394 protein-coding genes, 8 tRNA genes, 1 other RNA gene, 1 pseudogene and 2 riboswitches (1 of these 406 cut by a window edge) are annotated in these 400,660 nt (G+C 31.0%); of the genes and pseudogenes, 187 read left to right on the forward strand and 217 right to left on the reverse strand.

The features are described 5' to 3' along the window. The 5 genes from H3Z83_RS02955 to aroC form a co-directional block, all read right to left on the reverse strand. Positions 1–243 carry the beginning of a nuclear transport factor 2 family protein gene (locus tag H3Z83_RS02955; protein WP_182123982.1) on the reverse strand. The gene continues 1,002 nt to the left of window position 1, outside the view, so the window shows 243 of its 1,245 coding nt (coding positions 1–243); the start codon lies at positions 241–243; the stop codon falls past the left edge of the window. A 104-nt stretch (positions 244–347) separates the two neighbouring features. Beyond that, positions 348–1,394, reverse strand: coding sequence for a helix-turn-helix domain-containing protein (locus H3Z83_RS02960; protein ID WP_182123983.1), 1,047 nt, complete (start codon positions 1,392–1,394; stop codon positions 348–350). A 64-nt stretch (positions 1,395–1,458) separates the two neighbouring features. Further along, a complete protein-coding gene (locus H3Z83_RS02965; RefSeq protein WP_182123984.1) occupies positions 1,459–2,004 on the reverse strand; it encodes a DinB family protein in 546 nt (181 codons plus the stop codon). Between the two features lie 48 nt (positions 2,005–2,052). Next, positions 2,053–2,589: a Crp/Fnr family transcriptional regulator gene (locus H3Z83_RS02970; protein WP_182123985.1), complete on the reverse strand. Its 537-nt coding sequence runs from the start codon at positions 2,587–2,589 to the stop codon at positions 2,053–2,055. Positions 2,590–2,594: 5 nt separating this feature from the next. Further along, complete coding sequence (aroC, locus tag H3Z83_RS02975; protein WP_182123986.1) at positions 2,595–3,656, reverse strand: chorismate synthase; 1,062 nt, start codon at positions 3,654–3,656, stop codon at positions 2,595–2,597. A gap of 248 nt (positions 3,657–3,904) precedes the next feature. On the opposite strand from aroC, the gene H3Z83_RS02980 reads away from it, so the two are divergent. After that, positions 3,905–3,989, forward strand: a tRNA-Ser gene (locus H3Z83_RS02980). A 172-nt stretch (positions 3,990–4,161) separates the two neighbouring features. Here H3Z83_RS02980 and H3Z83_RS02985 read toward each other — a convergent pair. The 5 genes from H3Z83_RS02985 to H3Z83_RS03005 form a co-directional block, all read right to left on the reverse strand. After that, entirely contained in the window at positions 4,162–4,731 is a 570-nt protein-coding gene (locus H3Z83_RS02985; protein WP_182123987.1) for a phosphatase PAP2 family protein, read from the reverse strand. A gap of 2 nt (positions 4,732–4,733) precedes the next feature. Further along, positions 4,734–5,783: a peptidylprolyl isomerase gene (locus H3Z83_RS02990; protein ID WP_182123988.1), complete on the reverse strand. Its 1,050-nt coding sequence runs from the start codon at positions 5,781–5,783 to the stop codon at positions 4,734–4,736. Between the two features lie 66 nt (positions 5,784–5,849). After that, a complete protein-coding gene (locus tag H3Z83_RS02995) occupies positions 5,850–6,623 on the reverse strand; it encodes an FKBP-type peptidyl-prolyl cis-trans isomerase N-terminal domain-containing protein (RefSeq protein ID WP_182123989.1) in 774 nt (257 codons plus the stop codon). Positions 6,624–6,625: 2 nt separating this feature from the next. Further along, complete coding sequence (gldI, locus tag H3Z83_RS03000; protein ID WP_182123990.1) at positions 6,626–7,159, reverse strand: gliding motility-associated peptidyl-prolyl isomerase GldI; 534 nt, start codon at positions 7,157–7,159, stop codon at positions 6,626–6,628. Beyond that, positions 7,149–8,177 carry a DHH family phosphoesterase gene (locus H3Z83_RS03005; RefSeq protein ID WP_182123991.1) on the reverse strand — a complete coding sequence of 343 codons (1,029 nt, stop codon included), beginning with the start codon at positions 8,175–8,177 and terminating at the stop codon, positions 7,149–7,151. Before H3Z83_RS03005 ends, gldI begins: the two co-directional genes overlap by 11 nt. Positions 8,178–8,294: 117 nt before the next feature. Here H3Z83_RS03005 and H3Z83_RS03010 point away from each other — a divergent pair, with 117 nt between their 5' ends. Together H3Z83_RS03010 and H3Z83_RS03015 are read left to right on the forward strand one after the other, a co-directional pair. Then, positions 8,295–8,714: a nucleoside-diphosphate kinase gene (locus tag H3Z83_RS03010; RefSeq protein ID WP_182123992.1), complete on the forward strand. Its 420-nt coding sequence runs from the start codon at positions 8,295–8,297 to the stop codon at positions 8,712–8,714. 213 nt (positions 8,715–8,927) lie between these two features. Next, positions 8,928–9,473, forward strand: coding sequence for a hypothetical protein (locus tag H3Z83_RS03015; protein ID WP_182123993.1), 546 nt, complete (start codon positions 8,928–8,930; stop codon positions 9,471–9,473). Between the two features lie 187 nt (positions 9,474–9,660). Here H3Z83_RS03015 and H3Z83_RS03020 read toward each other — a convergent pair whose 3' ends face one another. Together H3Z83_RS03020 and recF are read right to left on the reverse strand one after the other, a co-directional pair. Further along, entirely contained in the window at positions 9,661–9,957 is a 297-nt protein-coding gene (locus tag H3Z83_RS03020; RefSeq protein WP_182123994.1) for a DUF721 domain-containing protein, read from the reverse strand. Between the two features lie 3 nt (positions 9,958–9,960). Beyond that, the gene (gene recF / locus H3Z83_RS03025; protein ID WP_182123995.1) at positions 9,961–11,043 is read right to left on the reverse strand and encodes a DNA replication/repair protein RecF; all 1,083 of its coding nucleotides are present in this window, start codon (positions 11,041–11,043) and stop codon (positions 9,961–9,963) included. Positions 11,044–11,157: 114 nt separating this feature from the next. On the opposite strand from recF, the gene H3Z83_RS03030 reads away from it, so the two are divergent. The 9 genes from H3Z83_RS03030 (at position 11,158) to H3Z83_RS03070 (ending at position 19,863) form a co-directional block, all read left to right on the forward strand. Next, positions 11,158–11,940, forward strand: coding sequence for a tetratricopeptide repeat protein (locus H3Z83_RS03030; RefSeq protein WP_182123996.1), 783 nt, complete (start codon positions 11,158–11,160; stop codon positions 11,938–11,940). Next, positions 11,940–12,446, forward strand: coding sequence for a 6,7-dimethyl-8-ribityllumazine synthase (gene ribH / locus H3Z83_RS03035; RefSeq protein WP_182123997.1), 507 nt, complete (start codon positions 11,940–11,942; stop codon positions 12,444–12,446). The genes H3Z83_RS03030 and ribH overlap by 1 nt, the downstream gene beginning before the upstream one ends. A 176-nt stretch (positions 12,447–12,622) precedes the next feature. Then, on the forward strand, positions 12,623–12,907 hold the full coding sequence (locus H3Z83_RS03040) for a riboflavin synthase subunit beta (protein WP_182123998.1): 285 nt from the start codon (positions 12,623–12,625) through the stop codon (positions 12,905–12,907). After that, on the forward strand, positions 12,907–14,754 hold the full coding sequence (gene mutL / locus H3Z83_RS03045; protein WP_182123999.1) for a DNA mismatch repair endonuclease MutL: 1,848 nt from the start codon (positions 12,907–12,909) through the stop codon (positions 14,752–14,754). Before H3Z83_RS03040 ends, mutL begins: the two co-directional genes overlap by 1 nt. Positions 14,755–14,763: 9 nt before the next feature. Beyond that, positions 14,764–15,489 (forward strand): rhomboid family intramembrane serine protease, encoded by a 726-nt coding sequence (locus H3Z83_RS03050; protein WP_182124000.1) that lies wholly within the window; start codon positions 14,764–14,766, stop codon positions 15,487–15,489. Between the two features lie 39 nt (positions 15,490–15,528). Further along, the gene (locus H3Z83_RS03055; protein WP_182124001.1) at positions 15,529–16,389 is read left to right on the forward strand and encodes a rhomboid family intramembrane serine protease; all 861 of its coding nucleotides are present in this window, start codon (positions 15,529–15,531) and stop codon (positions 16,387–16,389) included. Then, entirely contained in the window at positions 16,390–17,403 is a 1,014-nt protein-coding gene (locus tag H3Z83_RS03060) for an endonuclease/exonuclease/phosphatase family protein (protein WP_182124002.1), read from the forward strand. It abuts the gene before it with no gap. Positions 17,404–17,460: 57 nt separating this feature from the next. Beyond that, complete coding sequence (locus H3Z83_RS03065; RefSeq protein WP_182124003.1) at positions 17,461–18,600, forward strand: geranylgeranyl reductase family protein; 1,140 nt, start codon at positions 17,461–17,463, stop codon at positions 18,598–18,600. 51 nt (positions 18,601–18,651) lie between these two features. Next, positions 18,652–19,863: a hypothetical protein gene (locus H3Z83_RS03070; RefSeq protein WP_182124004.1), complete on the forward strand. Its 1,212-nt coding sequence runs from the start codon at positions 18,652–18,654 to the stop codon at positions 19,861–19,863. Positions 19,864–19,884: 21 nt separating this feature from the next. Here H3Z83_RS03070 and H3Z83_RS03075 read toward each other — a convergent pair whose 3' ends face one another. Genes H3Z83_RS03075 through H3Z83_RS03090 form a run of 4 tightly spaced genes read right to left on the reverse strand, consistent with a single transcriptional unit; the run spans position 19,885 to position 22,822 of the window. Beyond that, the gene (locus H3Z83_RS03075) at positions 19,885–21,528 is read right to left on the reverse strand and encodes an ABC transporter substrate-binding protein (protein WP_246337451.1); all 1,644 of its coding nucleotides are present in this window, start codon (positions 21,526–21,528) and stop codon (positions 19,885–19,887) included. Then, on the reverse strand, positions 21,485–21,997 hold the full coding sequence (locus H3Z83_RS03080) for a DUF4442 domain-containing protein (RefSeq protein WP_182124006.1): 513 nt from the start codon (positions 21,995–21,997) through the stop codon (positions 21,485–21,487). Before H3Z83_RS03080 ends, H3Z83_RS03075 begins: the two co-directional genes overlap by 44 nt. A 7-nt stretch (positions 21,998–22,004) precedes the next feature. Beyond that, positions 22,005–22,325: an antibiotic biosynthesis monooxygenase family protein gene (locus tag H3Z83_RS03085; RefSeq protein WP_182124007.1), complete on the reverse strand. Its 321-nt coding sequence runs from the start codon at positions 22,323–22,325 to the stop codon at positions 22,005–22,007. Further along, positions 22,322–22,822 carry a GNAT family N-acetyltransferase gene (locus H3Z83_RS03090; RefSeq protein ID WP_182124008.1) on the reverse strand — a complete coding sequence of 167 codons (501 nt, stop codon included), beginning with the start codon at positions 22,820–22,822 and terminating at the stop codon, positions 22,322–22,324. The genes H3Z83_RS03085 and H3Z83_RS03090 overlap by 4 nt, the downstream gene beginning before the upstream one ends. Before the next feature lie 39 nt (positions 22,823–22,861). Here H3Z83_RS03090 and mtaB point away from each other — a divergent pair, with 39 nt between their 5' ends. From mtaB to H3Z83_RS03115, 5 genes are read left to right on the forward strand one after another with little or no spacing between them, the layout of a single operon-like run. After that, positions 22,862–24,196: a tRNA (N(6)-L-threonylcarbamoyladenosine(37)-C(2))-methylthiotransferase MtaB gene (gene mtaB / locus H3Z83_RS03095; protein WP_182124009.1), complete on the forward strand. Its 1,335-nt coding sequence runs from the start codon at positions 22,862–22,864 to the stop codon at positions 24,194–24,196. Positions 24,197–24,231: 35 nt separating this feature from the next. Next, complete coding sequence (locus H3Z83_RS03100; RefSeq protein WP_182124010.1) at positions 24,232–24,972, forward strand: DUF6438 domain-containing protein; 741 nt, start codon at positions 24,232–24,234, stop codon at positions 24,970–24,972. Further along, entirely contained in the window at positions 24,972–25,643 is a 672-nt protein-coding gene (locus H3Z83_RS03105; protein ID WP_182124011.1) for a YqiA/YcfP family alpha/beta fold hydrolase, read from the forward strand. Before H3Z83_RS03100 ends, H3Z83_RS03105 begins: the two co-directional genes overlap by 1 nt. A 36-nt stretch (positions 25,644–25,679) precedes the next feature. Further along, entirely contained in the window at positions 25,680–26,582 is a 903-nt protein-coding gene (locus H3Z83_RS03110) for a lytic transglycosylase domain-containing protein (protein ID WP_182124012.1), read from the forward strand. Then, entirely contained in the window at positions 26,582–26,794 is a 213-nt protein-coding gene (locus H3Z83_RS03115; protein WP_182124013.1) for a hypothetical protein, read from the forward strand. Before H3Z83_RS03110 ends, H3Z83_RS03115 begins: the two co-directional genes overlap by 1 nt. A gap of 6 nt (positions 26,795–26,800) precedes the next feature. Here the strand turns inward: H3Z83_RS03115 and H3Z83_RS03120 are convergent, their stop codons facing one another. The 7 genes from H3Z83_RS03120 to nadC form a co-directional block, all read right to left on the reverse strand. After that, positions 26,801–27,001, reverse strand: coding sequence for a YwbE family protein (locus H3Z83_RS03120; RefSeq protein WP_182124014.1), 201 nt, complete (start codon positions 26,999–27,001; stop codon positions 26,801–26,803). A gap of 88 nt (positions 27,002–27,089) precedes the next feature. Then, positions 27,090–27,281, reverse strand: a complete 192-nt coding sequence (locus H3Z83_RS03125) for a cold-shock protein (protein WP_182124015.1) — start codon at positions 27,279–27,281, stop codon at positions 27,090–27,092. Positions 27,282–27,454: 173 nt separating this feature from the next. Beyond that, on the reverse strand, positions 27,455–28,147 hold the full coding sequence (gene folE / locus H3Z83_RS03130) for a GTP cyclohydrolase I FolE (RefSeq protein WP_182124016.1): 693 nt from the start codon (positions 28,145–28,147) through the stop codon (positions 27,455–27,457). Between the two features lie 44 nt (positions 28,148–28,191). Beyond that, positions 28,192–29,556 (reverse strand): histidine--tRNA ligase, encoded by a 1,365-nt coding sequence (hisS, locus tag H3Z83_RS03135; RefSeq protein ID WP_182124017.1) that lies wholly within the window; start codon positions 29,554–29,556, stop codon positions 28,192–28,194. Positions 29,557–29,644: 88 nt separating this feature from the next. Beyond that, the gene (locus H3Z83_RS03140; protein WP_182124018.1) at positions 29,645–30,574 is read right to left on the reverse strand and encodes a YihY/virulence factor BrkB family protein; all 930 of its coding nucleotides are present in this window, start codon (positions 30,572–30,574) and stop codon (positions 29,645–29,647) included. Positions 30,575–30,660: 86 nt separating this feature from the next. Further along, positions 30,661–32,763, reverse strand: a complete 2,103-nt coding sequence (locus tag H3Z83_RS03145; RefSeq protein WP_182124019.1) for a M3 family metallopeptidase — start codon at positions 32,761–32,763, stop codon at positions 30,661–30,663. A gap of 15 nt (positions 32,764–32,778) precedes the next feature. Then, positions 32,779–33,639, reverse strand: coding sequence for a carboxylating nicotinate-nucleotide diphosphorylase (gene nadC / locus H3Z83_RS03150; protein ID WP_182124020.1), 861 nt, complete (start codon positions 33,637–33,639; stop codon positions 32,779–32,781). Positions 33,640–33,707: 68 nt separating this feature from the next. Between nadC and rlmH the strand changes: the two genes are divergently transcribed. The 6 genes from rlmH (at position 33,708) to H3Z83_RS03180 (ending at position 38,745) form a co-directional block, all read left to right on the forward strand. Further along, complete coding sequence (gene rlmH, locus H3Z83_RS03155; RefSeq protein ID WP_182124021.1) at positions 33,708–34,181, forward strand: 23S rRNA (pseudouridine(1915)-N(3))-methyltransferase RlmH; 474 nt, start codon at positions 33,708–33,710, stop codon at positions 34,179–34,181. A 54-nt stretch (positions 34,182–34,235) separates the two neighbouring features. Then, entirely contained in the window at positions 34,236–34,814 is a 579-nt protein-coding gene (locus H3Z83_RS03160; protein WP_182124022.1) for a non-canonical purine NTP diphosphatase, read from the forward strand. Beyond that, positions 34,815–35,846 (forward strand): FecCD family ABC transporter permease, encoded by a 1,032-nt coding sequence (locus tag H3Z83_RS03165; protein WP_182124023.1) that lies wholly within the window; start codon positions 34,815–34,817, stop codon positions 35,844–35,846. A gap of 2 nt (positions 35,847–35,848) precedes the next feature. Next, on the forward strand, positions 35,849–36,646 hold the full coding sequence (locus tag H3Z83_RS03170) for an ABC transporter ATP-binding protein (protein ID WP_182124024.1): 798 nt from the start codon (positions 35,849–35,851) through the stop codon (positions 36,644–36,646). Between the two features lie 67 nt (positions 36,647–36,713). Further along, positions 36,714–37,757 carry a M28 family metallopeptidase gene (locus tag H3Z83_RS03175; protein ID WP_182124025.1) on the forward strand — a complete coding sequence of 348 codons (1,044 nt, stop codon included), beginning with the start codon at positions 36,714–36,716 and terminating at the stop codon, positions 37,755–37,757. A 103-nt stretch (positions 37,758–37,860) separates the two neighbouring features. Then, positions 37,861–38,745, forward strand: coding sequence for a zinc-dependent peptidase (locus tag H3Z83_RS03180; RefSeq protein WP_182124026.1), 885 nt, complete (start codon positions 37,861–37,863; stop codon positions 38,743–38,745). Between the two features lies 1 nt (position 38,746). Here the strand turns inward: H3Z83_RS03180 and H3Z83_RS03185 are convergent, their stop codons facing one another. Beyond that, positions 38,747–40,378, reverse strand: a complete 1,632-nt coding sequence (locus H3Z83_RS03185; protein WP_182124027.1) for an ABC-F family ATP-binding cassette domain-containing protein — start codon at positions 40,376–40,378, stop codon at positions 38,747–38,749. Between the two features lie 281 nt (positions 40,379–40,659). Between H3Z83_RS03185 and H3Z83_RS03190 the strand changes: the two genes are divergently transcribed. Both H3Z83_RS03190 and H3Z83_RS03195 read left to right on the forward strand, forming a co-directional pair. Beyond that, the gene (locus H3Z83_RS03190; RefSeq protein WP_182124028.1) at positions 40,660–41,526 is read left to right on the forward strand and encodes a DUF6624 domain-containing protein; all 867 of its coding nucleotides are present in this window, start codon (positions 40,660–40,662) and stop codon (positions 41,524–41,526) included. A 148-nt stretch (positions 41,527–41,674) separates the two neighbouring features. After that, entirely contained in the window at positions 41,675–42,352 is a 678-nt protein-coding gene (locus H3Z83_RS03195; protein ID WP_182124029.1) for an SGNH/GDSL hydrolase family protein, read from the forward strand. Here the strand turns inward: H3Z83_RS03195 and H3Z83_RS03200 are convergent. The 4 genes from H3Z83_RS03200 to H3Z83_RS03215 all read right to left on the reverse strand — a co-directional run bounded on the left by H3Z83_RS03200 (position 42,349) and on the right by H3Z83_RS03215 (position 46,542). After that, complete coding sequence (locus H3Z83_RS03200) at positions 42,349–42,975, reverse strand: hypothetical protein (protein ID WP_182124030.1); 627 nt, start codon at positions 42,973–42,975, stop codon at positions 42,349–42,351. The genes H3Z83_RS03195 and H3Z83_RS03200 overlap by 4 nt on opposite strands. A gap of 7 nt (positions 42,976–42,982) precedes the next feature. After that, the gene (locus tag H3Z83_RS03205; protein WP_246337452.1) at positions 42,983–43,402 is read right to left on the reverse strand and encodes a DUF2141 domain-containing protein; all 420 of its coding nucleotides are present in this window, start codon (positions 43,400–43,402) and stop codon (positions 42,983–42,985) included. Between the two features lie 77 nt (positions 43,403–43,479). After that, positions 43,480–44,289: an alpha/beta hydrolase gene (locus H3Z83_RS03210; protein WP_182124031.1), complete on the reverse strand. Its 810-nt coding sequence runs from the start codon at positions 44,287–44,289 to the stop codon at positions 43,480–43,482. A 96-nt stretch (positions 44,290–44,385) separates the two neighbouring features. After that, positions 44,386–46,542: a TonB-dependent receptor gene (locus H3Z83_RS03215; protein WP_182124032.1), complete on the reverse strand. Its 2,157-nt coding sequence runs from the start codon at positions 46,540–46,542 to the stop codon at positions 44,386–44,388. A gap of 218 nt (positions 46,543–46,760) precedes the next feature. Between H3Z83_RS03215 and pdxH the strand changes: the two genes are divergently transcribed. The 4 genes from pdxH (at position 46,761) to H3Z83_RS13000 (ending at position 51,038) form a co-directional block, all read left to right on the forward strand. After that, complete coding sequence (pdxH, locus tag H3Z83_RS03220; protein ID WP_182124033.1) at positions 46,761–47,408, forward strand: pyridoxamine 5'-phosphate oxidase; 648 nt, start codon at positions 46,761–46,763, stop codon at positions 47,406–47,408. Positions 47,409–47,438: 30 nt separating this feature from the next. Then, entirely contained in the window at positions 47,439–47,927 is a 489-nt protein-coding gene (locus tag H3Z83_RS03225; RefSeq protein ID WP_182124034.1) for a SixA phosphatase family protein, read from the forward strand. Positions 47,928–47,935: 8 nt separating this feature from the next. Next, the gene (locus H3Z83_RS03230; RefSeq protein ID WP_182124376.1) at positions 47,936–48,832 is read left to right on the forward strand and encodes a Ppx/GppA phosphatase family protein; all 897 of its coding nucleotides are present in this window, start codon (positions 47,936–47,938) and stop codon (positions 48,830–48,832) included. A gap of 121 nt (positions 48,833–48,953) precedes the next feature. After that, the gene (locus tag H3Z83_RS13000) at positions 48,954–51,038 is read left to right on the forward strand and encodes an OmpA family protein (protein ID WP_182124035.1); all 2,085 of its coding nucleotides are present in this window, start codon (positions 48,954–48,956) and stop codon (positions 51,036–51,038) included. Positions 51,039–51,324: 286 nt separating this feature from the next. Here H3Z83_RS13000 and H3Z83_RS03240 read toward each other — a convergent pair whose 3' ends face one another. From H3Z83_RS03240 to H3Z83_RS03270, 7 genes are all read right to left on the reverse strand, one after another. Then, positions 51,325–52,776, reverse strand: coding sequence for a DUF389 domain-containing protein (locus H3Z83_RS03240; RefSeq protein WP_182124036.1), 1,452 nt, complete (start codon positions 52,774–52,776; stop codon positions 51,325–51,327). A gap of 113 nt (positions 52,777–52,889) precedes the next feature. Then, positions 52,890–54,002: a C1 family peptidase gene (locus H3Z83_RS03245; protein ID WP_182124037.1), complete on the reverse strand. Its 1,113-nt coding sequence runs from the start codon at positions 54,000–54,002 to the stop codon at positions 52,890–52,892. Between the two features lie 46 nt (positions 54,003–54,048). After that, positions 54,049–56,448 (reverse strand): TonB-dependent receptor, encoded by a 2,400-nt coding sequence (locus H3Z83_RS03250; RefSeq protein ID WP_182124038.1) that lies wholly within the window; start codon positions 56,446–56,448, stop codon positions 54,049–54,051. 115 nt (positions 56,449–56,563) lie between these two features. Next, a tRNA-Tyr gene (locus H3Z83_RS03255) sits at positions 56,564–56,646 on the reverse strand. Between the two features lie 45 nt (positions 56,647–56,691). After that, a tRNA-Lys gene (locus tag H3Z83_RS03260) sits at positions 56,692–56,764 on the reverse strand. Between the two features lie 124 nt (positions 56,765–56,888). Further along, positions 56,889–57,653: an ABC transporter ATP-binding protein gene (locus H3Z83_RS03265; RefSeq protein WP_182124039.1), complete on the reverse strand. Its 765-nt coding sequence runs from the start codon at positions 57,651–57,653 to the stop codon at positions 56,889–56,891. After that, positions 57,653–58,393 (reverse strand): MlaE family ABC transporter permease, encoded by a 741-nt coding sequence (locus tag H3Z83_RS03270; RefSeq protein ID WP_182124040.1) that lies wholly within the window; start codon positions 58,391–58,393, stop codon positions 57,653–57,655. The genes H3Z83_RS03265 and H3Z83_RS03270 overlap by 1 nt, the downstream gene beginning before the upstream one ends. Before the next feature lie 119 nt (positions 58,394–58,512). On the opposite strand from H3Z83_RS03270, the gene pafA reads away from it, so the two are divergent. Further along, positions 58,513–60,153, forward strand: a complete 1,641-nt coding sequence (pafA, locus tag H3Z83_RS03275) for an alkaline phosphatase PafA (protein WP_182124041.1) — start codon at positions 58,513–58,515, stop codon at positions 60,151–60,153. Between the two features lie 225 nt (positions 60,154–60,378). On the opposite strand, the gene H3Z83_RS03280 is transcribed toward pafA, so the two are convergent. After that, positions 60,379–60,534, reverse strand: coding sequence for a YqaE/Pmp3 family membrane protein (locus H3Z83_RS03280; RefSeq protein ID WP_182124042.1), 156 nt, complete (start codon positions 60,532–60,534; stop codon positions 60,379–60,381). A gap of 111 nt (positions 60,535–60,645) precedes the next feature. Beyond that, positions 60,646–63,148: pseudogene (locus H3Z83_RS03285) on the reverse strand (M14 family metallopeptidase). 78 nt (positions 63,149–63,226) lie between these two features. On the opposite strand from H3Z83_RS03285, the gene H3Z83_RS03290 reads away from it, so the two are divergent. The 7 genes from H3Z83_RS03290 (at position 63,227) to H3Z83_RS03320 (ending at position 71,083) form a co-directional block, all read left to right on the forward strand. Further along, positions 63,227–64,327: a bestrophin family protein gene (locus H3Z83_RS03290; protein WP_182124043.1), complete on the forward strand. Its 1,101-nt coding sequence runs from the start codon at positions 63,227–63,229 to the stop codon at positions 64,325–64,327. Between the two features lie 69 nt (positions 64,328–64,396). Further along, positions 64,397–64,708 (forward strand): hypothetical protein, encoded by a 312-nt coding sequence (locus H3Z83_RS03295; protein WP_182124044.1) that lies wholly within the window; start codon positions 64,397–64,399, stop codon positions 64,706–64,708. Positions 64,709–64,973: 265 nt separating this feature from the next. Continuing rightward, the gene (gene hglS / locus H3Z83_RS03300) at positions 64,974–66,404 is read left to right on the forward strand and encodes a 2-oxoadipate dioxygenase/decarboxylase HglS (protein WP_182124045.1); all 1,431 of its coding nucleotides are present in this window, start codon (positions 64,974–64,976) and stop codon (positions 66,402–66,404) included. Between the two features lie 130 nt (positions 66,405–66,534). After that, entirely contained in the window at positions 66,535–66,993 is a 459-nt protein-coding gene (locus tag H3Z83_RS03305) for an Lrp/AsnC ligand binding domain-containing protein (RefSeq protein ID WP_220455438.1), read from the forward strand. Between the two features lie 5 nt (positions 66,994–66,998). Next, a complete protein-coding gene (locus H3Z83_RS03310; RefSeq protein ID WP_182124046.1) occupies positions 66,999–67,652 on the forward strand; it encodes a Dph6-related ATP pyrophosphatase in 654 nt (217 codons plus the stop codon). A 10-nt stretch (positions 67,653–67,662) separates the two neighbouring features. Next, positions 67,663–70,560, forward strand: a complete 2,898-nt coding sequence (locus H3Z83_RS03315) for an FAD-binding and (Fe-S)-binding domain-containing protein (protein ID WP_182124047.1) — start codon at positions 67,663–67,665, stop codon at positions 70,558–70,560. A gap of 73 nt (positions 70,561–70,633) precedes the next feature. Further along, entirely contained in the window at positions 70,634–71,083 is a 450-nt protein-coding gene (locus tag H3Z83_RS03320; protein WP_182124048.1) for a hypothetical protein, read from the forward strand. Here the strand turns inward: H3Z83_RS03320 and ctlX are convergent. Beyond that, positions 71,073–72,008, reverse strand: a complete 936-nt coding sequence (gene ctlX / locus H3Z83_RS03325; protein WP_182124049.1) for a citrulline utilization hydrolase CtlX — start codon at positions 72,006–72,008, stop codon at positions 71,073–71,075. The two genes, H3Z83_RS03320 and ctlX, sit on opposite strands and share 11 nt — an antisense overlap. A 140-nt stretch (positions 72,009–72,148) precedes the next feature. Here ctlX and H3Z83_RS03330 point away from each other — a divergent pair, with 140 nt between their 5' ends. Next, positions 72,149–72,907 (forward strand): hypothetical protein, encoded by a 759-nt coding sequence (locus tag H3Z83_RS03330; protein WP_182124050.1) that lies wholly within the window; start codon positions 72,149–72,151, stop codon positions 72,905–72,907. 24 nt (positions 72,908–72,931) lie between these two features. Here the strand turns inward: H3Z83_RS03330 and moeB are convergent, their stop codons facing one another. From moeB to rpsL, 38 genes are all read right to left on the reverse strand, one after another. Then, on the reverse strand, positions 72,932–73,984 hold the full coding sequence (gene moeB, locus H3Z83_RS03335; RefSeq protein ID WP_182124051.1) for a HesA/MoeB/ThiF family protein: 1,053 nt from the start codon (positions 73,982–73,984) through the stop codon (positions 72,932–72,934). A 32-nt stretch (positions 73,985–74,016) separates the two neighbouring features. Then, entirely contained in the window at positions 74,017–74,658 is a 642-nt protein-coding gene (locus H3Z83_RS03340) for a thiamine phosphate synthase (RefSeq protein ID WP_182124052.1), read from the reverse strand. A 99-nt stretch (positions 74,659–74,757) separates the two neighbouring features. After that, a complete protein-coding gene (locus H3Z83_RS03345) occupies positions 74,758–75,711 on the reverse strand; it encodes an arginase (protein ID WP_220455439.1) in 954 nt (317 codons plus the stop codon). 55 nt (positions 75,712–75,766) lie between these two features. Then, positions 75,767–77,053 carry a citrate synthase gene (locus H3Z83_RS03350; RefSeq protein WP_182124053.1) on the reverse strand — a complete coding sequence of 429 codons (1,287 nt, stop codon included), beginning with the start codon at positions 77,051–77,053 and terminating at the stop codon, positions 75,767–75,769. 185 nt (positions 77,054–77,238) lie between these two features. Then, positions 77,239–78,528, reverse strand: a complete 1,290-nt coding sequence (gene eno, locus H3Z83_RS03355; protein WP_182124054.1) for a phosphopyruvate hydratase — start codon at positions 78,526–78,528, stop codon at positions 77,239–77,241. A gap of 81 nt (positions 78,529–78,609) precedes the next feature. Then, positions 78,610–79,725, reverse strand: a complete 1,116-nt coding sequence (gene carA, locus H3Z83_RS03360) for a glutamine-hydrolyzing carbamoyl-phosphate synthase small subunit (protein ID WP_182124055.1) — start codon at positions 79,723–79,725, stop codon at positions 78,610–78,612. A 98-nt stretch (positions 79,726–79,823) separates the two neighbouring features. After that, positions 79,824–80,297: a 50S ribosomal protein L17 gene (rplQ, locus tag H3Z83_RS03365; RefSeq protein WP_182124056.1), complete on the reverse strand. Its 474-nt coding sequence runs from the start codon at positions 80,295–80,297 to the stop codon at positions 79,824–79,826. A 61-nt stretch (positions 80,298–80,358) separates the two neighbouring features. Continuing rightward, a complete protein-coding gene (locus tag H3Z83_RS03370) occupies positions 80,359–81,351 on the reverse strand; it encodes a DNA-directed RNA polymerase subunit alpha (RefSeq protein WP_182124057.1) in 993 nt (330 codons plus the stop codon). A gap of 97 nt (positions 81,352–81,448) precedes the next feature. Further along, positions 81,449–82,054 (reverse strand): 30S ribosomal protein S4, encoded by a 606-nt coding sequence (rpsD, locus tag H3Z83_RS03375; RefSeq protein WP_182124058.1) that lies wholly within the window; start codon positions 82,052–82,054, stop codon positions 81,449–81,451. Positions 82,055–82,189: 135 nt separating this feature from the next. Beyond that, complete coding sequence (rpsK, locus tag H3Z83_RS03380) at positions 82,190–82,576, reverse strand: 30S ribosomal protein S11 (RefSeq protein ID WP_068703467.1); 387 nt, start codon at positions 82,574–82,576, stop codon at positions 82,190–82,192. Positions 82,577–82,656: 80 nt separating this feature from the next. Next, on the reverse strand, positions 82,657–83,022 hold the full coding sequence (gene rpsM, locus H3Z83_RS03385) for a 30S ribosomal protein S13 (RefSeq protein WP_182124059.1): 366 nt from the start codon (positions 83,020–83,022) through the stop codon (positions 82,657–82,659). Beyond that, positions 83,022–83,138 (reverse strand): type B 50S ribosomal protein L36, encoded by a 117-nt coding sequence (gene ykgO / locus H3Z83_RS03390; RefSeq protein WP_010181906.1) that lies wholly within the window; start codon positions 83,136–83,138, stop codon positions 83,022–83,024. Before ykgO ends, rpsM begins: the two co-directional genes overlap by 1 nt. A 12-nt stretch (positions 83,139–83,150) precedes the next feature. Continuing rightward, the gene (infA, locus tag H3Z83_RS03395) at positions 83,151–83,366 is read right to left on the reverse strand and encodes a translation initiation factor IF-1 (RefSeq protein ID WP_068206835.1); all 216 of its coding nucleotides are present in this window, start codon (positions 83,364–83,366) and stop codon (positions 83,151–83,153) included. Between the two features lies 1 nt (position 83,367). Then, a complete protein-coding gene (secY, locus tag H3Z83_RS03400; RefSeq protein WP_182124379.1) occupies positions 83,368–84,687 on the reverse strand; it encodes a preprotein translocase subunit SecY in 1,320 nt (439 codons plus the stop codon). Between the two features lie 12 nt (positions 84,688–84,699). Next, the gene (gene rplO / locus H3Z83_RS03405; protein WP_182124060.1) at positions 84,700–85,149 is read right to left on the reverse strand and encodes a 50S ribosomal protein L15; all 450 of its coding nucleotides are present in this window, start codon (positions 85,147–85,149) and stop codon (positions 84,700–84,702) included. A gap of 14 nt (positions 85,150–85,163) precedes the next feature. Then, complete coding sequence (gene rpmD, locus H3Z83_RS03410) at positions 85,164–85,346, reverse strand: 50S ribosomal protein L30 (protein WP_182124061.1); 183 nt, start codon at positions 85,344–85,346, stop codon at positions 85,164–85,166. A gap of 11 nt (positions 85,347–85,357) precedes the next feature. Then, positions 85,358–85,882: a 30S ribosomal protein S5 gene (gene rpsE, locus H3Z83_RS03415; protein WP_317167210.1), complete on the reverse strand. Its 525-nt coding sequence runs from the start codon at positions 85,880–85,882 to the stop codon at positions 85,358–85,360. Between the two features lie 8 nt (positions 85,883–85,890). Then, positions 85,891–86,241 (reverse strand): 50S ribosomal protein L18, encoded by a 351-nt coding sequence (gene rplR / locus H3Z83_RS03420; RefSeq protein WP_182124063.1) that lies wholly within the window; start codon positions 86,239–86,241, stop codon positions 85,891–85,893. An 18-nt stretch (positions 86,242–86,259) separates the two neighbouring features. Beyond that, positions 86,260–86,805, reverse strand: coding sequence for a 50S ribosomal protein L6 (gene rplF / locus H3Z83_RS03425; RefSeq protein ID WP_182124064.1), 546 nt, complete (start codon positions 86,803–86,805; stop codon positions 86,260–86,262). Positions 86,806–86,817: 12 nt separating this feature from the next. After that, positions 86,818–87,216, reverse strand: a complete 399-nt coding sequence (gene rpsH, locus H3Z83_RS03430) for a 30S ribosomal protein S8 (RefSeq protein WP_182124065.1) — start codon at positions 87,214–87,216, stop codon at positions 86,818–86,820. A 391-nt stretch (positions 87,217–87,607) separates the two neighbouring features. Then, positions 87,608–87,877: a 30S ribosomal protein S14 gene (gene rpsN, locus H3Z83_RS03435; protein ID WP_182124066.1), complete on the reverse strand. Its 270-nt coding sequence runs from the start codon at positions 87,875–87,877 to the stop codon at positions 87,608–87,610. Positions 87,878–87,880: 3 nt separating this feature from the next. Then, positions 87,881–88,432: a 50S ribosomal protein L5 gene (gene rplE, locus H3Z83_RS03440; RefSeq protein ID WP_182124067.1), complete on the reverse strand. Its 552-nt coding sequence runs from the start codon at positions 88,430–88,432 to the stop codon at positions 87,881–87,883. A gap of 2 nt (positions 88,433–88,434) precedes the next feature. Beyond that, on the reverse strand, positions 88,435–88,743 hold the full coding sequence (gene rplX, locus H3Z83_RS03445) for a 50S ribosomal protein L24 (RefSeq protein ID WP_182124068.1): 309 nt from the start codon (positions 88,741–88,743) through the stop codon (positions 88,435–88,437). A gap of 12 nt (positions 88,744–88,755) precedes the next feature. Then, positions 88,756–89,124: a 50S ribosomal protein L14 gene (gene rplN / locus H3Z83_RS03450; protein ID WP_182124069.1), complete on the reverse strand. Its 369-nt coding sequence runs from the start codon at positions 89,122–89,124 to the stop codon at positions 88,756–88,758. Between the two features lies 1 nt (position 89,125). Further along, positions 89,126–89,383, reverse strand: a complete 258-nt coding sequence (rpsQ, locus tag H3Z83_RS03455) for a 30S ribosomal protein S17 (RefSeq protein ID WP_182124070.1) — start codon at positions 89,381–89,383, stop codon at positions 89,126–89,128. A gap of 18 nt (positions 89,384–89,401) precedes the next feature. Continuing rightward, a complete protein-coding gene (gene rpmC, locus H3Z83_RS03460) occupies positions 89,402–89,593 on the reverse strand; it encodes a 50S ribosomal protein L29 (protein WP_182124071.1) in 192 nt (63 codons plus the stop codon). An 11-nt stretch (positions 89,594–89,604) separates the two neighbouring features. Then, positions 89,605–90,036 carry a 50S ribosomal protein L16 gene (gene rplP / locus H3Z83_RS03465; protein WP_182124072.1) on the reverse strand — a complete coding sequence of 144 codons (432 nt, stop codon included), beginning with the start codon at positions 90,034–90,036 and terminating at the stop codon, positions 89,605–89,607. A 22-nt stretch (positions 90,037–90,058) separates the two neighbouring features. Further along, positions 90,059–90,778 (reverse strand): 30S ribosomal protein S3, encoded by a 720-nt coding sequence (gene rpsC, locus H3Z83_RS03470; RefSeq protein WP_182124073.1) that lies wholly within the window; start codon positions 90,776–90,778, stop codon positions 90,059–90,061. A gap of 11 nt (positions 90,779–90,789) precedes the next feature. After that, positions 90,790–91,194, reverse strand: coding sequence for a 50S ribosomal protein L22 (rplV, locus tag H3Z83_RS03475; RefSeq protein WP_182124074.1), 405 nt, complete (start codon positions 91,192–91,194; stop codon positions 90,790–90,792). A 9-nt stretch (positions 91,195–91,203) separates the two neighbouring features. Then, a complete protein-coding gene (gene rpsS, locus H3Z83_RS03480; protein ID WP_182124075.1) occupies positions 91,204–91,482 on the reverse strand; it encodes a 30S ribosomal protein S19 in 279 nt (92 codons plus the stop codon). Between the two features lie 3 nt (positions 91,483–91,485). Beyond that, on the reverse strand, positions 91,486–92,310 hold the full coding sequence (gene rplB / locus H3Z83_RS03485) for a 50S ribosomal protein L2 (protein WP_182124076.1): 825 nt from the start codon (positions 92,308–92,310) through the stop codon (positions 91,486–91,488). Between the two features lie 11 nt (positions 92,311–92,321). Continuing rightward, the gene (gene rplW / locus H3Z83_RS03490; protein ID WP_182124077.1) at positions 92,322–92,612 is read right to left on the reverse strand and encodes a 50S ribosomal protein L23; all 291 of its coding nucleotides are present in this window, start codon (positions 92,610–92,612) and stop codon (positions 92,322–92,324) included. Positions 92,613–92,620: 8 nt separating this feature from the next. Further along, a complete protein-coding gene (gene rplD, locus H3Z83_RS03495; RefSeq protein WP_182124078.1) occupies positions 92,621–93,250 on the reverse strand; it encodes a 50S ribosomal protein L4 in 630 nt (209 codons plus the stop codon). Next, positions 93,250–93,867: a 50S ribosomal protein L3 gene (gene rplC, locus H3Z83_RS03500; protein ID WP_182124079.1), complete on the reverse strand. Its 618-nt coding sequence runs from the start codon at positions 93,865–93,867 to the stop codon at positions 93,250–93,252. Before rplC ends, rplD begins: the two co-directional genes overlap by 1 nt. A gap of 291 nt (positions 93,868–94,158) precedes the next feature. After that, positions 94,159–94,464, reverse strand: a complete 306-nt coding sequence (gene rpsJ / locus H3Z83_RS03505; RefSeq protein WP_024740605.1) for a 30S ribosomal protein S10 — start codon at positions 94,462–94,464, stop codon at positions 94,159–94,161. A gap of 12 nt (positions 94,465–94,476) precedes the next feature. After that, positions 94,477–96,594, reverse strand: coding sequence for an elongation factor G (gene fusA, locus H3Z83_RS03510; RefSeq protein ID WP_182124080.1), 2,118 nt, complete (start codon positions 96,592–96,594; stop codon positions 94,477–94,479). A 3-nt stretch (positions 96,595–96,597) separates the two neighbouring features. Further along, a complete protein-coding gene (rpsG, locus tag H3Z83_RS03515; RefSeq protein WP_182124081.1) occupies positions 96,598–97,074 on the reverse strand; it encodes a 30S ribosomal protein S7 in 477 nt (158 codons plus the stop codon). Positions 97,075–97,103: 29 nt separating this feature from the next. After that, positions 97,104–97,478 carry a 30S ribosomal protein S12 gene (rpsL, locus tag H3Z83_RS03520; RefSeq protein ID WP_028887479.1) on the reverse strand — a complete coding sequence of 125 codons (375 nt, stop codon included), beginning with the start codon at positions 97,476–97,478 and terminating at the stop codon, positions 97,104–97,106. 368 nt (positions 97,479–97,846) lie between these two features. On the opposite strand from rpsL, the gene H3Z83_RS03525 reads away from it, so the two are divergent. From H3Z83_RS03525 to rlmB, 3 genes are all read left to right on the forward strand, one after another. Continuing rightward, a complete protein-coding gene (locus H3Z83_RS03525; protein WP_182124082.1) occupies positions 97,847–101,011 on the forward strand; it encodes a SusC/RagA family TonB-linked outer membrane protein in 3,165 nt (1,054 codons plus the stop codon). Between the two features lie 12 nt (positions 101,012–101,023). Beyond that, on the forward strand, positions 101,024–102,457 hold the full coding sequence (locus tag H3Z83_RS03530) for a SusD/RagB family nutrient-binding outer membrane lipoprotein (RefSeq protein WP_182124083.1): 1,434 nt from the start codon (positions 101,024–101,026) through the stop codon (positions 102,455–102,457). A gap of 75 nt (positions 102,458–102,532) precedes the next feature. Continuing rightward, complete coding sequence (gene rlmB, locus H3Z83_RS03535; RefSeq protein ID WP_182124084.1) at positions 102,533–103,270, forward strand: 23S rRNA (guanosine(2251)-2'-O)-methyltransferase RlmB; 738 nt, start codon at positions 102,533–102,535, stop codon at positions 103,268–103,270. A gap of 40 nt (positions 103,271–103,310) precedes the next feature. Here the strand turns inward: rlmB and H3Z83_RS03540 are convergent, their stop codons facing one another. Further along, a complete protein-coding gene (locus tag H3Z83_RS03540; protein ID WP_182124085.1) occupies positions 103,311–104,015 on the reverse strand; it encodes a rhomboid family intramembrane serine protease in 705 nt (234 codons plus the stop codon). A gap of 76 nt (positions 104,016–104,091) precedes the next feature. On the opposite strand from H3Z83_RS03540, the gene H3Z83_RS03545 reads away from it, so the two are divergent. Further along, complete coding sequence (locus H3Z83_RS03545) at positions 104,092–105,363, forward strand: replication-associated recombination protein A (protein WP_182124380.1); 1,272 nt, start codon at positions 104,092–104,094, stop codon at positions 105,361–105,363. Between the two features lie 35 nt (positions 105,364–105,398). Here the strand turns inward: H3Z83_RS03545 and H3Z83_RS03550 are convergent, their stop codons facing one another. From H3Z83_RS03550 to radC, 4 genes are read right to left on the reverse strand one after another with little or no spacing between them, the layout of a single operon-like run. Continuing rightward, complete coding sequence (locus H3Z83_RS03550) at positions 105,399–106,148, reverse strand: hypothetical protein (RefSeq protein ID WP_182124086.1); 750 nt, start codon at positions 106,146–106,148, stop codon at positions 105,399–105,401. 46 nt (positions 106,149–106,194) lie between these two features. Further along, positions 106,195–106,872 carry a YjjG family noncanonical pyrimidine nucleotidase gene (locus tag H3Z83_RS03555; protein WP_182124087.1) on the reverse strand — a complete coding sequence of 226 codons (678 nt, stop codon included), beginning with the start codon at positions 106,870–106,872 and terminating at the stop codon, positions 106,195–106,197. Positions 106,873–106,875: 3 nt separating this feature from the next. After that, a complete protein-coding gene (locus H3Z83_RS03560) occupies positions 106,876–108,177 on the reverse strand; it encodes a polysaccharide deacetylase family protein (RefSeq protein WP_182124088.1) in 1,302 nt (433 codons plus the stop codon). Positions 108,178–108,210: 33 nt separating this feature from the next. After that, a complete protein-coding gene (gene radC / locus H3Z83_RS03565) occupies positions 108,211–108,897 on the reverse strand; it encodes a RadC family protein (RefSeq protein ID WP_182124089.1) in 687 nt (228 codons plus the stop codon). Positions 108,898–108,992: 95 nt separating this feature from the next. Here radC and trkA point away from each other — a divergent pair, with 95 nt between their 5' ends. From trkA to H3Z83_RS03610, 9 genes are all read left to right on the forward strand, one after another. Beyond that, the gene (gene trkA, locus H3Z83_RS03570; protein ID WP_182124090.1) at positions 108,993–110,339 is read left to right on the forward strand and encodes a Trk system potassium transporter TrkA; all 1,347 of its coding nucleotides are present in this window, start codon (positions 108,993–108,995) and stop codon (positions 110,337–110,339) included. After that, positions 110,339–111,838 carry a TrkH family potassium uptake protein gene (locus H3Z83_RS03575; RefSeq protein WP_182124091.1) on the forward strand — a complete coding sequence of 500 codons (1,500 nt, stop codon included), beginning with the start codon at positions 110,339–110,341 and terminating at the stop codon, positions 111,836–111,838. The genes trkA and H3Z83_RS03575 overlap by 1 nt, the downstream gene beginning before the upstream one ends. Before the next feature lie 108 nt (positions 111,839–111,946). Beyond that, a complete protein-coding gene (locus H3Z83_RS03580; RefSeq protein ID WP_182124092.1) occupies positions 111,947–112,303 on the forward strand; it encodes a hypothetical protein in 357 nt (118 codons plus the stop codon). Between the two features lie 25 nt (positions 112,304–112,328). Continuing rightward, entirely contained in the window at positions 112,329–112,856 is a 528-nt protein-coding gene (locus H3Z83_RS03585; protein ID WP_182124093.1) for a phage tail protein, read from the forward strand. A gap of 162 nt (positions 112,857–113,018) precedes the next feature. Next, positions 113,019–113,615, forward strand: a complete 597-nt coding sequence (locus H3Z83_RS03590) for a phage tail protein (RefSeq protein WP_182124094.1) — start codon at positions 113,019–113,021, stop codon at positions 113,613–113,615. A gap of 29 nt (positions 113,616–113,644) precedes the next feature. Further along, positions 113,645–115,648 carry a T9SS type A sorting domain-containing protein gene (locus H3Z83_RS03595; protein ID WP_182124095.1) on the forward strand — a complete coding sequence of 668 codons (2,004 nt, stop codon included), beginning with the start codon at positions 113,645–113,647 and terminating at the stop codon, positions 115,646–115,648. 17 nt (positions 115,649–115,665) lie between these two features. Next, a complete protein-coding gene (locus H3Z83_RS03600; protein WP_182124096.1) occupies positions 115,666–115,833 on the forward strand; it encodes a hypothetical protein in 168 nt (55 codons plus the stop codon). 62 nt (positions 115,834–115,895) lie between these two features. Beyond that, positions 115,896–117,002 (forward strand): phosphoenolpyruvate carboxykinase (ATP), encoded by a 1,107-nt coding sequence (locus H3Z83_RS03605; protein ID WP_182124097.1) that lies wholly within the window; start codon positions 115,896–115,898, stop codon positions 117,000–117,002. After that, the gene (locus H3Z83_RS03610; protein ID WP_182124098.1) at positions 116,989–118,047 is read left to right on the forward strand and encodes a nucleotidyltransferase family protein; all 1,059 of its coding nucleotides are present in this window, start codon (positions 116,989–116,991) and stop codon (positions 118,045–118,047) included. Before H3Z83_RS03605 ends, H3Z83_RS03610 begins: the two co-directional genes overlap by 14 nt. On the opposite strand, the gene H3Z83_RS03615 is transcribed toward H3Z83_RS03610, so the two are convergent. Next, positions 118,031–119,383, reverse strand: coding sequence for a UDP-N-acetylmuramate--L-alanine ligase (locus H3Z83_RS03615; RefSeq protein WP_182124099.1), 1,353 nt, complete (start codon positions 119,381–119,383; stop codon positions 118,031–118,033). The genes H3Z83_RS03610 and H3Z83_RS03615 overlap by 17 nt on opposite strands. Before the next feature lie 178 nt (positions 119,384–119,561). On the opposite strand from H3Z83_RS03615, the gene H3Z83_RS03620 reads away from it, so the two are divergent. Both H3Z83_RS03620 and H3Z83_RS03625 read left to right on the forward strand, forming a co-directional pair. Next, complete coding sequence (locus H3Z83_RS03620; RefSeq protein WP_182124100.1) at positions 119,562–125,681, forward strand: alpha-2-macroglobulin family protein; 6,120 nt, start codon at positions 119,562–119,564, stop codon at positions 125,679–125,681. 43 nt (positions 125,682–125,724) lie between these two features. Continuing rightward, entirely contained in the window at positions 125,725–126,204 is a 480-nt protein-coding gene (locus H3Z83_RS03625; protein ID WP_182124101.1) for a porin family protein, read from the forward strand. Positions 126,205–126,237: 33 nt separating this feature from the next. On the opposite strand, the gene H3Z83_RS03630 is transcribed toward H3Z83_RS03625, so the two are convergent. From H3Z83_RS03630 to H3Z83_RS03645, 4 genes are all read right to left on the reverse strand, one after another. Continuing rightward, complete coding sequence (locus H3Z83_RS03630; RefSeq protein ID WP_182124102.1) at positions 126,238–126,588, reverse strand: TfoX/Sxy family protein; 351 nt, start codon at positions 126,586–126,588, stop codon at positions 126,238–126,240. Beyond that, positions 126,588–127,109, reverse strand: a complete 522-nt coding sequence (locus tag H3Z83_RS03635) for a DUF4136 domain-containing protein (protein WP_182124103.1) — start codon at positions 127,107–127,109, stop codon at positions 126,588–126,590. Before H3Z83_RS03635 ends, H3Z83_RS03630 begins: the two co-directional genes overlap by 1 nt. Positions 127,110–127,207: 98 nt before the next feature. Beyond that, entirely contained in the window at positions 127,208–128,692 is a 1,485-nt protein-coding gene (locus H3Z83_RS03640) for a S8 family peptidase (RefSeq protein ID WP_182124104.1), read from the reverse strand. A gap of 170 nt (positions 128,693–128,862) precedes the next feature. Next, positions 128,863–129,861: a M28 family peptidase gene (locus tag H3Z83_RS03645; protein WP_182124105.1), complete on the reverse strand. Its 999-nt coding sequence runs from the start codon at positions 129,859–129,861 to the stop codon at positions 128,863–128,865. Between the two features lie 136 nt (positions 129,862–129,997). On the opposite strand from H3Z83_RS03645, the gene H3Z83_RS03650 reads away from it, so the two are divergent. Beyond that, the gene (locus tag H3Z83_RS03650) at positions 129,998–130,948 is read left to right on the forward strand and encodes a transglutaminase domain-containing protein (protein ID WP_182124106.1); all 951 of its coding nucleotides are present in this window, start codon (positions 129,998–130,000) and stop codon (positions 130,946–130,948) included. Here H3Z83_RS03650 and H3Z83_RS03655 read toward each other — a convergent pair whose 3' ends face one another. Genes H3Z83_RS03655 through H3Z83_RS03665 form a run of 3 tightly spaced genes read right to left on the reverse strand, consistent with a single transcriptional unit; the run spans position 130,949 to position 132,769 of the window. Beyond that, positions 130,949–131,299, reverse strand: a complete 351-nt coding sequence (locus tag H3Z83_RS03655; RefSeq protein ID WP_182124107.1) for a DUF1801 domain-containing protein — start codon at positions 131,297–131,299, stop codon at positions 130,949–130,951. Positions 131,300–131,302: 3 nt separating this feature from the next. Then, a complete protein-coding gene (locus H3Z83_RS03660; protein ID WP_182124108.1) occupies positions 131,303–131,521 on the reverse strand; it encodes a DUF3820 family protein in 219 nt (72 codons plus the stop codon). 39 nt (positions 131,522–131,560) lie between these two features. Further along, positions 131,561–132,769: an NAD(P)-dependent oxidoreductase gene (locus H3Z83_RS03665; protein WP_182124109.1), complete on the reverse strand. Its 1,209-nt coding sequence runs from the start codon at positions 132,767–132,769 to the stop codon at positions 131,561–131,563. A gap of 193 nt (positions 132,770–132,962) precedes the next feature. Between H3Z83_RS03665 and ssrA the strand changes: the two genes are divergently transcribed. Then, positions 132,963–133,357: a transfer-messenger RNA gene (ssrA, locus tag H3Z83_RS03670) on the forward strand. A 37-nt stretch (positions 133,358–133,394) separates the two neighbouring features. Here ssrA and prfA read toward each other — a convergent pair. After that, entirely contained in the window at positions 133,395–134,471 is a 1,077-nt protein-coding gene (gene prfA, locus H3Z83_RS03675) for a peptide chain release factor 1 (RefSeq protein WP_182124110.1), read from the reverse strand. A gap of 77 nt (positions 134,472–134,548) precedes the next feature. On the opposite strand from prfA, the gene H3Z83_RS03680 reads away from it, so the two are divergent. Continuing rightward, positions 134,549–134,983, forward strand: a complete 435-nt coding sequence (locus H3Z83_RS03680; protein WP_182124111.1) for a hypothetical protein — start codon at positions 134,549–134,551, stop codon at positions 134,981–134,983. Here the strand turns inward: H3Z83_RS03680 and H3Z83_RS03685 are convergent. Beyond that, positions 134,980–135,846 carry a winged helix-turn-helix domain-containing protein gene (locus H3Z83_RS03685; RefSeq protein WP_182124112.1) on the reverse strand — a complete coding sequence of 289 codons (867 nt, stop codon included), beginning with the start codon at positions 135,844–135,846 and terminating at the stop codon, positions 134,980–134,982. The two genes, H3Z83_RS03680 and H3Z83_RS03685, sit on opposite strands and share 4 nt — an antisense overlap. A gap of 124 nt (positions 135,847–135,970) precedes the next feature. On the opposite strand from H3Z83_RS03685, the gene H3Z83_RS03690 reads away from it, so the two are divergent. The 4 genes from H3Z83_RS03690 (at position 135,971) to H3Z83_RS03705 (ending at position 138,339) form a co-directional block, all read left to right on the forward strand. Beyond that, the gene (locus tag H3Z83_RS03690) at positions 135,971–136,534 is read left to right on the forward strand and encodes a YceI family protein (protein ID WP_182124113.1); all 564 of its coding nucleotides are present in this window, start codon (positions 135,971–135,973) and stop codon (positions 136,532–136,534) included. Between the two features lie 2 nt (positions 136,535–136,536). Continuing rightward, complete coding sequence (locus H3Z83_RS03695; RefSeq protein WP_182124114.1) at positions 136,537–137,109, forward strand: hypothetical protein; 573 nt, start codon at positions 136,537–136,539, stop codon at positions 137,107–137,109. An 81-nt stretch (positions 137,110–137,190) separates the two neighbouring features. Continuing rightward, positions 137,191–137,868, forward strand: a complete 678-nt coding sequence (locus H3Z83_RS03700; protein ID WP_182124115.1) for a DUF4386 domain-containing protein — start codon at positions 137,191–137,193, stop codon at positions 137,866–137,868. Between the two features lie 99 nt (positions 137,869–137,967). After that, positions 137,968–138,339 (forward strand): hypothetical protein, encoded by a 372-nt coding sequence (locus tag H3Z83_RS03705; protein WP_182124116.1) that lies wholly within the window; start codon positions 137,968–137,970, stop codon positions 138,337–138,339. A gap of 11 nt (positions 138,340–138,350) precedes the next feature. Here the strand turns inward: H3Z83_RS03705 and H3Z83_RS03710 are convergent, their stop codons facing one another. From H3Z83_RS03710 to H3Z83_RS03745, 8 genes are all read right to left on the reverse strand, one after another. Further along, positions 138,351–139,529 (reverse strand): AIR synthase related protein, encoded by a 1,179-nt coding sequence (locus H3Z83_RS03710; RefSeq protein ID WP_182124117.1) that lies wholly within the window; start codon positions 139,527–139,529, stop codon positions 138,351–138,353. A 115-nt stretch (positions 139,530–139,644) separates the two neighbouring features. Next, on the reverse strand, positions 139,645–141,153 hold the full coding sequence (locus H3Z83_RS03715; protein WP_182124118.1) for a carboxypeptidase regulatory-like domain-containing protein: 1,509 nt from the start codon (positions 141,151–141,153) through the stop codon (positions 139,645–139,647). An 11-nt stretch (positions 141,154–141,164) separates the two neighbouring features. Next, entirely contained in the window at positions 141,165–142,511 is a 1,347-nt protein-coding gene (locus tag H3Z83_RS03720) for a CsgG/HfaB family protein (RefSeq protein ID WP_182124119.1), read from the reverse strand. A 19-nt stretch (positions 142,512–142,530) separates the two neighbouring features. After that, the gene (locus H3Z83_RS03725) at positions 142,531–142,944 is read right to left on the reverse strand and encodes a curli assembly protein CsgF (RefSeq protein ID WP_182124120.1); all 414 of its coding nucleotides are present in this window, start codon (positions 142,942–142,944) and stop codon (positions 142,531–142,533) included. A gap of 6 nt (positions 142,945–142,950) precedes the next feature. Then, positions 142,951–143,676 (reverse strand): CsgE family curli-type amyloid fiber assembly protein, encoded by a 726-nt coding sequence (locus H3Z83_RS03730; protein ID WP_182124121.1) that lies wholly within the window; start codon positions 143,674–143,676, stop codon positions 142,951–142,953. Positions 143,677–143,690: 14 nt separating this feature from the next. Next, positions 143,691–144,110 (reverse strand): hypothetical protein, encoded by a 420-nt coding sequence (locus H3Z83_RS03735; protein ID WP_182124122.1) that lies wholly within the window; start codon positions 144,108–144,110, stop codon positions 143,691–143,693. A gap of 63 nt (positions 144,111–144,173) precedes the next feature. Continuing rightward, the gene (locus H3Z83_RS03740; RefSeq protein WP_182124123.1) at positions 144,174–145,886 is read right to left on the reverse strand and encodes a hypothetical protein; all 1,713 of its coding nucleotides are present in this window, start codon (positions 145,884–145,886) and stop codon (positions 144,174–144,176) included. Between the two features lie 405 nt (positions 145,887–146,291). After that, entirely contained in the window at positions 146,292–148,475 is a 2,184-nt protein-coding gene (locus tag H3Z83_RS03745; protein WP_182124124.1) for a glutamine synthetase III family protein, read from the reverse strand. A 193-nt stretch (positions 148,476–148,668) separates the two neighbouring features. On the opposite strand from H3Z83_RS03745, the gene H3Z83_RS03750 reads away from it, so the two are divergent. Continuing rightward, complete coding sequence (locus tag H3Z83_RS03750; protein WP_182124125.1) at positions 148,669–149,685, forward strand: glutamine synthetase beta-grasp domain-containing protein; 1,017 nt, start codon at positions 148,669–148,671, stop codon at positions 149,683–149,685. Between the two features lie 72 nt (positions 149,686–149,757). Here H3Z83_RS03750 and H3Z83_RS03755 read toward each other — a convergent pair whose 3' ends face one another. Then, positions 149,758–150,699 carry a calcium/sodium antiporter gene (locus H3Z83_RS03755; protein ID WP_182124126.1) on the reverse strand — a complete coding sequence of 314 codons (942 nt, stop codon included), beginning with the start codon at positions 150,697–150,699 and terminating at the stop codon, positions 149,758–149,760. Positions 150,700–151,219: 520 nt separating this feature from the next. On the opposite strand from H3Z83_RS03755, the gene H3Z83_RS03760 reads away from it, so the two are divergent. The 6 genes from H3Z83_RS03760 to H3Z83_RS03785 all read left to right on the forward strand — a co-directional run bounded on the left by H3Z83_RS03760 (position 151,220) and on the right by H3Z83_RS03785 (position 154,600). Then, complete coding sequence (locus H3Z83_RS03760; RefSeq protein ID WP_182124127.1) at positions 151,220–152,557, forward strand: SPFH domain-containing protein; 1,338 nt, start codon at positions 151,220–151,222, stop codon at positions 152,555–152,557. A gap of 92 nt (positions 152,558–152,649) precedes the next feature. Next, entirely contained in the window at positions 152,650–152,802 is a 153-nt protein-coding gene (locus tag H3Z83_RS03765; RefSeq protein ID WP_182124128.1) for an SsrA-binding protein, read from the forward strand. A gap of 12 nt (positions 152,803–152,814) precedes the next feature. Then, positions 152,815–153,042: a putative signal transducing protein gene (locus tag H3Z83_RS03770; protein ID WP_220455440.1), complete on the forward strand. Its 228-nt coding sequence runs from the start codon at positions 152,815–152,817 to the stop codon at positions 153,040–153,042. Between the two features lie 44 nt (positions 153,043–153,086). Beyond that, positions 153,087–153,160, forward strand: a tRNA-Arg gene (locus H3Z83_RS03775). A 260-nt stretch (positions 153,161–153,420) separates the two neighbouring features. Further along, on the forward strand, positions 153,421–153,636 hold the full coding sequence (locus H3Z83_RS03780) for a PLDc N-terminal domain-containing protein (protein ID WP_182124129.1): 216 nt from the start codon (positions 153,421–153,423) through the stop codon (positions 153,634–153,636). Positions 153,637–154,387: 751 nt separating this feature from the next. Further along, positions 154,388–154,600: a hypothetical protein gene (locus H3Z83_RS03785; RefSeq protein ID WP_182124130.1), complete on the forward strand. Its 213-nt coding sequence runs from the start codon at positions 154,388–154,390 to the stop codon at positions 154,598–154,600. A 364-nt stretch (positions 154,601–154,964) separates the two neighbouring features. Here the strand turns inward: H3Z83_RS03785 and H3Z83_RS03790 are convergent, their stop codons facing one another. Genes H3Z83_RS03790 through H3Z83_RS03825 form a run of 8 tightly spaced genes read right to left on the reverse strand, consistent with a single transcriptional unit; the run spans position 154,965 to position 159,728 of the window. Beyond that, a complete protein-coding gene (locus tag H3Z83_RS03790) occupies positions 154,965–155,237 on the reverse strand; it encodes a hypothetical protein (protein WP_182124131.1) in 273 nt (90 codons plus the stop codon). 1 nt (position 155,238) lies between these two features. Continuing rightward, positions 155,239–155,514 carry an ATP-dependent Clp protease adaptor ClpS gene (locus H3Z83_RS03795; protein ID WP_182124132.1) on the reverse strand — a complete coding sequence of 92 codons (276 nt, stop codon included), beginning with the start codon at positions 155,512–155,514 and terminating at the stop codon, positions 155,239–155,241. Between the two features lie 5 nt (positions 155,515–155,519). Then, positions 155,520–156,353, reverse strand: a complete 834-nt coding sequence (prmA, locus tag H3Z83_RS03800; protein ID WP_182124133.1) for a 50S ribosomal protein L11 methyltransferase — start codon at positions 156,351–156,353, stop codon at positions 155,520–155,522. Beyond that, a complete protein-coding gene (gene tpiA / locus H3Z83_RS03805; protein WP_182124134.1) occupies positions 156,353–157,111 on the reverse strand; it encodes a triose-phosphate isomerase in 759 nt (252 codons plus the stop codon). The genes prmA and tpiA overlap by 1 nt, the downstream gene beginning before the upstream one ends. A 21-nt stretch (positions 157,112–157,132) precedes the next feature. After that, positions 157,133–157,624, reverse strand: a complete 492-nt coding sequence (locus tag H3Z83_RS03810; protein ID WP_182124135.1) for a TlpA family protein disulfide reductase — start codon at positions 157,622–157,624, stop codon at positions 157,133–157,135. A 45-nt stretch (positions 157,625–157,669) separates the two neighbouring features. Beyond that, a complete protein-coding gene (locus H3Z83_RS03815; RefSeq protein WP_182124136.1) occupies positions 157,670–158,164 on the reverse strand; it encodes a TlpA family protein disulfide reductase in 495 nt (164 codons plus the stop codon). A 3-nt stretch (positions 158,165–158,167) separates the two neighbouring features. Continuing rightward, positions 158,168–158,650, reverse strand: coding sequence for a TlpA family protein disulfide reductase (locus tag H3Z83_RS03820; RefSeq protein WP_182124137.1), 483 nt, complete (start codon positions 158,648–158,650; stop codon positions 158,168–158,170). A gap of 1 nt (position 158,651) precedes the next feature. Continuing rightward, positions 158,652–159,728: an ABC transporter permease gene (locus H3Z83_RS03825; RefSeq protein WP_182124138.1), complete on the reverse strand. Its 1,077-nt coding sequence runs from the start codon at positions 159,726–159,728 to the stop codon at positions 158,652–158,654. A 63-nt stretch (positions 159,729–159,791) separates the two neighbouring features. On the opposite strand from H3Z83_RS03825, the gene pyrF reads away from it, so the two are divergent. Both pyrF and H3Z83_RS03835 read left to right on the forward strand, forming a co-directional pair. Then, positions 159,792–160,604 carry an orotidine-5'-phosphate decarboxylase gene (pyrF, locus tag H3Z83_RS03830; RefSeq protein ID WP_182124139.1) on the forward strand — a complete coding sequence of 271 codons (813 nt, stop codon included), beginning with the start codon at positions 159,792–159,794 and terminating at the stop codon, positions 160,602–160,604. Between the two features lie 3 nt (positions 160,605–160,607). Further along, complete coding sequence (locus H3Z83_RS03835; protein WP_182124140.1) at positions 160,608–161,399, forward strand: ABC transporter substrate-binding protein; 792 nt, start codon at positions 160,608–160,610, stop codon at positions 161,397–161,399. On the opposite strand, the gene H3Z83_RS03840 is transcribed toward H3Z83_RS03835, so the two are convergent. From H3Z83_RS03840 to hutH, 6 genes are all read right to left on the reverse strand, one after another. Next, positions 161,382–161,579: a Lacal_2735 family protein gene (locus H3Z83_RS03840; protein WP_182124141.1), complete on the reverse strand. Its 198-nt coding sequence runs from the start codon at positions 161,577–161,579 to the stop codon at positions 161,382–161,384. The two genes, H3Z83_RS03835 and H3Z83_RS03840, sit on opposite strands and share 18 nt — an antisense overlap. A 151-nt stretch (positions 161,580–161,730) precedes the next feature. Then, complete coding sequence (locus tag H3Z83_RS03845) at positions 161,731–162,438, reverse strand: DUF4197 domain-containing protein (protein ID WP_182124142.1); 708 nt, start codon at positions 162,436–162,438, stop codon at positions 161,731–161,733. Between the two features lie 48 nt (positions 162,439–162,486). Further along, on the reverse strand, positions 162,487–162,651 hold the full coding sequence (locus H3Z83_RS03850; protein ID WP_182124143.1) for a DUF5522 domain-containing protein: 165 nt from the start codon (positions 162,649–162,651) through the stop codon (positions 162,487–162,489). 85 nt (positions 162,652–162,736) lie between these two features. Further along, positions 162,737–163,282 carry a DUF4136 domain-containing protein gene (locus H3Z83_RS03855; protein ID WP_182124144.1) on the reverse strand — a complete coding sequence of 182 codons (546 nt, stop codon included), beginning with the start codon at positions 163,280–163,282 and terminating at the stop codon, positions 162,737–162,739. Between the two features lie 11 nt (positions 163,283–163,293). Continuing rightward, positions 163,294–165,288 carry a urocanate hydratase gene (locus tag H3Z83_RS03860; protein ID WP_182124382.1) on the reverse strand — a complete coding sequence of 665 codons (1,995 nt, stop codon included), beginning with the start codon at positions 165,286–165,288 and terminating at the stop codon, positions 163,294–163,296. A gap of 13 nt (positions 165,289–165,301) precedes the next feature. Continuing rightward, positions 165,302–166,789 (reverse strand): histidine ammonia-lyase, encoded by a 1,488-nt coding sequence (gene hutH / locus H3Z83_RS03865; RefSeq protein ID WP_182124383.1) that lies wholly within the window; start codon positions 166,787–166,789, stop codon positions 165,302–165,304. Between the two features lie 78 nt (positions 166,790–166,867). Between hutH and H3Z83_RS03870 the strand changes: the two genes are divergently transcribed. The 3 genes from H3Z83_RS03870 to H3Z83_RS03880 all read left to right on the forward strand — a co-directional run bounded on the left by H3Z83_RS03870 (position 166,868) and on the right by H3Z83_RS03880 (position 171,627). Further along, positions 166,868–167,752: a LysR family transcriptional regulator gene (locus H3Z83_RS03870; RefSeq protein ID WP_182124145.1), complete on the forward strand. Its 885-nt coding sequence runs from the start codon at positions 166,868–166,870 to the stop codon at positions 167,750–167,752. A gap of 55 nt (positions 167,753–167,807) precedes the next feature. Then, the gene (locus H3Z83_RS03875; RefSeq protein ID WP_182124146.1) at positions 167,808–168,131 is read left to right on the forward strand and encodes a hypothetical protein; all 324 of its coding nucleotides are present in this window, start codon (positions 167,808–167,810) and stop codon (positions 168,129–168,131) included. Positions 168,132–168,201: 70 nt separating this feature from the next. Beyond that, positions 168,202–171,627 (forward strand): methylmalonyl-CoA mutase family protein, encoded by a 3,426-nt coding sequence (locus H3Z83_RS03880; protein ID WP_182124147.1) that lies wholly within the window; start codon positions 168,202–168,204, stop codon positions 171,625–171,627. A 79-nt stretch (positions 171,628–171,706) separates the two neighbouring features. On the opposite strand, the gene H3Z83_RS03885 is transcribed toward H3Z83_RS03880, so the two are convergent. The 6 genes from H3Z83_RS03885 to H3Z83_RS03910 are packed head-to-tail and all read right to left on the reverse strand — an operon-like array spanning position 171,707 to position 175,231. Beyond that, entirely contained in the window at positions 171,707–172,417 is a 711-nt protein-coding gene (locus H3Z83_RS03885; protein WP_182124148.1) for a YqjF family protein, read from the reverse strand. Between the two features lie 6 nt (positions 172,418–172,423). Then, positions 172,424–172,819, reverse strand: coding sequence for a hypothetical protein (locus H3Z83_RS03890; protein WP_182124149.1), 396 nt, complete (start codon positions 172,817–172,819; stop codon positions 172,424–172,426). 6 nt (positions 172,820–172,825) lie between these two features. After that, positions 172,826–173,581 (reverse strand): class I SAM-dependent methyltransferase, encoded by a 756-nt coding sequence (locus H3Z83_RS03895; RefSeq protein WP_182124150.1) that lies wholly within the window; start codon positions 173,579–173,581, stop codon positions 172,826–172,828. Beyond that, entirely contained in the window at positions 173,572–174,309 is a 738-nt protein-coding gene (locus tag H3Z83_RS03900; protein ID WP_182124151.1) for a DUF2071 domain-containing protein, read from the reverse strand. The genes H3Z83_RS03895 and H3Z83_RS03900 overlap by 10 nt, the downstream gene beginning before the upstream one ends. Further along, entirely contained in the window at positions 174,302–174,676 is a 375-nt protein-coding gene (locus H3Z83_RS03905) for a DoxX-like family protein (RefSeq protein WP_182124152.1), read from the reverse strand. Before H3Z83_RS03905 ends, H3Z83_RS03900 begins: the two co-directional genes overlap by 8 nt. Before the next feature lie 51 nt (positions 174,677–174,727). Next, positions 174,728–175,231 carry a GbsR/MarR family transcriptional regulator gene (locus H3Z83_RS03910; RefSeq protein ID WP_182124153.1) on the reverse strand — a complete coding sequence of 168 codons (504 nt, stop codon included), beginning with the start codon at positions 175,229–175,231 and terminating at the stop codon, positions 174,728–174,730. A 121-nt stretch (positions 175,232–175,352) separates the two neighbouring features. On the opposite strand from H3Z83_RS03910, the gene H3Z83_RS03915 reads away from it, so the two are divergent. Next, the gene (locus H3Z83_RS03915; RefSeq protein WP_182124154.1) at positions 175,353–175,835 is read left to right on the forward strand and encodes an RNA polymerase sigma factor; all 483 of its coding nucleotides are present in this window, start codon (positions 175,353–175,355) and stop codon (positions 175,833–175,835) included. Beyond that, the gene (locus tag H3Z83_RS03920) at positions 175,819–176,436 is read left to right on the forward strand and encodes a hypothetical protein (protein ID WP_182124155.1); all 618 of its coding nucleotides are present in this window, start codon (positions 175,819–175,821) and stop codon (positions 176,434–176,436) included. The genes H3Z83_RS03915 and H3Z83_RS03920 overlap by 17 nt, the downstream gene beginning before the upstream one ends. Before the next feature lie 35 nt (positions 176,437–176,471). On the opposite strand, the gene recQ is transcribed toward H3Z83_RS03920, so the two are convergent. From recQ to H3Z83_RS03970, 10 genes are all read right to left on the reverse strand, one after another. Continuing rightward, positions 176,472–178,580, reverse strand: coding sequence for a DNA helicase RecQ (gene recQ / locus H3Z83_RS03925; RefSeq protein ID WP_394366240.1), 2,109 nt, complete (start codon positions 178,578–178,580; stop codon positions 176,472–176,474). Positions 178,581–178,650: 70 nt separating this feature from the next. Beyond that, entirely contained in the window at positions 178,651–181,818 is a 3,168-nt protein-coding gene (locus H3Z83_RS03930) for a S41 family peptidase (RefSeq protein WP_182124156.1), read from the reverse strand. A gap of 67 nt (positions 181,819–181,885) precedes the next feature. Continuing rightward, positions 181,886–182,656 carry a tryptophan synthase subunit alpha gene (gene trpA, locus H3Z83_RS03935; protein ID WP_182124157.1) on the reverse strand — a complete coding sequence of 257 codons (771 nt, stop codon included), beginning with the start codon at positions 182,654–182,656 and terminating at the stop codon, positions 181,886–181,888. Positions 182,657–182,658: 2 nt separating this feature from the next. After that, positions 182,659–183,837, reverse strand: coding sequence for a tryptophan synthase subunit beta (trpB, locus tag H3Z83_RS03940; protein WP_182124158.1), 1,179 nt, complete (start codon positions 183,835–183,837; stop codon positions 182,659–182,661). An 8-nt stretch (positions 183,838–183,845) separates the two neighbouring features. Next, positions 183,846–184,058 (reverse strand): hypothetical protein, encoded by a 213-nt coding sequence (locus tag H3Z83_RS03945; RefSeq protein WP_182124159.1) that lies wholly within the window; start codon positions 184,056–184,058, stop codon positions 183,846–183,848. Continuing rightward, positions 184,055–184,711, reverse strand: a complete 657-nt coding sequence (locus tag H3Z83_RS03950) for a phosphoribosylanthranilate isomerase (RefSeq protein WP_182124160.1) — start codon at positions 184,709–184,711, stop codon at positions 184,055–184,057. The genes H3Z83_RS03945 and H3Z83_RS03950 overlap by 4 nt, the downstream gene beginning before the upstream one ends. 2 nt (positions 184,712–184,713) lie before the next feature. Further along, positions 184,714–185,502, reverse strand: coding sequence for an indole-3-glycerol phosphate synthase TrpC (trpC, locus tag H3Z83_RS03955; RefSeq protein WP_182124161.1), 789 nt, complete (start codon positions 185,500–185,502; stop codon positions 184,714–184,716). 1 nt (position 185,503) lies between these two features. Continuing rightward, the gene (trpD, locus tag H3Z83_RS03960; RefSeq protein WP_182124162.1) at positions 185,504–186,490 is read right to left on the reverse strand and encodes an anthranilate phosphoribosyltransferase; all 987 of its coding nucleotides are present in this window, start codon (positions 186,488–186,490) and stop codon (positions 185,504–185,506) included. Next, on the reverse strand, positions 186,490–187,062 hold the full coding sequence (locus H3Z83_RS03965) for an anthranilate synthase component II (RefSeq protein WP_182124163.1): 573 nt from the start codon (positions 187,060–187,062) through the stop codon (positions 186,490–186,492). Before H3Z83_RS03965 ends, trpD begins: the two co-directional genes overlap by 1 nt. A gap of 1 nt (position 187,063) precedes the next feature. After that, positions 187,064–188,455, reverse strand: a complete 1,392-nt coding sequence (locus H3Z83_RS03970) for an anthranilate synthase component I family protein (protein ID WP_182124164.1) — start codon at positions 188,453–188,455, stop codon at positions 187,064–187,066. Positions 188,456–188,838: 383 nt separating this feature from the next. Between H3Z83_RS03970 and asnB the strand changes: the two genes are divergently transcribed. The 7 genes from asnB to mdh all read left to right on the forward strand — a co-directional run bounded on the left by asnB (position 188,839) and on the right by mdh (position 198,869). Then, entirely contained in the window at positions 188,839–190,521 is a 1,683-nt protein-coding gene (asnB, locus tag H3Z83_RS03975) for an asparagine synthase B (protein ID WP_182124165.1), read from the forward strand. Positions 190,522–190,743: 222 nt separating this feature from the next. Next, positions 190,744–191,274, forward strand: a complete 531-nt coding sequence (locus H3Z83_RS03980) for a hypothetical protein (RefSeq protein ID WP_182124166.1) — start codon at positions 190,744–190,746, stop codon at positions 191,272–191,274. Between the two features lie 160 nt (positions 191,275–191,434). Further along, on the forward strand, positions 191,435–192,496 hold the full coding sequence (locus tag H3Z83_RS03985; RefSeq protein ID WP_182124167.1) for a helix-turn-helix domain-containing protein: 1,062 nt from the start codon (positions 191,435–191,437) through the stop codon (positions 192,494–192,496). Between the two features lie 290 nt (positions 192,497–192,786). Continuing rightward, positions 192,787–194,724, forward strand: coding sequence for a DNA topoisomerase (ATP-hydrolyzing) subunit B (gene gyrB, locus H3Z83_RS03990; protein WP_182124168.1), 1,938 nt, complete (start codon positions 192,787–192,789; stop codon positions 194,722–194,724). Between the two features lie 112 nt (positions 194,725–194,836). Further along, positions 194,837–195,841: a DUF6588 family protein gene (locus H3Z83_RS03995; protein ID WP_182124169.1), complete on the forward strand. Its 1,005-nt coding sequence runs from the start codon at positions 194,837–194,839 to the stop codon at positions 195,839–195,841. A gap of 113 nt (positions 195,842–195,954) precedes the next feature. Then, a complete protein-coding gene (locus tag H3Z83_RS04000) occupies positions 195,955–197,814 on the forward strand; it encodes a PQQ-binding-like beta-propeller repeat protein (protein ID WP_182124170.1) in 1,860 nt (619 codons plus the stop codon). Between the two features lie 128 nt (positions 197,815–197,942). Next, positions 197,943–198,869 (forward strand): malate dehydrogenase, encoded by a 927-nt coding sequence (gene mdh, locus H3Z83_RS04005; protein WP_182124171.1) that lies wholly within the window; start codon positions 197,943–197,945, stop codon positions 198,867–198,869. A gap of 66 nt (positions 198,870–198,935) precedes the next feature. Here the strand turns inward: mdh and H3Z83_RS04010 are convergent, their stop codons facing one another. The 3 genes from H3Z83_RS04010 to H3Z83_RS04020 all read right to left on the reverse strand — a co-directional run bounded on the left by H3Z83_RS04010 (position 198,936) and on the right by H3Z83_RS04020 (position 202,671). Then, complete coding sequence (locus tag H3Z83_RS04010) at positions 198,936–200,474, reverse strand: DUF6770 family protein (RefSeq protein ID WP_182124172.1); 1,539 nt, start codon at positions 200,472–200,474, stop codon at positions 198,936–198,938. A gap of 2 nt (positions 200,475–200,476) precedes the next feature. Then, positions 200,477–201,823 carry a M48 family metallopeptidase gene (locus H3Z83_RS04015; RefSeq protein WP_182124173.1) on the reverse strand — a complete coding sequence of 449 codons (1,347 nt, stop codon included), beginning with the start codon at positions 201,821–201,823 and terminating at the stop codon, positions 200,477–200,479. Between the two features lie 164 nt (positions 201,824–201,987). Then, entirely contained in the window at positions 201,988–202,671 is a 684-nt protein-coding gene (locus tag H3Z83_RS04020; RefSeq protein WP_182124174.1) for a cell division ATP-binding protein FtsE, read from the reverse strand. Between the two features lie 125 nt (positions 202,672–202,796). On the opposite strand from H3Z83_RS04020, the gene H3Z83_RS04025 reads away from it, so the two are divergent. The 7 genes from H3Z83_RS04025 (at position 202,797) to H3Z83_RS04055 (ending at position 212,434) form a co-directional block, all read left to right on the forward strand. Then, entirely contained in the window at positions 202,797–205,817 is a 3,021-nt protein-coding gene (locus H3Z83_RS04025) for a tetratricopeptide repeat protein (RefSeq protein WP_182124175.1), read from the forward strand. Positions 205,818–205,856: 39 nt separating this feature from the next. After that, positions 205,857–207,641, forward strand: coding sequence for a TonB-dependent receptor (locus tag H3Z83_RS04030; protein WP_182124176.1), 1,785 nt, complete (start codon positions 205,857–205,859; stop codon positions 207,639–207,641). A gap of 42 nt (positions 207,642–207,683) precedes the next feature. Continuing rightward, entirely contained in the window at positions 207,684–209,120 is a 1,437-nt protein-coding gene (locus H3Z83_RS04035) for a M20/M25/M40 family metallo-hydrolase (protein WP_182124177.1), read from the forward strand. A gap of 22 nt (positions 209,121–209,142) precedes the next feature. Continuing rightward, positions 209,143–210,756 (forward strand): amidohydrolase, encoded by a 1,614-nt coding sequence (locus H3Z83_RS04040; protein WP_182124178.1) that lies wholly within the window; start codon positions 209,143–209,145, stop codon positions 210,754–210,756. Positions 210,757–210,799: 43 nt separating this feature from the next. Beyond that, a complete protein-coding gene (locus tag H3Z83_RS04045; protein WP_182124179.1) occupies positions 210,800–211,141 on the forward strand; it encodes a DUF3703 domain-containing protein in 342 nt (113 codons plus the stop codon). A 235-nt stretch (positions 211,142–211,376) separates the two neighbouring features. Next, a complete protein-coding gene (locus tag H3Z83_RS04050) occupies positions 211,377–211,916 on the forward strand; it encodes a sigma-70 family RNA polymerase sigma factor (RefSeq protein ID WP_182124180.1) in 540 nt (179 codons plus the stop codon). Positions 211,917–211,981: 65 nt separating this feature from the next. Then, entirely contained in the window at positions 211,982–212,434 is a 453-nt protein-coding gene (locus H3Z83_RS04055) for a DUF4231 domain-containing protein (RefSeq protein WP_182124181.1), read from the forward strand. A gap of 1 nt (position 212,435) precedes the next feature. Here H3Z83_RS04055 and H3Z83_RS04060 read toward each other — a convergent pair whose 3' ends face one another. Further along, positions 212,436–213,194, reverse strand: coding sequence for a response regulator transcription factor (locus H3Z83_RS04060; protein ID WP_182124182.1), 759 nt, complete (start codon positions 213,192–213,194; stop codon positions 212,436–212,438). A gap of 286 nt (positions 213,195–213,480) precedes the next feature. Here H3Z83_RS04060 and H3Z83_RS04065 point away from each other — a divergent pair, with 286 nt between their 5' ends. The 5 genes from H3Z83_RS04065 (at position 213,481) to H3Z83_RS04085 (ending at position 218,114) form a co-directional block, all read left to right on the forward strand. Further along, complete coding sequence (locus H3Z83_RS04065; RefSeq protein WP_182124183.1) at positions 213,481–213,912, forward strand: ABA4-like family protein; 432 nt, start codon at positions 213,481–213,483, stop codon at positions 213,910–213,912. Then, positions 213,903–214,700, forward strand: a complete 798-nt coding sequence (locus H3Z83_RS04070) for a hypothetical protein (protein WP_182124184.1) — start codon at positions 213,903–213,905, stop codon at positions 214,698–214,700. The genes H3Z83_RS04065 and H3Z83_RS04070 overlap by 10 nt, the downstream gene beginning before the upstream one ends. A 56-nt stretch (positions 214,701–214,756) precedes the next feature. Beyond that, a complete protein-coding gene (locus H3Z83_RS04075; protein WP_182124185.1) occupies positions 214,757–216,397 on the forward strand; it encodes a tetratricopeptide repeat protein in 1,641 nt (546 codons plus the stop codon). 132 nt (positions 216,398–216,529) lie between these two features. Further along, positions 216,530–217,348: a LytR/AlgR family response regulator transcription factor gene (locus H3Z83_RS04080; protein ID WP_182124186.1), complete on the forward strand. Its 819-nt coding sequence runs from the start codon at positions 216,530–216,532 to the stop codon at positions 217,346–217,348. 115 nt (positions 217,349–217,463) lie between these two features. Then, positions 217,464–218,114 (forward strand): CPBP family intramembrane glutamic endopeptidase, encoded by a 651-nt coding sequence (locus H3Z83_RS04085; protein WP_182124187.1) that lies wholly within the window; start codon positions 217,464–217,466, stop codon positions 218,112–218,114. Between the two features lie 88 nt (positions 218,115–218,202). Here H3Z83_RS04085 and H3Z83_RS04090 read toward each other — a convergent pair whose 3' ends face one another. Together H3Z83_RS04090 and H3Z83_RS04095 are read right to left on the reverse strand one after the other, a co-directional pair. Next, positions 218,203–219,150 carry a hypothetical protein gene (locus H3Z83_RS04090; RefSeq protein WP_182124188.1) on the reverse strand — a complete coding sequence of 316 codons (948 nt, stop codon included), beginning with the start codon at positions 219,148–219,150 and terminating at the stop codon, positions 218,203–218,205. A gap of 68 nt (positions 219,151–219,218) precedes the next feature. After that, on the reverse strand, positions 219,219–221,183 hold the full coding sequence (locus H3Z83_RS04095; protein WP_182124189.1) for a YgiQ family radical SAM protein: 1,965 nt from the start codon (positions 221,181–221,183) through the stop codon (positions 219,219–219,221). Between the two features lie 124 nt (positions 221,184–221,307). Between H3Z83_RS04095 and H3Z83_RS04100 the strand changes: the two genes are divergently transcribed. Then, positions 221,308–223,167 carry a M61 family metallopeptidase gene (locus H3Z83_RS04100; RefSeq protein WP_182124190.1) on the forward strand — a complete coding sequence of 620 codons (1,860 nt, stop codon included), beginning with the start codon at positions 221,308–221,310 and terminating at the stop codon, positions 223,165–223,167. Positions 223,168–223,217: 50 nt separating this feature from the next. Here the strand turns inward: H3Z83_RS04100 and H3Z83_RS04105 are convergent, their stop codons facing one another. Then, on the reverse strand, positions 223,218–223,955 hold the full coding sequence (locus H3Z83_RS04105; RefSeq protein WP_182124191.1) for a DJ-1/PfpI family protein: 738 nt from the start codon (positions 223,953–223,955) through the stop codon (positions 223,218–223,220). Between the two features lie 90 nt (positions 223,956–224,045). Here H3Z83_RS04105 and H3Z83_RS04110 point away from each other — a divergent pair, with 90 nt between their 5' ends. Together H3Z83_RS04110 and H3Z83_RS04115 are read left to right on the forward strand one after the other, a co-directional pair. Then, positions 224,046–225,962, forward strand: coding sequence for a CocE/NonD family hydrolase (locus H3Z83_RS04110; protein WP_182124192.1), 1,917 nt, complete (start codon positions 224,046–224,048; stop codon positions 225,960–225,962). A gap of 34 nt (positions 225,963–225,996) precedes the next feature. Further along, positions 225,997–226,683, forward strand: coding sequence for a hypothetical protein (locus tag H3Z83_RS04115; protein WP_182124193.1), 687 nt, complete (start codon positions 225,997–225,999; stop codon positions 226,681–226,683). 7 nt (positions 226,684–226,690) lie between these two features. Here H3Z83_RS04115 and aat read toward each other — a convergent pair whose 3' ends face one another. Together aat and H3Z83_RS04125 are read right to left on the reverse strand one after the other, a co-directional pair. Beyond that, positions 226,691–227,314: a leucyl/phenylalanyl-tRNA--protein transferase gene (aat, locus tag H3Z83_RS04120; protein ID WP_182124194.1), complete on the reverse strand. Its 624-nt coding sequence runs from the start codon at positions 227,312–227,314 to the stop codon at positions 226,691–226,693. 1 nt (position 227,315) lies between these two features. Beyond that, positions 227,316–228,695, reverse strand: a complete 1,380-nt coding sequence (locus H3Z83_RS04125) for a short-chain fatty acid transporter (protein ID WP_182124195.1) — start codon at positions 228,693–228,695, stop codon at positions 227,316–227,318. Positions 228,696–228,794: 99 nt separating this feature from the next. Here H3Z83_RS04125 and H3Z83_RS04130 point away from each other — a divergent pair, with 99 nt between their 5' ends. The 3 genes from H3Z83_RS04130 (at position 228,795) to H3Z83_RS04140 (ending at position 231,318) form a co-directional block, all read left to right on the forward strand. Continuing rightward, on the forward strand, positions 228,795–230,351 hold the full coding sequence (locus tag H3Z83_RS04130; RefSeq protein WP_182124196.1) for an NAD(P)/FAD-dependent oxidoreductase: 1,557 nt from the start codon (positions 228,795–228,797) through the stop codon (positions 230,349–230,351). Between the two features lie 75 nt (positions 230,352–230,426). After that, positions 230,427–231,059 carry a YqaA family protein gene (locus tag H3Z83_RS04135; protein WP_182124197.1) on the forward strand — a complete coding sequence of 211 codons (633 nt, stop codon included), beginning with the start codon at positions 230,427–230,429 and terminating at the stop codon, positions 231,057–231,059. A 19-nt stretch (positions 231,060–231,078) separates the two neighbouring features. After that, positions 231,079–231,318: a DUF1456 family protein gene (locus H3Z83_RS04140; RefSeq protein WP_182124198.1), complete on the forward strand. Its 240-nt coding sequence runs from the start codon at positions 231,079–231,081 to the stop codon at positions 231,316–231,318. 228 nt (positions 231,319–231,546) lie between these two features. On the opposite strand, the gene H3Z83_RS04145 is transcribed toward H3Z83_RS04140, so the two are convergent. After that, the gene (locus H3Z83_RS04145) at positions 231,547–231,912 is read right to left on the reverse strand and encodes a DUF3127 domain-containing protein (protein WP_182124199.1); all 366 of its coding nucleotides are present in this window, start codon (positions 231,910–231,912) and stop codon (positions 231,547–231,549) included. Between the two features lie 8 nt (positions 231,913–231,920). Next, positions 231,921–232,781 carry a flavin reductase family protein gene (locus H3Z83_RS04150; protein ID WP_182124200.1) on the reverse strand — a complete coding sequence of 287 codons (861 nt, stop codon included), beginning with the start codon at positions 232,779–232,781 and terminating at the stop codon, positions 231,921–231,923. A 75-nt stretch (positions 232,782–232,856) separates the two neighbouring features. Here H3Z83_RS04150 and H3Z83_RS04155 point away from each other — a divergent pair, with 75 nt between their 5' ends. Continuing rightward, complete coding sequence (locus H3Z83_RS04155) at positions 232,857–234,005, forward strand: sensor histidine kinase (protein ID WP_182124201.1); 1,149 nt, start codon at positions 232,857–232,859, stop codon at positions 234,003–234,005. Here H3Z83_RS04155 and H3Z83_RS04160 read toward each other — a convergent pair. The 3 genes from H3Z83_RS04160 to greA form a co-directional block, all read right to left on the reverse strand. Further along, positions 234,002–234,436 carry a hypothetical protein gene (locus tag H3Z83_RS04160; protein WP_182124202.1) on the reverse strand — a complete coding sequence of 145 codons (435 nt, stop codon included), beginning with the start codon at positions 234,434–234,436 and terminating at the stop codon, positions 234,002–234,004. The two genes, H3Z83_RS04155 and H3Z83_RS04160, sit on opposite strands and share 4 nt — an antisense overlap. A gap of 12 nt (positions 234,437–234,448) precedes the next feature. Further along, complete coding sequence (locus tag H3Z83_RS04165; RefSeq protein WP_182124203.1) at positions 234,449–234,841, reverse strand: HIT family protein; 393 nt, start codon at positions 234,839–234,841, stop codon at positions 234,449–234,451. Positions 234,842–234,920: 79 nt separating this feature from the next. Continuing rightward, a complete protein-coding gene (gene greA / locus H3Z83_RS04170) occupies positions 234,921–235,394 on the reverse strand; it encodes a transcription elongation factor GreA (RefSeq protein WP_182124204.1) in 474 nt (157 codons plus the stop codon). Between the two features lie 111 nt (positions 235,395–235,505). On the opposite strand from greA, the gene H3Z83_RS04175 reads away from it, so the two are divergent. The 5 genes from H3Z83_RS04175 to H3Z83_RS04195 all read left to right on the forward strand — a co-directional run bounded on the left by H3Z83_RS04175 (position 235,506) and on the right by H3Z83_RS04195 (position 241,017). Further along, on the forward strand, positions 235,506–235,937 hold the full coding sequence (locus H3Z83_RS04175) for a phosphoribosylaminoimidazole carboxylase (RefSeq protein ID WP_182124205.1): 432 nt from the start codon (positions 235,506–235,508) through the stop codon (positions 235,935–235,937). A 68-nt stretch (positions 235,938–236,005) separates the two neighbouring features. Further along, a complete protein-coding gene (locus tag H3Z83_RS04180) occupies positions 236,006–237,163 on the forward strand; it encodes a 5-(carboxyamino)imidazole ribonucleotide synthase (protein WP_182124206.1) in 1,158 nt (385 codons plus the stop codon). A gap of 2 nt (positions 237,164–237,165) precedes the next feature. Next, positions 237,166–237,645: a 5-(carboxyamino)imidazole ribonucleotide mutase gene (gene purE / locus H3Z83_RS04185; RefSeq protein ID WP_182124207.1), complete on the forward strand. Its 480-nt coding sequence runs from the start codon at positions 237,166–237,168 to the stop codon at positions 237,643–237,645. Between the two features lie 71 nt (positions 237,646–237,716). Then, positions 237,717–239,750 carry a M3 family metallopeptidase gene (locus H3Z83_RS04190; protein ID WP_182124208.1) on the forward strand — a complete coding sequence of 678 codons (2,034 nt, stop codon included), beginning with the start codon at positions 237,717–237,719 and terminating at the stop codon, positions 239,748–239,750. Positions 239,751–239,805: 55 nt separating this feature from the next. After that, on the forward strand, positions 239,806–241,017 hold the full coding sequence (locus tag H3Z83_RS04195) for a carboxypeptidase-like regulatory domain-containing protein (protein WP_182124209.1): 1,212 nt from the start codon (positions 239,806–239,808) through the stop codon (positions 241,015–241,017). Here H3Z83_RS04195 and H3Z83_RS04200 read toward each other — a convergent pair. Further along, on the reverse strand, positions 241,014–242,243 hold the full coding sequence (locus H3Z83_RS04200; RefSeq protein WP_182124210.1) for a glycosyltransferase family 4 protein: 1,230 nt from the start codon (positions 242,241–242,243) through the stop codon (positions 241,014–241,016). The two genes, H3Z83_RS04195 and H3Z83_RS04200, sit on opposite strands and share 4 nt — an antisense overlap. 170 nt (positions 242,244–242,413) lie before the next feature. Here H3Z83_RS04200 and lpdA point away from each other — a divergent pair, with 170 nt between their 5' ends. Then, positions 242,414–243,814, forward strand: a complete 1,401-nt coding sequence (gene lpdA / locus H3Z83_RS04205) for a dihydrolipoyl dehydrogenase (RefSeq protein ID WP_182124211.1) — start codon at positions 242,414–242,416, stop codon at positions 243,812–243,814. A gap of 171 nt (positions 243,815–243,985) precedes the next feature. Further along, the gene (locus H3Z83_RS04210) at positions 243,986–244,627 is read left to right on the forward strand and encodes a hypothetical protein (protein WP_182124212.1); all 642 of its coding nucleotides are present in this window, start codon (positions 243,986–243,988) and stop codon (positions 244,625–244,627) included. Positions 244,628–244,676: 49 nt separating this feature from the next. Here H3Z83_RS04210 and H3Z83_RS04215 read toward each other — a convergent pair whose 3' ends face one another. The 7 genes from H3Z83_RS04215 to H3Z83_RS04245 form a co-directional block, all read right to left on the reverse strand. Beyond that, entirely contained in the window at positions 244,677–246,794 is a 2,118-nt protein-coding gene (locus H3Z83_RS04215; RefSeq protein ID WP_182124213.1) for a peptidylprolyl isomerase, read from the reverse strand. A 111-nt stretch (positions 246,795–246,905) separates the two neighbouring features. After that, the gene (locus H3Z83_RS04220; RefSeq protein ID WP_182124214.1) at positions 246,906–248,198 is read right to left on the reverse strand and encodes a hemolysin family protein; all 1,293 of its coding nucleotides are present in this window, start codon (positions 248,196–248,198) and stop codon (positions 246,906–246,908) included. After that, positions 248,198–248,395, reverse strand: coding sequence for a hypothetical protein (locus tag H3Z83_RS04225; protein ID WP_182124215.1), 198 nt, complete (start codon positions 248,393–248,395; stop codon positions 248,198–248,200). The genes H3Z83_RS04220 and H3Z83_RS04225 overlap by 1 nt, the downstream gene beginning before the upstream one ends. Further along, positions 248,395–248,967: an LPS export ABC transporter periplasmic protein LptC gene (gene lptC / locus H3Z83_RS04230; protein WP_182124216.1), complete on the reverse strand. Its 573-nt coding sequence runs from the start codon at positions 248,965–248,967 to the stop codon at positions 248,395–248,397. Before lptC ends, H3Z83_RS04225 begins: the two co-directional genes overlap by 1 nt. A gap of 9 nt (positions 248,968–248,976) precedes the next feature. Beyond that, a complete protein-coding gene (locus tag H3Z83_RS04235; protein WP_182124217.1) occupies positions 248,977–250,287 on the reverse strand; it encodes a tetratricopeptide repeat protein in 1,311 nt (436 codons plus the stop codon). Between the two features lie 16 nt (positions 250,288–250,303). Further along, positions 250,304–251,572, reverse strand: a complete 1,269-nt coding sequence (locus H3Z83_RS04240; RefSeq protein ID WP_182124218.1) for a hypothetical protein — start codon at positions 251,570–251,572, stop codon at positions 250,304–250,306. Beyond that, entirely contained in the window at positions 251,565–252,296 is a 732-nt protein-coding gene (locus H3Z83_RS04245) for a type III pantothenate kinase (RefSeq protein WP_182124219.1), read from the reverse strand. Before H3Z83_RS04245 ends, H3Z83_RS04240 begins: the two co-directional genes overlap by 8 nt. 108 nt (positions 252,297–252,404) lie before the next feature. Between H3Z83_RS04245 and H3Z83_RS04250 the strand changes: the two genes are divergently transcribed. Next, a tRNA-Phe gene (locus H3Z83_RS04250) sits at positions 252,405–252,477 on the forward strand. Positions 252,478–252,538: 61 nt separating this feature from the next. Continuing rightward, positions 252,539–252,611, forward strand: a tRNA-Phe gene (locus tag H3Z83_RS04255). Between the two features lie 72 nt (positions 252,612–252,683). Here the strand turns inward: H3Z83_RS04255 and H3Z83_RS04260 are convergent. Then, complete coding sequence (locus tag H3Z83_RS04260) at positions 252,684–253,661, reverse strand: endonuclease/exonuclease/phosphatase family protein (RefSeq protein ID WP_182124220.1); 978 nt, start codon at positions 253,659–253,661, stop codon at positions 252,684–252,686. A 100-nt stretch (positions 253,662–253,761) separates the two neighbouring features. Here H3Z83_RS04260 and H3Z83_RS04265 point away from each other — a divergent pair, with 100 nt between their 5' ends. After that, positions 253,762–254,238, forward strand: a complete 477-nt coding sequence (locus tag H3Z83_RS04265) for a hypothetical protein (RefSeq protein WP_182124221.1) — start codon at positions 253,762–253,764, stop codon at positions 254,236–254,238. 71 nt (positions 254,239–254,309) lie between these two features. On the opposite strand, the gene H3Z83_RS04270 is transcribed toward H3Z83_RS04265, so the two are convergent. From H3Z83_RS04270 to H3Z83_RS04280, 3 genes are read right to left on the reverse strand one after another with little or no spacing between them, the layout of a single operon-like run. Continuing rightward, entirely contained in the window at positions 254,310–254,831 is a 522-nt protein-coding gene (locus tag H3Z83_RS04270; RefSeq protein WP_182124222.1) for a gamma carbonic anhydrase family protein, read from the reverse strand. Positions 254,832–254,835: 4 nt separating this feature from the next. Next, on the reverse strand, positions 254,836–255,567 hold the full coding sequence (locus H3Z83_RS04275; RefSeq protein ID WP_182124223.1) for a LytR/AlgR family response regulator transcription factor: 732 nt from the start codon (positions 255,565–255,567) through the stop codon (positions 254,836–254,838). A 3-nt stretch (positions 255,568–255,570) separates the two neighbouring features. Then, positions 255,571–257,754, reverse strand: coding sequence for a tetratricopeptide repeat-containing sensor histidine kinase (locus H3Z83_RS04280; RefSeq protein ID WP_182124224.1), 2,184 nt, complete (start codon positions 257,752–257,754; stop codon positions 255,571–255,573). A 236-nt stretch (positions 257,755–257,990) separates the two neighbouring features. On the opposite strand from H3Z83_RS04280, the gene H3Z83_RS04285 reads away from it, so the two are divergent. Beyond that, a complete protein-coding gene (locus tag H3Z83_RS04285) occupies positions 257,991–259,115 on the forward strand; it encodes a vWA domain-containing protein (RefSeq protein ID WP_182124225.1) in 1,125 nt (374 codons plus the stop codon). A 45-nt stretch (positions 259,116–259,160) separates the two neighbouring features. Here H3Z83_RS04285 and H3Z83_RS04290 read toward each other — a convergent pair whose 3' ends face one another. Together H3Z83_RS04290 and H3Z83_RS04295 are read right to left on the reverse strand one after the other, a co-directional pair. After that, entirely contained in the window at positions 259,161–259,958 is a 798-nt protein-coding gene (locus H3Z83_RS04290) for a glucosaminidase domain-containing protein (RefSeq protein ID WP_182124226.1), read from the reverse strand. Then, positions 259,958–260,842: a 1-aminocyclopropane-1-carboxylate deaminase/D-cysteine desulfhydrase gene (locus H3Z83_RS04295; protein WP_246337466.1), complete on the reverse strand. Its 885-nt coding sequence runs from the start codon at positions 260,840–260,842 to the stop codon at positions 259,958–259,960. Before H3Z83_RS04295 ends, H3Z83_RS04290 begins: the two co-directional genes overlap by 1 nt. Positions 260,843–261,130: 288 nt before the next feature. Here H3Z83_RS04295 and H3Z83_RS04300 point away from each other — a divergent pair, with 288 nt between their 5' ends. Further along, positions 261,131–261,976 (forward strand): hypothetical protein, encoded by an 846-nt coding sequence (locus tag H3Z83_RS04300; protein WP_182124227.1) that lies wholly within the window; start codon positions 261,131–261,133, stop codon positions 261,974–261,976. Positions 261,977–262,144: 168 nt separating this feature from the next. Here H3Z83_RS04300 and H3Z83_RS04305 read toward each other — a convergent pair whose 3' ends face one another. After that, the gene (locus tag H3Z83_RS04305; protein WP_182124228.1) at positions 262,145–264,061 is read right to left on the reverse strand and encodes an ABC-F family ATP-binding cassette domain-containing protein; all 1,917 of its coding nucleotides are present in this window, start codon (positions 264,059–264,061) and stop codon (positions 262,145–262,147) included. A 120-nt stretch (positions 264,062–264,181) separates the two neighbouring features. On the opposite strand from H3Z83_RS04305, the gene H3Z83_RS04310 reads away from it, so the two are divergent. Further along, positions 264,182–264,577: a DUF983 domain-containing protein gene (locus H3Z83_RS04310; RefSeq protein WP_182124229.1), complete on the forward strand. Its 396-nt coding sequence runs from the start codon at positions 264,182–264,184 to the stop codon at positions 264,575–264,577. Here the strand turns inward: H3Z83_RS04310 and H3Z83_RS04315 are convergent, their stop codons facing one another. The 8 genes from H3Z83_RS04315 to H3Z83_RS04350 all read right to left on the reverse strand — a co-directional run bounded on the left by H3Z83_RS04315 (position 264,578) and on the right by H3Z83_RS04350 (position 275,043). Next, positions 264,578–265,627: an NAD(P)/FAD-dependent oxidoreductase gene (locus H3Z83_RS04315; protein ID WP_220455441.1), complete on the reverse strand. Its 1,050-nt coding sequence runs from the start codon at positions 265,625–265,627 to the stop codon at positions 264,578–264,580. A 77-nt stretch (positions 265,628–265,704) separates the two neighbouring features. Next, positions 265,705–266,565: a type IX secretion system ring subunit PorN/GldN gene (porN, locus tag H3Z83_RS04320; protein WP_182124230.1), complete on the reverse strand. Its 861-nt coding sequence runs from the start codon at positions 266,563–266,565 to the stop codon at positions 265,705–265,707. A gap of 18 nt (positions 266,566–266,583) precedes the next feature. Further along, positions 266,584–268,116, reverse strand: coding sequence for a type IX secretion system motor protein PorM/GldM (gene porM / locus H3Z83_RS04325; RefSeq protein WP_182124231.1), 1,533 nt, complete (start codon positions 268,114–268,116; stop codon positions 266,584–266,586). 46 nt (positions 268,117–268,162) lie between these two features. Further along, positions 268,163–268,798 carry a type IX secretion system motor protein PorL/GldL gene (gene porL, locus H3Z83_RS04330; protein WP_182124232.1) on the reverse strand — a complete coding sequence of 212 codons (636 nt, stop codon included), beginning with the start codon at positions 268,796–268,798 and terminating at the stop codon, positions 268,163–268,165. 54 nt (positions 268,799–268,852) lie between these two features. Continuing rightward, positions 268,853–270,235: a T9SS ring complex lipoprotein PorK/GldK gene (gene porK, locus H3Z83_RS04335; protein WP_182124233.1), complete on the reverse strand. Its 1,383-nt coding sequence runs from the start codon at positions 270,233–270,235 to the stop codon at positions 268,853–268,855. 101 nt (positions 270,236–270,336) lie between these two features. Next, complete coding sequence (locus H3Z83_RS04340; protein WP_182124234.1) at positions 270,337–271,497, reverse strand: formimidoylglutamase; 1,161 nt, start codon at positions 271,495–271,497, stop codon at positions 270,337–270,339. Positions 271,498–271,553: 56 nt separating this feature from the next. Beyond that, positions 271,554–274,055 carry a type I DNA topoisomerase gene (gene topA / locus H3Z83_RS04345; RefSeq protein WP_182124235.1) on the reverse strand — a complete coding sequence of 834 codons (2,502 nt, stop codon included), beginning with the start codon at positions 274,053–274,055 and terminating at the stop codon, positions 271,554–271,556. Between the two features lie 205 nt (positions 274,056–274,260). Further along, positions 274,261–275,043 carry a hypothetical protein gene (locus H3Z83_RS04350; protein ID WP_182124236.1) on the reverse strand — a complete coding sequence of 261 codons (783 nt, stop codon included), beginning with the start codon at positions 275,041–275,043 and terminating at the stop codon, positions 274,261–274,263. Between the two features lie 146 nt (positions 275,044–275,189). On the opposite strand from H3Z83_RS04350, the gene miaB reads away from it, so the two are divergent. The 8 genes from miaB to groL all read left to right on the forward strand — a co-directional run bounded on the left by miaB (position 275,190) and on the right by groL (position 282,509). Next, complete coding sequence (gene miaB, locus H3Z83_RS04355; RefSeq protein ID WP_182124237.1) at positions 275,190–276,644, forward strand: tRNA (N6-isopentenyl adenosine(37)-C2)-methylthiotransferase MiaB; 1,455 nt, start codon at positions 275,190–275,192, stop codon at positions 276,642–276,644. A gap of 19 nt (positions 276,645–276,663) precedes the next feature. After that, positions 276,664–277,533: a hypothetical protein gene (locus H3Z83_RS04360; protein WP_182124238.1), complete on the forward strand. Its 870-nt coding sequence runs from the start codon at positions 276,664–276,666 to the stop codon at positions 277,531–277,533. Further along, positions 277,534–278,763: a sigma 54-interacting transcriptional regulator gene (locus H3Z83_RS04365; protein ID WP_182124239.1), complete on the forward strand. Its 1,230-nt coding sequence runs from the start codon at positions 277,534–277,536 to the stop codon at positions 278,761–278,763. 45 nt (positions 278,764–278,808) lie between these two features. Further along, the gene (locus tag H3Z83_RS04370; protein ID WP_182124240.1) at positions 278,809–279,315 is read left to right on the forward strand and encodes an LptE family protein; all 507 of its coding nucleotides are present in this window, start codon (positions 278,809–278,811) and stop codon (positions 279,313–279,315) included. Positions 279,316–279,318: 3 nt separating this feature from the next. Next, on the forward strand, positions 279,319–280,056 hold the full coding sequence (locus H3Z83_RS04375) for a hypothetical protein (RefSeq protein ID WP_182124241.1): 738 nt from the start codon (positions 279,319–279,321) through the stop codon (positions 280,054–280,056). Then, positions 280,057–280,398, forward strand: coding sequence for a preprotein translocase subunit SecG (gene secG, locus H3Z83_RS04380; RefSeq protein WP_182124242.1), 342 nt, complete (start codon positions 280,057–280,059; stop codon positions 280,396–280,398). A gap of 168 nt (positions 280,399–280,566) precedes the next feature. Then, positions 280,567–280,842 carry a co-chaperone GroES gene (locus tag H3Z83_RS04385; RefSeq protein WP_182124243.1) on the forward strand — a complete coding sequence of 92 codons (276 nt, stop codon included), beginning with the start codon at positions 280,567–280,569 and terminating at the stop codon, positions 280,840–280,842. Positions 280,843–280,874: 32 nt separating this feature from the next. After that, a complete protein-coding gene (groL, locus tag H3Z83_RS04390; protein WP_182124244.1) occupies positions 280,875–282,509 on the forward strand; it encodes a chaperonin GroEL in 1,635 nt (544 codons plus the stop codon). A gap of 55 nt (positions 282,510–282,564) precedes the next feature. Here the strand turns inward: groL and H3Z83_RS04395 are convergent, their stop codons facing one another. From H3Z83_RS04395 to ruvC, 15 genes are all read right to left on the reverse strand, one after another. Then, entirely contained in the window at positions 282,565–282,921 is a 357-nt protein-coding gene (locus tag H3Z83_RS04395; protein ID WP_182124245.1) for a hypothetical protein, read from the reverse strand. Positions 282,922–282,931: 10 nt separating this feature from the next. Further along, positions 282,932–283,909, reverse strand: a complete 978-nt coding sequence (locus H3Z83_RS04400; protein WP_182124246.1) for a polyprenyl synthetase family protein — start codon at positions 283,907–283,909, stop codon at positions 282,932–282,934. Positions 283,910–283,934: 25 nt separating this feature from the next. Further along, positions 283,935–284,681 (reverse strand): hypothetical protein, encoded by a 747-nt coding sequence (locus H3Z83_RS04405; RefSeq protein WP_182124247.1) that lies wholly within the window; start codon positions 284,679–284,681, stop codon positions 283,935–283,937. Further along, positions 284,682–285,722: a 23S rRNA (adenine(2503)-C(2))-methyltransferase RlmN gene (gene rlmN / locus H3Z83_RS04410; protein ID WP_182124248.1), complete on the reverse strand. Its 1,041-nt coding sequence runs from the start codon at positions 285,720–285,722 to the stop codon at positions 284,682–284,684. A 69-nt stretch (positions 285,723–285,791) separates the two neighbouring features. Beyond that, complete coding sequence (queA, locus tag H3Z83_RS04415) at positions 285,792–286,841, reverse strand: tRNA preQ1(34) S-adenosylmethionine ribosyltransferase-isomerase QueA (protein WP_182124249.1); 1,050 nt, start codon at positions 286,839–286,841, stop codon at positions 285,792–285,794. Between the two features lie 67 nt (positions 286,842–286,908). Next, positions 286,909–288,141, reverse strand: coding sequence for a 3-phosphoshikimate 1-carboxyvinyltransferase (locus tag H3Z83_RS04420; RefSeq protein ID WP_182124250.1), 1,233 nt, complete (start codon positions 288,139–288,141; stop codon positions 286,909–286,911). 28 nt (positions 288,142–288,169) lie between these two features. Continuing rightward, positions 288,170–288,418 carry a hypothetical protein gene (locus tag H3Z83_RS04425; RefSeq protein WP_182124251.1) on the reverse strand — a complete coding sequence of 83 codons (249 nt, stop codon included), beginning with the start codon at positions 288,416–288,418 and terminating at the stop codon, positions 288,170–288,172. Next, positions 288,418–288,666: a hypothetical protein gene (locus H3Z83_RS04430; RefSeq protein ID WP_182124252.1), complete on the reverse strand. Its 249-nt coding sequence runs from the start codon at positions 288,664–288,666 to the stop codon at positions 288,418–288,420. Before H3Z83_RS04430 ends, H3Z83_RS04425 begins: the two co-directional genes overlap by 1 nt. Next, positions 288,667–288,993: a nucleotide pyrophosphohydrolase gene (locus H3Z83_RS04435; RefSeq protein WP_086031186.1), complete on the reverse strand. Its 327-nt coding sequence runs from the start codon at positions 288,991–288,993 to the stop codon at positions 288,667–288,669. It abuts the gene before it with no gap. A gap of 54 nt (positions 288,994–289,047) precedes the next feature. Next, the gene (locus H3Z83_RS04440; RefSeq protein ID WP_182124253.1) at positions 289,048–289,425 is read right to left on the reverse strand and encodes a VOC family protein; all 378 of its coding nucleotides are present in this window, start codon (positions 289,423–289,425) and stop codon (positions 289,048–289,050) included. Beyond that, positions 289,422–290,633: an MDR family MFS transporter gene (locus H3Z83_RS04445; RefSeq protein ID WP_182124254.1), complete on the reverse strand. Its 1,212-nt coding sequence runs from the start codon at positions 290,631–290,633 to the stop codon at positions 289,422–289,424. The genes H3Z83_RS04440 and H3Z83_RS04445 overlap by 4 nt, the downstream gene beginning before the upstream one ends. Positions 290,634–290,906: 273 nt before the next feature. After that, entirely contained in the window at positions 290,907–291,656 is a 750-nt protein-coding gene (locus H3Z83_RS04450) for a cyclase family protein (protein ID WP_182124255.1), read from the reverse strand. A gap of 12 nt (positions 291,657–291,668) precedes the next feature. Beyond that, positions 291,669–292,781 (reverse strand): radical SAM family heme chaperone HemW, encoded by a 1,113-nt coding sequence (gene hemW, locus H3Z83_RS04455; RefSeq protein WP_182124256.1) that lies wholly within the window; start codon positions 292,779–292,781, stop codon positions 291,669–291,671. A gap of 2 nt (positions 292,782–292,783) precedes the next feature. After that, entirely contained in the window at positions 292,784–293,515 is a 732-nt protein-coding gene (locus tag H3Z83_RS04460; RefSeq protein WP_182124257.1) for a DUF3667 domain-containing protein, read from the reverse strand. Further along, positions 293,515–294,069: a crossover junction endodeoxyribonuclease RuvC gene (gene ruvC, locus H3Z83_RS04465; RefSeq protein ID WP_182124258.1), complete on the reverse strand. Its 555-nt coding sequence runs from the start codon at positions 294,067–294,069 to the stop codon at positions 293,515–293,517. Before ruvC ends, H3Z83_RS04460 begins: the two co-directional genes overlap by 1 nt. 48 nt (positions 294,070–294,117) lie before the next feature. Between ruvC and H3Z83_RS04470 the strand changes: the two genes are divergently transcribed. After that, on the forward strand, positions 294,118–294,861 hold the full coding sequence (locus H3Z83_RS04470) for a Bax inhibitor-1/YccA family protein (protein WP_182124259.1): 744 nt from the start codon (positions 294,118–294,120) through the stop codon (positions 294,859–294,861). A 36-nt stretch (positions 294,862–294,897) separates the two neighbouring features. Here H3Z83_RS04470 and ade read toward each other — a convergent pair whose 3' ends face one another. The 3 genes from ade to H3Z83_RS04485 all read right to left on the reverse strand — a co-directional run bounded on the left by ade (position 294,898) and on the right by H3Z83_RS04485 (position 298,676). Beyond that, positions 294,898–296,520, reverse strand: a complete 1,623-nt coding sequence (ade, locus tag H3Z83_RS04475) for an adenine deaminase (protein ID WP_182124260.1) — start codon at positions 296,518–296,520, stop codon at positions 294,898–294,900. A gap of 79 nt (positions 296,521–296,599) precedes the next feature. After that, the gene (gene pckA / locus H3Z83_RS04480) at positions 296,600–298,210 is read right to left on the reverse strand and encodes a phosphoenolpyruvate carboxykinase (ATP) (RefSeq protein ID WP_182124261.1); all 1,611 of its coding nucleotides are present in this window, start codon (positions 298,208–298,210) and stop codon (positions 296,600–296,602) included. A 79-nt stretch (positions 298,211–298,289) separates the two neighbouring features. Beyond that, positions 298,290–298,676: a DUF423 domain-containing protein gene (locus H3Z83_RS04485; RefSeq protein ID WP_182124262.1), complete on the reverse strand. Its 387-nt coding sequence runs from the start codon at positions 298,674–298,676 to the stop codon at positions 298,290–298,292. Positions 298,677–298,756: 80 nt separating this feature from the next. Between H3Z83_RS04485 and H3Z83_RS04490 the strand changes: the two genes are divergently transcribed. Continuing rightward, a complete protein-coding gene (locus H3Z83_RS04490) occupies positions 298,757–300,127 on the forward strand; it encodes a saccharopine dehydrogenase family protein (RefSeq protein ID WP_182124263.1) in 1,371 nt (456 codons plus the stop codon). A 175-nt stretch (positions 300,128–300,302) separates the two neighbouring features. Beyond that, a complete protein-coding gene (locus H3Z83_RS04495; protein ID WP_182124264.1) occupies positions 300,303–301,148 on the forward strand; it encodes an alpha/beta fold hydrolase in 846 nt (281 codons plus the stop codon). A 13-nt stretch (positions 301,149–301,161) separates the two neighbouring features. On the opposite strand, the gene H3Z83_RS04500 is transcribed toward H3Z83_RS04495, so the two are convergent. The 5 genes from H3Z83_RS04500 to H3Z83_RS04515 are packed head-to-tail and all read right to left on the reverse strand — an operon-like array spanning position 301,162 to position 303,631. Further along, positions 301,162–301,881, reverse strand: coding sequence for a tRNA1(Val) (adenine(37)-N6)-methyltransferase (locus H3Z83_RS04500; RefSeq protein ID WP_182124265.1), 720 nt, complete (start codon positions 301,879–301,881; stop codon positions 301,162–301,164). Beyond that, positions 301,882–302,013, reverse strand: a complete 132-nt coding sequence (locus tag H3Z83_RS12965; protein ID WP_262889547.1) for a hypothetical protein — start codon at positions 302,011–302,013, stop codon at positions 301,882–301,884. 11 nt (positions 302,014–302,024) lie between these two features. Then, positions 302,025–302,678 (reverse strand): tRNA (5-methylaminomethyl-2-thiouridine)(34)-methyltransferase MnmD, encoded by a 654-nt coding sequence (gene mnmD / locus H3Z83_RS04505; protein ID WP_182124266.1) that lies wholly within the window; start codon positions 302,676–302,678, stop codon positions 302,025–302,027. A gap of 1 nt (position 302,679) precedes the next feature. After that, positions 302,680–303,123 (reverse strand): hypothetical protein, encoded by a 444-nt coding sequence (locus H3Z83_RS04510; RefSeq protein ID WP_182124267.1) that lies wholly within the window; start codon positions 303,121–303,123, stop codon positions 302,680–302,682. Continuing rightward, a complete protein-coding gene (locus H3Z83_RS04515) occupies positions 303,113–303,631 on the reverse strand; it encodes a DUF4920 domain-containing protein (RefSeq protein WP_182124268.1) in 519 nt (172 codons plus the stop codon). The genes H3Z83_RS04510 and H3Z83_RS04515 overlap by 11 nt, the downstream gene beginning before the upstream one ends. 120 nt (positions 303,632–303,751) lie before the next feature. Here H3Z83_RS04515 and H3Z83_RS04520 point away from each other — a divergent pair, with 120 nt between their 5' ends. Both H3Z83_RS04520 and H3Z83_RS04525 read left to right on the forward strand, forming a co-directional pair. After that, positions 303,752–304,801 carry a branched-chain amino acid aminotransferase gene (locus tag H3Z83_RS04520; protein WP_182124269.1) on the forward strand — a complete coding sequence of 350 codons (1,050 nt, stop codon included), beginning with the start codon at positions 303,752–303,754 and terminating at the stop codon, positions 304,799–304,801. A gap of 66 nt (positions 304,802–304,867) precedes the next feature. Then, positions 304,868–305,935: a TlpA family protein disulfide reductase gene (locus H3Z83_RS04525; RefSeq protein ID WP_182124270.1), complete on the forward strand. Its 1,068-nt coding sequence runs from the start codon at positions 304,868–304,870 to the stop codon at positions 305,933–305,935. Between the two features lie 39 nt (positions 305,936–305,974). Here H3Z83_RS04525 and H3Z83_RS04530 read toward each other — a convergent pair whose 3' ends face one another. Genes H3Z83_RS04530 through H3Z83_RS04540 form a run of 3 tightly spaced genes read right to left on the reverse strand, consistent with a single transcriptional unit; the run spans position 305,975 to position 307,775 of the window. Next, positions 305,975–306,361 carry a pyrophosphohydrolase domain-containing protein gene (locus H3Z83_RS04530; protein WP_182124271.1) on the reverse strand — a complete coding sequence of 129 codons (387 nt, stop codon included), beginning with the start codon at positions 306,359–306,361 and terminating at the stop codon, positions 305,975–305,977. A gap of 1 nt (position 306,362) precedes the next feature. Beyond that, positions 306,363–307,043: an HAD family hydrolase gene (locus H3Z83_RS04535; RefSeq protein ID WP_182124272.1), complete on the reverse strand. Its 681-nt coding sequence runs from the start codon at positions 307,041–307,043 to the stop codon at positions 306,363–306,365. After that, on the reverse strand, positions 307,044–307,775 hold the full coding sequence (locus H3Z83_RS04540) for an SDR family NAD(P)-dependent oxidoreductase (RefSeq protein WP_182124273.1): 732 nt from the start codon (positions 307,773–307,775) through the stop codon (positions 307,044–307,046). It abuts the gene before it with no gap. A 39-nt stretch (positions 307,776–307,814) separates the two neighbouring features. Here H3Z83_RS04540 and H3Z83_RS04545 point away from each other — a divergent pair, with 39 nt between their 5' ends. Next, the gene (locus H3Z83_RS04545; RefSeq protein WP_246337454.1) at positions 307,815–308,030 is read left to right on the forward strand and encodes a hypothetical protein; all 216 of its coding nucleotides are present in this window, start codon (positions 307,815–307,817) and stop codon (positions 308,028–308,030) included. Here the strand turns inward: H3Z83_RS04545 and H3Z83_RS04550 are convergent. From H3Z83_RS04550 to H3Z83_RS04560, 3 genes are all read right to left on the reverse strand, one after another. Beyond that, entirely contained in the window at positions 308,027–308,947 is a 921-nt protein-coding gene (locus H3Z83_RS04550; RefSeq protein WP_182124274.1) for an ion channel, read from the reverse strand. The genes H3Z83_RS04545 and H3Z83_RS04550 overlap by 4 nt on opposite strands. Positions 308,948–309,031: 84 nt before the next feature. Next, complete coding sequence (locus H3Z83_RS04555) at positions 309,032–311,065, reverse strand: dipeptidyl-peptidase 3 family protein (protein WP_182124275.1); 2,034 nt, start codon at positions 311,063–311,065, stop codon at positions 309,032–309,034. A gap of 35 nt (positions 311,066–311,100) precedes the next feature. Further along, positions 311,101–311,661: a DNA-3-methyladenine glycosylase I gene (locus H3Z83_RS04560; RefSeq protein ID WP_182124276.1), complete on the reverse strand. Its 561-nt coding sequence runs from the start codon at positions 311,659–311,661 to the stop codon at positions 311,101–311,103. A gap of 99 nt (positions 311,662–311,760) precedes the next feature. On the opposite strand from H3Z83_RS04560, the gene H3Z83_RS04565 reads away from it, so the two are divergent. Continuing rightward, positions 311,761–312,189 carry a DUF6146 family protein gene (locus H3Z83_RS04565; protein ID WP_182124277.1) on the forward strand — a complete coding sequence of 143 codons (429 nt, stop codon included), beginning with the start codon at positions 311,761–311,763 and terminating at the stop codon, positions 312,187–312,189. A 50-nt stretch (positions 312,190–312,239) separates the two neighbouring features. Beyond that, positions 312,240–313,985, forward strand: coding sequence for a signal peptide peptidase SppA (gene sppA, locus H3Z83_RS04570; protein WP_182124278.1), 1,746 nt, complete (start codon positions 312,240–312,242; stop codon positions 313,983–313,985). A gap of 66 nt (positions 313,986–314,051) precedes the next feature. On the opposite strand, the gene metK is transcribed toward sppA, so the two are convergent. Next, the gene (gene metK, locus H3Z83_RS04575; protein WP_182124279.1) at positions 314,052–315,305 is read right to left on the reverse strand and encodes a methionine adenosyltransferase; all 1,254 of its coding nucleotides are present in this window, start codon (positions 315,303–315,305) and stop codon (positions 314,052–314,054) included. 307 nt (positions 315,306–315,612) lie between these two features. Further along, positions 315,613–315,729, forward strand: a riboswitch (SAM riboswitch). A 132-nt stretch (positions 315,730–315,861) separates the two neighbouring features. On the opposite strand from metK, the gene H3Z83_RS04580 reads away from it, so the two are divergent. From H3Z83_RS04580 to H3Z83_RS04690, 23 genes are all read left to right on the forward strand, one after another. Beyond that, complete coding sequence (locus tag H3Z83_RS04580) at positions 315,862–317,154, forward strand: O-acetylhomoserine aminocarboxypropyltransferase/cysteine synthase family protein (protein WP_182124280.1); 1,293 nt, start codon at positions 315,862–315,864, stop codon at positions 317,152–317,154. Positions 317,155–317,175: 21 nt separating this feature from the next. Continuing rightward, complete coding sequence (gene thrA / locus H3Z83_RS04585; protein WP_182124281.1) at positions 317,176–320,580, forward strand: bifunctional aspartate kinase/homoserine dehydrogenase I; 3,405 nt, start codon at positions 317,176–317,178, stop codon at positions 320,578–320,580. Between the two features lie 37 nt (positions 320,581–320,617). Next, positions 320,618–321,784 carry a trans-sulfuration enzyme family protein gene (locus tag H3Z83_RS04590; RefSeq protein ID WP_182124282.1) on the forward strand — a complete coding sequence of 389 codons (1,167 nt, stop codon included), beginning with the start codon at positions 320,618–320,620 and terminating at the stop codon, positions 321,782–321,784. Positions 321,785–321,812: 28 nt separating this feature from the next. Then, positions 321,813–322,220 carry an RrF2 family transcriptional regulator gene (locus tag H3Z83_RS04595; RefSeq protein WP_182124283.1) on the forward strand — a complete coding sequence of 136 codons (408 nt, stop codon included), beginning with the start codon at positions 321,813–321,815 and terminating at the stop codon, positions 322,218–322,220. Between the two features lie 120 nt (positions 322,221–322,340). Then, the gene (locus H3Z83_RS04600; protein ID WP_182124284.1) at positions 322,341–322,601 is read left to right on the forward strand and encodes a DUF2061 domain-containing protein; all 261 of its coding nucleotides are present in this window, start codon (positions 322,341–322,343) and stop codon (positions 322,599–322,601) included. Next, entirely contained in the window at positions 322,592–323,218 is a 627-nt protein-coding gene (locus H3Z83_RS04605; RefSeq protein WP_182124285.1) for a phosphoadenosine phosphosulfate reductase domain-containing protein, read from the forward strand. Before H3Z83_RS04600 ends, H3Z83_RS04605 begins: the two co-directional genes overlap by 10 nt. A gap of 11 nt (positions 323,219–323,229) precedes the next feature. Beyond that, the gene (cysD, locus tag H3Z83_RS04610) at positions 323,230–324,135 is read left to right on the forward strand and encodes a sulfate adenylyltransferase subunit CysD (protein ID WP_182124286.1); all 906 of its coding nucleotides are present in this window, start codon (positions 323,230–323,232) and stop codon (positions 324,133–324,135) included. Between the two features lie 83 nt (positions 324,136–324,218). Then, entirely contained in the window at positions 324,219–325,466 is a 1,248-nt protein-coding gene (locus H3Z83_RS04615; RefSeq protein WP_182124287.1) for a sulfate adenylyltransferase subunit 1, read from the forward strand. 19 nt (positions 325,467–325,485) lie between these two features. After that, positions 325,486–325,836 (forward strand): 4Fe-4S dicluster domain-containing protein, encoded by a 351-nt coding sequence (locus H3Z83_RS04620; protein WP_182124288.1) that lies wholly within the window; start codon positions 325,486–325,488, stop codon positions 325,834–325,836. Positions 325,837–325,864: 28 nt separating this feature from the next. Beyond that, positions 325,865–327,967 (forward strand): nitrite/sulfite reductase, encoded by a 2,103-nt coding sequence (locus tag H3Z83_RS04625; protein ID WP_182124289.1) that lies wholly within the window; start codon positions 325,865–325,867, stop codon positions 327,965–327,967. 13 nt (positions 327,968–327,980) lie between these two features. Further along, complete coding sequence (gene cobA / locus H3Z83_RS04630; protein WP_182124290.1) at positions 327,981–328,748, forward strand: uroporphyrinogen-III C-methyltransferase; 768 nt, start codon at positions 327,981–327,983, stop codon at positions 328,746–328,748. A 4-nt stretch (positions 328,749–328,752) separates the two neighbouring features. Beyond that, entirely contained in the window at positions 328,753–329,328 is a 576-nt protein-coding gene (locus H3Z83_RS04635) for a precorrin-2 dehydrogenase/sirohydrochlorin ferrochelatase family protein (RefSeq protein ID WP_182124291.1), read from the forward strand. Positions 329,329–329,397: 69 nt separating this feature from the next. Beyond that, positions 329,398–330,453, forward strand: coding sequence for an NAD(P)/FAD-dependent oxidoreductase (locus H3Z83_RS04640; RefSeq protein ID WP_182124292.1), 1,056 nt, complete (start codon positions 329,398–329,400; stop codon positions 330,451–330,453). Next, positions 330,453–330,785 (forward strand): 2Fe-2S iron-sulfur cluster-binding protein, encoded by a 333-nt coding sequence (locus H3Z83_RS04645; protein ID WP_182124293.1) that lies wholly within the window; start codon positions 330,453–330,455, stop codon positions 330,783–330,785. Before H3Z83_RS04640 ends, H3Z83_RS04645 begins: the two co-directional genes overlap by 1 nt. A gap of 1 nt (position 330,786) precedes the next feature. Further along, a complete protein-coding gene (gene epsC / locus H3Z83_RS04650) occupies positions 330,787–331,548 on the forward strand; it encodes a serine O-acetyltransferase EpsC (protein WP_182124294.1) in 762 nt (253 codons plus the stop codon). Then, positions 331,545–332,459 carry a cysteine synthase CysM gene (gene cysM / locus H3Z83_RS04655; protein ID WP_246337456.1) on the forward strand — a complete coding sequence of 305 codons (915 nt, stop codon included), beginning with the start codon at positions 331,545–331,547 and terminating at the stop codon, positions 332,457–332,459. The genes epsC and cysM overlap by 4 nt, the downstream gene beginning before the upstream one ends. Before the next feature lie 66 nt (positions 332,460–332,525). Then, a riboswitch (SAM riboswitch) is annotated at positions 332,526–332,630 on the forward strand. 51 nt (positions 332,631–332,681) lie between these two features. After that, positions 332,682–333,677: a homocysteine S-methyltransferase family protein gene (locus tag H3Z83_RS04660; RefSeq protein ID WP_182124295.1), complete on the forward strand. Its 996-nt coding sequence runs from the start codon at positions 332,682–332,684 to the stop codon at positions 333,675–333,677. A gap of 1 nt (position 333,678) precedes the next feature. Next, positions 333,679–336,357, forward strand: a complete 2,679-nt coding sequence (gene metH, locus H3Z83_RS04665) for a methionine synthase (RefSeq protein WP_182124296.1) — start codon at positions 333,679–333,681, stop codon at positions 336,355–336,357. Between the two features lie 41 nt (positions 336,358–336,398). Next, positions 336,399–337,355 carry a methylenetetrahydrofolate reductase [NAD(P)H] gene (gene metF / locus H3Z83_RS04670; protein WP_182124297.1) on the forward strand — a complete coding sequence of 319 codons (957 nt, stop codon included), beginning with the start codon at positions 336,399–336,401 and terminating at the stop codon, positions 337,353–337,355. A gap of 128 nt (positions 337,356–337,483) precedes the next feature. Next, a complete protein-coding gene (gene trxA / locus H3Z83_RS04675) occupies positions 337,484–337,801 on the forward strand; it encodes a thioredoxin (protein WP_182124298.1) in 318 nt (105 codons plus the stop codon). A gap of 70 nt (positions 337,802–337,871) precedes the next feature. Beyond that, the gene (locus tag H3Z83_RS04680) at positions 337,872–338,792 is read left to right on the forward strand and encodes a DUF58 domain-containing protein (protein ID WP_182124389.1); all 921 of its coding nucleotides are present in this window, start codon (positions 337,872–337,874) and stop codon (positions 338,790–338,792) included. Between the two features lie 55 nt (positions 338,793–338,847). Then, positions 338,848–338,921, forward strand: a tRNA-Asp gene (locus tag H3Z83_RS04685). A 39-nt stretch (positions 338,922–338,960) separates the two neighbouring features. Next, positions 338,961–339,034 (forward strand) — tRNA-Asp (locus tag H3Z83_RS04690). Positions 339,035–339,070: 36 nt separating this feature from the next. Here the strand turns inward: H3Z83_RS04690 and H3Z83_RS04695 are convergent. Continuing rightward, positions 339,071–339,715, reverse strand: a complete 645-nt coding sequence (locus H3Z83_RS04695) for an MBL fold metallo-hydrolase (protein ID WP_182124299.1) — start codon at positions 339,713–339,715, stop codon at positions 339,071–339,073. Positions 339,716–339,942: 227 nt separating this feature from the next. Here H3Z83_RS04695 and H3Z83_RS04700 point away from each other — a divergent pair, with 227 nt between their 5' ends. The 9 genes from H3Z83_RS04700 (at position 339,943) to H3Z83_RS04740 (ending at position 347,399) form a co-directional block, all read left to right on the forward strand. After that, complete coding sequence (locus H3Z83_RS04700; RefSeq protein ID WP_182124300.1) at positions 339,943–340,767, forward strand: prephenate dehydratase; 825 nt, start codon at positions 339,943–339,945, stop codon at positions 340,765–340,767. Continuing rightward, entirely contained in the window at positions 340,764–341,906 is a 1,143-nt protein-coding gene (locus H3Z83_RS04705; RefSeq protein ID WP_182124301.1) for a pyridoxal phosphate-dependent aminotransferase, read from the forward strand. Before H3Z83_RS04700 ends, H3Z83_RS04705 begins: the two co-directional genes overlap by 4 nt. A 1-nt stretch (position 341,907) precedes the next feature. Further along, entirely contained in the window at positions 341,908–342,771 is an 864-nt protein-coding gene (locus H3Z83_RS04710) for a prephenate dehydrogenase (RefSeq protein WP_182124302.1), read from the forward strand. Between the two features lie 12 nt (positions 342,772–342,783). Further along, positions 342,784–343,866, forward strand: coding sequence for a bifunctional 3-deoxy-7-phosphoheptulonate synthase/chorismate mutase type II (locus H3Z83_RS04715; protein ID WP_182124303.1), 1,083 nt, complete (start codon positions 342,784–342,786; stop codon positions 343,864–343,866). A gap of 48 nt (positions 343,867–343,914) precedes the next feature. Continuing rightward, entirely contained in the window at positions 343,915–344,868 is a 954-nt protein-coding gene (rsgA, locus tag H3Z83_RS04720) for a ribosome small subunit-dependent GTPase A (RefSeq protein WP_182124304.1), read from the forward strand. After that, the gene (dtd, locus tag H3Z83_RS04725) at positions 344,869–345,321 is read left to right on the forward strand and encodes a D-aminoacyl-tRNA deacylase (RefSeq protein WP_182124305.1); all 453 of its coding nucleotides are present in this window, start codon (positions 344,869–344,871) and stop codon (positions 345,319–345,321) included. Positions 345,322–345,330: 9 nt separating this feature from the next. Then, on the forward strand, positions 345,331–345,975 hold the full coding sequence (locus tag H3Z83_RS04730; RefSeq protein WP_182124306.1) for a TatD family hydrolase: 645 nt from the start codon (positions 345,331–345,333) through the stop codon (positions 345,973–345,975). Then, positions 345,972–346,685, forward strand: a complete 714-nt coding sequence (locus tag H3Z83_RS04735; protein ID WP_182124307.1) for a tRNA threonylcarbamoyladenosine dehydratase — start codon at positions 345,972–345,974, stop codon at positions 346,683–346,685. Before H3Z83_RS04730 ends, H3Z83_RS04735 begins: the two co-directional genes overlap by 4 nt. Positions 346,686–346,754: 69 nt before the next feature. Then, complete coding sequence (locus H3Z83_RS04740; protein WP_182124308.1) at positions 346,755–347,399, forward strand: YceI family protein; 645 nt, start codon at positions 346,755–346,757, stop codon at positions 347,397–347,399. Positions 347,400–347,445: 46 nt separating this feature from the next. Here H3Z83_RS04740 and lipB read toward each other — a convergent pair whose 3' ends face one another. Further along, on the reverse strand, positions 347,446–348,150 hold the full coding sequence (gene lipB, locus H3Z83_RS04745; RefSeq protein ID WP_182124309.1) for a lipoyl(octanoyl) transferase LipB: 705 nt from the start codon (positions 348,148–348,150) through the stop codon (positions 347,446–347,448). A gap of 83 nt (positions 348,151–348,233) precedes the next feature. Between lipB and H3Z83_RS04750 the strand changes: the two genes are divergently transcribed. Beyond that, positions 348,234–351,908 carry a reprolysin-like metallopeptidase gene (locus H3Z83_RS04750; protein WP_182124310.1) on the forward strand — a complete coding sequence of 1,225 codons (3,675 nt, stop codon included), beginning with the start codon at positions 348,234–348,236 and terminating at the stop codon, positions 351,906–351,908. Between the two features lie 68 nt (positions 351,909–351,976). Here the strand turns inward: H3Z83_RS04750 and H3Z83_RS04755 are convergent, their stop codons facing one another. The 3 genes from H3Z83_RS04755 to H3Z83_RS04765 form a co-directional block, all read right to left on the reverse strand. After that, positions 351,977–354,745 (reverse strand): TonB-dependent receptor, encoded by a 2,769-nt coding sequence (locus H3Z83_RS04755; protein WP_182124311.1) that lies wholly within the window; start codon positions 354,743–354,745, stop codon positions 351,977–351,979. 36 nt (positions 354,746–354,781) lie between these two features. After that, a complete protein-coding gene (locus H3Z83_RS04760) occupies positions 354,782–355,636 on the reverse strand; it encodes a GLPGLI family protein (protein WP_182124312.1) in 855 nt (284 codons plus the stop codon). Between the two features lie 77 nt (positions 355,637–355,713). Further along, positions 355,714–356,544 (reverse strand): GLPGLI family protein, encoded by an 831-nt coding sequence (locus tag H3Z83_RS04765; protein ID WP_182124313.1) that lies wholly within the window; start codon positions 356,542–356,544, stop codon positions 355,714–355,716. A gap of 122 nt (positions 356,545–356,666) precedes the next feature. On the opposite strand from H3Z83_RS04765, the gene H3Z83_RS04770 reads away from it, so the two are divergent. From H3Z83_RS04770 to H3Z83_RS04780, 3 genes are all read left to right on the forward strand, one after another. Beyond that, positions 356,667–358,214: a sensor histidine kinase gene (locus H3Z83_RS04770; RefSeq protein WP_182124314.1), complete on the forward strand. Its 1,548-nt coding sequence runs from the start codon at positions 356,667–356,669 to the stop codon at positions 358,212–358,214. Continuing rightward, complete coding sequence (locus H3Z83_RS04775; RefSeq protein ID WP_182124315.1) at positions 358,207–358,887, forward strand: response regulator transcription factor; 681 nt, start codon at positions 358,207–358,209, stop codon at positions 358,885–358,887. Before H3Z83_RS04770 ends, H3Z83_RS04775 begins: the two co-directional genes overlap by 8 nt. Positions 358,888–358,967: 80 nt before the next feature. Further along, positions 358,968–359,582, forward strand: coding sequence for a deoxynucleoside kinase (locus H3Z83_RS04780; RefSeq protein WP_182124316.1), 615 nt, complete (start codon positions 358,968–358,970; stop codon positions 359,580–359,582). On the opposite strand, the gene H3Z83_RS04785 is transcribed toward H3Z83_RS04780, so the two are convergent. Continuing rightward, entirely contained in the window at positions 359,574–360,308 is a 735-nt protein-coding gene (locus H3Z83_RS04785; protein ID WP_182124317.1) for a TrmH family RNA methyltransferase, read from the reverse strand. The genes H3Z83_RS04780 and H3Z83_RS04785 overlap by 9 nt on opposite strands. 72 nt (positions 360,309–360,380) lie before the next feature. On the opposite strand from H3Z83_RS04785, the gene tamL reads away from it, so the two are divergent. The 6 genes from tamL to folK all read left to right on the forward strand — a co-directional run bounded on the left by tamL (position 360,381) and on the right by folK (position 369,356). Further along, complete coding sequence (gene tamL, locus H3Z83_RS04790; protein ID WP_182124318.1) at positions 360,381–362,834, forward strand: translocation and assembly module lipoprotein TamL; 2,454 nt, start codon at positions 360,381–360,383, stop codon at positions 362,832–362,834. A gap of 101 nt (positions 362,835–362,935) precedes the next feature. Further along, a complete protein-coding gene (fbaA, locus tag H3Z83_RS04795; RefSeq protein ID WP_182124319.1) occupies positions 362,936–364,003 on the forward strand; it encodes a class II fructose-bisphosphate aldolase in 1,068 nt (355 codons plus the stop codon). A gap of 160 nt (positions 364,004–364,163) precedes the next feature. Next, complete coding sequence (gene accD / locus H3Z83_RS04800) at positions 364,164–365,021, forward strand: acetyl-CoA carboxylase, carboxyltransferase subunit beta (RefSeq protein WP_182124320.1); 858 nt, start codon at positions 364,164–364,166, stop codon at positions 365,019–365,021. A gap of 128 nt (positions 365,022–365,149) precedes the next feature. Next, on the forward strand, positions 365,150–365,419 hold the full coding sequence (rpsO, locus tag H3Z83_RS04805) for a 30S ribosomal protein S15 (RefSeq protein ID WP_182124321.1): 270 nt from the start codon (positions 365,150–365,152) through the stop codon (positions 365,417–365,419). A 180-nt stretch (positions 365,420–365,599) separates the two neighbouring features. After that, positions 365,600–367,843, forward strand: coding sequence for a polyribonucleotide nucleotidyltransferase (locus tag H3Z83_RS04810; RefSeq protein ID WP_182124322.1), 2,244 nt, complete (start codon positions 365,600–365,602; stop codon positions 367,841–367,843). 382 nt (positions 367,844–368,225) lie between these two features. After that, positions 368,226–369,356 carry a 2-amino-4-hydroxy-6-hydroxymethyldihydropteridine diphosphokinase gene (gene folK, locus H3Z83_RS04815; protein ID WP_182124323.1) on the forward strand — a complete coding sequence of 377 codons (1,131 nt, stop codon included), beginning with the start codon at positions 368,226–368,228 and terminating at the stop codon, positions 369,354–369,356. A 28-nt stretch (positions 369,357–369,384) separates the two neighbouring features. Here the strand turns inward: folK and H3Z83_RS04820 are convergent, their stop codons facing one another. Genes H3Z83_RS04820 through gldB form a run of 3 tightly spaced genes read right to left on the reverse strand, consistent with a single transcriptional unit; the run spans position 369,385 to position 371,101 of the window. Further along, the gene (locus tag H3Z83_RS04820; protein ID WP_182124324.1) at positions 369,385–369,801 is read right to left on the reverse strand and encodes a hypothetical protein; all 417 of its coding nucleotides are present in this window, start codon (positions 369,799–369,801) and stop codon (positions 369,385–369,387) included. Beyond that, on the reverse strand, positions 369,801–370,139 hold the full coding sequence (gldC, locus tag H3Z83_RS04825; protein WP_182124325.1) for a gliding motility protein GldC: 339 nt from the start codon (positions 370,137–370,139) through the stop codon (positions 369,801–369,803). Before gldC ends, H3Z83_RS04820 begins: the two co-directional genes overlap by 1 nt. Further along, on the reverse strand, positions 370,139–371,101 hold the full coding sequence (gene gldB / locus H3Z83_RS04830) for a gliding motility lipoprotein GldB (RefSeq protein WP_182124326.1): 963 nt from the start codon (positions 371,099–371,101) through the stop codon (positions 370,139–370,141). Before gldB ends, gldC begins: the two co-directional genes overlap by 1 nt. A 94-nt stretch (positions 371,102–371,195) precedes the next feature. On the opposite strand from gldB, the gene nadE reads away from it, so the two are divergent. Further along, on the forward strand, positions 371,196–371,984 hold the full coding sequence (gene nadE, locus H3Z83_RS04835) for an NAD(+) synthase (RefSeq protein WP_182124327.1): 789 nt from the start codon (positions 371,196–371,198) through the stop codon (positions 371,982–371,984). A gap of 217 nt (positions 371,985–372,201) precedes the next feature. On the opposite strand, the gene dnaG is transcribed toward nadE, so the two are convergent. Continuing rightward, positions 372,202–374,208 carry a DNA primase gene (dnaG, locus tag H3Z83_RS04840; RefSeq protein ID WP_182124328.1) on the reverse strand — a complete coding sequence of 669 codons (2,007 nt, stop codon included), beginning with the start codon at positions 374,206–374,208 and terminating at the stop codon, positions 372,202–372,204. Between the two features lie 125 nt (positions 374,209–374,333). Between dnaG and H3Z83_RS04845 the strand changes: the two genes are divergently transcribed. After that, positions 374,334–375,677, forward strand: coding sequence for a leucine-rich repeat domain-containing protein (locus H3Z83_RS04845; protein WP_182124329.1), 1,344 nt, complete (start codon positions 374,334–374,336; stop codon positions 375,675–375,677). A gap of 77 nt (positions 375,678–375,754) precedes the next feature. Here the strand turns inward: H3Z83_RS04845 and clpX are convergent, their stop codons facing one another. The 4 genes from clpX to H3Z83_RS04865 form a co-directional block, all read right to left on the reverse strand. Further along, positions 375,755–376,993 carry an ATP-dependent Clp protease ATP-binding subunit ClpX gene (clpX, locus tag H3Z83_RS04850; protein ID WP_182124330.1) on the reverse strand — a complete coding sequence of 413 codons (1,239 nt, stop codon included), beginning with the start codon at positions 376,991–376,993 and terminating at the stop codon, positions 375,755–375,757. A gap of 43 nt (positions 376,994–377,036) precedes the next feature. Continuing rightward, the gene (clpP, locus tag H3Z83_RS04855; RefSeq protein WP_182124331.1) at positions 377,037–377,696 is read right to left on the reverse strand and encodes an ATP-dependent Clp endopeptidase proteolytic subunit ClpP; all 660 of its coding nucleotides are present in this window, start codon (positions 377,694–377,696) and stop codon (positions 377,037–377,039) included. 127 nt (positions 377,697–377,823) lie between these two features. Next, complete coding sequence (gene tig / locus H3Z83_RS04860; protein WP_182124332.1) at positions 377,824–379,146, reverse strand: trigger factor; 1,323 nt, start codon at positions 379,144–379,146, stop codon at positions 377,824–377,826. A gap of 83 nt (positions 379,147–379,229) precedes the next feature. Then, positions 379,230–379,577, reverse strand: coding sequence for a phage holin family protein (locus tag H3Z83_RS04865; protein WP_182124333.1), 348 nt, complete (start codon positions 379,575–379,577; stop codon positions 379,230–379,232). A 142-nt stretch (positions 379,578–379,719) separates the two neighbouring features. On the opposite strand from H3Z83_RS04865, the gene H3Z83_RS04870 reads away from it, so the two are divergent. Continuing rightward, positions 379,720–380,196, forward strand: coding sequence for a hypothetical protein (locus H3Z83_RS04870; RefSeq protein WP_182124334.1), 477 nt, complete (start codon positions 379,720–379,722; stop codon positions 380,194–380,196). A gap of 2 nt (positions 380,197–380,198) precedes the next feature. Here the strand turns inward: H3Z83_RS04870 and H3Z83_RS04875 are convergent, their stop codons facing one another. Together H3Z83_RS04875 and H3Z83_RS04880 are read right to left on the reverse strand one after the other, a co-directional pair. After that, positions 380,199–380,969: an alpha/beta fold hydrolase gene (locus tag H3Z83_RS04875; RefSeq protein ID WP_182124335.1), complete on the reverse strand. Its 771-nt coding sequence runs from the start codon at positions 380,967–380,969 to the stop codon at positions 380,199–380,201. Between the two features lies 1 nt (position 380,970). Further along, on the reverse strand, positions 380,971–381,684 hold the full coding sequence (locus H3Z83_RS04880; RefSeq protein WP_182124336.1) for a pyridoxine 5'-phosphate synthase: 714 nt from the start codon (positions 381,682–381,684) through the stop codon (positions 380,971–380,973). Positions 381,685–381,743: 59 nt separating this feature from the next. Here H3Z83_RS04880 and H3Z83_RS04885 point away from each other — a divergent pair, with 59 nt between their 5' ends. The 8 genes from H3Z83_RS04885 (at position 381,744) to murI (ending at position 389,700) form a co-directional block, all read left to right on the forward strand. Further along, entirely contained in the window at positions 381,744–382,403 is a 660-nt protein-coding gene (locus H3Z83_RS04885) for a CBS domain-containing protein (RefSeq protein ID WP_182124337.1), read from the forward strand. 32 nt (positions 382,404–382,435) lie between these two features. Beyond that, positions 382,436–383,332 carry an NAD kinase gene (locus tag H3Z83_RS04890; protein ID WP_182124338.1) on the forward strand — a complete coding sequence of 299 codons (897 nt, stop codon included), beginning with the start codon at positions 382,436–382,438 and terminating at the stop codon, positions 383,330–383,332. Between the two features lie 102 nt (positions 383,333–383,434). Next, positions 383,435–384,115: a type IX secretion system protein PorG gene (gene porG / locus H3Z83_RS04895; RefSeq protein ID WP_182124339.1), complete on the forward strand. Its 681-nt coding sequence runs from the start codon at positions 383,435–383,437 to the stop codon at positions 384,113–384,115. Between the two features lie 3 nt (positions 384,116–384,118). After that, on the forward strand, positions 384,119–384,871 hold the full coding sequence (locus tag H3Z83_RS04900; protein WP_182124340.1) for an isoprenyl transferase: 753 nt from the start codon (positions 384,119–384,121) through the stop codon (positions 384,869–384,871). Then, positions 384,864–387,437 carry an outer membrane protein assembly factor BamA gene (gene bamA, locus H3Z83_RS04905; protein ID WP_182124341.1) on the forward strand — a complete coding sequence of 858 codons (2,574 nt, stop codon included), beginning with the start codon at positions 384,864–384,866 and terminating at the stop codon, positions 387,435–387,437. Before H3Z83_RS04900 ends, bamA begins: the two co-directional genes overlap by 8 nt. A 62-nt stretch (positions 387,438–387,499) precedes the next feature. Beyond that, positions 387,500–388,294, forward strand: a complete 795-nt coding sequence (locus tag H3Z83_RS04910) for an OmpH family outer membrane protein (RefSeq protein ID WP_182124342.1) — start codon at positions 387,500–387,502, stop codon at positions 388,292–388,294. Positions 388,295–388,331: 37 nt separating this feature from the next. Further along, positions 388,332–388,841, forward strand: a complete 510-nt coding sequence (locus tag H3Z83_RS04915) for an OmpH family outer membrane protein (protein WP_182124343.1) — start codon at positions 388,332–388,334, stop codon at positions 388,839–388,841. 64 nt (positions 388,842–388,905) lie between these two features. Further along, positions 388,906–389,700, forward strand: coding sequence for a glutamate racemase (gene murI / locus H3Z83_RS04920; RefSeq protein ID WP_182124344.1), 795 nt, complete (start codon positions 388,906–388,908; stop codon positions 389,698–389,700). Here the strand turns inward: murI and H3Z83_RS04925 are convergent. Beyond that, a complete protein-coding gene (locus tag H3Z83_RS04925; protein ID WP_182124345.1) occupies positions 389,697–390,653 on the reverse strand; it encodes a PorP/SprF family type IX secretion system membrane protein in 957 nt (318 codons plus the stop codon). The genes murI and H3Z83_RS04925 overlap by 4 nt on opposite strands. Positions 390,654–390,752: 99 nt before the next feature. Then, positions 390,753–391,592 carry an AraC family transcriptional regulator gene (locus tag H3Z83_RS04930; protein ID WP_182124346.1) on the reverse strand — a complete coding sequence of 280 codons (840 nt, stop codon included), beginning with the start codon at positions 391,590–391,592 and terminating at the stop codon, positions 390,753–390,755. Positions 391,593–391,734: 142 nt separating this feature from the next. On the opposite strand from H3Z83_RS04930, the gene H3Z83_RS04935 reads away from it, so the two are divergent. The 4 genes from H3Z83_RS04935 (at position 391,735) to H3Z83_RS04950 (ending at position 396,654) form a co-directional block, all read left to right on the forward strand. After that, positions 391,735–392,649, forward strand: a complete 915-nt coding sequence (locus H3Z83_RS04935; protein WP_182124347.1) for a dihydrodipicolinate synthase family protein — start codon at positions 391,735–391,737, stop codon at positions 392,647–392,649. A gap of 5 nt (positions 392,650–392,654) precedes the next feature. After that, positions 392,655–394,244 carry an aldehyde dehydrogenase (NADP(+)) gene (locus H3Z83_RS04940; protein ID WP_182124348.1) on the forward strand — a complete coding sequence of 530 codons (1,590 nt, stop codon included), beginning with the start codon at positions 392,655–392,657 and terminating at the stop codon, positions 394,242–394,244. 153 nt (positions 394,245–394,397) lie between these two features. Then, a complete protein-coding gene (locus tag H3Z83_RS04945) occupies positions 394,398–395,405 on the forward strand; it encodes a 4-hydroxyproline epimerase (RefSeq protein ID WP_182124349.1) in 1,008 nt (335 codons plus the stop codon). A 1-nt stretch (position 395,406) separates the two neighbouring features. Further along, on the forward strand, positions 395,407–396,654 hold the full coding sequence (locus H3Z83_RS04950; RefSeq protein WP_182124350.1) for an NAD(P)/FAD-dependent oxidoreductase: 1,248 nt from the start codon (positions 395,407–395,409) through the stop codon (positions 396,652–396,654). A gap of 39 nt (positions 396,655–396,693) precedes the next feature. Here H3Z83_RS04950 and H3Z83_RS04955 read toward each other — a convergent pair whose 3' ends face one another. Together H3Z83_RS04955 and H3Z83_RS04960 are read right to left on the reverse strand one after the other, a co-directional pair. Then, the gene (locus H3Z83_RS04955) at positions 396,694–398,664 is read right to left on the reverse strand and encodes a protein-disulfide reductase DsbD family protein (RefSeq protein WP_182124351.1); all 1,971 of its coding nucleotides are present in this window, start codon (positions 398,662–398,664) and stop codon (positions 396,694–396,696) included. Between the two features lie 21 nt (positions 398,665–398,685). Continuing rightward, the gene (locus tag H3Z83_RS04960; RefSeq protein WP_182124352.1) at positions 398,686–399,132 is read right to left on the reverse strand and encodes a protein-disulfide reductase DsbD domain-containing protein; all 447 of its coding nucleotides are present in this window, start codon (positions 399,130–399,132) and stop codon (positions 398,686–398,688) included. A 473-nt stretch (positions 399,133–399,605) separates the two neighbouring features. Between H3Z83_RS04960 and H3Z83_RS04965 the strand changes: the two genes are divergently transcribed. Next, on the forward strand, positions 399,606–400,660 hold a 1,055-nt coding region (locus tag H3Z83_RS04965), incomplete at its 3' end, for a tyrosine-type recombinase/integrase (protein ID WP_182124353.1).

A 400,660-nucleotide genomic window follows, 5' to 3' on the forward strand; every position in this document is an offset into this window, starting at 1 on the left:
GTTCATATACTTCTGAAGTGTTTTTTTAATAATAAGCTCATTAGAAATATCTTCATTTAAAGCTTTATGTCCTCCTAAACTTTCGTAATATAATTTATCATCAGACACAAAACTTTTGTCATAATTAATAACTTTTTTATTTTTTCCATAAATACTTGCGAGTAATTCTTGCCTCTCTTTTTTATTTTGAGAAAAACCAGAAACAAAAATTAATGATGCTACAATTAGATATAAAGATTTCATTTTTAAATATTTTTTATTTAAAACAAACCTCTTAAAAAAGCATTCTAATTAAGTGAAAAGCTATAATTCAGGTGTCCAGAATTATAATATTGGATAAATATGGTTTACAATAAATCCTTTTGATATTGAGCTGGTGTTTTACCAACTACTTTTTTAAACGTAGCATAAAAACTTGATTTAGAAGAAAAACCTGCTTCAAATCCTATACTCTCTAATGTGAATTTACTCTTTTCTTTTAATAACCTTTTAGATTCTTCTACTCTGTAATCATTTAAAAAAGATGAAAAGCTTTTACCAATATTATCATTTAATAATTGTGATAATTTATGTTGTGTTATATTAAGTTCTTTTGCAACACTTAACAATTTTACATTAGTATTTTTATACAACTCTTTTTCCTTCATTAATATATCCAACTTTTCAACTAATAAATCTACCTCTGGTTTATCAATTTTTTTAGCATTGTATTTTTGAGGAACAGCTTGAAAAATAGAATCTCTATTCTTTTTTGAAACAAAGAAAATGAGTAACACATAAAATACTATAGAAAACGTAACCGTACCTATTAAATACAAATAATAATATCCTACTAAATAAGCTATATAAATTAAAACATTTCCTAGAGTAACGATTAGCAACCAGATTTCAGAAGTAGTACACTTTTTTGTCTTAGATAAGAATTTCGCTAAAATATCTTTTAAAAGATATATTGAAGCTAAAAGATATATAGCCCAAACCGAGTAAATTACCTTAAAAAAAACACCCCAAAATTCTAGATTAGTTTCATAAGGTTTTAATAAGCCTACAGATGAAATAATAAGAAACAGAGCTGTAAAATGAATTTTTGAAGATTTTGACACAGTCTGACTATCTTCAATAGAAGTTTTTATATAAAAAAACAATGAAACCCCAATTAAAAAACAAGCAGATAAACCTATCTGCATTACCAATAAGTTAAGTTCTTCTTTCGGAACAAAAATTCGGTAAACAGATTTACCAATTCTTAAACTTAAAAACAAGACTAACAAACCAAACCATAAGTTTTGTACTCTTTTCTGCTTACTAAAAAACAAAAAATAAGTACTTACTAAGAAACCATTAAAAACTCCTAAAGAGCAAATAAAAAATACTAATGGGTTATCTAGATTCATTATATCTAATCAAAAATTTTGACTAAAATATAAAATGATATAATTATAATAAGTTATAAATTCTTTAAATTTCTAAAACTCGTTTAGATTGTACTATGTGTCGCTCATTATGATGAATAACAAAACGAAAAGTGTCACCTAGCTTAAACTTTATAATAGGTAATGTTGTTTTCGTTTTTATCTTATCTAAATTCTTTGACTTAGCTATTTCTAAATGATTTAAAAGCTCTTCTTGCAACTGTATAAACGAAAGCAATACTGATTCTTTATTTAATTTACTTGCATTAGGATTTTTACTTTTAAATGTATTCATGGTTTTCATCCCCTCTTTTGGCAACATATCGTTTGCAAACTTATTACCTAAAAAAGTACTTTTAAAAGTTTCTGAGAATGGTAGTACCGAAGATATCATTCTTTTATGAATCTCTTTATTGTAAAACAATGCATACCTATTTAAATGCTCTAAACACTCTAAAACACTCCACGATTTTAGGGTTTCTTTATATTGTAGTTTATCTTCAGAAACTTTTAACAAGCTATTTGCGTAACTAATATGAGAACCAGTCATTTTAATTAAACTCTCTATTACTTCTTTACTATTGTAAACCATTTTGTTTTTTCACAAAGTTATCGAGTTCTTATTTTCTAAAAATTGATTCTAATCAAGAGTTTTCAATATTCTAGATAAAGTTTCTGGAGTCATTCGTAAATATGAAGCAATATATTTTTGAGGTATCTCTTGAAATACTTGCGGGCTTCTTTTAAAAACACGCTCAAATCTTTTTTGTGGAGAATAGGTAATTAAATCAACCTCTCGTTCTATTTGTTGACATACAAAACTTTGTAATAATTTATCCCAAACCTCTTTATACTCTAATTTAGAATTCATCAAACTAAAATACTTCTCCTTTGATATTACTTTAAGTTTACTCTTCTTTAGGGCTTGAATATAAAATGATGTTGGTTTATCTGTTAAAAAAGTATCTAAAGCAGTAATTAACGAATCTTTATAGCCAAAACGAATGGTGTGCTCTTCTATTTCATCTTCTATAAAAACCCGTAAACTCCCTTCTTTAACAAAGTATAAGTTAGTATTTGATTGTCCTGGAGAAACAAGAAAATCATTTCTCTTAATTTCAATTTCATCTTCCCAATGATCAGATAAAATTAAAAAAAGTTTCTCTAGAACATTCATCTACATTATATTTTTCTAGTTTTATTTAGCAACCAAAAATCAGCTAAAACCAAAGCTGTTAAAGCTTCAACAACAGGTACTGCTCTAGGAACAACACAAGGATCGTGACGACCTTTACCCATTATTTCAGTTAGATCTCCTTCAGAATTTATAGTTTGTTGATTTTGCATAATGGTAGCAACTGGTTTAAATGCTACTCTAAAATACACATCCATTCCATTTGAAATTCCTCCTTGAATTCCGCCAGATAAATTAGACTGCGTAGTTCCATCTTCATTAAAAATATCATTATGCTCAGAACCTTGCATTTTAGCGCCGCAAAATCCGCTACCAAATTCAAAACCTTTTACTGCATTAATTGAAAGCATTGCTTTACCCAACTCAGCATGTAATTTATTAAAAATAGGTTCACCTAAACCTATAGGCATATTTTGAGCAACACAAGTAATTGTACCACCAATAGTGTCTCCTGCTTTTCTAATCTGATTAATTTTCTCAATCATCTTACCAGCTGAAGCATTGTCAGGACAACGAACCATATTGCCTTCTGTTTTGGTAAAATCTAAATCTTGATATGGTTTATTAATAAATATATCGCCAACCGAAGAAGTAAATGCATTAATATTTATATGTTTTATTAATTGCTTAGCTAAAGCACCAGCTACCACCCAATTCGCTGTTTCACGAGCAGAAGTACGTCCTCCTCCTCTATGATCTCGAATACCATACTTTTTATCATAAGTATAATCGGCATGCGAAGGTCTGTATACATTTGTATTGTGGTTATAATCCTTACTTTTTTGATTCGTGTTTTTAATAACAAAACCTATAGAAGCGCCAGTAGTTTTCCCTTCAAATATTCCAGATAAAAACTCAACAGTATCTGGTTCTTTACGTTGTGTTACTATTTTAGACTGCCCAGGTTTACGTCTATCCAATTCATTTTGAATTGCCTTAAAATCCACTTGCATACCAGCTGGACAACCATCTATTACACCTCCAATTGCTACACCATGCGACTCACCATAAGTGGTTACTCTTAAAATATTTCCAAAAGAATTAAACATATCAATATAAATTATAAAACGAAGATATTATTTATTTGATTAAAACTGTTTAAAAGCATTGTTTTTACTCATAAAATAAAAGTTGCATAAATTTTAAACAAAAAAATATTTACACAAACTTACTGATAGTAAAATTGTTACAATTTGAAGACTAAATTTTATTAAAAAAGTGCAAAAAAAAATTTTGAGAACTAAAAAAAGGTCATATATTTGCACCCGCAATCAGGGAATACTTGATTAGCATGTCAGGAGAAATGGCAGAGTGGTCGAATGCGGCGGTCTTGAAAACCGTTGTCTGTAACAGGACCGGGGGTTCGAATCCCTCTTTCTCCGCAAAATCCGAAGTTCAGGCTTCGGATTTTTTTTAGGGGATTAAAGAAAAAGCTTACGTTGTAAGCTTTTTTCGATTTTATAAACCTCCTATAAAAAATCAAATCACTATTTAAAACAAAAAAAAGAGGAACTACTCAACGGTAGTCCCTCTTTTTTTGTTATCCATTTAATCTTAAAGCTTAGTAAATACCCTATACTCTAAAAGACGATACAATTTATAAAACAATAAACCAAACACTAGCCCTGATACATAGCCTGAAAATACATCAATAGGAAAGTGCACTCCTAAATACATACGACTATATCCAAAAAAAAGTGGAAATAATACCAAGAAAAATATCTTCTTATAACTGTTCTTTAAAATTAAAATTAAAAAAACAGTAACTGAAGTAGACAATGATGCATGACCAGACCAAAAACTATAGCCTCTTGCTCTGTAAGAAAAGGTTCTTAAATAACCTTTCAAATCTTCTGAATTACACGGCCTTATTCTTTCAGTTGCATTCTTAATAAAGTTTGTAAACTGATCGGAAAAAGCAATTAAAACCACTAAAAACAATACTGTGAAAATTCCTTTTTTCCAACCAAACTCTTTAAAAATTAAATAAAGAATAAAAACAAACAAAGGAGTCCATGAAAATTGATTTGTAATTGTTAACCAAAATCCATCCCATTGCTCACTTCCTAAATTATTTAAAAATATAAGAAGCTCTTGATCTTTATTTATAATAGTATCTATCAAAATTATTTACCTACTTTTAATACTTCAATTTCGAAAACAACATCAGATTTTGCTGGAAACGGGCCAACTGCTCTTTCACCATATGCTAAATAATAAGGAATAAATAACCTAGCACTTTCCCCTTCTCTTAATGCTAACGCCCCTTCTTTTACACCAGCAATCATTGGTTTTGATTCATCATCTAACTGAAAAGTAAACACCTCTCCTTTATCTTTCGAAGATTGTATTTCCTTACCATCACCTAAATAAATAGTATAGTGAATTGATGTTGGTTTGTGAGCAACTACTTTTTTACCAGAAGGGTTTTCTTTTAACTTAAAAATCCTTAATCCAGAATCTGTTGGAGTAGATTTATTAACCCCCATTTCCTCTTGGAATTTTCTCTTCTTATTCTCAAGCACCAATTTTCTTTCCTCTCTTTTCTTTTCTACATTAGCTAGTTCTTCTTCAAAAATAGCTGAAGCATTAAATTTCTTTGCATCCTCTCCTACTCTAATAATATCTACGTGTTTTATATAGTCATTTTGTTGAATTGTATCAACTACATTTTGACCTTTTAGTACACGTCCAAAAACCGAATGTTTCCCGTTTAACCAAGGAGTTTCTTTATGTGTAATAAAAAACTGACTAGAGTTAGTTTCAGGTCCTGAATTTGCCATTGAAAGCACTCCTGGTCCATCGTGAGGATAAATCAATTTACCTTCTTCATTTAACGGAAACTCATCTGCAAACCTATATCCTGCATTTCCACTTCCAGTTCCAGTTATATCACCTCCTTGAACCATAAAATCTTTAATAACTCTATGGAATTTTGTTTTATCATAATAAGGTTTCCCTTTTAAAGAGTCTGTCATCTTTGGATTATCACCTTCAGCTAACGAAACAAAATTTGCTACCGTCATTGGCATTTCTTGCTGATGTAATTTTATTAAAATATCTCCGCGATTCGTTTGAATATCTGCGTATAAGCCATTCTCTAAATCAGGATATTTTACAGATTTACATGATGCAGCAACAACTACTAAAACTATTAAATACTTAAAATACTTCATTCTTTTTTATTTTAAACAAAAAACACCAACTCTTAAAAGTTGATGTTTTTTTATATTAATTTTTAATTAATGCCCGTGTCCGTCTCCTTTCGAATGCCCTTGACCTAAAGGCTGAACTACCTCTAACAACTCAACTTCAAAAACTAAAGCTGAAAAAGGTTTGATGTCTTTACCTCTTTGCTGTGGACCATATGCTAATTCTTGAGGGATGAAAAATTGATACTTAGCTCCTGGCTTCATTAGCTTCAATCCTTCTGTCCACCCCTTAATAACTTGAGTTATTCCAAACTCTGATGGCTGCTCTCTATTTAAGTTCTTATCAAAAACTGTTTCTCCATCGATTAATTTTCCTTCGTATAAAACTTTAACTTTTTGACTTCCTGTTGGAGCTGTACCGTTACCTTCTTTTAAAACTTTGTACTGTAAACCACTATCAGTAGTTATTACACCATCTTTAGTTTTATTAGCAGCTAAAAAATCTTCTCCTGCTTTTTTATTATCTCCAAACTTAGCTTCAGCTTTTTTAGCTTGTTCAGCTTGCTGCTGCTTCATTTTTTCCTGTTGCTTCTTCTGAAAAAATGTTCTTAAAATATTATTGATGTCTTTTGATTCAACTAAAAGGTTTGTAGAATCCATTCCGTTTTTAAATCCTTGAACAAATAAATCCTCATCCATTTCATCAAAGTTCATTTTTATTTTATTAGCCATATCTAAACCAATAGCATAACTTACTGAATCCACTTCAGTAGCTAATGAACTTTTTGTTTTAAACTCGCCATTACCACACGCTACAATTGATAAACCTACAACTGCAATTGCTAAAATTTTAGTTAATTTCATTTTTAATTATTTGATTTTATATCGATTAATGTTACTGTACTTTTTATGGGCTGATTAACAGTTATCTTATTTCCATCACCTACAACTCCAAAAGCTCTGTATGATGGAATGACAAATGTAATCGTTTCTCCTTTTTTCATCAACTTTATTCCGTCTTGTAGTGCAGGAATAAAATCTTCTTTATCTACTTTATAAACTCTTTCTAGATTATCGTAAATAATGTTTCCATTAATATCCGAGATATTATATTCGATCTGAACTAGGTCTTCAAATTTAGGAAAGTTAGTATTTACTGTGTCTTTTTTAACATAAGTATACCAAAAGCCATTAGTTGAAGATTGATACTTCTGAATCGTATCTAACGATATTAATTTTTCTAAACTTTTTTTCTCTAAAGCATTTAACTTTTTATTCTTCTCTATAACTTCTTTATAAAAGTTAGTTATACCATGCTTCTTTGGTCTTCTTGCTTCTGGTTGTTTACATGAAACAACAATCGACATTAAAAAAATAGAAAGTAAAAATTTATGCTTCATAAGACACTTCTAATTCTTTTTGGTACTTAGGCAATAACGATTTAAATGTCGCAATCGTATCTTCCATAGATTCTAAACTTTTACCACCAGCGGCATTGTCATGTCCACCCCCATTAAAGTAATTTCTAGCAAACTGATTTACAGAAAACTTTCCTTTACTTCGTAATGACATTTTTATAATTCCTTGCTCTACATCTTCAATAAAAATAGCTGCAAATACAATTCCTTTTAAAGACAATGCATAATTTACAACACCTTCGGTATCTCCTTTTTCGAAATTAAACCGTTTCTTTTCTTCTTCTGTTAAAGTTATAAAAGCAGTTTTATATTCTGGCAAAACCTTCATATTACTTAAAGCTTGTCCTAACAATAATAATCTGCTATATGAATTCGCATCATGTACATTACTGTGAATTCTATCGTTTTCTGCACCTTTATCAATTAAGTCTGCAATTATACGGTGTGTAGTACTAGTTGTTGATCTGAAACGGAATGAACCTGTATCGGTCATAATTCCCGTATATAAACAAGTGGCAATATTTTTATCAATCAAATCATTATCTCCCATCATTACGATGAAATTATATACCATCTGGCAAGTTGATGACATAGTAGTATCTGAATACATGTACTTAAAATCATCTGGCTGCTGATGATGATCAATCAACGCAAAATCATTTTCATACTTTTCTAAAGTGTTCTGAACGTCAGTACCTACTCTATGTAAAGCATTAAAGTCTAATAAGAAAACAATATCTGATTTAGCTAAAGCCTTTATACTTTGTGTATTTTGACGATCGAAACGTTTTACAGTATCTGAACCAGGAATCCAATGTAAAAAATCTGGATATTCATTTGGCATTAACACTTGTGTTGTGTGTCCTTTTTTATCAAAATAATGTTTTAAACCTAAGGTTGAACCTACTGCATCTCCATCAGGATTTCTATGACCTATTATCACAATATTTTTAGGTTGCGATAAAAATTCTTGTAGTTCTTTAAAATGTTTCAAAATCATAAGTGGCGAAGATACAATTTAAATTAAAAATTTTATGTAATTTCGCGCCGATTTACACATAGTCTGTGTAGACAATAAAATTAAAATTATTTATTACAGATATTAATTACATTAATAATGGCAACAAATAGAACTTTTACAATGATTAAACCAGATGGTGTTGAAAACGGACACACTGGTGCTATTTTAGAAAAAATTAACGCTGCAGGTTTTAGAATCGTAGCAATGAAGAAAACTCAAATGACTAAGCGTGATGCTGAAGCTTTTTATGCTGTACACAGCGAGCGTCCTTTCTTTGGTGAATTAGTTGAGTTTATGACTCGCGGACCAATCATTTCTGCAATCTTAGAAAAAGACAATGCTGTTGAAGATTTTAGAACTTTAATTGGTGCTACGAACCCAGCTGAAGCTGCTGAAGGAACTATTCGTAAAATGTTTGCTACTTCAATCGGAGAAAATGCTGTTCACGGTTCTGATTCTGATGAAAATGCTGCTATCGAAGGTGCTTTCCATTTTTCTGGTAGAGAAATGTTTTAATTTTTAGACACTAGATACTAGACCGCTTCGCTTTAAGAAGTTAGACTATTATAAATATAAAACTCATTACGTAAACTGTAATGAGTTTTTTTTGTTTTTAAATTTAATTTGATACTTGAGCTTATTTCTAATAATTTCGCCAACGTTGAATATTAGTCATTAAAACGGATTCATATTCCTAAAATAAGTTACCTTTAAGCTTAAAGCTATTCCATGAAAAAAAAATCAAAAGCTAATAATATTTGGGGTACAATTCCTTTAATAATAATTTGTTTATTTTTAATAGATGTTTCAAAATTAAAGAACACACCCGATTTCATTTATTACTTCTCTGGTTCTATTATATTTATAATATCAAACTTTGCTTGGATTTATTATCTTAGAGGAACAAAATGGTTTTTAGAAATAAAATCAATTTTATTATATCTGCTCGCAATTATGATTTCTTCAATACCTCTATCCTTTGGCTTGATAATTTTATTCAATGCTTTTATTAAATATTATGATTTTGAAAACGAAATAATAATTAAAGAAAAATGTCTCGTAACACATGTATCATCTGGAAAAAACGCAAGTCTATCGTACAAATTCAGAGGGGAAATTTTTCAAACAAAAAATTACTATTATCAAGATTATAAAAATTGCGGCTATAATAAAAATGAATGTTATATCATATTAACCCTAAAAGAAAAACCATTTGGGATGTTTTATGAAATAAACATAGACAAATGGAATGATTTTGATTCTAATTTAAAATAGACCTAGATTAATAACTATAGAAACAAAAAGCCAACAGGCAACAATGTATAACCGCAATTACGGTGGATTCGACTACGTCCGAATTCACATGGAATTGCGAGCGTCAGTGCTTAATCAAAAAAACTTAAAACCTATAAATGAAGACTATACAAGACCTTCATTGAAATATTATTAACCACTTTTAAAACTACACCAACATCAGCTTCTTCACCAACTCCTCACCCATTTCTTCGTTAATCATTCGTATAATTTTTTCTTTACCATAACTTAACTGTTCTCTTAGGGCCGAAGAAGATAAACGAACAATTAGTGTTTTATTTTGTATTTCAACCTCTTGTGTGTAAGAAACGACTCCTGGACCCATCATTTTTTCCCAAGCCTCTTCTATATGAATTTTCTGAAACCCTTTATTTAAACCACCTTCTTTTATGTAGCTTCCTAATAAATCTTTAATTGAAAAACTGTCGTTTTCTCTTTTTGCCATTTTTTAATCTAACTTAAAAATTTGATATTCTTGGTTACTCTTTTTTATCACATTTTCTGTACGCTCAAAATGAGTATCAGTGATGAAGATTTGTCCAAACTCATCATTATTCACCAAATCTACAATTTGCGAAACACGATTCTCGTCTAGTTTATCAAAAATATCATCTAATAATAAAATCGGAGTTACATTCGATTGCTTTTTAATAAACTCAAACTGTGCCAACTTCAATGCAATTAAATATGATTTCTGCTGCCCTTGAGATCCAAACTTTTTAATAGGGTATTCTCCTATTTCAAAATTCAAATCATCTTTATGAACCCCAGACGATGTGTATTGCAACATTCTATCCTTCTCAATACTATTCGCCAATAGAGTTTCAAAAGAAACATCATGAAGTTGACTTTTATAACGTAGATTAACTTCTTCTTTAGCTCCAGAAATAATTTGATGCTTCTCATTAAAAATAGGCACAAACTCTTCTAAAAAAGCCTTACGCTTATTATAAATAACGCTACCATATTCTACTAATTGCTCGTCATACACTTTTAAATTTAATGCATCAAAAGTTCTATTCGCTGCAAAATATTTTAACAATGCATTTCGCTGACTTACAATCTTATTATACGAAATTAATCCTTGTAAATACTTTTTATCTTGTTGAGAAATTACTCCATCAATAAACTTTCGTCTTGTATCACTCCCTTCAACAATTAAATCTCTATCCGCTGGAGATATAATTACTAAAGGCAACTGACCTATATGTTCAGAAAATTTCTCATAAGCTTTTCCATTGCGCTTTAACACCTTTTTTTGCCCTCTTTTTAAAGAACAAACAATTTTCTCATTTCTATCATTTAAAAGGTAATCTCCTTCAATCATAAAAAACTCCTGACCATGACGAATATTCTGTCCAGCAATCGAATTAAAGTAACTTTTTGCAAACGACAAATAGTAAATTGCATCTAACACATTGGTTTTTCCAATTCCGTTATTACCTACGAAACAGTTAATTTTCTTTTGAAAATCAAAAGATTGTGTTTCGATATTCTTAAAATTTACCAGTGATATTTTTTGCAAATACATGAATGAAAATTATTTCGGAAAAGAAAGCGCAAAATATCGAAAATTTTACTAATAATCGGCTTTTAAAATCCAATTAAAAAAACTATTTTTGTCGCCACTAATTTTTAAGCAATTATGGCTACATACAAGAAAAGAGGTTACAAACCTAAGAAAGAAAAGGTTGCAAAAGAGGTAGAAGAAACTTTTGACGAAACTCAAAGTACTACCGCTGAAGTATTTAATACTTTAGACGACACTGCAAACAAATCTGAACAATGGATTGAGAAAAACAGCAAACCATTATTTTACGGATTGGTAACTATCGCTGCTTTAATTTTAGCGTACTTAGCTTACAACAAATTCGTTGCAGAGCCAACTCAAAGAGAAGCTTCTAACGAATTAGCATATCCAAGATCATTTTTCGATAAAGCTGCTACATCTGCAGGTGTTGCTGCTGATTCTTTATATACTTTAGGTTTAGAAGGTGGTGATGGAAAATACGGTTTTGTTGATATCGCTTCTCAATTTAGCGGTACTAAAGCAGGAAACTTAGCAAACTATTACGCTGGTATTTCTTATTTAAAAATGAAGAAGTACGAACAAGCTATCGAGCATTTAAGTGATTTTAATTCAGATGATGAATTATTAGGACCTACAGCTTTAGGTGCTATTGGTGATGCTTTCGCAGATATTAACCAACCAGAAGATGCTTTAGAGTACTACGAAAAAGCAGCTAACAAGAAAGATAACGACTTTACATCTCCTTTATTTTTATTCAAAGCAGCACAAACTGCAATGGAATTAAAGAAGTATAGTACTGCTGAAAAATTATACACTACCATTAAAGAAAAATACGCTAATACCGATCAAGGTAGAGATATTGAAAAATATATCAATAGCGCAAAATATGCTCAATAATGGCTACAACAAATTTATCTTACTACGATAAAGCTTCAATCCCAAATGCGAAACCTTTTCGATTTGGGATTGTTGTTTCAGAATGGAATCCTGATATTACAGGTAACATGCACAAAGGTGCTATTGAAACACTTTTAGATTGTGGAGCCGAAGAAAGTAATATTGTTTCTTGGGATGTTCCTGGTAGTTTCGAACTAGTATATGGTTGCAAAAAAATGGTTGAAACTCAAAAAGTAGATGCTGTTATTGCCATAGGAAATGTAATTCAAGGAGAAACCAAACATTTCGATTTTGTTTGTGATGGTGTTACGCAAGGTATTGTAGACTTAAACATTAAGTATGATGTTCCTGTAATTTTTTGTGTATTAACAGATAATATTAAACAACAATCGATAGATCGTTCTGGTGGAAAATTAGGAAATAAAGGTATTGAATGTGCAGTAGCGGCAATAAAAATGGCAGCTATTAAAAATTTAGACAAGCCTTCAAATACATTAGGGTTTTAAACTTTAATTATACAACTATTAAAAAAAGCGCCAAAACAATGACTGTTTTGGCGCTTTTTTTAACTTTAATTTAGCGATAATTTTTGACCGCCTCTTGATAATTCAGTAACTTTGAAATTCATCTTAATTTGGTGCGATTTTTGTTGCACTATAGCATTCAAAAGAAGCACTATTTTATGGGATTTTTCAAGAAAGAAGTAAAAAAGTTCGAGTACAAACCTCGCTATTATAAAGGCGAAGGAAACCCGTATGAAGTAAAACATAAATTCGATGAATATCGTACGACAGTAGGAAGAAACAAAGGCTTAAAAGGTAAATTTGTAGCTGCTATTGATGAATTTAAAAATTCTGAAAATGGAGGGGTTAATAAAACAATCCTTATTATAATTGCTGTTTTAGTATTATTATTTTTATTCATTATCGATTTCGACCTTTCAATCTTTTTATCAAAAAACAACTAATGTCAGATATTATACAGTTACTTCCTGATCATGTTGCGAATCAAATTGCTGCAGGAGAAGTTGTACAACGTCCTGCTTCAGTAGTTAAAGAATTAATTGAAAATTCGATTGACGCTGGCGCTACTTCTATCAAACTTTTATTAAAAGATGCTGGTAAAACTTTAATCCAGGTAATTGACGATGGTAAGGGAATGAGTGTAACTGATGCTCGTTTAAGTTTTGAACGTCATGCTACCTCTAAAATTAAAGATGCTCAAGATTTATTTAATTTAAACACCAAAGGTTTTCGTGGTGAAGCTTTAGCATCGATAGCAGCGATTGCCCATGTTGAATTAAAAACCAAACAAGAAAACGAAGAACTTGGTTCTCAAATAAAAATAGAAGGAAGTAAAGTAGTTTCTCAAGAAACTGTTTCGACAGCTAAAGGGACTAGTATTGCTGTTAAAAATTTATTTTACAACATTCCTGCGCGTCGTAATTTTTTAAAATCTGATACAATTGAAACACGTCATATCGTTGATGAATTTCAACGTGTGGCTTTAGCACATCCAGATATTTCATTTTTACTACATCATAACAACAATGAAGTTTATCATTTAAAAAAGAGCAATCTACGTAAAAGGATTGTAGCTGTTTTCGGAGCTAAAATGAACGAGAAATTAGTTCCTATTTCTGAACAAACTGATATTATTACTGTAAACGGATTTGTTGCTAAACCAGAATTTGCAAAAAAGAAACGTGGTGAACAATTCTTCTTTGTAAATAACCGCTTTATTAAAAGCTCTTATTTAAACCATGCTGTTGTAAATGCTTTTGAAGGTTTATTAGAACACGGATCACATCCTTCGTACTTTTTGTATTTAGAAGTGCCTCCGAATAGTATCGACATTAACATTCACCCTACAAAAACAGAAATAAAGTTTGATAACGAAAAAGCTTTATATGCCATTTTAAGAGCTACTGTTAAACATAGTTTAGGGCAATACAATGTCGCTCCTATTTTAGATTTTGATAGAGACGCAACGTTAGATACGCCATACAATTACAATAAAAAAAATGGTTCATCTTCTGTACCGCCGATTACTGTAGATCCTACATTTAATCCTTTTAAAACAGAAACAGACTATAAACCTGAAACGAGTTCAACACCAAAAAGCGGATCTAACACTTATCAATCTAACTTTAAGAAAGGCACTGGTAATTGGGAAGCTTTATATACAAATATAGAAACCACTCCTTCGATACAACAAGAGCAACTTTTTGAAACGCAACAAGAAACTGAAACGGGTAAAACGTTTCAAATTCAAAAAAAATACTTGTTAAGTTCTATAAAATCGGGTGTTGTTTTAATCAATCAATCATTAGCACATCAACGTGTTTTGTATGAAGAGTTTTTAGAGAACATTACAATAAAAGAAGCGAGTAGCCAGCAGTTACTATTCCCAGTAAGTATTTCTTTCTCTTCTGCTGATATTGAGATGATTTACACCATAAAATCAGATTTAGAAAGTGCTGGTTTTATGTTTGATCAGTTTACAAAAGAAAGTGTAATTATAGGCGGAATACCAACTTCTATAACCGAGAGTAAAATAACTTTGGTATTAGAGCAGTTATTAGATGATATTAAACTAGAGGTACCCGACGCTAGCTTTAGTCATTTTGATGTAATGGCGAAGTCTTTTGCTAAATCGTTAGCAATAAAAACCGGAACCGTACTATCAGTTAAAGAACAAGAAAATTTAGTAAATGATTTGTTTTCTTGTAAAGAACCTAACACATCACCATTTGGAAAAGCTACGTTTAAAACATTGACATTAAACGAAATTGATTCCATTTTTAACAAATAAAAGTAAATTATGCCAAAATTAACTGACGCTATAAAGCATTTAATAATCATTAACGTGATTATGTATTTTGCTCCTCAGTTGTTAAATTTAGATTTAACAAACATCTTTGCTTTACATTACCCTACAAACGAACATTTTGGTGTTTGGCAATATATTACGCATATGTTTATGCATGGCGGACCTGCACATTTACTTTTTAACATGTATGCTTTATGGGCTTTTGGTACACCTTTAGAACAAATGTGGGGTAGAAATAAATTCTTGTTTTTCTATTTTTCTGCTGGTATTGGCGCTGGGTTAATTTACACATTGGTAAACTATTACCAATTTAATGGGATTTACGAGCAATTAATCTCAATGGGAGTATCTTCTTCTGAAATACAAAACATTTTAAGTTCAGGGCAGTACAACGAAAGCTTAATTACTTTGTCTAACCAAACCATGAGTGAGTTTTACAGCTTATATCACACCCCTGCTGTAGGTGCTTCTGGTGCAATATATGGTGTTTTAGTTGCATTTGGATTAATGTTCCCGAATGCTAAATTAGCTTTAATCTTTTTCCCAGTTCCTATTGCTGCAAAATACTTTATTCCTTTAATGATTGCTGGAGATTTCTTCTTTGGAGTTACAAAATATTCAATCGGAAATATTGCACATTTTGCACATATCGGTGGAGCTATTATAGGTTTTATAATTGCATGGTATTGGAAAAAAAATCAATTTAAATTTCGTTAATTTAGTAAATAGTAATTCCTTTTTAGAAAAAGAAAAGTTATGGAAGTATTACAAAACTTAAAATATCGGTTCAAAAACGCTGGAATTGTAGAGCAACTTATCTACGCAAATTTAGCAGTGTTTTTATTGGTTTTTATTACGAATACTTTTGGTTTTTTATTTCAATCAAAAAGCAATTTATTAGTCGAATGGTTTGCCTTACCTGCGAATTTTAATGACTTTTTATCGAAACCTTGGACTATCATAACCTATGGTTTTTTACACACTAGTTTTTTACATATACTACTAAATTTAATAGCTTTATTTTATATAGGTCATTTATTTAAACAATATTTTACCTCAAAACAATTATTGAATTTTTATTTACTCGGAACTTTTTTTGGAGGAATTATTTTTATCGCTAGCTACAATTTTTTTCCTGCATTACAACGCGTTGCTGACAATAGTGTATTATTAGGAGCATCCGCAGGTATTTCTGCGATCTTTATTGGTATTGCAACTTATATTCCTAATTACGAATTAAAATTCCCCTTAGTAGGTTTTGTTAAACTCTGGGTATTAGCTTGCATTTGGATTGCAATTGATGTTATTCAAATTCCTGCTGGAAATGCTGGTGGACATTTAGCTCACATCGGTGGTGCAATATTTGGTTTTTTGTATGTGAGAAGTGCAATTAATAAAAAATTAGAAATTTTCGAACCTATTAAAGACTTGTTCAAGAGAAAAGAAAAGCCTTTAAAAACAGTTTATAAATCAGGTAACAAACCCTCAAAAAAAACAGTTAGTAAAAGTAAAACCCAACAAGAAATAGATCATATTTTAGACAAGATTGGAAAATCTGGTTACGACACACTAACTAAAGAAGAAAAAGAGTTTTTATTTAAACAGGGTAAAAAATAGATGAAGAAATATTCGATTGTACAAAAGCTTATATTTTTTATCAATTCAGTTTTCGCAACTGTTTTGTTATTGTCTTTTGTACTTCCGTATATATCACCCAAAATAATACCTGCCTTTGCTATTTTTAGTTTATTCGTTCCGCTATTAGTGTTAGTAAACATTGGCTTTTTTGTGTATTGGCTAATTAAACTTCATAAAAACGCCTTACTCTCTTTATTTATATTAGTCATCGGTTGGTTTGTTGCTCCACCTCTTATTAAATTCTCTAAAAAAGAAGTTATTTTAAATAATGATTTAAAAGTGATGAGTTACAATGTTCGTTTGTTTAATCATTATAAACATGAAGATGATATTACTACAGAACAAAAAATATATGAATTCATTAATAATGAAAATCCAGATATAATTGCCATGCAGGAATTTTATCAATCTGAATTACTAGACATAAAACTTCCGTATAAGTACATTAAAACAAAATCGAAAACCAATCAATTTGGATTGGCTATTTATTCGAAACACCCAATTATAAACTCAGGCTCTTTAAATTTTAAAAACAGTGCTAATAACACCATATTTGTTGATGTTCTTAAAGGTAATGACACCATTCGCGTTTATAATGTGCATTTGGAATCTTTGAAAATAAATCCTAAAAAAGAAAACTTTGGTGAAAAAGATTCTGAACGTTTGTTTAAGCGTTTAGCAAATGGCTTTGTTAAACAAGTAGACCAAACCGAATTGATATTACAACATCAATATTCTTGGAAAGGAAAAAAAATTATCTGTGGTGATTTTAACAACACTGCTTACTCTTGGGTATATAAAAAATTAGCAAACAACAATAAAGATACTTTTATTGAAAGTGGAATTGGCTTAGGAAAATCTTTTAGATATCCGTATCCGATGCGTATTGATTTTATTTTAACTGACCCTAACGCCATAGTTAATCAATATAAAACTTATAGTAATATTAAGTTATCTGATCACTACCCGATTATGACAAGATTAAATTGGTAGGTTTATTAATTAGTTTAATAAAAAATGTATTTTTATCAATAATCAAACTTATCATTTATGAAACATTATGATGTTGCGGTAATAGGTAGCGGTCCTTCAGGAGCTTCTACCGCATTTCATTTAGCTAAAAAAGGAATCTCAACAGTTATTATAGAAAAAGAAACTTTACCACGTTATAAAACTTGCGGTGGAGGCTTTGTGTATAGAGGACGAAAAGATTTGCCTTTTGATATTACTAATGTTGTAGAAAAAGAATTTCATACTGTAGATATTTATTTAGGAGATAAATTACATTTTAAAACTATTAGAGAAGAACCAACAATATCTATGATAATGCGTGATTCTTTTGATAATTTAATTACTGAAAAAGCTAAAGATTTTGGAGCTACTCTATTACAAAATCACAAATTAAAAAGTTTAGATTTTAATGATGACTTAATCATCTTAGAAACTTCTCAAGGAAGCCTTAGTGCTGATTTTGTAATTGCTGCAGATGGAGCTTTAAGCCCTACAGCAAAAATGGCTGGATGGAAAGAAGATACTCGAAAATTGATTCCTGCTTTAGAATATGAAGTAGAAGTGACAGAAGAAGATTTTGAACGCTTATCTAAAGAAGTTCGTTTTGATATTGATGCCATACCTTATGGTTATGCTTGGAGCTTTCCTAAGAAAAATCACTTATCTATTGGTGTTGCTTCCGCCAGAAGAACAAAAATTAATTTGAAAAAATTTTACAAAGAATACATGGAAACATTGGGTATTACCAATGTAGTTAATGAATCTCAACACGGATTTCAAATACCTGTTGCACCACGTACAGATGGCTTTGTAAAAAACAATGTGTTTTTAATTGGTGATGCTGCTGGTTTTGCTGACCCTATTACCGCAGAAGGTATTTCTAATGCAATTTATAGCGGTAAATTTGCTGCTGAATCCATTATTGAAAGTAATAAAAACTCTGAGTTAGCTAAAAAATTATATATTGAAAAACTAGAAGAAAACCTTATTCCTGAAATTACAACAGGTTTATGGCTATCTAAATGGTTTTATGAACAAAAAACAATACGAAATATTTTATTAAAAAAATACGGTCAACGTTTTAGCGAAGCCATGGCTGATGTTTTTCATGGTAAAAGAAGTTACCCAAAAGATATTAAAGCTGCTATTAAACAAAAAGTTAAAGAGTTAGTTTTTTAATTAAAACACACCTTTAAAATCATAATATTAAATTAATCTACAATAAAATTCATGAAAAAATCAAGCACTTTTGTATTACCTATATTATTAGTTTTTTCAATTCTTAATTCCTGTTCTAGTTCAGATAGTTCAGAAATTGTAGACAATGCTGTTGCAGTTGAATTCACTTCTTCTAACCCTACAACTCTTAATGAAGATAATCACATAGGTAAAGAAATAGAAATTAAAACAAATGCTAGGGTAAAAACATTAGGAAGTGTTAATATTAGTTTTAGTGGAGATGCAGAGTATGGAATTGATTATAAAACTAAGCCAGAAGCTGTAAACGGTACGATTAAAGTTGCTTTTCCAGAAGCTACAGAAAGATATAATTTTAAGATAATACCAATAGTAAACAACAATAAAAATCATGATGTAACACTTATTGCTACTTTAAATTCAGCTAAAGGAGGTATTAAACTAGGTAATAAAACCTCTCACAGTATAAAAGTGAACAATATAAATACAACTAGAAATGCTTTTTTTTTAGACTCAAATGCTATGGGCTATGAAAATTATAGGAACACTGGTATATCTCCTCCTGAGGTTATCATTAATTTCAATGAACAAACATTGATTGATTCTCAATTAGTTGTTAAAATTGAAACAAATGCTACAGAAGGTATTGATTATAAATTAAATGAGAATATAATTGATAATAAAATTACATTTAACATAGCTCCTGGACAACAAACTATTAAACTAGACTTTGAAATCCTAGATGATCAAGAAGTTGATGGACATAAAGAAATTAAATTCTCTTTAATTTCGGCTTCTGGTGGGCTAAAAATTGGACCACATCCAGATTTACACGGAACTTCATCCAATTTCACAATAGCACTAAGAGATAATGAAAGTCCTGTAGAAATGAATTTTCTAAATGAGGCCGAATCTTTAGAAGAACTACCACAAGAAAGGAATACCAGTGTTATCATTCGATCTGACCTTGGAGCACCAAATGCAGGAACAATAAAAGTAAAACTAACCACTGATGCTGTATACGAAACACATTACACTATGTACCCTAAACCTGATTCGAATAACATAATATCTTTAGATTTTCAAAAAGGTCAAAATGGTGGGGAAATTAGAGTAGATGCTCCAAATAATAATTCTAAGGATGGTAATAAAGCCTTAATATTTGAAATAATTGAAATAACTGGAGGTGGTATAATAGGTAGTGGGCATACTAAACATACACTAACTATAATTGATGACGATTAAAGTAAGAAAAGAAATAGCTTATTAATAAGCTGTTTCTTTTTTAACTCTTTTCAAATTCAATAAATCAATTGGGTTAATCCCCAAACCTTGAACGTTTTTTTGAGAAAAACGAATTACTTCGTCATAATACAAAGGAACAATAGGAGCTTCATTGATGATTATACTATCCATTTGTTGATATAGTTTTTGACGTTTCAATAGGTCTATTTCTTTAATAGATAATTCATACAATTCATCAAACTTATCATTCTTAAAATGAGTGTAGTTCGGTCCGTTAGGAGTAAAGTTTTTACTGTAAAAAAGTGACACATAATTTTCAGCATCTGGGTAATCGGCAATCCAGCTTGCTCTAAAAATTGGTAATTTTCCGCTTGCTTTTCCTTGACGTAATGTTGATGGCGGAATAACATCTACCTTCGTTTCTAAACCTATATTTTGCAATTCCCTTTGAATAAACTCGCATAAATCTAGATAATTACTATTGGTAGTAATCGTTATTTGTGGTGAAGTATCTCCTGTTTCTTTCTTATACTGATCTACAAGTTTTTTAGCCTTTTCTGGCTGGTAAGAATACCCTTTTTGATTATTAAACGATGGTAACCCTTTAGGTATAAATCCACTTGTTGCTGGTGTACCAATTCCGTTTCTAAGAAACTTAATCATCTTTTCACGATCAAACCCGTAATTAATTGCTTCTCGTATCAATTTAGATTTTGTTGATGTTTTCTCTTCTCCATCTAAATATATCCCTAAATATTCTGTATTTAAATAAGCTCCTGTTTGCATTGTAATCTTATCTACATACTTTTCTTTTAAGGTTCCATTGGTATTTAAAATATCATCTTTATAAGAAGCATCTAAACTTTTCATAAAATCAAGATTGCCTTGGATAAATTGCAAAAATTCACTTTGCTTATCTGGTAAAAAAGTAACTGCTACTGCTTCCAAGTAAGGCAATTGGTTTCCTTTAATATCTTTCTCATAAAAAAAAGGATTTTTACGCAATACCAGTTTCGTATTTTCTACCCATAACTTGAATTGAAAAGGTCCTGTACCAATTGGATTAGCTCTAAATGTATTTCCGAAATAATCAACTGCTTCTTTTGGAACTACTGAACAATACTTCATTGCAAGTAACCCTAAAAAAGGTGGAAACGGTTGTTTTAAATTAATTGTAAAAACTGAATCATTTTCTGCTTTAAAATCTTTTACATTTTGCAAAACCCAACCTCCAGGAGAAGCTACGTTTTTGTCTAATAATCTATTAAAAGAGTATTCAAAATCATTTGCACTTACTTTTCTTGTAGAATCCTTTCCAAATAAGCCATGCTTATGAAACTGCACATCATTTCTTAAAATAAACTGATACGTTTTTCCATCTTCCGAAATATCCCAACTTTTAGCAATATCAGGTTGTACATTCAAACTATCATCTAATTGAACCAAACCGTTATATAATTGGTTAACTACCCAAATATTACGTTGATCTTTAGCAAAAGCAGGATCTAATGATGTAATATTAGAGTGCTCATTATATCGAAAAACTTCAGTTTTAGAAAACCTACTTTCTTTTTTAGCACAAGAAAAAACACTTACTAAAAGTATTAATAGTATTAGAAACTTATTTCTTCTTTCTCTTATTTTTATAATAGCTTTTATCTGCAATGTATATGATTTTAGACACTTCTGCATATACCGTTGAAGCATCTTTATTGGTAATTTTAATTTCCTTTTGTAAATCGATTTCTTTTTCTTCTTCTACTCTTTCTTTAATTTGTTGAATCTCATTTTCAGAAAAAACAAAATCTACATAAGAGTTTTCTTTAGCAGGCCTTTTAAATTTAATTTCAGCACTTTTATCCCATACAACATAATCATTTCCTAAAATATTCATTAATTGAATCATAAAAACAGGATCGGTTGCTGAAAACAAGCTGCCTCCAAAAATAGAACCTACATAGTTCTTGTTTTTATAACTAATAGGAATCTTCACTCTAGCTTTTAACAAATCTTCTGACACTTCAACAATTCGTCCAGTAGACCTACGATACATCGGTGAAATATTAAATCCGTATTTAAAAATTGTGCTCTGTTTAAAAAACTTAGATAAGACTTTTGATATTGCTGCGTACATTTACCTATTACTTTTTCTCAAATCCATATTCACGTTCAACTTTACAGATTCTCACTTGGTATTTTTTATACCATGTAGCTCTCCCTTTTTCGCGAATCACCGTATGCTCTACATTATTCTTCCAATTTATTATAGCTTCTAAACTGTTCCAATAAGAAACAGTTATTCCTATTTCTTCTCTTACCGATTCTATTCCTAAAAACCCTTCTTCCTCTTTGGCTAAAGTAACCATTTGTTGTGCTGACTCATTATAGCCTTCAGTTTCATCTGTAAATAAAGATGTGAAAATTACAGCATAATAGGGCAGTTTAAATTTATCTGTTATCATAAAATTAATTCGTATTTTGTTTCTGGTAAACCAATGTCTTCGCTCACAAATTTTTCGATTTCTTCAAAATTAAAACGCTTTAATATTTTAGCAGATGCTACATTCACGTCTACAACACAACCTATAATTTTCTCCATTCCGATTGATTTACAATAATCAATCAACCCTTCACATATTTCAGTAGCGTATCCGTTTCCCCAAAATTGCTCTATAAAACGGTAACCGATTTCATCATTTCCTTCTTCATCTTTTATCAAAGCTACGGTCCCTACAAATACATTATCTTTCTTACGTTCAATGGTATAAATCCAAAAATCATTATCTGGATTATCATAACGTTTGATTAACTGCAATAAATCCTCTTCACTTTCTTTTAAGTTCTTTGGTTCGCCAGTAGCATATTTCAATACATTTGGGTTACTTTCTAATTCGTAAAAAGATTTTAAATCAGCTATTTGAAGCTTTCTAACTTGTAATCTTTTCGTTTCAAAAATCATTTTCAATATTGTATTTTTGCAAACTATAAATGTACAGGAATGAATGCAGATAAAAAAGTAGCTTTTTACACTTTAGGATGTAAATTAAATTTTTCTGAAACTTCTACCATTGCAAGGAATTTTGTGAATGAAGGTTTTGACCGTGTTGAGTTTGAAGAAAAAGCAGATGTATACGTAATCAATACATGTTCGGTGACCGATAATGCCGACAAGCGTTTTAAATCTATTGTAAAATCTGCTTTAAAGAAAAATGAAGAGGCTTTTGTTATTGGTGTTGGTTGTTATGCACAGTTGAAACCTGAAGAACTAGCTGCTGTTGATGGAGTGGATTTGGTATTAGGTGCTACCGAAAAATTTAATGTTACCAGTTATATAAACGACTTAACTAAAAATGAAGTTGGTGAAGTGCATTCATGTGAAATTGAAGAAGCAGATTCTTATGTTGGCGCTTATTCTATTGGCGATCGTACCCGTGCTTTCTTAAAAGTACAAGATGGTTGTGATTATAAATGTACCTATTGCACTATTCCTTTAGCTCGTGGAATTTCTCGTTCTGACACTTTAGAAAATGTATTAAAAAATGCTAAAGAAATTTCTGAAAAAGGAATTAAAGAAATTGTTTTAACCGGAGTTAATATTGGTGATTATGGTAAAGGAGAATTTGGCAATAAAAAACATGAACATACTTTTTTAGAGCTGGTAAAAGAGCTTGATAAAGTTGAAGGAATTCATCGTTTACGAATTTCGTCTATCGAGCCGAATTTATTAAAAGATGAAACTATAGATTTTGTTTCTAATTCTGAAACTTTTGTGCCTCATTTTCATATTCCACTGCAATCAGGTAGTGATGAATTACTAAAGAAAATGAAGCGTCGTTATTTAACAAAAACATATACTGATAGAGTTACAAAAATTAAAGAAGTAATGCCAAACGCTTGTATTGGTGTAGATGTTATTGTTGGTTTTCCAGGAGAAACGGATGAACTTTTCTTAGAAACCTACAACTACTTAAACGAAATGGACATTTCGTATTTACATGTTTTCACTTATTCTGAAAGACCAAACACCGAAGCTGTACATATGGATGGTGTGGTTCCTAAAAAAACACGTGCAAAACGTAGCAAAATGTTACGTGGATTATCAGTAAAAAAACGAAGAGCATTTTACGAAACTCAAATAGGAAATACTTTAATGGTGCTGTTTGAAAGTGAAAACAAAGAAGGATATATCCATGGATTTACTCAAAACTATGTAAAAGTAAAAGCTCCTTGGAATCCTGAATTAGTAAACACTTTACATACTGTTACTTTAACTGAAATTGATGAAGATGGATTAGTTCGTTTTGACTTTGTTAATACAGAAGTTATTGCTTAAATTGTCATAGCTATAAAACCCATCAAAAAAATACTATGAGATATTTACTATTATCTTTTTTTGCTTTAACACTAGCTTGCGCAGCTCCAAAAAAGGACAAAGAAAATACAACTACAGAAAAAGAGACTGTTATTGAAGTGGAAGAAAAAACTCCAGAAGTAGTTATCAATAATGAGTTAATTCTTGTTTTAAATAATCCAGAAAAAGTAGAAGATGTTAAAGCTTTAATTACAAATAGTGGTCTTGACTGGAACAAGTTAATTTTTGATCAAGATGATTTAAAAATTGCTTTAATCACAGTACCTAAAGAAAAAGTTGATTTTTGGGTTAAGCGTCTTGGAGAATCTGGCACTTTCAAATCAGTAGAGAAAAATCAGATACTTACAATTAACAACATAAAAAAAGACTACGAAAACAGGTTGATTTCTATTAAAAAAACACCTTGTTTTGGTGATTGTGATGTTTATGATGTTTCTATAGATAAAGAAGGTAATGTTATTTACAACGGAATACAATACGTTTTAAAAACAGGGAAGCACAAGTTTAAACTTACAGAAAAACAACTAAAAAAAATTAATGATATGCTATCTGAAAAAGATTTTTCAGAATTTAAAAAAGCATATGACGATCCTAGAATTACAGATTTACCAAGTACATTTATAACACATAACGGAAAACAAATTAAAATTCGTTTATGGAAAGACATTCCAGACGAGTTAATTAATGTACATGAATATATAGAGGGTATTTTATTAGATCAAAAATTCCTTGAGTAATGAAGAAAAAAACTACTCATGTGTATTTTGTTCCTGGTTTAGCCGCTAACACAAAAATATTTGAGTACATCTCTTTACCTGAAGAACATTTTGAACTTCATTTTTTAGATTGGTTATTACCAACATCTATAAATGAAAATATTCAAAAATATGCACAAAGAATGTGTGCTAATATTCAGCATAAAAACCCTATCTTAGTTGGTGTTTCTTTTGGTGGTGTTATGGCACAAGAAATGAGTAAACTTATTGATTGCAAAAAAGTAATTATCATTTCAAGTATAAAAACCAATAAAGAATTACCTAAACGCTTAAAAATAGCTCAATTAACTGGAGTTTATAAGCTTTTCCCCTCAAAAATAATAGCGAATATAGAAAGCTATGAACATTATTTCTTTAATGATTATTTAAAGAAAAGAGCTGAATTCTATAAACTGTACTTATCTATAAGAGATAAACAGTATTTACAATGGGCTATTTATAATGTATTGCATTGGCAACAAAAAGAACCGTTACCAAATGTAGTTCATATACATGGAAATAAAGATGAAGTTTTTCCTGTTAAACATATTAAAAAACATATTGAGGTAAAAAACGGAACGCATGTTATGATTTTAAATAAAGCAAAAACTATTTCTAAAATTTTAGAAAAGGAATGCTTTTTGAATGATTAACATTTTACGTAATCTCATCAAAAAAAATAAAAGAAAATGAATAAATCAATACGCTTCTTATCTTTAACAACAATTGTTTTTGTTGCTGTGTTATTTACCAATACTATTAGTCAATCTAACGAACCACAAATTAAAAACGTTGCCGAGAGCTACGAAATAAAAGCGGTTAAAATTCCTAGTTATATGGAATTAGCAGGAGAACGTGTTCCGCTAGAAAGAGCAGACATTAAAGAACGTATGGACCGCGAATTATTAGTAAACACCTATTGGCAATCAAATGGTTTACTATTAATAAAAAGAGCAAACAAATTTTTCCCTATTATCGAACCTCTTTTAGAAAAGTATGGTTTACCGGACGATTTTAAATATTTATGTGTTGCCGAAAGTGCACTAATAAATATACCGTCATCAAAAGGAGCGGCTGGTTATTGGCATTTTATGCCCGCTACTGGTCGTGAATACGGATTAGAAGTTAACAGAAATGTAGACGAACGTTATAATTTAGAAAAATCAACTAGAGTTGCTGCAGAATATTTAAAAAAAGCTAAAGAAAAATTAGGGTCTTGGACTCTGGCTGCTGCTGCTTATAATGCAGGTAATGGGAGAATATCTCAACGTATGAAACAACAACAAGTTGATGATTATTACGACTTACTTTTAAACACTGAAACCGGAAGGTATGTATTTAGAATTTTGGCTTTAAAAGAAGTTATGTCTAACCCAAAAAAATATGGTTTTGTATATGATCAAGATGATCTGTATACTCATCCAACAACTTACGATGTTAAGTTAGACACTGCAATTACTAACATAGCCAACTTTGCAAAACATTACGGAATAACTTATAAGGATTTAAAGTTGGTAAATCCATGGTTAAGAGAAACCAAATTAAATAATAAAAGTAGGAAAGAATATACTATTAAAATCCCTATTCATTAATGAAAAAAGCACTACCCTATATATACATAACTATTGGTACTTTAATTATCGTTGGTACTTTTTTACAGTTTTTTAAAGATCATGAAAGCTACCGAATACTTTTTAATTTTAATACTGAAAACAAGTACATCTTTTTAATAGTTCGTGGGTTATTTGCTGGATGGTTTTTAGCAGATGGAATAAACAAGCTAAAACAAAATAAAGAGAATTAATTTACTTTAATTCTCTTTTATCTTTTTAACCCTTCCTACAATTCCTGACTCTAATTGCACTTTAATTCCGTGGGGGTGGTTTGATGATTTTGTAAGCAACCTACTTACAACACCAGAAGTAAGCTCTCCTGTTCTTTGATGATTTTTCTGAACAACTTCTACCTCACTACCTATGGTAACATCTTTTCTATTTCTACCGTCTTTCATTCTAAAATATTTAATTCTTAAAAATAAGAAAGCCTATCAAAATTTGATAGGCTTCTCATTAAAAAGTTTACTCTGGTAATAATATATATTATAATACTCTTACGTTAACAGCGTTTAATCCTTTTCTTCCTTCTTGTAACTCGAATTCAACTTCGTCGTTCTCACGAACTTCGTCGATTAATCCTGAAACATGTACGAAATGTTCTTTGTTTGATCCTTCTTCTGTGATAAATCCAAATCCTTTTGATTCGTTGAAGAATTTTACAGTACCTTTATTCATTATAAAAAATTATATGTTGCTTGCTTAAGTGCCAACAACGTTTATTGAGTTGCAAATGTAATGCCAAATTTTTTAATAATCGTTAAAACATTCATTTTCTTTCAATTAATTTATAAAAAAAGTCGATTTACTGTAGTAAACCGACTTTTGATATTTTAAATGATTGACTATCATTAATCAAAATCCGTATCCATTTTTAGGTAATCTAAAAACTCACGCTTTGTTTCTTTGTTTTTAAATTTCCCACCAAACTCTGCTGTTACTGTAGAACTCTCAATATCTTTAATTCCACGAGAATTAACACATAAATGCTTTGCATCGATAACACACGCTACATCTTCAGTACCTAATGCTTCTTGCATTGCTTGTACAACTTGCATTGTTAAACGCTCTTGTACTTGTGGTCTTTTTGAAAAATACTCTACAATACGATTCATTTTAGATAAACCGATTACTTTTCCGTTAGAAATATACGCTACGTGTGCACGACCAATAATTGGCAATAAATGATGCTCGCAGGTAGAATACACTACAATATTCTTTTCAACCAACATTTCACCATAATTGTAATTATTATCGAATGTTGATGCCTTTGGCATATTTTTAGGATCTAACCCCATAAAAATTTCATTAACAAAAGCTTTTGCAACACGCTTTGGTGTCCCTTGCATACTATCGTCTGTTAAATCCATTCCTAAAGTTTCTAAGATATCTTTTACGCTATCTTGAATCCTTTCTATTTTTTCTTTGTCAGAAATATCGAACGCGTCAGCACGTAATGGCGTTTTAGCCGATGTACCGATGTGGTTCTCTCCTATTTCCTCAGTTCTCTCGTCATTCATTTTGTTGCTGTTCACTTCAAACATTTCTTTCTATTATTAGGGCGCAAATTTACAACATTGCTGTTAATTTACTGTACTTTATTTATCAATTCGTCTAAAGAACAAGTAGTTTGTTCTCCATTATTCATATTTTTTAAAACAAACGCACCATTATCAACATCAGTTACTACAAATTCTATTGCTCTGTTGGTAACGTATTTCCACTGCTTTTTTTGTTGTTTGTTACTTGCAGCGGTATCAGGATATAATTCTGATTTTATATTGTTTTCTCTTAAACTTTTAATTGCTTTTATCTTTAATATATTCTCTTCTTCATTAAAGTTTAAGAATAATACTTTTGGTTTTGGTAATTGAACAGTTTCAAATAAACCTAACTCTTCCATTACTAAATAAATACGATCTAAACCAAAAGAAATTCCAACTCCACTAACATCTTTCAATCCAAAAATCCCTGTTAAATCATCGTAACGACCTCCACCTCCGATAGAACCCATTTTTACACCTTCAGGTGCAGCTACTTCATAAATTGCACCTGTATAATAATTTAATCCACGAGCTAAGGTTACATCTAATTCTAATGAAGCAGACGACAATCCTACTTCTTCAATCATATTTACAACCGTGCGTAAATCTTCTACTCCTTGTAAACCTTCTTCAGAAGCGCTTAACATTTCTTTTAAAGAACTTAACTTATCTTGGTTAGATCCAGAAAAATTAAATAAAGGATCTACCTTTTTAATTGCTTCTTCAGAAATTCCTTTCTCAAGCATCTCTTTAACAACACCTTCTTTACTAATCTTATCTAACTTATCTAAGGCTACTGTAAAATCGATTAATTTATCTGACGCTCCGATTACCTCAGCAATACCAGATAATATTTTACGATTGTTGATTTTGATAGTCGTACCATTTAAACCTAACTTACTAAAAACAGTATCGTATAATTGTACAAATTCTACTTCTTGTAATAAGGATTTACTTCCTACAACATCAGCATCGCACTGGTAAAATTCTCTAAAACGACCTTTTTGCGGGCGATCTGCTCTCCAAACTGGTTGAATTTGGTAACGTTTAAATGGAAAAGTAATATCGTTTTGGTGTTGTACAACGTAACGTGCAAATGGCACTGTTAAATCGTAGCGCAATGCTTTTTCAGAGATTTTAGAAATTAATTTTTGACTGTTCTTTTCTGTCAATAAATTATCATCTACTTTCTTTAAATAATCTCCAGAATTTAAAATCTTAAAAATCAAACGATCCCCTTCTTCTCCATACTTTCCCATTAAAGTAGAAGAGTTTTCAAAACTTGGAGTTTCGATAGGTTGAAACCCGAAGTTTTCAAACGAATGTTTAATTATATTAAAAATATAGTTTCGTTTGGCTACTGTTTCTGACGAAAAATCTCTTGTTCCTTTTGGAATTCCTACTTTCATAGTTACTTATGAATTATAAAAATGATGTTTATTATTATACAAGCAAATAAATGCATTGAGAGCGCAAATATCTGAATTAAAAAATAGATTATGAAGTTTTATTTCTTCGTTTTAATCGATAAATAGATGCGTTTAATTCGAAGCCTAACAATAGTATAATTGCATTTAACCAAACAAATAGCATTAATATTAACAAAGTACCAATAGAACCGTATAACTGATTATATGTTGCAAATTTTTCTATATAAATACCAAAAAGATAAAAAGTAAATAAAGATGATATAGTGGTTAATATTGCTCCTGGTGAAAAGAATCGTACTTCCTTTCCTTGTTTTGTTCCGAAACGGAATAAAAGTGATACAATAGTAAAAATCATGAGTAAAAACAACAGTCCTCTACCCCAATAAAACAAGTCTAAATCAGCAGTATCTAGCCAACCTGCTTTGTCTATTCTTCCTAAGGCTACTTGATAAAAAATGATTAACACCACTGTTACTATCAAGAAAAAAGACATTAATAACGAAACCCCTAAAGAAACAATATAAGCTCTAAAAACATTTCTCATTTCTTTTACATGATACGAATATTCGAATCCACCGAAAATAGCATTCACACCATTTGTCATTAAAAAAATAGAGGCTAAAAAACCAAAAGACAGTAGGCCTCCATACTGATTGTTAATAATATCTTTTAAAACACCATCAACTGCATTAAAGGTTTTAGGAGGTAACATTTCTTGAATTAATCCAAACAAATTATCTTGAAATCCTTCAATAGGTATGTAAGGAATCAACGATAAAATAAACAGCATAAACGGAAAAATTGCCATGAAGAAACTGAATGCAATTCCACCAGCTCTTGTAGTTAAAGCGCCTTTTACAATACCAATTATGTACATTTCTAGCACATCGTATAAAGACATTCCTTCTAGCCCTGGAATCTTAATTTTCTTTCCGAAGGCTACCAATAAATTTAGTATTGGTATTTTATCTAGTTTGCTTTCTATTCGTTTGGTCATTTCTTTTTACATACAATGTTAAAAAACAAAGGTACAAAGTCCTAACTTTAAGAACTTTGTACCTCAGCTTTTTTTTACAACAAAAACTACTTTAATCCACGTGCTTTTAACATAGGAGCTGCTTTTGGATCTCTTCCTGCAAAGGTTTTATACATTTCTGCATAATCCATAGTATTTCCTTTTGATAAAACCTGTTCACGGAATTTTTGCCCGTTCTCACGTGTTAACAATCCATTATTTTTAAACCAATCGTATGCATCGTGACTTAACATTTCTGTCCATAAATACGAATAATATCCAGCTGCATAACCTCCACTAAAAATATGTGCAAAGTATGTAGAACGATATCTTGGTGGTACCTCATCAACATTCAATTTCATTTGCTTTAAAGCATCTTCTTCAAACTTAGCCACATCTTCAATTTTATCATCTGCAGAAATTGTGTGCCATATCATATCTAAACTAGATGAACACAAGTTTTCTATCATTGAATACCCTTGATTAAAAGTTCCTGCATCTTTAATTTTCTTCAACAAAGAATCTGGAATTACTTCTCCTGTTTTATAATGCAAAGCATAATTATTTAAAACCTCAGGATGCGTAGCCCAGTTTTCGTTAAACTGCGATGGAAACTCTACAAAATCTCTTGAAGTACTAGTACCTGAAATTGAAGCATATTTTTGATTTCCGAACAAACCGTGTAAAGCATGTCCAAACTCATGAAACATCGTTTCTACCTCATCAAAACTAATTAATGCAGGTTCTCCTTCGGCTGGTTTTGGCGAGTTACATACATTGTAAATAACTGGCTTTTGATTACGCAATTTCGATTGTTTTACAAAAGCACTCATCCATGCTCCTCCTCTTTTACTATCTCTAGCAAAAAAATCTCCGTAATATAATCCTAACGGACTTCCGTCTTCTTCAAAAACCTCATACACGACCACATCTGGATGGTATGTTGGAATATCTGTACGCTTTTTAAAAGTAATTCCATACAATTTCGTTGCTGCATAAAACACTCCTTTTTCTAATACATTGGTTACTTCAAAATACGGCTTTACCTCTTCTTCGTTTAAGTTATATTTAGACTTACGTACTTTTTCAGCATAATGATTCCAGTCATATGGAGCTAATTTAAAATCTCCTCCATTTTTGCCTATCTCTGCTTGAATTTCTTTTACTTCTGAAGCTGCTTTTTCTAATGAACCTGGAATTAATCCGTTAAACATTTCAAATACCTTATCTGGTGTATTTGCCATGGTTCCTTGTAAACTCCAACTAGCATAGTTATCAAACCCTAAAATTTGAGCTTTTTTAGCTCTTAAGGTTACCATTTTCTTAACCAGATCTGTTGTATCAAACTCACCTCCTTCTGTTCTACAAACAGATTTATTAAATAATTCTTTACGTAGCTCTCTATTTTCTAATGACTGTAATGATGGTTGTTGGGTTGTATTTATTAGTTGGATTTCATAAGAACCATCTTTCTCTATTGATTTAATCTTATCTTCTGAAAATCCCTTCAGTTTTTCTTTATCCAAAACCACAACTCCACCTTTTTTACTCGCGTCTAACAACTTTTTACCAAAATCGTTTGACAAACTCGCTATTTCAGAATTGATTTCTTTTAACTTTTCTTTTTTATCTTCTGATAAGTTAGCCCCAGCTTTTACAAAGTTTTTATAATACTCGTTAACTAAATGTTTTGATTCAGCATCTAAATTTAAACTCTCTAAATTATTATAAACCGTTTTTATTCTATTAAACAGCTCTGTATTTAACAAAATATCATCGCTATGCTTAGAAAATTTTGGCGCTAATTCTTTTTGAATTTCCTTGATAGTATCGTTTGTATGTGCTCCTGCTAATCCGTAAAAAACAGCCGTAACATTATCTAAAGTTTTACTACTTTCTTCTAAAGCAATAATGGTGTTTTCAAATGTTGGTGCTTCTGTATTATCAACTATTTTCTGAATGGCTTCATTTTGCACTTTCATTCCCTCTAAAATAGCTGGCATAAAGTGCTCATTCTTTATTTTAGTAAAATCTGGCGCTCCGTAATCTAATGTACTTTCAATTAATAAAGGATTATTTGCCATATCTGATGTACTCTCTTTTTTCACTTCTTTTGTTTTACATGACAAAGCCAATACTAAAGTAGCAACGATGATTATATGTTTTTTCATTTTACTAATATTAAATTAATCTACTGCTTTTAAACTTAAATCTAAATTATACACCGAATGTGTTAAGGCTCCTGATGAAATAAAATCTACACCACATTCAGCATACTCTCGAATTGTTTTTTCGTTAATTCCTCCCGAAGATTCTGTTAAACATTTATCTCCAATTAAAGCTACTGCTTTACGAGTATTTTCGTAATTAAAGTTGTCTATTAAAATTCTATACACGCCTTCGTTTTTCAAAATCTCTTCAATCTCTTCTAGGCTACGAGCTTCTACTATAATCTTAATATCTAACCCTTTTTCAGCTAAATAGTTTTTGGTTTTTGCTATTGCTGGAGTAATTCCTCCTGCAAAATCGATATGATTGTCTTTTATCATTACCATATCGTATAAAGCGAATCGGTGATTCTCACCTCCTCCAATTTTAACTGCCCATTTTTCTAAAGCTCTAATACCTGGAGTAGTTTTACGAGTATCTAATACTTTGGTTTTAGTTCCGTCTAATAAGTTGGCGAAAAACTTAGTTTTGGTAGCAATAGCACTCATACGTTGCATTGCATTTAACACCAAACGTTCAGCCATTAAAATAGATTGTGATTTACCAGAAACATAAAAAACGATATCTCCATACTTCACTTCATCTCCGTCGTTAATTAATGTTTCAACTTCTAAATCGGCGTCAACATAATTAAAAACCATTTTAGCAAATTCTACACCAGCAATAATTCCTTCATCCTTTACTAATAATTTTGCCTTTCCCGTAGCATCGTTAGGAATACATGATAATGATGTATGATCACCATCCCCTATATCTTCACGAATTGCATTTGTTATTATTAAATCTAACTCTTTATTAAATTGTTCTTTTGAAATCATTTGTTCACTAAAATTATATATGCTAAAATACTAATCAATTATGAATTATGAATTCTTAATTTTGCAATATGAAGATAAAACTACTTGCTATTGGTAAAACTGATGATAAAAATTTAATTCAGTTAATCGACAACTATCAAAAAAGGCTAAAACATTATATAAAATTTGAATTAGAAATAATTCCAGATATCAAGAATGTTAAAAATCTTAGCGAATCTCAGCAAAAAGAAAAAGAAGGTGAATTGATTTTAAGCAAACTTCAAAATACCGATCAATTAGTTTTGTTAGATGACAAAGGAAAGCATTTCACTTCTATTGAGTTTTCTCAATATCTTCAAAAGAAAATGAATTCTGGTTTAAAGCAATTAGTTTTAGTTATTGGTGGACCCTATGGTTTTTCTGATGCAGTGTATAAAAAATCGCAAGGAAAAATATCATTATCTAAAATGACATTTTCTCATCAAATGATTCGCTTATTTATTGTTGAGCAAATTTATAGAGGGTATACTATTTTACGTAATGAGCCTTACCATCATGAGTAGCGCAACTACTTTTAGTATTATATTTTCTCACTTTAAATTGATTAATTTAGCAACATGAAACTCGTTTTTGCAACTAACAACCTAAACAAACTTGCAGAAGTACAAAAAATGCTTCCCAATTCTATAGAATTACTTTCCTTAAAAGATATTAACTGTTTTGATGATATTGAAGAAACTGCCAGTACTTTAGAAGGAAATGCTAAAATTAAAGCAAATCATATTACCCAAAAATTCGGTTACAATTGTTTTGCTGATGATACTGGCTTGGAAGTTGAAAGTTTGCAAGGAGCTCCTGGTGTATATTCAGCTCGCTATGCAGGTGAACCTGCCAATGCAGAAAATAATATGCAAAAACTATTGACTGAATTACAAGATAAAGAAAATAGAAAAGCTCAATTTAGAACTTCGGTTTGCTTAAATTTAAATAGCAATCAGTTTTTATTTGATGGGATTTGTAAAGGTGAAATTCTAAACAAAAAACAAGGTGAAAAAGGTTTTGGATACGATCCTGTTTTTCAACCAGAAGGTTATACAAAGTCGTTTGCAGAAATGACATCAGAAGAAAAAAATGCAATTAGTCACCGAGGGTTAGCAATTCAACAATTAGTAGAATTTTTAAAATCTTTAAGCTAATTGAATTCTTCAAATAAATATACTAAACACTTTCTTATACTTTCAGTGCTACTGATTGTCTTTTTATTTTTAAATATTAGTTTAGGCTCTGTTTCTATTCCCTTTAAAGATATTTTTAAAAGCTTAACTGGAGGTATTGCTTCAAAAGATAGTTGGCAAACCATTATTGTAAATTTTCGTTTACCAAAAGCAATTACAGCAATTATGGTAGGTTCTGGCTTATCTATCTGCGGATTATTAATGCAAACTTTATTTCGCAATCCACTTGCTGGCCCTTTTGTACTTGGAATTTCTTCTGGTGCTAGTTTAGGTGTTGCTTTACTTATTCTTGGTTCTAGTGTTTTTGGCGGTGCTTTTCTATTGGCAGGATTTTCAAATTGGGCATTAGCAATTGCAGCCAGTATTGGCGCTTTTTTAGTTTTATCCGCTGTAATTATCGCAGCAAATAGAGTTAGAAACACCATGTCGATTTTAATTATAGGATTGATGTTTGGATCTTTAACATCTGCCGTAATATCTGTACTTGCTTATTTTAGTGAAGCTGAACAAATTCAACAGTATATGTTTTGGAGCTTTGGTAGTTTAGGTAACTTAACTTGGACTGAACTATCGGTATTTGCAATAATATATATCATAGGAATACTAAGTACTTTTGCAGTTATAAAACCTTTAAATAGTTTTTTACTAGGTGAAAACTATGCCAAAAGCCTTGGAATTAACATTAAAAAAAGTAGAAACATAATTCTCTTAATCACAAGTTTGCTAACTGGAGTTATTACAGCTTTTTCAGGTCCGATTGCTTTTGTTGGACTAGCAATACCACATATTGCTAAAATGTTGTTCTCAACATCAAATCATAAAATATTAATTCCTGCGACAGCATTAATTGGAGCTATCGTTTTATTAATCTGTGATAGTATCGCTCAATTACCAACGAGCGAATTTACTTTACCTATTAATGCGATAACTTCTTTATTTGGAGCTCCAGTAGTAATTTGGTTATTAATAAGAAAAAAGAAAATTTACGTTTAATTTTGAGCAAATCAGAAAAACATATCGTATTAAAAACTGAAAATCTATCCATAGGTTATCAAACAAAAAAGCAACAAACTATTATTGCTTCCAGCATCAACTTGTCTGTTGAAAAAGGAAAGTTTATTGCGCTGTTAGGTAAAAACGGAATTGGAAAATCTACTTTATTACGTACGCTTTCTAAAGTTCAAAAACCTTTAGAAGGAAGCATAAAAATTAATCAAAAAGAGCTTTCAACCTATACGAATCAAGAATTATCAACTTCTTTAAGCTTGGTACTTACCGAACGCCTACCATTAAGTCAATTAACCGTTTTCGAATTGATTGCTTTAGGGCGTCAACCGTACACTAATTGGATTGATAAATTATCGCCAAATGATTTAAAAAAAATACTTTGGGCAATTGAAGAAACCGAAATAACTCATTTAAAAGACAAACGTTTTTATGAATTAAGTGATGGGCAATTACAACGTGTTTTAATTGCCCGTGCTTTAGCTCAGGATACCGAAATTATAATTCTTGATGAACCTACTGCACATCTTGATATTCATCATACTTTTAAAGTATTTTCTCTGTTAAAAAAACTTGTAGAAAAAACAGGAAAAACAATTATTATTTCAACTCACGAAATTAACCTTGCTATTCAATTGGCAGATGAATTTATTTTACTAACTGAAAAAGAGATTCATAGCGGTACTTCTAAAGAGCTTATCAATCAAAATGCCTTTGAAAAATTGTTCCCAAAAGAGCTTATAAGTTTTAACAAAACATTAGAACAATTCATAATAAAGAAAAATTAAATTTGAGCCTCTGTAACAAATTGTTATTTTTGAGAATCAATCAAACCAAAACCTTAACTAAATATTGATGAAAAAATTATTATACATGGCAAGTGCTGCGGTACTTGTAGCTTGTGGATCGAGCAAAGAAACAACAAGCACCGATAATGATTCGAATGTAGATTATTCTGAAAAATTTGCGAAGACCATTACCGCTAAAGATTTAGGGAAGCACTTGTTTGTTTACGCCTCAGATGAGTTTGAAGGTCGTAACACTGGTGAACCTGGACAAAAGAAAGCTGTTAAATACTTAAAAAATTTTTATATCGATCAAGGAATAGCATCTCCTTTAGGTGGAGATGATTATTTTCAAGAAGTGCCATCTGCTTACCTAAGTAACAACCGTCGTGGAATGACTTTAAAAGATTCTGAAAACGTAGTTGCGTTTATTAAAGGATCAGAAAAACCAGATGAGATAATAGTAATTTCTGCTCACTTAGATCACGAAGGCGTTAAAAACGGAGAAATTTATAATGGAGCCGACGATGACGGTTCTGGTACTGTTGCGATATTAGAAATTGCTGAAGCATTTAAAAAAGCTGCCGATGCAGGTAAAGGACCTAAACGTTCCGTTTTATTTTTACACGTTACTGGTGAAGAAAAAGGTTTATTAGGATCTAAATACTACACCGAAAATCCTATTTTTCCATTAGCAAATACGGTTACAAACCTAAATATCGATATGGTAGGTCGAGTTGATGATCGCCATAAAGGAAACCCTAATTATGTATATTTAATTGGAGCTGATAAATTAAGTACTGAATTACATAATGTTTCAGAAGCGATGAATGAAAAATATACAAACATCGATTTAGATTATAAATACAACGACGAAAACGACCCAAATCGTTTTTACTATCGTTCTGACCACTATAATTTTGCAAAGCACAACATTCCTATTATCTTTTATTTTAATGGTACACATGCAGATTATCACCGACCAACCGATACACCTGATAAGATTAACTACGAAATGTTAGAAAACAGAGCGCGTTTAGTTTTTCATACTGCTTGGGAAATCGCAAATCGTGAAAACCGAATTGTTGTAGATAAAGCTGATACTAGCAAGTAATTAAAAATTACTATTTCGTTTATATAAAATAAAACTCGTCATTTGGCGAGTTTTTTTTTATGATTGCTTTTTTATATTCGTATTAAAATAAATTGCTAATTAAATGATATTCTCTTTTATACTTATTATAACTATTATTTCTCTTCTTTTTTTTCTAACTAATAGTTCTAAAACTAAATCATCTTCTTCATGGATCGTTCCTTCTATTGATTTTCCTAAAAAATGGAAAAACATTTTAATACAAAAAGTCGCTTTTTACAATGCCTTATCAAACAAAGAGAAAAACTTATTTGAATATAAAATTCAAGAGTTCTTATTAAACTGTGATATTGTTGGCGTTAAAACTTCAGTAGATATTACCGATAAACTTTTAATTGCTTCAAGTGCGGTTATCCCAATTTTTAATTTCCCTAATTGGAAATACCCAAATATTAAAGAGATTATTTTATATCCTGATATGTTTAATCAGCATTTTGAAACTGAGGGAGATAATCGTAGAATATTAGGAATGGTTGGCAATGGTTATCTAGATAATAAAATGGTGCTTTCTAAGCCTGCCTTACATCTTGGTTTTAGTAACGAGTCTGATAAAAAGAATACTGCCATACATGAATTTGTACATTTGATAGATAAGTTAGATGGTAATATTGATGGAATACCACACGTTTTATTAGAAAAACAATACACCATACCTTGGATAGATTTAATAAATCAAAAAATTGAAGACATCTACGATAAAACCTCAGATATTAACCCGTATGGTGGCACTAATAAAGCAGAATTCTTTTCGGTTGCAAGCGAGTACTTTTTTGAACGCCCAAAACTATTAGCTAGAAAGCATCCTGAATTATATGAATTACTAGAAAAAATATTTAAACAAGATATGGATGACATGAATCTACATCTTAAGAAAATAGATATTTCTAGAAACGATCCTTGCTTATGTAATAGTGGACTTAAATATAAAAAATGCTGTGGAGCTAGTTAAACTATAAATCGATCTCTTTTAAAGCATTGATATTATTACGCTCTAAAAATGCATCAATCGTCTCAAAATGTTCGATTACACGTTTGTCTTTAAACTCAAATACTTTTTGCGATAAACCTTGTAAGAAATCACGATCGTGAGACACCAAGATTAAGGTTCCATCAAAATGCATTAAGGCTTCTTTAATAACATCTTTCGATCGTAAATCTAAATGATTTGTAGGCTCATCTAAAATCAACACATTAACAGGTTCTAATAACAACTTAACCATCGCTAAACGTGTTCTTTCTCCACCTGAAAGTACTTTTACTTTTTTATCAATATCATCGCCAGCAAACATAAAACGACCTAAGATATTTTTTATCTGAGTACGAATATCTCCTTCTGCAACCTCATCTACTGTTTGAAACACTGTTAACTCAGGATCTAATAACGATGCTTGATTCTGTGCAAAATATCCCACTTTAGCATTGTGTCCTAATCCGCATTCGCCTTCAAAATTAATTTCTCCCATAATTGCTTTAATCATGGTTGATTTCCCTTCTCCGTTACGACCAACAAACGATACTTTTTCTCCACGAGCAATTGAAAAACTAGCATCTTTAAACACCGTTAAATCTCCATACTTTTTTGTTAACCCATCTACTTTTACAGGATAATCCCCAGATCTTGGCGATGGAGGAAAACGCAATTTTAATGAAGAAGTATCTACCTCATCAATTTCAATAGGAACAATCTTTTCTAACATTCGCTCACGCGATGCTACTTGATTTGTTTTTGAATACGTTCCTTTAAAACGTTCGATAAAACTCTTAATATCAGCAATAGTTTTTTGCTGCTCTTGATAGGCTTTTATTTGATGCGAACGACGCTCTTTACGCAATTCTAAATAATGAGAATAATTTGCTTTATAATCGTGAATCGTTCCCATAGTAACCTCAATAGTTCTATTGGTAATATTATCGATAAATGCTTTATCGTGCGAAATTACGACTACTGCCTTCGCTTTGTTTAACAAGAAATTTTCTAACCAAATAACCGACTCGATATCTACATGGTTGGTAGGCTCATCTAATAAAATTAAATCTGGTTTTTGTAATAAAATTTTAGCCAATTCTATACGCATACGCCACCCTCCACTAAACTCAGAAGTTAACCGATCGAAATCATCTTGTTTAAAACCTAAACCTTTTAATGCTTTTTCTACCTCAGCTTCATAATTTACTTCTTCTAAAGCGTAATAACTTTCTCCTAAATCAGAAACACGTTCGATAATTTTCATGTACTCATCCGATTCGTAATCGGTACGGGTTTCAAGCTGTTTGTTTAAAGCATCCATTTCTTCTTTCATAGAAAAAACAGCTTCAAAAGCCTTCGATGCTTCTTCTTTTACCGTGCAATTATCTTCCATTAATAAATGCTGTGGTAAATAGGCAATTACTGTATCTTTCGGACTTCGAACACCACCTTTAGTAGCCTTAGAAACGCCTGCTATAATTTTCATCATAGTAGATTTTCCTGCTCCATTCTTACCCATTAAAGCTATTTTATCATTTTCGTTTATTACAAACGAAACATCTTTAAATAAGGTTTTTCCACTAAACTCAACCGTTAATTGATCTACAGTAATCATACATGTTAATTTTGAATGGCGAAATTAGCAAAATCTGTGCATAACTTATTAAAAACTTTCTGTCTAATAATTTATTGATTTCACTATATTTGAGTGAGGAAAAAGATTGCTAAAACTCACAGTATTATATATTAATTTGAGCTCGTTAGATTAAATTCTGATTACACATTTCTTTTTCTAAAGGCAACATACATATACTATTATCCGCTTTTTTAAATCCGGATAACAGTATGTTTTATTTACATATAACCAGTTCTACGCAATTTGACAAAACCAACAAAATGAATTTTAAAAATTATACTTTTAGCTTACTTATCATATTTCTGATTTCTTGCAATAACGAAAAAAAATATGTTCCAAACGGATTAACAAAATTGACAGAAATTGAATTAATTGATAGAGCCAGGAATAAAGAAATTCTCGATTTTGAAAAAATTAATTATAAAAATGAAAATGGAGAAATATTAACTTTAGATTCTATTCAAAAAATTCCTAATCAAGAAAATTGGACATCTGATAGATATGTCGACAAAAATGGAATTGTTAAAGAAATGGTTTTGAGAAAAGCTACTAAAAAGGACAAAGAATTTTTAGTGAAATTACGACAAGCATATAATTATGAACCACCAATCGAAATAATTGATATTGATTGTAAAAAAATAGCTGAAATTTTAGAAGAAACTTATTCACTTGACCAAAATATGAGAACAAGTGGTAATCACACCGATATTGACCATAAAGTTGACAAACAAAATTTAGTTAAAGTTGTTAGCTTAATTGAAAAGTGTGGAATGCCAACACTAAAAGAAATTTCTAAAAAACAGATGAGTGCAATTTGGTTAGTTTTTCAACACGCTGACAATACAAATCGAAAAAAGTATTTTCCTTTACTAAAAAAATCAGCTGAAAACGGAGATTTAAATAAAAGCAACATTGCTTTAATGGAAGATAGAATTTTAATGATAGATGGAAAGCCTCAAATTTATGGCTCACAAATTTCTCAAAATAGTGAAACTAAAAAATGGGAATTGTATGAATTAGAAAAACCTGAAACAGTAGACAAAAGAAGAGCTGAAGTTGGATTAGGAAGTTTAAAAGAGTATGTAAAAAATTGGAATATTGAATTTAACGTTAAACAATCTGAATAAAAACTGCGTAGAACACCGTATATAATTTATTGCTAGTTCTAGTCTACTTACGAAAATCCTCGCGTATTTTCTATTCGGTTTGTATTTGCTAAATTAGGTGCTTGAAACACGCAACAAACCATATACAAAACCGTTAAAAAACTAAACCTTGAAAAAACTAGTTCTATTCTTTCTCTTTATTCAAGTTTCATTACAAGCCCAAGACATTCTTTTTGTAGGTAATAGTTTAACCTATACTAACAATATGCCTGAAATATTAGAATATATTGGTAAGAAAAATGGAGTTCGTATAAAAACTAAAAGTCTGTGTTTTCCTAATTATGCAATCATAGATCATTTAAATCAAGGGGTATTACAAAAACTATTAGAAAAACAATCGTTTGATTATATCATTATTCAACAAGGTCCTTCATCGCAAGAACAAGGAAAACAAATGTTGTTAGAAGATGGTGCAAAAATGAAAGCGCTTTGTAATAAATACAACATTAAATTGGGGTATTATATAGTTTGGCCATCTGTAAGATATTATCATACCTTTAATAAAGTTATAGAAAATCACACGCTGGCGGCTAAACAAAATAACGCTATATTATTCCCTGTTGGTACTGTATGGAAAGAGTATAACACTTATAAAGAAAAAGAAAACCTGTATAGCCTTGATAATTTTCATCCTTCTAAAACTGGTAGTTTTTTAGCAGCGATAACTATTTTTCATCAATTGTATCCAACAAAAAACCTTCAACAATTACCCTTTAAAAAATATCGTAAATGGGTAACCGATGAAGGTTCTTTTAATTTATTAATTCAGCTAGTAGAAAAGCTTTAAGATTTCTCACATTTTTGTAAGATTTGTTCTGCTCGCTTAAACATAAACTTAGGATAAAACTTTTCTGATATTTTTTCTTCTTTTGCGAATTCTACTGCTTTTTTTACATCTTTACAAAAAGGTGTAATTGGTTGTCCAAAAAAACGCGCAGCTCCCATATCTGCTTCCGCTTTACTCATAATAACTCTAGGGTTTTTAGGAGCTAACTTTAAAGCTTTAGCATATAGCGCACTATTTTTCATAGACATGGTCATTCCATATTTTTGACCATCAAAAACCATATAGGCTACATTTAAAAATGCTTGATTAGTTAAAATCTCTGGGTTGTCTGGAGATAATGTTTTAGCCGCATCTAAAAAACCTTGAGCCTTATTTAATTTAGCTTTTAATACTGCTTCATCTTTTAAACCAAAACTTCCTATAATTTCTATTGTTGCAGCATAATACGGTGGTAACCATTTATCTTTTTCTGCTTTAGAAATTCGCTCAAATAACTGACCTGCTTCTTTAGTTTTGTTTTGTTCCCATAAATCAAAAGCTTTATTCATTCCTTTTTCATACTGAGATTGTGCCGATACTGTTACAGCAATTACCAATGCTATTAATGTGATTATTTTTTTCATTTTGAGTTTATTTTATATTAATTGATATTGTTGTGTTTTTGTCTACTTTAAATTTTGCGTCTTCATATTTAGGCGGTCCCATAAAAGCTTTTGCTTCATTAGACATTCCTGTTGGCTCTTTAGGTATTCCAAAAAAGTTAGTATCCATTTTCTTATTATCATTTACATCATGAAATGCAGAAACTGCATAAATTCCTGTTAAAATATCTTTTAAAGTTACCGTAGCTTTTTTATTAACTACTTTCACGACAACTCCTTTTAATGGTTTCTTTAAAAAATCATCAGCTTTATTATAAAGAGCTACATATATGTCTCCTTTGTCTGATTTCATTCCTTTAAAATCTATCGTTATTGTGTGATTTTCTTGTGAAAAAGAAGTTAAAATTCCGCTTAAAAAAAGCATTCCGATTAAAATAATTCGTTGCATAGTTCTTGTTTTTTGATGGTACAAATATCTCGGTTCTATTGATTTATAAATAAAAAACAAAACCGAGTTGTTGTTTTTTATTGCTGAGTTGTTAATAATTTATCAATCTCTTTAAACACTTTTTCTGTTTCTAATTTTAATGCTTCTAAATGACCTTTTTCAGAAACAAAAAATGCTTTTGGTTCTTTTGCATTTTTAAACACAACCTCTGATTGACTCATTGGAATTGATTTATCTACTTTTCCATGGATAATCAATTTTGGCATATCCTCTATCCCTTTTATTTCATTTTTTGATGGGTACATTTTACCTAAAGCTCCCTCTATAAACATATGGGCTTCTTTAGGTGCGTATATCTTTGCTACATCGGCAAATGAAGCAAACCCACCATCTAAAATCAACGCACTAACTTCATCTTGATGGTTTTTAGTAAAATAAGTTGCAATCTGACAACCCAAAGAAGCTCCCATTACAATTAGCTTAGTATTTTTTATTACTTCATTCTTTTTCATTTTTGCATATATAACCTCTACATCACTCTTTATATTTATGTGAGTCGGGTTTCCTGTAGATTTACCATATCCTCTAAAATCTACCGCATACACTTGATAACCATTTTCTACTAAAGGTTCAATCATATACATATATGTTGAAATATTACCTCCAGCTCCATGAAAAAATAGAACGCTTGCTTTAGGAGTTACTTTTGGTTGAAAAAAAGCAGTATGAATGGTATCTTCTTCAACTGAAATAAAGTCTTCTGAATATGGTATTTTAACTTCTCTCCATTCTTTTTTTGGAAAGTAAAATTTCTCTTCAAATTGTGCATTTACAAATTGACAGGCAACTATAGTTATAAGTATAATTAAGGTTTTTATATTTTTCATAATGTTTTTGTTTTATACTTCAAATTTGCAAATTGAATAAGAAATTTAAAAAGTATTATCTCTGAGTTGTTGATTTTTATTACTGAATTGTATTTCTTATAAATTATCTAATTGATTATCTTTTTTGTTGTCGCTAATTGTCCAAAAAAATCCTACAAAAAAGAACCTATCTGCATTTGGTATTATCGCTTGTCTTTGAAAAGTTCCGTTAACATCTGGAGTGTTTTTATAATTGTATCCAAATACATTTTGAGTTCCCAACACGTTATTTACTGAGAAATACAAAATCTTTTGTTGGCTGACTAAATACGCCCAATTAAGACTTACCGAATTGTAATTTTTAGTTTTATTATTTAAAAACCCTACTTCGTTTGGATTGGTATAATTTCTACCTGAAGCAAAATTGTAACTAAACCCAACTTGACTTTTCCAATCTTTAATCCAACGTTTACCTACCACGGATAAATTATGCGTAGATGCAAAACCAGGAGTGGCTTTTGTTGGATAGTTTTTATAATCTCTTTCTGTATCTAAAAGTGAATATGAAATCCAATAATCTAAGTTCTTTATACTCTTGTTATCTCTCCAAAACACATCAATTCCTTTTGCATACCCTTCTCCTAAATTAGAATAGTTTGAAGTAGGCAAACTAAACTGCGTATCATACTTTACTAAATCTTGATATTTTTTATAATACCCTTCTACCCTAAGAATCTGTTTGTTTTTTACATATTGATAATTCGCAATAAAATGAGATGTATTTTCTGCTGAAAAATCTGTATTAAACTTTAAATATTCATTCTTCGGATTTTGATAAAAACGACCGTAAGCCAATGAAAACTGAGAATTATCTCCCGATTTATACGCAAGTGATGCTCTTGGGGAAACAGTAAATTCATTCAATAACTCTGAATACTCGCCTCGTATTCCAATTTTAGAGGCTAACTTTTTAGAAAAGAAAATATCTGCCTCTACATAACTTCCGAAAATGTTATTATCAAATCCGTAATTGAAATTACCGTTTATAGCTCCTTTATAATTTTCTTTAAAATCGGTAACAAAATACTCCGCTCCAAAGTTTAATTTAAATCGATTAGAAAAGCCTTTTTTTAGTGCTACTTTAAAATGAGCTGAATTTTCTTCATCAATAATTTTATCATCAAGAACATTCATATCAGAATAATCGTTTGTAAAACTTACCCCTGTTGCAATTTTCCATCCATCACCAAAACTATTTTTATATGATGTATTAAAATATAAGTTTCTATTTGTTAACCCAAAACGAAATCCTTCAGTATAATTTATATCTTCCTGAACCAAATCAAAATCAGTGTAACTAAATGCTCCGTACACTTTTAATAATGATTCATTTTTAAACTTAAATCTATATACCGCTTCTCCACTTAAAGCCTGCACAGGCTTGTTCCATTTATTTCTATCTGGAAATAATTCTTGATAAGGTTTCAAATTGATATACGAAGCATTTACACTTAATGAATTCTTTCCAAAAACCTGGGTATTACCAACACCCAAACCAACAGTCATAAAAGACAAATCTGTTTTTTCTTCTAAAGCTTCATCGGTAGTATTTAATAGTAAAACACTTGATAGTGCTTGCCCGTATTCTGCCGAATAACCTCCTGTTGAAAATGTAATTCCTTTAAACAAAAAAGGTGAAAAACGTCCACGAGTGGGAATATTTCTTGCAGATGGAGCATAAGGTGTAAACACACGAATTCCATCTACAAACATTTGTGTTTCTTCTGCCTCTCCTCCACGAACAAATAATCGTCCGTCTTCATCTACAGTTGATGTTCCTGGTAAAGTTTGTAATGCACCAACAAAATCACCCAAAGCACTAGCTGTTGTAACCACATCTAAAGGTTTTAAAGCAGTTACTTTCGCATTGTCTCCTGCCTCAAAAGTTCCTGCATTAATAGTTACAGCATCTAAGGTATTAACATCTTCACGCAATTTAACAGTCAGTTTTTCCATTTTTAAAACATCAGCAGTTAAAGAAAATGTTTCGAAAGAAATAAAAGAAACTATTAAAGTTTGGGCTCCTTTTTCAGAAGTTTTAAAAGTAAACTTTCCTTTTTCATTCGACGAACCTCCATCGTAAGTCCCATCTAAATATACATTTGCGCCTTCTATAGGTACTCCTTTTTTATCAGTTACAATTCCATGAATTATTGATTGCGAAAACCCTGACAATTGTAAAAACACAAATAGTAAAAATATCGTTGCTCTCATTATATAGTTGATTATATCGTTATTGTTTATTTACGATACAAAAGTGCAACTCGAACTCTTCTTTTTATAAAAAGAAATACCGAGTTGTAAAATTTAAGTGATGAACCGTAGCTTAGGTAAAACTAATTAACAATACACTTTTGCACTCTACAATTCTTGCTAAATTAGCAGCGTTAAATATTTAAAAATTGTATTTTTACATAGTATAAAAACGCACAATGGCACACGATTTAAGCGATTACAGAAAATCATACGAAAAACAAGAATTACTAAAAAGTAATTGCCCTGAAAATCCGATGGAACTTTTTAGAGATTGGTTTTTTGTTGCAGATGAATCTGAAATGGTAGATGAAGCAAATGCGATGACAATTGCTTCTATAGGTATTGATGGATTCCCAAAAAGTAGAGTGGTATTACTAAAAAAATATACTTGGGAAGGTTTTATTTTTTACACCAATTACAATTCTGAAAAAGGAAAAGCTATCCAAGCTAACAACCATGTTTGTTTGTCTTTTTTTTGGGCTGGTTTAGAACAACAAATAATCATAAAAGGTAAAGCTGAAAAACTCCCAGAAAACTTATCAGATGGTTATTTTGAATCTAGACCAAACGGTAGTAAATTAGGTGCTTGGGCTTCTAACCAAAGTGAGGTTGTTGCCTCTCGTGAAGAACTTGACAATCAGTTAAAAAACTTTGAAAACCAATTCAAAGGAAAAGAAATTACACGTCCACCACACTGGGGAGGTTTTATTGTAAAACCTGTATCTATTGAGTTTTGGCAAGGGCGCCCAAATAGAATGCACGATCGCATTAGATATACTTTACAAGAAGATTTTTCTTGGAAAATTAACCGATTAGCTCCTTAATTTTTATATTTACATAGCTATAAAATTAAAATGAAAACACTTTATATCGTTCGTCACGCAAAATCATCATGGAAATATGATAGCGTTGCAGATATTGACAGACCTTTAAAAGAGCGTGGTATTAATGATGCGCATTTATTATCTAAATATTTAGCTAAAGAAATAAAAAGACCAGATGTTTTTATTTCTAGTAGTGCAAATAGAGCCTTGCATACTGCCGTTATTTTTTGCGAAAACTTTAGCTATCCATTATCTAACTTGCAAATAAAGCGCCAACTATATAGCTTTAGCGATGGCTATTTAGTAAAAACAGTAAAAGCGCTAGACGATAGTTTTGACAGTGCCATTATTTTTAGTCACGATCATGGTATTAATAGCTTTGTAAATAAGTTTGGAAGTAAGCCAATAGCCCACGTAAGTACTTGTGGAGTTATTGGAATTCAGTTTAAAGACAAACATTGGAAAAACATTAAAAAAGGAATTACCACTTTAGTAGAATTCCCAAAAAATCATAGATAAATCTATATATTTTGAAAATTAAAAAATATGGCGCTATTGATATAGGATCTAATGCTGTACGATTATTAGTAGCCAACGTTATAGAAGAAAAAAACAAAGAACCACAGTTTAAAAAATCATCTTTGGTTCGTGTTCCTATCCGTTTAGGAGCCGATGCTTTTGTTAGTGGAACTATTTCTGAAGAAAATATTAACAGAATGATTGACGCCATGGAAGCTTTCAAATTAATAATGAAAGTTCATGGTGTAGAAAAATATAAAGCTTGTGCTACCTCAGCAATGAGAGAAGCAGAAAACGGAATTGACGTTGCTAATACTATTTTAAAAAAGACTCAAATAGAAATTGATATTATAGATGGTAAAAAAGAAGCCGCAATTATATCATCTACAGATTTAAATCAATTAATAGAATCTGACGCGACCTATTTATATGTTGATGTTGGTGGTGGCAGTACTGAATTTACCCTATTCTCTCAAGGAAGAATTATCAACTCAAAATCTTTTAAGATTGGTACTGTTCGTTTAATTAACAATAAGAAATCTGAAAACAAGGCTATCTTTAAAAAAGTACAAGAATGGATTCAAGAAAATACTAAAAACTACAAACGTATTTCTTTAATTGGTTCTGGTGGTAACATTAATAAACTTTTTAAAATGTCTGGTAGAGATGCTGGAAAACCAATATCATATATCTATTTAAATGCGCAGTATCAATTCTTGAAAAAGATGAGTTATAAAGAGCGAATTTCTGAATTAAGTTTAAACCCAGATAGAGCAGATGTTATTGTTCCTGCAACAAAAATCTATCTTTCGGCTATGAAATGGAGTGGTGCTAGAAAAATATTTGTCCCTAAAATTGGCTTGTCTGACGGGATAATTAAAAGCTTATATCTCAATAAATTATAACTCAATTTAACAACTCTTTAACATTCGTTTTTTTTTCATATATTTGTTTAGATGTGACTTTCACTCCCCCTTGTGTGTCATATTATAAAGCTAAATAATCACAAACAAATTATTATTTATTATGAAAAAATTACTATTAACGGGGGTACTTTTTGCTATTGGTTTTTCCGGATCTGCACAAGATTTACCTACCAATGCTGAACCAGGAAAATGTTATGTTCGTTGTAAAACTCCAGAAGTTTGGAAAAACGAAGATGTAACTATCGAGGTAGCTCCAGCATACAAAAGAATTGTAACACATCCTGCTGAATACAAAACCGTAACTGAACGTGTTTTAGTTGACGAAGGGAGTCAAAAATTAGTTATTGTACCTGCTAAGTACGGAAAAGAAACTTATTCTGTTGTTACGAAAGAAGCAGCACAACGTATCGAAAAAGCCTTAGGAAGACCTTCTTCTGCAAATGAAACTGTTGTAACTAAAGAAGCTGCACAAAAATTAGAGGTTATCCCTGCTAAATATGAAATGCGTGATGTTGTTGTAACTGTAAAAGAAGCAACTCAACGTTTAGAAATTGTTCCAGCAAAATACGAAACTAGAGATGTTGTTGTTGTAACAAGAGAAGCTTCGCAACGTTTAGTTAAAGTACCTGCTAAAACAAGTACTGTTGATGAAGTTGTGGTTACTAAAGAAGCATCTCAACGTTTAGAGGTTGTACCTGCTAAATACGAAATGAGAGATGTTGTTGTGACTGTTAAAGAAGCAGGACAACGTATCGAAGTAGTACCAGCAAAATACGAAATGCGTGATGTAACTGTTATGGTTAAAGAAGCATCTCAACGTTTAGAAGTTGTACCTGCAACATATGCTACAGAAACTATTTCTTACAAAAAGAGAGATTATGGTTCTAAACTAAGCATCATTCCTGCTGCATTTAGCAACGATAGTGAAACTATCGAGGTGAAAGCAAAATCTGCAAGATGGCAAATGAGCGAAAAAGCTCCTGATTGTGAGTCTTCTGATCCTAACGATTGTCGCTACTGGTGTTTTAAAGAAGTTCCAGCTCAGTTTCAAACTGTTAATAAAACAATTTTAGATAGAGATGCGAGTACAGTTTCTAATCCAACATGTAACGAAAGTACTTCGCCTACTAAATGTGGTATGGCTACGTATACTAAAAGAGTTTTAAAAACTCCTCCTACAACAAGAGTTATTGATATTCCAGAAGTAACTAAGGTTATTAAGAAAAGAGTTATGACAACTCCTCCTACTACAAGAACTATAGATATTCCAGCAATAACTAAAATTATTAAGAAGAGAGTTATGACAACTCCTCCCACAACTAGAACAATTGCAATACCAGAAGTTACAACTACTGTTAAAAGAACAGTTATCACTCCAGAAACGACAAGAGTTGTTGAAATTCCTGAAGTAACTAAAATTGTTAAAAAAACAGTAATGGTTACTCCACCTACAACTAGAGTAATTGATGTACCTGCAATAACTAAAGTTATTAAGAAGAGAGTTATGACAACTCCTCCAACAACCAGAACAATTGCAATACCAGAAGTTACAACTACTGTTAAAAGAGATATTCCTGCGGTTAACACTACTAAAGTTATTGCTATTCCAGAAGTAACTTCTACGATGACAAAAACTGTAATGACTGCACCTCCTACAACAAGAGAAATTAAAGGAGATCCTGTATATAAAACTTTAACGAAAACTGTTTTAGTGAAAGATGCTTGGAAAGAAGAAATTCCTGTGGCTGCTAAATACAAAACTATTACTAAAGAGGTATTAGTATCTAAAGGAGGTTTAACTTCATGGAAAGAAGTAGAATGTGAATTAGTTGTGAACACTCCATTACCAATTAACTGGAACTTAGGTAGTGCAACTTTAACATCTGGTGCTAAACGTTTAATTGATTCAAGATTATTACCAATCTTAAAAGATGGTGTTGCAGTAGCTATTGAATCTCATACAGATTCAAGAGGCTCTAAAGATAGTAACCAATCTTTATCTGAAAGGAGAGCACAATCAGTGGTAAACTACTTAATTTCTAAAGGAATTAATCCAAGTCAGTTAACTGCTAACGGTTTTGGTGAAAACAGATTAACTAACAGATGTGCTGACGGTGTTTCTTGTACAGAGCGTGAGCATGCTGCAAACCGTAGAACTACATTTAGAGTTATTAACCAAAAGTAATTCTAACACTACTATATTACTTCTAACAAAGTAAATCAAAACGAAAACCGAGCTAATTAGCTCGGTTTTTTTTATATCATTATACTTACTTAACGAAATCCCCAACACACAATGCTCTTATTAAATTATAACAGTTAATGTTGATCAATAATTGATTGAAATGGGTATTTAAAAAACACGTCTTTACCATAAGTAAATACTCTTTAAATTTAACTTCATATATAAAAATAAAACCTCGATAGTAAGTTCTATCGAGGTTTTAATAAAGTATATTTCTTTAATACAATTACTTAATACGCTGAACAAATAAAGTATCTAAGCCTAATTCTTTTTGAGCCCAAACTCTTAATTCTTTTTCATTTTTTATAATAATTGAATCTTTAATTTTATCATTCCATTTTACTGATAATTCTGGAATGGTATCAATTTTAATAAAATCTTTTGAAGTTAAAATGTTTGAAAAACTAATCGATTTAATATCATTAAATCTAATTTTAGCATCTTTAGCAATAGAGCTAAAAGGTATGGCGTTTTTATCTCTATTTAAAGCCTCTTGCTCCACTCGTTTATTCAAAGATGTTATTGTACTTCTTAAATCTTCTATTTCTTTATGAAGTCCTTTAATGATATTATCTTTTTGATCTAAATCAGCAATAGCTCTATCGTAAGCATCAACTACCCTATCAACACTTCGTGCTTTATTTTCATTAATTACTAATTGATATGAATCTATTCGTGGATAGGATTTTAATTCATTTCTTAAAAAAGTTTCAGTAGCATCAGAAACATCACCATTGAAAAATAAGTTGATTTTTTTGGTGTCTGTGTGAATTTTTTGTCGTTGTAACCATAAATCTTTATTAGACTCTATTTCATCCTTCAAAAACTTAGCATAACTCGCTTTAACCACACTTTCTTGATATACCCCTATAAATATATATATTGCTGGAATCATCACTAAAACTGCCACAAAAGAAGCTAACTGAGCAATTCTTTTTCTCTTAACCGAATTCACATATCTTATCATCGTGAACCCTAATAACTTTAATACTAAAAATGTTGCTAAAGCAATAAAAATAGTATTAATAGTAAACAAATACATGGCTCCTAAAAAGTAATCGAAATTACCAATTGCCAAACCATAACCTGCTGTACAAAGAGGCGGCATTAAAGCAGTTGCAATTGCAACACCAAAAATTACTGAGGCTATTGTTCCTTTTTTTGTTCTAGCAATAATTAAGGCTAATCCTCCAAAGAATGCTATTAACACATCTCTAATATCTGGTCTTACCCTTCCTAAAAGTTCTGAAGTTTCTTCTTTTAAAGGAAACAAAAAGAAGAATAAAAATGCGGTTAACAAACTTAACACTATCATCGTAGCTAAGTTGATCATTGACTTTCGTAATGTATCAATATCGTTAATAGCAATCGACATACCGATACCCAAAATTGGTCCCATTAATGGTGAAATTAACATGGCTCCAATTACTACTGCTGTTGAGTTTGCATTCAGTCCAATAGATGCTACAAATATTGAGCAAATCAAAATCCAAGCGGTAGCTCCTTTAAACGGAATATCATTTTTTATCGCTTCAATCGTAGCTTCTTGATCGGTATCGTGACGAAAATCTAATAACTCTTTCAGGAATTTTGTTGAACTCTCCCACAAACCTTTTGCATCTTCTTGAACTGCTTGTTTTGATTGCTCTACTTTTTCTTCTTGATTATTTTCTTCCATATTTTTTTGACTTTTTGTTAGCGGAAAGATACAAAATTCCACTTTTAAACGCCTAAACAAAAAACTCGAAGAAATATCTTCGAGTTTTAATTTAAACTATAATTATTATACAACTATTTTATATTTAATTTCTCTTGTAAATCTTTAGAAACAGCATCTTTATGAACCAAAACAGAAATTGTTTTTAATTTAAAATAAGGAATTGACATATATACATATCCGTTATTTCCTTGATTCGTTCCCCAAGAGTTTTTTACTTTAAAATACTTGTTTCCTTTTTGATCTTTTACCATACCAACAATATGCATTAAATGATCATCGGTAGTATTAAAATTTTCAAATTCTGCTTGACGAAAACTAGGAGTAATTTTCTTTTCTTTTACAATTTCTTTTAACCCTTTTTTACTTTCAGAACTAATTGCTGGTATAATAGCAACTCCATTTTTTGAAGAAAATGTTTTTTCAGAAACATCACAATCCAATTCAACAGTAAACCCTTTTTTAACTGCATCTTCAGTTACTTCTACTAATTCGTCTAATGATACGTTATAAAAAGCTCCATTTGAAAAATTATCTGGAATATTTAAAATAAACTTATCATATTTTTTTGCGTGTTCAAAAGAAGTCAACGTCACATAATTTGACGGCTCAATTTTTACAAATTCAGCAAAACTCTTTGGTGTGTATTCTTTTCCTTCAAAAACAAACTTATCTTTTTTATCTCCTAAATACACATCTAAAACCCCCTCAGTGGCTTTTTTCCACTTCGGACTTAATTCTTTAGCTGGATTTTTAATGTAAGCATCTAACATCGATTTTAATATAGCTACTACCTCGGCATGATTATGCTTATCTTGTTCTAAATCTAAACCTGTAAAAACTTGCTCAGGAACCAATCCATATTTAGCTACAGAATTAATTACATCATGCCCTAATCCACCTTCGCTAAATTGCGCTTTTCCTTGACGGTATAAATAATTACTAGCCTTATCTGAATAAGTGTTTCGCACTGTATACATTTCAGATAAATCGATGTTTTTACCCGTTAAACGAATAATTTCAGATTCTAAAAAAGAAGTTGTAGAAAAACTCCAACATGTACCAGTTCTTCCCTGACTCTTTACTTGGGTATTTTCGATATCATTTATTGTAGTAAACTTATACTCTTGAGCAGTAATAGAACTAATTGTAAAAAAGCTAAATGCTGCAATCAATATTTTTTTCATGAAGTTGAATTTTATTTTTGAGCAATTTACAGTTTTTATAGTAAGATTAGAAATCAACTATTACTCCTATTCTTGGTAAAACTCTACCCGTGGTACTTTCTACTTCTTCTAATAAATACCTCGTATTATCATTTGGATCTGACACTCTACCATTTTCATCTTCAATAGGAAGTAAAAATGGCTGCTGTTTAGAACTACTCGCATATAAATTTTGAATATCAATATACAAGTTAATTGCTGCCTTTTTTAAATACCATGTTTTATCTACTCTAAAATCTAATTGAGTATAAGTAGCAAACCTTTCTCCATTTAGGTTTGAATAATCTAAAACCCCTCCGTTTTTTACATCATAATTCGATTTTAAAGAAGATTCTTGATAATTATAAGGCGTATATGGTCTACCTCCTACTAATCTAAACTTAGAGCCTACTTCCCAATTTCGCTTCAACTTCTTTCCTGCTGTGATCGTTAATAAATGACGGTTATCCCAAGTTGAAGGAATAAACTCTCCTAAAGCATTCTTAAATTCACTTCTAACAAATGTATATGTAGCGATTCCATACAAGCCATCATAAGACTTTTTTTGGGCTAAAAACTCAAACCCATAAGCTCTACCTTTTGAATTAGAGACAACTTCTTCGTTACCAACAACATCAAAGTCTGCCCCAAAATTTGCTAAACTAATCTGATCTCGAACTGAAAAAGGATAATTTTTATAGAGCTTATAAAATCCTTCGAAAGTAATTTTTGAACTTGAATTAGGTTTATACATTAAACCGCTAACAATATGATCTGACTGTATATATTTTAACCCTTTTTTATTTACAAATTCATTTAAGTTATTTTTATAACCTAGCACTGTATAAGATGGTAACTGATGATAGCGTCCTATTGATGAATTTAATGACCATTTATCATTTAAACTGTAACTAAGAGATAATCTTGGAGAAAACTGATTAAATACATTTTTCATTTCTTTATTATAATCCACACCATCTAACCTAATTCCTAAAGAAATTCCTAACTTATTATTAAAAAATTGTTTTGAAGTTTGACCAAAGAAACCATACTTCAAAAAATCTATTTCAGAATTAAAATTATCTTCAAAAACTCCTTGAGTATTTGCAACCTTACGATAAGTATTGTTTAAATATGTTGCAGTTTCAAGATTAACTCCTAAATTGATTTTATAATTACTATTAGTAGTAAAATCATTTTCATACCTGAACTTGGTTTCTGTTTCTTTAGAATCGTAATCTAACAATAAGTTATTAGGAGTCTCATCATTCATAAAATATTTTACAGCTTCATTTTTTAGTTCATTTCTACTTACTACGAACAAATGTGTAGCGCTTTCTCCAAAATACTTATAACTAGCACCAATTGTATAATTCCATTGACTATTAACTGGAACTGTATTTAAAACTACTTTATTTCTTTTTAAGGTTTCTTCATCTGTTTCCCCATCATTAACCGATTCATTTAATTTAAAATCATCAATAGCTCCTAATGCAATTATAGACAACTCACTATTTTTAGTTAATTGTGATTTAATATTTAATTGTAAATCGTTGTATGTAGGCAAAAAAGGAAGCTTAATTAACTTAAACAGTAATTGTAAATACGACTGACGAACAGACAACATAAAAGTTGTTTTATCACCTAAAGGTCCATCTAAAGTTATCCCAGCATCCGAAGTACCTAAAGTTGCTCTAGTATTTAATGAATTAGGATTACCTCTCTTTTGTGTAAACTCTATTACAGAACTTAATGTGTTTCCTCTATTTGCGGGAAAAGCACTTGAATAAAAATCAACTTTACGAATTAAATCTGTATTCATAATTCCTACTGGTCCTCCTGTAGCACCTTGTGTTTGAAAGTGATTAATTACTGGCACTTCTATACCATCAACATAAAATTTATTTTCTGATGTAGCACCTCCTCTAATAATTATATCATTTCTAAATCCTGGGTTTGATGCTACTCCAGGAAACGATTGAATAACCTTTAAAACATCTCTATTTCCTCCTGGATTCTTCTCAATTTCAGCAATACCTAATGACTGCAAAGACAAAGGACTTTCAATAGACTTTTTAAACAAACTTGATTTTACTTCTACCTCTTTTAGTTGAGTAGAATTCTCTTTTAATTCAATAACTACAAACGGCGTATTATCTTTAGTTACCAAATACTCCTCAGTAACTATAGTTTCAAAACCAATAAAAGAAACCTTTAGCTTATTATATCCTAAAGGAATATTATTTATTTTAAATGTACCATCTTCCTTTGAAGCCACCCCAATAGTAGTACCGTAAACCAAAACATTTACAAATGGTATTGTATTTCTTGTTTTAGCATCAATAACTTTACCCGAAATAGAACCTTCATTTTGACCGATAACCAAAAACGACTGAAGTAAAATGATAAAAAAAGTAAACTTATTCATAGTTATATTTTTAATCCATGTAAAGATAACACATTTTGTTTAACGAAAATCAAAATACATTAAACAGAAATATTATCACTACAAAAAAACCTCAATCTTATTGATTGAGGTTTCGTGGGGAGAGCAGGATTCGAACCTGCGAAGTCGTAAGACAACGGAGTTACAGTCCGTCCCATTTGGCCGCTCTGGAATCTCCCCAGAGCTTAAAAAAGCTTCTCTAACTCGAGAAGCTTTCAAAACTAGTGACCGGGCTGGGGCTCGAACCCAGGACCCTCTCCTTAAAAGGGAGATGCTCTACCAACTGAGCTACCCGGTCATTGTTTTTTTCGCGTTAGCGGGTGCAAATATAGAAGCTATTTTCGTTTTGACAAACTTTTTTTTCAATTAATTTTAAAAAAAATAAAGCTTTTTTTTATACCTACTAATACACAACAACTTACCTAAACATCATTTAAGTAAGCTTGCCTAACTTTTTTAAATAAATTTGATGAATACACGAAATTCACCACTGCTTCATTATCTGTTTTAAAGATTTCCTTATGTGATCCTTCCCATGCTTTTACTCCGTTTTTTAAAAAAACAATCTTATCTCCTATCTCCATAACAGAGTTCATATCATGCGTATTAATAACCGTTGTAATTTTATATTCGTCAGTAATTTCTTGGATTAAATTATCTATGACAATAGATGTTTGTGGATCTAATCCTGAATTTGGCTCATCACAAAATAAATACTTCGGATTCATAACTATTGCACGAGCAATAGCCACACGTTTTTGCATTCCTCCAGATAATTCTGCTGGAAATTTTTTGTTTGAATTTTCTAGATTCACTCTTTTTAAAACAAAGTTTACTCTATCTAGCATTTCATCAACTGGTTGCTTGGTAAACATTTTTAAAGGAAACATTACGTTTTCTTCAACTGTTAAAGAATCAAATAAGGCACTTCCTTGAAAAACCATACCTAGTTCTTGACGAAAGTGTCTTTTATCTTCAATAGTCATTTCTGTATTAACTCTCCCATCGTATATTATTGATCCTTTCTCAGGTGCATGCAAACCAATTAACGATTTTAAAAAAACTGTTTTTCCTGAACCACTTTGTCCGATAATTAAACTTGTTTCTCCAGGTTGAAAAGAAGTTGTAATTCCTTTTAAAATTTCAACCCCACTAAATCCTTTATGTAAATTATTTACTTCTATCATTAGGTTAATAACATTTGAGTTAAGAAATAATTTGCGATAACAATTACAACAATTGTCCAAACAACCGATTGTGTACTTGCCTTACCAACTTCTAACGAACCACCTTTTACATAATAGCCATGATATGATGGAACTGTTGCAATTAAAAAAGCAAAAACTAAGGTTTTAATAATTGCATATGTCAATAAAAAAGGATCAAAATCCATTTGTACACCAGTAATAAAATCTATTCCTGAAAACAATCCGGAAAGTACACCTGCTACCCATCCACCAAAAATCCCTAAAAACATTCCTAAAACAACTAGGAATGGATAAAAGAAAACAGTTGCTATTATTTTTGGCAATACCAAATAATTTAATGAATTAATTCCCATAACCTCTAAAGCATCAATCTGTTCAGTAACACGCATAGTACCTATACTTGAAGTTATATAAGATCCTACTTTCCCTGCTAAAATAATAGAACAGAATGTAGGTGCAAATTCTAATATTATTGATCGCTTTGCTGCGAAACCAATCAACGACTTAGGTATAAACGGACTCTCTAAATTTAAGGCTGTTTGTAAAGCAATTACTCCACCAATAAAAAACGAAATAAAAGCTATAATTCCCAAAGACTTAAGCCCTAACTCATCTATTTCTCTAAACAAAGCTTCGCGAAAAACACGTGCTCTTTGAGGTTTTGTAAAAACCTGTTTTAGCATTACGAAATACTTACCAATATGCTCAACGTAGTTCATTAAACTTATCTATTTTTTTCTTTTTGCTAATGTATTAAAAAACCATTAACTCTTCACTTTATTTACATGTTTTAGTATGTATTTACTTACCTTTGAATTTATAATTTTTAATATTTACAATGAGAAAAATAGCATTTTTAGTTGTTATTATTTGTTTAACAAGCTGTATTACTAATAAAAAAAAGAATACTCAAAAACCAAAACTAGTTGTAGGTGTAGTTATTGATCAAATGCGATATGATTACTTAACTAGATTCGCTAGCAAATATGGTGATGAAGGTTTTAAACGTTTATTAAACAATGGTTTTTCATTAGAAAATGCTCATTATAATTATATACCAACCTATACTGCAGTTGGTCACACTTCAATTTATACAGGAACTACACCTACAAATCATGGGATAATAAGTAATCATTGGTATGATAAGTATCTAAAAGAATCTATTTATTGCGTAGACGACAACAACTACAAAACAGTTGGAAATGATGGTGACGGAGGAAAAAAATCACCTTACAGAATGCTTACAACAACCGTTACTGATCAATTGCGACTAGCCCAAAATATGAATGGAAAAACAATTGGAATAGCAATTAAAGATCGTTCTGCAATTTTACCCGCAGGTCATACTGCTAATGCCGCTTATTGGTTTGACGGTGGAGCTAAAGGAGAATGGATTACCTCTAATTATTACATGAAAGAACTACCTAGTTGGGTACAAGAGTTTAATAAAAATGGAAAAGCTGACGAATATTTAAGTAAACCTTGGGAAACTTTATATGACATCAACACTTATACAGAAAGCATAATAGATGACAATCCTTTTGAACAAACTTTTGATGGTCAAGAAAAGCCTGTTTTCCCTCACGACATCCCTACTTTAAGAAGTAAAAACAATGATTATAGCATTTTAAAAGCAATACCTTCTGGAAATACTTTTACTGCCGATTTTGCGAAAGCTGCAATTATTAATGAAAACTTAGGAAAAGGAAAACACACTGACTTTTTAGCTATTAGTTTTTCTTCTACAGATTATGTTGGACATCAATTTGGAGTTGCATCTAAAGAAATCGAAGACACTTATTTGTGTTTAGATAAAGATTTAGCAGACTTCTTTTCTTTCCTTGACAAAGAAGTTGGAAATGATAATTATACTTTGTTTTTAACAGCGGACCATGCAGCGGTACAAGTTCCTAAGTATTTAAAGTCTGTTAAAATTCCTGCGAACTATTTTAGCTATAAAAAATTTAAAGACTACGTGAATAACATCACTTTAAAACATTTTAAATCTGACACACTAGTTGAAAATATTTCTAATTTTCAAATATTCTTAGACAAAGAAAAAATAGCTTCGTTAAAGCTCGATGCAAATACAGTAGCTCAAAAAATAGCTGATGAAGTAATTAACTATAAAAACATTTATAAATCGGTAACCGCAAGAACTTTACAAACCACAACTTTTACACATGGAATTTTAAATTCGTTACAAAACGGATATAATCAAAAGTTTTCTGGTGATGTTTTATTAGTTCCCGATCCATCAACATTAAGTACTTATTACAAAGATGGTGGAACATCTCACGGTTCTGGGTATTCTTACGACACTCATATTCCAATGATTTTTTATGGTAATGGAATTAAAAAAGGATCTTCTAAAAAGAAATATGAAATTATCGATATAGCTCCGACATTATCCAATTTACTTCAAATTGAATTTCCAAATGGTTCAACAGGAAAAATTATTGAAGAAATTTTAGAATAAAAAAAGCGCTCATTGAGCGCTTTTTCTTTTCAAATAATATACTTAATAGAATATTCTATTTTCTCTTCTTTACTTTACAATAAACTTTACTAGTTTTCTTAGTTTGTATATTAAACATATAACTAAAGGTGAAAACAATAAGTAGTGTAGATAAAATATAAATCATGTCTTTATTAGTTTGTTATTTAATTAATTAGACACAGAACTAATATAAAAGTCACTTTTTTATTTAGTGTTATTTAAAATCACTAAAGCTCCAATAATTCCCGGAACCCAACCACATAAAGTTAGTAAAAAAACAATTATAATTGATCCACATCCATAACCGATAACGGACAAGGGTGGAAAAAAAATTGCTAATAAAACTCTTAATAAACTCATAGTATTTTTAATTGATTAATGTATTATAAAGACGCATAACTTTACTTTTTGTTACACTAAAACCCCGCTAATAGCGGGGTTTTAGTGTTTTTTTTATTAATTATATATGTCTTACATCAACTTTCCAAAGAAAATAGCATTCATTAATAACTTATTCGTTCCATACCAAAAAGCTCTAAAGTTTGTATTATCTGTAAAAACAATAACTCTACCAGAACCTAATCGTTGCGCCACAAACGGCACTGTATTTTTCAACTCTTTTAAATTTTCTTTTGATATATAACCACTTAACAACGGATTATTAGTGTATTGAATCGGATTATTATAACTCTTTTTATTTGGTTGAATAAATTGACGTGTATTTCTAAACAAGGCTATTTTATCGTTCTTATATCCAAAATTAATTGGGTGAGAACGATCTATTTTTAGCTTCAAAAATTGATCCTCCAATCACCTGTGCTCCAGATTGTAATGAACGATTTTCAAACGACACATTTTCTACAGTATCAATCTTCGTTTTGTTAAACTTTACATTGATAAACTTTTTGTTAGACAACCAATTTACCGCATTTCTATACCCAATTAAAACTCCTCCTTTACGCACCCACGATTTTAACTTAGCTTCTAAATTCTTATCCATTGAATTACTGTTCGGAACAATAATCGTTGTGTATTTATCTAAATTAACTCTAGAAACATACGACATGTCAAGCTTTGTAATTCTCATATCAAAACGCTGATCTAACAAGTGCCACACTTCGCCTGCATCGTAACTTGCAATTCCACGCCCAACCAACATTGCTACTTTAGGCTTTTTAACTGCTCTAAAGTTCCTACTACCCAAATCAATTCCTTCATTTAAACCTGTTGAAACACCTTTAATATCAATATAGTTTTCTTTAGCAACTTTTTCTATAAACTGAAATAATTTCGTTTCATTTAATTTTTGATTTTGAACTGGAATAAAAATAGTTCCATAATCATATGAGTTTCCATCATTTTTAAATTGTTTCATCGAAACTTTTGCTCGCAATCCTTTTTCTAAAATTGAATTCAATGCTTTTGGTGTATTGTATTCATTCCAAGTAAATAAATATCCTACCGAACTTTTATTCTCAATACTTCCTTCTTTCTGTTTTAACTCAACAACTTCTTTTCCTGCTTTTGATAACGAAATATTATCAACATAATCAACACCAAATGCGTGATTAAATGTCCAAGCAGACACATCGTAAAACAAGCTATCTTTAAACCTTGTTCGTACATCAAACATCGCTTTTACCAAACGTTGGTTTTTCTGATTCATTGGCACTACATAGCTGTATCCTTTTTTGAATTTCTTTCCGTTCGATGAAAAATCAGCTTTTAATTCGTGGACTTTTATTTGATGTCTTTTTAAAACCTCAGCTAAATGATTCGTTTTTGCAGCATCTTTTTCATCTCCAAAAACAATAGCTCTGTTTTCTCCTGAGTTCCTTGAATTCTTATAAAAATCTTGTTGGTATTTCAAGATTTTAGTTCGCATATTTTTTGCAGCTTCTAAGGTTGATAAAGTTGCTGTAAACTGATTGCGAATAGTAAACGGAAAGGTCAATACACCATTTTCACTTTCTTGAGCATGCCCACGAGAACTACCTTGTTCAAACAAAATACCAATACTCCCATTAATGTCAGGAAAGGTTGATCCTTTCCCATAATAAAAATCATCAAAACTTTCTTCTGAATAATAGGTTGAACCTAATTTATCAAAAGCTTTTGCGTGATAGGTTGCAATTTCTTTAGTTAAATCCTGATTCATTTGTGGAGTTAACGGGTTTGTTCTACTAGGAATTCCTGGTTGAAAAAAGAAAGTGGAATTTGTTCCCATTTCATGATGATCGGTTAAAATATTTGGCAACCATTTATGAAACGATACAATTCTTGCTTTACTTTCTGGCAACTGAACTGGTAACCAATCGCGATTCATATCAAACCAATAATGGTTCGTTCTTCCCCCTGGCCAAACCTCATGATACTCTCTATCATTCGGATCTGGATTAATATTGTTTGCTTTGTTTGTATTTGCCCAATAAGCAAAACGCTGCAATCCATCAGGATTTAATGATGGATCAAATAAAATAACGGTATTTTTTAATAACTCATCTATTTTAGAACCTTCAGCTGCAGCTAAATAGTAGGCAGCAGCTAATGCAGCATTAGATCCACTTGCTTCGTTACCGTGAATAGAAAATCCTTGGTACACAACTATAGGTTGATTAGAAACATCAACAGAATTATCATCAGTCGCTTTTATGTGATTTTTTCTTATTTCTTCAATTTGCTGTTGATTCTCTGGTGAGGTAATTGTCAATAACAACAAAGGTCTTCCTTCATAGGTTTTCCCTCTATCTTCAATAGTAATTCTATCAGATGCTTTCGCTAAAGCTTTCATATATTCAACCAACTTATCGTGAGTTATATGCCACTCTCCTACTTCATGACCTATAACCGATTTTGGTGTAGGAATGTTTTTATTATATGATACATCTATTGGTAAATAATACGATAAATCTATTTTTTGCTGTGCAAATACTGATACACTCAGTAAAAGAAATAATACTGTTAGTTTCTTCATTTAAATATTCGTTTGATAGTCAAACAAATATATTGAATCCTTTTTTCTATTTTTGAGACTATAACATAATATTAACGTATGTACATTAAAAGAACCTTTCCGCTTAAAGGAATGTTACGCTGGACTCGTAGAAACATTTACTTATTTGTTATTCTGGCGACCATTCCTGTATTTTTATTTGAAATTGTTGGTTTAAAATGGTTGCATGTACCTTGGCTTCCTTTAGGAGTTTTAGGTACTGCTATTTCATTTTTAGTCAGTTTTAAAAACAATGCTTCTTATGATAGACTTTGGGAAGCTCGTAAAATTTGGGGAGGTATCGTAAACTCTTCTCGCTCTTGGACCATAATGGTCAAGGATTTCATCAATAATGATCATGCTGAAAATAAACTTTCTAAAGAAGAATTATTTAAAGTACATCAAGAATTAGTACATAGACATGTTGCTTGGTTAACCGCTTTACGCTATCAGTTACGTAAAGATAAACCTTGGGAAATGCATTTAAAAAAAGACAAATCTAATATAGAGTTTAGAAAACAGTTTCTAGTTCATGAAGATGAAATTCCTATTGAAGGCTTTATAAAGAATTATATTTCTGATGAAGAGTATGACGAGCTATTTGCTAAAGGAAATCAAGCTTCTCAAATTTTAGGGATTCAATCTCGCAGATTGCGTGAATTAAAAGAAGGTGGTTATATAGACGATTTCCGTCATATGGAAATGGAAAATATGTTAGTTGAATTTTATACGCTACAAGGAAAAAGTGAACGTATAAAAAACTTCCCATATCCACGTCAGTATGCAACTATGAATTTTTACTTTGTATGGTTGTTTATTATTTTATTGCCTTACGGAATTATGCAAGGCTTTGAAAGTATTGGAGAGCATATTATTGAAGAATTATCTAATCATCAATCTAGAACAGATTGGGGACACAGAATTCAAGGATTTATTGCAGATAATTTTGTTTGGTTTTCTATTCCTTTTAGTGTAATTCTTTCTTGGGTTTTTAACACAATGGAAGCAATTGGAGAGAATTCAGAAAATCCATTCGAAGGTGGTCCAAACGATGTGCCTATTACTAATATGAGTCGTGGAATAGAAATAGATATTCGTCAATTAATTGACGATACTGATATACCAGCACCATACGAGTGGGAGAATGATATTGTGTTGTAAATAAATTATTTTTTTAAACTTTTTTCAATTTTTAAGGTCTATATATATGTAACTTAAAATTGATGTATTATGAAAGTAAAAATTTTATTTGTAGCTGTAAGTTTTGCCTTTAGCGGAATTGCTTTTAGTCAAAGTACTCCTAAAGTAGATAAAAGGCAGAAAAACCAGAAAACAAGGATTGTTAAAGGCGTAAAGAGTGGTGAGTTAACTGCTAGAGAAACTAAACAACTGGCTCAACAACAAGCTAACATCCGTAAAATGGAAAGAAAAGCTAATAGAGATGGAGTTGTAACTCAAAAAGAAAAAGTACGTTTACAAAAAGCTCAAAACAAAGCAAGTAGAAACATTAAACGCAAAAAGAATAACAATATTAATAGATAAAAGAAAGGATGCTTATTAAGCATCCTTTCTTTTTAAATATCATTTAAATACAAAATACTTTCTATTAATATCGATTAGCCTTTTTTATAACAAAGTCAAATTGGTTTTTTAAAATCTCTTTTGAGGTGAAAATTGTGTTTTTGACTTTTAAAAGACTACTTTAAAATTAAATAAACTCAAAACAAATTAAATTATAACAAATTTCACTTTTATTAAGGTTAAAAAAAACTAAATTCATTTACTTTGCAGTGAAATTTAACAAGTTATGTCATCAAAAAATATACAAGGAAGTTTTAACAATACAACTGAAGAATTTGTGTCTCCAGAATATATTCGTAATCGCTTTTCTAAGATTATGTCTAACATGTACAAGGAAGAAGTACCTCTTTACGGTGAACTACTTGACTTGGTACATGACATTAATAAAGATGTTCTTTCAGAATCTAAAGAGCTTAAAGAACATTTAGATCGTACTGGAGAAAAAACTCGTTTAAATATGGAACGACATGGAGCAATTCGCTTAGGTAAACCATATGAGTTATTTACAATGAGACGTCTATTTAAAGTTATGGGAATGTACTCAGTTGGATACTATGATTTAGCAACAGCTGGTGTTCCAGTGCATGCAACAGCATTTAGAGCTATTGAGAGCACCGCTCTTAACCAAGCTCCATTTAGAGTTTTCACATCTCTATTACGTGTTGATTTAATCGACAATGAACAACTTCGTAACAATGTTGAAACTATTTTAGAAAACCGTCAAATATTTACAGAAAAGGCGCTACAATTAATTGATCAATCTGAAAAAGAAGGTGGTTTAACTAAAGAAGATGCTGAAACTTTTGTTCAAGAAGCATTAGAAACTTTTCGTTGGCATGATACTGCTACGGTAGATTACGAAATGTATGAAGCCTTATTAAATCAACATAGATTAATTGCCGATGTAGTTGCGTTTAAAGGACCTCATATCAATCACCTAACTCCTAGAACTTTAGACATTGACAAAGTGCAAATAAGCATGGAAGCTCGTAATATTCCACCAAAAGACAATATTGAAGGGCCACCAGCAAGAAAATGCCCAATTTTATTACGTCAAACAAGTTTTAAAGCATTAACTGAAAAGGTTACCTTTAAAAACAATGTTCAAAATGAAGAAATGGGAGAACACAAAGCTCGTTTTGGTGAAATTGAACAACGTGGTGCTGCCTTAACTCAAAAAGGACTTGATTTATATCATGAATTGCTAAATAAAACTCGTAAAGCTATTGGCGGATCACCAACCGCAGAAAACGCAGCTGAATACAACCAATTATTAGCAGAAAACTTTAAAGTGTTTCCTGATAACTATAGCGAGTTACAATCGGAAGAATTGGCGTATTTCCATTACTTCACTACCGATAAAGCGAAAAAAATTGCTAAAGATAAAAAGTATACTAAAGTAGATATAAACCAATTATTAGAAAATGATTATTTAACAATAGAACCAATGGTTTATGAGGACTTTTTACCTGTAAGTGCTGCAGGAATTTTTGCTTCAAACTTAGGTACAGATGATGCAAAACGTGAATATCAGGGTACATCAAATCAAGAGTTATTTGAAAATGATTTAGGTGAACCTGTATATAAATTGACCAAATGGTATGAAGATATGCAGGATGAAAGCATCGTAAAATGTTTAGCCGAAATAAATGCTTAATTATATAATATCTAAATTTTAAAACTGTGTAGTCGTATATTTACATTTTCGGCTACACTTTTTTGCATTAAAGAGATTCTATATCTTCTAGCTTACATTGAGTGTATTCTAGCAACACAAAATTATTATTTTGAAAGATCAATTTGATTATATAGACCAACAAATACTTCTCAAGCTTCGAAAAGATGCTCGTAAAGCTTATTCGCAAATAGCAGAGGAGCTAAAAGTATCAAACTCTTTAATTCACCAACGTATTAAAAAGTTAAACACTGAAGGCGTTATTCAAAATGCTGAATTCATTTTAGACGAAAAGAAATTAGGCTATAAAACCAAATCCTATACAGGAATTCGTTTGCGTGAAGCCCGTTTTGCAAAAGATGTTATAAAAGAATTAGAAAAAATTGATGAAATTGTAGAGTGCAATTTTGTTTCTGGTAACTATGCAATATTCATTTTAATATATGCAAGAGATAACGAACATCTTCGAAAGATACTCTACGATAAAGTTCATTTGATAAATGGAGTAGCCGGAACAGATACTTTTATTTGTTTTGATACAGGTTTTAAACGTAACGTTCCTATAGGTTAATAATTATGAGTACAACGGCAGCAGTTTTATGGACTGGAGGAAAAGATTGCGCTTTGGCTCTTTTCAAAGCTCAAAAAAAAGGATATAACATCACACATCTAGTAACGTTTACTCCTGAAAACCCAGATTTTAAAGCACATAACTTATCGTTAATTCAGCAACAAGTAGCAGCTATTGGGTTACCTCATTTACTGTTAACAGTAAAAGCTCCTATGCAAGAGAGTTATGAAAACAACATAGCTACCTTAAAAAAGCAATATAAAATTGATACTTTAATTACTGGTGATATTGATGAAGTTCAAAACCATGATAATTGGATTGAAAAATGTTGTCAAAAATCGGAAATGTTGGTTTATAATCCGCTCTGGAAAAAAGATAGAAACGAATTGCTTCATCAATTAATAAATGAAAATTTCAAGATTATCTTTTCACTAGTTAAAAAACCTTTTTTTGATCAAAACTGGGTAAGAAAAGTAATAGATTCAACAATTATTGAAGAATTAAAGAAATTAAATATTGATATTTGTGGTGAAAATGGAGAGTACCATACGATGGTATTAAATGCTCCTTATTTTTCAAAGGAATTAAAAATAGATTCATATACCATTACTGAACATGAACACTATTTTTACCTTAACAAACAACTAACAACATCATAAGGTGAAAACCATGATACAGAAAGTACAATTACAAAGCTTAGAAAAATCGTTAACTGGCGAATTATTCTTTGACGATTTACATAAAAACATATATGCTACCGATGCTTCGGTATATCGTAAGATTCCTTTAGCTGTTGCCTATCCAAAAAACAAAAAGGATATTCAGCAATTAATTGAATTTGCCACAAAACATCAAACGACTTTAATTCCACGTACAGCAGGAACTTCATTGGCTGGACAATGTGTTGGAGACGGAATCGTAGTAGACGTTTCTAAACACTTTACCAATGTTTTAGCATTTGACGAACAAGCCAAAACAATTACTGTTGAACCAGGAATCATTAGAGACGATTTAAATCGTTTTTTAAAACCATTTGGTTTGTTTTTTGGTCCTAATACCTCAACATCTAACCGATGTATGATTGGAGGAATGGTTGGAAATAATTCTTCTGGTAGCACCTCTATACGATATGGTGTTACACGTGATAAAGTATTAACTATTGACGGTTTATTAAGTGATGGTTCTGAGGTTACTTTTGAAGAAATCTCTTCTCAAGAATTTAGAACAAAATCTTTACAAGATAATCTTGAAGGAAAAATATACAAGTCTATTTTCTTTGAATTAAGCTCAAAAGAAAATCAAGATGAAATAAAAAAAGAGTTCCCTAAAGAAAGTATTCATAGAAGAAATACAGGATATGCCGTAGATGAGTTCTTGATTTCTGATTTATTTGGAGGAACCGAGGAAAGAATAAACCCGGCTAAATTCTTATCAGGAAGTGAAGGTACTTTAGTTTTCTCAACAGCTATTACGATTCAATTAGACGACTTGCCTCCTACGCAAAGTATTATGGTTTGTCCGCATTTTACTAGTGTAAACGAAAGTTTAAAAGCTACTGTTACTGCCATGAACCATAAGTTATATGCTTGTGAGTTGATGGATAAAGTAATTTTAGACTGTACTAAAAATAACCGTGAACAAGCCAAAAATCGTTTTTTCTTACAAGGAGATCCAGAAGCTGTTTTAATGTTAGAAGTTTCTTCTGAAACTATTGAAGAAGCCGAAATTTTAGCTGATAAACTTATTGAAGATTTAAAAGCAAATAACTTCGGATATCATTATCCTAAAGTATACGGACAAGACATTGCTAAAGTACATTATTTGAGAAAAGCTGGATTAGGTTTATTAGGAAATATTGTAGGTGATATGAAAGCTGTAGCTTGTATTGAAGATACCGCTGTTGCCTTAGAAGATTTACCAGAATATATTGAAGAATTCACCCAAATAATGGATAAATACCAGCAAGATGCTGTTTATTATGCACATGCTGGTGCGGGAGAGTTACACTTACGCCCTATCTTAAATCTAAAGAAACAAGAAGATGTAGTACTCTTTAGAAAAATTACTACGGAGACTGCTGAGTTGGTAAAAAAGTATCAAGGATCTTTTAGCGGTGAACATGGTGACGGAATTGTGCGCGCTGAGTTTATTCCATTAATGATTGGTGATAAAAATTATCAATTACTAAGACGAATTAAAAAAGCATTTGATCCTAATAATGTATTTAATAAAGGAAAGATTACAGACGCTTTCCCAATGGATCAAAGTTTACGATATGAAATTGATAGAAAAGAGCCTGAAATAGAAACCATTCAAGATTTTTCAGATAGTGAAGGTATTTTAAAACTTGCTGAAAAATGTAATGGTTCTGGTGATTGTAGAAAATCCCCAGAAGCTAGTGGTACTTTATGTCCTAGTTATAGAGCTACAAAGAATGAGTCTGAGACCACCCGTGCAAGAGCAAATATACTACGTGAAGTTTTAACCAACAACACTGCAAAAAATAAGTTCGATTCTAAGGAACTAAAAAAGGTCTTAGACCTTTGTTTAAGTTGTAAAGCCTGTGCTACAGAATGTCCAAGTAATGTTGATATCGCTTCAATGAAAGCAGAATTCTTATATCAATATCAAGAAACAAACGGATATTCTTTTAGAAGTAAATTATTTGCAAATAATGCAAAGTATAATAAGTTAGGAAGCAAATTCCCTACCCTAATCAATTTCTTTACCAATACCATCATTGCTAAAAAAGTAATGGGTGTTGCTACCGAACGTACAGTTCCTAAGTTAGCAAAACAACCTTTAGAAACTTGGCTAAAAAATTATCAAACAAAAGCTAGCAATAAGACCGTTTATCTTTTTAACGATGAGTTTACCAATTATTATGATGCTGAAATTGGAAAAGATGCTGTAATTGTATTAGAAAAGTTAGGGTATGAAGTGAAAACGTTGACTCATGAAGAAAGTGGACGCAGTTATATTTCTAAAGGGTTTTTAAAAGAAGCCAAAGAAATTGCCAATAAAAACGTAGCTACATTTAAAACTTTAATTTCAGGTCAAACTCCTTTAGTTGGAATTGAACCTTCTGCTATCTTAACTTTTAGAGATGAATATATTCGTTTAGCAGATGATAAAAAGAGTGCTGAAAATATTTCTAAAAACACCTTTACCATAGAAGAATTCTTAGCCTCTGAACATAAAAAAGGAAATATAGACACTTCGTTATTTACATCTGAAAACAAAGAGTTAAAAATTCATGGGCACTGCCATCAAAAAGCATTGTCTAGCACCTATGCTTCTTTTTCTATTTTAAATATTCCTAATAACTATAAAGTTACCATTATGAACACAGGTTGTTGTGGTATGGCTGGTTCATTTGGATATGAAAAAGAACATTATAAAGTAAGTATGCAAGTTGGTGAAGACACCTTGTTTCCAAAAGTTAGAAACTGTTCAGAAACTACAGAAATTGTAGCTGCAGGAACAAGTTGTCGTCATCAAATTTATGACGGAACTAAGCGAATTGCTAAACACCCTATAACTATTCTAAAAGAAGCCATACGTTAAAACCATACTAAGTATTGATTTTCAAACAGTTATTTCGTATTTTTAAACATTCTTATAATTTAAAACACGAATTATGACTAGTACAAAAATAATCGTCAACAATGCTTTGTTAATCTTTGGAGGGATTGTCGCTTTCTTTTTTTTAATGAAAATTTTAGGCTTAGAAAATGTTTCTGAGCTTCGTTTTTTAAACTTTGCTTTTGTACTTTGGGGTATAAATCGAGCTATAAAAACAAATATGGATCGAAATCAAGAATCTCAATATTTTACCAATTTTTCTATAGGAGCTGCAACATCTATAGCAGCAGTAGCTCTTACTATTATAGGATTAATTATCTATGTAGATTTTATAAATCCTGGATTTATGACTGTACTAGAAGATTCTTCTTTTTGGGGACAAAATTTAAGCTTAGGATTGGTAATTTTTGCTTTTGCTATTGAAGGAATTGCTTCTTCAGTAATTTGTTCTTTTATTTTAATGCAATATTATAAAAATTACAAACCAGCTATAACTATTGCTTAGGTAAAAATACCTCAGCCATCATGCAACGAGCACTTCCACCTCCACAAGTTTCTATTGTTTTAAGAGACGAGTGAATAATCGGGTTGTGCTTTTCTATTTTTTTTACTTGTTCTTGGGTTAAAGATTCATAAGCTGAAGAACTCATTACCAAGTAATGTTTATTACTAGCTCCTTTAACTTGCAACATGTTTCCTGCAAATTGAGTTACTTGCTTTTCTGAGATGGAAATCACTTCTTTACCATCATATTTTAGGTGTTTAAGTAAGTTCTTCTTTTCCTTTTTATCATCTATAGCATTTAAACACACTATTGCAAAAGTTTCTGCAATACACATCATTACATTCGTGTGATAAATAACTTCTCTACTTCCATCTACTGTTTGATTCGCTGTAAAAATCACAGGGGTAAATTCAAAATCTTCACAAAACTCGATAAACAATTCCTCGTCTGCTCTTGGTGATAATGCACAGTAAGCTTTTCTATTCTGACGATCTAAAATCATACTTCCAGTACCTTCTAAAAAAACTCCTTCCTCTTCTGCCTCTGAATAATCGATTACATTCGCTATTTCAAAACCTTCTGCTTCTATAACTTCTAACAAATCCTCGCGTTTTTCTAAACGACGATTTTCAGCAAACATCGGATATATAGCTACATCTCCATTTTCATGAAAAGAAATCCAGTTATTCGGAAACAATGCATCTGGAGTATTCGGTTTTTCGGTATCATTTACAACAATTAGGCTTACACCTTTGCTTTTTAACTCCTCAACAAAATCATCAAATTCTTGTTGTGCTTTTGCATTAACAGCAGCCGGTAATATATTAGTTAATTCTTGCTGATAATAGTTATTTACAGCCGTTTGTTCGTTCATTCTAAAACTAGCTGGACGAACCATTAAAATAGTATTGGTAGTTTGTTGCATACTGCGAAAGTAAAAAGAATTTGTTTTGATTCTTAATTCATTTATAAATAACTTAGCTATTGTTGAATATAAATCATTAAAACGGATTTATATTTTAAAACTAGTTAACGTCAATTGTATCCAACCACTCAACACAAACAATGAATATTTATTTAGATAACAATATAGTAATTGACATCGAGGATGGAAATTACTCACTTGAAGAACTTGTTTCTAAAATTGGAATTCAACAATCTAAAATATTTTATTCATCTGTACATATTACTGAAGCCAATGAAATGAATGGACAAGATAAAACTCAAAAAATTGAAAGAAGGTGTCGAACAATCTCAAACATAACTTCTAACAATTACATAAATATTGACCCAAATACTCACTTAATACAAAAGCAAATTGTAAAGCCGGAACAAATACTTAAAAGACAAAAATATTGGACTAACAATTCAACTTCGGGAGCTCTTCAAAAAACGGAATTAAGTGCGGTTTCTCAAGAGCAAAAAGTCGCTTTCAGAGAATCGCTCGGAATTAGCCCAAAAGAAATAAACAATTACTCAGTTAAAGAAGTTATTGAGCAGTTCGAAATTAAAAAAGATAAATTTGGGAATATGAGTTTACCTGAACTTATCGAAACTGCTACAAGAATTAAATTGGGAAAGTCAGCTACCATATTAACAAAAATTGTTGCCACCTTTGAACTATTGGATTTAATAGGATTCTGGAAAGATATTTATACAACGAAATCAGATTTTGCTAGAGCACAAGATTCACAACATTGTGTTTCAGCTTCCGTATGTGATTACTTCATATCAAATGACAAAAAAACACGAAGTAAATCGAGATTAGTGTATGATATATTTAAGATTAACACTAAGGTTCTTGATTCCAATGGAAACGAATAGTAATAGCTACAACAGTCCCAAACCTTACAAGATTCCTCCTTTCAAGTTAATAAAGTTTGTATCATTAAATTGTTCTTTTAAAAAATCAATAGCTTTTGCACTTCGCATTCCTGACTTACAATACACAATAATATCTTTTGCTATATCTACCTCTTTAAAACGCTGAGATAGTTCTCCTAATGGTATATGTTGTCCTCCAATATGATATCGTTCTCGCTCCAAATCCTCTCGTACATCTAATAAGTTATAGGCTTCTTTATTTTTGTTTAATTCAGTTAAAGTAATTTCATTTTCAATTAATCTAATTCCACAAAAAACATCGTAATTTTCTTCTAGTTCTTTTATATCAGCTTTATCTGTTCGTTTAAATTTTAAAACCATTTGTTGCATGGTTAATAAATTATAAGTCAACATTTTTCCTGATAAAACTTCACCTAATCCACAAATAATTTTAATTACCTCATTTGCCTGTAAACAACCTATAACACCTGGTAAAACTCCTATAACACCTATCTGAGAACAATTAGGTACTTCGTTCGCTTTTGGAGGAGTTGGATATAAACAACGATAGGTAGGTCCATCGTTATAATTAAACACACTTACCTGGCCTTCAAACTTAAAAATTGCTCCATACACCAATGTTTTATTCGTTAACACTGCTGTATCATTTACCAAATAACGAGTAGAAAAATTATCACTACCATCTACTATAATATCATATTTACTAAATAGTTCAATAGCATTTTCTTTCGTTAATTTTTCATGATATGTATTAAACTGTATAAAAGGATTTAATGCAGCTAATCTCTTTGATACTGCTAAAACTTTTGGAGTGTCAATATCATTTTGAGTGTATAATATTTGACGCTGTAAATTACTTTGGCTCACTACATCATCATCGATCAAACCAATCGTACCTACTCCTGCTGCCGTAAGATATTGTAAAACGGGACAACCTAATCCACCAGCGCCAATCACTAAAACCTTGGCTTGCTTTAATTTTAACTGCCCCTCTACTCCTACTTCATTTAAAATTAAATGACGGTCGTATTGTTTTTGTTCTTCTTTGGTTAGCATTTACGATGTGTATAAATATTTAAAATAATAGATTACTTATTATCAAAACTATAACGTTGCTCATTTGTACTTGGCGCCTTTAATATTTGATGATAAACTGGTATTGTACTAAAATCTCTCGTAATTTCTTCTGAAACAGCAGCTCCATAAATACCTGTATTTATAAGCTCATTAATATTATTTAATGTTACTCCTCCAAATGCAATAATCGGTATAGCTGTTTGCAATGTTTCTATTAAAACTTGATAAACTACAACTTCTAAAGATTGTTTTGAACCCTTTTCATTTTGCGTAAAAGGTCCAAGAGTTATGTAATCAACATTTTTATCTATAAGACTTTTACAATCTTCTAATGTATTAGCTATAGCTCCAATACTGTAAAACTTACCCAAATGCTTCCTAATTTTTAATGGAGAATCTTTTGATTCCTCAAGATAAACACCATCTGCATTTATTTCTTTTACTATTTTGTAATTATCGTTAATTATTAATCTTGTTTGATAATGATTTGTAATTTCTCTTGCTTTTTTAGCAGTTTCTAAAAACGTTTTAGGATTCGTTTTTTTTATTCTTAGCTGCACCCATTCAATACCAGAAGCACAAGCTCTTTGAATATTTTCTAAATGCTCTTCTGAAGTTTTTCCTTGCGAAATATATTGTAATCTACTTATCATTACTTAATGTATTGGATGAACCTAATTTATAAATTATACTATAAACATAAAAACATCCATAAATTATGGATGTTCTTATAATTTATTAATTCTACTATTTTATAATTTTTCAACAGCTTTGGTTACTCCTTGAAGCACTTCAAAAGCTGTTTCTGCCATTTTATTTCCTTTTAAATCTAATAACGGATTTACTTCAACAAACTCTACACAAGCAACTTTATTACTTGCTAATAAATTATTAATGATTGAAATAATTTCATATTGATCGAAACCTTTTGCAACTGGGGTTCCAGTTCCATAAGAAATCATATCACAATCCATAGCATCCACATCAAACGATATATAAATCACATCACAGTTAGATAATTTTTCTAATGCTTCTTTTACACAAAGTTCTAAACCACGGTAACGTACTTCTGCTACCATATAGTTTTTAATTCCGTGCTTTTCCATCTGCTTATCTTCTGGTTCTTCTGTGTCTCGAACTCCAAAAAATACGATATCTTCCGGTAAAACTTTTTGACCAGGTAAACCTATATTTTTCATTCGCTCCCACAACTCTGCAGTTTCTCTATCTACATCATTTATCTGGCAATCTAAATTATCATCAGCAATTGCTGCTGACAAAGGCATACCATGAATATTTCCTGATGGAGAAGTATATGGTGAATGTAAATCTCCATGAGCATCAATCCAAACTACTCCTACTCTTTGAGTTGGATAGGCAGCTTTAACTCCACTTATGGTTCCTAAAGCTGAAGAATGATCTCCTGAAAGAACAATAGGAAACTTACCTTCTTGTAAATTTACTTTTACGTGGTTACTTAATCTTTTACATTGATTAAATACACTATCTATTCTTTTGGCAAACGAATTATTTTTCTTGTTATAAATTGATTCGTTTTCAGTAATTACATCTTCAAACTCATAAGAATCGAAATAATTACTGTGTTTATTAATTGCTGCTATTTCAATAGCATCAACTCCCATATCAGAACCACGAGTTCCTGCTCCAATATCTGATCTGTTTTTGATAAGTTTAATTTCTTTCATTATCAATTATATTAAATAAAAATGTCACCTAAATTTTAGATGACATTTTTTGTTATTATCTTTTGCTTATTTTTTTAAACTCTCTAAGGTTTTCACCTGTGTAAATTTGACGTGGACGACCAATTGGTTCTTTACGTAAACGCATTTCTTTCCACTGAGCAATCCAACCTGGTAAACGCCCTAATGCAAACATTACAGTAAACATTTCAACAGGAATACCCATTGCACGATAAATAATTCCTGAATAGAAATCTACGTTTGGATATAATTTACGTTTTACGAAATACTCATCATTTAAAGCTTCTTGTTCTAAACCTTTAGCAATCTCTAAAATTGGATCATCTATTCCTAAATCAGCTAATACTTCATCAGCAGCAACTTTAATAATTTTTGCTCTTGGATCGAAGTTTTTATAAACACGATGTCCGAATCCCATTAAACGGAAAGGATCGTTTTTATCTTTAGCTTTCGCCATGTATTTCTTTGTGTCTCCGCCATCTTCTTTAATAGCTTCTAACATTTCTAATACTGCTTGGTTTGCTCCACCATGTAATGGTCCCCATAAAGCAGATATTCCTGCAGAAAGAGAAGCAAATAATCCTGCATGAGAAGAACCAACAATTCTTACTGTAGATGTAGAACAGTTTTGTTCATGATCAGCATGTAAGATTAATAATTTATCTAATGCATCCTTGATTATTGGATTAATCTCATATTCTTCATTAGGTTGCTCAAACATCATTTTCATAACGTTCTCTACATATCCTAATTTTTTAGATCCGTAGTTTAAAGGTAAACCTTGCTTCTTACGCATTGCCCAAGCTACTAATACTGGAAATTTCCCTAAAATCTTCACGATAGCTCTATACATTTCCTCTTCAGAGTCAACATTTACAGATGATGGATTAAAAGCTACTAAAGCACTTGTTAAAGAAGATAATACTCCCATTGGGTGTGCATTCTTAGGAAAAGCTTCTATGATTTTCTTTATATCTTCATCTACAATCGCTTTTTCACGAATATCATTATGAAATTTCTCTAATTGCTCTTTGTTAGGTAATTCTCCGAAAATTAATAAGTAAGCTACTTCTAAAAAATCCGCTTTTTCGGCTAAATCTTCAATTGAGTATCCTCTATAACGTAAAATCCCTTCTTCTCCATTTAAAAATGTAATAGCACTTTGACAAGAACCTGTATTTTTATAACCTGGATCGATTGTAATAACTCCTCCAGTAGCTCCTCTCAAAGTTTTAATATCAATTGCAGTCTCATTTTCTGTTCCTTCTATTAAAGGGAACTCATACGTATTTTCGCCAATTTGTAGTTTTGCTATATCTGCCATTTTATCTCTTAAATTTTTATAAATGAAGTGAAATGCGAAGATACCATTTTTTGCAGTATTTTAAAAATTGACATTGATAGATTTTTGATATTAGAAAATAGAAATCTCTTATTCAAAAATCATTCAAAAAACAAAAAACCTTGTTAGAATATCTAACAAGGTTTTAAATACTTTTATTTATGTGATTATTTAATTTTAAACGCTTTTTCTTGCGGATAAAATGCAACATCATCTAATTCTTCTTCGATACGTAATAACTGATTGTATTTCGCCATACGATCTGAACGAGAAGCTGAACCTGTTTTAATTTGTCCAGTATTTAATGCTACTGCTAAATCTGCAATTGTATTATCTTCAGTTTCTCCAGAACGGTGACTCATTACAGAAGTAAATCCTGCATTATGCGCCATATTTACAGCTGCAATCGTTTCAGTTAATGTACCAATTTGATTTACCTTAATTAAAATAGAATTTGCAATTCCTTTTTCGATACCTTTTGATAAACGCTCAACATTAGTTACAAATAAATCATCTCCTACTAACTGAACTTTATCTCCACAGATTTCAGTTAAATACTTCCATCCATCCCAATCATTTTCATCCATTCCGTCTTCGATAGAAATAATTGGATATTTATCTGCTAATTCTGCTAAATAATCTGCTTGCTCTTTACTTGTACGAACTTTACCATTTGGCCCTTCAAATTTTGTGTAATCGTATTTACCATCCACAAAAAATTCTGCAGCAGCACAATCTAAAGCAATCATAACTTCATCTCCGAATTTATATCCTGCATTTTTAGTAGCTAAAGCAATCGTTTCAATCGCATCTTCTGTTCCATCTAAAGTTGGTGCAAAACCACCTTCATCACCAACTGCAGTTGATAAATTACGATCGTGTAAAACTTTCTTTAAATGATGAAAAATCTCAGAACCTACTTGCATTGCTTCTGTAAAATTCTTTGCTTTTATTGGCATTACCATAAACTCCTGAAATGCGATTGGCGCATCAGAATGTGAACCTCCGTTGATTATATTCATCATTGGAACTGGTAAAGTATTAGCAGAAACTCCCCCAACATATCTGTATAATGGTAACCCTAATTCATTTGCTGCAGCTTTAGCTACTGCTAAAGAAACTCCTAAAATAGCATTGGCTCCTAACTTAGATTTATTTGGAGTTCCGTCTAAATCAATCATTAATTGATCGATCATATTTTGCTCAAAAATAGACACTCCTAATAATTCTTGAGCTATTAAAGTGTTTACGTTTTTAACCGCATTTAACACTCCTTTACCCATATATTTATCACCTCCGTCACGTAGCTCAACAGCTTCATGCTCTCCAGTAGAAGCCCCTGAAGGAACAGCTGCTCTACCCATAACACCATTATCTGTAGTTACATCTACTTCAACAGTTGGGTTACCTCTTGAATCAAAAATTTGACGTGCGTGAATGTTAATTATAATACTCATAGTTGTTTTATTTTAATGTAGATTCCCGTGAACTATTAACTCACGGGAATATATTTTATGCTTGCTAATTTACAAAAATGCTTACGCTTCTACTTTAGCTTTTTTAATATTTTCTATAAACTGATCGAATAAATATTCTGCATCATGTGGTCCAGGACTTGCTTCTGGGTGATACTGTACAGAAAATACATTTTTAGATTTCATTCTAATTCCTGCCACTGTATGATCGTTTAAATGTACGTGAGTAATTTCTACATCATTATGTGCTTCAGTTTCTTCACGATTAATAGCAAAACCGTGGTTTTGAGAAGTAATTTCACCTTTACCAGTTAATAAGTTTTTTACTGGATGATTAATTCCTCTGTGACCATTATGCATTTTATACGTTGAAATTCCGTTTGCTAATGCAATAACTTGATGTCCTAAACAGATTCCAAAAAGAGGTAAATCTCTTTTAATAATTTCTTTTGCTGTATTTTGAGCATCAACTAATGGTTCTGGATCCCCAGGCCCGTTAGATATAAAATATCCGTCAGGGTTAAAATCACTCATTTCTTCAAAACTAGCATTATAAGGGTATACTTTTATATAGGCTCCTCTTTTTACAAAATTTCTTAAAATGTTTTTTTTAATTCCAATGTCTAAAGCAGATATCTTGATTGGTGCATTTTCGTCTCCGACATAGTAAGGTTCTTTAGTAGAAACTTTAGAGGCTAATTCTAAACCAACCATATCTGGTGTTTGGGCTAATTGCTTCTTTAATTCATCAATCTTATCTACTTCTGTAGAAATAATTGCATTCATAGCTCCGTTATCACGTATATAAGCTACTAATGCTCTAGTGTCTACATCTGATATAGCAACTAGATTGTGCTCTTTAAACCAATCGAATAAGTTTCCGTCAGAATCTACACGAGAATGTGTAAAGCTAAAGTTACGACAAATTAAACCTGATATTTTAATTCCATCAGATTCTACTTCTTCATTATTGATTCCGTAATTACCAATATGTGCATTTGTAGTTACCATTAATTGACCAAAATATGAAGGATCTGTAAATACTTCTTGATAACCTGTCATTCCTGTATTGAAACAAATTTCTCCTGTAGATGTCCCCTCTATCCCGATAGATTTACCATAAAAGATAGTTCCGTCTGCTAATAGAACTAATGCTTTTTTACGTTGTTGATATTTCATTTAGTGTGTTGTGTGTATTTTGATTGCAAAAATATATAAAAAAAGGGATAAACATTAAATGTTTATCCCTTTGATATAATTTATAAAAATTTTCATTTTTATTCTTCTTCTTGTGAAGTTTGAGTTTCAACAGCAGCTTCAACTTTCTTCGCTCCACCACGACGGCTACGACGAGTATTTTTCTTAGCTTTGTTTCCTTTTGGATTGTATAACTCGTTGTAATCAACTAATTCTACCATTGCCATAGAAGCGTTATCTCCTTGACGGTTTCCTAATTTGATGATACGAACATATCCTCCTGGTCTGTCTGCAACTTTTACTGAAACTTCTTTAAATAATTCTGTTACAGTAAATTTATTACGTAAGTAACTAAAAACTACACGACGATTATGAGTTGTGTCTTCTTTAGACTTTGTAATTAAAGGTTCAACAAACTTACGTAAAGCTTTTGCTTTAGCTACAGTTGTGTTAATACGCTTGTGTTCTATTAAAGAACAAGCCATATTTGCTAACATCGCTTTTCTGTGCGCTGTTTGTCTTCCTAAATGATTAAATTTCTTTCCGTGTCTCATGACATTTGGGTTTTAGCTCTCATCTTGCTACTACTCTGTTCGAGGAGCAAAATATGAAAGGTTAATCTCTATCTAATTTGTATTTACTTAAGTCCATTCCAAAATTAAGGTTCTTGTTCGCTACTAACTCATCTAATTCAGTTAACGACTTTTTACCAAAGTTTCTAAATTTCATTAAATCGCTTTTGTTAAATGACACTAAGTCTCCTAAAGTATCTACTTCTGCAGCTTTTAAACAGTTTAAAGCACGAACAGATAAATCCATATCTACTAATTTCGTCTTTAATAACTGACGCATGTGTAATGATTCCTCATCATATGTTTCAGTTTGTGCAATTTCATCTGCCTCTAAAGTGATACGCTCATCAGAGAATAACATAAAGTGGTGGATTAAAATCTTTGCTGCTTCAGTTAATGCATCCTTAGGATTGATAGAACCATCAGTATCGATATCGAAAACTAATTTTTCGTAATCGGTCTTTTGCTCTACACGGAAATTTTCAACTGCATATTTTACATTCTTTATTGGAGTGTAAATAGAATCTGTAAAAATCGTTCCTAATGGTGCACCTGCTCTTTTGTTTTCTTCAGCTGGAACAAAACCTCTACCTTTTTCGATAGTGATTTCTGCGTTGAACTTTACAGATTTATCCATGTTACAAATAACTAAATCTGGATTTAGTACTTGAAAACCTGAAGTAAATTTTTGTAAATCTCCTGCAGTTAATTGCTCTTGTCCTGATACTGCGATTGAAACAGTTTCTCTATCAGTCTCTTCAATTTGTTTCTTAAAACGAACTTGCTTTAAGTTTAAGATGATTTCTGTTACATCTTCTACAACTCCTTGAATTGTTGAGAATTCATGATCAACTCCATCAACACGTAATGATGTGATAGCAAAACCTTCTAATGAAGATAATAATACTCTTCTTAAAGCGTTTCCTACTGTTAATCCAAAACCTGGTTCAAGAGGTCTGAATTCGAATCTTCCTGAAAAATCAGTAGATTCAATCATTATTACTTTATCAGGCTTCTGAAAATTTAAAATTGCCATATTTTTTCTTCTTTTTAATTGTTATTCAGTTGCGCGGTTTATAAGCGTGAAGAAGTGCAAATAAACCCTTTGGCTGAACTTCAATATGATTAATTTATTACTTAGAATATAATTCTACGATTAATTGCTCTTTGATGTTTTCAGGAATCTGTAATCTTTCCGGTGCTTTAATAAAAGTTCCAGATTTTTGATCAGCGTTCCAGCTTAACCATTCGTAAACAGCACTGTTAGATGCTAATGCATCTTCGATAGCTACTAATGATTTAGACTTTTCTCTAACTGCAATTACATCACCTTCTTGTACACTATAAGATGGAATGTTTACAATCTCTCCGTTTACAGTAATGTGACGGTGAGAAACTAATTGACGTGCTCCACTTCTAGATTTAGACAATCCTAAACGGAATGCTACGTTATCTAAACGAGACTCACATAATTGTAATAAAACCTCACCAGTAATTCCTTTAGATGCAGAAGCTTTTTTAAATAAGTTACTGAATTGACGCTCTAAAATACCGTAAGTATATTTAGCTTTTTGCTTTTCCATTAACTGGATAGCATATTCAGATTTCTTACCTCTTCTTTTTCCAACACCGTGTTGTCCTGGAGGATAATTTCTTTTTTCGAAGTTTTTATCATCTCCGAAGATTGCTTCGCCAAACTTACGAGCAATTTTTGTTTTTGGTCCTGTATATCTTGCCATTTCTAATTAATTTAGTAGGGATTATGAATTAAGGCTTTCTCCTTCGATAATCTAAATCCTACTGAGTTTAAAATATTTATTTTTTCGCGCACAAAAGTACGCTAAACAAAAATATAAGTTGAAAATTAATTCAACTTATACTCTTCTTCTCTTTGGTGGACGACATCCGTTATGAGGAATAGGAGTAACATCAATGATTTCTGTTACTTCGATACCAGCATTGTGGATAGATCTGATTGCAGATTCTCTACCGTTACCTGGTCCTTTAACATACACTTTTACTTTACGTAAACCTGCTTCTTTTGCAACGTTTGCACAATCTTCTGCGGCTAACTGAGCTGCGTATGGAGTGTTCTTTTTAGAACCTCTAAAACCCATTTTACCTGCAGATGACCAAGATATAACGTCACCTTTTTTATTTGTTAAAGAAATAATAATATTGTTGAAAGATGCAGTTACGTGAGCTTCACCAACTGACTCTATTACAACTTTACGTTTTTTTGTTACTTTAGACTTTGCCATGATTATTATAGTTTTAGTAATTTAGTTTTCTAACCTTGTAGTTTTAATAACTACTATTAGATCTTTATTACTTATCTAACTTATTTTTTCTTGTTAGCTACAGTTTTTCTCTTACCCTTTCTTGTACGAGAGTTATTCTTAGTTCTTTGTCCTCTTAAAGGAAGCCCTAATCTGTGACGAATACCTCTTTGACATCCGATGTCCATTAAACGTTTAATGTTTAATTGAACTTCCGAACGTAATTCCCCTTCAATAGTAAAAGTTCCAACTTGCTCACGAATCGCTGCAATTTGATCATCAGTCCAATCTTGAACTTTAATGCTTTCGTCTATTTTTGCTGTTGCTAAAATCTCTTTAGCTCTGCTGTTTCCTATACCAAAGATGTAAGTTAAAGCGATAACACCTCTTTTATTCTTTGGAATATCAATACCTGCTATTCTTGCCATTACCCTTGTCTTTGTTTAAATCTAGGATTCTTTTTGTTAATTACATATAATCTGCCTTTTCTGCGTACTATCTTGCAGTCGGCGCTTCTTTTCTTTAATGATGCTCTTACTTTCATCAGTCTGTGTTTTTAATATCTGTAAGTAATTCTTGCCTTTGTTAAATCGTATGGGCTCATTTCTAACTTCACTTTATCACCTGGTAATAATTTGATGTAATGCATACGCATTTTTCCTGAAATGTGAGCCGTAACAATATGTCCGTTTTCTAACTCTACACGAAACATTGCATTTGATAATGCTTCTGTAATTGTTCCGTCTTGTTGAATTGCTGGTTGCTTAGCCATATTATTTTAACGATTTTCTGTTACTGTTACCTGTTTTCATTAAACCATCGTAACGAGAGTTTAATAAATACGAGTTAATTTGCTGAATAGTATCTATTGCAACACCAACCATAATGATTAAAGATGTTCCTCCAAAAAACATTGCCCAGTTTTGAGTAACTCCAAACTTTACAATAATTGCTGGTAAAATAGATAACGCTGCTAAAAATATTGATCCTGGTAATGTAATTTTCGACAATACTGAATCTAAAAAGTTAGCAGTTTCTTCACCTGGTTTATATCCTGGAACAAAACCATTACTTCTCTTTAAGTCTTCAGCCATTTTATTTGTTGGGATTGTAATCGCCGTATAAAAGTAACTAAAGATAATAATTAAGATAGCAAATATAACATTGTACCATAACCCGAAATTATCAGTTAAACTGTTTAATGCTGGAAATTTTTGACCTAAAGCTACTGGTAAAAACATAATAGCTTGTGCAAAAATAATTGGCATTACACCAGCAGCATTCAGTTTTAACGGAATGTACTGACGTGCACCATCAACATCTTTAATGTCTGTAACTGCTGTACGACGAGCATATTGAACTGCTACTTTACGTACTGCGGTAACTAATAATACGGTTAACAAGATTACCACAAACCAAACTATTAATTCGATTAAAATCATCATTATACCTCCTGCTCCTGCAGTTTGCTTAGAAACTAATTCTTGAATAAAAGCAGCTGGAAAGTTTGCAATAATACCTACAGTAATTAATAACGAAATTCCGTTACCAACTCCTTTATCAGTAATACGCTCTCCTAACCACATTGCAAAAATAGTTCCTGCACTTAATAGGATAATTGATGATACCCAAAATGTTGCTCCTGTTACTAAGAATGCTTCAGGTCCTAATCCCATTTGGTTTTGGATAATACCAATATAGGTTGGTGCTTGAAACAATGTAATAGCAATCGTAAGCCATCTTGTTATTTGCGTAATCTTCTTACGTCCACTTTCTCCATCTTTTTGTAATTTCTGTAAATATGGTACCGCGATACCCATTAACTGAACTACAATCGATGCAGAAATATAAGGCATTATACCAAGTGCCATTACTGACGCTCTAGCAAATGCCCCACCTGTAAATGCGTTTAATAAACCTAAAAGTCCACTAGAAGTACTGTCTTGTAGTGCTGATAACTGAGTAGGGTCAATTCCAGGTAATGGAACTGCCGCCATAAAACGGTAAACAGCAATTAAACCCAAGGTTAAAAGTAATTTCTCTTTTAACTCTTCTATCTTCCAAATGTCTTTTAAAGTATTTATAAAATTCATCATTTACAATTCTTATAATGATACTGCTTCACCTCCTGCTGCTTCGATAGCCGCTTTTGCTGTTGCAGTAAATTTATGTACAGTTACGTTTAATTTAGCTTTTAATTCTCCACCACCTAATATTTTTACTAAGTCGTTTTTACGAACTAATCTGTTTTCTATTAAAACATCTAAATTAACGGTATCTGTAATAGTTCCGTTATCTACTAATCCTTGTAATTTATCTAAATTAACACCTACATATTCCTTACGGTTAATGTTTGTGAATCCAAATTTAGGAACACGTCTTTGAAGAGGCATTTGACCACCTTCAAAACCGATCTTACGAGAATATCCTGAACGAGATTTTTGACCATTATGACCTCTAGTAGCGGTACCACCTTTACCAGAACCTTCACCACGTGCAATTCTCTTAACTTTCTTAACAGATCCCTCTGCTGGTTTTAAGTTGTGTAAACTCATGATTATTTATTGTCTTATTTAACTTCCTCTACGGAAACTAAGTGTTTAACTGTATTTACCATACCAACGATAGAAGGAGTTGCCTCGTGCTCTACAGTTTGGTTCATTCTACGTAAACCTAATGCCTCTAACGTCAATTTTTGATTTTTAAGGCGACCGATTTGACTTTTTACTTGTGTAACTCTAATTTTACTCATCGTCTTAAATTTTAACCGTTAAAAACTTTCTCTAAAGAAACTCCTCTTTGCTTAGCAATAGTTGCTGCGCTACGTAATTGTAATAAAGCATCGAAAGTTGCTTTTACTACGTTGTGAGGGTTTGATGATCCTTGAGACTTTGATAATACGTCTTTAATACCAACAGATTCTAATACCGAACGTACTGCTCCACCGGCGATAACTCCCGTACCATGTGATGCTGGCTTGATGTATACTTTCGCTCCACCAAATTTACCTTTTTGTTCGTGAGGTAAAGTTCCGTCTAAAATAGGAATACGCACTAAATTTTTCTTTGCATCTTCTATTGCCTTAGCAATTGCAGAAGCAACATCTTTAGACTTTCCTAATCCGTGACCTACAACTCCGTTACCATCTCCAACTACTACGATTGCAGAGAAACCAAATGCTCTACCCCCTTTAGTTACTTTGGTAACACGTTGTACACCTACTAATTTATCTACAAGCTCTAATCCGCTTGGTTTTACTCTTTCTACGTTTTTATATCCTAACATAATATAATTTCTTAAAATTTTAAACCAGCTTCTCTAGCAGCGTCTGCTAATACTTTAATTCTACCGTGGTATAAAAATCCATTTCTATCAAAAGAAACAGTTTCTACTCCAGCCTTAACAGCTTTTTCTGCGATAGCTTTTCCTACTGCTGTTGCAGCTTCTGATTTAGAACTAGCTGTAATTCCTTTATCTCTAGATGACGCAGATGTTAATGTTACACCAGCTACATCGTCGATTAATTGAGCATAGATCTCTTTGTTACTTCTAAAAACCGATAATCTTGGTTTAGTGGCTGTACCTGTAACAACTTTTCTAATTCTATACTTAATACGTTGTCTTCTTTCAAGCTTTGATAATGCCATAATAATTTCTCTTATTTATTATGCAGATTTACCTGCTTTTCTTCTTAATACTTCTCCTACAAACTTAATTCCTTTTCCTTTGTAAGGCTCTGGCTTACGCATAGAACGGATTTTTGCTGCAACTTGACCAACTAATTGTTTGTCGTGTGAAGATAATTTAATGATTGGGTTCTTACCTTTTTCAGATACTGTCTCAACCTTAACTTCTGGAGCTAAATTTAATACAATGTTATGAGAGAAACCTAAAGCTAAATCTAACTTTTGCCCTTGGTTAGATGCTCTGTAACCAACACCTACTAACTCTAACTCTTTAGTATAACCTTTAGTAACACCTTCAATCATATTATTGATTAAAGCACGATATAAACCGTGTGCTGCTCTATGGTCTTTACTATCTGATGGTCTTGCTACTTTTAGCGTACCATCTTCAATTTTTACAGTAATATCAGATTTTAACTCTTGAGTTAATTCACCTAATTTACCTTTTACTGTAACCACGTTTCCGTCTACTTTAACTTCAACACCTTGTGGTAATGCGATTGGATTGTTTCCTATTCTACTCATTGTACAAAGTGATTAATAAACGTAACATAATACTTCTCCACCAACGTTTTCTTGTTTTGCTTTTTTGTTTGTCATTACACCTTTAGATGTAGAAACAATTGCAATACCTAAACCGTTTAATACCCTTGGCATCTCTTTAGCGCCAACGTACTTACGTAAACCTGGTGTTGAAATTCTTTGAATCTTTCTGATTACTGATTCTTTCGTGTCACGGTCGTACTTTAAAGCTATCTTAATAGTTCCTTGAACTTTATCGTCATTGAACTGGTAGCTTAAAATGTAACCTTGATCGAACAAAATTTTCGTCATTTCCTTCTTCAAGTTCGAAGCAGGAACCTCCACTACTCTGTGTCCTACTGCCGTAGCATTTCTAACACGAGTAAGAAAATCCGCGATTGGATCTGTATACATAATTAATTAATTTGTGGTTTCGGTTTTTAGTAGTTTTTATTAATCCTTTGGGATAAATGGTTACAACTAAACCTTAAACCAGTTAATATTTATTTTTCGTTTTTCAGAATAAATCTCATAAGTATTATACTATTTATTTAGTATTTACTTACAAGGCGTAATTTACCCTGTAAAAACAGAGTGCAAATATACATAAACTTTTCGAAAATAAAACCTTTTTATTGATTATCGTTTTGAGTATTAATTTATTGGCTTTTTAATGCTCTATTTAAAACTAAAAACATGTAATATTTACATACAAAAAATAAGCGGTACAAAAAGTTTATAAACACAAAAAGGCATACAATATTTTATAATTGTACACCTTTTGTTTATGTATAAAACGTGCTGTTTACCAGCTAGCTTTCTTTACACCTGGAATTAATCCTTGGTTAGCCATTTCACGGAAAGTAACACGTGAAATACCGAACTGACGCATATATCCTTTTGGACGTCCAGTTAGCTTACAACGATTGTGCATTCTAATTGGTGAAGCGTTCTTTGGCAACTTTTGTAAACCTTCATAGTCTCCAGCTTCTTTTAAAGCTTTTCTCTTTTCAGCATACTTAGCAACCATTTTTGCTCTTTTACGCTCACGCGCTTTCATTGATTCTTTAGCCATCTCTTAATTCTTTTTAAATGGTAAACCTAATTCTCCTAATAATGACTTCGCCTCTTTATCAGTATCTGCAGATGTTACGAAAGTAATATCCATTCCGCTGATTTTTTTGATTTGGTCAATATTAATTTCTGGATAGATGATTTGTTCAGTAATTCCTAAGTTGTAATTACCTCTACCATCAAAACCGTTAGCTTTAATTCCGTTAAAATCTCTTACACGTGGTAAAGAAGCTGTAACTAATCTATCTAAAAATTCGTACATTTTATCTCCTCTTAACGTAACTTTTGCTCCAATTGGCATCCCTTTACGTAATTTGAAGTTTGCAACATCTTTCTTAGACATCGTAGAAACTGCTTTTTGACCTGTAATTGTAGTTAACTCGTCAATAGCGTATTCTATTAATTTCTTATCTGCTATAGCTGCACCAACACCTTTACTTACAACAATCTTTTGTAATTTAGGCACTTGCATTACATTACTATAACCGAATTCATCAGTAAGAGCTTTGATAACTCTGCTCTTGTACTCTTCTTTTAATCTTGGTACGTAACTCATGGTTATATTGCTTTATCTGATTTTTTTGAAAATCTAACTTTCTTATCTCCTTCTACTTTATATCCAACTCTTACAGCTTCACCGTTTTCAACTAAAGCTACGTTTGATATGTGTAATGGAGCTTCTTTTTTTACAATTCCTCCTTGAGGGTTAGTAGCGCTTGGTTTAGTGTGTTTAGACACCATGTTAACACCTTCTACTAAAACTCTATCTTTATCTTTAAGAATTTGTAAAACCTTTCCTTCAGATCCTTTATGATCACCTGCTAATACTTTAACAGTATCTCCTGATTTAATTTTGAACTTCTTCATCTTAATGTCGATTTAAAGCACTTCAGGTGCTAATGATACTATCTTCATAAATTGCTTATCACGTAACTCACGTCCTACTGGACCGAATACACGAGTTCCTCTCATTTCCTCTGTAGGATTTAAAAGTACACAAGCATTATCATCGAATCTAATATAAGATCCGTCTTTACGTCTAACTTCTTTCTTAGTACGAACAACTACCGCTCTAGAAACTTGTCCTTTCTTTACACTTCCGTTAGGAGTTGCAGACTTTACAGTTACTACAATTTTATCTCCAACGCTAGCGTAACGCTTCTTTGTTCCTCCTAAAACTCTAATTACTAAAACTTCTTTTGCTCCAGTATTATCTGCGACTTTTAATCTTGATTCTGTCTGTAACATATTATTTAGCTCTTTCTAGGATTTCTACTAATCTCCAACGTTTAGATTTACTCATAGGACGTGTTTCCATAATCCTAACTGTATCACCTTCGTTGCAATCGTTATTCTCGTCATGTGCAACGTACTTCTTAGTCTTTAATACGAACTTTCCGTACATTGGGTGCTTTACTCTTTTTACCTCGCTAACTACAATAGATTTCTCCATTTTGCTGCTAGATACTACACCGATTCTCTCTTTTCTAAGATTTCTTTTTTCCATCTTTAAAACTGACTAGAATTATTGTAATTCTCTTTTAGTTAACTCTGTAGCAATTCTTGCCACAGATTTTCTTAAGCTACGTAACTCTAATGGGTTTTCCAATGGAGTTATGGCGTGAGCCATCTTAAGATCCGTATAATTTTTCTTTAACGCTCCTAACTTTTCTTGTAAGTCTGCGATAGATAATTCTTTAATTTCTGATTGTTTCATGTCTTTTAGAATTAAGCGTTAAAATCAAAATCTCTTGCGATAACAAACTTCGTTTTTACAGGAAGTTTCTGTGCTGCTAAACGTAATGCTTCTTTTGCTACGTCCATTGGTACTCCACCAACTTCAAACAAAATTCTACCTGGTTTAACTACTGCTACGAAATGATCAGGTGCACCTTTACCTTTACCCATACGTACTTCTAATGGCTTCTTTGTAATAGGCTTGTCTGGAAATATTTTAATCCAAAGCTGACCTTCTCTTTTCATATGACGAGTTGCCGCAATACGAGCCGCCTCTATTTGACGAGAGGTTAATAGGTTTTGATCTAATGATTTGATTCCAAACATTCCGTTAGAAAGTTGGTTTCCTCTATTAGAGTTACCCTTCATATTACCTTTGGCCTTCTGTACCTTACGGTATTTTACTCTTTTTGGCTGTAACATTTTTAATTTCTAATTTTAAAAATTATTTTCTTCTGCGAGGTTGACGTTTACTGTTACCACCTTTATTAGAGTTACCTTTTTGTTTAGATAATCCTACTAATGGAGATAATTCACGCTTTCCATAAACCTCACCTTTCATAATCCATACTTTAACACCGATTCTTCCGTATTGAGTATGTGCCTCAACAAGTGCATAGTCGATATCTGCTCTAAAAGTAGAAAGAGGAATTCTTCCTTCTTTATAATGCTCAGAACGTGCCATTTCAGCTCCGTTTAAACGACCTGATAATTGCACTTTAATTCCTTCAGCATTCATTCTCATTGCAGCAGCGATAGCCATTTTAGTAGCACGCTTGTAAGAAATTCTGTTTTCGATTTGACGAGCAACACTAGCTGCAACTAAAGTTGCGTCTACTTCTGGACGTTTAATTTCGAAAATGTTAATTTGAACTTCTTTACCTGTAATTTTCTTAAGCTCTTCTTTTAACTTGTCTACCTCTTGCCCGCCTTTACCGATAATAATACCAGGTCTAGCAGTAGTGATAGTAACGGTTACAAGTTTTAAAGTACGCTCAATAATTACACGAGATACACTTGCTTTAAATAATCTAGCACGGATGTACTTTCTTATTTTGTCATCTTCAGCTAATTTATCTCCGTAGTCATTTCCACCATACCAGTTAGATTCCCATCCTCTGATAATTCCTAAACGATTTCCTATTGGATTTGTTTTTTGTCCCATTTCTACTTTGATTAATTACTGTTATTTTTAGCACCTAACTCTAAAGTAACGTGATTAGAACGCTTACGAATTCTATGTGCACGACCTTGTGGAGCTGGTCTTAACCTTTTTAACATACCTGCGCTATCAACACAAATTGATTTAACAAATAATCCAGCATCTTCGATACTTGCATCTTCATTTTTAGCTTGCCAGTTTGCAATTGCAGACATTAACAACTTCTCTAAATTTCTTGATGCTTCTTTTGGACTGAATTTTAAGATTTGTAAAGCTTTCTCAACCTCTACTCCTCTTACTAAATCTGCTACCAAGCGCATTTTTCTTGGTGATGTAGGACAATTAGTTATTTTAGCGAAAGCTCTAGACTTTCTAGCTTCTTTTAACTGTGTTGCCATGTTATGTTTACGACTTCCCATAATTTCCTACTATTTTTTTCCTTTATTTTTTGCACCAGCGTGCCCTCTAAAAGAACGTGTTGGTGAAAATTCTCCTAATTTATGACCTACCATGTTTTCAGTAACGTACACAGGAATAAATTGCTTTCCATTGTGAACTGCAATTGTTTGTCCTACGAAGTCTGGAGTAATCATACTTGCTCTTGACCAAGTTTTGATAACTGATTTACTCTCAGTTTCAACGTTAGCTAACACTTTTTTCTCTAGTTTATAGTGAACGAAAGGTCCTTTTTTTAATGATCTTGCCATGTCTTATTTCTTTCTACGTTCTATAATGTACTTGTTACTAGCTTTAGTCTTAGATCTAGTCTTAAATCCTTTAGCTGGAATACCGTTTCTAGATCTTGGATGCCCTCCTGAAGAACGTCCTTCACCACCACCCATTGGGTGATCAACTGGATTCATTCTTACTGGGTTTGTTCTAGGTCTTCTACCTAACCAACGACTTCTACCTGCTTTACCAGATACTAATAATTGGTGGTCTGAGTTAGAAACAACTCCAATAGTTGCCATACAAGTTAACAAGATTAATCTTGTTTCTCCTGAAGGTAACTTAACTGTTGCATACTTACCGTCTCTTGCCATTAATTGAGCAAATGAACCTGCAGAACGTGCCATAACAGCTCCTTGTCCTGGGTGTAACTCAATACAAGAAATAGTTGTACCTAAAGGAATTTCGCTTAAGTACATAGCATTACCAACTTCTGGTGCTACTTCTTTTCCTGATACAATAGTTTGACCTACTTTTAAACCGTTTTGTGCAATTACATAACGCTTTTCACCATCAGCATAACTAACTAATGCAATAAATGCAGTACGATTTGGATCGTACTCGATAGTTTTTACTGTTGCAGGAATACCTTGCTTATCTCTTTTAAAATCGATAATACGGTATTTTTGTTTATGACCTCCACCAATATTACGTGTAGTCATTCTTCCCTGATTGTTTCGACCTCCAGATCGTTTTTTCGGAGCTAATAAAGATTTCTCCGGCTTATCAGTAGTTATGGTGTCGAACCCATTCACTACTCTAAAACGCTGACCTGGTGTTACTGGTTTTAATTTTCTAACTGACATTCTGTCTTTTCTTAAAGATTGTTATAAAAATCAATAGTTTCTCCTTCAGCTAACTGAACGATTGCCTTCTTATATCCACTTTTTATCCCAGTTACTAAACCTTTTTTAGTGTATTTAGTATTTCTTTGAATAGGATAATTCATAGTTTTAACAGACTTAATCGCTACACCATAAGCAGCCTCAACAGCTCCTCTGATTTCTAATTTGTTAGCTTTACTGTTTACTACAAATGCATAACGGTTATAAACCTCGCTATCATTCGTAGCTTTTTCCGTAATAATAGGTTTTATTAAAATACTCATATCTTTCCCTATTTACTTAAATTAGATTGAATTTCTTCTAAAGTACTCTCAGCAATTACTACTTTGTTAGCGTTTAAAACACTGTAAGTATTAATTCCTGTAGCATTTACTACTTTAGCTTTTTTCAAGTTACGAGAAGATAAATAAACATTTTTATTTTCTTCACTTAACACAAATAAAGACTTTTTTGTCTCAATTTCGAAAGCTTTTAAAACATTGATAAACTCTTTTGTTTTTGGAGTTTCAAAATTGAAATCTTCAACAACAACTACGTTACTATCTTTTGTTTGTACACTTAAAGCAGACTTACGTGCTAAACGCTTTAAGTTTTTATTTAACTTGAAAGAGTAATTTCTTGGTCTTGGACCGAACATACGACCTCCACCTCTAAAAACTCCAGACTTAATAGATCCTGCACGTGCAGTACCTGTACCCTTTTGTTTTTTAATCTTTCTTGTACTTCCTGCAATCTCAGCTCTTTCTTTAGCCTTATGCGTACCTTGTCTTTGATTTGCTAAATACTGCTTTACATCTAAGTAAATAGCATGATCATTTGGCTCTATACCGAATACTTCGTTAGAAAGTTCAACTTTTCTACCAGTATCTTTTCCTGTAATATCTAAAACTGCTACTTTCATTATTTTTCGATAGTTACAAAAGCATTTTTGTGACCAGGAATTGCTCCTTTAACTACGATAAGATTCTTATCAGCAACCACTTTTAATACTTTTAAATTTTGAACTTTTACTTTGTCTCCACCCATACGACCTGCCATACGCATTCCTTTGAATACTCTTGCAGGGTAAGATGCAGCACCAATCGAACCAGGAGCTCTTAAACGGTTATGTTGACCGTGAGTTGCTTGTCCAACTCCGGCAAATCCATGACGTTTAACAACACCTTGAAAACCTTTACCTTTAGAAACTCCAGAAACATCTACGAATTCTCCTTCGATAAAGTGCTCAACAGTAATTGAATCACCTAATTTGTACTCTCCTTCAAACCCTTGAAATTCAATAACTTTTTTCTTAGCAGATGTACCAGCTTTTTTAAAGTGACCATCTAAAGCTTTATTAGAGCTTTTTGCTTTTTTGTCATCGAAACCAAGTTGTAACGCGTTATAGCCGTCAACCTCTTCGGTTCTGACTTGGGTAACCACGCATGGACCTGCTTCGATTACAGTACAAGGAATATTTTTCCCGTTCTCATCGAATAAGCTGGTCATACCTACTTTTCTACCTATTAACCCAGACATATTTGTTAATTTTAAGACGATAGATTTATTTTATCCAGCGCGTCTATTAATAAAAAATTGTTTTGAAACAAATGTTTCAGTTTGTTTTCCTTTAGTTTTCACATAAAAAAAGAGCGAAAAACACCTTCACTCTTGAATTTGTTTTTACCATTTTTCCTTCGCGAAACCCTCCGGACATGTTAAATTCTGATTAAAAAACAGAATTTTTACACCACGAAACCTAAATTTCGGTGTGCAAAAGTAAAAAAAACTTTCGGTTTAACAAAATTAAACCGAAAGTTAGTTGTTTACTTATACTTTAATTTCAACTTCAACTCCACTTGGTAACTCAAGTTTCATTAAAGCATCAATAGTTTTCGAAGAAGAACTATAGATATCTAATAATCTTTTGTAAGCAGATAATTGAAATTGCTCTCTAGATTTTTTGTTTACGTGTGGTGAACGTAATACTGTAAAAATCTTTTTATTTGTTGGTAAAGGAATTGGACCGTTTACTACAGCTCCAGTACTCTTTACTGTCTTTACGATTTTTTCAGCAGACTTATCTACTAAGTTGTAATCGTAAGATTTTAATTTAATTCTAATTTTTTGGCTCATCTTAATATCTTATTAACCTTTAGCTTTTGCAATTACATCCTCAGAAACGTTAGATGGAGTTTCTGCATAGTGAGAAAATTCCATTGTAGAAGTAGCTCTACCAGAAGACATAGTTCTTAAAGCAGTTACATATCCGAACATTTCAGATAATGGAACTAATGCTTTTACAACTTTAGAACCAGCACGATCACTCATATCGTTAACCTGTCCTCTTCTTCTATTTAAGTCTCCTACGATATCTCCCATGTTTTCTTCAGGAGTTAACACCTCTAACTTCATCAATGGCTCCATGATCTTAGCTCTTGCAGCTTTTGCAGCAGCTTTATAACCCATTTTCGCAGCTAATTCGAAAGATAATTGATCAGAATCCACAGGGTGGAAAGATCCATCTTTTAAAGTAACTTTCATTGAATCCATTTCGTATCCTGCTAAAGGACCATTCTTCATTGCTTCTTTGAATCCTTTTTCTACAGACGGTACAAATTCTTTAGGAACATTACCACCTTTAATTACAGACTCAAATTGTAAACCTTGAACACCTTCATCAGCTGGCTCCATAGTAAATACGATATCAGCAAACTTACCACGTCCACCAGATTGCTTTTTATAAACCTCTCTGTGATCTGCAGCTTGTGTAATAGCCTCTTTGTACTCAACTTGTGGTTGACCTTCGTTCACTTCTACTTTGAATTCACGCTTTAAACGATCAACAATAATATCTAAGTGTAACTCACCCATTCCAGAAATAATAGTCTGTCCTGAAGCTTCGTCAGTTCTTACAGTAAACGTTGGATCTTCTTCAGCTAATTTTGCTAAAGACATACCTAACTTATCTACATCAGCTTTAGTCTTAGGTTCTACCGCGATACCAATTACTGGATCTGGGAAGTCCATCGATTCTAAAACGATTGGATTCTTTTCATCAGATAAAGTATCTCCAGTCTTAATAGACTTAAATCCTACTGCTGCCCCAATATCTCCTGCTTCGATATAATCGATAGCATTTTGTTTATTAGAGTGCATTTGATAGATACGTGAGATACGTTCTTTTTTACCTGAACGGTTATTTAACACATAAGAACCTGCATCTAAACGCCCAGAATATGCACGGAAAAATGCTAAACGACCTACGAAAGGATCTGTTGCAATTTTAAATGCTAATGCAGAGAAAGGCTCTTTTGCATCTGGCTTACGAGAAATCTCATCACCTGTATTAGGATCAGTTCCAACAATAGCATCCTTATCTACCGGTGAAGGTAAGTAACGACATACTGCATCTAATAAGAACTGTACACCTTTGTTTTTAAATGCTGATCCACAGATCATAGGAATGATAGACATATCCATTACAGCAGCACGAAGAGCAGCATGCACTTCATCTTCAGTAATAGAGTTTTCATCTTCCATATATTTTTCTAAAAGATTCTCATCGTAAGCAGCAACTTCTTCAATAAGTTTACCACGTAACATTGCAGCCTCTTCTTTTAATTCTTCTGGAATATCAACGATATCAAAAGTAGCTCCTTGTGTATGATCATGCCATATAATAGCACGGTTCTTTACTAAATCAACAATACCTTTAAAGTCAGCCTCATCACCAATATTCATTACAATTGGTACTGCGTTAGACTTTAACATATCTTTTACTTGTTGACAAACAGCCATAAAGTTAGATCCTTGACGGTCCATTTTGTTAACGAAACCAATTCTTGGAACTTTATAGTTATCAGCTAATCTCCAGTTAGTTTCTGATTGAGGCTCTACACCATCAACAGCACTAAATAAGAAAACTAATCCATCAAGCACTCTTAATGAACGGTTTACCTCTACTGTAAAATCAACGTGACCAGGAGTATCAATAATATTAAAGTGATATCCTTTAGTATCTTTTGTTGGCTGACCATTTTCCACAGGGAACTTCCACTCACAAGTGGTAGCGGCAGAAGTAATTGTAATACCTCTTTCTTGCTCTTGCTCCATCCAGTCCATAGTTGCAGCACCATCGTGCACCTCACCAATCTTATGACTTACACCTGTATAATATAATACACGCTCTGTCGTAGTAGTTTTACCAGCATCAATATGCGCAGCAATACCAATATTTCTTGTAAATTTTAAATCTCTAGCCATTTCTTAGAATCTAAAGTGTGAGAATGCTTTGTTTGCCTCTGCCATCTTATGAGTATCAACTCTTTTCTTAACAGCAGCTCCTTCTTCTTTAGCAGCAGCTAAAATTTCAGCAGCTAAACGTTGCGCCATAGTTTTCTCATTACGCTTACGCGTATAAGTAATCATCCATTTAATTGCCATAGACACTTTACGGTCTGGGCGAATTTGCATTGGTATCTGAAATGTTGCTCCACCTACACGACGAGAACGAACCTCTACATGCGGCATAACATTAGATAAACCATCTTTCCAAATTTCTAGTGCTGACTTTTCCTCGTCAGTCTTTTTTTCTTCTACGATATCCATTGCATCGTAAAATACTTTAAAAGCTACAGATTTCTTACCATCCCACATTAAGTTATTCACAAAACGTGTTACCAACTGGTCATTAAACCTTGGATCTGGTAAAAGCTCTCTTTTTTTCGCTTTTCTTTTTCTCATGTCTTTACATTAAAAAAGTTAATTAATCTTTACTTCTTTGGGCGTTTTGCACCATACTTTGATCTACGCTGGGTTCTACCCTCAACTCCCGCTGTATCTAAAGCTCCACGCACTACGTGATACTTTACTCCTGGCAAATCTTTTACCCTTCCACCTCTAACTAATACTATCGAGTGCTCTTGCAAGTTGTGACCCTCACCTGGGATATACGCGTTAATTTCGTTACCATTTGTTAAACGAACCCTTGCTACCTTACGCATTGCTGAGTTAGGTTTCTTAGGTGTAGTGGTATACACACGCGTACAAACTCCACGTCTTTGAGGACAAGCTTGTAATGCAGCCGATTTACTCTTCTTAGTTATTTTGGTTCTTCCTTTACGAACTAATTGTTGAATAGTTGGCATACTATTATTCCTTGTTTTTAATTTGTACTTAAATTACTCTCTTTTAAAAGAGTGCGCAAATGTACAACAAATTTCTAATTATTCAAACCCCACTCTCTTAATCCTTAAATATTAACACCTTTGAAACGAATTACACCCTATAAACCTACTCAACTACACGACCCTAATAAACATTTACAATCAAAAAAAGAATATTTAACATCAACGTATATAATAGAGTATTGAATCTTAAGCTATCCTTAATTTAACTTAAAACAAATTATAATATTCACAAAACATTAACTTTTTTAAGTTTTTTTTTGTTAAAAAGTTGTTGCTTTAAGATAATTTTATGACTTTAGCGCCTAATTAATTCAAATAATTATACAATGAAAACAAAGTTTAATGGAATTTTAACGCTGTTACTAGCGTTGGTTGTGCAAATGTCCTTTGCACAAGACAGAACAATTTCAGGTACTGTTTCAGATGAATCAGGGCCATTACCTGGAGTTACAGTATTAAAAAAAGGTACCACTCAAGGTGCTGAAACTGATTTTGACGGAAACTACTCTATCAAAGCTAAAACAGGAGACGTTTTAGTTTATAGTTTTGTAGGAATGAAAACAAGTGTAAGAACTGTTGGAGCTTCTAATAGTATCAATGTTAAATTAGAAGAAGATGATAATATTCTTGACGAAGTAGTTGTTACTGCTTTAGGTATTAAACGTAACTCTAGAGAGATTGGTTATGGAGTAACAACTGTAAAAGCTAAAGATTTAACTGAAGTTGCATCAACTAATGTTTTTAATTCTTTACAAGCTAAATCTTCGGGTATTATTATTAAAAACCAAAGTGGTAACTTAGGTGGTTCTCAAAGAATTATTATTAGAGGTAACTCAAGTTTAAGTGGTACTGTTCAACCCTTATTTGTTGTAGACGGTATTCCAATTTCAAATGCAAACGTTGCTACAGGAAGTAGAATTCAAGGAGGTTATGATTTTGGAAATAGAGCTCAAGATATTAACCCTGATGATGTTGAAAATGTAACAATTTTAAAAGGTGCATCGGCAGCGGCTTTATATGGATCAAGAGCTTCTGGAGGTGTAGTTTTAATCACTACTAAAAAAGGTAAATCTAATGGAGGTACAAAATCTAGTGTTACATTTAATAGTTCTTTTAGATTTGATAATGCTTTAATTACTCCAAATTTGCAAACAGAGTTTGCACCTGGTGATGAAGGTGCTTATGATTTTGCAGAATCAATTGGTGATCAAATTACACCTGGTTTCGGACCTTCAATTTCTTCATTAGATGGAAGTACTTATGAAAATTACTCGGGTCAAACAGTTCCTTTTAGAGCTTTTAATGATAGATTTGATAAGTTTTATAGAACGGGTGTTACTAAAATAAATTCAATTGCTTTTTCAGGAGCTTCTAGTCCCGATGACACCTATCGTTTAAGTATTGGTCACACTGAACAATCTGGTATTCTTCCTACAGCCAATCTTAGAAGACTTAATATTGGTTTAAATGCTGGTAAAAAATTATCTGAAAAATTGAAATCTAATTTTTCTGTAACTTACACTAATACAAATCTTTTTGGTACAGCTGCTCAAGGTGCTAACAACCCTAATGTACTAACTGGAATTATTAATTTAGAGCCAATAACTACAGATTTTGACATTTTTAAAAATTATATTAATGATGTTGGTGAGCAATTAAATAATCCTTCAGACACATCTAACAATCCTTATTGGATTGCAAATAAGAATAGGACTGAAGCAAGAAACAATCGTTTTTTAGGGAACTTCTCATTAACTTATGCTCCTACAGATAATTTTGATGTACTTTTAAGAGCAGGTTATGACAACTTTACTGAAAGAAGATTCTTACCTAACGCAAAAGGTACTATAGGACGTATTAATGGAGGTTTTACTGATGATGTATTTTCAAGAGATGAAATGACACTTGATGCAATTGGTACTCATAGATTATCAATTAATGAAGATTTAAACTTAACAACAAGAGCTGGTGTTCAATTTAATGATAGAAAATTTCAACGTAATACAAATGTAGCTCAAAACTTAACAGTACCAGACTTATATGACAATGGTAATGCTGAGAGTAATGCTCCAACTAAAGCATTTTCACAAACTAGAGTTTTTGGTGTATTCGGAGATTTAACTTTAGACTATAAAAACTGGTTAATATTAAACGCTACTGCTCGTAATGATTGGTCTTCTACTTTATTCCCAAATAATAATAGTTTCTTTTATCCTTCAGTATCTTTAAGTTGGGTTTTTACAGATGCTCTTAACATCGAAAGTAATACTTTAAGTTATGGTAAGCTAAGAACTTCTTGGGCCAATGTAGGAGATGATACAGGTGCTTATTTACTTAATTTCGTATATAGTCCTTTAAGTACTTTCTTTGGTCAATTTGGAACTGGTGGTACTTACCCGTTTAATGGTCAATTAGCTTTTTCATCTTCTGACTTAAATGTTGATCCAAATCTTGTTCCTGCTAACCAGAGAACTTTTGAAGTAGGTGCTGAATTAGGTTTTTTTAATAATCGCTTAAATTTAAACGCTACTTATTACAGTAATTTAAACTCTGACGATATAATCAGTGTTCCAGTACCACAAACAACAGGTTTTACAGGTCTATTAACAAATGTTGGTGGAGTATCGAACAAAGGTGTTGAATTAAGTTTAAATGGTCAAATTATAAAGAATGATAACTTTACTTGGGACTTTAACTATAACTTTACAAAAAATACAACTAGAGTAGAATCTTTAGATAGATTACCTGGAGGATCCTTAACATTAGCAAGTGAATTTAATGGTTTAGAAGTTAGAGCTGTAGAAGGTAAACCATTTCAATTATTTGGTAGAAGATTTGCAAGAGCAAAAGATGCTGACGGTAATGAGATAGAAGATGCTATTTTAGTTGATTCTGATGGATTACGTTTTGAAGGTGAACAGGGAGAGTTAGGTAAAATTGATCCAGATTTCAATATGGGATTATCTACTTCTTTTAATTATAAAGGATTTAGACTTTCTTCTACTTTTGACTATAGACAAGGTGGTAAGTTTTTTTCAAACACAATTGGAAGTCTAAGAAGAAATGGTTTAGCTGCAGAAACTGTAAATCAAAGATCTGGTGATTTTATTGATCCTAATACATTTACACAACCTGGAGGAGATGGTACAGCCTTAGTTCCTAATACAACAGTTATTAGTACTCCACAAGCATATTGGAGTAGAAGAGCAAGTAGTTCTATCGCTGAGGCTAATATTTTTGATAGTTCGTTTATTAAATGGAGAGAATTAAGTTTAAGTTATACTTTATCTAAAAGTGCTTTAGAAAAAACTCCTTTCTCATCAATTTTAATAGCTGTACAAGCTAGAAACTTAGCTATATTACATTCTAAAGTAGATCACATTGATCCTGAAGCTGGATTAGGTGGATCTAGTAGTCAATTAGATGGTATTGAAAGAGGTGGTATACCTACTACTAGAAGTTTTGGTTTAAGCCTAAATGCTAAATTTTAAAAGATTTTAAACATGAAAAAACAATTTAAAAAAGTTGCCATTTTCCTTATGGCTATAGCAACTGTTTTTACTTCTTGTGAAGACATTACAGATATAAATACAGACCCTTTTGCAGCTAATGAAGTAAATCCTTCATTATTATTACCAAGTATTTTGGTTTCAATGTCTGCAAATAGAACAGTTGAATTAAACGCAATGAATTTTCATGCTCAACAATGGTCAGCTTCTGCTGCATTTGGAGTATTTGTAAATCCTGAAAGATATGTTATCGGGCCTAACACACCTAATAACGTTTGGATTGCTCATTATAATTCTGCTTTGAAAGAATTAAGTCAGATGAAAAAATTAGTTGCAGCTAATAACCCTACTGCTACTAACATAATTGGACAAGCTGAAACTCTTGAAGCTTTTGCTTATCTTAATTTGACCCAAATTTATGGACAAATTCCTATGAGTGAAGCTATTCAGGCTGAATTTCCTTCTCCAATTTTTGATACTCAAGAGCAAGTTTTAAATCAAATAGTAACAAGAGCTGAATCTGCTGTTAATAATTTAAGTAGTACTACTACAATAATAGAAGGATCAGATTTAATTTATGGTGGTAGTAGAGATAATTGGATTAGATTTGCTAACTCACTAAAGTTAAAAGCTTTAATGTTATTGGCAAATAAAAACCCTACAACTGAAGTTATTGCAAAAATATCAGCAGTTGCTAGCCAACCATTAATAGTTAATGCTAACCAAACAGCAAAGTTAGATTACTCTACAAATGTTGGAAATGAAAACCCTGTATGGAGAACTATTGATAGATTTGGAGGGGGTGTAAATAGTTTTTGGGCTGCTGGTGTACCTTTAGTTGACTTAATGAATGCTTCAAATGATCCTAGAAGAGCTACTTATTTTGATTTTGCTCCTGGTACAACTAACTATGTTGGACTTGATCAAGGAAGGTTTTCAACTGCTGGTGTTTCTCAAATCAGCCTTAATATTATAAGAAAAGAAATGCCAGATATTTATTTAAATGCTTCTGAAGTTAATTTCTATTTAGCTGAAGCTGTCCTTGAAGGTTGGGCTTCTGGAGATGCTAATGCTTATTATAGAGCTGGTATACAAGCTTCTCTTGACTTTTACGATGGTAAACCTGGAGCTATTAGTTCTTCAGATAAATCTACATTTATGAGTTCTTCACGTGCTACTATAACAGGCTTAGCAAAAGATGCTGCTTTAAAAATGATTCACGAAGAAATTTACATTGGAAATTTCACAAGACCAATTGAATCTTGGACTAACTGGAGAAGAAATAAAGTACCTGCATTACAGACTCCAGTAGGAGCAGAATTATCTACTACAATCAGAAGATATACTGTCCCTCTAAGTGAAGGGTCATCTAACCCTAATGCTGTAATTAATTCTAATCTTGCTGACCCAATGTGGTTTGAAAAATAGTATTAGACTTTAATAATTAAAACCACCTCAAAAGAGGTGGTTTTTTTATACCATAAATTCAACTACATTTGCAGCATGGAAGAAAACACAACAATTTTTGGTATTAGAGCCATTATTGAAGCGATAGAAAGTGATGCATCACTTAACAAAGTATATTTACAAAAAGGATTAAGAGGTGATTTATTTTTTCAACTAGATAAATTATTGAAGAAAAATAAAATCTCAACAAGTGTTGTACCTACTGAAAAATTAGATAGACTATCTAAACATAGTAATCACCAAGGAGCTGTTGCTAAAATTTCTCCAGTAGATTTTCATGATTTAGAAGCCTTAATAGAATCTACTTTAGAATCTGGTAAAACACCATTGTTTTTGTTATTAGATCAAGTTTCTGATGTAAGAAACTTTGGCGCTATCATTAGAACTGCTGAGTGCACAGGTGTAAACGGAATTATCATACAGAAGAGTGGTAGTGCTCCCATAAATGCTGAAACAATTAAAACTTCTGCCGGTGCTGCATTTAAAATGCCTATTTGTAAGGTAGATCATATTAAAGATGCAATGTTTCAACTTCAAGCTGCAGATATTAAGTTGGTTGCAGCTACTGAGAAAACAGAAGACAATGCATTCGATATAGATTTTAAACAATCTATGGCTATTATTATGGGATCAGAACACAAAGGTGTATCTAATTCAGTATTAAAAATGGTTGACTACAAAGCGAAACTGCCTTTACTTGGTGAAATAGAGTCATTAAATGTTTCTGTTGCCTGTGGAGTTTTTCTATACGAAGCTGTAAGACAAAGACAATAGATGTAAAATAAAAAAATCCTGCTTATTTAGCAGGATTTTTTTATTCACTTTCTTTATAAAAATATTTATAATTTAATTCTTCTATTTCAATTTTTTCTTCTAAAACTGGTGGAATATAATTCCCTTGTTCATCAAACATCTCATCAAATTCAGTTTTAGTAAATTCAAATTTTTCTTTTACTATACCACTCTTTCTGTAAACTATAGCAAAAAGAAAACCTATAATCAACCCTGACAAATGTCCTTCCCAAGACATACCATCTTTAATTGGCAACACATACCAAATCATACTTCCGTATAAGAAAATAGTAATTAAAGACACAGCTACTAACCTGAAGTGTTTCCTAATAATACCACTAAAAAAAACAAAACTAAATAATAAGTAAACAACTCCACTCGCTCCTATGTGGTAAGATTCTCTTGCTATTAACCAAGTTAACAATCCTGTGAATAAGCCACCAAAGATTAAAACTTTTACAGCTATTTCTTTATAAAAATAAAAAAGAGACAGAGAGAGCACAAATAAAGGCACGGAGTTGTTGAAAAGGTGATTAGTGTCGCCGTGAATAAAATGAGAGCATAAAACACCTTTTAAACCACTCAAATTTCTTGGATAAACTCCAAGTTTGTTAAAATTAAAACCAAATCGAATTTCAATCCAATAAATAAACCAAATTGAAAAAATTAGTAAGGAAGGAATTACAAATATCTTATTGCTAAATTTAAGTTGCTCTTCTGTTTTCATCAGAATGAAAGTAACAAAAATAAATCCAAATACGAATTTCGGAATATCTGTCATAAATCTTTTCTATTTTTACACTATGAATCAACCTTTGGCAGAAAGAATACGTCCAAAAAATTTGAATGACTATATTAGTCAGCAACATTTGGTAGGCAAAAATGGAATTTTAACCAATCACATAAAACAAGGAATTATTCCTTCTTTAATTTTATGGGGACCTCCTGGAATTGGAAAAACAACGCTAGCTAATATCATTGCTACTGAATCTGGTCGTCCTTTTTATACACTAAGCGCAATTAGTTCAGGTGTAAAAGATGTACGTGAAGTAATTGAAAAAGCTAAAAGAAGCGGCGGTTTATTTACTCAAAAAAATCCAATTTTATTTATTGATGAGATTCATCGTTTTAGTAAATCTCAACAAGATTCTTTATTAGGGGCAGTAGAAAAAGGATGGGTTACTTTGGTTGGAGCAACTACAGAAAACCCTAGTTTCGAAGTAATACCTGCCCTACTCTCTCGTTGCCAAGTTTATATTTTAAATTCTTTTGATAAAAATGATTTGGTTGCTTTATTACATAGAGCAATGGAAAAAGATGAATTTATATCTAAAAAGAAAATCAGTTTAAAAGAGACTGATGCGTTATTACAAGTTTCAGGCGGAGATGCTCGTAAATTATTAAATATTTTTGAATTACTAGTTTCTGCAGATGATCAAACTGAAATTACCAATGAATTGGTTTTATCAAAAATCCAAAAAAATACGGTTCGATATGATAAAACAGGTGAGCAACATTATGATATTGTATCAGCCTTTATAAAATCTATTAGAGGTAGCGACCCTAATGCTGCTGTATATTGGCTAGCGAGAATGATAGAAGGTGGTGAAGATGTAAAATTTATAGCTAGAAGAATGTTAATCGCTGCTTCCGAAGATATTGGAAATGCCAATCCAACTGCGTTTATTATGGCTAATAATACATTTCAAGCAGTTTCAGTAATTGGATATCCAGAATCAAGAATCATATTAAGTCAATGTGCTGTTTATTTAGCTAATTCAGCTAAAAGTAATGCTTCTTATATGGCAATTGGTGAAGCTCAAAATTTAGTTAAAACTACAGGTGACTTATCTGTACCATTGCATCTTAGAAATGCTCCAACAAAATTGATGAAAGACTTAGATTATGGTAAAGATTATCAATATTCACATAATTATACTGGTAATTTTGTGAATCAAGAGTTTTTACCTGATGAAATAAAAAACACCAAGCTATATGAACCAGGTAATAACACTCGTGAAAATCAATTTAGAGAATTGTTAAAACGGCGTTGGAAGGATAAATACAATTACTAAAAAAGAGAGCGAAATGCTCTCTTTTTTGATATAGTTTAAAACTTTATTTGATAATTTTCTACAAGCCTTTTATCATTATTGAAGTATTCAGCAATCCAATTATTACCACTCTTATACATTAATCCGTTTTTATCTTTAATAACAAAAACATCTTTAACATTCGTTTTCAAAATTTGAAAAACCACTTCAGGCTTAGTATTAACCAGCTGAAAGCCATTCGTAATAGCTTGAGCATATAACGTTTTTGGAAAATCACTATTTACTTTCTTAGTTACAATAGCCTTAGTATTGATTATTTTTGGAGTTTCTAAAACAACTGGAATACTTTCTGTTTTATTTACAGTTAAATCATTTTTACTAGGATTATACTTATATTTTAAAGCTGCAACATATTTAAAAGCATTACGGATAGACTCGTGATATGCTTTTTTATATTCCTTCTGCTTACTTTTACCAGTACTTGAGGTGAAAATTACATTATTATAACAATCTCTTAACTCAATAATACTTTTAGTTGTAAACATACTTGAGTCATCTTTAACAACTGCTGTTAGAGCTAAGCATCTATTCATTGCAACATCATTTGGTAATTTTTCATTTGACAAATAGGCTTTAAAACCATTTTTATTAAATAAAAATTTTGTTAAAGAGCTTGTTTGATATTTATCAATGTTATTAACAAAATCAAACTTATTAGGTATAATTACATAGTTATAATTGTTTACCTTTTTTTGAGCAAAAGTTGATGTAACTACTATTAATAATAGTAAAAATATTTTTTTCATTTTTTTATCATTTATTCCGTTAAGCAATATCGTTAAATTTATGATACTATAAATAATTTTTCAGTTCTAATAAATTATTCACACTTAAAACTCCTGATTCTTTATTTTTATTGTGAGTAAAATAAATAGCTATCATTCCGAAATTTAATGCACCTTTTATATCTGCTTCATAACTATCTCCTATCATAATAGAATTTTGAGGAATAGCATTAGCTTTTTTTAAAGCAAACTCGAATATTTTAGGGTTTGGTTTTTTAACACTAACACTCTCTGAAGTAATAATTTCTTTAAAATACTTAGCAATTCCTGATTTTTGCAATTTTAAATTTTGAACTTCTTCAAATCCGTTAGTAATAATATTCAATTTGTATTTTTTACTTAAATACTCTAGAATTTCAATAGTCCCTTCAAATAAATAATTATGACTTGGTAAATATGTTATATAATCTTCCGAAATTTTATTTATTAAATCATCAGAAATAGTATAATTTAAAGATTCAAAACTATCTTTTAATCTATTGTATCGCAAATCAGATTTTGGAATTTTATCTTCCCTATACAATCGCCAATAATTTAAATTAATAGGCATATAAACTTCTAAAAAGTCTTTAATTTTCAATTGAATATTTTGTTCTTTAAAAATTTGGCTAAATGTTAATTCTGAGTTTCTATCAAAATCCCAAAGAGTATGATCTAGATCAAAAAATATATGCTTTATATTCATTCTTTATTTTACTATTTTCAACATTGAATTATAAACACGTTTCCATCCTTTCCAACGTTGATAGTTACTTAAACTTTCATTATGAAAAACGGTAATAAAAACTCCGTTTACCGATTTTACTTCATTCTTTAAATCTCTAATTTTCCCTAGTGATTGTTTTGCTGTTAACTTCATATAATCATTCAAAGTAGAGTCAATCAAAGCAAAAGGAAAAATTTTTAAAGGTGTTTGAATTTCAAAATCTAAATCATAAAAATAAAACGGAGTACAAGTACTTGCTCTAAAACCTGTATGACTTGCATATCCCATAGAGTAATCTTCTTCTATTTCTAAATCTATTAATTTTTGATACGTCTCAGGCAATGATACTCTTAAAAAATGTTGACGTGATCTTTTAATCGGCATATTAATTATGCTTTCTAACCTTTCTTTTTCTTTTTTCAATAAAACACCATTATTCATCGTATAATATGATGGGTGTAAACCTACTCGAGCATAATCAACCATATCTTTAATCAATAACTTAAATTTTGTTTTTGATGCTGATACATTGGTGTCAAAAGTGGTATAATCACCTATCAAAAAGAAAAAGATAGTTCTAACCTTATGAGTTTTTTTATATTCAATAATTGTTTTAAAAGTATCAAAAGGATCTTTTTTAATATTTGTTAATACAGCGAAACGATCCCAAACTGTAAAAATTTTAAATTGAGAAATATCTTTTAAAAAGCCTCCTATAGTTCTTGCAAAACTCTTGTGCTTATAAGCGAAAGCATTATCAACATCTATCGTAGAAATATATTGATACTTTCTAGTTGGACTTTCGAAATTAGGAAATTTTGCTTTTAATGTTTTTAAAAATTTATATGCCCAAATGTCTACTAAAGGCTTCTCTAAAAAATTGTTTTTAAATGCAATACTTTCAGTTGCTGAAAATCTGCCGTGAGCATCTTTTATATGTGGTAAATATTCCTCATATCTTGAAATTAAATAAAAACTCGCTGCAAAAATATCAAACGGAACTTCTGACTGTTCGTTGGTTAAAAAGAAACATGGAGTATCTTCCCATTTTTGAACATTGATCTCAAAATCTTTAATTCCTTGTTGAAATAACAGTTCGTTACTCTTAACAAAAAACTCTTTACCTAATGCTACATTTGTGTATGAAAATTTAGATCCATTATAGGCTACAAACTCTTCTACTTTTCCTGTAAAATCTATTGGTATTTGTAGAATTCGTGTAAAAATATGCTTAAAAATATAACGAACTCTAGGAGTAACTTTATGCGTATAAATAAGTATCATAGTCACTAAATCTCTTTTGTAAAATAATAAGGACTATAAAATTCCTTCATCTGCAAAGCTAAAATACGCTTTTTCAGTAATTATTAAATGATCTAGTAATTTTATATCGAGAGTTTTTCCAGCTTCTTTAATTTTCTGAGTTAATTCTATATCTGAATTACTGGGTTGTAGTTTTCCTGAAGGATGATTATGGCAAACGATAACGCCAACACTTGATAACTCTATTGCTCTTTTAAACAACAACCTAACATCAACTAATGTTGTAGTTAACCCACCTTTACTTAGCTGACTCTTAGCTAGTACTTTATTTGAATTATTTAAAAACAATACCCAAAACTCTTCGTGTTGTAAATCAGCTATAAGTGGATGCATTATTAAAGAAACATCTCGAGAACTATCAATTTTTGATACCGTTTTCTTATCCTCAAACTGCCTTCTTTTTCCAAACTCTAAAGCGGTAACTATCGAGATAGCTTTCGCCTCTCCTATTCCTTTAAACTTCATTAACTCTTCAACCGATAATTTAGCCAATGCATTTAAATCATTATCTACAGAACCTAAAATTCTTTTAGACAAGGCAACAGCACTTTCATCTCGATTACCAGAACCGATAAGTATAGCTACTAATTCAGCATCAGAAAGAATGGTTTTTCCTTTTTGCATGAGTTTTTCACGAGGTCTATCATCTAATGCCCATGATTTTATGGAAAACTTTTTCATGCCTTTTAAAATTCTTATTCTCTTATAAATATAACTCATTTTTTGCACAACCAAAACAAGCACAGTATCTTTGTATTCTATTTTTAATTTCCAATATGAAGATTATCATAGCCGGGGCTGGAGACGTAGGTTTTCATTTGGCTAAACTCCTTTCTTACGAATCGCAAGATACTTATGTAGTAGACTTTGATGGTGAAAAGCTAAACTACATCAATAATCATTTAGATGTTATTACCAAAAAAGGAGATGCTACCTCTATTAAACTTTTAAAAGAAATTGGTATTGACAATGCAGATTTACTCTTGGCAGTTACTGAAAGTCAGAATACAAATTTTACAATATCGGTAGTAGGTAAAGCTTTAGGAGTTAAAAAAACAATTGCTAGAATTAACAATCCTGAGTTTTTAAAAAATGATTCCATAAATTTTGAAGACTACGGAGTAGATTTCATGATTTCACCAGAAGCATTAGCGGCTGAAGAAATTAAATCATTATTAAATCAATCTTCTTTTAACGATACCGTTGCCTTCGAAAATGGTTTGTTTAATATCATGGGAACAACCCTAGGATACAAATCCCCTATTTTAGATTTAACTGTTAAAGAAGCTAAAGATAAATTTAGCCTTGTTGATTTTATAACTATCGCTATAAAAAGAGAGGGAACAGTACAAACTGTCATTCCTCGTGGTGATACTGTTTATAAAATGAACGATCAAGTATACTTTTCAGTACCTAATTATAGTATTGACAAATTATATCCTATTATCGGAAAAAAACAAGTTGACATTAAAAATGTAATGATTCTTGGGGGAAGTAGTATTGGACGAAAAACTTCAAGAAGTCTTTGTAACGATAATTTTAAGGTTAAACTTGTTGAGCGAAAAAAAGAAAAAGCTTTAAATCTTGCTGAAGATCTAAGAAATACGCTAGTAATTCATGGTGATGGTCGAGATTTAGAATTATTAGAGCAAGAAAACATTCGTGAAATGGATGCTTTTGTTGCTGTTACTGGCGATTCTGAAACAAACATTATGTCGTGTTTAGTGGCAAAATCTAAAGGTGTTAAAAAAACAGTAGCCTTGGTTGAGAATATGGATTATATTAACATCTCTCAAACAATAGGTATTGATACACTTATCAATAAAAAATTAATTGCCGCTAGTAATATTTTCCGCCACATCCGTAAAGGTGAAATTTTAGCGTTAGCTAACTTACATAATATTGATGCTGAAGTATTTGAATTTGAAGTGCAACCAAATGCTAAAGTAACCCAGAAACCAATTAAAGAATTACGTTTTCCAAGAGAAGCAGTTTTTGGTGGAGTAATTAGAGATGAAAAACCTCTTATGTCTTTTGGTGACTTTCAATTACAAAGTGGAGACAAAGCAATTGTATTCTGCTTACCTGAAGCGATTACAACAGTAGAAGATTTATTCAACTAATGGAAAATCTTAATTTTAAACTTATTTATCGTTTTTTAGGGGTAACTGCAATCCTTAACGGATTGTTTATGTGGTTATCGCTTCCTTTTAGTTTATATTATGATGAACCTTCTAAATGGGGAATTTTAACAGCAGGAATTGTTACAGTTGCTATTGGCTTATTATTGTTTCTTTTTAATAAACCTGGTAACAAAAATATTCAAAAAAAAGAAGGATATCTTATAGTTACTTTCGGATGGCTAACACTATCTATTACAGGAATGCTTCCTTACTTACTATCAGAAAGTATACCTAGTATTACCAATGCTTTTTTTGAAACTATTTCTGGATACTCTACAACAGGATCTTCAATATTAACAGATATTGAATCCATGCCAAAAGGAATTTTATTTTGGAGAAGCGCAACTCACTGGATTGGTGGTATGGGAATCATTGTATTAACGATTGCTATTTTACCTTTATTAGGTATTGGGGGAATGCAGTTATTTATGGCCGAAGCACCAGGTCCTTCTGCAGATAAATTACACCCACGTATTACAGATACAGCAAAACGTTTGTGGTTAATTTACGTATTATTGACTTTAGTTGAATTTTTACTTTTAAAAATAGCTGGAATGACATGGTTTGACGCTATAAATCATGCAATGGCAACTGTAAGTACTGGTGGATTTTCAACAAAAAATGCTAGTGTTGCTCATTGGAATGGTAACCCTGTGATTCAATACATAATCATCTTTTTTATGTTTGTTGCTGGTACAAACTTCGTACTTACCTATTTTGCTTTAAAAGGAAAAGTTAAAAAAGTAATTCAGAGTGAAGAATTTAAATATTATCTTTTTGGAACATTGGCTATATCTACAATAGTAGCTATTACTATTATCTTTTACCAAGATCCAAATCTGCATACTTCAATAGATCACCCAATGATATGGGGTAAGACAGAGAGTGCGATTAGACATTCATTATTTTCGGTTATATCAGTTGTTACTACAACAGGTTTTGTAACTGCTGATTTTACGATGTGGAGCTTTTTCTTAACGGCTTTATTTTTCTCTTTATTCTTCCTAGGTGGATCAGCAGGATCAACATCTGGTGGGGTAAAAATTGTACGACATATTGTAATGCTAAAAAACAGTTTTTTAGAATTTAAGAAATCATTACACCCAAATGCAATTATCCCTGTTCGTTATGATGGAAAAGCTGTAAAACAAACCATTGTATTTAACATACTCTCCTTTTTTGTTTTATACATGTTAATATTTATCATGGGAACAGTAATCTTAGCGTTTTTAGGTTTAGATTTAACATCGGCTTTAGGAGCATGTGCTTCTTCTTTAGGGAATATTGGTCCCGCAATTGGCAGTGTAAGCCCAGTTGATAATTTCAACCACCTTTCAACTGGCGCTAAATGGTTTTGTTCATTCTTAATGTTAATAGGACGTTTAGAATTATTTACTGTCTTAATTCTTTTAACCCCTTTCTTCTGGCGTAAGAATTAACCTTTTTTTTAAAAAGGGTTTTACCTTTTTTTTTAAGTAGTTTATCTCCCTAATTTTTAAAAGCAATGGTAATAAATTTGGTTTATAATAACCAAACTTAATTATACCATGTACACATTAGTTGTTCAAAACGATTTTAAATGGAGCATAGGTGCTTCTAACGGAGTAACTATCCCAAACCAAGGTGGCTCACACACTTTCAATAATCAAGGCTCTTTATATCTTACCGTTCCTGGTATAGGTGAAATTTGTTTTATCGATTTAGGAGATAAAAAACTAGAAGGCTACCCAATACCTAAAGAAACATGGGGTGTTTTAGTAAGAATCCATACTACGGAAGCTTACTATCGTTACGAAGGCGGAGGACAATTACACGCACTTATCGATCAATATGGATCTTTTTCTTTAAACACTACCAATGGTACAATGATACCAATATCACTGCCTGAATTAACAATTTTTTAAACTAATTAAATAAAAACTTACTATTATGGAACCATTTTTAGCACAAATAATAATGTTCGGAGGCAACTTTGCACCTAGAGGATGGGCTTTTTGCGATGGACAATTACTACCTATTGCATCATATAGCGCTCTCTTCTCAATTATGGGAACTACCTATGGTGGTGATGGAAGAACAACCTTTGCATTACCCGATTTAAGAGGTAGAGCTCCTATTCATGAAGGTCATGGACCAGGTTTACCTTCTAATTATAAAGCTGGTCAAAAAGGAGGGGTAGAGTCAGTTACTTTAAACACAACTCAAATTCCTAGTCACTCTCATACTGCTTCAACTCATGCGACTGCTCCAGTAGGAAGAGGAGAAGGAACAACATCTCCAGTTGAAGCATATCCGGCTGAAGGAGGATCATATGCTTCTGTAAACAATGTTTTAATGGCTAATAATACTGTGACTATTGGAAATACAGGAGGAAATTTATCTCATGAAAATAGACAACCATTTTTAGTTACAAACTATATAATTGCTTTACAAGGGATATTCCCATCTAGAAGTTAATTTTTGTATACAAACAGTTGCTAAAATCATAAAATTATCATTTTGAGTAATTGAAGTTAAAACACTCAAAAAGCAACAGGAAAAATACCCTAAATAACTACAATACAATTATTTAGGGTATTTTTTAGTAACTTCAACATTAACTAACTAAACTTATAAATCATGAAATTAAAAACTACTCTATTAGGAGGATTATTATTAATTCTTTTATCAATTTCAGATATTTATGCACAACAAGAAGGCTTTCTCGGTGAAGTAAAGATGTTTGCAGGTAATTTTGCTCCAAGAGGTTGGGCATTCTGTGATGGACAATTATTAGCAATCTCGCAAAACACAGCTTTATTTTCTATTTTAGGGACTACCTATGGTGGTGATGGAAGAACAACTTTTGCCTTACCAGATTTACGTGGAAGGGTATCTATTGGCCCAAGAAGAGGTCCTGGCCTAACCGATTACAGATTAGGGCAAAAAGGAGGAATAGAAAACGTTATACTAAACATAACCCAAATACCTTCTCACAGCCATAATGCTGTTTTAAGTGCAACTGCTCCTGTAGGAAGAGGAGAAGGAACAACTTCACCGACAGGAAATTACAATGCAGATGGTGGTTCTTATGCTTCAACCAAGAATACTCAAATGGCTTCTGATGCAGTAACAATTGGAAACACTGGAGGAAATTTATCTCATGAAAATCGACCACCTTATATAGCTATAAACTATATCATATGTACGCAAGGACTTTTTCCTAGTCGAAACTAAATATCAATTAACTTTTTAACTCAGTAACTATGAGATATTTACATTTAAAACTAAATGATAAAAAACAACATTCGTTCTTTATATTAGTCTTAGTTTTTTGCTTTTACACGGCAACAACTATTGCTCAAAATTTAAACTTTACATTAGATACATCAACAGGACATGGTGATAATGAAATTACCGAAACTTTAATGAATAGTGGTGATACTTATGTTTTAACTGTTTTTCATGAAGGGGGAGCTGGTAGTAACATTCAAGATGATGCAGGGAAATTTTATTTAAGTGCTCAAGGTACAGGAGGTGACTATATCATTTCAGTTACTAAAAATGGAGCTTTAATCAACTTTACTTTAAACTCATTAGATTATGATACTATAGAAACTGGTGATGTGTCACTTCAAAATCAAAGTGGCGATGTTATAGCGTCTCAAAAAACATACGCCACAGGTTCTGGTCCTATAACTATTACCAATGCTACTAATGGAACTGGAATTAGCAGTTTTAATATCATTTCTCATAGCGCTTTTACTACTGGTGGATTTAATGATTTTGCATTTCATAATATTGATATAAATATAGTCAGTACTGTTACATGGAATGGTTCTACTGATAATAATTGGAGTTCAATTTCAAATTGGAGTACTAATTCTATTCCTGCAGCTGGTGCAGATATAACTATTCCAAATAGTCTAACTAACTACCCAACAATTTCATCTGCAACTACCGCTAACAGTATTACAATCCAATCTGGTGCTTCTTTAGTAGCTAACGCAGCAGTAACTGGAAGTGTTACTTACAAAAGAACATTAACTGGTAACTGGCATTTGGTTTCTTCACCTGTAAATGGTGAAACTATCCAAGATTTAATTACCAACCATACTTTTGCTATACAAGGAGGCTCTAACATTACAATGGCACCTTATAATAACGGTGGTACTGCTTGGAATTATTATACTGCCGCTTCTACTGGAAATATAACTTCTGGTTCTGGTCTTTCCGCTAAGTTAGCATCTGCTGGAGATTTCAGTTTCACAGGAACATTAAACACCAGTAACGTAACTCCTGCAATTACTCAAGGTGGCGCAAATAATTTTAATCTTGTTGGTAATCCTTTTACATCCTATATTACTCTAGGAACATTCTTTTCAAACAACACTGGAAAATTTACTGAAGATACAATATGGATGTGGAATCAAGCAACTAATAGCTACGACCTTAAAATGTCTGGTACCGATGATGCTTTTGAAATTGCTCCTGGGCAAGGTTTCTTTGTTAGCGCAAATGCAAACACAACTATAAACTTCAATGCTAATGATCAGAGTCATCAAACTGATACTTTTCAAAGATCTGCTAGAACTGAAATTAATTTAATAGCTAATGAAAATGGAAAATCTAAATCTACCAAAATCTATTTCATAGAAGGTACTACAAAAGGGTTTGATAATGGTTATGACGGAACTGCATTTAGTACATCAAATAAGTTCGCACTGTATTCTCAATTAGTAACTGATAACCAAGGAAAAAACTATGCAATTCAATCATTACCTTTAAGTGATATTGAAAACATAGCTATTCCTATTGGATTAAATGCTTTAGCTGGTAAAGAAATTCAATTTTATATTTCTTCTAATAATTTACCTAATAATACTAAAGTATACCTAGAAGACAGACTTAATAACGAGCTTGTTGACATTACAGATACAGCTCATACAATCACTTTAAAAAATGATGTTAATGGAATTGGACAATTTTATTTACGAGCAACTTCTAAAAAAATAGATGCAACTATTGCAACATCGATTGAAGAAGTAAGTATTTATAAATCTGCACCAAATACATTATCTATAATTGGTTTACAAACTGAAAAATCCTCTTTAAAAATATACTCTTTAATGGGGCAGAAAGTTGCTGATCAAAATTTTGATTCAAATGGGTTTTCTACTGTTACGATTCCTTCATTAGCAACAGGAATCTATGTTATTGAATTGTCTTCTGAATTAGGAAAAACCAGTAGAAAAATAACTTTAGAGTAATTTTAAATCTATACATCATGAAAAAAAATACAGATAAAAAAAATAAAGAAATTTCTCGAAAAGAAGCTTTAAAGAAAATAGGAGGTTATAGTAAATATGCTGCCTTAACAGCTTTAGGAACTTACATGATCTTAAACCCTCAAAAAGCGCAAGCTCAAAGTACTCCTGAAGATCCAGGTTCATAAAATAATATATTCAATCTAACAAAACCTCGATATATATCGAGGTTTTGTTATTTTTACACGGTATGCTAGTAAAACAAATCGAAAATAAATCTATTGTTTGGTTCGAAGACAATAACGAATATATTGTTGTTGAACCTTTAGTCGCTGAAATTCTTTCGTCATTAAAAAACAACGTAGAAAAGAAAGAAATCATTACCAAACTACTTAACAGTTTAAACATTCCATATAAACAAGCTGAGAGTTTAGTATCCGACATTAAAGCTTTATTAAAAACCAACGTCAAAAAAGAATCAATTAGAGTACAAATAGAGATTCCATCTAACTTTAATTTTACAAAATTTTATCAGATTAACAACTTAATTTTTCAAGTTGATTTTCAATCTGATTATGAAATGTTTCTTGTACATCCTAAATTTTCACATTTAGAAGTTAAAACTCCAAATAACATAAATTATCACTACAAAGTTTATAGTAATAAAGAGTGCATTGGTTTTTCTGTTAATGATGTATTAATTGATACTTGGACTATAAATGATGTTCATTTTTTTCAAGGGAAATTTTCTATGAAACTAGTTGAACACCTGCATGAAAAAGAAGAAAAAGATTGGATGGGGGTTTTTCATGCTTCTGCCATAAGTAACGGAAAAAGCTCAATATTGTTTTTAGGAGATTCCGGCAACGGAAAAAGTACTTCGCTGGCATTATTACAAGCAAATGGGTTTACTTGTTTAGCAGACGACTTTGTCCCTATTGATGTTGAAAAACAAGAAGTGTTTAGCTTTCCTTCAGCAATCTCAATTAAAAAAAACAGTTTAGAAACCTTGTTACCCATATATCCGGAATTAGCTTCTACTGCTGAATATCATTTTAAGCGATTAAATAAAATTGTACGATATTTAAAACCTAACAACTCTGATTACACAAATCATTTACCTTGCAAAGCCTTAGTATTTATTAAATATAAAAAAGGCAGTGATATAAATATTAAAGAAATTTCTAATATTGATGCTTTTGAGCAATTAGTGCCTGATTCTTGGCTACCCCCCATAAAAGAAAGTGCCCAAGTTTTTTTAAATTGGTTTACTAAATTACCTTGTTATCAACTGACGTATTCTAATAATGAAAAAATGATAGAATCAGTTTCTAATTTTTTTAATGATGACCTATAAAGAAACCTTATTTTTTATTGGAAAATGCTTAACAATCTCTCATGAAAAAAAAAACTATGAAGAAGTTGAGTTAGAATTACAGTCAGGAAAAATTGATTGGGATCAAGTTGTAAAAGTTAGTACAGGTCAATTTGTATTTCCTGCTTTATATTGTAATTTAAAACGTATGAAGTTTTTACATTATTTACCAAAAGATTTGGTGGAATACATGGAACATATAACTAATTTAAATCGTGATCGTAATCAGCAAATTATAGAACAAGCCAAAGAGATTAATAAGTTACTATTATCAAATAACATCACTCCAATTTTCCTAAAAGGTACTGGAAATCTTCTTGAAGGATTATATGAAGATATAGCTGAACGTATGGTTGGTGATATTGATTTTTTAGTATCTGACTCTGAATTTAAGTCAACTATTTATATTCTTAAAAAATTTTATTACTCTGAATTTCACAAAAACAAACCTGACACAACTCTTACTAATAGGCACTACCCTAAAATGACTAAAGAAGGTAGAATTGCATCAATAGAAGTTCATTATAAAATGGTTAGCAACCTAAAAATAATTGATTTTAATTATGATTTTATTTTTCCTAATATTTTAAAAAATAAACACGGAAGTTTCTTATCTCATAAAGATAACATTATTATGACTTCTATAAATAAACAATTTAATGACAATGGGCAGTTTTTAAAAAACATTAACTTAAGAAATTCTTATGATCTATTCTTATTATCAAAAAAAGAAAACACAATAGAATCTATTAAAAAACTTAAAAACCATAAAGAATTAAACTGTTTTATATATAGCTGTTATAACATATTCAATAAACCTAAATCAATTAATTTTGACAACAATGATTCAGCTAAATTATTCTACAAAAAACAAATTCACTTATTAGACAATCCTAAATCATCTTTAAAAAAAAGAATTACAAAAGATCAATTAAAATACTCACATAGGTTCAAAACACTTCTAAAAGCTTTATATAATAAAGATTATTTTAATTATGTTCTTAACAGAATTAAATCAAAGCTTTAACCTCATCAAAATCCAAGCCACCATAATTACCAGAACTCATTAATAACAGAGCTGTTTCTTTTAAGTTCTCACTAAACAGAAACTCTTTAAACTCATTCGGATTAGTAAAAATAATTAAATCATCTCTTTCAAAAGCGTTTGCTATTTGTTGCTCAGTAACCTCTTCTAATTGTTTTATTTTTACAGCATGCGGAGAATAAAAAACCACTGCTTTATCGGCATTATCTAAAGCTCCTTTATACTCAGCTAAAAATTCTGCATTTAAACTAGAATAGGTGTGCAATTCTAAACTAGCCAATACAGTTCTATTTGAGTATTGTTTTTTAACTGCTGTAGTCGTTGCTTTTACTTTACTTGGACTATGCGCAAAATCTTTAAAAACAACAGTAGAATTATTCTCAGCTATCTTTTCTAAACGCTTACTTGCTCCTTTAAAACTAGCAATTGCTTCATAAAACTCATCTTCATCAATTCCCATGTGCTGACAAATCCATTTTGCTCCTGCCAAGTTTTGTAGATTATGATCTCCAAAAATTTCTAACGGCATATCTCCATCAGAAGTTTCTAAGTAAGTTATTCCGTTATCTATAGTGTAACTTGGTGTTTTATATGGATATTTTTTTATCGGATGGTTTGAACTCTCAACAACCTCTTTTAAAACAGTATCTTCTTCACTATAAACCATAATCCCTCCGTTAGTCAAAGAATCATTAAATATTTTAAACTGCTCTACATAATTTTCAAAAGTTGGAAATACATTGACATGATCCCAAGCAATTCCACTTAATAAAGCAATATTAGGTTTATATAAATGAAATTTCGGACGCATATCTATAGGTGAACTTAAATACTCATCTCCTTCTAAAACAATAAATTCATTTTCGTTGGTTAAATGCACCATAGTTTCAAAACCATCTAATTGTGCTCCCACCATATAATCTACTTCTCTATCATGATAATTTAACACATGTAATATCATTGAAGTTATGGTTGTTTTTCCATGAGAACCTCCAATAACAACACGAGTTTTATCTTTCGATTGTTCGTACAAAAACTCAGGATAGGAATATATTTTCAACCCTAACTCTTGTGCCTTCAATAATTCTGGATTATCCTTCTTAGCATGCATTCCTAAAATTATAGCATCTAAATCAGTTGTGATTTTTTCAGAAAACCATCCAAATTCTTCTGGTAATAATCCTCTTTTAGCTAATCGAGATTTTGACGGATCGTGAATCGTATCATCGCTTCCAGTTATTTGGTATCCTTTTTGTTGTAAGGCAATTGCTAGGTTATGCATTGCGCTTCCGCCGATGGCTATAAAGTGAATTTTCATGTTTTATTATCTATGATATAAAAATCAAAAATACAAAACCAAGCTATAATTTAAGTATCTTTAAATCGAAACTCATTGAAAAGTTATGTTCACTCACTCAAATTCTAGTTTTACAAACTTTTAATTGCTATTCGTGAAGTTATTTAAGTGATTTGAACATCGAAAAATGAACATAGTTATGAAAAAACTGACATCAATATTGCTAATGATATTATTTTCAACCTTATTAAACGCACAAGAAAACTATAAAGGTTTGTGGGGTCAAGTTCAAAAGTTTGAAGCTGAGAACCTCCCAAAATCAGCTTTAAAAGTTGTAAACACAATTTATGAGAAAGCTGAAAAAAGCAACAATTCTCCTCAGATTATAAAATCACTACTTCACAAGAGTAAATTCTCTTTGACTTTAGAGGAAAATGCGCAACTTAAAATCATCAATCAATTTAAAGAACAGATTGATAAAAATTCATTTCCAACAAAAAATATCTTAGAAAATATTTTGGCCAATTTATACTGGCAATATTTTAATCAAAATAGGTGGAAATTTTACCAGCGAACAAATACCGCTGAAAAAGTTGACGAAAATGATTTTAGAACTTGGGATTTAGACACCCTATTTGCAGAAATTCATAAACACTACCAAAAGTCATTAGAAAACGGATTATTACTACAACGAACTAATATTGATAAATTCGAAGAAATTTTACACACAGTAAAAGGTTCTAAAAAGTATCGCCCTACTCTATTTGATTTTTTAGCACATAATGCATTAAAATTTTATAAAACTACCGAAACTAATATTACAAAACCTACATATCAATTTAAGATTGACAATCCAGATTTGATTAGTACTGCTAAAGTTTTTTCAAGATTAAATTTATCAACTAAAGATAATCTTTCATTACAATTTAACACGTTAAAAATTTATCAAGAATTAATCAATTTTCATCTGAAAAACAACAATTTTGATGCTTTAGCTAGTGTAGATTTAGAACGATTACTTTTTGTAAATCAACATGGAACTTTCACTGACAAAGAACAATTGTTTCTTCAAACTTTAAAAGCTTCTGAAAAGAAATATAAAAACAATGAAGTTTCTGGTTTATACCTTTATGAAACTGCAAAAATTTATCATCAACAAGCAAATAGTAATTATCGAGATAAAAATATAGAACATCGTTTTAAAAACAAAGATGCTCTTGCTATTTGTAATCAAGTAACGGAAAAGTTTCCAAAAAGCTTGGGTGCTAAAAAGTGTGAGCTACTTAAACAACAAATAACTCACAAAACTCTTTCTGTTGTATCTGAAAAATTTATCCCTATCGATAGTTCGTCTCGTTTACTAATAACTTATAATAATATTGATGAATTATTTTTTACCACTTATAAAATAAATAGAGAACAACTAGAAGAACTAAATAAACTTAGAGCAGAAGAAGAGCGTATCCGTTTTATCAATCAACTTGAAATAGTAACAACTTGGAAAAATAAACTAAGAAACGAATTTGATTACAAATCACATACCACTGAGGTTATAGTTCCTAAACTAAATCAAGGAAACTACCTAATAGTAGCACACGAAAACAATAATATAAATACAACAGGTTTATATGCTACTGCTAATATTCAGGTAACAAATCTTGCATTGATTGAAAGCAATAATAACAATATCAAAACATATCAAGTTGTTAGTAGAAACAATGGTAAACCTATTAAAAATGCAAAATTATTAATAGAAAATAGGCAACGTAGATATGGTAAAACCATCAGAAAAGAATTAATAACTGATGCAAATGGTTTTGCTACTTTTAAAAGTAATCACACCTATTACAACGTATTTATAACTGTTACTACAAAACAGGATAAAGCTATTTTTGGTGATTATTATTTATACAAACATGAAAAACAAATTGCTGAAGAGAATAAAGATGAAACCATTATAAAACCTTTTATTTTTACTGATAGAAGTATTTATCGCCCAGGTCAAACGGTTTATTTTAAAGCGATTTTTATTCAGAAAAAAGGAGAACATTCTAAACCTTTTACAGATGAACATGTTCAAGTTTCATTAGAAGATGTAAACGGGCAAGAAGTAAAAAAGCTTGATTTAAAACTAAATGATTATGGCTCAGCTTCAGGAGAATTTATCTTACCAAATAATGGTTTAACTGGTGAGTACACTTTCTCTATTGATGAAAGTAAAAAATCAACAAGTAAATTCTATACCACTTCTAATTGGGATTTTGAACGTGATGATTATATCACTTCTATTTCTGTAGAAGAATATAAACGTCCTAAATTTAAAACTGAGTTTAAACCTATTACTAAAACCTATAAACTTAACGATAGTATTAACATAAACGGTTTTGCAAAAGCTTTTTCGGGCACTAATATTACCGATGCTAAAGTAGTTTACCGTGTTCATAGAAAAGTACAATATCCGAGTTGGTGGTATTGGCGTAGACCAGGATCTTCTTCTGAAGCACAAGAAATCATTCATGGAGTAGCTAATACAGGCGACTCAGGTAATTTTTCTATAAAATTTAAAGCAATTCCTGATAAAAGTGTACCTAAGGATAGTTCACCTATTTTTAATTATGAAATTACAGCAGACGTAACCGATATTAACGGAGAAACTCGTAGTGCAACAACTCTCGTAAAAATAGGATATCATGCTTTAATCGCTTCTTTAAAGATTCCTAATATTATAAATGTAAAAGATAGTTCACAAAAAATTGAAATCACTACTAAAAACTTAAATGGTGAATTTGCGTCTGCAAAAGGAACTATTAAAATTTACAAATTACAAGCTCCTAAAAACCCATTACGAAACAGACCTTGGAGTACGCCCGATTATCAGGATATTTCTGAAGCTGAGTTTAGAAAATTATTTCCTCATGATTCTTATACAAAAGATCAAGAAAATATAACCGATTGGAAAAAAGATAAACTTGTTTTTGAAAAGTCTTTTGATACGCAAAAGTCTAAAGAAATCATTTTGAATGATTTCAAAAAATGGAATTCAGGAAAATACATTGCTATCCTAGACACAGAAGATCGATTTAATCAACAAGTAACTGATAAAGCTATATTTTCAGTTACCAACGATTCAAATCAAACAGTTGCTGATAACCAATTATTCTTTTACAAAACCAATAAACCAACTTATAGAGTCGATGAAAATGTTTGTTTACAAGTAGGTTCAGCTTCAAAAGATGTAACTATTGTGTTGCAAACCGAAAAGAATCATAAAATTGTAAAAACACAATTAATCCATTTAAACAATAAAATAAAAGAGATAGAAATTCCAGTAATTAAAGAAGATATTGGTGGATTTGCTATCAAATATTACTTTGTTAATTACAATTCCTACAACAGTGGAATTATAAACATTGCTGTACCGAACCTTCAAGAACTTATTTCTATTGAAACTAATACGTTTAGAGACAAATTACAACCAGGAGCCGATGAAACTTGGAGTTTCACTATTAAAAACGACAAGAATAATAAAGTTTCTGCTGAAGTTTTAACCAGTATGTATGATGCTTCTTTAGATGAATTTAAACCTCATAACTGGCAATTTAATCCAATTACAACGGCAACCTATTATTCTTATGGTAGTAATGCTAATGCGCATCAAAGTTTTGGGAATGAAAATTTCAGATTTTATAACAATAAGTACATTGACTTTAATTATCAACAACAACAATATGACCAATTAAACTGGTTTGGATTACATTTTGGTAACAGTAGAAACCTTAGATTTAAAAGTAGAGTTGCAATTATGAGTGCTCCTCGTAACACAACTGTTGAAGCTACAGAAAGTGAATCTATTAACGAAGAATCTAATTCATTAGATGAAGTTGTCGTAACAGGATTTTCATCTGATACTTCATCTAAAAAAGAATTAGAAAAAATATCTTTAGATGGAATCCAAATTCGTAAAAACCTACAAGAAACCGCTTTCTTTTATCCAAATTTAAAAACCGATAAAAATGAGAATGTTACTTTCAGCTTTACAACTCCAGAAGCTTTAACTAAATGGAAATTGCAATTATTAGCCTATACCAAAGAATTACAATCGGCAACTAAAACTTTAACAGCTGTTACTCAAAAAGAGTTAATGGTTACACCGAATGCTCCTCGATTTTTAAGAGAAGGTGATAAAATCACGTTGAGTTCTAAAATATCAAACTTATCTGATAAAGATTTATCTGGTATTACTCAATTAATTTTAACGGATGCTATTACTGGTAAAGAAGTTAACTTGTTTGATAATTCAGTAAAAAACCAATCATTTACTGTTAACAAAAACGGAAACACAAATGTTTCTTGGAACTTATCAATTCATGACAATGTTCAAACTGTTCAATATAAAATCATAGCAAAGGCTGGTGATTTTTCTGATGGAGAACAAAATGTATTACCTGTTTTATCTAACAGAATGTTGGTTACCGAAACTTTACCAATGTGGGTGCGTTCAGATCAAACTAAAACATTTTCTTTAAATAAACTGAAAAACAATACCTCATCTACTTTAAAAAATCATAAGTTAACATTAGAGCTCACCTCAAATCCTGCTTGGTACGCTGTACAAGCTTTACCATATTTAATGGAGTATCCGTATGAATGTAGTGAGCAAACCTTTGCTCGTTATTATGCAAATAAACTAGCAAGTCATATTGCGAATTCAAATCCAAGAATTCAAGAAGTATTTAATCAATGGAAATCGAGTGATGCATTGTTATCGAATTTAGAAAAAAATCAAGACCTAAAATCCTTAATTATTCAAGAAACTCCTTGGTTACGTGATGCTCAATCAGAAACTGAGCAAAAAAAACGCATCGCTTTATTGTTCGATTTAAATAAAATGAAGAATGAGCAAGAAAGATCTATTAATAAACTACAAAACATGCAAATGTCTAACGGAGGTTTTCCTTGGTTTAAAGGAGGAGATTATCCGAATAGATATATTACGCAACATATTGTTAGTGGATTTGGGCATTTAAAACAATTAGGCATAAGCGATTTTAACAGCAATACAAAAAGAATGCTACTAGATGCTATCCAGTTTTTAGATATTGAAATTGAAGAGCAATACCTTAATTTATTAAAAAGAGCTGACGAGATTAAAGCTAAAAATGGTAATAAGAAGTATGAAGCTTATTTAAAACAGAATCATTTAAATTATTTTATAATTCAGTATTTATATACACGTAGTTTTTACAATGATTTTTCAATAGATCCTAAAATTAAAAACATTGTAGAATATTACACAAATCAAACCTCTAAATATTGGAATGATTATAATCTATCTGCTAAAGCACAAATCGCATTGATACATTTTAGAGCAGGTAATAAAACTATTTCTAATAAAATACTTGCTTCCTTAAAAGAGAATAGTATCAGTTCTGAAGAATTAGGAATGTATTGGAAATCGAATAAACCAAGTTGGTATTGGTATCAATCTCCTATCGAAACACAGGCTTTATTAATTGAAGCTTTTTCAGAAATTGAAAATGACACTAAAACAATTGACAACCTTAAAATATGGTTACTTAAAAATAAGCAAACCAATCGTTGGCAAACAACCAAAGCTACTACCGAAGCTGTTTATGCTTTACTGTTAAAAGGGAGTGATTGGATTTCTATAACTGATATGGTAGATGTAACTATTGGCAATAAAGCTATCAACCCATCAAAAATGGAAGATGTAAAAGTTGAAGCCGGCACCGGTTATTTTAAAACTTCTTGGAATAGCAATGAAATTGCTAACGAAATGGCAGAAGTGACTATTTCTAAAAAAGGAAAAGGAATTGCTTGGGGCGGATTATATTGGCAATATTTTGAAGATTTAGATAAAATAACCTCAGCTGAAACTCCACTAAAACTTAAAAAGAAACTATTTTTAAAAGTAAATTCAGATACTGGTAAACAACTAAAAGAAATCACACAAAACACAATATTGAAAGTAGGTGATTTAATCACTGTTAGAATAGAATTACGTTCTGATAGAGACATGGAATTTATCCATATGAAAGATATGCGTGCTAGTGGCGTTGAACCTATAAATGTACTATCTCAATACAAATGGCAAGATGGTTTAGGTTACTATGAAAGCACTAAAGATGCAGCAACAAATTTATTTTTCGATCGTTTACCTAAAGGAGTATATGTTTTCGAATACGATGTTAGAGCAAACAATGCTGGTGATTTTAGTAATGGCATAACAACGATACAAAGTATGTATGCTCCAGAATTCTCAAGCCATAGTAAAGGAACAAAAATACAAGTTGAATAAAATTTATATATTAGTACAAACAAAAAACACAAAATCAAAAATTATGAAAAAAACATTTTTAATTATCGGTTTAATCATAGCTGGAGTATTCTCGGCAAATGCTCAAGACATTTCTAAAAATGCTATTGGACTTCGTTTAGGAGACAATGATGGGTTTGGAGCTGAAATATCTTACCAACATGCTTTAGGTGATAATAACAGATTAGAAATTGATTTAGGATTAAGAAATGGAAAGAATTTTGACGGTTTCAAAGCCACAGGATTATACCAATGGGTATGGCAATTAGAAAATAGGTTTAATTGGTACGCTGGTGCTGGTGGTGGAGTTGGTCACTGGAGCTTTGACAACTCTTTAAATTTAGACTCTGAAACTGTACTTTTTGCTGCTGGTGTAGTTGGTATTGAATATAATTTTGATATTCCTTTAATGATTTCTTTAGACTATAGACCAGAAATTGGATTTAGTGGTTTTTATGACGGATTTCAATCTGATTTTGGTTTAGGACTTCGCTATCAATTCTAAAACTTGTAACTATAATAAAGTAAAAACCTCCAATTATTTGGAGGTTTTCTTTTTACTAGCTTTTGCTAAAGGGTTATAATCTAATGCTAATTGTAACCAATAGTGTAAATCTTCATCTAAATCGGTTGCTTCTTCAGTTAAAAAAACAAAACCTTTCATTGGTCTTCCTGTAAAATTCATTTTCTTGCACCCTTTCTTTAATAATGAGTCCTCATAAATATCTGGATTTATTCTTGCCATTATTTCATCTCTGTTCACTCCAACACACATTTTATCATCTATCATAAAACATAATCCTCCAAACATTTTCTTTTCATAAAACACCACATGTTTCTCTTTAAAATACTGCACTATTCTATCTGATAAAAACTCATTATACGCCATTATTTCTTCTTATTAGGTGGAAATCCTTTTAATATCTCTATTATTACTTTCTTATAATGTGCTAATCTTTCTTCGGGTGTCGTTCTTTCTTTTATTTCACTATTAGCAATTCCATTCCAAATAAGATTATTTGTTTTACTTTCAACAAAATCAACTGTTATTTCCTGATTAATTTTTCGGCTTCCAATCGGAATTCCTCCAGAAATACCAAAACCTACGTTTCCTCCACCACCAATTCCAACTCCAATAGTATTTCTTCTAATGGCTTCTCTATCTTTAGCTACAATATTTATGTAAAAATCAGGAGTATCTGACAATCTCATTCCTTTTTGTTGTAATCCTTCTGATAACTCATTTGTTATTCTTTTTACATCTAACTCATTTAAACCTTTCCCAACATCTTCAAAATAATTAAAGGTTTTATAAGTAGTAAAATCCATTTTACTGTCATAATCATATACCACTTTAGTTGAAGAACAACTCATCAGTACAAACAAGAAAAGAATCTTTAAATATTTCATTTTTTAAATTTTTTTATAAGCAATCAAGAATCATACCCTATAAAAATACAAAAAGCCTCGCGTAAACGAGGCTCTTAAGGTTAGTTAGTTGATTTTTATTATTGAACAGCCTTTAAAGCATCAATATTTCCGTATCCAAATTCAGAATGTTTATTTGGATAAAAATCAGCGGATTCTCTCATTTTTTGTAATACTTGTTCACGAGACCAAGACGGATGTTTAGACCATACTAAGGCAGCAATACCTGCAGTAGTTGCAGTAGCTACAGATGATCCACCAACATAGTTCGCTTGACCATTATAATAACTTAATACTGGTATTTTATTATCTGTTCCGTTTGTTCTTTGCATTTGTACAGTAAAATCAATTTGAGAACCTGAATGACAAACATCACATTTATTATACTGATTTTCTTTTACTCCTGTTACAGCTACGGTTTCAGACATACTTGCTGGAAAAATAACTCCATACCAAGTAGTTACTGAAGTTGATGTACCACCAGCTGCTAAAATCATTTTACCTTTACTATGTGCATACTTAACTGCATCAGAAACATTACCAATACTAAACGGATATCCTAACGACATAGAAATTACTTTTACATCACTTCTATTTGCTAAAGCTGTTAATGCTTCTACAATTCCTCTTTTTTCATGATAATCATCTATCACAACATTTTCAACTGAACGATAAGAAACTAAGTTTGCGTTATAAGCAACACCTACTGGTAAGTTATCATTATTTCTTGGTGCAGTTGCAACAGCAGCCATTTTAGTACCATGACCACATTTATCATTTACACCATCATAATTATTAGACCAAGCCCACCAAGAATCTACAAAAGTTCCATACTTCTGAACGGTTCTTCCAGAAGAATACCCATCGTTAAAGTATTGGTTCATCCATTTTTGCTCTGGTGACAAACCAGAATCAACAATAGCAACTGTAACTCCTGCTCCAGTACTATGGCTCCATGCTTGTGGAATATTGTGAGCATCAAAAGACCAAGGTACTCTTGCACCTGGAGCTACCGTACGGTAATCATTCGTACTTAAAGTAGCTGTACCATAACCACATCCAGAAGATCCTTCTGAAGAAGAACGTGCTTGATTATCAGTTGCCAAGAAGTTGTATCCTCCTGGTTCAATATATCGCACTCTAGTATCTTTTAATAAAGCTTTAATCGTTTCTTTATTAGTTACTCTAATATCAATAACATTAATTGTTTCATTAATATATAATTCAGTTTGCCCTTTAGCAGAAACGTTTTCTATGCTATGTACTAATTGAATTATTTCATTTTTAATATTTTCAGCTTCAGCACTTCTTGCAAAGTTATTTTTTGAAGTACCATAACCAATAGTTAAAATATCTTCACCCTGTTTAACAGCACTCCAAATAGTATGAGCCTCTTGATCTCCCCAATTAAAATCTCCTGTAGATTCTAATGAAGTTTTAATAATTGTGTTGATTTCTTTTTTACTTAGCAATTCTTTCTGCTGTTCAGCTATCTCTAATGTTTCGTTGTTAGAACAAGAAAACATAGCTAAAACTATAGCTAAACTTAATAATTGTTTTTTCATAATTTTGAGGGATTTTAATTTAACAATTGCGAATATAGCAAAAAATTAATAAAACTTTAACATTATCAACAAATCAACCATAAAACAAATATAAACTTGACAATTCAAATAAAACTACGTTATAAAAAAAGGGAGCTAAAAGCTCCCTTATAATTTTAAAATCTCTATTCTTATTCTTCTATTACCACTCTTGTAGGTGTATCTTTTCCATTAATAATACTTTCAGTCCCTTTTGCTACTGCTTTAACAGTTTCTGTAAGAATACCAACATCTAAAGTTTCTGCTTCATCCGATACTTTATGGTAATCTGCATCAATATCAATTGGAGTGGTTGAAAAAGTATGAGAAGGAACACCTAAACGTGCTAAAGACGCATTATCTGACCTAAAAAATAAATTGAATTTTGTATATGGATCTGGAAATAATTTATAACCCGTTCCTTCTAAATTTTTCTGAATTATTTTACCAAAATCAGACCTATCAAAACCAGTCAACCAAGCTGTTTTAGGTCCTGTTTTTGGCTCTTTACCTATCAATTCTAAATTTATCCCAGCAACAAACTTAGACGGATCAATATCTTTACCAAAATACTTAGACCCTACTAACCCCATTTCTTCTGCGGTAAAACATACAAATAAAATACTACGCTCATTTGTTCCTTTTTTTGCATAATAATCAGCCAAAGCTAAAACACCTGTAACACCAGAAGCATCGTCATTAGCTCCATTAAAAATACGATCTCCTTCTCCATCTTTCTTCTCTCCTAAATGATCGTGATGCGCTGAAATAATTACATACTCGTCTTTTTTTGTAGTTCCCTCTAATACACCTATAATATTACTCATTTCAATACCATTATGAGTAAAAGTTTGACGGTAAGAATCTAAACCTTTAAAATGTTTCAATCCTATTCTTTTATACTCGCTTTCGATATACTTAGTTGCCTTCTCCATCCCTTCAGTTCCAGGCTTACGACCTTTCATATCATCAGAAGCCAATGTATATAAATGCTTTCTTACTAAAGAAGAATCTATAACAGTAGAATTTTGTGATGTCTTTTTTGAAACCTCAACAGCTTTTTTTGCCTTATTTTGATCTTCATTCTTTACTGTTTTACAGGATACAATTGACAAAGCTCCAATAATTGAAGCGTATATTATTTTTTTCATCTTATTTATTTTAAAAGGTTAAATATAGCCAATTAAATATTTAAAAGAATATTCGTTTTTAATCTGATAACTGAAAATTGTCTTTGATAATTTATAGGCACAATTTTTGATTAATAAAATTGTTTTAAATTTCGACATGAAACAATTTCTATTACTCTTATTATTTACTTCATACTTCGGGTTTTCACAAGAATTTTCTTCAATTGAAAAAATAACAAAAGACTACCCTAAACATTTAAGTTCTGAAGCATTAGCTAAAAAAATAGCTTCTGATTTTAAATCTAAAGAATCACAAGTAAAAGCAATTTTTAATTGGGTTAGTAAGAATATTAGTTATGATCTAGATAATTTTCGAAATCCTAAACAAAAAAGGATACGTTTTCGTTATAGAAACGAAGCTGAAAAGCAACAAAAAATTAACGAAATTAAAAATGAGATTGTAGATAAAACTTTAACTACTAGAAAAGCTGTTTGTGAAGGTTATGCTCAAACTGTTGCTAAAATATGTAACTTACTAAATATCGAAAACGAAGTTATAAAAGGCTATGTAAGAAATTCTTTAAACGATATTAATAATGTAAGAAACATAACAAACCATGCTTGGAATGCAATAAAAATTAATGACAAATGGATTTATATTGATGCTACTTGGGCAGCTGGAGCTGTTTTTAATGGTAAATGGCAGAGAAGATTTAATCCCTATTTTTATGATATTCCTAAAGAAAAATATTTTAAAACACACTTACCTGAAAACACTCTTTGGCAATTAAGAGTTGGTAGAATTACAAAAGAAGGTTATTATAATCAACCTATTTACGAGTCTTCTTTTTTAAAATCTGATTTAGAATTAATTTCACCGAAACAAGGTGTTTTGAACAATAAAAAAGCTATCGAACTTAAGATTAAAAATTTAAAACCTCATCAAAAAGTATTATTTGGATTTAGCGGTTATCAATATGCAAAAAAACCTGACGACATATCTTATCAAAATAATATTAGTACTATTAAAATAACACCTCCACAAAACACAAGAGGATTGTATTTAATTATTGACAATGAGGTAATGCTGGAATTTTTAATTAAATAGTTATTTATTCCTCAATTCATAAGCTTCACTTAAAACCGATACTAAAATTTCACTATTTATTTCTTCTAGTTGAAAGTAACGAAGTGACTTTACTGCTTTTCTATTTTCAGAAACTAGAAACTCATTATACATTTTAAGTTCTGTATTACAATAAAAACCTACATCAACATATCCCTTTTTTGTTGCATTGAAATAACATAGCGGTTTATTGTTTAAATAATAAAACGGAATTTTCCATTTATATAATAACTCTGCTTCCTCAAAATTAGTTTCTACCAAAATTTGTAAGTGCAGTAAAATAGACTGTAGTGACTCTGGTTGTTTTAATATGTATTCTTCAGCTGGTTTCATTAACTACAATGTTCTAATTTTTCGCAAAACATCCTCTAAACCGTTTAATTGAAGTTCGTAGACTAATCCCATCATCTTACCTAATTTACCTTGCGGAAATCCCTTGTTTTTATACCATACAATATAATACTCTGGTATATCAACCAAATATACACCTTTATACTTTCCAAAAGGCATTCGCATATTTGCGGTATCAATTAAAAACTTTTTATCTGGTAACATATAGTTATAAAAAATCCTGCCGAAGCAGGACTTAAATTGTTATTCTTTTCCGTCTACGTAATCTTGTAAATATAAATAACGGTCAGTTAGTTTCCCATCATTTGTAGTCATTTTAGCTCTTTCTAGAACACCTTCTTTATCATTATTATAAAATGATGGAATAACGTGTTTTAAAAACATTTCTCCAAAACCTTCACTTGCATCTTTTGGCAATTCACACGGCAAATTATCAACTGCCATTACCGTAATTGCTTTTTCATCCATAAAATCAATTTCTGATTCCGTTTCAGGGTTATACCCATAAATAGGATCTGCAATTGTTGAAGGGCGAATTGTACAAGCTACTGGTCCATCAATATCACAAGAAACATCTGCTACATATTTAATTTTGAAATCTGAATGCTTTGCATCCTCTCTTGTAAATAAATACGGAGCTCCATCCCCATAAAAATGCCCAGCAATAAAGAAATCTGTTACTTTAGCATATGGCATAAAGTTACTTTCATATCCACTTGGATCTTTATAAAAAGCATACTTATCCCCAGCTTTACCATCAATACGCTTATTATATTCCATAACATCCGCCATACAATATATTGGCTCAGAAAAATCGGAAGTTAAATATAAAGTATCTGAAACTTCTTTAATTTTTAAGTGATCTAAAATCTCTTTAGCTCCCTTAGCTACCTTACCAGTACCTGTTAGTAATATTTTAATATTTGGTAAAGTTATTTTATCAAGTTCAGCTTTTACAGCTTCTAAATCTGGTAATGTTTCTACCTTAGGTAAGTTAAAAAGTCCTTCTCTAATACCTAAAGCTCTAAATCCGTTATATGCACCGACTAAACCAGCATAACGACCAAAGCCAATTAACCTTGCTCCACCTTCTTTTACAATCGTTTCATGATCATACATTTCAATATTTCTCTCTAGCATTGCCTTTAACAACTTTCGATTATAAGGTTGCTTCTTTATAGTGTGTGAAAAATAAAAGTATTTTTTATTCGGAATTAAATTATCAACAGGAACTTCTTTTACTCCTAACAATACATCGCAATCAGATACATCATTCGACACCTCTATTCCGAGATCCCTATAAGCATCATCAGAAAAAACTCGGATATCAGAACTTTCAACCACAATTTCAGCTTCTGGAAATTGTTGCTTAAACTCTTGTAATTTTTCAGGTGAAAAAACAACTCTTCTATCTGGTGGATTCTTACGTTCTTTTATGATTCCAAATTTCATGATCTATTTACATTAAAATTTAACAAATTGCCTGTAATTGTTATAAATTACAACAAGCTTCGCGAAAATACTTGTTTTATACGTATCGCACAAATAGTATTTTTATATATTTGTTGCCCACAAATAAAAAGGCTATACTGTATTATTTCATTGGTATATTTATTGATTATTTATTTGTGTTCTTTAACATATTGGGGACGACTGGTTTTGACAGCAAGGTCAGTGATAATGTAAGCATACCGAGGAGTGAGATGACAACTCGTAAAACTTATTTCAACTTTTTAAACGGCGAAGATAACTACGCTTTAGCTGCATAATCTGAATTAACAGTAGGATTAGCCTCGGCGCACAAGGTGCGCAAGCTTTATGTCCACGAAAAGCCTTGGTTTACGGCGTTTCACTTTTGGGCATCGTAAAAGTAAACATAGAAAACTTAATGCTTTGATAAGTTTTCGAAACTAAAGAAGATAAGTTATAGTTAGGCTGTTTTTGGTCAGGCTATAATCGAAAATCAAACAAAAACTAAGTATGTAGAAAGCCTTTGAGCTGCTTGTTTGGACCCGAGTTCGATTCTCGGCGTCTCCACAAATAAAAAAAGCAACCAAATTTGGTTGCTTTTTTATTTTTAAATTGTTTCTCCTAACTCTTTTAATTTAGAAGTATTTTCGGCAAGCATTAACTCATCGATAATTTTTTGAATATCTCCATTTACAATATTAGATAAATCATATAGCGTAAGTCCAATTCTATGGTCTGTTACACGACCTTGTGGATAATTATAGGTTCTAATTTTAGCAGAACGATCTCCTGAAGTTACCATCGAACCGCGCTTTAAAGCGTCTTCTGCTTGCTTTTTAGCTAGCTCTAAATCGTATAAACGAGAACGTAATACCTTAAATGCTTTTTCTTTGTTTTTATGTTGAGATTTTTGATCTTGACATTGCGCCACTAATCCTGTTGGAATATGCGTTAAACGCACCGCAGAATACGTTGTATTTACAGATTGCCCTCCTGGTCCTGAAGAACAGAAAAAATCAATACGTACATCTTTAGGGTTAATCTCTATATCAAACTCTTCTGCTTCTGGAAAAACCATACAAGTTGCAGCTGATGTATGCACTCGTCCTTGAGTTTCGGTTTGAGGTACACGTTGTACACGATGTACACCTGCTTCAAACTTTAAAGTTCCATAAACATCATCTCCAGAAACTTCAAACTGAATTTCTTTAAATCCACCGTTAGTACCTTCAGAAAAATCTACCGTAGAAACTTTCCAACCTCTACCTTCACAATACTTAGTGTACATTCTAAATAAATCTCCTGCAAAAATACTAGCTTCATCTCCACCAGTTCCAGCACGTAGTTCAACTACTGCATTTTTAGAATCTTCTGGATCTTTAGGAATTAATAAAAACTTAATTTCATCTTCTAAAACAGGAATTCTATTCTTAGCTTCATCCATTTCCATTTTAGCCATATCAACCATTTCTGCATCGCTTCCGTCTGCAATAATTTCTTTAGCTTCTTCAATGGTATTTAATAAACTTTGGTATTCATTTGCCTTATCAACAACCTTTCCTAAGTCTTTATATTCTTTATTTAATTGAACATAACGCTTTTGATCAGTAATAATATCTGGCTGAATGATTAAGTCAGAAACCTCATCAAAACGTTGTTTAACTATCTGTAATTTATCTAGCATTGTATCTTTTCTTGGGGTGCGAATTTACGATTTTTATCGAATTTAATCCATATCTTTAACTTATAAAGATGAATATTATGCGCTATTTTCTATTAATACTAACTTGTTTAATCGTTTTATCTTGTCAAACAGAAAAGAAAAAACAAAAACCTACATGGTTAATTGGTAAATGGGAACGTGTTAATGAAAAACCTAATAAAAGAACTTTTGATTTTTGGGATAAATATTTAACTGGTATTGGATTTACTTTAAAGGATGCCGATACCATTTTTAAAGAAGTGATGAGCATAGTTGAATTAAAAGATACGTTGCATTTAAAAGTTGAAAGAGTTAACAAAACACCTACTCTATTTAAATTTACCCAACAAACCGATAGTTCATTTGTATCTGAGAACCCTGAAAATGAATTCCCTAAAAAGATTTATTATTACAAAGAAAACGGACAGTTAAAATGTAAAATCTCTAATAATGAACTTTCTATAGATTTTGTTTTTAATGAAATCAACCATTAATTTACTTCTAACTTATATCCAACACCGTGTATATTAGTTATTTTAATAGAACTATCTTCTTTTAATTTTTTACGCAGTTTAGAAATATAAGTATCTAAACTTCTACCTACAAAAACACCGTTATCTTCCCAAACTTTTTTCATTAACTCATCACGTTTTATAATTTGGTTGGGATTTTCTACAAAAATAGCTAGAAGCTCACATTCTTTTTTAGACAAACTAATTTCAGTAGCTTGTTTCACCAATTTATTTTGCTCTGGATAAAACTGAAAGATCCCTATAAAAGTAGCATTGTCTATTTTTTCTTCTAATCTCTCTTCTATTTTAGGTTTTAAGAAAACATAATCAACTCCAAAAAGCAACAACAATACTATCAATCCAAGTAAAAAGAAATGCCTGTTAAAAAAAGTAGTATTTAAAGCAGTAAATTTCACTTCAATCACATAACAATTATTCGGCAACAATCTTCCTTTACATGGAATAATATCACTCTCTTTTTTATTTTTTATCTCATAACTATAAGCCACTTCGTTATCGTCGCATTGAACAACTTCCGTGCGGTAATACTTTGGTAGTTTTGATTTCTTTAAACTTTGTTTAATAATTGAAGTTAAACTATCTGGATTGATAGATAAATTATTCTGAAAAGAGATCTTGTACTTTGAATCTTCTAATTCAGTAATTGGTAATACCAAAGATGTTGAATCTTGATTAGATAACAACAATTGATGTCCAACATTACGGAGAGAAACTTTTACGCGTTCAGAAAAATCTTCATCAATTTTGTTTGCGCTAGAAAAAATCCAGCCTAAAAAAAGAACTATTCCTAAACTTATATATATGTAAACTTTCTTTTTATTCATAATCTAAAACAAAGAACATACAATTTCTTTAATTTTTACAACTATTGACACTTCTTTTACATTTTTTTGACACTTTTTTACTGTCACTAAAATAGTTTTACTCAAAACTTAAAAACATTTCAAAATGAAAAAAATTATCATCGCACTTATTTGTCTTACTTGTTTATCAACTATTAGTAACGCACAAGAAAAACTACCTATTAATGTTTCTAAAAGCTCTATAAAATGGATTGGTGAGTATACATTTTACTTTGGTGGACACGATGGTTTTATAAAAATCAAAGAAGGTCATTTTATAAAAAGTGGAGATTCAATTACTGGTGGAGCATTTATTATTGATATGAATTCTATTACAAACACTGATATAAAACATGAAAAAGGGAACAAAAGTTTAGTTGATCATTTAAAAAATTCAGACTTTTTTGATGTTAAAAAATATCCATTAGCAAAAGTTAACATTACTAATGTTGAATATTTTGATGATGAATCTATGAGGATTAAAGCAAATCTTACCTTAAAAGGAATTACAAAACCTATTAAATTTAACGCAATCCCTAATTATAAAAATAAAAGTTTAACAACAAAATTTAAGATTGATAGAAGAGCATGGAATGTAAATTATAAAAGTAAAATGAAAGATGGTGCAATCTCCGACGCTATTGGTTTTGAAGTAACTTTAAAATTATAATGATGAAAAAAATAATCTTATTATTAATGCTTTGCTCGATTAATGCTTTCGGACAAAAAAACGAATTTAATTTAATAGAATTAGATACTACTTGGGGACAAGAAGTAATTCGTTTTCCTGCAAGAAACATGAATTATAAAGGAGTTGGAGAAGTAAGATTTCCTCCAAAAGGATGGATAAAACCTAAGCATGATAATTTCTGGTCTTATACCTACGCTTGGAGTATCAACGTAAATAGAGAAATTCCTAAAAAAGAATTAGCAATCGATTTGGTAAAATACTTTAATAGCCTGAATCACATTGATATGAGTGACATAGAAAACAAACGCTATAGTTCTGCTACAATCACTAAAGTCAAACAAAATAAAACTACAGCATATTTTAAAGGGCATGTAAATATATTCGATCGGTTTGCAACTAATAAAATGATAACACTAAATGTTTTAATTGAAAGTTATTATTGTGAAAAAAAGAAGGAAACCAATATTCTGTTTAAATTTTCACCTAAAGAATTTAATCATAATACTTGGAAAATGCTACAAAAAGTAAAACTATATTCAGACTTATGTAACTAACCCTATAAGAGTCTAAATTTCAGACAACTATTTCTTATAATATTGCGTCTTAGATACATAACCAATCATTATAAATATACTATGAATCCAACCAAACCAACTACTAGAACTATTGGAATTCTATTTTTAATCATTTTCGTCTCAGGCATTTTAGTCTACCAAGTGTTAAGAGGTCCTTTTCTTTTTGGAGATGACATTCTTGCAAACGCAGCTTTAAATTCTGATAAAGTAACTATCTCAACATTAGTTAGCTTTCTTGCAGGAATATTAACTATTCTAATCTCTGTATTACTATTACCTATTTTTAAAAAGTTCAGCAGTAAACTAGGTTATATATATGTAGCTTTCTGTCTTTTAAATTTTATTGCTATTGCTATTGAAAGTTACAGTGCAATTTCTTTATTAGATTTTAGTACTGAATTTAGTAAGAGTGACAATAAAACAACTTTAGAAAGTTTATCGGGAGTTTTTTATAACAATCATAGATCAGCACATTTTATGTACTTGTTAACTTCTTGTTTACCAGTTTTTGTTTTATACTACTCTTTATTTGTCGGAAAATTGGTTCCAAAAACAATATCAATATTCGGAATGGTTGCTGTATTGTTAATGTTTATATCAGTAGTATTATCAATATTCAATATAAAAGGTTCGTCAGATTTAATGATCCCAATTGCTATTATACAGTTGTTTTTACCTTTTTGGTTGATCTTTAAAGGATTTAAAACACCCAAAGAAATAAATTTATCTAAAGTGTAATAATGTATTTCTTCTTATAAATTATTAAAACACCTATTTATAGGTATTTTAATGATTCAATAAGGGTTCTAATTTGGGGGAAATTAAAAAACTTAAAAAATGAATTCAAAAATTTTAATTATTATTTTAGGGATAATATTATTGACTCATAGTTGTCAAGAAAAAAGGGAAACTAAAAAATTAACAAAAGAAAAAATAGAAATCATAAAAAACTCGTCAGAGTTTAAACTTCTAAGTCATTCCGAAAAACAAATGATCATTGATGATTTAGATGATTCACTAAAAAGCAATACAGAATTAAAGAAAAAAGGAATTGTAGCAAATTATGATACAAAATGTAGAACTGGAAATAGAGTTTGTTGCAGTAACTGTACTGCGAATGGAGACCCTAATAGATGCGCAAAGACAAGATTTAAAAAATGTTCTGTCTGCAATCATAGCAGAGGTAATCATTATGCTTCGAGGCGATAGAAATTTAAAAATCAATACTCAAAAACTCCAAACTCACTTTTAATAGTGAGTTTTTTTGTTGATGAAACTTCAACTGTACCAACAATTTGTGCATTTACATTATATGATTTAGAAATGGCAATAATTTCTTCAGCTATTTCTGGAGATACATACAATTCCATTCTGTGTCCACAGTTAAATACCTGATACATTTCTTTCCAATCTGTTTTAGATTGCTCTTGTATTAATTTAAACAGTGGTGGAATTGGAAACATATTATTTTTTACAATATGTAAATTATCTACAAAATGTAATATTTTAGTTTGTGCTCCTCCTGAACAATGAATCATTCCGTGAACAGTATCTGAATTATATTTCGATAAAATTTCTTTGATAATTGGCGCATACGTTCTTGTTGGAGATAATACTAATTTACCTGCATCAATTGGAGAATTATCAACCGAATCAGTTAATTTGGTATTTCCAGAATACACTAAATCAGAAGGAACAGCAGCATCAAAACTTTCTGGATATTTTTCTGCTAAATATTTATGAAACACATCATGTCTTGCAGAAGTAAGTCCGTTAGACCCCATTCCTCCGTTATATTCAGTTTCATAAGTTGCTTGTCCAAAAGATTCTAAACCAACAATAACATCACCAGCTTTAATTTTTGCATTATCAATTACATCAGAACGCTTCATTCTTGCAGTAACTGTAGAATCAACAATAATAGTTCTTACTAAATCACCAACATCAGCAGTTTCTCCTCCTGTTGAATGAATAGTTACTCCAAATTTCTTTAAATCTTCAATTAATTCTTCAGTTCCGTTTATAATTGCTGATAAAACTTCTCCTGGAATTTTACTTTTATTACGTCCAATAGTCGACGATAACATAATATTATCGGTGACTCCGACACATAATAAATCATCAATATTCATAATTAAAGCATCCTGCGCTATTCCTTTCCAAACAGAAACATCTCCTGTTTCTTTCCAATACATATAAGCTAAAGAACTTTTTGTTCCTGCGCCATCAGCATGCATTATTAAACAATAATCTTTATCATTCGTTAAATGATCTGGAACAATTTTACAGAAAGCTTTTGGAAATAAACCTTTATCGATGTTCTTAATAGCGTTATGAACATCTTCTTTAGATGCCGAAACTCCACGTTGTGCGTAGCGTTTAGAAACTTCTTGACTCATTTTATTCAGTGTGTTGTGTTGTTGTTGCTTGCAAATTTAGTTTTTCTTAATTTCTTATCAACAAAAAAGCGAACGTTTTTTAACGCTCGCTTTTATAAAGTTTGGTTTAGCTATTCTATTCCCAATCTGGCATCGTTGCATTTTGGAATAGTTCTTTTCTTTGAATACTTCCAGAAATATTCATCTTTAAAATATTCTTTTGAGAAACACCATCATTAGAAGTATTTACAAATATTACTTCGGCTTCATTAGGTGAAAAACGAGGATCAAGATCATTTGTTCCATTTGTTTTTTGAGCACTAGAAATATCTGTAGAACTCATTGATTGAAAATCATAAATAAATAAATTGGTATTTAGCTGTCTGTAATTTGCAGATTGAAAATCAGAAATATCTCTAGAATACAATAGTTTATTTGATGATGCAGAAAAATTAATTCCTCCTAATGCTCCCTGAACTCCTGTTATAACTGTATGTAAAATATTACCACTCATATCAATAGTAAATATCTTGCCGTTATAGCCATCAGCATCGTTTATTTTTATCGCTATTTTTGTGCCATCTGAACTCCAATCACATTCTGAAATTAAACTACCGTCTGTAGTTTCATATATTTTCTGTAACCCACTACCATCTTTATTAATTGAATAAAGCTTACTGAAATTTGGATACAATAATTTATCTCCATTTTGTGACCAAGAAAAGTCCAACTCATTTAAATTAAAGCCAGCCACAGGTATTGATGACGTAACCCTTTTAACCTCATCTCCGTTAGGCTTCATAGTATATAAATGCGCTTCATTATTATACGTTCTTAAAAAAGCAATTAAGTTTGATGTATTATTTTTTCTAGGCCTCCACGAGTTTGACCCTTTAGTTAATTCAATTTCGTTTTCTACACTATTTTGTTGAAAATTATAAGTAGAAGAATAGATTACATTATTACCATTTATATTTTTAACATAAAAAAATCTATTTTCAGGATCTTCTTTAACTGTAAAAGAAAACAAATCACTTACAACACTTTGGTTAATACCGTCTGACACCTTTACTTGCCAAAAGTATTTCCCTCCAAATTTTAAATTATTTAATTCGTGAGAAGCTTCTGTTAAATCATTAACATTTATAATATCGTTATTAAAATCATTTCTTATTTCAATTGAATATTTTAACGAGTCTTCATCAGGATCTGTAGCTTCCCAAGTTAACGTAACTTTATTTTCTAAATTAGAAGCTCCGTCTGTAGGCGTTAATAAGTTAGGTTTTGTTGGAGGTTTATTTAATGCTGTAGAAATTTCCATTTCTAATATTACATTAACTGCTGCTTCTTTACTTACTTTAGCTGCTTCAAATTTATCTAAAAACCCTTCTTTTTCTGCTTGAACAGAATACTCTTGAGCTTCTATACCCTCAAACTTAAATTCTCCATCAGCGTTTGTAAAAACCGAGTTATTAGATGGTGATAATGTTATTTTAACATTTTTAATTGGCTCAAATCCGTCTTTCTCAACAACTTTTCCTGTAATATCACCATATTCAACTAAACCAATAGTTCCGTCTTCTCCACATTGAAAGAATGTAGATATTACAAATAATAAGCATATAATTCTAATTGTATTTTTCATGTGAATTTATTTTAAAAGTAAACATTAACGCCAGCACCAAATCGCCAAACTACATCATTCTTTTCTCCAACTATTTGCCTATCTAAATCATCACTCATCAACATATTTCCTTCTGCATTTGCGTATATTCCTATTTTATTTGTTATTAAGTATTCAACACCAACTCCTCCCTGAAATTTAAAGAAGGATTGACTTAAATTTTTTCTAGAAATCGAACCAATACCCGTGTATACATAAGGAGAAAACCTATCTTTAGGCAATATCAAATACTCAAAATTCAATCCAGAAGTTAGAAAGACTTCATGAAAACTCCCTTTATTGTTCAACTCAAATCGACCAATTGTTCCCCAAAAACTAAATTTAGGGTCGTCAAACATGTATTTTAATTTAAAATCGAAACCAAATTGATAAGTTGAATTCGCGTAATCACCTAATATTCTAGAAACTCCCATTCCTCCTCCAGCTGCAAAACGATCTCTTCTTTTTTCTTGCTTTCGATTATGAAGTAAAGTGCTTTCAGCATCTTTTATTTCTTTTTCATTTTCTTTTTTGAAAAGGTCTACAATATTTTTTCCTCCTTGCGGTACCCAAAGTCCATCCGCAACTCCTTCAATAATTAATTGTTCTACAGCTTTATCAATTGCTGATTTAACTGCTAATTGTGTTGGTTCTGTTTTTGTTACACCTGTTTCTGCTTCTAATAATCTTCTTAAAGAAACAAATCTGTACAAGTTTGCTGATATACTTTGAGAGAGTATTGTTTTTGAAACATAAACATTTTTTAAAATTTCCCCACTAGAAGTTGACACAGCTCTTAGATATACTGTTATCCTGTCTTCTCTATATTGATTGGAAGCTCCGACACCGAAATAACGTAATCCAGATCCACCAGTAATTATATTAGAATCATAAGAAATAACCCCGCCTTCAAGAATTATCCCAGCGAATAATAATGGAGGCATTTTTTTTGATTTATTCCCCTCATATTCTTGTCGAGTTGAACGAATAATTTGTCGCTCATTAAGTAAGTTAGCTATGTTTTCTCTTTCAATAGGCTTAAACCATTTAGACTCTTCTAATGATTTTAATAAAATTGATGTACCTCCTTGAGTAACAGCTGTACTAAAAGTTGAACCATTTTCAGCAGGTTTATACTGCCCTGTTTGATCTCTGAATTTATAGACACCTACAATGATTTTATCTTTAGGCTGAAACTCTTTAATCAAACTATTAAAAGACGAAGTACTTTCTCCGATTCTAGCTTTTGTTTGTTGATAAGGTTGGTTAAAGTAAGCTCCGCAACTGGTTAGAATAGCAAAAGATACCATAACATACAGTAGTAGTAAGATTTTTTTCATACATTTTTAAGTTAAGAGGTTAGTTTCCTGGTATTATTATCTGTGTTTGTTCTCCGGTTTCAGTGTTTAAAATATTTACTAGTAACCCCCCTCTAGTAGGAGTCACCTCAACAGCTAATGATCCAAAAACGTAAGTTCCTTCTGTGAGTCCTTGATCACCAAACTGTTCTTGAAATAGATCATTTGATAATGAATTAAGTAATTGTCTGTTTAAGCTATCTGCAAAGTTTTCTAAATCCGATTGCTGCTCTATACCTCCATTGCTTTCTTGAAAATCATTTTGAGCATTAGCTGAAGCTAACACCTGTTGATATGCAAAAGGATTATTTCCCCCAAAAAAAGGGCTAATAGGCTTATATGTTAACGTTTGAGACAACATAGAAACACTAAAAAACAATAACCCTATGAATAAAATTGATTTGATTTTTTTCATACTCTTTTATATTTTATGACTTTTTAACAATGCTCTTTGTTTAGAATACACTCTTAATCTTGATAATGCATATTTCACAGTCTCTTTTAAATAGTCTTCGCTAGGGTTTGATCTAAATTCATGAATCATAACATCTTCAACTTCAACACTAATAACTGTTGTTCTAGTTAACCCTGGTTTTTCTTTTATTTTTATTATGAAAGGGTATTTTATACCTGATAATAAATAAGATTGATAAAAAAAATCATAAAAATCTTTCCCCATCTTAGTTATTGCTTCATCAATCACCAGCCCTTTTATTATAAAACTATCTTCATTTATTTTTTTTTTTATAGTTTTCTTTATTGCAGCTTTCCCTATTGAAAATGTATCCCTTGAAATTAATTTATCTTTGTGCTTTATAAATAAGTAAACATTTAATTCTTCATTTTTATTAATGTTTAATCTTATAAGTGCTAGTTTTTTCTTCTCATTTGGTTTTATTGAAAATTCACCAGACTGTTTATTATTAGAATAGTTTCCTTTTCTATCTTTTTTTAATGCAACTAGGTTATAGTTTAACTCATCAATAAACAAAACTCCATCATTTATAGCTTCTGCTTTGATATTAAAAAAATTATCGTTTTTTATAATTTGAATTTTTCCAACAATATCATTCTTTTCTTGTGAGAAGAATACTGTTGAAATTAAAACACAAATCAGTAAACTTATTTTTTTAAAAAGGAGTTTCATACAATAAATTTAATTTAAAAATTCCTGATAATCAAGCTTTTGTAATTAGAGTTCTGACGAACAGTAATATTATCAGAAAAAGAATTAGTCCCAGAAATTAGCAATGAGTTTGAGTTTCCTTTTTGTAAAATTTTCATTTTAGAAACTCTTGAATTGTAGTAATCAGTAAAATTATAGTAGTTTTTGTTTCCTATTTGTTTAATTGATTGATAATCGTTTTGATTAGCCTTTATGCTTAATACATTTTTATAACCTATTTGAGTCGCTATTATCTGACTCTCTTTAACTTGTGTATTTCTATCCTTAACATCATTACTTTTTTTATACAAATCAAAGTTCACTTGTTGAATATGAAAAGGCACTTTGTTATTGGTTTCTTGAGCAATACTTATAGATCTAAAAAAAAATAAACATATGATAATTATAACACGCATGGCTAATGTTTTTTTTAATAAGGGGTGAATTTTCACTCACCCCTTATAATTATTTAAATTCTATTATATACCTCCACCTACTGGAGTACCTGTTTGTTGTACACAAGCTTCATTACCTCTTCCTTTTTGCGTAATACAACTAGTGTTGCTATAACCTCTTAAAGAAGTTTGCACTAAAGACGCTGAATTACCAACCCCACTTTGTATAATATCAGATTGATTAAATCCTCCTCTAGCATATTGATCTGCACAAGCTTTGTTTCCTACACCATCTTGATCAATCATAGAGTCATTATCTCCACCTCTAGCTCTTTGTAATACAGATGCTGAATTTCTTAAACCATCTTGATCAATGTCAGAATCATTATCACCAAAAAAACCAGATTGTTCTACAACTGCATTATTTCTATAACCGTCTTGATCAATATCAGAATCATTATCTCCTCTAGTACGAGCAGATTGTTTAACAGATGCTCTATTATACCTTCCTTCTTGGTCAATATCAGAGTCATTGTCTGCTGAACGACCGCTAGCACTTTGATAAACTACCCCTCTGTTTCCATAACCTTCTTGATCAATATCAGAATCATTGTCACCATCTCTAGATGCTCGTTGAATTACTGAAGCATAGTTACCTCTTCGACGCCAACCTTCTTGATCAATATCTGAATCATTATCACCTCCTGAACTAGCTCTTTGATCTACAACAGCATAATTTCTGTCATTCTCTTGATCAATATCTGAATCATTATCTGAACTACGTCCAGTCGCATATTGCTTAACTGAAGCTCTATTCAATCTACCATCCTGATCAACATCTGAATCATTATCTCCTGCTCTAGTAGCTACTTGATCTACACAAGCTCTGTTATAACTACCTTCTTGGTCAATATCTGAATCATTGTCAGAACTACGTCCAGAAGCAGTTTGCTTTACAGAAGCGAAGTTTTTAGTACCCTCTTGATCAATATCAGAATCATTATCACCACCGTAACTAGCAACTTGATCTACACAAGCTTTATTAGCAGTCCCTTCTTGGTCAATATCATCATCATTTTGTCCACCCGTAGAGCTTGACTGACTTGTATGAGCCATATTATAGTCTCCATCTTGATCAATATCGGAATCATTATCACTACCATTTTGAGTTTGCTCTGCTTTGTTATGCATTCCCTCTTGGTTAATGCTTGCATCTGACCCATTCACACCGTTTGCTCCAGATTTTTGATATTGCTTAGCATAATTCGCTTCACCATCTTGAGTTACATGAGCTTCATTATTGTCATAATATTGCTCTTGCATTGAAGTATTTTGCTTACCGCTTTGAGAAGCAGTAGCTACATTATCTTCAGCATAACCAGTCCCAACAATTTGTTGAGCATAATTTTTATACCCCATCTGAGTAACCTCTCCGGTATTTCTATCACCGTTTTGATCAATATTTGATTCATTTTTAGTTCCTCTCTGGTATACAGAAGCTTTATTTTCATGTCCGCCATCTGCAAAATTCTTTCCATCTTGATCAACTGTAGATTTGTTTCCTAAACCAACCTGTAAAACTACTCCTGAATTATCTGTACCAGTTTGATTAAGTTTGTTTGTGTTAACCTTTGTACCTCTATCATCTAAGTCTGGCCCTGTTGGTTTAACGTTACAGTCTAAACATTTAACTGGTCTTGCATTAGGTGCTTGCTTAGCTTTTTTTGCTTTAGCTGGTTCCTGAGCATAAATAGCCCCAGAAACTAAAAAAGCTAATAGTATTATTAATTTTTTCATGATAAATAATTTTAAAATACGTTTAATTAATTTCTAGCATACCATAAAAACATAAACGTTTTCACGCTTATTAATAGGGCACACAATAAAATGTAAGGGTAAAATAAAATTACTAGGGTAAAATGTAATGACTAAGGAGTGTCATCTTTTCCATTTTCATCAATCATATAAAGATTGTAGTAGAACTATATATAGTTAGCTTGTTTAAACGTAGCTAAATTACAAAAAAAAAAATCTGATTTATGTTAAAAATTAATTCACTAACGAAAACAAAGAAGCAAAAAAAACACTGAAAGTCAATGTTTTTAGTACCTTTAAATATAATTTACACTTCTAAAAATCATCAAGAAAAGGGGTTTTCCCCTTTTTTATTAAAGAAATATCTTTAGTAAAAAAGAGTGCTTGTTACCTAGTAAACAGAAGCTCTCTATACTTAGTTAGCGGCCATAAATTATCATCAACCATTAATTCTAACTTATCGCAATGATATCTGATTTCATCAAAAAATGGCTTTACTTTATTGCAATAAGCATCAGCATTTTTTTGTCCTGACAACTTATTAGCTTTTTTGCGTTCATTAGTCATTTTCTCAACTTTAGAATTGATCTCAGCAATATGGCCAGATATTTTCTGAATTAAATCGATTTGTTCTTTAGCATATTGCTCAAATCCTTTATCAAAAATTTCTTTTAATCCTTTTACATTTTCAATTAATGTATTCTGATATTGAATTGCTGTTGGTATCACATGATTTCTCGCTACATCAGCCAAAACTCTACTTTCAATCTGAATATGCTTAGAATACTCTTCTAACTCAATTTCATGACGTGCTTCTACCTCAACTTTATTCATCACATTCATTTCTTCAAAAAGCGAAATCGATTTTTTAGAAATTTTAGCCTTCAAAGCTTCAGGTGTTGTTTTATTATTACTCAATCCTCTTTTTACAGCTTCTTTCTCCCAAGCCTCTCCATACCCATCACCTTCAAATCGTATTTTTTTTGAAGCTTTAATATACTCTCTTAACACATTAAAAACAGCTTCATCTTTCTTCAAATTTTTAGCATCAACCAATTCATCAACTTCAATTTTAAATTCTTTTAATTGCTTTGCTATAATGGTATTTAAAACTGTCATTGGACCTGCACAATTAGACCAAGAACCTACCGCACGTAACTCAAATTTATTTCCTGTAAATGCAAAAGGTGATGTTCTGTTTCTATCTGTATTATCTAATAAAATCTCTGGAATTTTTCCAACTATGTTTAATTTTAAATCTGTTTTCTCTTTTGGAGATAGTTTTCCTTTGGTTACATTTTCTAGCTCATCTAAAACAGCTGATAATTGCGAACCTATAAAAACCGAAATAATTGCTGGTGGAGCTTCGTTAGCTCCTAAACGATGATCATTACTAGCACTTGCAATAGAAGCCCTTATTAACTCTTCATAATCGTGAACAGCTTTAATTGTGTTCACAAAGAATGTTAAGAATTGTAAATTCTTCATTGGCGTTTTTCCTGGACTTAATAAATTAACTCCTGTATTAGTAGACAAGCTCCAATTATTATGCTTCCCTGATCCGTTTATTCCTTCAAACGGTTTTTCGTGAAACAACACTTTAAATTGATGACGTTGTGATACTTTTTCCATCACGTCCATTAATAATGAATTATGATCTACAGCTAAATTAGCCTCTTCGAAAATAGGTGCTAATTCAAACTGATTCGGAGCTACTTCGTTATGACGCGTTTTTACAGGAACCCCTAACAACATACATTCTTGCTCTAAATCTCGCATAAAACTCATTACTCTTGTAGGAATCGACCCAAAATAATGATCATCTAATTGTTGTCCTTTTGCTGGAGAATGTCCTAATAAAGTTCTACCAGTCATCATTAAATCTGGACGAGCAGAGACCAAAGCTGTATCAATTAAAAAATATTCTTGTTCCCAGCCTAAGGTTGCATTAACCTTTGAAACATTTTTATCAAAATATTTACAAACCGCAGTTGCGGCAGTATCTACAGCCTGCAAAGCTCTTAACAACGGAGCTTTATTATCTAAAGCTTCACCCGTATATGCCACAAAAACAGTTGGAATACATAAAGTAGTACCATATATAAATGCTGGTGATGTTGGATCCCAAGCTGTATAACCTCTTGCCTCGAATGTATTTCTAATTCCTCCGTGTGGAAAGCTAGAAGCATCTGGTTCTTGCTGTACTAATTGACTACCATCAAAACGCTCCATTGCCCCTCCATCATCTATAGTTTCAAAAAAAGCATCATGTTTTTCTGCAGTTGCTCCTGTTAGCGGTTGAAACCAATGGGTGTAATGTGTTGCTCCTTTAGATAATGCCCAGTCTTTCATACTCACAGCAATCTGATCTGCAATTTTTCGATCTATTTTAGTTCCAAATTCAATTGCATCCATTACACTCTGAAAAGCTTCCTTTGTCATATACTGACGCATCGCTTGTTTGTTAAAAACGTTATTTCCAAATAACTCAGAACGTCTTCCTTTCTCCTCTATAAGAACTGGATTTCTATGTAACGTTTCTTGTAATGCATTAAATCTTAAAGTTGACATTATATATATATGGTAAAAATTCAAGGTCAAAAATACAAAACTTTAACTAAATCATAAATACCCCTAAAAAAATAGGGGTAAGATTAACTTAAAGTTAAATTTTAAACTTTTACCCCTAAAAATTTTGACACAAAACATAAAATATCCATTTTTGCACTGTATTTAATCTAAACACAATAACAAATTAAAAATCATGAGTAGATCTAAATTAGAATACATTTGGTTAGATGGTTACTATCCAACTCAAAACATGAGAAGTAAAACTAAAGTAGTTGCTGACTTTAGCGGAAAACTAGAAGATTGCCCTGTTTGGTCATTTGATGGTTCATCAACTAGACAAGCTGAAGGAGGAGATTCTGATTGCTTATTAAAACCTGTAGCTATTTACCCAGATCCTGAAAGAAGAGATGGATACTTAGTAATGACTGAAGTTTTAAATGCAGACGGAACACCACACGCATCAAACGGAAGAGCTGGTATTGATGATGATGATAACGATTTTTGGTTTGGTTTTGAACAAGAGTACTTTATTATGGACAGATCAACTTTATTACCTTTAGGATTTCCTGTAGGTGGTTATCCTGCTCCACAAGGAATGTACTACTGTTCTGTTGGAGGAAGAAATACACACGGAAGAAATTTAGTTGAAGAGCACGCTGATTTATGTATTGATGCTGGATTAATTTTTGAAGGAATCAATCAAGAAGTTGCTTCTGGACAATGGGAGTTCCAATTATTTGCAAAAGGAGCAAAAAAAGCTGGAGATGAAATTTGGGTAGCTCGTTATTTATTAGACAGATTAACTGAAAAATACGGATACTACATTGAATACCACCCAAAACCATTAGGAGACACTGACTGGAACGGTTCTGGTATGCACGCAAATTTCTCAAATACAACTTTAAGAACTTGTGGCTCTAAAGAAACTTACGAGAAAATATGTGAGTCTTTTAGACCTGTAGTAAAAGAACATATTGCTGTTTACGGAGAGTTTAACGATCAACGTTTAACTGGTAAACACGAAACAGCTTCTATTAACGATTTTAGTTACGGAGTTTCTGATAGAGGAGCATCTATCCGTATACCTATTATCACAGTAGAACAAGGATGGAAAGGTTGGTTAGAAGACCGTCGTCCTGCATCAAACGCGGATCCATACAAGGTTGCTGGTCGAATTATTGAGACCGTTAAAAGCGCCAATATAGATTAATACACACAACAACACAACTGAAAAAGCCGCTTAACTGCGGCTTTTTTTATTTTTAAAATCAACAATAGATAATTATGAAATTGTTAGATAAATGAAAGCCACATAAGCTCCCAACAAAATTATTCCGTCTTTCCAATTTAAACGTAATTTTTTTGGAAAGAACACTAAAGGAAGTACTATAAATGAAATTGCCAACATCCAATAAATATCATTATTTATCAAACTAATATCTTTAACCTGAACAGTCACAGGCGTAATCATAGAAGTAATTCCTAAAACTGCCAAAATATTAAACACATTAGAACCTATTAAATTTCCTAACGAAATTGCTTTTTCTTTTTTCATTACCGCAATAATTGAAGCCGCTAACTCAGGAATACTTGTCCCAACAGAAACTACGGTTACACCTATAACCGCATCACTTACTCCAAAATTCTCTGCCATTGTTTTAGCCCCATCAACCAACAATTCAGATCCTGCCCATAAGCCAAAACCTCCAATCGCTAAAAACAATACTATTTTATGCAATGGCAATTCTTCATCGTCTTCAGGCATTTCATCCACAACTGCTGTTTTTTGAAAGCGCAATAAATAAACTAAAAAAGCTATTAACATAGTAAACATTATCGCTCCTTCATAAAATTGAATCATTCTATCATTTACTATAAAAAAATACAGCAATACAGAAGCAATCATCATAACTGGCCAATCTGTCTTATAAAAACTTTTTTCAACTTCAATAGTTGAAAGAATAACTGTAATTCCTAAAACCAATCCTAAATTAGCAATATTAGAACCTATTACGTTACCAACTGCTAAACCTGTAGCCCCATCTAAAGCAGATTTTACACTCACTATTAATTCTGGAGCCGAAGTAGCAAAAGACACCACCGTCATTCCAATTACAATTTTCGGAATATTTAATTTTAACGACAATCCAACTGCTGCCTTTAAAAGCCAATTACCTCCAAGTACCAACAACACTAATCCTAAAACGATATACAGAATACTCATAAAATATTTTTATGCTGCGAAGATAGCTTTTTTAACATATTTATTTTTTCTAAAAAAGATACTAAAAAACGTTTAGAAAAAACATGATAATTATCAGCATAACAAGTTTTACAAAAAATCAAACTACCTTTTTTCACCACCAAAAACACACAATTTCCTTTACTTTTTAAAACAATCAAAAAAAACTCCTTTATTTTATAACACATTTAAACACCAAATAATTAATATCATTACATATTTAAATCTATTTAAAGAAGTCTATATTTCATATTAAAACAATAAATACTTTTTTAACTTCATATGTAAATTCAATTAAATTAAATTGATATAAACTATTTGGCGAGATGGTTTGAAACCTCATATATTGAAAAAACAATTCCGGAATCAACTAATATTCACTAATTAAAAACACTAAAAACTAATGATTGCTATCGCACTAAAATTAATTATTATTGCAGCCAAAATTGCTATTACTATTACACAACAATTATTTTAATCAACTATTTAAAAAAATTACACTATGCTAACATTTATCGGAATTTTATTAGTCGTTATAGGACTAACAACCATTGTATTAAATTCAATTATTAAAAACAATAAAGTTTTAAACTGGTTCACCCTGCAAAGAAGTATCCAATTTACCATCTTAGGAGTTTTAATGAGTATTATCACAGGAATGTTCTTTTACGCAGATGCAGGTACCGCTTATGCCGTACAGTACGTGTCTGGTGGAGATAAGATGATCACCACTCAAGGATTAAAGCTGAAATGGTGGGGACGAATCATTCCATTATCATATGAAATATCAATCAAAGATATTATTGTTGATGATGAAAGTGAACTACCTAAAAGTGGACAAGGAATGTACAATAGAAAATCTCAAAAATGGGAATTCAGTGACGCTATTAAAGCAGAAATCAGTACTTCTGTAATTGTTGGAGTTAACATTAATGACGAAGAAATTTTCTTGAACATGGCAGACAGAAACAGAAGTGAATCTAAATTGATTTATGGCAGGGTTTTACCAAATATTGATGCTGCTATCAAAAACACCTGTAAGCTAATGGATGCTCAAGATTATATCTCTGGACAAGCATCTGATTTTGATAGATACTTTAGAGATCAATTAGAAAACGGAATGTATCAAGTTGAGCAATACTATGAGTCTGAAAACATTAATGAAGTTGTTGGAGATACCACAACAGTTAGAAAAATTAACGTTGGAAAATCTAGCAAACAAAAGAAATTTAGAATAAAAAGAAACTCAGATGGAAGTATTATTAGAGACAATTCTAACACCTTAAAACAATATGGCTTAAAGATTTACCAAGCTCAAGTTACTGGAATCGATTGGGAAGAATCTTTTGATGAAAGATTAGACTTACAAAAGAATGAAGTTGCACAAACTCAGTTAGAAAAACAACAAGCTGAACGTGAATATTATAGAGCTAAGAAAGAAGTTGCAAAGGGTGAATCTGAAAAAGCAAAAGAACGTGCTCGTTTAGAAAAAGCGCAAATACAACAAACAATTGCTGCTGAAACGGAAGCTAAAGTTGCTGAATTCAATTTAATTAAAGAGAAAAAGCAATTTGAAGTTGAGCAATACAAAGCAAAAAGTAAAAAAGTTGCTGCTGACGCTCAATACTATGAAAATGCAAAACTAGTAAGCGCTGGTTTAACACCTCAAGAAAAAGCTGAATGGGAATACAAAACTGCTGTGGGTGTTGCGCAACAAATTAAAGACCTTCAATTACCATCAACCTATATTGAAGGAAGTAAAAACGGAAATAGTGGAAATTTACTGCAATCTTTAATTGGTGCTGAGCTTGCAAAAAAAATGATGGAAAATAAAAAGTAACCCTAACCAACTACAAAGAGTGAAGCTTTAAAAGAGCTTCACTCTTATTAACAAATTATTTTTCAGTATTTTTGATATAGAATCAACTTATAATGAAAAAACAATTATTTAAAGTTTTAGCCAAACTAAACAAGACCTTATTACCTTCTTTTACAAAAAAAGAATTGGATATCTCTAAAGCATCAAAATTTCAATTAGCAATTATTGGGTGGCGTGCTTTTGTAACAATAAACTCGTTGGATTAAAATTTTATTATTATGACTGATTACACTAAGTTTTTTACTGGGACTTCTATTTTTGTTGATAGGCTAGATTACCTACTAAAAGAGGTAAGTATTCCTACTTTAATAAAGAATCATCATAAATCTGCCATATTAAGTGGATTTGGACAATCAATGGACTCAGTTGAATTATTTATCTATACATCTGATATTGAAAAAGCTACACCAATATTAGAAAATTTTAAAAAAGAAATTTCAGAATAATTTTTCAGAACTAAAAAACATTCCTATATTTGCACCCGCAAAACGGCCTCGTGGCGCAACTGAATAGCGCACTTGATTACGGCTCAAGAGGTTACAGGTTTGAATCCTGTCGAGGTCACAACTTTTTTACAAAAAAAACCCTAAGTAACTGATACTTAGGGTTTTTTATTGCTCAAAATAGAGGTCATGCGCTACAACACCACGAAAACACAATCAACTGTTTTTCAACAAATTAAAGATTCAACAAACAATAAAAAAGCGATTTATTACCCAAAAACTTCCCAATAAAAAGTTTACTTTTTTTTCAATATTCTTATCATAATATTTTTTGAAAAAAATTAAAAACTACAGTTATTTTAAAATCTCTATTTTTGACTCATGGAACCAGCAAACCCAATATTCGTATTAACTCTACTAGTTTTAGGATTTTCATCTATGATTATCACTATTACTGGAATTATTAAAATTCTAAAAAATGATTTTAAAGGTGAAAAAGTAACTTGGATTCTCATTCTCATGATTGCTTTTATTGGTCCTATTCTTTATTTACTAAAAGGAAGAAAATTAATTGTAAAAAAGAATAAAGCTGTTTAACTACCGATTTATCTATACTTGAATCATGAATTCATCTAAAGCCATTAAATTTTTATTAGCCTTAATTATCACTTTATCCAGCATTACTTTTTTGTTTCTTTTCATAAAGCAATATTTAAGTAATGAATTAAGCGCAATTATAGTCTTATTGTTAACTCTTACTATATTCAAGAAACTTGCAGGTAAAATTTAAAACCTACTCAATTTTTTGCTCTATGCTAGAAATAAAATCTATTATCATAACTATAGTTGTTTTTATTATTGCATTTTTACTGACCGATCTACTAAAAAAGAAGAGAGACAATTATTAACTACATTTTTTTTTATATTTAACTCATGGATAACCTTCTTGATTTTATTTATAATATTTTAGACTTCTTTTTTTCGCCACCTGAATCTTTACCCAGAAAAAAGAAGAAACGCAAAAATTGATTACACTTATTTTGAAAAAAACCAAACCCTGCTTCCCAACCACTTCCCGAAATAAAACTTAAACAACTAATAAACAGATGATTAATCCAATCAAAATAGTACTATCGAGGTCACAAAAGCTTATCTTAATTGATGATCTTTTTTCATATATAAATATAGAAAAACAACCTCTTCCAATCACTTTAACAGACTTTTACTTTTTACACAATTGAAAAATCTAAAGTTATTTTTACGGCTTTCACTTACTTATTTTACGGTTTTTTAAACCTACTTCACCAATTAACTACTTAATATTGAAAAAACTTAAAAACTATAAATTATGTTAGAAAACATTTCAAGCTTAGGAACAGTTTTATGCAAAACTGAACAAGAAATCATTAATGGTGGCGGATACGGTAAAGTTACTTGCGCTGATGGCTCTTCATTTAGTGCAACTGCAGAATCAATGGACTCAGTAGTTACTGGTGGTGATCGTTGGTGTCGTGATCGTGGGGGGGCTAGTAATTATCTATATGTAGGTGAATTACAATAACCTCAAATCATTTTATTGAAATAAAAAGCTCATCTTAATTGATGAGCTTTTTTTATTTCTACAACAATACATGTTTCATATAATAGAAAAGACCTTGAAACTTAATCCAAGGCCTTTCCGTCTAACCAAACTTAGTATAAAAACTAACTACTACTATTTTAATCTCTTAAAATAAAGCTCCTCTTTTCGTATCACATTCTACTTACTAGGAGAAGCTTATATATTCACTTTAAGGGTAATTCTCTTATTTAATTAGCAAACATTTAAAACTCTTATTGTTCGCTTACATTATTATGACACCATTTTTTTTAATCGGTCACATAAAAACAAAAAAAAACTCAAAAAAAGTTATTTTTTGAGTTTTTTAATATAAATATTTTCTTAAAAAAATTCGGTGTTCTGGTATTGACTTATCATAACTCTCTACCAAAAGCTCTAGTATTTCTGGGGGGTTCACCCCTATTTCTTTTTTTGACTTGTATTTTGAAACATACAAATTAAAATCATCATTATTTTTTTCAAAAATTAAAAAATGTTGCTCATTTAAAACTGAAAAACAAATTTGGTCTCCTGAAAAAGCACCCGATTCATCTTTTTTAAATTCAGAAAAACCGTAATATCTAAAAACGTTTTCCATATTAAACGATCTCAGCAGATAAACCTAATTGTAATAACTTAGAACATTTAGGCTCTAAATCTTTATACTCTCCTGTTTTTACAGCACATTTACCTTTATAATGCACCAAAATAGTACACTGCTCAGCTTGTTCTAATGTATGATCACAAACACTTACCAAACTATCAATTACAAAATCAAACGTATTTACATCATCATTATGTAAAACAATTTCATACTTTCTTGTTTCTTGAATCAAAACATCTAGCTCTTCCTGTATTTTTTCAATCGTACTCATTTACTCTATTTTTGATATTGCAAAGCTACCCAATTATTTCTTTCGATGGTTTTATTTAATGTTAAACCATATTTCGACACTTCTGCATCTATAATTGGAATGTCTTCACTATAAAATCCACTTAATAATAAAACTCCGTTTTCATTTAAGCAACTTGTATAAATACTCATATCACCTAACAAAATATTTCGATTAATATTTGCGATGATTATATCGTATTTTTTATCTTTTAAAAGTGAAGATTCACCTTCGTATACTGATATATTTTTACAATTATTTCTCTGAACATTTTCTACCGAATTTTCATAACACCAAGCATCAATATCAATAGCATCGATAGGATTTGCTCCTTTCATTTCAGCAAAAATTGCTAAAATTCCAGTTCCACACCCCATATCTAACACCTTTTTATTCTCAACATCTAAATTAATTAAATGCTGCACCATCATATGTGTAGTCTCGTGATGACCTGTACCAAAACTCATTTTTGGCTCTATTACGATATCGTATTTTAAATTCGGGTTTTCATGAAAAGGCGCTCTTATACTTACTAAATCATCAACTTGAATTGGGTTAAAATTCTTTTCCCATTCAGCATTCCAATTGGTTTGCTCGATCTCTTTATGAGTGAAATCAATTTTAAATTCTTCTGATTTTAAAGCAAAAACATTTGCTAAAACGTCTTGACTCCAATCTTGTTTCTGAATATAAGCAGTAACTCCATTATCATTTTCCACAAAGCTTTCAAAACCTACCATACCTAACTCTGCAATTAAAATTTCGGTTGCTGGTTCTTTTGGACTTACCTCGAAATTATATTCTATATAAATATTATCCATTAAATTGATTTAATAATCGCTAAAAAATCTTCAGCCTTTAAAGCTGCCCCACCTATTAAACCTCCATCAACATCTTGCTTAGAAAAAATTTCTTTTGCGTTTGCTGGTTTTACGCTACCTCCGTATAAAATTGAAATTTCATTAGCCACAGTAGCTCCATACTCTTTAGTCATGATTTCTCTAACAAATGCATGCATTTCTTGCGCCTGCTCTGGAGAAGCGGTTTCTCCTGTTCCTATTGCCCAAACTGGTTCATAAGCTAAAACAATTTTAGAAAAGTCTTCTTTTTTAAGATGAAACAGTCCTTTTTTCAACTGACTTTCAACAACATTAAAATGATTACCCGACTTTCTATCTTCTAATAATTCTCCGAAACAAAAAATAATTTCTAAATTATTCTCTAACGCAGCATCAACTTTTTCAGCTAATAATGCATCAGACTCTCCAAAATATTCTCTCCTTTCAGAATGCCCTAGAATAACAATATCCACTCCTATATCAGTTAACATATCAGCCGACACCTCTCCTGTAAATGCACCGCTTTTTGACTGATGCATATTCTGAGCCGCAACTTCTATACTCGACTTTTTAGTTCTTTTTATTGCAGTATTTAAATTAACAAAACTAGGAGCTATAATCACCCTAGTATTATCATTTAAACCATCTTTTACTCCTTTCTTAATTCCTTTAATAAGCTTTTTAGCTTCATCAAGGTTTTTATTCATCTTCCAGTTACCTGCAACGATTTTTTGTCTCACTATATTTTATTTTTGATTTTATTATTCTTTTAATGCAGCAGCAATTCTTGGATCTCCTGGTTCGGTTGCACTTGCCAACGAAACAATACCCAATTCATTAACTACCATATAACTTGGAATATCTTTAATTCCTAAGCTAGAAGCAAAACCTCCTTTTAGAGCTGTTGGTAAGAAATAATGTTGTCCTTCTATATTAAAGAATCTTTCAATTCCTTTTTTCCATTGTGGAATTGTTTTATCTATTGATAAAAAGATAAAAACCACATCTGGATTCTCTGCTTTTAATTTTTTAACTGTTGGTATTCCTGAAATACATTCACTACACCATGAAGCACAAACTTCAATCATCATCTTTTTCCCTTTATTCTTTTCAAGAATCCCTTTAAATGTCGTTGGGCTTTCATCAATGGTTAAAAACTGTTCATTTAAAGCTTCTAATGGAAAAGCTGATGGTTTTTCTGTGTTACAAGACACTAAAAAAACGAATACTAATGCATAAATTACTCTTTTCATCTAAATGTTATTTAAGGGATTAAATAATTTTATAGCTAAAATACGTTATTTTTTTTCTAAGCTATTGATAATTGATTCATCGGTTGCTTTTGTTGCGTTAAATACAACGATTTTTCCTTGTTCATCTATAACCAAATAACGAGGAATCCAATTTAAGCCTAAAAAATTACCAAAAGCACCTTTCCATCCTGATTGCATAAAATAATGCTGTCCTTTTATTTTTAATCGCTCAACTCCAGCTTTCCATGATTCTAAATCTCTATCTAGCGACAAAAACACATAACTGATTTCTGGGTTTTCTTCTTGTATCTTTTTTACATCTGGTAAACTTTGTAAACAATCGGTACACCAAGACGCCCAAACATCAATTAAAATTTTCTTTCCCTTATTTTCACTTAAAATTTCACTGAATGTAGTTTCATCATTATTCATGGAAATAAAAACATCATTTAATGCTTCTTTTGAAAACTCAGTTTCATTTTTAACTGAACAATTCAATAATAACAATCCTACAAATAATACTATTACACTTTTTTTCATCTTTTAATCTATCTTGTTTTTTAACCTATCTGAAACACTTGATGATTTATAAAGTAAAATTTTTCCGTTTTTATCTAAAATCAAAAACCTTGGGATTGTTTTTAGTTTTAAAAATTCTCCCAACTGACCTTTTCCTTTCTTTGGAATATAATAATGATTTCCTTTTACTTTAATATCTTCAAGTCCTCTTTTCCAGTCGTGATAAGAGTGATCTACTGACAAAAAAATGTAGTTTATTTCTGAGTTTTCTTTTTGAAAAGCAATTACATCATCAAAACTATCTTGACTTACCGGGCAGTAGGTAGCAAATATTTGAATAAAAGTTTTCTTACCTTTATTATTTTTTAAAATTTCACTTAAAGTAATAGGCTCTCTATTTAACGTTAACAATTCTTCGTTTAAAGCTTCAGAATTAAAATTCTTAGGCTGAAAAACCGCACAACTACTTAACAATATTACTCCAACAAAAAACAATAAAAATCTCATATTAACTTAATCTTATTCTCGGGTCTAACCAACTATAAATTACATCAACTAAAATATTAATTATAATAAACAGTGTTGCTACAACTAATACAGAACCCATAATTACAGGTAAATCGAGCGTATTTAATGAATTTACAATCTCTTTACCTAATCCGTTCCAATTAAAAATATATTCCACAAAAACCGCACCAGCTAACATAGAAGCAAACCAACCTGAAATTGCCGTTACAACTGGATTTAAAGAGTTTTTTAAGGCGTGCTTTTTAATTACCTGATACATGGTTAATCCTTTTGCTTTTGCAGTACGAATATAATCTTGACTCATGGTTTCTAATAACGAGTTTCTCATTAACTGAATTACTACTGCTAAAGGGCGGATACCTAAGACTATTGCTGGTAGTAATAAGTTTTTCCACTGTATATGCATTCCTTCTCCAAAATCATGAACTTCATATAAACTTCCCGTCATTTCTAACCCCGTGTACTCATGCAATACAAAACCAAAAAACCAAGCAAACAATATTGCTGAAAAGAAAGACGGCACACTCATTCCTAAAGTACTTATCACCGCTATAATTCTATCGAAAAAAGTATCTTTATATAATGCTGATAAAACTCCTAAAACGATTCCCAATGCTAACGCTATAACAATAGCTAAAATTGCTAAAACAGCTGTATTGGGTAATGTTTCAGCTATAACTTCTGATACATTTTTTCCGTTTTTCTGAAAGGATTCACGCAAATATGGATACTTAAAAACTACTGAAGTGCTTCCAATATCAAATCTTTTTTGGTATTGATATTTTTCATCAGACAAATACGTGTAATCGTTTTTATTGTCACTATGAAATGATACCGGAGACACATCATTTAAATAGTATAAATACTGTGTAAATACTGGCTTATCAAAACCATACTTCTTTCTAATATTTTGTAACTGCTCAGTATCTTCTCGTTGATCTAACATCATTCTTGCAGGATCTCCAGGCAGCACATTAAATAAAAAGAAAATAACTGTAACCACTCCGAAAAGGGTTAAAAATCCGTAGAAAATTTTGTTGATTATATATTGAAACATTGATAACAAAGATAATAGAAAGTGTTAAAAAAGTGTACTTTTGTATAACTTTTACAACAACACATGACAACACAACAATTAGTTAACGAAATTCGAAAAAAGAAATCGTTTTTATGCATCGGCTTAGATGTTGATTTAACTAAAATACCGCAACACTTACTAAAAGAAGAAGATCCAATATTCGCTTTCAACAAAGAAATTATTGACGCAACACATCATCTTTGCGTAGCTTATAAACCGAATACTGCTTTTTATGAAGCCTACGGTTTAAAAGGATGGAAAGCTCTTGAAAAAACAATTAATTATATTAACGAAAAACATCCTGAAATTTTCACAATTGCAGATGCTAAACGTGGTGATATAGGAAATACCTCAACCATGTATGCTAAAGCTTTTTTTGAAGATTTATCTTTTGATAGCGTTACTGTTGCTCCGTATATGGGTAAGGATTCTGTTGAGCCTTTTTTAGCTTTTGAAAATAAACATACCATTATGTTAGCTTTAACTTCTAACCAAGGTGCTTTTGACTTCCAGACAAAAACTATTGAAGGTAAAGAGTTATATAAACAAGTTTTAGAAACTTCTAAATCTTGGAAAAACTCAGAAAACCTAATGTATGTAGTCGGAGCTACCAAGGCCGAATATTTTAGTGAAATCAGAAAAATAATTCCAAACTCTTTTTTATTAGTCCCTGGAGTTGGAGCTCAAGGAGGTAATTTACAAGAGGTTTGTAAATACGGTTTATCTGAAAACATCGGTTTATTAATCAATTCTTCTCGTGGAATTATCTACGCTTCTAACAAAAATGATTTTGCTGCTGCAGCTGCTAAAAAAGCAGAAGAATTACAGAATCAGATGGCAGAAATCTTAAATTAAAATATGCAATTCAAAGACCAAATAAATCGAGTTTTTGAATTACCTAAAACTCCAAAAAGAATTATTTCATTAGTTCCAAGTCAAACTGAATTATTAGTTGACTTAGGATTAGAAAATTCTATTGTGGGAGTTACTAAGTTTTGTATTCACCCATTAGGTTTAAAAAAAACAAAGACTATTGTTGGAGGTACAAAAACAATTAATATCGAAAAGATAAAATCTTTAAATCCTGATATTATTCTTTGCAACAAGGAAGAAAACACCAAAGAAATTGTTAAAGCTTGCGAACAAATTGCTCCAACACATGTTTCAGATATTTATGATCTCAAAGACGCTAAAGAACTCATAAATCAATATGGAGAAATACTTTCTTGTGAAACATCTGCTTTAAAAATCAATGAGGAATTAGAATATAAAATAAACGATTTTAAACAATTTATTAAGAATCAAAAAACAATAAAAGTTGCTTATTTTATTTGGAGAAGCCCATGGATGGTTGCTGCTAATAGTACTTTTATAAATCACTTACTTCAGTTAAATAATTTTAAAAATATTTATGCTAACAAAGAGCGATATCCTGAAGTTGATATTGAAATAATGACACAAGAAAGTAAACCTGAATTGATTTTACTCTCTTCAGAACCCTATCCTTTCAAAGAAATTCATATCCAAGAAATACAAAAGCACAACCCTAACTCTAAAATATTGTTAGTTGATGGTGAATTGTTTTCCTGGTACGGAAGTAGATTGCTAAAAGCTTTTGATTATTTTAAAGAATTACGCAATAGAATTTGAAATATCTTTATCTAAATATTTTAGTCTGTTAATTTTTTCTAACACTTTCATTGCTTTAAATGCTGAGCGATCACTCTTACATTCATCAACATACTTATAATCATTCGCTCTTTCAACCAACTTACGATATCTCTCCTCTAGATGATTTTTATATCTATGTAGTTGATTAATTCGTGTCATTTTCACTTTGGTTAAACGGACTATAAATATACACAATTATTTGATTTTCAGAAACATAAAATCAACTCAAATTGTATTTTAAGTGTTTTTCCTATCTATAACAAAAAAGGCTCACTAAACAGCGAGCCTTTTTCGTTAATATAATTTATTTTTATCTGCCGTCTTGCAAAGCAAAAACTCTACGCAATAAATCAGTATTTCTTAAACCTACTTTTTCACGAATTCCTTTTTCTTCAACAGCAATCATAGTAAAAACTCCCTTTAACGCCTCTGTAGTTACATAATCTGTTAAATCTGGATTTACTTTATTTACAAAAGGAATACTATTGTATTTATTAATTAAGTTAGACCATACTTGATCAGCTCCTACTTTAGCAAATGAGTTTTTTATTACTGGATTAAACTTGCCATATAAAGCGGCATTTGTTTTTCCTTGCAAATAAGAAGTCGCTGCGTTTTGCTCGCCTAATAAAATGTTTTTAGCATCGTTAAAAGTAATTCCTTTTACAGCATCCACAAAAATAGGAGTCGCTGTTTTTACAGCATCTTCCGCAGTTCTGTTAATTGCTCTTAAACCTTCGTCAGCTAAACTACTTAAACCTATTTTACGCAAAGCGTTATCTACAGTTTGTAACTCTTTTGGCAACAATATCTTCACCAAATCATTTTTATAAAAACCGTCTTTAGCAGTTAATTTGGTTACCTGATTTTGTATTCCATTATCTAATGCTTGACGCAAACCTCCTCCGATTTGATCTTGTGTTAAAACTCCACCTGTTGGTAATTGATTTACTACTTTTTGTAATTCAGCACATCCAGTTAATAGAACTACAAATGCTAATGCTATAATTTTTTTCATTTTGTTTGATTTATACTTTTTAGAAACAATTAATTAATAATTGTCACATTATTTAAAACTATCTGTGTTTTTATCATATCCATACGGACAATGTTTACATCCACTTTTACAACAATAACCTCGTCTTAAATGGTAAGCTTCTTTAAAAACCCTATACCCATCTTCGTTTACATAATACTCATCTGGAGTAGGTTTTAAAATTTTATTTCTCATACTACAAATATCATAAAAAAAGATACGCTAATCAGATTTTTCTAATTTCTGATAAACGTATCTTCTTATCTAAATAAATAATCACTTATTTTTTATCTCTTCCTGGAGGGTACTTTGCCATTATTTCTCCTACAAACTCCTTAATTCGAGCTTCTCTTTTCTCAACATTACTCATTTTTAAAGCTCCTGTACCAATACCTTGCCATATCAACTCTTTATTTTTAGCATCAATGATATCCAAGAATAAAGTTCCTTCAGTATATTGATTAACATTTAAACGATTGGCTCCGTTCCACATCCAAGGGTTCCATCCCCAACCATAACCGTAGCCCCAGTTGTTATCGGTGATATTAACACGCTCTCTACTCTTTGTAAAAAGACTTACTAAAACATCAGGGTTAGAAGACTTAGCCATTCCTTTCGCTAATAACTCAGCTTCAACTGCTCTCATTATTCGTTTTTTATCTAAATCAGAAATATTCGCTTTATCAATTCCTGTTTTGTAAAACGCAAATGTTTTGTATTGATTAAAATCTACTTTTGTATCATAATCTGTTGCAACTCTTACCGAGCTACAAGAAATCATTAACAAAGTAATAATTGGTAAAAAAAGTAATTTAGTTATTTTCATTTTCTTAGGATTTATACATTATCTAATAATGCATCATCCACTAAATTAGGAACTGTAACTTTTAATTTCTTTTCAGCTTTCATTGCTCTTTTAATAGCAAATACAGCTCCTTCATTTCTTGCCCAACTACGTCGTGAAATTCCGTTATTCACATCCCAGAAAAGCATTGATTTTAAGCGTCTTGATGCATCTTTAGAACCATCAAGAAGCATGCCAAATCCTCCATTAATAACTTCACCCCAACCTACTCCACCTCCGTTGTGGATTGAAACCCAAGTAGCTCCTCTAAAACTATCGCCAATTACATTGTGAATAGCCATATCAGCCGTATAACGAGAACCATCGTAAATATTTGAAGTCTCACGGTATGGAGAATCTGTACCAGATACGTCATGATGATCCCGACCTAATACCACATTACCAATCTTACCTTTTTTAATGGCCTTATTAAATGCTTCTGCAATTTTCATACGTCCTTCAGCATCTGCATATAAAATACGCGCTTGAGAACCTACTACTAATTTATTTTCTTGCGCTCCTTTAATCCACTGAATATTGTCAGCCATTTGTTGTTGAATCTCTTCTGGTGAATTCTTTTTTATTTTTTCTAATACTTTACAAGCTATGGCATCTGTTTTTGCTAAATCTTTTGGATCTCCTGAAGTACAAACCCAACGGAATGGTCCAAAGCCGTAATCGAAACACATTGGCCCCATGATATCTTGTACATAACTTGGGTATTTAAATTCTCTACCAATTGTAGGATTTTCAGCCATAACATCTGCACCTGCTCTACTTGCTTCTAATAAGAATGCATTTCCATAATCAAAGAAATACGTTCCTTTTGCTGTGTGTTTATTTATAGCTTTTGCATGACGCCTTAAAGTTTCTTGTACCTTTTCTTTAAACAGTTCTGGTTCATTTGCCATCATTTCATTGGCATCATCAAATGAAATATCTACAGGATAATATCCTCCAGCCCATGGATTGTGTAATGATGTTTGATCCGATCCTAAATCGATATGCACATTAGCTTCATCAAACTTCTCCCAAACCTCAACGATATTTCCTAAATAAGCGATTGAAACAGTTTCTTTATTTTCTTTCGCTGATTTTACTCGAGCAACTAATTCATCTAAGTCAGTAATTTTTTCATCTATCCAACCTTGCTCTAAACGAATTTGTGTAATCTTCGGATTTACCTCAGCACAAACCGTAATACAACCTGCAATGTTACCTGCTTTTGGTTGTGCACCGCTCATACCACCTAAACCAGCTGTTACAAATAAGTTTCCTTTAGGTTCTTTTTTAATTTTTCTGAATCCGTTTAAAACAGTAATTGTTGTTCCGTGTACAATTCCTTGTGGACCAATGTACATATAACTACCCGCAGTCATTTGACCGTATTGAGAAACTCCTAAAGCGTTCATTCTTTCCCAATCGTCTGGTTGCGAATAATTCGGAATTACCATTCCGTTTGTAACCACAACTCTTGGAGCATCTTTATGCGACGGAAATAACCCCATAGGATGTCCCGAATACATGGTTAACGTTTGTTTATCCGTCATTTCAGACAAATATTTCATCGTTAATAAATACTGCGCCCAATTAGAGAATACTGCTCCGTTTCCTCCATAAGTTATTAACTCATGTGGATGTTGAGCTACTGCATAATCTAAATTATTCTGAATCATCAACATGATTGATTTTGCTTGCTCAGACTTCCCTGGGTATTCTTTAATATCTCTTGCGTACATTTTATATGTAGGACGAAAACGGTACATATAAATTCTACCATAATCTTCTAATTCTTTAGCAAATTCTGGTAATAATACTTCATGATGTTTTTTATCAAAATAACGTAAGGCGTTTTTTAACGCTAGTTTTTTCTCTTCTGTAGTTAAAATCTCTTTACGTTTTGGCGCTCTATTTATCGACGAATCGTAAACTGGCATTTCTGGTAATTCGCTTGGGATCCCTTGTTTTATTTGCTCTTTAAATGTCATCATAATTTCCTTTTTAAGCTACTTTAAACTTTTGATTTTTAACCATATTTATCAATATATTAATATCATCTTTTAATACACGGTCGTCTTCTAACTTAGCTACTTTACTTCTAATTAATTTAAAGTTTTCTTCAATAATAGGAGAAAATGTATTTGGTCTTCTAAAATCCATTGCTTGTGCAGCGTACATAAACTCAATGGCTAATATTTTATCAATATTTCCTAAAATCTGATTGAATTTACGCCCAGAAATACTTCCCATAGAAACATGATCTTCTTGACCTAAAGATGTTGGAACACTATCTGCTGAAGGCGGGAAGCACAATGATTTATTTTCTGTTACTAATGCCGCTGTAGTGTATTGAGGAATCATAAATCCTGAATTTAATCCACCTGCTTCGGTTAACAATCTTGGTAACCCAAACTTTCCTTCTAACAATAAATAACAACGTCTGTCTGCAATATTTCCTAATTCTGATGCTGCAATTGAAGCATAATCTAAAGCCATTGCTAAAGGTTGTCCATGAAAGTTCCCTCCAGATATTGCTTCCGTTTCACTTAATACAATTGGGTTATCGGTAACAGAATTCATTTCTATTTCTGCTAACTCTTTTAAATGCGCGTAGGCGTTTCTTGAAGCTCCATGCACTTGCGGCATACAACGGATAGAATATGGATCTTGTACTCTAGGGAAACTTTTATCTTCTATATTTTGAGAATCTTTTAATAACATTCGCATACGCTCTGCTACTTTTAAGTTTCCTTTAAACGGACGAATTTTATGCAATTCTTCTTTAAATGGCGATACATTTCCTGAATAGCCTTCTAAAGTCATTGCTCCAGCAACATCTGCTAAATCTAACAGATACTCCATCTTTTTTAAACCTAAAATTGCATGAGCTAAAATAAACTGTGTTCCGTTTATTAAACCTAAACCTTCTTTTGCTTGTAAAACTAAAGGCTCTAAATTGTTTTTTTCTAATACTTCTTTTGCTGGTTTTATAGTATCTCCAACCCAAAACTCTCCTTCTCCTAACAAAGGTAAAAATAGATGGGATAATGGAGCTAAATCTCCAGAAGCTCCAACAGAACCTTGCTCTGGCACTATTGGCAACAAATCGTTTTCAATAAAATAAATAATACGTTCTATTAACTCTAAACGTACTCCTGAAAAGCCTTGACAAAGTGCATGCACTTTACAAATCATCATAATTTTAGATAACTTTTTATCAATAGGATTCCCTACACCAACAGCATGTGTAATTAACAAGTTTTCTTGTAATTTACTTGTCTCTTCAGGTGTAATTTGCACGTCACACAATGGTCCAAAACCTGTATTGATTCCGTAAACAGCAGCATCTGAATTTGCCATTACTTCTACTTTCTCCCTACATACATTCACTTTCTCTTGAGCTTCAGCAGTTATTTCTCCTTTTAAAGTTCCATCAGCAATCGCAATTACCTTATCAACCGTTAATTGATCTATTCCGTATTTAAACATGTCTATTATTTCATTTTTTACAAAGTTATTTTTATTTTTGATAACTAACAATATCATCATTATCAATAATTAATAACCATGAGTTATCAAATTGAATTGCGTCATTTCCGATATTTTTTAGCAGTAGCTGAAGATTTACACTTTAGAAAAGCTGCTGAACGGTTATTTATTTCTCAACCAGGATTAAGCCGACAAATCAAACAAATGGAAGATGATTTAGGTATTCAATTATTTGTTAGACACAATCGAAAAGTAGAATTAACTCCTGCTGGTTTATATCTTAAAAACGAACTTACTCGAAACTTAAAAAAGTTAGATAATATTTTAGATTACGCTAAATTATTACAAGAAGGAAAACAAGGAAGATTAGAGTTTGGCTATGTAGGTTCCGCTATGCAAGACATCATTCCTAATTTATTAATTCAATTTAAAAAAGAGCATCCAAATGCTCAGTTTGGGTTAAAAGAAATGGACAATCAAAAACAAATTAATAATTTATTATCTCATGATATTGACGTAGGATTTGTTCGCCTAGATCAAGTACCAAGAGGGTTAGCTATAAAACCTATTTTAAAGGAATCATTCTGTTTAGTTTTACCTAAAGATCATTTTATAAACTCATCATCCTTTAAAAGTTTAGAACAATTAAAAGATGAACCTTTTATCTTATTTGACCCATCATATAGCCCATCTTATTATGAAAAAATAATGCAAATTTTTAATGAACATAATTTTACTCCTATAGTTTCTCATAATACGATACATGCAGCTTCTATTTACAAACTTGTTGAAAATGGCTTTGGCTTATCCATTGTTCCTAAATCATTACAAAAAGGATATGACATGAATGTAAAATTTATAGAGCTTAACAACATACCACAAAAAACTACCTTATCAGTAGTTTGGGATAAGAATAATAGAAACCCGATATTAGCTTCTCTTTTAGAAAAAATCAATTCATAAAACACGCCATAAATAGCACTTAAATAGAAATGATTATTTTTACATCGTAGTTTTTATGATTTTAATTTCTAAACATATTGTTCCTAAAGGCTTTGTAGGCTTAACCTTATTCCCTTTTATCTTTTTAAAACGAAAAGATTTAAAACACAATGCGGAACTAATAAATCATGAAAAGATTCATTTAAAACAACAGCAAGAATTGTTGATCATATTCTTTTATCTTTTTTACGGACTTGAATGGTCTATTAAACTTATTAAATATAAAAATGGTTTTCTAGCATATAAAAACTTAAGCTTTGAGCGTGAAGCATATATGAATGAAAACAATCTATATTATTTAGAAAAGAGAAAATTTTGGGCTTTTCTTAACTATTTATAATCTCTAAAGAATTCTTATATCTTTTAAGAAATTCGTAAATTGCACACCCAATTTTCTTTAAAATTTACGAATGGAACAAATAGCACCTTATAAACCAAAACATAAAGTACGAATTGTAACTGCTGCATCTCTTTTTGATGGACACGATGCTGCCATTAACATAATGCGTAGAATTATACAATCTACTGGGGTTGAAGTTATTCACTTAGGACATGATAGAAGTGTTGAAGAAGTAGTAAACTGTGCAATTCAAGAAGATGCCAATGCTATTGCAATGACATCATACCAAGGTGGACACAACGAATATTTTAAATACATGTATGATCTTTTGAAAGAAAAAGGTGCAGAACATATTAAAATATTTGGTGGAGGTGGTGGAGTAATCCTTCCTGAAGAAATTAAGGAATTAATGGATTACGGTATTACACGTATTTACTCTCCAGATGATGGTCGTGAGTTAGGATTGCAAGGAATGATTAATGATTTGGTTCAAAAATCAGACTTTGCTATTGGTGATACGCTAAATGGAGAAGTTAACAAATTAGCTGATAAAGAAATTGGTAGTATTGCTAGAGTTATTTCTTCTGCAGAAAACTTCCCTGAAGTTGCAAAAGAAGCTTTAGACACTATTCATAAAAAAAATAAAGATTCTAAAACTCCTGTTTTAGGAATTACAGGTACAGGTGGTGCAGGGAAATCAAGTTTAGTTGACGAATTAGTACGTCGCTTTTTAATTGACTTTCCTAATAAAACAATCGGATTAATTTCTGTAGATCCATCAAAACGTAAAACTGGAGGTGCTTTATTAGGAGATCGTATTCGTATGAATGCTATTAATAATGAACGTGTATATATGCGCTCATTAGCTACTCGTCAATCTAATTTAGCTTTATCTAAATATGTAAATGAAGCTGTTGAAGTATTAAAAGCTGCTGAATTTGATTTAATTATTCTAGAAACTTCTGGTATTGGTCAATCTGATACTGAAATTATCGAACATTCAGATACTTCTTTATATGTGATGACTCCTGAATTTGGTGCCGCTACACAGTTAGAGAAAATCGACATGTTAGACTTTGCCGATTTAGTAGCCATTAACAAATTTGATAAAAGAGGAGCTTTAGATGCATTGCGTGATGTAAAGAAACAGTACATGCGTAACAATAATTTATGGGATGTTCATATGGATGACATGCCTGTATTTGGTACCATTGCTTCTCAATTTAACGATCCAGGAATGAACTCGCTTTACAAAGCGATTATGGATAAATTAGTTGAAAAAACTGGAGCTGATTTAGAGTCTACTTTTGAAATTACAAAAGAAATGTCTGAAAAGATATTTGTAATTCCTCCAGCAAGAACTCGTTATTTATCTGAAATTTCAGAAAACAATAGAGCTTATGATAAAAAAGTAGATTCCCAAGAAAAAGTAGCTCAAAAGTTATATGGAATTTATAAAACCATTGAAAGTGTATCTGAATCTACTATTAGTTTAGATAAATCGGGAATTGAAGAGAATTCTATTAATACTACTGAAGACAATAAAGACTTTTTAAAATTATTAATAGCTGAGTTTGACAGAGTAAAAATGGATTTAGACCCACATAACTGGGAAATCATTTTAAACTGGGAAACAAAAGTTAAAAAATATAAAGATCCTATATATACCTTTAAGGTTCGTGATAAAGAAATTAAGATTGAAACACATACAAAATCTTTATCGCACTCAGATATTCCTAAAGTAGCCTTACCAAAGTATAAAGCTTGGGGAGATTTATTACGTTGGAACTTACAAGAAAATGTTCCTGGAGAATTCCCATATACATCAGGCTTATATCCTTTTAAACGTACAGGTGAAGATCCAACAAGAATGTTTGCTGGAGAAGGTGGGCCAGAGCGTACCAACAGACGTTTTCACTACGTAAGTTTAGGTATGCCTGCTAAGCGTTTATCAACAGCTTTCGATTCTGTAACATTATATGGAAATGATCCTGGACATAGACCAGATATTTATGGTAAAATTGGTAACGCTGGAGTTTCTATTTGTTGTTTAGATGATGCTAAAAAACTATACTCTGGTTTTGATTTAAGTCACGCCATGACTTCAGTTTCCATGACCATTAATGGACCAGCACCTATGTTGTTAGGATTCTTTATGAATGCTGCTATCGATCAGAATTGTGAGAAATATATTAAAGAACATGGTTTAGAAGCTCAAGTAGAAAAAAAATTCAAAGAAGCTTACGATTCAAAAGGGTTAGAAAGACCAACCTATCAAGGAGACTTACCAGAAGGAAACGATGGTTTAGGCTTGATGCTTTTAGGTTTAACCGGTGATATGGTTTTACCTGCGGATGTATACGCTGAAATTAAAGCAACTACTTTAGCACAAGTTAGAGGAACTGTACAAGCAGATATTTTAAAGGAAGATCAAGCTCAAAATACATGTATTTTCTCTACTGAATTTGCTTTACGTTTAATGGGAGATGTACAAGAGTACTTCATAAATAAACAAGTCCGTAATTTTTATTCTGTTTCTATTTCTGGGTATCATATTGCAGAAGCTGGTGCCAACCCTATTACACAGCTAGCATTGACTTTGGCTAACGGTTTTACCTATGTAGAATACTATTTATCTAGAGGAATGGATATTAATAAGTTTGGTCCAAACTTATCTTTCTTTTTCTCAAACGGAATTGATCCAGAATATTCTGTAATTGGTCGTGTTGCTCGTAAAATTTGGGCAAAAGCATTGAAATACAAATACAATGCAAATCCTAGAGCTCAAATGCTAAAATATCATATTCAAACTTCTGGACGTTCGTTACACGCTCAAGAAATTGATTTTAACGATATTAGAACAACGCTTCAAGCCTTATACGCAATCAATGACAACTGTAATTCTTTGCACACAAATGCATATGATGAGGCTATTACAACACCAACAGAAGAATCGGTTCGTAGAGCAATGGCAATTCAGTTAATTATCAACAAAGAACTTGGATTAGCTAAAAACGAAAATCCAGTTCAAGGAGCTTTTATTATTGAAGAATTAACCGAATTAGTAGAAGAAGCTGTCTTACTAGAATTTGATAGAATTACCGAACGTGGTGGTGTTTTAGGAGCAATGGAAACCATGTACCAACGTTCTAAAATACAAGAAGAAAGTTTGTATTATGAAACTTTAAAGCACACCGGAGAGTTCCCTATTATTGGAGTAAACACTTTCTTAAGTTCTAAAGGATCTCCAACGGTTCAACCTGCAGAAGTTATTCGTGCAACGGAAGAAGAAAAGCAATTCCAAATTCAAACCAAAGAATTATTGAACAAAGCCAACGACGGAAAAGTTCAAGAACAATTAGCTATTTTACAAGAAGCTGCTGTTCAGAATGAAAACTTATTTGACAAATTAATGGAAGCAACAAAATTTTGTTCTTTAGGTCAAATTACTGAAGCTTTATTTAAAGTTGGCGGACAGTATCGTAGAAATATGTAACAAACAATGTTTGCATATAAAAAAGAAAATCTGCACAGAATTTGTGCGGATTTTCTTTTTTAGCAATTTCCCCATAAATCTATTTTATACTTTTTTTATTCTCTACAGAAATTTCTGAGCCATCTAATAGCATTACTGAATTTGGTTTTCTTGAATTTAAAAAGCTAAAATCAGCACCATAATTCGACTTAAAATCTACCAAAATAGTATAATCTTTCATTGAATAATATTTCCATTTTGGGTGTTTTACTTCATATTCTGTAGTTCTACTTTTAGTTTCTTTTGCATAACCCCAATAATGTTCTGATATAAATTCTATTACTGAATTTTCTTGTATTTCATTCGTTGAATTTTCAACATCAATTTCTATTAAATTCCAGTTTTTATTCTTTTTCCATTGATACTTTACTTTTAAACCTTCTTCATTTACATTCCAAGAATGCTTCATTGGTAAGGTTTCGTAATTCTCATTATAAAAAGTATTAGCTACAAATGTAATTGCAGGTTTTGGCACAATTTCTTTTATAAAGACGACACCTCTTTTATAGCCATTATCCGTCTTTCGTTTTACATAAAAACGAAGATTTACTTCTTCAAAATTTCTATGAAACGGAATTTTAAAACCTAATAATTTTGTGTTTAAAAACATAAAACCAACTAAACTTACATAGCATTTATCTTTGAAAAAATCTAGTTCTGTTCCGTAAGGAACATACGGTTTTAAAATTGATGGATCTACCTCGTAATTAACCATTATTAATTTTCGCCATTCTGCTGTTAAGAAACTCATACTTGTTTATTTTAAATAAATCATGAAAAATAATGTACTCATGTATATCCAAAAAAAAGTGAACACTATATGCATCGTTGTTTCAAATTTTTTCCCTTTCCATAATTTTGGAGAATACACAAAGAGTTGAAATACTAACCTTAAAATCCAAAAAACACCTAATCCCAAAGAAATTTTCTTTCCTAAACTTGTATGAACCAATTCATTTGAAGAAGTTAAACATAGTAAACCAATTAAAAAAACAACCAATGCAATAAAAAATGTATGAACTGCCATCATTTGTTTATTTATCAAACTCAAAGATTTTAATTCTGTTTTCCAGTTAAAATATTTTGGAAAACTAATATGTATAAAAGCCAATAATGATAAAAGAGTTCCTATAATTTTAAGGTGTAGTTCCATTAAATTTTAATTTTTTATTGTATTAAAAATTGACATAAAAGGTGTGAATTTTATTTCTGTAGTAGATAAAAATCCAGCTTCTTTAAAAACGTTTCTCCAAGTTTTACTTGAAAAAAAATGTGTAAATCCTACAGAAAAAGCAAGAAAATTAGGAGCATCTCTTAAATGTTCAACCATAATAATTTTACCATTTAATTTGCAAATTCTTTTACACTCTCTTAAGAGCTCAACTTTTTCTTCATTATTTCTTATTTCGTGTACTGCCGATAATAAAAATATAATATCTACAGAATTATCCTTTAAAGGAACTTGATTGTATTTTATCTGTTTAGTTTTAGGATATTCTACAGTTACTTTTCTTGCTCTAACAATTGCTGATTCAGTATGTTTTTCTGAATTGTAGAAATCAAAAACTTTTAAATCCGATTTCGGAAACTTGTCTTTTATAATAAAACTTGTTTCATCAAAACCTGCATTTATATTTACAAAAGTGTTTTTTATTGAATCAGAAATTTTAAATTGATTTAGCCAATTAAAATTATAATATCCTGAAAAATCATAAACATAAGCAGAAACAATTAAAGGCATTAAAAGTCCATATAAAAATGCACCAACTATCAACCAAATTAAAAAATTAGACACATTAAAAAATAAGCAAATGGTAATAATTAAAAATAAAACGACTGAACCTGCTACATAAAAATGCCTATTAAAACTTAAAATATTTAATACTCCCTGAAACTTTTTTCTTTCTATTTCCATAACTCAATTTTCCCTTTTTTCCATTGATACGGAATGTTTTCAATTATAAAACTGTTTGCTAAAACATAATTTTTCAATTGTAATTCATTTAAGAAACTAAAATGATAACCTTCAACATTTAAAGGTTTTGGCTTCCAATTTTGTCTAACACCTTCAATAATTAAAACTTCTTTTGTTTCTTTATTATAAGTAAACGTAAATGGTAAAGGACCAGCAAATCTTCTCGCCTCTTTCCAATTTATAAAAGGTGAATTTGTTGGTAACTCTATTTCTTCATCTGTTTTATTTACCTTAATACTAAAGTTAGATTTTTTAGAGAATATTTCTATTGTACCAACTTCCTTATTTATTGATATATCTGTTGTTGTATAATTATAATGTGTGAAGATATTTCCTCTAAAATTCATTTTATTACTATCAGTTTCTGACTTTAAAATATACAATCCTCTTAATCTTTTACCTTTACTATTTGTATAGCGAACAAATACTCTATAACCAATTAAGAAGAAATCATTTCCCATAAATTTTGGAAATCCTTTTGGTTTTAAATCTTTTGTTTGCACCATTGCAATTGCTATAAAAGCCCATTTATCTTGAAAAGTATCTAATGTTAAACATTCAGGAATTAACGATTCTAATTGTTCTTTAGGAACTGCAAATGTGAATACAATAGAACTCTCAAAAAAAGCTTCAACTGCAAATGGATGATTTTTTATTTTATTAAACATAGCTTTTATTCTTAATTACAAATTCATTATAATATATAATTGCTACAAAAATAAAAGCGAAAATTATATTTAGTTTTCCCCACATTAATAAGTCTTTTGCCAAAAAGAATTCAATAATATTCATTGTAATTATAATTGACATCTGTGTAATGCTATTCAGTCTTGATTTAAAACCTGATAAAATCCAAATTGTCATAAACACTTCTAAAACCCCAATTATTAATGTAATTTCTCTAGAATATTCTTCATTTAAAATTCTAGAAACTATTTCTTGATGTCTTGGAACAAGGTTTAATATTTTACAAAAAAAACCGTTGATAAACCAGACTAATGAGATTATATAAATTACTATTTTATTCAGTTTCATATATTAATTTAAAACTTTCAATAATTTTTGAAAGTTTGTGTTCAAATTTTTTTACTTCTTAATAACTTTTGTAAAGTTTGATAATAACCAATGTTCATCCGCTTTTATGGCTTTATCTAAAATTCCGTTTACAGTATTTGTAACAGAAGATAAATCTCCCAAAACCTTTTTAAATTGTTGTGCCTCTTCAGAATTATCATCTATTAATTGTAACTCATCCAAAACTTTAATAACTGGCTCTATCTCTCTCTTCTTACGCTCTTTAGTAATTTGTTTAAAGAGTTCCCAAATATCTTTTCCTGCAGAAAAAAATTCTTTACGCTCTCCAATTACAAACTCTTTATTAACAATTCCCCAATCAATTAAAGCTCTAACATTCATATTAACATTACCACGAGAAATTTGTAAAGTCTCCATAATATCTTCGGCAGAAAGTGGTTTTGTGGTAACTAATAACAAAGCATGTACTTGCGCCATCGTTTTATTAATGCCCCAACTTGTTGCTAAACTTCCCCAGGTTTGAATGTATTTTATCTTTGCCTCATCTAATTTCATGCAACAAATATACAACATCTTTTTAAACTTTCAATAATTATTGAAAATAAAATAATACATTTTTTTTAAATTTCCTTGTAATATATTTAACTCTTCGATTACTAATCAATAAAAAACAATTTTGAGTAACGATTTTTACACATCATCAATACTACCGCATGCAGGTATTATTATTAAAATATGCAGAGCATATACTGATTCTCAAGAAGATTTTGAAGATTTTTATCAAGAGACTTGTTTACAAATTTGGAAAAGTAGAGATGCTTTTCAAAATAAATCAAAATGGTCTACTTGGATTTACCGAATTACCTTAAACATTTGCTTAACGCTTTCTAAAAAGAAAAAAAGGAGAGGCAATAATTTTGATATTCTTCATGAACAATCAGAAAAAAACACTGCTTTTAAAGATGAGAGTTTAAACTTATTATACGATGCCATTAAAAAATTATCTGAAGTCGACAGAGCGATAATTTTACTGCATTTAGAAGAAAATCCACACAAAGAAATTGCCACAATTATTGGAACTAGCGCTAACAATATTGCTGTACGCATTAACAGAATTAAAAAACAATTAAAAATATTATTAGATGGAAAAATCAATTGAAAAAATATGGAATGAAGCTTTTATTAGTGAAGACACTTTAATTGCTCCGAGAATAAACGATATATACAATCAAAAATCTAAATCGGTAATTAATAAAATTAAAAGAACTTATGAGATTGATAACAAAGGTCTAATCCCTATGGCAATTTTGGTTGCTGCTGGAATGACAATATTCTCGGAAGCTATTATAGGTATTTATGGCGCTTTTTTAATTTTGTGCTTATATTTTTATAATACCAACTTATTGAATAAGTTTAAAAGCATTGATGTAAAATCAGACAATTTAACTTATTTAAAAAAATACAAAAGCATTATAAACGTGATAATGAAAGCCACTAAAAAGCTATTTGTATTTGCAATACCGTTAGCTGTTTTGTCAATCTTTGCACTTGCTTTTAGCATTAAAGAGAAAAGTTTTCTATCTAAATTTATCTCTTCAGACACTTCATTTATTCAGGTTATTGGAATCGGTTTTATCGTAGCTCTTGTTGTTTCTATAATTGGAGTAATCGTTTATACAATTTCAACTAAAATATTATACGGAACGCTTATTTCTAAACTTGATAGCATTATTAAAGAAATGGAAGAATTAAAAAAATAAATTGTGAAATAGGCTCCTTTTTAAGGAGCCTTTTATTATCTTTTCTTCTGTAAAATAGTTAACCCAACACGAATCTGCTCATAAGGAACTTTCTCTCCTAAAAATTCGAAATAGGGTTTTAGTGCAATCTCATTTTTTAATACTTTTTTAGCGTTTGCGATCAACTTTAAAGTATCAGCTTCAATAAACTCATCTAAACTCACGTCTTTTCCCTCTATATATAATTTAGATAAATGCGAAAAAATTGTTTGTGCTTTCAAATTACGCTTATCAGCAATTTCATCAATTGTAAAACCTTCTTTATATAATTGAAAAGTTTCTAAAGTAGTGTCTTTTCTTCCTTGTTTTTTTTCATTAATAAAGGTTTTTATTTCCTCCATAAACTCACCTCCGTACACTTCTAACTTACGCTGTCCTACTCCACTAATTGCTAAAAACTCATTATCTGTTTGCGGACGTTCATTTTCTAACGCCTTTAATGTTGCGTCACTAAACACTAAATATGCTGCAATATCTTCTTCTTGCGCAATACGGTAACGTAATTTACGTAAACGTTCGAATAAGGTATCTGATGTTGATTTTTTTGAGTTCTTTTCTTTCAGTATTGTTTTGAGTTCTTTTTTAACCTCAACTGGAGTTGTTAACTGAACCTTTTCTCCTTCAAACAATACTTTTTTAGAGAAATCAGTTAATTGCAACACATTATTTAAGTGAAACGCTATTTGGCAATATCCTTGGTTTATTAATTGAATAATATAATGCTGCCAATGTTGCCATGAAGTGTCACTACCTACTCCGTATGTTTTTAAAGTCTGATAATTCTTATCGTAAACCGCAGCATTTTTTGCCCCTCTTATCACATCAATAACAGTACCCATTGCTTCTTTTTGTTGTAAACGATAAATAGCTGATAATGCTTTTTGAGCTATTACAGTTCCTTCAAAAAACTTTGGTGGATTTTTGCAAACATCGCAGTTACCACAATTTTCTTCAATCAACTCACCAAAATAACTTAACAATATTTTTCGCCTGCAAACAGTAGCTTCAGAAAATTGTTTCATTCTATCTAACTTCGCCTCTTGCACTTCTCTATTACCGGTATTGGCAATAAACTGACGCAATTGAATTACATCTGCATAACTATGAAACAATAAGGCTTGCGATGGCAATCCGTCACGACCAGCACGCCCTATTTCTTGATAATAACCTTCAATATTTTTAGGCATATTATAATGAATCACCCAACGGACATTCGATTTATCGATTCCCATACCAAAAGCGATGGTTGCACAAATTATTTGAGTATCATCCTTAATAAAATCTTCTTGCGTTTTCGCTCTTTCTTCAAAATTTAAACCTGCATGATATGCTTTTGCATCTATTCCGTTTTGCTTTAATTTACTAGCTAATTGCTCGGTTGCTTTTCTACTTAAACAGTATATAATTCCAGAATCTCCTGATCGTTCGTTAATAAATTTTATAATTTGCTTTACTCTATCATTCGCAGGACGAACCTCTAAAGCAATATTTTCTCTATTAAAAGAGCTTACAAATCTTGTTGCATTGAGTATTGCTAGTTGTTCTAATATATCTTCTTGTGTTGCTTTATCGGCTGTAGCAGTTAAAGCAACTATAGGTGTTTCTGGCAACGTCTTTTTTAAGAAAGCTAATTGCTTATATGATGGGCGAAAATCATGACCCCAAGAAGAAATACAATGTGCTTCATCAATCGCAACACAACTTATATAATTCTGGTTTAAAACATTTTGAAGCAATGGTAAACTCTCAGGCGCAACATATAATAATTTGATTGACTTATTAGCAATCGCATCAAACACTTGTTGCTGTTCTTCGGATGATTGACTACTGTTATAATAAGTTGACGGTATTCCGTTTGCTTTTAAACTATCAACCTGATCTTTCATTAAAGCTATTAACGGTGAAATAACCAAAGTGATTCCTTCAAAAAATAATGATGGTAATTGAAAACAAATAGATTTACCGCCACCAGTTGGCATAATAACCAAGGTATCTTTTTTAGCTAAAATATTTTCGATAATTGATTTTTGTTCTAGTCGAAAACTATCATATCCGAAGTTAATTTTTAGTTTTTCTAGTAAGTCTTTTTCAGTAATCTGCATCATGTGGCAAAAGTAGAAATAAAAAAAGCGAAGATTTTAAAATCTTCGCTTTTTAATTACATAAACCAAACTATTATTTGATGTCTTGTAATAATACCTCAACTGCTTTTTTTAATTGAGTATCTTCTCCTCTATCTTTCCAACCCGGGGCATTTTTCACTAAATAATCTGGTACCGCTGGAGCATCATTTTCCATATTTTTTCCTGATTTCTTAACAAACCAGGCTCTAAATGGCATGCGAATATATCCGTTTTGCAAACCTTTTCCTCCTGTAGAAATTACCGCTCCAAAAGTAGGCTGACCAACTAATTTACCTAATCCTAAGTTTTTAAATGCGTGTGAGAAAATTTCAGCATTCGAATAACTATTTTCATTACACAAAGCAACTACTGGCTTTGTATTTACCGATAAAATAGCACGCTCATTAAACGGATAATTCTTACTGTATTTTTTATGACTTTTTAAAGTTTTAGCAGCTCCTCTAGGAACTGTATATGCATGTTGATCTACATTTAAAACAGCCATTAAACGATCGGTTGTCCAACCACCACCATTATAACGAACATCAATAACAATTCCTTTTTTACCATATCCACTTGCTTTTAACTCTCTTTCAAAACGTTCAAAACTTGGTTGATTCATTCCTTGAATATGAATATAACCCAATTGTCCGTTTGAATATTCATCTACTAGTTTCTTACGAGAATCTATCCAAGCTTCATATTGCTGACTTCTAATTGATCTTTGTGGGCGAATAACCACATCTTTTCCGTTCTTTAAACTCAACAACACTTCGTTACCTTGAGTTTGCTTTAACAGCTTATAGAAGTTAGTGTTTTTATCAATCTTATTTCCATTAACAGCAACAATAACATCCCCTACTTTTAATTTACTTTTCGATTTATCTGCAACTGTATTTGGTAAAACATAATTTACTTTTACTCCTCCGTTTACATTCGTTACATCTAAACCTAACAATCCGATCTTTTCATTCACATTTCTTGGAGCTCTACCTCGATACCCCATATGACTTGCATTTAACTGCCCTAACAATAAGTTATACATATATGAATAATCCTGATGCGTAGTTGCAGAAAGTACCCAAGGCTTATATTTTTTCACTAAAGCATCCCAATCATACCCATGGAATTCAGGATCGTAAAAACCAGCTGTTAATGCCCTAATTCCTTCGTTAAAAATTTGCTCGCATTCTTTTTTACTATTCTTAGTATAAGTCGCCGAATGTGGCAACTTGGTAACTTTGTCAGACTTTGTATCTAATTGACTTAAACTACCTCTTGAAGTAAAATAAACTTTCCCTTTATTTTCTGTAATACCCCTTGCACCACTAACTCCCTTAATAGCTTTAGGTTTACTTCCATCCCACTTCACCTTATAAGTACTTCTTTTTTTACTAGCAGGATTTGTTGCTGAGAAATAAATAAACTTACTATCTGCACTAAACACAGGGCTATACTCATTATCTTGTAAAGAAGTAACTTGAACTAAACGGTCGTAAATTCTATCTTGATCTATTTTAACAACAACTTTTTTCTTCTTCTTTTTCTTCTTATCCTTTTTATCTAATTTTTTCTCATCTTTCTTTTCTGGATAATAAGCGCCTTCTTCGTGATCTCTTTTAGATTTTTCCCAATCAGGCTTTTCTAACCAAACCATCCAAACATCATAATTAATTCCACTTCTGTTTGATAAAAAAGCTAACTTTTTACCATCTGCACTCCAAACAGGGTTACGATCGCTTCGTGGATGCATTGATACATTCATTTTTATTGAAGGATCTTTGATTGATTGAATAAAAATCTCACTATCAAAATTTAAATCTTCTTGAGAGTAGGCTAAGTATTTACTATCTGGACTCCAAGATACATCTTCGGCAGCTGCCCAAGAGTTAGAATACTCTTTAGGGTTTACTATTTTTCCATCTTTTAAATCAGCAACCATTAAAATTCCTCTACCTATTTGGTACGCAATTTTCTTTCCGTTTGGTGACACTAATGAACCTTCAACATCTTCTTTACTCTTCGTTAGTTTCGTAACTTTTGTTTTTAAGCTACGATGTAAACCAACTAATGTATCTGTAGATACAGCACTGTATAATTGATAAACCCCATCTCTATCTGAAGAAAAAACAACAGTTTTGTTATCAATCCATTGTGGATTACGATCTCTAAACGAATGCTTACTTACATTATTAGAGCGCTTTTTCTCTTTATTATTTTGCTTAACAAATATTTCTCCATTAATTTCTAAAGCGATACTTTTTCCATCAGGTGAAACTGCATAACTACTAATTCCGTTAGAAACTGTTTTTGTTTCTTCTTCTTCGAAACGATTATCAGAAGAAATATTTAGATTGATTTTTTGCTTTGATCCATTTTCAACTTTAAATAAGTTTACTCCAGTTAAATAAATAATAGTTCCGTTATTGCTTACTGAATAAGAACGCACTCCATCTTTTTTCTCTGATGTTAATTGAGTAGCAGCTCCATTAGCAGTTCCATTTGAAGAAACTGACTGTTTATATACATTATACCTTCCGCTTTTAGCTCCTACATAATATAAATTACCTGAAGCATCCCACATTGGCGAATGATCGTTTTTAATACTCGTTGTAATTTGATGATACTGCTTTGTTTGAGTATTATAAACCCAAATATCTCGCTGTGCAGAACCTGAATAATCTTCACGCGCAATACGACAAGCTCCTTTTGTAAAAGCAATTAGTTTACCGTTTGGTGAAACCGAAGCCATCTCTCCATAAGCAGTTAATAATCGTTGAGGTGTACCTCCGTTATCATTAACACTATACATTTGTGCATCCCATTCAGGACCGCGATATACTCTTCTAGTTGTAAAAATTATCTCTCCATCCTTTGTCCAATCTGTTGGAGTATTTGCAGTAGGATAATACGTCAACTGTTTAGGAACTCCTCCGTTTAGAGAAGTCGTAAACACATTATCATTACCCTTTCGATTAGATGAAAACGCTAAAGCTGTTCCGTTTGCATTCCATACTGGATTACTCTCGTATCCTTTATGAATTGTTAATCGACTTGTTTGTTGTGTAGTAAAATTATAGGTCCAAATATCTCCATGATAACTAAATGCCATTTGAGTAGCATCTGGACTAATAGCTGGTTTACGAATTAAATTATTTTGAGCCAGCAGAAAATTACTTGTAATTATTGCAATTACAATAAGTATTTTTTTTGAAGTCATTATAAATAGTAGTTTAAACTACTAAAATACTTTTTTCAAACTTCATTTAAGAAAAATTAGGAATACCTTAACAGTTCTTTATACTTTTAATAAAACTATCAATTTTATTAACTCCATTTTCGTCTAACTCTTTTATAAAAGCTGAACCAATAATAGCTCCATTCATATACTTACAAGCTGTTGTGAATGTTTTATTGTCTGAAATACCAAAACCAACAATTAAATTACTTTGTAAATTCATTTCGTTTATTCTATTGAAATAAGCTATCTGTTGCTCCGATATTTCTCCCTTTGCTCCTGTAATTGATGCTGATGCTACTACATAAATAAATGCTTCTGTTAACGAATCTATTTTACGAATACGTTCTTCAGATGTATGAGGAGTAATTAAAAACACATTTACAATTCCATAACTCTTAAATAATTCTTGGTAATGATTTTCGAATTCAATCATTGGTAAATCTGGAATAATAACTGTGTCAATTCCACACTCTTTTACTTTTTGACAGAACTCATGCTCTCCATATTTGATTATTTGATTTAAATACCCCATTAAAACTAAAGGAGTCTTATTGTTTTCTTTTATTGAAAACAATTGTTCAAAAACAACTTCTAAATTCATTCCATTATCAAGAGCTACTGAACTACTATGTTGTATTGTTGGTCCGTCTGCCAAAGGATCAGAATATGGCAATCCTACTTCAATAAAATCAACCCCATTTGAACTTAAGTTATTAATTATAGCCGTAGTGTCGTTTAATTTAGGAAAACCAGCTGTAAAAAATATAGACAATAAATTTTGACTCTTTTCTTTAAATATTTTTTTAATCGAATTCATTTTTATTCTTCTAAATGATTGATGTACGTTTCTAAATCTTTATCTCCTCTACCTGATAAATTAATCACCACAACTTGGTCTTTTTTCAAATCCATTTTTGGTAAAACTGCTAATGCATGCGCACTTTCTAATGCTGGAATAATTCCTTCTATCTTCGTTAATTCATAAGCAGCATTTAACGCTTCTTTATCAGTAGCATTCATAAACTTCGCACGTTTTGTTTCATGTAAATACGCATGTAAAGGACCAACCCCGGGATAATCTAATCCTGCTGAAATAGAGTATGGTTCCACAATTTGTCCATATTCGTCTTGCATTAAAATAGTTTTACTTCCATGAATTACACCAACTTCACCTAATTGAGAAGTTGCTGCACTTTCACCGGAATTCACTCCTAAACCAGCAGCTTCAACCGCTATTAACTCAACATCTTTATCCTCTAAGTAATGATAAAAAGCACCTGCAGCATTCGATCCCCCACCAACACAAGCAACAATCGTATCTGGATTTTCTTTACCAGTTTGCGTTTTTAATTGCGTCTTCATCTCTTCAGAAATCACCGCTTGCAAACGTGCAACCATGTCAGGATATGGATGCGGCCCAACAACAGAACCAATTAAATAATACGTTTCAGGGTTTTGAATCCAATAGCGAATTGCTTCGTTAGTTGCATCTTTTAAAGTTTTGCTTCCGCTTGTGGCAGGAACCACTTTTGCTCCTAACATTTTCATACGAGCAACATTTGGTGCTTGTCGTTTAATATCTGTTTCTCCCATAAAAACAACACACTCCAAATCCATCAAAGCACAAACCGTAGCAGTAGCCACTCCATGCTGTCCCGCTCCTGTTTCAGCAATAATTTTAGTTTTACCTAAGTGTTTTGCTACTAAAATTTGACCAATTGTATTGTTTACTTTATGTGCTCCTGTATGGTTTAAATCTTCACGTTTTAAATAAATAGTTGCTCCATATTTTTCAGACAATCTTTTTGCTAAATACAACGGACTTGGGCGACCAACATAATGTTGTAACAAATCTTTGTATTCTTTTTGAAACGCTTCTGATGCAAGAATATTTAAATAATTATCTTCTAATTCTTTTACATTTGGATATAATAACTCTGGAATAAATGCGCCTCCGAATTGCCCATAATACCCTTCTTTAGTTGGTTGAAATTTCATTTTTTATTTTATTCAAAGTACCAGTTATTTCTACCTGTACTATTTAACCAATTTCTTAGTTCTTTTTTTATTTTATCTTTTTTGTTTTTATCTACCCCTCTTATCCAAATACCAAAATAACCATGAGGATTTTCACATGATATTTTAAATTCATACTTTTCATTGTCTATTAAACATTTGACACACCCTCCTCTTCCTTCATGAACTACTTCAAAATTCATCCCAATAGACTTTTAAATTTCTTTATTTTTTTTATTGATTTTAAACCAGCCTCTGTTTCAAACTTACTATTTACATCTAAAGCGTAAATAGGTAAGCTAGTTTTTTGTAATTCTTTTATCGTTGCTATCTCATTTAACCCTATTCCTCCACTTAAAAAAAATGGTTTAGTAGAATTATAATTCTCTAAGAGCTTCCAATTAAAAGTTATACCGTTTCCTCCTCTTTCTTTTCCTTTCGTATCAAATAAAAAGTAATCTACTAGCTCTTCGTATGGCTTTATTTTTTCAAAATTAAAATCATCTTTAACTCCAAAAACCTTAACAATTTCTGGTATTTTATATTTTGATCTTTGATGCTTTTCTGCAATACTTTCAGTAAATATTGTTTTTAATTTAGCTACATATTCTGGAGATTCATCTCCATGTAATTGCACCATTTTTAACCCATATTCCTCAACTAACGAAACTACAATTTCTGGAATCTCATTTACAAAAACACCAGCTTTTTTTATTTCTTTTGGTAGTTCAGGAATGATTCCTTCAAAATTTCTTGGGGATCTATCATAGAAAATAAATCCCAAATAATCAGGATTCAACTCAGCTACTTGCTGAATATTTTCTATATACTTCATTCCACAAACTTTCAGTTTCATCTTTATCTAATTTGGTCTATAAATTCTTTACAAGCTTGTCCTGGATTATCAGTTTTCATAAAAGTTTCACCTATTAAAAACCCTTGAAAACCATGCTCTTTTAATCCTGTAATAATTCTTGGATCTGAAATTCCACTTTCAGAAACTTTAAGTGCCGAATCTGGAATTTGACTTGCTAATTTCATCGAATGCTCTAAATCAACCTCAAATGTTTTAAGATTGCGGTTATTAATTCCGATTATCTTATTATCTAAATCATTAACCTTATCTAAATCTTCTTGGGTGTGCACTTCATATAAAACCTCTAAACCTAAATCGTTCGCTAATTGTCCGTAATTTTTCAACTCTTGTGCCGTTAAACAAGCAGCGATTAACAAAACTACATCAGCTCCAATAGCCTTAGCTTCTACAATTTGAAAACCATCAACAATAAAGTCTTTTCTTAAAATTGGTTTTAGTTGATTTACAGTTCTAGCTTCTAATAAATCAGCCATTGTACCTCCAAAAAACGAAGTATCTGTTAATATAGATTGTCCTGCTACATTGGCATCTAAATAACCTTCTGTAACCTCAATAATGGTAGACTTATCGTTAATAACCCCTTTTGATGGAGATTGACGTTTAAATTCAGCTATAATACCTGTTGAACCAACTTGTAACAACGATTTCTTTAATGAAAAAGGAGCATTTTTAAAATTAGGACTTTCTACTAATTTCTTAACAGGAACTTCAGCTTTTATCTTTGCTATTTCTGTTTTTTTAAACGCGATTATTTTATCTAAAATGGTCATTTTAACTTACTAATTTTTCTAATGATTTTTTTGCTTTTAATCCAAAAAGAGAATCTTTTGCTTCTTCAAAAGCAGTTTCAAAACTCTTATTTTCATCAAACGTTTTTAATGCAAATGCAGTATTTGTCAAAACTACATTATTCTGCTGTTCTGTGCCTTTTCCATTGATAATATTTACAAAAATTTTAGCAGCTTCTGCAACAGTATCACCTCCAAAAATATCTGATTGTAAAATTTGTTTTTGATTTAAATCGGATGGTGAGATTTGTTGTTCTGATTCTTTTGTAAATAGTTTAAAATCTCCTGTTAACGAAATTTCATCATAGCCATCTAACGCGTGTACCACTCCATAATTCACTTTCGACTGTTGTAATATATAGTTGTAAACTCTGGCTACTTCTAAATTAAAAACACCTACTAATTGGTTTTGAGGTGAACTTGGGTTTACCAAAGGCCCTAACATATTAAAAAATGTTTTTACACCTAATTCTCTTCTAATAGGGGCAACAACTTTCATTGCTGGATGAAATAATGGCGCATGTAAAAAACAAATATTCGCTTCTTCTAACTGATGCTTTAAAACACTTTCGTCATTGGTAAATTTATAACCTAAAAACTCCAACATATTTGAAGATCCTGAAGCTGATGACACTCCGTAATTACCATGCTTAGCAACTTTATTTCCAGTTCCTGCAACAATAAATGACGTTAGTGTTGAAATATTAAAGGTGTTTTTTCCATCTCCTCCTGTTCCACATAAATCAATCGTATTAAAGTCTGACAAATCTACTTTTACAGCTAATTCCAATAATGCTTCTCTAAATCCAGATAACTCATCAACCGAAACCGGACGCATTAAAAACACCGTTATAAAAGCTGCTATTTGAGAAGCGTTATATTTTTCTTGCGCTATATTTATTAAGACTTCTTTCGATTGGTCTTTAGTTAATCTTTTCTGTTCGAAAAGTGTATTTAATATTTTTTTCATTAGATACTTTCTATAAAATTCTGAATCATCTTTTTTCCATCTGGAGTTAAGATACTTTCTGGATGAAATTGTACTGCCTCGATATGATATTCTTTATGACGTAATGCCATTACACTTCCAGCATCATCAATTGCAGTAACTTCTAATTCTGACGGAAAATTATTGTGAGAAGCAATCCAAGAATGATAACGAGCTGCCTCAAATGTTTCTGGAATATTTTTAAAAGTAATTGTGTCATTCTTAAGCACTTTCATCTCAGTGGCAACTCCATGAAATACATCATTTAAATTTTCAAGTTCTCCACCAAAAACTTCAGTGATTGCCTGTAAACCTAAACACACTCCGAAAATTGGAATTTTACCTGCATACGCCTTAATCACTTCTTTTAAAATTCCTGCTTCGTCTGGAATCCCTGGTCCTGGTGATAAAATAATTGCATCGTAGTTTTTAATTTCATCAACTAAAATTTCATCATTACGATATACATCTGGCAATTTCCCTGTAATATCTTCTACATAATGTACCAAATTATAGGTAAACGAATCGTAATTATCTAATAGTAATATCTTCATCTTATATCTCTTCTGCTAACACTAAAGCTTTCTTTAATGCTGCTAATTTATTATTAACTTCTTGTAATTCGTTTTCCTCTTTCGAATTAATAACAATCCCTGCTCCTGCTTGATAGTACAATGTATTATTTTTACTTACAAACGAACGTATTGCAATTGCTTGATTTACGTTTCCGTTTAACCCAATAAAGCCTACACATCCACCGTAGAATCCTCGTGTTTGATTTTCGTATTTATCAATTAATTCCATCGCTTTATATTTTGGAGCTCCACTTAAAGTTCCAGCAGGAAAAGTATCTCCAACAATTTCAATTGGATTCCCTGTAATTTTACCCGTAACTGTAGATACCAAATGAATTACATGACTAAAATATTGTACTTCTTTATAGGTTTCTACGGTTACATTAGTAGCATGTTTACTTAAATCATTACGTGCTAAATCTACCAACATTACATGCTCTGCATTTTCCTTCGGATCATTAGCCAATTCTTTTGCTAATTCTCTATCTTTCTCATCATCTCCAGTTCTTCTAAAAGTACCCGCAATAGGGTTTATAATTGCCTCTTTAGCATCAATTTTTATCTGTGCTTCGGGTGAAGATCCCATTAATTTAAAACTTCCGTAATCGAAATAAAATAAATATGGTGATGGATTTATAGAACGTAATGCTCTGTACACATTAAATTCATCTCCTTTAAATTTTTGTTGAAATTGACGAGATAACACTAATTGAAAAACATCTCCTCTTTTACAGTGTTCTTTTGCTTTAGTAACGCTTTGTTTAAACTCCTCATCTGTAATATTAGAAGTTTCACTTCCTTCAAAATTAAATTGATATTTAGCAAATGATTGTGAGTTTACTAGATTAGATATTTCTGACAATCGAGACTCTTCACCTTCAGGAATATTTTCAATTAAAATTAATTCATTCTTAAAATGATTGATTGCAACTATAAACCTAAAAAAACTGTATTGCAACATTGGAATTGCCGATGGTGATTTCTTTGAATCAAATTGTATTGTTTCAAAATACTGAACTGCATCAAAAGTAGTGTATCCATACAACCCATTGAATGATTTAATTTCATCTGAACAATCAACATCTATTAAATTACTGTAGCTATCAAACAGTTTATAAAAATTACGGTCTATCGTTTTTCTACCTAACACTTCCTTTTTATATGAAAACGAAATGTCATTTTCATCAGCTTTGATAGTTATTAAAGGCTCAATACATAAAAAAGAATAACTATTTTCTTTACTATGATAATCTGAACTTTCTAACAATAAGCTATTCGCATATTTATCTCGCGTACGTAAGTATAAACTCACCGGAGTAACAGTATCAGCTAATTGCTGTTTAGCTATTGTTGTAAACTTTATTTTATTCATTCTTAAATTTATTGTAACAAAAAAGGCTTATCATGAGATAAGCCTTTTCGTTGTATTATAGATATAACAAGATGGTCTCACTAACGTAAGTTACGAGATTTCCACCACCAGTTATTTAATAATTGTTTCACCATTATGGTACAAATGTAAAATAGATTTTCTGGAATCCAAATTTTTACTTCAATTATTTCTTTAAAAATAAAAAACAATAAGCTTTATAAGCGGTTTGTAGCAAAACAACTTTCACATCAACACAAATAACATGTTATTAGTTAAAATATATAACCATAATTTAATATTTAGTTTTCAAATACAAACATCATTCAGTTATTTGTACCAGAATAGTAAACAAAAAATTACTCTAAGTATAAAAATATAAAGTTATGTGTGGAATTGTATGTGCGTTTGATTTAAAACAATCTTCTGAGAGTTTAAGACCTCAAGTATTAGAGATGGCTAAAAAAATTAGACATCGTGGTCCAGACTGGAGCGGAATTTATAGCGACGATAAAGTAATTATGGCTCATGAACGTTTAGCCATTGTTGATCCTGCTTCTGGGCAACAACCTTTATTTAGCGCTGATAAAAAATTAGTTCTAGCTGCCAATGGAGAAATCTACAACCATAGAGAATTGAAGAAAGAGTTTGGTTTTGACTATGAATTTCAAACTGCTTCGGATTGTGAAGTAATCTTAGCTTTATATAAAGAAAAAGGAGTTGATTTTGTTGATGATTTAAACGGAATCTTTGGTTTTGCTCTGTACGATACAGAAAAAGACGAATACTTCATCGCTCGCGATCATATGGGAATTATCCCATTATATATTGGTTGGGATCAAAATGGAACTTTTTATGTAGCTTCAGAATTAAAAGCTTTAGAGGGAGTTTGTGCTAAAATAGAGTTATTTCCTCCTGGACATTATATGTCTAGTAAAGACGGAGAGTTTGTAGAATGGTATAAAAGAGACTGGTCTGACTATGAAGCAGTAAAAGAAAATGAAACAAGCATACAAGAAGTGAAAGAAGCTTTAGAAGCTGCTGTTCATAGACAATTAATGTCTGATGTTCCTTACGGAGTGTTACTTTCTGGTGGATTAGACTCTTCAGTAACCTCAGCTATTGCTAAAAAATATTCTCAAATGAGAATTGAATCTGATGATAAAAAAGAAGCTTGGTATCCACAGTTACATTCTTTTTCAGTTGGTCTAGAGGGATCACCTGATTTAGCAGCAGCACAAAAAGTTGCAGATTATATTGGTACGATTCATCATGAAATTAAATTTACAATTCAAGAAGGTTTAGACGCTATTAAAGATGTTATTTACAATATCGAAACTTACGACATTACTACAATCCGCTCTTCTACACCAATGTATTTAATGGCTCGTGTAATTAAATCTATGGGAATTAAAATGGTGCTATCTGGTGAAGGAGCTGATGAAATTTTTGGAGGATATTTATACTTTCATAAAGCACCTAACGCACAAGAATTTCACGAAGAAACTGTTCGTAAATTAGATAAACTGCATATGTACGATTGCTTAAGAGCAAACAAAAGCTTAATGGCTTGGGGAATTGAAGGTCGTGTTCCGTTTTTAGATAAAGAATTTATGGATGTTGCTATGCGCATCAATCCAAAAGACAAAATGATTAATGGAGAGCGTATGGAAAAATGGGTAATCAGAAAAGCTTTTGAAGATATGTTACCAGAAAGTGTAGCATGGAGACAAAAAGAACAATTTAGCGATGGTGTTGGTTATAGTTGGATTGATACCTTAAAAGAAATTGTTGAAAAAGAAGTTACTGATGAACAATTAGCAAACGCTAAATTTAGGTTCCCTATAAATACACCTTTAAATAAAGAAGAGTTTTATTATCGCTCTATTTTCGAAGAACATTTTCCTAGTGATACAGCTGCTTTAAGCGTACCACAAGAAGCTAGTGTTGCTTGTAGTACTGCAACCGCTTTAGAGTGGGATGAAGCTTTTAAAAATATGAACGAACCATCGGGAAGAGCTATCGCTAATGTGCATGATGATGCTTATAAAAAAGAAGTAACATCCTAAAAAATAAAATGACTTAAAAATCCTGCATTTGCAGGGTTTTTTGTTTTGACTAACTTTAAGTTAATTAAATCTTAAACCTACCCCAAAAAGAGTTAAATGGATTATTATTAATAAAATTAAGACCATTTTTTCAAGTCTTAAACTGTTTAACTTTCTAATTTTGAAATGTAGTTGATATTACTAACCTCTCATAATTATTTTTTAACCATAAAACTTAATATAATGAAAAAATTAGTAATCGGTTTTCTTTTTTTAGGTCTAACCAGCCTTACGCATTCTCAAGTCGAGAATGGAACTCCTAACATTACTCTTGAAGCTGTAACGATTAAACCTCTAAATCTTAGTTACCTCAAAAATGTGCAAGACAAAAACACTCCTGAGGTAGCTGTGGCATTAGAAAATGAAGCTGCAAGATATGATATTACTGAAGACCCAATCTTCGATAGAGAATTCGAAGCTTATGAAGTTGTATTCAAAGCAAAAACAGAAGGTGGCAGTACAGGTTTAATTACCGCAACTTATGATTCTGAAGGAAAAATATTAAAATCTGTAGAAAAATACAAAAACATTTTATTACCTAAAACAGTAAGAGAAGCTATTTGGGAGAAGTACCCAAATTGGGTAATACATAAGGATGTATATTTAGTAAGCTATAAAAACAATAAAGATGCAAGAAAATTGTTTAGGGTACAAATAAGAAAAGACGGAAATAAAAAAAACCTAAAACTTGGTTACAACGGAAATATATACTAATCATAAAACTATCATTTCATATAACTAGACTAGAGCTAATATTAAATTATGCTCTAGTTTTTTTTGTAAAAACACCCTTTTAAGTTCTAAAATCCCCCTTTAACAACTAGTTAACAAAATATTAAATGACTAGTTGTTATTTTTACATATGCCCATTTATATGGTACAACATATAACAAATGATAAAACTGCCATAAATTTAGCAGTAACTTACTATTTAAACCAAAAAAGTAAATTTCATAGAAAGTGCATAGAATATTGGGTAGATAATAAAAAGAATAGCGTCTTTTATCTTATAAGAGCTATTAACAAAAAAGCAATAATCCAATTATATTTTAATTTTTTTAAATTATATCCTTATAAAATAAGTAGCGTAAATAATGATTTAGTTAATGCATTTTTAAATAGTCAACAAAAAATAAAATCTGTTCAAACTGAATCTTTAGAAGTTAAAACCTATCCGGTTTTTTTAATAGTAAAAACATTAAATAAAAGCTTACTTGAATATAAAATTGGGCTAGAAAAATCCTCAAAACTACTATTAGACAAAAAAAAGGATTTAAATAATTATATAAACAGTTATAATGGAATTAAAATAGATTCATCTGAGGAAAATAACAACATCGCTGAATTTACATCATGCCAAAAAGCTATTCGTTGTGCTTATTTGATTCAAAAAAAACTATTAAGAAAATATAGTAACATCAATTTTCGCATTGCTTTGTTTAGTGAACCTAATAACTATAAAGAGCAAATTTTATCTCAAAAAATACCTAAATTATTAAATTTCTTGTTTTTTCTATGCAATCAGAATGAACTTTTAATTTCTTCTAACATTAACCATTCATATTCCAACAATGGTCTAAAAACTAGAAAACTGAACATTCAGCAAGAAAACTTTTTATTTTCTTTAGCAGCTACGCTAGATAAAAACTATCATAATTCTAAGTTTAACATCCCCGATTTTTGCAAAAGCATAATGATGAGTAAAACGAAATTATACAGAAACTGTAAATCACTCACCGGAATGTCTATTAACGCACTTCTAAAAGAATATAGACTTAAAAGCTCACTTAACTCATTAAATAAAAATCATAGTTCTATTTCTCAAATATCAATTAACTCAGGTTTTAGTAGTAGCTCATACTTTTCAAACTGCTTTAAAAAGAAGTTTGGGATCTCTCCTAGAGAATTAGCTTTAAGCTCTAATCTAGCTTTTTAAATAAAAAATGATCAACAATTAAACTTTCCTACATTAGCAAAATCTCTTCCCTAAGCAACTTTCTGTTATTCACAATAAACAAAAGCATTAATTGATTCACCATTTTCGGCATAAAGGCATTTTAAGCTCATTTAAGACACTTTTATCTTTTTAACAAATGTTGATAATTTCACTATCTAACCGCTTAAAAACTTTATATTCCTTTTATTTTTTTGTAAATTTGTAAGACAACAAAAGTCGCTTTCGGGCGATTTTTTCATGTTAATGACTATAATTTAATTCACTTTATAATGAGCGAAGAAAAAAAACATAATTATGACGCTTCCAGTATTCAGGCACTGGAAGGAATGGAGCACGTACGTATGCGTCCATCAATGTATATTGGAGATGTTGGAGTTCGTGGGTTACACCACTTAGTATATGAAGTTGTAGATAACTCTATCGATGAAGCTTTAGCGGGTCATTGTGATAGAATTGACGTAACAATCAATGAAGATAATTCTATTACCACAAAAGATAATGGTCGTGGTATTCCTGTTGGAATTCATAAAAAAGAAGGAGTTTCTGCACTTCAAGTTGTAATGACTAAAATTGGTGCTGGAGGTAAATTCGATAAAGACTCTTATAAAGTTTCTGGTGGTTTACACGGTGTTGGTGTTTCTTGTGTGAATGCATTATCAGATCACTTAACAGCTACAGTACATAAAGAAGGTAAAATTTGGCAACAAGAATACGAAAGAGGTAAAACCTTATATCCAGTTAAAACAATTGGAGAAACTGATTTTACTGGTACAATTGTAACCTTTTTACCAGATAAATCTATCTTTCAACAAACAACAGAATACAACTACGATACGTTAGCAGCACGTATGCGTGAGTTATCTTATTTGAATAAAGGAATTACGATTACTTTAACTGATAAACGTAATAAAGATGATGAAGGAAATGACATTTCTGAAACATTCCACTCTACTGAAGGATTATCAGAATTTGTTAAGTATTTAGATTCTACTCGTGAGCAATTAACCGCTGGTGTAATTGCAATGGAAGGCGAGAAAAACGGAATTCCTGTTGAAGTTGCTATGGTTTATAACACTTCATATTCAGAAAACTTACACTCATATGTAAACAACATTAATACACACGAAGGTGGAACACATTTATCTGGTTTCCGTCGTGGATTAACGCACACTTTAAAAAAGTATGCTGATGAATCTGGTTTACTTAAAAATGTAAAATTTGATATTGCTGGAGATGATTTTCGTGAAGGATTAACAGCTATTGTTTCTGTAAAAGTTGCAGAACCTCAATTTGAAGGTCAAACAAAAACTAAATTAGGAAACCGTGAAGTAAGCTCTGCTGTATCTCAGGCTGTAGCTGAAATGTTAACTAATTATTTAGAAGAAAACCCTAACGACGCTAAAACAATTGTACAAAAAGTAATTTTAGCAGCACAAGCACGTCACGCAGCTCGTAAAGCACGTGAAATGGTGCAACGTAAAACCGTAATGAGTATTGGTGGTTTACCTGGTAAACTATCTGATTGTTCTGAAACTGATCCTGCTCAATGTGAAATCTTCTTAGTCGAGGGAGATTCGGCAGGTGGTACTGCTAAACAAGGTCGTGATCGTAACTTCCAAGCAATTCTTCCTTTAAGAGGTAAAATCTTAAATGTTGAAAAAGCAATGCAACACAAGGTTTTTGAAAATGAAGAAATCAAAAACATGTTTACTGCCTTAGGGGTTTCAATCGGAACAGAAGAAGACCCACGTGCTTTAAACTTATCTAAACTACGTTACCATAAAGTAGTTATTATGTGTGATGCCGATGTAGATGGATCGCATATTGCCACTTTAATTTTAACATTCTTCTTTAGATATATGCGTGATATGGTAGAGCAAGGTTATATCTACATTGCTACACCTCCTTTATATTTAGTTAAAAAAGGTCAAAAACGTGAATATGCTTGGGATGATAATCAACGTGATTTAATCGCTCAAAAAATGGGTGGTTCTGTAAATATTCAACGTTATAAGGGTCTTGGAGAGATGAATGCTGAACAATTATGGGATACAACTATGAATCCTGAATTCAGAACTTTACGTCAAGTTGTAATTGATAGCGGTACAGAAGCAGATAGAGTATTCTCAATGCTAATGGGAGATGAAGTTCCTCCACGTAGAGACTTTATCGAGCGCAATGCAAAATATGCAAATATTGATGCATAAAACTCTTATAGAATACTAAAAAATAAAAGCTCAATCGATTATGATTGAGCTTTTTTAATTAGGATAATTATCAGTTTTTCATACATTTGCCTCAAATAACAAACTCAGTAAAATGAAAAAAATTACTTTATCCCTTTTAACCATTTTTGCTTTAACTTTTAATTCAAAAGCACAAGAATTAGAAACAATACTTTTAGCTGGTAATGACACTAACAAGCTTATGACAGCTTATATGAATCCTGTTATGAAAGGATTAGTCTTTAGTATGAACAATGGATGGTACCATACAGCTAAAGTTCATAAAAAATTAGGGTTTGATATTACTATTGGAGCTAGTGGATCTTTTGTTCCTTCTAAAGATGAAATTTTCAATCTTACTAAACTAGGGTTAGAAAACTTCAACCTTAACGGAAATACAACTTCTCCAACAATTGCAGCTGATGACAATATCAATGGAGCTAACTTAACTTTCTCAGGAGAAGTAGAAGGTATTAATCAACCTGTTTCTGTAACTTTTGATATGCCAGGTGGAGAAGGTTTAAACATAACTCCAGCTCCAGCAGTTCAAATTGGATTAGGATTACCTTTTAAATTAGAAGCAATGTTACGTTTTGTTCCTAAAGTAGGTTCTGATGATGTAAAAGCTGGTTTATTTGGATTAGGTCTTAAAAAAGAAATCACTGATTGGTTCGGGCCAATGGACAAAACTCCTTTGCATATTTCTTTATTAGCTGCATATACCAACATGAATGTAGATTATGAAATAGGTAATATAACTGGTAATGTATCTTCACCAAATGCAGAAGCAGAGTTTAAATTGAACTCTTATACTATACAAGCTATTGCCTCACTAAATTTGCCTGTAATAAATTTTTATGGAGGTGTAGGGTATAACGGAGGAAATACTAAATTAAACATATTAGGAAACTATCAATTAAATTATGATGGAGGGCAAACAACTAACGTTCCAAATCCTTTATCTTTAAAATCGGATGCTGGTAGTTTTAACGCAACTGTTGGTGCTCGTTTAAGCTTAGGATTCTTTAAAATATTTGGAAGTTATACCATGCAAGACTATAGCAATGTAAATGCAGGTATTGCATTTAGCTTTAGATAGTCTAACTTGTTAAAAACAATTATAAAAAGAACCTTACTTATTCAGTAAGGTTCTTTTTTATTTTATATTTTCGGACTTTATTTATTAAAATCAACCTCTCACGTTAAAAAATTATGAAAACAAAAATTTTTATTTTACTATTTACACTAATAGTATTCGCTAATTATTCTCAAGAAAAAAAATGGGAAAAAGACCTTAAATCTGAACTATATCAAGTTGGATGGATAAAACAATCAAATGACGGAAATATCATTGCCTCTGGAGCTAAGGGTTTGTTAGCAATGAATAACAAAACTGGCGAAACTATTTGGCACAATAAAGAATTAAAAGCTATTGATAAAAATACTTTTTTAAATATTGACGGACTACCATATTTCTATATAGAATACACTCCAGTTGTAGGTAAAACAAGAGGACTAATCCTTAATTCTAGTAATGGTGCTATAATTTTTGACACAAAAGACAAAGGTTATAGAATAAAAGACTATACAATACTACATGATAAAGGTGTAATTCTTTTTGAACTTCTAGAAAATAAGGATAGAAAATTAATGAGTTTTAGTTTAGCTAAAAACAAAGTTAACTGGATTACTGATTTAGGAAAAAGCAGTGGTCTTTTTAAAAGGTTATTAGGAAATTCATTTATTGATCATGGGCCTATTTTTACTCAAAAAAACAATTTAATATTAGGTATCAAAAACGAAATTTATGCAATTAACTTTGATGACGGAAAAATTACTTGGAAGAACGAATCAAAAAAGAAAGTTAAGGCTTTAGTGTATTCTGATAAAAACAACAGTTTATATGTTGGTATTAAAAAATCTAATAAATTAAAGATTTTCAACCCTGACAGCGGAGAAGATATCACACCTGGAAAGTTAAAATTAAGAGGTACATTAATAAATGTAATGCCAGATGAATCAGGAAATCTAATACTAGTAGAAACCGAAGGGTTTAATATTATCGATCCGGAGACAAACTTATTTAAATGGAAAAAAAGCTTTAAAATTGACAACTTAAATGAAGTTATTCCTCATAAAAAAGGAATGATTGCCGTTGGTAAAGATGAAAAAAAGAGCTCTATTGCATTAGTTTCAAACGAAGGTAAGAAAATATGGGACACTAATGTAGATGGATATGCTTATTACGCAACTCCTACCGATAAGGGCGTATTATATATTTCAACCGAAAGATCTAATATTCTTGATTATAATAAAGGAAAAGATGTGTGGAGAAGAGATGTTAAATTCAAATCAATTCCTGCAGTTACTTTTGATGAAGAAGAAAATAAGGTTGTACTTTTTGAAAATAAAAAAGGGTACAAGTTCGATTTAAATACTGGAGAAATTAATTTATTTGCAGAAGATGTAAAACTAGAAAATGTAAAAAGAAAGACCCCACTAGTAGCTGAGTACATAAAGGGTGAAGGATATTTATTAAACACACCTCAACATATGTCTTTATTAAAGCCTAATGGAGAAGTAAAGTATTCTTCATATTACAAACCAGCTTCTACTGTTGATGGTTTAATTGGTGTAGCCCAAATTGGATTAGCTATTGCTGGTGTAGATTTCGACATAAAAGGATCTATGGATAACATAGAAATGTTAAGCAGTTTATCTAACGGAGCTTATAGAACTTCTAAAGACCAAACTGATGGAACCTCAAAAAGTTCAGAAATTGTAGGTTTATATGTTGGCCCAGACGAAGATAATATGCAAGAGGTATTTAGCGTAAGTTCGAGGAGGTTTTTTAACTCAAAAAGTCTTAAAGATAGTCAGTTTATAGTAACAAAAGTTAAAAGAGAAAATTTACCTAACATTCATAAAATATTAAAAATCAACAAGAAAACTGGGGTGATTGAAAATCAAATTGACTTGTTAGATAAAACACCTAATTATGTGATTGATAAAGTAGACAACAATGTGTTTGTTAACGAAAATAATCATTTAATCTCTGCTTATAAGTTTTAACAATTATAGATAATTTAATTATTACTAAAACCCCATTGAAATTTCAATGGGGTTTTACTTTTATATCGATAGTCAAATCGCTATTTTTGTGCATCTTAAATTAATCATCACAATTAAAAAAATATAAAATGAAAGTAACAGTTGTAGGAGCAGGTGCTGTAGGTGCAAGTTGCGCAGAGTACATTGCTATTAAAAATTTCGCATCAGAAGTTGTATTAGTAGATATTAAAGAAGGTTTTGCTGAAGGTAAAGCTATGGATTTAATGCAAACTGCTTCTTTAAATGGTTTCGATACTAAAATTACTGGAACTACTGGAGATTATAGCAAAACTGCTGGATCTGATGTTTGTGTTATTACTTCAGGTATTGCACGTAAACCAGGTATGTCTCGTGACGAGTTATTAGGTATTAATGCAGGTATTGTAAAAATGGTTTCTGCTAGTTTAATCGAACATTCTCCAAACACTATCATCATCGTAGTATCTAACCCTATGGATACAATGACCTATTTAGTACACAAAACAACTGGATTACCTAAAAATAGAATTATCGGTATGGGTGGAGCTTTAGATTCTGCTCGTTTCAAATACCGTTTAGCGGAAGCATTAGAAGCACCAATTTCTGATGTTGACGGAATGGTTATCGGTGGTCACTCTGATAAAGGAATGGTTCCTTTAACTCGTTTAGCTACTCGTAACTCTGTACCAGTTTCTGAATTTTTATCAGAAGAAAGATTAGAGCAAGTAAAGCAAGATACTAAAGTTGGTGGAGCTACATTAACTGGGTTATTAGGAACTTCTGCTTGGTATGCTCCAGGTGCTGCTGTTTCTGGAATGGTTCAAGCAATTGCTTGTGATACTAAAAAAATATTCCCTTGTTCTGCTTTATTAGATGGTGAATATGGGTTATCTGATTTATGTATCGGAGTACCAGTAGTATTAGGTAAAAACGGAATAGAAAAAATCGTTAATATTAATTTATCTGATGCTGAAAAAGAACACTTAGCTGCTTCTGCTGAAGCTGTTAAAAACAATAACTCTTCTTTAGAGTTATAGAATATATCTTAAAATAAAAAAGTCCCAATAAAAATTTATTGGGACTTTTTTATTTTAAGATAATACTTATTTAATATTAAGTTTTTCTATATGTAAAGTTGTTGTTTTCTTTTTTCTATCATATTCTAAAATTAAAACATGCCCTAATTTACCAGGCAAAACTCTAAAGTATTTTCTCTTTGTAGGTAAAACAACTTTATCCTCAGAAAGTTCTCCGTCACTATGAATTATTGTTTTAAAAACTAATTGGCTTTTAGAGTTTTTATCACCTCTTTCATAATCTATAAAATTAGCATAAAACCTATCCCTTCTCTTGTCTAATTGAGAGTTTACATAATCAAAACCTCCAATAGCTTTTATCATAAAAGCACTGAACTGAGGGCTACCGTAATCATATAAATTTTGCACTCTTGAAATACCTTTTTCAAACGTCTTTACATCTTCTAAGTTAAAATCTTTATCAAACTTAAATATGTAAACATCTTTTATTGTTAATTGAGTAACGCTGTTTCCCCCTCCCAAAAGAGCTCCGGCTACACCTATAGCGCTTACAGTTTTTTTATACTGTTCACCAATAGCATAATAATCTCCATTTTCTGTTTTAATAATGTCATGAAAATAAATAAATCCAATTCCTTTTAACTTATTGTTATCCTTAACTGGTAAAAATTTACCTACGTCTTCTTTCCAAGATATTTTTTTATTAAAAACAATATTTCCTTTCGTATCTAGAACATCAACAAATAATCCTAAACTCTGAGCCTTACCTAATTTTGCTTTTGGTTTATAATATTGCCCTAAAACTGTAACGTTCTCTTCTTTTGAAATGAATGAGTTACTTATTAACTTAGGATCCGCTTTGTCATAAGGTTTTTCAAATAATTTATTTCCATTATTACTATTTAAAACCACAGTTTTATATTCTCTTTTAGAAGAGAATAATTTAGACTTTATCTCATTTAAAACTATAAAATTTTTATTTAATGCCACTGGAATCACTCCATAGTTCCCTTTATTCTCTTTACTTGGCGTGAATTTATATTCCCATTCACTTAAATTAGAGTCCGTTGGTAAAAACTTAAGAGTATATCCCATACCTTTCCCATCGTGATTAGTTAAAACTATTAAAAAACCTTTGTTTTTTATAGGTATTAATACATTTTGAAACATTCCTGTTTTATAAAAAGTATTAACTGTTTTTGCCTGTTTATTTGTTAAAGTAATTACAACATCTTCTCTCGCATTGGCTTTTTTATCAAAACTCTTTAAAGTAAAAGTTTTCTCTTTAGCATCTAAAAACACAAACATAGACACCTCATTATTAAAACCACTTGCAATTAACTGAACTCTCTTAGAAGCTATCATTTTTTTAGTTGCAATATCATTTAAGTTTTGATCTAAGAAATTAATAGCATATTCTCTCTTCCCTTTCTTTAATTTATCTACTTGGTAAAAAAAGTAATACCCATCTGCACTATTATTTTCATCTAAAAATGCCCCTGAGTTTTTCACCTTAAATTTTGTAATATTCTCTATAGTTTTTAATTGCCCGTTAACAACTTTAACACATAGTAATAGTAAAACTAAGTATAGTTTTTTTTTCATAATTATTTATTTAGTTCTTTAAAATATTCTCTTATTAATTTAAATTCCTTATTCTCTTTCAATCTTGTTTCTTTATATTTTTCGCAAAAATTATAACCAATTTTCCTCACTTCCTTTATTTCTAAGTTATGTAAAAATTGACGCAAAATGTTCAAATTTCTTTCCTTTGTAAAAGGACTTGTTTGAGGTATTTTTCTCCCTAATTCATGCCCTATTTTCAATTCATAAACTTTTTTAAATGTTTCAGCTATCTTTATAATTATAAAATCATTAATACTCTTTTTCGTTTGTAAGTCTTTTAACAATAAGTATAATGATATATCTACTGACCCTATATCTAATAAAGATTCTATTTGTTGTTCTTTTGCAAATACTTGTATATCTTTAAAAGGAGTTGTTTTATTGTTTTTAGATAAATTATATTTTTTAATTACCTCTATCCTTTCATCTATATCTGGATGTGTTTTTAAAGAGTCTTCATCCCATTCATAATCATCAACTCTTTCTTTAATGTCAAATAATGTTTCATCTTCATCTAACCAATATTCTTTAAATGAATAATTTTTAAAATCTAATAAACTATCAAGTTTAATATCCTCTTTAAACACGCCTTTATTATCAACTCTCTTTAGTCTTTTTAAAGCCAATGCAGATGCTTCTATATTATAACTAGTATTCTTAAATAGTAAAACTCCTAAAGAGTCAGCTTCTATTTCTTCTTTTCTGGAATTTTTGAACATACCATAACTTATTTCTTTTAATAAATTTAACCCAGCTGATGTTCTTCCATATGTTTTAGCTCTCGCATTTTTTATTTTCTCTTTAATCTCTTTTGAGTTAAACGTTTGAATTCGCTTTTTTATCCCTGAATTAACATGATTTAGTTCATGATGAGCTATTTCATGACATATAATAAAAGCAAGCTCATCTTCACTCTTTAAAAAATTAAAGAGCCCTAAGTTTAACATAAAAACGCCATTTCCGAAACATGCTGCGTTTGGAGTAGCATCTCTGCTAAAGAAAAATCTATGTTTTTTTAAATTTAAGGTTGGATTGCCTTTTTCAATTCTTTCTAAAACAGAATCTAAAAAAGTGTAATATTTTTTATCAAAAAGAAAAAGACTATCTGTTAAAATCTCTTTTATATATTTTTTTCTTTTTTTATACTCCTTTTTTATTTTAGACCTATAATTACTACTTATTTTACTAAGCTCATGATCATACCTACCTTCAATTTCTTCTAAAATTAATTCTTTATCTTCTGGTATATAAGTTTGCCCAAAACAAGTGTTATTTAATGAAAATAAGAATAAAAAAACAAAAAGTAAAATCTTAACAATCTTTTTCATAAGGTGCAAAAGTACACTTTTTATAAAAATATGTTAAAGTTATTTTTTAATGTAAGATTTTCTTTAAAAAAGCGTCTTTAATACAGAGGGACATCAGCAGTGTTCCTCTTTCATAGTTTTTCATAGCAATTTTCCCACTTCATTTATTTGGAGTGGGTTTTTTTTTAAACTGCTTGTTGTACTACTTCGAACAACTCCCCTCCTTCACACTTAATAGTTTTTTGCTTAAACTTTACTATTAATTGATAATCGTGAGTTGCCATTAAAATTGTTTTACCGCTTTTATGAATCTCATTTAACAACTCCATAACTTCAAGCGAAGTTTTAGGGTCTAAATTCCCAGTTGGCTCATCTGCTAAAATTAGTTCAGGATCGTTTAATAATGCTCTTGCTATCGCTACACGCTGTTGTTCTCCTCCAGAAAGTTCGAATGTTTTTTTGTAGTATTTTTCTTTCATTCCTACCTTATCTAAAACTTCATGAATTTTATTTTTCATATCAGTTTTATTCTTCCATCCAGTAGCTTTTAAAACAAACTCTAAATTGTCAAAAACATTTCTATCATTCAATAATTTAAAATCCTGAAAAACGATTCCTAATTTTCTTCTTAAAAAAGGAATGTCTTTTTCTTTCATTTTTTTTAAATCAAAATCGACGATAGTACCTAAACCACGTTGTAATCTTAAATCTCCATACAAGGTTTTAAGTAAACTACTTTTTCCGCTTCCTGTTTTTCCAATCAAATAATAAAAATCTCCTTTATTTAAAGTGAAATTTACTTTTGATAACACTAAACTATCTTGCTGATAAATATCTGCATTCTCAAGATGTAAAACAGGGTTTGCCATAGGTATATTCGTTTTTACAAATCTAAAATTTTATTATGTAATTCTATAACATTTCTTACTTTTGATATAAAGTCTCCCAACAAAAATAAAAAACGAACGTTATAGTTTCTAGATAACTAAAATATATGAGATTTATTTGTTATAAAAAAAGCTGCTATTTATTATTTTTATTAGCCTTTTCAGCATCAATAATAGCGCAAAAAACTGCTATTAATTCTGATCTTAGTTCAGATTTTCATAAAGCCACGCGATTATACAACAACAATGCTTATGCAGCTGCACAGCAATTGTTTATAAAGGTTTCTAATGAATCTGAAAATCACCAAAACTTAAAAGCTGATGCTGATTATTACGACGCTATGGCTGCTGTTAAATTAATTCAAGACGATGCAGATGAAAAAGTAATTGAGTTTGTTAAAAATCATCCTTACAACAACAAAACTGAGAAAGCTTTTTTAAACGTTGGAAACTATTATTTTGCGAACAGAAAAGCTGCACATGCCTTAAAATGGTATCAAAAAGTAAATGAAAAGCTATTAACTCAAAAAGAAAAAAATGAGTTGAATTATAAAATGGGATATGCATTGTTAGTGTCAAACTATTTAAAAGATGCTAAGTCTCGTTTTCAAACCTTATTAGGAAATCCTATTTATGGTAACGATGCTCGTTATTATTACGGTTTTATAGCTTACAAACAAGAAAATTTTGGGGAGGCTGAAGATAATTTAAGTCAACTAGCAAACGATGCTACTTACCAAGCAAAAGCAAATTATTATATTCTAGATATTAGTTTTAAAGCAGGACGTTTTGATAAATCTGTTCAAATTGGAGAGAAACTTCTAAAAGAAACAAAAGACAAAAAAGAGATTTCTCAAATTTCAAAGATTATTGGAGAAAGTTATTTTAATCTTCATAAATACGAAGAGGCAATTCCTTATTTAAAAGCCTATAAAGGTAAAAGAGGTAAATGGACTAATACCGATTATTATTATTTAGGATACGCTTATTACCAGCAAAAAGATTATGAAAGTGCAATTAGCAATTTCAATAAAATTATAGGCGGAAATAATAAAGTTGCTCAAAATGCTTACTATCATTTAGGAGAATGTTATTTAGAATTACAGAAAAAACCAGAAGCTCTAAATGCATTTAAAAATGCTAGTGAAATGGAGTTTGACTCTAAAATTACTGAAGGTGCTTCGTTAAACTACGCAAAATTAAGTTATGAACAAGGTAATCCTTACGAAAGTGTTCCTGATGTTTTAAAAGGTTTTTTATCAAAATACCCTACCTCACCTAGTACAGCCGAAATAAGTAATTTATTAATTACTTCTTATTTACATCAACAGGATTATCAAGGAGCTTTAGATTTTTTAAACACGACTGATTCTCCTGAAAACAAAAAGTTAGCAAATGAAGTTTCATTATATAGAGGAATTCAGCTTTTTAATGAAGATAAACTAAAAGAAGCAAAACCATATTTTTACAATGCCACTTTAGCAGAAAATGCTTCGGTAAGTAATAAAGGTACTTTTTGGCTAGCAGAAACAGATTACTTACTTGGAAATTACGAAGACGCTTTAGCTAGTTTTCTATTAATAACAAAAGACGATATTGAAGAGATAAAAAAATTAGATTACAATATTGCTTACACTTATTTTAAGTTAAAAAGATATAATGATGCAGCAAAGCATTTTCAACAATTTTTAGACAAAAAAATAGATGACAATGATTTAAACGATGATGCTTCTAACCGTTTGGGCGACTCTTTTTATGCTACTAAAAATTACACAAAAGCTATTGAAGCTTACAATAAAGTAGTACAAGAAGGTGGCGTTGGCGCAGATTATGCACAATACCAAATAGCTATGAGCAAAGGTTATATGGGTAATAATGAATCAAAAATCGAAAGTTTAAAAACACTAATTAATGATTATGTTTATTCACAGTTACAAGACGACGCTTTATTTCAACTAGCGACGACATATACAACTACGAACAATATTACTAAGGCCCAAGAAACTTATAATAACTTATTATCAAAGCATTCAAAAAGTAATTACGTACCTAATGTTCTTTTACGCCAAGGATTGTTATACTACAATAATAATAACAATCAAAAAGCTTTAGAAAAATACAAAGAAATTGTTGCTAAACACCCAAATTCAAACGAAGCAAAACAAGCTGTTTCTAATGTTAAAAATGTATATATAGATATTGGTAAGGTTGATGAATATGCTGCATGGGTTAAAAATGTAAAATTTGTAAATGTTACAGATGCCGAACTTGATAATGCAACTTATCAATCTGCTGAAAACAAGTTTTTAGAAAATAACACAGCTAGAGCTATAGAAGGATTTAATAAATATCTACAAGCCTTCCCTTCAGGAATCAATGCTTTAAAGGCTCATTTTTATTTAGCACAATCCTATAATAATACTAATAAATTTAATAGTGCTATTCCACATTACACCTATGTTATTAGTCAAGATAAAAGTGAGTTCTCTGAAGAATCTTTAGCCAAACTAGCTAAAATTTATTTAGAGAAAGAAGATTGGAATAAAGGAATGCAAGTTCTTGAACAATTAGAAAAAGAGGCAAACTACCCTCAAAACATCATTTTTGCACAAAGTAATTTAATGAAAGGATATTACAATAATGACGATTATGCAAATGCAATTTCATATGCAGAAAAAGTATTAAGCAATGATAAAGTTGACACTAAGGTTATCGAGGATGCTAAAGTTATCATAGCTCGTTCTTCGTTTAAAAGTGATGATTTTATAACCGCTGAAGAGTTTTTTAATGAAGTAAGTAAAAAAGCTACTGGCGAATTAAAAGCTGAAAGTTTATACTACAATGCTTTCTTTTTAAATGAACACAAAGATTACGAAACTTCAAACAAAGCGATTCAAGATTTAATTGCAAACTACTCATCTTATAAATATTGGGGAGTTAAGAGTTATATAATTATGGCTAAAAATTATTATGCTTTAAAAGATGCATACCAAGCAACGTACATTTTAGAGAATATTATTAAAAACTTTACGCAATATAAAGACGTGTTAGAAGAAGCTAAAAACGAGCTTCGAAACATTAAAAACAAAGAAGCGAAAACAAACGAATCAGTAACTAACCAAAACTAAAATTTGTTTAAAACAAAAGAAAGCTCAATGATTAAATCGATGAAAAAGCACCTAGTTTTACTTGCTGTATTAGTAACATTAATTGCGAATTCGCAAGAAAAGAAAGCTCCAGAGAAAGCAAAAGATACTATAATAAAAACTGAAGTTGTAAATGTAGTAACTTCATATGTTCCTAAAATTACAGATGCCTTTAAAATAAAGCAAAAACCAATAATTCAACACACCAAAGAAACTCAGAAAAAGGAGTTAGAATATCACATTTTCTCCGTTCCTGTTGCTTCTACTTTTATTCCAAAAAGTGGTACTATGAAAAAGGTTGATTTAGGCAAACGAGAAAGACTTTACCCTAATTATCTTTCTTTAGGACTTGGTAATAAAATCACTCCTTTTTTAGAAGCCTACATAAGACGTAATGAGAGTTATAATAGTGAGTTGGGCGCACATTTAAAATTTCTATTATCGATAGATCCAGTTGAAAACACAAAACTTAGCAGTACCTTCTATAATGCTAATTTGAATTTATTTTATGCACAACAAGAGCGCTATTTTGATTGGAAAGCTGGTTTAAATGCAGAACGCAATAAAAACAATTGGTATGGTTTACCTACAAATATTTCTTTTACCGATGCTACCATAAGTGCTATTGAAGAAGAGCAAGCTTATAATTCGTTTAAAATATTTGGTAACATTAATTTTGATGATTCATATTTAGAAGAAGCAAATGGTTCGTTAAACTATTTTTCTGATGTATTAAGTAGTAGTGAGTTTTTAATTGATGCCGATGCTACCTTTAAATTTCCATTAGACAACTTTCACCGTCAATTAAATGATTTATATATCAATACAACTTTAAGCTATTTAGGAGGTAAATTCGAAAATTCTTACGAAGCTCGAAATCAATTAAAACATAGTTTTTTTACAGTTGGATTGCACCCAACATATAAATTCGTTGTACAAGATTTAGCGATTCAACTTGGAGCTAAAGCATACTTCTCTTTAGATTTAGAAAATAAAGACAATAACTTCTTTATATATCCCGATGTAGAAATCTCATATCCAATCGTAAAAGATTTTGCAAATGTATTTATAGGAGCTTCTGGAGATTTAGAAACAAATTCTTATCAATCACTTGCTGATAAAAATCCATACATTTCGCCAACTCAACAAATATTACAAACCAATAAAAAATACAATGCTTTTGCTGGTATAAGAGGAAAATTAGATGCACAGTTTAGTTATAACTTCAAAGCAAGTTATGCTGAGATAGAAAACAATCCGTTTTTTAGTTTGAATCAATCAAAATCTAACGGAAATAATATCGCTGGAACAGATGCTTTTACCTTCTTTGGTTATGAATTCGGAAATTCATTTAAAACAGAATATGACGACATTAAGTTAATATCTTTCTTTGGTGAAGCTGCCTTTAATGGAATTAAAAACTTAACGGTAGGTATGAATGCGCAATTCAACAAATTCACGTTAGCAAACCTACAAGAACCTTGGAATGCTCCAAAAATAAAAGGTGAACTTTTTGGAACCTATAAAACTTACAAATGGTTTGCTGGTGCCAACTTCTTTTTTGTTGGAGAACGAAAAGGAAAAGAATATGAAGCATTGCCATCAGTTACTCCGCCAAATACAATCAGTCTAAAAAGTTATTTCGATGTTAATTTTAATGGTGGCTATCATTTTAACGACTCATTCTCTGTCTTTTTAAACTTAAATAATGTATTAAATAACGATTATCAAAGGTTTACCAATTTTAACGTACAAGGGTTTCAAGCTCTTGGTGGGTTAACTTGGAAATTTGATTCTCTTTTCTAAATTATAAAACTTACATTTATGGTTCTGTAAAACGAACCATAAATGAAAAGAACATCCCTCCTATTAATTACAGGGTTATTTTTAATATCCTGCCAGGTAGAAAAGAAAAAAACAAGCACAACACTTACTGGACTTTCTAACGAAGAGAAAGTAGATTCTACTCAAATAAAACAAATTTTTAATGCAGCTTTAACCGAAGGAAAATCCTATGAATGGCTTCGAGATTTAACTCAAAATATCGGAAGTCGATTATCAGGTTCAGAAGGAGCTACAAAATCTGTTATTTGGGGAGAGCAACTAATGAAAGAGGTCGGATTAGATTCTGTTTGGCTACAACCTGTAATGGTTCCGCATTGGGTACGTGGAGAAAAGGAAGTTGCAAACTATGAATTCAATGGAGAAAAAATCAATGTTCCTATTTGCGCTTTAGGAGGTTCTATTGCGACTCCTAAAGAAGGTATTACAGCAGAACTTATTGAAGTAAAAAGCTTAGAGGAAGCCAAAAAATTAGGAGACAAAGCCAAAGGAATGATTGTGTTTTTCAATGGAGCTTTCGATAATACTTTAATCAATACATTTAAAGCTTATGGAGGTTGTGTAGGACAACGTTACGGTGGCGCAGCTACTGTAGGTAAATTTGGGGCAAAAGCAGTAATTGTTCGTTCTATGACTAATGGAATTGACGATTATCCTCATACCGGGTCTATGGGTTATGGAGAAATTCCGGAATCAGAATATATCCCAACAGCAGCTATTAGTTCAAGAGCAGCAGAAAACTTAAGCAAGCATTTAAAAAAGAATCCAAACTTAAAATTCTACTTTAAACAAAGTTGTGAAACATTACCTGATGCTCCATCTCATAATGTGGTTGGAGAAATTAAAGGAAGTGAATTTCCTGATAAAATTATGGTAATTGGAGGTCATTTAGATTCTTGGGATTTAGGTGATGGTGCACATGACGATGGTACAGGAATCGTACAATCTTTAGAAGTTGCTTACTTATTAAAAAAGAACAACATTAAACCTAAAAACACTATTCGTATTGTATTTTTTATGAACGAAGAAAATGGTTTACGCGGTGCTACTGAGTATGCTCGTTTAGCAAAAGAAAATGATGAATTACATATTGGTGCTTTAGAATCTGATGCTGGAGGGCACACTCCAAGAGGTTTTTCAATTGACGCTAATGATAAAAATAGAGCCTTATTACAAAGCTGGAAAAAACTCCTAGCTCCTTATGGATTACATGATATTACTGCTGGAGGTGGTGGTGCTGATATTGGTCCTTTAAAAGATGACCACGTTACTTTAGTAGGATATCGTCCAGATTCGCAGCGATATTTCGATTACCATCATGCAGCAACCGATACTTTTGACAAAGTAAATAAGCGAGAGCTAGAACTAGGTAGTGCTTCTATGGCTAGTATCGTTTACTTAATGGATAAATATTTATATAACAACGAAACTTTAAAACCGTAAAATAAAAACGAATCAAACTAAAATGAAAAAAACATTCATTACTCTTCTATCAATTGGAATTTTATTTTCATGTAAAAAGCAAGAAAAAGCAGATGTAATTGTTATAAATGCAAATGCTTATACGGTAAACTCAAATTTCGACAAAGCTGAAAGTTTTGCCATTAAAGATGGGAAATTTATTGCCGTAGGTAGCAATAAAGAAATTCAAAATAAATATGCTACTCTAAAAACTATCGACGCAAAAAACAAAGCAGTATATCCTGGTTTTATAGATGCGCATTGTCATTTTTACGGATTAGGTTTACAACAACAAAAAGTAGATTTAACGGGCACTAAAAGTTATGATGAAGTATTAAATAAATTAGTTGCTTTTCAAAAAGAAAAAAACACTTCTTTTATTACTGGACGTGGTTGGGATCAAAACGATTGGGAGGTAAAAGAATTTCCAACAAAAGAAAAGTTAGACAAACTTTTCCCTAAAATCCCCGTTGCTGTTCGTAGAATTGACGGTCATGCAATGTTAGTAAATCAAGCCGCAATTGATTTAGCAGGAATTACCTTAGAATCAAAAGTTGATGGCGGAGAGTTCATAAAAAAAGACGAAAAACTTACTGGTGTTTTAATTGATAATGCCATGAACTTTATTAAAGTTCCTAAACCAAGTAAAAGAGAACAAATACAAGCATTAAAAGATGCTCAAAAAATCTGTTTTGACCTTGGTTTAACAACTGTTGACGATGCTGGTTTAGACAAACAAGTTATTGAGCTAGTAGACAGCTTGCAACAAACGGGAGATTTAAAAATGCGTATGTACGCTATGATTTCTAACAACAAAGAAAATCTAGATTATTACCTCAACAAAGGCGTTATTAAAACTGACCGCTTAAATGTACGCTCGGTAAAAGTTTATTCAGATGGAGCTTTAGGCTCACGTGGCGCAACTTTAAAAGATGAATATTCTGATAAAAAAGGACACTTTGGAGCTTTAGTAAACTCATATGATGATCTTCAAAGTTTAGCTAAGAGAATAGCAGATTCAGAATATCAAATGAACACCCATGCTATTGGAGATTCTGCTAATTATGTAATGTTAAAAACATATGATGAAGTTTTAAAAAACAAAAAAGATAGACGTTGGCGTATAGAACATGCGCAAATAGTTGACTTAAACGACTTTCATCATTTTAAAAATGTATTACCATCTATTCAACCAACGCATGCAACTTCAGATATGTATTGGGCTGAAGATCGTGTTGGTCATGAAAGAATTAAAGGTGCTTACGCCTATAATAATTTATTAAAACAATACGGTAAAGTAGCATTAGGAACAGATTTCCCTATTGAAAATGTGAGCCCGTTATATACCTATTATGCAGCAACTATTAGAAAAGACTTAAAAGGTTATCCTGAAAAAGGATTTCAAATGCAAAATGCCTTATCTAGAAAAGATGCTTTAAAAGGAATGACCATTTGGAATGCCTATGCTAATTTCGAAGAAGATGAAAAAGGAAGTATCGAAGTAGGAAAACTTGCTGATTTTATTATTCTAGAAAATGATATTATGACGGTTGAGGGTAGTAAAATACCAAACACCAAAGTGGTTGCTACTTATGTTAATGGTGAAAAAGTAAACTAACTGCATCCTTTTACATAAAAACTAGTCTATTTTATAAAAAATCATGACTAAACTACAACGCAGACAAGAATTTTACAATCAAATAAAATTAGGTAAAATGGCATTGAGAAACCAACGTTTCGAAATGTCATTTTTTTATTTAGAAAACGCTCACATTCTAGGGCAAAAACACTTGTATAGACATACGCTATCGCATTACTGGATGTTAATTCACGGAATAAAAACAAGAAATTTTAAAGAAATAGTTGGTCAATTCACCCGAATCTTAGCTTCCATTCTATTCACAAATATCTGGGTACCCAAAGGAAACACTGGGGGTTCTAATATTTCTCCAATTAAAAAAACTCCTATTAGAAAAGAACTGCGAAAATATTTTTCAAAATAAATGCATCTTTTTACACTTTTAAAAGTCTATTATATGAACTTAAAGATTAAATAAGATGAAAAATAAAAATCAATGCACTTGTAATTGTGACGGTTGTAAAACTGGAAGTTGTGCAAACTGTACTTGCGAAAATTGTTCTTGCAATAACTGCAACTGCTAATCACATATTTGTTAACTATAACAGAAATTATTCTTAAATTTATAAAGAGTAATTTCTGTTTTATTCTGTATTAAAATGACTACAAATCAAGTTTGGACAAAATACGCTACCGATATTCAGTTTTTTATTTTAAGTAAAGTAAAAGACAAAACTATTACGGATGATATTTTACAAGATACTTTTATAAAAATCCATACAAAGCTTCATACGTTAAAAGATATTAAAAAGTTAAAACCTTGGATTTTTACTATTGCTCGTAATTCAATAATGGATTATTTTAAAAGTACTAATCAAACATTTGAATTAGCTAATTTTGAAACAGAAACTAAAATAGAAGAGCACAAACATACCGAAAAAGATTGTTTGCGTGGTATTCTAGAAAGCTTACCAAAAAAATATAGAGAGCCTTTATTTTTATCAGACATTAAAGGATTGAAACAACAGGAAGTAGCAGACACATTAAAGCAAAGTTTACCTACAACTAAATCTCAAATTCAACGTGCACGTAAACTAATTGCCAAAGGATTTATAGATTGTTGTGGATTTGTTTTAAATGAAGATGGAAAACTCGTTGGCGAAATTCAAGATAAAGACGACTGTAAAATCTGTGACTAATTTACCTTATTTTCATTTTGCTGTTTTTCTTTTTTTAAATATGTTTGAAAAAGAATTAACTAGCTATGAACAATACCCCTTCACGATTTGAAATTTTACAAATAGAAATTGAAAAAATGATTCAATTTGCCTCTTGTCGCGCCAAACAAAACAAGAAAAAATCGTTTCGAATTTACATTAGTATTGCCATTTCTTCTGCATTAATTACTTTTTTAGTTGCAGTAGGTGATGATTTTAAAGAATATAGAACTATCATTAAAATACTAACACTGTTTTTTAGTGCTGCAAGTACAATATTTGCGGCGTGGGACGGATTTTACAACCACAAAGAGTTATGGGTTATTTATGGTGAAACCCGAGGTCGTTTAAAAGAATTGGAATTAAAAACCAAATTAGCCACAGAAGAAGATAAAAACAACGCTGATTTCATTGATCAAATTCATAAAGAATTTCAATCTGTTGTTAATCATGGAAGCTTCAAGTGGAAAGAACTTCGATTAGAAGAAAATGGTAATTAACTTATATTAATTTATTATTAGTTACATACCTAATAGCCTCACTTATATTGGCTACATCCAATTTTTCAAAAAGTTTTTTTCTATGAAATTTAACAGTATCTGGTGATACAAATATTTTTTCTGCAATTTCTTTAATTGAATATCCTCTTATTGAATATTGTATTATTTCTTTCTCTCTATCAGTAAGTTTTATTTCTTCTAAATTTTTCCAATAATCGCCTTCTAAATCATATTTATACACAATACCTCTACCCTTTTTATATACAGTAATATTTCCTGATTTTAATCTAGTAGATAATGAAACAACACAAAGAGCTTTCCACACCTTTCCTTCTTCATTCAAAAATATAGGAGTTAATTTTTGATTAATTAAGATAGACTTCCCTTCTTTTGTTTTTAAAAGAAAGTCATACGATATCGTATAGTCTTTACGCTCTTCTAAAGGCTTTGTTTCATAAAGATCAAAACCAATAGTATTTATTTTCAATAATAACTCTAAATCTTCTTGAGGCACATATTTAAAATAAAATTCATACCCCATTTCTTTTACTTCTTCAGGAGTATGACCACATAAAAACAAAGGGTTATCTGACACATAATCAAATCCTTTTTTTTCATAATCAATAACATAAAGACTACTGTAAGTAGTTCTTGAAAAGGCTTTTATAACCTCAATATAATTACTTGTTTGATCTATTACATTTTTTGTTAACTCGTTAACAGTATTCTTAGAGTTAAAAAAAGAATTAACGTCAGTCATATAGTTTCTAAATCTTCATTTCAAGGTAAATATACCATTAAAAAACTACCCGAAAGAGTAGTGTTAAAAATAAAAATTATAACTAAGTAAACCCTATTTGTTTATAAAAACTACTCTTAAGTGTAATATTTAAAGGCTTATCACTCATTAGTTTTGAGGTTATAAAACATAAATAATAATTCTAATGATAAAAATAATACTGAAACTAATTATAAACTTAATTCAATTTTTGATAATGTATTTATCTTAAAACAAGTCAATTATCTAAGATTATAATTCTAAAAAAATGACACCTACTCAAGTTTTTTCTATAGCTGGCATGATTACAACACCAATGTGGATTTTAATGATATTTTTTCCAAAATGGAAAGTAACCAATTACTTAATAAGTTTTAAAATAGTTCCCATAATACTATCTTTTATTTACACCATTTATATTATTAATACTATTAGCATTAATGGTATGCCCGATTATGGGAATCTAGATTCTGTTATGAAATTATTTACAGAAGAAAATGCGGTTTTAGCTGGTTGGGTACACTATCTCGTTTTCGATCTTATTATTGGTATGTGGATACTTAATGCATCCAAAAAACTTAATATCCATCAGTTAATAATAGCTCCTTGTTTATTCGCAACTTTTATGTTTGGTCCTGTTGGGTTTCTTCTTTTTTTCATCATTAAAATTATTAAACAAAATAAATTACAATGTTCTTAAAACAAATACTTAACACAGTAAAAAAACAGAGTCCGATACTTTTCGGAATTGTCTTAATTCATTTCGTTTTTATTCTAATATCTTTAATAGGTCTTTTTATTGATGATAGATCTTTAATGGGTGTTAACGTATGGACAAAGCCTTTAAAATTCTCGGTATCAGGAGGTATATATATATTAACTATTGGATATTTCATAACCTTATATCCCTTTTCCAAAAGAAAGAAAGACATACTTAACAATATCGTTTCATGGACTATGCTTATTGAATTTGGTATTATTATTTATCAAGCTTCAAGAGGAGTTCAATCACATTATAATAAAGACACAAATTTTGATGCTCTCTTATTTGCTGGAATGGGGCTAATGGTTTTAATCAATTTTTTTATTATGCTTTTCTTCATTTTTGAAACAATTAGATTAAAACTAAGAACCACAAGATCAATTCAATTCGCAATATTATTAGGATGGATAATTATAGTTGTTGGTAGCTGGATAGGTCAGCAAATGATAAACCAAATGTCACATAACGTTGGGATAGCAGATGGAGGCGCAGGATTACCTTTAGTTAACTGGAGTACTATTGCTGGTGATTTAAGGGTAGCTCACTTTTTTGGATTACATGGTTTACAAATAATTCCGCTTTTTGCTTTATGGTTATCTAATAAATGGAAAGCTGCTAACAAATATCAAATTATTACTGTATTTGCTTTTGGATTAATTTATTCTTCATGGATTGGATATACTTTTTACCAAGCTAAACAAGCCATCCCTCTTATCAATTTATAAAATCACTGATTTAACTAAATAAACATCATAAATAATAAAATCAGCTACATACTATCATGAAAAAACTACTATTAATACTCAACTTACTATTTTTCTTTCAATTATCTGCCCAAGAAAAATTAACTACTAAACAATGGCAAGACGATCTTCGTTTTTTACAAAATACAGTACATAAAGATTATTCACATCTTTTTGTAAAAACAACCAAAAATGTTTTTGATACTGAGGTAGAATTATTTTATAAGAGCATTCCAAATATAACACAACACGAAATAGTTGTTGGTTTTTCTCGATTAGTGTCCTTATTTAAATATGGGCATACCTATGTAAGTTTCCTTCAAAAACCTTATACGTTTTCTCAATTACCTTTTAACTTATATAAATTTAACGATGGTGTTTATATACAAGGAACACATAAAAAATACATTAAAGCAATTGGAGCTAAAGTTATAGCAATAGAAAAAACACCAATTTTAGAAGCTCTAAAAACAATTGAACCAACTGTAGAATCAGAAAATTCACAATATTTTAAAGCTTATGGAATTAACAATTTAAGGTATCCTGAAGTATTACATGCCCAAAAAATAACAAAAACTCTTCAAAATGAAATCGTTCTTACTTTAGAAAAAGATGGTAAAATATTCTCACAATCTTTTGAGGTAATGAAAAAAGGAGAGAATATGCCTAAGCATCGTGGTTATGTTAAACAAAATGAAAATTGGCTCGATGCAAGAGAGCAATCAATAACTCCATTATATTTAAAAAATCTTAACAAGGTTTACTTTTTCGAATATTTACAAAAAGAAAAAACTGTATATGTTAGGCATAGTAGAATTGCAAACGATTCTGAAGAAAATACCGAAACTTTTTACAAACGAGTTTTTGATTTTGTTGAAAATAATGACGTTGAGAAATTAATTATTGATGTTCGTTTAAACGGAGGAGGAAATAGTTATTTAAACAAACCTATTATTACTGGAATTATCGAAACTAAAAAAATAAATCAAATTGGGAGCTTATATGTAATTATTGGTAAACGTACTTATTCTGCGGCTCAAAATTTAGTTAATGAATTACACAATTATACAAATGCTATTTTTGTAGGTGAGCCAACTGCTGAAAATGTAAATTTTTGGGGAGATGCACGTCCGGTAACTTTACCAAACAGCAATCTTACTATTCAGTTATCATATGCTTGGTGGCAAGGGAAACCTATATGGGAATACGCTGAATGGTTAGCTCCTCAAATCCCAATAGAAATGAGTTTTTCAGAATATGCATCTAATCAAGATCCTGTATTAAATGCTGCATTATCTTTTTCTGGAAAAGATTTTAAAATAAACCCATTAGAATATATAAGAGAATTATATATGGCTGGTAATCCCCAGAAATTGGCTACAGAAGTTATGAAGATGGTAAAAGATCCTCGATATTCTTTTATTGATTTTGAAGCCGAATTAAGTAAATCTGCTCTTCGTATGTTAAGTGTTAAACAAGAGCAAGCTGCTATTCAAATATTCTCATTTATTATTCAATTATTTCCTAACTCTGCTAATGCTTATTTAAATTTAGGAAAAGCTTATTTAAAAGTTGGTAATAAAGAGAAGGCTAAAAATTTATTTAATAAAACGATATCTTTAGATTCTGATGGAAAAGTGGGAGAATTTGCTATGAAAACGCTAAATACTATTAAATAAAAGTCTTAACTGAATTTAATAATGTTATTGATAAACGATGACTATGCGTTGTTAAAAAGACGCTTAGTCATCGTTATATATAAATTAAAGCTCTTACCTTAGATAACAAACTAAAAATTATCAATAAAAACAATGCCTCTTTTTTTAAAACAAAAAATCAACTTTGAAAATTACTGGATTAAAAACGGCTTCTTTATTATAGTATTTTCTATCGTTATTAATCACTTTACTGCACCAGAAAACTTTCCATTTAATAGAAACTACCAATTTCCTTTAATTCCAATTATTGCTTCTATTATTGGTGGTAGTGTTGCTATTATTATTGCATATTTCAATTTTAAATACTTTAAAAGCAAATACTTTTCTGAAAAAATTAATTCAAAAACATTATTGCTTTTCTTATTTTCAACTTTAGGATATGTTACTATATTTTATATTCCTTTTTATTATGTTTCAAACTTTTTGGTCAATGGGAAAGTAGACTATAACTTTTACTATCTATTAAATGGGCTTTTAGTTTCTTTATTAATAGACACTGTACTAATTTCTCTTTTATTTTCATCTGATATATACAAACTGCATAAACTTAACTCAATTCAAGGGATACTTAAAGTGCAACAAAGTGGTAAAATAACATTGGTTAAACATTCTGAAATTGCTTTTATGTATAGTGAAAACAAAATTGTATACATTGTAAAAACAGATGGAACTTTAATTATGACTGATTTTACTTTAAACGAAATTGAAAATAAAGTAAATGAACAAAGCTTTTTTAGAACTAATAGACAAACTATAATCCACCCTCGTTCTATAGAACAAATACAATCTATAGAAAACGGAAAATTATCTGTATTACTAAAACCTGCAATTTCTAATGAAGAATCTTTACAAATAAATATTAGTAGATATAAAAAACAAGCATTTATGAATTGGTTTCAAAATAAAACTTAAAATACATAGACTATTCAGTAATTATTTTGATACCATTCGGTAAAAACAAGCTAAATATCAGTGTTTTTCTTGCTTTATCGTTTTTACTTTGTTTAAAATTTAAAACGAATAAACAATGAAAAAAGCCTTTTTAACTTCAAATTTAATACCAATAATTACTATTGTTATTTGCTGTATTCTATACTTATCAGGAAATTTTCAAATGATTACAGGAGGTATTATAGTTTTAATAGCAAGTGCTATAGAATACAAAAAAGACCTCTTTAAATCTTTAGGTTTTCAACGAGATAAATTCAATATAAAAAATTTATTAATCATAGCTCCATTAGTTGGTGCTGCAATTTTTTTGTTTTATGGCTATGTAATGTTACCTAGTATTACTTACCTTACTGAACAACCTATTGATCTTTCTGTATTTGACCCTTACAAAGGAAACTTAACCGCATGTATAAGCCTACTTGCTTATATTTGGGCATCGGCTGCGTTTGGTGAAGAAATAGTATTTAGAGGTTATTTAATGAGACAGTTTACTAAATTTTTTGGTTCAAGTACCGTGAGTCTTGTTTTTAACATTCTTCTTTTAGGTATTCTTTTTGGTTACGTTCATGCATACCAAGGAATAAGCGGACAGCTTTTATCAGGTATTACTGGAATGTTTTTAGCTATTCTTTTTCATTTCAAGAAGAATGATTTATGGTTTAACGTAGCTGTTCATGGGTTTATTGATACCGTTTTTGTATTATTTCTTTACTATGGATGGATATAGTACATAAATAATTCAAACATAAAAAAGTCTTGGCTTTAGTTCTTTTTTACTAAAACAAGACTTTTTATTTAGTTTGTTTACAGAACTATTACAGTTCTTTAATTTCTTTTTCAATCACTTCAAGTTCTCTAAGGTAAAAGGAATATTGATTTAATTCTTTTTCATCTACGTTTCTACCGAAAGAAGTTAAGTTTTTACGAACATTAAATAGTTTCTTTGAAAAAGCAGCAAGTAATTCTTTTGAATCCCTATCTTTTAAGTCAGACGCTAAAGTTATTTTTTTTATTTTGTTTTTTTGAAAAATAAAAACACTTAATCCAAGTAATAATATAAAAAAACTCAATACCCCAAGTTTAAAAGTTGTATTTTCTTGGTGATGAATTTTGTTTTGAAGATTCAATTTATCCTTTTTTAAAAGAGAAATTTCTTTATCTTTTTCTGTACTTAAATAACTGTATCTATCTGCTTTCTTATTAATCTCAGTATTTTTTTCAATTAATTCGTTTTTTAAATCAACATACTTTTTAAAATAACTGTTATTTTTTTTATTTAAGTTTAAATTCAAAACTGTCTCCAGAGTTCTTAATTTAAGATCACTATTTTCTAATTCAAACGCATAATCAAAAGCTTCTATTGCGTGTTTTTTAGCTAAATTATAATTAGCTGTTTTTTGATAATAATTACTAATATTTAGATGTATTGAACTTAACTTTGTAATGTTATTAAGTTTCTCTCTAATACGTAAAGCTTCTTTATATTTTTTTATAAGCCCCTTTGGTTTCCTCAAAGCTAAACTACTTACAGCATACCCTTCTAGTAAGTCAGCATAATCTTCAGTGTGTTTAAATTCAACATCAGCTATTTTTAAAATAAGTTTAAAATCTCTAATAGCTCTTTCGTGCTTATTTTCTTTTTGAGCTGAAAGACCTTGCTTTATCATCTCTTTTAAACCCCAAAATTCAGTATTAGCTTCCTTTTTCTCCTGACTAAAAACAGCATTAGAGATCAACAAAAAATAAAATAATATATGTCGCATTTTATCATAACAAATTAACTTTAAAAATAGTTATTTAAAGCTTATCATTAAAAAAATGAATGATTTAATTACCTCCTTCTTTTCTTAAATCCTTTTCCTTTCGATTTATTTCTAGAACCTTTAGATTTCGGGTTAAAAGCAGTTACCGTATCATCAAAAGTATTTTTAGCTTTACCAGCTTTATTTTTCTTCCATGAATTATCTTCAGGTAATAACTTTTTTAGCAAGTCATTACGTCCAACTTTAGTAAGCGTATCTTTAATCCATTTTCTATTTTCCTTTTTATACCAAAAGAAAAAACGATGTTGTTCTTCTTTTTCTTTAGCTGTTTTAGGAGTTTTAGTTGGTTTTAAAGTATATGGATGATATCCACTATAATAAATCACCGTAGCAACAGTCATAGGTGTTGGCGTAAACCCTTGCACCTGCTCTAACTGAAACCCCATATCTTTAGTTTCAGCAGCTAAATTTGCCATATCTTCTTTTTCACAAGCTGGGTGACTCGATATAAAATATGGTATTAATTGTAGCTTTAATTTCTTCTTTATATTAATACGATCAAACCTATCTTTAAACATATGGAAATATTTAAAAGAAGGCTTACGCATTAATTTTAAAACAGGATCAGAAGTATGTTCTGGAGCTACTTTTAAACGTCCAGAAACATGATTTGTCATTACCTCTTCCGTATATGCATCTAATTCCTTTGGATCCGCGTTTTTATTAAACTCTGGTACTAACATATCATGTCGAATTCCACTTCCTATAAATGATTTTTTCACTTTTGGATGCGCATCTACAGCTTGATATAATTTTGTTAAAGGCTTATGGGAGGTATCTAAATTACTACATATTACTGGCGATATACAAGATGGTGCTACACATTTATCACAGATAGACTGTATTTTACCTTTCATCTTATACATATTCGCAGAAGGTCCACCAATATCAGATAAATAGCCCTTAAAATCGTCCATTTGCGCAACAGCATCCACCTCTTTCAATACAGATTCTTGACTACGACTTGCTATAAACTTTCCTTGGTGCGCAGAAATGGTACAAAAACTACATCCTCCAAAACATCCACGGTGAATGTTTATAGAAAACTTAATCATTTCAAACGCTGGAATTGGTCCTCGTTTATTGTATTTTGGATGAGGTAAACGTGTAAATGGCAAATCGAAAGAAGCATCTATTTCTTCTTCCGTCATCGTAGGAAATGGCGGATTGATCATCAATTTCTTATCTCCAACTTGCTGAAAAATACGACGTGCAAATAATTTGTTAGACTCCTGCTCTATTACCTTAAAGTTAGAGGCAAACGTCTTTTTATCCTTTAAACAAGCTTCATGAGAATTAATCTCAACATCTTGCCAATTTTTATTCTTCGGAATCTTCTCTCCATCCTGAACAAAAACAGCAGTTTGTTTAATTGTTTTTAAACTCGAAAACGGAACTCCTTTTTGTAACAACTCAACAATCTCTCGTAAAGGTTGCTCACCCATTCCATAAACCAACATATCTGCTTTGGAAGTTTCTAAAATTGTTGGCAATAATTTATCCGACCAATAATCGTAATGTGTAACACGACGCAACGAAGCTTCAATACCTCCAATTAAAACAGGTACATCTGGAAATTTTTCTTTTAATATTTTCGAATATACAGAAGTTGCATAATCAGGTCTAAACCCTTTATCTCCATTTGGTGTATATGCATCTTTGTCTCTACGACGTTTACTTGCGGTATAATTACTCACCATCGGATCCATACAACCACCTGTAACAGCAAAAAACAAACGAGGTCTCCCTAATTTCTCAAAATCCTGTAAATTATCGTTTACACTAGGTTGCGGTACAATTGCTACTTTTAATCCGTAACTCTCTAATATACGTCCAATTACTGCAGGACCAAATGATGGATGATCTACATATGCATCTCCACTAAAAAGAATTACATCTAATTCTTCCCATCCTCTTAACTTAACCTCCTTATTTGTAGTAGGTAACCAATCTGAAACTCGTCTTATTCTCATGCCGCTGCAAAGGTACAACGTTTTAACGTAGGTTGTATCTCTTAAAAAGATGTTAAATATGTTACATAGTTTGTAACAAATCGTCTTTAATCAGTACAAATACTAGAAACTAATAAATCACATCATGAAAAAAATAATTGTAGCTATTGCTGCTATTGCTGTTTTAGGAAGTTGTTCCTCTTCTAAAAACTTAACAAAAGAAACTCCTTTAATCGAAACAACTATCGACATTAATAATGTTATAGATGATAAGGTAACTGTAGAAGTTAATCCTAATAAAATTAAAGAAGCTGCTATCGTTTATAACATTCCTGCAATTGTTCCAGGAACGTATGCAATGAGTAATTACGGACAATTTGTGTCTAACTTTAAAGCTTTTGATTATGATGGAAATGAATTAACTGTTGAAAAACTAGATCAAAATTCTTGGAAAATTAACAACGCCACAAAAATGGATAAGTTATCATACCAAGTAGATGACACTTTTGATTCTGAAGTAAAACACGGAATTTATGTAATGGCAGGCACAAACATAGAAAAAGATAAAAACTTCTTTTTAAATCTTCCTGGTTTTGTAGGATACTTTACTGGAAAGAAAGAAACGCCTTATAAAATTAATGTTTTACATCCTGAAAACCTATACGAAACTACTTCTTTAATTAATAAAAACACAACTAAAGAAGACAATACTAAAGATGTATTTGTAGCTTCTAGATACGATGAAATTTCTGACAACCCAATTATGTACGCTCCATTAAACAACGTAAGTTTTAATGTAGATGGAATTGATGTTACCTTAGCGGTATACTCTCCTAACGGAGTGCACTCTGCAAAAGATATGGAGGCTGACTTAAAGAAAATGGTGCAAGCACAAAGTAACTTTTTAAAAGGTTTTAAAACTACCAAAGAGTATAATATTTTATTATATCTATTTGATCCAGCAGTATACAAATGGCAAAGTTTTGGTGCTTTAGAACACTTATCTTCAACTACTGTTGTATATCCTGAATCATATTCTAAAAAGCAATTAGCTGATGGAATGATTAACGGAACTGTATCTCATGAATTTTTCCATATTGTATCTCCTTTATCAGTACATTCTGAAGAGATTCACAATTTTAATTTTAACGAGCCTGATATGTCTAAACACTTATGGATGTATGAAGGAATTACAGAATACTTTGCTAATTTATTTCAAGTAAATCAAGATTTAATTACTCCAGAGCAGTTTATCACTAAAATGCAAGGAAAAATTGCTACTTCTAAACGTTTTAAAGACGATATGTCTTTTACCGAAATGAGTAAAAATATTTTAGATAAAGAATATGCTTCTAACTATTCTAATGTATACATGAAAGGGGCATTAATAGGAATGTGTTTAGATATTATTTTACGAGAAGAAACTAAAGGAACTTATGGCTTAGTTGATTTAATGAGAGATTTATCAAACAAATATGGAGCGCATAAACCTTTTAAAGACGATGAAATCATTGCAGAAATTGTAAAAATGACAAACCCTAAAGTTGGAGCATTTTTCGCAAACCACGTAGAAGGAAGCACACCAATTGATTATTCTGTTTATTTTGATAAAGTTGGAATTAAAAAAGAAACAAATACAACTAATTCAGCATATTTTATTGATGCTAAAGGACAACCTTTTATTTCTGTAAATAGTGATAAAAAAATCTTCTTTACTCCAAGAACAAATACCGCTTTAACTGCTTTAGGTATTAAATCTGGAGATGTTTTAGAATCTGTAAATGGAGAAAAAGTATCTTTAGCAAATGCTCGTCCAATTATAGGAAAAACGATGCAATGGAAAGCTGGAGATAAAATTGCTATGGAAGTTACCAGAGATGGGAACTTAGTAAAATTAGAAGGTGATTTTACACAACCTAATTATGAAAGCTCTGCTTTAGTAATTGAAGAATTACCTGCAACTGATGCTAAAGTAATTTTAAGAAATGCTTGGTTAAAGAACTAAACCAGTTTAGTATAAAAACGAAAAAGGCAACCAAATGGTTGCCTTTTTTATTAGTCGTTTAAAATAATATTCGGAACTTTTTCTACATCCCAATCAATTACCAAACCTCCCGCGAGAGATTTTGCTATTTCTGGTCCGTATAAATACTCACATAAATATAATGCAGCTTCAAAAGATTTTGCGCCACCAGCAGAGGTAATATACTTACCATCATGAACAAACAATACATCTTTACGAATATCTAAATCAGGAAACATTGTTCTCATTTTATCAATATCACTTGGAAATGTTGTAGAAACATTTCCGTTTAAAACTCCTGCTTTTGCTAGTACAAAAGCACCATCGCAATGCGAAGTTACAAACTGTGCTTCTTTATCAACCTTTTGTACAAATTCTATTAATTGTTTGTTTTCTAAATCCGAATCTAAATGATGTTCTGCACTTGGCACTACCAAAATATCAATCTTAGGTAAACTATCTTTTAGATAATTAAAATCAGGAAGAATTCGCATTCCTTCAAAAGTAGTAATTGGTTTGTCGGTATCTGCCACTGTAAACACATTCATCGACTTGATTCCTTTTCTAAAAATAGTATGCTGAAAAATATCAAACGGAGCTGTTAATTCTGTATTAAACGTTCCATCCATTATTAAAAAAGCAACATTATATCTATTTGGTTTCAATTTTGGAAAAACCTTTTGAACTACTTCTTTTTCTACTTCTTTATTTACTTTTTTGCCGCAACTCACTAAAAGTAAAACAGCTATAAATAATACTAACCTTTTCATAAAATATAATTTGAACAGCTAAAATATCAAATATTCGTAGCAATACCGTATCAGTTTTTTATATTTACTCTTCAAACAACCAAACAAACCATGAAACGTTACTTAATCCTATTTTTCATTGCTGCATTCACTTTATTAAGCTGTTCAAAAAAAGAGACTGTAGAAACATCAAAAGAAGACACCTACGTACAAGATAATTTCAATAAGGAGGAAGTGCAAATTACCATGAGAGATGGAACGAAATTGCACACTACTATCTACTCTCCAAAAGATACTAGTAAAGTATACCCTATTTTATTACAACGTACTCCGTATAGTTGTAGACCTTATGGTGAAGACCAATTCAGAAAGAAAATTGGACCAAATCCTATTTTAATGAAAGAAGGAAATATTATTGTGTATCAAGATGTTCGTGGTCGTTGGATGAGTGAAGGCGTATATGATAATATGCGTGCTTACATTCCGAATAAAACTGAAAAACAATCGGATGAAACAACGGATACTTACGACACTATTGATTGGTTGGTTAAAAATGTAAAACACAACAATGGAAAAGTAGGTACTTGGGGAATTTCGTACCCTGGACATTACGCTACAGTTTCAACTATCGACGCGCATCCTGCTTTAAAAGCAGCATCACCTCAAGCGTCTATTGGAGATTTCTTTTTTGATGACTTTCACCATAACGGAGCATTTTTATTGAGTTATTTTAAAGCCATTTCTTTATTTGGAACATACAAGGATCAACCTACAGATTCTGCTTGGTATTCTTTTCCTGAAATGAAAACACAAGATCAATATCAGTTTTTCTTAGATAACGGTCCTTTAAAGAATTTGAACACCTATTTTCAGTATGAAAAGTTAGACACAAAGACCGCAAACAATAGTAATCGTATAGATGATTTCTTCTGGAAAGAAATTACTGAGCATCCAAATTACGACTCGGTATGGAAAAGTAAAGGTATTATTCAACACTTAAATAAAGTTCCTTCTACAGTTGCGACGATGGTTGTTGGTGGATGGTTTGATGCTGAAGATTTATATGGTCCTTTAGAAACTTATAAAAACATTGAAAAACACCAACCGAATAATTATAACACGCTGGTTTTTGGTCCTTGGGATCATGGAGGATGGTCGAGAAACAAAGTTCCTAATAAAGTGGGTAATTATTATTTTGGGGATTCTATCTCGTTAAAATTTCAAAAAAATATAGAAACTAAATTCTTTAATCATTTCTTAAAAGGTGATGGTTCTAAAAATAGTGATTTACCAGAAGCTCATGTTTTTGATACTGGTAAAAAAGAATGGAAAGGCTATCCTGTTTGGCCTCCAAAAAATATTAAAAAAGAAACTTTTTTCTTATCAGAAAATCAAGAGTTGACTACTACAAAAAAATCAGATTCTAAAATTAATTTTGTGAGCGACGTAAAACGTCCTGTACCATATTCTGAAGATATTAAAACAGTGTTTACTCCTCGTAAATACATGACCGATGATCAACGATTTGCTGCTCGTAGACCTGATGTATTAGTTTTTGAAACGGATGTTTTAACTGAAGATTTAACGCTTGCCGGAGATATATTAGCTAAATTAAATGTAGCTACTACTGGTACTGCTGCAGATTGGATTGTTAAAGTTATTGATGTACATCCGCATGATTTAAAGAATGACAATAAAGAAATGCAAACGCATCAAAAATTAAGTAATTATCATATGATGATTCGTAGTGAGGTAATGCGTGGACGTTTTAGAAATGATTTTTCTAAACCAGAACCTTTTACACCAAATAAGAAAACTGCTGTAAACATTAAATTACAAGACGTTTTTCACACTATTAAAAAAGGACACAAACTACAAATACAAGTACAAAGTACCTGGTTTCCTTTAATTGATTTGAATCCGCAAACTTATGTAGATAATATCTATAAAGCTGATGAAAAAGACTTTAAAACACAAACTCATTCTGTATTTACTGATTCGAGTATTGAATTTAATGTATTGAAATAATAGTATTATAAAGTGCCCATATTAATAACAATAAATGAAAGTAAGCATTAAAATAATTTTTCTGTTAATACTAATTAGCTTTCTTAACTGTACACAAAATACAAATGAAGAGCAATATATAGTTTATAATGATATTTTTATAGAGTTATATGGTACAGACAACCTCCATGTCCCTTTTACTCATCTTTTTAAACTCGACTCTATAACTCAAGATAGTATCCATGATAAATTTATTTTCCCAAAAAATAGACCTATTGATAATAGAAGGCTAATTGTTGGGATGCACGATTATCTAACAATGACTCAAAATTTATTCATGCTTCCTAATTATAATTTATCAACAAATAAGATAAATTATAAAATGAATAATAGAGGTGAAAAATTTAAAGATTTTGAAACAAATCTTATTAAAAAATTATATCAATTAAATAAATATCCAGAGCCTATAAGTCTTGAAAAAATAAATAACACAGGGCGTTTCGAGCTATTAAAATCCTCCGAAATAGGAAAACTAAGAGATAATAACTTTTTCAAAGAAAATATAGACAAAGTATGTTACCAAGCTAGTATAACATTATCTAAAATTGCTTTTGATGAGACTATGAAGAATGGGTGTTTCTTATATCATAAAATTGATAACGGAGGACACGGTCATCCTATTTTAATATTTTTTGTAAAAAAAATTGAGGGTAGATGGAAAATCACACATTTTATTGAATAAATCTTCCTTACAACCACTTTAAAAACTCACTCCTATCAATCTCACGAGCACCTAAACTAGCTAGGTGCTCGTTGTATACTTGACAATCGATTAATTTATAATTACATTTTTTAGCTAAATGGATAAAAGCAACCTTGCTCATATTACTTGCTTTACTAAACATACTTTCCCCACAAAATACTCCATTACCTAAATCAATTCCGTACAAACCTCCAACTAACCTATCTTCTTTCCACACTTCTATAGACTTTGCAAATCCTTGTTTGTGTAAATTAATATAGGCTTGTTGCATATCATCAGTAATCCAAGTTCCGAATTGATCATTTCTATCAATAGTTTTGCAATTAAATATCATTTCTTCAAAAGCTCTATTCTCTGTAATAGTAAAATCAGCTTTTCTTAAAACCTGTTTCATTGACTTCGATACTTTCAACTCCTCAGGAAATAACACCATTCTTTGCCAAGGCGAATACCAAACAATTGGTTCCCCTTCATTAAACCATGGAAAAATCCCGTTTTGATAAGCATATACCAGACGTTCTGATGATAAATCACCTCCTAAAGCTAGAACCCCATCTTTATTTGCTAACTCATACGGTGGAAACCATATTTCTTCTCCTAACCAAATCATATCAAAAAAGTAGTAAACCTAAAAGATAAACAGCACTACCAACAACCATTGCTATTAAAGTATAAGGCAATATTTCTTTAGCTTTTAGCTTCGTAATCCCTAACAGTGGTAAAGCCCAAAATGGTTGTAGCATATTAGTTACTTGATCTCCGTAAGCCAACGCCATAATTGCTTTAGGTAATGGCACTCCTAATTGCAAAGCACTTTCTACTACAATTGGCCCTTGCACTACCCATTGCCCTCCTCCACTCGGAACAAAAATATTTACCAATCCTGCACTAAAAAAAGTAAAAATAGGTAAAGTTGTTGCAGTTGATACGGATACGAAAAAATCAGAAATTAAGGTAACCATACCTGTACTTTTCATAATTCCCATTATTCCGAAATACAACGGAAACTGAATTAAAATTCCGGAAACATCACTTATCGATTCTCCCACCGCATTGGTAAACTTTTTAAAACTACCATGAAGTATAATTCCTAATCCTAACATAAAGAAGTTTATTAAATTAGGTGTCATTTTTAATTGCTGAATATCTCCCCAATATCTGTAACTAAAAGCCACCAAAATTAATGCTCCAAAAATAAATGCTAATATTTTAGAACTATCTAATTTTTCAGCTTGAGTATTAACTTCCTCTTTGTTATTCAATCTATATTCTGGTAAATTTATTGTAGTCGGTATCGCTTTCTTTCCTAATAAATAAAACGTAGTAGTTATCGCTATAACTACTACAACAAAAATTAATAAATTCCACCAACTTAAAACTGTTTGAGAATAATCAATCACATTAGGAATTTTAGATAAAATCCCTTCTGAAGAAACGGATTGCATAATACTTTTAACATGTCCGCTTTCATTAATTTTTATCGGTGCAGAACCTGAAATCCCTCCATGCCACACCATTAAACCTACATATCCAGCAGCTCCAATAATAGGGTAATTCAATTTTATATTATTCTTTTGTGCGTGCTCAGCTACTTTACGAGCTAATAAAGCTCCGAAGATTAAACCTAGTCCCCAATTAAAAAAAGCAACAAGCATCGTAGTACAACTTACTATAGCTGCACTATTCGCCGTATTGGTGCAATACTTCGTTACTCTTAAAATTAAATTACTCACAGGTTTACTTAACACTAATACATGCCCTAAAACCAATATTAACATCATTTGATAGGCGAATACCAACAACCCATTAGACCAAATTCCGTTTTCCCAAAACTTTAAAACATCTAAAGAATAAGCTCCGATTGAAACATCAATAGGTTTCGTAAAAATTAAAGCTAAAATTAATGTGGTTAAAGTAAGTAGAATCGCGATTGTAAAAGGTGATGGTAAGTATTTTTTAAATACGTTTTCAATAACCTGAGTAATCTTCATAAAACAAAGTTTGTTTCGCTAAAATAAACAAATCATACTAACCTCTTACTATTTAAAATCTCTCATAACGAATACATCAAAATTACCTAGCTTTGCAGCATGGTAAAAGAACTTCAACTACGTGTAAATTTAATAGAAGAAAAGAAAGAAGATATCTTAAAAAAGAAAGCTTCTAAAAAGTTAGGAATATCATTTGCTGATATTACTGCTATTAAAGTACTTCGTAAATCTATTGATGCTCGTAAAAAAGACGTTGTTTTTAACTACAAGGTTGCTGTTTATATAAACGAACCAATTCCTGACACACCAGATTATATATTTGAATACAAAGATGTATCTAATGCCAAAGAGATTCATATCGTTGGTTTTGGTCCTGCTGGTATGTACGCAGCCCTTCGTTGTATCGAATTAGGTTACAAACCTATTGTTTTAGAACGTGGTAAAAATGTGCAAGATCGTCGTAGAGATTTACGTGCAATCAACCAATTTCACGATGTTAATGAAGATTCTAATTATTGTTTTGGTGAAGGTGGTGCAGGAACCTATTCAGACGGAAAATTATATACACGTAGTTTAAAACGTGGTGATGTTCGTAGAATATTTGAAAACCTAGTGTATCATGGAGCTACCGAACAAATTTTAATTGATGCGCATCCACATATTGGGACGAATAAATTGCCGAAAATTATTCAAAACATTCGCGAGAACATTTTAAAATACGGAGGTGAAATTCATTTTGATACTCGTGTTACTGATTTTGTAATTAAAAACAATAAACTACAAGCAATACAATTACAAAACGGAACCGAAATGACCGTGAATTCCGTGATTTTAGCTACTGGGCATTCAGCTAGAGATATCTATGAACTATTACATAGAAAAGATATTTTACTAAAAGCAAAATCATTTGCTATGGGAGTTCGTGTAGAGCACCCTCAACAAATTATAGATCAAATTCAATATAGTTGTTCAGGAGAAAGAGATGAATTGTTACCAGCTGCAGCTTATAGCTTGGTGCACCAAGTTGGCAATCGCGGAGTCTATTCTTTTTGTATGTGCCCAGGTGGATTTATAGTTCCTGCTGCAACTGCAAACGGAGAAGTTGTTGTAAATGGAATGTCTCCTTCTCGTCGTAATAACAAATTTGCTAATTCTGGAATTGTTGTTGAAATTAATGTAGATAAAGACATTCCTAAATATGAAAAACATGGAGTATTAAAAGGACTCCAATATCAAAAGGATTTAGAAAAATTAGCTTTTAATGCTGGAGGTAGAAGCCAAGTAGCTCCTGCCCAACGTTTAACTGATTTTGTAGAAGGACGATTATCTTTATCTTTAAATGAAACCTCTTATCAACCAGGGCTAAACTCTTCTCCAATGCACTCATTACTTCCAAAATTAATTGGTAGTAGATTACGTAAAGGATTTGCTGCATTTGGTAAAAAAATGCACGGATATTATACTGCTGAAGCTAATATTATAGGTGTTGAATCTCGTACCTCATCACCTGTAAATATTCCTAGAAAAGAAAACTTAGAGCATCCACAAATTGAAGGATTATTTCCTTGTGGCGAAGGTGGTGGTTATGCTGGTGGAATTATTTCTGCTGCTATGGATGGAGAGCGATGTGCAGAAGCTGCCATTGCTAAATTATAATTCACACTTTATTATTAGTGTATTTTCTATTTACCTTGTATTTTTGCAGTTCCAAAAAACGGAAGTTTTTTAGCAATGAGTAAAAAAATTAAGAAAAATAAAAAGAGAATAGACAAACCTCATCATAAACGTTTGCATAATTATTACAAACGCACAGGGTTTTATATGTTCATTTGGGAAAGTCTTAAAAAAGCTTTTTGGCCAATAGTAGCCGTAGTTGTAGGGTTAATTTTGTTTAACAAATATGTTTACAATATTAATGATGGTTTAACGGCTATGACTGAAACTTTTTCGAGAGTAGGAGTTTTAATCACTTTCTTTATCTCTGAAACTATTTTAGGGTTAATTCCGCCAGAGATTTTTATTGCTTGGTCTAAAAAGACAGCTGATCCTATTTTAAATCTTGCAATTTTGGCAACTTTATCATACTTAGGCGGATTAACAGCTTATTTTATTGGTAGAGCTTCTTTAAAGATTAACTCTGTAAAGAACTACCTAGAAGTAAAAATGGCTAAGAATTTAAAAAACACCAGTAAATGGGGTGGTTTTTTAATTCTAGTAGGAGCTTTATTACCATTACCTTTTGCTATTAGTTGCTTAACAGCTGGTATGATTAAGTATCCGTTTAAAAATGTGGTTCTAGTAGGGCTATTTCGTTTTGTGCGTTTTGCTATTTATGCCTGGGCAATATTTTCAGTAGTTAACTAAATCAATTATATTTACGAATATGGGATTAACAAACAACGATGTTTTTAAAAAATTAAGAGTAGCACATAAATTACGTGATACGGATATTATTGATATTTGTAAATTGGTAGACTTTAAAGTTACTAAAAGTGAACTAGGTGCTATCTTTAGAAAAGAAGATCATCCGAAATATATGGAATGTGGCGATCAGTTTTTAAGAAACTTTTTAAATGGACTGATAATTCAACTTCGTGGACCAATGCCTAAAAAGGAAAAATAAAAAGATATTATACTTACTATAAATAAAAAACCTTCTGATAAAAATCAGAAGGTTTTATTTTTCCCCTTAAATTCCTCTTCCAGCGACTAAACTGGTCGATGATACTACAAATCTACATTGAACAAATAGATCTAAAAAGGGGATATCCGCAGAAAAAAGTGTGTATTTCCGCAAAATAAAAAAAGAGAGCAAATTGCTCTCTTTTTTGTTTTATAAATTTCCCTTTTACTAGAAAGGTAAATCGTCTGGCTCGTTAGCAGATAAATCTGGAGCTGGTTGAAATTGATCAACTGGTGGCATGTTTTGAGGAGCCGCTTGAGATAAGTTCTCAATTCTCCATCCTTGTACAGAGTTAAAGTACTTTGCAACACCTTCTGGGTTAATCCATTCTCTACCTCTTAAATTGATCGAAACCTTTACGTCTTGTCCAACAGCATAATTATTTAAAATATCACATTTATCCTGTACAAACTCAATCATAATCATTTGTGGATATTGCTCATCAGTAGTAACTACCATTTCGCGTTTTCTAAATCCACTAGCACCAAACGTTTGTGTTTCGTTAATTAATTTAATCTTCCCAATAACTTCCATATTCTTAACTATTTAATTAAAAGTACTTTCCAAGCACTTTCTACATCATTATTCTTTAAATACTCTTGTGCAAATGTATGTTTTTTTTCAGTTGAAAGCGAAACATATTCTGGATGTTCTTTCGCAAAGTTATCAACAACTTCTTGACCTGGAAGCTCTTCAACATTTCCTAACATTCCTAAATTATTCCCTGTTAAAACAGTACTATTTTTAATTTCATGTGGAATACTGTCTACTCCCATTCCTAACGTCGAGATTGGCTTTGGTATTTCGAAAAACCCATTGCGTGCTCTCGAATAAAAACTACCTCCTGCTCTCGCCACTAAATCAATTTTATATTGATCTATGCTTCCATCTTCAGCAATAATAGCTTCGTTAATATGTAACTTAACAACTTCGCAAACAATTAAATTCCCAGCTCCTCCTTCAGTTCCTGTATAAATAATATCGGTTACTTTACACTCAAATTGCACTGGTGATTCTGCTACTCTAAAAGGTTTTACTTTATCTGAAGGTAACATTGTTAATCCTGCTTTTTCAAACTCATTAACTCCTTTTGGATACATAGTGCTACTTAACGACATTTGCTGTACAATATCGTAATTCACTACATTAATTACCACCTCTCTTGTATCCTCTGCATTATCTAATGTATGCTTCGTTTTATTTCCTCGTACACTTCGTGCTGGAGAAAAAATCATCATTGGTGGATTCGCTCCAAATACGTTAAAGAAACTAAATGGAGACAAGTTTGGGTTCCCATCTGAATCTATCGTACTAGCAAAAGCAATTGGTCTTGGAGCAATAGCTCCTAATAAATAACCATGTAATTTTCCAACAGGTAAATCTTTTGGATCAAGTGATAACATACTCTATTATTTTAATGTAAATATACTACGGTTTTACAAAATAAGTTATTGTACAGAATAGTTTATATTTGACTAATGACATTTTTTAAGAATACTTATTGGATAAAACGGATTGCTATTATTATATCCTTATTAATTGTTTCATTCATTTTATGGAACACCTATATATTCTTTCAAAAATTTAAACAAGAAGAAAGGGGTAAAATAGAAATTTTCGCTGCTGCTTTTAAAGAACTAGCTTCAAATTCTGACTTAAACGAGAACACCAACTTAATCAACAAGGTTTATCAAACGATTGAAGATACTCCAACTATTTTAGTAAACAAAAATGGCACTATTGATTTACATAGGAATATAGATTCTCTTAAAGCTACAAATCCTAAATACCTTCAGGAGCAATTAAATATAATGAAAGCTCAAAATGAACCTATCGAAATTGAATACTTTGGAGTTACTCAATATCTTTATTATCGAAACTCAGATTTACTATATAAACTCAAGTATTATCCTTTAGCCTTATTATTAATTTTAGCCTTGTTTTTAACCATTGCTTATATGATGTACAAATCAAGTAAAGTTGCGGAACAAAATAAGTTATGGACAGGAATGGCTAAAGAAACAGCTCATCAAATAGGAACTCCACTATCTTCTTTATTAGGTTGGATTGCTATTTTAAGATCTGAGAATGTAAATGAAGAATATATTGTAGAAATCGAAAAGGATGTTGATCGATTAAGTACCATAGCCAACCGATTTTCTAAAATAGGTTCAGTTCCAAAACTAGAACAACAAAACATTGTTGATATAACCAAAAGTGCTTTTAATTATTTACAATCAAGAAGTTCTAAAAGAGTTACGTTTTCATTTACCACTTCTAAAAGTGAATTAAACAGCAATATAAACACCGAATTGTATGGTTGGGTTATTGAAAATTTGGTAAAAAATGCAATCGATGCTATGCAGGGAAAAGGAAGTATTTCTTTACAAATTCAAGAAACACCAAAACATATAAAAATTAATGTTTCTGATACTGGAAAAGGGATTGCAAAATCTCAGTTTAAACAAATCTTCACTCCTGGATTCACCACTAAAAAACGTGGCTGGGGTTTAGGTTTATCGCTTTCTAAAAGAATTATTGAAGATTACCATAAAGGTAAAATATTTGTAAAAAAATCTGAATTAGGCAAAGGAACTACTTTCGAAATTCAGTTAGAGAAGGTTTAATCATAAGTTATATTCTGTTCTATTAAAAACCAATTATCATTCAATTTAATTGGTCTTTTACAATAGTCCAAAAACTGAGGGTATTCTAATAAAATTGCTTCTTCGTCTAAAATTTTTATTAAATAGAACTTATCATCACTATCTATAAAATTATCTTTACTATTATTATTACACTGAAACTTATATACAATTCCTAGTTTTGGAAAATAATTAATTGAACATAACTTTGAACCTTTCACAGCTTTCTTAAAAATAGCAAAATGATTCTTCTTTACTATTCTAAAAACATTACCTTCTTTTAATGATTTACTAATTATGAATTCATTAATTTTCTCAAAACTTGCTGTATATTCTTTTATTCTATATATATCAGATGAACATGAATAGAAGTTCATAATCATTAATAAGAAAACTAATTTACTAAACTTCATTATAAAAAAACTCTACTTAAAATTACTAGCTATACCATTAGCCAAAGCAACAAACTCCTCATTAGTTAACTTAACCTTTTTTATAAATTGCATATCAGCCATAGTATTTATAGGAATTAAATGCACATGTACATGCGGTACTTCTAAACCTACTACACTCATACCAACACGCTCGCAAGTAATTGTTTTCTCTATTGCTTTAGCTACTCGATATGAAAAAGACATTAACCCGCTATACTCTTCTTCAGATAAATCAAATAATTTATTTTCTTCTCTTTTTGGTATCACCAACGTATGTCCTTTCGCATTCGGATTGATATCTAAAAACGCATAATAATTTTCATCTTCTGCTATTTTATAAGATGGAATTTCACCATTTACAATCTTCGTAAAAATACTTGCCATGTCTTTTCTTTTAGTCTTCAGTAAAAATAAAAAAAGCGTTGCTTCTGCAACGCTTTAATCAATAAATATTTTAATCGTATTAACGAGAAATATTAACAATCTCAAATTTCATAATTCCACTTGGAACTTGAATTTCAGCAATCTCTCCTACTTTTTTACCAAGTAAACCTTTACCTATTGGTGAATTTACTGATAGCTTACCGTTTCTAATATCTGTTTCAGAATCAGCAACTAAAGTATAAGTAAACTCCATACCATTAGCTGTATTTTTTATTTTTACGATAGAATGAATTAGTATTTTAGAAGTATCTAACTGACTCTCATCAATAATACGTGCGTTCGCAACTACATTTTTAAGTTTTGCAATCTTCGTTTCTAACAACGATTGTTCTTCTTTTGCAGCATGATATTCTGCATTTTCACTTAAATCTCCTTTATCTATCGCTTCACCAATTTCTTGAGATACTCTTGGTCTTTCAACATGCTCTAAATGCGATAACTCTTCTTTTAGTTTCTTTAGTCCTTCTGCTGTATAATATGATACTTTACTCATAACTTCTTAAATTTAAAAATCTCACGCCGTTAGGTATGAGATTGTCTTACAAATGTACAAAATATTTGTAAATTCGTTGCGTTTATCATTATAACTCAATTTAGCATCAATATGAAAAAGGTCTTTTTATTAATCATTATTTTAATATCGTTTAGCTGTAGTGATAACACTCTTGTAAATAATTGTTTTTCTAATCTTAGTTTTGATGAGCTTGTAGATTTAAGCAATCCTGAGTTTAATGCTATTTTAACGCCTGGAAACCATGTTATCACCAATGAAGGTGGTAGAAATATCTTAATTATCCATAGAGGTACTACACCAAAATATAAAGCTTTTGATTTACAATGCCCTGAAAGAAACTGCAACTCACCTATGACTTTTGATGGACTTTTCTTAAAATGCTCTTGTGATGATGTCAGGTATAATTCTCTAAGTGGATGTCCTGTTAATAATGAAGGGCAATGTAAGAATGATAACACTTGTTTTGCTTTAGAATACACCGTTCGAGAAATAAGCCAGACTTCATTGCAAATTACCCGATAATTCTAACTTAGTTTCCGATAAAAGATTCTTATTTTTGTGCTAACAACAACACACAAAAACAATTAATCTTGAAAAATTACTTTTCTTCAGATTTTAAATTGGGCGTTCTCGGTGGCGGTCAATTAGGAAGAATGCTACTTACCGAAACACAAAAACTAGATATTTACACCGTTATTTTAGACGGAAACTCTGAAGCTCCTTGTTCACAAATTTGTAATGAATTTCATCAAGGAGATTTATTAGATTTCGATACTGTTTACAACTTTGGTAAAAAAGTAGATTTACTAACTATTGAAATAGAAAATGTAAACATCGACGCTTTAGACAAGCTAGAAAAAGAAGGTTTAACTATTTATCCGAAACCATCTAGTTTAAGAATAATTCAGAATAAAGCACGACAGAAACATTTTTACACTGATAACAATATCCCAACAGCTGAGTTTAATCACTATGCATATTTAGAAGAGCTAAAACATTCGTATGAAAACGATATTATTGAGTTTCCATTCGTGTGGAAATCGGCTCAATTTGGTTATGATGGTACAGGTGTAAAAGTTGTTAGAAACTATAACGACTTACAATCATTACCTGATGGAGAATGTATAGCCGAAAAACTAATTCCTTTTAAAAACGAGTTAGCTGTAATTGTTGCCAGAAACACTGATGGTAAAGTAAAAACTTACCCAGTAGTTGAAATGGAATTTCATCCAGAAGCTAATCAGGTAGAATATGTAATTTGCCCTGCTAGAATAGATTCTCAAGTAGCTGAAAAAGCAAGAGAAATTGCATTAAAAGTTGTTAGCGACTTGGATTTTGTAGGTTTACTAGCTGTAGAAATGTTTCAAACAGTAGATGACAAAATATTAGTAAACGAAGTTGCTCCAAGAACTCATAATTCAGGGCATTATTCAATCGAAGCAAGTTATACGAATCAATTCGAACAACACTTACGTAGTATTTTAAACCTTCCGCTAGGAAACACCGAAAGTAAACTTGCTGGAATCATGGTAAACTTAGTAGGAACAGAAGGTTACACAGGTGATGTTCATTATGAGAACATTGAAGAAATTTTAAAAATTGACGGTGTAACGCCACACATTTATGGAAAGAAAACAACAAAACCTTTTCGTAAAATGGGACACGTAACTATTGTGAATAAAGATATTAATGAAGCGAGAAAAATCGCTCAACAAGTAAAAGAAACGATTAAAGTAATTAGTAAATAATTATGGTAGGAATTATAATGGGAAGTGATTCAGATCTTCCAATAATGCAAGAAGCAATTGATATTTTAGAGAGTATGGATATTCAAATAGAAGTAGATATTGTTTCTGCTCATAGAACTCCAGAAAAATTAGTTGACTACTCTAAAAATGCTCATAAACGCGGAATAAAAGTAATTATTGCTGGTGCTGGCGGAGCTGCGCATTTACCTGGAATGGTAGCAAGTATGAGTCCGCTACCAATAATCGGTGTACCTGTAAAAAGTAGAAATTCTATTGATGGTTGGGATTCTGTTTTATCTATTTTACAAATGCCTGGAGGTGTTCCTGTAGCTACTGTTGCTTTAGACGGTGCAAAAAACGCAGGGATTTTAGCAGCCCAAATAATAGGTGCATCAGATAAATGTGTGTTAGATAAAATAATCGCATATAAAGAAGGTTTAAAACTGAAAGTTGAAAAAGCTTCTGAGAGAGTAAGAAAATAACTATTTTAGTAAAATATATAATTCAAAACCTCACTTTATGTGGGGTTTTGGTAATTCTAAATTGATTTTTCATGACTAAGAATCCTTTATTACAAGATTTTAATACCGCTCCTTTTTCTAAAATAACTTCAGAACATTATAAACCAGCGATTAAAAAAGCTATTGAATTAGCGAAAGAAGAAATAAATGCTATTGCAGAAAGTACTGACACCCCTACTTTTCAGAATACTACAGAAGCATTAGACTATACTGGTGAAAAATTAGATAGAGTTACTTCAATATTTTTCAATTTAAATTCTGCTGAAACCAATTCAGAAATTCAAGAAATAGCAAAAGAAATTTCTCCTTGGTTAAGTGAATTTAAAAACGACATGATTTTAAATGAGGGTTTATTTAAAAGAGTAAAAGTTGTTTACGATCAAAAAGATTCGTTAAGCTTAACTCCGGAGCAAAACATGTTGTTAGATAAACAATACAAAGGTTTTGCAAGAAATGGAGCTAACCTAAATGATGAAGATAAAACTGAGTTACGAAAATTAGATGCAGAATTAGCAAAATTATCTTTACAGTTTGGTGAAAATGTATTGGCTGAAACCAATTCTTATGAGCTTTTATTAACCAACGAAGAAGATGTAGCTGGATTACCAGAAGGTGCAAAAGAAGCTGCAAAATCAATGGCACAACAAAAAGGACATGAAGGGTGGCTAATAACTTTAGATTACCCAAGCTATATTCCTTTTATGACCTATGCAGATAATAGAGAGTTGCGAAAAAAACTATCTATTGCTATGGGTAAAAAAGGGTTTCAAAAAAATGATTTTAACAATGAGCAAATTGTTTTAAACATCGTAAACCTTCGTCATAAAAGAGCAAATTTATTAGGTTATAAAACACATGCACATTTTGTTTTAGAAGAACGAATGGCTGAAAGTCCTAAAAAAGTATTAGAATTTTTAAATGAATTATTAGAAAAAGCAAAACCTGCGGCTAAAAAAGAGTTTGAAAATTTAGAAAACTATGCGAAAAAATTAGACGGAATTGAGCAATTACTAAAATGGGATTCTGCCTATTATTCTGAAAAATTAAAAAAGGAATTATTTAGTTTAGATCAAGAATTACTGAAACCTTATTTTAAGTTAGAGAATGTAATTGATGGTGTTTTTGAAATTTCTAGTAAACTGTTTGATTTACAATTTGAAGAAATTGACACGATTGATAAATATCATAAGGATGTAAAAACATACTCGGTAACCAACAATAAGGGTGAGTTTATTTCTTATTTCTATGCTGATTTTCATCCAAGACCAGGAAAACGAAATGGCGCGTGGATGACTTCTTATAAATCTCAACAAGTTAAAGAAGGAGTTAATGAACGTCCACAGGTATCAATCGTTTGTAACTTTACCAAACCTACAGAAACAAAGCCTTCATTATTAACTTTTAATGAGGTTACTACTCTATTCCATGAATTTGGTCATGCATTACACGGAATGTTAGCAAATACAACTTATGGAAGTTTATCAGGAACTTCTGTTTCTTGGGATTTTGTTGAATTACCAAGTCAGGTTTTAGAAAATTGGTGTTATGAAAAAGAAGCATTAGAATTATTTGCAAAACACTATGAAACTGGTGAAATGATTCCGATGGAATATGTACAAAAAATAAAAGAATCAGCAAGTTTTCATGAAGGAATGCAAACCTTACGTCAATTAAGTTTTGGTTTGTTAGATATGAGTTGGCATGGTAGCGAATCTCCTGACTCAATTACCTCTGTAAAAGAATTTGAAACAAAAGCTTTTGCTAATACACAATTATATCCTGATGTGACTGAAAACTGTATGAGTACTGCTTTTTCTCATATTTTTCAAGGAGGATATTCTGCTGGATATTATTCGTATAAATGGGCAGAAGTTTTAGATGCAGATGCTTTTGAATATTTCTTAGAAGAAGGTATTTTTAATAAAGAAATAGCAGATAAGTTTAAGAACAATGTTTTATCTAAAGGAGGAACGGAAAAGCCAATGGAACTATACAAACGTTTTAGAGGCAAAAAACCAAACTCAGATGCTTTGTTAAAACGTGCGGGGTTAATTAACAATAATTAACTTTTCTTCTTTTTCAACGATGAAATAAGTTCCTATTTTTACTAAAATTATTTTTATGAAAAAGGAACTTATTTTATTTCTATTTGCTATTACTTTTACTCTCACTACCCTCTCTCAAATAAGTGTAAAAGGAAAAATTACTTCCATAAATAATCAAAGTTTAGAAGGAGCTTCTGTGTATTTTAACAATACTACTATCGGAACTATTACTGATAGTAAAGGGTATTTCGAGTTAAATGCTCCTAATAGTAACTACAAAATGATAATTTCTTATTTAGGGTTTAAAACTAAGCAAGTATCTATAAAGAGTTCTAATGAATTTCTAACTATTAAGCTTGAAGAAGACACCACACTGTTAAACGAAGTTGTTCTTAGTAAAACAAAGTATGATGAGAATTGGAAATACAATTTAGCACGTTTTAAACAAAGCTTTTTAGGAAGATCAAAATTAGCTCAAGAATGTAAAATTTTAAACGAAAAGGATTTACATTTTGATTATAATGCTAAAACAAACACATTAACTGCCTTTGCTAAAGAACCTTTAAAAATAAAACACAATGGATTGGGATATTTAATCATCTATGATTTGGTTGATTTCACAATAAAAGATAAACAATTATTTTTTAGCGGTTATGCTCAATATAAAAACCTTAAAAAATCTGTTAGAAAAAAATGGAAACAAAATAGATTAGACGCATATAATGGTTCTCAAATGCATTTTTTAAGAAGTCTAATTGATAAAGAAATAAAACAGGAAGGTTTTGTTGTAAATCAATTTAAACGAGTTTTAAATCCTGAAAGACCTTCAGAAGAAAAAATAAAATTAGCTAAAGAGTTAGTAAAGTTGTATGGAAACAATATTGACTTTTCTAGACAAATAGCATCACCAAAAACTACTTTAGATAGTGCTTTAGTAACACTTAAAAAAAGTAGAAAACCTAAATACAGGAATTACTTATATAAAAGAAATGTTCTTTATAAAGATATGATCTCTTTTGAAAATGAACTTCATTTTTTTAACTTCAAAAATTATTTAATGGTTATTTATACAAAAGAGCCTGAAGAAGAAAATTATGTTATGGGGCTATTTGGTAAAAAAAGAGAACCCTTAAAAGTTCAAACATCCAATATTGTTTTATTAAATGGTAAAAGTATAATTGATAAAACCGGAGTTTTAGCACCAGATTCATTTTTTAATGAAGGCTATTGGGCTTTTGAAGCATTTGCTAATATGTTGCCATTAGATTATCAGCCTCTAAAGAATTAACCTCTATTCTTTTCCTCTATCCACTTACTCATGTATTTTATGGCTCGTAATGTTTGATGCTGCAATAAACTTCCAAAGAAGTTTTGAATTCTATGAGCATTTAAATTTTCTTGGAGGTTTTTAATTTGATTTATAAATGGTTGCTCTAACTTTTCTTTATCATATAATTCATTAATAATTTTTACTCCGTTTTTTTGCGCTTCTTTCCAAACATTTTCATTTGTATATAGCTCAATTGCTTTGTTAGCAAACTCCTCTAAATTATCTTCTACAAAACCATTCCAAGGTAAATCAGTATGCATTCCTTCTGCTCCAATTACAGTAGTTACACTAGGAGTTCCACAAAGCATAGCTTCGGTTAGTTTTCCTTTAATTCCTGCTCCAAATCGTAGAGGAGCTAAAACTACTTTTGCTTTTTTTACAACTTCAATAGCTTCTTCAGCAAAACCCTTTACTATAAAACCTTCTTGAGGTTTATCCAATTGTTGAATCTGTTGTGTAGCGTATGCGCCGTAAATATGTATTTCAGCTTTTGGTAATTGTTTTCGAATACTCTTCCTAATAGACTTTAACTGTAATACAGCATCAACATTAGGGGCGTGAAAAAAGTTTCCTATAAACACAAAGTGTTCTCGTTCTTCAAAAGATTTCCAATCAGCAATAGTTTTTTCATTAATTGCATTTAATAAAAAAGGAAGATGGCATAACAACTTTTCATCAATCTTAAAAACCTCTTTTAGTAACTTTACTTCGTAACTAGAAATAATTAAACTTAAATCACAACGCAAAATAGCAGCAATTTCTCTTTTTGCATCGTCTGATTGCAATAAGGCTTCATTTGTAAACTCCTCTCCTTTTTTTAATTGCTGATGACGTGTTTTACGTAAAAAATGTAAATCTTCTGTATCTAAAACTCGTAAAGATTTAGGAGAGTTTTCAGCTACACGCCAACCAAATTGTTCTTCCATCATAAAACGATCGAACAACACAATATTTGGCTTAAGGTCTTTTATAAATTCATCAAAAGAAGAAGAATTTAATTCAATAGAAACTTCTTTAATACCCAATGAAAATAAATTAATTGAATTCTCTGTTTTTTGAGCTGGAGTTGCAAAGGTTATAGCATAACCTTGTTTCTTAAAAACCTCAATCAACTGTAACATTCTGTTACCAGCACCCGTGGTTTTTTCTATCCAAACATAACCAATTATTAAAAGTGTTTTCATACAGTTTTCAAAGGTAAAACAAATCTTATCAATAATATAAATTCAATCAAAAGAGTAAAAAAATCTAGGTTATCATTCTACATCCAAAACAAATCTAAAAACCTTTATTCCAAGTCAACTAGATTGTGTAATTTTGTAGTTATAATTCTGAAATACAAAATATAAAACAGATGAAATACGATTTAATCGTTATTGGTTCTGGACCAGGTGGATATATCGCTGCCATCAGAGCTTCTCAATTAGGTTCTAAAGTTGCTATTATCGAAAAATACTCGACTTTAGGTGGTACATGTACAAATGTTGGATGTATTCCTTCAAAAGCATTATTAGATTCTTCTCACCATTTTTACGACGCTATAAAGCATTTTGACGAACACGGAATTTCTGTGAAAAATCCTACGTTTGATTTTGGTAAAATGGTAGGTCGTAAAGATAAAGTTGTTGAAACTACCACTGGAGGAATCAAATATTTAATGGATAAAAATAATATTGATGTTTACGAAGGTTTAGGTTCTTTTGAAGATGCTACCCACGTAAAGATTAGTAAAAATGATGGTACTTCTGAAATTATTGAAGGTACTAATATTGTTATTGCTACAGGTTCTAAACCATCAACATTACCTTTTATATCTATTGATAAAGAACGAGTAATTACTTCTACAGAAGCTTTAAAATTAAAAGAAGTACCAAAACACTTATTAGTTATTGGTGGTGGAGTTATCGGATTAGAATTAGGTTCGGTATACAAGCGTTTAGGTGCTGATGTAACAGTAATCGAATACGCTCCTACAATTACACCTACAATGGATAAAGATGTTTCTAAAGAGCTTAGTAAGGTACTTAAGAAACAAGGAATGAAGATTAACGCAAATCACGGTGTAACTTCGGTTGAAAGAAATGGTGATGAAGTTATTGTTAAAGCTACAAACAAAAAAGGAGAGGAAGTTACTTTTACCGGTGATTACTGTTTAGTATCTGTAGGACGCCGTCCATATACTGATGGATTGGCTTTAGACAAAGCTGGTGTAAAAGTTACTGAGAGTGGAATGGTTGAAGTAAACGACCATTTACAAACAAACGTAGCAAATATTTATGCCATTGGTGATGTTGTTCGCGGAGCAATGTTAGCGCATAAAGCAGAAGAAGAAGGTGTTGTTGTTGCTGAGTATTTAGCAGGACAAAAGCCTCATATTGATTATAACTTAATTCCTGGAATTATTTATACTTGGCCAGAAGTGGCAGCTGTTGGTAAAACAGAACAAGAATTAAAAGATGCTGGTGTTGACTTTAAAGCTGGTAAATTCTCTATGCGTGCTTTAGGACGCTCTAGAGCTAGTGGAGATTTAGACGGTTTTGTAAAAGTATTAGCTGATAAAAATACAGATGAAATCTTAGGAGTACACATGGTAGGTGCTCGTGTAGCTGACTTAATTATGGAAGCTGCCGTAGCAATGGAATACAGAGCTTCTGCTGAAGATTTAGCTCGTATCTGTCATGGACACCCAACATATTCTGAGGCAGTAAAAGAAGCTGCTAAAGCTGCTTGGGATGGCAAACCTTTAAATGCTTAATTAAAGCTTTAAAACATATTTAAAAAAGCAATCTCATTTGAGGTTGCTTTTTTGTTTTCATTCTTTTCCTATTTTAAATTAACTTCGTTAACGTTGAATACAAATCATTAAAACAGGTTTTTATCCCTAAACAACTAAAAGAAAATAGCTTAAAAATTATAACCAATGTGGATGAAAAGATATTTAAATAAACGAAATCTAACGAGGGCTAGAAATGATTTAAAAGATACCAATGAAAAATCTATTGAAATTAGAAACTCAGATATAAAAAGTATTCTAAAAGTTTGGAGCAAGCTACAAAAGAATAAGATAAATAAGTATGATGAATTTTACAATGTCTGCCTATATTCATCAATTGTTACTCGAGATATTTCAATGTTATGGAATGATTATTCTTTAACAGACAACGAAACTAAGAAAAACTTATATGGACGGCTATTAAGTATGACAATTATTGAGTTTCTTGATGATATCAATGGATTACTTGGTAGAAATCTTCGAATTGAGCTAGAATCAAATAATATGTCTGAATTTATTTCTGAATTAAATGATGTAAATAAAAAGTTTTCTACAGTAAAAAAACAAAATAATAAAGAATTGAGGTTAATACGAAATAATTCAGCCGCACATAAGTCAAAAAAAGCAAAGGATTTAATTAATTTTACTGAAAATATTCATTTTGAAAACCTTCATAAAATCTCTGTAGAAGTTTCTGAAGCAAATATTCAGTTAAATAAATTGACAACAGAAGTAATATATAAAATCAATGAAAGAATAAACATTGAACACTTAAGAAAAAAAGTCATACAATAAAAAAGCCGAACTCAATGAGTTCGGCTTTTTTATTGTATGACTTGTATGCTTACTGAATTCCGTAAAAAGAACTCATGTTATCTTCAATATTAGAAGCTTTTTTAATTGCTTCATACATTTGGAAAGTTTTATTCTTTCTTTCGTTAGCTATACGCTTTCTAAATGTTTCGTAGTTAGGTAAAGCTGTTGGTGCTTCTTTCTTTTCTACTTCGAAAGCAAATACACCCTTATCTCCTACTACATTGTTAACTACAGTTTTTTCTGCTGCATTTAACATTGCTCCGATTACTTTTGGCTCATTACCTACACCAGATAATGTTGGAGATTTTAAATTAACGTTAGTAGCATTTTTTACAGTTACATTTACCGACTTAGCAATATCAGCTAAAGTAGATCCGCTAATTTTATCTTCGATCATTTTAGCTTTTCTTTCGTTTGTTAAAATAGGACGAACCCTATTAATTGCTTTATCAACTGGCATTAAACCTTTTTCAGTAACTCCTGTTAATGTCGCAACAATATATCCACCTTCAACATCAAAACGCTTGTAGCTTCCTACTCCATTTTCTTTATCGAAAGCCCAAGTAATAATTTCTCTTTCTTTACCAATACCTGGTACAGTCTCATCTAAAGATTTTAAACCTACAGCAGGTTGAGAACTTAAACTCTTTTCTTTTACTACTTCGTCAAAGTTTTTACCGTTTGCTAAATCTAAAGCAAAAGTTTCAGCATTTTGGAAAATTGTATTTTCAGTAGCTTCTGAAGCTTCAATCTTACGACCAAACGTTGCTAACTTAACAACTGGTTGAAAGTTCTTTTGATCATCAATCTTAATTACGTGGAAACCAAATGGTGTTTTTACAACTCCCATATCTCCTTTTTTACCTTCAAAAACAAAATCTCTAAAAGCTGGTACCATTCTGTTGTATCCAAACCAATCGTAGAATCCACCTTTTTCAGCAGAACCTTTATCTGAAGACATTTCTTTTGCTAAATCTGCAAATTTAGATTTGTTTGCTTTTACTACAGTTAATAAGCTATCAGCTGTTACTTTAGCTTCTGCTTCAGTTTGAGTAACATCTGCACCTGCACTAGAAGCTCCAACAAAAGGAATTAAGATATGACTTGCTTGCGCAGAATCTGGTAATTGAGTTACCTCAGTTACTTTAGATAATTTAAAGTATCCTGCATCTTTATAAGGTCCGAAAACATCTCCTTCTTTACCGTTAAATATTTCTTCAGCAATTACTTGAGGAACTTGAACTTTAAACTTTAAAGCTTGATCTAAATTGATATCAGATTCGTTTTCTTCAAAAAACTCAGCATAATCTGTTGCATTTTTTAATCCTTTAATAACAACTCCTCTATCATCAGAGTCTTCGATTAACTTTGCTACTTCTGCTTTAATTGCGTTTTCATCTTCTGCAGTTGGAGTAATATTGAACTTTACAAAGTTAATATCTCTAGATGCTTCTACTTGAAAATCATTTTTATGATTATCGATATAGTTTTGAACATCGCTCTTTTTTAATACTACTAAACTATCTGCAATTGAAGTATAAGGAACGTACACATACTTTCCTGTTACTTTCGTGTTTTCATTTATATAATTAGCTTCAGCTTCTTTTAAAGAAGATCCTAAACCAGCTGCTACTAAATTATCGTAGGTAGTTTTTTCTATATTGTTTTTTAAAGAAGCCATATAGTTTTGCCAATTTTTCCAATCAGCACCATTTTCTTCTTTAATCGTTGCTAAAAATTCTTTGAATTTAGCTTTATCAAAAATTCCTGAAGTTTGGAATCTTGGATCGTTTTGAACAAACTGCGTATCGTATAAAGCATTCATAATATCTTCATCACCAACAGTAATACCAGCTTCTTCTAATTGAGTTTGGTAAATTTTTTGTCTGATTAAGTTATTCCAAACAGTTTTAGCTGCTTGCATTTCAGAAACTCTATTTCCTGTTTGTGCTTTATATGCATCTAAAGCTTCTGCAAACTGCTGACGAGTAATGGCTTCACCATTTACTTCACCTACTTCGTTTACTTTACTTGCGTTGAAAAAATCTGATATTGTAGAAGGGTCTAATACAAAAGCAAAAAGTGCTAAACCAATTACAAGAATTAAGAACATTGAGCGTTCTCTAATTTTCGATAAAATTGCCATACGTCATTTATTTTATTAACAGTGTGCGAAAATACAATTTCATAGCATATAATGCAATGTTTTTTTGCGCTGTTTTTGAGGTAGTTTAGCATAAAGAGTATAAAGTAATGCTTACTCTTCTTTATCGATGATTTTAAAGTAAATATCATCAATTTTTGTAGCACTAACTTTTAATATCTTCATCTTGAATCTATCTATTTGTAGCACTTCGTTTTGTTCTGGAATATTCTCGGTATGATAAATAATAAATCCGCCTAAAGTTTCGTATGCCTCTTCTTTAGGTATTTCTAAATTATATTCTTCATTCAAATAATCTACCTCTAAACGAGCAGAAAAGTTAAACTCTCTATTATTAATTTTTTCTTCTAACAACTCTTGATTGTCATGCTCATCTTCAATTTCTCCAAACAATTCTTCTACAACATCTTCAACAGTGATAATTCCTGATGTTCCTCCATATTCGTCTACAACAACAGCAATGCTCTTTCGTTTTTTCATTAAAGCGCTTAATACGTCATTAATTATCATCGACTCTGGAACAAACTCAACTGGTAACAAAATTGATTTTATTGATTTTGGTTTCTTAAATAATTCAAAGGCATTTACATAACCTAAAATATCATCTAAAGAGTTTTTATAAACTAATATTTTAGATAACCCTGTCGATATAAATAGTTTTCTAAGATTACTAACCGATTCATGTAAATCTACCGCAACAATCTCGGTACGAGGCACCATAATTTCTCGAGCCTTTACTTTATGAAACTCTAGTGCATTTTGAAAAATTTGTATTTCGGAATCAACTTCTTCTTCTTCATTACCGCCATCTAATTGTTCTGAGATATAATTACCTAACTCTTCTTTACTAAACTCTGTTTGTTCTTCATCTTCTTTGGTTTTAAAGAAAACATATAAACAGAAATCAGAAATTTTAGTAATCACCCAAGTTATTCCGTAAAAAATTAAATAGAAAAAATAAGCTGGCACTACAAATATCTTTAGCATTTCATTTGCATAAATTCTAAAGATTGCCTTCGGTAAAAACTCTGCTGTAACTAATATAATTAGTGTTGATATTACTGTTTGAGTTAACAGCCTTAAATCGCTTAATAAATAGTTAACAAAAGAAATATTAGTTGGTAATGCTGATTGAAACCAAGTCATTAGCAACATACCCATAAAGTAACTGTAAATTACCAGTGCTACATTATTACCAACCAACATAGTGGTAATAAACTTAGATGATTTCTCGGTTAATTTGGCAAGTATTTTAGCTAGAAAACCTTCTCGTTTTTTCTCTAACTCAATGTGTAGTTTATTTGCAGATACAAATGCTATTTCCATTCCAGAAAAAAAGGCTGAAAATAAAATAGAAGTTAAAATTATAAAGATTTCTGATTGCATTAACGCTGTTGATTTCTTTCTTCAACCTTTCTTCTAAAGTGGCGTTTAAAAAAGAATATTAATGTAATAAAGATAGCAAATCCAAACATAATAAATGCTTCTTCTCTATCAGAATTCCATTTTAATATTCCTTCTACTAAAAAAATTATTCCAACAATAAGGTATCCGTATTGTAAATATTTCCAAAGTGTATTCATTATATTTCTTTTTGTGGCGCATCTAAATCACCTGTAATATCTTTTGCTATCCATTTTGATAAATCATCTCTCGACTCAAAACCAAAACCATTAATAACTCCTCTAGGCGTAGTTAATCGAAAACCGTCTTCAGTAAAAAAGTAACCTTCTTTTTGATCCCAAAATAATTGATTGGTTTCTAACTTTGTTTGTTCTGTATGATTTATAATCACAACATTTCCTTTTATTTCAGAAATATTTGTTTTACTGTACGATAAAGCATAATTACCTGTAATTGTAGTAGAATCTACTCTTGATTTACTAATAGATATTATCTCTATCCCTTTAGGAAATTCTGTATACGGATGCTCTTTTCTATTTGAAAAATCATAAAAAAGTGCCGCTTTTGTTTTCGATGTTATTTTACCCGAATCCTTTTTAATATGGAATATATTTTCAGCAGATCCTACCGGTAGGTTTTTATCTGCTAAAAAATCTCGCACTTCTTTTTTTGTATTAGTACAAGAAAAAAACATTGCTACCAAACAAATGGCAGCAATGTTATAATATATATTTATTGAATTTTTATTCATTCAAACTTATTAAGGAATACGAACAGTTTCGCCAATCCAACATCCTATTCTATGAGAACCTCCTGATGCTTTCCCTTTTTGGAAAATTAATTTCTTTGAAGGCACATTTTTTCTATAGCTAGAAATATATCTACCTGCTCCACTACCTGGATCTACTCTTTGAGCTTTTAACGCTTTATTTAAAGCAGCTACATAAACCATTCTCTTTTCAAATTCATCACTACCACAAGAGTTTGCACTTTTTTGGTATAAACTCGCTATGAATAAATAAGCTTTACCATAGTTAGGGTTGTACTTTAATGCTTCATAAGCTAAAGCTCTTGCTCTACTTCCGCTAGTTCCTTGAGCTTCTTTTAACTTAAACTTCGCCTTTTTTAATGGGTCAGTTTCTAAATCAAAAGCTTTCTTTCTCATTTGCACAGCTCCGCTTCTATCTCCATTTTTATCTAAAACTCCAGCTAAGAAATTATATGCGTCAGCAGATTGAGTAGTTTCAGCATAAGCATTTGCTAACTTTTCAAATAAAGGATCTGTTTGACAACCTTTGTTATACATTCTAGATACTGCTCTTTTTAACCAAACACCATCAGTTTTATTTGCTTCGAAATCTCTACTATAAATAGGAATTAATCTTTCACATGTAGCTATTTTAGAAATCATAGCATCTAAACCACCTTCTACTTGACCTAAAGAAGTAGAGTTAATAGTATACGCTTTTAACAATCTCTTTTCTTTAGCAGAGATAGTCCCCATAGAGTCCTTCTCTTGTAAACTTGGTATTTTTTTACTGTAATCATTTAATTTCTCTCCTACAGATTCCATCACATCATCATAAGTGTCAAATACTTTTTGAGGATTGGTATCTTTATTCATTTCTGTTACAGATTTAAAATATCTAAAGATATTTTTCACTCCCATATCTTTAGGAGAAAGATCATACGCTTTTTTCAAGATATCAAAAACCTCTGCATCAGTAGCTAATTTATTTTTTAATAAATAAGTTGCATAATCACTATGCGCTTTTGCTGCACCTTTACTAGGGAAATTAACTAACCTTGTTTCGTAAACCTTTTTTGCTAAAACTGGATCTTTAGTTTTATCAGCTACCTTAGCTCCATACTTATATATGTTAACTGATAATTTAGGGCAATTAGTCAATAAGTACTCTAAATTTGGTTTAGATGCATCATACTTTCCTGAAGTAGCATCACCTTTAAATAAATTATACTTTATATTACACTCTTGACTTGCTTGTGCTTTAACCCCATTTACGGCTACAAACAAAAATAATCCTGTTAGTAAATACGTAATTTTTTTCATCCTGTATTAGTTTATATTAATCAATTCTTCTTTTCTGAAACCACTTAACACTATTCAAAGATAAACTTAATCTTACATTAAAATAATTTTCTTTGATTAAATTATTATTGGTTGTTCCTCTTTGTCCATACTCAAATCCAACATTTACATTAGATAATTGTCTTGGCAATGGTAACCCTAAACCAACATTTATGCCAAAGTCTTTTATTGTAGTAAAATTATTATTTGAGCTTACTAATAAACCTGTGTCTTCAAAACGTATACCTGCACGATAAGTTACTGTATCCCAGTAACTAGATATAGAGTTTATTTTTGGAATATAGTATCCTCCTAAAGAAAACTTATTTGAATCGTCATATTTGAATGAACCTCCATTCGTTATAAGTGAACTATTCGTACTCAACGCGCTTTGAAATTGCTGATTTACACCAATATACCATTTATTAACTTTTCCCATCCCAAAACCAAAAACACTTTTTACTGGAATAGTTATATCTCCATTAACTGGTCTATCAAACAATACATCTCTGGGTATCTCTTGCCCTCCAGATGAAAATGACAATGAATACATCTCTTCATTTCCTTTTGTAGATAAATCGGTAGCTAATGTAATTGAAGCTCCAGCATTTAATTGTAGCTTATTCTTTAACTCTTTTTTATACTGAGTTCCGAATTTAAATTGCCCTCCTCTAATATTTAAAGACTCTTGATGCTTAGTAGCCAAAGCAACATTACTTCTTTGATTTAAAATACTATTATCAATATTTCCAAAAATAAAAGCAGTTTCAATACCTAATGAGAAACCTTCACAAACATACATACCGAAACTACCATATATTTTATTCGTACCACCTTCTCCTCTAAACAAATTAACATCATCAGCATTTTTATTATCTAACAACGAATACCCTACTGAAGAAAATGGTTGTAATCCAACTGATAAACCAGCCTTTTTCCCTATTGGAAACCCTAAAGCAATATATCTTAAGTTAGTAGAGTTTCCTGTTTGAGACTCTTCAGAGTCCTTTAATGTTAGAAATGTTAAACTTCCTCCAATAGCATATGTTGCTACTCTTAAATCAGCATTTGCAGCTGGATTTATAAAGTTTAAATGGTGCGTATCTTTTAAAGCAACTCCAATTCCTCCCATTGATGCATTCTCTACAGTTGTTGCCTCAAAATTCTCTCCAATTCCGAAATAAGAATATGGCGACGCACTGTTTCTTTGTGCTGATATCGTTATTGTACTTAGTACAAGTAATCCTAGTAAAATTCTCTTAGTCATTCGCTAAATTGTATATCAAAATAGTATGTAATCCTTCCAAAACAAAATTTGGATGGGCAAATATGCCACTTTTTAATTGTTTAGCCAAGAAATAAGTATCTCCTCCTGTTAAAACTACTGTTAAATCTTGATACTTGTCTTTATATTGATTTATTACCCCATCAATTTCATTACAAACTCCATTAACAATACCAGAATGAATTGAACTATTAGTATCAACTCCTACGAAGTTATTAAATTCAGTTGGTTTTAATAACGGAAGCTTTGATGTAAAAGTATTTAATGACTTGTACCTCATTGATACTCCTGGTGATATTGCACCTCCTAAATACTCTTTTTTATTATTTATAAAATCAAAAGTTATACAAGTACCAGCATCAATAATCAACACATTCTTTTTGGGATATTTCTCTATAGCTACTGATGCTAATGCAATTCTATCAACTCCTAGAGTCGTTGGAGTTTTATATAAATTATTAAAAGGAACTTTAGTTTCTGAATTTAAAAATATAGGATGCAATAAATCATCTATTTTTTGTCGCTTATTTTCAGAAATATTAGCTACTGAAGAAATAATTGAAGCCGAAATAGAAAACTTATTGGTAATTTTTTTCAACTCTGAAATGATTCTTAATTTCTTAAAAACGAGAATTTCTTTTACCGTATTCGTTTCAAAAACAGCAGCTTTAACTCTCGTATTACCAACATCAATAATTAAATTCATATTTATATTTCTTAGAGTTCAAATTTACGTTACATTTTTTTAAAACAATTACTTTGTATAATTAAAAAACGATTGTATATTTGCATCCGCTTAACGAAAGTAGCAACTGGTGCCTTAGCTCAGTTGGTAGAGCAAAGGACTGAAAATCCTTGTGTCCCTGGTTCGATTCCTGGAGGCACCACTATAATTTCTTCGACTTTAGTTGATTTTATTATAAAAACGCTACTCTTTTTAAGTTAACTGGTGCCTTAGCTCAGTTGGTAGAGCAAAGGACTGAAAATCCTTGTGTCCCTGGTTCGATTCCTGGAGGCACCACCGCAAAAACCCGAACATATGTTCGGGTTTTTTAGTTTGTAAAAAAAGCTCAATTTTAAACTGAGCTTTTTCTTATTTTAATTTGAATTTCATTTCAACAGGTAAATGATCGGATGCTTGTCCGAAATCATTTAAAACCCCTCCACCAACGTAATCGATAGAATTTTTAGAGTAAAAAATATAATCGATACGCTCATATAAATCTTTGGTATCAAAAGTATTTGCTGGGTTGTCAGAATTAAAAGCAGCATTCCCTACTCCATTCATTTTAAACATTTCTTGAATTACAGCATCTTTATCTCTAGCTCTTGAATTAAAATCACCTAATAATATAGTAGGGTAACTTTCTCTATATTTATTAAAAAGGTTTAAAACATAATCAAACTGACGTGTTCTTGTTGGTTTATCAAATGCTTCTAAATGAATGTTTATTACAATTACCTCTTTTCCTTCTAATACAACTTTAACCACTTGCACTAATCTTTCTAAATACAATGCATCTCTATAAAAAGGATTATCCGGAACACGCTCTAACACAATACGCTCATAATCTTTTAACTTGTATTTACTCAATACTGATTGTCCTGAAATTATTTTTCCAAAATGCATACTTGGTGGCCAATACGGAAAAGGCACATAGCGCTCATCCCAGTTTACACCTTTTGCTACGTAATTATAACCCAACTTTGCAAATTCATCTTCCTGATTTACTTCATAAGATCTGGATGCATTATAATCTATTTCCTGAAAAGCAATAATATCTGGATTCACTTTTGTTAATTCAGTTTTTACCTTTTTTAAATTATCATCAAATAACTTTTTAGGTTTTGCTACTGGTAAATTATTCGTCATACCGCTTAAATAACCCACATTATAAGTAACAATACTATATATCGAATCATTATCAACACTTAAAGGATAATCATTCTCTATTAATTTAACATATTCATTCTCATCCATTGTTGGGGATGAAGCCCAGAAAAAGAAAACCAAAAACGCTACTAGAAATAAAACAAGAAGCTTCAATAAAACTCTAAAGAGATTTTTCATAAATATTAAAAAAATGTTAAAGTGATTTTCAAATTTAAACTTTTTTATATTAGCCTAGTCATAGGTATGTAAATAATTAAAAAACTTAAAATTTATAAAAATGAAAAAAATAGTAGCATTATTAGTTTTAGCAGTTGGATTTACAATTACAACTCAAGCACAAAGAGGAGAAAGAGGAGAAAGAGGAGAACATGAAAAGCTTACAACAGAACAACAAACTGAATTAGCTGTTAAAAAAATGACTTTAAAGTTAGATTTAACTCCAGCACAACAGCGTCAAGTCAAACCTTTATTAGCTGAAAAAATAGCAAAGCGTAAAGAAATGCATGCAAAAAGAAAAGCGATGAAAGAAAGTGGTAAGAAAAGAGAAAAATTATCAGCAGATGAGCGTCATGCTAAGAAAACTCAAATGCTAGATCGTCAAATTGCTTTTAAAGCGGATATGAAACGTATTTTAAACGAAAAACAATATGAACGTTTTGAAAAAATGAGTGCTAGAAAAATGCATGGAGCTAAGAAAAAAATGAAGAAAAGAAAGCACAGAAAAGAAATGAAAAGAGAAAAAACAGATAAATAATTATTTGGTTGATAGTAGATTAGTTTTGATTGAAAGCCCGTTTTGGAAACAAATCGGGCTTTTATTTTTTATTAATTTCCTTCCTTAAACCAACTAGAATATTTTACATAATTATTAGATATTCTATCAATCTCACCTGAAATTAATTCTTGCGAAATATCTTTTACTTTTTTAGCAGGAACCCCAGCATAAATACTTCCGCTCTCTACTCTAGTATTTTTAGTTACCACAGCTCCTGCTGCAATAATAGAATTTGATTCGATTATGCAATCATCCATAATGATAGAACCCATACCTATGAGAACATTATCTTGAACTGTACAACCATGTACAATAGCATTATGACCTACCGAAACATTGTTCCCAATCGTAGTTGGTGATTTCTGATAGGTTGCATGAATTACTGCACCATCTTGAATGTTTACCTTATCCCCCATTTTTATATAATGTACGTCTCCACGAATAACAGCATTGAACCACACACTACATTCTTTTCCCATTTGTACATCCCCCACAATTGTAGCGTTCTCTGCTACATAACAATCTTCTGGAATTTGCGGATGCTTTCCGTTTACTGGTTTTATAACTTTCATTTTTTTATTTAAAATACGATAATAAATTTGCTTTTTTTGACGAAGATACCATGATCTCTTTTCCGTTAGACAAGATTACACTTCCTCCTTTTCCTTTTTTATATTTTGCTATTTCATTTACATTTACCAAATACGATTTATGTACTCTAGCAAACGAACTTTCTTTTAAAGCATCTTCGAAATACTTTAAGGTTTTACTTACCAACTTCTTAGTGTTCTCGAAATAGATTTCTGTATAATTATCATCCGCTTTACAAAACAGGATGTCTTTTATATTTACAACTTCAAATCCATCTTGCTGAGGAATCGTAATTTTTCCAACAGCAACATTTGTTTTAGGAATTAATACTGAATTCTCTAATTGACTCTCTTTCTCTTTTATTTCAGTAACTAAATTAACTGCTTTAATTAATTCATCTATCGAAATTGGTTTTAACAAATAATAGGTTGCTTGACTATTTAAAGCTTCGATTGCATAATGATCGTAAGCGGTAACAAAAACAATTTCAAACGTTTTGTTTTCTATCTTCTCTAACAAATCAAAAGCATTACCAAATGGCATTTCAACATCTAAAAAAACTAAATCTAACTCGTTGTTTTTAATCAACTCAAAACCCTCTTCAATGTTACTTCCTTCTCCAATTAACTCAACATTTAAACAATATTTAGAAATGTAGTTACGCAAAACATCTCTACTTATTTTCTCATCTTCAACAATTATTGCTTTTAACTTCATAGCCTACTCTTTTTTAAGAATTAACTCAACTTTTGTTCCTGTTTCATCAATAGAATTATCAGTAATATTTACAGCAATTTTATCCTCATACATATCGTTTAATATTGCAATTCTATTCTGAATCGTACTCATTCCTTTTGATTTTTGTTTGAGCTGATTCGCTGTTTTCATTTCCTTTGATTTTTTTCTTCCTATACCATTATCTTGAATTATTATAGAAATTGAACCATCTGTTTTTTGACTCATTGCTATTGTTAGTTTTCCTTTTTCTTTAATATAACGCAACCCATGCCAGATAGCATTTTCTATATAAGGTTGTAATAACATTGGCGGAATCGAATAATCATCTAACTTAATTTTCTTATCAATAGAAATTATATAATCGAACTTTTCTTTAAATCTATTATGCTCAAGTTTTGTATATAATTCAATCAGTTCGATTTCTTTTGACAATGGAATAAAATCTTCATCAGAATTTTCTAAAACCGAACGCATTAAAACTGAAAACTCAGATAAATATCTGTTCGCACTTCGTTCGTCGTTTACTGCAATAAAACTATTTACAGAATTTAAGGCGTTAAAAATAAAATGCGGATTCATTTGAGAACGCATTGATTTTAATGCCAATAAATTGTTTGCTAATTTTTGTTGCTTGGTGGTTCTAAACATAAAATAAGCCAACAAACTCATTAAGAAAATTCCTGCAATCAATGAATAAATAATTAATTGCTGACGTTTATTACTTTCTTCTATTAATTGTTGATCCTTATACGCTAAATCAATTCTACTATCGCTTAATTGTTTGTCTTTTTCTAAACTAGTAATTCTACTTTGGTTTTCAGAAATTCGTTTATTAAAGCGCTTAATTTGCTGAATCTCTTGTTCTTTTTTAGAATATAAAGTATCAACTAATTTTACATATTCGCGATAACTATCTAAGGCTTCGGAATAATCTCCAACGGTTGCTAAAACTTCTGAAAGTTTTCTCGTTGCATCTTTCTGAATAATTAAATCTTTTTTTTCACTAGCTTCTTCTATACTCTTTTTTAAAAAAGGAATTGACTCTTTATAAGCTTCTTTTTGAATGTAAGCATTTCCAATTTTATAGTTTATTTTTTGTGAAGTAATAGAATCAACCAACGACTCTTTCTCATCTTCCTCTACAACAATATCATCAGCTTCTTCTAAACTTTCTTTTCGCAACTGAATTTCCTCATCATATCGTTGTGATCTATTATAAAAGTCAGCTACTTTTTGCTGTTCTTTCAAAGACCTTTTCTTATTCTCTTCAGATGCTAATTTTAAAGAATTTTGATAATAACCATCTGCTTTTTGAGTATTTCCTTTCGCTGCATAAACTTCAGCAAGTTTCGAATTTAAATCGGTTATTTTAGGTGTTACTAGATTTGACTTTGCTAGTTGTAACGCCTTATTATAATTCAACTCAGCTTTTTGATATTGTTTTGTTTTTACATAAATATCACCTAAACCTTCATAAGCTTTTAATCTTTCATAGTTACTCAAACTCCCTTTTAAACTCTCTTCATAACTCTTTTCACTATTGCTGTATTTTTTTGCTAAGAATTCAGCTTTAGCTAACAAAAGCCTTACTTTAGAATCGTTTCTTTCTCTTAATGAAACTTGATAATTTTCAATAGCTAAATCATATTGTTTCCAATATGCATAAACATCTGCAAGTTCTTTATATGTAGTTGCTCTTTTCTTTTTTGATGAACTCTCAAGTAGCATTTTCTCAATAAATGTCACACTTTTATCAATATTCTTTTTCTTATAAAACTTAACAGAATCTAAGTATTGTGGAAATAAATCAACCTTCTTGCTCAAATACGATTTTCTGCTTGATCTTTTTTCTTGAACAAAACCTTCTACTTTAACCTTTATATCTTCATTATCTTTTATGGTATAAAAAACAGTTACAAAATCTGGATGCGAAACCTCTAAATTACTTCCTTTTTTTGCTTTTACCTCGTACCTATCCTTAATAAAGGAAAAAATAAAAGCGCGTCCATCAACTTCCACTCGAGCATCTTTTACAGCTGTATTATTTTCATCAACAACTTTAACCTTTACTAAAAATTCTTTTTGTTGATTTTCTAAGTCCTGAGAAAAAACTAGAGTAAAACTGAATAACAATACAGTAAACGCTATTTGAAAAATTCTATTCATATACTTTTAATTACTGTAAACATACACACAAATATTGAGTTCAAAAAACGACAAAACTCCAAGAACAACAGTTTATACTCATAAAAAACCATTTTAACTCACTTATAAAACATGTTTACTAATTAAAATACTTCGTTTACTCATTCTCAATTTTTTAAAAAGAAAGTTCGCTATAGTTTTACTACATCAAATAACACCAAACTTTTAATCCATTAATAATTAAAAAACAAAACATTATGAAAACCTATGTATTAAAAGTAACATCAATTTTATTGCTTCTAATCTCAATAACAAGTTATGGGGGCAATTCTAAAGCTGACACTAAAAAACAAACCACTAAAGTCGCTTTATTATTAGACACCAGCAATAGTATGGATGGTCTTATCAATCAAGCAAAAGCTCAGTTATGGGAAATTGTAAATGAATTGTCACATGCTAAATGCCATGGAATAACTCCTAAATTAGAAATTGCGCTGTATGAATATGGCAATGACAAATTATCTTCGAGAGAAGGATATATCCGTCAAGTTTTACAATTTACAAGCGATTTAGATGAAATCTCTGAACATCTATTTTCTTTAACCACTAATGGCGGAAGTGAATTTTGTGGTCAAGTAATTCAAACCTCATTAAACGAATTAGATTGGGGAAAGAACAAACGCGATTTAAAAATGATTTTCATTGCTGGTAACGAACCTTTTACACAAGGGAAAATTAACTACAGAGATGCTATTACCAATGCTAAAGAAAATGATATTACTATCAACACTATTTTTTGTGGAGATTACAACAACGGAATTTCTGGTATGTGGCAAGATGGTGCTAACTATGGAAATGGAGATTATATGACTATTAATCACAATAAAAACATTGTGCATATTGTAACTCCGTATGATAATGACATCATCATTTTAAACAAAAAGCTAAACAAAACTTATATTCATTATGGAAATTTCGGGTATTCAAAATTTACAAATCAATCAAAACAAGATTCAAATGCTGAAAGCTTAGATGAAGTTATTGTGGTAAAACGTGCTGTAACTAAAAGTTCTAAACTATATAAAAACGCAGAATGGGATTTAGTCGATGCTTCTGAAGAAAAAGAAGTTGATTATAATAAGCTAAACAAGCAGAAGCTTCCTAAATATTTACAAAACAAATCGTCGAAAGAAATTAAAAACTATGTAAACACTAAGCGGAAAGAGCGAGTAGAAATTCAACAAAAAATTCAAGAACTAGACAAAAAGAGAAAGCAATACGTTGCTAAAAAGCAACGTGAAGGTTCTAAAAAAAATGAATTAGAAAGTGTTATGATTAAAGCTATAAAAAAACAAGCGAAAAAGAAAAACTACTCTTGGTAGGTTTAGTTAGTTGATTTGTTTAAGCGGAGTTCTCCTCCGCTTTTTTTATTTTACTAACAAATCTTCGCCTATACTAATATTATTGCTAGTAAGTCCGTTAGCTTCTTTTAGCTTTTGAACTGATATGTTATATTTTCTTGCAATCGAATACAACGTATCTCCTTTTTGAACCTTATAATATTCAGCTTCTGTTGTTACTGTTTCTATTTTATTTGACTTACTAGGTTTAACTCTGTCATACAAATGCAAATTATACTTCTTAATAATCCCTATTAATTTTTGTGGGTACCTTTTATCTGTCGCATAACCCGCTTTTCTTAATCCGTAGGCCCAACCTTTATAATTTGTATGCCCTAATTTAAATAAGCTTGCATAGCGCTTTCTAGTTAACAAAAACTGTGAGTGATCTTCATAAGATGTTTCTGGGTATTTATACTTTCTAAAACACTCTCCCTTTTCATCATCATCATGCGTTACACTTTTTCCTCTCCAACCTCTATGACATTTAATACCAAAATGATTATTTGAACGGATTGCCAAAGCACTTCTACCGCTACCCGATTCTAACACTCCCTGAGCCAACGTGATACTTGCTGGAATTTTATGCTCGTGCATTTTTTTAACTGCAATCGGAGCAAATTTTTGAATATAAGCTACTGTATGATTCTTATTTGTTTTTACAGGTTTTTGTACTTGTTCTAATTGAGGCAATTCAGGACTTACTTCCTCTTGCTCTACAAGAACAACTCTTTTTGGTGAGTTCTTCACTACATTTTTATTTGAGCCACAACTCACTAAAAAAAAGGCACAAACCGCTAAATATATAAATGCTTTTATCTTCATTAAACTTTTATTAATTCTTGATTTTTATTTTTCATTTTTTGATTTACCCCAGCTATTCCTTGCAAACCTCCTGTATGAATTGCTAAAATCTTACTATTATTTGGAAACTGGTCTTTATCTATCATATCCATAATACCAAACATCATTTTTCCTGTATAAATAGGATCTAACGGAACACTAGTTCGCTCTTTAAATTCATTTATAAAACGAATTAATTCAGCGTTATATTTTCCGTAACCTCCAAAATGATATTCATTTTGCAAACTCCAATTATCATTGCTTTTTGCAAATTGATTGATTTCTTCTTGTAAAAAATCACCTTTCAAAGAAGGAAGACCAATTACTTTTTGATGCTCACTAACTGAATTAATCAATCCAGAAATGGTGCCGCCAGTACCTACAGCACAACAAATATAATCGAATTTCTCATCCTCTTTTGTTAAAATTTCTTCACAACCTTTTATTGCTAATTCATTAGTTCCTCCTTCGGGTACTAAATAAAAATCACCAAATTCTTTTTTTAACTGATTGATGAAATCTTCGGATAGTTTATTTCTATAAGCTGACCGAGAAACAAATTTGAATTGCATTCCGTTTTTAGAGGCCTCTTGTAAAGTAGTATTCTTTGCTAATGTTGTATTAATATCAATTCCTAATTCATCCCCACGAATAATACCAATAGTATTAAATCCAGTTAATTTACCTGAAACTGCGGTAGCTACGATATGATTAGAATAAGCTCCTCCGAAAGTTAGCAATGTTTTTTTTTGCATTTTTTTTGCTTCTTCAATATTATATTTAAGTTTTCGAAACTTATTGCCAGAAACAAAGGGATGGATTTCATCCTCTCTTTTAATATAGAGTTCTATATTTTTCTCCTTCAAAGCTGAAAGAAAAACTTGTTGGTTTTCAGTTTTAAAATTTTGATTGAAAAAAGATTTATCGAACGTAATCAATATTAATATTTTAGGATGTAAAAATAGTAATTCCACTCTTGATTTTTAGTTTCAAAAACACGAACTTCGCTAACGTCTGATATAAGTCATTAAAACGGATTCATATTCCTAAATAAGTTGTGCATAATTTAAAGAACCTCAATTTATAATGATAAAAAGTACTTATGAAATCTTGACTCATCTTTTACTTTTCATCAAGAGTAATAAAAAATATCTGTGGAAAAATTTATAATTTTTGTTGAAGGTCTAAAACTTGAAAAAGACTTCACTTATACTTTTAGTAATGGATTTATGCTTTGTCATTTTAGTAAAATAGAAGATGGTAAAACAGCTAGCTTGTTAGAATCATTCACTAAAAGCACAAACTACTACATCTTAGTTAAAGAGCTTTCTAACGAAGAAATCAATCAGAAAATCATTGAAGAAGCAAGAGATATACTAGATATTATCTCAATTCATTTAAGAGATTCTCAGGCCTTATATATTTCAGCAGCTTCCAATTATGCAGTCTCTAACATTCCGAGAATGCATAGTATAGGAATTAGAACGAAAATCAATACAGAAATATTAGAAAAAGTCAATCATCAACTAGTCAAGCTTAATGAGTTTGAATTAAAAAATAAGGAAAGACTTCGTGTCTCACTTAGATTTCTAAATAAGTCAAAAGACCGAACAAAAATGGACACATCTATTGACCACGCCATTTTTATCAGGGTAGCTATGGAAAATATATTTGGTTCACCATATAATAAAATTAGAGCTACTGTATCTGAAAGAGCACCAATTCTATTAACTGAATTTAACGAAACCGAATTAATTGCTGGATTCAAAAAATTCTATGACCAAACCTCTAAAGCGATTCACACTGGAATTGTACCTAAAAGACCTATAAAAAATAGGGATAAAAAAGTTATTATTGGTGGTAAAAGAATGTATGATTTACTCGCACTATCGGTTAGCAGAATATTAGAAAATGGTTTTCCGGATTGGGAAACCCATAAACTTTCATTGAAACATCGATTAAAAATAAAGCTTATAAAATTTATTGATGAAAAACTTTAATTATATAGATATTGAACTGATTAAAAACTATGCACAACAATGGCTATAGTTCATTGCTTCTGAATTTCCAGTCGGAAATTCCTCACAAGTTTACTATCTTGGTTTCTTAATCTGAAAATCCTCGCGGATTTTCCCGCAACGAAACCATAGCTGAGACCGTTAGCCAAGTTAAAAACTAGAAATCTGTTCTTCTACAGTTTCCCATTCTTCCATTAGAGTATCAACTTGTGCTTTTTTAGCTTTGTATTTTTCAAAGAAATTAGGACGTGACGACACTTCATCATAATTCTGAGCTAATTCTAAATCTATTTTTTCGATTTCAGATTCTAAATCTGCTATATTGTTTTCAATTTTATTTAACTTGTTCTTTAGTCTTTTTAAATCCTTTTCTTGCTCTCTAGATAATTTATAATTGTCTTTTTTAGAAGTATCTTTTTCTTCTTTAACTACCGTTCTTTTTTCAGCATCACGCAAACTTTCCATTTTATGCTGCTCTAAGAAATAATCGATATCTCCTAAATATTCTTTGATCACTTTATCTTTAAAACCATAAACAGTTGACGTTAATCCTTGTAAGAAATCACGGTCGTGAGAAACCACAATTAAAGTTCCGTTAAAATTCTGAAGAGCTGTTTTTAACACATTTTTAGAAGCAATATCTAAGTGGTTTGTTGGCTCATCCATTATCAACACATTAAATGGCGACAATAATAATTTACACAATGCTAAACGGTTACGCTCTCCTCCTGATAATACTTTTGCCTTTTTATCTACAGCTTCTCCCCCAAATAAAAAAGATCCCAACATATCTCTAACACGCATTCGGTTAGAATCTGTTGCAGCATCTTCCATTATTTCTAACACTGTTTTTTCAGGTGGTAATTCTTCAGATTGATTCTGAGCAAAATATCCTATTTGAACATTGTGACCTAATTTAAAACTTCCTTCAAACGGAATCTCACCTACCATCATTTTAGCTAAAGTAGATTTTCCTTGTCCGTTTTGACCAACAAAAGCAATTTTACTATCACGCTCAATTAATAAATCAACATTTTCTAAAACATGTTTATCTCCGTAACTTTTACTTAAACCTTCAGCTTCAACAATAATTTTACCTGGCTCTTTCGAAATAGCAAAACGTACATTCATTGTTGCGTTATCATCTTGATCTACTTCAATTCGTTCAACCTTTTCAAGTTTTTTAATTAACGATTGTGCCATCGTAGCTTTACTTGCTTTGGCTCTAAATTTTTCAATCAGTTTTTCGGTATGCTCTATTTCTTTTTGCTGATTCTTTTGCGTTTGTAATTGCTTTTCTTTAATCTCAGCACGCAACTTTAAAAACTCTGAATACGGTTTTTTATAATCGTAAATCTGACCTAAAGAAATTTCAATAGTACGATTGGTAACATTATCTAAAAACATTTTATCATGCGACACTAATACAATTGCTCCAGCATAATTTTTTAAGAAGTTTTCTAACCAAATAATACTCTCAATATCTAAGTGGTTTGTTGGCTCATCAAGTAACAGAATATCATTATCTTGAAGAAGGAGCTTCGCAAGTTCGATACGCATGCGCCATCCACCAGAAAAAGTATCCGTTAGTTTATCAAAATCTTCTCTTTGAAAACCTAAACCTTGTAAGATTTTTTCCGTTTCTCCTTGATAATTATATCCTCCTAATAATTCGTATCGTTCAGTTTTCTCATTTAAATCGATTATTAACTGATTATAAGCTTCACTTTCATAATCGGTACGAGTTGCCAATTGATTATTAATTTCATCTAGTTGAAACTCTATTTCTTTAATCTCTTCAAAAGCTTGGTAGGCTTCTTCTAAAATAGTTCTTCCAGCAACAAAATCTATATCCTGACGTAAAAATCCCATACGTACTTCTTTATCAAAAGCCATAGTACCTCCACTACTTTCAATATCTTTAGATAATACTTTTAATAGAGTAGATTTTCCTGCACCATTCTTTCCTATCAATCCGATTCTATCTCCTTTATTTAACTTAAAAGTGATACCCGAAAACAAATCAGTTCCCATAAATGAAACCGATAAATTATGTACGTTTAACATGCGTTCTTTTACGAATTACCATAACTTTGTAACCGTGGTTACAAAATTCTGTGTTATTTTTGTTGAAATTTGTGCAAACTTACAAAACGAAACAGTTAAATCGATTAACAAATAAAAGTTATGCTAGGAAAAGGGAGTAAATTATATAGTATTGTTAGAAATAAATGTCCTCGTTGTCAAGAAGGAGCTTTTTTTAAATACCGCATATCGTTTAATCCAAAAAAGATAACTAAGTTACACGACAACTGCCCTACTTGTAATTTAAAATACATGATGGAACCGTCTTTTTTCTTTGGTGCCATGTATGTAAATTATGCAATTGCTGTAGCTTTATTTGTGGGAATATTTATTGTTGCTAAAGTTTTTTTAGGGCTTAGCATATTACAAAGCTTTATTGCAATTATAATAATATCTTTACTACTTACACCTTATAGCTTACGTCTATCTAGAATCGTATGGATAAACATTTTTGTTGGATACGATAAAAATGCTAAAAACATAAAATCTGAAAGGTAGTTAGGCTTCAAATCTTTTGATATCGATTTCTTTTTCTAGTTCAGTACCTTTTTCAAGGTGATTGAATAAACTTTTTGCTACCGTTGGTGCAATCATAACTCCTCGTGTTCCTAAACCGTTTAAAATAGCTAATTGTTGATGTTTTGAATGTATACCAACCAAAGGTCTTCTGTCTTTTACTGTGGGTCTAATCCCTGCTGACTGATTTGTAATCGTATACGGCACATTAATTACTTTGTCTAGCTTGGTTTTTAGTTCTTGCCTACCATCTTCTGTAGGAATTGATGTTTTGTCTGTCCAATTAAATGTAGCACCAACTTTGTAATAATCATCTCCAATAGGCATTACAAACACACTAGATTTTAATAAGAAATCAATCTTTAATTCAGGTGCATGAATTATCATCGTTTCTCCTTTAGTACCATTCAATGGCAAATGATTAAAAAAAGGATTCTCTTTTAAACCAAAACCTTCACAAAAAACAACCTTATTTGCTTTTATGTTCTTATAGTCAATTGTTGATTCACTAAAGAACAATTGATCATATTCAAATTTACTTTCAATTAGTTTATCAGATTTCTTTAAGTAATCTTTATATGAATTAATTAACTGAACTGTATCAATTCTTCCGGTTCCATTTAATTCACCAAAACCAAAATCACCAATTACACCATTGATTTTATTTTTATCAATCTGTGGATTCATATAATGTGACAGCATTGGCTTATCTGAAGCTATAAACCAATTGTTTTCATCACCTATACTATTGAATACCTTTTTGGTTTTAAACTTATAATCAACCTTTATATTTAATCTTTCCTCTAATTGATTATAAAATGGAATTGCAACTTGAAGCTGTTCGTGAGCATTCCAAGCTGGAGTGAATCTTTTAAGAATTACAGGATTATAAACACCACCTGCAACTACAGATGATTTCTGAGAATCATCTTCAAATACTACAAACGACTTATTGTGTTCTACTAATGTTTCTGCAAGCGCTAAACCTGCTAATCCTAAACCAACAATTATATAATCTACCTCAATTTTCATGCTTCAAAAATACCATTATTAAAACGAAAAAAAGGCGTTTGCAATGCAAACGCCTTTTAATTTATATTATATAGAATTTAGTAATTCCACATATCCATTTCTCTATCACGAATACCTTCTTTAATTCTATCAGCTTCTAATAATTGGAATAAAGAATTACCACGAACATAATCTGAAATAGCTCTATCTCCGTAAATATTTTCTTCCTTCTTAACTGTTGAATTAAATCTTCTTGCATTTAACAAGTTATCATACGATAATGGTTGCGCTGAGTTCTTAGGATTAAAAACTTTTGATGCATGCAATGTTTCTCTAGCATCTGGAAAGAAAACCCAGAATAATTCATATTCACCTTCATCAACAATATCAGTTCCTAATACTTGTACATCTGGTCCCATTGGAGCTAAAGCTAACATACGATATTTTAACTCTCCTTGACGCTTATCAAAGTACCAAATTCCTTTTATTAAATATCCTTTAATATCAGCAGACTGAACTGAATATGGATCAACATTACCATAACCATCATCACGCTCGTTATAAGTCATGTCTTTAATTTCATCCATAGTTATCTTAGTAGTAAAATAAGAATCACTATAAACTTCTGTAATTTCTCCATCTTTAATCCCTTTTAACAAGGTATCAAACAACGAACGTCTTGTTGCTCCTGCATTAGTAGTATCAATTGGATAATAATAAGGCAAATTGATTTTTTGGTTTAAATCAACATACTCCCACACCACTTTAGACCACAACACATCTCTATCACTAATATAGCCATAAGGAAGTGGTTTATCATTCTCCGAAGCAATTTGAGCTTCAGATTTAAATCCAATTTCATCTGCCTTTTGAGCATTTAAGAGGTTAGCTTGGGCACTTACATAACTACTTGTAGTAGCAAGTGCAAATAAAACCATATAAAAACGCTTCCAATTCATACTTTTAATTTTTACTTATTAATTCGTAATCTCAATATTAACAGGCAATACTTTTCTAATCTTGTAGTTAGAACCAGATACTGATGCTTTAATATCATAAATAGTAATAACATCATTTCTTCTAGCTCTGCCTAATGCCTGTTTTGCTCTAGCAGTTAAAGTTCTACCATTTACAGGTACTGTTACCTGCCCAGGAACTTTAATTTTAAAACTAGATACATTTAATTTTAAATCGAATAAGAAATCTGGTAAACCAGCAGCAACACTAATTCTAGCAACACTCGCTTTTGGCATTTTTACAGTACCATATTGACCTCTTACCATACCAACCGCTGGTGGTATATCTTTAATTCTAAATTTCTTTACAGAACGAACTCCTTTTCCGTCAGGTAATTTACCATTAACAACAATGCTAACCTCGTTACCTTTCCCAGGTCTCATCATGTAACTATCTCCTTTTACTCTTCTTAATCCCGCTGCTGATGCTGTAACTTTGTTAGCTGGCACACCAGGCATAGAAATAGTAATTGGATTCGCTAAACCACGATAAACAACATTCATTTTATCAGCAGAAATTACTGCTTGGTTTGGTTTAGGAATTACTGAGTAACCTCCAACAATAGGAATGCTTACTAAAGAGTCTCCTTCTTTAAATTGAAACTCTCCTTTTAATTCTTTATCTCCAACTGATCCTGCTGGACCATCTAAAATTACTTGACCAGCTTGAATTTTATCAGACTCTATTTCTTTATCATTAACGATAACTTTTTCTGCTGTTAAATTCGGATCATTTCTACCTAAAACAATTTTACCTGATAATTTCTCACCTGGGTAGTATGCGTTTTTCTCAAAAACTACCATTGCTTGATAATTAGTCATAGAAACAGCTTTAGATAATTCTCCTTGTAATAAAGCTGATAATGCATCAGATTCTGTAGCCTTAACATCAGCTTGAATTTGAGTAAACTTCGTTAAAGATGCAATTAAAGGAAATCCTTCATAGTTATATTTTAACCAATCAATCTTCTTTCCATCTTTATTTGTAACAGCTCCAGTACCAAAACGAGTTGTAACAACATCTGCTACTTCAGTACCTTCTAAAAGTTGAGCCGCTTGATCTCTAAATCCTTCAATCTTAGCAACAAATTCTTTACCTGCTGCACTGATTTTTCCTCCTTTAAAGAAAAGCTCATCTAAAAACTTAGATTTATCCATCGATTCATAAGCTTTAGCATCCTTTAGCCCATTAGTCATTTGTGATTTTAAATCTCCTACATAAGCATACAGTTCATCTGCAGCTACTCTTAATTTATCTGTTTTCTCTTTAGCTTCACCATATTGCTTTGCTTGTTCAGCTGCCTTTTGCGCTAAAGTTTCATATCCAGCTGTATTCTTTTCTGTAGCTTTTGAATTCGCTTCAGTAAGTTTTTCGTTCATTAAACCAAAAGCAGATAATACCTCTTTACTCATATTCATTGCTAACATTGCAATAAATACAAGATACATTAGGTTAATCATCTTCTGCCTTGGTGATAGTTTTCCTCCTGCCATAATTAATTAGTTTGTTTAGTTAATAATTAGATAAACTAATTAATTCTTAGTTTTTAGACATTGCTGATAACATTCCTCCATACACTCCGTTTAACGAAGATAAGTTGGTTGCTAACGATTGCATTTGCTCTTGTAAACGTTGAGAATTTTCAACTAAAGCAGAATTTAAATCAGCTTGCTTAGCTGCATTGTCTACTTGAGTAGTATATAAACCATTTAATGATTCTAACTTAGCAGCAGCCATAGACATTTGCTCGTTATATTGATTTGTTGATGAGATTGTTGTTGATGTAGAAACTAATCCTTCAGCTGCTCCTTGAAAATTTTGAATACTATCTCCTAAGCTTGAAATTAAATTTGCATCTAACTTAGCTTCTTTTAAAATATCATCTAATTTTTGAGATAACATACTTTGTGCATCACCAGGAGTAGCGTCTTTTCCATTTCCTAATGATTGTCCGTCTGCTAACTCAGGATACACTTTTGTCCAATCTAAATCATCTTCAATAGGTTCAAATGCAGATAAAGCAAAAACTAATGCTTCTACGATCATACCTACCATTAATACTTCGTTACCAAAAGGCCAGTGTAAGATTTTAAATAATGCTCCAATAATTACAACTGCGGCTCCTAAACCGTAAGCCATATTAAACATTTTCTTAGTTGATTTCGATTGTGCCATAATTTTTGATTTTTTAAGGGGGTTATAGGTTAATATTTATTCTTGACAATTAAATTATTTATTCTTGTTTGTACCTAAGTAATCTTGAACTGTTCTAAAACCGATGTAACTTCTAGCAGTATCAGCATATTCCCAATCACGAGAACTAACTTCTAAGAAGTATGCTACATCTTTCCAAGATCCTCCACGGATAATTTTTCTTTGATTCTCTGTAATTTCCACATTAGGATTCATAGTTGACCCCATGTAGTAAGACATTTGATTGTAAGCTGTATTTGTCCATTCAGCAACATTACCAGCCATATTAAACAATCCATATTCATTAGGATTATATGAAACTGCTTCTACAGTATACAATGCTCCATCTGCTGCATAATCTCCACGCACTGGTTTAAAGTTTGCTAAGAAACAACCTCTATCGCTTGTAGTACTTGGGCCTCCCCAAGGGTACTTAGCATAGTTCAACCCTCCACGTGCAGCATATTCCCATTCTGCCTCTGTTGGCAATCTAAAAGAAGGAACTAATCCTAATTTTTTTCTTGAACGTTGGAAGTTATTTTTCTTTTGAGTTCTCCAATGACAAAATGCTTTTGCTTGGTGCCAATCAATTCCAACTACGGGGTAGTTCTCATAAGCTTTATGCGCAAAATATTCTTGGTGCATTGGGTCGTTATATGAATAATTGAAATCTTTAATCCAAACCGTAGTATCTGGATATACATTGATTTCTTCACTCTTCATAAAATCTTTTCTATTTTTACCTGTACGAGCAGCCCCTTGGTTATCAAACCAATAATATCTATAATTCAATAACTTAGTATTAAAAGTTCTAATTCCGTTTAAAGCTTCATCTTTCTTTAAATGTAAAGAATCCATTACTTCAACATAATCAACATCTGGGTATTCATTTTTATCCCAAATAAGCTCTTCATCCCAATTCAATGGTTTTAAAGAATCTAAACCTTCACCTAATTCATAATAGTTTTCACGCATATACTTATGATATGGCGTTTCATTCACTGTATCGGTAGATGCAAATGCATATAACTGAATACCTTCTGCATTTTTTCCAGCATCAGCTATATCATCTCCTCCTCCAGAAGCAAACTCAGCTTGATTACCTAATCTAGTTCTAGTTATAGAGTCTCTAACCCAAGTAACAAATTCTTTATACTCACTATTTGTAATTTCTGATTCATCCATGTAAAATGGCTGAACTGTTACCGTTTTTGTAGGTGCATTCATAGCTCCTAAAGGGTCTTCATCTTGTTTACCCATTGTAAACGAACCTCCAGGGATTTTAGCCATACCATACGGTTTTTCAGCAAACCATTTTCTTTTTGATTTAACTCCAACTAATTCTCCTCTATCTCCTCCGCTTGAACCACATCCGTAAACGATAGATACTAATAATGCAAGTATTGCTATTTTTCTCATACTATATCTTTCTTATAAAAAGAGGCGTAAACCTATTATTTTTTTTACTAAAAAACAATTACGTACTATAATTTTTCATAAAACCATCTATAAAACCACTATTACACAAGCTTCTGAAGCGCTTTAAACCACCTACTTGGTGTTTTTTGCTCAAGAGCTTGCTTGTAATCTTGATAGTTACATGGTATTAACGCATGTCTTTTGTGTTTATTATTCGATATTAAATTTATTTCCATCCACCAACGTCCGCTTTTATCACTTTTATAAAAATTGATTGGATCATCATCACTTAAAAGCACTGTGAATTTCTGGTAATTTTCTTTTGTAACAAACGGATAATCTTTTGCTCTTGAATTTACTCCTTCAATAAAATACCATATCATTTGAGCAACTAATTTTGCTGTTTGATTATGGGTATCTAATTTACTATTAAATTCATAAATACCAAAAGAAGTTACTTTATCGCTAATTCCGGCATATCTAGAAATTGCACAAATATCTTCTCCGTAAAATCCATTTGGTGATGCATTATTATTTCCTGGAGCTTCACTTTGACGTATAGAACCAACATCGATACTAACAATGTCTGCATCTCTCATTATTGGCTCAACTAAAGTTATATCCTTTACCTGTCCTAATCTAAAAGCATCAAAATATAATTTATCTAACAACTCTATTTCTTCCTGAGAATTAAAATATGTTTGATACCCTATATTACTATAATTAAATAAATTATTTGGTTGCTCCATAATCACCTTACTTAAAAATGATATTGAAGACAACTCATCATTAATAGTTCCTAAATCGAAACGACTATCGACAGATACTAAATTTACTGTTTGTTCTAATGCATCATACGCTCTGTAGTTTGCATATGTTATATCTTGACCACCGCCTATTATAATAGGGATTATATTCTTCTTTAATAAATATTCCACTGAGGTACTAACTGCGAAATAAGTATCTTCAATAGTATTTCCTCTTTCTATATTTCCTAAATCAGCTATTTGAACTTGCCACTTTCCAGGAAACAGCTCATATAAATATTTACGTACGCTGCTTAAATCTTCTCCACAACCAAAATTATCATTTGTTCCTCTACCGTCTTTTACTCCTAAAACAGCAATAGTAACCCCTGCTAAATCAGGAAAACCATTTTCAACTGAATGTATTTGAATGTTTTGCCCTAATACAGAAGATGCTTGCGACATAGTATGCGCAACTATCGATTCTTTAATAGGTGTAAAAAAGTCGAAATTCATCTTTCCGGGGGTTAAGTAGCTTGCAATATACTAAACTATTTTACTTAAAAGCTAATTTATTTCTTTTTCGTAGTTTTCTTTTTAACCGCTTTCTTTTTGGCTACTTTTTTCTTTGGAGTTTTAGCTTCTATCATCTTAACAGCCTCTTCTTGAGTCATCTTTTCTACCTCAGTTGTTTTAGGTAATTCAATTTTAATTTTACCTTTTATAACATTGAATCTTCCCCAGCGTGCTTTTTCAACTCGAATACCAACTTCTTCGAAATTGTGAATTAATTTTTCGCGCTCTTTTCTCTTTTTATCTTCAATTAATGTTTCTAAATCTTCTTGAGATAAATTATCGAAATCGTATTTCTTATTTACATTAATAAAAATTGAATTCCATTTTATAAATGGACCAAAACGACCAACACCTTTTTGAATTGGCATTCCTTCATATTCTCCAATAGGCGCATCTGCTTTACGCTTCGCTTCAATTAATTCGATAGCCCTATCCATATCTACAGACATAGGGTTTTCTCCTTTATCTAAAGAAACATATTTATCATCAAATTTAATGTATGGACCAAAACGACCATTGGCTACAATTACTTCTAAATTATCATATTCACCTAATGATTTTGGCAACTGGAATAAATCCATTGCTTCTTCATAAGTAATTGAATTCATTGTTTGATCGGCTTGTAAACTTGCAAAACGTGGTTTTTCTTCATCAGTTGCTTCACCTATTTGCACCATTGCTCCATAACGACCTAAACGCACATACACGTTTTTACCGCTATCAGGATCAACACCTAACAAACGCTCTCCTTTAGCTCTTTCTGCATTTGCTGCCACATCTTCTACAACCACATGGAATCCTTGATAAAATTCTTTTATCATTTCAATCCAATCCTCTTTACCTTCTGCTATTTCATCAAAATCAGACTCTACTTTTGCGGTAAATCCGTAATCTAAAATTGCATCGAAATTCGCAACAAGAAAATCATTTACAATATTTCCGATATCTGTAGGAACCAATTTTCCTTTATCAGAACCAACTCTTTCAGTTAACATCTGCTCTTCAACAGCTGCATTTGCTAAACGTAGTTGTGTATAATTTCTCTCCTTACCTTCTACACTTCCTTTTACAATATATTCTCTTCTTTGAATTGTAGAAATTGTTGGTGCATACGTAGATGGACGCCCAATACCTAACTCCTCTAAACGCTTAACTAAAGCCGCTTCTGAAAATCTTGCTGGCGGACGTGTATATCTTTCAGTTGCTGTGATGAATTCATTACCTACAGATTCACCAACTTTCATCATTGGCAACATTCCAGCTGCTTCTTCCTCCTCATTATCTGTACCTTCAAGATACACTTTTAAGAAACCTTCGAATGTAATAACCTCTCCGTTAGCTGTAAATAACTTCTCATTTTTATTATTTTCAACTTTAACATTTGTTCTCTCCAATTGAGCTTCACTCATTTGAGATGCTAAAGTTCTTTTCCAAATTAAGCTATATAATCTAGTCTGATCGTATTCTCCAGTAATTTCATGATTCTCCATATTTGTAGGACGAATCGCCTCGTGCGCTTCTTGAGCTCCTTTCGATTTAGTTGAAAAATTACGTGGCTTGCTATATTCTTCACCATAAGAAGCAATAATTTCTGCTTGAGCAGCATTTTTAGCATCCTCAGATAAGTTCACACTATCTGTTCTCATATAAGTAATTAAACCAGCTTCATATAAACGTTGAGCAACCATCATCGTTTTTGCTACTGGAAAACCTAATTTCCTAGAAGCCTCCTGCTGTAATGTTGACGTTGTAAAAGGCGCTGCTGGAGACTTTTTTGCTGGTTTTTTCGTTAAATCAGCAATTGAAAAACCTGCATTTAAACATGAATTTAAAAACGCTTCAGCATCTTTTTTATCTGAAAAATTCTTTGCTAATTTTGCTTTGAATTTTTTTCCATTTGCATTTACAAATTCTGCATCTACTCTGTATGAAGCCACTGGGGTAAATCCTTCTATTTCTCTTTCTCTTTCTACAATTAAACGAACAGCTACAGATTGTACTCTACCTGCTGACAATCCTCCTTTTACTTTTCTCCATAATACAGGAGATAATTCGTAACCTACTAATCTATCTAAAACACGACGGGCTTGTTGAGCATTTACCAAGTTATAATTAATATCTCTTGGATTCTCCACTGCTTTTAAAATGGCTTTTTTAGTAATCTCATGAAAAACAATACGTTTTGTATTCTCTTCTTTTAGTTTTAATTGCTCTGCTAAGTGCCACGCAATAGCTTCTCCTTCACGGTCCTCATCACTTGCTAACCAAACAGTTTCTGCTTTCTTTGCTAAATCTTTTAGTTTTTTTACAACTGCTTTTTTATCAGTAGAAACTATATATTTTGGTTTAAAATCTCCATCAACATTCACCCCTAATTCTTTCGAAGGCAAGTCGGCTATATGACCGAAACTCGATTCAACCTGAAAATCTTTTCCTAAAAACTTCTCTATTGTTTTTGCCTTAGCAGGTGACTCAACTATTACTAAATTTTTTGCCATGTGTCTTTTCTCTTATCTCTTTTTACACCTTATTATTATAGATGCTTTTCAATTTGCAAAAGTATATAGTTTTTTTTTAATAGTTATTGAATTAAAAAAATACATCTTTTCAATATTAAAAATAAACATTGTATTACTTAAACAAAAAAAACTCCTATTCATTTCTAAAAAGGAGTTTTAAAAACTTTCGATATAATTTATTTACTTAAATATTGTTCTTTTCTATTAAATTAAGTTCTGCATCTTCTTCAAAGCCAATTACATTTTTATAAATTACATACGCCGGCAAATAAGATAATGAAATTAAAAACAAATTCCCCAATCCGCAGGTTAGCATACCTAACATCATTACCACTAAACCTACAACAAGCATTACTGCAAAAGAAATCCCCCATTTTTTTGTTCCTAATTGAAATCCAATTTTAACAATATCTGTTACCGATTCTTCTGAATTAAAAGCAAAAATTATTGAGAAATACGAAATAGGTACCATTGTATATAACAGAGGAAGGTAGCACAATAAAGCCGAAGCAGAAGCTATTAATACAGTTATTAATGTTAATAGCAATAATTTTATTAGATATTTTGTTTTAAAAAAATAAAAGAAATCTGAAATTGTTACACCATTCCCTTCATCTAATACTTGTACAATTCTATAAAACCCAGCTATTAAAGCAGAACTAGCAGCTGCTAAAATTAAAAACAATACTATTATTAATAATACATATAATACGGAAGCACCAGCAAAGACCCCAGTAAACACCTCAGAATCTAGAGTCCCTCCTTCCGACTCCATTATTGCTGCTCCAATTAAAGGAACATAAACAAGAATGATAATAGGTAGCATTATAAGAATCGAAAACAAGAACAACAATAGTCCTTGCACCCAAACTTTTTTAAATAGTTCGATAATTTCATTTATAATAGTTCCAAAATCTAGATGCTTTGCATTTCTAATTTTTTCTGATAACATTAAAATTTTATTCATTTTTTTATTGATTGTTGATATCAACAAATATATCAACTTTAAGAAAACATTCTTTTTTACAACATTTATTTTCTCTGCCAATTTGTCATTAATTATAGTTTTTGGTCGTATCTTTGCAAACTATTTATTACGATTTTTAAGGATTTATGGAACACGTAGAGAAAGTAATTGACGACAAGAAGCAAGGAAAAGCTTTAATTACTGAACAAAAGGAAGGAAACTCAAAGAAACTTTTTATTGAAAGTTATGGTTGCCAAATGAATATGAATGACAGTGAAATTGTTGCTTCAATTTTATCTGAACAAGGTTTTAATACCACTCAAAATTTAGAAGATGCTGATTTAGTTTTAGTAAACACTTGTTCTATTAGAGAAAAAGCTGAAACTACAGTACGTAATCGTTTAAAAAAATACAACAAAGTAAAACAGGTTAATCCAAAAATGAAAGTTGGTGTTTTAGGTTGTATGGCTGAGCGTTTAAAAGAAAAATTCTTAGAAGAAGAAAAAATCGTTGACTTAGTAGTTGGTCCTGATGCATATCGTGATTTACCAAACTTAATTGAAGAGGTTGATGCCGGACGTGATGCTGTAAATGTAATTTTATCAAAAGACGAAACGTATGCCGATGTTTCTCCTGTACGTTTAAATTCAAACGGAGTTTCAGCATTTGTATCCATCACACGTGGTTGTGATAACATGTGTACTTTTTGCGTAGTTCCTTTTACACGTGGACGTGAACGTAGTCGTGACCCTCAAAGTATTATTGAAGAAGTTAGATCTATGGTAGACAAAAACTTTAAGGAAATTACTTTATTAGGTCAAAATGTAGATTCATACTTATGGTATGGTGGCGGATTAAAGAAAGACTTTAAAAAAGCTTCTGAATTAGCTCAAGCTTCAGCTGTAGGCTTTGCGCAACTTTTAGATATGTGTGCTACTGAATTTCCGAAAACACGTTTTCGTTTTTCAACATCGAATCCTCAAGACATGAGTTTAGAAGTGATTCACACCATGGCAAAACATAAAAACATTTGTAAATACATTCACTTACCAGTACAGAGTGGAAGTAACAATATGTTAAAAGCCATGAACCGTCAACATACTCGTGAAGAATATATGGAGTTGGTTGATAATATTTTTAAAATTATTCCAGAAATGTCGTTAAGTCAAGATATGATTGCTGGTTTTTGTGGTGAAACTGAACAAGATCATCAAGACACATTAGATTTAATGCGTCATGTAAAATATGACTTCGGATTTATGTTCGCATATTCTGAAAGACCAGGAACTTTAGCTGCTAAAAAAATGCCAGATGATGTTCCTTTAGAGGTTAAGAAAAGACGTTTACAAGAAATTATTGATCTACAACAAGAACATAGTTTATATAGAACGCAACAACATTTAGGAAAAATTGAAGAAGTTTTAATTGAAGGAACTTCTAAAAAGAATCCTAATGAATGGAAAGGAAGAAATACACAAAATACTGTAATTGTTTTCCCTAAAGAACATTACAAATTAGGTGATTTCGTGAATGTGAAAGTTGAAGATTGTACTTCTGCAACTTTAAGAGGTATTGCTGTTAACTATTCAACCAATAATTAAACTACATAAAACTATAAAAATGAAAAAGATATTACTACCCTTAATTTTTTTAACAACATTAATTTCATCTTGCTCTTCTAATGAAGGAGAAATAGTAAAATCTAAAGAAACATTATCTAATTACAAAATATCTTTTGTTTCTGGAGATGAGTTTACCCATTATTTTGATGGTGATAAAGGTATTCGAACAAAGAACAAGGACAACTTTGATATAACTACTTTTGAATATAATAATGACAAATTAAATAATCATTCTACTTTCCGTTCTAATAATAGTATAAACGAATCTTATACTTTCGTTTATGATACTGATGGTAATATTACTTCTACTAAAGAAATAGGAGTTTACAGCTCTTTAAATCAAAGTGATGTTTACACTAGAGAATTTACATATAACAATAATTCAATTATTTCAAAAGTACCTCATGAATTGTTTACGGACAAAAAATACATTATTGAAATTAAACTAAATGATACCGGCTTAATAGAAGAATTTAGCAAAAAAGATTCAGAATCCAATGAATTAAGTGCTCAATTTAATTTTTCTTATGATGAAAATGAGAATTGCACTACAGTTATAAAGAAAGTTAATTTTGGAGGAACTATATATGAATCCACTGTAAATAATACTTATGATAATAAAATAAACCCTCTATACAAACACTATAGAAGTAATTATATTCCTTATTTAATAATTTATGGAAAATCTAGTTTATTTGGTAATGATATAACATCACTTGTTAGAACATTTGGAAAAAACAATATAACAGCTACGAATGATGTTTATTTTGAATATGAATACAACAACAATGATTATCCCACAAGTAACTCTGTAAAACAAAAAGGAACTAATACATTATCTTATACTACAGAATTTAATTACAATTAAATGGAAAACCTACAGGCTATAAAACAACGTTTCGGAATCATTGGTAACGATTTACATTTAAATCGCGCTATTGAAAAAGCTATCCGTGTTGCTCCTACCGATATTTCTGTATTGGTTACTGGAGAAAGTGGTGTAGGTAAAGAAAATATCCCAAAAATAATTCACTCGCTATCACATAGAAAACACGCAAAATATATTGCAGTAAACTGTGGAGCGATTCCAGAAGGAACAATCGACAGTGAATTATTTGGTCATGAAAAAGGTGCTTTTACTGGAGCAACTGCAACTAGAAAAGGATATTTTGAAGTTGCCGATGGGGGTACTATTTTTTTAGATGAAGTTGGAGAATTACCATTAACTACTCAAGTACGTTTGTTACGTGTTTTAGAAAATGGAGAGTTTATAAAAGTAGGTTCTTCTCAAGTACAAAAAACAAATGTCCGTATTGTTGCAGCTACGAATGTACACATGCACGATGCTATTGCTAAAGAAAAATTTCGTGAAGATTTATATTATCGTTTAAGTACTATCGAGATCAACTTACCGCCTTTAAGAGAAAGAAATGATGACATTCATTTGTTATTCAGAAAATTTGCTGCTGATTTTGCACAGAAATACAGAATGCCAACAATTCGCTTAGATGAAAATGCTGTAAGAATGTTGTCTAATTATCGTTTCCCAGGTAATATTCGTCAGTTAAGAAATATAGCAGAACAAATATCGGTAGTTGAAGAAGATCGTTTAATTACTTCTGAAAAATTAATTCAATATTTACCAAACAACAAACGTAATTTGCCTGCTGTAATTGGCGGAAAAACTAGTGATTCTGATTTTGCAAACGAACGAGACATAATGTATAAAATCTTGTTTGACATGCGTAATGATATTAATGACTTAAAGAAGTTAACGTTAGATTTAATGCAGAACGGTAATTCAGAACAAGTACAAGAAGCAAATCACGGATTAATTGAAAGAATCTATCAAGAAGAAACAATAAAACCAGAAGTTTCTAATGTAGAAGTTGTTCAAATTCCACAATCATCAACAAATAATAATTTCGATTTTGCTGAAACGATTGAAGAAGACGAGAGTTTATCTTTACAAGACAAGGAAATTGAAATGATTAAAAAATCATTAGAAAAGAACAGCGGAAAAAGAAAATTAGCTGCAAAAGAGCTGGGTATTTCTGAACGAACTTTATACAGAAAAATCAAACAGTACGATTTATAAAACATTTAATAAACCGTAAACTGCGAATTGTTTACTTTTGATTCTATGAAAAAACTTTTTTACATCGTTATTTTTATTGCTACAACAATTATCTCAATTGGTTGTGGAGCGTACTCTTTTACTGGTGGTAATACTGGAAATGCTAAAACAATTCAAGTAGATTTCTTTCCAAATCAAGCCCCATTAATTGAACCTACTTTAAGTCAGAAATTCACGTTAGACTTACAAGATTTATTTACACGTCAAACAAACTTAACGCTTGTTAAAGCAAATGGAGACCTTCAGTTTTCTGGAGAAATAACCGATTACCGTATTACTCCGATGAGTGCTACTGCCAATCAAACAGCAGCTCAAAACAGGTTAACAATTACAGTTAATGTAAACTTTATAAATACTTTAGAAGAAAAAGATAATTTCGAAAAGAGGTTCTCTTTTTATTATGATTATGGAGCTACTCAACAATTAACTGGCGGTGTTTTAGAAACTGCTTTAAACGATATATTAGAGCGTATAACACAAGATATTTTTAATGCTTCGGTAGCAAAGTGGTAAGAATTGGATAAAAAAAACTACATAACGTTTTTAGAAAAACCTGAATTAATTTCGCTAGAAGAAAGTTTAGGTTTAAAAAACATTACCCAACAATACCCATTTTTCCAATCAGCCAGAGCTTTACAATTAAAAGTTTTAAAACACCAAGAAAGCTATAAGTATAATAACGAATTAAAAGTTACTGCTGCTCATACCTCTGACAGAACTTTACTGTTTGATTTTATTACCTCAGATGCTTTTAAAGAAGTTCCTGCTAAAAAGCCTGAAAAAACAACATTAAAAGAAAAGATTCTTCCTAAGAAAAAAACAAAAGAAGATTTGAGTACTGAAGAAGAATTAGCTATAGGAAAACCACTTTCATTCAACGAAAATGAAACTTTCTCTTTCAATCAGTGGTTACAGTTATCTTCGAAAAAAGAAATCGCTAGAGCAAACTCTACGATTACCGAGAAGAAAAAAACTTCTGTAAAATCTGAAAAAGACGCAATTATTAATCGTTTTATCGAAACTACACCTAAGATTTCTAGACCTAGTAAAACCAATATTTCTGAAATAAAAATTACAGAAAGTAAGCAAGATAATCAGCTTGCAACCGAAACTTTAGCTAAGGTTTATTTAGAACAAAAAAAATATGATAGCGCTATACAAGCTTATAAAATATTAAGTTTGAAATATCCAGAAAAAAGTGGTTTCTTTGCAGACCAAATTAAAAGAATACAAATTTTACAAAACAATAAATAAATGACAACGTACACTTTACTTTTAGTTTTAATATTGATTGTTGCAGTAGCATTAATCTTAATCGTAATGGTTCAAAACCCTAAAGGAGGAGGATTATCTTCATCTTTCGGAGGTGGTGGTGCTCAAAACATTGGTGGTGTACAAAACACTAATAGTTTTTTAGACAGAACTACTTGGACTTTAGCAATTACTATGTTTGCTTTAATCTTATTAGCTAATTTCGCTATTCCTAGAGGTAATTCATCAGATGCACCTCAATTAGATAGCACATTAGAAAATGTTGAAACTACAGCTCCTGCTACACCAGCAACTGAAACTACGACAAAAGATAGCGTTAACTAAGATTAACAAAACAATATATAAAATGCCAACGTAAATGACACGTTGGCATTTTTTTTACATCATATTTAATAGCTTTAGAAAAATTGTCAGCAAAAATCTAATGGCATAATTTCTGACTATTAACTCACATAATTAAAAAGACAAATACTTAATCATAATTTATATAAAATGGGATTAAACATTAAACCTTTAGCAGACAGAGTTCTTGTAGAACCTGCTGCAGCAGAAACCACTACAGCTTCAGGACTTATTATTCCTGATAACGCAAAAGAGAAACCTCAAAAAGGAATTATCGTTGCTATTGGTACAGGAACTAAAGATGAACCTTTAACTGTAAAAGTTGGCGATACTGTTTTATACGGAAAGTATGCTGGTACAGAATTAAAGCACGAAGGAAAAGATTATTTAATCATGAGAGAAAGCGACATCTTCGCTATCATCTAATCCTTTTTAAAAACGAATAAAGACAAATAACAATGGCAAAAGATATAAAATTTGATGTAGACGCTCGTGACGGATTAAAACGTGGAGTTGATGCATTAGCAAACGCAGTAAAAGTAACTTTAGGTCCTAAAGGACGTAACGTAATTATTTCTAAATCATTCGGTGCTCCTCACGTAACAAAAGATGGAGTTACAGTAGCAAAAGAAGTTGAACTGGAAGATGAGTTAGAAAACATGGGAGCTCAAATGGTTAAAGAAGTAGCTTCTAAAACAAATGATTTAGCTGGAGACGGTACAACTACCGCTACTGTTTTAGCACAAGCAATCGTTAAAGAAGGATTGAAAAATGTTGCTGCAGGTGCAAATCCAATGGATTTAAAACGCGGTATAGATAAGGCTGTTTCTGCAATTACTGAAGATTTAGCAAAACAGTCTCAAGAAGTTGGTAACTCATCTGAAAAAATTCAGCAAGTAGCTTCTATTTCTGCAAATAACGACAAAGTTATTGGTGATTTAATTGCTACTGCTTTTAGTAAAGTTGGTAAAGAAGGTGTTATTACTGTTGAAGAAGCTAAAGGAATGGATACCTATGTAGACGTTGTTGAAGGTATGCAGTTTGATAGAGGATATTTATCTCCATACTTCGTTACTGATGCTGATAAAATGATTGCTACTTTAGACAATCCATATATTTTATTATTTGATAAAAAGATTTCTAACTTACAAGAAATCCTTCCAATATTAGAACCAGTTTCTCAATCTGGAAGACCTTTATTAATTATTGCTGAAGATGTTGACGGACAAGCATTAGCTACTTTAGTTGTTAACAAATTAAGAGGTGGATTAAAAATTGCTGCTGTAAAAGCTCCAGGTTTTGGAGACAGAAGAAAAGCAATGTTAGAAGATATTTCTATCTTAACTGGTGGAACTGTAATCTCTGAAGAAAGAGGATTCTCTTTAGAAAATGCTACTTTAGATTTATTAGGAACTGCTGAAACAGTAACTATTGATAAAGACAATACAACTATTGTAAATGGTTCTGGTGATGAAACTCAAATTAAAGCTCGTGTAAACCAAATTAAAGCTCAAATAGAAACGACTACTTCTGATTACGATCGTGAGAAATTGCAAGAGCGTTTAGCGAAGTTAGCTGGAGGTGTTGCTGTACTTTACGTTGGTGCTGCTTCTGAAATAGAAATGAAAGAAAAGAAAGATCGTGTAGATGATGCTTTACATGCAACTCGTGCTGCTGTAGAAGAAGGTATTGTTGCTGGTGGTGGTGTTGCTTTAGTTCGTGCTAAAAAAGTATTAGAAACTATCGAAACTGAAAACTTAGACGAAACTACTGGTATTCAAATTGTAAACAGAGCGATTGAAGCTCCGTTACGTACAATTGTTGAAAATGCTGGTGGTGAAGGATCTGTTGTAATCAATAAAGTATTAGAAGGTAATAAAGATTTTGGTTATGATGCTAAGTCTGAAGCTTATGTAGATATGCTAGAAGCTGGAATTATTGATCCTAAAAAAGTAACTCGTGTAGCCTTAGAAAATGCAGCATCTGTAGCTGGCATGATCTTAACTACCGAATGTGCTTTAGTAGATATTAAAGAAGACGCTCCTGCTGGTGGAATGCCTCCAATGGGTGGTGGAATGCCAGGGATGATGTAGGCGAGAAGCTCAACACCTAAATATTAAAAACCTCGATAATTAATTATCGAGGTTTTTATTTTTTTAGCCTATCTATTTCTAAAATTGTATTAAACATTTCTAATTGTTTTTCTGAAAAACTACGCACAATTCCATCTCTTGCATAAAAACTAATACTAGAATCTTTCTTATGAACTAAAACTACTATCGGCTGTCCAATATTCCAGGCTTTATAAAATTCTTTCTCCTTTCCTTCTAAAAAAATAGAATCATTAATAGCATAAGTATAATCCATTAACTTATTATATGATTCATCAAAAACGGAAGAAGTTTGATAAACTTTAGTTATTATCCCTTGAGCTTCATAAAACTCATTTTCATTGTAGTCTTGATATCTTTTTTCTTTAGCACATGAAAAAAAGAAAAGAACCATAAGAAAACAACTAAATCTTCCTTTCAACAACATAATCAATCATTTGCAGTAGTGAACTTTTATATTCAGATTCTGGGAAGTTGTTTAAAATTGCTAATGCTTTATTTTTATAATCGTGCATTTTAGCGGTAGTATATTCTAGTCCGCCATTATCTTTTACAAAAGCAATCACTTCTTTAACACGTTTTTTATTCGTGTTATGCTTCTTCACAGAATTAATCAACCATGCTTTTTCCTTTTGAGAACATGTGTTTAATGTATGAATTAACGGAAGTGTCATTTTTTGTTCTTTGATATCAATACCAGTAGGCTTTCCTATTTTATCTTCGGTATAATCAAACAAGTCATCTTTTATTTGAAAAGCAATTCCGATATACTCACCAAATTTTCTCATTTGTTGAACAGTTTCGTTATTTGCTCCTACCGATGCTGCTCCAATACCACAACAGGCCGCTATTAAAGTTGCTGTTTTTTGGCGAATAATCTCAAAATATATTTCTTCTGTAATATCGAGTTTTCTAGCTTTTTCAATTTGTAAAAGTTCCCCTTCACTCATTTCACGTACAGCAATTGATATCAATTTTAAAATATCAAAATCTTCATTATCAATAGATAATAATAGTCCTTTTGACAATAAAAAATCTCCTACTAAAACTGCAATTTTATTTTTCCAAAGTGCATTGATTGAAAAAAATCCGCGGCGACGATTACTATCATCAACCACGTCATCGTGTACTAAAGTAGCTGTATGAATTAACTCTACAACAGAAGCTCCACGATAGGTACGTTCATCAAAACCTCCATCAGAAACCATTTTGGCTACCAAAAAAACAAACATTGGACGCATTTGTTTTCCTTTTCGGCGTACTATGTAATAAGTAATACGGTTTAATAACGGAACCTTAGACAGCATCGAATCTTTGAACTTAGTTTCAAAGAGTTCTATTTCTTTAGCAATCGGAAGTTTTATTTGCTCTACTGCTTTCATAAGTATTCAAAAGTAAAGAAATATTTTAAGTTGACACTGCTCTTATTTGCTTCAATCTTTTCCAAACATTTTTATGTCTTCTTTTGTATATAGACATGGTTCCTCTATCTAAACCGAAATAAAACAAACTTATTCCTATAGGTGGATTAGCACTTGGTAAAAACCTAAAACTATTAAAAGCTATCTCGGGCCATTTCCAGCATTCTAAACCTGTTCCTATAAATTCTAATATTGCTACAACACAATACATTACTAAATAGAACATGCGTTCTTTTGGATATTTTCTTAGAAAGAAGAATACAAGTACAGTGCAAAGAACTCCAAAAATATCTTTTTTAACTATCAAAAAAAACAAAGCTACTGGCACTATAAATAGTGTACAGGTTTTCTCTATTATTTCTTTGTTAGCTTTTACCTTAGGCTTTCTTGAAAAATAATACACAAGTACAAATATAATAGCATGACCTGGAGGTACATAATGTGGAATATTTCCTAAACGATACGAATACATCCCTAAACATATTGAAAAAATATATTCTCCTATAACACCAATTAAAAGTGCGTAGATTAGCATTTCTTTCGTTCGTTTAGTAGCTTTTATATATAAAAATATAAAAACTACTATTACAATAATATTATTAAGCCATTGTGCATTTTCATAAATGTTTTCTGCAACAAACTTACTATCTAAAAATAGTCCTGTAATAATTATTAGAAAAAGCCAACCTAAAGTTTGACTAATTTGTATTAAAAATGCTTTTGAAGAATTCATTTACGATTTATTCGCTAATTGCCCGCAAGCTGCGTCAATATCTTTTCCTCTTGAACGACGTACATTTACTACAATATCATGCATTTCTAAATTCGATATATAGTTATTTATCGCAGCTGGACTCGCTTGTTGAAACTCACCATCATCAATAGGATTATACTCTATTAAATTCACCTTACAAGGGACATAGCTGCAAAACTTAATTAAAGCATCAATATCTTCTTTTTTATCGTTTATTCCACCCCAAACAACATACTCGTACGTAATCATTCTTTCGGTTTTCTCATACCAATACTCTAACGCTTCTTTTAAATCTTTTAAAGGAAAAGTTTTATTAAAAGGCATAATTGAAGTACGAACCTCATCGATAGCAGAGTGCAATGAAACAGCTAGGTTAAACTTCACCTCATCATCCGCCATTTTCTTTATTATTTTAGGCACACCAGATGTTGATACAGTAATACGCTTAGGTGACATTCCTAAACCTTCAGGAGATGTAATTTTTTCAATAGATTTAATAACATTATTATAGTTCATTAAGGGCTCTCCCATCCCCATAAAAACTATATTAGAAAGCTTCCTATTATAATACAGTAAGCTTTCTTTGTTAATGGCAGCTACTTGATCATAAATTTCATCAGGATTTAAGTTACGCATTCTTTTTAAACGTGCTGTTGCACAAAAACGACAATCTAAACTACATCCTACTTGACTAGAAACACATGCCGTTGTTCTTGTTTTTGTAGGTATTAAAACTGATTCTACAACTAAACCATCATGTAAACGAACTGCGTTTTTCACAGTCCCATCTTTACTTCGTTGCATGTTATCAACTTCGATATGATTAATCACGAAATTCTCATCTAGCATTTGACGTGTAACTTTCGACAGATTCGTCATATCATCAAATGAATGTGCCGATTTACTCCACAGCCATTCATATATCTGATTACCACGAAATGCTTTATCTCCATTCTTTACAAAAAACTCTCTTAGTTGTTCTTTTGTTAATGCGCGTATGTCTTTTTTCTTCACTTTCATCGGGTACAAAAATACACAAAACCTCACAAGTAGTCTTGTGAGGTTTTGTTATTAATTTAAAAAGATATTTTATAAGATTAACATCGCATCTCCGTACGAGTAAAACTTATATCCTTCTTTAATTGCTTCTTGATATGCTTCCATCATAAAATCGTGTCCTGCAAATGCAGAAACCATCATTAATAATGTTGATTTTGGCGTATGGAAATTTGTAATCATAGCATTTGCAATGCTAAAATCATATGGAGGAAAAATAAATTTATTTGTCCACCCTTCAAACTCTTTTAATTCACGCTTTGATGTAATCGCAGATTCTACAGTTCTCATTACAGTAGTACCTACCGCACAAATTCTTTTCTTATTTCCTCTAGCACTATTCACCATATCAGCACTTGCTTGAGGAACTATAATCTTCTCAGAATCCATTTTATGTTTAGATAAATCTTCAACCTCAACTGGATTAAAAGTACCTAAACCTACGTGTAAAGTTGTTTCAGCAAAATCAATTCCTTTAATCTCTAAACGCTTCATTAAGTGTTTAGAAAAGTGTAATCCTGCAGTAGGAGCAGCAACAGCACCTTCATGCTTAGCGAAAATTGTTTGGTAACGATCTTCATCAGAAGCTTCTACCTCACGCTTAATATATTTTGGCAAAGGTGTTTCACCTAATTCCACTAATTTCTTTCTAAACTCTTCGTAAGGACCGTCAAACAAGAAACGTAATGTTCTTCCACGAGATGTTGTATTATCAATAACCTCAGCAACTAAACTTTGATCTTCACCAAAGAATAATTTATTACCAATTCTAATTTTTCTTGCTGGATCAACTAAAACATCCCATAAACGATTTTCAGCGTTTAACTCACGTAATAAAAATACTTCAATACGTGCTCCAGTCTTTTCTTTATGCCCAAACATACGAGCAGGAAAAACCTTTGTATTGTTTAACATCATCACATCTCCTTCATCAAAATAATCGATTAAGTCTTTAAACTTTTTGTGCTCAATTTTTTGAGTATCGCGATGTAACACCATTAAACGTGATTCATCTCTATGCTCTGAAGGATATTCTGCCAATAATTCTTCTGGCAATTCAAAATTAAAATTTGATAATTTCATTGATCTTATTTTCTTTACGTGGGCAAATATACAATTTCGGCATAGGGGTTGTCAAGCCTTTTGCCTATTATTTTATTTCAACAGCTTCTATACCTATTTTATTCATATCGTTCCAAAAGTTACGGTATGATTTTGTAACCACTTCTGCATCTAAAATAATAATTGGAACTTTAAGAGCTAATGGTGCAAATGCCATTGCCATTCTATGATCGTTATAAGTTGAAATATTTATATTTTTATGAATTCTCTCTGTGTTTTTTAAATGTAATGTTTCATTAGTTACATTAATTTCAGCTCCTAACTTTGTTAATTCTTCATGCAATGCTTCTAAGCGATCAGTTTCTTTAATCTTTAATGTATGCAACCCAGACAAATCACAAGCTACTCCAAGACCAAAACAAGTTACAGCAATTGTTTGAGCAATATCTGGCGTACTTTTTAAATCTTCTTTTAAAATCGCTTTACTATGCTCTTTTTCTTTAGTTAAGGTTACTGAATTTTCTTCAAAAATTGTAGTTACTCCAAAATGCTGGTAAATTCTAGCTAAACAAGAATCTCCTTGTAAACTATCTTTTTTATAGGCGGATAATTTAACTGATGATCCTATTTCACTTAACGCAATTAATGAATAAAAGTAAGAAGCAGAGCTCCAATCAGATTCTACAACAATGTCTTGTGTAGTGGTATTTTCTTTTGATTGAATTTTAATAATGTTTTCTTCAAATGAAGCTTCAACACCAACTTGATGTAATAATGCTAAGGTCATTTTAATATAAGGAACAGAGGTTACTTTCCCCTCTAACTGAATCTCAAGTCCGTTTTTTAAACTAGATGCAATTAACATAAGCGCAGAAATATACTGACTACTTACATTACCATTAATAGAGACTTTATTTTTTAAAAGTCTCTTCCCTGTAATTTTTAACGGTGGATATCCTTCTTTCTCTACATACTGAATATCTGCGCCTAAATCTCGCAATGCATTAACCAAAATTTCTATTGGTCGATTGTGCATTCTATCAGAACCTTGTAAAATTTTAACCTCTCCTTCTTGCGTAGCAAAAAAAGCAGTTAAAAATCGCATTGCAGTACCTGCATGACCAATGTCAGCAACCTTTTCTTCCGAAGATAAAGCCTCTTGCAAATGATGTGAATCATCAGAATCTGACAAATTATGAATAGTTATTTCTGGAAACAACTGTTGTAAAATCAATAATCTATTCGATTCACTTTTTGAACCTGAAATAATTATCTCAGAATCAATTTTCTGATTTTCAACTTTGTGTAATTGTAAATTCATTTTTTATTTAATCTTTCCAAGCATCTCCTCATAGTTTTCTTACTCCATGAAATATTCTAAAGAAAACAGCAAAAAATATAGCTTGAATTAATATTCTTCTCCAATCAAAATTAACTTCGTCGAAAAATAAACTTCCAATAAAATTGGTTGCAGCAAACATTAAAAATAACAACGGAATGTAAATTAGAACATACTTAGTAATCGATATTTTATTTACTAATTCTGTTTCTTCTTCAATATTCTTATTTAGCTTGTCTGTTACTTTTTTTAAGTTCATTATTTCATTCTCTTATTCACAACATACATTGCGTATAAAATACTTACCACAATTTTGGTTAAGAAAAAACGAACCCATTGTTTATTTGCAAAATGTACATTATACACCGTATCAAAATCACCAGAAAAAAGCGCTCCTCCTGTTTGAAAAATCAATGAGAATAATGATATTATTATGATAAGAAAAAGTGCCATTTTTAATACATGACCCCAATACAAAGACTTTTTTATATTTTCACTAAAACTCATTTACTTTAATTTTTCGTTATTATGATGACGATCGTGATCGCGTTTTGTTTTAATATCTAGCTTTTTATCGAAAGCTTCTTGTAAATTAACTCCTGTTTGGTTTGCTAAACACAACACAACAAACATTACATCTGCTAGCTCTTCTCCTAAATCTTTATTTTTATCGCTTTCTTTCTCGCTCTGTTCTCCATAACGGCGTGCAATTATACGCGCAACCTCTCCAACCTCTTCTGTTAGTTGTGCCATATTAGTTAATTCGTTAAAATAACGAACTCCGTGATTTTTAATCCAATCGTCTACTTGCTTTTGAGCATCTTGAATATTCATACTTGTGTTTTTAAAATCTTTTTCTAAAAAATCAAAGATAAAATTTCATTTGTTTTAATTGATTCGCCAAGGCGGATTTTTTCTATACTCTCCTGCTTTAAATAAAATCAGTTTATTTCCGTCAGGATCTAACAAATGAGCTTCTCGCCACAACCAAGTTTGATCTTTTGGTAATTGCATAAATTCTATTCCTTTTTGTTGAAGTTGCTTCACTAATTCATCTAAATTATCGTCTTCAAAATAAATCGTAGTTCCATCTCCTTTTGGCAACTCTTCTACTAAATGAATCGAAAAAGTAGCCTCGCCGTCTGGCAACTCAAAACGGACATATCTAGGGCTTGCATCTACAATAAGACGCAAGCCTAGTTTTTTATAGAATTCTGTTGCAACCTCAACATTTAAAGATGGAATTGTAATTTGATTTAAATTCATGCTTTTACTTTTTCTTTCTTAACCACTCTTATTAACATTAACAAAAAGAATAATCCTACCATAGACATCGCTGTAATAATCCACCACGTATTATCAAAACCTAAAGCATCTACCATTTGCATTCCTGAATTATGTCCGAAAATATGTGCTGCTGAAAAAGCAATACTGTAATATGCCATATATTCTCCTTGATTACCTCTTTTAGCTCTTTCCATTACAAAAGCATTCGAAAATGGAAAAGCTATCATTTCACCAATAGTCATAAATAACATTCCTACAATCAATACTCCTACCCAACCAGTAAGGTTTAACACTAAAAAACTGATTCCTGTTAATAGCAAACCAACAAACATTAATCGTTCTTTAGAATACTTGCTCTCTTCTAACCATTTAATCAATGGCATTTCTAGTAAGAATATGATAAATCCATTCATCCCCATAATTAAACCTATTTCTAATTCTGATAAATGATGTGCGTCTTTGTAGTACAAAGGCATTGTTGAAAAGTATTGTAAAAACACAAATCCGAAAATAAACATGGCTACAAAAAATACCCAAAAAGCTTTATCTGAAAAAACAGAAACTGGATTTTCAGTTTTAACTTCATCCAAGGTTTTTGCTTTTTTAGGATTCAACACATTTATTAATAAAAAAGTTGCTATAATACACGTAACTCCATCTACCCAAAACAACCCATTATACCCTAATGATGTTATAATTATTCCGCCTACAGCTGGTCCTGCAGAAAATCCTAAGTTAATTGCCAAACGAATTAAAGTAACCGAACGTGTTTTATTTTCTGGTTTACTATAGGCACTTAAAGCTACAAACATTGCAGGTCTAAAAGTATCTGCTACTAACATCACTAAAAAAATACCAATACAAAAACCTGTAAAAGTTGTTACAAATTGTAAAGCTATAAATAAGACACCTGTTAAAAACAGACTTGTTTTCATAACTTTATAATACCCTATCTTATCAGTTAATTTCCCCCCTAACCAAGAGCCTAAAACAGACCCCAAACCAAAACAAGTCATTATCCACCCTACATCTTTTAAAGTAAAGTTTAAACTTTTTGTTAAATACAATGATAAAAATGGAATTACCATTGTTCCTGCTCTGTTTATCAACGTAATTAAAGACAACCACCAAACTTCGGTAGAGAGGCCTTTAAAAGTTCCTAGATAATTTAAATACAGTTTTTTCATAGTTTGTAGTTTTAGTTGTTTTTGGTTTGATATAAAAATAAAAAGTCCGACTGTGAAGTCGGACTTTTTGCAATAGTTATATTTTATTTGAATATAATTAGAATACATGTATAGCCCGATATCGTTTGTGTCTTACCACAGTCGATTTACATTGCTTATATGTATTAAAAATTGTCATGTTTATTATTAATTGAAGTGTAAAACTATAAAAAAAAGAAATAGGTTTTACAAAAAACTAAATTCCACTCTTATTTCATATTGATTCTAAATAAGTTACATCAACTTATATAAAACTGGCTTACTCGGTGTTGCATCATTCTCGAAAGGTGCTACCATTAGGTTTAAAAAGTAAGTTCCATCGGCTACTTCATTAGGAACATAAATAAACTCAGTAATAGTTGCGTTCATTCTAATTTTTCCGCTAGTATTCCAAAAAGCATTGTGAGATAGTAATAATCCACCATCTTTTTCTTTGTCTACAGATGGTAAATCAACTAGTAAATGCTCAATTCCTTTTTCTCTTAAATATTCTGCTGCTGCTTCTAACAAATATGTAGGGTTGGTGTTTGAATAGTGAGTAACTTTTTTATCAGATAAATTTGGAAGCGTTCTAATTACAATTGCATCACGCTTTTTATTTCCTAGTGCAAATTGTAATTGCTTTTTAGAAATAACAAAATCTCCATTTTCTAATTCTTCCGGAGCAATCGTAACTACCTCTGCTAAAAAGAAAAACTGATTCAGGTTTTTATTAATAGAATGTACCTCTTTAGTAATATGACCTACGCATTCGGTATGCGTAATATGTGAATGCGGATTGAACTCAATATTATTAAAGTTAACATCAGCACCTTCATTTACGCTTCCTACCCAATCTCCATTCGATACTGGAAAAATCTTAGGATCATCTATACCCCAAGCATTTACTATTTTCTTAGAAACATCAATAGCAATAGAAATATCGATAGGTTTAGATAAGTCTATTTTATATTTTCTTGAATTGTATTCAATCGTCGCTTGCATTCTCAAATATACTTAAATTATAAATAGTTCAGAAGCTAATCCATCAGCCAAAAACTTACCTTTTGGGGTTGTTTTTAATGTATTATTTTCAATAACTAATAAACCTTGATCTATAAACCTTTTTGATGATTGGAATAACTTGTCTTTAAACTCATTACTCATTTCGGCTAACGAAACACCCCAAATGGTTCTTAACCCTGTCATTAAATATTCATTAAACTGATCTTCTTTGGAGAGTTTTTCTGTTTCTAAAGGGAGATTCCCCTCCTGAATTGACTTAATATACTTTGCGTTATTAGCCACATTCCAACTACGATGTGTTCTATTAAATGAATGCGCAGACGGACCAATACCTATATACTTTTTTCCTTGCCAGTAACTCGTATTATGCTTTGAAAAATAATTAGGTTTCCCAAAGTTTGATATTTCATAATGTACAAATCCATTTTTAGCAGTTTCTTCTACCAGAATATCAAAATGCTCTTTGGCTTCTGTTTCATCAGGAGCTGGATATTTTCCATTCTTAACAAAACTATCTAAAACTGTTTTTGGCTCTACAGTTAATGCGTAGCTTGAAATATGATTGATTCCAAAATCGAATGCTATTTGTAAGTTTTCTTTCCAACGTTCGTTACTCATGTTTGGAACTCCGTAAATTAAATCAATCGTAATATTATTAAAATGGTGAGTCGCCATAGACAAACACTCTTTTGCCTCTTTTGCATTATGCGCACGATTCATATTTTTTAAATCTTCTTCAAAAAAAGATTGTACCCCAATACTTAATCTGTTTATTGGCGAATTCGCTAATTCTAAGATTTTAGCTTCTGTTAAATCATCAGGATTTGCTTCTAAAGTAATTTCTGGATTATCTATTAGTTGATAATTTTCTTGAATTGCTTTCAATAACAACTCAATTTCATTTTGGGATAATAAGCTCGGAGTTCCTCCACCGAAATAAATGGTTTCTATGGTTTCGTTTACTAATTCTTCTTTTTTTAATTCCAATTCTTTTACAAGACAAGAAACCAACTCATCTTTCTTTTTTAAAGAAGTAGAAAAATGAAAATCGCAATAATAACATGCTTGCTTACAAAATGGTATATGTAGGTAAATTCCTGCCATAATTAACTTTTAATCCAAACAATTAAAAAAGAAAAAAGAAAACCAAAAAGAATATAAAAAATAAAAGCAAATAAGGTTATTAAACAAGTTTTAAAAACTACTACTATTGATTTTGACCTAAAAAAACTTGTAATTGCATAAATCATGTATATCAAAAATAGTATAACAGGAACCTCCTTATAGTTTGGATTATTAAATTTCAAATAGAACATAAAAAAAGTTCCTATAATAGTATAGACACCTATCATATAAAAAGCAATAGCGATAAATTCAGCCAAAGTATTTTTCTTATAAAAAAATATTTTTAAAAACACCCCTAAAGTAAACACAAAAACAAACATGATATTATTGATGTTTTTCACCATGTATTTACCAGCTTCTGCAAGTATTTCACCATCAACTTTTACTCCAGCCGTTGTCATTGGATCATAGTTAATTAGTGACCTAACTATTAAATAGAGTATTGTTGTTAAAATAAAAAATGATACTGGTTTATAATATATTTTTCTTTTCCCTTTTAAAAACTCTCTAAGTAGCTTCCCTGGGTTAATCAATAACATTTTCATAGTTAAAAAAAATGGTGCATTTATAGAAAATAATCCATTTACTAAATCTTGAAATGTCTCTTTAAAACTTACTTCATCAATAGAGGTTCTTTGTCCACAATTATTACAATACTTCCCTAAAGTAGTTACTTCACAATTTTTACATATAACAACTCCCTTTTTATTCATTATTTCTCAACTCTTTTCTCATTCTGTTTTACAAAAGCTGCCCAACCTGTGTAATTCTTCCCTCCTACTTTTGCTCCAGAATTATAATGATGACAAACTGCTGCCGCTAATCCATCTGTAGCATCTAAATTTTTAGGCAATTCTTTTAAATTTAATAACGATTTTAACATCATTGCTACTTGCTCTTTACTCGACTTACCATTACCAGTAATTGCCATTTTAATTTTAAGAGGTGCGTATTCGGTAACAGGAATCTCACGAGACAATCCTGCAGCCATGGCAACTCCTTGTGCACGCCCTAACTTTAACATCGACTGTACATTTTTACCAAAAAAAGGAGCCTCTAAAGCTATTTCATCAGGTTTGTAAGTATCAATTAATTCAATTGTTCTCTCAAAAATTAACTTCAACTTTAAATAATGGTCGTCATACTTTTTTAATAGCAATTCATTCATTTGAACAAACTCCATTTTTTTACCAACAACCTTAATAATTCCAAACCCCATAATGGTAGTACCGGGATCGATGCCTAATATGATTTTTTCTGTCTTCAAATTTTATTGTACTTTGTACAAACACAAAACTAATCAATTAAATTGTTTATGAGCGTATTTGGTTTACGAACATCTAACCCTGCTTTTAACCACTACTTTTGGAAGAAATCTCGCAGCTATTCTAAAACTAAAATGTCGGTTGGTGGGATAATTCTTAAATCACTTTTAATGTTAAGTTTGGTTGCTTTAACTGCTAGCTATACTTGGCATTTATTTTTTAGCGGCGTTAATACTAAATGGTATACCGCTATCGGAATGTTTGTTGCTATTTTTTGTAGTCTATTTATTTCTTTTAAGCACAGTGCAGCTAAATACTTACTGCCTATTTATGCTCTAGCAAAAGGCTTTTTTTTAGGTGGAATTAGTGCTATTGCTCATAATCGTTTTCCGGACCTTCCTTTTCAAGCAATTGGAGTTACCATCGTTACTTTTTTTGTAATGTTTACACTCTATAAATGGAAATTAATTAGAGTAACTAAACAGTTTAGAACCATAATTATTACTGCTACGGCTAGTATTTTTATGTTCTATTTTATTGGATGGATTTTATGGTTTTTAAAAATTGACGTTCCGTATTTATGGGGTACATCTTGGTTTGCAATAGGATTTAATATTATTGCAGCAATCGTAGCTTCTTTTAGCTTATTACTCGATTTCTATTATATCGATCGACAAGTTGGTCGTTACCCAAAAGAACGTGAATGGCTTGCCACTTGGGGACTACTAATCACGTTAATTTGGTTATATGTTGAAGTATTAAGGTTGATGAAAAAATTAGCGATACGGTTTTAATCGTAGAGCGATACTCTAATATTTTTCACACAAAAACTACTTCACTTCTAACGAAGTAAACTTGAATGTATTTCCATCAAATAATCCCTTATCAGAAAGTTTTAATGATGGTATTACTAATAATGCCATAAACGATAAAGTCATATACGGAGCTCGTAATTTACTACCCATCTGTTTAGCCATAGCATCTAATTCAGCATACGCTTTACCAATTTCTTCAGCTGGTTTATCGGACATAATTCCTGCAACTGGTAATGAAACTATTTTTTCTTCAGATACACTTACAGCACAAACTCCACCCTTATTCTCTATTAATAAGTTTACTGCTTTACAAATCATTTCATCTGAAACTCCAACAGCTATAATATTATGAGAATCATGTCCTACAGAACTTGCGATTGCGCCTTCTTTTAATCCGAAGTTTTTAATAAATGCTATAGAAGGTTCAGCATTTTTATAACGATTTACTACCGTCATTTTTAACACATCATTTTCGGTATTTGAAACTAGGTTTCCATCTTTAATTAAAGAGTTTACTTCAATTTCATTGGTTACCAACTCTCCATCTAAGGCTTCAATTACTCTGATTTTTTCTGATGCGGAATGAAATTCAAAATCACTTACTTCCTTTTTATCGGTATCAAAATTATTCAACACTTCAAAATCTACATGCCTAACAAATGACTTACCATTATCAGCAACCAACTCTCCATTAATATAAGTCTGTAAAACGTTGAATTTTTCTAAATCTTCCACTACAATAAAATCTGCATCATCTTTTTCTTTTAGCAATCCAACATCTAAATTATAATGCTTTACAGGATTTACACATGCTGTTTGTAAGACTTTAAACACATCAATTCCCTTAGCCACAGCTCTTTCACATAACTCATTTAAATGTCCTACTAACAAGTCATCTGGATGTTTATCATCTGAACAGAACATCATATTTTCATAATGCTCAGGAAGTAGATCAATTAAGGCTTCGAAGTTCTTTGCTGCACTACCTTCACGAATAATAACTTTCATTCCTTTTTGAAGTTTCTCTAAAGCTTCTTCATAGGTAAAACATTCATGATCGGTATAAATACCTGCAGCAATATATTTGTCTAAATCCTCTCCTCTAACTCCTGGTGCATGACCATCTACAGGTTTATTGTAATGTTTAGCCCACGCAATCTTCTTTAATACTTCTTCATCTTGGTAAATAACACCTGGATAGTTCATCATCTCAGCCAAATACTTAATATCTGGATTCTTCATCATTTTTTTTATATCATCAGAATCAATTACCGCACCTGCACTTTCAAAAGAAGTTGCAGGTACACAAGAAGGGGCTCCAAAATTAAATTTCAACGGAACTTTCTTTCCGTTTTCAATCATAAACTCCACCCCTTTTACTCCTAACACATTCGCTATTTCATGAGGATCTGAAACCGTTGCTATCGTACCGTGCGTTACTGCAATTTTAGCAAATTCTGATGGTACTAACATTGAGCTTTCTATATGAATATGAGCATCTACAAAACCAGGAAGAATATAGTTTTCTAAAGTATGATTAGTTTCTCTAATGGCTTTTATCTTTCCATTTTCAACTTCAACTTCTCCTTTATAGATTCTTTTATTCGCTATATCAACTATATTTCCTTGTACAATCATTATTCACTTTTTATTGGACTACAAAAATAGGTAGTATTTCTGCATAAAAAAAGCATCCTTTCGGATGCTTTTCTATAATCTATTTTTTTACATTTGGCGGACCTCCTGCTAAAATCTCAGCGTTTGCATTGTCTGCAAACTGCTCAAAGTTTTTTCTAAATGAATCAGCTAATTTGTGAGCTGTTTTATAATACTCTTCATCATTATCCCAAGCTTGACGTTGGCTTAATAATTCTGATGGTACTCCAGGACATTGTCTTGGCTGCGCTAATCCGAATACTGAATGTGTATGGTAGTTTTTGTAGTTCATTTCACCTAACTCACCATTTATTGCAGCGTTAATCATAGCACGTGTGTACTTTAATTTCATTCTGTGACCAATTCCGTAAGGACCTGCTGTCCAACCAGTATTTACTAACCAAACATTTACACCAGTTTCTTTCATTTTTTCGCTTAACATTTCTGCATAACGTGTTGGATGTAATGGCATAAATGGTGCTCCGAAACAAGCTGAGAAACTTGGTAATGGCTCCGTTACTCCAGCTTCAGTACCTGCAACTTTTGCAGTATAACCTGATATAAAGTGGTATGCTGCTTGACCAGGTGTTAACCTTGAGATTGGAGGCAATACTCCAAAAGCATCAGCTGTTAAGAAAAATATATTCTTAGGGTTCTTTCCTATTGATGGTGTTTGAATGTTTTCAATATGATTAATCGGGTAACTTACACGTGTATTTTGTGTAATCGAAGTATCATGAAAGTCAACTTTACCATCAGCATCCATAACAATATTTTCAAGGATTGCTCCTCTCTTTATTGCTCCGTAAATTTCTGGTTCTTTTTCCTGAGATAAGTCAATTACTTTAGCGTAACATCCTCCTTCAAAATTGAAAACTGTGTTTTCAGAAGTCCAACCATGTTCATCGTCTCCAATTAAGCTACGATTTGGATCGGTAGATAAAGTTGTTTTACCTGTACCAGATAAACCGAAGAAAATAGCAGTATCACCTTCTTTACCAACATTTGCAGAACAGTGCATTGGTAAGGTGTTTTTAAATACTGGTAAAATAAAGTTTAATGCAGAGAAAATTCCTTTTTTGATTTCACCAGTATAACCTGTTCCACCAATTAAAGCAATCTTTTTTCCGAAGTTCAAAATAGCAAAATTGTGCTGACGTGTTCCATCAACAGCAGGGTCTGCCATAAAACCTGGTGCGTTAATTACTGTCCATTCTGGAGAAAAACCTTTTAATTCTTCAGCAGTTGGACGTAAAAACATGTTGTAAGCAAACATATTACTCCAAGGGTACTCGTTTACTACTCTAATGTTTAATTTATAGTCTTCGTCTGCACATGCATAGCTATCACGCACAAAAACTTCTTTGTTAGAAAGGTAATTAGTTACCTTATCATATAATTTGTCAAATTTATCTGAATCGAATGGGATATTGATATCTCCCCACCAAATTTCGTCTTTTGTTATATCGTCTTTAACGATAAAACGGTCCATAGGAGAACGTCCTGTAAACTCACCTGTTTTAACAGCTAATGCTCCAAAACTAGTATTCTCTCCCTGTCCTTTTTCAATAGTTAAGTCGTGTAACTCGTCTGAAGTCAATTGATAACGAATAGTAGCATCCTTAATTCCTAAGTTATCTAACGATATCGTTTTCGTATCAAGATTTGTCATCTTAAAATTTTTTAGTTGTGTTTATGTTCGACAAAAATAGTTCTTTTTGGTTAAACTCATTAGTCAATGAAAAATTTTATCAACTATTATTTTTTAATAACTTTTTAATGAATTGATAACTCATCAAACCCCAACCTACAATTAACAATACTCCACCTAAAGGTGTTATAAACCAAATTGATTTTGCCGGCATTCCTAATAAGTATATTACATAGATCGACCCTGAAAACAATAAAATACCAGCTATTAAAAACCAACTAATACTGTTTTTCTGTTTACCACAAAACTCATTATAGGTATTTACAAAAAGCAATAATAGAACATGTAAGAATTGGTATCTTACAGCTGTTTCAAAACTTTGCATTGCCTCTGGAGTTAGCTTCGTTTTTAAAGCATGTGCACCAAAAGCTCCTAGAATTACAGCTGTTATTCCCAACACAGATGTAATTGTTAAATTTTTATACATTTATCTAATTTTTGTTTAATTTTAAACTTTTTTAGCGATATTGTCGCCTCAAATTTTAGACCACTAAAGTACACTATATAATGAGAAATATATTAATTATTGGAGCCGGTAGATCTAGTTCATCACTTATAAAATACTTACTAGATAAATCAACAGAAGAAAATTTACATATAACTATTGGTGATATGTCTGTTGAAAATGCAAAAGGAAAAATAAATAATCACAAGAACGCTACAGCTATTAAATTAGATGTTTTTAATGCTGAACAACGTATTGAAGCTATTAAAAATGCAGATGTTGTTATCTCAATGTTGCCTGCTCGTTTTCATATTGAAGTTGCTAAAGATTGTGTTAATTATAACAAGCACATGGTAACAGCTTCTTATATTTCTGATGAAATGCAAGCTTTAGACCCTGCTGTAAAAGAAAAAGGGTTAGTGTTTATGAATGAGATTGGTTTAGATCCAGGTATAGACCATATGAGTGCAATGCAAGTTATTGATAGAATTCATGATCATGGTGCTAAGATGTTATTATTTGAATCGTTTTGTGGTGGTTTAGTAGCTCCTGAAAGTGATGACAACTTATGGAACTATAAATTTACATGGAACCCAAGAAATGTTGTTTTAGCAGGTCAAGGTGGTGCCGCTATGTTTAGACAAGAAAACACTTATAAATACATTCCTTATCATAAATTATTTAGAAGAACAGAATTTTTAGATATTGATGGATATGGTAAATTTGAAGCCTATGCCAACAGAGATTCTTTAAAATACACTAGTGTTTATGGATTAGAAGATATTCCTACAATGTATAGAGGTACTATTAGAAAAGTTGGTTTTTCTAGAGCTTGGAATACCTTTGTTCAATTAGGTATGACTGATGACACCTATACAATTGAAGACTCTGAAAACATGAGTTACCGTGATTTCACTAATCTTTTCTTAGCATATTCTCCTACCGATTCTGTAGAGTTAAAATTTAGGTCTTACTTAAAAATAGATCAAGATGATGTAATGTGGGATAAGTTTTTAGAATTAGACATTTTTAATCCAACTAAAAAAGTTGAATTGAAAAATGCTACTCCTGCTCAAATATTACAAAAAATATTGTCTGAAAAATGGACTTTACAAGCTGCTGATAAAGATATGATTGTAATGCAACATAAATTTGGATATCAGTATAAAGAAGAAAAGCGCCAAATAGAAAGTAGTATGGTTATTAAAGGTGATGATCAAACTTTTACAGCTATGGCAAAAACTGTTGGTTTACCTGTAGCCATGGCAGCATTGAAAATTTTAAATGGAGAAATTAAAACTCCTGGAGTTCAATTACCAATTACCAAAGAAGTATACGAACCAATTTTAAAAGAATTAGAAGAGTACGGAATTACTTTTGTTGAGAAAAAAGTTCCGTATTTAGGTTATAATCCCGAAAGTGTAAAAGGATAATTAAATAAAAATTAATAAAAAAGGCATCGGTTGATGCCTTTTTTATTACCATTAACTTTCATAATTTAAAAACAAATTCAAAAGTCTCTATTCTTATTTTTTCTATTAATTTTACGCTCGCTAAAAACAATTGATTTAAAACAAAATAGCAAATCAAAAAACGATAAAATACACAATGAAAAAATCGATCTTTTTAAAACTTATTTTATGTTTCTTATTTTTTCAGTCAAGCATTAATATTGCTCAGGAGAAAATTAAAACTCCATATGGAAACAATATAGAAGTAGGAAAATATATTAAAATAAACGGAACTAAACTTTACTACGAAGAATATGGAACTGGAGAACCTTTATTAATAATTCATAGCTGTGGCACTGATATTAAAGCTATGGAATATCAAATTGATTTTTTTAAAAATAACTATAGAGTTATTGCTGTTGATAGTAGAGGACAAGGAAAATCTACATTAAACACCAAAAAATTAACCTACGATCTAATGGCTAAAGACTTAGAGGAGCTTGTAAAGCATTTAAAACTAGATTCAATTAATATTCTTGGTTGGAGTGATGGTGGAATAATTGCCTTAAAAATGGGAATTAACAACAATGTTTCTGTTAAAAAAATTATTACAATGGGAGCTAATCTAAGACCAGACACAACTGCTGTGAATTTGTGGGCTCGTAAACAAGTTGTAGAAATGCATAAAAAAACCTTAACAATGATTATGAAAGGTGATACTTCTAAAGACTGGAAAAAAGAATTACAGTTAGATGAACTTCTTTTAAACCAACCTAACATTAGTCATGTAGAGTTGCAAAAAATTAAAGCGTCTACTTTAATTATGATCGGTGATAGAGATATTATTAAAAACGAGCATGCTGTAGAAATATACAACAACATTCCTAAAGCGCAGCTTTGTATCATGCCAGGAAGAAATCATGGAGCTCCTCGTAATGATTCAAAAATATTTAATGAAATAGCCAACACTTTTTACTCAAACACTTACGATTACACCAAATAAAAAGACTTTTAATTTACATTTTAAAATAAAAGTCTTTCGTAAGATTAATATAGGCATCAGTATACTGGTGCCTCTCTTTTTCTATAACTAGCTCTTCTTCTTTTAACTCTTTCTTTTCAAAAGAAAAACTTAACAGACTTCTTTTAATATCTGAAGTTTCATTTCCACGTACTCTACATACTTTTTTTGGGAACAAACCTTGCTTCTTTGCCAATTCTATAAAACTAGCTTCTTCTTTAAAAGGAATAACTACCGAAAACAATCCTCTATCTGATAATATTTTAGAAACACCAGAAAGTAAATCATTAAAAGCGAGTGAAGAGGTAAAACGCGCTTTATTTCTAGCATCGTTTTTAGTTTCAAAATCATCGGTGTAAAATGGAGGATTCGATACGATTACATCGTACTGTTCCTCTTCTTCTGCCATTTCATCAGCAAATTCGTTAAAAGATGTATTATAACAAAATAAGCGATCTCCCCAATCAGACTGCTCGAAATTTTCTACCGTTTGTTCGTAAGCGTTTTCATCAATTTCAACCGCATCAATCGTCATTACATCACTACGTTGCGCCAACATTAACGAAATAACTCCAGTGCCAGAACCGATATCTAAAATTGCATCTGGAAATTCACCTAAATCGCACCAAGCACCTAACAAAACTCCGTCGGTACCAACCTTCATCGCTGTTTTATCTTGATGCACCGTAAATTCTTTAAATTTAAATGGTTTCATTTAAAAATATCTTCCTATTATTTTATCTGCATTAAAAAATAAATACAATACCAATGCTAATAAGATTACTAAAAACAATCCTTTTTTAGGTTTTGCTTTTCTCTGTTTACCAAAACGTCTTTTAAACTCCATTTTTATTTTATTTATATTTTTGTTGCTCTTAACATATGCCATTTACCTAAAGGACCTGGCAAACGTTTTAATGAAAATCCCGCTGCTCTTATCGCTCTTTTTACATTTCCTTTTGATGCATAAGTAACTAAAACTCCTTTTGATTTTAACGCAGCATACATTTTATCGAAAATTTCTTTCGTCCACAAATCTGGTTGCTTTTCTGGACCAAAAGCATCGAAATAAATTAAATCGTATTTATTTACATCATCTATTTCAGAAAAGAACTTTTGTTGTTTTGTTAAAGAAAACTTATCAGAAACAACATGCTTTTCTTCACAACTACAACTATGAATCTTTTTAAAGATCTCCTCTTTATTTTCAGCTTTTAATTCGCTAACATAGTTCATACCAACAACCTCTTCTGCTTTTACAGGGTAAGCTTCCACTCCAACATAATCGATTACCTTCTCACTCTCTAAATAAGTTATAAAACAGTTTAAACCGGTACCAAAACCAATTTCTAAAATCGAAATCTTTTCTTTATCAATTGCCTTCAATCCGTTATTAATATACACATGATAAGCTTCTTGAATAGCACCATGTTTGGAATGATATTGCTCATTCCAATCAGGTAAATGAATGGTTGTTGAACCATCTGAAGTTATTATTATTTCTCTTTTCAATCTAAGGAATTAATAATTTTTCAATTCTTGGAATCGGACCAGTACATCTATCCTTATGACAGGCTATACATGCTTGAACTACTTTATTAAACTGATCTTTTCTATCAACCTTTTCAATAGTAAAAATACCTTTTTGCATTTCTATAAAATGGTTTGCAAAAGTTGGATATGTAGCATCAAAATCAGAGCTATCAGTAAATTTTGCTGTATGAATTTCTAAGAAGGCTTTGTTAAAATCACCGATAGAATCGCCAGTAATAATACTTTCTCTTAACTTTTTATTTTCCGATAACATTGCACGCATTAACTCAGCCATTTCAGAAGTTTTATACATCTGAAAGTTTAACGGAATTTTACTAACAATTTTAATCTGCTTCTTCTCTTCTTTAGATTGACAACCAATAATTAAAAGAAAAAGGCTAAAAACTAAAAAACTATTTCTCATCTGCTTTAGCTTCTAACAAAACACCATCAGCTAAGAAAGAATATATAACTTTTGGCTCAGTAATTTTTGCAATTTCTTCTTCAGGTTTACCTGCATCTTTAGCATAATGCTGTAATTCTTTTACTGAAGTTTCATTTTTAAAAGCTTTTCCGTTTAAAATTACTTCACTACCAGCTGAATTAAAAGGCATGAAAAAAGCATAATCTTTAAACTTTACAAAAGATTGTTTACCATCATTTAAAGGTACTTTAATCCAACAACCTTTTTTCTGACAAACCTCATCTATCTTAGTTGAAAATTTAACGCTAATAGTATCACCAACTACCAAGTTTTCAAACTTTTTTGCCATTTCTTCATTTGATACTGCTCCTTCATTTGATATTTTTTCTCCGAAAGAAACAAATTCAACTGCCTTTTTTTCTGCTTTATTTACATCCTCTTTTTTATCTGTTTTACATGCCGTTGAAAATAACACTAAAAGCATCATAGAAAAAACTATCTTTTTCATTATCAAATATTTAAAATTAGTATTCTACAAAGATAATTATTATTACGAAAGTCAAGCTTCTTAAGCTCGTAAATATCAAGCTAGTTTCGTATCTTCGTAGCACTTCTAAAAGGGGAAAATATGGACATTGATATTCAGTTAATAGAACAATCTAAAATAGACTCGGTAGATTTTAATAACCTAACTTTCGGACGCACTTTTACCGATCATATGTTAGTTTGTAATTTTGCTGATGGAAAATGGCAAACTCCACAAATAAAACCATACGGACCAATGTTGTTTGAACCATCTGCAAGAGTTTTTCATTACGGACAAGCTGTTTTTGAAGGAATGAAAGCTTTTAAAGATGATAATGATGATGTGTTTTTGTTTAGACCTGATGAGAATTTTAATCGTATAAACAAATCTGCAGAACGTTTGGCAATGCCACATGTACCGGAAGATGTTTTTACTGAGGGATTAAAGAAATTATTAGAGATTGAGAATGATTGGATAAAAAAAGGATTTGGTAATTCTTTATACATCCGTCCATTTATTATAGCTACAGAAGGTGCTATTGCAGCATCGCCTGCTGAAGAATATCAATTTATTATTATTTGTTCTCCTGCTCAATCATATTATGCTGGAGAAGTAAGAGTAATTTTTGCTGAGAAATATAGTAGATCTGCTGATGGTGGAGTTGGTTATGCAAAAGCTGCAGGTAATTATGCTGCACAATTTTACCCTACAAGCTTAGCTCATAAACAAGGATATCAACAAATTATTTGGACAGACGCTAGTACCCACCAATATTTAGAAGAAGCTGGAACTATGAATATCTTTTTCAGAATTGGAGATAAATTAGTTACAGCACCTAATAATGATAGAATTTTAGATGGAGTTACCAGAAAATCTATCATCCAATTAGCTAATGACAATAATATCGAAATAGAAGTTCGTAGAGTATCGGTTAGTGAAATTAAAGAAGCCGCGAGATTAGGTGAATTAAAAGAAATTTTTGGTTCTGGTACTGCTGCTGTTATTAATCCTATTAAAGGTTTTAAGCACCAAGATTATGTTTTTGAATTACCCGAGTTAACAAATTCTTACGCTAGTTTGTTTAAAGAAAAGCTACTTAACATTCAATATAACAAATCTGAAGACAAGCATAATTGGCGTGTTAAAATCTAACTTTCATTAAAAAAAGCTATATTAGTAATTCAGAATCAATTTATTAAAAGAAAATTCTAGAGGAAAATGAAAAATATTGTACCAGCAATTTTATCGATAATAGTAGGATTTGCTGTTTCGTCTTTTGCTTTAAACAAATACATGGATATTGATCCGAAGGATTCTAATCCAACAATTGAGCTTACACAAACTGACAACGAAACATCTGCTAGTTTAGACGATACTTCTAATGAAGATAATTCAACTACAGAGGCTGAAACTCCTACAGAAGAAGAAACTTCAACAGATAATTTAACTGAAGAAAACAATGAGCCTTCAACTGAAGGAGACCTTGCAAATACTGAAACTGAAGATTCTGATGCACCAACCGAAGAAACAGCAGAGGCTACTATTGAAGATGAAGTTACTGAGGTTCCAGAAACTGAAAACACAACTGAAGTAGCGACTATCGATTTAGATAAAATTCAAGATAGTTACGACAACTGGAATACTTATACAAAACAAAACATCGACTTAATGTCAACTTACGTTCCTATCGATGATAAAGGTGCTAAAGTTGAAAAAGGTATTTTTTTAACTCTATTAAGAACCGGAGCTTACATTCCTGTTAAATCAGAAAGCAAAGGAAAAACTCAATATACACTTACAAATATTGAAGAATCTGCTGATGAAAAAATTAAAAAATCTATTGTAGGTAAAGCTACAGTTGCTCATAAGTATTTTAAAATGGAAGGTAAAAGACTTCCTGCATATGAATTTGTAGATTTAAAAGGCAAGTCTCATAACAAAGCAGATACAAAAGGAAAAATACTAGTTTTAAAATGCTGGTTTATTAACTGCAAAGTTTGTGTTGAAGAGTTTCCTCAACTAAACGCTTTAGTTGAAAAATACAAAGGTGATAAAATTGAATTTGTAAGTTTAGCTTTTGATGAAAAAGACAAACTAATAGAATTCTTAAAAACCAAAGACTTTAAATATGTTACTATACCTGAGCAAAAGAATTATATGTCTAAAAAACTAAAGGTAAAACAATACCCTACTCATTTAATTGTAGACGCAAACGGAAGAATTATAAAAATGGTTAATAATGTTAAAACATTAACCGCAGAACTCTCTCGTATAACAGGTAAATAAATAAAAAAGCTCATCCTTTAGATGAGCTTTTTTATTTTATTATTTATCCAATATTTGCTTAATATTAGGCTTAAAGTAATTAGGTCCTTTTAAAACCTTACCATCTTCTCGATAAATTGGTTTACCATCTTCGCCTAATTTACTCATATTACTACGTTGAATCTCATTAAACACTTCTTCAATTTTGTGCTGCATGCCGTGTTCTATGATAGTACCACATAAAATATATAGCATATCTCCTAGTGCATCTGCAACCTCAACTAAATCGTTGTTTTTTGCTGCCTCTAAATACTCTTCGTTTTCCTCTTTCATTAATTCAAAACGCAATTGCTTCCTGTCATTAGAAATAGCTACAGTTGGCTCGTTTTGAATGTTTAATTTAAATGCTGAATGAAATTCATGTACTGCTTTTATCTTATTTTTCATTTTATATAATTTCTAATTGTGTTTGTATTTTATTAAAGTCAAAATTAGTCCAATCACTAATATGGCTTTTTATGTTTTCTTCTTGAAAATCTTTTAAATTTTTATCTCTAATTCCTAAAAAGTGAATCCCTAAATTTTTGGCTGTTCTTAAATCCCAAATTCCATCTCCTACCGAAATAATATTCTCGAATTTATTTACTGAAAAATATGTTTTTGCTTTTTGAATAGCTGAACTAACTATTTCTTCTCTAGTGTAAAAACTATTAGAAGCTTCAACCAAGTTAGGAACAAAATTAATATTCGCTTGTTCTAATTTTATTAAAGCAGGCTTCAACAAAGAGCCTGTAGCAAAACAAATGGCGTAATCAGTTTCTCTCATAAAAAAATCAACCACTTTACCTGCTCCGCTTATTTCTTTAGTTTTTGGAAGTGCTAAAAATAATTCTGCCATTTTGATTTCAAATTCAGGAATAAACGAATTATTGAAATCCTTTTTAAAATTAGCTTCATAGTTTTTCTTTAAAATATAACTATCAGTCATATTTTTATACGTTTTCCAATTTTTATTAATTTCAGATATTCCGAAATGCAGCATTGCATCCACGTACGATTGTTGATGCTGATTTTCGCTTTTAGTTAAAGTATCATCTATATCGAAAACTATTAAATTATTCTTTTTCATTTAGGTTGCTATTTTTAATAAGCGTGCCGGTACTATTTTTAAAACCCAAGCAATCAGTCTCCATCTTTTAGAAATATAAGCTACTCGTTTTTTCTTTTTTATTGCTGAATAAATTTGATTTGTAGCTTTTTCAAGAGAAACCATCCAGAAAATTTCATCTCCTAAAGCCATCGCTGTATCTACAAATCCAGGTCGAATATCAGTAATAAAAACCTTTTTAGATTTTATCGTTTTTGTTTTAATATATAAACTCTCTAAATATGCTTTTTGATATGCTTTTGATGCAAAATATGAAGGTGCTGATCTATTTCCTCGAAGTGAAGCTATTGATGAGATTCCTACTAAATGCCCAAATTGTTGCTTCTTAAACAAGTTATAAGCCAGTCCGTATAACTTAGTTGCTCCTACTACATTTGTTTGAACTGTTTTATTTTCAATATCCCAAGCTAACTTAGTATTTACTTCTCCGACACCAGATGAATGAATAATTAAATGTACCTCACCTAATTCGTTAATTAAAGCATTAAAAGTGCTTTCGAGTTTTTCAACTTGAGTAATATCATTTTGCTTAACAATAACTTGATTAGGATATAGCTTTTTTAACGCTTCTAACTTTTCTAATCTCCTCCCTGTAACCGCAACTATATATCCATCTTTAACCAACAACTCAGTTAAGTTTTTACCTATACCAGATGTAGCTCCGAAAACAATTGCTGTTTTAGTTTTCTTCATTCTAAAATCATTCTTTAACTTTGCTAAAAATACAATTTTATGTTTACACTTATTGCTGCTAAAATGTTTACAACTGGTAGAATTATTTTTGCTAGTTTATTTATTATTGCTTTTACAGGTTTAATGATTTTTAGCTACAAAAAGGATGCTAAGAACAACAAAAAGCATTACCAAAATGGAGCTTTATATGTAGCTATTGGGATTGTAGCGGTTATCGCGTTGTTATTTCTTTCGAAATTTTTGATAAAAGGTTAATTCATCTTTTCTACTTCATTCAATTTTTCGTGATCTAAAACAGTGTATCCTTCTTCATTAAACTGAAATGATTTTTTATACTTTACTCCCGAAATTAAATCATCAAAATCATAAGAAGTTATTTGATATACTTTTTGCCCAAAAGATTCTTCATGATACTGAATAAGTCCGTAGAGTTTTGCTTCTAAGTTTTCTATTTCTTTATCAGAATACTTAAATAACGGGCTTTTTTCATCTATTTCATGTACAATTGTCCAAACCGTAGGTAAATACATTATTTTATCTCGCTCTAATTTTAAACGATAAAATTCTCTTTTATACTCTCCATTTTTATCTTTTTCATTAATGGAAAGTGTTACCGATATTTCTGGTTCAATCATCACAGTTTTTCTACTATTCATTAATCGAAACATAATAGCTCTATGTTCTTTAAAATCACGTAAAATTATATTGTCGCTAAAATGAATTGCTGCTTTTGCTTTTGAAAATCGACCATATAATAACCCAGTAATAAAAGAGAAACTAAGTAACCCTATCATCGCTTCAAAAGCTGCTATTAAATTTGCTGTAACACCTTGTGGAGCAATTCCGCCATAACCAACTGTAGTTAATGTTTGAGCACTAAAGAAAAAACCGTTTAAAAAATCATCAATAAAATTTCCTCTTGACGGAGTTATTTCTTCAATACCAATGGCCATATAAACAAAACCAAAAATTATATTTAAAAAAGTATATCCTAATACAATAAGTAGAAAAAATTGCCACCAGGATAACTCTATAAAGAAAGTATATAAATCGTCTAAATTGAATTTCTTATTTACATGAATTACATTAGAGCTTCCATCTTTATTTACTATACCTTTAATATTCTTTTTTGAATTATGCCCTAAGCCAGGATCTTTAATCTTTTTTCCCATTCGTATTTTCTTTATGCTTTAAAAATACAAAAAACCGACACTGAATTCAGTATCGGTTTTTACAATTCTTATTCTGTAAAGTTTTTAGTTCTTAGTTGGTAAGAAATTATAATTCTTAGCATAGAACTTCATTTGCTCTTCAAATGTTTTTGGTTGTGTAACTTTCACATCCGTAATATTTCCATCAGCATCTGTAACTGTTTCTAATACTGGATTTACAAATCCACGGTAAGGAGCAGCTGTAAACTTTTCGTTTCTTTTTAAAACTTCTTTATGTAAATCTTGATTTACCTTAACTCCGTAACCTTCTACTAATGCTTTCGCAGCTTCAAAATCTCCTTCAGACTTAATACGTTGTGCTTCTTTTAATAAACGCCCAAAAATTTCACGCAACTTTTTATAATCATTAATATTATAATATGTTTTTCCATCACGTGTAATCTTCTCAATTACATTGTCTTTTTCTCCTTGCTCAAAAGCCCAAGCAGAAACCCATTGACGGTTTACCATATGATCTTCCTCAATATCATCTCCTAAGTTAATACGCACTAATTGTGTCAGCAATCCATTTCTGATATATCCATCATAAGCAGCTTTTCCAATATTTTCCCAATTATCAACTAATCCTAACTCTTGTAATTTAGGATCCATTAAGTAATACAGTCCTACTAAATCAGCACGACCTTCTTCCATAGTAGAAGCATAATTTTGTAATGTTTCTTTTGGCTGACCAATACCTTTGTTAATTGTACCTGATGCATGCCCAACAACTTCATGTAAAGCTGTGTGTAATTTATCTGCTTTTTGACCGTATTTAATTTCTAAATCAATCTCTTCTTGATCATTTGCAAACTCTTTTAAACGATCTGTACCTCCTGCATTATTATCAGCATTTGTAATATTTCCTAATGAAACAGATTTAGATCCATGCTCTTGACGAATCCAGTTATTATTTGGTAAGTTCACTCCAATTGGTGTGCTTGGAGAAGCATCTCCTGCTTCACCAGCAACATTCACAGTTTTATAAGAAACACCTACAACATTTTTCTTCTTATGATTTTCATCTAAAGGTGAATTATCTTCAAACCATTGTGCGTTTTCAGATAAAACAGCCATTTTACGAGACATGTCAAAATCTTTTATTTCTACAATTGTTTCATAAGAACCACGATATCCTTTCGGGTCGTTATAGACCTCGATAAAACCGTTAATCCAATCAATATTTCCTTCGGTAGAAGTTACCCAAGCAATACAATATTTATCCCAAGTATCTAAACTACCTGTTTTATAATATTCAATTAATAAACCTAAAGCTTCTGCTTGCTTTTCGTTTTCAGCAACACCTTTTGCTTTTTCTAACCAACCAATAATTTTATCGATTGCTTGCCCATACATTCCACCAGATTTCCAAACTTTCTCAACTAACTTTCCATTTTCACGAACCAGTTTAGAATTTAATCCAGCTTCAATTGGTTGATCTTTTGGACCTTTATAAGCTTTTGCATAAAAATCTGCTACTTCAGTACTAGTAACGTCTGGTCCGTAAAAGTTAACTGCAGAAGCCAATACATTATCAACTCCAGCTTTCTTATTTACCTTTTTAGCGTCTTTATCATTAAAAATAACACTAAAGGCATCACCTGTAAGCTCAGTATTGGTCGATTGTAATAACCCATATAAGTATTCATTTGAAAACTCAGGTTTAATCTTATCATTTGAATAGTGGTGGTGGATTCCGTTTGAAAACCAAACTCTTTTTAAGTAAGTTTTAAAATCTTGGAATTCTTTACTATCTCTATCTCCTTTATAAGTGTTATTGATATTTTCTAAAGCTGCTCTAATCTCTAAATTATGTCGGTAATTTTGATCCCACATAATATCACGACCAGCCAAACCAGCTTGAGTTAAATAATACACTAACTTTTTTTCTTTTAAAGTTAATTCGTCAAATCCAGGAATTTGATAACGCATTACGCGTACATCTGCAAACTGTTCAACTACATAATTAAATTCTGCCTTAGTTATTTCTTCTGGTTGCTTTTCTTCCTTTTTATCAACTGCACAAGAGGTTAACAATCCTGCTACTGCAACTGAATAAAAAACATGTTTTAATTTCATTTTATTTTGATTTTCTGACGCTAAATGTACAAATTTTAAACTTCCTTATATCTAAAACAATCTGTAGTATGATCGTTTACCATACCCATAGATTGCATGTACGCATAAATAACTGTTGATCCTACAAACTTAAACCCTCTCTTTTTTAAATCTTTTGATATTTTATCTGATAACTCAGTTGTCGCAGGAACATCTTCACGTTTATCAAAAACATTTATAATTGGTTTTCCATTAGTATAATTCCAAAAGAATTTTGAAAAAGAACCAAACTCTTGCTGAACTTCCATAAAAAGTTTTGCGTTGGTAATTGCGCTTCTTATTTTTAACTTATTCCTAATAATACCAGTATCCAGAAGTAACTCTTCATACTTCTTTTCAGAATAGTTTGCAATTTTTTTATAATCGAAGTTGTCAAATGCTTTTCGAAAATTTTCTCTTTTCTTTAAAATTGTAATCCAACTAAGACCCGCTTGAAAAGTTTCTAAAATTAAAAACTCAAACAATACAGCATCATCAAAAGTTGGTACTCCCCATTCTTGATCGTGATATTCAATATATAATGGATCATCGCTTACCCAAAAGCATCTTTTCTTCATTTTTATAAATTTAAAGCTGAAAATTACTGTTAAACCAATTAAAAATCAATGAAAAACGGAATAATTTTTGCAATTTTATAATTATAAATATCACTGAATATGAAAGTCTTAAAATACTTAACGTTAGCCTTAATAGTATTTATTACATTTTACGCTTGCGGAACATCACCTATAAAAAACAATTCACAAACTAAAGAAGAGCCTGTAGTTATAAAAAATGATTCGTTAGAATACGAAATCATTATTATCGACCCTGGTTTTACTGCTTATTTAAATTCTATAGCACGACCAGTTGGATTTCACTCTCAAACTTTTTTAGAAAACAGAAACCGCATGATGGTTCCTATTTGGAACATGAGAGCTTTAAACCCAGCGCAGTTTAACCTCAACATATATGAGAATCAAATTGATTATAGCCCGCATATAAACTATGGATATGAAGTAAACTACAAACTCTTTAATTATTTTATGTTCGCTCAACAAAAATACCGAATGAGGTTAGGTAGCTTTTCTAATATTAACCGTTAAAAAACACAATGTTAAATAATGTATATTTGCCAAAAAATTAACTATTCAACATGAAGTTTTTAAGAAATTTATTAGCATCTATTCTTGGTTTTTTTATAGCCATATTTTTAATCTTTTTATTTTTTATTGCCTTAGCATCTATTATGGGTTCTGGTGATGAAGTTGTTGTAAAATCGAACTCTGTATTAGAATTAGATTTATCGACTAACGTAAAAGATTACGCTCCTAAAGATCAAAATCCTTTAGCAGAAGCTTTAGAGTTAAATGATGACAAATTAGCTTTAAATAAAATTATCAATGCTATTGAAAATGCTAAAACAGATTCTAATATTAAAGGAATTAGCATCAAAACCGGTTCAGTAAATGCAGGTATAGCACAAACACAAGCCATTAGAAATAAAATTGAAGAGTTTAAAGAAAGTGGAAAGTTTGTGTATGCATACAACGATGTATATTCTCAAAAAAACTACTATTTAAGCTCTGTTGCTGATAGTTTGTTTTTAAACCCAGTTGGAGCAATTGATTTTAAAGGTTTATCAACTGAAATTTTATACTATAAAGATTTCGAAGATAAATACGGTATTAAAATGGAAGTAATCCGTCATGGTAAATACAAAAGTGCTGTAGAGCCGTATTTAACAAATAAAATGAGTGAGGCTAACCGTGAACAAACAACTTCATTCTTAAAATCTATCTGGAACGAAATAACAGAAGATGTTAGTAAAAGTAGAAACATCTCTGTTGAAAACTTAAACTTAATCGCTGATAATTCGAACGGAAGAAATGCAACACTTGCTAAAGAAAGTAATTTAGTAGATGCTGTTATTTATGAAGATGAGTATAAAGAAAAATTAAAAGGTAATTCTGATAAAAAAATTAATACTATTTCTTTAGAAGATTATATTAAATCTGGAAAAGGAAGAATTTCATCAACAGCGAAAGATAAAATTGCTGTTATCTATGCGCAAGGACAAATAATGTATGGAGAAGGTAATGAAGATGTAATTGGTCAAGGATTAATTAATAAAGCTATCCGTAAAGCTAGAAAAGACAATAAAGTAAAAGCTATTGTTTTACGTGTAAATTCTCCTGGAGGATCTGCTTTAGCTTCTGAATTAATCTGGAGAGAATTAGAATTGGCTAAAAAAGAGAAACCTTTGGTTGTTTCTATGGGTAATTTAGCCGCTTCTGGAGGTTATTATATCGCTTGTAATGCTGATAAAATTATTGCAGAACCATCAACTATTACTGGATCGATTGGAGTCTTTGGAGCCATCCCTAACTTTAATAAGTTTGCAGATAATATTGGTATTAACGCTGAACAAGTTTCTACAAACAACAGTGCTAATTATAGTGTTTTTGAACCAATGAATCAGAAGTTTTACGATGTAACTAAAGAAGGAGTTGAAGATATTTACAAAACTTTCGTTAACCGTGTTGCTAATGGTAGAAACATGACTTTTGAGCAAGTAAACGAAGTTGCTCAAGGTAGAGTTTGGACTGGTAGTGAAGCTATTGAAAAAGGGTTAGTAGATAAATTAGGAAGCTTAGAAGAAGCTATTAAAATTGCCGCTGAACTTGCTGAAGTAGATAACTATAGAGTTCGTAACTACCCTAACTATAAAAAGGATTTAAAAGAAGCTTTCAAGTTCTCTCCTTTTGCTAATGTATCTAAAGAAGAAATTTTAAAAGAAGCTTTGGGTGATGGGAATTATCAGTTATACAACAACATTAACCAAATGAAGAATTTAAAAGGAGTTCAAGCTAGAATGCCCTTTATCTTTCAAGTTAAATAAATGTATATACTATAAATAAAAAAGCCTCGACAATATTGTCGAGGCTTTTTTATTTATAATGAGCTTCTATAATCCGAAACTCTCTTTTACTTTAGTTACATAATCTAACTTTTCCCAAGTAAACAATTCTACATCCATTGTTTTACTTTCTCCGTTAGGTTGCGTAAATGTTTTAGAAATTACTTCATTTATACGCCCCATATGTCCGTAAGCAGCAGTTTCGCTATACATAGGTGTACGTAATTTTAACCTTGTTTCAATAGCATGTGGACGCATATCGAAAATCTCAGAAACTTTTTTAGCAATCTCACCATCAGTTAAATCAACTTTTGATGTACCGTAAGTATCTACAAAAATTCCCATAGGCTCTACCACTCCAATAGCATAAGAAACTTGTACTAAAACCTCACTACATAAACCAGCAGCTACTAAGTTTTTAGCAATATGACGTGTTGCATACGCAGCACTTCTATCTACTTTACTTGGATCTTTTCCTGAAAAAGCTCCACCTCCATGCGCCCCTTTTCCACCATAAGTATCTACAATAATCTTACGCCCTGTTAAACCAGTATCTCCATGAGGTCCACCAATTACAAACTTTCCAGTTGGGTTGATATGATATTTAATGTCATCATTAAATAATGTTTGGATTTCAGGAGATAATTGTGCTTTAACTCTAGGAATTAAAATATCAACAATATCTTTTCTAATTTTAGCTAACATTTCTTCATCATCTGCAAAATCATCATGCTGAGTAGAAACAACTATTGCTTCAATACGTTGTGGTACATTATCATCAGAATATTCAATAGTTACCTGACTTTTAGCATCAGGACGTAAATACGTAATATCTTTGTTTTCTCTACGTAAAACAGCTAATTCTTTTAAAATTAAATGCGATAAGTCTAACGCTAAAGGCATGTAATTTTCAGTCTCATTGGTAGCATATCCAAACATCATACCTTGGTCACCTGCACCTTGCTCTTCTTTAGAAGCTCTATCTACCCCCCTATTGATGTCATCAGACTGTTCGTGAATAGCCGATAAAACTCCACAAGAATTTCCATCAAACATATACTCTCCTTTTGTATAACCAATCTTGTTGATTACCTCACGAGCAATCTTTTGAACGTCTAAATAAGTTCTTGATTTAACCTCACCTGCCAATACTACTTGACCAGTAGTTACTAAGGTTTCACAAGCCACTTTAGATTCTGAATCAAAAGCTAAAAAATTATCTATTAAAGCATCAGATATTTGATCTGCAACTTTATCTGGATGTCCTTCAGAAACACTTTCTGAAGTAAAAAAATATGACATAAACTTCTTTTTTTAAATTAACGGAAGAAAAACTTGAATTGCTTGGTCGCGTAAAGAAGTAGAAAATTACTGCTTTAGCATTTTTTATAGAGGTTGCAATCAGATCAAATTTTTCCTCAAAAATCAGTCGCAAAGTTATAGATTAAATTCATATCTAAAAAAGCTTTTTGTTAAAAAAGAATTAAAATAAAAAATCTATATACGTAGTATATAAAACTTTAGAAGAAAAAAATATCATAAAAAGTTTGGATATTAAATTTTTATGACTGAATATTTGTGCTCGTAAAAGTTCAAACACTTATTGACGATGTTATCAAGAAAGGTGGAGGGATTAGACCCTATGAAGCCTTAGCAACCCTTTGTTCTAAACAAAGAAGGTGCTAAATTCTACCAAAGCAGTTAAACGCTAAAGGATAGATAACCCAAAAGAAGTTTCTCTATAAAACTACAGAAACCTCTTATGATTTCTTAATAACATTTTTCTAGTAAGCAACATCTTTTAAAGATGTGTTTTGGCTTTTGTTTTAATTTTTTATTAACTCAAAAAACAAGAAAAATGAGTACGCAAAAATTCGCAACAAACGCACTACATGCAGGGCATGATGTAAAACAAACAGGAGGTACTAGAGCAGTTCCTATTTATCAAACCACGTCGTACGTGTTTAATGATTCTGAGCATGCTGCTAATTTATTTTCATTAAAAGAATTGGGGTTTATTTACACACGATTGAATAATCCTACCAATCAAATTTTACAAGATCGTTTGGCTACTCTAGAGAGAGGAATTGGTGCCGTAGTATTTGCTTCTGGAACCGCAGCAATCTCAACAGGGTTACTAACCTTACTAAAAGCTGGAGATCATATCGTAGCATCAAGTAGTCTCTATGGAGGAACCTATAATTTGCTAAACGTTACCTTACCTAGATTAGGCATTACCACCACTTTTGTAGATGCTTCTAATCCTGAAAACTTTGAAAAAGCAGTACAGGAAAACACCAAAGCATTCTTTGTAGAATCATTAGGAAATCCGAAGTTAGACGTATTAGACCTACAAGGTATTTCAAGCTATGCAAAGAAAGCACAGGTTCCGTTTATTGTAGACAATACTGTAGCAACTCCTACCCTATTAAACCCAATTGAACACGGTGCCAATATTGTAATCCACTCACTAACCAAGTACATTGGCGGACAAGGAAACTCTTTAGGAGGTGTTATAATTGATGGAGGTAATTTTGATTGGTCTAATGGTAAGTTTCCAGAATTTACTGAGCCTTCAAAAGGATATCACGGATTAAAATATCACGAAACTTTAGGAGCCGCTTCTTATACTTTTAAACTCATTTTAGAAGGCTTACGTGATTTTGGAGGCGCTTTAAGTCCGACAAATGCTTTTAACATCATTCAAGGGCTAGAAACTTTATCTGTAAGGATTAAACAACATTCGGAAAATGCATTGGCTTTAGCCAAATGGTTAGAACAACAGGAAGAAGTAGCATGGGTAAACTATCCAGGGTTAGAAAGCAGCAAATACAAATCTTTGTCTGATAAATATTTACCAAACGGTCAAAGTGGAATTGTAACCTTTGGAGCTAAAGGTGGTTTTGAAGCTGCAAAAACAATAGCTGATACCGTAAAAGTATTCTCTTTATTAGCAAATATTGGTGATACAAAATCGCTAATTATTCATCCTGCAAGCACCACGCATCAACAACTCTCAGAAGAGCAACAAGCAAGTACCGGAGTTACAGCAGATTTAATTCGATTGTCTGTTGGTCTTGAAAACATAGAGGATTTAAAGTCTGATTTAAAAGAAGCCTTTTCTAAAATAGCTAAGAAAGTTTTAGTTTAATATTTTCTTTAAAAGTAAAACATGAGTTCATCTATAACATTAAAGCATCTAAATATTAACAACTATCGTACAGATAGCGGTGCTGAGTATTCTAGTTTAACCTTAAGTTATCAAACATTTGGTAAAAAACTGGGCACCGCTCCTGTTGTATTAATAAATCATGCATTGACAGGTAACAGTGATGTTGCTGGAGAAAATGGTTGGTGGAGTGATCTTATTGGTAAAAATAAGGTGATTAATACGGAAGAATATTCGGTGTTATGTTTTAATATTCCTGGTAATGGTTATGATAATTTTATTATTGAAGACTATAAAAATTTTGTAGCCAGAGACATTGCTAACATTTTTCTGTTAGGATTAAAAGAATTACAAATTAACAAGCTTTTTGCGTTAATAGGTGGTTCTCTTGGAGGAGGAATCGCTTGGGAAATGGTGGTCATAAATCCACAAATAACCCAACATTTAATTCCTGTTGCAACCGACTGGAAATCGACAGATTGGTTAATTGCCAATTGTCAAATACAAGAATTGTTTTTAACAAACTCAAGCAATCCAGTTCATGATGCTCGTATGCATGCTATGTTATGTTATAGAACTCCAGAGTCTTTTAAAAGTAGATTTCAACGAACAAAAAACGAAGATTTACAACTTTTTAATGTAGAAAGTTGGCTGTTACATCATGGTAAAAAATTACAAGAAAGATATCAGTTAGCATCTTACAAGTTAATGAATCAGTTGCTTAAAACAATTGATGTTACCAAAGGAAGAGAAGCACTAAATGTATTAGAAAAAATAGCGGCAGACATTCACATTATTGGGGTGAGTTCTGATTTGTTTTTTACTGCGGAAGAAAATAGAGAAACTCAAAAAGAACTAGCCACCGTACATCCAAATGTTACTTATAACGAGATAAATTCTGTACACGGGCATGATGCTTTTTTAATAGAATATGAACAACTAAAGAAGATAATAGAACCCATCTTCAACAAAAATATAACAACTAAAAAAATGAAAGTTTTAAAGTTTGGAGGAAAATCCTTGTCTAATGAAGGAATTAGCAACGTAGTTTCTATCATAGAGCAAAAAATAAATGAAGGAGAGCGAATTACTGTAGTGGTATCTGCACGTGGAAATGCTACAGATACTTTAGAACGTATTTTAGAAAAAGCAGCTAAAAACGAAGTGTACACAGAGCAATTAGAAGCTTTTAAAAGAGAACAAGCATTAATAACACCTTTGGTAGATTTTACTGAAGAATTTAATAGACTAGAAAAACTTTTTGAAGGCGTAAGTTTATTAGGTGATTATAGTACTAAAATTAAAGATGAAGTATTAGCCCAAGGCGAATTATTATCTATTAAAACAGTTGTCGAATTACTACATCAAAAAGGAATTGATGCCCATCCTACCGATGCTAGAAGGCTTCTTAAAACGGATGAAAATTACGGAAACGCACAGCCTATAATTAATCTTTCTAAAGAAAACGTACACACTCATTTTAAAAAGCAAAACGGTAATACCGTAAATATTGTTACCGGATTTATTGCTTCTACAGAAAAAAATGAAACTACTACCTTGGGTAGAAACGGAAGTAATTATACTGCTTCATTATTAGCTAACTATCTAGATGCAGAAGAGCTTCAAAATTACACCCATGTAGATGGAATTTTTACTGCGAATCCGGATTTAGTTCAGGATGCAAAAAAAATTGAAGAATTATCTTTTTCAGAAGCCAATGAACTTGCCAATTTTGGCGCAACCATTTTACATGCAAAAACCATTGTTCCTTTATTAGAAAAAAACATCAACCTAAGAGTTTTAAACACGTTTAAACCAAATGATAAAGGAACCTTAATCACAGCAAAATCAAAAGCAAAAGGAATTAAGTCTTTATCGGTATTAGACAATGTAGCTCTTATAAATTTTGAAGGAAGAGGCTTACTTGGTAAAGTCGGTGTAGATGCCAGAATCTTTAAAGCACTAAGTAACCAAGGGGTAAGTGTAAGTTTAATTTCTCAAGGTTCTTCAGAAAGAGGTATTGGTTTAGTGGTAACTAAAGACAAAGCAGAAGACGCTATAAAAGCACTTGAAAATGAGTTTGAAAACGATTTTTACACCAAAGACGTAAACAAAATTTCAATAGTAGATGATGTCTCGGTAATTTCAATAATCGGGCAAAATTTAAGCGAGTTCCACCAACCATTTAATGCTTTAATAAAAAACCAAATAGTACCGTTATTGTTTAACAATACTATCACAGGAAAAAATGTGAGTTTAGTGGTAAAAAACGAGCATTTACATAAAGCTTTAAATGTTATACACGGACAAGTTTTTGGAGTTGCTAAAAAAATAAACATTGCCGTTTTTGGTAAAGGTTTAGTTGGTGGCACATTAATTAACCAAATACTTGATAGCACAAAAAACATTTTAGAAAGACGTAAAATTCAACTTAACATATTTGCAATTGCCAACTCAAAAGTCGTACTTCTTACTAAAGATGGAGCTACAAAAAACTGGAAAAAGGACTTAAGTAGCACCAAAGAAAACAGCAATATAACGCAAGATATTATTGACTTTGCAAGAGAAAATCATTTAGAAAATTTAATTGCAGTTGACAATACCGCAAGTCAAGAGTTTACACAAAACTATATTTCCTTAGTAGAAGCAGGTTTTGATTTAGTTTCATCAAATAAAATAGCAAATACCGTTTCTTTTGAGTTCTATAAAAAACTTAGAAAAACCTTAGAAAAAAACAAAAAAACCTATTTATATGAAACCAATGTAGGTGCCGGACTTCCGTTAATTGATACGATAAAATTACTTCATGATTCTGGAGAAAATATTACTCGAATACGAGGGGTTTTTTCTGGTTCATTAAGCTACATATTTAATAATTTTTCTGAAAAAAACGTACCCTTTTCAGAAGTTTTACAAGAAGCCATAGATAAAGGATTTACAGAGCCAGATCCTAGAGAAGATTTATGTGGAAATGATGTTGCCAGAAAATTATTGATTCTAGCACGTGAGTTAGATTTAGAGAATGAATTTGACGATATTTCTATTAAAAATTTAATCCCAGAAAGTCTTCGTAAAGTATCATCAAATGAATTTCTAAATAGTTTGATAAACCTCAACACCGTTTTCCAAGAGAAAAAAAATAAACAAAAAGATGGTTATGTATTAAGATATATAGGTGACTTACATGGTGACTTACAACAAACTAAAGGAGAATTAGATGTAAAATTAGTATCTGTTCCAAAAAATTCTCCCTTAGGAGGTTTAAAAGGCTCTGACGCCATCTTCGAAATTTACACAGAATCATACGGGAAACAACCTATTGTAATACAAGGAGCAGGTGCAGGTGCAGAAGTTACTGCAAGAGGTGTATTTGGTGACATTTTACGACTAGCAAAAACAAACAACTAAACTATAAAACAGGTGTACGCACCTTAAAAAGAAAAAAATGAGCAAGAATTTTGAAACACAAGCCATAAGAACACAAACAGAACGCACACAGTTTTCTGAACATTCAACACCATTATACCTTACCTCAAGCTTTGTTTTTGATGACGCAGAAGATATGAGAGCTTCTTTTGCAGAAGAAAAAGAGAAAAACCTGTATAGCCGATTTTCTAATCCAAATACTACCGAGTTTGTTAATAAAATTGTAGCAATGGAAAAAGCAGAAGCTGGATATGCTTTTGCTACAGGAATGGCCGCTGTGTTTTCAACTTTTGGAGCATTATTAAATGCTGGAGATCATATTGTATCTTCAAGATCTGTTTTTGGCTCAACTCATAGTTTATTTACAAAGTATTTTCCTAAATGGAACATCGAAACTAGTTATTTTAAAGTAAATGAAGTTGATAAAATAGAAGCACTAATTCAACCTAATACTAAAATTTTATATGCAGAAAGCCCAACAAATCCAGCAGTAGATATTTTGGATTTAGAACTATTAGGAAGTATTGCTAAAAAGCATAATTTGTTATTAGTTATTGATAATTGTTTTGCTACACCATATTTACAAAATCCAATTGAATTTGGTGCTGATTTAGTTATACATTCGGCAACAAAGTTAATTGACGGACAAGGAAGAGTTTTAGGTGGTGTAACGGTTGGAAAAGCCGATTTAATTAGAGAAATCTATTTATTTTCAAGAAATACAGGGCCAGCAATGTCTCCATTTAATGCTTGGGTATTATCAAAAAGCTTAGAAACACTCTCTTTACGAGTAGAAAAACATTGTGAAAATGCTTTAAAAGTTGCTCAATTTTTAGAAGAACATCCTAAAGTAAATCTAGTTAAATATCCTTTTTTAAAGTCTCATCCGCAGTATGAAGTGGCAAAAAACCAAATGAAATTAGGGGGTAATATTGTTGCGTTTGAAATTCAAGGAGGTATTAATGCTGGAAGAACATTTTTAAATAATATAAGCATGTGCTCACTGTCTGCAAACCTTGGAGACACTAGAACTATTGTAACACATCCAGCTTCAACTACACACAGTAAATTAAGTATTGAAGATCGATTAGAGGTTGGTATTACCAACGGATTAGTTCGATGTTCGGTAGGGCTAGAAAATGTAAATGATGTTATTAACGATTTAAAACAAGCATTGGATAGATAAAAAATAAATTAAAGTGTATTTTTGTAATATGCTTTCTAAGAAAACAAAATACGGTTTAAAGGCATTAACCTTTATCGCAAGACAAGAAAAAGGAGAAAAAGTACAAATAGCTACTATTTCCGAGAGTGAAAACATATCACATAAGTTTTTAGAAAGTATATTACTTACCTTACGAAAAGCAGGGTTTTTAGGTGCCAAAAAAGGAAAAGGAGGCGGATATTACATGTTAAAAGAAGCTTCCGAAATTAAAATGACTGATGTTATTAGAACCTTAGAAGGTCCTATTGCTATGCTACCTTGTGTTAGTTTGAATTATTATGAAAAATGCGATGACTGCCCTGATGAAGACGCATGTTCTGTACATAAGTTAATGATTCAAGTTAGGGATAATACCCTGCAAGTACTTCGTAATAATACACTTGCCGATTTAGTGTAAAATAACACAAATCTTATTCTATTGTAAAATTTTTAAATAAATGTTTTCACATTTAAAATGAATGTATACATTTGCCAATTCCTAAAACCTAGTTACCCGATAGGGTAATTGTATTTTAAAATGATATTAGAACAAATAATAGAAAATAAGAAAAATTACAAGCTAGATAAATCTTCGGAAAATCCAATACGAAGTGTCTTAAAATCAATTAGCTGGCGTGTCATAGGCACTATAGATACGATTTTAATTTCGTGGATTATCACTGGAGAAATAACTACAGCTTTTTCAATAGGAAGTATAGAATTAGTGACAAAAATGGTATTGTTTTTTTTTCATGAAAGAGTTTGGAACAAAATAAAATGGGGTAAAAAATGGGATTAGAAGATCAATTAAATATTGAAGAATTAAATAAAGGCTTAGAAAAATTAAAACCAAAAGAAATAGTTGAATGGGTGTTTGATTTAAAGAAGAAAACAATTCTTACCACCAATTTTAGGCCTTATGAAGTTGCTATTTTACATTTAGTTACACAAGTAAATTCATTTATAAAAATTGTTTGGTGCGATACAGGGTATAATACACCACAAACCTATAGACACGCAGATGAGTTAATAAATAAACTGAATTTAAACATCCAACTATATGTACCTAAACAAACAGCAGGACACAGAAATCAAACTTTAGGTCTTCCTTCAATAGAAGATCCAAAACATGAAGTTTTTACTGAGCAAGTAAAACTAGAACCTTTTAGAAGAGCTATGGAAGAACACCAACCGGAAATATGGTTTACCAACTTACGAAAAGGACAAACTGCATTTAGAGATGGTATTGGAGTATTATCTTTTAGTAAGGATGGAGTCTTAAAAGTAAGTCCGTTCTATCATTGGTCAGATAAGGACTTAAATCAATATTTAGAAGAGAATCAATTACCAAACGAGTTTAAATATTTCGACCCAACCAAAGTTGAAAGCAATAGAGAATGTGGTTTACATATTTAAAAAATAGCATTATGAATACGAATATCATTAGAGTTGGAGCTTTAGAAAGTGAAGCCATATATATTTTAAGAGAAGTTGTCGCACAATTTGAAAAGCCAGTGTTGTTGTTTTCTGGGGGGAAAGATAGCATAACACTGGTGCGACTTGCTCAAAAAGCGTTCTATCCTGCAAAAATACCATTCCCTCTACTCCATGTAGATACAGGACATAATTTCCCTGAAACTATTGAATTCAGAGATCGTTTAGTAAAAGAATTAGGGGTTGAGTTAATTGTACGTAATGTACAAGACAATATCGATGCTGGAAAAGTAAAGGAAGAAAAAGGGAAGTACGCGAGCCGAAACATGTTACAAATCGAAACGTTATTAGATGCCATAGAAGAATTTGGTTTCGATGCATGTATCGGCGGTGCGCGTAGAGATGAAGAAAAAGCAAGAGCAAAAGAACGCATATTCTCCGTAAGAGATGATTTTGGTCAATGGGATGAAAAAAATCAGCGTCCAGAGTTATTTGACATGCTAAATGGTCGTATAGACTTAGGTCAAAATGTACGTGTGTTTCCAATTTCTAATTGGACTGAATTAGATGTATGGTCATATATCCAAAAAGAAAAAATAGAAATTCCATCTATATACTTTGCCCATAAAAGAAAAACGTTTGTAAGAGACGGTTTAATCTGGTCGGCAAATGATGAAGTCGTGTATAGAGAAGATGATGAAGAAATTCAAGAAAGAATGGTACGCTTTAGAACTGTTGGAGATATGAGTTGTACAGCAGCCGTACTATCCAATGCTGTAGACATTGATACCGTTGTAGATGAAATTAGAATTTCTACCATTTCTGAAAGAGGCGCAAGAATAGATGATAAACGATCTGAAGCAGCCATGGAAAAACGTAAACAACAAGGGTATTTCTAAAATTGTTTGCCTGTAGGCTAATAACAAATTAAACAATACAAATTTGCTCAAGGCATATAGCCAACGGCACAAAGACAAAATAAATGAACGTACTAAAAATAGCAACAGCAGGAAGTGTAGATGATGGTAAAAGTACACTTATAGGTAGAATTTTGTACGATACAAAATCACTTACCGATGATAAATTAGCAGCTATAGAAGAGAAAAGTAAACAAAGAGGTTTTGATTATTTAGATTTCTCATTAGCTACCGATGGTTTAGTTGCAGAACGCGAACAAGGTATTACCATAGATGTGGCACATATTTATTTTTCTACACGAAAAACCAGTTTTATCATAGCAGATACTCCTGGACATATTGAGTATACACGCAACATGGTAACAGGAGCTTCCAACTCTCAAACCTCTATTATTTTAGTAGATGCTAGAAACGGAGTTGTAGAACAAACGTATCGCCATTTTTTCATTAATAACCTATTAAGAGTTAAAGATGTAGTTGTTGCAGTAAATAAGATGGATTTAGTTGATTTTTCCGAACAAAAATTTAACCAAATAAAAGGAGAAATTGAATACTTAACTTCAAAAAGCGAATATCAAAATCAGGAAATAACTTTTATTCCTATTTCTGCATTACACGGAGATAATGTAGTTAATAAGTCTAAGAAAATAAGCTGGTATAAAGGACTAAGTTTATTAGATCACTTAGAGAATATTGATACGAAAACTATAGAAAAAACAGCTAAAGCACGTTTCCCAGTTCAAACAGTTGTAAGACCTAAAACTGAAGAAAACCATGATTTTAGAGGCTATGCTGGTAAGTTATATGGGGGAAGTATTGCTGTTGGAGATCAAGTAACCATTTTACCTTCTGCAACAAAATCAAAAGTAAAAAGTATTCATTTTTTCGACCAAGAATATCAAGAAGCATTAAGAGGAAGCTCCATTAATTTAACATTAGAAGATAATGTAAATATTAGTAGAGGAGATATGATTGTTAAGTCTGGAGAAGAACCTCAAGCAATTAAACAATTGGATGCAACTATTTGTTGGATGGATAAAGAACCTTTAAAAGCTTCAGAAAAATACTATATAAAACATGGAGTTAATGATGCACAAGCTAAAATTACCAGTATAGAATCTTTAATTCACACTGATTTTTCAGGTAAAGAAGAAAGCCCTTCTCAATTAGCACTAAATGAGATTGGACAGGTATCATTAAAAGTGAGTAAATCGTTATTTGTAGATCGTTATAAAGACAATAAATCTAACGGAACTTTTATTCTCATAAACCCAAGAACAAATAACACTTCGGGTGTTGGTTTTATTAAATAATTCTTAACTCTTTTAAAAGATGGCAATTATAATAACCGATGAATGTATCAATTGCGGTGCATGTGAACCAGAATGCCCTAACACAGCAATTTATGAGGGGGCTATGGAGTGGAAATTTAACGAAGGAACTTCTTTAGAAGGTAATTTAATTTTACCTAACGGAATTGAAGTAGACGCAAATACAGAACAAGAACCTATATCTGACGAATACTATTTTATAGTGCCAGATAAATGTACCGAGTGTAAAGGTTTTCATGATGAACCACAATGTGCTGCTGTATGTCCAGTAGATTGCTGTGTTCCAGATGAAGATCATATAGAAACAGAAGAAGAATTGCTTAACAAGCAACAATTTTTACACAACGAATAAAGCTTTAATAAGCTAATTATTAGAAATCATGCAAAGTTTTAGAACAGAAATAGAAAATCCGATTGTTGAAAAAGACATCATAGAATTAGAACGTAAAATTCAATTATTCAAAGAAGGAAAAATCGATGAAGAGCGATTTAGAAGTTTACGATTGGCAAGAGGAGTGTATGGCCAACGCCAATTAGGTGTTCAAATGATCCGTATAAAGCTACCTTATGGAAAGGTAACTAGTGAGCAGCTGCATAGAATAGCTGATGTTTCTGATGAATATTCTCGTGGGAGATTACATATCACTACAAGGCAAGATATTCAGATTCATTATGTGAGCTTAGACAGAACTCCTGAACTTTGGGCACAATTAGAAAAAGACGATATCACCTTAAGAGAAGCTTGTGGTAATGCGGTACGAAATGTAACAGCTTCGGAAACAGCAGGAATTGATAGTAATGAACCTTTTGATGTTACTCCTTATGCACATGCAACATTTCAATTTTTCTTGAGAAATCCAATTTGTCAAGAAATGGGTAGAAAATTTAAAATGTCATTTTCAGCAACAGAAAAAGATACTGCCTTAAGTTTTATGCATGATTTAGGTTTTATAGCAAAAACTAAAAAGGTAAACGATACCGAAATAAGAGGTTTTAAAGTAATGCTAGCAGGTGGATTAGGTTCACAACCTCGTCAAGCCGATGTGATGTATGAATTTTTAGAAGCAGATTTACTAATTCCAACAATTGAAGGTGTTCTAAGAGTTTTTGATCGACATGGTGAAAGAACAAAAAGAGCAAAAGCTCGATTAAAATTTTTAGTAAAAAACATTGGGCTTGATGCATTTTTAACCTTAGTTGAAAATGAAAAAAAAGCTCTAGCATATCAATCATATGCCATTGATACAAGTGAATTTGAACAGCCAATAGAGTTTTGTGATAACAAAATTCCTGTAGTTAATATTAAAGACAATGAGGCTTTTAAACAATGGAAAAAAACCAATGTTTTAAAACAAAAACAACCTGGTTTATATGCGATAGGAATTAAAGTTCATTTAGGGGATTTTTATACAGATAAAGCACGATTGTTAGCTGACTTAATAAAAAAGTATGCAGCAAATGAATTACGTTTTACACTACGTCAAAATATTTTAATTCGCCATGTAAGAGAAGCTTTTTTACCCTTCTTCTATACCGAACTAGAAAAATTAGGTTTTACAAAATCTGGATATGATAGTACTGCTGATATAACAGCTTGTCCTGGAACAGATACCTGTAATTTAGGTATTTCAAGTAGTACTGGTATTGCAGCAGAATTAGAACGTGTTTTTAAAACCGAATATCCTCAATACATCAACAATAAAGAAATCACTATAAAAATTAGTGGATGTATGAATGCCTGTGGACAACACAATATGGCTCATATCGGTTTTCAGGGAATGTCTATAAAAGTAGGCAACCTTTTAGCACCAGCATTACAAGTATTAATTGGAGGTGGTGTTGTAGGAGATGGACAGGGACGTTTTTCTGATAAACTCATAAAAATACCTAGCAAAAGAGGACCACAAGCGTTAAGAATATTGTTAAATGATTTCGAATCTAGAAAAGGTGAAAACGAAAGTTATTTAACCTATTATGATAGAAATGGAAAAACATATTTCTATGATTTATTAAAACATTTATCCGATATCACTAATTTAAAACAAGACGATTTTATTGATTGGGGACATGACAAGAATTATGTAAAAGCTATCGGTGTTGGCGAATGTGCAGGAGTAGTTATCGATCTAATTGCAACTTTATTATTTGAAAGTGAAGAAAAAATAGAAAATGCTACAGAAGCATTTAAAGAAAAACAATGGTCAGATAGTATTTATCATTCTTATTCAGCAATTATTAATATAGCAAAAGCCTTACTAACTGCTGAAGGTGCAAAAACAAATACTCAAGCAGGTATTATTACAAATTTTGATGAAGTTTTTATTACTACACAAAAAATTGTGCTACCAACTTCATTTGCTGATTTTGTATATCAAATTAAAAAAAATCAACCTACTGAAGCCTTTGCTAAAAAGTATTTACAAGAAACAAAATCGTTTTATAAAACGATCGATGCTTATAGAAAGATAGTAATCGAGAGTTAAACACATAAGAATTATGAAAAACCTACCAAAATTAACCGTAATTGGTGCAGGACCAGGTGATATAGAATTAATCACATTGAAAGCCTTTAAGGCCTTGAAACAAGCAGATGTTGTTTTATATGATGCTTTGGTAAATTCTGAACTTTTAAGTTATGTACATCCAATGACCGAACTCATTTTTGTTGGAAAACGAAGAGGTTGCTATCGATATCAACAAGAACAAATTAATGAACTTATTGTTGCTAGAGGACATTCTCATGGACATGTAGTTCGATTAAAAGGTGGTGATCCGTTTATTTTTGGAAGAGGTGCCGAAGAAATGGAATACGCAGCAAAACACGGATTAGAAGTAGCTGTAGTTCCTGGTATTTCATCATCATTAGCTGTACCTGCATATCAGAATATTCCTTTAACAAAAAGAGGGAGTTCGGAAAGTTTTTGGGTAATTACAGGAACAACAAAACAACACCAATTATCTAGTGATGTAGCGCTTGCTGCCAAGTCAAATGCTACTGTAGTTATACTAATGGGTATGGGGAAATTAGCTGAAATTGTTTCGCTATTTAAAAAAGAAGAAAAAGGTGATTTACCCGTTGCAATCATTCAAAACGGAACCACAATACATGAAAAAGTTGGAATTGGAACTGTAGACTCTATTGAAGAAGTTGTAAAAGCAAATCAATTGAGTAATCCAGCAATCATTGTACTGGGTGAAGTTGTTAATCATAGGCAACAAATTGAACAAATTAAGCAAGAGGTTGCTTTAAAAGAAGTAGTATAAAATCATGGAAGAAAGAAACAACCTATATCCTATTTTTTTAAAAGTAAAACAACTGGAAGTACTTATTGTTGGTGGTGGTTATGTTGCGGAAGAAAAGCTGTCTTTTTTATTAAAGTCTAGCCCAGATGCTAACGTAACAATGGTTGCTCCTCTTTTTAGAGAGGAAACTATTTCTGTGGCTAAAACGGGAAAGGTTAACATGATAAAAGATAGCTATAAAAGCTCTTATTTAGAAGACAAGCATATAGTAATTACTACTACAGATAAGCCAACAGTTAACATAAAAATATATGACGATTGTAAAGCGCAAAACAAATTGGTAAATGTAGCAGATAACCCGCCATATTGCGATTTCTATATGGGAGGAATTGTTACCAAAGGACATGTTAAAGTAGCTATTTCAACCAACGGAAAATCGCCAACAACAGCAAAACGATTACGTCAGTTTTTTGAAGAAGTAATACCACAAGATATTAATCAACTTGTTCAAAACTTAAATGATTATAGAAAAACTATCAAAGGTAATTTTGAAGAAAAAGTACACACATTAAACAAGTTAACTGAAAATTTAATACGCTAACGTCATTAAAAAAAGCGAAGTAATTCATCAAAAGAAATTGTTATTCATAATGACAAAAAATAGAAGAAAATGATACAAACAGATATATTAATTATTGGAGCAGGTCCTACAGGGCTATTTACCGTATTTGAAGCAGGATTACTAAAACTGCGTTGTCATTTAATAGATGCTTTACCTCAACCAGGTGGACAATGTTCTGAAATTTACCCTAAAAAACCTATTTATGATATCCCTGCTTATCCAGAAATTTTAGCAGGTGATTTAACCAAAAATCTTATGGAACAAATTAAACAATTTGAACCTGGATTTACATTAGGAGAACGCGCTGATACTATTGAAAAACAAGACGATGGCACCTTTATAGTTACTACTAACAAAGGAACCAAGCATCAAGCTCCAGTAGTAGCCATTGCTGGAGGTTTAGGAAGTTTTGAACCTAGAAAACCACAAATAGAAAACATTGCAAAGTATGAAGATCATGGGGTTGAATACATGATTAGAGAACCAGAACTTTATAGAGATAAAAATGTTGTTATTGCTGGTGGTGGAGATTCTGCTTTAGACTGGTCTATCTTTTTAACAGATGTAGCAAAATCGGTTACTTTAATTCATAGAAGAAATGAATTTAGAGGAGCATTAGACTCGGTAGAAAAAGTACAAGAGTTAAAAAACCTAGGTAAAATAAACCTAATTACACCAGCAGAAGTAAAAGGTGTTTTAGGAAAAGAGCATGTAACTGGTGTTGTTATAGAGCAAAAAGGAAGTGAACCTTATATTTTAGATACAGATCATTTTATTCCATTATTTGGATTAGCTCCAAAACTAGGACCAATAGCCAATTGGGGATTAGAAATAGAAAAAAATGCAATTAAAGTTAATAACGCTTTAGATTATCAAACAAACGTTCCGGGTATATATGCTATTGGCGATGTTAATACCTATCCAGGTAAATTAAAGTTAATTTTATGTGGATTTCATGAAGCTACTTTAATGTGTCAGAGTGCTTATAAAAGGATACATCCAGATAAAAAATATGTAATGAAATATACTACTGTTGGGGGAGTTCAAGGATTCGATGGAACTAAAAAAGAAGCTCCTAAAGCAGTGGTAAAAGCAATTGAATAATGGAACAAGATGTAACCATAAAAATAACCGATAGGGACGGTGTAAGTCACGAGGTATTAGCACCGACAGATATGGCAATGAATTTAATGGAATTAGTCAGATCCTATGAGCTAGCTCCAGAAGGTACCATTGGAGTTTGTGGTGGAATGGCTATGTGTGCATCCTGTCAGTGTTATGTAAATTCAAATCATGTATTACCAGAAATGACCGATGATGAAGATGCAATGCTTGCAGAAGCATTTGATGTTAAAGACAATAGTCGTTTAGGATGTCAAATTCAAATAACAAAAGAATTAGAAGGATTAGAAGTTGAACTAGCTCCAGAAGTATAAAATGGCAACAGTAGCAAATACCATAAAAAATTATCATATCTGTTTAAAAGATACCGTAGAAGTGTTTACTAAACACCTCCTCTACTCTCTTTTTGACAAAGAATATAAAATTAGTTATCAAGATAAAATTGAAAACCTATTTCTAACAATAAGTGATAAACTCCAAATAGAAGATTCAGCTACACTTTGGAATACATATCAGCAGTTATTTATTGATATACGTTTAAAGTTAGATTTAGATGCGATTGCTTTTGAAAAGAGTGATCCAGCTTGTAAAAGTTTAGAGGAAGTTTATTTAGCATATCCAGGATTTCATGCTATTGCTATTTATAGATTAAGTCGTGAACTGTATAAATTAAATCAGTTTACTTTTTCAAGAATGATGAGCGAATATGCGCATAGTATAACTGGAGTAGATATTCATCCAGGTGCTATTATTGGCGAATCTTTTTTTATAGACCATGCTACAGGAATCGTCATTGGAGAAACAACTATTATAAAAAACAACGTAAAAATATACCAAGGAGTCACTTTAGGAGGTATTCAAGTAAAAAAAGAATTAGCCGCTACTAAAAGACATCCTACTATTGAAAATAATGTTACCATTTATGCCAATGCTACCATATTAGGTGGTGATGTTATCATCGGAGAAGATAGTATTATAGGGGCTAATGTCTGTGTAACTTCATCCGTTCCAAAAGGTTCAATAGTGACCTATGAATTAGAAAATAAAATAACCACTAGAAAATCATATGTAAAATGACTTTACTAAAAAACCAACCACAAATGAAAACAAAAAGTATAATTGATTTCGTAGGAAATACTCCTTTGGTAGAAGTAACCAATTCCTTTAATAATCCGAACGTTAAACTATTATTAAAGCTAGAAGGAAACAACCCTGGAGGAAGTGTGAAAGATAGAGCCGCCTACTTTATGATTTCTGAAGCTTTAAAAAAGAAGAACATTAAAAAAGGAGATACTTTAGTAGAAGCAACTAGTGGTAACACAGGAATAGCTTTAGCTTTAATGGCAAAAGTTTTAGGAGTAAACATGGTATTAACTATGCCAGAACATGCTACCATAGAACGAGTAAAAACCATGAGAGCTTATGGTGCAGAAGTAATCTTAACTCCCACAGAATTAGGTATGGAAGGAGCTATAGATCATGCTTTGGAATTAAAATATAAAAAAGGATATTTTCGATTGAATCAATTTGATAATTTCGATAACCCTAAAGCACATTACACTACTACTGGACCAGAAATATGGAGAGATACGCAAGGAGAAATTACACATTTTGTTTCGGCAATGGGAACCACAGGAACAATTACTGGAGTGTCAGATTATTTAAAACAACAGAACGATCAAATTAGAATCATTGGTGTACAGCCAAAAGAAGGTGCAAGAATTCCAGGAATTAGAAAATGGTCAGAAGAATACTTACCAGCTATTTTTAAACCACAAAAAATAGATAGCTTTTTAGAGGTAACCCAACAAGAAGCCGAAGAAGGAACTCTTAAACTAGCTAAGCAAGAAGGTATTTTTGCTGGTATGAGTAGCGGAGGTGCATTTGCTTCAGCATTAAAAGTAGCCAACTCTATTGAAGAAGGTGTCGTTGTTACAGTTGTATGCGATCGTGGAGACCGTTATTTATCATCTAATTTATATAAATAGTTATTTTTTATTGGGTTAATAAAAAATAAACCAATAGATTTGTACCATAGTTCATTAACTTAATTGATGTTATCAAGAAAGGTGGAGGGAATAGACCCTTTGAAACCTTAGCAACCCTTTGTGCAAACAAAGAAGGTGCTACATTCTACTGCTTACGCAGAGAGATAACGAAAAGAAGTTTTCTTCCTCTTTTCCTGATAACATAATATTTAATTATCAGGAATGTCAAACATTTATACAGAAATACAAAAACGAATTCTCGTGCTCGATGGTGCTATGGGAACCATGCTTCAGGAATATAAATTTACTGAAGAAGATTTTCGTGGAGAACGTTTTAAAGAATATCCTATACCGCTACAAGGTAACAACGATTTGTTATCTATAACACAACCAGAAGCTGTTAAAGAAGTACATAAAAAATACTTTGCTGCTGGTGCAGATATTGTTGAAACCAATACCTTTTCTGGAACCACCATTGCTATGGCCGATTACCAAATGGAAGATTTGGTATATGAGTTAAACTACGAATCTGCTAAAATAGCAAAAGAAGCTGCAGATGAATTTACGGCAAAAGAGCCTAATAAACCAAGATTTGTAGCAGGTTCTATTGGTCCAACCAATAGAACAGCGAGTATGTCTCCAGATGTAAATGACCCAGGTTATAGAGCCGTTACTTTTGATGAATTAAGAATTGCATACAAACAACAAACAGAAGCTTTATTAGATGGAGGAGCAGATCTTTTATTAGTAGAAACTGTCTTTGATACACTTAATGCAAAAGCAGCTTTATTTGCTATTGAAGAAGTAAAAGAAGAACGACAAATAGACGTTCCAATAATGGTATCAGGAACAATTACAGATGCATCAGGAAGAACACTTTCTGGACAAACGGCGGAGGCTTTTTTAGTATCTATATCGCATTTACCACTCCTATCCGTAGGCTTTAATTGTGCTTTAGGGGCAAACCTGCTACAACCACATTTAGAAGCAATAGCACCAAAAACAGAATTTGCCATATCAGCACATCCAAATGCTGGGTTACCTAATGCTTTTGGAGAATACGATGAAACGCCTGAAGAAATGGCACAACAAATTGAGGAGTATTTAAAAAAGGAACTAATCAATATTATAGGAGGCTGTTGTGGCACTACTCCCAAACATATTACAGCTATTGCAGAAGTAGCAGCAAAATATCAACCAAGAAAAATAACAGTTTAATATGGAGACGGAATGTAAAAAACACATGAGACTAAGTGGTTTAGAACCTCTTATAATCACTCCAGAAAGTAATTTTATAAATGTAGGAGAACGAACCAATGTAGCAGGTTCTCGTAAATTTTTACGATTAATAAAAGAAGAGAAATTTGATGAAGCATTAGCCATAGCACGTCACCAAGTAGATGGTGGAGCTCAAATTATAGACATTAACATGGATGATGGTTTAATAGACGGAAAAGAAGCTATGGTTCGGTTTTTAAATCTTATTGCTGCTGAACCAGATATTTGTAGAGTTCCTATAATGATTGATAGTTCTAAGTGGGAGATTATTGAAGCTGGATTACAAGTTGTTCAAGGAAAATCAGTAGTTAATTCTATCTCCTTAAAAGAAGGAGAAGAAAAATTTATATGGGAAGCCACTCAAGTAAAACGTTACGGAGCTGCCGTTATAGTAATGGCTTTTGATGAAGTAGGACAAGCAGATACCTTTGAGCGAAGAATAGAGATTGCAGAACGTTCTTATAAAATATTGGTGGACATTGTCCACTTTTCACCAGAAGATATAATTTTTGACCTAAATATTTTCCCAGTAGCAACGGGAATGGAAGAGCATAAAAAAAATGCAATCGATTTTATTGAAGCTACACGTTGGGTTAGAAATAATTTACCTCATGTTAGTGTAAGTGGTGGTGTAAGTAATGTTTCTTTTTCATTTAGAGGAAACAATGCCGTTCGTGAAGCCATGCACACTGTGTTCTTATATTATGCAATAAAAGCAGGTATGAACATGGGAATTGTAAATCCAACCATGTTAGAAGTTTACGACGACATTCCCAAAAATCTATTGGAACATATTGAAGATGTTATTTTAGATCGAAGAGAAGATGCAACGGAGCGATTATTAGATTTTGCTGAAACGGTAAAAGGTAAAAAGAAAGAAGATGACACCACCATTTTAGAATGGAGAAACTTGCCTTTACAAGAAAGAATAACGCATTCCTTAGTAAAAGGTATTGATGCATTTATTGTGGAAGATGCAGAAGAAGCTCGATTAAGTGTTGAGAAACCCTTACATGTAATTGAAGGTCATTTAATGACGGGAATGAATGTAGTAGGTGATTTATTTGGAAGTGGAAAAATGTTCCTACCTCAGGTAGTGAAGTCTGCACGTGTAATGAAAAAAGCGGTAGCGTATTTAAATCCATTTATAGAAGCTGAAAAAGGAGAAGAACAGCAGGCTTTAGGAAGAATTTTAATGGCTACTGTAAAAGGCGATGTACACGATATAGGAAAGAATATTGTATCGGTAGTATTGGGTTGTAACAATTACGAAATTATCGATTTAGGGGTTATGGTTCCACCAGAAAAGATTATAGAAACGGCTAAGCAAGAAAAGGTCGATGCTATAGGTTTAAGTGGTTTAATTACTCCTTCGTTAGATGAAATGGTCTATTTAGCTAAAGAGATGGAGCGTGAAAATCTAGACATTCCGTTGTTAATTGGTGGTGCTACTACATCTAAAGCTCATACAGCAGTAAAGATAGATACACAATATAAAAATGCGGTTGTTCATATAAACGATGCTTCAAGAGCAGTTACTGTAGTTGGAGATTTACTTAACAAAAAGAGTAGTAATGAATATGTAACTAAACTTAAAAAAGACTATGAAGAATTTAGAGATAAGTTCTTAAAGCGAGGTAAGGTTAAATCGTACGTAAGTATTGAAGAAGCTCGTAAGCGTAAGTTTTCAATTAATTGGGATGAGGCAGCGATTAATAAACCAAAAGAGTTAGGAATTCAAACTTTAGAACAGGTCAGTTTAAAAGATTTGATTCCGTTTTTTGATTGGTCTCCGTTTTTTCGTTCTTGGGATTTACACGGAAAGCTTCCTAACATTTTAGAAGATGAGTTGGTAGGTGAACAAGCAACTAGTTTATACCAAGATGCTCAAGAAATGCTTAAAGAAATTATAGCAAATCAATCACTAAAGCCAAAAGCAATTTTTGGTTTGTTTGAAGCAAATACCATTAACGATGATGATATTTCTGTTCAGAAAAAAGGAAAAGAAATAGCGGTTTTTAGAACACTTCGTCAGCAATTGCAAAAGAGAGAGGGGAAGTCTAATTATGCTTTGGCAGATTTTATAGCTCCTAAAGAATTAGGTAAAACAGATTATATAGGTAGTTTTTGTACCGCTGTTTTTGGATCTGATGAATTGGCAAATAAGTATAAAGACCAACAAGATGATTATAACGCCATTATGGCTCAAGCTTTGGCAGATCGTTTTGCTGAAGCCTTTGCAGAATATTTGCACCATAGGGTGCGTACGCAACATTGGGGCTATGCAAGTAATGAAGACTTGAGTAACGAAGAATTAATAAAAGAAAGTTATAAAGGAATTCGTCCAGCTCCAGGTTATCCAGCTTGTCCAGACCATTTAGAAAAAGAAACCATTTGGCAATTATTAGATGTGGAAGAGCGTATAGGAGTTAGCTTAACAGAAAGCTTGGCTATGTGGCCGGCAGCAGCAGTTTCAGGATATTACTTTGCTAATGAACAAGCTAGTTATTTTGGTTTAGGAAAGATAACCGATGATCAGGTGCGAGATTTTGCTAATAGAAAAGAAATATCCTTAGAAAAGGCAAGAAAATGGTTGCACCCGAATATTGCAGAAAAATAAAGATTAAATACAACTAGAGCTTAGTGCTCAAAACGAGAATAATGAAAGTAACTGAACATATAAAACAAGCAAATGGAGAAACGCTGTTTTCCTTTGAAATATTACCCCCGTTAAAAGGACAACATATACAATCTATTTTCGACAATATAGATCCTCTGATAGAATTTAAACCGCCCTTTATAGATGTTACCTACCACAGAGAAGAATACACTTATAAAGAACTTGAAAATGGACTATTAAAAAAACAAGTCGTTAAAAAGCGTCCTGGAACCGTTGGAATTTGTGCTGCTATTCAAAATAAATATCAAGTAGATGCGGTACCACATATTCTTTGTGGAGGCTTTACAAAAGAGGATACTGAAAATTTTTTAATTGACTTAGATTTTCTCGGTATTGATAATGTTGTTGCGTTAAGAGGAGATGCCGTAAAAAGTGAAACCTATTTTAAACCTGAAAAAGACGGACACCAATATGCAAGTGAATTAGTATCTCAAATTCAAGACTTAAATAAAGGAATCTACTTGGATGATGAACTTCAAAATTCGTCTAAAACAGATTTTTGCATTGGTGTTGCTGGTTATCCTGAAAAACATATGGAAGCTCCGAGTTTAGATTCAGATATTCATTTTTTAAAAAAGAAAATCAAAAACGGTGCTACGTATATTGTAACTCAAATGTTTTTTGATAATCAGAAATATTTCGATTTTGTAGCAAAATGTAGAAAAGAGGGAATTACAGTTCCGATTATTCCTGGGTTAAAACCAATATCAACACAAAAACAGTTAAACTTAATTCCACATCGTTTTAAAGTAGATTTACCAGATGATTTAATAATGAGTGTTGTAAAATGTAAAGACAATAAAACTGTAAGACGAGTTGGAGTTGAATGGTGTATACAACAAAGTAAAGAGCTAATTAAAGCTGGAGTGCCATTACTTCATTATTATTCTATGGGTAAATCAACTAATATTCAACAAATAGCAAAAGAAGTTTTTTAATTGTAAGGAAATAGAAACTATTGATACTATGATAGTAAAAAGTAATTTTTGTAAAATTGCATTGGCAAAATATTTGTTTACTTTTGTAGCATAGAAACAAGACATTAACTTAATTAAAACATAATAAAATGGCATTAGAAATTACAGATGCAAACTTTGACGAGATAGTATTAAAATCAGACAAACCTGTATTGGTTGATTTTTGGGCAGCTTGGTGTGGACCTTGTAGAATGGTTGGACCAATCGTTGATGAAATTCATACTGAATACGATGGTAAAGCTGTTGTTGGTAAAGTTGACGTTGACAACAACCAAGAATTTGCTGCTAAATACGGAGTTAGAAACATCCCTACTGTTTTAATCTTTAAAAACGGAGAAGTTGTAGATAAGCAAGTTGGTGCTGCTCCTAAAAAAGCATATACTGATAAAATTGATGCTGCTTTATAATAAAGTACATTTATAATATATCTTAAAAGGTTTGGCTATCGCTGAACCTTTTTTTATTTTCGGAACTATTATGATTGATTTAAATAATACTTCTTCCGAAATTAAAAACTTAGAATTGCTTGCCAAACAAGTAGTAGAAGGTTTTATTACTGGAATGCATAAAAGCCCATTTCATGGATTTTCTGTTGAATTTTCTGAACATAAGCTATATAATAAAGGAGAAAGTACGCGTCATATAGATTGGAAATTATTTGCAAAAACAGAAAAGTTATATACTAAAAAGTACGAAGAAGAAACTAATCTACGTTGTCATTTAATTATTGACAACTCTGCTTCAATGCACTACCCTATTGTTAAAAATCAATCTATTGGTAACTTAAATAAAATAGGTTTTTCAGCAGTTGCTGCAGCTTCTTTAATGGACATCTTAAAAAGACAACGAGATGCTGTTGGATTAAGTATTTATGCTGATACTTACGAATATTATGCACCTGAGAAAGGAAGCGAACGACACCGAAAAATGTTGTTAAATCAACTTGAGCAATTATTGGTTTCTAATTCAACCTCAACAACAGAAACTTATCAATATTTACATGAAATAGCCGAAAAAATTCATCGTCGCTCTTTAATTTTCTTGTTTACCGACATGTTTCAAACAACAAAAAAAGAAGATGAGCTTTTTAATGCTTTAAGACATTTAAAGTTCAACAAACACGAAGTAGTATTATTTCATACGTACGATAAAAAAACAGAGTTTGAATTCGATTTTGACAATACTCCTAAAAAATTTGTAGATGTTGAAACTGGAGAGGAAATAAATTTATATGCTGAAAACATACAAGAAAACTATAAAGAACTAAGCAACTCTTTTTTCAAAAATCTAAAAAACAAATGTTTACAATATAAAATAGATTATATACCTGTTGATATTAATGAAGGTTATACTAAAATTCTTACCTCATATCTTATTAGTAGGCAAAACTTTTTATAATATTTCTCTTTTATATTTAAAAAAAGATTATATATTTGCATCCGCTTAGAGCAACGGTCTGGTAGTTCAGCTGGTTAGAATACATGCCTGTCACGCATGGGGTCGCGGGTTCGAGTCCCGTCCAGACCGCTAAAGTTTATCTAAGTAAAATACATTGCTAAATGCAACGGTCTGGTAGTTCAGCTGGTTAGAATACATGCCTGTCACGCATGGGGTCGCGGGTTCGAGTCCCGTCCAGACCGCAAAAAGCTTCTCAAAATTGAGAAGCTTTTTTCTTTTTACAATATTATTTGTTCTTGATTAGCAACCCAATTCACCACACTCATAATATCTTTTTTGGCTTTTCCTAAAACAAATGGATTCCCATGACCTGATAAAACAGTATAATCATCATCAAAAAAATCTAAAACTTTTACTACGTTTTTAAGATGATGTTCAGTATTAGAGTGCATAAAATCTGAACGACCAATAGAATTCTCGAAAATCAAATCTCCTGCAATTAATAACTTCTCCTCCTCGCAATAAAAAATTGAAGAGTCTGGGGAATGTCCAGGAGTATGTATTGTTTTAAACTCCCTCTCTCCTATTTTAAAAGAAAACTCTTCTCCTTTAAAAACAACTTCAGCTTCTTTGCAAGAAATAGCTTTAAACTGTGGAAAAAAACCAGAAGTATTCATCATTGGATCCGTTAACATCAGTTGACCTTCTTCCTGAATTACTACATCACATTGATATTCATTCCGTAAATCTTTTAAAACCTCAATATGATCAACATGCCCATGAGTAATAATAATATTTTTAGGCCTAATAGCAACAAATTCTTTAATTGCTATATCAGATGCATCAATAATTACCGACTCACCATTACTTTCGATATAATAAGTATTTGTTGTCCAATGCGAAATAACGCGCTCAATATTCATAAGAAATAATTTTTAGCGAAGATAATTTGTTTTTCTAAAATTAATTTCTAAGATTTGTCTCGTACAAAGAACACAAATACAATGATGTTACAAAACGTATGGCAAGGTTTCTATTTTTACTTTTACTTTTTTAGTAAGAGATGAGACTTTGTATCGTATTGTTAAACAACAAATAATACAAACTAATCAAAGTCTCGAATTTATCGAGGCTTTTTTTTTGATTCAAAATGAAAAGAATAGCCATTCAAGGAATACAAGGAAGTAATCATCATATAGTTGCCCAAAATTATTATGGGGACAATATTGCTTTAGACGAATGTTTGTCTTTTGACACCTTGGTAGATAGTTTACTCAATCAAAAAAGCGAACAAGCAATTATGGCTATTGAAAACACAATCGCTGGTTCGATAATTCCTAATTATGCATTAATAGACAAAAATAACCTTCACATATCTGGCGAATACTACCTACCCATTCATCATCATTTAATGGTTTTACCAAACCAAAAAACTGAAGATATTAAAGAGGTGTGTTCACACCCTATGGCACTTTTACAATGTAAAGAGTTTTTTAAACAGCATAAGCACATTAAACTTATCGAAGATGTAGATACTTCTGCTGTAGCAAAACGTATTTCAGAAAAAAAACTAAAAGGAGTTGCAGCAATAGCTCCTAAAATAGCTGCAGAAATTTTTAATCTTGAAGTTATTGAAGATGAAATACAAACAATTAAAAACAACGCTACAAGATTTGTAATTCTACAAACTTCTAAACCGCATAATGGAAAAAGTGAAATAAACAAAGCTTCTTTAAAGTTTGAATTAGATCATAAAAGAGGAAGTTTAGCTACTATTTTAAATGTAATGAGCGATTGTAAATTAAATCTAACTAAAATTCAATCATTACCAAAAATTGAAACCCCATGGAAATACGCCTTTTTTGTTGATGTCACTTTCAATACTTATGAAGATTACGACAAAGCAAAATCTATTATTAAAATTATGGCTGAAGACTTTAAAGTTTTAGGCGAATATAAAAACGGAAGAATATGATACAATTTGCAAACCGTTTAAACAGTGTACAAGAATACTACTTTTCTAAAAAATTGAGAGAAGTACGTCAATTAGCTACTGAAGGAAAACCTATTATTAATATTGGAATTGGAAGTCCCGATTTACAACCTCCAAGTTCAGTAATTGAGGCAATAAAAAACAGTTTATTTGAAGATGGAGCTCATAAATACCAAAGCTACCAAGGACTTACTGAATTTAGAAAAGCAGTAAGTAGTTTTTATCAAAGAAATTATGATGTAGCGCTAAACTCAGAAAACGAAGTACTTCCTCTAATGGGAAGTAAAGAAGGAATTATGCATATTTCTCTAGCTTTTTTAAATAAAGGAGATCAAGTCTTAATTCCTAACCCTGGATACCCTACGTATAGTTCTGTAACCAATTTAATTGGAGCTACCCCAATTTTTTATGAGTTAGATTCAAATACAAATTGGCAACCTAATTTTAGTGAATTAGAAAAACTAGACACCTCTAAAATTAAACTAATGTGGGTAAATTACCCGCATATGCCAACAGGTGCCAAAGCAACTAATGATACTTTTGAAAAATTAATTGCATTTGGAAAAAAACATAATATTGTAATTGTAAATGACAATCCATATAGTTTTATTTTAAATGATAATCTTCAGAGTATTTTAAAAGTTAACGGAGCAAAGGATATTGCACTTGAACTAAATTCATTAAGTAAATCGTTTAACATGTCGGGTTGGAGGGTTGGAATGCTTTTAGGCAAACAAGAATTTTTAACTGAAGTTTTAAAAGTAAAAACTCAAATGGACTCTGGAATGTTTTACGGAATTCAAAAAGGAGCGATTGAAGCTTTACAGTTATCTAACGATTGGTTTAAGCAATTAAATTCGGTTTACACTGAAAGAAGAGAACTTGTATGGGCTTTAGCTGACAAGCTAAAATGTACGTACCATAAAGACAATTCCGGAATGTTTGTATGGGCAAAACTACCTTCAAACATTACATCAGAAAAAATGATTGATGATTTATTGTACAACAAAAACATCTTTGTTGCGCCAGGTACAGTTTTTGGCTCGAAAGGAGAAGGGTACATTCGATTTTCGTTATGTGTTCCAAAAGAAAAAATTAAAGAAGCAATCAACAGAATATAACATGAATGTATTTATCATAGGACTCGGTTTAATTGGAGGTAGCTTATCTCTAGACATTCAACAAGAATTTAAAGAAGCTACCATTTATGGAATAGATACTAATGAAGAGCATATAGAAAAAGCTTTAGAACTAGGAATCATTCATGAGCAAGCAGTAATATCTGAGATGAAAAATGCGGATATAGTTATTATTTCTATACCTGTTGATGTTTCTTTAGACATCATCTATCAAACATTAAATACTGTGTCAGATAATTGTTTGGTAATAGATGTGGGCTCGACTAAAGAACAAATATGTAAAGCCTTGGAAAACCACCCTAAGAGAAGAAATTTCTTAGCTACGCATCCTATTGCAGGAACTGAGTTTTCAGGACCAAATGCAGCTCTAAAAAACTTATTTATTGGTAAAACAAATATTATTTGTGAAGTAGAAAAAACAGCTTTTAAGCTACAAGAAATAGCCTTAGATATTTTTTCAAAACTAGGAATGCGTATTCGTTATATGGATGCAAAATCTCATGATAAACACATTGCTTATGTATCGCATCTATCACATATAAGTTCTTTTATGTTAGGAAAAACAGTTATCGAGAAAGAAAAAAATGAGCGCGATATTTTCGACATGGCAGGTAGTGGTTTTGCCTCAACAGTACGTTTAGCAAAAAGCTCACCAGCCATGTGGACACCAATCTTTGAACAAAACAAAGGAAATGTAATTGAAACTTTAAATGAGTACATTCAAAACCTACAACAATTTAAAACTTTAATAGAACAAAATAATTTTTCAGAAATTTACTCTGAAATGGAAAACACAAATCATATAAAACAAATTTTAAACGGAATTCAAGAAGTTAGCCTTCAATAATTAAAACATAAAATGGAAAATACAAAAGAGTTAAAAACATGGTTAAATGATTTCGGTTTAAATCATCCATTAGTTATAGCAGGACCTTGTAGTGCAGAAACAGAAGAGCAGGTATTAAAAATTGCACATGAATTAAAAGATACTGATGCTACAGTTTTACGCGCAGGAATTTGGAAACCAAGAACTAGACCTGGTAATTTTGAAGGTGTTGGTGCACTAGGTTTAAAATGGTTGCAAAAAGCAAAAAAAGAAACCGGAATGTTAACTGCAACAGAAGTTGCGAATAAAGATCATGTAAAACTAGCATTAGAACATGATATAGACATCTTATGGATTGGAGCTAGAACAACGGTAAGCCCATTTATTGTTCAAGAAATCGCTGATGCCTTAGAAGGAACTGATAAAATTGTATTAGTTAAAAACCCTGTAAACCCAGATTTACCTTTATGGCTAGGCGCTATCGAGCGTTTATATACTGCGAACATTAAAAAACTTGGAGTAATTCATCGTGGGTTCTCAACCTACGAAAAAACTAGATACCGCAACAATCCTGAATGGCAAATTCCTATTGAATTACAAAACCGTTTTCCAGATTTACCATTAATTTGTGACCCTTCTCATATTGCTGGTCGTCGTGATATTATTTTTGACATTTGTCAAACAGCTTTAGATTTAAATTTTGATGGATTAATGGTAGAAACTCATTATGACCCAGACAATGCTTGGAGTGATGCAAAACAGCAAATTACACCTTCATCTCTTGTTCAAATGATGGTAGATTTAAAGGTAAGAAAAGCTACAGATACTGAAGCAGATTATAGAAATGCATTAAACACACTTCGTACGCAAATTGATGTTGTTGATCATCAGTTAATTGAAATGTTAGGTAAGCGAATGAAAATAGCAGATTCAATCGGTGAACTGAAAAAAGAGAAGAATGTTGCCATACTTCAAACAAAAAGGTGGAATGAAATTTTAGGTAAAATGATTCTTGAAGGAGAAGGGAGAGGTTTAAGTGAAGAATTTATTTTAAAAATATTTAAAGCTATCCATCAAGAAAGTATCAATCATCAAGAAAAAATAATTAACAACTAAACAATTCCCGCTTTTTGCGGGAATCTTTTTTATTCTCATCTTTGTTCTATGATAGGAATCGTTTACAAATCAACTGGAAGCTGGTATTTAGTTAAATCTGAAGACACTTCATACAAATGCCGAATCAAAGGAAAGTTCCGTTTAAAAGGAATTAAAAGTACAAATCCGATTGCAGTTGGCGATAAAGTTGATTTTGATCTTGAAACAAAGAACAACGAAGAAACTGGAGTTATCACTAATATTTATGAACGAGATAATTTTATTGTTCGTAAATCTGTAAACCTATCAAAGCAAACACACGTTATTGCTTCGAATATAGATCAAGTTTTTTTACTAATCACTATAAACAACCCTCCTACTTTTACCACTTTTATCGATCGTTTTTTAGTAACTGCAGAAGCTTACTCTGTAAAAACAATTTTAGTTTTTAACAAAATAGATTCTTACGAAATTGAGCAACGCGCTGAGATTTTATATTTAAAAGATATTTATGAAGCAATCGGTTATCAATGCATTGAAGTTTCTGCAACTCAAAATAAAAATGTAGATAAAATTAAAGAATTGATGCTGGGTAAATCATCAATGTTTGTTGGACATTCTGGTGTTGGAAAAACAACTTTAGTTAATGCAATAGAACCTTCTTTAAATTTAAAAACTAAAGAAATTTCTGAGCAATACAAACAAGGAAAGCACACTACAACCTTTGCCGAAATGTTTGATTTAAGTTTTAATGCTAGAATTATTGATACTCCAGGAATTAAAGGATTTGGTGTTGTTGATATGGATAAAGATGAATTAGGAGACTACTTCCCAGAATTTTTTGCCTTAAAACAAAACTGTAAGTTTAATAATTGTATTCACGTAAACGAACCTAAGTGCGCAGTAAAAGATGCACTAGAAAACGATGAGATTTCATGGTCTCGCTATAAAAGTTATTTACAGATTTTAGAAGGTGAAGAAGAGCACTACAGAACCGATGTTTGGGAAAAAGACAAAGAATAAATGAAAGCAGTAATTCAAAGGGTTACAAAAGCTAGCGTAACTATTGAAGGCGATAAAGTTGCCAATATTAAAAGTGGATTATTAATTTTACTAGGAGTAATTGATGATGACACACAGGAGGATATTAACTGGTTATCTAAAAAAATCGTTAACCTTCGCATTTTTAATGATGAGAACAATGTAATGAACAAATCATTAATCGATATTAGTGGCGATGCTATCATTGTAAGTCAATTCACCTTGCATGCATCAACTAAAAAAGGAAATCGTCCTAGCTACATAAAAGCAGCAAAACCAAATATTGCGATTCCACTTTATGAGCTATTCTTAAAACATTTTGAGACTGATTTAGGCAAAAAAGTTCAAACTGGTGAGTTTGGTGCTGAAATGAAAGTAGAATTACTTAATGATGGACCTGTTACCATTATTATCGACACCAAGGATAAAATCTAGGTTTTAGTAATGAAATTTATTGATATTCATACACACAATTTATCTAATCAAAATGATATTTTTGAAATCGAAAACTGTTTTCCTAATACCACAGAGTTTAAAAATTCATTTTCTATAGGAATTCACCCGTGGTATATTAGTAAAGAAAAAATAGAAGAAGAATTATCTTTTATTGATAAACAATTACAACTAGATAATTGTTTTTCTCTAGGAGAATGTGGTTTAGATAAGCTAACTGAAGTAGACTTTGAATTACAAATAGATGTATTCAAAAAACAAGTTACACTCTCTGAAAAACATAAAAAACCTTTAATAATTCATTGTGTAAAATCATTTCAAGAAATTATACAATTAAAAAAAGAGCTAAAACCAAAACAACCATGGATTATTCACGGGTTTAATAAAAACACACAAGTTGCTTTATCATTAATCAACAATGGAATATTTTTATCCTTCGGAAAATCATTACTTCTTTCTGAAAAAACACAAGATACTTTTTCTAAAATTCCATTAGATAAAATCTTTTTTGAAACAGATGATAATGAAATAAACATTAAAGATGTTTATCAAAAAGCAGCTATGATAAAAGATTTAAAAACAGAAAAACTAAAAGAAATTATACATCAAAATTTTAATAGCATATTTATAAAATGAGTTGGTTAGAAAGAACAGAATTACTGGTTCAAAAAGAAGGAATTGAAAAACTAAAAAAAGCAAATATTTTAATTGTTGGCTTAGGTGGAGTTGGATCATTTGCTGCTGAGTTTATTGCAAGAGCTGGAGTAGGAAAAATGACTATTGTAGATGGTGATGCTTTTGATGAAACAAATAAAAACAGACAATTACCTGCACTTGACAGCACCGTTGGAGAATCGAAAACCAAGGTTATTGCCGAACGAATCAAAGACATTAATCCTGAAATTGAATTAACAGTTTTAGAAGAATTTCTTTCTCCCGAAAGAGCCTTTGGAATTGTAGATAAAAAATACGATTATGTTTTAGACTGTATTGACAGCATTACACCTAAAATAAATCTGATCGTTGCAGCTAAGCGAAAAAAAGTAAAACTAATAAGCTCAATGGGGGCTGGAGGAAAATTAGATGCTAGTAAAGTTGTAGTTAAAGACATTAGCAAGACTAAAAACTGCAAAATGGCTCGTGCTCTAAAAAAGAGATTAAAAGACAGAAAAGTTAATAAAGGTATTGCTGCTGTATATTCAGAAGAAGTACAAATTCCGAATAGTCTAAAACTAACTGACGGTACAAATTTTAAAAAATCATACTACGGAACCATTAGTTATATGCCAGCTGCGTTTGGTTTACAAGCCAGCTCTTATGTAATTAATAAAATCTTAACACAATAATAATTTCCGTGGGAACTATTTTTTATTTACATTTGTTCTAAATAATTCAATTATTAAAAATCAATCATAATGAAAAAATCAATTTTAGCAATTGCATTTGTTGCTTTAGCTGCTGTTTCTTGTAAAACAGAAAAAAACAAAGTAACTGCAAACGAAGAAGTAAAAGACATTAAAAAAGTAGAAAACGTAATAAATTCATACAAAGCAAATGTTGCTGAATCTACTGTTACTTGGAAAGGAAGCAAGCCAACTGGTTCTCATAACGGAGTTGTTAGTTTAACGAGTGGTTTATTAGATATCGAAAATGGAGCTCTTAAATCTGGAGAGTTTACAATTGATATGACTTCAATTTCAAATACTGATATGGAAGCTGGTAAAGGAAAAGAAGATTTAGAAAAGCACTTAAAAGCTGGAGACTTTTTTGATGTAGCTAAATTCCCTACTGCAAAGTTTGAAGTTGCTAGTTCTGAAATGAAAGACGGGAAATTACAAGTTACAGGTAACTTAACTTTAAGAGGAACTACAAAAAGTATTACTATACCAGCTACAATTTCTGAAAATGATGGTACTGCTACTTTTAAAAGTGATGTTTTTAGTATTGACAGAACTGATTTTGGAGTTACTTACAAGTCTAAGAAAATTGACGCTGCTTTAAAAGACAAATTCATTAACGATTTAATGGAGATTTCTTTTGACATTAAAGCTCAAAAATAATTTTAGCTTATAAATAAAAAAAGGGTTGACAATGTCAACCCTTTTTTTATTCTACTATAAATTCTTCAACTTGAAACAATTCTTTAAAATGTTTTAGAATTTTTTGCTTCACCTCAGCTTCTGAAACTTTTTTTCCAAGCTCAACCTCCATAGAAGTAACAGCCTTTCCTCTAATTCCACAAGGGATAATATTATCAAAATAACCCAAATTAACATTGACATTTAATGCAAATCCGTGCATAGTTACCCAACGGCTTGCTCGAATACCCATAGCACATATCTTTCTAGCAAAAGGGGTTTCAACGTCTAACCAAACCCCGGTTTCCCCTTCACTTCTATCTCCTTTTAATCCATATTCTGCAATTGTTAAAATAATCGCCTCTTCTAATAAACGTAAATACTTATGTATATCAGTGAAAAAATTTTCTAAATCTATAATTGGATAACCAACAATTTGTCCAGGTCCATGATAGGTAATATCCCCTCCTCTATTTATCTTATAAAAAGTAGCTTCTTTTTCTTTTAATTGCTCTTCATTCAATAATAAATTACTTATATCTCCTGATTTGCCTAAAGTATATACATGCGGGTGTTCAACAAACAAAAAGTGATTTGGTGTTACAATTTCAGTATCTTCATTTCTCTTCTCTCTTTTTAAAGAAACAATACCATCTAAAATTTCAGTTTGAAAATCCCAAGTCTCCTTGTAATCTTTAGAACCTAAATCTCTGATTATAATATTTTTATTCATATTTTCGCTAAATATTTCATCCCCCAAAGGTAGGGAAAATTAACCTTAAAGTGTTATAATTTATATAACTACCCAAGACAATTATGATTAAAAAACAAGCCCTTTTAGTATTTATCATTTCTTTTTTTTCAATAAGTAATTTATGCTCCCAACACTTGTGGAAAAAAACAGAAAAACAAAATTTTCTATTTAAGCAAAGTGAGATTTTACACATTAAAAACTTTCCTAAAAAGTATTCTTTAGTAGACTTAGAATTAAGTAGCTTAAAAAATCACTTACAAAGATCTAATTCATCAATAATTGAATTACCAAATTCCGATGGTAAATTGCAAAAGTTTCAAATAAAAGAAACCTCAAATTTAGCTCCTGAATTAGCCGCTAAATTTCCTTCAATAAAATCTTACACAGCACAAGGTATTGATGATCCAGCAGCTGTTGCAAAAATCAGTACAGGAACCGATGGCTTTCATGCAGTTATTTTTTCAGGTAATAAAGGTACAGTTTATATAGATCCATATTCAAAAGACAGAAAAAAGTATATCGTTTACAATAGAAAAAACTTAGAAGAGAAAGAAGATGAATTTACTTGTGGAGTTAAAGAAATAGCACAGAAAAGATTTCTTTCAAATAACCAGCAAAGAAATGTAAGTGATGGTAAGCTTAGAACCTATAGAATTGCAATTGTTTGTAGTGGTGAATATGCAAACTTTCATTTAAATAGACAAGGAATTTCTGCTTCAGCATCTGAAGCTGATAAGAAAACTGCAGTTTTATCTGCAATGAATAGCTCTATGACAAGAATTAATGGTGTTTATGAAAAAGACTTAGGTGTTAAAATGGTTATTGTAGCTAATAATGATAAAGTTATTTTCTTAAATAAAGACACAGATAACATTACTGATGGTGATGCAGGAACTATGATTGATGAAGTGCAAACTATTTGTGACAATCAAATAGGTGTAGCTAATTATGACATAGGTCATATTTTTAGTATTGGGGGAAGTGGACTTGCTGGATTAGGCGTTGTTTGTGTGGAAGGACAAAAAGCAAAAGGAGTAACTGGTATTTCATCTCCAATAGGTGATCCATATGACATTGATTATGTAGCTCATGAAATTGGCCATCAATTTGGTGCCAATCATACTCAAAATAACGATTGTAATAGAAATGGAGGTACTGCAGTAGAGCCTGGTAGCGCATCAACTATTATGGGATATGCAGGTATTTGTTCACCTAATGTTCAAAATAACAGTCATGACAACTTTCATGCAGTTAGTATTGCTGAAATGTGGAATCATATGCAAAACGCAGGAAACTGTGCCGTAAAAACTGATATTGGAAACACAGCTCCAACAGCAAATGCAGGTAGTGATGTTAGTATACCTAAATCTACTCCTTTTGTCTTAAAAGGACAGGCTACCGACGCACAAGGGTTAGCTAGCTTAACATATAATTGGGAACAAATTGATCCAGAAATAGCTTCTATGCCTCCTACGTCAACAAATACAGCTGGGCCAATGTTTAGAGCCCTACCTTCTAAAACTACTCCAAACAGATATATGCCAGCATTAGCTACAGTAATTGGAGGTAGTACATCTTCTACCTGGGAAGTAGTTCCTTCTGTTAGTCGAACTATGAATTTCGCATTTACAGTTAGAGATAATCATGCTGGAGGAGGTAATACCGCAAGAGATGATATAAAAGTTACCGTAACAAACGCTGATCCTTTTACAGTTACAGCTCCCAACACAAGTGTTTCTTGGGGTTCTGGATCAACTCAAACAATTACTTGGAATAAAGGAACAACTGACCAAGATCCAATTAACTGTACTAAAGTAAATATTAAACTATCTATTGATGGAGGTTTAACTTTCCCTATTTTAATAAAAGAAAATACTGCTAACGATGGAACAGAAGAAATAACGATTCCAAATAATCCTAGTGCAAATGCTAGAATAATGGTTGAAGCTGCTGATAACATCTTTTATAACATTAACAATTCTAATTTTACTATTTTTCCAGCAACACCAGATTTTAATATTACCAATAACACAGGTAACCTTTCTATATGTAACAAAGCTGTAAACCAACAAGTTTTTAAAATTGACTACAAAGCTTTATTTGGTTTTAATGAAAATACAACATTAGCAGTTTCAGGAGCACCTACAGGTTCTTCTCCTACTCTTTCTCAATCAAGTATTAGTACGAATGACATAGTTGACTTGACACTTTCAAATTTAAATAATGTTAGTATAGGTGATTATACAATTAAAGTTACTGCAACATCTGCTTCAGTTAGTAAATCAATTGATATTCTTTTCAATGTTAATGATAACCTATGTAATTCTTCTGGAAATACAAGCTCGCAAATAAGCACCACGTTAGTTAATTTTGGTAACATTAACAATACATCCACTAAAACAAACGGTTATTCTGATTTTAAATCGATTTCTTCAGAAGTTATTAAAGGAGACAAGTATCTTTTAAAAGCTAATGTGAATACTGACGGCAATAACTCAACTAAAACTTATGCTTGGATAGACTGGAACCAAAACTGCTTATTCGATGCCAACGAAAAATACGATTTAGGAGAAGCTGCAAATACATCTGGAGCTACTAACAATAGTGGATTAGAAGTAACGATACCTAATGATGCTTTAATAGGAAGTACAATTTTAAGAGTTACTACAAAACTTGCTAGTGATGGAGATCCAAATTCTTGTGAATTAAACTTTAATGGAGAAGTTGAAGATTATACAATTACAATTACTCCTAGTTTTACATTAACAAATAAAACTGGAAGTTTATCTATTTGTAACAAAGCTGTCTCTGAAGTTGAATATATGTTGGATTTCTCAGTATTTAATGATTTTAATGAAGATGTTGCGCTGTCAATTACTGATGCTCCTGCAAATGCGACCACAGAATTAAGTATTAATTCAATAAATACTAGCAACGTATTTACATTAACGGTTTCGAATTTAAGTAATGTAGCTGTTAGCGATTACACAATTAAAGTTACAGGAGCGTCAACATCTATGACAAAATCAGTTGATTTAATTCTTAGTGTAAATGACAATCATTGTAAATCATCAGGTAATTTAGATTCTCAAATTAGTATTACCAACGTAAAATTTGGGGAAATTGATAACTCATCAACAAAAACTAATGGATATTCAGATTTCAAATCAATTTCTACAGGAGTTGTAAGGGGCGAATCTTATGATTTATCAGTAACTATTAATAAAGATGGTAACGATGATGTAAAAACACATGGATGGATTGACTGGAACGAAAATTGTTTATTTGACGATAATGAAGGGTTTGATTTAACATCAAATAATTTTGATATTGTAATACCAGAAGATGCTATTCTAGGTAATAAAACTCTTAGAATATCTACTAAACTAAAAACTGCTCCAAATTCTTGTGAATTAGATTTTGATGGTGAAGTTGAAGACTACACTATTAATGTTGAAGAAAGCTTTGCTACTGATGCAACATTATTTGATGATTTAAAGATATATCCAGTACCATCTGATGGTAATATAACGGTGAATTTTAAAGTAAAGGTTAAAGATTTAACTATTGTTAGATTATTTGATTTAAGAGGACAATTATTAGATACTCAAAGTTTTTCTACAGTATCAAGTTCTTTTAACAAAGAAATTCAGTTTAAAAGACCAAGTGGAGGAATCTACTTATTACAAGTAGAAAATGATGGTAAAATTGAAACTAGAAAAGTGATTTTTAGATAAACACAAATATTATATCACAAAAAAAGCGAGCTAATTAGCTCGCTTTTTTATTTAATCAATTCAAAATATTATAAATTATACTTAACGCTAAAAACAGCTATTCTTGGCTGAATAACATAAGTAGAGTTACTAACTAAAATATCGTTACTACTATTTTGATTCAAACCTGTCGTGTTTAATAAATTAGTTACTCCTACTTTATATTCCCATTTACTATCTTTTTTCTGATACGTTAAATCTGCTCGTAAAAAACCATAACTATCAATTGAAGTTCCATTATTCACAACATTGTTATACGTATACTTAGACGTAAATATAAACTCCTTTAAAAAGTAAGCATCAAAATTAATATAAGGACTGTGTGTTGTAAATGTATTTTCGACTCCGCCAATATCAGATTTATTTATCGACACGTTATATCCTAAATCAAAATTTGGAGCTTCTTTAAAATTGGTGCTAAATTTTGTTCTATAAGTTTGTGTAAACATCTTAGACAACCTGTTTGACGAAACATTCGTTTGCCTATCTGTAATTAAACTATTCGATTTTGAATATGATACGTTTCCACCAAAACTATACTTAAACTTTCTATGGCTTTTTTGAAAATTTGCTCTAGCTGAAATAACCTCATCTGGAAACGCAGAATTAATAGAAGTTCTAACTTGGTTAACTCCTAAAAACTGAGTATTACTTTTAATTACATCCTTTCTTTTACTATAATCTACCGAACCAAAAATATTGGTATAGTTAAACATATTGAAACTGAAATAATTTAAACTTACATTATGATATAATGAATTTTCTAACTCTCTATTTCCTGAATACAAACTGTTGTAATTATTAAAAACATAGCCTTCTGCTAACTTAGCTACATCAGTAAAACTTGTTTGCATTCGATAATTTAAACGCAAAGTTTCAGATTTTTTTAAATTAATTTTTATCGAGGCATCTGGTAAAAGTTGAGTAAAATTATTTTTTACTTCAGACCCTAACTGCGTATTCTTAGAAACATAATTATGTAACGTAAAACCTTGGTTGAAAGTAAATATTCCAGTAATAAACTTATAATGTAAACCTGTATATAAATCGTTAAAAGAAAAATCTACATCGTTAATTGTATTAGTAGCTGAAATTTGTGTTTTATTTCCATTTAAAACTTCAAATATTTCGGAATTAAATCGTTGATTACTCAATGTAGAGCCCAATGTTATATTTAAATTACTCTTACTATTTATTACATAATAGTAATCTAACTTAGCATCAAATTTATTTGTTTTAATTCTTTTGTTTTGACTTACATCAAACGGATTCGCTAACTCATTTAATCCAATTAAATTATAAAATGACAATTTTTCAAGTTCAGCATTATAAAACGGATCTTCATCTTGCCATAAATGTTGCGCTTCAAAAGCAAAAATGTTTTTATCGTTTAACGTATAATAATAATTTAAGTTTTGATTAATAGAAAACGGATTTTGTTCAGACATTTGATTAATAGGAACAATCTCATCATCAGCATTTAAATATGTTCTTGTTGATAATGTATTTTGTAGTTGTTTTTGGTTTGATACTTTCGCAAAAATATCATAGTCGAATTGATTATTAGTGTTTGGTTTATAGCTCGAACTCAATTTAAACAAACCTAAATCACTTTTCTGATTCGTTAAATTTTGAGTCTCTTCAGTATCAATAACTTTAAATGAATTTGGATTGTTAGGGTCGTAAGTTGGCAAACTAGCCTGATTTATATTAGCGTTTGAGTAAAGACTGTTTGTACTCTCTTCCATATCTGTATTATTACCTGAATAGATTGCGAAACCACTAATATCCCAAGTTTTTTTAGGTGAATAACTAAAGTTTACAGCTCCAAATTTTGACTCAATTTCTTTGGCTCTATTGTTCTTTAGTGTTAAAAATGAAATATCATTTGAACCAACATTAAAATCGGTACCATTACTACTGCCAACTCCTCTAAACCCTCCAGTAAACTTAAAGTAATCGCGCATGGTAAAAGGTACTTCACCAATATTATTTATATCAGTAATAATATTCACACTATATTTTGGGCTATAATAAAACAGTTTTGGATGGGCTATATACCTACTATCGTTCATTCCAATACCCAAACCAGCTGTCACTTCTCCAAACCAAAAGTTTTTCTTCCCTTCTTTTAATCTTATATTGATAACAACATTATCTTCATTATCAGTAACACGACTCATCTGCCCAACTTCGCTATGGTTTTTTAATACTTGAACTTTATCTATCGCATCTGCAGGAATATTTTTTGTTGCGATTTTAGAATCTCCATCAAAGAAGTCTTTTCCTTCAACCATAACTTTTTTTACAGTCTTTCCTTCTACCTCAATCTCTCCATCATCATTTACCTCAACACCAGGTAATTTATCTAAAACATCTCCAAGTTTTTTTTCTGTTCCAGTTTTAAAACTATCAGCGTCATAAACAATAGTATCGCCTTTTACAGTCACTGGCATTTTGTAGGTAATATTAACTTCATCTAGAGTATCATCTCCTTTTAAACTAATATCTTTTACTACATCAACCTCGTTCATTTTAATTGTAGTATCAGAGGTTTTCATTCCGATATAACTTGTTTTAACAGTGTAGGTAGTATTCTTTTTAAGGTTTAATTTATAATTTCCTTTTACATCTGTAAATCCATAGGAATCTAACTTTTTAGTATCTTTATTTATAGCAATTACATTTGCCATTTCTAGCGGATTTCCAATACTATCTTTAACCACCCCTTTTAGTGTAATTTGAGCATTAGACATCCATGTAGCCATACAAATGACTACGAGTAGTATTTTTTTCATTGTGTAAGTTTTTCTTTTATTTAAGTAGGCTATTCTTTAATGAAATCCACGTCTTCCTCCATTACCTCCTCGTCTATTTCTAAACATTTCTCTCATTTCTTCCATCTTCTTTTTCATGATTTTTGTATACTCAGCTCTTGTTACCTCTTTTCCTTTTGTTGGTTCTTTTATTTCAATTTTCTCAGACGGATTCATTGTTATTTCTGAGCATAGAATAGTCGTTCGTCCTTCATTAATTTCTAAAATTAAACCAGGTAATCCCCAATAATTTCCTGGACCATTACTAACGGGTATTTGTGGAGTATACCAAGCTGTAACTACAACTTCTTTTGGCAACTCTATTTCTTTAGTTATTTTTTGAGTTTTAGTAGAGTCTTTCTTTTTATCATCACCTCTTCTCCCACGCATATTCCTCCAATCTAAAGCATCAGTTTTCTTTATTAAACTTGCTTTAAAACAAGTGTAATTTCCTATTTGCTTAGTCTCACTTCCTAGTTTCCAATTAGGTTTTTCGACAGATTCTGTAATCAAAAACTTTTTTCCAAAAGACTCAGTAGATTCAAAAAATTTTCCTTCTTTGATGTTTTTATACTTAGTACCTCCTCCAAAACCACCAAATCGAAATCCTCTTCCAGCTCTTGGTGCTGCTAATTTTGCTTCTTCTTTATAAACAGATTCTTCTTTAGTAAAACTTAAAACATATGTTTTCTCTAACATGTTTTTCATTCTATCTTTAATCTGTTTTTTTCTTTCTTCAGACATTTGACGACCATTAAATCGATCCATATCAAATGTAGTTTTAGATTGATAGACTGCTTTTCCTTGAAAATTAGCTTGAGCAAATAGCGTGATTGAAAGACACAGAAATAACCCTGTAAATAACTGTTTCATAATTAAACCTTTATTTTTTTTATAAAAAAACTCTTGTTAATTGAAGTTAGACTTATAAAAAAGCTAAAGGTTTAATCTTATCCTTGAATTTCTATACTAAAAGAATTTCCGTCTTTACTTTTTCTTTTACTTCTAAAACGTTCCATCATTTCTTTTGAATGCTTATCCATAATTTCATCAAATTCTTCTTGATTAACTTTTTTTCCTTTTTTAGGAACTTTAATCTCAACTTTATCGGATGGATTCATAACAATTTCAGAACAAGCAATGGTTAATTTACCATCTTGGATTTCTAAAATTAAACCTGGTAATCCCCAAAATTCTCCTGGACCATTACTAACTGGAATTTGCGGTGTATACCAAGCTGTGGTAGTTACCGTTACTTTTTCTTTTTTCTCTTCTGGCTTGCCATCAGTTACACTCATGCTAGTTCTTGTCTCTTCTCTGCTTCTAGTAGCTTTATAGCAAGTGTAATTCCCTATATTTTTAGTTTCACTCGTCATCTCCCAACCATAGTCTTCTAGCTTATCTTTTATTAAAAAGCGCTTTCCACTAATTTCAGTCTTGTTTAAATACTCTTTATCTGATATATTTTTATACAAAACATCAGTTCCGCCACCGTTTCCAGCAATTACTACTTGAACACCTCCCATACTTGCTTGTGGTGCAGATAGTTTTTTATTCTGAGTATATACAGATTCTGATTTGTTAAAATTCAAAGTATATGTTTGTTGAAACTGTTTTTTTAATTGTTCTTGAATTTGTTTTTGCATCGCTGAATTCTCTCCATCTACTTTCATTTTAAAATCTACTTTTCTAAAAGTTTTATAAGTGGCTTTTCCTTGAAAATTTTGTGCTGAAACAATTACCGTAATACACAATGCAATTAATGTGAATATTTTTTTCATAATTAAATTATTTTGAATTTATCTATCACAAATATGCGATTGAGCATCTACTTTTAAAGTTAATGAGTGTTAACGACTGTTAAGCGGCTTTTTTATTAATGTTAACTACCTATATTTGAAGTATGAATACAAAAAAACACAATTGGATTCTTTATTTAATATCTGCAACTATAATAGCTACAGTTGCTATTCAGTTTTATTGGAACTATAAAAACTATGAACAAAATAAACAACGAGTTATCAATGAAATTCAAATTAGTTTAGATAATAGTATTGAAATTTATTATGCAGATTTATCAAAGCAAAACTTTTTTGCAATTGTTGAAGAAAGCACCACTAAACTAGATAATAAAAAGGATACCGTAAGTTTTCAAATCACTTCTCTTTCTCTTGATATTGATCATGTAAATCAAAAAAAAGAAGAATCTCTTTTAATTGACTCTATTTTTAAAAACGCAGAAAAAAGTTTTAAATTAAAGTATCATGATTCAGTTCCAAAAGAGTACTCAAATACAAGAAAGATTACTCAGTTTTCTAAAGATGGAAAAAGGGGAATCACTATGAATAGGTCAGGAGATATTTCTAAAGTGAAAGTTTTTAAAGGAAGGAAAGCTAATGATAGTTTAAAACTAATAAACAGTTTAAATACTATTTGGATTTCATTACAAAATGACACTATTAATTACAAAGAAGTTGATTCTATTTTTACCGAGGAACTAAAAAACAAAGGAATTACTGCCCGATATTCTTTTAAGCATTTTAAAAATGATTCATTGTTCTTTGACAATAGCGACAACAAACAAAAAGCCTTTTTAAAAGCTGAAGCAAAATCTACATACTTTAAACCTAACGAAAAATTTCTATTAAACTACAGTAACCCAACATATGAAGCTTTAAAAAGAAGTTCAACCGGTATTTTATTATCGCTTTTATTATCACTTGCTGTAATAACAAGTTTATTCTATTTATTAAAAATCATCAATAAACAAAAAGAGTTAGCAGAAATCAAAAACGATTTAATCAGTAATATTACTCACGAGTTCAAAACTCCAATTACCACAGTTTCTACAGCTATTGAAGCTATCGATAATTTTAATATGATCGATGATAAAGAGAAAACGAAAAAATACCTTTCTATCTCAACTATTCAGTTAAAAAAATTGCATCAGATGGTGGAGAAACTACTAGAAACTGCAACTCTTGATAGCGAGAAATTAATGCTAAAAAAAGAATCTGTAGATTTAATTGGCTTCGTAGATAAAATTGTGCAAAAACATCAATTAATTACACCTGAAAAAAAGATTCAATTTTCTACAAATATTTCTGAAATAACAACCGAAATAGATACTTTTCATTTTGAAAATTCTATTTCAAACTTAATTGATAATGCAATTAAATATGGAGGGGATAACATTCAGGTTAACATAAACGCTGTTCTTAATACCTTAGAAATTTCAGTTGCTGATAATGGGGTTGGAATAGACAAAAATCAACAAGAAAAAATATTTGATAAATTTTATAGAGTTCCAAAAGGAAATACTCACGATGTAAAAGGGTTTGGCATCGGTTTATATTACACTAAGAAAATAATTGAAAAACATAATGGTTTCATATCATTAACATCTATTCCAAAACAAACGGTTTTTAAAATTACATTGCCAAATGACTAAGAAAATAAAATTATTATTAGCCGAAGACGAACCAAGTTTAGGGCAAATTGTGAAAGAAAGCTTAGAAACAAGAAACTTCGAAGTATTTCATGCTGAGAATGGTGAAGAAGCCTTAGAGATTTATCAAAAAGAACAACCAGAAGTTTTAGTACTAGATGTAATGATGCCTAAAAAAGATGGATTTACGTTAGCTAAGGAAATTAGAGAAGAAAACAATGGCATACCTATCATTTTCTTAACAGCAAAATCTCAAACAAAAGATGTTTTAGAAGGTTTTAAACATGGAGGTAATGACTATTTAAAGAAGCCTTTTTCTATGGAAGAGTTAATTGTACGAATCCATGCTCTTTTAAATAGAATTAACTTAAAAAAAGATAATTCTAAAATAAATATTGGCGAGTTCAATTTTAACTACACTAAACAACTACTAACTCATAAAGAGCAATCGGAGCCATTAACTCATAGAGAATCTGAATTACTATTCCACCTTTCTCAAAAGAAAAATGAAATACTAGACAGAGCTTTTGTTTTAAAAAAATTGTGGGGAGATGATGATTTTTTTAATGCCAGAAGCATGGATGTATTTATTTCTAAACTTAGAAAAAAGCTAAAAAAAGATACAAATGTGCAAATAATCAATGTTCGAGGTTATGGTTATAAATTGATTTGTTAAAATCTTTTGTAATCCTTTTTTTTATGTAATTTTACGACTTCAAACTGGTACCACCAGAGATTTAAAATCACACGAAAACTATGCACGTAGCCATTGCCGGAAACATCGGAGCAGGAAAAACAACCTTAACTAAATTATTAGCAAAACATTATAATTGGGAACCTCATTTTGAGTCGGTTGATGAAAATCCGTATTTAGATGATTTTTATGGTGAAATGGAACGTTGGTCATTTAACCTACAAGTGTTTTTCTTAAACAGTCGTTTTCGTCAAGTTTTAGAACTAAGAAAATCTGGAAAAAAGATAATTCAAGATCGTACAATTTACGAAGATGCTCATATTTTCGCTCCCAACCTTCATGCAATGGGATTAATGACAAATAGAGATTTTAGCAATTATTCTTCTTTATTTGAATTAATGGAAAACTTAGTTACGCCACCAGATTTATTAATTTATTTACGCGCTGATATTTCTACGTTAGTAGGTCAAATTCACAAGCGTGGAAGAGAATACGAAAACTCAATTAGTATTGATTATTTAAGCAGACTAAACGAACGTTATGAAGCTTTCATTTCTCAATACACTAAAGGAAAATTATTAATTATTGATGTTGATAATTTAGACTTCGTTGAAAATCAAGAAGACTTAGGTTACATCATTGATAGAATTGATGCTCAGATAAACGGATTATTTTAACCCTCTCTTAAACTCGCTCAATAAAATAGCTGTAGCAGTAGCTACATTTAAACTTTCGGTTTGTTGAATATCTCCAAACCTGGGGATCGTTAATTTATGCTTTACAATTCCTGATATTTCTTTTGAAATTCCATTCGCTTCGTTACCCATTACTAAAACTGCTTTTTGAGGCAATGAAGATGTGTATACATTAGTTCCATTCATATCAGCAGTATAAACAGGTAAATCAGTCGTTTTTAAAAACTCAGGTAAATCAACATACGAAATATTAACCCTTGTTAATGACCCCATGGTTGATTGTACTACTTTTTGATTATAACAATCAACTGTATTCTTAGAACAAACCAACTGAGTTACGCCAAACCAATCGCATAAACGAATAATTGTTCCTAAATTACCTGGATCATTTACTTCATCTAAAGCAACAATAAATCCACTTACTTTTAATTTTTTTCTTTCTGGAATTTTAAATAACCCTAAAACTTTATTCGGATTTTTTAACGTGCTAATTTTTTTTAACTCATTATCTGAAACAACTGTGAAATCAACTTCCTTAGAAACACTAAAATCTTCATTTGTAGAAAAAACATGAAATGCTTCAATTGATGAATTTAATAATTCGTTTACAACTTTTATTCCTTCAGCTACAAATAAATTATGCTTCTCTCTATACTTTTTTCGCTGTAAACTTGTTATTAATTTCAGGTTGTTTTTAGATAAACTCATTAAATCTTTTTTAACACTTTAAAACCACTAAAAAATAGTATTTTTGGTATTTAAATACGAGGCGTAAAGTTAATGAAAAAACTTTCTTTTTTCTTTTTATTAGTAGTCTTATTCAGTTCTTGTAGCACAATAAAATACGTTAAAGAAAACGAGTTGTTGCTAGCAAAAAACACTGTTTTTGTAGATAGCACAAAAAACAATAGCGAAAACATTACTGAATTATTGATGCAACGTCCTAACGCCAAGGCTTTAGGCATGCCGCTTTCATTACATTTTTATAACCTTGGTAATCCTAACGGTCCGAAAACTCCAAGCCTATGGGGTAAAAAACATCCAAGAACATACAACTTTTTTAAAGATGTGTTTTCTGAAAAACAAAGTATTTCAGTCGCAAAAACATTTATAAGTTTTAATAATTGGTTTTTAAAAAGCGGACAAGCACCAATTATTATTGATGATAGAAAAACAAAACGAACAGTTAATAATTTAACTACTTATTTTCAAAACGAAGGGTACTTTAGAGCAAAAGTATCATCGAAAAAAGATACTATTAGCAATAAAAAAGGAACTATTTCTTACAATATATTAAAAGGAAACCCTTCGTTTTTAGATTCAATTAGCACTAGTATTTCTTCTACTGTATTAGATTCAATTTATCAAAAAGAAAAAGAAAAAAGCTTTTTAAAAACTAAAGATCAATATAAAGTTGGACGCTTTATTAATGAAGCTAACAGAATTGTTAAACTTTTCAGAAACAAAGGGGTTTATCATTTTAATGAAAACTATATTTCTTTTGAAATCGATACACTTAATAACTACGAAAAAACGAATGTAGATATTGAAATTTCTGATAGAGTGATTCCTTTTCAAATTCAAAAAATAAAAAAGGTTAATGTATATACCGATTATACATATAACAAAAAAGACGAAATTCATAACGATTCTGTTAATTACAAAGAGCTAAACTTTTTTGCTCATAATAAGTTAAAATATAATCCAAAATACTTATCGCAATCCGTTTTTATAAAACCTAATTCTGTATACAGTGACTCTTTAACCGACTTAACAAGAGTTCATTTAAGAGATTTGAAAAATTTTAAGTCAACTTCAATTAGATATAATGAAATTAGCAAGAATGAACTAGAGGCAAATATTTTTTTAACTCCAATTGAGAAATATACTTTAGGAATAGATACAGAGCTTTCACGTTCTAATATTCGAAATTTTGATGTCTCTTTAAAATTTTCATTAATCAACAGAAATACTTTTAAAGGTTCTGAAATATTCAAGCTCTCAACATTTGGTTCATATTTTAATTCAAATAACGGCCCTGGTTGGGAATTAGGAGGTGATATTTCAATGGAAGTTCCACGTTTTATGGCTCCTTTTGGTCTTCACAAGTTTGTACCTAAAAGTATGTTTCCTAAAACAAAATTTTATACTGGTTTAGGTATTCAAAAAAATATTGGTTTAGATAAACAAAATGTTTCTATAGGAGTTGATTACAAATGGAATTACAACAAAAAGAAATCAATTCAATTAGAATTATTAAACGCTCAATATATTAGAAATTTAAATGTTGATAATTATTTCAATGTATATTCTTCAGAGTATTCAAAAATATTGGATGTAGCAGCAGCTTATGACCCAAATTTTATGCTACCAAGTAACACTCCTGGTAATTCAACTGACATTTTACAGTTTATAAGAAGTGTATCTTTGAGTAGTAACTTTGCTACTTCAAACCCAACGGAGTACCAAGATAATCTTAACATACTCAACCGATATAATATTATTACTTCCGATTTTTTAATTCCTGAAATCGCTTATAGTTTTACCTACAACAACCAAGAAAACATTAAAGACCATAGTTTTTCTTTTTTTAAAATTAGACTTGCAAACTCTGGTAATATTATGGGAGTTTTATCGAAACAAGAAAGTTTAAGAGGCCAAAAAACTGTTTTACAAATACCTATTGCTCAATATTTCAAAACAGACATCGAGTATAAAAAATATTGGGATTTAGGAAGTAACACTATACTAGCTCACAGAACATTTTTAGGCGCGATTATTACTTATAACAAATCAGATGTACCTTTTTCTAGAAGTTATTTTGCTGGTGGATCAAACGACATTAGAGCTTGGAGAACTTACGATTTAGGCCCTGGTACAAGGCGACCTGGATTAGAATACAACATTGGTAGTTTAAAGTTCTTAACTAGTTTTGAATACCGTTTTGATGTACTAGGCGCTTTAAAAGGTGCTTTATTTACTGATGCTGGTAATATTTGGGACATCACAAATTCTATTTTCATTGATGATGCTGCGAAGTTTGATAGTGCCAAATCACTTACAGATATAGCAATTGGCTCAGGATTTGGACTTCGTTACGATTTTAAATTTTTAATTGCTAGATTAGATTTAGGTTTTAAAGTTCACGAGCCATATTTAACAGACAATCGATGGTTTAGAAACTTCAACTTCTCTAACTCTGTACTAAATATTGGTATTAACTACCCTTTTTAATTTATTTATAGCAATAACCTTATGGTTATTTTTAATATAAATAGATTGATTTTTTCTTACTTTTGACACACAATTGTAATACAACTAAAAACCATTTTTTAATGTCTCATAATATAAAACCTGGTGTTGCTACAGGAAAAGAAGTACAAGCAATATTTAATTTAGCAAAAGAAAAAGGCTTTGCTTTACCTGCTGTAAACGTTGTTGGATCAAATACTATTAATACGGTATTAGAAACTGCCAAAGAATTAAACTCTCCAGTTATTATTCAATTTTCAAATGGAGGAGCACAATTTAATGCAGGAAAAGGATTATCAAACGAAAATCAAAAATCTGCTATTGCTGGTGCAGTTGCTGGTGCTAAACACATCCATTTATTAGCTGAGGCATATGGAGTTCCTGTAATTCTTCATACCGATCATGCTGCTAAGAAATTATTACCTTGGATTGATGGTTTATTGGACGCTAGTGAGCAGTTTTATAAAGAAACTGGAAAATCACTTTACAGTTCTCACATGATTGATTTAAGTGAAGAACCTCTTGAAGAAAATATCGAGATTTGTAAAGAATACTTAGCTCGTATGAGTAAAATGGGAATGACTTTAGAAATTGAATTAGGAATTACAGGCGGTGAAGAAGATGGAGTTGATAATTCTGATGTTGATGTTTCAAAATTATATACACAACCAGAAGAGGTTGCTTATGCATACGAAGAGTTAATGAAAGTTTCTCCTCAGTTTACTATTGCTGCTGCTTTTGGTAATGTACATGGAGTATACAAACCTGGAAATGTAAAATTAACTCCAAAAATTTTAAAGAACTCTCAAGAATATATTTCAGAAAAATATAATGTTCCTCATAATACAATCGATTTTGTTTTCCATGGTGGATCTGGTTCTACATTAGAAGAAATTAGAGAATCTATCGGGTATGGAGTTATTAAAATGAATATTGATACTGATTTACAATATGCCTTTACAGAAGGTATTCGTGATTATATGGATGCTAAGAAAGATTATGTAGCTAGTCAAATTGGTAATCCTGAAGGAGATGATGTTCCTAATAAAAAATATTACGATCCACGTAAATGGTTACGCGAAGGTGAGCAAACATTTAAAACTCGTTTAAAGAAAGCTTTTGAAGATTTAAATAACGTAGACACGTTATAAAAACCTCACAATTAACAACCTAAAGCATCTAGATTTCTCTAGGTGCTTTTTTTATGCCTCAAAAAAGTAAAGTTCATAAAAATCTTTTACATTTGTAGCCGACTCTTTTTTCATTATATTTAGAGTTAATTACAAACAAACAACAAAACATAAACTAACTATGGCTTGGTTTAAGCGTAAAGACAAAGGGATTCAAACCCCAACCGAAGAAAAGAAAGACACTCCTAAAGGCTTGTGGTATAAAACCCCAAGTGGAAAAATAATTGATACAGACGAATTAAAAAAGAATTTATACGTAAGTCCAGAAGACGGATATCACGTACGTATAGGTAGTAATGAATATTTTGAATTATTTTTTGATGATAATAAATTCGAAGAATTAAATTCAAAATTAACTGCCAAAGATCCTTTAAAGTTCGAGGATACTAAAAAATATCCAGATCGTTTAAAAGCTGCACAAAAGAAAACAGGATTAAAAGATGCTGTTCGTACTGCTGTTGGTAAATCTCAAGGAAAAGATATTGTTATCGCTTCTATGGATTTTGCTTTTATCGGAGGATCAATGGGCTCTGTAGTAGGAGAAAAAATAGCAAGAGCTATTGATTATGCGATTCAACATCAATTACCATTTTTAATGATTTCTAAATCAGGTGGTGCTCGTATGATGGAAGCTTCATTATCATTAATGCAGTTAGTAAAAACATCTGCAAAATTAGCGCAGTTAGCTGACGCTAAAATCCCATACATTTCATTATGTACTGATCCAACAACTGGAGGAACAACTGCTTCATTTGCAATGTTAGGTGATATTAATATTGCTGAACCAAATGCATTAATTGCTTTTGCTGGTCCTCGTGTTGTTAAAGATACAACTGGTAAAGAATTACCAGAAGGTTTCCAACGTTCTGAGTTTGTTTTAGAACACGGATTCTTAGATGGTATTTACGAACGTAAAAACTTAAAAAAACAAGTAAACTTATACATTGATTTAATTCAAAATCAACCTGTAAGAGCATAAAACTTAAAACCAGCAAATTGCTGGTTTTTTTATGCATTCTTCTTTTTACCAATCTAAAAAATAATTGTACATTTGCTGCTTCAATGTAAAAGCATTGTGTACATTAAAATCATTTAAACAATATTGGTATGTATTTAACTAAAGAAGTAAAAGAAGAAATCTTCGCTAAACACGGTAAAGGAGCGAACGATACTGGTTCTGCAGAAGGTCAAATCGCGTTATTCACGCACAGAATTAACCATTTAACTGAGCACTTAAAGCAAAATCGTAAAGATTACAACACTGAGCGTTCATTAGTAATGATGGTAGGTAAGCGTAGAAGCTTGTTAGATTACTTAAAGAAAAAAGAAATCAACAGATATCGTGCGATTATTAAAGAATTAGGAATTAGAAAATAATTTCTTTCAAAAAGAGGCTCTATAAACGTGCCTCTTTTTTATTTTACAAAGAATTCATTTCTGACTAACAAACAGAAATTTATATAAAAATTCCAAAATTGCCAACAACAATTTTGGTTTTCCATTGGAGACACAACAACACAACAACAACAAACAAGTTAAAATTTAGAATTAAAATTTATGATTCCAAAAGTATTTAAAGAGGTCATAGACCTTGGAGATGGAAGAACCATCTCGTTAGAAACCGGTAAATTAGCAAAGCAAGCACACGGTTCGGTTGTTGTTCAGATGGGAAAGGCAATGTTGTTATGTACAGTTGTATCTAACTACAAACAATCTGATGTAGATTTTTTACCATTAACAGTAGATTATAGAGAAAAATTTGCTGCTGCAGGAAAATATCCTGGAGGATTCTTTAAAAGAGAAGCAAGACCAAGTGATGGAGAAGTATTAACAATGCGTTTAGTAGACCGCGTTTTACGTCCATTATTTCCAAAAGATTATCACGCAGAAACTCAGGTGATGATTCAATTAATGTCTCATGATGATGATGTTATGCCAGATGCATTAGCAGGTTTAGCAGCTTCAACTGTGATTCAATTATCTGATATTCCTTTCGAAACTCCTATTTCAGAAGTACGTGTTGCACGTATAAATGGAGAATTCGTAATCAACCCAAATAGAACTCAATTAGCAGATGCTGATTTAGACATGATGATTGGTGCTTCTGCAGATTCAGTAATGATGGTAGAAGGAGAAATGGATGAAGTTTCTGAAGAAGAGATGGCAGATGCAATTAAATTTGCACACGAGGCTATTAAAGTACAATGTGCTGCGCAAGTTCGCTTAGCAGAGGCTGTTGGAAAGAAAGAAACTCGTGAATACGAACCAGAAAGAGAAGATGAAGATTTAGCAAAAAGAATTCATGATGCTGCTTATCAAAAGTGTTATGATATCGCTAAACAAGGAACTTCTAAAAAAGAACGTTCTACTGCTTTTGCAGAAGTAAAAGAAGAAATCGTTGCTTCATTTACTGAAGAAGAAATTGCTGATTTTGGTGGTTTAATTGGAAAATATTTCAACAAAGCTCAAAAAACTGCTGTTCGTGAATTAACATTAGCAGAAGGTTTACGTTTAGACGGGCGTAAAACTACAGATATTAGACCAATTTGGTGTGAGGTAGATTACTTACCATCAACACATGGTTCGTCAATCTTTACTCGTGGAGAAACTCAAGCATTAGCAACAGTTACTTTAGGAACTTCAAGAGAGGCAAATCAAATAGATATGCCAACATATTCTGGCGAAGAAACTTTCTACTTACATTATAACTTCCCTCCTTTTTGTACAGGTGAAGCTAGACCGTTAAGAGGAACATCTCGTAGAGAAGTTGGTCACGGTAACTTAGCACAACGTGCTTTAAAAGGAATGATTCCTGATGATTGTCCTTACACGGTAAGAGTTGTATCTGAAGTTTTAGAATCTAACGGTTCTTCTTCTATGGCTACAGTTTGTTCTGGTACAATGGCATTAATGGATGCTGGGGTTCAATTAAAAAAGCCTGTTTCTGGTATTGCTATGGGATTAATTTCTGATGGTGATCGTTATGCAGTTTTATCTGATATTTTAGGTGATGAAGATCACTTAGGAGATATGGACTTTAAAGTAACAGGAACTGCTGATGGTATTACTGCTTGTCAGATGGATATTAAAGTAAAAGGATTATCATACGAGATTTTAGTAAATGCTTTAAAGCAAGCTCGTGATGGTCGTTTACATATCTTAGAAAAGTTAACAGATACTATTGAAACTCCTAATGCTGAAGTAAAAGCTCACGCTCCAAAAATGATTAACCGTAGAATTCCTAACGAATTAATCGGTGCATTTATTGGTCCTGGAGGTAAACATATCCAAGAATTACAGAAAGAAACAGAAACTACAATTGTAATTACTGAAGATCCTGTAACTGAAGAAGGAATCATTGAGATTTTAGGAACAAATCCTGAAGGAATTGAAGCTGTAATTTCACGTATCGAATCTATGATGTTTAAGCCACAAGTTGGTAGCGCTTATGAAGTGAAAGTAATTAAAATGTTAGATTTTGGTGCTGTAGTAGAATACATGGAAGCTCCAGGAAACGAAGTTTTATTACACGTTAGCGAATTAGCTTGGGAACGTACAGAAAACGTTTCAGATGTAGTTAAAATGGGAGATGTATTTGATGTAAAATACTTCGGATTAGATCCTAGAACTCGTAAAGAAAAAGTTTCTCGTAAAGCTTTACTACCTAAACCAGAAGGTTATGTAGCTAGACCACCTAGAGACAACAAAAACGGTAGAGATAATAATAGAGGAAGAGATAATCGCGGACGTGACAATCGTCGTGACGATAGAAAACCTAGACAAGAAAAGAAAGAATCATAAAAATTCTTTTTTATAATAATTCAAAAAGGCAACCATAAATGGTTGCCTTTTTTTTGATTAAAATTCTAGTGTTAACATCATTCTTTTTCACGAAAGAAATAAACCTTAATCTTTTTAACTAATTTTTCATATATAAAACAGCTAATGATTGCTAAACCCTACTAAAAAAAAGAAAAAGGTTGCTATAAATAGCAACCTTTTAAGAGTCATCCTTTTTGATCATTCCCCAATAATCTTAAAAAATCTTTACTCTGCGTAAGAAATTCTATATAGAAACAAGTAATTTAAAAATCACCCTACCTTTTATTTTAAATTTTTTAAAAATAAAAATCTTATTTACTCCTAAAGTTATTCAAGTTTTATTTTTCTTTGCAATCTACAGATGAAAATACAACGAATTACATACTTATCATTAGGCACAAATCAAGGTAACAAGTTAGAAAACCTACAAGAAGCTATTAATTTAGTTGCTGAGAAAATAGGTTCAATACAAAAAGTAGCTTCTATTTATGAAACTTCATCTTGGGGTTTTGATAGCAATGACTTTTATAACACTTGCATTAAAGTTTCTACATATCTACCACCTGAGAATTTAATAAAAACTATACTTTCTATTGAAGATGAACTTGGTAGAGTTAGAGAGGATAAAGAAGGTTATTCTGATAGACTTATTGATATTGACATCTTATTGTTTGACGATGAAATTATATTTTCTAAAAACTTAATTGTTCCCCACCCTAGAATGCTAGAGCGTAAATTCGCATTAACTCCTCTGGTAGAAATTGCTAGAAACACAATTCATCCGATAGAAAAAAAGCATTTATATATCTGTTTAGAAAACTGTTCAGATACTTCGGAAATTACAGTTATTGAAGAAAAACTAAAAAGACCGATTCCGATTACTGAAAAGTACAACTACATCGCTATTGAAGGAAATATTGGAGCCGGAAAAACATCGTTAGCGAATATGATGTCTGATGAGTTTAATGCTAAAATTGTATTAGAACGCTTTGCTGATAATCCTTTTTTACCAAAGTTTTATGACGACAACGAGCGTTACGCTTTTCCGTTAGAAATGAGTTTCTTGGCTGATCGCTATCAACAATTAACAGATGATTTAGCGCAATTTGATTTATTTAAAAACTTTATTGTTTCTGATTACTATATTTTTAAATCATTAATTTTTGCTCAGGTAACTTTACAAGCAGACGAATACAAGCTATATCGTAAGATGTTTGATTTAATGTATAAAGAAATTACAAAGCCTGATTTGTATGTATACCTATATCAAAATACCGATAGATTATTACAGAACATAAAAAAGCGTGGGCGAGACTACGAGCAAAATATTGAAGCTAGTTACTTACAAAAAATTCATGATGGGTATAGTAACTTCATTAAAACCCAACCTGATTTAAATATTTTAATCATTGATGTTTCTGAACTTGATTTTGTAAACAGACCAGAAGATTATCAATTTATAATTAATAAAATAAAAAATCATCCTAAATAAAAAAGAGCAGCTTCAAAGCTGCTCTTTTTTATTTCTTTACTAAAGAACTTTCTCGTAAATATTTTAATTCATCGTCAATCAAAATCACTCTTTTATTTCTATAATAATAAACAGAGTCTGACCCTTTATTTTTAATAATTGAATCTCCAATTTTCAGTCTATCATAGATACTAGGTAAGACACTTCTTTCGTAATTAGAATTTAATGTTATAATTCTAGGAGTTCTATGAGTTGGCTCTCCGAATAATTTATCTATTTTCTTACTTATAATAATTCCTGAATATGAAACTTCTTTAGCTTGAAAATAAATTCTCTTTTTATATTTTAAAGAATCTGTTTTATAGGATAAAGCAATTACAGTAATTATTAAAATAGGCATTAAAACTACCCATAATTTTTTTTCAATAATTTTATCTTGCTTTTCTACTTCTTCTTCAGAATACATTATTTTTTTACTAATTCTAGTTTCTCTGCAAAATAATCACAAAAATCGCGCATTGTTGCACTCATTTTTTCATCATTTGTTGCTCTTTGAAAAGAACCAGCCATTGATACTAATGTTTGATGAAAGAATTGTTTCATCTCATCAACCGGCATATCTTTTGTCCATAGATCCATACGTAATGTATCTTTCTTTTTATGGTCCCAAACTGATAACATTATTGCTTTAGAAGCTTCGTCTTTAATTCCACCATCTTCAGCATTCCAAGAAATTTCTTCAGGAATTTTATTTTCGTCTAATCCTACAGTAAATGTAATTTTTGATGTATGCTCTACCGCCATTATTTTTTGGGTTTATATCTTGATTTTTTGAAGATTTCCTCTTCGCTTGTTCGTAATAATTCGTGCAAAGATACATCATTCTTTTGCATATACGAACGTACAATTTGCCATCCAACCCACTCACCAATTCGTCCAGGAGATTGATTATCTTGATCTAAATAAAATTTTGAAAAAGGAGCGATATCTAAAAACCGTTTATCTAACTCTTTATTGGTGCTATACAAATAATCTTTACTTATAAAGTGTTTCCAAATTTGCTCTTCATTATCTTTTGCCCAATTAAATTTAACGTCAGAAAATCCTATTTTTTCTTTATCAGACACAGTAGGCAAATAAGCATCTAACACATACATCTTTTTGCCTTTATAAATCATTTTATCAATAAAACTTCTTGCTATACTAGGTATAACTTGAGTATTAACAATTGTTTTAGCAACATCTACAACAATGTGTTCTTTCTCATTATTCTGTTTAACATATGCTGGGTAATCATTATAAAATTCGTGTTTCTTACCTAAATATGCATCTAAAGAAATCAACAGTAAACTATCAGCATATACAATTCTATTATCATAATCAATATTTGTTAGCATTGTTATTACTCTAGGATTTTTAAACTTTGGATTGTAATATTTTATATGTTTAAAAAGTGAATTAATTTCTGATGCTAAAACACTAACATCTTTGTATACTTTTTGAGTTTCGTTAAATAACTCACGTTCATCTTTATTATTTATCTTATTAATCCAAACACTATCTGGTTGGTTTGGAAATAAAACAGGATATTTCTTTTTAACTTTCTCTAGACCTTCTTCTGATGTTGTATAAAAATCAACGTCGAACCTATCAATATTTACATCAGACTGAATACTAGATACATCAACTTTTAAAGCAGATTCTTTTTCATTTTTACAAGAAACTAATACGGAAACTAAAACACAAAGTGCTAAAATTTTTCTCATGAACTTTAGTATATTTACATTCAAAATTACAACGTCGAAATTACTAAAATAGTTTATATCAATTAGATATTAACACCTATAAATCTTACTAATTATGAATACTCCTAAAGTTGCAGAACACATTGTACAATGGTTAAAAGACTATGCTATGAATGCTAAAGTAAATGGTTTTGTGGTAGGTGTTTCTGGTGGAATTGATAGTGCTGTCACTTCAACACTATGTGCTAAAACTGGCTTACCTACTTTATGTGTTGAATTACCAATTCATCAGGCAGCTAGTCAAGTAAACAGAGCCAATGAACATATTAAACAATTAAGAGAGCGATTTAGTAATGTGAGTGAAGTAGAGGTAAATTTAACTTCAACTTTCGAAGATTTTAAAAATGTAGTTCCAGAAGTGGAAGACTCACCTAAGACTGCTTTAGCATTAGCAAACACAAGAGCTCGTTTACGAATGACTACCCTATATTATTTTGCTGGATTACAAGGCTTATTAGTAGCCGGTACTGGAAATAAAGTAGAGGATTTTGGAGTTGGTTTTTATACTAAATACGGTGATGGTGGTGTTGATTTAAGTCCTATTGCAGATTTAGTAAAATCCGAAGTATTTGCTCTTGGTGAGTATTTAGAAGTTCCAAAATCCATCCAAAAAGCACAACCAACTGATGGTTTATTTGGTGATAGTAGAACTGATGAAGATCAAATAGGTGCTTCTTATGATGAGCTAGAGTGGGCTATGGTTATGCAAGACCAAGGAAAATCTAATGATGATTTTTCTGGTAGAGAACTAGATGTATTTAAAATATACTCACATCTTAACCGAATTAATCAGCATAAAATGAATCCAATTCCTGTTTGTGAAATTCCTGGTGAGTTAAAGTAAATTAACAGACATCATTTGTCTCTTAATTTTCTGGTAAGCACGCTTCTTATGTCCGTTTGTAATATTAATAGGTAGCAATATAAGTAGCCTAAATAGCTCTAAGATTTGTAGCATTTTTTTCATAACTCACTGTTTTTCTTTCTTTTTCGGACACCTAAGTTACAAAAAAGTCACGAGATATATGAAAAACTATTAGTTATTTTACAATTCAATAATATTAAATCACTCGATTTAACTTTTCGAAAAGCCTGGTTTTCAACCCTGTATAATTGGTAATCTCTTCTAAATCTAAATCAGCATTTTTATCTTGAACAGCTTTTAAAATTTCTTTTATTTTCTCTTCAATCAATACTCTTCGAAGGTTTAAAACTGCATCAGAAACTAATTTTGGAAGTATCTTATTAGTCTCAGTAACAAAAACCTCTTTTCTCTCCCAATCACTTAACGAATATTTTTCTTCATCCATTAAAATATTGGTTACTAAGTTAGAAATACTTTGATTTTCGTGCATTATTAATTGATCGATAGAAATCTTTTCTTCTTGATTTAATTGATGGATTAACTCGTAATAAGTCAATTTAAAAACCTCATCTGTAAATTCAATTTCATCTTCTTGTAAGTTTAAATACAGCTCATTGGAAACTGTATTTTGATACTCTTCTTTCTCCATTACTGGTCTCCCTTTTTCATCTACACCATCTACCCAATTTACAAAATCTACTACCTCATTACCATACAATAATAATATTCGTATAATTTCTTTTTCAAGAATGTTTAATTGATCTATCTTTTGATGTCTCTTACCACCTCCTTTTACAGGCATCATTCCCGCTTGTTCCTGAAAATATTCTGGCGGTGGTTGATTAGGGTCTTGTGATGAGCTACTTTTTTTAGAATTCGACTTACTTAAGCCTTTACTAATTAATTGAGCAAGCTCGCTAAATAAAACACGTTCGGAAATATCCATAATACGTGCACACTCTTGCACATATACTTCTCGTTGAATTCCATCTGGTATTTTAGATATACTCGTAACTATATCACGAATTAAACCTGCTTTTTTAACAGGGTCATTCGCTGCATCTTTCATTAATAAAGACACTTTAAACTCAATAAAATCTTGCGCTTTATCTTCTAAATACTGTTTTAATTCTGCACTAGAATGTGATTTTGCAAAACTATCCGGATCTTCACCCTCGGGAAAAGAAACTACTTTCACGTTCATTCCTTGCTCAAGAATTAAATCAATCCCTCGAATTGAGGCTCTAATTCCTGCAGCATCACCATCAAATAAAACAGTAATATTTTTAGTTAACCGATTTACCAAACGAATTTGATCGGAAGTTAATGCGGTACCAGAAGAAGCAACCACATTTTCTACACCAGATTGATAAAACGAAATAACATCAGTATATCCTTCAACTAAAAAACAATTGTCTTGTTTCGCAATTTCCTTTTTCGCGTGATAAATTCCGTATAAAATTTTACTCTTATGGTAAATATCACTCTCAGGAGAATTTAAATATTTGGCTGCTTTTTTATCGTTTGTAAGAATTCTACCTCCAAAACCTAAAATACGCCCAGACATACTATGTATCGGAAACATAACACGTCCCTTAAAACGATCGAACTTTCTAATTTTTGGACCGCCTTCTTTTACAATGGTTAAACCTGTAGATTTCAAGTACTTTAAATCGTATCCTTTATCTAAAGCTGCATTGGTAAAATTATCCCATTCGTCTTTACAATATCCTAAATCGAATTTTTCTATAACCTCTTCACGAAATCCTCTTTCTTTAAAATATGACAAACCAATAGCTCTTCCATTCTGAGAATTCATCAACACATCATGAAAATAATCTTTCGCAAATTTAGAAACCAAGAACATACTTTCTCGCTCGTTCATCTGTTGCTTTTGCTCGTCAGACTGTTCGGTTTCCTCTATCTCAATATTGTATTTTTTTGCTAGCCACTTTATAGCTTCTGGATAGGTATAATGTTCATGTTCCATTAAAAATGAAACTGCATTTCCCCCTTTCCCTGTACTAAAATCTTTCCATATTTGCTTTACGGGAGACACCATAAAAGACGGAGTTCTTTCATCTGTAAACGGACTCAATCCTTTAAAACTACTTCCTGATTTTTTGAGCTGTACAAACTCACCTATCACCTCTTCTACTCGTGCAGCTTCAAAAACTCTCTCTATGGTTTGTTGGGTTATCATAATTCTTAAAATACAACTAACAAATATACTAGTTTTAGCTATTCTCTCCTTAAAAAGCGAAGTCTTAACATATTTAATTTGTTAAAAACATATAAATATATACTTTTGGCACAAATTCCCCTATTATGAAAATATTTATATCCCTTTGTTTTACACTACTTTTTGCTGTTAATATAAATAGTCAAGAAACCATTACTATTCCTGATATCGGCTTAGAAGAATGTTTGATTGATTTAGGTATTGATTCTAACGGTCTAAACGGAAGTATTTTAGTAAGTGATGCTAAATATGTGGTTAACTTAAATATAAACGACCCGATTACCAACAAACTGCTTCCAAATGTACATTCGAAAGTTAAAGATTTAACTGGACTTGAACATTTTCCAAACTTAAAAAGGATAGATTGCTACGGAAATAATATCACCAAAATTGATTTATCTAAAAGTACATCTATTACTTTTTTGAATTGTAGTGACAATAAAATTGAATCTTTAGACCTTAGTAATAATAAGGAATTAAACTACGTAAGTTGTGATAGTAACAAATTGCATACTTTAATTTTAGGAGATAACCCTAATCTTGAAAGTTTGTATTGTAGTTCAAACAAGCTAACCTCTTTAAACGTAGAAGGTTGTTCAAATCTTGAAAGTTTTGATACTACCGGAAATAAATTAAATACAATTATTGTTAGTAACGAACAACTTTCGAATACTCCTGAAGGATGGTATAAAGACGTAAGTACTAAATACAGTAATACTTTATCATCAGACAATTCAAGCACTAACAATAATCCTACTGTACAAGAAATAAAAAAAGAAACAACTCCTGCTACACAACAAACTATAGTTGCTCAATCTACTCCTGTAACAAACAATCAATCAAATGACTCTGCTGCTAATTATTTTCAAAAGTTTCAACTTTCTGTTATTACTGAATATGATAAATCAGTTTTAAATGCTGCTCATTTACAAAGTAAAAAAGAGGAGTTACAAAAGAAATACAATTTAAATCCTGACCAACTAAACAAATGGATTGCCAAATACTCTAATTTAAAAGTAAATAATAGAGACGCTAATACAGTACCCCCTGCAAGAAACACAGCAACTTTCTTATTGAAATTTAAAAAATCCGCAGTAGAAGAGTATGAGGAATTAGTTTTAAATTCAGCTCATTTACAAAGTAAAAAAGAAATAATTCAGAAAAAATATAATTTAAAACCTGAAGATTTTACAAAATGGATAAATTCTTTTGGGAATCATTCTTTAAAAGCTAAAACAAATAACTCTGCAGAAACCACAAAAAGTTTCTATGATAAATTTAAAAAATCTGTGGTTGAAGAATATGAGTTTTTAGTTTTAAACGCCACCTATATACAGAATAAGAAAAGAGAAATACAGCAAAAATATAACCTAACTGCTACTCAACTTAATGAATGGGTAAAAAAACATAGTAAAGTAAAAACTTTATAAGAACTATTTTATGACAATAAAAAAAGACCACATTTTAATAAAAATGTGGTCTTTTAATTTTATACTCTTTTAAAGTTTTAAGAAGCCGCTCTTAATTTCTTTAAAGCTGACTTTGTTAATTTAGCTTCAGCATATTCTTTAGTTACCTTAAATTCCTTTTCATCAGAACTAGGCATATCGAACATTGCATCTGTTAAAATAGCTTCGCATAATGATCTTAATCCACGAGCTCCTAACTTATATTCTACTGCTTTCTCTACAATGTATAGCAATGCTTCTTCTGTCATAAAAAATTCAACATCATCCATTGCAAACAATTTTGTATACTGTTTAATGATTGAATTCTTAGGCTCCGTTAAAATTGCTCTTAATGTTTTAGCGTCTAACGGGTTCATATAACTTAACACTGGTAAACGCCCAATAATTTCAGGAATTAAACCAAAAGATTTTAAATCAGAAGGAATAATGTACTGTAATAAGTTATCCTCATCAATTTTATCTTCATCTATCGATGCACTATATCCAACAGCTTGCATATTTAAACGCTTACTGATAATTCTATCAATACCAGAAAAAGCTCCTCCTGCAATGAATAAAATATCTTTAGTATCAACTTCAATAAATTTTTGATCTGGATGCTTTCTTCCTCCTTTAGGAGCTACATTTACCACCGTACCTTCTAATAACTTTAATAAAGCCTGCTGAACACCTTCTCCCGATACATCTCGTGTAATTGATGGGTTATCACCTTTACGAGCTATCTTATCAATCTCATCAATAAAAATGATTCCTTGTTGCGCTTTTTCAACATCATAATCGGCTGCTTGTAATAAACGGCTTAAAATACTTTCAACATCTTCACCTACATAACCAGCCTGAGTTAATACTGTTGCATCAACTATAGAAAATGGAACATTTAACATTTTCGCAATTGTACGCGCTACCAATGTTTTTCCTGTACCTGTTTCTCCTACTAAAACAATATTCGATTTTTCAATCTCAACCTCATCAGCATCGTCTTTAGATTGCAATAACCTTTTATAGTGATTATACACTGCAACAGACATTGCTTTCTTAGTTGGATCTTGCCCTATGATGTATTGATCTAAAAAACCTTTAATTTCTCTAGGCTTTTTTAAGGTTAAGTCTTTAGACAACCCACCTGTTTTAGCTTCAGCTATTTCTTCTTCAACAATTCCATGAGCTTGCTCAATACATTTATCGCAAATGTGCGCATCCATACCAGCGATTAATAAATCGGTTTCTGGTTTTTTACGCCCACAAAAGGAACATTGTAAGTTTTCTTCTTTCGACATCTTATCAGCTTATTACCAATAGCATTTACTATTAGTTGTTAATCTATTTTCTAGTTAAAATTTCATCTACCATTCCGTAGGTTTTTGCCTCGTCAGCTTTCATCCAATAATCTCTATCAGAATCTTCTTGTACTTTTTCAAAAGATTGCCCAGAATGTTCTGAAATAATATTATATAATTCAGTTTTTAATTTTCCGATTTCTTTCACAGTAATTTCCATATCAGAAGCTTGTCCTTGTGCCCCTCCCATTGGTTGATGAATCATAATACGTGAATGTGGCAAAGCAGAACGTTTTCCTTTTGCTCCTGCACACATTAAAACTGCTCCCATAGAAGCTGCCATACCTGTACAAATTGTAGCTACATCTGGCTTAATAAATTGCATCGTATCGTAAATACCTAAACCTGCATATACTCCACCTCCTGGTGAGTTGATATAGATTGAAATATCTTTACTCGCATCTATACTTTCTAAAAATAATAACTGAGCTTGAATTACATTAGCCACCTGATCGTTAACACCAGTACCTAAAAAAATAATTCTATCCATCATTAAACGAGAAAAAACATCCATTTGAGTAATGTTCATCTGACGTTCTTCCATAATATATGGCGTTAAACTACTTGTTATTTTGCCTAAATATGTACTATTTATTCCTTGGTGCTTAGTTGCGTATTTTTCGAATTCTTTTCCGTAATCCATTCTAAAAATGTTTTTGGGTTATAAGATGTAAATATAAGAACTATTAAGTTAATATTTTGTTACAGTATAAGGCTAAAAAAACCTGAATTCTCATTCAGGTTTTTAATATTAAATCAGTTAAAAACTGTTATTTATATACTTCTTTAATGAAATCTTCGTAAGAAACTTCTTTCGAATCAAAACTCATATTCTCTTTATAAAAAGCTAATAATTTTTGAGAAATTAATTGTGCTTGTAACTTTTGAGCTTCATCTTGATTTTGTAAGATTCTACCAGCAATATCATCTAACTCTTTTTCTTCTGGATTCATGTTACCAAACTGAGCCATTTGCGAACGGATAAATCCTTTTGCATAGTCTACTAATTCAGCATAGTCTAATTTGATATCGTTATCTTTCATAATCTTTCCTTCGATTAATTGGTAACGCAATCCTTTTTCAGACTTTTCGTATTCTGCAGCTGCCTCTTCAGTAGTTAATTGCTTTTCACCAGCAGTTTGCAACCACTTTTGTAAAAATTCTGAAGGTAAATCAAACTTTGTATTATCAACTAAGTTCTCAGTAATTGCATTTAATAATTGCTGATCTGCTTGTTGTTGAAATTGCTTTTCAGCATCTTCTTTAATTTTATCTTTTAATTCTGTTACAGTACTTACACTTCCATCAGCAAATAACTTGTCAAATAATTCTTTATCTAACTCAGCTGGTTCAGTTTCAGTAATTTCTTCGATCGTTAAAGTTACAGGAACATCTAACCCATGAACAGCATCATGATCTACACCTAAAGCTCCTTGTAATTTATGCTCATCTTCAAATAAGTTTTTAGTTTTTAATTCTAAAACATCTCCTACTTTAGCACCAACAAACTTTTTTAAGTTTGTTTTTCCTTTAATATCTTTTACAGAAATTGTAGATTTCTTGTTGATTTCTTCTGCTTCGTTTACGAATGTACCTGTAATGTTTGCTTCTTCAGTAGCTGCATCTTTAGTTAACATTTTACCGTAACGAGTTTGGATGTTCTCAACCTCTTTTTCTAATAATTCATCAGTAGCAACAATGTTGTACTGCATTACTTTTTTCTTAGGCTTTAAGTTTACATCGAACTCAGGAGCTAATCCTAATTCGAACTCAAAAGAAAATTTATCAGCATCCCAGTTAAAATCGTCTTGTACTCTTGGTAACGGATTACCTAAAATATCTAACTTTTCTTCAACTAAGTACTTATTTAACGATTCTTGTAAAAGCTTGTTTACTTCATCAATCATTATTGATTTTCCGTATTGCTTCTTAACCATTCCCATTGGTACTTGACCTTTTCTAAATCCTGGGATGTTCGCTGTTTTACGGTAATCGTTTAATACTTTAGTTACTTTATCTTGATAATCTTCAGCAACGATATCAACTTTTACAACTGCGTTTAACGCATCTACGTTTTCTTTTGTAATATTCATCTTAAAATCTGTTTCTTTAAAATCGGGTGCAAAATTAGTTAATTTTTACTATTCTGCAAAAGGTTTAACTCTTTCGTTTTCAGTTATTTTTTCTCTTCTTTTAATAGCGAAAATAGGAATGACCTAAATATGGATAATAACACACTAAATAATAGCGCTGTAAAAAATCCGCTCACTGCAAATCCTGCAACCAACTTACCTGCCAATAATATAATTATAGCATTAATTACAAACAGGAATAAACCTAATGTTACAATGGTTGCTGGCAACGTAAAAAACACTAATAACGGACGCACAAACATATTTAACAACGATATGGTTATCGCTACTAAAACTGCAGTTACATAATTTGTTACTAATACTCCTGGAATTATATGAGCCAATACCATAACTGCTACAGCGGTTAATAGTATTTTTAAAAATATTTTCATGTATTTGTTTTTTTACAAATACTAAAGCGATAACCATACCAAATGAGAAACACTGAAATTTTGGCAGATTTTAACTAAGTAAACATATACAATATGTAACAAAAAATATTTTTCAACTACTTATAGATAAACCTCAAACAAAATGAGATATCAACTAAAAAAAGGGAAACTTAAAGAATTAGGCTATAAATTAACCTTTCTATTTTCAATAATAATTTTAATTGATTTCTTTTACCCTGGAACACCGTACAACGAAACAATTATTGATATAAAAAGAGAAAAGCAGCAATATTATAATGCAGGTGGAAACTCACATAGTTCTTATAGAATATTTACCCACAAGCACAACTTTACAACAACCACCAACTTTGCAAAAAGTGTAAAAAAAAATCAAACCATTAGCTATGTTATTTCTCCTATATTTCAAGAAGTAAATAGCCATTTCACTAACAAATCCAACAAAAACCTACACTCATTACGATTGTTCTCTGGATTAATTATGCCAGCATTTATAATATTAATTATTTTAGGAAGTCAAAAATTCAAATGGAAAATAGAAAACCTAATTTTCATTCTTCAAATATTACTAATAGGAAATCTGTTTTTTTTAATGAACTAATTTCATAAAACTAAAAACCCTACCAAAGTCTCATAAAAATCTTTAGGATTTTCAGCATGTAGCCAATGCCCTGCATTGACTATTGTTTTTATTGTAGAATTTGGGAAGTGTGCATTGATAATTGGCTCTTCATCTTTAGAAATATACCCTGAGTTCTCACCTTTTAAAAATAAAGTTCCACCTCCAAAAACTGTAAACGATGGTAGCGCAACGCCAACTTCGTTGTTGTTTTCAGTTAAAGAGTTTAAATTAAAACGATATCCTAACTCATCTTTAGTTTTACGATACACACTCTTTAATAAAAACTGTCGCACACCAACTTCAGGAATTAGCTCAGACAACTTTTCATCAATCAATTTTCTTGAATTTTGCACAGTAAAATCAACCGAATTTAATGCATCTAAAATATCGTGATGATGTGGAGGATACATTCTTGGTGAAATATCAGCAACTATTAATTTATTTACCAATTCAGGGTATTCCACAGCGAATAGCATTACTGTCTTCCCTCCCATTGAATGCCCTAATAAATCAACTCTTTCTAAACTATGATATTGTATATAATTATATAAATCTTCAACCAACAACTCGTAGTTAAACTCATCAGAATGAAAACTACGCCCATGATTACGTTGATCTATCAAATGCACTTGAAAACCATCTTCAGCAAGCTTGTTGGCATGAGATTTCCAATTATCTCCCATACCAAAATAACCATGAAGAATTAACAAAGGCTTACCCTCTCCTACTATTCTAGAATGCAATATTTCCATATTACTGTAGTCGATGTAAATACATATTCACTACATTCTCTAATCCTAAATATAAAGACTCAGAAATTAGCGCATGTCCGATAGAAACCTCTGCCAAATTTGGAATACTCTCTTTAAAAAACTTGATATTATCTAAACTCAAATCATGACCTGCATTAATACCTAAACCTAAATCGTGCGCTAAAATAGCAGCATCAGCATATGGTTTTACACCAGCTTTATTTCCTTTTTCAAATTGAGTTGCAAACTCTTCGGTGTACAACTCTATTCTATCCGCTCCTGTTTTTGCAGCTGCTTCGATTAATTTTAAATCTGTATCAATAAAAATTGAAGTTCTAATTCCTGCATTTTTAAATTCAGCAATTACCTCCTGTAAATAAGATTGATGTTTAATTGTATCCCAACCCGCATTAGATGTTAACTGATCTACACTATCTGGAACCAAAGTTACTTGTGTTGGTTTTATTTCTAAAACCATTTGAGTAAATTTATCTATCGGGTTTCCTTCAATATTGTATTCCGTAGTTACAATTGGTTTTAAATCATACGCATCTTGATAACGAATATGACGTTCATCTGGTCTTGGATGAATGGTAATTCCTTCTGCTCCGAATTCTTGAATATCTTTTGCTACCTGTAATAAATTAGGCACATCTCCGCCACGAGAATTACGCAATGTTGCAATTTTATTAATATTTACGCTTAACTTTGTCATCTCATAAAATTAGACTACAAAGGTAAATCATTAAAACATTTTAACCTATATTCGTAATAATGAATGTCAACGATTTTATACTAAAAGAAATTAAAGCACTTACTTTAAAAAGTACTGTTAAGAGTGCTCAAAAACTGTGTGAAAACTTACCAATTACTCATATTCCTATTGTTGAGAATGGGAAGTTGATTGGCTGCATTCCTGAAAGTGATATCCAAACGATTGAGAACAAGAATCGTGAACTTAGTGAATACTCTTATTTATTAGATCATTTTTTTACAAATGAGAAAGCAACTCTATTAGATTTAATCGTATTATTTGCTGATAACGATTGTAACTTAATTCCTGTCTTAGATAAGAATAAAAACTATATAGGCTATTATGAATTAAGCGACATACTTGATGCTTTTGCCGACAGTCCTTTTTTACACAACGAAAGTGACACGTTAATTATTACCAAAAGCAAGAATGATTACTCTATGGGGCAAATAGCCCAAATAGTAGAAACTAACAACGGAAAACTTTTAGGTTTTTATATTTCTTCTGAAAATCAAGATAGCATTCACGTAACATTAAAAATTATTTCTGAAGAGATAAATGAAATAATCCAAACTTTTAGAAGATACGACTATAATGTTATCACCCAACATGAAGATGATTTCTATTTAGAGGAACTTAAAGATAGAGCTGAATATTTAAGAAAATACCTAGACATGTAATCTTTACATTACTTCAACCAAACATTATAAAAGTGAAAAAAGTAGCTATATACGGACAAGCTTATACCATTTCTGCTGAAAAGGAAATTAAAATTTTATTATCAGCTTTAGAAAAAAATAATATTGTTGTTTTTTTTGAAAAAGAGTTTTACGATTTATTAAAAGAGAATAATTCTTTAGAAAAAAAATACCCGACGTATTCTCATTTCAACGATTTATCTAATTCATTTGACGTCTTATTTACTATAGGTGGTGATGGGACTTTCTTAAGAGCAGTAACCTATGTGCGTGATTTAAACATTCCGATGCTAGGAATTAACACTGGTAGATTAGGGTTTCTAGCAACCGTACAAAAAGAAGAAATTAAAGAAGCTGTTTCTTTATTATTAAAAAAAGAGTTTTCTATTCAAGAAAGATCTTTACTACAGATAGAAACAACTCCAAAAGCTCAAGAGTTTTCTGAACTTAATTTTGCTTTAAACGAAATTACAATTGCAAGAAGAAACACCACATCTATGATTGGTGTAAAAACATATTTAAACAACGAATATTTAACCAATTATTGGGCTGATGGATTAATCATCGCTACCCCAACTGGTTCAACAGGATATTCATTAAGTTGTGATGGCCCAGTGATTTTACCAGATTCAAAAAGTTTTGTCATTACACCAATTGCTCCGCACAATCTGAATGCAAGACCAATGATGATTCCTGACAACACTTCAATTCAACTAGAAGTTAGTGCCCGTGAAAATGATTTTTTAATCTCGTTAGATTCTCGAATTACTACTGTACCATTAGAAACAAAAATCAGAATTAAAAAAGCTCCTTTTAAAATAAAGAGTGTTTTATTAAAAAACCAATCTTATTTAAAAACACTAAGAAGCAAACTTTTATGGGGAGAAGATACTCGAAATGAGTCTTTATAATTAAGTCTATTACAATAAAACATTAAAAAAAAAGTTAATCAAAAAGACAGATTATTAACTTTTTAAAGCAAATTGATTTCCCTATATTTGCACGCTATTTTTATGATGAGAAAACTTTTTCTATCCATATTATTTGCTATTACAGCAATTACAATTCAATCGCAAACCCATGAAATTGGTTTTTTTGCCGGGGGATCTAACTATGTCGGAGATATTGGTAGAACAAATTATGTTTATCCAAACGAACTTGCTGGTGGACTAATATATAAATACAATTTAAATCCAAGAATAGCATTAAGAGGAACTTATACTTATATTCCTGTTTCTGCGAACGATTTAGATGCTGAAAACCTTTTTAGAAACAACAGAAGATTTAAATTTAAAAACAACATACACGAATTTGCATTAGGTGTTGAAGTTAATTTTTTCGACTACAACATCAGCAATTATAAAACTACTTTTACACCATATATTTTGGCTGAAGTTGCTACATTCAATTACGCTAGTCCAAGTGAAGTAATAGGAAATACCATTCGTTTAAAAAACAAATTCTCTTATTCTTTACCTGTAGGAATAGGAATTAAAGGACGTTTAGATGACCACCTTGCAATTGCATTTGAATCTGCAGTTCGATTTACTTTAGTTGACGATATTGATTTTACTACAAATAAAGTTAATGTTTATGATTTTGGGGGAAACGGAAACGACTGGTATGTTTTTACTGGTGTTTCGATAGTATATTCATTTGGAAGACCACCTTGTTTTAAAGGACTAGCAGAATAAATCATGGATAAAAAACTACAAAGCATTAACTTACAGAAAGTCCCAAATCATATTGCCATTATAATGGATGGTAATGGTAGATGGGCTAAAAACAAAGGAATGCAGCGAGTTTTTGGTCACAAAAACGCATTAACAGCTGTTAGAGAAGCTGTTGCTGGCGCTTCTGATATTGGAACAAAATTTATTACGCTTTACGCTTTTTCTACTGAAAATTGGAATCGCCCAAAATTAGAAGTTGATGCTTTAATGACATTGTTAATTACCTCATTAAAAAAAGAACTTTCTGGGTTTCAAAAAAACGGAATAAAGATAAACAGTATTGGTGCTATTGAACAACTACCAAAAAAAGCGCAGAAAACTTTAACCGAAGTAATTGAAGCTACAAAAAACAATACTACAATTACATTAACCTTCGCATTAAGTTATGGCGCGCGTGAAGAAATTGTTAATGCAATCAAAAACATATCTAAAAAAGTTGTTAATAACAATTTAGATATTGAAAAAATAGACGAAAAAATTATAAATAACCATTTATATACATTTAATTTGCCCGACGTTGATTTTATGATACGTACAAGTGGGGAACAAAGAATAAGTAATTTCTTACTCTGGCAAATGGCTTATGCCGAATTATATTTTACAGATGTATTATGGCCAGATTTTAGAAAAGAACATCTTTTTGATGCAATAATTGATTATCAAAATAGAGAAAGAAGATTTGGAAAAACTAGTGAACAGATTGAAACCGATGAATAAATATTCGTATTTAATAGTATTTTTTATTGCCTTTTTAACGGCAAGTACACAAGCACAAAACACAACTCCTAAAGATAGCACATCTACAAATGGTGTTGTTTCTTATGAAAAAGGAAAAGAATATATATTAGGAGGGATATCTGTTACTGGATTACAAAAATTTAGTGAGCAAACTGTTAGAATTTATACTGGATTAGTAAATGGTCAACCAATTAAACTTCCAGGGGACAAACTTACGAGTGCTATTAAAAAACTATATGAAAGTAAGCAATTTAGTGATGTAGATGTTTATATTTCTAAATTAGATGAGAAAGCAAATACTGTTTACCTTCAATTTGATGTTAACGAGCTACCTCAACTTTCTACTGTTAAAATATCAGGAGTAGGTAAGTCAAAATCTAAAGAATTAAAAAAAGAAACAGAGTTAAAAAAAGGTACAATGGTTACTGACAACCTAATTGTAACCACAAGAAACTACATAAAAAAGAAATACACCGACAAAGGTTTTTTAAAAACTAAGGTTTCTTTAGACACCAAAAAAGATACCTCTGATGTAAACACTGTTGATATGGATATTTTTATCGACAAAGGAGATCGTGTTAAAATTAAAGAAATAAACTTCATAGGAAACAAAGCTATGCCAGCTAGCACTTTACGTGGCGCTATGAAAAACACAAAGCGAAAATTTTTAGGTCGTTTTTGGAAATCATCAAAATACATTTTAGACGATTACAAAGCCGATTTAGAAAGCATTCTTGAAATGTATAGTGAAAAAGGATACCGTGATGCTAGAATTTTATCTGATAAACTTACTTGGAATGATGACAATACTATAAACTTAGATATCAAATTAGAAGAAGGTAGTCAATATCGTTTTGATGATATCCTTTTTATAGGTAACAAGAAATATACTGATGAGCAACTACATAACTTATTAAGGATTGATAAAGGGGACATCTACAATGGTAAAGTATTAAAAGAACGTATCTCTGGTGATGGAACGCCAACATCTCAAGATATTCAAACTCTATACCACAATAATGGATATTTATTTTCTCAAGTAAATGCAATTGAAACAAAGGTTAAAAACGATTCTATTACTGTAGAAGTTCGTATTCGTGAAGACGAACCAGCAACAATTAAAAAAGTTACAGTTTCTGGTAATGAAAAAACAAATGACCATGTTATTTTTAGAGAGCTACGTGTAAAACCAGGTGATTTATTTAGCCGTCAGAATATTATCCGATCTATTCGTGAAATTGGACAATTAGGTTTCTTTGACGCTAATGTTACTCCAGATGTAAAACCTGATTATCAGAATAAAACAGCAGATATCGATTTTTCTGTAGTTGAAAAAGGTGGTAGTCAAATCGAATTACAAGGGGGCTACGGTGGTGGATCATTTATTGGTACATTAGGACTATCCTTTAATAACTTTTCTATTAGAAATATTTTTAATAAAGATGCCTACAAACCTCTACCTATGGGAGATGGTCAAAGTCTTTCGCTTCGATTACAAGCTAGTAGAACTTTTAACACTTATAGCTTTTCTTTTACTGAACCGTGGCTAGGTGGAAAAACACCACAATCCTTATCTTTTTCTATTTATTCATCAAGCCAATATCGTTTTGATTTTCGAACTAATAAGGTAAACAGAAATGAAAGTCTAAGTATTATTGGAGCATCAATTGGTTTAGGTAAACGTTTAAGTTGGCCAGATGATTATTTCTCATTGTCTCAAAACATTAGTTATCAAGGTATCGAATTACAAAATTATGGGTATAGAGTAGGTTCATCTAACGATATCATCAACCAAGGAACATTAAATAATTTAGCATACACAGTAGCTTTAAGTAGAAACTCTTCTGGACCTAGTTTAATTTTTCCGTCATATGGATCAGAATTTATAATTAGAGCAAAAGCAACTTTTCCATATTCATTAGTAAATGAGAAAGATTATAAAGAACCTGACAATCTAACAAATGATCAAAGACAAGCTTTTTTAGCTGACAAATACAAATGGTTAGAATACTATAAGTTATCTGCTAAAGGAAAATGGTATACATCATTATCTCAAAACAATAAACTAGTTTTAATGTCTAATTTTGAAATGGGATATCTAGGTTCTTACAACAGTGAGTTAGGATTAACGCCCGTTGAAAGATATTTTGTAGGTGGAGATGGTATTGCGCAAGGTCAATTAGATGGTCGTGAAGTAATTGGTTTAAGAGGTTATGAGAACAATAGTCTTTCTTTGGGGCCAAATGGTCAAAACGAAGGTGGTGCTATTTACAATAAATTTCAAATGGAATTACGTTATTCTATAACTGATAAACCTTCTGCTTCAATATATACATTAGGATTTTTAGAAGCTGGTAATTCATATAACAATTTTAGCGAATTTAACCCGTTTCAATTAAAACGTTCAGCTGGATTAGGGGTTCGTATATTCATGCCCGCATTTGGTTTATTAGGTATTGATTTCGCACACGGTTTCGATCCTTTACCTGGATTAACTGAAAAATCTGGTTGGCAAACACATTTTATTATTGGAAGACAGTTCTAAAACCTTACATTTGTAATGTGTCTGGTTTTTTGGCACGGTTTTTTCTAAACACATTATACAAGATGAAAAAAAACATTTTATCAATCGTTCTTTTACTTATTAGTAGTATTGTTGTCGCGCAAAAAACACAACGCATTGCTTATATCGACATGGAATATATCCTTCAAAATATACCTCAATATTTAGAAGCACAAAATTCATTAGATGCTAAGGTTGAAAAATGGAAGACCAAATTAGATAAAGAAGCTCGTGCTATCGAAGTATTGAAAACTGATCTGATTAATGAAAAAGCGATTTTAACAAAAGATTTAGTTGATGAACGTGAAGAAGACATCTTGATTAAACAAGAATCTTTACGCAGGTTAGAATCTCTTTACTTTGGTCCTAGTGGTGACATGTATAATTTAAGAAAACAATTAATACAACCTGTTCAAGATCAAGTATACAGTGCTGTACAAACAATAGCTGCAAGAAAAAAATACGATTTTGTTTTTGATAAATCTAGCGAGTTGGTTATGCTATATTCTAACAAAAAACACGATATTAGCGACCTTATTGTAAAAATGATCAATATTGATCAAAGAAAACAAGAGAAAAAAGATAAAATAGCAGCAAAAAAGGAATTACTTAAAAATGAAGGATTAAGTGATGAGCAAAAAGCTAGAATTAAAAGAAAAGAAGATTTAAAAAATAAAAAAGAAGCTGATAGACTAGCTAAAATAAAACAAATAGAAGAAAAAAGACAAGCTAGATTAAAAGAAAGAGCTGCAAAGAGAAAGTTATTATTAGAAAAGAAAGCTGCTCTAAAAAAAGCTCAGGAAGAGGCGAAAAAGAAAAAAGAAGCAGAAAACAAATAAATCAAGAATAGAGAATACAAATTAAATTAAATTAAAGATGAAACATTTTAAAACGTTATTATTAGTTGCAATTTTCACGATTGGATTAGGTGGTGTAGCGAGTGCTCAAAAAGTTGCACATATTAACACAGATAAATTATTAGCTGAAATGCCTGCAACTAAATCTATGAAAGCTGAGTTAGAAAAGCTTAATAAAACTTACCGTGATGATATTGAGGCTATGGTAAAAAAACTACAAGCTAAAATGAAAAAATATGAAGCTGAAGGGAAAAGCCAAACTCAAGAAGTGAACCAAAAAAGAGCTGTTGAAGTAAATCAAGAAAGACAATTAATTGCTCAAGCTGAACAAGCAGCTGGTCAAGATATGCAAAAAAAATATCAAGAGAAAACTCTTCCTATTTTAAAGAAAGCTGAAGATGCTATTAAAGCTGTTGCTGCTGAAAAAGGAATTATCTATGTATTAGATGCTGCTCCTGGTAAAGGATTAATCGTTTACGATAAAGGAGAAGATATTTACAATGCTGTAAAGACTAAATTAGGTTTTTAATAAAACTTAAAATATATTCTAAAAATCCTGCTGAATTCAGCAGGATTTTTATTTTTGTTATACTATGAATACTGAACCTCAACAACCTATTGGAATTTTTGACTCTGGAATTGGAGGCACTTCAATTTGGAAAGAGATTAACACACTTTTACCAAATGAAAATACTATTTATTTATCCGATAGTAAAAATGCCCCTTATGGTCAAAAAACAAAAGAAGATATCATTCAATTATCAGTTAAAAATACCGAGTTTTTAATTAATCAAGGTTGTAAAGTCATTGTTGTTGCTTGTAACACAGCTACAACCAATGCTATTGAATATTTAAGAGCTAATTATAATATCCCATTCATAGGTATTGAGCCAGCTATAAAACCTGCCTCTATACAAACTAAAACTGGTGTTATTGGTATTCTTGCAACCAAAGGGACATTGAACAGTAGCTTGTTTGAAAAAACTTCAGCAAACATCAATAACGATGTTAAGATTATAGAACAAATTGGTGAAGAATTAGTAGAACTTATAGAAAATGGCAAAATGTATTCTTCTAAAATGAATCAATTACTAGAAGAATACCTATCTCCAATGATATCAAAAAAATGCGATTATATTGTATTAGGATGTACACATTATCCATATTTAGTTCCTCAAATAAGAGAAATTATTGGTAGTGATATAAAAATAATTGATTCTGGTGCTGCTGTTGCTAAGCAAACAAAGTCTATTTTAGACAATAAAAATCTATTAAACACGTCTAAAAAATTAATAAAAAATACGTTCTACATCAATAAAGAAAAAAATATTCTAAATGACATTTTAAAAGAATATCAAAAAGTAAATATTATCTATTTAGATTTTTAAAATAAAGTTCCATTAATATTTGGGCAGGCTGAAGCTCTACGCTTTCTGCACAGAACATTTACACCAAAAGATATTTGGTGAAAACCTCCACTTATAAATACAACATCACTATTCTGTTCTGTATATGTATAGGCAAACATGAAGTTTTTATAATTCACACCTAAAATTGGTGTAATATATTCTGCCTCACCAAAAACACTACTATCAAAAGTTCTTCTATAAGATAGAGTTGCCCATAACTGAGCGTTATCCAAATTCTTATATACCTTAAAATTTAAATCTCCTATTTTCTCTCCTGTTTGTTCTTTGAATTGAAACATAAAAGAAGGTTCAAATTGTAATTTTTCTTTATCTCCAAAGAAATAACCTCCTCCTAAGATATAATTTCTAAGATTTAAAGATTCAAAATTTGAATTCAAATTATTCTTTGCTGACAGTAAAATGTTTTTCACAGTAAAATATGAAGATATACCTTTATAATGATACGCCATACCTACATCTGCATTGAAATAAAAATCACTTTCAACAACTTGGCTAACAACAGGATCATTAATAAATGTACGTTGATCTACTTCGTTCTGAACCATAGCCATAGATAGTCCAAATGACAATTGCTTAAATAAATTCTCATTTCCTAAATTTAAATGATAAGCATATGTACCTTGAAAACCCTTTTGTGCATGATACCCATTTTTATCATTAAAAAAAATAGCTCCTACAGCAGTATTAGAATACTCACCTATCCTTGTATGAAAGCTTGCAGTTTGCAACTCATTATCATTCCAATATTTACCCACGGTTAAACGTATTTTACCACAATTACCTATTCCAGCTGCAGCTGGATGCAATAAATAAACGTTATCAGATAGATAATCTGCATATATAGGTAACGTTTCCTGAGCGGAAATATTAGAAACAAATACAAGAAACAGTATTGTTATAATTCTTTTCATATGCTGAATTTGACAAATAGCCGTCAAATATAACCAAGAGCTGTAAGAAAACTTGTTAATTTTTAAAAAAGTATGTTTGTTATTTATCATTTTAACATATTATCGATTTAATCTATAAGCTGAAGGTGTTTTCTTTTTCAATTCTTTGAATTTTCTATTAAAATTAGAAATATTTTTAAATCCAGATTTTTCTGAAACTTCAATTATTGAATAATCTTTATTTAATAATAATTTACATGCTTTCTCAACTCTCAATTCATTTAAAAATGTAAAGTATGTTTTATTAGTTCGCTGCTTAAAATATCTACAAAATGCATTTGATGTCATATTTGCAACCTCTGCTATATCATACAATTCTATTTTTGTACTAAAGTTATTCAAAGTATAATCCATAACATCTCTCATTCTTTTCCCTTCATTATCAGTGTACTTTTTTTCATAAATAAAAGATGAAAGAGATTTAATATCAGAGCTAGAAATTAACCTCAGCATCTTTATAAAAACAATAAACTTATCTAAATCCCTACTTTTTTTTAATTTTAAAAAGTGCTTTCTCAACTTATCCTTGTTATTCAAAACCTTAAAACTACTCTTGATACTGTTAAAAAAAATAATTAATTCTTTAAAGTCATCTAACTCAAAAAAGTCTTCACCAAAAGATGATTTAGTAAAAAAAAGTGAAATCATAAACGATTCTTTAATTACTGAAGCATCACTTTTAAAAACATGTGCTTGATTACCACCGATAGCAATTATATCATTTGACTTATATTCACTTATTGTATCTCCTACTATCAAAGTTCCTTCACCTTTTACAACATAACATAGTTGTATTTCTTCATGTTGATGTAGCTTATCATAAAAAAATGCTCCTCTATCCTCTTGATAAATTAGCCCTAAATTTTTTGTTTTAGGTATTTCAAACGGTAAAACTTTCATTGATATTTTTTTAGCTAAACTATAGAATATTTACACATTAAAACATAAAATAAGTAAAACAAGGTAAAATAATATTAACTCAAGATAGATTACAATAACAAACAATCAATTATCAATTCTAATTTTGTATCAAAAAAACAGAATGAGTATAAATTGGAAAGGTGTAATGCCTGCAGTAACAACAAAATTTTCTAATAATGACACTTTGGACTTAAATATGTTTGAAGTAAATATTCAAGCACAATTAGAAGCTGGAGTGCATGGTATTGTATTAGGAGGAACTTTAGGAGAAGCAAGTACTTTATTAGATGAAGAAAAAAGAACATTAACACAAACAACTGTAAATATTGTTAAAGGCAAAGTGCCTGTATTAATGAATATTGCTGAGCAAACTACCAAAGGAGCTGTAAATGCTGCTCAAAAAGCAGAAGAAGATGGTGCTAAAGGGTTAATGATGTTACCACCAATGAGATATAAAGCTGGAAATAGAGAAACGGTTGAATATTTTAAAGCTGTGGCTAACAATACATCTTTACCTATAATGGTATATAACAATCCTGTTGATTATAAAATTGAAGTTACATTAGATATGTTTGATGAATTATTAAAATGTGATAATATAGAAGCTGTAAAAGAATCTACTAGAGATATATCTAATGTGACAAGAATCAAAAATAATTTTGGAGATCGATTAAAGATAATGACTGGAGTAGACACCTTAGCCTTAGAAAGCTTATTAATGGGTGCAGATGGATGGATCGCTGGTTTAGTTTGTGCCTTCCCAAAAGAAACTGTCGCTATCTATGAATTACAAAAAGCTGGAAAAATTAAAGAAGCTTTAGAAATATATCGTTGGTTTTTACCATTGTTAGAATTAGATATTAATTCTAAATTAGTACAAAATATTAAGTTAGCTGAAGTTGCTACAGGTATTGGAACAGAAAATGTTCGTGCTCCTCGCCTTCCTTTAATAGGCGAAGAACGCAAACATGTTCTAAACGTAATTGAAACTGGCTTAAAAAACAGACCTACTTTACCCGATTATAAAAATTTGTAGAATATATGCTTACAGGAAAAAACTACATTGACAATAAAACATTAGCACAAGGAAATAAAACCTATAAAACATTTAATCCTGAATTAAATCAGGAAAATGAAACAGTATTTACTGAGGCAACTCAAGAAGAAATTAACGAAGCAGTTTCTTTAGCCTCAAAAGCTTTTAAAGAATTCCGAACTATTTCAGGAAAACAAAAAGCATTATTTTTAAATACAATTGCTGATGAAATTTTAGCTTTAGATGAACTACTTATTCAAACATATTGTTCTGAAACTGGTTTACCAGAGGGACGCGCAAGGGGAGAAAGAGGAAGAACGGTGTATCAACTCCGTTCTTTTGCTGATTTAGTGGCCGAAGGTTCTTGGGTAGATGCAACAATTGATACAGCAATTCCAAATAGAGAACCTTTACCTAAATCTGATATTAGAAAAATGAATATTCCTTTAGGACCAATAGTTGTTTTCGGGGCAAGTAATTTTCCATTAGCCTATTCTACTGCTGGTGGTGATACTGCTGCTGCATTTGCCGCAGGATGCCCAGTAATTGTTAAATCGCATCCTATGCATGCAGGTACAGGAGAATTAGTAGCATCTGCAATTATTAATGCTGCCGAAAAAACTGGAATGCCAAATGGTGTTTTTTCAAATTTAAATTCTAGCGGAATAGAAGTTGGTCAACAATTAGTTTCTCATCCAGAAGTTAAAGCTGTTGGATTTACAGGAAGTATCCGTGGTGGTAGAGCTTTATTAGATTTAGCAGCAAAACGCGAAGAACCAATTCCTGTCTTTGCGGAAATGGGGAGTGTAAACCCTGTAATTATGTTACCTCAAGCTTTAAAGAATAGGTCAGAAGATTTGGCAAATACATATGCTAGATCTATAGCTTTAGGAACTGGACAATTCTGTACTAACCCTGGATTAATTTTAGGTATTAAAGGAAATGATTTAACAAATTTCACAAATGCTTTAGCAAATAAAATTGTTAAAATAAATCCTTCTTGCATGCTACATCCTAATATTGTAGCAGCCTATGAAACCAACAAAGAAAAAGCAATTAATCAAAGTGGATTAATTGTAGTCGGAGGTTATGAGAATGAAGTACAATCGAACTATGCGACACAAATAATAACAACTGTAGAAGGAAAAACTTTTTTAGAAAACACAACACTACATCAAGAAGTATTTGGACCTTTCTCTATGGTTGTAAAATGTGAAAACATTAAGCAATTAGAACAAATTATTTCAGAATTAGAAGGTCAATTAACTGGAACTATAATTTCTGACGATAACGAAGTTTCTGAATATCCATCAGTAGTCGCTGCTTTACAAAATAGAGTTGGTAGAATTATTTTTAACGGAGTGCCAACTGGCGTTGAAGTTTGCCCATCAATGGTACATGGAGGTCCATATCCTGCATCTACAGATAGTAGATTTACCGCTGTTGGAGTTAATTCAATTAAACGCTGGATACGACCTTTTAGTTATCAAGATTGGCCAAATAATTTATTACCTGATGAACTTAAAAATGAAAATCCTTTACAAATTTCACGTTCAGTTAACGGTAATTTTACAAAACAAGAAATAACATCATAAAATTTAAGAATTTCTTTAGATAAGTAGAAAAAACAAATAGTAATTTTGCTTTGCTAAAGGGATTGAAAACAAAGCCGGCTTCGTTTTTATCGATTAGAGAAATTTTGAAGGGTTTTTTCTGAAAAAGAAAACAAGCTGGCGATTCAATTTAGCATGAAGAAAACTTTTTTTTGCATAGACGCCCATACTTGTGGCAATCCAGTTAGAGTTGTAGCTGGTGGAGGTCCTAACCTAATTGGATCCAACATGAGCGAAAAACGTCAATACTTTTTAAAAGAATACGATTGGATTCGCAAAGGCTTAATGTTTGAGCCTCGAGGTCATGACATGATGAGTGGTTCTATCCTATTCCCTCCTCATAATCCTGAAAATGATTTTGCCATATTATTTATAGAAACATCTGGTTGTTTACCAATGTGCGGTCATGGTACAATAGGCACCATTACTATTGCTATTGAAGAAGGGTTAGTTACTCCAAAAATTCCTGGTAAAATTAAAATGGAAGCTCCTGCTGGTTTAGTTGAAATAGAATATCAACAAACCAAAAAAAAAGTAAATTGGGTTAGACTAACCAATGTTAAAAGTTATTTAGCTGCTGAAAACCTAACTGTAGATTGCCCTGAATTAGGTGAAATTAATTTTGATGTTGCTTATGGCGGAAACTATTATGCAATTGTAGATCCTCAAAAGAATTTCTCTGGAATACATGATTTTACAGCTTCAAAAATTATTCAATATTCTCAAGTAGTAAGAGATCGTATCAATAAAAAATATCCTGATATGTTTATTCATCCAGAAAATGATACCATTAGAGATGTTACTCACATGCTTTGGACAGGTAATCCTTTAGACCCGACTTCTTCAGGAAGAAATGCAGTTTTTTATGGTGATAAAGCTATTGACAGAAGTCCTTGTGGAACCGGAACCTCAGCAAGGTTAGCCCAATTACATGCTAAAGGGAAACTTAAGACAAATGAAGAATTTATTCATGAAAGTTTTATTGGAAGCAAGTTTATTGGTCGAGTAGAAAAAGAAACAACTTTAGCAGGAAAGCCTGCCATTATTCCAAGTATACAAGGTTGGGCTAAAGTATACGGATACAACAATATAATCATTGATGACCAAGACGATCCATACGCACATGGATTTCAAGTAATATAAAATGAGTAAAAAAGTAGTAATTATTGGCGGCGGAATTATAGGTTTATCTTCAGCTTATTATTTACAAAAAGCTGGGCATGAGGTAACAGTTATTGATAAATCTGATTTTTCATCTGGGGCTTCTCATGTAAATGCAGGTATTATTACACCTAGTCATATTATTTCTTTAGCTGCTCCTGGCATGATTAATAAAGGCATTAAATGGATGCTTAGCTCATCTAGCCCTTTATCGATAAAACCGCGATTAGACCTTGATTTTTTTAAATGGTCTTTACTTTTTAAAAAAGCTTCTACTCATAAAAAAGTACAGCAATCAGTTCCGATTATTAAAGACATTAATTTATTCAGTAAAGAATTATACGAAAATATAAAAGCTTCTAATGACTTTGATTTCTTTTATCAAAACAAGGGTTTATTAATGTACTATAAAACTGATAAAGCAGGTGAAGAAGAATGGAATGTGGGAAAACAAGCCATTAAAGAAGGGCTAAAAGTTGAAAACTTAACCAAAGAAGAAGTTCAAAAACTAGAACCTAATAGTAACTTAGACATTAAAGGAGCTGTGTACTATCATTCAGATGCACATATGACTCCGAATGAATTTATTCCACAATTAAAATTACATTTAGAAAAAAACGGAGTTACTTTTTTATTAAATGAAGAGGTTTTAGATATTAATATTTCAGATGACAAAGTTGGTTCAATTACAACAAACAAGCAAACGTTACTAGCTGATGAATATGTTTTAGCTACTGGTTCTTGGACACAAGATTTAGCTAAAAAATTACAAACAAACATTCCTGTACAAGCTGGTAAAGGTTATCGAATTAATGTAAAAGAAGAAACAGGAATTACAATTCCTGCAATTTTAATGGAAGCAAAAGTTGCCGTTACTCCCATGAATGGTTTTACTCGATTTGCAGGAACCATGGAAATAGGTGGAATTAATCATAAGATAAACCCAACACGTGTAAAAACGATAGCCAATGCTGGTGAACAATATTATTCTGGCTTAAAAATAAAACAAGAAGACATTGACAATGCCGATTGTGGTTTACGACCTTGTTCTCCTGACGGCTTACCATATATTGGGCGCTTATCTAAAGTTAAAAATGTTACCGTAGCAACTGGTCATGCAATGATGGGATGGAGTTTAGGACCTGCAACTGGAAAACTAGTTTCAGAAATTATTTCTGATGAAAAAACTAGTTTGAACTTAGCTCCTTTTATTCCTGAAAGATTTCGTTAAATAAAAAACACTTTAGAAAATTCTAAAGTGTTTTTTTATTTACTTTTTATAATTTGCTATCCCTTTTTCTAGCCAATTATAATATTCATCTACATCGGGTGTATATGCCACTGGATCTATTAAATTAGATTCATCGTGATTCATCAACACATAAAATGGTTGAGAATTTGCTTTATACTTAATGGTTTGTAATTCACTCCATTTTTGACCTATATACTTTAGCTTCTTTCCTGGATTTAACTTAGAATCTACAACTTCATTCTCTTCTAAAGGTCGTTTGTCATCTACATAAAGAGAAATCAATACTACTTTGTTTTTTAAAACGTCTAAAACTTTAGGTTTTACCCAAACATTTTGTTCCATTTTACGGCAATTCACACAAGCATGCCCTGTAAAATCGATCATAACAGGCTTGTCAACTTTCTTAGCATAAGCTAATCCTTTATCGTAATCATTAAATGCCATAATATCATGTGGAGGCATTAAATGTGCTCCTTCTGGCAATCCGCCGTGATCATCATTTTGTTGATTATTAACACTTACCGTAGCTTGTTTTGTAAAACCAACTCCGTAAGGTGACTCGCTATAATGTTGTGGTGGTGGGAAAGCACTAATTAAATTTAATGGCGCTCCCCATAAACCAGGAATCATATAAATAGTGAATGATAAAACTAATAAACCTAAACTTAATCTACCAACTGAAATATGACTTTGTGGACTATCGTGCGGTAATTGTATTTTTCCGAATAAGTAAAATGCTAAAGCACCAAAAATGGCAATCCAAATAGCTATAAATACTTCTCTTTCTAATAAATGTAATTGAAAAACTAAATCTGCATTTGACAAGAACTTAAACGCTAAAGCCAGTTCCAAAAACCCTAATACTACTTTAACTGTATTTAACCAACCACCTGACTTAGGTAACGAGTTTAACCAACCGGGGAAGGCTGCAAATAATGCAAATGGTAATGCTATTGCTGATGAAAAACCTAACATACCAATAACAGGAGCAATACCACCTTTTGATGCTGCTTCAACTAATAAAGTTCCAACTATTGGCCCTGTACATGAAAACGAAACAATTGCCAACGCCAACGCCATAAAGAAAATTCCAATCAATCCTCCTTTATCAGCTTGAGCATCTACTTTTGTTGCCCAAGAACTTGGTAATGTTATCTCGAAAGCCCCTAAAAAGGATACTGCAAAAACTACTAAAACTACAAAAAAAGCTATATTAAACCACGCGCTAGTTGACAATGCGTTTAAAGCTCCCGCTCCATGTTCAGAAAGCCTTGTAACCACAACTCCTAGAATAACATAAATTGCAATAATTGACAATCCATAAATAATAGCATTCTTAACTCCTTTTGATTTACTTTTACTTTGTTTTGTAAAAAAGCTAACCGTCATTGGAATCATTGGAAACACACATGGAGTTAACAAAGCTGCAAAACCTGATAAAAAAGCAATTATAAAAATACTTAATAATCCTTTTTTATCTTTTGAAGAAGGTTTATTTGAGGCAACATTTTTACTCCCTTTTAAAGCAGCTTTATCTAAGTTAAAAACTAAATCTATTTCTTTTGGCGGTAAGCATTGCTCATCAGTACAAGCAATAAACTCAACAAAAGCATTAATTTCTTTAACCTCAGCATCCATCAATTCTACTTCTTGAATAAATTCCGCTGTATGAGCAAATGATTTTATGCTCATTCCTTCATCACTAAAAAGCTTTGTGAATTTTATTTCCCCTTTTGGCTCTTTTGTGTTTCCTATTAACTTTATTTTACCTCCATCATCATAAGTAAAAGTAGTAGGAATTGGACCTCCTTTAGGAACTTCTTGAGAGTATAAATGCCAGCTATCTTTTATTTTAGCAACACTTATTAACTTGTACTTAGTTTCTGAAACTTTTTCTACTTTCGTTTCCCACTGAATTGGATTATATATTTGTCCAAATCCGCTAACAACAATAGTTAAGCAGAATAATATTGTAAGAACTTTTTTCATTTAAAAAATATATTGAGGAATTTAATTTACTTTAAAAGTTAATTCAACTTCTTTGGGAGGCAAACAATTTTCTCCAGAACAAACCATATACTCTACGGTTCCGTTTATCGTAAATTTTTCAGTAGTTTTTAATCTAATTTTTTGGGTAAATACAGCTTTATTATCAAAATATTTAATACGCATATCAAACATATCATCGTCAACTGTATGCCCTTCTCCTTCTTTAGTGTTACCTTTTTTTAGATAACGTTGATCTCCGGTGAAACTAAATAACGTAGGAATTGGACCTCCTTTAGGAATCTCTTGCGAATATAAATGCCAATCGGCTTCAATATTAGCTGTAGCTATTAATACACTTTCTTTATCTGATATTTTTTTTACTGAAGTTTTCCACTTTACAGGATCATGTACCTGAGCATTAGAAACGTATGAAATAGCTAATGCTAAAAAAAGAAGTACTTTTCTCATTATTAATATATTAATATTTAATCTGTAAAAATAAGATGTTTATCTTTTAAAACCCCTATTCAATAAAAAAATTAACATTTAAGATTATTCGCAAAAAAAAGAGTAATCATTTCTGATTACTCTTTTCTAGTAGCGGGAACTGGACTCGAACCAGTGACCTTCGGGTTATGAGTTCGAAGGAATACCTCTTTTCACGCTCTTTACACTTATTTTTTTTATAAAACTGTTTACGAAACCGTTTACGGTAAATTAAACATATATTCTGATGTAAATTTAACCATTTTCTACATTACGCAATAAGTATTTTTAATGTATTTTCATTTCAACCTGCAATGAAAATACATCTCTTTATATTTTAAATATAAAAACACCAAGTAAAAACAACGCATTTTCAAAGCACCAATAACTAACTAAAATACAAATAGTTATAATTAAAAATAATTATATTTATATAAAATTAAGTTATATAGAAGATGAAAGAATTGCCTCTAATTTTACTAGAACAAAAAAATCATAGAAAAGTTCATCAATTATTGGTTAAGTTTAAATACAATGAAAATTTAATCAATCTAATAAGAAAAATTCCAAATGTAAATTGGAGTTCTTCATTAAAATCTTGGTATATAAAAGACACACTAGATAATTTAAATTTAATTCTTAACACTTTTAAAAATAAAGCAACTATTGACCAAAGTAAATTATCAAGAAAAAATGCTTTTAAGAGGAATTTAACAGATGAGCAAAGGAAACTGCTAAACAATTTTTATCTCTATTTAAAAGGAAAAAGATATAGTCGAAGTACAATACAGACTTATACTTTTTTTATTGCAGATTTCGTAAATTTCTATACAAAAGTATCTTTAGAAAATCTCACAAACAGAGATGTTGAAATTCTTATTGAAAAGGTTTTTATTGAACGAAATTATTCTATTAGTTCGCAAAGACAATTTATAAGTGCTTTAAAAATTTTCATAAACTTTTACCCATATACAAAAATTAATAATCTAAAATTAGAAAGACCTAAAAAGTCACGCAAACTTCCAAATGTTTTATCACAAGAAGAAGTTTTAAATATTATTCGATGCACTCAAAATTTAAAACACCGCGCTATTATATCTTTAATTTATTCTTGCGGATTAAGGGTAAGTGAATTAGTAAATTTGAAATTAGTCGACTTCCATATTGAAAGAAAACAGCTAATTATAAAAAATGGAAAAGGAAGAAAAGATCGGTATGTAAGTTTAGCTGAGAGTTTTTTACCACTTCTGTCTAATTACTATAATACTTTTAAACCTTCTATTTATTTCGTTGAAGGGCAAAAAGGAGGAAAATATAGCACTGAAAGTATTAGACAATTTTTAAGAAGAAGCTGCAAAAAAGCTCATATTAACAAAACCGTTACACCACATACACTAAGACATAGTTATGCTACTCATTTATTAGAAAACGGTGTTGACATAAGATATATACAATCTTTACTAGGTCATGCAAAACCTGAAACCACAATGATTTACACTCATGTAAAAAG

It is taken from the genome of Tenacibaculum pelagium (genome assembly GCF_014062345.1).
In the GTDB taxonomy this organism is placed as follows: Bacteria; Bacteroidota; Bacteroidia; order Flavobacteriales; family Flavobacteriaceae; genus Polaribacter; species Polaribacter pelagius.

Excerpts from the sequence above, each read along its gene's own strand:
- H3Z83_RS04935 (WP_182124347.1), top strand. The coding sequence starts at position 391,735 with ATGAGTATAAATTGGAAAGGTGTAATGCCTGCAGTAACAACAAAATTT.
- H3Z83_RS04515 (WP_182124268.1), bottom strand. The coding sequence starts at position 303,631 with ATGAAAAAGATAGTTTTTTCTATGATGCTTTTAGTGTTATTTTCAACG.
- gldI (WP_182123990.1), bottom strand. The coding sequence starts at position 7,159 with ATGAAGCATAAATTTTTACTTTCTATTTTTTTAATGTCGATTGTTGTT.
- murI (WP_182124344.1), top strand. The coding sequence starts at position 388,906 with ATGAATACTGAACCTCAACAACCTATTGGAATTTTTGACTCTGGAATT.
- H3Z83_RS03295 (WP_182124044.1), top strand. The coding sequence starts at position 64,397 with ATGAAAGTAAAAATTTTATTTGTAGCTGTAAGTTTTGCCTTTAGCGGA.
- H3Z83_RS04545 (WP_246337454.1), top strand. The coding sequence starts at position 307,815 with ATGTTTACACTTATTGCTGCTAAAATGTTTACAACTGGTAGAATTATT.
- H3Z83_RS03340 (WP_182124052.1), bottom strand. The coding sequence starts at position 74,658 with ATGATAAGTAGATTACAATATATTTCGCAAGGAAAAACTTCAGAAGAG.
- rplP (WP_182124072.1), bottom strand. The coding sequence starts at position 90,036 with ATGTTACAGCCAAAAAGAGTAAAATACCGTAAGGTACAGAAGGCCAAA.
- H3Z83_RS04395 (WP_182124245.1), bottom strand. The coding sequence starts at position 282,921 with ATGGTTCTTTTCTTTTTTTCATGTGCTAAAGAAAAAAGATATCAAGAC.
- rlmN (WP_182124248.1), bottom strand. The coding sequence starts at position 285,722 with ATGAAAGTGAAGAAAAAAGACATACGCGCATTAACAAAAGAACAACTA.
- H3Z83_RS04955 (WP_182124351.1), bottom strand. The coding sequence starts at position 398,664 with ATGAAAAAAGTTCTTACAATATTATTCTGCTTAACTATTGTTGTTAGC.
- H3Z83_RS04555 (WP_182124275.1), bottom strand. The coding sequence starts at position 311,065 with ATGAAATTAAAACATGTTTTTTATTCAGTTGCAGTAGCAGGATTGTTA.
- tamL (WP_182124318.1), top strand. The coding sequence starts at position 360,381 with ATGAAAAAACTTTCTTTTTTCTTTTTATTAGTAGTCTTATTCAGTTCT.
- topA (WP_182124235.1), bottom strand. The coding sequence starts at position 274,055 with ATGGCAAAAAATTTAGTAATAGTTGAGTCACCTGCTAAGGCAAAAACA.
- H3Z83_RS04360 (WP_182124238.1), top strand. The coding sequence starts at position 276,664 with ATGAAAAAGATATTACTACCCTTAATTTTTTTAACAACATTAATTTCA.
- miaB (WP_182124237.1), top strand. The coding sequence starts at position 275,190 with ATGGAACACGTAGAGAAAGTAATTGACGACAAGAAGCAAGGAAAAGCT.
- porM (WP_182124231.1), bottom strand. The coding sequence starts at position 268,116 with ATGGCAGGAGGAAAACTATCACCAAGGCAGAAGATGATTAACCTAATG.
- trpB (WP_182124158.1), bottom strand. The coding sequence starts at position 183,837 with ATGAAATTTCAACCAACTAAAGAAGGGTATTATGGGCAATTCGGAGGC.
- H3Z83_RS03240 (WP_182124036.1), bottom strand. The coding sequence starts at position 52,776 with ATGGAAGAAAATAATCAAGAAGAAAAAGTAGAGCAATCAAAACAAGCA.
- H3Z83_RS04885 (WP_182124337.1), top strand. The coding sequence starts at position 381,744 with ATGAATGTCAACGATTTTATACTAAAAGAAATTAAAGCACTTACTTTA.
- H3Z83_RS04040 (WP_182124178.1), top strand. The coding sequence starts at position 209,143 with ATGAAAAAAACATTCATTACTCTTCTATCAATTGGAATTTTATTTTCA.
- H3Z83_RS04740 (WP_182124308.1), top strand. The coding sequence starts at position 346,755 with ATGAAAAAATCAATTTTAGCAATTGCATTTGTTGCTTTAGCTGCTGTT.
- rpsC (WP_182124073.1), bottom strand. The coding sequence starts at position 90,778 with ATGGGACAAAAAACAAATCCAATAGGAAATCGTTTAGGAATTATCAGA.
- H3Z83_RS03065 (WP_182124003.1), top strand. The coding sequence starts at position 17,461 with ATGAAACATTATGATGTTGCGGTAATAGGTAGCGGTCCTTCAGGAGCT.
- porG (WP_182124339.1), top strand. The coding sequence starts at position 383,435 with ATGATGAGAAAACTTTTTCTATCCATATTATTTGCTATTACAGCAATT.
- H3Z83_RS04240 (WP_182124218.1), bottom strand. The coding sequence starts at position 251,572 with ATGACTAAGAGAATTTTACTAGGATTACTTGTACTAAGTACAATAACG.
- H3Z83_RS04110 (WP_182124192.1), top strand. The coding sequence starts at position 224,046 with ATGAAACGTTACTTAATCCTATTTTTCATTGCTGCATTCACTTTATTA.
- H3Z83_RS04520 (WP_182124269.1), top strand. The coding sequence starts at position 303,752 with ATGGACATTGATATTCAGTTAATAGAACAATCTAAAATAGACTCGGTA.
- H3Z83_RS04105 (WP_182124191.1), bottom strand. The coding sequence starts at position 223,955 with ATGAAAAGGTTAGTATTATTTATAGCTGTTTTACTTTTAGTGAGTTGC.
- H3Z83_RS04270 (WP_182124222.1), bottom strand. The coding sequence starts at position 254,831 with ATGAAAGTTATAAAACCAGTAAACGGAAAGCATCCGCAAATTCCAGAA.
- H3Z83_RS04445 (WP_182124254.1), bottom strand. The coding sequence starts at position 290,633 with ATGAAAAAACTGTATTTAAATTATCTAGGAACTTTTAAAGGCCTCTCT.
- rplE (WP_182124067.1), bottom strand. The coding sequence starts at position 88,432 with ATGAGTTACGTACCAAGATTAAAAGAAGAGTACAAGAGCAGAGTTATC.
- cysD (WP_182124286.1), top strand. The coding sequence starts at position 323,230 with ATGAATACGAATATCATTAGAGTTGGAGCTTTAGAAAGTGAAGCCATA.
- H3Z83_RS03070 (WP_182124004.1), top strand. The coding sequence starts at position 18,652 with ATGAAAAAATCAAGCACTTTTGTATTACCTATATTATTAGTTTTTTCA.
- H3Z83_RS04140 (WP_182124198.1), top strand. The coding sequence starts at position 231,079 with ATGGGATTAACAAACAACGATGTTTTTAAAAAATTAAGAGTAGCACAT.
- infA (WP_068206835.1), bottom strand. The coding sequence starts at position 83,366 with ATGGCTAAGCAACCAGCAATTCAACAAGACGGAACAATTACAGAAGCA.
- H3Z83_RS03090 (WP_182124008.1), bottom strand. The coding sequence starts at position 22,822 with ATGATTTTTGAAACGAAAAGATTACAAGTTAGAAAGCTTCAAATAGCT.
- H3Z83_RS04125 (WP_182124195.1), bottom strand. The coding sequence starts at position 228,695 with ATGAAGATTACTCAGGTTATTGAAAACGTATTTAAAAAATACTTACCA.
- rplD (WP_182124078.1), bottom strand. The coding sequence starts at position 93,250 with ATGAAAGTAGCAGTTTTAGATATTACAGGAAAAGATACTGGTAGAAAA.
- H3Z83_RS03640 (WP_182124104.1), bottom strand. The coding sequence starts at position 128,692 with ATGAAAAAACAATTATTAAGTTTAGCTATAGTTTTAGCTATGTTTTCT.
- H3Z83_RS03350 (WP_182124053.1), bottom strand. The coding sequence starts at position 77,053 with ATGGCAGATATAGCAAAACTACAAATTGGCGAAAATACGTATGAGTTC.
- mtaB (WP_182124009.1), top strand. The coding sequence starts at position 22,862 with ATGAATGCAGATAAAAAAGTAGCTTTTTACACTTTAGGATGTAAATTA.
- H3Z83_RS03525 (WP_182124082.1), top strand. The coding sequence starts at position 97,847 with ATGAAAACAAAGTTTAATGGAATTTTAACGCTGTTACTAGCGTTGGTT.
- H3Z83_RS04615 (WP_182124287.1), top strand. The coding sequence starts at position 324,219 with ATGAACGTACTAAAAATAGCAACAGCAGGAAGTGTAGATGATGGTAAA.
- H3Z83_RS03755 (WP_182124126.1), bottom strand. The coding sequence starts at position 150,699 with ATGAGTATTCTGTATATCGTTTTAGGATTAGTGTTGTTGGTACTTGGA.
- epsC (WP_182124294.1), top strand. The coding sequence starts at position 330,787 with ATGGCAACAGTAGCAAATACCATAAAAAATTATCATATCTGTTTAAAA.
- H3Z83_RS04640 (WP_182124292.1), top strand. The coding sequence starts at position 329,398 with ATGATACAAACAGATATATTAATTATTGGAGCAGGTCCTACAGGGCTA.
- H3Z83_RS04035 (WP_182124177.1), top strand. The coding sequence starts at position 207,684 with ATGAAAAGAACATCCCTCCTATTAATTACAGGGTTATTTTTAATATCC.
- H3Z83_RS03835 (WP_182124140.1), top strand. The coding sequence starts at position 160,608 with ATGCAATTCAAAGACCAAATAAATCGAGTTTTTGAATTACCTAAAACT.
- H3Z83_RS04540 (WP_182124273.1), bottom strand. The coding sequence starts at position 307,775 with ATGAAGAAAACTAAAACAGCAATTGTTTTCGGAGCTACATCTGGTATA.
- H3Z83_RS04145 (WP_182124199.1), bottom strand. The coding sequence starts at position 231,912 with ATGGAAGTTATTGGGAAGATTAAATTAATTAACGAAACACAAACGTTT.
- H3Z83_RS04495 (WP_182124264.1), top strand. The coding sequence starts at position 300,303 with ATGAAAAAATCGATCTTTTTAAAACTTATTTTATGTTTCTTATTTTTT.
- mdh (WP_182124171.1), top strand. The coding sequence starts at position 197,943 with ATGAAAGTAACAGTTGTAGGAGCAGGTGCTGTAGGTGCAAGTTGCGCA.
- H3Z83_RS04175 (WP_182124205.1), top strand. The coding sequence starts at position 235,506 with ATGAAAAAGGTCTTTTTATTAATCATTATTTTAATATCGTTTAGCTGT.
- H3Z83_RS03060 (WP_182124002.1), top strand. The coding sequence starts at position 16,390 with ATGAAGAAATATTCGATTGTACAAAAGCTTATATTTTTTATCAATTCA.
- nadE (WP_182124327.1), top strand. The coding sequence starts at position 371,196 with ATGAATACTCCTAAAGTTGCAGAACACATTGTACAATGGTTAAAAGAC.
- H3Z83_RS03745 (WP_182124124.1), bottom strand. The coding sequence starts at position 148,475 with ATGTCAACTTTAAGATTTAATGCATTACAAGAAACGTTACATAGAAAT.
- H3Z83_RS03595 (WP_182124095.1), top strand. The coding sequence starts at position 113,645 with ATGAGATATTTACATTTAAAACTAAATGATAAAAAACAACATTCGTTC.
- H3Z83_RS04210 (WP_182124212.1), top strand. The coding sequence starts at position 243,986 with ATGAAAAGATATTTAAATAAACGAAATCTAACGAGGGCTAGAAATGAT.
- moeB (WP_182124051.1), bottom strand. The coding sequence starts at position 73,984 with ATGCTAACCAAAGAAGAACAAAAACAATACGACCGTCATTTAATTTTA.
- H3Z83_RS04235 (WP_182124217.1), bottom strand. The coding sequence starts at position 250,287 with ATGAAAAAAATTACGTATTTACTAACAGGATTATTTTTGTTTGTAGCC.
- H3Z83_RS04780 (WP_182124316.1), top strand. The coding sequence starts at position 358,968 with ATGCACGTAGCCATTGCCGGAAACATCGGAGCAGGAAAAACAACCTTA.
- H3Z83_RS03010 (WP_182123992.1), top strand. The coding sequence starts at position 8,295 with ATGGCAACAAATAGAACTTTTACAATGATTAAACCAGATGGTGTTGAA.
- metF (WP_182124297.1), top strand. The coding sequence starts at position 336,399 with ATGAAAGTAACTGAACATATAAAACAAGCAAATGGAGAAACGCTGTTT.
- groL (WP_182124244.1), top strand. The coding sequence starts at position 280,875 with ATGGCAAAAGATATAAAATTTGATGTAGACGCTCGTGACGGATTAAAA.
- H3Z83_RS04220 (WP_182124214.1), bottom strand. The coding sequence starts at position 248,198 with ATGCAATCAGAAATCTTTATAATTTTAACTTCTATTTTATTTTCAGCC.
- porK (WP_182124233.1), bottom strand. The coding sequence starts at position 270,235 with ATGAGAAAAATAGCAATACTTGCATTATTAGTATCTATCGTTTACGGA.
- cysM (WP_246337456.1), top strand. The coding sequence starts at position 331,545 with ATGACTTTACTAAAAAACCAACCACAAATGAAAACAAAAAGTATAATT.
- H3Z83_RS04065 (WP_182124183.1), top strand. The coding sequence starts at position 213,481 with ATGACACCTACTCAAGTTTTTTCTATAGCTGGCATGATTACAACACCA.
- H3Z83_RS03905 (WP_182124152.1), bottom strand. The coding sequence starts at position 174,676 with ATGAAACTGAATAAAATAGTAATTTATATAATCTCATTAGTCTGGTTT.
- H3Z83_RS04265 (WP_182124221.1), top strand. The coding sequence starts at position 253,762 with ATGAAAAAAATAGTAGCATTATTAGTTTTAGCAGTTGGATTTACAATT.
- H3Z83_RS03205 (WP_246337452.1), bottom strand. The coding sequence starts at position 43,402 with ATGCAACGAATTATTTTAATCGGAATGCTTTTTTTAAGCGGAATTTTA.
- H3Z83_RS04535 (WP_182124272.1), bottom strand. The coding sequence starts at position 307,043 with ATGAAAAAGAATAATTTAATAGTTTTCGATATAGATGATACTTTAACT.
- H3Z83_RS03320 (WP_182124048.1), top strand. The coding sequence starts at position 70,634 with ATGACTAGTACAAAAATAATCGTCAACAATGCTTTGTTAATCTTTGGA.
- H3Z83_RS04215 (WP_182124213.1), bottom strand. The coding sequence starts at position 246,794 with ATGGCAATTTTATCGAAAATTAGAGAACGCTCAATGTTCTTAATTCTT.
- H3Z83_RS03555 (WP_182124087.1), bottom strand. The coding sequence starts at position 106,872 with ATGAATATAAAGCATATATTTTTTGATCTAGATCATACTCTTTGGGAT.
- H3Z83_RS03780 (WP_182124129.1), top strand. The coding sequence starts at position 153,421 with ATGGAACCAGCAAACCCAATATTCGTATTAACTCTACTAGTTTTAGGA.
- H3Z83_RS04525 (WP_182124270.1), top strand. The coding sequence starts at position 304,868 with ATGAAAAATATTGTACCAGCAATTTTATCGATAATAGTAGGATTTGCT.
- H3Z83_RS03715 (WP_182124118.1), bottom strand. The coding sequence starts at position 141,153 with ATGAAAAATACAATTAGAATTATATGCTTATTATTTGTAATATCTACA.
- accD (WP_182124320.1), top strand. The coding sequence starts at position 364,164 with ATGGCTTGGTTTAAGCGTAAAGACAAAGGGATTCAAACCCCAACCGAA.
- H3Z83_RS04315 (WP_220455441.1), bottom strand. The coding sequence starts at position 265,627 with ATGAAAATTGAGGTAGATTATATAATTGTTGGTTTAGGATTAGCAGGT.
- rplO (WP_182124060.1), bottom strand. The coding sequence starts at position 85,149 with ATGAGTTTACACAACTTAAAACCAGCAGAGGGATCTGTTAAGAAAGTT.
- H3Z83_RS03140 (WP_182124018.1), bottom strand. The coding sequence starts at position 30,574 with ATGACCAAACGAATAGAAAGCAAACTAGATAAAATACCAATACTAAAT.
- H3Z83_RS03545 (WP_182124380.1), top strand. The coding sequence starts at position 104,092 with ATGAATCAACCTTTGGCAGAAAGAATACGTCCAAAAAATTTGAATGAC.
- H3Z83_RS02965 (WP_182123984.1), bottom strand. The coding sequence starts at position 2,004 with ATGGTTTACAATAGTAAAGAAGTAATAGAGAGTTTAATTAAAATGACT.
- H3Z83_RS04245 (WP_182124219.1), bottom strand. The coding sequence starts at position 252,296 with ATGAATTTAATTATTGATGTTGGTAATACGAGAGTTAAAGCTGCTGTT.
- H3Z83_RS03655 (WP_182124107.1), bottom strand. The coding sequence starts at position 131,299 with ATGAAACCAGCTGAAGAATACATATTAAAACAACCAGAGTCACTACAG.
- metH (WP_182124296.1), top strand. The coding sequence starts at position 333,679 with ATGGAGACGGAATGTAAAAAACACATGAGACTAAGTGGTTTAGAACCT.
- H3Z83_RS03685 (WP_182124112.1), bottom strand. The coding sequence starts at position 135,846 with ATGAATAAAAAGAAAGTTTACATATATATAAGTTTAGGAATAGTTCTT.
- porN (WP_182124230.1), bottom strand. The coding sequence starts at position 266,565 with ATGAATTGGAAGCGTTTTTATATGGTTTTATTTGCACTTGCTACTACA.
- H3Z83_RS03660 (WP_182124108.1), bottom strand. The coding sequence starts at position 131,521 with ATGTTACCAGATAAAAAGTTTTTAATTGATACCGCAAATATGCGAATG.
- H3Z83_RS03590 (WP_182124094.1), top strand. The coding sequence starts at position 113,019 with ATGAAATTAAAAACTACTCTATTAGGAGGATTATTATTAATTCTTTTA.
- clpP (WP_182124331.1), bottom strand. The coding sequence starts at position 377,696 with ATGGATTACGGAAAAGAATTCGAAAAATACGCAACTAAGCACCAAGGA.
- H3Z83_RS03985 (WP_182124167.1), top strand. The coding sequence starts at position 191,435 with ATGGTACAACATATAACAAATGATAAAACTGCCATAAATTTAGCAGTA.
- ribH (WP_182123997.1), top strand. The coding sequence starts at position 11,940 with ATGGCTACAACAAATTTATCTTACTACGATAAAGCTTCAATCCCAAAT.
- tig (WP_182124332.1), bottom strand. The coding sequence starts at position 379,146 with ATGAATATTACAAAAGAAAACGTAGATGCGTTAAACGCAGTTGTAAAA.
- H3Z83_RS02990 (WP_182123988.1), bottom strand. The coding sequence starts at position 5,783 with ATGAAGTATTTTAAGTATTTAATAGTTTTAGTAGTTGTTGCTGCATCA.
- lipB (WP_182124309.1), bottom strand. The coding sequence starts at position 348,150 with ATGAATAAAAATATTATAATCAGAGATTTAGGTTCTAAAGATTACAAG.
- H3Z83_RS04275 (WP_182124223.1), bottom strand. The coding sequence starts at position 255,567 with ATGAAGTTAAAAGCAATAATTGTTGAAGATGAGAAAATAAGTAGAGAT.
- H3Z83_RS03310 (WP_182124046.1), top strand. The coding sequence starts at position 66,999 with ATGAGTACAACGGCAGCAGTTTTATGGACTGGAGGAAAAGATTGCGCT.
- H3Z83_RS03040 (WP_182123998.1), top strand. The coding sequence starts at position 12,623 with ATGGGATTTTTCAAGAAAGAAGTAAAAAAGTTCGAGTACAAACCTCGC.
- recQ (WP_394366240.1), bottom strand. The coding sequence starts at position 178,580 with ATGATGCAGATTACTGAAAAAGACTTACTAGAAAAACTAAAAATTAAC.
- H3Z83_RS04820 (WP_182124324.1), bottom strand. The coding sequence starts at position 369,801 with ATGTATTCTGAAGAAGAAGTAGAAAAGCAAGATAAAATTATTGAAAAA.
- H3Z83_RS03645 (WP_182124105.1), bottom strand. The coding sequence starts at position 129,861 with ATGAAAAAAATAATATACGCTTCAATTATTGGAGCTTTGTCAATTGTA.
- H3Z83_RS04775 (WP_182124315.1), top strand. The coding sequence starts at position 358,207 with ATGACTAAGAAAATAAAATTATTATTAGCCGAAGACGAACCAAGTTTA.
- gldC (WP_182124325.1), bottom strand. The coding sequence starts at position 370,139 with ATGGCGGTAGAGCATACATCAAAAATTACATTTACTGTAGGATTAGAC.
- H3Z83_RS03760 (WP_182124127.1), top strand. The coding sequence starts at position 151,220 with ATGCTAACATTTATCGGAATTTTATTAGTCGTTATAGGACTAACAACC.
- H3Z83_RS04940 (WP_182124348.1), top strand. The coding sequence starts at position 392,655 with ATGCTTACAGGAAAAAACTACATTGACAATAAAACATTAGCACAAGGA.
- H3Z83_RS03845 (WP_182124142.1), bottom strand. The coding sequence starts at position 162,438 with ATGAAAAAAATTATAGCATTAGCATTTGTAGTTCTATTAACTGGATGT.
- H3Z83_RS03650 (WP_182124106.1), top strand. The coding sequence starts at position 129,998 with ATGAAACAATTTCTATTACTCTTATTATTTACTTCATACTTCGGGTTT.
- H3Z83_RS03910 (WP_182124153.1), bottom strand. The coding sequence starts at position 175,231 with ATGAAATTAGATGAGGCAAAGATAAAATACATTCAAACCTGGGGAAGT.
- H3Z83_RS03615 (WP_182124099.1), bottom strand. The coding sequence starts at position 119,383 with ATGAAAATTCACTTTATAGCCATCGGCGGAAGCGCAATGCATAACCTA.
- pckA (WP_182124261.1), bottom strand. The coding sequence starts at position 298,210 with ATGACAAATCTTGATACGAAAACGATATCGTTAGATAACTTAGGAATT.
- H3Z83_RS04750 (WP_182124310.1), top strand. The coding sequence starts at position 348,234 with ATGATTAAAAAACAAGCCCTTTTAGTATTTATCATTTCTTTTTTTTCA.
- H3Z83_RS04160 (WP_182124202.1), bottom strand. The coding sequence starts at position 234,436 with ATGAAGTTTAGTAAATTAGTTTTCTTATTAATGATTATGAACTTCTAT.
- H3Z83_RS03245 (WP_182124037.1), bottom strand. The coding sequence starts at position 54,002 with ATGAAAAAAATATTGATTGCAGCATTTAGCTTTTTTACAATTAGTTCT.
- H3Z83_RS03020 (WP_182123994.1), bottom strand. The coding sequence starts at position 9,957 with ATGGCAAAAAGAGAAAACGACAGTTTTTCAATTAAAGATTTATTAGGA.
- H3Z83_RS03175 (WP_182124025.1), top strand. The coding sequence starts at position 36,714 with ATGAAAAAATTATTATACATGGCAAGTGCTGCGGTACTTGTAGCTTGT.
- H3Z83_RS04305 (WP_182124228.1), bottom strand. The coding sequence starts at position 264,061 with ATGTTAAACGTACATAATTTATCGGTTTCATTTATGGGAACTGATTTG.
- H3Z83_RS04930 (WP_182124346.1), bottom strand. The coding sequence starts at position 391,592 with ATGAAAGTTTTACCGTTTGAAATACCTAAAACAAAAAATTTAGGGCTA.
- rplQ (WP_182124056.1), bottom strand. The coding sequence starts at position 80,297 with ATGAGACACGGAAAGAAATTTAATCATTTAGGAAGACAAACAGCGCAC.
- H3Z83_RS04960 (WP_182124352.1), bottom strand. The coding sequence starts at position 399,132 with ATGAGAAAAGTACTTCTTTTTTTAGCATTAGCTATTTCATACGTTTCT.
- H3Z83_RS04710 (WP_182124302.1), top strand. The coding sequence starts at position 341,908 with ATGAATGTATTTATCATAGGACTCGGTTTAATTGGAGGTAGCTTATCT.
- H3Z83_RS03105 (WP_182124011.1), top strand. The coding sequence starts at position 24,972 with ATGAAGAAAAAAACTACTCATGTGTATTTTGTTCCTGGTTTAGCCGCT.
- H3Z83_RS03855 (WP_182124144.1), bottom strand. The coding sequence starts at position 163,282 with ATGAAAATAACTAAATTACTTTTTTTACCAATTATTACTTTGTTAATG.
- queA (WP_182124249.1), bottom strand. The coding sequence starts at position 286,841 with ATGAAATTATCAAATTTTAATTTTGAATTGCCAGAAGAATTATTGGCA.
- rplN (WP_182124069.1), bottom strand. The coding sequence starts at position 89,124 with ATGTTACAGACAGAATCAAGATTAAAAGTCGCAGATAATACTGGAGCA.
- H3Z83_RS03680 (WP_182124111.1), top strand. The coding sequence starts at position 134,549 with ATGCGCTATTTTCTATTAATACTAACTTGTTTAATCGTTTTATCTTGT.
- H3Z83_RS04350 (WP_182124236.1), bottom strand. The coding sequence starts at position 275,043 with ATGAATAAAATTTTAATGTTATCAGAAAAAATTAGAAATGCAAAGCAT.
- H3Z83_RS03290 (WP_182124043.1), top strand. The coding sequence starts at position 63,227 with ATGTACATTAAAAGAACCTTTCCGCTTAAAGGAATGTTACGCTGGACT.
- H3Z83_RS04870 (WP_182124334.1), top strand. The coding sequence starts at position 379,720 with ATGAGATATCAACTAAAAAAAGGGAAACTTAAAGAATTAGGCTATAAA.
- recF (WP_182123995.1), bottom strand. The coding sequence starts at position 11,043 with ATGTATTTGCAAAAAATATCACTGGTAAATTTTAAGAATATCGAAACA.
- H3Z83_RS04910 (WP_182124342.1), top strand. The coding sequence starts at position 387,500 with ATGAAAAAAAACATTTTATCAATCGTTCTTTTACTTATTAGTAGTATT.
- H3Z83_RS04200 (WP_182124210.1), bottom strand. The coding sequence starts at position 242,243 with ATGAAAACACTTTTAATAATTGGTTATGTTTGGATAGAAAAAACCACG.
- bamA (WP_182124341.1), top strand. The coding sequence starts at position 384,864 with ATGAATAAATATTCGTATTTAATAGTATTTTTTATTGCCTTTTTAACG.
- H3Z83_RS04925 (WP_182124345.1), bottom strand. The coding sequence starts at position 390,653 with ATGAAAAGAATTATAACAATACTGTTTCTTGTATTTGTTTCTAATATT.
- H3Z83_RS04190 (WP_182124208.1), top strand. The coding sequence starts at position 237,717 with ATGACTAAGAATCCTTTATTACAAGATTTTAATACCGCTCCTTTTTCT.
- H3Z83_RS03540 (WP_182124085.1), bottom strand. The coding sequence starts at position 104,015 with ATGAAAACAGAAGAGCAACTTAAATTTAGCAATAAGATATTTGTAATT.
- rplX (WP_182124068.1), bottom strand. The coding sequence starts at position 88,743 with ATGAAGAAGTTCAAAATTAAATCAGGAGATACTGTTAAAGTATTAGCA.
- H3Z83_RS03665 (WP_182124109.1), bottom strand. The coding sequence starts at position 132,769 with ATGAAATTTGGAATCATAAAAGAACGTAAGAATCCACCAGATAGAAGA.
- ctlX (WP_182124049.1), bottom strand. The coding sequence starts at position 72,008 with ATGCAACAAACTACCAATACTATTTTAATGGTTCGTCCAGCTAGTTTT.
- rplV (WP_182124074.1), bottom strand. The coding sequence starts at position 91,194 with ATGGGAAGTCGTAAACATAACATGGCAACACAGTTAAAAGAAGCTAGA.
- H3Z83_RS04430 (WP_182124252.1), bottom strand. The coding sequence starts at position 288,666 with ATGAGTTTTAGTGAAAATATAAAAAAGTCTTTGTATTGGGGTCATGTA.
- H3Z83_RS04510 (WP_182124267.1), bottom strand. The coding sequence starts at position 303,123 with ATGAGAAATAGTTTTTTAGTTTTTAGCCTTTTTCTTTTAATTATTGGT.
- rlmB (WP_182124084.1), top strand. The coding sequence starts at position 102,533 with ATGGAAGAAAACACAACAATTTTTGGTATTAGAGCCATTATTGAAGCG.
- H3Z83_RS04845 (WP_182124329.1), top strand. The coding sequence starts at position 374,334 with ATGAAAATATTTATATCCCTTTGTTTTACACTACTTTTTGCTGTTAAT.
- ade (WP_182124260.1), bottom strand. The coding sequence starts at position 296,520 with ATGATTGTACAAGGAAATATAGTTGATATAGCGAATAAAAGAATCTAT.
- H3Z83_RS03815 (WP_182124136.1), bottom strand. The coding sequence starts at position 158,164 with ATGAAAAAAAGTGTAATAGTATTATTTGTAGGATTGTTATTATTGAAT.
- H3Z83_RS03055 (WP_182124001.1), top strand. The coding sequence starts at position 15,529 with ATGGAAGTATTACAAAACTTAAAATATCGGTTCAAAAACGCTGGAATT.
- H3Z83_RS04915 (WP_182124343.1), top strand. The coding sequence starts at position 388,332 with ATGAAACATTTTAAAACGTTATTATTAGTTGCAATTTTCACGATTGGA.
- cobA (WP_182124290.1), top strand. The coding sequence starts at position 327,981 with ATGAAAAACCTACCAAAATTAACCGTAATTGGTGCAGGACCAGGTGAT.
- rlmH (WP_182124021.1), top strand. The coding sequence starts at position 33,708 with ATGAAGATAAAACTACTTGCTATTGGTAAAACTGATGATAAAAATTTA.
- H3Z83_RS04015 (WP_182124173.1), bottom strand. The coding sequence starts at position 201,823 with ATGAAAAAGATTGTTAAGATTTTACTTTTTGTTTTTTTATTCTTATTT.
- H3Z83_RS04735 (WP_182124307.1), top strand. The coding sequence starts at position 345,972 with ATGAGTTGGTTAGAAAGAACAGAATTACTGGTTCAAAAAGAAGGAATT.
- H3Z83_RS04565 (WP_182124277.1), top strand. The coding sequence starts at position 311,761 with ATGAAAGTCTTAAAATACTTAACGTTAGCCTTAATAGTATTTATTACA.
- H3Z83_RS03725 (WP_182124120.1), bottom strand. The coding sequence starts at position 142,944 with ATGAAAAAAATCAAATCAATTTTATTCATAGGGTTATTGTTTTTTAGT.
- H3Z83_RS04945 (WP_182124349.1), top strand. The coding sequence starts at position 394,398 with ATGAAGAAAACTTTTTTTTGCATAGACGCCCATACTTGTGGCAATCCA.
- rpsG (WP_182124081.1), bottom strand. The coding sequence starts at position 97,074 with ATGAGAAAAAGAAAAGCGAAAAAAAGAGAGCTTTTACCAGATCCAAGG.
- rplR (WP_182124063.1), bottom strand. The coding sequence starts at position 86,241 with ATGGCATTATCAAAGCTTGAAAGAAGACAACGTATTAAGTATAGAATT.
- H3Z83_RS04695 (WP_182124299.1), bottom strand. The coding sequence starts at position 339,715 with ATGAATATTGAGCGCGTTATTTCGCATTGGACAACAAATACTTATTAT.
- H3Z83_RS03620 (WP_182124100.1), top strand. The coding sequence starts at position 119,562 with ATGAAAAAACTGACATCAATATTGCTAATGATATTATTTTCAACCTTA.
- H3Z83_RS03265 (WP_182124039.1), bottom strand. The coding sequence starts at position 57,653 with ATGATAGAAGTAAATAATTTACATAAAGGATTTAGTGGGGTTGAAATT.
- rplB (WP_182124076.1), bottom strand. The coding sequence starts at position 92,310 with ATGTCAGTTAGAAAATTAAAACCAGTAACACCAGGTCAGCGTTTTAGA.
- H3Z83_RS04020 (WP_182124174.1), bottom strand. The coding sequence starts at position 202,671 with ATGGCAAACCCTGTTTTACATCTTGAGAATGCAGATATTTATCAGCAA.
- H3Z83_RS03700 (WP_182124115.1), top strand. The coding sequence starts at position 137,191 with ATGAATCCAACCAAACCAACTACTAGAACTATTGGAATTCTATTTTTA.
- gldB (WP_182124326.1), bottom strand. The coding sequence starts at position 371,101 with ATGAGAAAAATTTTAGCACTTTGTGTTTTAGTTTCCGTATTAGTTTCT.
- rpsQ (WP_182124070.1), bottom strand. The coding sequence starts at position 89,383 with ATGGAAAAAAGAAATCTTAGAAAAGAGAGAATCGGTGTAGTATCTAGC.
- H3Z83_RS03930 (WP_182124156.1), bottom strand. The coding sequence starts at position 181,818 with ATGACTTCAAAAAAAATACTTATTGTAATTGCAATAATTACAAGTAAT.
- H3Z83_RS03820 (WP_182124137.1), bottom strand. The coding sequence starts at position 158,650 with ATGAGATTTTTATTGTTTTTTGTTGGAGTAATATTGTTAAGTAGTTGT.
- dtd (WP_182124305.1), top strand. The coding sequence starts at position 344,869 with ATGAAAGCAGTAATTCAAAGGGTTACAAAAGCTAGCGTAACTATTGAA.
- H3Z83_RS03750 (WP_182124125.1), top strand. The coding sequence starts at position 148,669 with ATGAGTAGATCTAAATTAGAATACATTTGGTTAGATGGTTACTATCCA.
- rpsO (WP_182124321.1), top strand. The coding sequence starts at position 365,150 with ATGTATTTAACTAAAGAAGTAAAAGAAGAAATCTTCGCTAAACACGGT.
- pafA (WP_182124041.1), top strand. The coding sequence starts at position 58,513 with ATGAGAAAAATAGCATTTTTAGTTGTTATTATTTGTTTAACAAGCTGT.
- aroC (WP_182123986.1), bottom strand. The coding sequence starts at position 3,656 with ATGTTTAATTCTTTTGGAAATATTTTAAGAGTAACCACTTATGGTGAG.
- dnaG (WP_182124328.1), bottom strand. The coding sequence starts at position 374,208 with ATGATAACCCAACAAACCATAGAGAGAGTTTTTGAAGCTGCACGAGTA.
- sppA (WP_182124278.1), top strand. The coding sequence starts at position 312,240 with ATGAAGTTTTTAAGAAATTTATTAGCATCTATTCTTGGTTTTTTTATA.
- H3Z83_RS04900 (WP_182124340.1), top strand. The coding sequence starts at position 384,119 with ATGGATAAAAAACTACAAAGCATTAACTTACAGAAAGTCCCAAATCAT.
- H3Z83_RS04195 (WP_182124209.1), top strand. The coding sequence starts at position 239,806 with ATGAAAAAGGAACTTATTTTATTTCTATTTGCTATTACTTTTACTCTC.
- H3Z83_RS02970 (WP_182123985.1), bottom strand. The coding sequence starts at position 2,589 with ATGAATGTTCTAGAGAAACTTTTTTTAATTTTATCTGATCATTGGGAA.
- trpA (WP_182124157.1), bottom strand. The coding sequence starts at position 182,656 with ATGAATTCGATTAAAAAAATATTTAAAGAAAAGAGTCAAAATTTATTG.
- carA (WP_182124055.1), bottom strand. The coding sequence starts at position 79,725 with ATGAAATATCAACAACGTAAAAAAGCATTAGTTCTATTAGCAGACGGA.
- folK (WP_182124323.1), top strand. The coding sequence starts at position 368,226 with ATGAAAATACAACGAATTACATACTTATCATTAGGCACAAATCAAGGT.
- fbaA (WP_182124319.1), top strand. The coding sequence starts at position 362,936 with ATGTCTCATAATATAAAACCTGGTGTTGCTACAGGAAAAGAAGTACAA.
- H3Z83_RS03600 (WP_182124096.1), top strand. The coding sequence starts at position 115,666 with ATGAAAAAAAATACAGATAAAAAAAATAAAGAAATTTCTCGAAAAGAA.
- H3Z83_RS12965 (WP_262889547.1), bottom strand. The coding sequence starts at position 302,013 with ATGGAGTTTAAAAGACGTTTTGGTAAACAGAGAAAAGCAAAACCTAAA.
- H3Z83_RS03740 (WP_182124123.1), bottom strand. The coding sequence starts at position 145,886 with ATGAAAAAATTAATAATACTATTAGCTTTTTTAGTTTCTGGGGCTATT.
- hutH (WP_182124383.1), bottom strand. The coding sequence starts at position 166,789 with ATGTTTAAATACGGAATAGATCAATTAACGGTTGATAAGGTAATTGCG.
- H3Z83_RS03710 (WP_182124117.1), bottom strand. The coding sequence starts at position 139,529 with ATGAGTCAAGAAGTTTCTAAACGCTACGCACAACGTGGAGTTTCGGCA.
- H3Z83_RS03720 (WP_182124119.1), bottom strand. The coding sequence starts at position 142,511 with ATGAAAAAAATCTTACTACTACTGTATGTTATGGTATCTTTTGCTATT.
- H3Z83_RS03795 (WP_182124132.1), bottom strand. The coding sequence starts at position 155,514 with ATGAGTACGATTGAAAAAATACAGGAAGAGCTAGATGTTTTGATTCAA.
- H3Z83_RS04025 (WP_182124175.1), top strand. The coding sequence starts at position 202,797 with ATGAGATTTATTTGTTATAAAAAAAGCTGCTATTTATTATTTTTATTA.
- H3Z83_RS03730 (WP_182124121.1), bottom strand. The coding sequence starts at position 143,676 with ATGAAACTCCTTTTTAAAAAAATAAGTTTACTGATTTGTGTTTTAATT.
- H3Z83_RS03770 (WP_220455440.1), top strand. The coding sequence starts at position 152,815 with ATGACTGATTACACTAAGTTTTTTACTGGGACTTCTATTTTTGTTGAT.
- H3Z83_RS04530 (WP_182124271.1), bottom strand. The coding sequence starts at position 306,361 with ATGAAAAATAAGATAAAAGCAGTACATGAATTTCATTCAGCATTTAAA.
- H3Z83_RS04400 (WP_182124246.1), bottom strand. The coding sequence starts at position 283,909 with ATGAAAGCAGTAGAGCAAATAAAACTTCCGATTGCTAAAGAAATAGAA.
- rplF (WP_182124064.1), bottom strand. The coding sequence starts at position 86,805 with ATGAGTAGAATAGGAAACAATCCAATCGCATTACCACAAGGTGTTGAA.
- H3Z83_RS03190 (WP_182124028.1), top strand. The coding sequence starts at position 40,660 with ATGAATTTTAAAAATTATACTTTTAGCTTACTTATCATATTTCTGATT.
- H3Z83_RS03605 (WP_182124097.1), top strand. The coding sequence starts at position 115,896 with ATGCTAGTAAAACAAATCGAAAATAAATCTATTGTTTGGTTCGAAGAC.
- H3Z83_RS04225 (WP_182124215.1), bottom strand. The coding sequence starts at position 248,395 with ATGAATACACTTTGGAAATATTTACAATACGGATACCTTATTGTTGGA.
- H3Z83_RS03735 (WP_182124122.1), bottom strand. The coding sequence starts at position 144,110 with ATGCGTGTTATAATTATCATATGTTTATTTTTTTTTAGATCTATAAGT.
- H3Z83_RS03880 (WP_182124147.1), top strand. The coding sequence starts at position 168,202 with ATGGAACAAATAGCACCTTATAAACCAAAACATAAAGTACGAATTGTA.
- H3Z83_RS03270 (WP_182124040.1), bottom strand. The coding sequence starts at position 58,393 with ATGAACTACGTTGAGCATATTGGTAAGTATTTCGTAATGCTAAAACAG.
- H3Z83_RS04620 (WP_182124288.1), top strand. The coding sequence starts at position 325,486 with ATGGCAATTATAATAACCGATGAATGTATCAATTGCGGTGCATGTGAA.
- hisS (WP_182124017.1), bottom strand. The coding sequence starts at position 29,556 with ATGAAAGTAGGAATTCCAAAAGGAACAAGAGATTTTTCGTCAGAAACA.
- H3Z83_RS04290 (WP_182124226.1), bottom strand. The coding sequence starts at position 259,958 with ATGAAGATAAAAGCATTTATATATTTAGCGGTTTGTGCCTTTTTTTTA.
- H3Z83_RS04055 (WP_182124181.1), top strand. The coding sequence starts at position 211,982 with ATGAACAATACCCCTTCACGATTTGAAATTTTACAAATAGAAATTGAA.
- H3Z83_RS03015 (WP_182123993.1), top strand. The coding sequence starts at position 8,928 with ATGAAAAAAAAATCAAAAGCTAATAATATTTGGGGTACAATTCCTTTA.
- H3Z83_RS03810 (WP_182124135.1), bottom strand. The coding sequence starts at position 157,624 with ATGAAAAGAGTAATTTATGCATTAGTATTCGTTTTTTTAGTGTCTTGT.
- H3Z83_RS04285 (WP_182124225.1), top strand. The coding sequence starts at position 257,991 with ATGAAAACCTATGTATTAAAAGTAACATCAATTTTATTGCTTCTAATC.
- H3Z83_RS03695 (WP_182124114.1), top strand. The coding sequence starts at position 136,537 with ATGAAAAAAATAATCTTATTATTAATGCTTTGCTCGATTAATGCTTTC.
- H3Z83_RS04425 (WP_182124251.1), bottom strand. The coding sequence starts at position 288,418 with ATGAACTTAAAAAAAGTAACAGACAAGCTAAATAAGAATATTGAAGAA.
- H3Z83_RS04605 (WP_182124285.1), top strand. The coding sequence starts at position 322,592 with ATGGGATTAGAAGATCAATTAAATATTGAAGAATTAAATAAAGGCTTA.
- H3Z83_RS04070 (WP_182124184.1), top strand. The coding sequence starts at position 213,903 with ATGTTCTTAAAACAAATACTTAACACAGTAAAAAAACAGAGTCCGATA.
- H3Z83_RS04075 (WP_182124185.1), top strand. The coding sequence starts at position 214,757 with ATGAAAAAACTACTATTAATACTCAACTTACTATTTTTCTTTCAATTA.
- H3Z83_RS03210 (WP_182124031.1), bottom strand. The coding sequence starts at position 44,289 with ATGAAAAATATAAAAACCTTAATTATACTTATAACTATAGTTGCCTGT.
- H3Z83_RS03965 (WP_182124163.1), bottom strand. The coding sequence starts at position 187,062 with ATGAAGATATTACTATTAGATAATTACGATTCGTTTACCTATAATTTG.
- H3Z83_RS04880 (WP_182124336.1), bottom strand. The coding sequence starts at position 381,684 with ATGACAAAGTTAAGCGTAAATATTAATAAAATTGCAACATTGCGTAAT.
- H3Z83_RS03145 (WP_182124019.1), bottom strand. The coding sequence starts at position 32,763 with ATGAAAAAACATATAATCATCGTTGCTACTTTAGTATTGGCTTTGTCA.
- rpsM (WP_182124059.1), bottom strand. The coding sequence starts at position 83,022 with ATGGCAAGAATAGCAGGTATTGATATTCCAAAGAATAAAAGAGGTGTT.
- H3Z83_RS04810 (WP_182124322.1), top strand. The coding sequence starts at position 365,600 with ATGATTCCAAAAGTATTTAAAGAGGTCATAGACCTTGGAGATGGAAGA.
- clpX (WP_182124330.1), bottom strand. The coding sequence starts at position 376,993 with ATGTCGAAAGAAGAAAACTTACAATGTTCCTTTTGTGGGCGTAAAAAA.
- H3Z83_RS04560 (WP_182124276.1), bottom strand. The coding sequence starts at position 311,661 with ATGAAGAAAAGATGCTTTTGGGTAAGCGATGATCCATTATATATTGAA.
- H3Z83_RS04080 (WP_182124186.1), top strand. The coding sequence starts at position 216,530 with ATGCCTCTTTTTTTAAAACAAAAAATCAACTTTGAAAATTACTGGATT.
- H3Z83_RS04260 (WP_182124220.1), bottom strand. The coding sequence starts at position 253,661 with ATGAAAAATCTCTTTAGAGTTTTATTGAAGCTTCTTGTTTTATTTCTA.
- H3Z83_RS04770 (WP_182124314.1), top strand. The coding sequence starts at position 356,667 with ATGAATACAAAAAAACACAATTGGATTCTTTATTTAATATCTGCAACT.
- prmA (WP_182124133.1), bottom strand. The coding sequence starts at position 156,353 with ATGGATAATATTTATATAGAATATAATTTCGAGGTAAGTCCAAAAGAA.
- H3Z83_RS03950 (WP_182124160.1), bottom strand. The coding sequence starts at position 184,711 with ATGAAACTGAAAGTTTGTGGAATGAAGTATATAGAAAATATTCAGCAA.
- H3Z83_RS03225 (WP_182124034.1), top strand. The coding sequence starts at position 47,439 with ATGAAAACACTTTATATCGTTCGTCACGCAAAATCATCATGGAAATAT.
- H3Z83_RS02960 (WP_182123983.1), bottom strand. The coding sequence starts at position 1,394 with ATGAATCTAGATAACCCATTAGTATTTTTTATTTGCTCTTTAGGAGTT.
- H3Z83_RS03115 (WP_182124013.1), top strand. The coding sequence starts at position 26,582 with ATGAAAAAAGCACTACCCTATATATACATAACTATTGGTACTTTAATT.
- secY (WP_182124379.1), bottom strand. The coding sequence starts at position 84,687 with ATGAATTTTATAAATACTTTAAAAGACATTTGGAAGATAGAAGAGTTA.
- greA (WP_182124204.1), bottom strand. The coding sequence starts at position 235,394 with ATGAGTAAAGTATCATATTATACAGCAGAAGGACTAAAGAAACTAAAA.
- H3Z83_RS03530 (WP_182124083.1), top strand. The coding sequence starts at position 101,024 with ATGAAAAAACAATTTAAAAAAGTTGCCATTTTCCTTATGGCTATAGCA.
- rpsD (WP_182124058.1), bottom strand. The coding sequence starts at position 82,054 with ATGGCAAGATATACAGGACCAAAAACAAAAATTGCTCGTAAGTTTGGC.
- H3Z83_RS04500 (WP_182124265.1), bottom strand. The coding sequence starts at position 301,881 with ATGAAACCATTTAAATTTAAAGAATTTACGGTGCATCAAGATAAAACA.
- trpD (WP_182124162.1), bottom strand. The coding sequence starts at position 186,490 with ATGAAAAAAATATTAAATACACTTTTCGAACAGAAAAGATTAACTAAA.
- H3Z83_RS04470 (WP_182124259.1), top strand. The coding sequence starts at position 294,118 with ATGAGCGTATTTGGTTTACGAACATCTAACCCTGCTTTTAACCACTAC.
- H3Z83_RS04310 (WP_182124229.1), top strand. The coding sequence starts at position 264,182 with ATGCTAGGAAAAGGGAGTAAATTATATAGTATTGTTAGAAATAAATGT.
- radC (WP_182124089.1), bottom strand. The coding sequence starts at position 108,897 with ATGAAAAAGTTTTCCATAAAATCATGGGCATTAGATGATAGACCTCGT.
- H3Z83_RS04000 (WP_182124170.1), top strand. The coding sequence starts at position 195,955 with ATGAAAACAAAAATTTTTATTTTACTATTTACACTAATAGTATTCGCT.
- trkA (WP_182124090.1), top strand. The coding sequence starts at position 108,993 with ATGAAGATTATCATAGCCGGGGCTGGAGACGTAGGTTTTCATTTGGCT.
- H3Z83_RS04595 (WP_182124283.1), top strand. The coding sequence starts at position 321,813 with ATGCTTTCTAAGAAAACAAAATACGGTTTAAAGGCATTAACCTTTATC.
- H3Z83_RS04460 (WP_182124257.1), bottom strand. The coding sequence starts at position 293,515 with ATGAATAAAAAGGGAGTTGTTATATGTAAAAATTGTGAAGTAACTACT.
- rsgA (WP_182124304.1), top strand. The coding sequence starts at position 343,915 with ATGATAGGAATCGTTTACAAATCAACTGGAAGCTGGTATTTAGTTAAA.
- H3Z83_RS04700 (WP_182124300.1), top strand. The coding sequence starts at position 339,943 with ATGAAAAGAATAGCCATTCAAGGAATACAAGGAAGTAATCATCATATA.
- H3Z83_RS04765 (WP_182124313.1), bottom strand. The coding sequence starts at position 356,544 with ATGAAAAAAATATTCACATTAATTGCATTGTGTATTACGGTAATTGTT.
- H3Z83_RS04385 (WP_182124243.1), top strand. The coding sequence starts at position 280,567 with ATGGGATTAAACATTAAACCTTTAGCAGACAGAGTTCTTGTAGAACCT.
- hglS (WP_182124045.1), top strand. The coding sequence starts at position 64,974 with ATGTCATCAAAAAATATACAAGGAAGTTTTAACAATACAACTGAAGAA.
- lptC (WP_182124216.1), bottom strand. The coding sequence starts at position 248,967 with ATGAATAAAAATTCAATAAATATATATTATAACATTGCTGCCATTTGT.
- porL (WP_182124232.1), bottom strand. The coding sequence starts at position 268,798 with ATGGCACAATCGAAATCAACTAAGAAAATGTTTAATATGGCTTACGGT.
- H3Z83_RS03345 (WP_220455439.1), bottom strand. The coding sequence starts at position 75,711 with ATGAAAGAAATTAAACTTATCAAAAACAGATCAGATATTGGAGCAGGA.
- H3Z83_RS03790 (WP_182124131.1), bottom strand. The coding sequence starts at position 155,237 with ATGGAAAACGTTTTTAGATATTACGGTTTTTCTGAATTTAAAAAAGAT.
- H3Z83_RS03160 (WP_182124022.1), top strand. The coding sequence starts at position 34,236 with ATGAAACTCGTTTTTGCAACTAACAACCTAAACAAACTTGCAGAAGTA.
- H3Z83_RS04030 (WP_182124176.1), top strand. The coding sequence starts at position 205,857 with ATGAAAAAGCACCTAGTTTTACTTGCTGTATTAGTAACATTAATTGCG.
- H3Z83_RS04715 (WP_182124303.1), top strand. The coding sequence starts at position 342,784 with ATGGAAAATACAAAAGAGTTAAAAACATGGTTAAATGATTTCGGTTTA.
- H3Z83_RS04115 (WP_182124193.1), top strand. The coding sequence starts at position 225,997 with ATGAAAGTAAGCATTAAAATAATTTTTCTGTTAATACTAATTAGCTTT.
- H3Z83_RS04625 (WP_182124289.1), top strand. The coding sequence starts at position 325,865 with ATGCAAAGTTTTAGAACAGAAATAGAAAATCCGATTGTTGAAAAAGAC.
- ykgO (WP_010181906.1), bottom strand. The coding sequence starts at position 83,138 with ATGAAAGTAAGAGCATCATTAAAGAAAAGAAGCGCCGACTGCAAGATA.
- H3Z83_RS03585 (WP_182124093.1), top strand. The coding sequence starts at position 112,329 with ATGGAACCATTTTTAGCACAAATAATAATGTTCGGAGGCAACTTTGCA.
- aat (WP_182124194.1), bottom strand. The coding sequence starts at position 227,314 with ATGATTTGGTTAGGAGAAGAAATATGGTTTCCACCGTATGAGTTAGCA.
- rplW (WP_182124077.1), bottom strand. The coding sequence starts at position 92,612 with ATGAGTATTTTAATAAAACCTATTATTACGGAAAAAGCTACGAATGAT.
- pdxH (WP_182124033.1), top strand. The coding sequence starts at position 46,761 with ATGGCACACGATTTAAGCGATTACAGAAAATCATACGAAAAACAAGAA.
- rpsS (WP_182124075.1), bottom strand. The coding sequence starts at position 91,482 with ATGGCAAGATCATTAAAAAAAGGACCTTTCGTTCACTATAAACTAGAG.
- H3Z83_RS04165 (WP_182124203.1), bottom strand. The coding sequence starts at position 234,841 with ATGGCAAGTATTTTTACGAAGATTGTAAATGGTGAAATTCCATCTTAT.
- H3Z83_RS04085 (WP_182124187.1), top strand. The coding sequence starts at position 217,464 with ATGAAAAAAGCCTTTTTAACTTCAAATTTAATACCAATAATTACTATT.
- H3Z83_RS04875 (WP_182124335.1), bottom strand. The coding sequence starts at position 380,969 with ATGGAAATATTGCATTCTAGAATAGTAGGAGAGGGTAAGCCTTTGTTA.
- H3Z83_RS03920 (WP_182124155.1), top strand. The coding sequence starts at position 175,819 with ATGGAAAAATCAATTGAAAAAATATGGAATGAAGCTTTTATTAGTGAA.
- H3Z83_RS03110 (WP_182124012.1), top strand. The coding sequence starts at position 25,680 with ATGAATAAATCAATACGCTTCTTATCTTTAACAACAATTGTTTTTGTT.
- hemW (WP_182124256.1), bottom strand. The coding sequence starts at position 292,781 with ATGGCAGGAATTTACCTACATATACCATTTTGTAAGCAAGCATGTTAT.
- H3Z83_RS04370 (WP_182124240.1), top strand. The coding sequence starts at position 278,809 with ATGAAAAAACTTTTTTACATCGTTATTTTTATTGCTACAACAATTATC.
- H3Z83_RS03120 (WP_182124014.1), bottom strand. The coding sequence starts at position 27,001 with ATGAAAGACGGTAGAAATAGAAAAGATGTTACCATAGGTAGTGAGGTA.
- H3Z83_RS04485 (WP_182124262.1), bottom strand. The coding sequence starts at position 298,676 with ATGTATAAAAATTTAACAATTACATCTGTGTTGGGAATAACAGCTGTA.
- H3Z83_RS03550 (WP_182124086.1), bottom strand. The coding sequence starts at position 106,148 with ATGAAAAAAATATTTTTACTATTATTAATAGTAGTTACATCAACTTTT.
- H3Z83_RS03580 (WP_182124092.1), top strand. The coding sequence starts at position 111,947 with ATGTACACATTAGTTGTTCAAAACGATTTTAAATGGAGCATAGGTGCT.
- H3Z83_RS03185 (WP_182124027.1), bottom strand. The coding sequence starts at position 40,378 with ATGATTACTGTAGATCAATTAACGGTTGAGTTTAGTGGAAAAACCTTA.
- H3Z83_RS04580 (WP_182124280.1), top strand. The coding sequence starts at position 315,862 with ATGAGTACGCAAAAATTCGCAACAAACGCACTACATGCAGGGCATGAT.
- H3Z83_RS04100 (WP_182124190.1), top strand. The coding sequence starts at position 221,308 with ATGAAAAAAATAATTGTAGCTATTGCTGCTATTGCTGTTTTAGGAAGT.
- H3Z83_RS13000 (WP_182124035.1), top strand. The coding sequence starts at position 48,954 with ATGAAAAAATTACTATTAACGGGGGTACTTTTTGCTATTGGTTTTTCC.
- H3Z83_RS03180 (WP_182124026.1), top strand. The coding sequence starts at position 37,861 with ATGATATTCTCTTTTATACTTATTATAACTATTATTTCTCTTCTTTTT.
- H3Z83_RS03870 (WP_182124145.1), top strand. The coding sequence starts at position 166,868 with ATGAGTTATCAAATTGAATTGCGTCATTTCCGATATTTTTTAGCAGTA.
- secG (WP_182124242.1), top strand. The coding sequence starts at position 280,057 with ATGACAACGTACACTTTACTTTTAGTTTTAATATTGATTGTTGCAGTA.
- H3Z83_RS04730 (WP_182124306.1), top strand. The coding sequence starts at position 345,331 with ATGAAATTTATTGATATTCATACACACAATTTATCTAATCAAAATGAT.
- mutL (WP_182123999.1), top strand. The coding sequence starts at position 12,907 with ATGTCAGATATTATACAGTTACTTCCTGATCATGTTGCGAATCAAATT.
- H3Z83_RS04680 (WP_182124389.1), top strand. The coding sequence starts at position 337,872 with ATGATTGATTTAAATAATACTTCTTCCGAAATTAAAAACTTAGAATTG.
- H3Z83_RS03850 (WP_182124143.1), bottom strand. The coding sequence starts at position 162,651 with ATGAGAAATAAAATTTTAAAACCTACTCCAGATGAGTATTATGTAAAC.
- H3Z83_RS04600 (WP_182124284.1), top strand. The coding sequence starts at position 322,341 with ATGATATTAGAACAAATAATAGAAAATAAGAAAAATTACAAGCTAGAT.
- H3Z83_RS03560 (WP_182124088.1), bottom strand. The coding sequence starts at position 108,177 with ATGATACTTATTTATACGCATAAAGTTACTCCTAGAGTTCGTTATATT.
- H3Z83_RS03900 (WP_182124151.1), bottom strand. The coding sequence starts at position 174,309 with ATGTTTAATAAAATAAAAAATCATCCATTTGCAGTTGAAGCTTTTTTT.
- H3Z83_RS03765 (WP_182124128.1), top strand. The coding sequence starts at position 152,650 with ATGAAAAAACAATTATTTAAAGTTTTAGCCAAACTAAACAAGACCTTA.
- H3Z83_RS04135 (WP_182124197.1), top strand. The coding sequence starts at position 230,427 with ATGAGTAAAAAAATTAAGAAAAATAAAAAGAGAATAGACAAACCTCAT.
- H3Z83_RS04865 (WP_182124333.1), bottom strand. The coding sequence starts at position 379,577 with ATGAAAATATTTTTAAAAATACTATTAACCGCTGTAGCAGTTATGGTA.
- H3Z83_RS04405 (WP_182124247.1), bottom strand. The coding sequence starts at position 284,681 with ATGAATTCTTCAAAAGCATTTTTAATACAAATTAGTCAAACTTTAGGT.
- H3Z83_RS03630 (WP_182124102.1), bottom strand. The coding sequence starts at position 126,588 with ATGGCGTATAATGAGTTTTTATCAGATAGAATAGTGCAGTATTTTAAA.
- gyrB (WP_182124168.1), top strand. The coding sequence starts at position 192,787 with ATGAGCGAAGAAAAAAAACATAATTATGACGCTTCCAGTATTCAGGCA.
- H3Z83_RS04490 (WP_182124263.1), top strand. The coding sequence starts at position 298,757 with ATGAGAAATATATTAATTATTGGAGCCGGTAGATCTAGTTCATCACTT.
- trxA (WP_182124298.1), top strand. The coding sequence starts at position 337,484 with ATGGCATTAGAAATTACAGATGCAAACTTTGACGAGATAGTATTAAAA.
- H3Z83_RS04420 (WP_182124250.1), bottom strand. The coding sequence starts at position 288,141 with ATGAATTTACAATTACACAAAGTTGAAAATCAGAAAATTGATTCTGAG.
- H3Z83_RS04635 (WP_182124291.1), top strand. The coding sequence starts at position 328,753 with ATGGAAGAAAGAAACAACCTATATCCTATTTTTTTAAAAGTAAAACAA.
- H3Z83_RS04050 (WP_182124180.1), top strand. The coding sequence starts at position 211,377 with ATGACTACAAATCAAGTTTGGACAAAATACGCTACCGATATTCAGTTT.
- H3Z83_RS04280 (WP_182124224.1), bottom strand. The coding sequence starts at position 257,754 with ATGAATAGAATTTTTCAAATAGCGTTTACTGTATTGTTATTCAGTTTT.
- H3Z83_RS03785 (WP_182124130.1), top strand. The coding sequence starts at position 154,388 with ATGTTAGAAAACATTTCAAGCTTAGGAACAGTTTTATGCAAAACTGAA.
- H3Z83_RS03330 (WP_182124050.1), top strand. The coding sequence starts at position 72,149 with ATGAATATTTATTTAGATAACAATATAGTAATTGACATCGAGGATGGA.
- rpmD (WP_182124061.1), bottom strand. The coding sequence starts at position 85,346 with ATGAGTAAAATTAGAGTTACACAAGTAAAAAGTCAAATCGGTCGCCTT.
- H3Z83_RS03030 (WP_182123996.1), top strand. The coding sequence starts at position 11,158 with ATGGCTACATACAAGAAAAGAGGTTACAAACCTAAGAAAGAAAAGGTT.
- H3Z83_RS03825 (WP_182124138.1), bottom strand. The coding sequence starts at position 159,728 with ATGTTTCAATATATAATCAACAAAATTTTCTACGGATTTTTAACCCTT.
- rpsH (WP_182124065.1), bottom strand. The coding sequence starts at position 87,216 with ATGTATACAGATCCAATCGCGGATTTTCTTACTCGTGTTAGAAATGCT.
- H3Z83_RS03125 (WP_182124015.1), bottom strand. The coding sequence starts at position 27,281 with ATGAATAAAGGTACTGTAAAATTCTTCAACGAATCAAAAGGATTTGGA.
- H3Z83_RS03690 (WP_182124113.1), top strand. The coding sequence starts at position 135,971 with ATGAAAAAAATTATCATCGCACTTATTTGTCTTACTTGTTTATCAACT.
- H3Z83_RS03705 (WP_182124116.1), top strand. The coding sequence starts at position 137,968 with ATGAATTCAAAAATTTTAATTATTATTTTAGGGATAATATTATTGACT.
- H3Z83_RS04450 (WP_182124255.1), bottom strand. The coding sequence starts at position 291,656 with ATGCAAGCGACGATTGAATACAATTCAAGAAAATATAAAATAGACTTA.
- H3Z83_RS03315 (WP_182124047.1), top strand. The coding sequence starts at position 67,663 with ATGATACAGAAAGTACAATTACAAAGCTTAGAAAAATCGTTAACTGGC.
- asnB (WP_182124165.1), top strand. The coding sequence starts at position 188,839 with ATGTGTGGAATTGTATGTGCGTTTGATTTAAAACAATCTTCTGAGAGT.
- H3Z83_RS03085 (WP_182124007.1), bottom strand. The coding sequence starts at position 22,325 with ATGATAACAGATAAATTTAAACTGCCCTATTATGCTGTAATTTTCACA.
- H3Z83_RS04660 (WP_182124295.1), top strand. The coding sequence starts at position 332,682 with ATGTCAAACATTTATACAGAAATACAAAAACGAATTCTCGTGCTCGAT.
- H3Z83_RS04705 (WP_182124301.1), top strand. The coding sequence starts at position 340,764 with ATGATACAATTTGCAAACCGTTTAAACAGTGTACAAGAATACTACTTT.
- H3Z83_RS04155 (WP_182124201.1), top strand. The coding sequence starts at position 232,857 with ATGACATTTTTTAAGAATACTTATTGGATAAAACGGATTGCTATTATT.
- pyrF (WP_182124139.1), top strand. The coding sequence starts at position 159,792 with ATGACAACACAACAATTAGTTAACGAAATTCGAAAAAAGAAATCGTTT.
- H3Z83_RS04150 (WP_182124200.1), bottom strand. The coding sequence starts at position 232,781 with ATGTTATCACTTGATCCAAAAGATTTACCTGTTGGAAAATTACATGGT.
- H3Z83_RS03100 (WP_182124010.1), top strand. The coding sequence starts at position 24,232 with ATGAGATATTTACTATTATCTTTTTTTGCTTTAACACTAGCTTGCGCA.
- H3Z83_RS04010 (WP_182124172.1), bottom strand. The coding sequence starts at position 200,474 with ATGAAAAAAAAACTATACTTAGTTTTACTATTACTATGTGTTAAAGTT.
- H3Z83_RS03980 (WP_182124166.1), top strand. The coding sequence starts at position 190,744 with ATGAAAAAATTAGTAATCGGTTTTCTTTTTTTAGGTCTAACCAGCCTT.
- H3Z83_RS04095 (WP_182124189.1), bottom strand. The coding sequence starts at position 221,183 with ATGAGAATAAGACGAGTTTCAGATTGGTTACCTACTACAAATAAGGAG.
- H3Z83_RS03625 (WP_182124101.1), top strand. The coding sequence starts at position 125,725 with ATGAAAAAAACATTTTTAATTATCGGTTTAATCATAGCTGGAGTATTC.
- H3Z83_RS03885 (WP_182124148.1), bottom strand. The coding sequence starts at position 172,417 with ATGAGTTTCTTAACAGCAGAATGGCGAAAATTAATAATGGTTAATTAC.
- rpsL (WP_028887479.1), bottom strand. The coding sequence starts at position 97,478 with ATGCCAACTATTCAACAATTAGTTCGTAAAGGAAGAACCAAAATAACT.
- H3Z83_RS04435 (WP_086031186.1), bottom strand. The coding sequence starts at position 288,993 with ATGAATATTCAAGATGCTCAAAAGCAAGTAGACGATTGGATTAAAAAT.
- H3Z83_RS03895 (WP_182124150.1), bottom strand. The coding sequence starts at position 173,581 with ATGGAAATAGAAAGAAAAAAGTTTCAGGGAGTATTAAATATTTTAAGT.
- fusA (WP_182124080.1), bottom strand. The coding sequence starts at position 96,594 with ATGGCTAGAGATTTAAAATTTACAAGAAATATTGGTATTGCTGCGCAT.
- H3Z83_RS03610 (WP_182124098.1), top strand. The coding sequence starts at position 116,989 with ATGATGACCTATAAAGAAACCTTATTTTTTATTGGAAAATGCTTAACA.
- H3Z83_RS04755 (WP_182124311.1), bottom strand. The coding sequence starts at position 354,745 with ATGAAAAAAATACTACTCGTAGTCATTTGTATGGCTACATGGATGTCT.
- metK (WP_182124279.1), bottom strand. The coding sequence starts at position 315,305 with ATGTCATATTTTTTTACTTCAGAAAGTGTTTCTGAAGGACATCCAGAT.
- H3Z83_RS04760 (WP_182124312.1), bottom strand. The coding sequence starts at position 355,636 with ATGAAACAGTTATTTACAGGGTTATTTCTGTGTCTTTCAATCACGCTA.
- prfA (WP_182124110.1), bottom strand. The coding sequence starts at position 134,471 with ATGCTAGATAAATTACAGATAGTTAAACAACGTTTTGATGAGGTTTCT.
- H3Z83_RS03995 (WP_182124169.1), top strand. The coding sequence starts at position 194,837 with ATGAAAAAAATTACTTTATCCCTTTTAACCATTTTTGCTTTAACTTTT.
- H3Z83_RS03215 (WP_182124032.1), bottom strand. The coding sequence starts at position 46,542 with ATGAGAGCAACGATATTTTTACTATTTGTGTTTTTACAATTGTCAGGG.
- rplC (WP_182124079.1), bottom strand. The coding sequence starts at position 93,867 with ATGTCTGGGTTAATAGGTAGAAAAGTAGGTATGACCAGCTTATTCGAT.
- H3Z83_RS04785 (WP_182124317.1), bottom strand. The coding sequence starts at position 360,308 with ATGAGTTTATCTAAAAACAACCTGAAATTAATAACAAGTTTACAGCGA.
- folE (WP_182124016.1), bottom strand. The coding sequence starts at position 28,147 with ATGTTTGAAGTGAACAGCAACAAAATGAATGACGAGAGAACTGAGGAA.
- H3Z83_RS03945 (WP_182124159.1), bottom strand. The coding sequence starts at position 184,058 with ATGAATTTTGAAGTAGTTCATGAAGGAAGAGGAGGGTGTGTCAAATGT.
- H3Z83_RS03860 (WP_182124382.1), bottom strand. The coding sequence starts at position 165,288 with ATGACATTTAAAGAGCAAATAAAACAAGGGATCCCAAGCGAATTACCA.
- H3Z83_RS03080 (WP_182124006.1), bottom strand. The coding sequence starts at position 21,997 with ATGTACGCAGCAATATCAAAAGTCTTATCTAAGTTTTTTAAACAGAGC.
- rpsJ (WP_024740605.1), bottom strand. The coding sequence starts at position 94,464 with ATGAGCCAAAAAATTAGAATTAAATTAAAATCTTACGATTACAACTTA.
- H3Z83_RS04550 (WP_182124274.1), bottom strand. The coding sequence starts at position 308,947 with ATGGGAAAAAAGATTAAAGATCCTGGCTTAGGGCATAATTCAAAAAAG.
- nadC (WP_182124020.1), bottom strand. The coding sequence starts at position 33,639 with ATGATTTCAAAAGAACAATTTAATAAAGAGTTAGATTTAATAATAACA.
- trpC (WP_182124161.1), bottom strand. The coding sequence starts at position 185,502 with ATGACCATTTTAGATAAAATAATCGCGTTTAAAAAAACAGAAATAGCA.
- thrA (WP_182124281.1), top strand. The coding sequence starts at position 317,176 with ATGAGTTCATCTATAACATTAAAGCATCTAAATATTAACAACTATCGT.
- H3Z83_RS03890 (WP_182124149.1), bottom strand. The coding sequence starts at position 172,819 with ATGGAACTACACCTTAAAATTATAGGAACTCTTTTATCATTATTGGCT.
- H3Z83_RS04645 (WP_182124293.1), top strand. The coding sequence starts at position 330,453 with ATGGAACAAGATGTAACCATAAAAATAACCGATAGGGACGGTGTAAGT.
- H3Z83_RS02995 (WP_182123989.1), bottom strand. The coding sequence starts at position 6,623 with ATGAAATTAACTAAAATTTTAGCAATTGCAGTTGTAGGTTTATCAATT.
- H3Z83_RS03840 (WP_182124141.1), bottom strand. The coding sequence starts at position 161,579 with ATGACACGAATTAATCAACTACATAGATATAAAAATCATCTAGAGGAG.
- H3Z83_RS03635 (WP_182124103.1), bottom strand. The coding sequence starts at position 127,109 with ATGAAATATTTAAAGATTCTTTTCTTGTTTGTACTGATGAGTTGTTCT.
- lpdA (WP_182124211.1), top strand. The coding sequence starts at position 242,414 with ATGAAATACGATTTAATCGTTATTGGTTCTGGACCAGGTGGATATATC.
- rpsK (WP_068703467.1), bottom strand. The coding sequence starts at position 82,576 with ATGGCAAAGTCTAAAGTAACAAAAAAACGTAAAGTTGTAATAGAGTCA.
- rpmC (WP_182124071.1), bottom strand. The coding sequence starts at position 89,593 with ATGAAACAATCAGAAATTAAAGAATTATCTATCGCAGACTTACAAGAA.
- H3Z83_RS03875 (WP_182124146.1), top strand. The coding sequence starts at position 167,808 with ATGATTTTAATTTCTAAACATATTGTTCCTAAAGGCTTTGTAGGCTTA.
- H3Z83_RS03005 (WP_182123991.1), bottom strand. The coding sequence starts at position 8,177 with ATGATTTTGAAACATTTTAAAGAACTACAAGAATTTTTATCGCAACCT.
- eno (WP_182124054.1), bottom strand. The coding sequence starts at position 78,528 with ATGAGTATTATAATTAACATTCACGCACGTCAAATTTTTGATTCAAGA.
- H3Z83_RS04590 (WP_182124282.1), top strand. The coding sequence starts at position 320,618 with ATGAGCAAGAATTTTGAAACACAAGCCATAAGAACACAAACAGAACGC.
- H3Z83_RS03970 (WP_182124164.1), bottom strand. The coding sequence starts at position 188,455 with ATGAATAAAATAAAGTTTACAACAATAGCTAAACAGCAATTAGCTGAT.
- H3Z83_RS03050 (WP_182124000.1), top strand. The coding sequence starts at position 14,764 with ATGCCAAAATTAACTGACGCTATAAAGCATTTAATAATCATTAACGTG.
- H3Z83_RS04130 (WP_182124196.1), top strand. The coding sequence starts at position 228,795 with ATGGTAAAAGAACTTCAACTACGTGTAAATTTAATAGAAGAAAAGAAA.
- purE (WP_182124207.1), top strand. The coding sequence starts at position 237,166 with ATGGTAGGAATTATAATGGGAAGTGATTCAGATCTTCCAATAATGCAA.
- H3Z83_RS03200 (WP_182124030.1), bottom strand. The coding sequence starts at position 42,975 with ATGAAAAAAATAATCACATTAATAGCATTGGTAATTGCTGTAACAGTA.
- H3Z83_RS04365 (WP_182124239.1), top strand. The coding sequence starts at position 277,534 with ATGGAAAACCTACAGGCTATAAAACAACGTTTCGGAATCATTGGTAAC.
- H3Z83_RS04340 (WP_182124234.1), bottom strand. The coding sequence starts at position 271,497 with ATGAATTTCGACTTTTTTACACCTATTAAAGAATCGATAGTTGCGCAT.
- H3Z83_RS04060 (WP_182124182.1), bottom strand. The coding sequence starts at position 213,194 with ATGACTGACGTTAATTCTTTTTTTAACTCTAAGAATACTGTTAACGAG.
- H3Z83_RS04045 (WP_182124179.1), top strand. The coding sequence starts at position 210,800 with ATGACTAAACTACAACGCAGACAAGAATTTTACAATCAAATAAAATTA.
- H3Z83_RS03280 (WP_182124042.1), bottom strand. The coding sequence starts at position 60,534 with ATGAGTTTATTAAGAGTTTTATTAGCAATTTTTTTTCCACCCTTGTCC.
- H3Z83_RS03370 (WP_182124057.1), bottom strand. The coding sequence starts at position 81,351 with ATGGCAATTTTAAATTTTCAGAAGCCTGATAAAGTAATAATGATTGAA.
- H3Z83_RS04950 (WP_182124350.1), top strand. The coding sequence starts at position 395,407 with ATGAGTAAAAAAGTAGTAATTATTGGCGGCGGAATTATAGGTTTATCT.
- H3Z83_RS04440 (WP_182124253.1), bottom strand. The coding sequence starts at position 289,425 with ATGAATTTAAATCAAATTACAATTCCATCTTTAAATGTTGAGGTTGCA.
- H3Z83_RS03250 (WP_182124038.1), bottom strand. The coding sequence starts at position 56,448 with ATGAATAAGTTTACTTTTTTTATCATTTTACTTCAGTCGTTTTTGGTT.
- H3Z83_RS04090 (WP_182124188.1), bottom strand. The coding sequence starts at position 219,150 with ATGCGACATATATTATTTTATTTTTTGTTGATCTCTAATGCTGTTTTT.
- rpsN (WP_182124066.1), bottom strand. The coding sequence starts at position 87,877 with ATGGCTAAAGAATCAATGAAAGCGCGTGAGCGTAAAAGAGCAAAAATG.
- H3Z83_RS03575 (WP_182124091.1), top strand. The coding sequence starts at position 110,339 with ATGGAAAATCTTAATTTTAAACTTATTTATCGTTTTTTAGGGGTAACT.